Source organism: Lactobacillus sp. XV31L (genome assembly GCF_059900865.1).
Genome location: NZ_JBWXGC010000001.1, coordinates 1 through 334,148, shown reverse-complemented (window position 1 = coordinate 334,148; position 334,148 = coordinate 1). Strand labels below are relative to the sequence as shown.

Genomic DNA, 334,148 nt, shown 5'->3' with positions numbered 1-334,148 from the left:
ATATTTTGCCAGTTCTTTATCCTCTTGTCAAGGACTTTTTTCCGGCCCGCTCTTGCTCTTTATTAAACAACAGCGCTTTTTATCTTACTAAAGCTGCTCTTCTTTGTCAAGCGCTTTTGCTTAAGATTTTTGCTGCCAGGCCCTTGAATTCTTACTGCTCTGTGCCTGACGACAGTTATTAATACTAGCAAGAATCTAGCCCTTTTGCAAGTCTTTTTGAATACCTTTTTTAAAAAAGATTCTAAAGCCTATGGTTACAGCTTTTCTTACTGCAAAAGTTCTTACTACAGTTATGTAACCGTCCAAGCAAGTCATCAATATTACTATTATTGTCAAACAAACTTAACACTTTCGCATACCTTTATCGGTTCAAACGTTTTATAATGTACTAACTATCATTAAGGAGAATAATTATATTTTGAAACACAAAATTTTAACATTATCTGCTGCTGTAATTATGGGAATATCTTTGCCTGCAATTACTGGAGCTGGGAAAGTTCAAGCCGAAAGTACAACTATAAGCACAACTAATAATCAAACAGAAATGTACAATTTTGTTAGGAGTACATTCAAAAAACATCATGTTCGCGGCGTAGTGACCGTCGTAAAGGATGGCATCCCCCAGACTATCAGTTATGGTTACGCTTGGTATGGCAAACGCATTGGCAATGGCAATTCCAAGGTTGTTTACCCCACTGCATCACTTCAAAAGGTATTAACTGGGGCTATGATTGTTCAATTGATAAACGAGACTCGCAACACATACCGAGCCTTTTCGCAATACACCAAGATTTCGCGTTGGTATCCTAACTTAAAAAATGCCAATAATATTTCAGTAGGGAACCTTTTAACCCATACTTCTGGAATCACCGCCGCCCAAACCGAAGTCAACCGCGGATACACCTATTCAGAAAAAAACGCAGTCAACTGGGTTGTCAACCATGTTAACTCATCTGCTTCAGATGCAGTTGGAAGCTACCACTACAACAACAGCAACTATATCTTGCTTACTGGCATTATCCGTAAAGTTACTGGTCAGTCTTATGCGGCTAACTTCCAAAACCGCATTATTGATAAGTTGAACTTGCAAAACACTTACCTTTACCAGAACATCCCCAAGGGAAAGACCGATCCCATTTCTTACTTTTCAAATGGAGGGAAAAATTACCAAAAAGCCAGCTACTTTAAGCGCAGTTTTGCCTCGCAGCTTCCAGGAGCAGGTAATCTTTTCAGCACGCCTAAGGAGTATTACAAAATGCAAGTCGGTTTGACCGATGGAACCATTCTTAGTCAAGGTGACTTTAATTATTTAACTCACCTAAAAAGTAAGATTACTAACTATTCTGGCGGCATGTACCTGAAGCAAAACGACACCCTCAAACTTGCATATGGCAGTCTTAACACAATGCACTTTGGAACTTGGGTCCAGCTGACAACGGACAATCAAAATGGAATAGTTATGTTCTTGAACCAAACTAATGACAATGAAAATGATGAAAAGGACGTGGGTTATGAAATATTGCAGCACATTAAGCCCAATACCTTCTCTGCCCGGTAAAAAAGAATCTTCAAAATTTAGATAAATAAACGAGCTCCTAAAGTTAGACAACTTTGGAGCTCGTTTTACTTTGCCAACAACTGATTTATAGCAGCTGTTTCTTATTCATCAAATAATAATTCATACATTTTTGCGGGCAAGGGTTGGCGCAACATGAGATTCATCCCTATTGCCGGCTTCCTTTTAGGCCCCAATAGTTCCTCTTTAACCGTTTGCTTTTGTATATCAGCTTGACCTAAATAGAAAAACCGTTTGCCTATTGCATCGCTTTTCTTAACGAATAAGTGCAGCTTCATGTGCGGCGTATGCAGCAAGCGTTGCACTTCGTCTGATTCCATGTGGCGAGGCGTTCTGGTATACCATCGCAAGCTGCGCCCATCTTCTAAAGTATTGTGGTATAGCGCACTGCGTTTTTGGTCTGCATCCTTTTTATAAGTAATAAAAATCGGGGTCTCATCCTTGTCCACCCGGTAGCCATACATGGGCGCAGATACGTCTTTAGGCCAGTTTAACAAACGGCAGGCATCCTTGCGGTCATAGCTTTGGTAAAGAGTAAACTGCTGCTTGTTGTCATATTCTTGGTTCATTTCCAAGCCTGTTTTGACCACGTCCACAAACAGTTGCTTAAAAGTTTGATTGTTTCGCAGGGCTTGAGTCAACGAAGGCACTAGTTGATAGTCCAACAGGTTAAGCCTTTCAACTAGGGGCGTATTGCCATATTGGGCTTTTTTAGTCGTCTTACCCTGCTTAATATCAAAGAAGGAGAGCGACAAAACTTCATCCACTGAGTTTAAAACAGCACTATTGACATAGGCCCCAACTTTTTGCAAAGCTTGCTCAAACTCGCTTTGACTGACTTGCTTATGGTCTAACAGCATCTGCAAGAGTATCAATTCATGTGGCCTTTTGCCGTTTAATAGTTCCTTGGTCACAAAGGACAAAACCGCATTTTCATACGGATTCAGGTTAACCTTTTCACCCATTTTTAGTAAAAATTGTCCATAATTTTGCAGACTATGGTTGTCTGCAAAGACAGTAGGCGATGTTGAACCATAGCGATTAAAATCAAACAACAACGGGGGACGACCAATTTTTTCCTTTAGTTCTAAATACGACTGCCGTAATTCCTTGATGCTGTCAAGCTTGATCCGGTCAAGTGACGCCAAGATCTTATCTGAAGCTACTTGGCTGAAGTTAATGGTTGAAACATCGATCAAGCCAGGCAGCTTGCTTTCTGCTCGCGCTTGGTCCACATTGCGACTGGCATCCTGGTTTAGCGTGATTGGAATCAAGTAGTTGTTTTTATAGTTACCAATAAAGTCAATTACCGTCACATAGTCCTGGCCTGGATACTTGCGCAAGCCTCGGCCTAGTTGCTGAATAAAGATAATGCTGGACTGGGTATTGCGCAGCATAATAATCTGGTTAAGTGCTGGTATATCAACGCCTTCATTGAACAGGTCAACTGTCACAATATAGTCGATTTGGCCCTCTTCTAGTTGGCGCACAACTTGAGTTCTACGCTTTTGGCTGTCTTCATTAGTCAGAGCAACCGCTGGATGCTTTTTAGCAGTAAAAGCTTTAGCTAATTCGCGCGCTTCCTCCTGCCGACTACAAAAAACGAGTCCCTTGGCTTGATTGCCGCAATAGCCATAATAGTCTAGCTGCCGGAGTACGTAGGCCACTCGCTCAGGTGCAAGCAGGTTCCGCAAATTAGTAGTCTCGTCAATGCTTTCACCACCTGTCTCATAATCCTCTACGCCGACATAATGAAATGGTGCCAGCATCTTTTCTTCCAGTGCACCACGCAAGCGGATCTCATAGGCAAGATTATAGTCAAAAAGACGGTAGACATCTTGATCATCCATCCGTTCAGGCGTGGCTGTCATCCCTAACCAAAATTTCGGCTTAAACTTGGCAAAGACCTTTTGATAGCTTGGGGCAGCCGCACGGTGGGCCTCATCAATCAAAATATAATCGAATTCATCGGCTGACATACTGTTTAGCATGGCAGCTTGACTTAGCGTCTGCACTGTTGCAAAGACATACTTGCAGTCACATTCATGCTTGTGCCCGGTTAAGAGGCCATAGTCTTCTTGCTTACCGCCAATTACCTGGTAAAAACTAGCTAATGCCTTTTTGGCAACCTGCTCTCGGTGAACGACATATAAAAATTTGTGCGGCTTAAAGTTTTTAACAGCAAAAGCCCCTAAATAGGTCTTACCCGTCCCAGTTGCCGACACAATCAGCCCCCGTTTTTGACCTGCCTCTACTAGACCATTCAATTCATGAAGTGCTGCTTCCTGCATCTTATTGGGCATAATTGCTTTGCCAAGTTGACTTTGTTGTACTTTAGCTTGTGGCTGCACCCAGTTTTTTTCATATTCATCAAGCCAGTCCACGGTTAACGGCTTGCTGCTTGCCTTTAGTGCTTGCAATTGAATTGCAAGTTGGCTGGCCAGAGTTGCCTTTTCCTTTGTGCTGATCTTTAGTGCCCATTCATAATTGCTGAGTAGTGCAGACCGCGTAAAATTAGCACTGCCAATCACAATCGTCTGCCAGCTCGTGTGCTCAAAGAGGTAACCCTTGGCGTGAAAGCCAGCCTGCTGGGCAATTTTCACGGTCAAATTAGGTATTTTCATCAATTCATAAAAGACCTTGGGCTCATTAAAGGCCAAGTAGTCGCCAGTAATTAGCGTACCCCTAATGCCCTTTTGGGCAAGATCAGCCATGACCACTTTAAAGGGTACCAACATATCTGTCGTTACAAAGGCCACTACCCAGGTAAAGCCTTGACAAGTCAACAGTTCCTGGCGCAAAGTCAGCCAAATATTATCATCTTTATTGTTTTGCAAAAGCTTTGGGCTCAAGATTTCATGGCCGGGATAAGTCGGATCATATAGGCCATTTAGTATGGCATCCTGGATTGGTTCGTTCATTTTGTCACCTCTTTAGTCATCTTAAATAAAAGAAAAAGAAATCCAGAATTGGATTTCCTTACTTCTACAGGTCAATTTCAAGTAAAATCGGACAATGATCAGCACGAATCCCAGTGTCCATCATCTCCGAGCGCGTTACCTTGTCTGCAATCCGATCGCTAGTGAGCCAATAGTCAATCCTCCAGCCTGAATTATTGGCCTTAGCCGTTTTGACCCGCTGGGCCCACCAGGAATAGACACCTTCAACCTTGCCATTTACCTTTCTAAAAGTATCCGTAAAACCGGCCTCAAGCAAGTTGCTAAAGTCAGCTCGCTCCTCATCTGTGAAGCCAGCAGATTGGTGGTTATTATCAGGATGTTTTAGGTCAATTTCCGTATGGGCACAATTATAGTCACCACTAGCCAAAACGGGCTTCTTTTGGTCCAATTGCTTCATATAAGCAATATACTTTTCATCCCAAACCTGCCGCTCGTCCAAACGCTTTAAGCCATTGCCTGAATTAGGCGTATACACCTGGGTAACAAAGTAGTTGGGAAATTCCAGAGTAATGATTCTGCCCTCATCGTCCATCGGGGTTGGCGCACCAATTTTAGGAAAAGCAGCCTTAGGCTTTAGGTCTTTTTGATAAAGGTACATCGTACCAGCATAACCCTTGCGCGCAGGCTCTTCAGCCGAGCGCCAAACAAAATCGTATTCTGGGAATTCTGCTGCCAAAATTTCCTGGTGCTTTTTAGTGGGGCCGGTTGCACGCAATTTAGTTTCTTGAAGTGCGATTATATCTGCTTTTTGATCATGTATTTTTTGCAAGATTTTGCGCGTCTCCACCGCCCGCGAGGATGTACCGGTTAAGGCCGCATTTAGTGAGTCGATATTCCACGAAATTAAGATCATTTGTTTCTCCTTTTTCTAGTCCTCTACATTATATAGTTTTTATTATGCGACACAAAATTTCAGCACTAAAATTTAGATTCTTTTGCCTGAATACGAATCAGGGCTGCAAATAAAATCTCTATTCACTGCCACATGAGACTCATTTTTATTAACTGTAACATCATTCACTAACTTAACTAAAAGTTTATATTTTGCTTGCCTAGCAGCATTTTACTTGTACCAGTAGTGTTGTAAGCGATTACCATTATATTGAGACAAAATAAAAGTAACTTTTGCACAATTTTTAGATTTTATTTATCTAATAGCAAGTGTATAATAGCACAAGAGACAATAATAATAATCTGTGGAGGTTAGATTTTATGACTAAAATTTTTGCTTACGCCATTCGCAAGGACGAAGAACCTTACGTTCAAGAATGGAAAAAAGCTCATGAGGATATTGCCGTTGACTTTACTGACCAGCTTTTGACACCTGAAACAGCAGCTTTAGCCGACGGTGCTGACGGTGTTGTTACTTATCAACAATTAGACTATAAGGCTGATACAATTGAAGCACTTGACCACCTTGGCATTCACAACTGGTCCATCCGCAACGTCGGGATTGACAACATTGATTTACAAAGGGCTAAGACTCTTGGTTTCAAATTGACTAACGTCCCAGTCTATTCACCAGATGCAATCGCTGAACATGCTGCTATTCAAGCTGCACGGGTTTTGCGTCAAGATAAGGCAATGGATGCTAAGATGGCTAAGCATGACTTCCGTTGGGCACCAACAATTGGTCGTGAAGTACGTGACCAAACTGTTGGTGTTGTCGGCACTGGTCATATTGGTCAAGTCTTCATGAAGATAATGGAAGGCTTTGGTGCTAAGGTCATCGCTTATGATATCTTCAAGAATCCTGAACTGGAAAAGAAGGGATACTACGTTGATGACTTAGATGACCTCTATGCCCAAGCTGATGTGATTACTCTTCACGTTCCTGATACCCCAGAAAATATCCATATGATTAACGACGAATCCATCAAAAAGATGAAGGACGATGTTGTTATTGTTAACGTTTCTCGTGGTCCGCTGGTTGACACTGACGCTGTCATTCGCGGCTTAGACTCAGGCAAGATCTTTGGCTTTGTGATGGATACTTATGAAGACGAAGTTGGCATTTTCAACAATGACTTTAGCGACAAAGACTTACCAGACCAACGCTTAGCTGACCTAATTGCTCGGCCAAATGTACTGGTAACCCCGCACACCGCCTTTTACACTACCCATGCTGTTCGTAACATGGTGATCAAAGCTTTTGACAACAACTTGAAGTTGATCAAGGGTGAAAAACCTGACACTCCTGTTGACTTAGACAAAGAATTTTAAATTACAAACTTATTCCCCTTCTTAAATACATTTAAAATTCGAGTTAATCTAAAGAAAGTACTGAAAAATTTCAGTACTTTCTTTTTGTTTAGCAAAAAACGGAATATGCACTGCTTATGCACACCCCGTTTAATATTTATTACGCGTCCATTTTAATTTGCTGAAGCATTAATTGCTTGAATCAGCGCATTTCTAAAGCCCATTTCTTCAAGCTTGACCACACCCTTAATGGTTGATCCGCCAGGTGTAGTTACTTCATCTTTCAATTCTTCTGGCAATTTGCTCTGCGTTAAAGCCAACTTTGCTGTACCCAAAATCATCTTTTCAATGATAGCATAAGAATCAGCGCGTTTAAGACCATTTTGGACAGCCCCATCGCTTAAAGCTTCAATCATCATATCCACATAAGCAGGTGCACAACCTGCAACTGTACCATAAATAGTTAATTTCTCTTCTGGCACCACGTAAACGTCGCCTAGGAGACTAAGGAGCTCTTTGACCTCATTAACCACTTCTTCTTTTGCAGTAGCAGCAAAACTAACTGCCGTAATCCCCTCGCCAATTTGAACTGGGGTATTGGGAACGATCTTTACAAATGAAGATCCAGCAGGAAGATTGTGGTTAATCTCAACCAAGTCACCGCCACCCGTTGACAAAATAATGCCGTGGTACTTTTCACCCAATTCACTAATAATGCCAGCTTCTGCAGGGCCACCCACAGCAACGACTACAGCCGTGCAGCCGTTAAAGTCTGCATAATCATTGACTAGGTGCAGATCATATTTAGCAGCCACCTTGCGAGCAGATTGGTGATTGCCGCCTAAAACAGAGATGTCTTGGGCCGCTAGCCCAGAATGGAGCAGCCCACGAATAATTGCCGTGCCAATCTTGCCCGTGCCAATAAATCCAACTTTCATTTTGTCTCCTTTACTATTTTAGTTAACGTATGTCTTATTCATGTTTAAAATTATTTTTAAGCAGCGTGACCAATTGCGGATAATTATCTACTTCATACAAGGGATGCAGGTGCAGATTATTCTTGCGGTGGCGATGGTTGTACCAAACACTGGCAAAGCCATAGTTTTCTGCACCCAGAATATCTGATTGTAGTCCATCACCAAAAAAGACAGTCTCGCCTGGTCCTATCTTAGTCCGACTAAAAAAATAGTCAAAAATCTGCGGGTCTGGCTTGGAAAAGCCTGCCTCTTCTGAAGTAACAATCAAGGAGAAGTAGTCTAATAGACCGGCACGCTCAAGGCGGTGGCGCTGCATATAAGTTTCACCATTGCTCAAAACGCTTAGCTGGTAGCCCTGATGTTTGGCAAAGCGTAGGGTATCCTCGACTCCAGGCAACAAGTGGTAAGATTCACCAAAGTATGAACGATATTCATTCATAATTGCACTGCCGTCAACCACAATTCCCAAATTTTCCTTAAGAAAATGGCTAAAAACCGTTCTGCTGAGCTGATCGTAGTCAATCTTTCCGCGTTCCAAGCTGCGCCACAAGCCCTGGTTATAGGCATGGTAGCGCCGCTGGAGCTCATCGCTCAACTGCCAGTGGTGGGCATTAAAAAGACTGTGCAAGGCAAAATCTTCCGTAGCAGCAAAATCAATCAGAGTGTCATCAACATCAAAAATTATTTGCTTAAATCGCACATCACCCTCTCCTTTCATTGCTTTCAAAAAATAGATCTTAATTAAAGATAAGTGGAAGACTATTATACCAATTTTTAGGGGAGGATGGGACTATTAATTATTTTTAAAGTCTGCCTCTATCCCTTTAGCTCTTGATTAAAATATCCTATAATATTTTTTAACATTATTTGAAGGGGTGGTTGTATATGCTTTCCTTATTGTTGCTTTTTGCCTTTTTATGGCTCTTTGTGAAGCTGGGAATAGGTATCTTTAAGATTATCTTATTTATCCTAGTTTGCGGTTTAGGTGCTTTTTTCTTTATTCATTTGCTGCTACCCCTGGTACTGGTGGGCGGGTTGACTTGGTGCGCATTTGCCCTAATCAGACATTAATTACATAACAAAATATATTTTGGTGCAATAAGATATTACTTATTGCACTTTTTTTGTGCAAACAATTCTATACAATTTTTTATACTTGTTATTGCCTACTCCTGCTTGAACTAATAATTTTCATGCCCAACTAATTCTTCATTCCCACTATCAAACACAAGATATTGTGGTATAGTTATAATAGTAACCATAGATGATGTGTTAGCGGAACATTTTTAAATTTTAGGAGCAACTTTGAATATGAAAAATCCGAGCATCTCACTTGATCAGGCCTATATCGAGCGAGTGAAACAAACCGTTAAGCCACATTGGGGAGAATTGGGCTGGGTAACCTACAAACGAACCTATGCTCGCTGGCTCCCTAGCCAAAATCGATCTGAGAATTGGGATGAAACCGTCAAGCGCGTAATTGAGGGCAATATCAACCTTGATCCCCGGTTAAAACATGACCACTCTGCAGCAGTAATTGATGAGTTAAACAACGAGGCCAAAAGCTTATTCAAACTGGTTTATGGCCTAGCCGCAACTCCCTCTGGGCGCAATCTTTGGGTTTCGGGTACAGATTACCAAAAGCGTAATGGCGACTCCCTCAACAATTGCTGGTTCATTGCCATTAGACCCCAACAATATGGAGATAGTCACATCGTTCCAGCGTACTTGGGCAAGAATAAGCCCGCAGTTTCGATGCCCTTTTCCTTTCTTTTTGACCAGTTGATGAAGGGTGGCGGCGTTGGCTTTTCTGTTGTCCAAGACAACATCAGCAAAATTCCAGTAGTCGACTAGCCAGTTGATTTAACTATTGTTATTGATCCTAAGAGTGACTCTTATGAAAAGTCAGTCAAATTAGGTGCAACTAACAAAGACGACTGGACTAAAGAAAATCAAAGCAAGGATGACTACCTCTATTACAAACTGCCTGACACACGTGAGGGGTGGATTTTAGCCAATGCACGCTTGATCGACATGCACTTCAAGCAGACTAACCCAGAGCACAAGAACAAGTTGGTTCTTGATATCAGTGATATCCGCCCATACGGTGCTAAAATCCATGGCTTTGGCGGTACCGCTTCAGGACCAATGCCACTGGTTGAGATGCTCTTTGACATCAATCAAATCATCAACCAGCGCGTTAGTGGTCACATCACTTCGGTCGATACCACTGATATCTGCAACCTAATCGGCAAGACCGTCGTGGCCGGCAACGTGCGCCGGTCAGCCGAACTGGCCCTGGGATCCAAGGACGACCAGGACTTCATCACTATGAAGCAGGATAAGGACAAGCTCTACCACCACCGCTGGGCCTCCAACAATAGTGTCGCCATTGACTCCAAGTTCAGGGACTACGAACCGATTGCTAACGGCATTAGGGAAAACGGCGAACCCGGCGTGGTCAACCTCGACCTCTCCCGGAACTACGGCCGCATTATCGACGGCTACCAGGAGGGCATCGACGGCGAGGTCGAAGGAACCAACCCGTGCGGCGAGATCTCCCTGGCCAACGGCGAACCCTGCAACCTGTTCGAGGTCTTCCCGGCCATCGCCGAGGAGCAGGGCTGGGATTTGAAAGAGGTCTTCGGCCTGGCCGCACGTTACACCAAGCGGGTAACCTTCAGCGACTACGACTGGGAAATCTCCCGCTCCATTATCTACAAGAACCGCCGGATCGGCGTCTCCATGTCCGGCATTCAGGACTGGCTGCTAAACGACCTCGGCCACCGCGTCGTTACCGGCTTCAAGGACGGCGTTGACGAGGAAACCGGCGCCAAGATCAAGGTGCCAATCTATGACCCCAAGGGCATCAAGATGGTATCAGACGCATACCAAGCGGTGGTAGACGCCGATGCTGACTACAGCAAAGCCCTGGGCTGCAAGCCGTCAATTAAGCACACGACGGTTAAGCCTTCCGGCACGGTGGCCAAATTGGCAGGTGCGTCCGAGGGGATGCAATTCCACTACGCCGGCTACTTGATTCAGCGGATTCGCTTCCAGTCATCCGACCCGCTGCTCAAGGCGCTGGATGCCTGTGGCTACCATTCCGAGCCCGACATCTACACGCCGAACACGACCTGCGTTGAGTTCCCGCTGCGGGCCGCACACGCCGATAGTGAAAACTTTGCGTTGGCCGGGACCGTTTCAATTGCCGAGCAGTTTGCCACCCAGGCCTTCCTGCAAACCTATTGGTCCGACAACGCGGTCAGCTGCACGGTGACGTTCCAAAATAACGAGGGCAACCAAATCACGCCGCTCTTAACGCAGTACCGGCATACCATCAAGTCGACCTCCCTTTTGCCTTACTACGGCGGCTCCCTCAAGCAGGCACCGAAGGAACCAATCGACAAGGCCACTTACGAAGAGCGCAAGGCCGAAATCAGCGGCAACGTTGCCACCGTTTTTGCCCAGCAAAATGACGACCAAAAGGACCTCGAACTCGTCGACCAGGCCGACTGTGAGTCCGGCGCGTGCCCGGTTAGGTAATTAACCTCCGAAGAATATTTAGCATTTTATTTAGGAGCTTTTACCATGAAAAAAACAGAGCATCAGTACTTGCAGGAATCGCCACCATTTTCATCTTCACCCTCACGGGCTGCCAAAACACGCAAAGCGGTCAAAAGCCCGCTGCTCCCCGCAAAATTACCGTCACGTATACGCTTGTTGACAAGGTTAAGAAGGACGCAATCATGAAGACCGTCAAAGTCCCCAAAAAACAACCGTGCTAACGGGCTTGAAGAAAGCCTGGAAAGTTGACAGCACTAAGGGTTTTATCACTGCTATCGACAACAGAAAGCAAGACGCCAAGAAAAAAATCTACTGGACCTACACCATTAACGGCAAGTTTGCTTCCAAGAGTGCAAATCAGCAAAAACTGGCTAAAAATGATGAGGTTAAATTCACCTTGGCAAAGATGAAGTAAGCCGATGCGCATGCTCGACTCAACCAAGAAGGTTGCGCTGCTTGCCATCCTCACGGCAATGTGCGTGGCCCTGCGTTTATTCAAAATCATTCCCGTCCCCAACGTCCAGCCGGTTACCGCCATCTTGATGATTGTGACGCTCAACGTCGGCCTCGGTTTCGGCTTTGCCCTCACCATTTTGACGATGGTTGTCTCCAACATTTACCTGGGCTTTGGCATCTGGACGGTTGCACAGATCCTGGCCTACGGCGGCTGCATCTTAACCGTTGCCCTCCTGGCCAAGGTAACGCCCCTTAAAAGCACTTTACCCTGCAATTGATTGTTGCCGCCTTTTTAGGCTGGGAATACGGCTGCTTCGTGGACTTCGGGATGTCCATTTTTGGCGGCTTCCAAGCATTTTTAGCCTATTGGGCGGGCAGTCTGACCTTTGACACCTACCACGCCGTCGGCAACTTGATCTTCTACCCCATTTTGTACAAGCCGCTCAACCTGGCGCTTGACCACTACTTAAAAAAGCAGGGAGGCTATCATGGCACTAAAAATATACACTAAGGTGGGCGATCAGGGCTTCACCAAGCAGGTTACCGGCAAAATGGTGCCCAAGTACGACCTGCAGATTGCGGCCGTGGGCGATGTTGACGAGCTCGACTCCTGCCTGGGCGTCGCAATCGCGAACCTGTCGAGCAAGTGTCAGCAGCTGCGTGCGCCACTGCTGTACTTGCAGCGCGCACTCTATGAATTGGAGAGCGACATTGTGGTCAAGCGGCATGAGGAAATCACCCCGGAAAAAGTTGAGGACCTGGAAAAGCGGATTGATGAGCTCAATACTCACATTCCGCAAATGACCCACTTTATTCTGCCCGGTGGCTGCCTTACCGCCAGCCACCTGCATTACGCGCGGACGGTCGCCCGCCGCGCCGAGCGGTCGCTGGTGCAGCTGAACGCAAAGCAGCAGGAACTGGCACCCGCGCTGCTGCAATACATCAACCGGCTGTCAGACTACCTTTTTACCTTGGCCCGCTATGCCAATGTTTTAGAAGGCGTTGAAGAAACCAAGAGCAAAAGCAAATAAGATAACATCTACTACACAAAAGAGTCTGGGAAAAAACTATCTCCCAGACCAACAAAAAAAGACGTTGAACTCAACGCCTTTTTTCGTATACATTTTGTCTTGGCCCTGATATTATTTATTTACCAAACACAAATAGATCGGAGACCAATTTCATGTACCAAAATTATACCACAGGCCAAACTGCTTTAGTACTCAATTTAGATTTTGTTATTCCCCAGGACCACCTGGTTCATGCCATTAGCCAGTTCGTTGACTCCATTCCGCTGGCAGTGCTTGAAGGCGATACTCCTGCAACCGGCAGACCGGCCTACCATCCGGCCCGCATGCTCAAGATTCTGCTCTTTGCTTATGCCCGCAAGGTCTTCTCTGGGCGCAAGATTGCCCAGATGCTGGTCGAAAACTTGCCTATGATGTACCTGGCGGACCAGCAGACCATTTCCTATCATACCATTAATAATTTTCGCTCTAGCCCGCACGCTAACCAGCTGATTAAGCAGTGCTTTCTCTACTTTAACAATCTGCTTCAAGAAGAGGGCTTTCTCTATGAGCACGCCCTCTTTATTGACGGCACCAAGATTGAAGCTGATGCCAACAAGTACTCTTTTGTCTGGAAGAAGGCCGTCGACCGCTTCCAGACCAAGCTGCAGGGTGAGGCATTAGCCCTTTATCAAGAATTAGTGGAAGAAGCAGTAGTCAAGGCCATGGCGGCAGAGGAAGTCCAAAGCAGTCAGGGCTTAAACCAACTGGCTAATGAAGTTGAAGCCAAAGTGGACCAGCTCAATCAGGCCATTGAACGGGAACCTCAAGCAATTCCGGGTGGATCCAGGCGCAAGCAGAAACGGCGCCGGTTAAAGAAACTGCTCCACCGAATTCGCCGCGACTACCAGCCCCGCGCCCAGAAGTATGAACAATACCAGCAGACCTTTAAGGGCCGCAACAGCTTCTCCAAGACCGACCACGATGCCACCTTCATGCGCATGAAGGAAGACCCGATGCTTAATGGTCAGCTGAAGCCCGGTTATAACCTGCAGCTTGCGACTAGCAACCAATACGTCATCGACTATGCTCTGTATCCTAATCCGACTGACACCAGAACCCTGGTGCCTTTTTTAGCGCAGCTGCCGGTTTTAGCAGACTTTGACCCGATTGTCGCCGATACCGGCTACGGCAGCGAATACAACTATGCCCAGTTAACCGATTACTTTCACAAGCAGTGCTATATTCCCTACACTACTTATGAAAAAGAACAGAAGCGTAAGTACCGCAATGACCCGACCAAGCCCAGCAACTGGCACTATAATGAGCAAGATGATTACTACCTGGACCACCAGGGCGTGCGCTTCTCCTTCAAACATTATTCCACTAGGCGTGACCGCTACGGCTTTGCCAGGCAATTTAAATCTATGAGGCAGACGAGTTTCAACTAAGTCCAGCCCAAACGGCTTTGGCTAAGACGCCCAGTGGCCACCAGCGCCGCCTTAACTATAACCCGACCTGGCAATACTTTAAAGCCAGCGCTCAAGTAGCGCTTCAAAGCAAGACTGGCAAACGGATCTACGGCCAACGCAAGATTGACGTGGAACCCGTCTTTGGTCACTTGAAGAACGTTTTTGGCATGCGGCGAACCCACCTCCGAGGGCAAGCAAAGGTCGAAAATGACCTAGGTTTAATGCTTATGACCATGAACTTGAGTAAATATTGGCACCGGAAGTGGCCCCAAGGGGCAACTGGGACCATCAAGCGAAATTCAGTAGAGACAAAAAGCAGGCAAATCACTAAAAAGTGGTTTGCCTGCTTTAGTTTATAAAGTCAAAGGATCTAGTTTTTTCCCAGACTCTTTATTTTGCATTTTAGTCATAACTTGGGATTGAGCCTGACCTAGTTCCACCAGAGCTTGATCAATCCCTGCGTGCCTAAGTCACCCAGACCCCGGTCGTCGACCAGCTGCTCGTACAGCTGCTTGGCCCCCTTGGTGGCTGGCAAATCGACCTTCATTTCCTGGGCCGTTTCCAAGGCAATCCGTAAGTCCTTTAAGAAGTGTTTGCTGAAAAAGCCCGGTGTATAGTCGCCCTTAAGAATCCGCGGGCCGTAGTTGGACAAGCTCCAGTTGGCCGCACTGCCAGCGCCCACCGTTTCAAGGACAGCAGGCAGGTCCAACCCCGCCTGCTTGGCATAGACCAGCATCTCGGTCATCCCCGTCATGGTGCCCGCAATCATGATCTGATTGGCCATTTTAGTGTTCTGTCCCGATCCGGCTGGGCCAAAATAGTGCACCGTCTTGCCAAAGTCATGAAAGAGTCCCTCTAAATCGTGGTAGGCCGCTTCGTCGCCGCCGACCATGATGGTCAGCGTGCCCTTCTTGGCGCCCAAGTCGCCCCCGGAAACGGGTGCATCCAGGACCTTGGCGCCGCGTTTTTCGCCTTCATCAAAGATTTTTTGGGCCAGGGACGGCTTAGAGGTCGTCATATCAACGAGATACTTGCCTTCGACGGGGGCCATCAAGAGCCCTCCTTTACCCCTGTAGACCTGTTCGACGTCAGCGGGAAAACCAACCATCGTGAAAATCACGTCGGCTTGTGCGGCTACCGCTTGGGGATGCGGGCACCAAGTAGCGCCTTTTTCAACCAGGTTGTCCGTCTTGCTCTTAGTCCGGTTGTAGACCCATAATTGGTGCCCCGCCTTTAAGATATTCAAGCAAATTGCATTGCCCATCACGCCTGTACCAATAAAACCGATTTTCATCAAGAAGCCCTCCTTAATAATTATTATCTTGTTAATATCATCATACTAGCTTACCAATTAATTTGTACCATTAATTTAAAATTATTTTTGCTTCAACGAATGCAGCTTTGCAATGTTTGAGGGCTCATATGAATCTGGTTTTTGATTAATCAACGTATCGGCATAATGGGCTACTTTTTTATTAATGGTTACCAATGCTGGTTGAATTCACTAATTTCTGCCAGCGTTCGCTGCTGCTGATCCAGCATGATTTGATAACGTTCAGGAACAGTTGCTTCTCCCTGCTTGACTAATTGCAAATAGTGCTGGATGTTTTTCAGGGGCATCCCCGTTTCACGCAAGCAAATAATGATTTTAATCCATTCTAAGTCCACGTCATCAAAGATTCGGTTGTTGTTCTCATCTCGTTTTACATAGGGCAACATCCCATGATTGTCATAATAGCGCAGAGTATAGGCGGTCAGGCCCACTTTATCAGCAGCTTCGTGCACACTGTAATTCAATCGCAATACACCTCCCTTTTTCTTTTAAAAGCAGTATAGAGCTTCTTTAGCCTACGCGCTACTTTTAAGTTGTTAAATGCTATCACAACAGATTTTTATTTTTTTAATTTTGCCTTGCCTTACAGTAAGTCTAAGGTAATACAATTAGCATACTTGCTATAAGAAAGGACAAGATCAATGACCAAAGTTTTAATTATTGGTGCTACCGGGTCGATTGGCCGCGTTACCAGACAGTATTTTTTAGATCATTCAGACGATCAGTTGACCCTAATGGCGCGCCACATCGATTCTTTGCAAAACACAATCAATCCCCACCGTGAACGCCTAATTGCAGGAGATGTGACTGTCGCCGCTAGCCTACACGAAGCGCTTTTAGGGCAAGATGTGGTTTTTGCGGCTTTAAGTGGAGATTTACCTCAAATGGCGCCCTCCTTAGTCGATCAAATGACTAAGGCCGGCATTGAGCGCTTGCTATTCATTAGTTCTATGGGCATTTATAATGAAATCCCCGCATCTATCGGTGCTGCAGGCAAACTAAAGAACAACCCGGTACTATCCAGCTACCGCCAGGCTGCGGACATTATCGCGGATTCTGCTTTGAACTATACCATTATTCGACCCGGCTGGTTTGATAATGGCAACGATATCGACTACCAGGTTACCCACAAGGGCGAACCCTTTGGCGGTCATGACGTCTCCCGCAGGAGCATCGCCGACTTAGTCTTACGGCTAGCACATGATCCGCAACTTGGCAGTCGCGACAGCTTAGGTATTAATCGAGCATAGGAGGTGGGCCATGAAGGTCTTAATTTTAGCTGCTAATGGGCAGATTGCCCACATTGTTGAACGTCGCATCTTAACCGAACCGGCCTTTAATAAGGTGAATTTGACGCTTGGCTTACGCCAAAGCCAGCGATTGGCTGATTTTAACAAACAGGCTCACGTTCTTGAGGTCGACTTGACCAAGGCCGCAGACGTAGAACGAGCAGTTGCCGGTCAAGATCTGGTTTTTGTTGGCGTTGTAGATCACAGTCCCAAAAATGTGATTACTAAAAACGTCATTGCTGCCATGAAAAAGCAAAACGTGCAGCGCATCATCTTCACCAATATTCTTGGCTTATATAACGAAGTGGGCGGTGAATTTGGCCGCTGGAACCACGAGCAGGTCTTGCCTGGGCTCCAAGAAGCTATCAATTCTGACCGATTGCTAGCAGCATCAGGCCTTAAGTACACTACTTTGCGTCTGCCTTGGCTCAATGATCGCGATGAAGTCAAATATACTATTACCACACGCAACCAGCCATACAATGGCGTTTCTGGATCGCGCCAAAGTATTGCAGACGTGATTTTGCAAATCATTGCCAACCCGAGTCTTTTCGTCAATGAAAGCATTGGCATTGCTGATCCAGATACCCAGGGCGAAGAGCGCCCGGTCTATTAAAAAGGAGAAATTAATAATGAATAAACCAGTTATGTTAGTAGTCGGCGCCGGTCAAATTAGCATGGCCATAGCCCGAAGAATGGGTGCCGACCAAAAAATCATTTTGGGAGACAAAAACATCCAAAATGCCCAAACTATAGGCAAAACAATGGCTGAAGCCGGCTTTGATGTTGAACCAGTAGAAATGGACCTGTCATCTCGCCAATCTATTCGGCAAATGATTGCAACCGGTCAAAAATACGGGCCAATCACAACTTTGATTAATGGCGCTGGCTTATCGCCCAGCCAGGCATCAATTGAGGCCATCTTGAAGGTTGATCTCTACGGTACTGCCGTATTGCTGGAAGAAGTCGGACACGTTATTGCCCCGGGCGGCGTTGGCGTGACCATTACCAGTCAATCTGGCCACCGCATGCCCGCATTAACGCCTAAGCAAGACGAACAACTGGCCCTCACTCCTACTGAAGAACTGCTGGATTTGGAGCTGCTGCAAGTTGAAAATATTAAGGATACTCTGCATGCCTATCAACTGGCCAAGCGCTGCAACGAAAAACGGGTAATGGCGGAAGCATTAAAGTGGTCTAGGCAAGGGGCCCGCTTAAATGCTATCGCACCGGGCATCATCGTTACGCCGCTTGCTTTAGATGAGTTTAACGGCATTCGTGGCGACTTCTATAAAGAAATGTTTGCTAAGTCGCCAGCCGGTCGGCCTGGAACAGCTGATGAGGTAGCCAACGTAGCAGAATTATTGCTGAATTCAAAGGGCGCCTTTATTACCGGTTCAACCTTTTTAATTGATGGTGGTGCTACAGCCAACTTTTATTATGGCGATAAAATAAGAGGGGGAAAGCAATAATGAAAACGGCAACTTTTATTGAACCTGGAAAAATTGAATTGCACGAATATTCTCATCCTGAAATTAAATCGGAAACCGATGCAATCATTAAAATTGTTCGTACGTGTGTCTGCGGTTCCGACCTGTGGTGGTACCGGGGCATCTCCCAGCGCCCGCACAATACTACTGTTGGACACGAAGCCATTGGCATCGTGGAAGAAGTGGGGGCTGAGGTAACTAACGTGCACCCCGGCGACTTCGTCATTGCCCCGTTTACACATGGCTGCGGATATTGCGCTGCCTGTCTTGCCGGCTTTGACGGCGACTGCCTTAACCAGAGCGATGAGCCTAACGGTGGCTATCAGGGGGAATATCTCAGGTTTCAAAATGCAGCCTGGGCACTCATTAAAATACCCGGCCACCCCAGTGATTATACTGACGACCAACTAAATGATCTGTTAACTTTAGCAGATGTAATGGCTACCGGTTACCACGCAGCCACCAGTGCCGAGGTGAAGGACGGCGATACGGTCGTAGTCTTCGGTGATGGCGCCGTAGGTTTATGCGGTGTCATTGCAGCCAAATTATTGGGCGCAAAGAAAATTATCGCCATGAGCCGCCATGAAGACCGCCAGCGATTGGCACGGGAATTTGGCGCAACCGCTATTGTTCCCAAGCGCGGTGAAGAGGCCGTTCAAAGGGTAATGGATTTAACTTCTGGTAATGGTGCTGATGCCGTCTTAGAGTGTGTCGGAACCGAGCAATCCGTTGCAACCGCGATGCAGGTCGGACGTCCGGGAGCAGTTGTCGGACGCGTTGGTGTTCCCCAAAAAGCGGAAATGAATACCAATAACTTATTCTGGAAGAACATTGGCTTGCGCGGTGGTATTGCAGCCGTAACAAGCGATGACCGCAAGGTTTTACTGGATGCTGTTTTAAAAGGACAGATCCATCCCGGCAAGGTCTTCACTAAGCGCTTCACACTAGACCAGATTCAGGCAGCGTACGAGGCGATGGATCGCCGCAAAGCAATCAAGTCATTAGTAATCGTCAGCGAATTATAATCCGCTCATAATAAATGCTTTTTAGTCTGAAAATTATACCAGCTAGTATTAATTTTACGATATAATTTTTTGTAGAAAGCAAAAACACTATTCGGTTGGTAGTCCGAATGTTCAAACAATTGAATCAGTAACCTTCCTCCTAGGTCGTCCGGCTTTCCTAATTAATCATTTTTATTTAGGAGGAACACATTGTGTTAAAGGAAAAGCTAACCATCATCTTTGATGATCCATTTTATAAGGCTATTTTTGAGAAAATTGACGGCAGTGACTATTATGTGGCGCAAGTCAACTTGGGCGCTTCCGCCCCCCAGATGCCGGAAATCTTAAACCTTGTGAATAGAAAATATTCTCAGTTAAGCTTTTATAAAACTAGTATTGAAAAAAGCGTTGTGCAGCATGTCAACCCCAAAAGATGGCAGCGCTTGGTTAACAAAGTTGTCAAGAGCAGGGGTATCAGTACCAAAGCCCAACAGGCTTTAAAAAAGCAGTTTGAAAATTTGAAAGTGGCCAAGAAAAAAACTTCGGTTGAGCAAATGCATGAAGAAAAACAAGCGCGGTTCATTCAAAAGCAAGAAAAAAGACGTGCCAAGCACCAGGGACACTAAAAATCAAATAGTCTAGGAAGTACTTTTAGCTTAACCACTAACGTGTTTACAATTTAAGAGACTGGTAAAACAGCGTTTAGTAACGTGATTTGCCAGTCTTTTTCTTAATTACAATCTTCTTCAATTAGCTATATACGTGCGGTAATTATTATGGACGCATAGTACAACGCGCCTTTTATTTTAAACAAGTATTTAAGTCTTGACGTGCTTTTCATAGTTCGTAAGAAATAGCATTGCTGAAAAAAAGTTGCTAGTCCGGTAACACAGCCTGCTACAGATTTATTTGTCATAATACCTGTTGGCATTTATTCCTCATGTTGCATAAGAGCCAAATAAGCTTTTTTGCGCATAAATAGCAGACTAGACAAAAGCGCAAGCAAATATTGGGTAGATTCAGACATTAGCAAGACCCAAAAAATTGCACTTGATTATGGAATCGTCAGTTACCAAGCAACTATACAAGTTTTGCAGCAGGCATTAGACAGTTTACAGTCTAACAATTAATCTTTTTTATTGACATGGAGTTAACTCCAGCAATTACGATTACCTTCGTAGTATTAAAACTATCAAACTAACGGAGGACAAATTTATGTCAACAAACAAACGATTAGAATTAGGCCAAAAAACGCTGGCACAGGTAGACGGTGCCGCAGCAGATAACGTAATGGCGTCATTGCAGGGGATTGCGCCTGACGTGGGCAAATATATTTTAGAATTTGCCTTCGGCGACATCTATAACCGGGCGGGGCTTAGCCTCAAGCAGCGCGAATTGGTCACCATCACCAGCCTATTGACGCAGGGCGATACGGCCGCGCAGCTGCACGTTCACATTCAGGCTGCCCTGAATGTTGGTTTAACCACCACCGAAATCACGAAAGCATTTATTCAGTGTCTGCCCTATGTGGGATTTCCTAAGGTGCTGAACGCAATTAACGTAGCTAAGGAAGTTTTTGCCCAAAATGAACGCCATGAATAATTGCTGATTGCATGATGCAATACTTGGCGAGAGCAGCGATAATAAATTTATCAATAATGAAAGAGGATACCACCGCCAGTTTTGGCTTTGGTATCCCCTTTTTACTTAATTGATTTCAGTTTGGCCCGGTAAATGCTAATTTTTTAATCCAAAAAGGCAATGTGTCGTGCGAGCACCGCCGATTCCGCGGCCAAGCGCTTCTTTTGCTGGTACAGCAGGTCTAAGCGTCCATTTATGGTGCCGTCTCCCTGGTAGCGCAACCGAGCATACTACTGGATTTCCTTGATGGGCATCCCCGTCTGCTTTAGCCGCTTAATGAATTCAATCCAGCGCAGGTCATTTTCATCGTAAACGCGACGCCCATTTTGGTCACGCCCAGGAACAATCAACTTTTCCTTTTCATAATAGCGCAGTGTATCAATTGTTAGTCCTACTTGCTTAGAAAACTGCCCAATCTTGTACAACTTGTCTTCCACTCAACTCACCCACTTAAAGTAATTAATAGGAATCATTATAGTTTACTAACCTGGTTTTGCCATTACCCAATTTTACAACCATATTCATTTGTCACCGGGTGCAATGGTACCCTATTCAAAACCGTTCAGGGCAAGCGAAATAGGTATACAGATTAGGTTAAACTGCGCCGGAAAAGACATGTCATCAGACGCAATGGACTCACCTAGCAAGTTGTATATCCAGGGACTGATAAGCGTACCAATTACCGTTGCAACTACCACCAAAAGCGCATTTTCACCTAAAAGCAACTTGTTGATGTCCAGACTGCTTAAGCCCAAGACCTTTTCAGTCGCAATGTCACGCTTGCGTTCAGCAATATTGATGGTGCTGATATTGTAAATGACGGCAAAGAGCAGTAGCGCTGCAATCAGCACAATCAGCACTAAAATCGCATTAACCGACTTGGAAGCCTGCTGGTAGCTCCTTTTTTGCTTGCTTTTGAGCGAGACATTTTTAATTAGTGAGTTCTTGTTCAGCCACCCTTGTTCCTCCTTAACGTGCCGTGCTTTAATAAACTTCGTCTGAACGGAGACATTCATGCCCCTGCTCTTCAAATAATCATAAGTAGTGTAGAACCCTTGACTCGTGTAGCTAGTGTAAATTCCCCTAATCTTCGTCTTAAGCTGTTGGTACTTATTATGATTAAATACCCTGATATCAACGCTTGAGCCCTTACCCAATCCTAGCCTGCGGGCCCGTTTAGCAGAAAGATACACCCCGCGCAAGTGGTCAAAATCAAGAGGCGTTTTGTCGTCTGCAGGCAAATGGATTGCCTGAGTTTTTTGATTAACAACATTCAGATGAGTATCAGTGTCACCCACCTTGGCCGGAACTATGGAATAGTTATCAGCATAGACTACCCCAAGGTCACCACTAACCTTAACTGCAGCAGACTTTTTAGTGTCCAGGTTCGCACTGATATCATATTTTCGGATATCCTGAAACTCGGTTTTTTCGATATCGCCAAAAGCATACTTTAAGCCAAAAGAAGAAATCAGCATCGTCACACAGAATGCCAGTGCCAGTGCACTGAACAAGAACTTGACCCGGCCACTGGCAATATTGCGCACCAACAACTTGGTCTTAAACGAAAAATGGCGCCACAGCATGGGGATTTGGGCCAAAAAAGTATTGGCCCTGGTTGCACTAACTGCTGGACGCATGGTAGCAGCTGCAGACTCATTCAATAGCTTAACTGCATTAATCATTAAAGCAAGTAATTCAACCACCAAGACTACGACCAAGGCCCCCACAGCCAAGAACGCATAGTTGCCGTGCACAGCTGGCGGAAAATCGAACAAAGTAGCTAGCGTCTTAGTAATTATCCGCGGGAAGACCAGCATGCCAACTAGTGAGCCAATGATTGTTCCAATGACGGCCGTGACCATTCCTGGGAAAAAGAGATAGGCTAAAATTTCACTCTTAGCAACGCCCAAGGCTTTCAAGGTTGCAATTTCTGGTCTTTTATTGCTGACTTGCTTGGCATAACTAATTAGTGTGATGGCAACGGTCAACAGAATAAAAACACTTGAAATGGCCACAGCAATATTTTTAATTGTTTCTAGTTTGCTGTGAATCATGTTGTAACTCATGAGGTCCTGCCGCTTCAGAACATAGACATTCCGATCAATTTTTCTTATTTGGCTTGCCACCCGTTTTCGTTGGTCCGGCTTGTCCACCGTAATTGCCAACGAGTTGACTGGCAGACCCAGCCTTTTTAGCTTTGCATTAGGCAGCATTACATAGCCATATTTTCGGTGGTTAGGGACTGGCTCCGCTGCGTTCTCGGTCAGATACAAATACTTGGGGCTGCGGATACTTCCTGAAATTTTGCCCTTGACCTTGAGCCCGTTAACCACCAACTTAACTTGGTCACCAAGCTTGAGCTTGTTCTTCTTGAGATACAAGTGGTCAACCAGAACACCGTCTTTTTGCGGGTACCGCCCGGCTAGCAACGTCGGCCGGTTAATCCGCTGGTCCTTGGCGTAGCCGCTAACCAGTAGGTTGGTGTTCTTTCTACTGGCCCGGTAATCGTAATTCTGCTCCAGTTCGTCAACACCTGGAAGATTTTTGATTTGCCGCACGCGCTTGGAGGAAAAAAGCCCGGATACCTCTATGTCTTCTAAGTTTGCGGAGCTGTAATAATGGGCAAAAGTACTTTCTAAGTCGACGGCTGTTTTGACAAAGCCGATAAAGCAAGCAATGCCAATTGATACAATGATAGTTAGCGATAATACTTGTGATCCATTTTCGTGGAATATTTCCCGGCAGAACTTTTTAAATAAATATGTCATTCCCATAATCCCACCTACCACTCTAAGTCTTCAACTGGTGTTTTGTTTTGATTGTGTTCGATACCGGCAATTTGACCATCCTTAATCTTGATTACCTTGTCTGCCATCTGAGCAAGGACTGCATTATGGGTGATAATGACAACCGTCTTGTGGTAGGACTGGTTAAAGTCTGCCAGGAGACGCAGAACTTCCTTACTAGTCTTATAGTCAAGTGCCCCGGTTGGTTCATCACACAGCAGCAAGAGCAGGTTCTTGGCCATCGCGCGGGCAATAGCCACACGCTACTGCTGTCCACCCGAAAGCTCTGCGGGAAAGGAGGCAAATTTTTGCCCCAAGCCAATTTCCCGTAATACTTTTTGCGGGTCAAGCGGATTTTTTGCGAAGCTAGAGGAAAATTGAACATTTTCCAGCGCCGTCAAGTTAGAAATCAGGTTATAAAATTGAAAGACAAAGCCCACATCATTACGGCGGTAGAGTGCTAACTTGCGCTCAGAATAAGCGCTAATAGGGACATCATTAACGGTAATTTCCCCTGATGATACAGTGTCCATTCCGCCCAGCAGGTTCAATAGCGTTGTCTTGCCAGCTCCGCTTGCACCAACAATTACGACTAGTTCTCCTTCAGCTATTGTCAAGTTGAGGTGGTTGGCAGCGTACAGCTTTTCGCTGCCGCTCTGATAGACCTTGCAGACCGACTTCATTTCAATAATTGTGTTAGTCATTGCGTACTCTCCTGTTTAAACATATTTTCAACTAAAATATTGATCATAATCTTGATTGCGTCGTCATAATGGTCACCGTAATCGCTCTTGTTGATGGCAGAAGAGAAGATCATCTGCACAATGACGGTAATATCGTCATAGGAATAAACCGTGTCCAAGTCCAGTATCTTCAAAATTCTAGTGAGGTCCGTAATATCTTTTTGCCGCAGTTTTTCCTTTGTTGCGCTTGGCAAGCGACGGATAATCTTATCATATTCAACGTTGGATAATTGCTTGATCCACGGGTATTGACCAATCGTCTCAACCAGGTAGAACAACAATTTTTTTAGTCTTGCTTGGGCGGACAAATTGTCTTCTTGGGCAATAGCAAGTGACTGGTTAACAATATTGTCTTGAATTTGATTAATTACTTCCCCAAACAATTCATCTTTGGACTTGAAGAAGTGATAGAAAGACCCCTTGGCAATTCCTACTTTTTTAACCAAATCATCAATATTGATAGAACTGATTTTTTGGTGGTTAAGTTCCTCCACAAACACCTGAATCAGCTGCTCTCGTAGTTCCTTTTTTTCTTGTGCCGTAAAGCCTCTAGCCATAATACTCTCCTTAATTGATTCTTATTCACTTTATGACTAAATATTTTATTTTAGTCATAAAGTCATAAAAAGAATAACCGATATTCTTTCGCTTGTCAATATGCTTTGATAATATGTATATCAATTAAACAGACTCTTAGGTGAATTAAGCGCCTAAACAAAAGGAAGACTGCACAGTGATGTGAACCCCAAAATTAAGACAATTCAGAGGTCGTATCATATCCAGTCTTCTTTTTGTATTTCTGCAAGGGCCAAATTTTACTTGATCTTGCCCTGGTCGTACAGGCCGATTTTGGTTTTTAACCGCGCAATCGTCTCCTGGAGGGTCTTTTCCTCTTCTTCTAACCGGCCCAGTTCATTCGCCAGGATTCGGCGCCGAGCCCCTTTCGTTTCCGGGCCCTGGTTAAGCAGTTCTGTATATTCAACCAAATCATTAATTGGGATTTGCACTTGGCGCATGCACTTGATGAAGTTGATCCACTCTAAGTCACTGTCAGTATAGTATCTAACGCCATGCTTACGCTCAACATTTGGCAGTAAACCGACCTTTTCGTAATAACGCAAGGTAACTGGTGTCAAATCAACTTTTTCTGCCACTTCTGAAATTTTCATTTTCTTTGCTCCCTTCGGGCTTGACTTAACCTTAACTTTAAATGTTACAGTTTACTATAGCATAAAGGAGGAATTTGCAAATGAGTTTAAAGCATAAAGTACTAGTTATTACCGGGGGCTCGACTGGGATCGGGGCGGCTACTGCCAAATTGGCTAGCCAAGCGGGCGCCCACGTTGTCATTGGTGCCCGCAAGGAAGCCGACCTGAAAAAAGTCGCTCAAGCTGCAAAGGGTTCAAATATCCTGTACCAAGCTACTGACGTTACCCAGATTGACCAGGTCCAAGCCCTGATCGATTTGGCAATAGCCAACTTTGGGCATCTTGATATACTCTATAACAATGCCGGCATCATGCCTCAGGGCAACTTAAGCAAGGCCAAAACTGAATCCTGGCAGCAAATGCTCAATATTAACGTGATGGGCGTTTTAAATGGGATTGCCAGTGCCCTGCCGATCATGAAAAAGCAGGGCAAGGGACTAATCATGGCCACTGACTCAGTTGCTGGCCACGTCCTCTACCCAGGTTCTGCCGTCTACAATGGCAGCAAGTTTGCTGTTCGTGCCATCATGGAGGGCTTGCGCCAAGAAGAGCATGCTCATGGCATTAAGACCGGAATTGTTTCTCCGGGAACGGTGGTGACTAACCTCTATTCCACAATTAACGATGATGAGATCAAAAATACTTATGAAACTGCCAACCAGGGCAAAAACAGTACACTGTCGGCTGAAGATGTAGCTAGAAGTGCTATCTTCATGATGGACCAGCCAGAAAATGTCAACATCAATGAGATCCTGGTCAGACCTACAGGGCAGGATGTTTAGCGGCTATTAATTTCTTAACTGCCAATATTACCCAGGAAATAGCCTATCCAATAACTAAAGACAAGTCTTCTAGTTAGTAATTTAATATCAAAAAACTGTAGCCAGTAATGACTACAGTTTTTTAGCTACCAGTGCTTTGGTATTTTTTCAAAAATAAGCGCCACAGCTGGTAAACCAGGGTAAAGAAAATGAGGCAAACAGCCGGAATGATGGCTAGCCAAAGCCACTCATGCTTCTGGGCAATCCGCTCTTGCGGGATTGACGCCACCCAGCCTAGCGGCAAAACAAAGGTCAGGATGATTTTTAAGGGACCGGAGTATATGGCCAGTGGATACTTGCTCATCTCAAAAAAATCAAAGGTGGTCTCAACGAGGCTGGCAAGACCATTTGAAAATAATGAAACAAGATTGCCCAAAATTGCCAGGCTTAAGAAAATCAGGGACGTAAAGATAGCGATAAAGATAAACATGCCGGTAATATACCAGGGATAGTGCAACTGGATGTCTACAATAATTAATAAGACAAGCGCCACCAGCAGGTCGCCCCAAGAGTCCTCATCTGCACGCTCGTTGATCAACTGAAAGAGTGGATTGACCGGCTTAATTAAGATGGTATCAAGTGCACCCTTATGGATATAGTCAGAGATATTGAGCGTGTTAATGAAGAAGCAGCGAAAGATTGACCAGGCCAAAGTTGCCAAAGCATAGGTCAACAACAGCTGGTCAAAGCTATAGCCCTTGATTCGGGGCACAATACTGAACATGAACCGCAGAGCCACAATGTTTAAAATATTTTGCACCATCACGCCAGCAATCGCAAAATAGAAGTCTAGATCATAGACTGCCAGTGACTTTAAATTGATCTTCATATAGGTAGCCAGTAGTTTTAAATAGCGCATCAACTAACCTCCTTGAATAACGGTTGCAGTAACCGCATGCTTAAAGAATATTTTGAACAAAAGCGCAAAAAGGAGGATATAAACCAGTTGGATTGTGGCTACTTGACCAAACAAGGTCCAGGTAGGATTTTGCGCTAGCATCCCCACGGTGCCAAAGGAATATTGGAAGGGCAAGTATGACGCCAGTGTTTTCAAGCCTGCAGGATAAAAATAAGCTGGAAAGACATTGCCAGCAAGTACTAACAAGATTGCTTCCTTAAAAGTGGAGATGCCCCAGATGCTGTAAGTATAAAAAGAAAAGGTGCCCAAAATTAGCTCCAGTTCAAAATAGAGGATATAAGCTAGAATTGCCGTAATCAGCACCAGTCCTACCGTTGCAATCGGAACTCGGAAGTCGAGAACCCCCAAGTAGATAATGACATCCACAATTCCCACTATCAAAAATTTGGCCAGCGAATAGCCGACCCCTTCCCAAAATAATTGGCTGGCAATATCCAGTGGCTTTAGCAAATCAAGCGCAATATCACCTGACCTCACCTTGTCATTGAGGTCGTAACTAGTCTTGGGAAAAACAATTGACAAGAGCTGCATTAAAATCAGATAACTCAGCGTCTGCTTGAAAACAAGGGCTGGTTTACCCACTAGCACAGCCTGCCACAAAAAGTACTGGACCGTAATCGAAATCAGAGATGAAAAAAGATAAAACAAGAGGGCATACTTGGAAGCAAAGCCCTTTTTAATCCCTATTTTAACTAGCATGGTGCGATATTTCATTAGTCGCCTCCTTGGTCTGCGCTGCGGGCAAGGAGGTATTCTAGCTTGCCACTCTTTACTTCAATATGGTCAATCGCAATAGTGCCAGTAAGCCGGCTCAAAGTCACCTTGATTTCACCTTGCCCAATATCTTTTATCTGATAGTCTCCGTTTCCTAAAACCTGCACTTTGGGCCATTGCCCCTTTAAGTCAACTGCGCGACTGCTTTTACTCGTGAAAGTGATCGTTGATGGCACATCTAAGTCAGCTAGATTGCGGCTATCCTGGTCCAAGACTAGCTTGCCCTGGTTGAGGATTAGAATTCTAGTGCAAATGCGGTCAACCTCATCCAGATCGTGTGAGGTAAAGATAATAGTCTTGCCCGTTAGCGACTTGAGAAAGTTGACGATACTGTTCTTGCTGAGCACATCCAGACCAATTGTTGGTTCATCTAAGATAAGCAGGTCAGGATCATGAATTAGAGCTGCAATAAATTCCGCCTTCATCCGCTGGCCTAGGCTCAGATTGCGCACAGGTTGGAGCAAAAAATCTCCTGCATCAAGCACTTGATAGAGCTCGCGGTTTAACTTAAAGGTATCCATTGCAGGCAAGTCCCAGCGCAACTGGCTCCGCTGACCAAAGACCACGCCGATATTCTGGGCATTTTTTTGCCGATTAGCAATTGGGTCTAGGTCAAAGGTTTTGATCAAACCGCCACTTGGCTGCAGGATGCCTAGGATCATCTTACTTTCAGTTGGTTAGATTCATTTGCCTGCAATTGGCCAAAAAAAGCACAGGAAGTTTTCCCGTGCTGGTAATTAATTATGATTTACTATAAGCCAAACCGCGCTTGAGCCGCTTCCAGAAGCTAGTGTCTTCCGTCTGCAAGATCAGTCCCCGGTAGATTTTACTGATGTAGACCAGCAAGCCAACAATACTGGCAAGCAAAAGCAAAAGCGAAATGCCTACCTCAAGGCCACTAACATGGCCACTAATGATGCGCAGCGGCATCACAAACGAGGAGAAGAGTGGTACATAAGACATGACTTTAGCTAGCAGCTGGTCTGGATTGTTAATAAACATGAAAGTAACAATAAAGGCCAATACTACTAAAAAGGTGACCCAAGAAGCAGCCTTGGAGGAATCTTCTGGCTTGGCCACCAAAGCGCCGGAGAAGGCAGCCAAGATGGTATAAATGACTACGCCCAAAATAACAAATAGGAGATTGACATTAACCAAGTTGCGCAGGACCTGGTTAATCAGCAGCTGGTTGTCGTGTATGAAGGAAGCCGTCTGCGGGGCGCGCGTTGCCCACTGGTAGATGGCGGCCCCACCAGCTATATAGATTAAAAGCTGGGTGATAATCACGCCAAAGATACCTAGAATCTTACCCAAAAAGTACTTGGCTGCTGTTGTGCTGGAGAAGATGATTTCCATAATCTTGCTGCCCTTCTCAGCACCAATCTCTTGGGCAGTTACACTGGTGTACATAATTAATATCATGTAGCTCATAAAAATCAGCGCAAAGAGTGAGATATACTGGGCAATCTTATTGTCACCCTTGCTATGCCCTTTTTGCAAAACTTCACTATAATGGGGCTTTTGCTGCAGGGTCTGGGCTTGCTGGGGTGCAAGACGGGCCTGTTGCAAGTTGAGCTGGCTCTGCAGCTTTTGTGTATAGCCTACTATTTGGGTCTTTAATTCATCATCTACGGCATTTGTTCCATGGTAGACTGCCTGCACCTGTTTTTGTTGCAGGTCAAGCACCAAGTAACCGTCTAATTTGTCTGCTGCGACTTTTTTCTGTGCAGCCTTAGCTGTCTTAATCCCTGTATCAATATCAACCACCTTGTGGTTTGCCTTGATAAAATTCTGCCGCAATTGAGGGTTCTGGCTGACAACGGCAATTTCCATATCTGATTGCGGCGAGTCAGCAGAATTGTCCCCGACTAAGTTAAAAACAATAGAGATGCCAATAAAAATAAAGGGCATAAAAACCAAGATCGCAAAAGACCAAGATTTAACTTGACGCCAATACGTTTGAAAAGCAACAATCCACATCTTATTCATTTTTTTCACCGGCTTTCATTCTAAAAATTTCGTCTAAAGTTGGTGGCTGCTGACTAAATTCTTCAATGTATTGACCCTGAGTCAATGCCTCAAAAATTGCGGGACCACTCTTTTCATCATCAATTTTTAGCAAGTAGCGGTCACGTTGCTGCTGGTCTACCTGCTCCACATGTGGCAGTGCAGCCAGCTGAGCTAGCGTCTTGGTTGTTTTGACGTAAATTTCCGTCTTACCAAAGGAATCACGTACCGCCTCAAGGTCCCCGTTTAAGACTACTTGGCCATTTTTTAGCATTGTCAAGGTATCACAGATCTCTTCAATGTTAGTCATGTCATGGCTGGAAAAAATAATGGCCGCTTGCTGGTCCTTGACCTCAACAATGGCCCGCTTGAGCAAGTCAGCGTTGACTGGATCAAGACCACTAAAGGGTTCATCCAGAATTATTAACTTGGGCTGGTGAATCAGCGTACAGATCAGCTGCACCTTTTGCTGGTTCCCCTTAGACAGAGTCTTGATCTTGTCCGTCTTTTTTCCCTTGACCTCAAAGCGCTCAAGCCAAGAATCAATCTGCCCTCGAATCTTTTTAGCAGAACAGCCTTTTAACTGTGCCAAGTAAACAATTTGCTCTTCAACTGTTAGCTTTGGCATCAGACTTCGCTCTTCGGGCAGATAACCAATTTCGTTGAAGGTAGCCTCGGTGACTGGGGCGCCGTTCCAACTAACTTGTCCCTGATAGTGCAGAAAGTTCAGGATACTGTGGAAGGTCGTGGTCTTGCCTGCGCCATTTTGACCAATTAGTCCCATAATTTGACCGGGCTCTATGGTAAAGCTAACGTCTTTCAGGGCATGCACGGATCCAAAGTCCTTACTTAAATGTTCTACTTCTAGCATTGCTCTTCTCCTTATCATATAAAAGATGAGCTCTATTATATCTCAGTTATTAATATACAGCTAGTTATTTTATATATTTTTATCTTAAACTGCCGTAGATTAGAATAACATTTGTTTTATAAAAGATGATTACTTGGTTATGTTTTTAAATTCACTCCAAAAAATGCCTGGACACATGTCCAGGCATTTTACTATTTAGATATTTTTATAATTAAAGATTCGCTAGCTTTTTCTTTTTAGGTGCTGTTTTCGGGCTGCTAGCATCTTCTTCTTGATAACCAAAGAAGTAGGTTATGGTGAAGGCAGCAATAATCGTCACCGCTGCAACAATCCAAAAGTAGAGCAGGTTGTTAGGGTTGCCCTGACCAGCTTTAGCAACAAAGGAAGGAAAACCAATCAGACTGCCAGTAAAGCCATACATATCAACTTTTAGCAAGCCATTGACAAAACTCCCAATTGCAGCGCCAATACTTGAAGTCATAAACACCCGACCATACTTCAGATTGACACCGTACATGGCTGGCTCAGTAATTCCTACCGCAGCGGAAATAGCTGCACTCAGCGACAAACCCTTTAGATCAGGATTGTGCTTGGTCTTAACCCAAACAGCTAAGGCACCAGCTCCCTGGGCAATCATCGTAACCGACACAATTCCGTTCAGGATACTGTGACCATTAGCCGCAATATCATTGGCAATCAGCGGTATCACTGCCCAATGCAGGCCGAAGATGACTAGAACTTGATAAAGCCCACCGATAATTAGACCGGAAAGAGCAGTATTGACTGTGATTAGCCATTGTAGCACAATCGCAATACCTTCAGAAATAAATGAGATAACCGGGCCTACAATGATTAAAACTGTCATCCCGACCAAGAAAATTTCAATTAATGGTGTGAAAATTTGCCGCAGCGTTACCGGCATCCACTTCTTAATCCACGGTTCAATTTTGGCTGCCATCCACGCCGCAAAGATCATCGGGAAAATGGAATAGGTATATTGCGGAATATGAATTGGAATACCGAAAAAGTTAGCATTAATGCCAACACCAGCAATAAAGTAGGCAAATTTCCCACTAGCAAAGATTTTTACCAGGTCGGGATAGATTAGAAAGCCCCCAATAAGAGACACAATTACAGGGTTTGAACCCAGCTTTTGGGCTGCTGTAAAGCCAACAATGATCGGCAGGAAGTAAAAGGCTGCATCCCCCATTGCGTTGATAATGGTGTAAGTCGGCGAAGCTGTGGACATATGACCAAAGTTGGTCAGAATATTGAGAATCCCTTTCAACATGCCGCTGGCCGCTAGTAGACCAATAACTGGCATCATCGATCCCGTGATTACCCCAATCAGCTTGAAGAAGCCGCCCTTAACCTTGTCGGTCCAAGTCTGATCAGTTGCAGATGCTTGGTCATTGCTTGTATCAGCTGGGGCTGTGTAGCCGGGGCCTAGCAGCTTGATTACTTCATCATAAACATCTTCAACTGTCTGGCCGATAACTACCTGGTATTGATCATTAGCACGAGTAACATCAAGTACCCCGCTAATCTGGCTTACCTGGTCGTCTTGCGGAATACTGTCATCCTTTAGGGTAAAGCGCAAGCGCGTAAAACAGTGGATAACGCTTTTGACGTTGTCTGCACCTCCAACTGCTGCCACAATTTCCCGGGCCATAGTTTGATATTTTGACTCTTTTCCCTTAGGAGCTGTCTTAGCTGAAGCTTTTAAGCTTAGGGTCGCAGCAATATCGCCAGCTTGGGCTTGGCCTAATTCTAACTTGATACTTGCCAAAATCTGGGCCGTATTGGTAATGGCAACAATAATTGTAGCTTGCTTGCCAGCAGCTTTAATTGCCTGCAAGTCCATTGTTCCTATACGGTCGCCTGCTTGAACTTGATCTCCTACTTTGACTTGCAAGGCAAACGGCTCGCCCTTCAACTCAACTGTATCAATGCCTAAGTGAAGCATAACTTCTACTCCATCGGCTGTTTGCAGACCAATGGCGTGCTTAGTCTCGGCAATCATTACTACTTGCCCGCCTACCGGTGAGATTATTTTGCCCGAACTGGGTTCTATGGCAAAGCCCTCTCCCAGCGTCTTTTGTGAAAATACAGTATCGGCAACATCGCCAAGGTCAATGACCTGGCCGGCTGTGGGTGCCAGTAACTTAATCTTTTTACCCATATATAATCCTCCCTGCAGCTTTTAGCTGTTTGACATGCTTACGGTATGATACCGCTTTCCTAAAATTATATAACTTGTATAGACAAGTGTCAACAAAATGTTTATGATGTATATCTGAACAGGGATTTTTTGATTTTTTTCATTCCTAGACAGGCTATAATGGACTACAAGATGGTATCATTAGGTTAAAAAAGGTGGACTATTAGCAATGACAATTAAATATCTGCAGATTGCTGCCGATTTAAAGAAAAAAATTAAACATGACCAATACCCTGTTGGTGAGCTTTTGCCTAGCGAGCCAGTCTTGTCCGAACTGTACAACGTTTCCCGTGAGACTATTCGAAAGGCATTAAACGAATTAACAACCACAGGCATCATTCAGAAGGTTAAAGGCAAGGGGTCGGTTGTCATTGACGCAGCTCGAATTGCCTTTCCTGTTTCAACAATCGAAAGTTTCGATGAACTGAATAAGGAAGAAGAGATGCATGCTTATACTAAAGTCTTGCAATTAGCTGACGCTCAATTACCAGTTAGCATCAACAAGCAATTAGGCTTGGCAGACACTGCAGCTACTTATGTCATGCGATTGCGATCTATCAATCAGAACCCGATTGTCATTGACGAAGACTATATTTTGAAAAAGTTCGTTCCCCACATTCCCGTCGAAGAAGCCCAAAAATCCTTGTATTCTTACTTTGAACATGAATTAGGCTTGGCAATTGATTATGCCACTAAAACCATTACAGTCGAACCGGCAAGGCAGGACGTAATCGAATATTTGCAACTGACTGATACTAACTTGGTCGTAGTAGTACGGAGCTTGACTTATTTAAAGGATACTTCATTCTTTCAATACACCGTTTCATACCATCGCCCAGACAAGTTTAAATTTGTCGACTTTGCACACAGAAAGGCCAAACACGGAGGAATTATTTTATGAGTTTTGCAGACAAAGTTATTTACCAGATTTATCCCAAATCTTTTTATGACAGCAATGGTGACGGGATTGGTGACTTGCAGGGGATTATCCAAAAGATTCCCTACCTCAAGCAATTGCACGTGGACATGATTTGGTTTAATCCCTTCTTTGTTTCACCACAAAACGATAACGGCTACGACATTGCCAATTATTGTGCCATCGACCCCTTGTTTGGCACAATGGCAGACTTTGAAGAATTGGTCCAAAAACTAGATCAAAACCAGATTGGCGTGATGCTAGACATGGTTTTGAACCATTGTTCAACTAGCCACCCTTGGTTTCAAAAAGCATTGGCTGGAGACAAGAAGTACCAGCAGTTTTTCTATATCAGAGAGCCTAGGCCGGATGGCAGCTTGCCCAATAATTGGATGTCCAAGTTCGGCGGGCCGGCTTGGGCACCATTTGGCGATACTGGGAAATATTACCTGCACTTGTATGACAAGACCCAGGCTGACCTAGACTGGCACAACCCTCAAGTTAGAGCGGAAATATACAGGGTGCTTAATTTTTGGCGGTCCAAGGGGGTTAAAGGCTTTCGCTTTGACGTGATTAACGTGATTGGCAAGGATGAAACATTGGCCGATGCGCCAAAGGGCACTGAAAGCAAGGTGCTTTATACAGACCAACCAATCGTTCACCAGTACTTGCAAGAACTCAATCAAGAGACTTTTGGTCAGGATCCAGAAATAATTACTGTTGGTGAAATGTCGTCAACTAATATTGCCAACTCTGTAAAGTACACCAACCCAGCTCGCCATGAATTGTCGATGGTCTTTACCTTTCACCATCTTAAGGTCGATTATCGAAACGGACAAAAATGGACTAAGGTACCCTTTGACTTTTATAAATTAAAGCATGCGCTTAATGATTGGCAGGTAGGGATGAGCCAGGGCGGTGGCTGGAATGCGCTGTTTTGGAATAATCACGATCAGCCATGGGCATTAAGCCGGTTTGGTGATCCAATTCATTACCGGGAAAAATCCGCTGAAATGTTAGCAACAGTGATGCACTTGTTGCGTGGCACGCCCTTTATTTACCAAGGGGAAGAGATTGGAATGATTGATCCCAACTATCATAATTTAGCCGATTATGTTGATGTAGAAACCCTCAACGCCTATAAAGAGCTTAAAAAGCAGGGCAAAAGCGACCAGCAAGCTTTGGCAATTATCCAGGCCAAGTCTCGAGACAACAGTCGCTCGCCCATGCACTGGGACAATAGTGCTAATGCCGGTTTTACCTCTGGTACGCCTTGGTTAAAGATCAAAGACCAAGACCGCATTAACGTTGAAACAGAGCTCGACCATGGTGAGATCTTCCCCTATTACCAAAAGTTAATCCATTTGCGGAAGACCTACCCTATTATTGCTTTGGGGTCTTATCATCCACTTGATTTAGACCACTCCCAGGTCTTTGCCTACTGCCGGCAGTACCAGGGACAGACCCTTTTGGTCATTAATAACTTTTACGGGCAAAAAGTATCCTACCAATTGCCAAAACTTTATTGCGGCAAGCCAGCCCAAGTCCTAATCAGCAACTATGACCGCACTTTAAGTGCAGTCCCAACAAAAATTGAGTTACAGGCTTACGAAGCAATTGCATTGCTAACTAAATAGTTAACTGCTTTAAAAATAAAACGACACTCTTTAGAGTGCCGTTTTATTTTCTTATGGTATTAGAAAGTCCCCCCACATAAAAAAGTACGTTTACTAACCTCAAGTGCTGCCTAACAAGCTTGTCTACCTATTGCTTTTTAAATATCAGGTGCACCCCGCCATCTGCTAGTTGCTTGACCTCCTTGATGGCAAATGTGTCATCACCGTATTGGCCCAGAGTGTCAAAGGCGGCCCTTTCATTGGCATCCCCACTGACATGCGGTGCGATTACCAGAGAAATTTCGTCAACCAGGTGCTTTTTCAAGAATACACCGTCAATCACAGCGCCGCCGCATACAGCCAAGGTATCAATGGCAAAGTGCTGCTTCAGCTTGATCAGCACCGCGCTTAGGTCAAAGTCCTCTTCACCGCTAACAATATAGGGAATATCCATTGACCGTAAAAAGGCCAAATATTCTTTGGTCGCCTGCTTAGTGACAACTTCGAGCGCATGCATCCTGTGCCCGTTGTACTCAAAGTAATTCTTGGTCCAATTACACTTACCCTTGCGATCAAAGGAAACCGACCAGGTTGCTGACTTAATGTCAGGAAGCCAGTCCTCATAGGTAATACCTGTAGTTGAAAACTTGCTGAAGTCCGGGCTTCCCTTAGCTGCATACATCTGAATGGTGTTGCGGCCATTCCCATCGGCATTGCTCAAGTTAAACAGCTCGTCTGAATAATACGCACTGGAAACACCGCTGCCATAGGGTCCATCGATCTTGCCATCAATTGAAACGTACATATGGACAATAACTTTGCTGCGTTGCATTATACTTCCTCCCTATATTCATGCTATTTACCATAGATTTCCTGAGCATACTTAAAGGCGGTCCAGGTCTTAGGCCAACCGGCATAAAAGGCCAGGTGGGTAATTAGTTCCACCATTTCTTCCTTAGTGACACCGTTATTCTTGGCCATCTTCATATGGTCTTCCAGCTGCGGCATACCTTGTGTCAAAAGACTGGCAACTGTAATCAGGCTACGGTCACGGGCTGACAGTTTGTCTTCACGCGCCCAAACTTCGCCAAACAAGACATCATCGTTTAATTCTGCAAACTTAGGTGCAAACTCACCCAAGTTATGGCGACCTGCTGTTTGTTTTTTCATGATTATTCTCCTTGATTAATTTTGTCATATTCCGAGTCTGTCACAGGCTCAAGCCAGACCGGACGACCAGCAGTAATGGCCAGGTGCGTAAACCAGCTATCCTTGGCTGCACCGTGCCAGTGCTTAACATCATTGTGCACAACTACCACGTCTCCCGGATGCAGCAGACGAGCGGGCTGACCCCATTCTTGGTACCAGCCTTCGCCGCCAGTAACTAGCAGAATCTGAAAGCCATCATGGTGCTGGTGCCAGTTGTTGCGACAGCCCGGCTCAAAGGTGACGTTGCCAACACCGACATTGAGTTCGGGATCATTAACTAGGTTGACCAAGTAGCTTTTGCCAATAAAGTCTTCGGCATAAGCGACATTTTCCTCGCCCAGGGGAAAAATCACCCCGTTTTTCACTTCTTTATTTTTCATTTTTGTCTTCCTCCTCAAATTGTTGTAAATACTCGGCAAAACTACCTTCATCACAATCATGCAGCTTGCCTTCATACCAGTCGATCTTATGGGTTAAAATCTTTAAATGCATCTGCATCTCGGTTATTTTGGTCAAACTGTTGGTCTTCACCTTCTGCAGCAGGGCCTGGCGTTGGGCAATCGTCTGGTCGCCCTGGCTGCGCAGGGCAACGTATTCCTTGATTTCATTCATGCTCATGCCACAGCCCTTGAGGTGCATCAAAAAACCGATCCATTGAACGTCATGGTCAGTGTAGTAGCGCTGGCCGTTAGGACGGCGCTGCGGAATAATTAACTTTTCATTTTCATAGTATCTAAGCGTATACGGTGAAAGTCCAACTAGCTGAGCAAATTCACTGATTTTGTATTGTTTTTCCATAACTCACCTTTTTCTGCTTGTCCCATGATTTGCAATAATCATATTCTTTAGAGTTAACTCTAAGTCAAGTGTTTTTAGCTAAAAGCACCAAAAAAGCGTGCATGTTGGCACGCCTGTTTAATAACTAAAAACCTAAAAGACATTCTAAAAAGTCCTATTGACTTTGCAGTCGCTGGTGTAAAAGCAAATTTCATTCAGACTCCTACTTGAAACGAAAATTACAGCAGGAAATTATTTTTGTCTACTAATTTTTAATTGCGGTAGTCGTTAACAAAGTACAAGACCAATTCAATCACAATTAATAAATTCCATAGTGCTATCAACACTACAGCAATTGCAATCAAAACGAATGCCGTGTAACTGGTAGTGCTTTTTTGGAACAAGATAACGCCCCCCGCCAGGAAGCCATAACCCAGAACAAAAAGCATCGTATCCGTAATCTTAAACAATTGCTGCTCGGTCTTCATGCTAAGGTACTTGTTCCGCTCATCGGCATCAAGGTCTTCGCTCGTGCCCACGTCCTTGGCGCTCAGATAGGCGCCAACAGTCACCACGACGCTCAAGATAAGCCAGACTAGGTCTTTCACGATGTACGGCCAGGCAAAATGCTTGAGCATATGCTGGCTCAGCAGGAACAATTGGCTGGCGGTACAGAGCATAAAAACCACGGTCTCGACGTAGTATCGCAGTTTTCTCTTCTTATTCTTCGTCATTTTCTACATACTCCTTCAAACAAAATATAGTTTCGATATCGGTGGCAAAAACCTGCGCTAGTTTGTAGGCCAAAACGATTGATGGCTTGTACTTGCCCCGTTCAACCGAGATGATGGTGCGTTCGGTCACGCCCGTTTTTTCGGCCAAATCGCGCTGCGTCATGCCCCGTTCTTTTCTCTTCTCTTTAACCAGGTTTTTGATGGTTCCACCTTCCCCTCAATATGAAGCACGCTTCATGTAGTTTGTTTCATATTTTACCGAAAAATTTCCAAAAAGCAAGATTTTTTGTGATCGATTGTGCGATTCGGATACTTTTGTTAGTCAATGACAAAAAAGCCTGCCTTCTAAGTTCTTTTGAACATGGAGCAGACTTTTACCTTTATTAATTGTGCGTTATATTTAACTTTTACCTTTTGCGGCCAGCAAGTACAGGCTGTCTGCCAGCAAAACCAGAGCGCACAGGAGCAGGCCCCACAAGGGTCTGGTGGCGTTAAACATGATTCCAAAGAAGGCGTAGCCAACCGGTGCGAGTGCCGAGACAAGTGCGCTGGTCGCCGAGCCCACGCGGCCCTGCTTGTCCTCATCGACCTTGGTGCGCACATACATTGAATACGGTAGGTTGATTCCGGCCAGGGCGCCGCCGATGACCAGCATGCAGACGCTGAACGTCAGAACCACAAGAACCCGATTGTTAACCAGACTGGTTAACGCAAGGATTAAGAAGGACCCAGTCATCAAGAGCCCCAGTTTTCCGGTTAGCCTTAGGTAATTTTGCCTTAGTTCAACGGAACCCAGCAGTAGGCTGGCGACGATCATCCCAACTGCACCAAAGCTGTCGGTTATGCCATACGCCTGCGCGCCGATGTGCATGTCTTGCAGCATGATCACGGGCAGGCCCACCTCCAGACTGCTGAGGGCGAAGTTGGCAAAAATTGCAAACAGCAGCAGCTTCTGCAAATTTTTATTTGCCAGGAGGTACTTCAGGCCGTCGACAAATGATTCTACCAGTGAAAATTCCCTGTGCGCTGCTTTTTTCGCCTCTACCAGGTAAAAGTTTAGCCGCCAAATAATCAGCAGAACAATGACTTCGCTTACTAGTTCAAAGACTCCCGTCACCTCAATGGCCAGCAGACCGAACAACACGCCGCCAACGATTGGCGCTAGGGTGGTAACCAGGGCAGAAGTCAGCTGCTCGTATGAAACCAGCTTCTGCCGGTGCTTGTCTACCACCATTTGCATCGTCGAGGCCTTGTAGCTGGTAGACTGCACGTTGTCGCAAATGGCCAGCAGGACCGTCGTTAAACCGATGACAATAATTTTCAAGCCCAGAGTTTCCACCGCACTAAACAGGCTGGTAAATAAAATCATTACCAATACGCTGCCACCCTGTGCTACCAGCGCCACCACCTTATGGTCATACCTATCGACGAGGTAGCCCACAAGGGGACTGACCAGCAGGTTGATCAGCGGCTGAAGCAGCAGGATCACGGAGAACGTAATGCTTGAGCCCGTTTGCTGCAGCACGTACAGGCTCAGGCAAAATGAAAAGATCGAACTCGCAAGATTCCCGACGAATAGGCTGGCAATTGCTAATTTTAGTTGGCGCTTTGACTGTTGTTCCATTTTTCTTTCCCAATTTCTTTAATTATTACTTTTTTTATTAAAATAAAATATATAGTTGATAAATGGTTAATTTCAGTTTTTTCATCTTCTGAGGTCAAAGAAATAAATGGATTTAAATAACCGTATAAGCCATCGTTTCGATATTGACTTTTAACAAATTGAATTAGATATTTTAAAGATTTAGTAGATTTATGTTTCCTGCACTCTAAAATAGAAATTAATAATAATCCCTTTAAATCATAAATTTGTTGAAAATATGCTCTTAATGCATCAGTCAATAAATCGCCACAATTAATTTTGCTAAAAATATAGTCAGTATCTAATCTTTTAAGCGCCAGTTTATATATATCTTTTTTGCTAAATTTATAGTTGTTGTAATAAATTTCATTTATTAAAAAAAATCTTGATTACTAAATTTCATACTTTTTAACTCATCAATTGGAATAATTTGTTCTATAGAGAAGAACAACCTAGTCAAATCAATCATACTAATAAATTCTCCAATAATATCAAGTTAACAATATTTAAGCGTGAAATCATATGCTTGTCTGTAAATTCCTTTCCTTCTTTAACAATCAAAAATATAAAAAATTGATTTGGATCTACTATTTGCTGATTATATTTTTTGAAAATTTCAAGACTTTCGTTTTCTGATAATGGTTTGAGTGCTAATAATTCTGGAAATAATAATGAATGTTTTAAATCTGATATATCATATAAACTTTTATCAAATGTAATATCATAATTTAATATATCTAATTTTGTCAGAATAATATATTCTTTTAACGATAACTCATAAGTGCTATAATCTAAACTTTCAATTGTATATTTATTAAAATTCAGTCTTTCAAAGCAATTAGCAATGCAAAAGCACTTTAGTCGTAGCTTAGGGTTCGTTTTAAAAATATCTTCTAAAAGCAAATTTTCACTTGCTTTTTTTAAGACTTTATAACAAATTGATGTGCTTTCAATTTTAATATCAAAATCTATTATTTTTTCAGATAACTCAGATATCAATTCAAAATAATTAACCTTAGTTAGTTTCTTTTTTGAATGTATAAATATTTTATTCCGTATTGCTTGTATATCTTTCATAAATATTGCCTAATAATCCTAATACAATGATAATAAGTATAATCATCAGTTGAAAAATCATAGTCCCTGTTTAAAATTGGCTCACAAATATATTTGTAGAATTCTTTAAATATGTTTATGAAAACTTTTTTTTGAGATCCCCCAGTTATTAACAAAACAATTAAAAATTCAGCTGCCAAATCATAATTCTTTGATAAAATGGAATAATAATAATTTTTTATAGATTTATCCCAAATTTCTTTAATGTCATTTTGTGAAAAGATACTATTAACCTCAGTTTTGCCAAAATTGAATGCGAAAAACATATCATGTGTGAAACTATATAGATCTAAATAATCATATAAGTAGATATCTTTTTGTTTAAATACTATACTTTTTAATATAATACTTTTCACTTTTTTTTATTTAACAAAACTTTGCTTTTACTACCCCAAATTGCTAATAATTGTTCATTCGGCTTCAGGTATTTTCTATAAAGAAATTGTTCAGTAAACAAGTTTTTAAGTTTTTCTTTACATGCATCCACTGTAAAGTGTTGCTCAAATAATTTATAATATAAAAGCTTGTCTTTTGATATTAATAAATATATTAATATCTCTCCTTTTACTTTATCTGGAGATAATTTATATTTTTCTACATCATATTTAGAGAAAAAAAGCCAGTTTTTTCTAATGATTTCACTGACTTTTTTCTCTATTTTATAGATGTAATTACTTACTTCGTTTTCCACTTTTAAAGTAAACACAATCCTTCTGTTTGTTCTGTTGAATCATTAGAAATGGAAACAATCCACGAGACACAAGCCAGGAATTTTCCTTCTGCCATAGTTTCTTTATTAAATTCATCACTTACATCGGCTGAACTCATTCTAGTAATCGTTAATTTCATAATAAAACCTCCATGAAATTTAGTTTTACCTGAAAAGTAAATTTGCTTTTCTAGGTTAATTAAATTAAAACATATTATTATCTGTTGCATTTGCGCTTTTCTCATATATGATAAAAAGGAAGGGATTAACGAAATCATGAAAAAAGCGGGAACTCAATTTAAAAATATTAGACAGGCCCAGGGCATTACCTTGAGGGAAGCGGCAAGCGATATCTGCTCCATTCAAATGCTGTCCAGGTGGGAGAACAACAGCGGCCACATGGATTTCCAGCGGGCCGTTAAACTGTTCGAGCGCATCAACCTGACCGCGGAAGAATACATCAACCTGGCCGACCTCGATTTCCGCGACGGCATCGCCCTGAGGCTAGAAGCTGCCTGGGAAGACAAGGACACGGCAAGGACACGGCAAGCATGCAGCACCTGGCACAAGAGGCGCTTGACAAGTACCACGCAAGCAGAACGACCATCGACCTCGACTACGCCGCTATTGCGTGCAGCCTGTACTATAAAGTCGCGGGCAACAACATCTTCTCCATTTCCGACCAGAATCAGCTGAACCGCCAGCTATCCCGCGTGACCATCTGGGGCCAGGAATACTTATCGTTGTTTGCGAACAGTACCGCGGTAATCAGCCCCAAAATCATCTACGAGATTTCATCCCAGGTCATTGCCAACATTTCCTTCATAGAAAAGGCCGGCGAGAGTACCTTTCACTTCGCAGTCGCCACCCTCCTTGAGGCCGCTATCGGCCTGCTCGTTAAGGGCCAGGACAAGTTTGCGGACGGCCTTTTGAAGCAGATCAACCATCTCACTCTCCCCGACCGCGAGATGCTCCTAATCGTCGGGCGCAATTTCCTGAACGCCGTTTTAACTTGCCGCAGGGACAAGCACGACGACCAGGCCACACAGATTATTCACTTCCTGACTAGCATGAACATGACCACAACGGCCGCTTATTTTTTGGAAATATTGAATAAGGTTAAGGCGATAGACTAGTGCAGAGCAGCTTATCCTCCTGTCGCCGTGGATTGACATTACTCAGTCGAATCCAGCGGAACAAAAGTACCAAAAAACGGACCCGATGCTAAAAATACCTGTCTTAAAGGTTGATGGCCGATACTGGGCAGGCAGGTTATCTCCTCACAATTACCGCTTGTCGCCAATAAATGGCAAAATGGCAGGCCTGCCTAAAACAACTATATTTACAGGAACGCGCGAAATCTTTTATCCCGATGAACTACAATTAACCCGCAAATTGCAGCGTAATGCTGTCCCCGTTACGCTCCATGTGGGCCATAATTTAAACCACGTCTACCCGGTCTATCCCACTCCAGAAGCAAGCCGAGCCCAGCAGCAAATCATTAAACTACTGAAATAAAGATAAATCACAACGGCTTCGCTCATTGCCAGCAAAAAAGCCTGCCCTTCCAAGTTCTTCTGAACTTGAAAGGCAGGCTTTTAAATTTATGCTCAATTTCCACTATCTCTGTGCAACAGGTTTTACCAAACCTTGACCCGTTTTTCCGGATCCAGCCACATGCCGTCGCCCGGCTGAACGTTGAATGCCTGGTAAAACTCATCCTGGCACTGCACCTGGACGTTGGTCCGCGCTTGCGGGAGCGCATGCACGTCCGTTGCGGCAAGCATTTGCAGGAATTCCGGCTTGGCATTTGTCTCCCAGACGCGGGCGTAGTTTTCAAAGAGGGTGCGGCTATCGCCACCCTCCTGCCTGTTGGCCTCAACAGCAACGGTCAAGCCCCCCTGGTCGCCAATATTTTCGGAGACGGTCAGCTTGCCGCTTAACTTCGCCTGGCCGATTTCGACCCCATCAAACAGGTCCTCTTCGGCCTTGATGCGCTTGTTAAACGCGGCGAAATCTTCAGCACTCCACCAGTTTTTCATGTTGCCTGCCTCGTCAAACTGCGCACCGTTATTGTCAAACGCGTGGGAAATTTCGTGTCCAATCACGCTGCCAAAGCCGCCGTAGTTGGCCGCGCGGTCCTGGTCCAGGCTGTAAAACGGTTTTTGCAGGATCAGCGCCGGGAAGGTGATGTCGTTGGTCTGCGGATCGTAGCAGGCGTTCGGCTCGACGGCCGACATGACCCACTTAGTGCGGTCAACCGGGTGCTGCAAGTCGCTAAAATTATCCTCGATTTTGATTCGTCTGTTGGCCTTAACGTTAGCATACAGGGTGCCCCCCTCTTCGGCCGGGATCACCTCAAACAAATCATAGAACTTCTGCACCTTGTCTGGGTAGCCGATCTTGAGCACCAGGGTGTCCAGCTTCTTGATTGCCTTCTCCTTGGTTATATTCGAGAGCCAGGTATTGGCCCTTAGGCGCTCCTCGTACACCGCAATCATGTTCTTGACAATTGCGGTGGCATCGGCCTTGGCCTCCCGGCCCAGGTAGGTTTCGCCATAGTACTGGCCGACCACGTCGTCAAACATGGCTTTAGTCCGATTATAGGCAAAACGCTGATCCGAAGGCAGCGCATCGATGCCAAACATTGCTTGGGTCAACGGCAGTGCAGCTTCCCTGAACTGGTGCGACAGGTAGTTTGCGGCATCATTGATGAAGCGGCCAACCAGCCAGCCCTTCAATGCGGCAAAGTTATTTTCATTAAACAAATCATCAAAGTGGTCCAGGTATTTCTGCTCGCCGACGATTATCAGTGCGGTCTTGTCAAGCCCCGTTTGTTTGAGCAGCGTGGTCAGGTCCAGGTTGTGGCTCTTATTTGCAAACTCCTCTACGCTCACGGGGTGGTAATTATTCTCAACCTGAGCGTTGTATTCGGCCGTGTTATAAACTTGCGCCATGCGCTGGTCCAGCTCAACGGCGGCCTTGGCATAGCCGGCGGCCTCTTCTTCCTCTACGCCCGCCATCGTCAACAATGTCGCAGTCTGCTTCTCCCAAATACCGAGCAGCTGCGCGGTCTTGTCATCCTGGTAGTAGCTAGGATCACGCAGGATCAATTCCTGCCGGTTAAAAACCGTCACGTTCAGCTGCGCGTTTTTGAAGTCGGGAGCGACCTCAAACTCAAAGGGCAGAACGTACTCAAGCAGCAGCTTCTTAAGGTTCTTGTTGACGTCCGCAAGGCTGGACAGTCCCATTAAGAAGGCCAGGTCGTCCTTAATGGGCGCAGCACCATCCTCATCGCGCTTCTGTGCATTTTTCGCCAGTTTGTAAATGGCCACGGCCTTGGCAAAGTTCCTCAGCGCTGGGAGCGGATTCTTGCCAGCGGCAAAATCATCGAAGTCCTGGAGCAGATGCTTGCGTACCTTCTCGTCAACCGCATAAAAACTGCTAATCCACGGTTCATCCGCGGGAACGGGATTATCGTTCATCCACTTTGAATTCACGGCCAGGTACAGGTTGTCTTGTGGGCGGGCATCGGTGTTGGGCCTGGTGCCGTCGCCTGCACCGCCACGTACATTAAATTTGATCATTTTCTTTCTCCATTTTTTAATAATTTATTTATTTTAGTATAGCCTTTTTAGAGAAGATTTGGCAAAAAAGTCATATTCGACATTTTTATGTGCTTTTGCCGGAATTTAGTCGGACATCATGGCAACGTTAATCCCCTTCTTACTTGCTCAGGTTCACAATCACGGCAGCAATCTCTTTAGGATATTCCCATTGAATGTAGTGAAACGAACCTAAGGCAATAATCTTAGATGCGGCGTGATGGTTAAAATATTCTGACCGCGCATATTCCGCCTTGCGATAGGCTTCCGTAACAATAATTGTAGGGACAGTATCCTCAAACTTAGCAGTAGACCGCCAAAACTCATCATTCTGCATAGCCTCGACTGCGTTCTGACTAGCAGCCTCATCAAACTTATTGCTGGTTTCCTCGGTGGTCCGCCAAAAAGCAGCGGCTTCTTGCGCCGGAAACAATTCATTCATTTTATTATGAATAAAGTCATTACTACTGATAGAGCCTGCCTTAAGATAAGCTTCTTCCTTAGGTGGGTTTAGGATAATTTCGCGTGTCGTAGGCTCAATCGTAACAAAAGCACGTAAGTGACTAATTTTATCCCTCATCTGAAACGCATAAATTCCGCCAATGCTATGCGCCACAACAATAACACTCTCAGCCTTGAATTCATTGATAATTTTTGCTAGTTCACTGGCTTCATCTGTCAAGGTATACGGTGCAGTGGACTTACCGCTAAAGCCCGTATTCAAATAATCGGGCGCAAATAGGCCGTAGTCTTCGGGCAACGCTCCAATTACTTGCGAAAAACTCTGTGCGGTATCAAAGCTGCCAAAACTATTCAGGAAAACAATGAGCGGATTGCCCTTTCTCATTGTGTATTCAATTTGGCCGATGGAAGTATTGACGTATTCTTGCTGCATTAGATGCTCCTTTAAATAAAAATTCTATTATATATTTTAATATAATTATAATACTGATATTTACATTTAACCTATCAAAAAGGCCTGTCCTTCTAAGTTCTTCTGAACCTGAAAGGCAGGTCTTTTAGCGACAAAATCATTTTTAAAATTTGCTTTTGCTCAAACTAACTGTCATTGTCCGTATTTTCAAGCAGCCGGCCCGTTCTATTCGACATCAACCTGGTAGATGGCCACCTCATTGGCCTCGCGGTTGGCCGCCAATAGATATTCCTGGCCATCCTTTTCATAAACGGTGACGTTGCTGGGACCCAGACGCGTGCCCAGAAGGTCAGTGGCAAGCTTGTCATCTTTAATCAGCTCCAGGCCCTGCGTGCCGGCACGCCAACCAAACAAGAAGCAGTTCTGCCCCCTAATCGCGCCGCCCCAGATGGCGTGCCCAAAGGGCGTCTCTGTGGTGCTGACCGCCAGCGTGTTGAAGTTAGCGTCATATAGCCGCAGGTGCGGGCCGTGGAAGCCCTCAATCGCCAGGTACTCCAGCTGCCCGTCATTATTAATATCGGTGGCTGCGATATCTGAAGTTTCCCGTTGAGCTAACTGATGCAGCTGCCAGTCACTCTCCTGCGTGGGATGGTCGAGACGGAAAATACCTTCGGTACCAGTAATTAGCGAGTAGCCGGTCATGCGCTGGTAGCCGTGATTTTTGGTGATTCTGATGGACAGTGCCCGCAAATCAGTAATCTGACCTGAGCCATCATGGTAAGTACCAACCCAGACCTTGCCTGGATCGGACCAGTCATCTGTAGTCTTTTTGGAATTGGCAATGGAACAACCCACATACCAGTATGCATCACCTGCCTGAGGAATGATGTCAAAGCGGTGCAGATAAGGGAATTCGCCCACGACAGTCTGGTCCCAGCCCTGTCCGTTAAAGGTTTCTTTTACAATGCGGCAGTGCAGCGAGTTGAATCCCGGATAAAAGCGCTGTGTGGCCAAAAAATTTAGCGTTCCTGGTATTGGAACCAGCGTCATCGTGCCGCCAACGTCTGGCCAAACGACTATTTTGCTAAACTCATTGTCCAAATCATAAGCATAGCAGGGTTGGTCTTCTTCTGAAGCCACAATCACAAGGTCGCGGCCACAAGCGCGCAGACGCATAATCGCATAGCAGTGATCAAGTTGGTCACTAAAAATTTTGCTAAATTCCATTCTTTTTCTTCAACCATCACTTTCAAAAAATCCCCCTTAGCTGCTGGCCAAAGGGGGTCTACTGTAATACTGGGCAATTCCACCGGCACATAAAATACTACTTGTTAACCTGGTTGCGCGGCCTGTGGTCCCGCAGATAGGAAATAATATTTTGAGCAGCTTCTGCCGCAATCGCCGTTCGGGCTTCCAAGGTAGCAGTCCCAGCATGAGGCGATAAAACAACATTGTCTAAAGCGCGCAATGCCTGCGGCACCTCGGGTTCAGTCTCATACACGTCGAGACCCGCCCCAGCAATCTCGCCTTCTTGGAGGGCGCTAATTAGGTCGTTCTGCTTAATGAGCTTGCCTCGAGCAGCATTGATGATGTAAGCCGACTTCTTCATCTGCTTGAAGACCTGGGCGTCAAAAACACCGGTAGTTGATGGCAGAGCAGGAGCATGCAGGGTAATGACATCAGCAGTTTGCACCAAAGTGATGAAATCAGCGTACTCTACGCCCAGCTTTTTTTCTAGTTCAGGGGTTAGGCGGTGGGTATTCTTATAAATCACCCTCATGCCAAATACCTGGGCAAACTTAGCCACTTGCCGACCAATTCGGCCCATGCCGTAGATACCCAAAGTTTTGCCTTGCAAACCCATGCCCATGTATTCGGGCTTTGAAACGTTGGGCCATTTGCCTGCCCGAATCATCCGGTCGTAAGAGTGGAGGTGGCGCACTGTGGCTAATAAGAGCGCAAAGGTCATCTCAGCGGTGGGCAGCAGCACGCTTTGCGGGCAGTTAGCTACTACAATGCCCTTTTGTTTGGCATAGTCGATATCGATGTTATCGTAGCCCACGCCGCTGACGGAGATAATCTTCAGGGCGACCCCTGCATCAATCAACTCACGGTCACCCCTCATTCCCGCAAGAATCAGTCCTTCATACCCAGCCAGGTGGTCCAGTACCCACGTTCTGCTTGTCTTGGCTGGTTCGTAAGTAACAGCAAAATTTTTTCTTAATTCAGCCAAACCTGCCTCGGGGACAATACCCGTTACCAATACTTTAGTCTTGTTCATTACCCTAACCTCCCTATTTATCCTTAAAAGCAGGATCTACGCTGTCTCGCATTGCCTGCACGTTTTGCGGTTTAAAGTAAATCCGTTCAGCATTATTATACAAGACATCTGCCAGTTCAGAGCTGCTAAAGAGTTTGCTTGCCTCTAGCCAAGTAGACAAGTCATGGTAGGAGTTGAAGGTCGCCGACCACGGTGCATCCGACCCCCAAAAGATGCGCTTGGCACCCAGAATTTCCTTGGCCAGCGCTACGTCTTTTTGACAGCGGGGATATGGGAAAAGGGTCTCGCCCTCAATATCTTGAATTGCGGATACTTCAGTTGTGATATTGCCAAATGGCTGCCACTGCCTTAAAGCATTGACCAATCGGTCTAAATGGTCAGCATTCGGAAAAGACAGGTGACACACAACAAAGTCTAATTCCGGATAGCGCTCAGCCAGGTTGGCGATTGCCTCTGGCTGGTAGCTGGATTGGGTGTAGTCACCGTAATCAACAGTAATGACAAAGCCTGGGTAGTCAGCAAAATAGTGAAAAAGCAGGCCCAATTCTGGTGCCGTGTCCAACCTAAATGGGTGGTGGTAACCGTGCAGGCCGCCACCTTGACTAATTTCTAACTTGATGGCCCGAAAACCCAAATCTTCAACATGCCGCCTAACAATTTCCATGGCATTATCAGCAAAGGGGTCAACGGAAAAAGCCGCAATGAAGCGGTCAGGATATTTTTTAGCAGCCTGGTAAGAATAATAGTTCTGAAAGCCATACAGGCTGCCCTGCAGCAAGACAGCTTTGGTAACCTCGCTTTCATCCATGATTTTAAACGCTGATTCAGCTAAAAAGTCATCCGCTCCCCAGCCATCAGGAATTAGCTGAAGGCGGGTGCCATTATCCCAAATTGCTTGTCCCTTGCCCAAAGGCGTCATGCGGCCCTTGGAGTTAAAGCCAGCAAGTGAGCGGACTAAGTGCATGTGCCCGTCAATCTTTTTCATAATATTTCATTCCTTTTCAATTGCCTATTTCTCTACTACTATAATAACCTTTATTTGAGAAGCATGACTAGTTTGCAGCTTTTTTTAGCAACACCTGATTTATTAAACATTTATGCCAAAGATAACAAAAAGCCTGCTATCACAATTTTTCACTTGTGATAGCAGGCGTCAAGATTTACTTTACTATACGATAAACTTCTCCTTCTTTAAGCTTTGGTAATGCTACCATTTTACTTGTCTTCTGCCCTCTCTTATGCTGAGTAATTCTCAAATCATCATAATTTTTAAATTTACTGCTTTCCAGAGTTATATTGTCCTTAGGAATATCACTTATAGTGGTATATATTGGCTTCCCATTTTCCCAAATTTTAACAATATTCCCAGGACTAGTATAGAAATCAATATCGACTGATTCTTTATTCCTCTTTACCATGTTTAAAACAGGCTTACCTGTAGCATATTTCTTAGCAGAAACAGTTTTAAGCAATCTCTTATCACCATAAACTTTAAATGCCGCATAGCCCTTAAATGGGACTGTTACTTTGAATTTTAAGACATTCTGTTTTACTTCCAAATTTTTAACTACTTTATTATCATATTTAATTTTTAAATGGGATACATCAGAAGTCCTACCAGTAAAAGTTATTTTATGTGTCTTACCGGAATAATTTGCACGAAAATCGGCGACTCTAGGGTTAAGCTTTATGGGTATAGCTACAGTAACAAAATTATCATTACCTACCAAATCTCCAACCATAGCTTTTGAATATACTTTTTTCATTCCCTTTACATCAGATTTTTTAATAGAGTATAAACGATTGGCTGGATTCATTACAGAAATACTATTTTTTGAATTATGCTGTAATCCCAAGGAATGACCTAATTCATGTTCAGCAACATTAACAGCTTGTTGCTTTGTATATTTTAACTTTTTTAGTACTGTTTTATTTAAAATAACATTACTGCGACTAACAACTCCAGTTTTCGTACTATAGGTAACTAAGCAGACACCAGCCAGCCCTTTCAGCGAGTCCATTTTTGCTTCAGTAAGAGCTTTTAAATGGGTTTTTGATTTAGTTACTTTTTTCCATGTAAAACCATGCTTAGTCCAAGCTGAAGTAGCTTTTTCCCAAACAGATTTATAATACTTTGATTGTTTATCAACTACATACGTGGAATTTCTATTCGGATACCTCCATTCAGCAATCGGGGTTGTAGCCTTTGTTTTAGCTGACACATTTGTTGGTAGACAACCTATTAATAATGTTAAAGTTAATATAGAGTAAAATTTTATTTTTTTCAAAGTACTGTCCTTTTCATAATAATAATTATTAATATTATCACTGTAAATATATAATTTCAATATTTGTTGTTATATAAAATATAACAAGTCTAAATTACAATATGTCGTTTCAGTATTAACCTTATTAGCAAAGCTGGTTCAGAAAACTTTTTACTGTAGACCTTTAATAGCAGATGGATTTTAATCAAGCTTTGTTAAGGTATTATATACCAAAACAACTAAATATACTGTCCTCCAAGCAGCTTAAATTTAGCGTTGTAGTTGAAAGGTTTTGACTACTTAATATTAAATTCAAAGAACGGTTGCAAAATCTTAAAGACCAAGAATCACTTGAAAAATGCTATGGATTGAATATGAGTTTAATCCAGATGATCCACTAGTTAAAGATTCAACAAACGATTTGCCTCAGCCTTTAGATTTAGATAATGGTATAACAAAAATGAAGCAAGGTGCTTTGCGCGAACTTACTTCAATTCTATGATCTTATCCATAAATCTTATTGAATATGACGTTGTAATAGTCCTAGGAATAAATACCAAAAGTAAGCCATCAGGTAATTCTTCATACTTCACATTTCTTAATAATTCTAGAAGTTCTTTAGTTTTTCTAATCTTTGAGTATTGCTTATCTTGTTTGCTGTCATCAAGTTTTTAATTGCACCCCCGCATACGCGGGGAACACTTAATTTGACCTTGAAACTTGGTGACTGGCTTAGGATCACCCCCGCATACGCGGGGAACACTTTTGGTGCGCCGCCTAATTGGATTACCGAACAGGATCACCCCCGCATACGCGGGGAACACTCGTTTACATACATAATCGTGTATTGATTTTTAGGATCACCCCCGCATACGCGGGGAACACTGAAATTCAATGCCGATGAGAGTGGTAGTTCTAGGATCACCCCCGCATACGCGGGGAACACCAAGAGATTGCTTACCGTCATAACCACGCTTGAGGATCACCCCCGCATACGCGGGGAACACACTAAACAAATGTTATTAGACCGGGATTTGTTTTTCCAGTAAAGGACAAATTTTATGAGTTTAGTTTTTAAACAAAATTTTGTTGTTTTGTGAGTTTAGTTTATACATAGTAACTTTTCTGAGCTTCAATTTTGCTCTCCTTTACAAAAATATTGATTAAATATCTATAATAATGAACCAGTAGTTAACTACTGGTTTTTTCTTACTATTAAGTAAGAAAAAATGATATTGAGTAGATACATTTATGATACCGCTTATAATTATCTGCTTCAATAGGTTTCAGTAACTGTCTAGACCTATTGTAAACAGTTAGTTTTAGGTTACCAAAGCAGGACTAATACTTTTAGTAAAGCTAAAAAATAAAATGTAAAAATACCACCTGCAACAAAAAGTTGTAAGTGCTATTTCTATATCTATACGATTTTAAAAAATCTGATTCTGCACAGCGAAAAACCGGTTGTAAATGTTGTTATATCAGTCTTTGTTTCTATCTAAAAAATCACTCACGGAACATCGTTTATTTTATGTTCCGTTTATGTTCTTAGCTTTCCTTTTCAAACAAAAATTATCCTTCGCGTATCTGTTTGAAACGTTGATACACCAAGGATAATTAACTTGCACAAATCTAAATTATGCGACTAGAAGCATGTAGTTTTATCATAGCTTTTATTACTAAACTAGCCTTTATATATTAATTTATAAAAGTTGTGTGGCTATTTTTGTGGTTACTATAGCTTATATCATAATTTAATTATTTGGATATTAGTGCTAACCCAAAAATACAAATAATCAGCAGCACATCAGAAAAATGGATTTTTTCCTTTAATGCAAAACTACCAAAAATAACACTATATAAATTGGTCATATTGAGAAAAATCCACGCAATTCCCGAATTAGGCGATGATGTTGCTAACGTATACGTCGCTTGTGCTAGTATTGTCAAAACTGCACGGGCACCATAAATTCCAAAAATCTGTTTGTTAATTTTTACACCCTTAATACGCAAACTATGATGCTTAACCCAAAAAGTAATAATTGTAATGATACAGCGAATATAAATTGTAGCAATCGTAAAGTATACTAAATCAACCAGCCTTATAACGCCTTTAGTTAATAATGGCGATAGTGCTGCTTGTATAATCAACAGAGGACCAATAACCATAAATGTTTTTAACAAAGTTGTCACATTCATCTGACTGTGTCTCTGCTTAAAAATAATGTAGCAAACCACAATAATCGTAGATATAATTGAAATCAAATAAGACGACTTGTTAAAGTAACCCATGGTTAAACAGATGGCTAAGGGAATAAACAAGTCGGTCATTTTGCTTAAAACAATTGATTGCATTATCGTTACTTTTTTAAAAACATAACTGTAACCATACGCAACTAACTGCGCAAGCAAACCATAAATAATAATTTTGCCAATATAGTTTCCCGTTATTTTGGGCGTAGGAAACTTACTTAACAAGCCAATTAAAAATATAGTTACTAAGGCCGTACTGCAAAGATTATTCAAAAAATTCACATTAATTGAACTTTGATGGCGGTATCCCATCTGATAACGATCAATTACTGAGATTATTCCCCTGGACAAAGATGACATTATTGCAAATGCAATCAATAAAAAATTGCTTATTACCATGTTATTAGTATCCCAACTTTTCACTTAAAAATGATTGTTCCAACTTATTTCTAGTCATTTTTACCTGTTCTCAATTTGGATATTTATTATAATCTGCGAGTTCAGGTTTTCCAACAGCGTCTGCTAATAATGTCCTTAAATGCTGCCTTGGCATAGGTCTAGAAATCTGAAAAAGATATTCTTGATTATTTGCAATTTCAAAATAAAGATATTGACCTAATTCATAAATTATTCTATTACTATCAATATTTTCTTGCAACATTTGGTAAACTTTAACAAATACCGTCAAAGATAGATTCATTCTATCTTTTTTATTTTTTCCAAAATAACTTATATGGGACACATAACAACATCTCTTCAAAAGCTTGATAAATCGGTATTTATTAAAGATCAAACTTATTTTTACCACACAAAAATTACCAAATTCTACTTTTGTGGCATTTGTGTGGCAAAAGCTAATATTAACAACTTTGCATAACTATCAACTATAAAAAACACAAAAAAAGCCTATTATCAGGATATTTATAGAAACTCAATAATAGACTTCTTAAAGCTAAATTATAAAAATTAATGCTGACTAGAGGATTCGAACCTCCGACCTCATCATTACTAGTGACGTGCTCTGCCAACTGAGCTAAGTCAGCATTGTCATACTCGACAACGATATTTATTAAACCATATTAGCCGTGTTCGTGCAAGTCTTTTTTCCCTTTTTCTAGGTAAAGTATGACAGTAATAAAAATTAATTTAGCAAATACTAGAATATTGGATAACCGGCTTTCATGCATCCAACCGCTTAAGGATCAGATTGCTATTGATCCTTGCTCATCTTCTTATTGTCAAATTGGTTAATTCTTCTAGTTTACTTAAATATTCATCTTGCAATTCTATCTTATCCACTCGTGAATCATAATTTGCCCGCTGCAAATGGTAAAAGTAGCCTCCAGAAACCTTTGGGTCATTCAAGGTAGCAAGCTTCACCTGCGTTGTATAACCCGCAACCAAGTCATCAGACGCAGCTGCCCCACCCATTTTAGTGGGCACCCAGCCTGGATCTACAGCAGTTGCAATAATGTCCTGATCCAGTCTAGCCAATGACTTGGCCAGCAACAATACTTGCAGCTTTGATGAAGAATAATCTGTTTGTTCTTCTAAATGGTCAAGATTGAGCCGGGCACCCATATGCATATCAGAAGAAGTAAAAATGATTCTTTGCGGCCTCTTCATTAACGCAATTAGCAGGTAGGGCGCCAGAACATTTACTTCAAAGGTCACCTTGCGCTTGCTGGTATATATGCCGGCATTATGGATTACGGTATCAATTCTGCCCAATTTGTTGGCCGCTTGAGCCAGATCAACCACTTCCGCTTTATTGCCCAAGTCCCCAATCAAAATTCCTTTGGCCTGCGGCAGTTCTTTCTTTAGTACTTGCGCTTTTTCTTGATTACGGGCGTGCAGTATAACATTATTTCCCTCTGCCATCAGTTCTTTGGCCATCAGATAACCCAAGCCTGCCGTTGAACCAGTTACTAAAATATTCATCTTGATTTTCCTTTCCCTGCAAATAATAGTTTTTAAAAATTCTGCCTCGTCCCACTTGTAGTAGCACTAGTTGCTTTCCTTAATCATATGGCTGCAATTTGTTGTTTTTAGCTTTGCCATTAATATAACCTTCTTGCCCTTGCCTTTATTAAATGTGTTATTTTTTATTAATTTTTGTGTAACTAATTTAGGCTTTCCTTTTTAAGAGTATAATATACAATCGTATAGTAAGAAGTTTAGTTTAGAAATGGAGTGATGTAATGGCTACTTTAATGCCGCTTGCTACTCAATTCGACTGGTTGTTGCGGATTTTAATCGCTTCCTTATGTGGAGCTCTAATTGGTTACGAGCGGGCAATTCAACGCAAAAGTGCAGGGGTAAGAACACACATCGTTGTCGCTTTTTCTTCTGCACTGTTTATGATTGTTTCAAAATATGGCTTCGCTGACTTGCTTAAATTGTCAGACGTTGCCCTTGACCCATCGCGAATCGCGGCACAAATTGTCTCTGGCATCTCCTTTATTGGAGCCGGTGCGATTTTAGTCAAAAAACAGCAAATTTCTGGTTTAACTACTGCAGCTGGAATTTGGGCCACTTCCGCAATTGGGATGGCGATTGGCTCTGGCTTATATATGCTAGGAATTGCCGCTACAGCCCTGCTCTTCGTTATCCAGATGCTTTTCCATGATGATACCCTAATTGACAAAATTATCATGCACATCCGCTTTAATATTCAAATTGAAGCGGTCAACAAGCATAACATCTTGCACACAATTGAAGGCGAATTGACAGCCAACCACGTTGAAAATGTTTCCGTGAAAATTCTTAATGTCACCGATGAGCGAATTACCTTCTTTGTTGATGGCATTATCAATAATGATATTGATGAAAACAACATTATCATGGCACTGCGCAAGTATCCAGATATCAAGCGGATCAGCTATGCCAGCGTTAGCAAGTAGTTAACTCTATTGATTAAGCGATAGGTAAATCTATTGCTTTTTCTTTGCTATTTGTTTGGCAAAGACACTACAATAATACATGATTTTCTACTGAAAGGAGTAGTTTGATGGCAGGTTCACTTGATTATTTACGTTGGCGCGGGGATTTATCTTTTGCCGAAAAGCCCTTCAACAGTGTTGATGCAGCACTTTTATCGTCACTGGTTTACCTACCTGCGGACGATTCTGCCGCCAACCATACGCTTGGCGAGGTTGCAGTGCAACTGCGCAATTTGCCAGCCTTTCAACACCAAATGCACTCTGAAACAGCGGCTGAAATTATTTTGCTGCCGGAAAGTCCCCGCTTGGGCCAGGTCAAAATTCTTGATTGGACTGACCGCTTGGAGACTGACCCCAATCCCTTGCAGTTTAGCGCTGCCACCTTTGCCGTTGGCAAAAACACAATTGCTATTGCCTTTCGGGGAACCGATGGTTCGATGACCGGCTGGAAGGAAGACATGCGCATGAATTATTTGCCTGAGATTTACGGACAAAACGTTGCTGCTGAGTACCTAACAGAGATTGCCCATAAATTTCCCGACCAGCAAATTTATTTGTTGGGTCATTCAAAGGGTGGCAATTTTGCTCAGTACGCCCTTAGTGCTGTTGCGTCACACATTCAAGACCGCGTCATCAAGGCCTTCAGCTTTGATGGACCAGGCTTTTTCCACCAGGTATACACTAATCCGGGCTTCGTACGTACCATGTCCAAAATGAAGACTTACATCCCTCAAGGATCGATCTTTGGCGCCATGCTCGACCACCCTGAACAAACAATCGTCGTCAAAAGCACCGTGGCAATGCGCAACCAACATGATCCGCGGCGGTGGTCGGTTGGACGGGACAGTTTCACTTTAGCAAAAGGCTTATCGCCCAACAGTCGGGTAATCAGGCATGCGCTAATTAACTTTAACCATTCCATTCCGCAAGATAAGCGCAACGAAACCTTTTCTGACCTGTTTGAAGCCTTTGAGAATTTTGATATCAATGAGCTGCACCAATTGACTAGCAACAAATTAGTCGGCACATATCGGCTCAGTCGCGTCTTTTTGTCGCTTGATCCCCCAACCCGTAAGCTGATTACTCAGATTTTTAGCAATATCTGGGTTTCATACAAACACAACCTGACCTTGCCAATGATGGCCAGCAACTATGCACTTTACCCTCAAAGCAACGACTCTAACCGGGCACCAGTTTTTTATGAATTCTACGATCCGGCACATCCCAATTTAGACTTGCCGCCAGAGGTCCGCAGCAAGCTGCATTAGCCCAATTGTTTCATGTGTAACGCACACTAAAAGGGCAGAGAAACGAAATGTTTCTCTGCCCTTTTTTAATGAAGAATTATTTCTTCATGTCCTTTTTAACGTCGTCAACCTTGTCTTTAATAGTTTCAGTTGCTTTGTGCGCCTTATCCTTGACATCGCCAGCCATTTCTTTGGCCTTGCCTTTGACTTCTTCAGCTTTACCAGCCAATTTGTCCTTCATACCTTTATCTGCCATAATTATCGATCCTTTCCTAACAATATCTATGTACATGATAATGATACAATTTTAAAGAAATAATGTCATCAATAACAGCCTTATTTTAATAAAGGGGCCTTGGCTCTGGCAACTTTTTAATTATATATATTATCCCATTTATTGTGGTTGATCGTGACGATAATCAAGGTTGGAAAAGCGGTTGTATGGCTTGGAAAACATCAATTTAACCGTTCCCCGACTGCCTGAGCGGTTCTTTTCAATAATAACTTCTACCTCACCGTTATCATCTTCAGCGCCAACTTCTTGCTGGTCACCGCCATCTTCGCCTTCATCACGGTAGTAGTCATCGCGATACAAAAACGAAACAATATCGGCATCCTGCTCAATTGACCCAGATTCACGAATATCCGATAAAACCGGCCGCTTGTCCTGTCTTTGCTCAACGGACCGCGATAGTTGCGATAGCGCAATTACTGGCACGTGCAATTCTTTTGCCAGCTTTTTTAATTGCCGCGAAATTGCGGAAACTTCTTGCTGTCGTGACTCGCTTCGGGGGCCTTCAATTAGTTGCAGGTAGTCAATCACAACCAGTCCTAGGTTGCCCTTTTCCTTAGCCAAACGCCGCGATTGGGCCCGAATCTCACTCATCTTGATCCCAGGCGTATCGTCAATGTAAACGTTGGCGTTAGCCAGCGAACCAGAGGCCACAACTAATTTGCGCCATTCATCTTCATCCAACTGTCCCGTTCGCAAGTGCTGCGAATCAATCAGTCCTTCAGATGCCAGCATCCGCTGCACCAACTGCTCGCCGCTCATTTCCAAAGAAAACACGGCCACGGTCTTATCTGTGTGCAGCCCAACAAACTGGGCCACGTTCAAGGCAAACGAAGTCTTACCAACACCGGGACGGGCAGCGACAATGATTAGCTCATCATCATGAAACCCTGTCGTCATCTTGTCCAGTTCCACAAAGCCCGTCGGCATGCCTGTGACCATATTGCCGTCTTCTGGAATATTATTAATTTCTTCAATTGCCGAGTTAACAATTTCTTTAATTCCCCGAAAACCACTCGCATTGTTCTCAGAGGAAACATTCATGATTTCACTCTCAGCATTATCGAGAATATCGGTCACATCATCAGAGTCCTGCATTGCATTCGTGATGATTTTTTGGCTGGCCGAAATTAACCGCCGCAAAAGTGCCTTGCGGTGCACTATCTTGGCATAATACGTAACATGCGCAGCCGTCGGAGTCGCAATTGCTAGTTCAGATACGTAGCTAATGCCGCCAATGTCATCCAGTTGGTTCTTTTTAGTTAATTCATCCTGCAGGGTTAAGGGATCGATTGCATCTTCGCGGTCAGACAAGTCCAGCATGGCTTGAAAAATCAGCTGGTTGGCCTTTTTGTAAAAATCATCGGTCTGAACTTCTGCGCTTGCATCCGCAATTGCTTCGGGATCAATAAAAATTGCACCTAAAACTGCTTTTTCTGCTTCGTCATCGTGCGGTATTTGTTGTGAGATAATATTATCCATTAATCAAGCCCACTTTTTATTAAATTGTGCCTCAAGGACTAGTCTTGTTCAGTGATATGGACGCGAATTTTGCCTTCCACGCCCTTAAACAACTTGACTGGTACATTTGTATATCCCAGCGCTTTTATCGGCTCAGGCAGGTTTAATTTGCGCTTGTCAATCTTGATACCAAACTGTTGCTCTAATCCTTCAACAATCTTTTTGCTGGAAATTGAACCAAACAAACGTGAGTCTGACCCCGCCTTTGACTTGAAGTTCACAACTGTTTCATCCTGATCAAGCTGCTTTTTGATTTTTTCTGCTTCAGCTTTTTCGCTCTCATACGCAGCCTTTTCGTGGGCTGCTAAGCGCTCTAAGGTATGCATGTTGGCCTTGGTTGCCGCCTTGGCCAGTCCCCGCTTTAACAAAAAGTTTTGCGCATAACCATCTGGGACTTCTTTGACTTCGCCGCGTTTGCCGCGACCCCTAACATCTTGAGTAAAAATAACTTTCATCATGCTCTCCTTTATTCAATTTCTTTTTCATAAGTATCAACTGCTTCAAGCAGTTTGGCAAGTGCCTCTTGGACCGTGCTATCTTTGATCTGCGTTGCTGCGTTAGACAAGTGGCCGCCTCCGCCCAGCTTCTCCATGATTACCTGGACGTTGATTTCGCCCATTGACCGGGCCGAAATACTAATTGTCTCTTTATCTCGGCGGGTAATGGCAAAACCAGCTTCGACATTGTCTAAATCCAAGGCTGTATCCGCAGCCTGGGCAGTAACGATCGGATCGATCACTCTACTGTCTGGTCCGCATAAAACAGCCATCTTGGGTTTGATCATCTTCAAGCTGGATACCAACCGGGTTCGTTCAAGAAAGCGGTCAATGTCTTCCTTGAGCAGCTCACTCACGCCCATGGAACTGGCACCAATCGACCGCAGGTAACTAGCTGCATCAAATGTCCGTGTGCCTGTTCGCAACGAAAATTCCTTGGAATCAACTGTAATTCCAGCCAGCATGGCTGTTGCTTCAAGGTCTGTCAATACCCGCTTGCCTGAACTTGGCTGCTGGTATTCAACCATTTCCGTTACCAATTCGCAGGCCGATGACGCATATGGTTCAACATAAGTTAGCATCGGATTTTCTGGAAATTCCTCGCCGCGGCGGTGGTGGTCAATCACAATAATTCGGTTCTTCAACCGGTCATACAAGTCCTTAGAATAAGTAATCGAGTACTTGGAGTGGTCAACCATCACCAGCATTGACTTGTCTGTCACGCTATCCAGCGCTTTGGACGGTGCGATAAACAACTTGGCATCATCCTGGGTCTTTTGCATCTGAGCCACAAGACGCCCAACATCATAATTTGTCTTATTGACGTCCAAAACAAAGTTAGCGGTCACGCCATGCAAGCGGGCAATCTTAACGACCCCCAGGCCGCTGCCAACCGAGTCCATATCTGGACTAGCATGACCGACAACGAAAACGCGGTCAGCCTCCTTAAACAGTTCACTGATGGCCTGTGAAACCATTCGGGCACGTACCCGAGTCCGCTTTTCCATTGGATTGGACTTACCGCCATAAAAGCGGGCAGACTTGCCTGGTTGACTCAAAACTACCTGGTCGCCTCCTCGTCCCAATGCTAGGTCAAGGTTAGATTGAGCTTGGTCAGCTAGCTCAGATATCAAACTGCTGCCAAAGGCTACCCCAATTGATAAAGTCAAAGGCGTGTTATTGCGACTGGTTTCTAGGCGCATTTTATCCAAGACCGAAAACTTGTCTTTTTCCATCTTTTCCAGATCTTCCATATGGAGAAGCAGCAAAAAATGGTCCTCATCAATGCGTTTGAGATAAGCGTTGAACTTCTTGGCATAATTGCTCAAAGTGTTTTGCACGTAAGAACTAGTTGCCGTTAATTCTTGATCGCGCATCGTTTCGCTTAATTCATCGTAATTATCAATAAAAATCTGACCTAGAGCCGGCAATTCATTATTGTATTTTTGCTCAATCTTGGCATAGCGCGTGATGTCAAGCAAATAAATAACGCCTAGATCATCCTGGACAACCATTTCAAATTGATGGCCGTCCCAATTTACCGTATGATTTTCAGCTGTCTTTGACTTTAAAGACTTATCAATTAATTGATTTAATTCTGGATCAACTGCCTCAATTGTGTGCCCAATCAAGTCATCATCCCTCAAATAAAGCTGCAAGTAGGGGTTGACCCATTGAATTTGCCGGTCATTGTCATAAAGCAAAATCCCCAGCGGCATCTTAATCATCGCTTCTTGCTCGCTGCGTTTAATCCGGTATGACAAACTGACAGCAAAGTTATTTGCATTGCCAGCCAAGATATAGGCACCATAAACGGTGCAGACAACAGTCAAGATGAAAATCAAGACCATTGCTAAACCAAACAGAGGGTTCATGATCATCGCCACAATACTGCCTAAAAGCGATAAAGCTAGAATAACAGAGACGGCGGCGGTTAACCGTGAATCTTTAATGAAAGCAGGAAATTCAAGCTTACGTAAAAAATCTTTCATGTAAGATCCTTCCTAATTTAATGTAAAATACATCATTATTATACCTTGTATTGGCTAGAGAAGAAACTTTTCAAGTTTTATTGCAGAGATTAGACCAAAACCAAAAGGCGGAATTTTCTTCCGCCTGACAATATTTTACGAACAGCTATCCTAAATTGGTTATATGGTGGCATTCTTGCGCCACATGCTCATCATGCGCAACAACGATTATAGTTTTACCCATTTTATTGAGTTCAATTAGTAGCTCGATGATTTCATCCCGGTTTTGATCAGCTAAAGATCCCGTAGGTTCATCAGCTAAGACTAGTTCACTAGATTTAACCAAATCCCCCAAAATATCGCCGTTTGTCTATCCATTCAGTTTTTTGATGCCAATACAAATACTGGGATATATCCTTTTTGATGTGCATCATGGGCATCGAAGCTTGCAATTATAATTTAGTTTTATATGCACCAAAAAGCAAAAATGGCTATATAAAAAACACCGGGCCGTTTAACCCAGTGTTTTTAACTTTATTTATTGACTGTTTAGTCTTCAGTAACAAATGGCAACAAGCCCATAATGCGAGCTCTTTCGATTGCCTTAGCTACCTTACGCTGATTCTTAGCGCTGGTGCCAGTGACACGACGTGGTAAAATCTTACCTCTTTCAGAGATAAAACGTTTCAACAGGTCAACGTCCTTGTAGTCAACGTAGTCAATATGGTTGGCTGCGATAAAGTCAACCTTACGCCGACGGTGTGCGCCGCCGCCTCTTCTTTGTTGAGCCATATCCTAGGTCCTTTCTTTAAGTTTAGAATGGAAGATCATCATCAGAAATGTCAATCGTGTCGCCAGATCCAGCAAAGGGATCTTGCGCAGCACTTGGTTGGCTGTTATTCTGATTAGAATTTCCTGTATTAGGCGAATTAGTGGTATTTGGATTAGCAAAATTGCCACCATTACTTGGTGCAAACCCGCCGTTTTGTCCGCGGGATTCACGGTCTTTGCGTGATTCAAGCAACGCAAAGTTGTCAACGACAACTTCGGTCACGTACACGCGCTTACCGTCTTTATCATCGTATGTTCTGGTTTGAATCCGGCCATCAATACCAACAAGTGACCCTTTAGACGTGAAATTGCAGAAGTTTTCTGCTGACTTACGCCAAATGACACAGCTGATAAAATCCGCCCCTCTCTCGCCCTGAGCGTTAGTATACTGACGGTCAACAGCAAGAGTAAACGTAGCAACCGAGATTCCACTCCCAGTAGTACGCAATTCAGGATCACGTGTTAGACGGCCAACAAGTACAACTCGATTAATCATACTTCGGTCCTTCCTTTCCTAAATCACGAAAACGATAAAGTTTTTGCATTTATTTGTCAATCTTGACGATCATTGCGCGTAAAACGGCAGAGTCAATCTTGGACAGACGGTCAAATTCATTGACAGCATCGGCGTTATCAGCAGTGAAAGTCATAACGTGATATGTTCCCTCACGATATTTATTGATTTCATATGCAAAATGACGCTTTTCCCAGTCTTTTGACTCAACCATCGTACCGCCGTTGTCGGCAATAACCTTATCATAGTTTTCAACCAAGGCCTTCTTTGATTCTTCGTCAATATCAGGCTTGATAATATAAGTTATTTCGTACTTAGTAGTTGTCATACTAGTGCACCTCCTTCTGGACTAAATGGTTCTTGCTAAATCCCAAGAACAAGGAGTAATTAAGTTATTACTCGCAATCTCTAATTCTAGCACATAAACAAAAAAATTACCAAACTATCTTCACGTGATCCTGGTGGGACTTATTTATCCCTATAAGTAAATACGTTAAAAAGTTCAGTAATTTTTTATAGTTTCACATTAACAATTATTCTTGTGGTTCGTCAGCTTTCAATGCCTCTTGTGCATCTTCTTGCTCAGCCACTTCCTGATCTTCTTCAGCTGGAACAATTGCAAGGCTGGCAACCTGATTATCACCGTTAATTCTGATCAAACGGACGCCAATCGCACTCCGGCCGGTTTGCGAAACATCGGTAATCTTGAACCGAATCATAATTCCATCATCGGTAATAACCATGATATCTTGCGTTCCGTCAACGACTGTTACTCCAGCAAGCGGGCCGTTCTTTTCGGTAACGTTAGCAGTCTTAATACCCTTGCCACCGCGGCCCTTAACTGGATACTCAGCAGCAGATGTTCGCTTGCCATAACCATTTTCGGAAATGACTAAAATTTCATCGCTATCTTTGACAACGCCAGAGCCAATGACATAGTCACGGTCACGCAGGTTGATTCCGCGCACGCCAGCTGCTGTTCGGCCCATTGAGCGGACAGCTTTTTCGTTAAAGCGAACGGCATAGCCCAAGTGGGTCCCAATCATAATATCTTGCTCACTATCAGTTGTTAAGACGTTGCTTAGTTCATCGCCGTCACGCAAGGTCAGTGCAATTAAGCCACTGTTTCTGATATTAGCAAAGTCGCTAACGTGCGTGCGTTTAACTACGCCCAGTCTCGTAATGAAGAAGAGGTAGCGATCATCAGCATCAGCTGGAATATTAATGATTGTCTGAATCTTCTCGCCCTTTTCCAGTTGCAACAAGTTGACAATTGGCAGGCCCTGGGCAGTACGGCCAAATTCAGGGATCTCATATGCCTTCTTGGAGTATACCTTGCCCTTGTTGGTAAAGAACAGGAGCAGGTCATGCGTGCTTGAGTAAATCAGCTTCTCAATAAAGTCGCCATCTTTGACACCCATACCCTTGATGCCTTTGCCGCCGCGGTTTTGCGTCTTAAACTCGTTAATCGGCATACGTTTGACATAGCCACTGTGGGTCAGTGTCAGTAAAACATCCTGCTTTTCAATCAGATCTTCGTCTTCGATGGAAATAACTTCGCCATCACCAATTTTAGTGCGCCGGTCATCGCCAAAACGCTTTTGGGTTTCCAACAATTCATCATAAATAATTTCGTTGATACGCTCGCGTCTGGCCAAGATATCCTTGTAATCTGTTATCTTGGCTTGCAGGTCCTTAAACTCGGCTTCAACCTTGTCACGTTCTAGACCGGTTAGACGGACCAGCCGCATGTCTAAAATTGCTTGTGACTGCTTGTCATCTAAGCCAAAGCGGCTAATCAGTGCAGCCTTGGCGATATCACTTGACTCACTCTGGCGGATAATGTGAACAATCTCATCGATGTGGTCAAGGGCAATTTTTAACCCTTCAAGGATGTGGGCCCGTGCCTCGGCCTTAGCCAGTTCAAACTTAGTCCTGCGCGTCACAACGTCTTCTTGGTGTTCCAAGTAGTATTGCAGCATCTGCTTTAAGCTGAGGAAATGCGGGGCACCATCGACAATGGCCACCATGTTCATGCCAAAGTTGGCCTGCATCTGCGTCAGCTTGAATAAGTTGTTCAATACAACGCTGGCGCTAGCATCACGACGAATGTCAATTGTTACCCGCATCCCTGTCTGATCAGATTCATCCCGGACGCCAGTAATGCCGTCGATGGTTTTAGATCGGGCCAAATCAGCGATTTTCTTCACTAATTCAGCTTTGTTGACAAGGTAGGGCAACTCTGTGATAGCAATGCGTTCACGGCCGCTTTTTTCAGTTTCAATACTCGTGTTTGCCCGAACAACGATATTGCCTCGGCCGGTTTCATAAGCACGATATATACCGCTGCGGCCCATAATTGTGCCGCCAGTTGGAAAGTCTGGGCCAGGTATGGCCTTCATCAGTTCCTTGACCGTCACGTCAGGGTTGTTCATGAGCATATGAATGCCCTTAATCACCTCTGACAGGTTATGGGGCGGTATGTTGGTCGTCATTCCCACAGCAATACCACTAGTTCCATTAACCAAAAGGTTAGGAATTCTAGCGGGCAATACTACAGGCTCATTTTCAGTGTCATCATAGTTACGCTGCCAATCGACCGTGTTTTTGTTAATATCCCGCAGCATCTCAACTGCAATTTTGCTCATCCTAGCCTCGGTATACCGCATTGCGGCTGGCTCGTCCCCATCAACTGAGCCAAAGTTACCGTGGCCATCAACTAGCATATAGCGATAACTGAAGTCTTGGGCCATGTGGGCCATGGCCAAGTAGATTGAAGAATCGCCGTGGGGGTGGAACTTACCCATAACTTCCCCAACGATTCTGGCTGACTTCTTGTATGCCTTATCAGGTGTAACGCCCAATTCGCTCATCCCGTAAAGAATTCGCCGCTGAACTGGCTTCAAGCCATCGCGCACATCAGGCAAGGCCCGCGCCACGATAACTGACATTGCGTAGTCCAAAAACGAACTATTCATCACGTTAGTCAGATCGACATTTCTTATTCTGTGGTCTTGACTTTGATTGTCGTTATCCATTTAAACCTCCTAAGCATCCAAGTTTTCAACGTATTTAGCATTGGTTTCGATGAAATTACGCCGCGGCGCCACTTCATTGCCCATGAGCAGTTCAAAGACTTCGTCTACATTTTTGGCAAACTCCGGGCTAACCCGGTCAAGACGTCGGTTTTCAGGGTTCATTGTAGTGTCCCACAACTGGTCGGCATCCATTTCACCCAACCCCTTGTAGCGTTGAACCGTCGGCTTCGGACTTGGCTGCAGGCTACCCAAGTAATCATGCAGCTCCTCATCTGTATCAAGATAGCGAATCACCTTGCCTTGACGAACCTGATATAGCGGTGGCCGGGCGATGTAAACATAGCCCTTTTCAATCATCGGCCGCATGTAGTTGTAAAAGAGCGTGAGCAAAAGCGTTCGAATGTGGGCCCCGTCGACATCGGCATCCGTCATAATAATCAGTTTGTGGTAGCGAGCTTTGGAAACGTCAAAGTCAGCTCCAAAGCCAGTACCTAGCGCGGTAAAGAGCGACCGAATTTCTTCATTGGCTAAGATCCGGTCCATTGAAGCCTTTTCAACGTTCAGAATCTTGCCTCGAATAGGCAAAATAGCCTGAGTCAAACGCGAACGACCCTGTTTAGCCGAGCCACCAGCGGAATTCCCCTCAACGATAAAGAGTTCGGAAATGCTGGGGTCATTACTTGTGTTGTCAGCCAATTTACCCGGCAAGTTGGCAATTTCCAATCCGGACTTTTTCCGCGTCACTTCACGGGCGCGCTTTGCTGCAGTCCGAGCTCGTTCAGCCAGTTGCGCCTTTTCGACAATCTTGCGTGCAACTCGTGGATTCTCCATCAAGAAGCGGGTAAAGGTTTCAGAAAAAGCATGATCAACTGCAGTGCGGGCATCAGAGTTGCCTAACTTGGTCTTGGTTTGTCCCTCAAATTGGGGGTTGGGGTGCTTAACAGAGACAACGGCAGTCATCCCTTCCCGGATATCTTCGCCAGACAAGTTATCATCATTGTCTTTAAGCAGTTTGGTCTTGTGGGCATAGTCATTCACTACCCGGGTCAAGGCAGTTTTAAAACCTGCCTCATGCATTCCGCCTTCATAGGTGTGGATGTTGTTGGCGAAAGTCATTAGGGTTGTCTTGTAGCCCTTAGTATATTGCAGCGAAACTTCAACGTTGATATCGTTATCGTTGCCTTCAACGTAAATAGGCTCTTCAAAGAGGACATCACTGCCCCGGTTGAGGAAGGAAACGTATTCTTGAATGCCACCTTCAAAGTGGTAAACATCAGTTTCAGCACTCTGTTTGCGCTTGTCTGTGAAGGTTAGCCGCAGACCCTTATTCAAAAAGGCCAGTTCTCGAATCCGGTTCTTGAGTGTTTGGTCATCAAAAGAGGTAGTCTCGGTGAAAATGTCTGCATCAGGAACGAAATGGACGATCGTGCCATGTTCGCTAAGCGGCACAGTCCCGGTCATTTCCATTTCATGCTGAACCCGGCCACGAATAAAGTCAATTCGATACTTCTTGCCATCACGCATAGTTGTTACGCTAAGCGTTTCTGACAGAGCATTAACAACTGAGGCACCTACGCCGTGCAGGCCGCCGGAAACTTTATAGCCGCCACCGCCAAATTTACCACCAGCATGCAGAACCGTGAAGACTGTTTCCAAGGCTGGACGGCCCGTCTTCTTTTGAATGTCAACGGGAATGCCCCGGCCATCATCTTGGACAGTCACGCTGCCATCTTCGTTGATGGTGACCTCAATTTTGCTGGCAAAGCCAGCCAGGCTCTCGTCAATTCCGTTATCGATTATTTCCCACACTAAGTGGTGCAAACCTTGCGAACTGGTTGAACCGATATACATGCCCGGGCGTTTGCGCACAGCCTCGAGTCCGCCTAAGACCTGAATTTGGCTGGCATTATACTTGTCGGCTTCTTTTTCATATTGCTTGATTTCATCAAAGTTTGACTTATTGTTATCAGCCATTCAATTTCCCCTCTTCTAAATAAATCTTTCCAGATTCGATCCGATATACTCGCGGCTTTTTAATTATTTCCCAGGAAATACCTGCAAGATCCGTCGTGGTAATAAAGGTTTGCGTTTTGCCATGAATATAATTAAGCAGAGCACTCTGGCGGTCATGGTCAAGTTCACTCATCACATCATCAAGCAAAAGTAGTGGATACTCTTCACTTAGCTGGTGAACCAGCTGGATCTCTGCCAGTTTGACACTGAGAGCAATCGTTCGCTGCTGCCCCTGCGAGCCATACAGGTGTGCGTCCTTGCCGTCAAGCTCAAACTCAATATCATCGCGGTGCGGCCCACTCAAAGTTGTACCCTTAATCAACTCTCCCTGCTTGTTTTGGTGAAAGTTGGCCAGCAATTTTTGGTAGACCTCTTCGACGCTATCCTGATCGGTTACAGTGCGTACAGAAGGTCGATAGATTACGGTTAAGTGCTCACCGCTTTGGCTGATGTGCGCATATGCATCGCGTGCATACTGGTTCAAGTAGGTTAAAAACTTATACCGCCGCACAATCACTTCCGCAGCCACACCTGCAAGCTGGTCGGACAAGACATCCAAAAACATGGTGTCATGGGCTTTACCCTGGGCCAATTGCTTGAGGTAATTGTTCTTTTGCTGCAGCACCTGCTTGTACTTACCCGCAAAATAAAGATACTCGCTATTGATTTGACCAAATTCTTGATCCATAAACCGCCTGCGCAAGGCCGGCGCACCCTTAATCAGATCCAGGTCCTCAGGCGAAAACAAGATGGCATTGAGCTGACCCACATACTTTGACAATTTAGCCTGCTCAATCCGGTTGATCCAAACTTTTTTGCCTTTTTTGGTAAGCAAAACGCGCAAGTCTAAGTCAACCTGACTCTTATAGACGTGACCAGAAACATTGGCATAGTCTTGGTCAAACGCAATCAGTTCGCGGTCGCTACTTGTGCGGTGCGATCGAGTTAATGCCAGAAAATAGATGGCCTCGAGCAAGTTTGTTTTTCCCTGCGCATTTTGCCCAATAAAAATATTGACATTGGGATCAAAGTCAACTTCAAGCTGGTCTAGGTTACGGTAATTTTGCGCAATAAAATGCTTGAGATACATTTAGAGTTACCGAAATTGGTATATTTCTTGGGCGACTTCAACTTGGTCACCCGGTCGGATCTTCTTGCCCCGTCGATCTTCCTTGGCCCCGTTAAATAAGACCGGATGATCTTGCAAGTACCACTTGGCTTGGCCACCTGATGAGATGATGCTTTCTTCTTTTAAAAATTGACTGAGGGTAATATATCCACCCTTTACTCTAACTTCTTTAATAATCTTCACCTTCACCATTTAATTACTTATGTTAAGTATATTCGTTTTACAGGCAAAAGACAACTTTAAAAGCTAATATAAAGCCGTATAAACGCTTTTTGGCAAAACAAACACTTTATAGCAAAAGACCTGAAAGATAAAATTTGGGCCTTTTTTGACCGCTTAAGAAAATTTGACCGTAAAAAAAGTCATCCTTCGATGGCTTTTTTCTCTCAAGCTTTGGATAGACTTAAAAGGTTCTGACTGGCGTAATCAACTGTACAAAATCAATGTCCGTTTTATCCGGGTTGACCGTAAAGGGGCGCAGCGGTTGGGTGAATTCCATAACTACAGAATCAGTTACCGATGCTCGCAGGGCATCGCGCAAGTAATCTGGGTTGAAGGAAATCTTTAAGTTCTTGCCTTCTAACTTCTTGAAGCTTACGTCCTCTTCAACGTTGCCAATTTCAGCGGACTCCCCCGATATTTTTGCGCTTTGTTCATCCGCATCTAAGGTCAGGTCAACTACGTTGTTACGTCCAGCGTGGGTTAACAAACTCGCACGGTCCAGTGCGCTCGACAATTCAGCCAGGTCAAATTCAGCTGTAGTTGTGCTTTCAGTTGGAATCAACCGTTCAGTATCTGGGTAGCTGCCTTCCAGCAAGCGAGAATAAAACAGGATGTTGCCAATTTCAAATAGCACCTGGTTGTCGCCTGGGCAAACTTTGATTTCAGGATCGGTTTCGCCAATAATGCGGGCTAATTCAAGTAGGCTCTTGCCTGGGACAATTAGGTCCGTCTTGGCTTGAAGCCCATTTTCTAGGGTCAGAGCCCGACTGGAAAGCCGGTGAGAGTCGGTCGCTACGGCATGAATCTGCTTAGGGCTAAAGGTAAAGTGGACACCAGTCAACACCAGTCGACTTTCCTGAGTGGCAACAGCAAATTGCGTTTCAGTGATAATTTCCCGGAAAGTTTTGCCCGAGATAACAAAAGAGGACTCGTCAGGAATTTCCGGTAATCTTGGGTAGTTATTAGCATCCAAGCCGTTGATCGTGAATTCACTGTTTTCAGAAATAATTTGGGTCTGGAAGCTTTCTTTGACTTCAAGTGAAAATTCCTTTCCCGGTAACCGTCTAATAATTTCGCTAAAAAAGCGCGCTGGCAATACAATCGCGCCAGTTGACTCAACTGTTAAGTCTTCACTTACTGGAATCCGAGTTTCAATTGAGATGTCCGTGTCACTACCAGTTAGGAGTAACTCATTTTCAGATAGCTTAAGTTTGATGCCACTCAAAATGGGAATAGTTGCTCGCGCTGAGATTGCATGCATGACGTTGTTTAAATTGTCTACGAATAGATTTCTGTTTACGGTAAATTTCATTTGGTGCCTCCTGGTTGGATCTTTATTTATAATATTAATTATATATTTAATTAGTAGTATTAGTAGGTCCTGTGATTTCTGTTGAAAAGCAGAAGCCTGCCGAAAATAACGTAATCGGTGCGGTTAAGAAAGTGTGTACAAGTCAAAGAGTTTTCCACAGTTGATAACTTTTTAGCGATCAAGCATTTGTTTCAAATCAAAGACGGCAGTCTTAATATCAGAATTGGTTTTTATTTCCCGACTAATTTTATCATACGCGTGCATCACCGTTGTGTGGTCTTTTCCGCCAAATTCTTGGCCAATCTTCGGCAAGCTGGAATCAGTCAGCTCGCGGGCCAGATACATGGCAATCTGTCGGGGGACAACAATCTGCCGCACCCGCTTTTTGCCCTTCAACTCGTATGTAGACGTCTGGAAGTAATTGGCGACCACTTCCTGAATTTTGGAAATTTGAAGCCCGCGATTCTTTTGAACCAGCTTTAAGTCAGCCAAAGCCTCACGCGCCAGATTGACGTTGATGTCTTCGTGTTCAATCGTTGCATGAGCCTGGACCTTGACCAGAGCACCTTCGAGCTCACGAATGTTAGTGTCAACTTGGGAAGCCACGTAATCTAGCGTACTGTCATCAATCGTAAGGTTCTCTGCTTCGGCCTTCTTGCGCAAAATTGCAATCCGCGTTTCAAGGTCTGGCGGGGTGATCTCAACTTGCAGGCCCCAAGTAAAGCGAGAAACCAGCCGCTCAGACAGGTCGGGAATTTCAGTGGGCAAGCGGTCACTAGTCATGACAATTTGCTTTTGGTCGTTGTAGAGCGTTTCAAAAGTATGGAAGAATTCTTCTTGGATACCCTCTTTTTTGGCGAAGAATTGAATGTCATCGACTAGCAGAAGGTCGCAAGTGCGATATTTTTCACGAAACTGGTCCTGGGTCTTGTTCTTGATTGAATTGATAAAGTCATTAACGAAGGTTTCACTTTGAATGTAAACAACCTTGGCGTTTGGACGCTCCGCCAGCATCTGGTGGCCAATGGCTTGCATCAAGTGGGTTTTACCTAAACCAACGCCACCGAAGATAAAGAGTGGGTTGTAGAAACTACCAGGACTGTCAGCAACAGCCAGAGCAGCGCCTGCTGCCAACTTATTGCCTTCGCCTTGGACAAAGTTGTCAAAGGTGTATTTTTCATTGAGCTTAAGATTGCGTACGAATACGTTTGAACTTGCTTGTGGGGAGCGATCACGCATTTCTTGGGGCTGTGGCTTGGGGGTCACTATGCGTTCGGTGCTATTGTCCCCTTCAATTTGAAAGACCGGCAAGACTTCAATATTGTCGTAGCCGTAAGCTGATTGAATCAACTGTGAGGCCAAGTTTTTCTCCCAATACCCTTTGGTTACGGTATTTTGGACGGTAATTTTCAATTCATGAGTTTCCTTATTATAGGAAATAGGCTTGGTGTTTTTGAACCACGCATTGTAAGCCACTTCGTTAAAACGCTCGCGCATTTCGTTATTAAAATGCTGCCAAAATTTATTGATATCAAACAAGATAAGTCCCTCCGATGACGTTAAGCAAGACTTATTTTACCATCTAAGCAAGATGTTTTCCACAGGTGAATAAAAAGAATTCAGAATTAACAAGATGTGGATAAAGATTTAAGGCAAATGCACAAATTTTAGTCTAAAAAGTGGCTAAATGAGTTTATTTGCATGTTTTCTTGTGGATATTTTTTGCGATAGTACCAATATATTAGGCGAAATCAGCGGCGCGATATCCACATGCTGTGCATAATCTTTTGAACAAGCTGGGTGCTGTGCATAAGTCTGTGTAAAGTGCTGTGATTCTTTGTCTGTGGATAAAAAAGCAGGCGTGAATTTGAACAAGCGCGGGATTAGGTGAGGACGCAAAATGGGGTACGCAAATTTTCGCGGGACGAGTTTGATCCACTGCATTGAATGCTATTTTTATTTTGTCCTTACATATTAATTGCGGCCGTGAGTCGGCAAAAATTAACGAGGAATGCAACGCGCCTTCTGGATTTAAAAAGTCGGGTGCGGAATTTTAATGAAATGAAGCGTCGGGTTTCGGCCAGGCAATTCTTGCAGCGTATAGCAGAAACCGATGGGATTGAAGACGGGCGCGGTGCGGTTTCACGGTGAAATTGTCAAAATATAATGATATTAAAACGCCTTATAAATGATATAATTAAAGCAAACAGCTAATTTGGCTGACCTTTTAGAACGAAGTGGCAAAAATGAAAGTTAATGAATTATTGAAGCACTACCGGTTGCTGGCCAATAAGACCCAGAAGGAGTGGGCCGGAACCGCGATTAGTCCGTCATTCTATTCCAAGATTGAAAAGGGCCTCAACCGGATTACGGCAGACGACTTGGTCAGCCTGCTTGATTATAACAACATTTCGGCCGCAGAATTTTTTGAGAATATCAACCTGGAAAAGAGCCTGCAGTATGATCGAGAATATGAACTAAAGAAATTAATTGGTGAGGCGTACTATAAAAGTTCGCTTGATAAGTTAAAACACATTAAGGCTATGATTGAACAGGAAACATTGCCCAATAAAAAAGACTTGCTCGTTTTAGTCAAAGGCTACATAGCATTGGTGAATAACAATGTCGCAGAATTGGATAATGAGACCAAGGCCGCGATAAAAAATAAGATATTTAATGTTACTACCTTTGATTTGCAATCTTTGGCCATGTATTGTAGCTTCATGCGGCTTTATAATCTTGATAGCAACCTTCTGATTGCACGCAAGGCCATTAAACAATTTAGTAGCAGCAATAACTTGGATATTCAGATAGAGGTGTTAGCAATTATCGTCAATTTGTTGTTTATATGTATTGAAGAAAAGCGCTATGAGGAAACCGAGGCCTTCATTGCCATGTCTAAGACATTTCCGAATCGTCCGGAGTTGTTTTTCCATAGAAATCTTCTTAAACCACTTGAAAATTTCATTAAATATCATACAACTGGCGATTCAAAGTATATGAATGAATGTCAAAAATCTGTCAAGGTAGTTACCTTCTTGGATATGCCAGAATATGGTAAGGAACTTGAAAGATTCCTCAGTGAAAACAAATAAGTAATCAAAAAAGTCATATGTGGTTAAAAATTCGCACATATGACTTTTTTGGTTTCAATCAGTTTTAAAGATTATTAAATCTAAATTGAATAAGGAGAATTATTTTTATGATTGCTATACTTTTTGAATATTTAATGTCAGGCTATAAATTTATATATATTAATTAAACAATAATGAGGAAAAGAAAATTTTTTATCGAGATTTAAAAACGATTAAACTCATAAAGTTTAATAAATTTTTCTGGCTTGGGCTAATACTTGTAATTATCAGTAGCGGGTTGGGAATAATCACACCACTGTATATTAAAAACATAATTGATTTGAAAAATGTTTTTAAATCAACGTTATCTTTATCTTTCTTGTCTAAATTAGTAGTTATTTTGGTTTTACAAACCATAACTAGTGCAGGAGGAAATTTTCTGATTAGTAGGGAAGGCGAGGGGCAAATTGCCCAAATTCGCAATCTACTACAATCTCATTTAATTCATTTACCAATTCCCTTTTTCGATAATCAAGACAGTGGTCGTTTATCGAGTAGGGTAATAAATGATTCTGTACTAGTCAAAAATTTTATTACTGGAGTTGTTCCAGAATTCATCACGAGCATTATCACGGTTATAGGTACTTTTATTGTTTTGTTTTCATTAGATTGGAAATTGACGCTGTTAATCTTTTTGATTTTTCCTTTGGATGCAATGTTTACCATTCCTCTGGGAAATTTCGAAGAAAGACTAACAATCAATTCGCAAAGAAGCCTAAGTGATTTGACCGGCATTGTGACTGAAAGTTTTAGAAATATTTGGGCAGTAAAACTGAACGAAGCAGAAGAAAATGTTTTAAGCAAATTTGGTCAAAAGTTACGCGCGCTGTACAAGTTATCAGTTAAAAGTGAGGCAGTCTATGCCATTTTATCGCCTGTTCAAAGCCTTGTATCTTTTGTTTTGATCGTTTCGGTTTTTTTATATGGTGGCTACAGGGTCCAGCAGAGCACATTAACTATTGGCACTTTAACATCATTTTTAATCTATTTTTTTCAAGTTACTGGACCAATAAATACTATTGCTTCCTTTTATCCTAATTATAAGCAGACAAAGGGAGCAGTAGCTAAAATCATTGCGATTCTTAGTGAAAATAAGGAAAAGTACATTGTTGATGCTTCAAGTAAAGAAATTGCTACACCTTATAACTTATCCGTTAAAGATCTTTGCTTCTCCTATGGTGATAAAAAAGTTTTGGAAGAAGTTAATATGGTGTTTCCGCCAAGACAAAAGATTGCAATTGTAGGTTCTTCTGGAGCTGGCAAAACAACGCTGATTAACCTTATTACTAGACTATATAATCCAACGGCGGGAGAAATCGCCATAAATGGAATTAATAGCAACGAAGTAAATCTCGAAGATTGGCGCTCATTATTTGGAGTAGTATCACAGGAAAATTACATCATATCAGGGACAATCTATGACAACTTGGTCTTTGGACTAAAAGAAGTACCTTCAAGTAATGAAATTAATCAAGCTATAGAAATAGCGAATTTAGCGGTATTTATCGCCAGCTTGGATAACGGTCTTGATGAACTTGTTGGAGAGCAGGGAATCAAGCTTTCAGGGGGACAGCGGCAAAGGATTCAAATAGCGCGAGCTTATCTAAAAAAACCCAGTTTTTTGGTATTGGATGAGGCTACATCTAACTTAGATGCTGATTCAGAAAAACAGGTTTCCCAAGCCTTAAAACAAGTTATGGAAGGGAAAACCATAATAGCAATAGCCCACAGGCTGTCTACTATAACTGATTCAGATAACATCTATTTTTTAGATAATAAAACGATCACTGCTTCAGGAACCCATGAGCAGTTACTTAAAACCGTTCCTAAATATAGAAATTTTGTTAAAGAGCAAGTTTTGAAGACAGATATATAAGGTGAAAAAATGTTAGACGATAGATATTTAAGTTTCAGTAAGAATGAAGACAGTATATTTTATTCTGAGCCCAATTTTATAGATAAAGCAGCAGATCGACTTACAATTCCTGATTTTTCACCGCATGACTGGATGTATACCATCGATAGAGATTGGATATACATGATGAATAAAAATGAACAAGATATGCCTGATCAAGGCTGGAAAATACATATAACGGCAATTCCACAGGAAGCTCAGGAAGAGTTGTATGTGGTTTCAAAATACCTAATAAGCATCAATATTTCATTCAAATTTGTTCCTACAATTGATAAGTTGATTGAAAAAAATTCAAAAAGCGCAGATAGAGCCTCTTCAGGTAAGTTTATTACTATCTATCCGCACACGGAAAAATCATTTATTGAGTTATTGGATAAGCTAGATGACTTAACCAAGCTCTATACTAATGGTCCTTATATATTGAACGATAAACAATGGAAAAACGGCAATATCTTTTTTAGGTATGGCGGTTTCAGAGAAATGATCTTAAATAAAGATGGGCAACGAATAGATGCTATCAAAGATTCTAACGGAAATTTGGTTCCTGACCAAAGAGTCCCGTATTATTACTTGCCAGACTTTATTAAAGAACCTATTGAAATACAACGACAAAATAAAAAAATTCTAATTTCAGAATATAGTGAATTTAATAGATATAAAATATCTCAACCCATAATTTTTAGTAATTCTGGCGGGGTTTATAAAGCAACAATTAATAATCGGCCTTGCGTACTTAAAGAAGGACGTCCTAAAGCAGGCTTGGATTCTAAAGGAAAAGATGGATTTTATCGAGTCTTATCAGAATATAGAATCTTAAATAATTTGAAAGATAATCCATTTGTGGTCAATGTAAATAATTATTTTACTGCTTGGCAACATAACTATCTGGAGGAAGATTTTGTTGATGGTGATACTTTGGATGATTTTATAGCATTTAAGTTTCCGTTTAACACTTTAAAATATAAATCTGAAGATTTGGAAAAATACTCAGAGAATGCCACTTTCATTATAAATGAGCTAATTAAAGCAATTAAGGCTATCCATGCTCAAGGCGTTGCCATAGGAGACTTGCAGCCTTCTAATGTGATCTTTTCTGAGAATCAACACAAAATAACGTTAATTGATTTTGAAGAAGCGGAGAACCCTAATACGAAATTTGAACCGGGTCTAATAATGCAAATACTTATGGTGAAGCCGATTGGTTTGCATTAGGAAAGATAGCATATTTTCTATTTATGCCCATAGAAGCAGCTAATAGCAGTATTTCACCGGAGATAAGGACTATCTATAATGACAGAATAAAGTCTATATTTGGAGACAAGGCAGTAAGATTCTTAGAACAAGTTAGATTAGAAATTGCTAGGCATACTGATGTTGATGGTTCGCCATTATTCATAAAAGAGTTTTTAAATTTACCTAGTGAAAAGTTGACTAAAATTAATAAAGAAGTTTTTGTTAATCAGTTAAGAGCAGGAATTATCAATAATCTAGATTTTAATAGCCAGGGTTTAATTAAAGGTGATATTAAACAATATAAAAATAATATGTCTCGGTATTCTATCGGTTATGGTGCTTTTGGAGGGATAATGGCCTTAACCCGTTCAGGAGGCATTCCAGATGAAATTATTAATAATCTAGACAATTGGCTTTCGAACAATCTTGCAATAATATCTTCCATTAATTTAAATGACAATGAATCCTATGGACTTTTTGATGGATTAGCTGGAATATGCTCTGTTTTATATGACTTGGGCGAAAAAAAGCAAGCGACACAGCTGTTAAAGAAAATCAAACTACCGAATGTACAAGATAATTCTATTTATTCAGGTGTTTCGGGAATTGGCCTAGTCCTTTTATCAGGATTTCTGTTAACTCATGATAATTCTCTGTTACAAATGTGTTATGAAGCGGCTAATATTGTCGAGCAAGACTTTTTAAGCCGAAAAGCCCAACCCGTAAAGACAGAAAACACCGGTCTTTTAAATGGACTGGCAGGTGAAGCACTTTTTCTGTATAAAGTAGGACAGAAAACTACAAAAACAAATTATAAAAATGTTGCTGTTGATATTATCGATTATATTATTAAGTATCAACTTAAATATGACCAAGATGGTAATTTATATGTAAATGATACCAGTAGAAAAATCAAACGAGCAATTCCTTATTTAAATGATGGATCCGCTGGAGTAGCCATTTCAATGATAACTATCTATGAAGATCAAAAAACATATCTTAACAATGATAGAAAAAAGATTTTACGTGATTTAATTAGTGCTACTTACTGTGTTTCTACAGTAGAGGGCGGAACCCTTGATGGATATGCTGGTTTCTTGATATTGGGAACTCTTGTTAGTGCTACTTTTAAAGACGATCAATTAATGGATTATATTTTAGAAGGCCTAAATATGTATCTATTTTCAAATGGAACTAATGAGTTATATTATTCAGGTTCTACTGGTTTGAAATGTTCAATGGATATAACTACTGGGGCAGGAGGAACAATATTAGCTTTGCTAGGGGTAGGAACTAAGCGATGGTACACATTCTTCCCACTTCCAATAGCCGCGAAATTATTTTAAATCTAGTTTAGAAGAGGAGGTGAATAACATGGAAAACCCGGTATTAGATAATTTTCATTATTACGTAAAAGTAGTAATGGTGTAGGATACGGTCAGCATGTATATAAAAAATATATAATTATATGTTAATAATAAAAGTGGCAAAAGGTTTTTGATGATGACTTAAAATGAATAATCAAGAAATTTAAAGCATATGAAAGGAGGTGTGAATTATGGAAAATCCAGTATTAGCATTGCAAGGACAAGAACCAAAGACTGATAACTCTTCGTTATTGCGTAAAAGTGGCAAGAGTACAAACTGTGGCAATAATAGGCATAGTAATTTCAGCCTTTGGTGTTAATAGTAAAAAGCTCTACAACAATAAGTTGAGAGCAATTTAATAATATTTTGCTGTATAGTCTGGTAACGTCTATACCAAGTATTAAAGAAAAGTTTTGAAAAAGTCAGATTTTTCAAAACTTTTTGGTTTTTTCAAACTAGATTTGATATTGCTAAAGCCATAAGTCTATTAAAAATAGTAAATACGAAATAATTATAGCACGGGATAAACTATTTGACTGAGTAATTGATGTGAAAAGTCATATATGGTCAAAGTATTTCAAATATGACTTTTTTATTTTTATTTTTTTGCATAGGATATACTTATTATATCATACCTAATATAATAGGGGGAATGATAATTTAAACACATACTCGTTTGTTAAATGGTACGGTTTTGGCTTTTTTAAAGCAAACAGATCTTTATGGATATGCGTTACTACAAAATGTTCAAGAAATCTTTGATATTTCAGAATCAGCTGATTATCAGATTTTACGAAGATTAAAGAAAGAGTAATTTTTAAAATATATGACAAGTCCTATCAAGGAAGGAATCGCAGATGCTATCACATCACTGGTGAAAGATTAGTTTTATTACAAGCTATTGAAGGAGGATGGCAAGATTTTAGCGCAAAAGTTGATCAAATATTAGGAGAAGATGATGGAAAAAATAATTGATGATTACCTCTTAAAGTTAAAGAAGAACTTAACAGACATGCAAAAAGCAGACCGCCAAAAAGTCATTGAATTCTATAGGAAATCCTTATTAGATGGCCACTTCACCAATTACTCAGCAATTGAGCAGGAACTAGGAACACCCAAGCAGTTGGCACATAAAATCTTGGCTGATTATGTCGTTAAGGATGATGGCGCAACTAAGACGAAGAGTTCACGTTCAAATTTGAAAACAATTTGGTATGTTGTGTTCGGATTGTTTGCAGCACCAATAGGAATTCCGTTTGTTTTAGCGTTGCTTTTATTCCTAGCAGTAGGGTTCGCTTTTTTAGCCGCTTTTATGGCTGTTATGTTTGCTTTCTTTGTTATTGGGGGGATAACTTTGCTAAAGGCCTTTGCACTGTTATTCACTAGTAATTGGGCAATTGGAAGTTTCCATTTAGGTATCGGACTATTGGGCATTGGAGTAGTTCTCCTGTTTCTGCCAATTATTGCTAAGGCGATAAAATTTTTAATTGCTAAACTTGCTGTATTCATGCGCTTTGTGGGTAGAAAGTTTTTAAAGCAAAATTATTACCAAACTAGTATCTCTAACCAGGGAAAGGAAAAACAATGAAAAAGTTTTATCAAATCAGTGGTGTAATAGTAATTATCGGAATAATTTTGTTTATTATTGGAAAGATGAACAATGGTGATCGTGCCCTTAACAAGGTTCACACAGGCATTACGCAAATGACTGGTTCGAAGCCACGCAAAGACGATGACGATCATGCAAAAACGTTCAAGGTGGCCAATTTTACCAAGGTAAAATTTGATGTGTACGAGCCGGATGTTCAAATTTCACGGGGCAAAAAATTCCAAGTGACAATTACTGGCGCAGACCTCAGAAAAGTTAGGGCTAATGTCAAGAATCACATATTAACTATCTCTGATGCCGGGCGCAAAGCTTTTGCCCATGATGAAGGCACTTATCAAGTTATTATTACGGTTCCTAATACGAATGCTATCAAAGAAGCGACCGGTTCCTGTCATGATGGTTACATTTACTTGAACGATTTAGTTATTCCCGACATCAATTTTAAAGCAAATTATGGGGATGTTGTTATTGATAATGTCGATAACAAAAGAGCTCATTTTCAACTGAAAGAGGGCACGTTAAAAGTAACAGACTCAACGTTGGCAAGCAGCATAATACATTCAGATGATGCGGACATGATTATTGCTAACAGTAAATTTAAAGCAACGGCATTTTTGTCCGAAGGTAACGTTAAGATTAGAAATTCTAAGATGCTTGGCAACAGTTCGTTCAAAACAAATAATGGTAATTTCAAAATGAATGATGCTCCTAAAATCACTTATGATCTCTCAACCGATCCTAACAGCGATATTAAATTCCGGGGCCATTATAAGTTATCTCATTTCACTTCCATAGTAAACAAAACGCCAACCCTCAAGGTTACCAGTAAAGATGGCAACATTACGATTAAGTAGCCAACCGCGATAGTACTAAAAAAGTTATGTTTGAATCTTTAATCAAAACATGACTTTTGTTATGCAGGCGGCTGCAGTTCTATTGTCTTACTGTCCCTCCTGCTCGGCTTTGCCTGAAGATACGGTTGACGGCGCCAGTTAGGCCCGGTAACATTAAGCAGAATTGTTCATATGTTTATTGTGGAGGATTAGGATGGATTACCAAGACTATATTGAGCAGGAACTGAAAGACGACGACAACTTGAAGGTGATACTGAAGGGCAGCGTTGAAAATAGTGTGCATGCGGCGGAGAGGGTGGGCGTTGTCAGCGTCGTTTTTATTACGCAGGATGCTGGTCGCGCCCGGCAAAAGCTGGCCGAGTTAACTGCTAATCAAGGTGAAGACGACTACTATATGGTCTACAGCTGCCCGCTGGACACGGACTTGCTGACACTCGGGCACTACCCGTCGATTGAGATTGCCAAGGCGGATTTATCGTAAAAAGCAGGCAAAGTTCACCGCGCCCAGGATAAGCCAAGCTGCAAATTATCCTTAAATTGGTAATTAACGCAATTATTTTTGCGATTTTGCTTGGTTTTTGGCCGCAACAATGGTATTCTAGTTATTAAATTGTGCAACTAGCACATTATTGGAGGTGTAGTTTAATGACAACTAAAAGAACTTACCAACCTAAAAAGCGTCACCGTTCACGAGTTCATGGCTTTATGAAACGGATGAGCACATCTAACGGCCGCAAGGTTTTGGCTAGACGCCGTGCAAAGGGAAGAAAAGTCTTATCTGCTTAAACCACTGAAATCCCAGTGGTTTTTTTAATATCAAAGAGTGGAATGAAACGTTTTGAGAAAGTCTTATCGCGTTAAAACTGAAAATGATTTTCAACGTGTTTTTAAAGCTGGTAATTCAGTAGCAAACCGTGCCTTTGTGGTCTACAAGATTGAGCGGCCAGAAAATAGACACTTTCGCGTAGGTATCTCGGTAGGTAAAAAGGTGGGGCACACTGCTGTGGTCCGTAACCGCCTCAAACGTTATATTCGCGCAGTCTTGACTGAAAATAAAGGACGCTTGCTGCCGCACACTGATTTTTTGGTGATTGCAAGGCCCCATGCCCGTGATTTTAGGATGGCAGAAGTAAGGAAAAACTTGCTCCACGCCCTCTTTTTGGCTAATATTATAGAAGAAATACCTGATAAAGTTGAGGGAGATTAGAGTGAAAGACATTTTAACCAAGAGGAATGTCAAACGGGTGCTTGCACTGCTGGCAGTTGTTGCATTAGCCGTGGTTTTGACCGGTTGTGCTGCATCAGCAGGCAAACCAGCGCCGGTTTCGCATACTAGTGGGAACTGGTGGAATCGCTGGGTCATTTACTACATGTCGACGTTCCTGTTGTGGCTAGCTAAATTAATGGGCAACAATTATGGCTGGGCAATTATCGCCTTTACCATTATTGTGCGGGTCTTTTTGTATCCACTTAGTGCAATTTCAATTAAGAGCACAACTAAAATGCAGAGTATCCAACCCGAGATTGATGCCTTGCGCAAAAAGTATCCAGGCAGTGATACTGAATCGCGTACGTTGCTGTCGCAGGAGACTAACAAACTCTATAAAGAGGCTGGGATTAACCCGTATGCAGGCTGCCTGCCACTTGTTATCCAGCTACCAGTGATGTATGCCTTGTATGGCGCAATTTGGCAAACGCCGCAATTGCAGACGGGTCACTTCCTATGGATGGACTTGGGTAAGCCGGACCCATACTTTATCATGCCAATCTTGTCGATGATTTTGACTTTCTTGTCAACTTACATCAGCCAGTTGTCAACGCCAAAGGAGTCACAGAACTTCTCAACGAAGATGATGACTTACGGTATGTCTATCATGGTTGGTGTCATGGGTTTATACTTCCAGTCAGCGATTGTTGTTTACTGGGTTATCTCCAACCTCTTCCAGGTAGTACAAACCTTTATCTTGCAAAACCCGATTAAATATCGGCGTGAGCAGGAACAAAAGGCCAAGCAGGAGCGCGAACGGCAACGCCAATTGCGCCGGACTTACAAACGGCTAAAACGCAAAAAATAATATTTAAAATTAAGAGTTTAATCTAAAGTGATTTTTAGATAAAGCAGTCAAAGTGCTTTATACATCATGGCTCTCATGGTGTTATAATGCGCTTTTTTTATTGAAAAAAGGAGAGAATCATGGTTACGACTCTGACAGAATATGACACAATTGCGGCCATATCAACGCCGATTGGCGAAGGAGGCATTTCGATTGTACGCATGTCTGGTGAAGATGCAGTTGAAATTGCCAATGGCGTATTTAAGGGTGCCAACTTATGCAAGGTGCCAACGCACACTATCCACTACGGACATGTAGTAGATCCGGCAAGCAGCCAGGTAATTGATGAAGCGATGGTGTCCGTGATGCGTGCACCTAAGACTTTTACTCGTGAAGATATCGTGGAGGTCAACTGCCATGGCGGAATCGTAGTTACAAACCGCATCTTGCAGCTGCTTTTAACGCAGGGTGCCCGGATGGCAGAAGCAGGAGAATTTACCAAGCGGGCCTTTGTTAATGGACGCATTGACCTAACTCAGGCTGAAAGCGTGATGGACATTGTACGAGCTAAGACGGACCGAGCTCGTCAAGTTGCAGAAAACCAGCTTGAAGGTGGTTTGCTTGAACGCATACGGGCAATGCGCCAGGAAATTTTGGATACCTTGGCTAATGTTGAGGTCAATATTGATTATCCTGAATATGACGCTGATACGGTAACGGCCAAGCAAATGATTGCCGTGTCCAAGTCAGTCATTGGCAAGGTTAACGCCTTACTCGAAACAGCATCAGAAGGGACAGCCTTGCGCAATGGTCTTGCTACTGCAATTATTGGCCGTCCCAACGTGGGCAAGTCGTCGCTGCTGAACTACTTGACCAAGAGCGATACAGCCATTGTCACGGACGAGGCTGGTACAACCCGAGACACGTTGGAAGAATATGTTGCAGTCAGGGGGGTTCCGCTAAAGCTAGTTGATACGGCTGGCATTCGGGAAACCGATAATAAGGTAGAAAAAATTGGGGTTGAGCGGTCCAAAAGGGCGCTCTCTAAAGCAGATTTAGTGCTCCTGCTCTTTGATGCTAGTCAGGAATTGACCGCAGAAGACCAGGCTTTAATTGATGCAACAGCTGGCAAGAAACGGATTACAATTTTGAACAAGACCGACTTGGGTCAGAAGGTTTTTGCATCCCAGTTGGAAGCATTGACTGGCAGCCAAGTAATTGCTACTTCAATTTTGCATGAAGAAAATCTAGACCAGCTGGAAGAGGCCATCAAAGACTTGTTCTTTACTGGCATTGAGAATTCAATGGACCAAGTAATGGTTACCAATCAACGTCAGGTAGGCTTACTGGAAAAGGCCAAAAAGCAGCTGCTAGACGTCATCCAAGCGCTCCAAGATGAGGTGCCGGTAGACATTGCCCAGATTGATTTTAACGGTGCCTGGGATACGCTAGGCGAGATTACGGGTGAAAGCAGCCCTGATGAACTGGTTAATGAATTATTTAGTCAATTTTGTTTAGGAAAATAGGTGCATACAAACAATGATTAAGAATTACGACTCAAATGATTATGATGTGATTGTGGTTGGTGCAGGACATGCCGGCAGTGAAGCAGCCTTGGCGAGTGCCCGCATGGGGCAAACTACCCTGTTATTGACAATTAGTCTGGATATGGTTGCCTTCATGCCGTGCAACCCGTCAGTTGGTGGACCAGCCAAAGGGACCGTGGTGCGGGAAATAGACGCCCTGGGCGGAGAAATGGGTAAAAATATTGATGCCACCTATATCCAGATGCGGATGCTGAATACGGGCAAGGGTCCAGCTGTGCAGGCCTTGCGTGCACAAGCAGACAAGTGGCAGTACCATGATCATATGAAGCAAGTGATTGAGAATACCCCGCACTTGACGCTGCGCCAAGCCACAGTTGATGAATTGATTGTTGAAGACGGTGCTTGCAAGGGCGTGGTCACTAATACTGGTGCTTGCTACCATGCCAAAAGCGTAGTATTGACTACAGGCACATCAGCCCGAGGCCGGATTTTTATTGGGGAATTGAACTATTCGTCTGGGCCCAACAACACTATTCCGGCCATTAAATTATCTGAAAATTTAGAAAAGCTGGGCTTTAAACTGCGTCGCTTCAAGACAGGAACGCCGCCTCGTGTTAATGGCCATACAATTGACTATTCCAAAACAGAAGAAGAGCCCGGAGATGCCGTACCACGTCATTTTTCATATGAAAGCAAGGATGAAGACTACCGCACGGACCAAGTTTCCTGCTGGATGACCTATACCAATAAGGGCACGCACAAGATTATTAACGCCAACTTGGAACGCTCGCCAATGTTTACTGGTGAAATTACGGGTGTGGGACCGCGCTACTGTCCATCGATTGAGACCAAGGTGGTTCGTTTTGCAGATAAGCCGCGGCACCAGATCTTTTTGGAGCCAGAGGGCAAAGATACCGAAGAAGTCTATGTTGGTGACTTTTCAACCTCTATGCCAGAAGAAATTCAGCTGCAGATGCTGCATTCAGTAGCAGGCTTGGAAGATGCGGAAATGATGCGACCGGGTTATGCGATTGAGTATGATGTGGTTGATCCTTGGCAGCTCAAGCACACGCTGGAGACGAAAAACATTAAGAACCTATTCACAGCTGGTCAAATGAACGGCACTTCAGGGTATGAAGAAGCAGCTGGCCAGGGTCTGATAGCTGGCATCAACGCTGCACTTAGAGCTGCTGGGCGGCCTGGTTTCACTTTAGGACGCGACGAAGCCTATATTGGCGTCTTGATTGATGACTTGGTGACCAAGGGCACGCAGGAGCCTTACCGGTTGCTGACTTCGCGGGCAGAGTACCGCCTGATTTTGCGTAATGACAATGCCGACCTGCGTTTAACTGATTATGGCTTTATGCTTGGTTTGATTTCAGAAGAGCGCTATTCTGAATTTTTAGCCAAAAAAGAGCAGATTAAGCAGGCAACGGATGCGATTAAGACGATAACGGTCCATCCAGAAAGTGCCGTTCAAGACTACCTTAAAAGTATTGGTGAGGGAGAATTAAAGGCCGGCGTTAAGGCTGATGTCTTTTTACGTCGTCCACGTGTGACAGTTGATGACATTGAACGCTTGACTGGGATGCGGGTTTCGCGAGAGCGCTATGTGAAGGAGCAAATTGAAATTAACGTCAAGTATGCAGGCTATATTAAAAAAGAGCAGCAGCAAATTGACCGCTTGCACCGTCAGGAAGCCAAGCGCATCCCAAGTGGGATCGACTATTCGGCAATTGAAGGGTTGGCCACTGAAGCTCGAGAAAAGTTTAGCAAAATCAGACCCGAGACGATTGCCCAAGCCGAAAGAATTTCTGGTGTCAATCCAGCCGATATAGCCATCTTAAGCGTATATGTTCAAAACGGGCGCTATGCCAAAATACGCAAATAAATTTAACAAAATTCAAAAATATTTTCCAAAAGTAATATATAGCAAAAATCTGCTTAATGTTTAAGTTGTCACAATTTAATTTGCTGGTATCACTGAAAAGTTTACAATCCACCCCCAATATTTGTGAAGTTAATATCTTTACAAAGCGCTTACATCGTAACCATAACTTAATTTTTAGTCACTTGAAATTGTGAAATTATATGTTTTAATGTAGTGTGTAAGTAAATGTATTTAAGGAGATGCACTTCAAATGGCAAAAATTAATGGCGCAAATGCTATGCTCCAAGTTCTCTTGGACTGGCACATTGATCATATTTATGGTTTCCCAGGCGGTTCATTCGACTCAACGATGAACGCTATCCACGACTTTAAGGGTAAGTTAAAATATATTGAGGTTCGGCATGAAGAAGCTGGTGCTTTAGCAGCAGCTGCTGAATACAAGTTCACTGGCCAAGCTGGTGTCTGCTTTGGTTCAGCTGGCCCTGGTGCTGTTCACTTGATGAACGGTTTATACGATGCTAAGTACGACAAGGTTCCAATGGTAGCAATCGTTGCCAACGTTCCAACTAGCCGTCAAGACATCGATTTCTTCCAAGCTTTTGATGAAAAGCCTTGGTTTGACTCCGTTGCAGTTTGGAACCACCAAATCAAGACTGCAGACCAAGTTCCTTCAATGATGGACGAAGCTCTTCGTCAAGCATATGCAAAGAAGGGTCCTGCAGTTTTAATCCTGCCTAAGGACTTTGGTTGGGCTAAAATTAACGACAACTTCCGTGTAACATACAACTCCATGCAAGCTGTTCCTAACTATGCAGCACCTAAGAAGGATGAAGTTGACGCAGCTGTTAAGATTCTTTCAGAAGCTAAGAACCCAGTTGTATACTATGGTCTTGGTATGAAGGGTCACGGCGATGTCTTAGAAGCTTTTGCTGAAAAATTCAAGACGCCTTTAATGTCATCAGTTATGGCTAAGGGTATTGTTGAAGACAAGTTCCCAGCATACATGGGTTCAATTGGTCGTGTTGCTCCTAAGCCAAGTGACGATATTCAAATGCACGCAGATGCTGTTATCTGGGTTGGTAACAACTCACCATTCTCAGTATTCTTCTTTGACCCTAAGGCCAAGGTTGTTCAAATTGACGTTGACTCAGAAAAATTAGGCAAGCGTCACGCTGTTGACGTTCCGATTTTAGCTGATGGTGCTAAGACTCTGCAAGCAATTATTGATGCAGCTCCAGCTCGCCAAGAATCCCCACTTTACAAGGCTGCACTTGCTGACCGGAAGAACTGGGAAGAATGGGAGCACAGCTTCGACGATTCAGACGAAATGCCTGTACGCCGTGAACCAATCTTTGAAGTTATTAACAGATTTGCTGATGACAATGCGCAATACGCTATTGACGTTGGTAACATCAACATTGACTTCCAACGCTTAATTAACTTGCACGATGAGCAAACATGGGCAACCTCAGGCTTGTACGCAACTATGGGCTTTGGTGCTCCTGCTGCACTTGCTGCTGCAACTGTTCACCCAGACCGTGAAGTTTGGAATTTGAGTGGTGATGGTGGCTTTGCAATGATGAGTCAAGAATTATTGACTCAAGCTCGTTACAACATGCACGTTATCAACGTTGTCTTCACTAACGAAACTTTAGGATTCATTGAAGCTGAACAAGTTGATGAATCTCACCAACCATTATCTGGTGTTATTATGCCAGACAACGACTGGGCTAAAGTTGCTGAAGGTATGAACGTTAAGGGTGTAACTGTACGTACTAAGAAGGAATTCGAAGACGCAGTTAAGGAATTCAAGCAGATGGATGGACCAATGTTAGTTGACATTAAGTTCACTCATGACATGCCATACTCAACTGAGTTGAACATGCTTGGTGACCCAGAATTCGTTAAGAAGTACCAAGCCGAAGGCTTAAAGCCATTCAGCTACTTTGCTGAACAAGCTGGTTTGGTTGAAGATGTTGCTTCAGGCGCTTCAGAAACTGAAGAAGAGCCAGAACCAGCAGAAGAACCTGACACTACTTCAGGTGCTTCAGCACACTAATTTAGTTAGTATATAAATGAAAAAGCGAAGTTTGTTAAAACTTCGCTTTTTTGCTATTGTACAAGTATAATGATAAAGAACGATTTTAATGATGGAGGATTAAATATGCAGCAATTTGGGGTTATTGGCCTATCCGTCATGGGTAAAAACCTTGCTTTAAACGTCAAAAACAGTGGTTTCTCTGTATCGGGCTATAGTATCGACAAAAAAGAAGTTGATGCTTTTGCCCAGTATGAAGATGAGCAACTTAAACCAACTTATACTTTGGAAGAGTTTGTGAGCTCGCTTGAAAAGCCACGAAAAATCTTAATTCAAATCGCAGCAGGAAGGCCAGTTGATGAAACTTTAGGCAAGCTGCTGCCACTTCTTGATAAGGGAGACATCTTACTAGATGGTGGGAATTCAAACTTCCACGATACTAACTGTCGCTTTCACGAAATGGAAGAACATGGCATTCACTTTATTGGTATGGGCGTGTCTGGTGGCGAAGAAGGGGCCCTTAATGGCCCCGCCCTTATGCCAGGCGGTGATGAACCAGCTTATCAAGAAGTTGCACCAATTTTGGAAGCCATTGCGGCTAAGAATACCGCAGGGCAGCCATGTGTTAGTTTTATAGGACCAGAAGGCAGTGGTCACTATGTCAAGATGGTCCATAACGGTATTGAATATGGCATAATGCAAGAATTTTCTGAAGTTTATGACATATTACGCAAGGTTGCTGGCAAAACCAATGACCAAATGTCAGCTATTTTTGCAAAATGGAATCAAGGACTTGTTCAAGCTTATCTTAGTGAAATTACTGCTGAGGTTTTAAAACAAAAAGATGATCTGACATCTGACCATGTCATTGATCATATCCTGAATGTGGCCTCATACAAGGGTACCGGGAACTGGATGCTGGAAGATGGGATACATTTAGGTGCACCAATCAGCGTGATTGCAGAAGCAGTAATTGCCCGCTTTATGTCTAAAGCATCTACCCGTGAGGGTAAAGAGGTCACTTGGACCAATGCAATTCCCGCCGACCTAATTAGCAATCTAGAAAAGGCTTTGCAGCTAAGCCAGGCAGTAGCATATGCCCAAGGATTTCAGCAGCTTAAGATGGCAGCTGATGCTTATGACTGGGACTTGCGCTATCCATCGATCGCCCAATCTTGGGAAGCAGGCTGTATTATCCGCTCGGCCATGTTGAAGGATATTGAGGAGGCCTTTGCAGGTGGCAAGCAACTTGATAACTTGTTCCAGGCCCCATATTTTAAGGACTTGCTGGATAAGAATATCTCAGCTTTGCAACAAGTGATAGAATTAGCGACTAAAGCGGGCATTCCAACTCCTACATTGAGTGCATCGCTCAACTACTTGGAATCAATTTTCAATCCTAGTCTGCCCGCTAATTTAATTCAAGGTCAGCGAGACTACTTTGGAGCACATACCTACTTAAGAAATGATCGTGAGGGCGTCTTCCATACGGAGTGGTACGAAGAAAAATAGTCCTGTTACACGTGTAACAAAAAATCAGATTAGTTCAACTTAATCTGATTTTTTGCTTGAGTTTGAAATGGTGCAATAAAAGTAGGGAGAATATGAAAAATAAAAATATCCAAATAAAACTTCTGTTTGAAGCAATGTTAGTAGGTTGCTGCAGCGGGCTAGTAGTCGGCTTTTTCCGTTTTGGCATTGAGAAAATGACGGACTTATGGCTGGATTTGTTTCACGTGGCACACCATAATGCAATGTGGTTGATTCCTATTATACTGGGCTTGACGCTAGTGGGGCTGATTGCTGGTTACTTTGTCAAACAATATCCTCATGTTGGGGGATCTGGTATTCCGGAAGTGAAATTGCAGCTTGCAGGCAGTCTTGACTTACAATGGTGGCCCACACTATGGCGTAAGGTTATTGGCGGTATTTTAGTCATTAGTACAGGGCTGTTTTTAGGACCTGAGGGACCTTCTTTGCAGATTGGATCAACTATTGGTCAAGGAGTTGGAGAAGCCAGCAAGGAGGCTAAAACGAATGCTCGCGTGCTCCTGGCCACTGGTGCTGCTAGTGGACTAGCTGCAGCTTTTGGAGCGCCATTGAGTGGGGCCTTATTTGTACTTGAAGAAGTTTTTCATAATTTTTCACCACGGGTGTGGCTGAATGCTTTAGCTGGCGCCCTGGTTTCTGACTTTGTTGTATCAAATATTTTTGGTCAACGGCCATCACTGTCCTTGGTTTACCGCTATAGCTTTCCGGTAAGTCTGTATGGCCACTTGCTGCTGCTGGGTCTTGCACTAGGCTTATTAGGTCATTTGTATAAAAGCGGCTTATTTAAAGGCAAGAAAATATATGCCAAGATTAACTGCTTGCCGAGTTGGCTTTTTGGACTTATTCCGCTTGCACTCCTGGTTCCAATTGCCTATTTTTGGCCCCTGATTACTGGTCCAGGCAACAGGCTAATACTGGCTTTACCACACATGATTAGCCAGAGTAGTTGGAAAGTGGTGGGAATTTTGCTTTTTTTCTTTGTCGTCAGACTAGTTTTTTCAATTATTTCTTATGATTCAGGATTGCCAAGTGGAATCTTCTTGCCAGTACTTACAATGGGTGCTTTAATCGGTGCCAGTTATGGCTTGATCATGGTTCAACTCCACCTATTGCCTGCAAAATTGGTAATCAATCTGGTGATTTTTGCCATGGCTGGTTACTTTGCGGCGGTAATCCGTGCTCCTTTCACGGCAATCATGTTGATTACTGAAATGGTAGGATCGCTGCTCCACCTGATGCCACTAGCAGTTGTTGCATTTGTTGCCTTGTTAGTTGATGAACTGCTAGGCGGCGAGCCTATTTATGGGACACTGGCGCGGGCCATGGCTTCTAAGAATAGGACAATTTCTGCTGAAGGAACAGGTAAGACAGACCAGTTGACGATACCAATTTATGAAGATAGTCTATTAGCTGGAAAAGAGATTGCTCAGGTTGATTGGCCACAAGATACGCTGGTCAAAGCAATTTTTCATGATGGCAAGTATTTAATTCCTAGCGGCCAGACCACTATCAAGGCAGGAGATTCGTTGATTCTGACACTTGATGCTGGTCATCGTGGTCAGGTCTTTAAGCAGATCAGGCAGCTGCAAGGAGTATAGGATTATCAAGATATAGTAAAAGCGTCATCCTGTTGGGTGACGCTTTTACTATTTTTTATTCATGAATTGAGGTGATGTTTCGGGTGCCCATATCAGGCAAATGATGAATGCTGCAAATAAGATACAGGCACAAACTAGAATGGCTAAGTGAGTGCCACCAATCCGATTAAGAATTGGCAAAAGAAAGGTACCAGCTGCAGCACCAATACGGCTGATAGTAATGCATACGCCGACTCCACTTGCTCGTACCTGATCATCAAATAATTCTGTGGGGTAGGGGTAGTCCAAGACTAATCCCGAGGATAAAACAATAGCAAAAATTGAAAAAATAAGTAACTTAAATGTTGGTGAGGAGTGCGGCATTGAAGCCAAAATAAGCATTAAGACCGTACAAAGCAAAAAGTTACTGGTCAGGAAAAGGCGCCGACTGATGCGATTAAAGACAAAGATGCCTAAGAAAATTCCTAGCAGCATGCTTATATTGTATAGATTACCCGAAACTTTTGGATTGTTAATGCCCATTCCCTGTAAAAGAATTGGCAGGAAAATACTGATGCCAAAGAATGCAAAAGTTTGACAAGCATAAAATAGTCCTCCGACTAAGGTATGGCGCAAGTATTTTTTGCTGAAAAGAATGGTCCATGAAGGCTGATCTGCTTTTTTAGGACGCTTAAAGTGGCGCGAAATGCCCCACTTATGGCCCAGTATTTTTCCGATGACCTTATTTGCGGTGTTAACTTGTCCTTTGCTTGCTAACCAACTAGGTGATGGTGGAAGACGGAAAAGGCTCCGGAAAATAGCAGTAATCAAGGCAGGCACTGCTCCACTTGCGAGGATAACTTGCCATGTGTGCGCACCGAAACCGTCCAAGTATGTGCCCGTTAGATAGGCGGTGATGAACCCCAATACCCAATAAATCAGGAGATGACTCTGCCGTTTGCTGTCTTCACCATTAGGCAACCACTCGGTTAGCAAGGTATTGCCAACTGTGTAATCAATAGCCATCATCAGCCCAATCCCAACCCTAATTAAAAAGGTAAATGGCAAGTTCATAGTGGTAAGGTGCAAGAGTGAAAAAACAGCCAAAAGATACATGTTGATAGTTAGTAACCTGCGGCGGCCAATGCGGTCTGAAAGGTGGCCCATAAAAGCACTACTAGATAACCCAATTAAGCCTCCGGCTCCGATTAGTCCGGTCCAAAGATCGCTAATTTGGATGTACTTCGTGGCATTGGTCAATGCCGTCCCAGTAATGCCTAGTGCAAAGCCGCAGGTGAACTGACCTAAAACAATCGCTATCATCACGCGCAAATGTATTTTAGATAGCGGTGCCTTCTTGTAATCTTGTTTAATTGAGTGAGTATTATGATTTTCGTTTTTACTTTGCATAACTATAGCTTAGCCAGTGGCCGCACTATTTTCCAAACATCTCCTTATTGGCTGTGAGCCAAGATACTTATCCACCATAACAAAGATTAAAAGCCCATGCAAAAAGGCCGCTTGGGTTAAGCGGTCTTTGCGGTTGGCGAAAGCGAATAAATAATTAGTTTTTAAAAGTTCATTTATTAAGAATTAGCACAAAGAGCACAAGTGTTACTAGTCCTATAAGCCAAATGCCCAGAATAACGACAGTTTTCATGTAGCGCAATTCGGTCTTGACCTTGATTTCAGCGTGGCTAAGCGTATACTCGCTAGCAAACATCGCAAAGGTGAAAGAAAAAAGCCAGAGCAGTGCACAAAGCTTGCCAATAATGGTATAAGGGAAAAAGACCGTGTTGAGAGTCGCAAATAATGCAGTGGGAAAAAATACTAAAGTTCCTTGATAGCGGTTGTACCACTTTTCAGCTTGCTTTTCCATTATCAATCCTCCTCCTTCTGTTTGCTAATTATATTGAAATTAATAGTCACAAAATTATTAATATATGATATATCGGCGGTTGGGAAAAGTAAAGGAAAATTTTGTTTATAGGGAGTCCTCAGATAAGCAACAGTCACAAATAAAAAGGCTAACAGTCAGTTGACTGCTAGTCTTACATCATAAAAAGATCTGTAATTAAACCAAAAAGAGATCGATAATTCCGAACGTCAAAGCGCCGATGACTAAATCAATAAGAGCTGTAAGTATGGGGTTAATGTTCAAATCAGTGTGCTTGAACAGATAATCATTGCCAAAAGACGTGAAACTCACCAATTAAGCCCAGCAGGGAAAAGGTAATGGCTGCGGAATAGTTTTGCAAGGAATTGGTTTTCTTATTAGTCAGGATAATTGTCCATCTTTTTTCCATTAATTATATCCTGCTTCCTCCAACTTACAAGATGTTTTTAAACTACATATTAGTGATTAAGAAGAAGATGACAAAGACGAAGAAAAGGATGTACATCATCGTTGAAACCTTCTTGGCTTGTCCGGAGGCGAGCATCGTGATTGGGTAGGCAATCAAGCCAAGAGCCAGGCCATTTGAGATAGAGTATGTCAGCGGCATACCTACTACCGTCAAGAAGGCGGGGAAAGCAATCTCAAACTTGTCCCAGTTGATCTTCTTTAAGTTGCCGGCCATGAGAACGCCTACGATAATTAAGGCTGGAGCTGTAACCATAGTAGGAATAACAGCTAAAAGCGGACTGAAGATCATACTGATCAAGAAAAAGATCCCAACAAAAATTGCAGTTAAACCAGTTCTACCACCCATGGCAATTCCGGCGCTTGATTCGACCGAAGTTCCTAGTGGAGCTGTTCCCAAAACTGCACCTTCAACCATTGCTAAGGAATCTGAAAGAAAGGCTCGACCAATTCGGGGAATTTTGCCATTTTGGTCGACCATTCCAGCTTGCTCAGTCATGCCGATCAGAGTACCAGCGGTGTCAAAGAAGGTCACTAACAAGAAAGTCAACACAACCATAAATAGTTGAGGGGTATTGATGTCTTTGACATGCAAGACGGCTTGACCAAAGGTTGGGGCAATGCTGGGAGCTGCCGCAATAATACTTTTAGGCACGGCAATTTGTCCAATAAGAACTCCGAAGACTGCAGTTATCACCATACCAATAAAGATTGAACCGGGAAGATTCATAGTCATTAAAATGACAGTCAATGTCAGTCCAAATAGAGTAATCCAAACCGCGGGCGAGTTGAACTTGCCCAAAGCGACTAGATTGGAGTCACTGTTAACAATCAACTTGCCATTTTGCAAGCCAATAAAGGCAATGAATAACCCAATTCCAGCGGAAATAGCATACTTGAGGTCTTGCGGGATGGCGTCAACTACTTTTTCGCGTAGTTTTAAAATAGTGATTAAAATAAACAAAAATGAGGCTACCAATACAGCTGCAAGGGCTGTCTGCCAGTTGATATGCATACCGGCACAGACGTTATAAGCAAAAAAGGCCGCACTCCCAAGAGTTGGTGCCAATGCAATCGGGTAGTTGGCTACAAAGCCCATTATGAAGCAGCCAACTGCTATTGAAATTGCAGTCACTGTGAATGCAGCTCCCTTATCAATACCAGCGGCATGCAAAATATTTGGGTTTACAAAAATGATGTAGGAGAGGCTGACAAAGGTGGTTAAAGCAGCAATTAATTCACGCTTGACAGTGGTATGAGCATCGTTTAAATGAAAGACTTTTTCTAATGTCGACATTTTTCCTCCAAAGATATATAAAACAATAAAACTAATGTATCTAGTATATAACTAAATTACGGGCAATTTCCATGCTAAAGCAGAAGAATAATTTCCTGGGAAATAAAAAAGGTATTGCATGTCAATTGACGTGCAATACCTTTTTAGCAGTAAAATCACCACATACCGATGACTTTCATCCAAGCTAGTCCAATAATACCATAAACAAGAATGTAGAAAATACCAAAGATAAAGCTTAGTTTCCACCATTCACTCTGTTTAACATAGCCAGAAGATGCCAGAACAGAGGCCGCAGGACTAGAGTAGTGTGTTGTTGATCCCATAATTGCTGAAAACATTGCCAAAAACTGGGCTGCCAAAACTTTTGGTGCACCTGCAGCAATTGCAACCGTTAAAAGTGGTAAGTACATCGCTGAGTTGTGGGCAGTTGCACTAGCAAAGAGGTAGTGCGTGTAAAAGAGCACGAGAGCAAGAACAATCAGTGCAACTAACCAGCTAACACCTTTCATACCAGAAGCAATACTGCTTGAAATCCAACCAATGAAACCAAACTGAGTTAATTTTTCGGCCATGAACACTAAGATCGACAACCAGATTAAAATATTCCAAGCTCCGGTTTCATTTAACAAGTCTTTGGGTGTAAGTACCCCAGTGATAAGCAGTAAGGATACAGAAATAAAGGCAATTAAAGTAGCATCAATGCCTAAAGTGCTTGAAAGCATCCATAGTACCAAGGTAATTGCAAAAATCAAAGCCATTAGCTTTTCAGGCAAAGTGAGCTTGCCCATTTCTTTTAATTGGCTGGTTGCCCACTCTTTAGCGTTAGGTGTTTCTTTGATTTCAGGCGGGTACAATTTATAAACAAAATATGGCACAGTGACTAGGCAAATAGCTGCAGGAACAATGCTGGCCATTAGCCACGGCATCCAACTTAAGGTTACGCCTGCCTTGGCGGCTAGCGCTACTGCAATTAAGTTTGGTGCACAAGCTGTCATAAATAATGAAGAAGTGATGATGTTTACTTGGAATTCAGTAAATGTGAGGTATGCTCCCATTTTTTTGCGTGAAGGATCATTGGGCTTGGACCCAAATGTCTCGGCCAATGACTGGATTAGGGGATAGACAACCCCACCAGCTCTGGCTGCATTAGAAGGAGTAGCAGGAGACACAATCAGGTCAATGGCCCCAATTGCATAACCTAGTCCCAGTGATTTTTGGCCAAACCATTTAACAAAGTAGAGGGCTATTCTTTGGCCTAGGCCAGTTTTGACGATACCACGTGAAATCATAAAGGCCATCACGATTAGCCATGCTGATGAGTTGGCAAAGGCTCCAATAGCGCCTTTAGTGACCACCTTACCGTTAACCACTTTATCTGCTAGAGGCGCTAGACCTAGACAGATAGTCAAGGTGAAACCAATGAGGGTGACACCACTGATTGCAATAGGCAATGTGATACAGCCAACGATGGTAGCAATAAAAATTGCCAACATGTGCCAGGCTTCAACCGTTACGCCAGCTGGACGCACAGGCGTAGTGAACCAGATTAGCAGACCAAACAAGATTGGCAAGATAAATTTCTTGTAATCTATTTTTTCAAGTACTTTCATATAAACCTCTTTTAAAACAAAAAATAAATACAATAAAACGGCTAATCATTTTATCGTATTTATATATTTTATCATAATAGCTATTTTTTTAAATATTAATCAAAAAATCAGAAGTTAAGTACCCATAAGAAAAAGATGAATACGAAGAAGAGAACCCACATCATAGGAGTGACTTCCTTGCCCCGCTTAGCTGCAACCATGCAGATGGGATAAGTGATTAGACCCAATGCCAGGCCGTCAGAAATAGAGTACGTGAGGGGCATACCGATTAAAGTCAAGAATGCAGGTACAGCAATTTCCATCTTATTCCAATGAATATGAGCGGTATTTTGAGCCATTAATACGCCCACAATAATTAAAGCCGGAGCAGTTACATGTGTAGTAAAGAGGCCTAGAAGTGGACTGAAAATCATTGAAATGAGAAAGAAGATGGCAACAAAAACAGCGGTTAAACCAGTTCTGCCGCCCACAGCAATTCCGGCACTGGATTCAACGAATGCACCGACAGGGGAGGTTCCCAGAACAGAGCCCACCATCATGGCAGTCGAATCAGAAGCTAGGGCTTTACCAACGCGGGGCATCTTATTATCCTTCATGAAGCCAGCCTGTTGAGCCAGACCAATTAAGGTGCCAGCTGTATCAAAAAAGGTGACTAAGAGGAAAGTGAGGACTACTACCCACATTTGCAGGGAATTAATATCCTTGATGTGGAAAACAGCTTGCCCAAAGGTTGGGGCAATACTTGGCGCTAGAGAAACAATTTTGCTTGGCAAGGCAATTTGACCAGTCGCAATGCCGAAAATGGCAGCTAAGACCATGCCAATAAAGATAGCGCCGGGAACGTTCATAATCATCAAAATGACAGTAACAATCAAGCCAAAAATTGTGATCCAAACAGCTGGATCATGCAATGAGCCAAGTCCAACCAGGGTTGACTTGTTGCCAACAATTAATCCACCATCTTGCATACCAAGAAAGGCAATAAAAAGACCAATTCCTGAAGAAATGGCAAATTTTAAATCAGCTGGAATAGCGTTAATGATTTTTTCCCGCAGCTTGAACATGGTGATTAAGATGAAAATGATGGAAGCAACAAAGACTGCAGCTAGAGCTGTTTCCCATGAAACATGCATGCCAATGCAGACAGTATAAGCAAAGAAGGCGTTAATGCCAAGAGCTGGAGCTTCGCCAATTGGATAATTGGCAACTATTCCCATTAAAGCTGTGCCAAGAGCACTAGCCAACGCAGTAGCAGTAAAAACTGCTCCCTTGCTCATACCGCTTGCCCCCAGGACGCTGGGATTGACAAATAAGATATATGACATGCTGATAAAGGTAGTCAATCCTGCCAGAAATTCCACTTTTACGCTAGTCTTGTATTTATCGAGTTGAAAATAACTCTTTATAAAATCCATTGAACTTCTCCCACATAAATAATGTTCGTGTTTTAAATAAAATAAACAACTATTACAGTTTAACACGCTTTAAAATAATTGCAAATGCGAATTATACTGTGAGGATATAGTGAAAGATAAGGAGCTTTTACTAAAGATGAAGACAAAGAACATTGACCTCAACCCTTGGAAGTTTGTAAAATAGCATTAAGCTAATATCAAATTGATAGCTAGCATATAAGGAGGGAACATGGCTAAACTGCTTTTTTCTGATATCGATGGAACACTACTGAATTCAAACCGCCGTGTAACGTCTAAGACACGTTCTGCAATTCAGAAACGGATTGTCAAGGGTGATGTTTTTATACCTGTTTCAGCAAGGATGCCACAGGCAATTATGACAGCAGTAGGGCAAATTATGAAATCTTGTCCAATGATTGCATATAATGGTGCATTGGTCTTGGATGAATATGGCCGTCCGCTTAATTCAAAATTTATGTCTGCTCAAGAAGCAGCATCAATTTGCACATATGTTGAGCAAAAAAATAATGGCACCGCTTGGAACGTTTATAGCGGATACGATTGGTATTATTCCCCAAGCAATAATTCTGATCTAGTGAAGAAAGAAGAAACAATTGTTGAGGTTGCAGCAACAGCTAGTTCTATAGCTAAGGTGGGGCAACTCAAAGGCGTACATAAGGTATTGATTATGGGTGAACCCAAAGAAATCGATAATGAATTAGTGGAGTTAAGCCAGCTTCACCCTGACTTGGTTTTGGTTAAATCTTCTCCCAACTTGCTTGAAATTATGGTTAAGGGTGTCTCCAAGGGGTTAGGCGTTAAGGTGATGGCACAGGCTTTAGATGTTGCTAAAGCTGATTGCTGGGCTTTTGGTGATAACTATAATGATGAAGCCATGTTGCAAGCAGTGGCAAATCCGATTTTGATGGGGAATGCTCCAGCTGATTTAAAGGCAAAATTTACAGCTACAACATTGGACAACGACCATGATGGAATCGCTGCTATTCTGGATGGATTGAATTGATTTTTATTAGCAGGATTAGTTAGCCGTTTGAGAACAAACAAAAGCCGTTTTCTTGGCTATTAAACCAAGAAAACGGCTTTTTTACTTGTAGCACTAGCAAATGACAAAGTTAGTTAATGCGCTATTTTGATATTTGTAGGCTTGTCCCAGGTAGAGGGCAGTTTACCTATTTCCTTTAGTTTGGCAACAATTTGGTCCAGGACGTTTTGCAAATCTTGCTCATTTGAAATAAAGTCAAGCTGATCGCCATTGATTTCCATTTTGTCAGAATAATCGTATTTTTCATACCACGGCTGGTAATAGCGCAGCAAACGCTTGTAATAATCTTCTAGCGTAGCATCGTAGCTCAGTTGCTCGTATGGTCGTCCCCGCTTTTGAATACGCTTGATCATGGTGTCATAAGAAACGTTAATGTGAACTAGCAGATCTGGATTCTTTTTGGGCATATGCTTGAGTTGCCCCATCATATTGTTCAAGAGCTCATAGTATGTATCAACCTCTTCCGACGTTGCCCGTCCAATATCGGCATTCATTTGAAAAAAGAGGGCATCTTCATAGATTGACCGATCAAGGACGTTATTATCATCTGTTAATGCATCCTTGATACTCCGAAAACGTGTATTAAGGAAAAACACTTGCAACAAAAAAGCATATTTCTTAGGATCTGCGTAGAAAAGCGGCAAAACAGGGTTGTTATCGACACTTTCATAAAATGGTTTAGTCCCTAAATAGTTGGCTAAAATTTCGGTTAAACTGGACTTCCCGGCCCCAATTGGCCCGCTTAAAACAATAACTGTCATCACGTTCCTTCTTCGTTATTCTAAATTACCTATTTGGCGTAATTTTTCATCAATTTGGTTTAATACTTCTCTTTTGGCTGTCTCATCAATAATAAAATCAAGCTGGTCACCATCAATTTTAATCTTAGGAGAAGCATCATAACTTTGATACCAAGGCTCATAATAGCTGATTAAGCGAGCATAGTAGTCCTTAAGACTAGGATCAGTACTAATTTGCTCAAATGATCGTCCTCGCCTCTCTATTCGCTTTAACATTGTATCAAGCGAAACATGAATATAGATTAAAAGGTCCGGCTTTTTGCTTGGATTGCCTGGGGTATCCTCCATCATATTTTCAAGCAGACTGTCATAAATCTGAAATTCTGTTGGATCAGCCACACCATTTTCGGCATTCATTTTAAAAAATAGAGCATCTTCATAAATTGAACGGTCAGATACACTATTTTTTTCTTTAACTGCTTGCGTTATTTGTGCTAAACGGTGGTTAAGTAGATAAATGTTTAGCAAAAAGGTATAGCGTTTCATATCCTGATAGTATAGAGGGAGTACAGGGTTGTTATCGACTCCTTCGTAGAAGGCTTGTGTACCCAAGTGTTCAGCTAAGATACTGGTTAAACTGGATTTACCGGCTCCAATTGGCCCACTTAAAACAATAACTGTCATCACGTTCTTTCTTAAATACAATATATAGATCTTCTTTTAGTTTAATACGATATATAGTGGTACACAAGCAAAAAATAAATTATAACATTACATGAAATGTCAAGCGAATTTCGATAGTACAAGGCAAAATATTTTTAGCAAATATAAGATATTGTATATCTAATGATTAGACATAATAAATAGATAATTTCAAGACTAGGACAGCGAATTAATTGTACTTGAGTTGATCAAAGAAAAAACTTGTTACACGTGAAACCTTAAAAGAAAATTATTTTGATAATCTTAATGTAAATAAATTGCTATATTCCAGCAGTTAAAGTAGACAAGCAAAAATGCACTGAAGAGTAATTCAGTGCATTTTTGAGATTTAGGTTATTGCAGATAGGTTACTTAACCCGTCTATCTTTTTGATCATTGTCTTTTTGGTCTTCTATCTTATCTTTTTGATGACCAATCTTTTCTTTAGTATCTTGAGTTACATCAGAAATTCGATCTTGCAGACTTACTGAATCTTTTTCGTGCTGCTTCTTGGTCTTAATATCTACAACCGTAACGTTAACTTCAACCGTGTCTAAACCAGTCATTTCTTTGACCTTATCATAAATCTTCTGCTTAATTTGGTCATATAGCTTGGTGATTTCAACACCGTATTCAGCAACGATTTCAATGTCCACTGCAACCTGCTTTTTTCCAACTTCAACATTAACTCCTGAGGTAACATCATCGTTGTTGACAATCTTATCTGCCAGATTGGAGAAGAAGCCACCATCGACGTCTAGGAGCCCTTTAATATCTGATAGCGCAATACCGATAATTTTTTGAATTACCTTTGAGTCATATTTTAAATCGCCTTTAATGTCTTGCTTAGCTTTACTCTGTACCATAAATATTACGATCCTTTCTAAAAATTATTTACGCTTGAGATCTCTTAGCAAGGGCAGGTAGTGTCCGCCTAAAAGACCTAAAACCAACATTACAACAACAAAGATAGTTTTAAAAAACCCTAATCCCAGAAAACAAAATGCCAGTATCACGCAAATTACAGCACCGCTTATTTCTGGGAGGTATTTATGCAAAAGTTCTTTCATTATCTGCCTCCTTTATTGGACGCGTCTTCTTGACTGAGCAGGCTTGTGGTAATTGACAAACTTGATTTTGATTTTTGGCTTTTGGTCAATTCCCAGCAATTGCTTTAGCTGCTTTTCCAGTTCTTTAAGGTAGTCATCTAATAAAGCAGCTACATTTTCACCTGAACCAAGATCGCCACTGATTCTGATCCTGATTTTGCGGTTAGTGAGTCGTGAATCCACTTTAACCTTGGTTAAATAGGGTAGATCAGCTAAGGAATTGGCTACAAAGCCATTGATTGCCTTGCTTGTGACCTTGACTTGACCGTCACGTTTACGAATTAGGTTAAAGTCGCGTTGGACGGGCCAACATACTGTGACAATTAGGCCAATGATCAGAAAAACTAAAACTAAGGCGCTGATGCCAATCAAATACCAGGCAAATACGGGATTCAAATTCCCTAGGGCAGGTAATTTAACATGAAGGTATTTTTGCCAGAACATGCTGGTTGACCATAAAAAATAAATTGGCAAGGGCAGTAATACCAGCATTCCAACTACCAATAACCACTTTTTACTCCGCTTCAACTTACCACCATCCTCTCTTTTACTACTATACTAGTACTGGCTATATTTGGCAGCATAGCAATATGCACTGATAAATATACATTATCGTATTAATATAGTTAAAATAAAAAGAGGTGCACATTAGTACATCTCTTTTTGAGTAAAGTTGCTTACTTAATTTTTATACTTGTCATCCAGCTTGCTTGCTGCATCCTGGTCAATAATTGCTGTAACATTTGGGTGTTTTTGCAATATTGAAGCTGGAACATCTTCAGTAACTGGACCTTCAATCATCTTTTTAACTGCATCAGCCTTATTTGCACCAAAAACCAAAAGTACAATTTGCTTAGCCGACATGATGTTGGCAATCCCCATGCAGATGGCTGACTTAGGCACGTCATCAATATTGTTGAAGAAGCGAGAGTTAGCCTTGATAGTATTCTGTGTCAGTTTAACTTCATGAGTAACTGAATCAAATGAGGTACCAGGTTCGTTAAATGCAATATGACCATTTTGCCCCAAGCCCAAGAGCTGGATGTCAATCGGATTTTCCTTGATAATCTGGTTGTAGTCTGCTGATACGCCTTGAGGATCTTTGACTGCTTTAAGACCATCTGGGACATATGACTTTTTGAATGGTTTCTTGTCGAATAAGCGTTTCTGCATGAAGTAGTGATAGCTTTGGTCGCTGTCTGGGCTCAAGCCAACATACTCATCAAGGTTGATACTGACTAAGTTGCTGTTGTCGATATCGCTCTTGATCCATTCTTCATATAAGTTTTCCGGAGTAGAACCAGTAGCTAATCCGAGTACTTTTGCTCCATTTTCAATTCCGTTGCTAAACAATTTAAGGGCCTTAGCACTACCGCTAGCCTTGTTTTCTGTAATAATAATTTTCATTGCTGTGCCTCCATATCTCATTAAGCTAATTATAAATTGGTATATGCCAATTTGTCAACTAGCAAATTAAGATAAATTTGATAATTTGTTTCTTCTGAAAACCATATCGATTGCTTTGGCAGCATGGTTTAATAAATGTAGATATTAAAAGCCCTAATCAATGTTTCATGTGAAACATTGATTAGGGCTTTAGTTTTATGGTTAATAGATAACTTATTCGCTGCGTAAGGCTGTAGCTGCGTCTTTTTTAGTTGCCATACGAGCGGGTAGGTGTCCACCGATCATCGTTAAGATGGTTGAAACAGCAACTAAAATTAGTGCGTGCATGGGATTGAGCTGGCCAACGTTGCTTAGGTTAGTGATATTATAAAGAATACTATTGATAGGGAAAACTAACAGTTGCGCAATAATAATTCCCAAAATGCCAGAAAAGATCCCTAAAATGAATGTTTCAGCGTCAAAGACACGAGTAATGTCTTTCTTACGTGCACCTAAGGCTTTGAGAATACCAATTTCCTTTGTTCTTTCTAAAACTGATGTGTAAGTTAAAATACCAATCATAATCATTGAAGTAACTAAAGAAATTGCGGCAAAAGCTACCAATACAGCAGTAATCCCTCCTAGTAGTTTACCCGTAATAGAAGTGACAGCATTGGACATGTCTGTGTAAATAATCCGTTCTTTTTTGGACCTGCCCTTGTTCCACTTGTCCAAGTATTCTACAACTTTGTCTTTAGAATCAAAATTATTAGGGTAGATCATGATACCGGCTGGCAGGGTAGACCCACCAACTGATTGCAACATCTGTTTTTTTGCACTTGTATCCATGCTTTGGCCAGTCATCACGTTCTGGTTAGTTTTTTCCTGTGCTCTAACAATTGTAGAATTTCTGTTTTGCTTAATTACTTTTTGTGCAAGCTGGTCGCTGTATACGATTCCATTTGCCAGCAGGGCCATGGAGTCATTGCTCTTAGGCCGGATGACACTTACAATACGCAATTCAATATTGCTGGTATCATACATCTTTGAGTTTGGCTTTTGGGGGACAAACATTCCAGTTGGCAGTTGCTGGTAATAGTTATCATTGGCTACGACTCGATATTTCATGCCAACTAGCTTGCTATAATTCAATTTTTCCCCAGACCTGTTTTTAATGCCTAAATTGTTCAAAATATTGGTACTGATCGTATTTTTGTTGTTTACAACCAGAACTAGATCAGTTGCCTTGCTTGGCCAGGTACCAGATAGTAACTGGTAATTTTTCTTAACCACATCGCTTCTATCCTTAGTCAGAGCAGTAGGGAAGACGGAAGACCCCATAAAAGCAGCACTAGGACTTTGAAACTGCATTTGGGCATATTCCTTTCCTTCTCCTGTTCCAGTTGCCAGTGGTGAAAACTGGACTTGTTTGACTTTACCACCTACTCTTGCTAGCAAGTTGAGGTTAATGCCAGCTTGGTAGGAAATGTTATTGGCGTATTTTGGGTTGATCTTTTTGACGTAATCAACATATTTTTGGGTAATCTTGTTTTTGTGAGTTACTTGTTGCAGACGATCCTTCTTGGCGATAATGTAACCACGGTTTTTCACGTTTTTTTCTGAATCTGCATTTTGACTGACATTGGCCATATCAGTAGCAGTTTGCATAATTGTTACAGGATATTTGGCTAGTGCCTTGCTCATCGTTGTATCTATCTGCTTTTGAAAGCCGTTTGAAAGGGCTAACACGATTGCGATTGAGATGATTCCGATGCTGGATGCAAAGGCCGTTAGAGTTGTTCGTCCTTTCTTAGTCATAATATTGGTAAAACTAAGATTAATTGCGTTCCAATATGACATCTTGGTTCGCTTAAGCTTGAATGTATCTTCTTCATTATCAGCAGTAAACGGATTAGAATCATTGAGAATTTTGCCATCCTGAAAATTAACGATGCGGGTGGCGTATTCACTGGCCAACTTAGGATTGTGCGTCACCATAATAACTAGGCGTTCATTGGAAAGTTTTTTAATTAACTTCATGATCTGCTCGGAAGTTTCAGTATCAAGTGCACCTGTCGGCTCATCGCAAAGCAAGATGTCAGGATCGTTTGCTAATGCCCGAGCAATTGCTACACGCTGCATTTGCCCACCTGACAACTGGTTGGGACGCTTAGAAATTTGATCCTTTAGTCCTACTTGAGTTAGAGCTTCGACTGCTCTTTGATGCCGTTTGCTTGCAGAAACACCAGATAAGTTCATTCCCAATTCAACGTTAGCAATAATCGTTAGGTGGGAAATCAAGTTATAGTTTTGAAAGACAAATCCCACAGAGTTGTTGCGATAAGCATCCCAATCAGTATCCTTAAAGTTCTCTGTAGACTTACCATTAATAATTAGGTCACCAGTGTCATAGCGGTCCAGGCCGCCAATAACATTTAACAAGGTTGTTTTGCCAGAACCACTGGGACCTAATATGGCAACAAACTCTTGGTTGCGAAACGAAATTGAAACATCATCAAGCGCATGGGTGATGGTATCACCTACATGGTAGGACTTGCGTAAATCTTTTAATTGAAGCATATACTATTCCTTTTTTTAATAAATAATAATCAATATTTTACCACGAATATGGGGCTCGAAGATAATAAGTTACTTAGATTAATTAGAGTTAAGACAGGTACTAGAAGGCAATTTTGGCAAATTTTATGATTAAAGTATGCTTAGTTGCCCTGTCATAGCCTGATCCCAATTAACTGCATTACAGCATAAATAGCGTAAAATAAGATGATGGCTAAAATGACTAGCAAGTGACGCCGCTTACTAATGAGGAGTACCCCAGCAAATTCTCGGACTATGGCATTAGGCAAAAAGTACAAACGGGTGTAAGATCCAACACCATTGGCATTAAGTCCAGTAGCCTTAGCATGTAAGGCTGCTCGCAAGATGTGGTAGTTGTTGCTAAAGAATTTTGCATGAAAGTTTTTGCTACCAAAGTCTAAGGCAGCTATTTGCTCAGAAAATTGCATATTTTGATATGTATTTTTTGATTTGGTTTCAAGCAAGATGTAGGCAGGATCAATACCGCGAGCAAGCGCATACTCTGCCATTGCTTGAGCTTCGGGAACCTTCTCATCATTGCCTCGCCCACCGGACATGATTAACTTTGGCATTGCTTGGCCCTTGAGCACTTGCTTTTGGGCAAATTCAATAGCGCGGTTGATCCGTCCTGCAAGAAGTGGAGTGACAGTTTCACCATTTGCTAAACCGGCTCCAAGCACAATCAAGTAATCTTGCTTATATTGGCGTGGCACAAACTGGTAAAGAACTAAATTGACAAGAAAATTGTAAGCGACAAAGAGCAGATAAACAATAATTGCTGCTGGTGCATAAGTTAGGGTTTTGATCCAAGCCGGCAGGTTGCTGAACGGATCAAGCAGAATTATGCCCCAGGCCAGTATGATTATGAGACCAATAAATAATGTAAGCAAGTTAGAGAGGGTATGGCTTTCATGCCTCCATACAACATAAGCATTTGCCAAAAAGAACAGCCATGAAAAGATAACTACTAAGTTAATAATTCCCAACAAAAATACTAGCAGTATTTCATATAACAATGTTAATGCCGGGATTTGGGTGGATTGGACAATGACAGTTAGCCAAATGCCTAGCATAATAAGAAAGAAAGTAAAGAGGATACCATTTAGCAAACTTCGGGGCTCTTTCAACCAAAAAGTCAAAAACAAGATAAAGACGGCAAGTAAAAGCAATGAAAGATAAATGAATGGTTGGTTTTGGCCAAAAGTTCTATAAAAGTTAATCATAAGTTGCCTCTTAAGGTTGGATTGTTAAGTATATTATAGGCAGATGATCCACAAAATCATAGTTATAGAGTGCTTTTTATTTCCCAGGAAATATTGATTTCAAAAACGTGTGAAAGGATATCAGCCAATACACGGGCTAATGCAAAATATGACTAATATCAAAAAATACCTAATTTATAGTATACTTTAATAATGTCTTGTATTGTTAAGTTACATGTCTTATTGTTAAGAAAATGGAGTACTAAGAATGAAGAAGTTGTTTTATTTCCTCGGGAATATTGTTGCTATATTTATAGCTTTCTTGCTATATGGGGTGGTTCAAGGGTTTTACTTTTATCCTGGTAAGTATGCAAAGGCGCTACACTTGGGAATGGGGCCCTACATTGCATTGACGCTCTTAATAACCGTTCTTGCTTTGCTACTGCTATTTTGGCTCTACCGCCGGCAACTAGCCCATAGCAATAATTGGAATTTTAATGTAAAACCACATTGGAATGGTTCCCGTCTTTTAATTGCATTTATAGGCTTTGTCTTACTAATTGTTGCTAGTACCGCAACTCAAGCTCTGCTTAAGCTGGGTCCAAATACAACTTCAACTAATCAAGCAGTTTTAACTGGAATTTCTCGGCAAGCAGGAATGTTTTTTATTCCCGTGGTTGCTATTATCGCGCCACTTTTTGAAGAAACCATCTTCCGCGGATTGATTTTTAATACTTTCTTTGAGGCAGACTCGCCTTTAAGCAAGTGGCTAGGAATAATTTTGAGTGGCTTTGTATTCGGCTATATTCATGATCCAGCTTTAAGCAAGTATATTTTTGTTTACTGGGCTTTGGGCATGGTACTAGCTTGGGTTTACACCACTACGAAGGACTTGCGCTATTCAATGATTGCTCATATGCTGTATAATTCACTAGGCTTTTTGGGCTAAAATTGATTAGTGACCCATGTATTGTGGGAATCAAACTAGAATAATATAAATAAGCCATGTCGCGTGACATGGCTTATTTATATTTACTAAGTAATTAGGCTTTATTAGCAATGCCTGTTTGCTTAGGATTCTTGGGCTTTGTCTTCGCCAGAAGTGCTAGGCTGATAGAGATCATATCAACAACTTCCTGTAAAATAGCTCCCCAGAAAGCAGGGATGACTCCGGTAAAGGCAATTAGTTCAATTATTACTACGATGGTTATAGCTGTCAAAACGTCAACATTGGCCACCTTCATTGTATGCTTAGAAATGGCCACGGCATCATTAATTTTGGACAGGTCATTGACCATGATAATAGCATCAGCGCTTTCACTTGCAGCAGATGCCCCCTTGGCCCCCATTGCAATTCCTACATCAGCAGCTGATAAACTAGGCGCATCGTTAATACCATCACCAGTCATAACTACTGGTCTGCTTTCTGGTGCTACATTCTTAATTGCCGCGATTTTCTCAGCGGGGAGCAGACTATGGCGAATATCATTGATACCAACGTCCTTACCAATTTTGTCAGCAACATCTTGGTGGTCACCAGTCAGCATCATCATGTGTGCCTCAGTTTGTCTGCGTAAGCGGGCAATTGTTTGCGCACTTTCTGGTCGTACTTGATCCTTAAAGGTAATATAACCCGCATATTGACCATCAATTGATACATAAATGGCAGTTGAGTTGACGGATGGGGCCGGCTCCTTAGGACTAACGAAGCTTAGTTTGCCTACCATCACTTGGTGTCCTTCAACTGTGCCACTAATACCCTGGCTGGTAGTTTCCTTGATATTGCTGGCCGCTTTTAAAAGATCCTTATCAATGGCATTGACAAGTGAGTTGGCAATGATGTGGCTCGATTGCTGCTCAACGCTGGCTGCATAGCTTTGCAACATTTTGCTATCAATACCACTATCATTGGCTGGAACCACTTCATCAATCACTAATTGGTTTTCAGTCAGTGTACCAGTTTTGTCAAAAGCAAAGGTTTGGGCTGTTGCCAATTTTTCCAAAGTAGGTCCCGACTTAACGATGATATGGTGTTTAGACATTGAGCTCATGCCAGATACCAGTGCAACTGGAGCAGCGATTAAAAGAGGACAAGGCGATGCTACAACCATAACCTCGGCAAAATTAACCGGATCGCCCGAATGCAACCAGGCGGCAATTCCTATTACCAGGGAAATAATGGTGAAAGGCACGGCATAACGGTCTGCCATTTTGACAAATTTAGCAGGCTTTGCTTGAGAAGATTCAACTAAAGCTACAATTGTCTGATATTCCGAATCACTCGACTTCTTGGTTACTACCATTTCAACAGCTTCACTGCCGTTGATTGAGCCAGACATTAAGTCATCACCGCTCTTTTTGGAGACGGGAACTGATTCACCAGTTAATGATGCCTGATCAAAACTTGACTCGCCGCTAACGACCCTGCCATCTACAGGCACCTGTTCACCTGGTTTAATCAGCACATGGTCACCGATAGCTAGTTGCTCAACGTCAACCGATAATAATTCCTTGCCTACAATCTTGTTGGCAATTGTTGGAGAGTTGCTCAGGAGTGCTCGCAGCTCCCTGTCTGCTTGTCCGGTGGCATAATCTTCCAAGGTTTCACCACCAGTCATCATGACCAAAATCATCCATTCGGCCCATATATCGCCAATCAAGATGGTTGAAACAACTGCGATAACTGCCAAGATGTCTACCCCATAGCGACCAGATTTGAAATCACTGGCAATCTCGCTTAACAGGGAAATTGCCATCACTATTCCGACCAGGTCAATTAAAATTGCTTGAATAGGGAACTGCAAGCTGCCAATATGAAAGATGCTTGGAGCGTGAAGACCAAATTGACACACAAGCCCAATAGCACCGATTGCAAGTACGAGGATAAATTTCCACTGCTTTTTGAAATCCATATGATAAGTGCCTCCTAAATAGAATATTAATGTAATGTGTATTATTTTAGCACTAATTTTCCTGTTTGTTTAGAATAGGTCTAAATAAGCTGCAAAAAGTTATCTGTTATGAAAAAGAGCAAGCAGTCTTGCTCTTTTAATAATTATAGGGGCACAAGCCATAGTTGCCTTTAGTGTAATGGCATTATTAGTAGGTTGAACGGTGATATAGGAGAGTTTTAGTCAATTAACCGAGAATCTACTGTTCTTTTTTAATTTCCGTAACGTGATACTTTTGTTCAAAATTATGAGCAATAAAATTAAAAGACTTAATCCATTCCCGCCTAGTCAGTAGCCCTTGAAAAACACCATAATCATCAACGACAGGGAGGAAGGCATTGTCAACTAGTAAATGGAGTTGGGTTTCTAACGTTGTTTGAACGAAATTGATTTTATCAAACTTAGTTTGCATTACATCGCTAACCTTGAGTTCGGTTAGTGGATCGAGCGAAATATCGTCAGTTTCCAGCATTTTAGCAGTAATCATTGCCAAACTAAGCAGCCCGACTACACGGCTTTTGCGATCGAGTACCGGAATTTTAGAATATTTGACACGAGTCAAAATTAAAAACGCATGGTAAAGCGGGTTGTCGTCTCCGACAAAGGCTATACGAGAAGCTGGAATGATAAATGAGCCTGACTTTTCTTCAAGCAGACGTTTGATTGCAGGTGAAAACATTTGATATGAACCTTTCTTAGCATAAATACTCACTTAATCTTATAATAATGAAAAAGGGCCCGCAAGATTTGCGGGCCCATTAGTTTTCATCTACTTTGAAGGAGTAAGAATGAATGAAATAAAAAGTGGGAGTATGTAGTAAGCTTTCATAACTTACTACATTTAGAATGATATACCTCAAATATGAAGTAAAGGTGTAAATTCCCTTATGAAAGGGTAAAGAATTCCTTTAAAACTGGTAAAGAAAAGCGCAAATACCTATTAAAAAGTGTGATATTGCTACAAAAAAGGCCTTCTAATGTGTAAAATTACTTTTAGCACTCTTTTGGGTAGTCAAAATTGCTGCAGGTGAAATACTCTAGTTGAAGCTAGGCAATCAGCATGCAAGCAAAGCTGCCATAATTGTCTGATAAACGGTGCTTTGATACAATTAGAGATGTTGTGTCTAGAATAGCCTTTTTTACAGGATAAAGAAAATGAATCAACAAAGATACCGACAAAAGATAATCTTTTGGCTTAGATTTTCAGGTTGGCTGTGCTTACTGCCGGCCGTGGCTTGTTTGAGATTATACCAAGTATTCAGAACAAGTGATTTGGCCTTTTGGTTTATGGCAGAACTAATCCTGACCATTGCATTTGCATGCTATCTTTTAGCAACTGCGGAAAACAAGAGGTGGGAAAAAGTTACCAACCTTATTACTTTAATGATTGTTGCAATTTTGCTTGTGCCAATCATCATTCTTATTCCGCTTTATTTTGCTTATCGCGCCTGTCGTAGGTTGAATGAGGGGCCATAACGGTAAAAAATATTTAAATTTAGAAAAAAAATAGTCAAATTTATGCATCCGGTTTGGGATACCAGTGTTATAATTCGATAGTACAATACAGATACTGAAAGAGATGAAGATTAATGGTTAAGAAAGAAAAAGCCGAGTCGCGTAGCAAACGTGTCGGTAAGTTTGTTCTGACAACGCTTATTTATTGTGGTATTTTGATGGTGTTAATATATTTATATCAATATAGCGGCCTTACTTCGGTTCACTTTATTTATAACGAATTTTAAGGTGGTCAACCAAGATGATTAAAGATATAATTAAAAAAATTGATGAAATAGCTTTAAACGATGCCAATCGGATTGCTTACGACTATTTGGGTCAGACTAATACCTACGGCAATCTTAAAGAACGTTCAGATGCATGGGCTCATAAAATTGCCAATCTAAAAATTGCGCCAGGAAGTCCAGTGATGATATGGGGCGGTCAAAACTTTGAAATGATTGCTAGCTTTTTAGGCTGTGTCAAGGCTGGGCATGCTTATATCCCTATTGCCAGTTATTCAAATGCCGAACGGATTGTAATGATTCAAGAAGTTGCGCAAGCTCAAGTGCTTTTAGCGATTGATGAACTCCCCCAGATTGATCTTACTGGTATTGAAATTGTTCGGCCAAGTGAAGTTGCTAATGGCAATTATTCGCCTGACCCAGCTAATTTTGTTGCTGGTGATGATAATTTTTATATTATTTTTACTTCGGGAACTAGTGGCAAGCCTAAGGGCGTACAAATTAGTCACAATAACTTGCTTAGTTTCATTAATTGGGAATTGGAAGACTTCGACTTGCCGCAGCATCCGAGTTTTTTGGCGCAAGCACCATACTCATTTGACCTTTCAGTTATGAGTCTTTATCCGGCACTAGTTGGTGCAGGCAAGCTGGTGGTACTGCCGCATGAAGTGACGCAAAATTTTGCGCAACTATTTAAAACGATGCCAACATTGCAATTCAATGTATGGGTATCAACGCCTTCGTTTGCTCAGATGTGTTTTCTAGATAAGACTTTTGATAGTCAACACCACCCAGATCTGTCACACTTCCTTTTTTGCGGTGAGGAGCTCCCTCACAGCGAAGTGGTTATGTTGAAGAAGAGGTTTCCGCAAGCACGCGTTTATAACACTTATGGTCCAACTGAGACCACAGTTGCAGTTACCCAGGTGGAAATTACGCCTGAAATATTAGCTCATTATGATCGTTTGCCTATTGGCAAGGTTAAAGCAGACACAACTATTACTATTGATAAGACGAAGGGTGACCAGCCTGATGAGGGTGAAATTATTATTGCAGGCCCAAGTACTTCAAAGGGTTATATGAATAATCCCGAAAAAACGGCCAAGGCTTTCTTTAAAATCCCGGCCGATCAATATATGAGTCACCGCTCTGGCGATGAAGGCTTTTTTGATGGCGACTTGCTTTTTTACCGTGGCCGAATCGATTTTCAAATTAAATTTAATGGCTACCGGATCGAGCTTGAAGAGATCAACCATTATATTGGTCGCAACAAGCTGGTTGATCGCGGTGTGGCTGCACCTAAATATGGCAAGGATCATACGGTTAAGCAGATTGTGGCGGAAATCAAGCTGAAAAAGGGCGTCTTGGAAAAATACTCAGAAGACGAAGTCACTAAGGCAATTCGTGCTGACTTGACAGAAAACTTGATGCCATATATGATTCCGCAACGATTTGTTTACCGTGAAGAATTGCCTATTTCGCAAAACGGCAAGGTAGACATTAAGGCCGTGATTAAGGAGGTTAACGAGTAGTGCATTTTAATTTCATTAACTTGCAGCCCTATGGGAATCCGCAGTACTTTATCTACCTGATAATTGGGTTAATACCTATTATTTTGGGTCTATACTTTGGCCACCGGTTTAAAGTCTACGAAGTGATTTTTTCACTAGTCTTTTTGTTCCTTATTTTTGATGGGGACAAGTGGGAGCAGGGCGTTAGCCTAATCATTTATCTGCTATTTCAGCTGCTGGTCACATATTGCTACCTGCATTATCGAAAAAATGGTAAAAACAAAACCTGGGCCTTTTACTTGGCAGTGATTTTGGCAATCATTCCATTGGCTCTGGTCAAGTTTAAAATAGCTTTTCCGAAAATGAGGATTCCGGGAGTATTAGCCTTTTTGGGCATTTCTTATATTACCTTTAAAACCGTGCAGGTAATTATGGAGGTACGTGATGGTGCCATCAAAGACATTAATCTGGGCACCTACTTGCGCTTCCTGCTCTTCTTTCCCACGCTGTCTTCAGGACCAATTGATCGCTACCGGCGCTTTGCCAAGGAATGTGATACTGCACCTAAGCGTGACCAGTATATCGATGACTTAGCCCACGCTACCCGGTACTTATTCCAGGGCTTTCTTTATAAGTTTGTCTTGGGCTGGTTCTTTGGTACCTATTGGCTGCCTAAAATTACAGATGCAGCACTGATTGCTGGAACTGCCAATGGTGGCTTGAAACTGTCTTGGTGGTTGGTAGCATACATGTATTGCTACAGCATGTACCTCTTCTTTGACTTTGCGGGTTATTCCTTGTTTGCAGTAGCGATCTCATACTTTATGGGAATTCATACGCCAATGAACTTTAACAAGCCGTTTATCTCACAAAATATCAAGGAGTTCTGGAACCGTTGGCATATGACCCTATCGTTTTGGTTCCGAGATTACATTTACATGCGCTTTACCTTCTTCGCAATGAAGAAAAAGCTGTTCAAGAACCCGATTAGGCTATCGCAGGCATCATATTTGTTGCTTTTCCTAGTAATGGGCTTTTGGCACGGCTTAACGTGGTATTATATTGTGTATGGTCTCTTTCATGCTGTGGCAATAATTATCAATGACTGCTGGATCAGATTTAAAAAGAAACATAAGGATAGGTTGCCTTCCAACAAGTTTACCAAGGGGTTCGCAATCTTTGTCACTTTCAATGTTGTTTGTTTCAGTTTTCTAATTTTTTCAGGCTTCCTCAGTCAACTATGGTTTGGCTGGAAGTAGGAAGTAGTTTTATTTAAGAGGTTTCACGATGGATATTAAAAAAGAAGTTTTAGCTATTTTACAAGACTTAACTGGTGAAGATTTATCAGACAAGATGGATGAAGATATTTTTGCCAATGGTTTAATGGATTCAATGGCCAGCGTACAGATGCTGCTCAACTTGCAGGAAAAATTTGCAATTGATGTGCCGGTTTCTGAATTTGATCGTACTGAATGGGACACGCCAAACAAGATTGTGGCAAAGGTGGAAAATTTAGAAAATGAGTAATAAACGCCGGCTGTGGCAAATTTTTGGCCCGGTTCTATGCGCTATTATTTTGCTACTGGTTATTTTTCTTTTGCCTTGGGAACGGACTTTTTCTAAGGATGCGATATACCAAGCAGCCAATTCACAGACAACAACCATTTTTAAAGGTTCGCGCATGAAGCAGAATGCTTTTGATGATGGTTATGTGCCTTTCTACGGCTCAAGCGAGCTGTCTCGGATGGACCCGCTCCACCCAAGCGTATTGGCTAAGAAATACCACCGTAACTATCGACCGTTCTTGCTGGGCGGTCCTGGTAGCCAGTCTTTGGCGCATTTTTTAGGGATGCAGGGTACGGCCAAACAGTTAAAAAACAAGAAAGCGGTCGTGATTATCTCACCGCAATGGTTCACCAAATATGGCCAGAACCCAGATGCTTTTAGTTTGTATTATTCTCCCTTGCAAGCTTGCAACTTTTTGTTAGGAATCAAAAAGGACAATATTGCAAACCGTTACGCGGCTAAGCGCTTTTTGCAGATGCCAGAAGTAAAGGGCGTGATTAAGTATGGGATGAAGTCGATTGCGCGGGGCGAGCAATTGTCCAGTATGCAGCGCTTTCTCCTGGAAAACCAACGGCGCATGCTCAATAATGAAGACAAGTTCTTTAGTACATTTCAGCTGCGTGATCGAATCCAAAAGATTAATAACCAGGCTAAGCTTTTGCCCGATACATACTCGGTTGCGGGACTTAACCGGGTGGCAGACAAGCAAGCTGCTACCCACACTAATTCGAATGATTTTGGAATTAACAACCGCTTCTATCGGATGCGGCTAAATAAGAAAAATTTGGCCAAACTGAAGGGGAGTCAGCGTAAGTTTGACTATACTAAATCAGTGGAATATAGCGATTTTGAGTTGATGCTGCACCAGTTTGCTAAGCAGCATACCAATGTCTTATTTGTTATTCCGCCAATTAACCAAAAGTGGGCTAATTACACAGGCTTGTCGCAAACAATGTACCAAGAAGCTGTTTCCAAAATTAAGTATCAGTTAGCCAGTCAAGGCTTTGACAATATCAAGGACTTGTCCAAGCGTGGTGGTGAGAAGTACTTCATGGAAGACACGATTCATTTAGGCTGGCGCGGTTGGGTTGTCGTTGATGAAGCCGTTAAGCCATTTATGGCCCAGGCTAATGGCCCGTATAACTATAACTTGCACAAATACTTCTACTCTAAGAAGTGGCAGAATAAGCCCTACGAAGTTAGTATGACTGATCGGACACCGACTACCAGCAATCATAAAGAAGTTTTAAAAGAAAAATAGTGCGCCAGCAAATTGATGCCTTGAAGATCAAGGGTTCAGTTTTAGTCGTCAAGAACGGAAAAGTTCTGCTCGATTATGCTGAAAATAACACAACTGACACTAGTTATTTGATTAATTCTGTGCAAAAGTCTTTAACGGCGGCAATGGTGATGCGCCTCATCCAGTCTAACCAGCTGCACCTGCAAGACCATCTCAGTCGTTTTTATCCAGAAGTTCCTGGTGCCAAAAAAATTACAATCCAAAACTTGCTAACGATGACTGCTGGGCTTGATCTAATGCCTGGTACAAAGTTGGGGCGAAAACACTTTGTTTCCGACCAAGATAACATTCAAAGTGATGTAGCCAAGACGGTTTTTACTGCGCAACTATTGAATAAGTGGCATTACAGTTCACTAAATTACGTTTATTTGTGTGGGATCATTACGCAGATTACCGGCCAAAGTTATGAACAATTATTCCATGAAACGTATGTTGAGCCTTTAAGACTAAAACGTACCGAATTTTTATGGTCGCCAGCAAGCAAGATCTTGGCAAGTCAATTAGTGCCAGGAATGGTCTTTCATCAAGGCCGCTATAATGTGGTTAAACACAAGACGGCATTGCGTGATGCACGCAGTGAACTAGGTGCAGGATCAGTTGTGATGTCCAACCAGGACTTGGCCAAGGCAATACACTATCTGCTAGCTGGCAGGTTTTTGTCCAAGAAAAGTCGTAAACTTCTTTATCAGGCCGAGCAGCCATATTATTATGCTGGTGGTCTCTATAATGATAATCATCTTAAGGTCAAGACAGCAAATGGTGCTGGTGCAGGATACTACACCTTCATGCGCACTACCAACGATGCTAAAACCATGATTATTATACAGACTAACAAGACTAAGAATGGCCGCTTTACAAGGTTAAAGAAGCAAATAGACCGGATTATGGTGCGACTGCTTGGTTACCCAGAGGGTAGTGAAAATATAATTGGTTGAGCCTTGTCTTTTAGTTCATAGCATGCTAAAATTTTGATGTGCCGTCATAGGGAATGTATTCATTTTCTTCGGTAGCGAAAATGTAATTTTTCTATATGTGGTCAGTAATGACGGCACAAACACTGTGTGAGCTTAGTTCCGAAGTTGGTGGAACTAGGCTTTTTGTATGTGCTTGTATATTATTTGCAAGGTGGCAGGCAGTGGGCGTAAAATATAATTCAGAAATAAGTGAAGAGAGTAATGAAGGGTAATTATGAATAGAGCAAGATTAAAATTTGAAGCCAAAAAAAGTTTGCAGGGCAACTGGGGCTGGGCTGCTGTAGTTGCACTGGTGATGACAATTATCAATGCGCTTATTTTTGGTCCTAGAGTCAAAGAGATCATTGGTGGTTTTAAAAACATAGGCAAAGTGCATGTAAATAGCAGTTTTGTTGCTTCAATCGCTGATCCAGGCTTTTGGGGTGGACGACTAAGTGGTAACGCGGGCATGAGCTTTTTGAGTGGCTTCTTTATGCTGAGCATGGCTGTCACATTTTTGAATTTTGCCCGTGGACGCAAGTTGCCATTTTTTAAGGCAATCTTTTCTACTTTTACGGATGGCCGCTTTATTCCTGAGTTTTTGAACTACCTCTTCAGCTACCTTTTTGTTTGCTTGTGGAGCCTGTTATTAGTTATCCCGGGTTGGATTAAAGCATATTCTTATGCTTTAACGCCTTATATTGTAAATGACATGGTTGAAAGTGGTCAAAGCGTACATGCAACAACAGCCATAACTGCTAGTCGTCGCTTAATGGCTGGCCACAAGTGGGAGTTGTTTGTTCTTGACCTTAGTTTTCTTGGTTGGTTCATCTTGTCTATGTTAACATTGGGCATTGGTTTCATTTGGCTAATTCCTTATGAACAAACGACCAAGGCTACTTTTTACCGCGAATTGGCTGGCGATCAATTTAAACATTAGAGTAAATTGTTTGTTTTTGCCTTGATTGGCTAATTGATCAAAATAATAAAGAGAGCAGGAAATTCCTGCTCTCTTTTTTTGATAAGACTTTTATTTAACTACCTTTAATATTCGTGCAAATCCTCAACGCTGCTTTGGAACAATTTTCCCCTATATTTTGAAACGGTATCATCAGTTTCTTTGAGTGCATCCTTAACCTGGTTGGAATCTAACTGGTCAACGAGATAACGTTTAAGAGCCTGATTAATTAAGTCGTCTAAGCTAGTATCTGTTACTTCAAGGTATTTTGCGGTTAATTTTTCTACTTGTTCAGTTAATTCGATTTTTTCCCTGCTCATTTTTTACGTCTCCACAATCCCCTCTATTATACCATTTTCCTTTAAAGTTACGATTAAATAGGCTGGTTGCACTCATAGTGAATGGTCGACGATGTATAATTGCAATGATACCATATTCTAGTTAGCAATAGGGGGATAGATGATGACCGAATTAGCAGTTAGGGTGGTGCTTAGGGTTCGCCGGTCAACCTTTTTGCGGGCTGCGCAGCGGACTCTTGTTATGTTGATGCCAATTGCTGTAATTGGCTCATACTTTAAATTGCTGAGTGACCTATTTTTTTCTCCTTCTGGACTAATTTACAATATCTTGGGTCTTGATAAAATTATGTCTGACCAAATTTGGTATGGTGGCTCTTTTGTTTGCCGTGGAATGGTTGAAATCACTTTCGGTGTTTTTGGTCTTTATGCTAGCTATTTTATGGCACATTATACTGCGCGCATTTACCATAAGGATCCAACTATGGCAGGTTTATCTGCAGTTTTGATTATGCTTTTTTGCTCATATGCGTCAAGCTCGGGCAAAAACGATTCTTCTGTTAGTAGCCTGCTTCAACTTGATGCAATTTTTGCTGCACTAATTGTGGGTTTTGGCGTAGGACAGGTATTTCATTGGCTGGGCAAAAATTATTGTATTAATCAAGAAGAACATACGAAATGGATCCAGCGCCGGACTAGGGATGCTGTTCTGCCTGCAATTACTGCGCTGGCCATTGGCATAACTTTAGGAATAATTATCTATGAATTGCAGATCAAAATGTTGAATTCGGCCAGCTTTAAGGAGCTGGTTAACCGGATTCAAACTACCAATAACTTGGCTGAAGTGTTGCTGCTTTCAGTACTGGTGAACTGTTTAGCTTGGCTGGGCATTAGCTTTCCTTTAAATTCCCTTAGTGGACAAATTAATAACGCCTTTACTGCAGACAATCTTACTTATGCGCTGCAACATGGTGGTTCATGGCATGTGCCCTATAAGTATTTGGGTAGTTCGCTAATTAATAGTTACGGTGCAATGGGCGGGGCAAGTATTGGCTTAGCCCTGATTGTCATCATACTTTTACGCCGGAGCAACAAAGAAATTGCGTCTATTGCTCGTTTAAACTTATTGCCTACTGCCTTTGGTTCACCTTTAGGCTTTGCAGTGGGGCTGCCCCTTGTTTTGAATCCGGTATTTCTATTGCCCTATGTTTGTATTCCTTTAATTAATATGGCCATAGCTGCTTTTGCCATTAGTTTGCAGATTATTCCAGTTTGCGTGTACCCAATTTTAAAGGGTACACCAGGGTTGTTAATTCCATTTTTTGGCAGCAATGGCAGCTGGCAGGTCTTGCTCTTCACTATTGCACTCTTCTTGTTAGACCTGGTTCTCTTGTTGCCAATTATCAAGATTAATGAGAAGGTTGAAGCAGTATTGAACAATAGCCAAAGAGGTGATTAGCTTGAATAAAAATTCTAACTATAAGTGGCTTGTCTTGCTGGTTGCCTTAATGACTATCTTGGCCATTCCCAGCTTTTCCTGGATGAAAAAAGATAACAATGCCAGAGCAGAACGGAGTAAGTCGCTTCTTTCACCAGTGATTATGGTTCCAGGATCAAGCGCCACTACAGAACGATTCAACCAGTTGATTGATGAGCTTAACAAGACAACGCAAAATCGACATAGCGTTTTAAAAGTTACCGTTTCACGTGAAGCAAAACTGAGTTATAGTGGTTCGATTGGCAAGAATGATTTTGAGCCCCTGATTATTATTGGATTTGCTAACAATAAGGATGGCTATGCCAATATTAAAAAGCAGGCGGCTTGGCTGGACGTGGCATTTGCCTCATTGATGCAAAACTACAAGTTTAACAATTTTAAAGCCTTCGGTCATTCCAATGGCGGCCTTATTTGGACATATTGGCTTGAAAATTATTATGCTCAATACAAGCACGATACCAAGATTAAACAGCTGATGACTTTGGGAACGCCGTATAATTTTACGGAACAAAATATTAATAACCGAACTCAGATGCTGGAAGAATTCATTAAGAAGCGGACAAAATTGCCGCGAAATTTGAAAGTTTATTCGCTATCAGGTGGAAAAAATTATGAATCAGACGGAATTGTTCCCGAGACCAGTGTTGCTGCAGGCAAGTTCATTTTTCAAAACCAAGTTAAAGCCTATACAGCAATGACTGTGACTGGTAAGCAAGCTGATCATTCAAACTTGCCCCAAAACAAGCAGGTGATTCAAGCAATCAGGCAGTACTTGTTGAAGCGGCCGCATAAGGAGTTAAAGCCCCATAATAAAGGAAAGGACAATCATTGATGAAGTATGAAGAACAGCCAACCAAGATAGAAGTAATTGGAGGTCGAGTCAATAATTTAAAAAATATTAACGTTGACATTCCATTGCATCGGTTCGTAGCTATTTCAGGTTTAAGTGGTTCAGGCAAGTCTAGCCTGGCTATGGGTATCCTCTATTCTGAAGGAGCGCGCCGTTATTTAGACTCTCTTGCTGCATATACTAGAAGACGGATTAGCCGCCAGGTGGGCAAGGCACAAGTTGATGAGGTGCGGCATATTCCATCAGCACTTGCATTACGACAACGTCCCGCTGTCCCAGGGGTGCGGTCGACCGTAGGAACGGTTACCGAAGTTTTCAATATCTTGCGCTTGATTTTTTCTCGCCTAGGTTCACCCGTTTGTCCTAATGGTCATCGGGTACCACCAACCATTGATATTGCCCAGGCAATGGACTTAACCGGTGAAGAGATGGGTCAAATCACTTGCCCAACTTGTGGCATCCAATTTTATGCTTTCAGTGCAGAAGACTTTGCCTTCAATTCTGACGGTGCGTGTCAAAAATGTCAGGGCGTAGGAACCATCGAACAGATTGATGACCAAAAAATCATTGCAGATGAAAACAAGACGCTTGAAAAAGGCGCAGTTGCCACATGGCAAATACCAGGACGCAACTGGATGTGGCGCATAGCTCGTGAATTGGGTGTGCGTACAGATGTACCGTACAAGGACTTGACAACGGATGAGAAAGAAATTGTCTTGCATGGAAAAGAGCGTAAAGTGCCCATTGACTTACCAACTTCTACAGGTCGGGTATACCATCTAGATGCTCTGTATGAAAATGCCTATAATGCCGTAGCCAATTCTCGCAAGACTACTAAATCAGAGCGTGGACTTGAGCGTATTAACTCCTTTTATCATTTCAGTACTTGTCCACGTTGCCAAGGCTTTCGCATTGATCCCAGCCGCTGGCAGCAAGAAGTTGCTGGGAAAAATATTATCCAAGCAGAGCAGCTGACTCTGGGTGAACTGTCCAAGTACATGCAAGAAATCCGGACCTGGATGCCACAAAACATGGCAGACTTGGCACAAAATCTAACGGGAGAGTTGCTGCATCAAGTTAAGCCACTTTTAAAGTTAGGCTTAGACTACTTAAGCGTAGACCGGCAAGCTTCAACTCTGTCAACTGGGGAATTGCAGCGCATTCAACTAGGGCGAACATTGCGAACGGAAACAACGGGTGTTTTGTATGTGTTGGACGAACCGTCAGTTGGACTTCATCCTGATAACGTTGACGGACTAATTGATGTGTTTCATGAATTAGTCAACCAGGGTAATTCTTTAGTAGTGGTTGATCACGAAACTGCTATCATCAATGCCGCCGACTGGATTATTGAAATTGGACCAGGTTCTGGCAGTCAAGGCGGGCAAATTATTTCCCAGGGAATACCAGCTCAAGTTATTAAAAATAAGCATTCACTAATCGGCCCATACTTACAGGGCAATGCACCTTTGTATGTGCGCAAGCAAAAATCTAAAGACCAACTCTTTCAGCGAGGAGAAGTGGAGCTAACTGTCACTAAGCACTTTAACCTTAAAAATATCCATGCCCGCATTCCACTGGGCTGCTTAACTTCGGTTACAGGCTTTTCAGGAGCTGGTAAGACCAGCTTAATTCTTGATTCGCTATTGCCAGCTCTCAAAGCGCAAAAAGAAGGATATCCGGGTCCAAGCTGGGTAAAAGGATTAAATAATAGTGGGATTAAGAATGTGGTTAGCGTCGATTCTTCTCCTGTTGGCAAGAACCAGCGTTCAACTGTTGCGACCTACACCGACATTATGGACAACTTGCGCAAGCTATTTGCGCAGCAGCCCCTAGCAAAGAAATTAAAGTACCGACCAACGCACTTTTCATATAATAATAAGGAGGGAGCCTGTCCTGCTTGTGGCGGTAGTGGGGTAATTGCGCTTGATATCCAATACCTTCCCGATATGGTTGAAACATGTTCGGTCTGTGGTGGACGCCGCTATAATGAAGATGTATTGCGCGTTAAGTGGCATGGCTTAAGTATTGCAGACGTGCTGGACTATTCAGTTGATGAAGCTTTAACGCAGCATCTTTTTTCGGATCAGCCTAAAATCACCCAGACTGTCACGACTTTGCAGGATATGGGGCTAGGTTACTTACATTTAGGTGAGTCAACTCCAGCGCTGTCGGGTGGGGAGGCGCAAAGACTCAAGTTGACTAGCCATACCCATCGCCAGCAAAAAGGAAGTCTATTTGTTTTTGATGAACCAACGGTGGGACTTCACCCTCAGGATGTTCGTACGCTTTTACAAGTTTTACAGAAGCTGCTTGACCAGAAGGCGACAATTATCACGATCACGCATGATTTAGATATTATGGCCAACAGCGACTATATGATTGACCTGGGTCCCCGGGGAGGAGAACATGGTGGCCAAGTCGTTGCTGCTGGAAGTCCTGTGGATATTGTGGAAAAAGGTAGCGGACTGACTGCCAAATACTTGAGTGAACATGTTAAATCATTTCAAAAATAAAGAAGAAAAGTCTTGATTAAGGCATAGAGCCTGTAAAGCAAGGCTTTTTTAGTTGGTCAACAGAGACTATCGAGGTATCAAAAAATGTGGAAAAATCGAAGCAAAATTATTGCCCTCTGTGGATAACCTGCTATAATATTAAGTGTAAGCAATTAGCACTCAAAGCCATCGAGTGCTAATTGCAAATTAATAGCCTATAATAAGGGGTGTTGTATATGGCATATTTTGACAATGATTTTGATAATCTATTTAAGGAACTAAATGATACTTTCTTTAGTAATTCTAGTGAGCATGAGGGGGCGATCCCAATTCACTATGCAAGTAACATGAATCCTGCACCACAGTTTCGCCCAGGCGCTCAAGTACCAGAGCAAGCGCCAAAAGAAAAACCCATTGGCGTAGATTTAGTTGAGCAAGCCAAGAAGAACAAGTACGATCCGGTAATTGGGCGCGATGAACAAATTCAAGAAGTCATTGAGATTCTGAGCAGACGTAAAAAGAACAATCCGGTTCTAGTTGGTTCGGCAGGCGTTGGGAAGACGGCAATTGTTGAAGGCTTGGCCCAAAAAATAGCGCAAGGTGATGTGCCGGATAAAATGAAGGACAAGCACATCATTGCGGTTAACATTAATGATATGGTCGCTGGTTCTAGCTTACGGGGCAGCTTTGAAGAGCGCTTAAAGGGCGTGATTGACAAAGCCAAGAAGGATCCCAACATTATTTTGTTTATTGATGAACTCCACAACATAGTTGGTGCGGGCTCAACTGATTCTGAAAATAATAATGGCGATGCTGCCAATATTTTGAAACCAGCACTAGCTAATGGCAACTTAAACCTCATTGGTGCAACAACTACTGGTGAATACCGCAAAATCGAAAATGATTCAGCCTTAGCACGCCGGTTCCAGCCAGTGCAAGTTCCAGAGCCCTCTGCTGCGGTTACAGTTCAGATTCTAAAAGGCTTGAAGAATAAGTATGAAGACTACCACCATGTTAAATATAGTGACGACGCTTTACGCCTGGCGGTTGAATTGTCTCAGCGCTACATTCAAGGTCGCTATTTACCAGACAAGGCCATTGACTTGATGGATGAGGCTGGTGCCAAGAAGGGACTTGATACTGTACCAAGAGATGTGGTTAGTTTAAACAAGCGGATTAAGAAACTTGAAGAAGAGAAAAAGGATGCGGTTAAGCAGGAAGACTATAGCAAGGCCAACGAACTGAAAAAGCAAATTGAAAATCTGCAGGACAAGGTTGACCATGCTGATGATGCAGCAACTCCGCGAGTTACCGATCAAGACATCTATGCTTTGATTGAAGCCAAGACGAAGATTCCAATGAGTGAACTGCACGCAAGTGCTGGACAAAAGAATCAAGACTTAGCCGCTAAACTAAAGAAGGCGGTTATTGACCAGAATAACGCAGTTGATGTTATTACTGATGCAATTGCGCGCAAGCAAGTCTTCAAGGACAACGACCGGCCAACTGGGACCTTCTTGTTGACTGGTCCAACCGGTGTGGGTAAGACAGAACTTGCCAAGCAATTAGCGATTCAGCTATTTGGCGGTGAAAATCACTTGATCCGGCTTGATATGTCCGAATACCAAGACCAGATGGCAGTCAACAAGTTGATAGGTTCGGCTCCTGGCTATGTTGGATATGGTGAAGGTGGACAGTTAACTGAAAAGGTGCGCCACCAACCGTATAGCTTGATTTTATTTGACGAAATTGAGAAAGCCAACCCACAAGTTTTCAATGCCCTGCTTCAGATCATGGATGATGGTCGACTGACCGATGCACAAGGAAGGACCGTCTCATTCAAGGACACTATTTTAATCATGACCTCGAATGCAGGATATTCTGATAAGCTCCTCAAAGAGGGCATAGTGGACCATGATAAACTGGTCAATGCACTTGAAGCTTACTTTAGACCTGAATTTTTGAATCGGTTGGATGCAATTGTTCCATTTAATTCGCTGTCCAAGGCTGATATGGGTAAGATTATTGACCTATACTTGAAGAAGATGGAGCGCGTACTGGCCAAAAAAGAAGTTAAAGTCGAAGTATCACCAGAAGCTAAGGCTTACTTGGCTGACAAGGGGTATGACAAGGAGTTTGGTGCGCGGCCACTGCGCCGGGTAGTTGAACAAGACCTTGAGACGCCAATTGCCAAATTGTTGATGAAGAAGCCAGCTACTAAGTCAATTAAGTTCACGGCAGATGGCCAGCATGTATACTTAAACGGTACTGCCATCTTGGATATTAATTAAAAATCAAACCTGACAAACAATAATAGCTATAAATGAAAAGAGTCACTCCGCTGTGGAGTGGCTCTTTTGTGCTAGGAAAAAGCAGGTAGGGAGAGACTGTTCCACGTGAAAAAGGTGGTGATTTTTTGTTTCATGTGAAACTAACAGTCCTGACCAATTTTGCTGGTATAGCTGTTGACATATCTAATCATATAAGCTAAATTAGCTAGTATTAAATAAATATTAAAAGCATTCATAAAGAATTGCTGGAAATTAGAGGTTACCTGCAGTGAAACAAAAAGTAGAAGAACTTGATTGGTCTAACTTAGGCTTTGAATATCGCGACTTGCCCTATCGTTATGAAGCTAAATTTAAAGATGGTAAATGGCAGAAGGGCAAGTTGGTTGAGGACTCGACTATTACCTTGTCTGAGGGTGCTGAGGTGCTCCATTATGGGCAAGAAATTTTTGAGGGCCTTAAGGCTTACCGTCGTAAAGACGGCAAGATCAACCTTTTTCGCCCAGAGCAAAATGCACATCGCTTCACTTTGTCGGCTAGGCGCCTAGCAATGCCGCCGTTCCCAGAAGATTGTTTTGTAGATGCAGTGAAACAGGTTGTCATAGCCAACCAAGAGTTTGTGCTACCATATGAAAGTGGAGCAACGCTTTACCTGCGTCCTTTTATGGTAGGCGCATCGAACGTTCTAGGCGTTTCAGCTGCAGATGAATATATTTTCCGCATTTTTGCAGTTCCAGTTGGTGCCTATATCAAGGGTCTGAATCCTGCTGCCTATCTTGTTAGTGATTATGACCGGGCAGCGCATGCTGGTACTGGTCGGTCTAAGACATCAGGCAACTATGCCAGCAGCTTGCTGCCGTCAGTTGAGGCTCATAAGCAAGGCTTTGCCGATTGTCTTTATTTGGATCCGCGCCAGCACAAGTATATTGATGAATTTGGCGGAGCCAACTTATTCGGTATCACCCAAAAGGATCAATTTGTAACGCCTAAGTCTAAGTCGATTCTGGTATCAATTACCAAGCGTTCGCTCTTGGAACTGGCTGAGCGAATGGGCTTAAACCCAGTTGAACGACAGATCACCTTGGAAGAAGCCTTCACAATGAAAGAGGCAGGAGCAATGGGCACAGCAGCTGTGATTTCACCCGTTGGCTCAATCACGTATAAGGGTCAAAAGCACGTTATTTATAGTGAAAATAAGACTGGTCCGATTACGAGCCAGCTTTACCATGAATTAGTTGATATCCAATATGGTGATAAAAAAGGTCCAGAAGGCTGGGTCCAGACATTAGAATAAGAAAAGTTGAGATTGAGTCAATTTAAAATAACAAACAGTATCAGTTTTACATTTCAACGCTGGACTTTTGGAATGAAAATTCAAATTAATTTAATTGGGCAGACATTACTGCTTGCTTTTTATCAATAATGTCTTGAAAGTTTGTAAAAGTAATTTTTTTAATATGTTCTTTGGCATTCGTGATAACAAGAATTACTGTTGGATCTTTACCACTTTGTTCAATTAAAGGGATATCCATTAATGCAATATTTTGTCCTGCAATAATATTCTCTCCTTCGTGGACAAAAACTTTAAAAGGATTATTTTTTAATTCAATTGTATCGATACCTAAATGAAGTAAAATTTCTAGCCCATCATTTGTCCTGATGCCAATTCCATGATTTGTTTTAGCAACCATTGAGATTTTTCCCGAAATGGGAGCATAAATGTGACCGGATGCAGGTTTAATTGCAAATCCTTCGCCCATCATCTTTTTTGAAAAAATTGGATCATTTACTTGATCTAATGGAAGTATAGTTCCAAAGGCGGGGGTGTTGATTACAATAGTAGTTTCACTTTTAGTATTACTAGTTTTTTTAGCGTACTCGTTATTAACTTTTCCCCCTAAAACTAAGGCTACGAACGTACTAACCAAAAATGAAGATACTAAACAAACCATCATTAATAAGACGTTGGTAAAACCTTGGCCTGCTTTAACATAAACTGGTAAAGAGGTAATACCAGGCATTACAAAGGCATAGCATTTAATACCTAGTAAAACAGTTAACAAACCGCCAACACCTGAACCACACATTGCGGCGAACATAGAGCTTTTATGTATGACATTAACTGTATAAAGAGCTGGTTCAGATATGCCAATAAATGCTGAAAAACTAGTTGACAATCCAGCTGCACGGAGTTCTTTATTTTTCATGCGTAAGGATGTACCGAAAGCAGCTCCGGATTCTGCCATATTATGGACAAAGGAAACAGGCAATAAATAATCATAACCTAGAGTAGCAATATTCTGTATTTGAATAGGGGAAGTAGATTGGTGCATTCCTGTTAATACAATTAATGGCATGAAAAATCCTAATAGGAAACCCGCTAACAGGCCTGCTCTGTGGAACAGCCAAACAATGCCATTAGCTAAGTATAAGCCGCCATATGCTCCAAGTGGTGCTAAAACCCACATAGCAATCGGAATTGCAGTAATTAAAGTTATTGCTGGTACAACTACTAACTTCAAAACGTCTGGAACGTAATGGTCAACGAAATGATAAATAATAGCCGTTAATCCCACACCCAAAATAACCGGAAAAACAGATGTAGCATAATTAAATACAGGAATATTTAATCCAAATAAAGTTAATCCAGAGTGACCACTGGAAACTTTTTCTACAAAGCTAGGGTAAAGCAAGGCACCGGCCATACAGATCCCAAGAAATTCGTTTAATTTAAATTTACGGGCCGAGGAAATAGCAAGTAGGAATGGCAAAAAATAAAAAGGAACATCAGCAATTAAGTTAAATAATGCTATTGTTGAATTCTTTTCTAAGACAGGAGATAAAGCTAAGATTATTGCTAAGATTCCTTTTAACATGCCACCAGCAACGAGGGCAGGAAGAATGGGTTGAAAGACACCCGAGATTACGTCTATAATCATTTTTCTTGTAATTTTATGTTCGGCTTTTTTGGAAATTGATTCATTTTTGTCTTTAACTGTACCTAAAATTTCCTCAATTTCACTAAATACAGAATCTACATTAGGACCAATTACTACCTGGTATTGATTGCTTTTAATTGCTGTACCTAAAACCCCTGGTAGATTGTCTATTTCAGATAAACTTGTTTTGGAATCATCGTTGATCGTAAATCTTAATCTAGTTATACAATGCCAATAATTGTTAATATTACTGGTTCCTCCAAGAAGAGCAATTATATTTTGCGCTAATTCCTTCTTTTTCATAATTTAAACCTCCCAACATTAATTTTCAATTAGAGATTGTTCTAAATGTTGCTTAATTCTATTTTTATACCAATAGTAAGAATCTTTTTTATATCTTTTACCGGATCCATTTCCGCCATTGTCGAGGTCAACGTAAATAACGCCATAACGTTTATCCATTGTTAACGGTCCACAAGAGACAATATCAATGATTCCCCACATTGTGTAAGCAAGTAAATTAACGTCGTCTTTAATTGCTTCATCTAATTGATCTAAATGTGCTTTTAAGTAAGCGATACGATAATCATCATGTATTTGGTTATTAGAAGTTAGTGTGTCATATGCTCCAAGACCATTCTCAGCTACAATTACGGGTAAATGATATCGATCGTAGATTTGGTTAAGTGTAAATCGGAGACCTATTGGATCAATTTGCCAACCCCATTCGGATTCTTTTAAATATGGATTTTTCTTGGTCATTATTAAATTACCAGCTGTCTGTTCCCAATTAGCATCATTAGTTGATACTTGAGAGAAATAATAAGAAAAAGAAATAAAGCCAGCCGTCCCATCCTGCAATAGTTCTTTGTCACCGGGCTCGAAGTGAACATTGACGTTAATTTTGTCAAAATAGCGTTTCATATATTCGGGATAATAGCCACGAGCCAATACATCTAAATAGAACCAGTTTGAATATTGATCATCTTGAATAGCTTGTAGGTTGTCTTCTGGTTTAGAAGTTGCAGGATAAGTTGTAAAACGTGCAATCATTGCACCAACCAGCTTACCCGGAACTAGCTTTCTCCCAAGCTGGCCAGCTCTAGCACTACATAAAAATTGATGGTGCAAACATTGAAAAATTTCTTGATCCATATTTTTTTCATTTCCAGGAATCAAGCAAACTCCGTCCCAAGGAGAAAACTTTGCAGCATTGATTTCATTAAATGGTAGCCAAAAATCTACTAGGTCTCCTAAGCGCTTGTATAAACCTGTGACGTATTTCTCAAAAAAAGTAATAATTTTTCTGTTTTTCCAGCCACCATATTTTTTAACTAAATTTACTGGTATATCATAATGAATCATTGTGGCAAAAACTTTGATATCATATTTTTTACATTCAGAAAACATATTACGATAGTATTCAATGCCTGCCTCATTAGGCTTTTCGTCATCACCATTAGGAAAGATTCTTGACCAACTAATAGAGGTGCGAAAAATTTGAAGCCCCATTTCAGAAAATAGCTTGATATCTTCTTTGTAATTATGATAAAAGTCGATACCTCTTCTGAGAGGATAATATTGTGTATTAGAATCTTTCAGCGCCTTTTTGTACTCTTCTTTTGAAAAGGGATTATGTTGATGTTTGTATTCAATCTGATCAGGCGACCAAGAGGGATCTAAATAACGTAAGTCTTGTGTTGAAATTCCTTTGCCACCGTCATTAAAACCGCCATCAGCCTGTGAACAAGCAATAGCTCCACCTAATAAATAGCTTTTATCATAATCTTTTTTGCTCATTAAAGTGTCCTCCTTAATATAACTTTTAATAGCGCTTACAATGCTACAATAATAGTGAAATTATAATTTTTAAATATCATAACTATCTATAATGTTTATCATATTCGATAAGGAATTTACATGGATAATCTATTAAAGCAAAGAATTTTTAGCACTACTAATAGTGAAAAATGGCATTTAAAATACAAAAATCAATTGAGTCCGTTTTATGAGACGTTAAAAACAAAAAATTATTTGGGACAGCAGGTGTTTTTCTTTGATTTTGCAAAAACTTTAAAACAATACAATGTCGGAATGATCAGAGAGACTAGATTTACAACTATTCCACCACATCTACATAAAGATATGGAAATGAATTATATTTATTCTGGTAAATGCACTTTTTTAATTAATGGCAAGAAAGTGACGTTAAAAAAGGGCGATATTTGTATTTTAGATACTGGAGTAATAAATAGTGTTGAATATAAAGAAAAAGAAGATATTGTTTTTAATATTATATTCAGAAAAAAGTATTTTTCGTCAACTTTTCTTTCACAATTTGTTGGAACTGATACTTTAAGTAAGTTCCTACTTAATGCTATTGTTGGTAGGCAACACTCTGATAATTTTTTAGTCTTTCACACGAAAAATTCTGTAGAATTTAACCAAGTCTTCGACTTAATACTGAGAGAGTACTATTTCCCTGAGGCTAACAGTATTCATATAATTGAAAATTATTGTTCTATTTTATTTTTTCACCTTAGCCGACTAGCCACTAATAATAACCAAGATTTGATTGTTAAACAGACCGACAAAAATGTTTTATTAATTTTACAGGCTATTGAAAAGAAAGAAGGAAACTGTTCCTTAAATGATTTAGTCCGCGATTTGCATTTTTCATCAAGTACAATTTATAAACTGCTAAAGTCAAGGACTGGGAAATCATTTACACAGATAAAAATCGAAGAACAATTAAAAAAGGCAAAATTACTGTTAACAGAAACTTCTATGCCAATAATTGACGTCATGTTAAATGTGGGGATAAAGAACACTACTTTTTTCTATGATAAATTTAAAAAACAATTTGGTGAAACTCCCAAACAACTTAGGCGGAAAAACGTATAGTTACAAATATAAGGAAACAAAAACAATACCTATTTCATAATTAGGCATTGTTTTATTATTACCATATAACTTCAATCTTGTTTTTATGATAATATCTAAGCGTATCAGCAAGAGGCTTTTTATCAGTAATTTTGGAAAACTGGTCTCGATAGGCAGCGTTTCATTTGCAAACTATCCAGTACCAAGCTTAATAATTATGTCGATATATATTAAAATAATTAAATATATGTTATCTTAAAATTGATAAATCTAAGGAAAAACTATAATGAAACAAAATATCTTCAATACAATCGAGCAATTAACCCAGGAGAACGCAACCATTATTGCTCAAGAGTGGCACTATGACGGTGAGTATGCCTTCTATGATATGGAAAATGACCAAGAAAACTATGAGGAAATCATGTCGTCCAAGTTGCGGGGCGACCGCTACTTCCAGGTCCTGGATGAAGAGGGCAGGCTTACGGCCTTCTTCTGTCTGGAAGAGGCCGATAAGCCAGGTCAGGTCGAAGCAGGTCTGGGCATGGCACCAAGTTTAACCGGCCATGGCTTAGGTATTCAATTAATGCATTTAATTGAGAATTACGTGCAAGAAAAACAGAACTTCGAAACAATCGTTTTATCAGTAGCCAGCTTCAACAAGCGCGCCCTCAAGGTCTACCAGCGTGCAGGCTTTGCTATTACTGGCACGGAACAAGCACAGTCAAACGGCGGCAGCTATGAATTTATCCTCATGGCCAAACAATTTGCAAATAACTAATAAGGAGTAACTAATGATGGATCAAAAATGGCAAGAAATGTACCAGGCGGCTAAACGTGTGCAAGGCTTCCACGTACTGTCATCGCACATGGAGGTTGGCGGCGTTGCGGCAGCGGTTTTGAGTGCATCTGGTCAGATTTATACTGGTGTTTGCATCGATACGGCGTGCGGTTTGGGTGCTTGCGCCGAACGTAGCGCTTTGTTTAATATGATTACGCAGGGCGAAGCGCGAATCACCCGGGTGCTGGCATTGATGCCCAACGGCAAAACCGGTGCGCCATGCGGGGCCTGCCGTGAGTTTATCGTCGAGATGATGGAAAAAGATTACCGCAGCGTTGAAGTGATGCTGGATTACAAACAGGACAAGGTTGTGACGATGGGCGAATTAACGCCGGAATGGTGGCTATAATGAACCAAGAAGTTAAAGATTTTTGGCAAGCTTTTTGCAAGCGGCACAGTATGGCAGTTGACACGCCAGTTGACGCCTGGGCCTTTGGCGATGATCCAGACGGACTGGCCGATCTAGTAAAGCGTGGAATTAAAACGGCAACGACGTCGGCTTATGAGTTATACGACCACAACGATGAATTGCCGCAAGTGGGGGAGTGGGGCATTATTCTGACTAGCGCTGGGAGTCCAGTTTGTGTGGTACAGGAAAAGGTGGTAGAAATTGTGCCCTATAATTTGATTTCGGTTGAACATGCCTATCATGAAGGAGATCGCACTTATGAAAACTGGCGGGAAATCCATGACTGCTTTTTTAGGCAAGAATATGAAAGGGCGGGCAAAAAGTTTTACCCGCAAGCGCCGATGGTTTGCGAAGTATTTGAGAAGGTGGAATGATTCTTTTCAACCGGCAGATTAATAAAAAACTTGTCAAAATTAAAAAAAGATGATACATTAAGTCCAACTTAAGAAAACGAGGTAACTGCCCAAAATGAAGAACTAATTTCTGATTTTATTAATAAGCAAAAAGAATCAATAATCTGTGCACTCCTTATGCATGTTTTTGCCTATGATCAGAAATTAGTAATGAACTTTGTGCGGTAGTCTCTGTGTGACACTGGCTTTTTGTGCACTGCTAATCTGATTCTAGGCAATTGGATTATCAGTGCTTTTTCTTTATTCAAAAAGTGGGTGTGACATATGGAATATCTCAAAATAAATAACCTTAAACTAGAATATCAGGGTGAACAGCTCTTTTAAACGACGAGTTTAAACGTTCAAGAAAAACAGCATATCGGACTAATTGGCGATAATGGTGCGGGCAAAACCACTCTGCTCAAGGTGCTTAACGAAGAACCGGTAGTTTTTGACATCACAGGACAAGTCCAGCGCAATTGTCAAATTGTCCGGGTGCCCCAGATCCTGACTTATGATGAGGAAAGTGGTGGTGAACGCGAAAAAGCTGCCATTATGGCAGCGGTTCGATGCTTGCGGCAGTATCCAAACGGCTTGCTCCTGCTCGACGAACCAACGTCCAACCTGGATATTGACCAGCAGTCTTGGCTGGTCAAGTTGGTAAGTGATTTGCCGCAACCAGTAATCACCGTTAGCCATGACCGACACTTTCTAGCACAAACAGTAAATACAATTTGGCAGGTTAAGGATCACAAGGTTAGGGAGTATCGTGGTACTTATGATGAGTTTGTTGCAGTGGAAAAGAAGGAAGAGGAAAAGCAGAAGCTTGAATACCAGCACCAGGAGAAAAAAGTTCACAAATTAAAAGAGGCCCAAAGAAAACGTGAGGTAACGGGTCAGCAATTCAATAAAAAGAAAAAGAATATTTCCTGGTCTGACTGGAAGGACAAGAAGCTACATTTAGGCGGAACGCAAAAAAGGATATTGGGCTCAAGCAAGGTGCTGGGGAAACGCGTTGAAAAAGAAACGGGAAAGCTCCAAAAACCGCAGAAGCGCCGGCCAATCACGTTGAACAATCTGCAGGTTGGCGACTTGACCTTGCCGCCAAACAGTACAGCGGTCCGTATTCAACCGCAAAAAATTGCTGTTGCCCAAAAGTACTTGTTTCAGGTTTCTGACCAGCTGAAAATCATGAACGGTATGAAAATTGCACTTGTTGGACCCAATGGCAGCGGCAAGTCCGTTTTTCTCAGCAAATTGTGGCGGAGCCAACTTGTTCAGTGGGTTAATCCGGAGGTGAAGATTGGTTTCTTTAAGCAAAATATGACCCGGGAAATAATGACAGTCAAGACAGTCCAGAGTGAAATCCAACGGGTAAGTATTTTTGACAATACTGCCACAATGCAGCTGTTAGGTGATTTGCACTTGCGGCCATTCTTGCAGACGCATGTTTGTAACTTAAGCGGCGGCCAGTTGATCTGCTTCAAGCTAGCTCGGGTTTTGCTAGGCCAGCACAATCTGCTCATCTTAGATGAGCCCACCAATTTCTTGGATTTATCCGCCATCAAGGCGCTAGAAGACTTTCTCAAGAATTATCCTTTTGCCGCGGTCGTTGTCTCGCACGATCAGGAATTTTTGGATAACCTGAACTTTGCTACTTGGAAGATTCAGGCTCATCGTTTGGCGCTTCCTAATACTTTTGTCAGTCAGAAGAATGCACAAACAGACAACCAGTTGAGTTTATTGAAATTCAAGCTGGATCAAGCCCTTTCTGATCCTAATGTAACACTTGCTGAAATTAGGCAAATCAAACATGATATTGCACAATTTGATTAAGTTGGTAGAAATTTAATAATAGCTTTTTTAGATTGAATTAATTAAAATGTTATTAATTACGGCTTTTGCTATATAATAAAAGTAATATCAAGGGTTAAGGCTAAAGTAAGGAGTAAAAATGACAAAACAAATTATTGGAATTTCTGGTTCAGTAATTATTGATGAAGGTGGCATGTTTCCTGGCTACCGGCGCAGCTATGTCAACGAGGACTATGTTGACTCCGTGGTACAAAATGGTGGGGTTCCTTTCATTATTCCCGTCACTGCGGATGAAGAAGTCATTAAAAGACAAATGGACCAGGTTCAAGGCTTAATATTATCAGGTGGTCATGATGTGGATCCCCACTTGTACGGTGAGGAATTGCTGCCGCAAATTGGGGCAACTTGGCCGCAACGCGACCACTTTGACATGCTATTACTGAAAATAGCAGAAGAACAGGGCAAACCTATTTTAGGTATTTGCCGGGGTGCACAAATTATCAATGTAGCTCACGGTGGTAGTCTTTACCAGGATATAAGTTACCGTCCAGAAAAGACCTTCAAGCATGAGCAGGGTCACACGCCAGACTTGCCAACACATGGCGTGAAGGTCAAAAAAGACAGTCACCTGGCCCATATTTTAGGTAAGACTGACTTTCTCACCAATTCCTTCCACCACCAACTAATTAAGGATGTGGCTTCTGACCTAGTTGAAGTGGCCCAAGCCAGCGATGGTGTTCCAGAAGGTTTAGAAAATGAAGCAGGCAACATCATTGCGGTTCAGTGGCACCCAGAGATGCTCCACCGCAATCCTGATACCGAGTTCATGAACCAACTGTTTAAATTTGTTATCGATAATGCAAGGCAAGGAGACTGAGCAATGAATACAAACAAACAAGCAAGTGACAAGCTAGGCTTTTGGTCGATTGTCTTTCTAGCAATTAATTCAATCATTGGCTCAGGTATCTTTTTAACACCAGGCAGCGTGGTTAGCCAAGCGGGCAGCAAGGCTTTGATCGTCTATTTAATTGCCGCTACTTTTGCCGCTATTTTAGCTATTTCATTTTCAGCTGCTGCCAAGTATGTAACTAAGGCAGGGGCGTCTTATGCTTATTCCAAAGCCGCTTTTGGCGATAATGTCGGCTTTTATGTCGGCATTTTGCGGTATTTTTCAGCGAGTGTAGCCTGGGGCGTGATGGCCGTTGGTGTAATCAAGTCAACCATTTCTATCTTTGGGGGCAATCCCGATAACCTTACAAGCGTAACGGCCGGCTTTTTAATCTTGATGGTCTTTATTACTGTAATCAACTTATTCGGCCAAAAATTCGTCAAAATAGTGATGAACATGGCAACAGTCGGGAAGTTAGCCGCTTTAGTGCTGATTATTATTGCTGGCGTAGTCTTGCTGATCACAAGTGGCGCTTCGCACAGTTTAGGTGCAGCCGACCAGATTACGCAAAATGGCCAAAAAATTGTTCCTACGTTAGCCACAACTGGCTTTGTCATGGCAATAGTGTCAGCCTTTTACGCCTTTACCGGCTTTGAATCAGTTGCTTCAGGGTCAGATGATATGCAGGCCCCAGAAAAGAACCTGCCTCGGGCGATTCCACTTGCTATCTTCGTTATTGCTGCCATTTATATTGGCGTTGTGGCGGTGGCCATGGTACTTGATCCTAAGACTCTGATGACTACCAAACAGGTAGTAGCAATTAGTGCAATTTTCAAAAATGAAATACTACGCGATGTGATCTTGGTTGGTGCCTTGGTTTCAATGCTGGGGATTAACGTAGCCTCGAGTTTTAATGCGCCGCGGATTTTGGAGGCAATGGCCCGCGAAAAGCAATTGCCAGCCTCCTTAATTAAAAGAACCAAGAATAACTTTCCTATCCGGACCTTCTTTATTTCCGAAGCGCTCGCGATTCTAGTACCCCTGGCCTTTCAGTATAATCTGACCAACCTCATTACACTGAGCGCAATGGTCCGCTTTTTAGGCTTTATTGTGGTTCCTCTAGCTGTTATTCGTTTCTACTATGGTAAAAACAAAGAAGCAGTTCTGCCAGCACCCAAGAATGTGTGGACAGACATCGTCGTGCCGATCGTATCAATTGTATTAGTTATATTCTTGCTAGTTAACTATAATTGGCAGGCTCAGTTTGGTATCATGCAGAATGGCCAAGTAGTTGGCGTTAATTGGTACGCAATTATGATGATGGTCTTTGGCTTTGTGATTTTGCCGCTGATCATGTTTATAGTTGCTAAAAAAGCACGTACTATCTAATAATTAAGCTTTAAATCAGGAAATAGAAAAAGACCTCGGCATAAGCATCTGAACTTATTGCTGGGGTCTTTTTATTTTTGGCGGTGTGACCAAGAGACTAGTTAACTTAGGTATTTGCGAAAGAAGTTTAACTCATCTAAGTTACATTGCTTGGCTAGGTCATCCTTCTGGCTGATATGGAAGTCGTGACCGCGGTGGTGGGTATCATCACCGTAAAAATGAAGTTCATGAAAAATGCCCTTGGCATGCAGGTATCCTGAAAGCATATAGGCGTTGTCGCGCAGGAAGTCATCTGTGCAAGTCATGAGAAAAAGTGGCGGCAAGTCTTTGGTTAAAAACTGCTCCACGTTTAATTGCTCGTATTGGTTGAGCCTGATTTCTGGACGAAAATAAGCTTCAGGTGCACCAGCAAAAGACTTGATTTCAGTTAAAAAGTAAGCACCGCAATTTAAAGCAGATGCTCTAATATTTAGGTCAGGAAGTGAGTAACCAAAGTATTTGCGATATTCATTATTAGTATAGACGGCCAAGATTTGTTCTCCCATCTGGCCGCCAGCACTGTCACCAACTACAAAGATATTTTTAAGGTCTAAATGGTATTTTTTGGCATTTTCGGGCTCTGCTACCCAATGAAACACCCGGTTAATGTCATCTAGTTCACCAGGATAAGCCACATCAGGCGCTAAACGATAGTTGGCATTAACTACGGCAAACCCGGCTTTAGCTAGAGCAAGGCATTAAAACTGGTAAGTTTCTTTTGTACCGTATACCCAGCCCCCGCCATGAATGTTGACAATTACTGGCAGTTTTTCCGTTTTTTGCTGGCTAGGAAGATAAACATCAAGCAAGTGGTACTTGGAATCTTCACCATAGGGGATGTCATCAAAACGCTTTACTCCAGCAACTTGAGTTGATAGTCCTGCGTCGCGCTCATCGTCCCATTTTTTAAAATCTGTTCGCATTTCGTCTACTAATTTTTGATAATTTGGCTCAGTCATCATATTCTCCTATTTTTAGTGAAACCGCTTTACAATAACAATTGTAGACCAGCTTGCTTAAAAATAAAACCCAAGATCTTGCCCATGTTGGGGTTGAAGGGAATTAACAAAAGATGGTAATCGAAATATCAATCGACAAAGTAACTGAAACTCTACAGTTATGAAGGGCTGCTGTTTGGTTCAGCAAAGCGAAAATCACCATCTCTGATGAATGTCCTGCTATTTTTTTGCAAACTAAAATCAAAAAGTGTACGTTGATGCTGTGAAAGCGCTATTTTATACTAGGGCTATGATACTTGAATAACTAGAATAAAAAATTCTGTTATGGTTAGATGGAAGGAGTATTGTAATGAGTTTTTTAAATGCGATATTAATCGCAGCCTGGTCGGGCTACTGTTCGTTTGATGATCAGGGGCCACAAATGTTTCGTCGACCGTTGCTAGTCGGTCCAATGGTTGGACTGATTTTAGGTGACTTGCCCACGGCGTTGGTGATTTCAGCGACCTTAGAATTAATGTGGATGGGTCTGGGCAATATGGCGGGCTATCATACCCCAGATATGATTGTAGGGACAATTATTGGTGTAACAGTTTCGATTACTTCTGGAACGGGTGCAACTCCTAAGGGAATTGCAGCTGGCGTTGCAGCTGCCACGACGGTTGCCATTTTGATTCAACAATTAATTGTACTTACCAAGGTATTAAAGCAGTTCTTTGAGCCTTGGGCAGAGAGACTGGCTGAAGAGGGTGACCTCAGCGGGATAATGAAGATTAACGTTGTTGCTTTACTGATCCAATTTTCGATCCGGGCAATTCCCACATTTATCTTTGTTTATTTCCAAAAGGGGATCGTTGACCAAATCCTAAACGTAATTCCAAGTAATGTACTGAATGGTTTAGGTGTTGCTTCTGCGCTATTGCCTGCTGTAGGGCTATCAATTTTGATGACCATGATGATGAAAGGTTCTTTGTGGCCTTTCCTGATCTTTGGTTTTGTACTGTCTGCGTACTTAAAATTAGAAATTTTACCTGTTACTTTGATCTCTTTGATTTTTGCTCTGATTTATTCTTACATTATGGAAATTATGGATCAGCAAAATGAATTAGCATCTGGCAATGTTACTACTAGCAATAAACAACTTGAGGATGATGAGGGCTACGACTTATGAGTAACGAACAACCAACTAAAATAAGCAAAAAAATAACTCGTAAGGATTTAAATAAGGTTTTTTGGCGATTACAAATCTGGGGGTTAAACGTAACTTCAACATTGGTTTTGACCCAAGCTATTGGATTTCTAAATGCCATGGTTCCAATAATCCGCCGGCTATATGGCGATAATAAAGAACTCAGAATAGAAGCGATGAAACGGCACTTAACCTATTTCTTGTCACAAATTACAGCTACTGGCATGATTCTAGGAATTACAGCAGCAGTTGAAGAAACAACTAATGAAGATGAAAAAGAAGCTGTTGTGGCCATTAAGACGGGGATGATGGGACCACTAGCAGGAATTGGTGATAGTGTATTCAAGATTACCATTCAAGCAATTGCGGGTAGTATCGGCGCTGCCTATGCATTACAAGGAAATGTCCTAGGACCAATTTTAATGTTTGTCATCTATAATGGATTAAATATCTCTGTTAAGTATTACGGCATCGTCTTTGGCTATGAAAAGGGTACCGAATTTATTAAAAGCGGCAACCAAAAGAAAGTTATGCAAAAAATCATCAACATTTCCACGGCAGTCGGAGTAATGGTAATTGGTGCTTTGATAGCACAGTATGTAAAAATTAATGTCGGCACTGTCATCCATACCAAAGGTACAAAAATTGTTATCCAAGAATTATTGGATGGCGTTATGCCAAAACTACTCCCACTATTGTTTACACTTGGGTTATATAAATTGCACGATTATCTGCCGAGGAAGTATTTAACTTGGTTGATATTTGCCATTTTAATTATGGGAACAATCTTAGCGGTAATGGGCATTCTTAAGTAATTTAACAAAGGGAGAAATAACATGGCTATTGACATTATCCTAGCCAGTCATGGCTTGTTTGCACAAGAAGCACTGAAAACGGCTGAAATGATTATCGGCGTACCGCAAAACAATATTACGGTTTTATCTGTTACCAAAGGTAAGACTTATGAGGAGAGTCTTGCTGAGCTACAGACAAAACTGGAATCATTAACTAAGAAAAATCAAGAAACATTAATCTTGGTTGACATTTATGGTGGTACACCGGCTAATGTTTCTACTTACATGACATTAATCAACAGCCACGTATTGGTTTATTCTGGTTTAAATATGCCAATTTTATTGGAACTATGTCTGGGTCAACCCCATGACTTGGCGACAGCAAAAGCAATTATTGAAAAAACTTATCCCCAGGCATTAGTGAATATTACTGAAAAAGCAAAAGAAGGAGCAAAGCAAAATGGCGATCAAATGGACTCGTATTGATGACCGATTAATTCATGGACAGGTGGCTAGTTCGTGGCTACGACATGTTGGCGCAGAACAGATTATTTGTATTAGTGATAAGGCGGCCAATAATCCGATTCAAGAACAGGTGTTAAAGATGGCCGCTCCAGGATACATTGTTCACGTCTTTGGTGTAGATAAATTTATCCGGATTTACCAAAAAAACCCGATTAAGAAAACTACCTTTTTGATACTTACCAGTACACTCGATCTTTTACATTTAATTGAAGGCGGAGTTGACCTTAAGGAAATTAACTTTGGCGGGATGAGAGAACGTGAAGAGCGAACAATACGGTATAACATTGATTTGTGCTTTACACCTGAAGAAAAAGAGGCATTGGATAAGCTGGTTGACTTAGGCGTGAAAATCGACTTTCAAATGGCTGCCTATGACACTCCAGTTCCCTTAAAAGAATATATTAAGCAAATTCAAGGAAAAAATAATGCGAATTGACTATGCTGAAGCATTTGTCTTAGATAATGGACAAACTGAAGTAAATATCAAGACAGATATGGACAAATTAGATGAGTATAAATTGTATTGGACTTTTGAAAACGATAGGACGACTGAGCAAAAGAACTACTTGCTGACAGGCAAAGAATCTCGAATAAGCTTTAGTTTTGCTTATTCAAATGAGCAGCCAACATACTTCATTCTTGAATTTAAAGATAGATCCCCACTGCTATTTGGTTATAGAATTTTGCCAGTCCCAGGGATGTATAATCTGCGTGACATCGGGGGATATCGTACAATAGATGGTATGAGAATAAAATGGGGCCAAGTTTATCGCTCGGACTACTTGTATAATTTAAAACAGGCAGGTTATACTTTTGTTAAAAATCTTGCTTTACAGTCAATAATTGATTTTCGCAGCAGCAGTGAAATTGTTCAAGCGCCTAATCCAATAATTAATCCCTTAACGAAGACTTATAATTTTGATCCTAATGCACAAACAGCGGCAATAGCTGGTAGAGCACAAGATATGGATACAGGAAAAGATATGGTCACGAGGGCCAAAACTAGCCTTGCAAAGGGTGAAACGGGGAACGATCAAATGGTCAAGCAACAAGTATCATTTGTCGATAGTCCATCCAGTGTAACGGCTTTTAGTAAGACATTAAAAGCAACTGCTCAAAAAGAATCGTTGCCTAGTTTACAACATTGTCGTGGCGGTAAAGATCGGACGGGTTTTGCCTTCATGATTTTAGAAGGAGTACTTGGAGTGCCAAGGGAATTACTAGTCTATGACTATATGCTGACAAAAAAGGCGCGAGCTAAGAAAAATGAGCGGTACTATCGCAATTTTTTGCAGCAAACAGGAGATAAGCAAGTTGCTTCTTATATGTATTCGCTCTTTGATACTAAGGAAGATTTTATTAATGCCTCAATTAATAAAATCTTGCAAGAATACGGTTCTATTTATGATTATGCGACCAATAAGTTAAACTTAACAAATGATGAATACGAAAATCTACGTAAAAGCTTATTAGAAAAAGAATAAACTTTTAGTTGCATAAGCATTGGTACTAGTAGAATTGAAAGAGGGCATTGCATTGTTAAATTTGACTTTTCGTGAAATCAGCTTATTAAGTCTGTTTCTCAACAATGATTTGCTTTCTATCACAGAATTAAAAAGAAAAGGAGGGGTTTCTGCACGTACTTTGAATTACGAATTTGCTCAAATAAACAAAATTTTACTTGCAACTGGTCATAAGGTAAAAATAAGTAATCAACGTGGTAAGGGCTATGAACTTACTTATCCCTTAGCAGAAAGGGACTGGATAAATTCACTGCAGCGAGATTGCGCAGAGTATCTGAATTTACGTTTTACCCATGAATTTGCTGACAAGCTAAGGATTGCCAGAATTTTACGTTTTCTTTGTACGCAGCAGGGCTATATTAAAGTAGATCAGCTGGCCAAACGATTGAATTTTAGTGTGGCAGTGATTAATAAAGATATGAGCATGGTAAGAGCCTTTCTTGAAATGTATGATATAAAAATCAAGTCAGTACCATATCATGGTATGAAACTCATTGGTAGTGTAGGTGCCATTCGTTCCTGCTTAATTGACCTATTTGATGTATATGACTTTTATTCAACAGAAGCGCTGCTTCCTGAATACGCCTTCAGTGAATATGGTTTAAAAAGATTGGATTTGCTTACTACTAAAAGACACTTGCAAAAGGTAATTGATCAAAATAATTTTCCTTTAACAGATGCAGGTTTTAGATCAGTGATTAAATACTTGCTTATCTACAAGTTGAGACCAGATATTGTTCCTCACATAAAGCCTAAAGAGCGACAAGAACTTGTTTCTACTAAAGCGTTTGTTATAGCTCAGCAGTTAATTAAGCAGAATTTGGATGAACAATTATTTTTAGCTATTTTTTTGTTAATTAATGTGGAAATTGACTGTATTCCTGATTTAAATATATTGAAATCATGGTCGCAGGATATTGATAAGCAAGAGCAACTGCTCTTAAAAGCTGTGCACTCTCGTTTATCTCTGGATATTTCTCCAAAATCTGCTTTAGCTAAATATATTTATAAAGCTTTTTTTATTCGTTACCTTAAAAAGAAATATCAGCTTGCTGCATTCAATGTAATGCTGACACACAAGAAAGCAATTCGAAAACTCTTTGCCTCACTTTCTCTAGTGATTGCACTATATAATTTTTGTTCAGATTATAATAAACTTGAGTTGGCGGATAATCTATTTGATGAAATAGTCCTAGGCTTATATGTTGTTATCCATCACGAGAAAAACGAATATTTTCCAACAAGTTTTTTAATTATAAATGATTACGGCAAGCTTGCAAGCAAGGCGCTAATTCACAAGCTTGACCTAAATGAATACAATGTAAGCTATACATGCATTTATTCTTATGAATTAGCCGACATCGACTATACAAAGTATGATTATTTATTAGTTTCGTCTACTATTGACAAGCAAAACTATGATGATATACCAATTCCGAAAATCATGTTCTCTTTCTTTTTAAGTGATCAATTGGGCATGGATTTGTGGCAGAGAATACTATCTACTAAACGAAAAATTGGTTCGATTGCCAATTATATGAAAAATCCGATATTAGTAGAACTATCTGCTTCGAGAAGCACACTTTTGCAAAAGTTAACTGATAAATTAGTCAAGTTGCTTGATATCTCTAAAGATGACTACACGCATTTTTCTAATTATATTACAGCGTTGATAGCAAGCAAAGATTATAGTGGACACTCGTTTAATATGCACTTAACCTTGCTGGGTTCGCATGAAGTTGGTCAAAAATACTTTGTTTTCAAACTTGATAGGCCTGTGAAATTGCGTTATCGTAAAATAGTTTTTATCAAGATTGTGGTTTTAGATCTCAGCAAGGGCCTATTAGAAATTAAAAATGGTGATTCTGAGTTGCAACCCTATTTTAATTTCAAAGATGGTGATGAAAACAAAAATAAATAATAGCTAAGACCAAGTCATTAATTTGACTTGTTTTTTTGTATGTTTAAAAAGATGAGTTCGTATTTGTCATGTGGCTTTAAAAGCTAAAACAGCACAAAAAAATCCCAGCACTGACTACCTAACAGTACTGAGACAAATAACATTTTAACGGAAAATGTAGTTTATTTCCATAAATATTTCAAAGTTTATCCACAAAAATAACCAAATTACTTATCGCCACTCATAATTGTGTTTTTAACGATAACATAATCGACATGCTTAATAGCGCTAAGGTCCTTGCCACCAGCGTAGGAAATGGATGATTGCAAGTCTTCTTGCATTTCGTTCAAGGTGTCAGCAATGGGACCACGATAAGGCACTAGCATCTGCTTGCCTTCAACATTGCGGTAGGCGCCCTTTTGAACTTCAGAGGCAGAGCCCCAATATTGCTTATAGTTTTTGCCATCAATTTTGATTACGTTGCCTGGTGATTCCTCATGTCCAGCAAGCATTGAGCCAATCATGATCATGCTTGCACCAAACCGAATTGACTTGGTTATATCGCCGTTATAACGAATGCCGCCGTCAGCGATTAAAGGCTTGCTAGCCACCTTACTGCACATTCTGAGCGCTGCCAGTTGCCAGCCGCCAGTGCCAAAGCCAGTCTTAAGCTTGGTAATGCAAGCACGGCCAGGTCCAACGCCGACTTTAGTTGCATCAGCTCCGGCATTTTCTAAATCTTGAACCGCTTCTGGCGTGGCCACATTACCAGCCGTCAAAAATGCATCTGGCAGTTTTTCCTTGATGTACTTAATCATATCAATAACATATATAGAGTGACCGTGGGCAACGTCAATCGTGATATACTCTGGACAGATTTTTTCTTGGACCAACTGGTCGATAAAATCATACTCGCCTTGCTTAATACCCACAGAAATCGAAGCAAAGAGCCCTTTTTGCTGCATCATCTTAATGAAATTAAGCCGGTTTTCTGGTTGAAAGCGATGCATAACATAGTAGTAGCCGTTTTGCGCAAGCCAGATGGCAAGCTTATCATTGATTACGCTCTCCATGTTAGCAGGAACGACGGGTATCCTGAATGTTCGTGTTCCAAGCCATACACTAGTGTCTGCGTCATGACGGCTTTTAATGATGCCTTTGCTGGGAATAAGTTGAATATCGTCATAATCAAAAGCTTCTACGTTAAAATAATTACTCATAGACAGGTCGACTCCTAAATATAAATCTTTTGTAGCGATGTAACTATAATGGATATCATCATACTTGTCAACTATAAAATCGAACTATAAAATTAAATATTACAAAAATAATTCGTGTTTAAGTTTGACTGCATACACTTAAATTGCTAGACTAGTTACGTGATATTTAGAAAATTCTATGAGGTGAAGAGAAAATGACAGCAGTAGCAGTGGTTGGAAGCCAATGGGGCGACGAGGGCAAAGGCAAGATTACCGACTTTTTGAGCAAGGATGCTGCTTATGCAGTGCGAGCAAATGGTGGCAACAATGCCGGACATACCATTGAAATGGATGGCAAGACCTTTAAGATGCGCTTGACGCCATCGGGAATTTTTGCCTCTAGCAAGGGTGCAGTGATTGGTAACGGGGTTGTTATTAATCCCGAAGTTCTGCTTGGTGAGCTGACTAATTTAAAGCAAAATGGAATTGAGACTAACACGCTCCGAATTTCCAATCGGGCGCACATTATCATGCCCTACCATATCTTGCTGGACGAGTATCAGGAAAAGGCAAAGGGAGCCAGCAAGATTGGCACAACCAAGAATGGCATTGGGCCAGCATATATGGACAAGGCTTCAAGAAGCGGCATCCGTGTTTGCGATTTGCTAGAAGAGGATACTTTTGCTGCTAAGTTGCGTGCTAATCTTGAAGAAAAGAATGAATTGTTCACCAAGGTGTATGGAAAGGCTGCACTTAACTTTGATGATATCTTTGCCAAGTACTATGAATATGGTCAAAAGTTGAAGCAGTACGTGACCGACACTTCGCTACTTGTTAGTACGGCTCTAGATCATGATGAGCATGTCCTCTTTGAAGGGGCACAAGGCATTATGCTGGATATTGATGAGGGGACCTATCCCTTTGTGACGTCATCAAACACAATTTCTGGTGGAATTGCCAGCGGCATTGGCATCGGTGCCAACCAGCTGCATACCGTGATTGGTGTCTGCAAAGCATATACAACTCGTGTTGGTGCAGGTCCTTTTCCAACTGAATTACTTAATGATACAGGTGACCGTATTCGTGAAACCGCCCATGAATATGGTACAGTTACTGGTCGTCCGCGCCGGGTGGGGTGGTTTGATGCTGTTGCTTTGCGGCATGCCAAGCGGGTTGCTGGTATTAACGCATTAAGCCTTAACTTGCTTGACATTTTTAGTGGTTTTGAAACGGTCAAAATTGCCACGGCATACGAGTTGGATGGTCAGAAGATTGACTATTATCCAGCCAGCTTGAAGGAGTTAAATCGGTGCAAGCCAGTTTATGAAGAGTTGCCCGCTTGGAAAGAAGACATTACCGGGGCTAAGTCATGGTCAGATTTGCCAGAGAATGCGCAAAAATTCTTGCAGCGCATCTCAGACATAGTTGGTGTGCCGCTTGTAACGGTATCAATTGGTCCGGATCGTGAGCAAACAATTGTTTTGCAAAATCCATGGGAGATGTAGACAATGCTAGAGCGATACACGCGTCCTGAAATGGGCCAGGTCTGGACAGATGAAAATAAGTATGCCGCTTGGCTGAAAGTAGAAGTTGCAGCGGTTAATGCATGGAGCGAGCTAGGCGAGATACCCCAAGAAGACGCTGCTAAAATTGCCCACAACGCCAGTTTTACGGCTGCCCGTGTTGCTGAACTGGAAGAAGAAACGCACCATGACGTCGTTGCCTTTACCCGAACGATTTCTGAGAGCTTGGGTCCAGAGAAAAAATGGGTCCACTTTGGCCTTACTTCAACTGATGTGGTTGATACGGCTCAGGGTTATCTGCTCAAACAAGCCGATGCCATTATTAGGCAAGACTTGCGCCAGTTGAAGAAAACGATTGCTGCCCAAGCTCTTAAGTACAAAAACACGCTCGAAATGGGCCGCACTCATGGCGTTCAAGCTGAGCCAACCACTTTTGGTCTAAAGCTGGCCCGCTGGTATGCGGAGATAAGTCGTGATATTGACCGTTTTGAACATGCAGCGCGCGGCGTTGAATCAGGGAAAATCTCTGGAGCCGTTGGCACCTTTGCTAATGTCCCACCAGAAGTTGAGACTATTGTATTGAAACAGTTGGGCTTAACCAAGCAGCCGATTACCAGTCAAGTCTTACCGCGAGATCTGCACGCAGAATATATCGCTACTTTGGCGCTAATTGCGACAAGTATTGAAAATTGGGCAACAGAGATTCGCAACTTGCAGCGCTCAGAAATTCACGAGGTAGAAGAACATTTTCGCTCTGGCCAAAAGGGCTCATCTGCAATGCCACATAAGCGCAATCCAATCGGCTGCGAGAATTTATGCGGTATGGCTCGCATTATGCGTGGTCACATTGTTACGGCTTATGAAGATGTTACTCTGTGGCACGAGCGAGATATTTCTCATTCCAGTGCAGAACGAATTGTTTTGCCTGATGCCACCGTTGGCATCGATTACATGCTTGCGCGCATTGACCGCATCTTGGCTAATCTGGATGTTTTCCCTGAAACCATGCGCAAGAATATGGACAAGACATATGGTCTAATTTATTCACAGCGCGTGCTGCTTAAGCTGATTGATGAAGCATGTTTGAGCCGCGAGGAAGCCTATGATATGATCCAAAAATTAACGGCTAAGGCATGGGATGAAGGGACTTCTTTTAGAAAGTTGGTTGAAGACAGCACAATCATGAATTACTTGTCCGAAGATGATGTCGCCGATGCCTTTGATTACCATTATCACTTGCGTCATGTTGATGAAATTTTCCATCAAGTTGGCCTCGAGTAATTAACTAAGTAAAGTCGCTTACCGAAAAAGGTGGACGACTTTTTGCATGCAAAGAAGCTGTATTTAAAAATATTCTCTGTATATAATTCTAATGTAAGCGCTTATGTGATAAAATTAACATATAAAAGTACGGTAGTTATAATTTTGCTAAATATAAGGAGATACATGCAATGATCGTAAACAAAAATACAAATTATGATGCAAGCTATGATGTCATTGTCCTTGGCTTTGGTGGGGCCGGTGCTACGGCTGCCCGCTTTGCTGCTGACAATGGTGCCAAAGTATTAATCGTCGATTCTGCCCCCCGAAGGACATGAAGGCGGCAATACTAGGTATGCAGGGGAATTGGTAGGTTATAGCAGCAGTGAATCCGACTACCGACAGTACTATGAACATTTAGCACAACATTTTGAAATTGATCCAGAAGTTGAAGATGTTGTTGTTCATGGCATAGCGCATATGAAAGAATACTTTAAAAAGTATTTGGGAGTTAGTCAACCATTTAGCTATAAAACAATTTTAGGTCTGCCTGATGATGCAGTAATTGCAGATCATTCCAATCTGCCAGGAGCTAAAAGCTACGATATGATTACGTTAAAACCAGGCATTTTTGACGCTGCCTTATGGAATACTTTAAGGCAAAATGTGCTTGATCGCAGCGATCAAATTGATGTTTGGTATTCTTCACCAGTTGTCCACTTGTTGCAAGCACCTAACCGTAAGGTAGTTGGTGCTCAAATTGAACGTGACCACACCTTGTTGAATATTTTTGCTAAGAACGGCGTGGTGCTAGCAACAGGCGGACTTGAAAATAATCAACAAATGATTCAGGACTATATTGGCTCACACAAGTTGGTACCGGTTGGTTCGCTGTACAAATAAGGGTAAGGGCATTGACTTAGCTCATGAAGCTGGAGCTGATATGTGGCACATGTCGATGTATGCTTCTGGTGGCTTTCAGCAGAGTTTTGCCTTCTATGAGCCAGACATGAAGCGTGCCCCGTTTTATATGGGCAATCCGGTCTTTAATACTGGCAGCATCTTTACTGTTGGTGATGATGGTACGCGTTACTTCAAAGAAGACCAGCCAGCTCGGGAAGGTTATGTTGAAAATCATGGTTCGTGGTATAAACCGCTTAACCCAATTAAGCCATATCTTATCTTTGACCAAAAGAAGTATGACGAGATCAGTCAAATTGACACCTTCCCTGATAATAAGGCACTCAACTCTGTGGTCAAGGCTGCTTCTGTCAGTGAGCTAGCAGAAAAGATTGACGTCACAACAGAAAAATTGCAGGGTACCATTGATGAATTCAACTTCTTTGCCGACCAAAAGCATGATTATGCCTTCCACCGTGCACCAGAAACCCTGAGTGAATTTTCTGAAAGTGGCCCATATTATGCCATTCCGTTGGTGCAGACAATTGGTTGGTCCGAAGCTGGTCCAAGAAGAAATGCCCACGCTGAAATTCTTAACCCAGACCGGAAACCAATTCCACACTTGTATGGTGCCGGCGAGCTTGGTAGCAACATGGCAAACTTGTATCAAGGCGGCTCGGACTTGGCCGACTGCCTAATCTTTGGTAAAATCGTAGGGCAAAATGCGGCTCAGCCTAAAGATGATGCAGACTACTTAGAGGTAGCTGCTTCTAAGCCAGCGTCACGTCATGTCCTTGCCTCTGACATTAAGAAGGCCGACTATCAAACAGGTCCAGACCAGTACATTGGCAAGTCTAACCAAGGCATGGGCGATGAGATTGTGGTCAGAGTAACGGCAGATAAGCAAAAGAACTTGAAGCAGATTGAAGTTTTAAAGCAAGCAGAGTCTGAAGACTATGGCCAAAGGGCAATCAAAGTGCTGCCTCAGAAAATGGTTGAAGCAAACAGTGTTGATGTTGATGCCGTTTCGGGTGCATCAAATACCACACGCAGTTTAAAAGCTGCGGTTGAGGATGCCTTGAAGAAGATTAATTAAGCAAAATATAAAATATAAAAGCAGATCATATGATCTGCTTTTTGTTTGTCCTAATTTGATGACCTTGCTTTTCCAGCATTATGAATGACCGCTTGGACGCTAAAAATGACCACTTAAAAAAATGCTCTAGCTTTTAGGAAAAAATAGGCGTTTAATAAAAACAATCAGTTGAAAGGTAGGTGAGAATCTTGAAAGTTAAAATTGATCTTGACCCCGATCTAGATGAGGAGCAGGTGACAATTCACGCTAAAGAATTGACGACGGAAGTTGAGCAGATTTATCGGCAGCTGCAAGAATTGAGCGTGCGGCCCGACCAGCTCGAGTGTTACAAGGACGACATGACATATTACGTAAATCTAAATGATATCTTGTTTTTTGAAACAGAGGGGCGGCAGGTCATCGCTCATACGAGTAGGGACTCATTCAGCGTTAATTACAAATTGTATGAATTAGAAAATCTCTTAAGTAGTCAGTTTACGCGTATTTCTAAGTCAACCATTCTGAATTTAAAGCAAATTTACGCCTTGACCAGGTCGATTTCAAACTGTCAGGTGCATTTTCAGGATTCTTACAAGACGGTGTATGTTTCACGCCGTTATTACCACAGCTTAAGTGATAGATTAAACGAGAGAAGGTCATCATAATGAAAAGACAAAAAATCAAAGAAATACTATGGGGCATCGGTCTAGTTGCAGCAGCGGTCTTTTTGGTGTTAAACCAGCTGCACGTTTTGACCTTTCAGCTGGGACTAGGAACCATTTTTTGGACCATTATTTTTGCTGCCAGCTTGGTTAACAGTATTGCCGGTAAAAATATTTTCGGAATAGTTTTTTCGGTGGCATTTCTGCTAATCGTCTATGCAGGACCGCTGCATATTACCCGGATTGTCCCGTGGACATTGCTCCTAGCAGCTTGTCTGGTTTATGCTGGTTTGTGTCTTATTTTTACAAAAAGGCGGCACCACGGAGCCACATACTTTATTAACCATAAAATGAATCATGACTGGGAGGACGGCGACTTTGAGACTAAAGACCGTTTTACGGCTGGTACCAAAAATGAGGACGAGCGCAACGTTGTGATTAACCAGAAATTGTCGGATGTTTCACGCTACGTACACTCCCAGAATTTAGAAAGCGTTACGATCAACTCTACGATGGGTGAAGTGGCTGTCTACCTTGATTCTGCAAAGGTTGCAGGCGATAAGGTTACAATCAACGTCAACTCATCTATGGGTGAAGTGGCAATTTACCTGCCGTTGTCCTGGCAACTTGAAGACCACATGTCTTCAGTCTTTGGTGATGTAGAGATTAACGGCGAACCCAGAGGTGATGGCCCGACCGTAATCTTGCAGGGATCGAGCAAGTTCGGTGAGGTCTCTGTTAATTTCGTTTAATTTAAGTAAAGTCAGGCGAGTTTAAGCTGGCGATAGCGGGACAATAATTACCAGGTTTTAACTGGCAAATTTGATTCGACAGACCTACCGCAGACTTTCGTTCACTCTTTGCTCAGTCTACAAAACGTCTTTGAAAAAGTGGAGTGGGGTTGCCTAGTCCAAGCTAAATAAAGACCCAGTTTCAAAATAGAAACTGGGTCTTTTGGTGTAAGTGTATTTAAGTGTGTAAATGATTATTTATTCCATGGTGCAGCAAGCATCGCGCTAACCGCCTTTTCAATGTTCTGGCTGTGTGCAATTAGCGAGATAACAGATGCGCCAGCGGCGCCAGTTTTTGCTATAGCAGGCAAACTTTCCAAAGTAATACCACCGATAGCAACAATTGGGCGCTCGGTTGCTTTAACTAAGCGGGTGAGACCAGCCAGACCAATTTTGGGATCAGCATCAAGCTTGGTATTGGTGGTATAAATGGGACCGCTGCCGTAGTAGTCAATGCCAGCAATTTGATCGCCCTGCATAATTTCATCTAAGGTAGAGCAGGAATAGCCGACGATCATTTGCCCGTGAACTGTTGTTACTACCTGTTCGATAGCTTCATCGCTTTGACCAACGTGGATGCCTTCAGCACCAACTTTTAAAGCTAAGTCGACATCATCATCAATAAAGAAGGGCACATGGTATTCTTGGCAAAGGCGATGAAGCTGTTGGGCCATAGGTAGGCGGTCAGCTGAACTTAGAGTGGATTGCGGTCCCTTGTCGCGAAATTGGTAGGCAGTAATGCCTGCCTTCAGTGCTTCTTCAACTAAGCCAGATAGAGTTTTGCCAGCGGGCACATCTTGAGAGCCGCAAATAAAATAAGCATGTAAAATATTGGGGTTAAATTTTGCCATAATTTCTCCTTTGTTATTTGGCCCAGTGGTTGAGAGGACCATGGCCGTGGCCAACTTGAATCGTCTGAGCAATTGTCTTGGTGACATACTTTTTGGCTAGCTTGATTGCATCGGTCAGGTTGTGGCCTAGGGCAAGCTGGGCGGTGATGGCAGAGGCCAAGGTGTCACCGGTGCCGTGCGTACGCTCAGTGTGCGTGCGTGGACTACTAATCCAAAAACTAGTCCTATCAGCTAGCAGAGCATAGTCACGGACCTGGTCACTAGTGGCATGGCCGCCCTTAATCAAGACGTTCTTTACTCCCATCTCCTGCAAGGCATGTGCTAGGTCTGGATATTGATCTGAACTTTCGGCTTTAATGCCGGTTAAAACCTCGGCTTCTGGCAGGTTGGGCGTAACTAGGTCAGCTAGGGGCAAGAGTTCTTCCTTGACTGTTGCCACGGCTTCTGCCGCCAGCAAGGGAGCACCGCCCTTTGCCACCATTACTGGGTCAACAGTTATAGGGCCAAAGTCATACTTCTGCAGATTGAGGGCAACTTGGTGGACATGCTTTGCATCACCCAACATGCCAGTTTTGCAGGCTTGAATACGAAAATCGGCAGCTAGAGAAGCAAATTGTGCATCGACCATGTCTAACGGCATCAAGTAGGAGTCTTGAACGCCCAAAGTGTTCTGGGCAGTGACTGCGACTACTACAGCGGTACCAAAGACGCCCTGCATCTGAAAGGTCTTGAGGTCAGCCATGATTCCGGCCCCGCCACCAGAATCAGTACCAGCAATAGTGAGTACTTGGGGAAATGAATTGATTTGTTCAACCATCTTGTTCTCCTTAATCAAAACGGGCAATCTTATTAATGTCAGCTGCTTGGACCTTGGCCAAGTAGTCCATTAGATACATGCCAAACGAACCAGGCCCAAGGTCATGATGGTCCTTAACCAGCAGCTCACCGCTAGCAGCAAAGACTAGTGTGGCTGTCTGGGCTGCCTCAAAGGGATCATCACAGACTGCCGCAAAGGCAGCTACCACGCTGGACAGCATATCACCAGACCCAACATGTGCTTGAAAAAGAGGCGTCCCGTTGTAGACGTGGACCACGTCTTGGCCATTGCTGATGGTATCAGTGGCGCCACTAGCAATTACTACGCAATGCAGCTTGGCAGCTGTTTCTTGGGTGATTTGGTCAAGGTCTCCAGAACCTGTTCCCGCATCAATCCCCTTGGCATCCCACTTGAAGCCACCCAAAGCAGCTATTTCGCCTGCGTTACCGCGGATGATTTTGACCGGGAAAGCCCACAGTAAGTCACGTGCGATCTTGAGGCGGTAAGAAACAGCGCCTACAGCAACGGGATCAAGCACTACTGGCTTGTGATACCGTTCAGCTAGGTCGCCTATTTTCTGCATTTGGGCAATCTGCAGCTTCGTTAGCGTACCCAAGTTGATGGCAACACTTCCCGCCATCTTGACCATCTCTTCAGCCTCGTCGACCTCCTTACTCATAATTGGCGATGCACCCAGTGCATTCAGGCCATTGGCCACGTCTTGCACGGTAACGAAATTAGCCACGTTTAAAACAACGGGGTTTTGCGCGCGCAACTTATCCAAATTTTCTAACTGCATGTTTTCCTCCTCAAAAAACAAAGAAGTACCTTAACCCTAGCTTCAAGCAAATAAAAAACTTTGGCACACTATAGCGCGCCAAAGTTTAACCGTATTTGACACGTTCCTACGCAAGAATTAGCTTACAGGTTCAAAGGGTCTGAAATTGTCTTTCATCTCAGCCAAAAAGGCACCCCTCGTGTTATCGCTTTCATTATACAGACTTTTTTCCTGCAATACAATGCTGGCTGGCAAATTTATCCTTAAATAGTTGCTGCCGTTACATCTGTCTAGTAATTGGTTTCTTTTTACTGGGAGAGATTGCTCAAAGAGTAGAAGTGGGCTAAGCTTAGACTGTGAATTTAATCTGCAAATGACCAAGAAGTGGTTGAGGAGGATGAAGGTGGAAGTATTTACAGACCAGCTGCATGCAGCGGCTAGTGATTTGTGGCAAAAGGGCAAGGACCATCCCTTTGTGCATGAACTTCAGAGTGGCCAGCTGCCACTGTCAAAGTTTCGGTTTTATCTATTGCAAGACCGCTATTATCTGGACCAGTTTGCCCAAGTGCATGAAATGATCGTCACTAAGGCTGATAATAAGTGGATTGCTGATTTTATACGTACTCGTGCACAAGACTTAAGGGACACCGAGATCAGCGTACGCACGCACTTTTTTGAAGAATTGACGATTACGCCCCAAGAAGCTGCTCAAACACCAGTGGCTCCAACTGCCTATGACTATGTCAATCACTTGCATATGACGCTGAACGTGGCAGGCATTGCACCAGCAGTGGCCGCAATTGTACCGTGCTACTGGCTTTACCAGGAGATTGGCCAAAAGATGGCAGCAACAGGCTCACCGGTTCACTACTACCAAGAGTGGATTGATACATACGATGGGGACTGGTACGGGACGAATGTTACTAAAATACTGGAATTAACCAATGTGCTGGCTAAAGAAGCTACTAGCAAGGAACGACAGGAGATGGTAGATGCCTTTGTACGAAGCAGCTATTATGAGCTGCAATTCTGGCAAATGGCGTATGAAGAACAAGGGTGGAAGTAAGTAATTCTATTTATGAAGCAAAAATAGACAAAAGACTAATTCTACTAGTCATAGTAAAATAAGTCTTTTTGATACGAAATTATTGCTTATAATAAATTTTGGCTACGCGCTCAATTAAATTAGTTCCATATTCAAAGCCATCAGCATAAATTTTAAGCATCTGCTTTGATGCATTTTGATAAAACTTGACCTCTTTTTTATTATCAAGCCATATAATATGGTCAATTGTTTTTTCAAAATTGTTAAAGATTAGTTCTCGCTCTTTTTCTCCACCAAGTACGACATTGCTATTACCAATATTTCCTAGATTATCAACAAATAAGTAGGAACCTTTAATAAAGTCATGTTCATTTGATATGGTTTTATAAGTTAAGTGATCATAATTACTAGTATGTGAGATTGCTTCATGGTCAAAAGCCATCCATTGCCCAATAACTTCAATTAGCGATTTACAATGAATATTTAAAGAACCATCAAACTCTGGTCCTACATTGATTAATAAGTTAGCACCTACTTTTCGAGTACGACAAATTTGCTCGATCAGCTGTTGTGCGGAAATATAGTTAAGATCATTTTGTGCATTGCCCCAATGCTTATTTAAAGTCAATGAGGTTTCTGCAGCTAAGTAATGGTTATTCTGTACATGCTTAATTGATTGTGGATTACCTCTTTCAAAAGTCAGAACATCAACTTTACTATTATTACTCTTACCTTGTTTTTCTAACCCAGTATTGTTAGTAATTATGGCCTGGGGTTGGAGCATTCTTATTTCCTGATAAAGTTGATCTTCTTGCCAATCAGCATTAGGTTTATCCCAATTTCCATCGAACCAAAACCCACCAATCTTTCCGTAGTTAGTACAAAGAATTTTGATTAACATACGTAATTCAGTTAGATAACCATTAAAATCATGAAGGTACTTATCATTATTCCAGTCATAGGTAGCATAATATATGAAAGGTGCGATGCCTTGCTTATGACACTCATCTGTAAAAATCTTGATTACATCATTTTTAAAAGGAGAATGAATACTATCAAAATTGTTTATTCCTTTAGTATCAAATAAATAAAATCCATCATGATGTTTAGCAGTCAATACAATATATTTAAAGCCACAATTTTTTGCTAGTTTGACAAGCTCACGAATGTTTTTCTCTGAAGGATTAAACTCATTAAATGCTGCTTGATAGTTGGGAATATTTAAAATGTTTTGCGCCCATTCGCCCTTAGAAAATTTTGAATAGAGTCCCCAATGGACGAATAAGCCTATACCCATTTTTTCAAAGGCTTTAATTTTGTTTTCTATTTTCATTTTTTCTTTCATCAAATAAGGAATATATTATTTAGTATTATTACATAGTTGCTTTATACTAAGACTTATTTTTTAAAGCTCGTTTTAGCTTATCTAATTCTTGATTCGTTTTGATTAATTCAGTAGCGAAATCAAGGAAACTTTCAGCCGTGATCATCTGATCTTCGGCATGCATATACAAAGGATCGATTTTACTTTCCCCAGTTTTTGCAAAATCTGCTAATGCTTTTAAATGTGAGTTTTGGGCCTTCTTTAATTCCTCTTTTGCCGAATCGAGAAGAGGTTGCGGGTCGTTTGTGCTATTTCTTGATTGAGAAACAGCCTGCATAATCTCAGTTTTAGCCTGTCCTGAATGGCTAATGATTTCAAAACTGATTTCTTCTAAACCGTCCATATAGTGTTCTCCTTAATAACTATCAAGATCAATAAATTTGAATTTGTTCCAAGGTTTAATGAAGTCAATAAATTGTAAATCACTCGGCACTATTTGTGCTACCACATTTTTTAAGTGATCACGATTGTCCATTTCTTGCTTAACAATGTTTAATTCACCCTTGTACTGATCAAAATTATTATTACCTATGGTTATCATTCCTCTATTGAGGGTATTGACAGGATTATTAACAGGCAAATTATGCTTGTTATATTTTAACTTTACAAAGGTTGATCGAATTGCATAGCTGTTAATATCACCACGATTAAAATGCAAATTGTTAAGTACAATTTCCTTTTCTAAATTAGTAGCTGAAGGAGCAAACTTGATAAAAAATTGTGGAATTTTTGAATCTAACTTAGCAATTTTTTCTAGTTCATCTTCACTGGCGAAAGCATTACCAATCAAGATATCGTCAATGAGTTGGGTATTAATTAAGTATTGAGCCTGCTTTTCGATGGCTAGTCCACGATGAATCTCTAAAGTAGGTAATCCAGCATTATAAGGATGTGGGCCAATCTTTCCACTATTAGAAGATACGAAAGCTGCCGTTCTAATACCCAAATTATGATATTTTTGTGTAGTATGCAAAAAATATTCTGTGTCTAATCCAGTGTAGCGTTGAGGATAAAAATTGTGACAACCAATAATTTTATTTTTAATTGGACTATAGCTAAAAATATTTTCTATATTTTTAGTATCATTACTTATATTGACTTCAATGGTTAAATCTTCTGGATTATAAGTCATGATTGATTCTGGCATCCCATCAAAGCTTGAATCTAAACGAACAATATCAGCTCCAAGATCTTTAAAAAAAGCAAGATCATTATAACTTATGTTAAAGTCTTTGAATAAACTAGGATTGACATCCAAACTTACCCACATTTTTTTGGTATGAGCATATGTTAAAACTTTTTTAAACTTGTTAAGTATTTCGGTTTTATCACCAGTTAACTCTAATAAGCTTGTAAATAATCTGCCATAACCTAAACTTGCAGCACGATTGATATAGTCAATACAATCATCAATACTACTTTTATTCGGATAAACTGAGATCCCCTTCATTGGCATTGTCTCCTTCTTTTTCTAATTTTAATTGATTACGATCGAACATCTTGAAGAATGGATAGTAAATGACTAAAGAAATTAAGATGTTGAATAGACATAAGACAATTGCTCGCCAATCAAACCCTGTAGCCATCCAAGCTCCAATTGGTCCAGGTAATGTCCAAGGAGCAACAGCTGTTGTATATGCCACAAGGTGCAGCTTCATTGCTACATAAGTTACTGCTGCCATTGCAGTAGGTGCCAAGACAAATGGAATAGCAAAATAGGGATTCATGATAATTGGAATACCAAATATTAATGGCTCATTAATATTAAAGATAGCTGGAACAATGGTTACTGCCCCCATTGTTTTACTAAATTTTGACTTGCCCAAAAATAGCAAAAGAATTGCTAATGAAAGAGTTGCACCGGCTCCACCAACCCAAACAAACCATTGAAAGAATTGCTCTGTCATAAAGTGTACAGGAGCATGTCCATGAGCAATTGCTGTTACGTTGGCATTTAAATTTGCATACCAATATGGATAAAGAATTGGTGTTGCAATAACCATACCATGGACACCAAAGAGCCAAATTATTGTTATTAATAGGACAGGAACAATTGCTGATAAGAAAGTATCATGTCCAAAGTAGCCAATTGGTGAGAAAACCCAGGTTAATATACCGTTAATATCGAGTTTGAATATTTCTTTTAGTACAAATGAAACAATAATAATTACTATTCCGGGAAATAGAGCACTAAAAGATTTTCCTACAGCAGCTGGGACACCATCAGGCATTGTAATAACTAAATGCTTTTCATTAAAAACCCTGACCACTTCAACTGAGAATATAGCACAAAGAATAGCTGTGAATAGTCCTTGAGCACCCATATTACCCATGGGTAGGTAGGTGCCGGGTGCAATACCTGCTTTTTTGACATCTAGTACAAGAGGTTCAATTGCTAAAATAAAGAAGGACATTTCGGCTAAAACGCCAGTAGAAATAGGGTCTATTTTGTAATACTTAGATAAATGTGCAGTAATTGAAAACACACAATAAATGGCCATCAAATTGATGGAATAGTACATTGGAACGGATAACATGGAAGAAAATGGTTTAATAAAGTTCTTCCAAGAATCAATTGGTAAATTCAGAAGAATGGTAAAAAAGGATCCGATAATTGAAACGGGGATAATAACTGCCATTCCGTCTCTAATAGCAGTTAAGTAGCGATTATTAGCTATTTGTCCCATTTTTTCCGAAATAGAATCGAAGCTCACTATGCGTCCTCCTTATTAATCAAATCATATAGTTTATTTACTTTAGCTGGGTTATACATGGTCATAGGGATTAAAATAAATTTTGCATTTTTCTTTTTGGCTTCGTCTGCAAAGTCTTTTTTCTTAAAAGATACCTGAGGAGCTAACAGTATTAATTGATAATCTTTTTCGTTTAGATCATCAGAAACCTTATCAATACTTGTTTCATGCACCATCCATTTTTTGTTGTGCTTGGCTGCCTCTTTGGTAAGAGCACTTGCTAAAATTGATGAGCTCATGCCGCCACCACATGCTAATAATATGTTCATAAATATTCCTCCTTGTCGTGAATCGTTTCAAGTTTTGCTAAAAATAATAATTTAGAACGTTAATTTGAATTGATATCATCTATGCAAAAAGTGAAACATTTCAAATTACAATTAAATTATAATCTGATATATTTTCAAAAGCAAGCGCTTTCTAATTTCTGTGAAAAATATTATTACAAAAAATGAATTGGAAATCATTGCCAAATGGTTTAGTTAACCTGTCAATTACAAGTTTGCCCGCGACTGTCCCAATTTCTTTCACAGGTTGTTCAATTGAACTGATTTCTGGATAAAAGATATCATTAACAAAAAAATGATCATACACTAAGAATTCGATTTTTCTATAATAATGTAGTTGATGATAAGCTTTTATTGCACCCATTGACATATAATAATTAATAACAAAGATTGCATCTATATTCTGATTGTCTTTGATTAATTCATTAAATCCCTGATAACCAGCATTGATAGTGTAGTCACCTGACCAAATATAATTTTTACGAACAGGGAGATTATTCTCCTTTAGAGCATCTTCATATCCTTGTTGTCTTTTTTGTGAAATATAATTTTGGGAAGAACCAGTAATAATGCCAATATTGCTATATCCTTTGTTAATTAAATAATTCACACCAGCCTTAGAAGATTCATAGTTATCAACTACTACAACATCGGTTTTAAGGCCCTTGATAGGAGCATCAATTGCAATAATGGGTATGTCATTTTTTATGATTTTTTTAAGCATAGGTGATGCATAATCTTGGTGAAAAACAATAATTGCATCGATTGATCGATTGATAAGGAAATCAATTTTTTGTTCGAAACGTTTTTTGTTATCATGGTAATCACAAACAATGATACTATAACCAAATTTTTCAACGTAGGTCTCTATTGCTGAAACAATTGACATAGAAAAAAAGTCGGTTAATTGATTTATTATGACACCGATTGACATGGTTTTATTCTTCTTTAATCCACGAGCAATAATGTTTTGATGATAATCGAGCTGCTTCATTGCTTTTTTTATATTTTCAACTGTTCTTTTTCTTTGGTGCTTGCCATTCAGATAATTAGAAACAGAACCAATTGAAACACCAGCCAATGTAGCAACATCTTTGACTGTTGTCATAATTTATACCTCTTATAAACTTTTGATATTTTAAAATCAGTTTACCATTTAAAATAGAAATATAACAACTGAATAAAAAATCAAAAAGAAAAAAAGTTGAATTTGAAAAACTAGTCCCATTTTAGGAGTAAGCTCCAAAATCAGCTCTTTTAAATTTGGCAATAATTACTTTAAATTTGCTCTAAAGCTTGGTCAATTGGGTTGTCTCCTTCATGCATTGGAATCACCTTGCCGCTTAGATTATCATGGTCCAGGATGGCTGCCAAGACTTGAGCGACATCACTAATTGAATTTTGTCCTGACTCACGCACATTCAAGGCAACGTTCCCAGTTACTGGGGTCTGCGTTAAATTTCCGGGCTGCAAAATTGTGTAAGACAGCTCTGACTGGTGAATTAGCCAGTTATCGGCTAAATACTTGCCCATATAGTATTCGCGCAAGGAAGATTTTTCCCAGAAATGCGGGTCCAAGGCGCCATAACCGCTAAGCATGATAAAGCGGTTGATATGATTGACCTGGGCCGCTTGCATAACTTTGATTGCACCGTAGGTATCAATTTCCAGCACGTCATTGCCACGCGAACCAGCAACAAAATAAATCGCGTCTTGTTGACCAATTTTGCCTGCAATTTCAGAGGCAGGAGAATGAAGATCAAGTGGGACTTCTTTCACATTCAATCCCTGAAGAGAATCAAAGTGGCGGGCTCCTGCGCTAACTTGGTGGCCATGGTTAATTAAATTTTGACATAGCTCTTGACCAACCCGGCCGCTAGCTCCAACTACAAAAACTTTCATAAAATCTCCTTTACTGATCGACTGCCTAGTGTCTAATTATATTATAGCCGGCTATTTCCAGTCTTACCCTTATATGGTTTCAAACTTTGTGTCCAAAAAAGAGAAAACAAAGTGCATCTGCAATCCGTTTTCTCCTTGTTCTTATAATATTTATGAGTGCATGCGCTCTTCATGCCGGGCTGTAATTAACTTGGTAATGGCATTAGCCACATTGAGATTCTTGAGCAATGGCCCGTGGGAGTAAGTCCCGATAAAGTTGCGATAGCGCAAGCCCTCACCGCCATCTTCAGGGTTATTGCCATAGCCCTCAATCATTTTGCCCAGCGGCTTGAGCAGTTCGGGGTCATCGAAATAGGTTTGACCTGAGTGATTTTCAAATGCTCGAACTTCACCCCATTCGCTCATGTAGCGTGTGTCACCTATCATTCTCTTGTCAGCCTTGAAGATGGTATGGAAGGGTAAGATGTTGAGCCCCTTGATGGTAACGCCAGCACTGGTTTTATAGTAGCTTCCAATAAGCTGGTAGCCCCCACATACCCCCAGCATTGGACAGCCTTGGTTGATGTAGGCAGTTAAGGTCTCTTGATGGCGCGGCAGGTCCTGGGCAACTACAGTTTGCTCAAAGTCTTGGCCGCCACCAAAGAAGACAAAATCATAATCAAATGCGTTAAATTCATCGCCTAAGGAAATATTATCCACATGGGTTGAATAATTCTGCTTTTGCAATAAGAACTGAATGATTTTGACGTCGCCAGAGTCGCCATATGTATTCATCAAGTCTTCATATAAATATGCAATTTTAATTGTTGTCTTGGTCATTGTGCACCCATCCTATTATTCTTGGTAAAGTATAACTTAAAGGTGGTCAGTGAGCAAAAGATAATTACTCCACGTCATGTTGGGCGGCTAAGTGGTTGATTGGACCATACTTTGAACCAACTTTAATGGGGTGGGCGATGGCTTCATAAGTAAACTCCTTGGCGACCTCAATACTGTCAACGACGCAGTGTCCCTTGGCTAATTCGGCTGCAATAACGGCAGATAATGTGTCGCCTGTTCCATTGATACGGTTAGTATTGATAAATGGCTTGGTAAATTCGTAAAACTGGCCGTTTTCTGCGAGCAAAATATCAGTCACTTGGGATTGAGCGGGATCATCATGGCGTCCCTTCATCAAGACATTCTTTGCGCCCATCGCCTGTAATTGGCGTGCGCCTTGGTGAATTTCATCCTTATTGGCCAGTTCAAGTCCAGTTAGTTTTTGTTGTTCATAAAAGTTAGGCGTAATGACATCAGCCAGGGGCAAAAGCTGCTCTAAAAAGCCCTGATATGCATCATCGTCAAGCAAGGAATCACCATGCTTAGTTATAATAACGGGGTCAAGCACGATCTTGCCCATTTGGTACTTATTCAAGTTGGCAGCCACGCAGGCAATTACTTCCTTGTTGGCCAGCATGCCAGTCTTGAGTGCATTAATTTTGAAGTCTTGGTTCAAAACGTCAAATTGCTTTTGAATAAAGGCAATGGGCATTACTTCTTGGGCATAAATGCCGGTGGTATTACCGGCCACGGCGGCGGTTAAAAGGCCCATGCCGTATACTTCGCGGGCGTAAAATGAGTGCAGGTCAGCCGTCATCCCAGCGCTGCCATCACTGTCGTTGCCTGCAATAGTTAAGGCAATGATTTCTTGGTTCATTTTGCTATCTACTCCTTGTTAATAAAAGCTTTATTTTCAAGTATAACTTACTATGTTGACAATGATATAATTATTTCTTGTAAAAGCAAAGTTAGATAGTAAAATTATAATGAACCGCTTTCTTAAGAAAGGACACAGTATGGCGAAAAGTTACATTATGGCAATTGATGAAGGGACCACTTCTACACGGGCAATGATCATTGATCATCAGGGCCGTAAGATTGCTTCTGCCCAACGGGAGTTTCCGCAGTACTTTCCACAGCCAGGCTGGGTCGAACATAAGGCTGAGGAAATTTGGCATGCGGTCCAAACCACAATTGCAAATGCGATGATCAATTCAGGGATTCGTCCTGACCAGATTAAGGGCATTGGTATTACCAACCAGCGAGAGACAACCGTAATTTGGGATAAAAAAACAGGTGAGCCAATTTACAATGCGATTGTTTGGCAATCACGGCAGACTACAGAGTTAGCAGAAAAACTGAAAAAAGATGGTTACAGCGAGATGATCCATAAGAAGACGGGACTAATTGTCGATCCCTACTTCAGTGCCACCAAAATCCGCTGGATCCTGGACAATGTTGTGGGCGCTCAAGACCGGGCTGAACGGGGTGAATTGCTCTTTGGGACAATTGATAGTTGGTTATTATGGAAAATGACAGACGGCGAAGTCCATGTTACTGATTATACGAATGCTTCAAGAACAATGCTCTTCAATATCCATGACTTGCAGTGGGATGATGACATACTCAACCTGCTCAATATACCTCGAGCACTTTTGCCAGCAGTTAAGTCTAATTCTGAAATATATGGCTACACTAAGTCCTATACCTTCTTTGGCGGACAAGTGCCAATTTGCGGAATTGCGGGCGACCAGCAAGCTGCGTTGATCGGCCAACTTGCACTTAAAAAGGGCATGGTCAAGAACACATACGGGACAGGTTCATTTATTGTGATGAATACAGGCCAGGAGCCAACTGAGTCTGACAATAACTTGTTAACAACGATTGCTTATGGTCTTGATGGTCACATTACCTATGCTCTAGAAGGCTCAATCTTTGTTTCGGGCAGTGCTGTGCAGTGGCTGCGCGACTCAATGAAGATGATTAAGACGGCAGAAGAATCAGAAAAAGCTGCCAGGTTGTCTCAATCTGAGGATGAAGTATATGTTGTGCCCGCTTTTACCGGCTTAGGAGCGCCCTATTGGGACTCGGAAGCACGGGGCGCAGTCTTTGGCGTTACACGTGGAACAAATAAGAATGACTTCATCAAGGCTACACTTCAATCACTGGCCTACCAAACCCGAGACGTTGTCGACACGATGCAGGTTGATTCGGGAATTACCATTCCCACCTTGCGTGTGGATGGCGGCGCATCCAACAACAACTATCTTTTGCAGTTTCAAGCTGACATTTTAGGCATTAAGATTGAACGGTCTAAGACCTTGGAGACTACTTCGATGGGCGCGGCTTTTTTGGCCGGACTGGCAGTAGGATACTGGAAAAATGTAGATGAGCTTAAAAATATTTTTGTGGTTGGCAAAACTTTTGAAAGCAGCATGGGCCAGGAAGAGCGGGACCACCTTTATCAAGGTTGGAAGCGAGCTGTGAAGGCGACGCAACTATTTGCACACGGCAAAGCTAAATAAGTGAGATAATAAAGGCAAGAAGGGGTGATAAAGTTGACACATGAACGCATAATTAAATTAGATGGAGCTTTGAACTTCAGGGATGTTGGTGGCTATCAAAATGCAAAAGGACAAGCAGTTAAGTGGAACAAGATTTACCGGTCTGACTCGCTTAGCTCCTTGACTGCCAGTGATCAGGCTACGTTGATCAAGTTGCGAATTACAGTTGATTGTGACTTGCGCTCGCAATATGAAAAGCACTCTGCACCAGATATGTTGTGGTCGCACGTTAAGTTTGTTGATGTGCCAGTTTATTCTGATGACGTCAGTGACAGCAAGAACAACCACCGGGTTTATCGCTTTCTTCACCATATTCCTGATCTAGGCAATAACTATATTGGCCGGATTTATCAGCAAACCTTGCTCAATGGTCATAGCCGCAAAATGTTTGCACGGATCTTTACTGAATTGCTTAAATTGCCTGAAGACCAGGCACTGGTTTATCACTGCAGCGCTGGCAAGGACCGTACAGGCATGGTAACGGCTTTGATTTTAATGGCGCTTGGCGTTGACGATGAAACGATTGCTCGAGACTATTTATTAACTAACAAGCTCTATGACTTCGCAGTTTCGCGGCAATTGCCAAGCAATGACGAAATTTCCCAGATGGTTGCCAAAATGAATGTCACCAAGGGCGAAGGAGTTGCTATTTTGGGCATTACCGAAACAATCCGTAGCGGCTGGGGCGACTTTAACACCTTTTTTACTAAAGAATTGGGATTTACTGCTGCCGATTTGGAAAAGCTGCAAGGAATGTACTTAGAATAGGAGCAGATAAGTGGTAACTTTGCTTGATGTTGCTAAAACTAAAATAAACACAAAGTGCGTCCTTTAGAGGGCGCATTTTTGCTTGGGTAAAGTTGGTGCTAGGCTTAAAATATGACAAGAGGAGAAAGAAATGACTGCGAAAATCAAAATTATTCGAGGAGACATTACCAAGTTGCAAGTTGATGCGATTGTTAATGCGGCTAATAAGACCCTACTGGGTGGTCTAGGCGTTGATGGGGCAATTCACCAAGCGGCGGGCCCCGACCTGCTAGCAGAATGCAAGAAGCTGCATGGCTGTGCAACTGGTGAGGCTAAGATTACAAATGGCTACCGCCTGCCAGCTAAGTTTGTCATTCACACGGTGGGGCCAGTCTATTCAGGCAGTGCACACGACGATGCACTCTTAAAGGCTTGCTACATGAATGTACTGGACTTAGCTTATGAACACCAGCTGCATACGGTTGCCTTTCCGGCTATCTCAACGGGAGCCTATGGTTTTCCCCGCAGGCGCGCAGCAATCATTGCCGTGATTACAGTCAGGAACTGGCTCACACGGCACCCAGATTATCCAATGCAAGTAATTTTGTGTGCATTTGACGAGGAAACAGCTGAACTTTACCATGCACAGCTTGGTCGATAAGAATAAAAAAGTTTGAATAAATAAAAAAACATTCGCTTTTGAATGTCTTTTCACTAACTATTAAATAATATACTAAAGCGTCATGTATTAGGTACTTATCGTTGAATTTGGGAATTAATAAATGCGAGCAATTCTTTTAGATTGAATTTGGTCAACTTACCAATATGCCGTAATTCTGCCTTTTCTATAGGTAGTTTATAGCGCTTATTGCAATCAATCCATGATAGCTTATTTAATCAGGATTGTTGCCAATTTCTAATTTTATAATACTTTGCCTGTATTCTTAATGATTTATTCTGAATTTTTGAGGTTATTTTATAAACATAGTGAAAGCCGTCTGCTTGTTCGATATCCAGAACAGGTCTCGTTTTTTCTCCTGTAAGGTCATCGTACTTTAAATAAGCTAGAAAAATATTGCCAAAATCCATAAACATGACCTAATCTTCAAAAAATTCAGCTATTTCAGCTGGTGTTTCGACATTTTGACTAGGGGTATTATGTGTTGCAGCAACCATTTTTGTTTTTAATTTGTCATAATTACTAATTGAAAATGATATTGGTAGTGTTCCGGTATCAGCAATTTGTGTCAGTAACATTTATACCATGTCACTAGTTTTTAAACCTAATTTGGCGATCACCAAGTCAGCTGTTTCTGCAGTTGTTTTATTTAGATTAACTGAGATTCTTTTGGTAATAGTATCTTTCTTGGATAAAATCTCTTATCCTATTTTGCTAATGAAGGTTAGTGCGATAGGGTGACGGCAAAGGCCTCGTAGGGTTTGAGGACGACGTCCTGCAAGGTTTTAGGCTGGTCATAGTTAGAGATTAATACGTGTTCAATCTGGTCTGATGCGGTAAAGGGAGCAGGTCGACCGCTAAGGTTGGCTACGACTAGCCAGCGCTGCTTGCCCAGTACGCGGTAGTAGGCCAGGACCGTACTGCTTGCAGGGGCCGGAATGAAGTCACCGTTAACGATAATGTTATTTTCATGACGCAAGCGAATCAATTTTTGATAAGTATAAAAAATGGAATCAGGGTCCGCTAGCGCAGATTCAACGTTGATGTCACGATAGTTGGGGTTGACAGCTAGCCAGGGCCTACCTGTTGAAAAGCCGGCGTTAGTGCCACCAGTCCACTGTATGGGGCGACGGGCATTGTCGCGACCCTTGGCATTGATGGACTTAAGCAGCTCGGTTTTAGTATAGCCCTGCTTGAGCCGCTCATTGTACATGTTGATGCTTTCAAGGTCTTCAACTTCAGTAATATCCTTAACCGGGCAGTTGGTCATGCCAATTTCTTCGCCGTTATAGATAAAGGGTGTGCCCCGCATCAAGTGCAGGGCAATGGCAAACATCTTAGCTGACTGAACACGGTACTGGCCATCGTTGCCCCAACGTGAAATAACTCGGGGGATGTCGTGGTTCTCCCAGAATAGACTGTTCCAAGCGTGCCGATAATCCAGGTCAGTCTGCCACCTAATAAGAATATTTTTGAGTTCGCTCATTTGGGCTGGCTTAAGGTCCCACTTAGATTTGCCTGCTTGCTGGTCAATGCCTTGATCTTCAAACTGGAAGACCATGGATAATTCGTGGCGGGCTGGATCAGTATACTTGGTAACGGCATCTAGGTCCGCATCCCAAGTTTCACCTACTGTCATTACATCCCGACCTGCCAAAACCTGCCGGTTCATTTCTTGCAGGTAGGGGTGAAGCATGGGACCATTAGCACGAATCTTGCGATCAGGCTCCTTGCCAATTAGTTCGATCACATCCAAGCGGAATCCGCTAACGCCCTTGTCCAGCCAAAAGTTCATCATGTCATAGATTTTTTGCCGCATCTTGGGGTTCTGCCAATTCAGGTCTGGTTGCTGCGGGGCAAAAAAGTGCAGATAATACTGACCAGTATTAGCGTCATACTGCCAGGCCGAGCCCGAGAAGTCAGACTTGAGGTCGTTAGGTTCATGGCTAGCTATTGGGTCACGCCAAATATAAAAGTCACGATATGGATTGTGGCGGCTCTTGCGGGCCTCAATGAACCAGTCATGTTGGTCAGAAGTGTGGTTAACGACTAAGTCCATAATAATGCGGATGTTGTGCTTTTGGGCGGCCTGAATTAACTGGTCCAAATCCTGCATTGTGCCATATTGCGGATCAATCGCTTCATAGTCAGAAATATCATAACCATTGTCAATTCCAGGAGACTGGTAAATTGGCGACAGCCAAATTGCGTCAACTCCCAATTTTTGCAAGTAGTCCAAGCGGGCAGTGATCCCAGCTAGGTCGCCAATACCATCACCATTAGTGTCTTGAAAGGATTTGGGATAAATTTGGTAAACCACCGCGTTTTTCCACCAAGGTATCATAGTTATTCTCCTATTCTGTAAGCGTTAACTGTTGCTAGAAAAATTATAACATCCTGACCCTGATCTGTATGCTGTTACCGGTATCTATTTAATAAGCGTTGTCTTATTTTAACAAGCAAAAATAACCTTTTAGTAGAATATTGCTAAAAGGGATATTTCATTTATAGTAAAGATATTTAACTTTTATGGTGGGGCAACCAAATCCGCATTATGCTCCAGCCGATGACTAGCAAAAAGATTACGGTAAAGGCAATAATAGCTGTTTTAATGAAGCTTGTGCTCTGGTAAAACTTGGTCTGGGCTACCGGGCGAACGCGTTCCACTCTTTTAATCGTCTTGTGGTCTTTTTTTGCTGGCAGGTTTACTTGCTGCTTGGTCTTATTGGTGTCCGTCTTGTCTGTCAATTCTGTTGCAAGCAGGTTCTTCTTGCTGGCCGCGACCTGGCTGATCAGATCACCTTGGACAACTGTCCGGTGCTCGCCATAGCCATATTTAGAAGTGTTAAAGTCTGAACATGTAATCAGGGTAATCATGCTCTGATTCTTGATATTGTTTTCAACCTCAACTTGGGTAGGCTTGATTGCAAAGGAGATGCGCTTGACCTGATAGGCGTAAATCTGGTGCAGGTCGGTAACATAGATGAGGTCACCGGGCTTAGTCAAGTGCAGGTTATCCAAGACGGCAGGACCATGCGCCCCCATGTAGTGACCAGCCAGAACATAGTTGTTAGTTCCACCCATCACGCGGTCAGGCAGGCAGGTGACCACGCCGTATTCCAAGTTTTGGTTATGGTCGCCGTAGCCAGCAAACAAGGGATTGTGAATGTTGACGGCAGGAATAGAAATACGGCCAATGGCATAGGCTTTTTTCTGCTTGGATTGCCATATCCTGCTGGCGCTAATTGATTCAGTTTTGCTGGCATCGTAAGTGGTCTTGCGCTTTTTGTTAGCGTCAGCTTTTTGCGCCGTTAAGCCGCTACTGGCTTGTTCTGCGTTTTCTTGAACCAGGTATGAGCTACCAAAGCCTGAGCCCCAGAAGATCAAAGCCACCCCTAAGTAAAAGAGGGCACCCAAAAAAGCGGTGCGGACCGTGGCCCAAATTTTGGCTGCTGTGGGCGTGATTTTTTTTTGGACCATTATGCTTGTTCCTTTCATAGTTCTAGTTGAGTTTATTCTACCATCAATTAAGCCAAAGGCCTGCTTAAAAGAGCCGGCCCAAACTTTAGCCCAAGTGTAATTCACAGTTAAAATGATAATTAAAATAAAGGTTAAATTGGGCCTAGGAAGAGCTAATATTGTTCTGCTAACTGCTAAAGACTGCAAGCATGATCAGTTAATTAATCAAATGAACAGGTATATCGAATCATGCAAATAAAGAAGCAGTGATAAAGCTTTTTGCTGTTCTCAAGAGTACTTCTATAGCATAAATTTTGTAAATACTGATTCAAAATATTCAATTCAGTATTGAAATCGCTTTAATGCTGGTGTATGATTATTGACATATAAATAAGTGTGTTACTGATTCGATCAGGCATTAACCTATAAAAAGCGCTTTTTTTGCTCTTTATAGGTTTTTTTATTGGTAAGGGAGTTGGCTGAGTGAAATTTATTAAAAATTTTAACAACAACGCTGCCTTGGTATCTGAAAATTCTGGTGTTGATTGGGTAGTAATTGGGAACGGCATTGGCTTTGGCAAAAAGCGTGGTGATCCAATTGATGAGGCAAAAATCACACGTCGCTTTGTTGCTGTTGAAAAAAACATCAAGTTAATTGACAGTGTTAGTGACCTTGATGCACGAACCCTATCTCTGACTAACGAGGTTATTTCATTAGTTTCTAAGCGGTTAAAAGTTAATTTTTCGGACTACAAGTACTTGGTTTTGGCTGATCATATCGACTTTATGTTAAAGCGGACTGATGAAGGACTTGAATTGGGTCAGGATACCATTGGTTGGGAAATGAATAAGCTTTTTCCTAATGAGTATCAGGCAGCCAAAGATGCGTTAGGTTTAATTGAGCAGGAAACAAAGCTGACTTTTCCTAATTCCGAGCTGGTCTATCTGACTTACCATTTTATTAATGCGGGGTCTAAGCAAGGCAAGCTGCAAGACACTATTAAAATCACCAAGCTAATAAGTGGTGTGATTTCAATAGTGGAATATCAATATGGTATTCAGCTTGATAGTGAGTCTTTTAACTTTAATCGCTTTATGACCCATTTACGTTCCTTCATGGTACGTCACCTTTATCGGATTGGCGAAGATGCTACAGGCAGTGAGCTTGATCAATCACTGATTGAACTAATGCGGGTCAAATACCAAAGGGCCTACGAAACAGTTAAGAAAATTGGCACTTATTTGTATGATCAAGCTGGCTGGAAATTGCAACCTGATGATGAAGTGTATCTGACCCTGCATGTTTGGCGGGTGACGCATAGACAGAAAAGCAAAGGAGCAAAAAGCTCAAAGCGAGGCCCAAGCTAAGCAATAATTAAATAGTTAAACGGTGTGTTACTGTTTTTACAGGCATAAACCCAAGAATTCCAAGGTCTTTTGCAGCTTTTTGCAAAAACGTTACTTTGGCGTTCGCGGGTTTTTTATTTTTTGGAGGAAAATATGGCTTACGAAGATTTAAGTCGCAAGATTATCGCCAATGTTGGCGGTAAAGAAAATGTAGCTAGCGTGGTACATTGTACAACGCGGCTACGCTTTAAGTTAAAGGATACAAATAAGGCGAATGATGATAAAATGAAGGCAACCGATGGCGTGCTTTCACTAGTTAAGTCAGGCGGCCAATACCAAGTTGTTATTGGCAACAATGTGGCTGATGTCTATGACACATTGGTTAAGCTCGGTGGTTTTGAAGGCGATGGCGTAGTTGCTGATGATTATGTTGACACTAGCAATATGAACTTGTTGGATAGGTTTATTGACCTTATTTCTGGTATTTTTAATCCGATTTTAGGTCCAATGTGTGCTGCTGGGATGATTAAGGGCTTTAATGCAATGTTTCTGGCATTGGGGTGGGTTTCAGCCAACTCAGGGACTTATATTATTCTTAATGCCATCGGCGATAGTCTCTTCTACTTCTTGCCAGTTATTTTGGGGATTTCAGCAGCTAAAAAGTTTGGCTTGAATAGCTACTTAGGCGCCACCATTGGGGCAGCGCTCTGCTATCCATCAATCGTTGGCATGGCTAGCAGTAAAACGGCGCTGTTCACTGCTTTTAAGGGGACTATTTTACAAGCGCCTGTCCATATGACCTTTCTCGGAATCCCCGTAATTTCGATGAATTATACTTCATCAGTTATTCCAATCATTATATCTATTTGGTTTGCTACTAAAGTGCAAAAAGTAGCCCGCAAAATTATTCCCGACGTTGTGAAAACATTTTTAGTTCCGTTTACTATTCTGCTGGTCACTATTCCAGTCACTTTCATTGTAATAGGCCCAATAGCTACTTGGCTGGGTAACGGCATTGCAGCTGTTGTTAGTGCAATATATAGTTTCAGTCCAGTGCTGGCGGGAGTTTTAATGGGTGCTTTTTGGCAAGTATTTGTTATCTTTGGTGTCCACTGGGGATTTGTAGCTGTTATGATGAGTAATATTGCGGCTATGGGTTATGATCCGATTTTAGGACTATCTTTAGCGGCTTCCTTCGCTCAAATTGGAGTTGTTTTAGCTATTGTCTTCCAGACTAAAAATGAAAAAACTCGTAGTATTGCCATTCCGGCTTTTGTCTCTGGCATCTTTGGCGTTACTGAGCCTGCAATCTATGGCATTACTTTATCGCGGAAAACCCCTTTCATTATAAGTTGTATTGCTTCTGCTATTGGCGGTGGTTTAATCGGCTTATTTGGTACCAAGGTCTTCATTATGGCTGGCATGGGCATCTTCTCGATACCGGATGCAATTGGTAAAAGTGGGGTAGATGGGAAGGTATATGGACTAATTGCTGCAATGGCGATTGCCTTTGTTTTAGGCTTTATTTTCCAAATGCTCTTTGGCAAAAAGAGTGTTGATACCCAACTTGATGGTGAAGCTGCAGTAGCTGATGAATCGATGCAAAATTCAGTAGAGGCAAATGCAGTAAATGTCAATGATGTGGCGAAAGCTACCTACAATCAGGCTGAAAAAATAATTGCCCCACTTGATGGTAGAGTTGTTCCGCTTAGTGCGGTTAAAGATCAAGTTTTTGCTAGTGGTTCTATGGGCCAGGGCATTGCAATTGAACCGGAAACCGGACAAGTGTGTGCTCCCTTTGACGGCGAGGTTGCAATGACCTTTCCAACCGGCCATGCGATTGGCTTGAGGTCAACCAATGGGGCTGAAGTGATGATTCATATAGGCATGGATACGGTTGAATTAGATGGTAAGGGCTTTAAGATTTTAGTTAAAAAGAATCAAAAAGTTAAAGTTGGAACACCACTGATTGATTTTGATCTAGCTGCTATTAGGCAAGCTGGGTACGAAGTGACAACACCAGTTATTGTTACTAATTCCAATAATTACCACGAGGTTAAATCGCTTGTCAGTGGTAAAGTGGTAGTTGGCGATGACTTACTTGAATTAAAATAAGAAAAGGAGAAATTATGGAGACAAAGAATTTTCCCAAAGGATTTTTATGGGGTGGAGCTACTGCTGCCAACCAATTAGAAGGTGCCTATCAAGAAGGTGGTAAGGGACTATCGCTGCCTGATGTGTTGCCTGGTGGCAAGGACCGGATGGAGTTAGTCAATGCACCTGACTTTGACTTTACTATTGATTCTAAACGCACATACCCGAACCATATCGGGATTGATCATTACCACCACTTTAAGGAAGATATTGCCTTGTTTGGCGAAATGGGCTTTAAGTGTTACCGCTTTTCAATTGCCTGGTCGCGAATCTTCCCTAATGGGGATGAAACAGAGCCTAATGAAGCAGGATTGCAGTTTTATGATGCAGTAATTGATGAATGTCTCAGGCACCAGATTGAGCCAGTAATTACCATATCGCACTATGAATTGCCGCTTCATCTTGTCAAAGAATACGGTGGCTGGAAGAACAAAAAGTTGATCGACTTTTATGAGCGCTTCGCCCGCACGGTTTTAACGCGTTACCAGGACAAGGTTAAATACTGGATGACCTTCAACGAGATTAATAGTGCTGCCCACTTTCCAATTATGAGTCAAGGACTAACCACCAGCAATGGTGCCAATGACAAGAAGAACATCTACCAAGCCTGGCACAACCAATTTGTTGCTAGTTCCAAGGCAGTCAAGATTGGCCATGAATTAAAGGCTGACATGCAGATTGGCTGCATGATTCTTTATGCGACTACTTATAGCTATGATGCTAACCCTAAAAATCAACTGGCCACTTTGCAAAACAACCAGGCTAATAACTTCTTCTGTGCTGATGTGCAGGTACGGGGCCATTATCCGGCTTATACAAAGAGCTTGTTAGCTCGTGATGGGGTTAAGTTAAGCGATTTGGACTACACCGATGAAGAATTGGCTCTCCTTGCAGATTATCCAGTTGACTACATTGGCTTTAGCTACTACATGTCATCAGTTGTGGACGTGACTAATCAGGACCAAGAGCGGATTTCCGGGAACTTGATGGGTGGCGTTAAGAACCCCTTCTTAAAGTCCAGCGACTGGGGCTGGCAGATTGACCCCACTGGCTTGCGCATTGCCTTAAATGAGCTTTATGACCGTTATGAAAAGCCGCTTTTTATTGTAGAAAATGGACTGGGTGCACTTGACCAGCCTGATGCCAATCATTATGTGGCTGATGACTACCGTATTGACTATTTACGCCAGCATATTGAAGCTATCTCAGAGGCAATTGCCGATGGCGCAGATGTGATGGGTTATACGCCTTGGGGCTGTATCGACTTAGTCAGTGCGTCAACTGGTGAAATGTCCAAGCGTTATGGTTTTATCTATGTTGATGAAGATGATGAAGGACATGGAACCTTTAAGCGGTATAAGAAGAAGTCCTTTGACTGGTACAAGCAGGTTATTGCCACAAATGGTGCAGATTTAGCCTAAAGATAAATTAATAAGCTAAAAGCGTGATTTTGCGATCACGCTTTTTTGTTACGCTATTTTAAATGGACGAGAATTAGTCTATGTGCTGCTTAACAAAATCTTGCCAATCTTTAGCAGTGCTATCCATTCCCAAGCAGCTTGAATTGCTTAATAATTCGCTTAGTGATGATGAGGTTACCACTAAAAATGATTAAATAAAGAGCGTGTCTTTCAAAAACACGCTCTTATTTTGCAGTTGTCGGATTAAAGTAGTGATTGGTCTTAATCTGCCAGTGTGCGGCCCTAAACGCAGCAAAAAGTTCAATCTGCTAGTTTTACTTTTCTATTTAATGCAAAACTCCAACTACATTGGAGTTAGTTACTATTAATTATTAGCTTGTTTTTTCAAACTGAAGAAGATGATTAGGATGAAGTTGAGCAGGAGGGTCAGGCCGGTTGCCCAGAAGACGCTGGCGTAATTGTAAAGACCTGAAATGGTTGAACCCATCAAAGAGCCAAAGACCGAACCGATAGCCTGAAAAGACTGGTTGTAGCTAAAGATGCGGCCAAAACTTTCAGGAGGCGTGTTCAGAGTCAAGACGGTTTGCGCTGCCGGCAACATCCCGGCACTGGCAATGCCCAGTAAAAAGCGCAGGGCAGCCAATGTCCAAGGAGAACTGGTCAGTGCCATTGGAATGAAGAGGACAGCACCAGCAATTAGCCCTACCCGCAAGATCTTAAGTGGACCAATCTCGTCCATCTTGTGGCCAATGCGAGATGCTGCTAGCAGCGTCCCCAGCCCTGGTGTAGCGGCCACAATACCGGCCACAAAGGCAATGTTATTACTATTAGGCATCATTGACTTCACATACAAGGAGACAATCGGGTCAATTGACATGTTGGCTGCTTGAACCAGAAGAGTAGTAACAAACATTGCAACAATCAATTTAACGTTAGGCAGAGTATGCATGATTTCTTTCATGGGTTTCATCTCTGAACGTGAGACAGGCGTAAATTCTTCTTTAACTAAAAAGGTCGAACCCAAAAAGACCAACACCATTAAGAAACCCGTAATGAAGAAGGGAATCCGGTAGCCCCACACGGCTCCTAGCCAATTGCCAAAGAAATTGGAGAGAACGCCGCCAAGAAGAGGTCCGACCAGGTTTCCGGCTGTTCCAGCCGTCATCATCTGGCTCATCACCCAGCCACTCTTTTGATGGGGCGTTTCACCGGCAATCAAAGCCGTAGCGTTGTTGATATAGCCAGAAAAGGCCCCCTGAATAAAGCGCATCACGATGATGTAAATTGCGTTTGGGGCAAAGCCGGTCGCCGTAATCGTCAAGGCCATGACGCCAGAAGCCCGCATGCACATTAGCTTGCGGCCCTTTCTGTCAGCCAGGTTACCCCAATATGGCGAAACTATTGCCTGGGCAATAAAGGTAACAGCAAATGCCAGTCCAGAATAAAGACTAATCTGCAGTTTGCTGTAATGACCCAGGTCAGCGATGAACAGGGATATAAATGGCATGGTCATTGAGTAGCCCATGCCCGTGATAAAGCAGCCTAGCCATAAGGTATAAAACGACTTGTGCCAGCCTGCTGGTAGTTTAGTGGAACTAATCAAAACATTCTCATCCTTCTTTTTTAACTTTGTGAAAAAACCTTATCTTTTTTATTTTAGCACAATAAATTTGCTAAGAATTTGCTAAAGCAGTGAAAATGCGACGTGAAACGTGCTAGGATTATGTTCCTGAAGGGAAGAGGAGCTTATGGAGAAAGATTCATACATGACAAGACGTGAATACCGTCAAAGAAAAGCACAAACACACATAAATGATGCGCAAAAGACCGCTTCTGCAGCTGCTGGATTGCCACCAAAGGACCTTAAAAAGCGTTCTGACTACCGCCAGCTGAAGCTGAACTTTTGGGAAATCTTTTCAGACCGGCCCTATCTAGCAGTAGCAGTCGTTGTCCTAGCGATTTTTCTTATTATGGCCAAGCTCTGGTGGCTGCTGGCATTACTGGCAGTTGTTGTTGTAATCGGCATTTTAGTTATTGGTCATAGCCACCATCCTAGCCATGTTCTTAGCTTGGAATTCAAGCTGCAGGCATCCCGGAAGTTGAGCATGCTGCGCGCGCTGCAATTTGGTGGAGCGATTGTCATGTTTCTGGCTACTTATATGAAAAAAGTCGTGACTGTTGATTTTTCTACTGCGGGTTCTACTGATGGCCTGCAGGTTGTGCAAGGCATCTTGTCCAATCGCGGCGGAATATACGGCCAGCAAGGGTCATACTTTTTAACTTTGCTTAATACACTGACAAGTGGTCAACTCTGGGGCAAGTATCGTTATGCGGCTAATAGCGCACAAATGATGAACAGTGGCGCAGGTCGCCTCATCATTATGTGGGTTTTGCTCTTGATGGTTGCGCCAGCCTTCTGTGTCTTGGCGCAATTTTTGCGGGAGCCTTATGCCAGGAACACGGCCTTGCTGGCTTCGATTGTGGCCACGGTAAGTCTGGTTTTGACGCCCCACTTGATGCGCAAATGGATTGTGGAATATGCAGTGGAAAACAGGATGGCCAGTGCCCAAGCACATGCAGCCATCACTATCGGGCCGATGGCTTATGTCGCAATGCTGTGTGCGATTCTGGTCTTGCTCATTTCCATTTACCGGGTAATTAAGAAAGACAAATTTGCTTAAAGCAAGCTGGATCAATATTTGTATGGAGAAAGATATTAGATTCAATCGATTTTGGGCAAAGTAAAAGACATTCAGTTTTGAATGTCTTTTTTGCAAAAGTAATATGGCCTCCAACTTGGAGGCCATATTACTTTTGTTTTAATGAACTGGATTATAGCAGATTAGTTTTTTGCCCGGTAAATGATTACTTCACGTGCAGCCACAATTGGTCCTGAGGACTGGTAGATGGTCAAGCGAATGGCCTTGGCTCTGACGTCGCGCAATCCTACTACCTTGTTCTTACTGTCGGCCTTCCACTTCAAGTGGTCAACGTAGGCAGCATAATTCTCACCATCGCTTGATACAGCAAGGCTGACATCGACTGGATCGCCTTGGTGGTCAAGGATGCGCGGAACAAAGACCATCCTGCTCAATTTTTCTACTTGTTCAAAAGTGAAGGTTAGTTCAACTGGATTATCCGGTGTAGCCCTATCATCAGTCTGCCACTCACTAGCCAATTTCAGGTCAGCCAGATAAGCAAGAGGATGGTGCGGGCGACTGGTACGGTTGCTGGCAACTGCAATATCAGTGATTGCATAATCTTCAGCAGCATGCTTGGTAATAACGCCAAAGAGTTCAGACCATTCAGAAACTTTGTTGCCACTGGCATAGCGCATGCGGATGATGTAGCGCGTGTTTGGAGTCAGCTCATGAAAAGTAAAGCTTGTACCGGTGATTCCTTCATAAAGAATACCGTTAAGCTCAATTTGGACATTGTTGGGTCTTGACCAGTCAAGCTCGAATGAGTGGGCTGTGATCTTGTTTGAATCAACAGCAGGCAGCTTAGGTGTAGGCAGCATGCTGCTGGTAATTGAGTGCACCAACGCGTTTTTGCCATAATTGAAATTGGTTAGTGTTATTTCAATTTTGGTATCAGTGATATCACGACTAGCTAGTTTGATTTGCAATGCTGTTTGCTTTTGCTCATGGTACCGGCTAAATTCTGCCAAACCATAATTGGTATTATAAAAAATTCCTTCGCGGACATGGTCAAAGGCATCAAGAGACCCATATTCTTGAATGGAAACAAGCTGGTCGTTGATCTTGACCGTTACTCTGTCTGGGTATGTGTCACACAAAATGGTCAACTTGGTTTCCTGTTGCGTATCAAAGTCAGGATACCTGCCTTTCACGGGCTCAATCGTCACCGTTAACCTGCTTGCATCAACTTTACTGGTAATGTGGGTTTCGCAATGGTTGTGTTCGAAGTCACTCAAATTATCGTCATCATAAATAACGGCTTTGCTTTCTTCTTGGGGATAAAGCACGTAATCGCGGTTGCCCAAGTCAAAGATGCTGCCCCCGCGTACAAAAACAGGCAGGTGCCAGAGTGGGTATGACAAGTTATTATAGACCCGGCCGCCAGCATATTTTTGCCCAGTAAAGAGGTCGATCCACATCGTGTGGTTGCCAGGAAGGTAGAGATTATCCTTGAGCGTGTTGCCTGCTTCATCTTCGCGGCCATTAGTAATTGGGGCAACTAGAACCTGGTCTCCCAACATAAATTCGCTGCCAAATTGTTCGGTATAGTTGGCAGGTACATCAGGAAATGCGATGAAAAGAGGCCGCAGGATAGGCTCACCCTTGCGCGCTTGTGCGTTTAAAGTGTAGAGGTAGTTGGTCAAGCGGCTGCGCAATTGCAGGTATGTGCGTGCGATGTCTGTAATCTTCTTATTATAAGCAAAAGGCGTTTTGCTGAAATCACCCTGGTCGTCGAGGTTGAATAGGAGAGGGGTAAAGACCTTCCACTCCCAATCGCGCACGTAAATTTGCGCATTGCCGCCGCCTTGGGCGCCGTCAACTGCTATTCCGGCAAGGGGCTGACCTGATAAGTTGGCACCAACGAGGCCTGCAACTTGAGTAGGAATATTTTCCCAATTGCCACCAATGCTAGCAAAAATAAGTGCCGCGCGCTTTTGCATGCCCATGAAGCCGTTATCGCTTAAGACAAAGGGGCGTTTGTGCCGCAGGTGGTCTTGCAAATTCGCTGCATCGGTAGGTATCAGTGCACTATTGTTTGTATAGGCAAGGGTAGTTTTCATAGGCAATGTATCGCTTTTGGCATGCCAGAAGCCCGGCTGCACGCCTTGGCTTGCAGCATAGTCATTGAAGAAGTCAAGCGACTGAAAACTACATTTTTCAACCCCATAATTAGGGATAAACCAACTCAAGGGGAAGTGCAATGCACGGTAGCGGTCCAGCATCGCCCGTGCCGAAAATTGATAATTCTCTTCACCGTTGAGTGATGCCCGTCCCGATACACACTTTTCGTCAGTTGTGCGTGTGTAATAATTGTCGCCAAACTTGCTTGCGTTGCGCTGCTTGGCTTGGCTTGGCTGCCACCAGGTTGTGTAGAAGTTGCCAATGTGGCCTAGGCCAAAAGCATACTTGGGCAGCATTGCCGGCTTGCCTGTTAGTGCATAGTACTTTGCCAAAATGCCTTGCGGCGTGCTGTCGATCAGGTAGAAGGTATCAAATACGGGGTCTTGGTGGCTGATCATCGTTTCGCTATGATTTTCTTTGCCAAAATCGTATGTGCCTGCCAAGTTGGTATTGCGCAGCTCGCCGTAGCCTGAATTCGACCAGAAAAATGGCACTTGCAGAGGAACGCCGCCTTTGCCAGTGATGTGGTCCCGCTTTACTTCGATTTTGCGGCCCTTGTGGCTGAAGTAGCCGTTTTGCAGTCCGCCTCCAAAGTAAAATTCATTTTTGTTTTGCTGTAAAAACTCGCGGCTTGAATCAGCAGCCAACTCTAGGGGTCGGGCCTGCTTCATCCGGGTATGGTGCACAGTCTCATCGAAGATGCTGAGCACTGCCGGCTTTTGCCCAAAGATAATCCTGTAATTGCCGGCCTTTATAATCAATGAGTCGTTGGTCGCCTGCACTTGAGACTGGTCAAAGGCGGTGCTGGTAAAGGAGGACAAGTCAACAAACGGAGTGCTCTCCGTGTTGAAATTTTGTGCAGGATCGAGTAAAAAGCGAAAAATACCGTCTGCCAAAACGTAAAAATGTGCAACTTCGCCGGTGGCAAAATGGAGTTCATAATAATCCTCACACTTGCTTGCACCGGTCAGTGCGCCTAATTGATGATTGTTTGTTTGCGTATCTTTAATCATGATTTTGCTTCCTGTATAGTCTTCTTACTACATATTATAACTAAAAAACCAAAACTTTCGTTAGTAATTGGGGTTGAACTGGTAAAGACCAGTTGAATAAGCTAGAATAAGCGTATAAATACACAAAAGATAATTTTAATGGAAGGGCTAAGACAATGACTTATTACATTCATGCAGATAAATTTTTCCTTGAAAACGTGACCGAAGAGGGTGGCTACCTTGAAGTTCAAGATGATGGCAAGTTTGGCTTTTATTATGCCGAAGACGAAAAGCCCCAGGGCAAGATTGTTGATTACGCTGGCAAGTGGATTGTGCCGGGCCTGGTTGACACACATGTTCACGGTTCACTTAAAGAGGACGTAACTAAGAGTGATTGGGACGGTATTAACCATCTAGCTGAAGGCTTTTTGCAATCTGGTGTTACCAGTTGGCTGCCCACTACTTATACTACGACAGCCGATAACTTGACGCGGATCTGCCAGATGTTTGGCAAGCACAAGGGTGAGGGCACCGGGGCCAAGATCCAAGGTCTGCACTTTGAAGGACCATACTTCACGCCCGAACATGCTGGCGCTGAAGATCCTAAGTACCTGCTTGACCCAGACCTTGATCAATTTAATGCGTGGCGAGAAGAATCACGCGGCTTGTTGAATAAGATTTCCATGGCACCTGAACGCAAGGGCGCTAGAGAATTTATCCGGGCAGCAGTTAAAGAAGGCGTAGTCGTTTCTTTGGGTCACTCCAGTGCGACTTTTGCTGAGGCTAAAGCTGGCGTGGAAGCAGGTGCAACCATGTTCAACCATACCTTTAACGGAATGCCTGATCCAGGCCACCATGACTCATCAATATCCAATGCAGCCATGTCCTTGAACAATGTGACTGATGAAATAATTTGCGATGGGCACCACGTTAAACCAGAGATGGTACGGGCATTGGTCCAGCTCAAAGGACCTGAGCACATCTGCCTGATTACCGATTGCATGGAAGCCGGTATGATGCCCGATGGCGACTACATGCTGGGCGAGTTGCCAGTCTATGTTAAGGACGGAATGGCCCGCTTAAAAGATGGCGATAATCTGGCTGGCAGCATCCTGCAGCTAAAGACGGCTGTGAAGAACCTGGTTGACTGGAACATTGCCACGCCGGAAGAGGCCATTATGATGGCGTCCTATGCCCCAGCTAAGAGCGCTAATGTCCTGGATAAGTGCGGTTCCATTGCCCCTGATAAGGATGCTGACTTCTTGGTCTTGAACCCGGATATGACTTTGAGCGAGACCTACTTAAACGGCGAGTCCCGCTACCAGGCCTAGTAGACAGTATTTAGTTTAAAAAAACTTTTTTATAATTTACGAGTGTTCCTGCTAGGAAAGTTGAAATTAACTAGCAGGGCATTTTTATGTGCGCTAATAATGCGGAAATTACGATACTGCAACAAAAAATGCGATCCTGACATGGATCGCTTTTGATATCTGGCAAGCAACTATGCTTGCACACATGCTTAATAATTATTACAAGCCAAGCTTTTTTAGTACACAGCTCCATCGTAGAAGTTGAACTTGGGTTGGTTGAAGTTGAAGTCCTTAAGCTCGCTAATCTTAACAGCATTGTCGCAAACGCCCCAGCTCATGAGGTTAATCGGCTTGCCGTAATCTTCATCAGGAATGACCAAGACAATGTATTTGCCCTGCGCCATGGCGTAGCCGAGTTCCATGCCTAAGCCTACATCTTCTTCTTCTGGCAAGTAGACGCCGATCATGATGTCGCTAGACTTGATGCCAACTAGGTCGCCGCGGTAAGTAGCTGTAGCCCACTCGCGGTCATGCAGGTATTCTGGGTGTTCAGCAACATTGATGTCCTTGTACTGGTTGTCCAAGGGAACATAGCTATTTTCCAGATCAATTGTTGGGTTTTCTTCTAAGGCCTTCATTGCTGCCTTATAAGCCTTGTTTTGCTTGTCGTTAAACCAGCCGGCACCGAAGTAAACCGTCTTTGTCTTGCTCATCGTTTTCTCCTTTACTAGTTCAGATAAATATCACGTAGACTGCTGAGTTCTTCGTCAGTCAGTTTCATAATATCACGTAAATAGTTATCCAGGCTACCGTAGTTTTGTTCGATTGTGGACACTACATGGTCAATGTATTCTGGATGGACGGTTTGCAGATCTTTAAGAATATTCAAAGTTGTGTCGTTGGCACCTTCTTTTTTGGCTTGAGCTAAAAAGTTAGCCACAAAGTCTGCCGTTGCTTCATTAGTGAAGAGGTAATCTTCCTTGATAGTTGCAAGTGGCACACCCAAAGCAGTCAGGGCCAAAAGGGCAGCCAGACCGGTGCGGTCTTTGCCAGCAGTACAGTGGAAGATCAAACTCTTGCCTTCTTCACTGTTAGCTAATAAGGTGTCAAAGAAGCGACGGTAAGCATTTTGCGCTGATGCACTGTTGATCATGTCATCATAAGCGATGAACATGTGCTTGAAGCCGGCCTTAGGATCGTGTTCACGTTCACTGATAATTTCATCAATGCCCTTGGAGGCGTTGGTTAGGTCTTCACTGAAAACCGGATCAAAATTATAAAGGGCACCTGCAGGAATACGGTCTGGCTGGTTTTTGGCTTCGGCCGTGCTCCGGAAGTCAACGATGTATTTTACGCCGTAATCGTGCAAGTACTTAAGGTCAGCCTCGTCTAGCGTTGCCAGGTTGGCCGATCTAAGCAGCTTGTGCTTTTTTAAGGTCCTGCCATCCGTGGTTTGATAGCTACCTAATTCACGGAAATTACGGCCGTTTTTGATTTTGAGTAATTGATTAGTTAAATTTTGGGTCATTAATTTTCCTACCTTTGCATTTTACCGTTTGTTTGTTAAGGACCATTTTAGCAATAAATTAACTAGCAGACAATTATTAAAGAAATCAACTCCTAGCAAAAATATGTTAAAATGAACGCAAATAGAGTTTTGTTTTATAAAAGGACGAGGACATGGGTATGGAAAAAGATAAGATTTTAGTTCCAGTTGACGGTTCTGAATCAGCTGAAAAGTCTTTTGACAAGGCAGTTAAAATTGCGATGACGGAAAATGCTCATATTGATCTCTTAAATGTGATTGACACTAGACAGTTCTTGGGTGAGATGCAGGATATGTTGATTACGGGCGACACAGTTTACCAAATGACGGAAGATGCAGAAAAATACTTGAAAAGCTTAAAAACGTGGGCCCACGACAATTTCAACTTTGATGATATTGACTACCACATCCGTTACGGGAGCCCTAAGGCAATTATTTCCCATGACTTTATCAAGGACCACCATAATAACTTGATTATTATGGGAGCCACTGGCTTGAATGCAGTTGAAAGAATGTTGATGGGGTCGGTGACAGAGTATGTCAACCAGCACGCGCTGGCTGATGTGTTGATCATTAGAACAGATATTGACAACAAGCCAATCAAATAAAAACTTATTCATTTAACAAGGAGCACGCACTGACCTGCGTGCTTTTTTGTTATACGCAATATGCTTATTGTTCGTAAATATATACTTTATAAGCACTTATTATTTAAATTATTTGCACATTATCCTTTTAAATACGAATAATTATGGTATTATTTACTTGCAAAGCACGACTAATTTTGAACTTCCGGAACGATGAATGAAGTCGGCATGATTAATGACAGTTTCGCGATGTTCGTTTTAGAGCGTATTTAAAATAAGGTTGCAGGAGGAGTACAGAGGACAAATGAGTAAGATTAAAAAATTTTTACTGGGATTAGTCATACTATTAACTACGGTTGGGGCCACGGCTTGCTCTACGAACAAAAAGGCGGGTACTGCTTCAGACACGCCCAAGGAGCTTCGAGTACAGTTTGTTCCTAGTGTTGGTGCCAATAAGCTTGAGGCGCGGGCCAAACCACTAGAAAAATTGCTGTCCAAGAGGTTGGGAATACCAGTTCATATTACAATGTCGACAGACTATAATGGTTTGGTTGAAGCGATGAAGTCTAAACAAGTTGATGTGGGCTTTTTGCCTTCTGACGGCTATATTATGGCCCACAAGCAAGGAGCAGCTGACTTGCTATTAAAATCAGTTCGTTACCAAATTAAGCAGCCAGGTGGCCAGCAAACAAGTAAACTAGTCAGTTCATACCGGGGCCAGATCGTCGTTAAAAAGGGTTCAAAGATTAAGTCGTGGAAAGACTTGAAGGGCAAGTCTATTTCTATTACAGATATTACTTCTGATTCTGGCTACGTCTTTCCTGTGGCTGAATTGAAGCAGAAGGGGCTCAATGTACCTAAAGACTGTAAATTAGTTTCAGTTAAAGGTGCGGACCAGGCTGTTTTGAGCGTCTTGAATGGTGATACCGACGCTGCCTTTACTTACGAAGACGCACGCAATGATGTGAAAAATGATGTGCCTAACATCATGAATAAGGTAGTGCCAATTTACTTCACTAAGCGAATTTCAAACGACACCATTTCTGTCGTACCATCGATGTCCCAATCCTTCCGCAAGAAGCTGGCCAAAGCCTTCATCGCCATCGGCAAATCCAAAGAGGGTAAGAAGATTATCGAAAGAGTGTATAATCACCAAGGCTACGTTTCCGCCAAAGACAGTGACTATGATATTATTCGCCAATACAATAAGATCATTAAATCAATTCAAAAATAACACTGTCAGGTGAAATTGATCCGTACCAATTAGACTTTTTCAGTTAAAAACAACTTTTCTAATTAATTCGCTTTGCTAAACAAAATATTTCTGCTATTATTTGATAGGATAAATACAGATCTATTGAGGGGAAGTGAAGGTCATGCAGAGAGATGAGCGAATAGAAGCTTTCATTGTCAATTTTGCAAAGATGGCTTTTCGTTTCCCGCAAAAGAGCGGTATTGTTCGTTTTTTAATTAAAAATGTTGGTAAAAGACTTGGGATAATTCACATTTGTGTTTCTATCTAAAGTCTTTTTTTATGTCTGGGAGGGCATGATGAAAAAATTTAGAAAAGTATTAGCTGGTGCTGCCGTCTTATTAGTGGCAGCGATGGCAACTGCCTGCTCAAGCAAGGGCAAAACGGAAGATAGCGGTACGCCTAAGTCTTTAAACGTTCAATTTGTACCTAGTCAGGCCGCAACCAAACTGGAGTCGCGCGCCAAGCCGCTTGAAAAGATGCTTTCTGACCGCTTGGGTATTCCGGTCCACGTTTCCATGTCAACCGACTACAACACCGTGGTTGAAGCCATGAAGTCCAAGAAGGTTGACGTTGGCTTCCTGCCACCAAGTGGCTACGTGTTGGCCCACAAGCAAGGTGCTGCTGATGTGCTCTTGCAGGCGCAAAGGTATGGCGTAAAGCAGCCGGGTGGTCGTGCAACTAGTAATTTAGTTAACACATACCGGGCTGAAATTTTGGTCAAGAAGGGATCACCAATTAAAAGCTGGAAAGACTTAAAAGGCAAGTCAATTTCCATTCAAAGCCCAACTTCATCAGCTGGCTATGTTTTTCCAATTGCGGAATTAAAGGAAAAGGGTCTTGATGTACCTAAGAGCTGCAAGCTGGTAACAGTAACTGGGCAAGACCAAGCGGTTTTGAATGTGTTGAACGGGGACACTGATGCTGCCTTCACCTTTGAAGATGCACGTAACACTGTTAAGGAAGACAATCCGCAAATTATGAAGCAAGTTTTGCCGATTTACTTCACTAAACCAATCCCTAACGATACGATTTCGGTTGTTCCATCGATGTCCAAGTCTTTCCGTAAGAAGTTAGCTAATGCCTTCATTTCAATTGGCAAGTCCAAGAAGGGACGCAAAGTGATTGAAAGCATTTATACCCACGAGGGCTATGTAACGACTAAGGATAGTGACTTTGGCGTCGTTCGTAAGTATGAAAAGATTATCGAATCAACTAAAAAATAAAGGAAGTTTATAATGGCAGATTCTGCAGTTAAGCCAATAATTGAGTTAAAAAACGTTAAGAAGGTTTATGGAAAAGACGTTCTTGGGTTAAAAGACGTCAATCTAACTATCAATAAGGGTGAATTTGTCGTTATTGTCGGGTTATCTGGAGCGGGCAAGTCAACGCTTTTGCGCTCAATTAACCGTTTGATTGACATTACCGCAGGTGACATTCTGATTAATGGTGAGTCAATCACCAAAGCCAAGGGTAAGGAACTGCGGACGTTGCGCCGCCATATTGGGATGATTTTCCAAAGTTTCAACTTGGTCAAGCGTTCGAGCGTTTTGCGCAATGTGTTGACGGGCCGGGTGGGCTACTACCCGACTTGGAAGAGTACGCTGAACTTGTTTACTAAAGAAGACAAGCAGCGCGCCTTTGATGCTCTGCAGCAAGTAGACCTGGCTGATAAGGTCTACGCGCGCGCCGATGAATTGTCGGGTGGTCAGCAGCAACGAGTTGCGATTGCCCGCGTCTTAACCCAAAACCCAGACATTATTTTGGCTGATGAACCGACTGCTTCGCTTGATCCGCAGACGTCTCGGCGGGTGATGGGTGACTTAAAGATGCTCAATGAAAAGCATGGCATGACCGTTGTCATCAACTTGCACAGTGTTCAATTGGCACGCGAGTTTGGCAAGCGTGTAATCGGCGTTCGCGATGGTGAGATTATTTACGATGGTAAGATGGACGCAACGCCTGAATCGACCTTTGCCAAAATATATAATGGCGGTGATCAAGATGAGTAACACCGACCAAGAAAAGCTGGTAACTCTGCCTAAGAAAAGGTTTAATTTTTTGAACCTGGTCTGGCTTGTTATTTTCATTGGTGGTCTGTTTGTTTCAACTAATGAAACAAAAACTAGTTTGGGTGCCTTCTTTGCTAACTTTAGTCAGTTTACGGAGATTTTTGTGCAGATGCTGCATCCAGACTGGTCCTACCTCAGCACGGTAATTCCGCTGCTGCTTGAGACCATCAAGATGGCCATTTTAGGAACTGTAATCGGTTCAGCCCTTGCCTTCATTTATGCGCTCTTGATTGCCCGCAATATTGTCAAAAACAAGGCAGTAACTGGAGTCTTGCGGGTGATCATGAATATCATCCGGACAGTGCCCGACTTGTTGCTTGGTGCAATTTTTGTTGCCATTGTCGGCATTGGTCCAGTTGCAGGTATCATGGCTCTGGCCATTGCCACATTTGGGATCGTAGTTAAGCTCTTTTATGAAGCTATCGAGACGATTGATCCTGGTCCCATTGAAGCCTTGACAGCTGTTGGGGCTAACAAGCTCCAAATCATTGTTTTTGCTGTTTTGCCCCAGGTCATTACCTACTTTATTTCATATTGCCTGTATGCATTTGAAATCAATGTGCGTGCTTCAACTGTCCTGGGCTATATCGGGGCTGGTGGTATTGGCTTATACCTGCAGCAGACTTTGCAGGTCTTTGACTACGGCAAGACAGGAACAATCATTATTGTAATTATCTTGGTGGTAGTCTTGATCGACTATGTTTCGTCTAAATCAAGGGAGGCGTTGATGGAATAATGGATACTATTATGAAAAAATTGCCTCCAAAGCCTGTTGACCTAAAGAAACGGGTGATGCACTGGACTTTGGCCGTTGTCACAGTTGCCTTAGTTATCTGGTCATGTACTGGAATTGACTTTGGCGGAATTAAGGAGTCTGCTGCCCAAATTGCAGGCGCCATTTTTTCCGGAATCTTCCATCCAGACTGGTCCTACGTTTATAACGGAACAGGAGAAGACCTGGTTTCGCAATTATGGGAGACGGTCTGCATTGCCTTTTTAGGAACGTTTATTTCCGCCATTATCTCCTTGCCCTTTGCCTTTTGGGCTGCACATACCAGACACAAGCATTGGTATGTATCACGGACTGGCAAAATTGTGCTGGCAATTATCCGGTCATTTCCAGAAATTGTTCTTGCCCTGATGTTTATCAAAGCAGTTGGCCCCGGTTCGGCGGCCGGAGTCCTGGCTCTGGGCTTTCACTCAGTTGGTATGTTAGCCAAGCTGTTTTCTGAAGCAATTGAAAACTTGGAAGATGGGCCTAACGAGGCCGTGATTGCCACTGGTGGCTCAAAGACTAATGTTATCATGTTTTCGACGCTGCCTAACTTACTGCCTGCGCTGATCTCTAATACCCTATATCGCTTTGATGTTTCGATTCGGTCAGCTTCAATTCTGGGGTTGGTTGGTGCCGGTGGTATTGGCTATCCGCTGATTATTGCCCTGCAATACCGCCAGTGGAACCGGGTAGGAATTATTCTGCTGGGAATCATTGTAATGGTAATTGTGATTGATTGGATTTCGGGCTGGATTCGCAAGAAGCTAGTCTAAAATAGTAAAAATAATTATTTAAAAAGACGTAGTAATAATACTCGCAAGAGATTGATACTACGTCTTTTTGTTTATTCTTCACCGATAAAATGTCTTGTCTTTGCTTTGGCAAAGAGGGCTAATTGCTATACTTAAAGGGACAATCTTCCAAGTGGTCATTAACAAGACCTATTCCTTCCATAAAAGAGTAGATAATTACCGGACCAACAAAAGAAAAGCCATCTTTTTTCATTTGCTGGGCCAACTCTTGGGCAATTTTGCTAGTGGTTGGCACTTGGGCGGCTGTCTGTGGGTGGTGCACAATAGGCTCAGTAACAAAATTACGCAAGTAATTTGCAAAGCTGCCATGCTTAGCTTCAATAATCAAGATGGCTCGCGCATTTTGAATGGCAGCCCGAATCTTCTGCTGGTTGCGGATGATTGACTTATCCTGCAGCAACTTCTCCACATCGCTATCATTCATCTGCGCCACCTCTTCAACGCGAAAGTTTCTGAAGGCACGGCGAAAATTTGCACGCTTGTGCAAAATGATGGACCAGTTGAGTCCAGATTGGAACAATTCCAAGATGAGCATCTCGTATAGGTACTGGTCGTCAAGGTTTAACTTGCCCCATTCGCAATCATGGTATTGCTCCATTAATTGATCGCCGTGGCGAACCCAGGGACAGCGTTTATTTCCTGCATGATCTTCTCCTAATAAATAGAATTTATCTTATATAGTTAAGTACGCAAGATCAGTGATATTTTTTAAAATTCTGGACTTGCTAGCCAGGTCTTATAAAAGAGTAAAAACTTTTTGCGTAAAAAGTGCAATAGTGTTTTTTTTGGTATAATATAGAATGAACTTTAGGAGGATATCATGGAGAAGTTAGAGATAATGACTTTGGCTGATGACTTGGCCGCAAATCAAGAGAGCATTTTGAATAAAGAAAAAGACTTTGATGCAGAGGCCGTTTATCGCGCTATTGATAGCCTGCATGTGCTAAACAAGCCGATCAAGGAATACTTTGAGATGACCGAGGAGCAGTATTATGAGACCGAAAGTGATCATAAGATGACCTTGATTGACTTGGGAGCAAAATTATCTGCATTGCAAGAGCGGGTTTTAACGAACCATGTTGATGGCTTTGTTGATAAGAATGAAGTTAATCTGACTTATAATCTTGAAAATCCTTATGAAGATAATTTTTATAATAAGTCAGTTGATCTGCATGTTGTTACCTATAGTTTAAAGGTAATTGGTGCAGTTCAGGCAGTTGCGCCCAAAGTTTTACAGGAAGTATTGTCTAAAGATGCGGTTTTGTCAATCGGTCTAGCAGCATACGCTTTGGTAAACAACGCATAGTCGATGAAGCTGGGCAAGATGCCTGGCTTTTTATTTTGCTTGAGGCAGAATTATGAAATTTTTTAAGTATACTAAAGGCATAGTCAATCGCGTACGGGGCGTGAAAACGCACAACCCATTTAATAAGCAAGAAGAGTTGCTTGATCCAATGCAGAACTACTTGACAGTGGGTGAATACCAGGTTGACGGCGAGCAACATACGCCTGGTAACAAGCCTTATAATCTGACTGTGTATAAGGATGAAGAAGGGGTTCTTCATCAGGCATTGAGTCCGGAAAGCACAGAAAAACTGGCACCAGAATATGTCCGTGCATATAGTCCAGACCTGATGCGCTACCGTGCGTTTATTAATCGGACAACTGGCCGCCGCTATGTGGTGGAAGAGTATTTGGACCGCTTTATTGAGCGCGTGCGCAATCATGTGCGTACGGGGGCAGACTCGATCAATGTCAGCGTGATTACTGATACGCACTACAAGGATAGCAATAGTCCTGACTTTTATGGCTGGAATGGGTTGACTCATGTCAATGAATTTTCCTACCTGGACCAGTCTGACTTGCTTGACCTTAAAGTACACTTAGGCGATTGGATTGATGGCTCTGATACGGGCTTCATCAGTGAAAGTGAATTGACTAAGCTGCGCAACTCGTTTAAGTCGAAGGTCCCTTACCTGATGATTAAGGGTAACCACGACGAAAACGACAAGTATGATGAAAGTCATGACTTTAAGGCTTCTTTTCCAGAAAATGAATTTGAGCGGATCATGTGGCCGTCCTTGTATAGCCAAACAGGCATCCACTATATTTCGCGTCAGCACGGCGTTTGTTACTATGATGTTGGCCGCGTGCGCTTTATTTCTGTTAATACATCAGACTTGCCCTACATTTTGGATGCACAGGGTCATAAAAAATATGATGCTAAAATCACTCTGGCAGTCAGAGAAGACCAGATGCAGGAAATCATTGAAATTCTGCAACAGTCTGCGCACAAGCAGATTGTGTTAATGAGTCACGCTAACCCAATCAACCGTAAGGGCACCAACGCTTTGAAGTATAACGGGCGTTCGCTGCATGAACTTCTTGTTGCCTTTAACCAAGGTGAAAAGGGACAGATGCATTCGGCACGTGGCATTCCGCCAGAATTCCGCCTAGCCAATGACTTTGACTTTACCGGGGTTAAAGATGCCCGCATTATTGCATACTTTTGCGGGCACCGGCACCGCGAGGACCAGTACCGCATCAATGGTATTCAGTATATCTTGTTCAACTGTTCTGCCTTGATGGGACCAAACCATGTTTTGACCACCAAGTACAACAAGAACTGGAACCGGCAGATTGACCACCAAACCGAATTTGCAGGTTATATAGTCAATATTGACCTGCACCGCCACTTTATCCAAGCCTTTGGCTATGGTGCGGCTGGTCGGCGGCGAATTTTTTATATTTAGTAAAATAGGGACAGGCAGTTTGGTAATTGTCTGGCTTTAGCTTATAATAGAACAGTTAAATTAAAGCAAAAAGACTAATAATTAAGGGAAGATAAACTATGTGCGGAATTGTCGCATTTTATAATCCAGAAATCAACGATAAGCAGGCTGCTATTGGTAAAATGATGGCTACGATCAAGCACCGGGGCCCTAATTCAGATGGCTATTACACCAATGACAAGGTTGCCCTGGGCTTTAGGCGATTATCAATTATCGATCTGCGGGGCGGCAGCCAGCCTATTTATAATGAAGACCAAAGTCGGTCCATTATCTTTAACGGCGAAATCTATAACTTTAAGCCATTGCGCCAGGAACTAATTGAAGCTGGTCATACTTTTTCGACCAAGACCGATACTGAGGTGCTGCTGCACGGCTATGAGGAATGGGGCATGGATGGCCTGCTTAAGCGGGTACGCGGCATGTTTGCCTTTGTTATTTGGGATGATAATACGCAGACTATGTATGGGGCACGTGACTTCTTTGGCATTAAACCGCTATATTACAGCAATGAAAACGGCCACTTAGTGGTAGGCTCTGAAATCAAGAGCTTTTTGGCCTTTCCTGGCTTCAAGCTCCGGCTGAACACAACAGCTGTCAAGCCATACCTGATGAACCAGTACAATGACTTGGATGAAACCTTCTTCAAGGGCATCTACCGCTTTCCAGCTGGTCATTGGTTTGAATACAAGAATGGCGAGATGAAGACCCATCAATACTGGGATGCCGAATACAAGGCCAATACCTTGAGCTTTGAAGAGACGGTCAAGCGCATTGATGAAGACCTGCAGGAAACAGTCAAGCTCTACCACAATGCTGATGTGCCTGTCGGCGCCTTCTTATCAGAAGGGGTCGATTCGAGCTACATTACCAGTATATTGAACCCGGATGATGTTTTTTCCATTTCCTTTGATGATGCAACTTATGACGAGGCATCCAAGGCTAAGGCACTGGCAGACATTAAGGGCTGGAAGTTTTTTGCCGATAAGGTGCACGCCGAGGAAGCCATGCATGACTTTGCCGAGATGCAATATCACATGGATGAGCCCGATGCCAACCCATCGATTATTCCCCTGTGGTACCTGTGTAAACTCGCGCGCAAGCACGTGACCGTTGCACTATCGGGCGAAGGTGCCGATGAACTCTTTGCTGGTTACGTCAACTATGGCATGCACACGCACAACAGCGTGATCAAGGCCTTTACTTCTCAATGTAAGAAACTTTCAAAGAAGACCCGGGTAAAGCTAGCGCGCAATATTAAAAAGATGCCCAGCTTTCCGGGTAAGGTCCACCTGTATACCAACTTGGCTGAGCCTAGTGAATTTTATGTGGGGCAGTCGGTGATTTATGACATGGATTATCCCACAATCTTTACTTCGGCTGATGCTAATGGTATCTTGAAGCCATCTTACCGTAACAAGTTGACGGTTAATAGCATCTACCAAGAAGACTTTAAGAAGGTCAAAGACCTGGATAATGTGCGCCAGATGCAGTATATTGACTTGCACCACTTCATGCTTAATGATATTGAGCAAAAAGCAGACAAGATTTCAATGGCCCATTCACTAGAATTGCGCGTGCCTTACTTGGATAAGAAGATTGCTGAACGGGCCAACTCAATTCCAACTGATTACTTAGTGAATAAGCATGATACCAAGTATGCTCTGCGCAAGGCCTCTGAAAAGGTACTGCCTGATGAATGGGCCAAGCGGCCCAAGTTGGGCTTCCCAACGCCAATCAAGCAGTGGCTGCAGGAACCCCGCTTTTACAAGCAGGTTAGAGAACTCTTTAGCGAGGACTTTGCCGGTGACGTTTTTGAACAGGACAAGATTTTGCACTTGCTTGATGAAAACTACCAAGGCGATGGGTCACATCGTCGCCAGATTTGGACAATTTACACCTTTCTTGTGTGGTACAAGCTCTTCTTCGTTGATTACGAGGGCACTGTGGCTAAGTATCAACACGTACAACCGGAAGTGGCTAGCCTGATTGAGCAGGGCAAGCTGGTTTAATTAGGAGCAAATTTTCACATGGATCAAGACTTTACGCCGATCTTACTCGGTAGTGACATTAATGTTTATGGCATGGCTCGTTCCTTCAATGAGGCCTACGGCATCAAAGTTAAGGCGCTTGCTGACAGCCAACTGGCAGCTACGCGTTATTCTAAAATTGTGCAGGTTGAGCTACACCAAGGCTTCAGTGAGGATCCTACCTTTATTGAGGTCATGCGTGCACAAATGAAGCTCTACCAAGACCACCAAGAACCAGTTTTGCTGATTGCCTGTGGGGATAGGTATGCCGAGTTGCTGGCCAAGCACAAGGAAGAACTAGAAGACGTCTTTGTAGTGCCTTATATTGAATATGACATTTTGGAAAAACTAATTTCCAAAGAAGGCTTCTACAAGATTGCTGAGGAATATGGCCTGCCATATCCGAAGACCAAAATTGTAACCAAGGCAGACTACCAGGCAGAAAACTACCTGGAATTGCCTTTCGGCTACCCGCTTGAACTTAAGCCAGAGGACCCAGTCTCATGGCTGGATGTTCACTTTGAAGGGCGCAAAAAGGCGTTTACTATTCATAGTGAAACTGAATTGCAGGATATTGTGGGCAAGATCTATACTAACGGTTACGAGGCCGATTTGATTTTGCAAGACTTTATCCCGGGCGATGACTCCAACATGCGCGTTTTAAATGCTTATGTTGATAAGAGCCACCATATCAAGATGATGTGCATGGGACACCCACTCTTAGAGGACCCGACTCCGCAGTCAATTGGCAATTACATGGCAATTTTGCCAGATTATGATGAAAAGCTCTACGAGCAGGTTGAAGCGTTCTTGGAAAAGCTGAACTATGTTGGAATGGCCAACTTTGATATTAAGTATGACACTCGTGATGGCCAGTATAAGTTCTTTGAGATCAACTTGCGCCAAGGGCGTTCAAGTTTCTATGTAACTTTAAACGGTTATAACTTGGCTAAGTGGTATGTCGATGACTATGTGTATGATAGTTTGAAGGACAAGGAGACTGTGTACGGCAACAAGCTAAAGTCTCAGCATGTTTTGTGGCTTGGAATTCCCGTTAAAGTGTTCAAGCAATATGCTAAGGATAATGATGCTAAGCAGATGGCTGAAGAATTGATTCATGAGGGCCGCTATGGTACAACGGTCTTTTATGACAAGGACCGTAATTTCAAGCGCTGGCTGCTGATGAAGTATATGTTCCACAATTATTATGGCCGCTACAAGCAGTATTACCAAGAGAACAAGGGTCAGTTTTTTGATTAAGACCAAGTGAATAAACTAAAAAAGATGATTTGCATTGATTGTGCAGATCATCTTTTTATTTATGCTATCTTTACTTGTCATCACTGTGATTGAACTCTTTACCTGCAGACTTAAGTAATTGCTTAAATTCAGCAATGTTTTCTTTTTCATCTTGAGCTGATAACCCTACCGTAGTTTGGTCGGCCCGTGCCTGCAAGTTGGGTTCCATTCCAAAAATGCCATTTTGATAAGTCCAATCTTTGAGACTCGTCATATCTGCTGAAAAGTAATAATCAGCTATCTTTTGCTGCCAAGTAGGCCACTTATCTAGTGGTATGTTGATTAAGCCAGCGCCATTATCAATCATCAGCTTATTGGCCGCAATGGTAGCAGTGCGCTTGTTGCCATCATAAAACATTTGCTGTCGCATATTGTGGTACATCAAGGTCATTGCCTTGTCAGTGGCGGATCGATTGCTAGCAAGCAGCTTTGCCAGATAAGCAGCCTCTTGTTCCTTGCTAATCATTGGCGGTTGATAGTCGCCGCGGTATGTTGCAACACCACTGTTACCAGTACGCAAATATCCGGGAAAGGCGGCTGTGTCTCGAGCGACGATTTCATTAATCTTTTTTTCCATATTTAAGTCTAAAGCTGCTGTTTGATTAACTGCAAATTGCCACCCACGTTTTAGTTGAACGATGATATTAATATCATCGATTGGCACACCATCAACTCCCAGCCCATCAATAATAGTTTGGGTTTGTGGCATAGTGGTAGTTAGACCTTCAAAGCGTGAATTAGTAAAAACCAGTTTGGTTAAATTGCTTTTGGCAAACCGGCGATTTTCTTCCGGCGTTAATTTGAACTTGTCTGCATATTTCAATTTATTTATCCTGCTTTCTAATTAAGTTTGTGGTTTATCTAGCTTCTTACTACTTTCAAAATCAGGTGCCGCACAAATCAACGCAAACTCTGCCGTTTCCGTGTTATCATAGCATGTTTACCTGCAATGAGTAAATATATCGGTCAATCAGACAGTTGGACATTTGTGTGTGTGCCTAGCTAGCGTTATTAAATTACTTTTATTTCAGAACACGTAAGTAGGGGAAGTTTTTGCTTGGGGCTAAATAACTAGTATCAGAAAAATTTTTGCATTGAATAATAAAAAAGGACAGCCGGTGGTTGCGGCAAAATCAGACCTCTATGTTCCGTTTTTGACTAGAGCCATAACACCTCGGGGTGTTCTTTTTTTATGCTTCTTGTTAAACTGGTAATTGTAGTCTAATAGAAAGGACTGATTAAATGAGAGTTACGCATGGATCAAATAATGAGACGGAAATCAAGCTGCGCTGGTTGCTGCTAGGTGAATTGTTGACGTGGGTGGGGTCAAGCTTTGTTTGGCCCCTAACCTCGGTTTATTTGAACAAAGAGTTACACATCAGCCTTTCTGTTATCGGCGTGGTCCTTTTTTGCAATTGTGCCGGCAACGTGTTGGGGTCCTTTGCAGCTGGTCGCTTTTATGACCGCTGCAACCCATATCCGTTAATAGTTGCGGGGCTGGGCTTGAACGCCGTGGTCCTATTTTTGATGGCCTTTTTTCATGGTTGGCCTGAATATTGGATCTGGCTGACGCTCACTGGCCTGCTTGATGGCTGGGATGCAACGATGATTAACTCGATTGCAACTAGTCTGCGCAAGTACCCGGGTCGATATGTCTTCAACCTTATCTATTTTGCCCAAAATGTCGGAACAGTAACCGGAACCTTGCTGGTCGGCTACCTTTACGACTTTTCAGTTGAATTCCTGTTTATCATGGCGGCGGCGCTATTTGCCATCGCCTGCATTAACGCGGTGCTGCACTACCGCCCAATTAGCGACTTCCATAAGAGACGTCAGGCTAAGCAGGCAGAAACAGGCAAGCGGCAGAAGGCAGAACCAATGCCCAAGTACAACATGATGCTGATGGTAGGCTTTTTGATTTCGTTGGCTGTAACCTGGCTCATGTATATGAATTGGGAGTCCAATTTGTCGGTTTACATGGTGTCGCTGGGCATTCCCTTCCACATGTATAGCCTGCTATGGACGCTTAATGGTGCAATTATTGTGCTTGTCCAAGTGATTTTGGCCCGCTTTCCGCATATTTTTAAAAGCCTCTTCCAGCAGATTATCTTTGGCACATTGATGTTTGCCATCTCGTTTGCAACCTTGATTTTTGCACGTGATTTTGGCCACTTTGCATTGTCCATGTTCATTCTGACGCTGGGTGAGGGGACAGCCTTTCCAGCCGTACCAGCATATATTAACGATTTGTCGCCGCTTACGAGCAAGGGCAAGTACCAGGGCGAGATCAACGTTGCCCGGGGGATTGGCCAAGCCTTTGGGCCGCTCTTTGGCGGGATGATTATTGACCGTGCCGGTTACATTCCGTTTTTTATAACTGCAGCTATCGGCATCTTCCTTATGATTATCTTATTGCTCCCCTTGCATGCGAAGTTGCGCAAGCACATCACGCTTTTTAAGTGATTTTGTAAAATCATTTTAATATCTGGTGTATAATTAAAAATGATAATATTAATTTAGCTAATTTTTAATATTGATTTAAAAATGAAAGGATCTTTCATATGAAAAATTTTTTTGCAGTTCGTGGTGGTAGTGGTGACATCATCGAACCCAAAGTAGGGACACGTCCCCAAGACAACTTATACCTGGCCGTCAATTCTGAATGGCTTGAAGAGACTAAGATTCCGTCTGACCGGTCGCGGATGGCTGCTTTTGATGGGATTGATGTCAACGTGGAGAAGAAGCTGATGCAGGACTTTGCCGACTTTGCATCTGGTAAGAAGGATTTGCCCAACGTTCCTAATATGGACGAGGCCGTGAAGCTTTATAAATTGGCACGTGACTTTGACAAGCGCAACCGTGATGGAGCTGAGCCAATCAAGGCTGACTTGGAAATGCTAGAAGGCATCAAGGGCTTTTCTGACTACAACCTGAATGCGCCGAACTTGGCCACCTTTGCTTCTATTCCATTCAGCTTTAGCGTTGAACCGGACATGAAGAACACCAAGGTCAATGTCTTGTCATTTGCCGGCCCAAGCATTTACCTACCAGACACAACGTCCTACCAGACAGCCGATGCACCTAAGCTTTTGGCTATCTTGCAAAAGCAATCAGTGAAATTGTTGACGATGGCCGGTGTTGCCGAAAAGCAAGCACAAAAATATGCAGCCGATGCAATCAAGTTTGATGCCAAATTGGCCAAGGTAGTCAAGTCAACTGAGGAGTGGGCAGATTATCCAGCTTGCTACAACCCGATGAAGGTGGCCGACTTTGAAGCTAAGTTTGACGACTTCAAGATTCAGTATTATCTCCAAGAGGTAATCGGTGAGGAACCAGACCGGATTATCGTTGAAGAACCACGCTACCTGGACCACATTAATGAAATTATCAACGCCGACAACTTTGATGAGATCAAGGGCTGGATGTTGGTCAACTTTGTCAATGACGCAGCATCTGACTTGTCTCAAGAATTCCGCGAGGCTGCTTTCCCATTTAGTCAGGCCTTGTCGGGCCAACCCGAACTCCAAAGCGGCGAAAAGCAGGCCTACCATCTTGCCAATGCCAGCTTTAGTGAAGTAGTGGGCGTATATTACGGCAAGACTTACTTCGGTGAAGACGCGAAAAAAGATGTTGAAGACATGATTCATCGGATGCTGGACGTTTATAAGGAACGTTTGCAAAAGAATAGCTGGCTGTCTAAGGAAACGAAGAAGCAGGCCATTGTTAAGCTGGAAGCTTTGGAACTGAAGATTGGCTATCCGGATAAGATTGAAGAAATCTATAGCCGCCTAAAAGGTATCCCAGCTAGCGAGGGTGGCAGCCTCTATGCCAGTGACCGCGCCTTTGGCATTGAAGAGCAAAAGTACAACATTGAACAGTTGCACAAGGAAGTTGACCGTACAGTTTGGGCAATGCCTGGCAACTTGGTTAATGCCTGCTACGACCCTCAGCGCAATGACTTGACCTTCCCAGCAGCCATCTTGCAGGCTCCATTTTACGACTTGAAGCAAGACCGGGCTACCAACTTCGGTGGTATCGGGACGGTGATTGCCCATGAAGTTTCGCACGCCTTTGACAACAATGGCGCTCAGTTCGACGAATTTGGCAACATGAAGAACTGGTGGACTGAAGAAGACTATGCTGAGTTCAAGAAGCGTACTCAAGATGAGATTGACCTCTTTGACGGAATTGAATACGGTCCAGTTAAGTTGAATGGCAAGCAGATTGTATCAGAAAACATTGCTGACCAAGGCGGGTTGACTGCTGCGGTTGAAGCAGCCAAGAACGAGCAAGACGACTTGAAGAAGTTGTTTGAAAACTTTGCTCGCATCTGGGCTAACAAGCAGTTGACTGAGTCAATCAAGACCCAGACAGCCGTTGACGTTCATGCGCCAGGTCCACTGCGGGCCAACGTGCAAACCCAGTGTCAAGATGACTTTTACAAGGTCTTTGACGTTAAGCCAGGAGATGGCATGTGGCTTGATCCTGACAAGCGCGTTGACATCTGGTAATTAAGCAAACTAAAATAGCTCTGTTTCTACTTGGAAACGGGGCTTTTTTGTTGCCTGTGTTATGCAGGTCGACAGGTTACAGATATTTTCCTTATGAAAATTTCAAGACGATAATTGGTGCACCAAAAAGTTATCAGACCTGGCATATCTATCAAAGAATTATTGAGCCAGCCATGGAAGATCTAGCGCCGTACTTTCAGAATTTGGCTGTCTCTAAAGTTTACGAAAAAGGAAAAAGGGGAAGGAAAATTGCTGGTTATGCTTTTACCTGGAGGAAAGAAACGAAGAGCAAGCGTGATTTAAGAAGCAATGAATTGCTTGAACGTAGTCAAGAATACTACTACATCAGAACTAATACTTTTCTCTCTCCAAAGGCCAAATTTCGAGCAATTGATAAATTTCGCGGTATTAAGCTCGGTACTACCGAAAAAATGTATAAGCATGCCCACCCATCTACGTATTTTCTTGATAGTCAAAAGAACTATGCAGCCAGGCCAATGTTTATTCGTAGTGATTTAGAGCAAGTCAAAATCGTCTTAAACAACTGCTTTTCGGTCTCTTGTCACCAACGGCAGCTGGAAGCAAGGCTGAAGAGCTTGTGACAAATAAATTGTACGATATAGTGGGACGAACAAATAATTTCTTTGAGTTAAAGACTAAATACGAAGGTAAAGCAGTCTATGTATTGGGGAATAATGCCTACGTGGTTTTATAATAAGTGCTTTTATATTTAACTTAATTGATAAGATGATGTTTAACATTGATTTATTTTTGTTTAGGCTATATTTCGAGAGAATATCGAAATATAGCTTTTTACATATATCCTAGTTGTCAAATGATTGCTCTTTCTAGTTTTAACTTTCTATGCAAAGTTAACATAATGTTCTATACTTAACTTGAAAACGCTCTTTCTTATTTTTGAGGTGATTGTATGAATTTAAATAAAAAAATTATTTTGAGCTCAATTGCGGGTGTTCTTGCCCTTGGCCCGATTGTGCCTGCAGCTTTGAATCCAGTTTCTACTGTTGAAGCGGCAGGTGTTGCGACCCTGAAGCTTAATCATAATTCCTATGTTTACACTGCGCAGGGGCAGCGCACCTATTACAACGGCAAGAAAACGCTGAAGATGGGCACAAAAGTTAGCGGCACGAGTAAAATCACTACAATCAAAGGCAAAAATTATTACCCCTTGACTGGTGGGGCCTACATTAAGGCAGCCAATGTGGGCACAATCAACAGCGAAGTACAGCCGGGCAACCTGGAATTGAACTATAATTCTTTTGTGTACGATAAAAATGGGCGGCGCCTGACCAGGTTTCGTGGCAGTAAAAAGAATACACACTTGCGTAAGGGCACGCCGGTGAAGTATTCAGGTACAGTTGAAAAGACCGAGCGCAACAGCAAGCAATACTTCTTGCTCGATGAAGACAATTACAATCAGTCCTGGCTGCCGTATGAAAAGATAGGCGGCAAGTATTACTACAATATTGGTGGTGGCGGCTACATTAATGCGGCCAACGTAGGTCAAATCGACAATAAGCCGCTCTACACGGCTGAAGCAACGGTAGCATTAGCTAAAAGAGATAATTTTAGCAAATCAATTCAAATTGGCTATGGCAAGGAACAAAGAGCTGTTAAGATAGGCCAAAGGGTTAAGGTGGATCGGGTTTCTTTAATACAGTACGATCCGGCGAAGGTTGCTTGCTTTCGCTTGAGTGGAACCAAAACTGGCTTCTTTGCTAAATCACTTGTACAGAAGCAGCCACGGCAAAAACTGTTAACCTATACGTATTATAATTATATTTTAAATACTGGTAATACAGATGTTTATAATATAAATGGTCAAGTTCGAACTAATTTAGGTGTAAATTTTGCCAAAGGGGATAAAATACCGGTAGATGAAGCACTTTATATTTGGCAACCAAAGGAAAATAAGGCGGAATTATTCTACCATATAGCAAGAAATGGTGCTACGATTGATTCAGTTCAGTATGGTAAAATAACAGAAGATTATCGGAGTTATATCAAAGTAACAGGAACTAGCCATATTTCTGGTCCTCAATTAACACCAATTAATACAGCAGAAGAGGCCAAAGCAGACGCTAAAGTGGCTACGAAGGCTGATAAGACTGAATTGCAAAAGCAAATTGATCAGGATAAAATCGTTAAGGCTAATGAAAATTACCAAAAATACGACTCTAGGGCCTATGATATGGTATTAAAAAATGCTAAAGAAATTAATGATTCAAGTACGGCAAGCATTGCGGAAGTAAAGCAAGCTACCAGGCTGTTAAAGCAACAGCAGGAAATGGTATTACTACCGCATGATCAGTTAGATTTTAATGAGACACAAGAAGATGCTATGCCAGAATAAAGGATAGTTAATAATTTTAAAAAGTCCTTGGAGCAATCTGAGGATTTTTTTAGCGTAAGTACGAACATAAGTTTTCATAAAAGCGCTTGAAGTGTTATCTTTATACATAAGGGAACATATGATAATGCACCGAGCAGGAGAGATTCTGAATATTAACTATCTTGGAACTCACACGATGTGTAAGACTGGAGCTTACCGGGTATGTGAGCAGTCACACCACAATATAGCTCTGGTAATGAAGCTGCTAAACCATTCTTCAGAAAAAATAACGCTGGAGTACCTGGGCCTGGATCAAGAGGCCAGGGAGCATCTATTAGATTCGATTGATTTTGGGTAAATGGGCAAAAAACTTTGCGCAATTACTGGAGCAAAAACCCGAGAAAACATACTTTTGTAGAGGTATAATTGAAATCCCCTTAGGAACGGTGTATACTTGTACTAACATAAATTAGGGAGTTGATATTAATGGAAAAGAAATTAGGTAACTTTGTTGCTAGAAAAGTTGGTAATTCTACAGCTCTCACGGTTCCGAGTAAGGCGGGTGTTAAACTTGGTCAACGATTTGAATTGATTCAAGAAGATAATAACACTTTAATCTATAAGGCTATTGACTCTAATCCGTGGTTTAATGGAGAATATGACGATATTGACTTTAAAAAAGAAATTGAAAAAGTAGGTAATCCAGATACTATGCAGGTTGGCAAGGAGAACATTCCGTGGTAGCCCCCAAACAAGGAGATATTATTTGGATAGATGCTGAACCTCATGCAGGACGAGAAGAAGGCGGGCATAGTTTCCAATCTGGTAATATTCAAAGACCAGCGATAGTTATATCAAATAGTGCATATAATCAAAAAACGGGATTAGTTGTCTGTATGCCTCTTACGCATGATCTTAATAAAGATAATGATGAGTTATATTATCATGTTGCTGATATCAACAGTAAAGTATCTGGTAGTGTAATTACTTTTTACATGCCTAATTGTGATTTTTTTGGTCGACACGGTAAAATTGTTGGGCATGTTAGTGACAAAGATTTGGATAACTTGTTATCTAGAGCATATCAAATTTTAGATAAGCGCTAATCTTTAGCAAAATGTTGCTTAACCTAAAATAAAACTCTGAAATTGAAGTGCAACTAAAAAGTTAGCCACTTATTAAACAAGACCTAACGCACGACTCCGATATTTAATCGAAGTCGTGTATTTTAGTTTGTTTGATTTTCTAATTCTTCAAAACTATGAGCCTCTGGCAGCTTTTCTTTTCCAGATAAATCCTCAGCCACTTCTTGTAAAGAGTCGCTTAATTCTTGATTAGGTAAAGAATAATATTTGGGCAACCCCTAGCAAAATAATTATTAACATTTATTAGTCCAACTTTTGGGACTCACTTCATTGAAGAGTTTCAGGAATGGTCTTATTGATCAAATAACATAATTGAGTCAACCGCCTGTAAAGCGGTTGATTGAAATTCAGAGAGGAAGTTCTGTCATCAACAGAGCTTTTTTATATGGCTATATCCGAGCATGACTAAATTGATTCAGTACGCAAAAAAGGACCAACTCCCTTTGAATATCTGGAGTTGGTCCTCATTTTAAAATTATTCGACGGTCTTAATCGTCGTCCTTGTTTTCATCGGCCAAGTGGGAATAGTCCCGAGGTGCCACTCGCTTAATGTGGAGGTTGCGCCGGGGCCTGCCCAAGATTAGGGGTACGCGTTCAATCACAGTGTCCGTGTATTCAAGACCAAACCAAGAAGCAGGGTTAGGAGACAAGTTCTGCAACCAGACACGCGCCTTGAGCATCCACTTTTCAAAGCCCTTGAGCCTGGTCAACGGACTTACCACATCGTTTACCAGAACGAAGGAGAAGTCCCCAACCTGGCGACCTGGCGTAGTCGTATATTCTTGCGGCTGGGCTTCAATTGTACCGTCCTTGATCAGGTCTTGCACGATTTGGCGCAAGTAGACGTTCACGCTTGTTTGCTTTTTAAAGCCTAAGAAGAGCTGGACGTTGATGACATTCTTGGTGCCGTAAGTATTAACGGCATAGCGTGCTGTGAACGGCTCGTTAGTAATGTTGACGGTGACAAACCAGTAAGCCCGGGCCCGTTTTGGTCGCTTGTCAAGAATCGAGTATAGGATCTCGCGCTTGATGAATTTGTTGTATTTGACAGGAGCCATGTAGACCAGGTTAGTGGCGTAAACCGGATAGTCGTCATCGTGGCTTAAGTCAGTAAGCATATCAGTATATTCGTCAAGGCGGACATAAGTGTGAGCCCCTTCATGCTTGTCGCGTACCTTATTGCCGAAGTACCAGATGAACATAATCACGCCAATAAAGCCGGCAATCAGCACGGTGACGTAACCGCCGTGCATGAACTTGGTCAAACTGGAGATCAGGAACATGCCTTCAATGAAGCCGAAGACGATCAAAAAGCCCAGGCGCAATACTAGCGGGTGTTTTCTTTCGCCCAAGTACTCAAAGAGGAGCAGTGTAGTCATCAACATGGTGACAGTGATGGACAGACCATAAGCAGCTTCCATGTGCTCTGATGTCTGGAAGAAAATAACAATGGCAACCGTTGCCACGCAGATCATCTTGTTAACCGCTGGAATGTAAATCTGCCCGTGCTTAGTAGTGGGGTAATGGATGTTCATCCGAGGCAGGAACTTTAACCCGCTGGCTTCAGAGACAAGTGTAAAAGAGCCAGTGATCAAGGCCTGCGAAGCAATAATGGCAGCAATGGTGGCTAAAATAATGCTAAACAGACGCAAGTTGGCAGGAACAGCTTCAAAGAAGGGGTTCAATTCTGTACCGTTGGTCTTAAAGCCCGGATTTTGCAGGATCCACACGCCTTGACCCAGGTAATTCAGTGCGAGACAAATAAAGACATAAGGCCAGGACCCATAAATGTTGCCGCGCCCAACATGGCCAACATCAGAATACAGTGCCTCGGCCCCCGTAGTGGCCAAGAAGATTGAGCCCAAGATGAAGATGCCCACCTTGTTAGCCGGACTGAAGAGGACCTTGATTGCCCAGTAAGGGTTAAGCGCCTCGATAATCGACCAGTCGTGCATCATATTAGTGATGCCAACCAGGCCTAAGAAGGTAAACCAGACGAACATGATTGGGCCAAAGGCCTTGCCGATACTGCTGGTACCAAGCATTTGAATGGAAAAGAGCGCCAGCAAAATCACAATGGTGATAATGACAACGGCAGTTTGGTTGGGAACGGGGACGCTAGAACCAAAACTCATCTTTTTCAAGCCTTCAATTGAAGTGGTAACCGTCACTGCCGGCGTTAAGGTCCCGTCGGCTAAAAGGGCAGCGCCTCCGACCAGTGCGGGAATAACCAGCCACTTAGCACGCTTGCGCACCAATGCATAGAGGGCAAAGATACCGCCTTCGCCGCGGTTGGTTGCACGCAAGGCAACTAAGACATACTTGATAGTTGTCAGCAACATGACAGTCCAAAAAATCAGCGAGATTGAGCCTAAGACCATCTCGCGGTTCATGCTGGCGATGCTGCCATTGCCGGTAACGATTGACTTCATAACATAGAGCGGGCTCGTGCCGATATCACCGTAAACGATGCCGACAGTAATCAGCAGCCCGGCTGCTGAAATCCGCTTCTTCTTCTGATCCATAGTTATTTATATACTCCCATAGACTTATATCAAAATAGTTTAAGTAAAAAAGAATGCCAAAGTGACATTCTCTTTTAAATATCTATTTTGTTCCTTTTTTGCTTATAGTACAAGTAAATTATGACAAAGAAGTCGAAATATTGTTGCGCCGATCCTCATACCAATTGTCCCAATCGCGGTAAGATGTCATCTTGCCAGCATCGATTCCGTCCTGGTCAGAGATTTCATCAATGATGCTTTGGAAGTTCTGAGCATGGTATTGCAAGGCGTGGCTAACCAATTCCCGGCGGCCAAAATGGATATTGTCAAGAAGATATTGGTTGATGTCAACCATATTGGAATTAACATCGTAGGTGTTCATAATTTCCAAATCGCGTTGGTTGAACTTGGCAATGTAGAAGCCAGTGAATACTTGCAGGTATTCAGGCTGCTCAGTAAACTCCTCTTGCGGCATTGTAACCCACTCGGTCTCAGGAATGATTACCTTGAGTTCTTCTTCTTTTTGTTCTTTTTCTTTTTCAGTATCTTTGATGTTATTTTCTTTTTCGGTCAAAGCAGACACCCCTTTAATAAAAATAGGAAACGTGAAAGTCAATAGTCATTTTACCGACTTTATGCGGTAAAAGCAACCGTTGCAGCGATTAACCCGTAAATGACCATTGTTCCTTCTTATATGATAGTAAAATTATAGCATCTTTGGCAGGCAAGTGGGTTAGGCAAAAGAAAAGACATCCGCAACTAACGTTCATTAGTCAAGAATGCCTGTCTTTAAATTAGCTTTCAAGTAGGTGGAATTAGTCTTGGTGCTTATGGCTTCAAGTAGCTTTCGATATCCTGCTTGGTAATCTTGCTTGGCTTAGGGCGACGAGAAGTCCGGTACATATCAATGAGGTCTTGCGGACTCCATGACATTGCATCGTAGCCAAGCTTGTTTACGCGCTTGCGCAATTGCACAATTTGCTTGTTGGTAACAGTCTTGCCGTGAACCTTGTGGTTGCCCATGGCACCTTCACCGGTTTTGCCAATATTACCTGTGTTCTTCTGGGCAATGGAGTCAGAACTTCCAGCAGAAGTGCCATTGTTGTCTGCGGCTGCCTTCTTGTCAGCTGCAATGCCCTTTTGGGCTGCCTTCTTGTAGCGCCCGTAATATTTGCCATCAATGTAAGGCAGGTCGAGCACCTTTTGGTATTGGTCAACGGCCTTTTGGTAGTCCTTGTCGGCTTCGGCCTGGCTAGCAGCAGCGAAGATAGGCTTGATTTCATGGTCGTAATTGTCTTGCACATCCGCAATCGTTGTCTTGAACGTGCGTCCTTGCCGGGCTAAAACGGCATAGCCGTGGCCCTTCTTGATGACATTGTCGACCATCACGCGTGCGCGTGCATATTCACCAGCAGAAGTAGCAGTGATGGCAGAGTCCATGTTGTCGGCTTGGTCCTTGTAGGCCTGTGCTTCAGGGGTTTTCTTGATCCCAAGTGCCTTGTCAAAGGCGCTGCTTGCCTGCTTGTAGTTCTTAGCTGCAACGGCATCCTTGCCGCTAGTCATTGCATCATTGTAAGAGGCATTAACGCGATCACTGTTTGATTTCTGTGTTGCGTAGAACGTACCGCCGCCAATGGCGATAATCACCACGGCCACGATGGTCCAAATCGTAGATTTCTTCATAATAGGAATTTATCCTCCTTGTTAATACTTAGGTTAATTATAGATGGTTTAGGCGCATTTGACTACTCAATGATGTTTTTAGCTAGAAAAAATTAAAAAATTCAAGTTTGATGTTACACTTTGGCCCCCTCAATTCGTTAGTAATAGTGTAAGAAGTCTGGCGCGCGGACTGATTACAAGACACAATGTTTTTTATATAAGGAAGGTTGAGACAATGAACTTTGAATTACTCGAACAATCAGTCCAGTATGTATTTTTGAATTCTAAGTATGGCAATGGCAGCAAGATGCGCGTTCTGCGCAATGTCAAAGAGGGGGCTTCTGCTTCAGGCTTGGCCCAAGTTGGAACAGCACTGGCTGACCTGCAGGCAGACCAACTGGGGATGGTGACTTTAGTGCAAAAGCATGCGGTTCCTCTGCCTGAAGAAGCATAAGCATTAATATAGGAAGAAGAGGAGCAAAGATAATGACAACGACAACAAGCTTACAACTAGTGTTTCTGAATGAGCGAGGCAAGCGGGTCAACTTGTCCTTGCCTAATGCAGCCCCAAACTTGGAAGAAGCCAAAGTCAAGGCGGCAATGACCACGATTGTGGAGGCAGACGCCTTCCAAAAAGACGGACTTGACCTCTATAAGACGCCCAAGTCTGCAGCTTACATTGAACGCAAGGTTACTAGCGTGTTTGATGATACTGCAGTTGAGGCCAGATAACAGATTATAATAGAAGAATAATTAAACCGACTAGGAAGCCGGACTTGCAATTGAGTCCGGCTTTTTAAGATCTCTTAAAAAATATTTCGTTATTATTTTGTAAAATTGGTGTATTAAAAAGGAAGAAAATGAAACTTTATTGACATCGCAAAAAGGTGTATTAGTTGCAACATAAGGCTTAGGGCGCTTTTGTAAAAATTACGGCCAAAACTTAAAGTGTAAACGTTTATTACAAAAGTATGTTAAATAATTGCTTACCTTGCAATTTAGCCAAAAGGTAGGTACAATATGCAATGTGGTAAGTAATAGCTATGCTTCAGGTTAATGACCTGTACGCATGCGCGTTCTTCAGCTCGAAGGCTACCTCATAAGAGTTATAAACTTATGAATTCAGCTCGAAGGGTGTTGTAACAATGTAGGATCATATAACTGAACCTATAGTCTATTACTATTTTGTATATACACAAGGAGGAAAGACCACATGAAGAAAAATTTAAGAATTGTTAGCGCTGCTGCTGCTGCTTTATTAGCTGTAGCTCCAGTCGCTGCATCTACTGTATCAACAGTATTTGCTGATACCGCTGTTACGGTTGAAGGTGGAACTGTAAGTACAACCCCAGCTAAAGCTACGCTTAAGCTGAATGTTAACAACGTTGCTACTTTAGCTAATGGTGACCCTGCATCAAAGGTGCAAGCTTCACTTGCAACCCCAACTTTGCCAACAGGTGCTTCTGTAGCAGTTTCAACTGCTAAGATTTACACTGCTACTGCTGCTGAAGGTACTGGCAAAGGCATGGTAGGTTCTGGTGCTGTTGTTACGAACCTTACCCCAAGCGCAGATTACTATGCTGCTGCTACTGTTACCATCACTGGCTTAGAAAAGAGCAAGTCATATTCTATCGATGTCAACGGTACTACTTACACCGTTTCTTCTGATGCAACTGGTACGATTTCTGGTTTTGGTGTAGTAAGTAATAAATTCAAATTGTTTGACACCACCAAAACTGGTGCACCTTTTGTCAGAGAAACAGCTAAAAATCTTGCTGTAGATTCTGGTTCAGTTGACCTTACTGCTTATAATGTTACTGCTGTTGTTACTGCAATTAATACTAAGTATGCAGCTGCAACTAATGGTACAGCAATTGCATCATTTAAGAACGTTGCGCAAGATGTTCGTGATGGACTTAAGGCTGCTGGTGTCGATGTAAAAGCTGATGGTACTTTTAATAATCCAGCTACTCCAGTAAAAGTTACTTTGAACTTGGAAGCAGACAACGGTAAGACTTCTACTTTTGTAGTCACTTTAAATCCTAGTGCTACTCAGGGAGATAAGACTTATCCACAAATGTCATACAATGGCAAAGTTTACGCAGGCACTGCTACTATTGATGCACTTAAAGCTGACGAGAAGTTTAACTATGTTCCAGTTAATGGTGTAGTAGACACTAAGGCTATTCAGGATGCGTTCTATACTACTGTGAACGAGACTCCTGTAGGTGGCACACCTACTTTATTGACACCAACTGTTGACATCAGCAAGGTTAACACTAAGGTTGCTGGTAAGTACCCAGTTGTTGTTTCAGCAACTAACGCAGACAAGAAGACTACTAAGGTAACCTTCATGCTGACTGTTGGTGAAAAGGGTGCAAATTATGTTACTGTTCAATCAAATGGTGCTATTCCAGTTTACCAAATCAACGGTAACACTGTAACTGACTCAAAGACTACTGTTCAAAATGGTGATCAGATTGCTACTTTTGGTCAACCAGTAATCATCAACGGTAAGTCATACACCCACATTAACAGTGCTAGTTCAGACCTTTACGTTGAAACTCAATATGTTGATGGTACTTTTAAGCCAGCTGACAAGGTTTCTAAGACTGTTATGCACAATGCATACATTTACGATGCTAAGCGCAAGCGTGTAGGTACTAAGACTTTAGCTGCCTACACCAAGGTTGATGTTTACGGTAAACCAACTAAGCTTGAAGATGGTAGCTTGGTATACAAGATTGGCGACAACCAATACGTAATGGCTGACAACATTGACGGTACTTCACGTGTATTAAGCCACAACGCTTACGTATACAAGACCTCTAAGAAGCGTGCTGACAAGCGTGTACTTCGTAGTGGTTCTACTGTGACTACTTATGGTTCACCTTATACATTCAAGAATGGTAAGGCATACTACCGTATCGGTGGTCCTGCTAAGCAATACATCAAGGTTGCTAACGTTCGATAATTAACTTTGGCAGATAAAATTTATCTGCTAATCTATAAAACCGGATTCGAGTAACTCGTTTCCGGTTTTTTGATAGGGAGGAAAGACCTATGAAGAAAAACACAAGAATTCTGAGCGCTACAGTGGCTGCTTTATTAGCAGTTGCTCCAGTTGTTGCAAACTCTGTAACAAGCGTGTTAGCTGACAGCAATGTTACGGTTAAAGGTAGTTTTGAAGGTTCAGCTACACTTAAGTTGAATACTAACAATGTTGCCAGTTTAGTTGCTGGTGATCCCGTTTCTAAGTTGGAAATGAAACTTGATCAATCAACTTTGCCAACAGGTGCTAGTGTTAATGAAGTAGATACTAAGATTTATAAGTCTGCTACTAATCAACCAGAAACAGATCCAATTACTGGTATCACAGCAGAACCATCTCCAGATATTGAAATGGCTCCAGATGACAAAGGCTTTAAAGTCACTGGCACTGAAGTTACAAACTTTGCTGCAAATACTAATTACGTTGCAGCTAAACAAGTAGATATTGTTGGATTGCACCCTGAAAAGACTTATGAAGTTACGATTAACGACAATCCTTTTTACCTTACTGCTGATAAAGAAGGTAAAATCAAGGGAATCGGTGTAGTCAGTGATATGTTCAGACTTTTTGACAATACTAAGACTGGTTCTCCAATTGTCAAGGAAGGCAATAACGTTGTTACTTCAGGCTCAGTTGATCTTACTGCGACGGACAAAAATGTTTCTGACATCGCAGAAAAGATTATTGCTAAATATACTGTAACGACTGATAATGGTGACAGTAAGGCTGATTTTAAGAGTGTTTTAGATGATATTCGTGCAGCTCTTAGTGCAGCTGGTATCGGTGTAGACGTCAATGGTAACTTTAGTCAGCCAGCAAACCCAGTCAAGGCTACTTTGAATTTGCTTGCTGATAGTGGTAAGACTGCTAAATTTGAAATCACTGTAAATCCTGCACCTAATAACGTTGTTACTCCAGCAGCTCCTGGTAGCTCTTCTACGCCAGTATCCCCAGTTACTGGAGTTTCTAAGACTATTAAAGCTAATGGTGCTGTTCCGGTTTACCAAATTGATGGTACTACTGTGACTGACTCAAAGACCACTGTTAAAAATGGTGATCAGGTTCTTACTTTTGGTGAGCCAGTTGTCATCAATGGCAAGTCATATACTCGTATTAAATCTGCAGATTCAAATCTTTTTGTTGAAACTAAGTACGTAGACGATTCAACCAAGCCAGCTGACAAGGTTTCTAAGACTGTTATGCACAATGCATACATTTACGATGCTAAGCACAAGCGTGTAGGTACTGAGACTTTAGCTGCTTACAGCAAGATTGAAGTTTTAGGACAACCAACTAAGCTTGAAGATGGTAGTTTGGTATACAAGATTGGCGACAACCAATACGTAATGGCTGACAACATTGATGGTACTAAGCGCGTACTGACTCACAATGCTTATGTCTACAAGACCTCTAAGAAGCGTGCTGACAAGCGTGTACTTCGTAATGGTTCTACTGTAACTACTTACGGTTCAGCTTACACATTCAAGAATGGTAAGGCATACTACCGTATCGGTGGTCCTGCTAAGCAATACGTTAAGGTTGCTAACTTTTAATTAATTGAATAATTAATTACGCAAAACGGAAACGAGATAATCGTTCCCGTTTTTTGTTTGCTCTTTTAAAGGGGTATGTAGTTTAAATATTATGTGTACTAAATAGAAACTTGACTAGTATTTTAGTATAATTAAGACAGTAGAGAAGTTAAGGCGGTGGCTACTTTTAATTTTTGGGAGGTGGTTCCTATGGGGTTAAGAACCTATAGACCTAGAATCCTAAAGAAAGGAGGTAGCCCAAGTGTCTGTATCAGATGCTTTGCAGCTGGCAATTGGTGTTGGTCTTTTGATCATCAACTTAATTGCACTGGTTGTAAATCTGATTAAAAATCAGACAAAAAAATAATCGCCTTAGCTTGGACGAGCTAGCGATTGTTTAAACAATTATAGCAAGCCACCGTTAAAGCGACTCTACCAGGGGAAGTTCTATTGGAACTTCCTCTTTATATTGGCATTATAACACGGACATAAAAAACGTGCTAGTCTTGATTATTAATATTTTCTATATAAGTAAACACTGCAATAATGCAGTCTACTGCCTGGCCTAGCTATACAATACGTTAAGGTTGCTAACTTTTAATTAATTGAATAATTAATTACGCAAAACGGAAACGAACTGATCAGTCCCGTTTTTTGCTGCCTCCTTTTGTAAGCGGTATTATTTATGTATAATAAGGGTGACAGAACTAACTTAAAGGAGGAAGCGAAAATGGCAACTAAAGAATGCAGAAGATGTAACTTACCCCAGCAAGATGATTACCATGTCTGGTCCAAGCAGCTGCTGCGTGATCGAATCGGACGCGATAGCATTCTGAACACCTATCTGACAGAAGACAAGCAATATTGCATCAATTCTAATACGCTTGCCCTTTATGAATTCCAGCATGATCCGCTCTTGAATCGCTATAAGAGTGTTATCTTTGATGCCAACTTAGGCATTGTCTTAAGTCCACGTAGCAGTCGGGCCCTTGTTACCGCTTTTTCCAAAGAGTGTCTACTAGCCGGATTAGAGTTCCAGCGGGACTTTGCCCGCAGAATTCGGCTTACTAGCCGCAACGTTATTGCAACAGGCCGGCTAGCATATTTTTCCATGCGCAGCTATAACTCGGGCAACGTTGACTGGGTGGCACTGCATCAGATGATGAGCTTTAACCTGTGTGGTGGCTCAACCATCCGCTTTGTGTCGCTTAACTCCGGGAAAATCAATTATGTCTTTTCTTTTAATAATTGCAGTCGCTATATTCACAATAAGGTGCTTAATAGTTTGCTTTATAACCATGCCTTGCACAAGGTAGGCACAGTCCACCTTGAGCAGTTATTGGGCTGGCAGGTCAAGCAGGTTAGGGGGCAGTCCCTGATTGACCAGGCTGATTACTACCATCCCCATCAGTCGCTGGACGATATTTCCTTGCAACAGATTATTCAAGACCTGCTCGACAAGAAGCATGCCCGCTACGTTCACCATCTGGCTGCTTACCTTGAACTGCCATATTTAGTTGACATTCACAGGTTCATCTACCAGCTAAGTCAACGTCCTGATACCTTATATTAAACTTTGAAAATGTGATTGCATGACGCGCAGTCAGAACAATAAGAGGATCTTTTTGTTCAAGGCTAGCGTCTATTTTTTTTGCTTTTTTTCACCCAGAGGTGAAGCAATGCTAGTTAAATTATCAAAGGAATCGCCACTATCCGTGCCAATTGCTTTTTTTCTGCTTGTAAGTCCTGTATGGACCAACTTCTGCTTTGGGCCAATTAAGACAGCCTGCTAATCTACAGGTGCACAAGCGCTTGTGACACTAACGAATGAGAGGGTCACAAATGAAGATTGATAAAAAGGCCTGGCAAAGGGCGTGGGCCAACCAGCGATTAGTTCGAGGAGCCTTGAAGCATGCCCATGTGCGGCCAGACTACCGCAACTACGAAGACTTGTTGCAAGAGGGCATTATTGTTTATGCCGAAATGCTGACGACACTAGCAGAATTGCCCCAGGCTGAAATCGACAGGCAGAGCTTTCGCAAGATCATTTGGCGCACCATTGACTTGTTGCGCCGCGAGCAGAGTAATTATGAACACCAGGTTTATTTAGAGAATGCATCTAAAAGTGAATTTATTGTGAACGAAGCTAACGCAGATACCCTTTTGGTGCTTATGCTGGAGGTGGGTCAAATGCCTGTCTTGGCGCAAGTGTTATTTTATCATCACTTTATCCTGGGTAAGTCGATCACAGCAATTGCCGGTGATACCGGGATTAGTCGTGCTCATCTCCACCGCCTTAAGCGCAAAATACAAGAAAAATCACGCAAGCTGCTAGCAATTTAAATTACCATTTGTAATATAAAATAGACAATATTACTTTTTGACTACAATTGAGGGGAAACTGTTGTTAATCCCCGAATAGCCCGATACAATAAAAGTGTCGGTTAAGGAGGAATTTTAACTTATGAAGAGAAGACTTATCACTGGTTTCTCAGCGGCCATGCTTGCCTCTGCCACTGTCATACCAGTTACCAACAACTTAATTGCCAATTCGCCTGCCCGTGCTGAGCAGGCAGCGGCTGCCACGGATGGCCAGAGTGCATTTTTGAATACTGCTGCCAAGCAAGCACAAAAAGTTGCCAAAAAATATGGCTTATATCCTTCAGTAATGATTGCGCAAGCAATTGTTGAATCAGACTGGGGCAAGTCAGGTCTGGCTGTGAATGCCAACAACTTATTCGGCATGAAGGCCGATGACAAGTGGCCTGGTGGCACATATTCTGCCAAGACGCGTGAAGAAACCAAAAACGGTAAGAGTTATTATGTTGTTGCCAAGTTCAGAAAGTACCCGAGCTACCAAGAATCCTTTGATGATAACGGCAAGAAGTTGCGCGAAGGCGTTTCTTGGCAACCAGAACGCTACAAGGGTGCTTGGCTTGAGAATGCCGCTTCCTACACAGATGCGACCAAGGCTTTGACTGGGACTTATGCCACAGCTAATAATTACAATACGATTTTAAATAATCGAATTGAAAGCAGCAACCTGACCAAATATGATCCGCAGATTTCAAACACTAGCAAGTCATATGTCGTTAAGAAGGCTGGTGCCACATACGCCTGGCCTACTGACCACGCTATTTCTGCTAAAACCGACTCAGTTGCTGCTGGGGATGCCGTTACGGTTACTAAAACCATCACGTACTATAACGGCAAGCAGCGGATGTACATCGATGGCAAGGGATGGGTTAACGACACCCTCTTGAATATGGGCAGTGCTTTGCCACCAGCTTCAAAGAAGCCAAATGGTGAGCAAAAGGTCAACAAGACTTTAATGCATAATGCCTATGTTTATAATGCTAAGGGAACACGCATTAAAGGAATGAAGGCCCTCAAGTCTGGCAACGATGGTCGAGTGATTGCTACATATGGAACTAAGACTATTAAAGGCAAGCAATATTACCGCATTGGCAAGGACCGATACATTACCTGCGGCAATATTGATGGTACTGTCAAACCATTGAAACATAATGCCTACGTCTATAATGATTTTGGCAATCGGGACAACAAGAAAGTCTTGAAGAAGGGTAGCTCAATTGCCACCTTTGGGTCAGCAGTCACGATTTTTGGCCACAAGTACTACCGGATTGGAGTCCACCAATATGTCAGGACAGGCAACTTTTAGTGGTAAACAGCGGACAATATAGAAGGTAAATAAAATTAAGGAATGAATACTTAAATGAAGATCAAGAAACTAATAACTACTATTGCTATCGGAGTAGGGTTAGTTGCGCCTGGTTTGCAAGTTGGTCAAAGCCAAGTGGTCCAAGCTGCTTCCATTAACGAGATTGCCAAACAAAACAGTTATGTTGGCGTAACCTACTTGTACAAAATGCTGCAAACACAGGGCATTCGCTACAACAAGTTTTACGCAGGTGGCAACAAGATCAAGTACCGCAATGGCAGCCCTGAGGGTATTGTTATCCACGAAACGGCAACGCCAGGTGCTTCTGCCTACAATGAAGCAATTTATTTCAACCGGGAATGGAAGAATATGTATTCTTACGTTCACGCTTTCGTTGACCACAAGCAGGTTATCCAGATGATGACGCCCAAGTATGGTGTATGGGGCGCTGGTGCCATGGCCAACAACCGTTTTATCCAGATTGAACTCTGTGAAGAAAATACGCGATCTAAATTTGCTAAGAGCGTAAATAATGACGCAATCTATGCTGCCAAGCTGATGCACCGCTACAATATTGTGCCAGTCAATGCTTCTAATACTGGTAAGGGAACAGTTTGGTCCCACCATGCTGTCTCCAAATTCTTGGGTGGTACTAATCATACTGATCCCGATGGTTACTTTGCCAAGTGGGGCTACTCAATGAATGACTTCTTCGACCTGCTGAAGTACTACTATGACTTGCAGGCAGGTGAAACCGACAGCGATGCAGTGAATTCAAGCGGCAATAACGGTCAAGATGGGACTGGCAATATAGGTGCAACTGCCACTGCCGCTATCCCTGATCCAAGCGGTGACACCACTTTGATGCACGATGCCTATATCTACGATGCACAGGGCAAGCGCACAAATGCAGCCATGAAGACCGCAGGTACGGTGGTTAACGTCAAGAAGACAACTATGATCAACAACAAGAAGTTTCTTCAAATTGGTGACAATGACTACATTGTTGCCAGCAACGTCATTGGCAAGTATCAAGTCTTGTCGCACAATGCCTATGTCTACAATACTACTGGTATGCGTGCCAACAGTTCCAAGCTTAAGCGCGGCGAAGCAGTGCATACTTATGGTGGCCAGCTTAACATTGCCGGCAAGTGGTACTATGCAATCAGCCCAACTGAATTTGTGAAAGCGGCAAACTTTAGATAGGCATAGAAACGTTGGTCCTGCCGGCATACTTACAATATAATTAACAATAGAAATCAGCAAAATTCCCAATTAAAGCTTGAAGAGTAGATGATGCAATTCAGGCAAAAAGGCAATTTTGCTTTTTTTGTGCAAAAAAATTGTGGTCAAGTATATCCTGTACATAAATTGGGTAGCCAAGTAATTGCTTGGCTAAGAAATCTGAATAATGCTTTTGATTTTTTGTGTGCGAATATGCGCTAAATATAGATAATATTATATTGCACTCATAAGTTAGAAAGGCTTGCCTTGTGCTTTGTTAATTCGTTAATTTGTATCATACGTTAACCAATAAATTATGCTTCTGATTGATAAAATTTATTCTCAAGGACTAAATTAACCCTGTTTCGTCTGGCAAAATATTGCCCTTAACCCTTGATATTACGCACTTTATGCGTTTGACAAGCAAATCATGCGTGTTATATTGTTACTTATGATTTTATCAGAAAAAATATATACACAGAATTTTTTTGGATTTTTAAAAAAATCAGAATAGGGTGAATTACATGTTAGGGAAAAACAATTTAAAAGAAAAATTGCACAAAATGGAAGTTCAGGCAAAGCGGGACCGCTTTTCAATCCGCAAACTAAGTGTCGGAGCAGCCTCTGTCTTGTTGGGATTTACCTTTTTGGGTTTAAACAGTCAAAGCGTTAAGGCTGACTCTACAGTGACATCGCCTTCAACAAAGGGAGCAGCGGGCACTTCGTCTGATAACGGCAACACTGTAGTTATCAAACCAAAAGCTGCTGCAACCGCCGAAGAAGCTAGTTCAACTAATGCAGCAAGTACTGCAGCTATGAACGAGGCACCTGCAAGTCAGAGCGCTCCATCCAGTCGTAAAGACTCGAATAAGCCAAAGAAGGCAGTCAAGCTTTCAACTTATTCTGGTTTGAAAACTTTTTTGAAAAAGGGTGCTGCTGATTCGGTTGCTCAGTCACCAGATAAGCAACCAAGTACTGTGGATTCAAATTCAAAAGAAGATGCAGCAGATTCTAGTACTATTAAGCCAAACCAACCGAACAGCACTACGACATCCGATTCGCCTAGTGATAACGGTGCAGCAGATGTTGATAAGGTTGTCGAGCCAGCGCCAGTTGACACAAACCAAAAGGATACAATTACTAGTGACAAGAAACCAGCAAAAATTAAGCCACTGAGTGCCAATGTCAAACAGGTAACCAATTGGAAAGAGTTCACTACTGCCCTTTCTGATGCAACTGTTGATGAGGTTGACGTTATGGCTGATCTTGTAGCAGATTCCGGATATGACTTTAAAGGACGAAAGGTGCTGATTAAGTCGGGTGACGGTGTACAGCACAAGATTACGCTAGGCAATCACCGTTCTAAGCCTACGGGTAGCGGTGTAGACATGACTTTCGAAAACCTGCATATAACTGGAACCGATATTTACGGTATGGTTGATACCTCCGGCGTAAGCAAATCAAAGGTAACAATCAGAGACTGCTGGTTTGAAGGCTCACAGATGTTTTATGGTGGTGCTAACACTAGTATTATCTTTGAAGGTACGAACGTAGCTGAAACAATCCATACATCTTCTGATGTTCAGCAATTGTTTGAATTTACCAGTAACAATAGTAGTATCGAATTCCATGGTAAGTTTACTGGTAAAACCATTTCAGGTAATGTTATCCAAATGTCCGGTAACAATGACAAAGTTACAATAGCTAAGGATGCCGATGTAACTTTGCAGCCTGGTGCCAACCTTACTGGTAATTATAACCCTGGTATTGAGGGTACTGCTGGAGCACGGTATGCGATAGCTCTACTCAATGGATCTGGTCAGTCTGTAGAAGTTCAGGGTAAACTGAATATTGATACAGTTAACCCAGAAGGCGGCTATCAAGGTGGTGCAAGTGATAACAAGTCTGCAGCAGCTCTGTATCTTAATAGTGCTAATGCTAACTTTAAGATTGAAAATGGTGCATCAGTCAACATCAAGACAAATGGTGATATTCCTTCATACGCGGGTGCTAATAACTTGGTATATATCGGGGGCAACTTCTATATCAGGCCTAATGGTTCTTTGAATATAACTGGTTCTGATATGGGAACTTATGCAGGAACCCTGGTTCAGGTTGCAGGTACTGCTGATATTGAAAACGGTGGCTTTGGCATCGAACTTAAAGATGAGGGTGCAACAGGTGCAGGTACTGGTAACATCACCTTGGTTGACGTTCCTGGTAAGATCTTGGTTAACAACCCTACTTACCTAACACTGGATGCTCACTTGAATAAGGGTGCATCTACCAGTGTGATTGGTAAAAATGCGGTTACTACAACCAACGTTAGACAAGAACTAACACTGGACTTAGGAAACGGTCAAACTACTTCAATTGACTTGCCTCCGTTTGATAAAATGACCGTCCAAAAAAATAATGATGGCACAATCTCGGCCAGTGAATTGGTCTTGCTTGATGGTAAAAAGAAGCTTACTAAAGAGCAATTGGAACAACTGCAGAGCAATCCTAATGCAATGGCTATGCTAGCTAAGTTCCCTAAGTTAGGGGCACAACTGCCAAATTTGGTTGGTCAAGACTTCGATACGATTTTCAAGGGAATCATTAAGCTAGCATTCTCCGATCCAGATGCACCAGGATACAACAACATTCACTTTGTTCCAGCTATTGACAAGGGTTTCTTGGATATTGATCCAGAAAATGTCCAAGTAGTTGTCAACGATGATGGTTCACGGACTATTAAGGGTGTAGTTTCAAACTACAATCCAGCAAAGGATGGCCCGGCCAGTGACAGTATTTTTCAACTACTGGTTCCAGGTGGTACTAAGGCCTATGTATCTGCCAAGTACGTAACTTCTAACATTGACGCGCCCAAGAGTGGTCAAATGTGGCAGAATCCATCCGTAACTGACTTGCCTTACGGCAATACAAATGACGACTCCTTGCCATCAAAGTTTGCTGCTGTTGTTAATGATGACGGTACTTTTGAATTTACAATCCCAGCTGATGAAATAGGTCAGTTGGAAAAGGGCGATGCCATAGAGTTGACACCAACTGCTAACTTTATTAGCTATAACCCACTTGAAAGCAGGCGCCCAGTTGTAGCAGAGTTAGGCATTGTAACTGTTGATGATTCTAAAGATGCGGCAGCCAAGGCTATTAATGATGCTATTGCTGATGCCAAGAGCAAGAAGCCAGTTGGTTTAACCCCTGACCAGTCGAAGGCCTTTGATGAGGCATTGGACAAAGCAGCAGCCATTGCGGCCAACCCGGGCAAGCCAGATGAGTCAGTTTATGGTGCGGATTCAATTAAGGAAGTTAACGCCCGTAAGAATAAAGCATTAGGAATCATTGCCAACGCACTGACTGATGCAGAAAATAACGGAAAGCTAGAAGCAGCTAAAGCAATTGCTCAAGATAAGATTAAGAGCGAAGCACAAAAGCAAGCTGCTAGTTACCCATCTTTAGCTGACAAGATCAATGCCGCACGGGATGCTGCACTTAATACAATTGCTGGAGCTCATGATACGCAAAATCTTGAAGACCTTACCAATCAAGGAATAGCTAGTGTAGACAAGGTTGCCCAAGACTACAAACAAGGCATTAAAGATGACATCAATGGCAAGCTCGACGACTTAGAAAATAAGATTGATGCTGCCGCCAGTGATGCCAACTTAAAGCAAGCAGAAAAAGACAGTATAACCGCACTTAAGAATGACTTGCAGACAGCCAAAAACATCGCTAAAGATGGTGGCCGGATTGATAATGAAAACAAGGAAGGGTCTGAAAGTGACTCCCCTTCTGTTGTGGCAGACCAAAAAGAAGCACTCGACAATATTAACAAAATAAAGGCCAAGATTGATGCCATTATCAAGCTTGAAACTACTGCTCAAGATCAAATCCAAAAGCACAAGGATGACCAAGACACAATTCAAGATGAATTAAACAAGGGCGTTGACAATATCTTGAATGGAACTGATCCAGATGGTTCTGCAGCTACGGATGCAATCAATAACGCCCATGGCGACAAGGAAAAGGCCCAAGCTGCAAAGAGTATTAAAACATCTGCTGATGCGGCTAGAGAACGAGTACAAAATTCGGGCCTAACTAATGCTAAGCAAAAAGCATACCTCGATGAAATTAATCAAGCAGAAAAGAGCGCAACGGCCAAGCCTGGTGACAGTGACTACGATGCTGCCAAGTCAATTTATGGTACAAGTGATGACCAGGAGATCAAAGACCGACTAAATCAAGCCCAAAACTTGTTCAGTAAAGCAGCTGCCAAGGCTGAAGTAGAAGGCTATGCCAAGGACTTTATCGATAGTTTAGGACTGACAGATAACGCTGCAATTGTGCAGGCTGTTAAAGATGGTTTAGACGCAATCAATCAAATTGATGATGCAACAAGTCCTGCTTCAGACAATTCAACAGTCATATCTAATGCTGAGAAAACGGCTAAGAGCAACATTTTGGCCGCAGCAAGAGACGAGGTTAAGTCTCAAATTAAGACTGATGCTGAAAACGCCAAAAATATTGTTGGTTCCACTAGTTCAGAAATAGACGAAGCAGTAGCAGCTATTAACAAGCTTGTTGATAGCCATACGACACCAGCTGACCTCAAGCAGGATTTGAATAACGGTAAGACCAATATTCTGAATGCTTATAAAACAGCTGCCAAGAACAGTCTTGCAGCAATTGCTCAAGCTGACAAGGAGGCCTTGGGCGTTACTGATGCCAAGGAAATTGACAATGAAGTCAAGGCAGCAGGGAATTTAATTAACCAAGCCACTTCAATTGAAGCTATTAGCACCGACTTGTCTACGGGTAAGGACAATGTATTAGCAGCCTTTAAAGAAGCAGCTAAAAAGCTGGTCCAAGATAATGCTACTAAGGCCAAGGAATCTTTAGGCGTTGCAACAGATACAGACATTGATGCTGCAGCCACAGCTGCTATTAATGCAATTGACCAGCATACGGCAACGAAAGATATCAAACAGGACATCATTGACGGTCAAGCCGGTATATTGACTGTATACAAGAATAAAGCAACGGCAGCTTTAAAGAACAAGCAAAGCAAGGTCAACGATGCTATTGATAAGTTGGCCAATATCAGTGACGATGCCAAGACAAATTTAAAGGGCAAAGTTGATAGTGCTTATGAAAACGCTGAGAAGACGGTTAATGATGCAAAAACAGTAATTATTGACCAGATTGACCAGGCCAAAAACGATGGCATCACCAAGATGGATGATGTGTTAACTGAAGCACAAGGGCTAGACCAAGCAATTGTCGCTGACCAAGAAAAAGTGAACAATGCGGCCAAAGCAGCCATTGACCAAGTAAAGGGTTCTGACATGTCAGATGCAGCTAAGCAAAAGGCAATTACAGATATTAGCGCTGCTGCTAAGACTGCCAAGGATAATGTTGGTAAGCAAACAACTATTCCTGCTGCTGACCAAGCAGCTAAAGATGGTATCACAGCAATTACAAATGCTGGAAGCGGTGCAGCTCAAGCAGACCTGGACGAAGCTAAGACTAACAATCAAGCTGCTGTTGACCAAGCAGCCAAAGAAGCCAAAGAGCGCATAGAAGCAGCTTATGACAAGTTGACGCCAGAAGAGCAAGCTCAAGAAAAGGCAGATCATGATGCAGCTGTTAATGCCATTGAAAATGCTGCTAAGACTGCCAAGAATGCCATTAGTAAGGCCAAGGACAAAAAGGCTGTTACAGAAGCAGCTAAACAAGCAACTGGAGCTATTGATGTCGCTGAAACAGGGACTGAAGTAGCCTTTGAAAAAGTGGCCGCGAAGGATGCCATCAAGGCCGAAGCAGATAGAATCAAGGCAGAATTAACCAAACCAGAAGACCAAAAGAAGGTTGATGATTTAGTTGCCAAGGCTGACCAAGACATTGACGCCGCAGGTACAGTGAATGATGTAGATCAAGTTAGAGACAATGCCATTTCAGACATCGACAATGTCAAGACCACCGCAGATACCGCTGCTGAAACTGAATTGAAAGAGGCCAAAAACAAGGCCATCACTGAACTTCAGCTTGAACAGAGCAAGGTCAAGGGAACGATCGACGGCCTAGCCAATGTCAGTGCGGACGTCAAGCAGGCACTGAAAGATAAGGTTGATAATGCTTATAAAGATGCCGCAAATGATGTAGCTAAGGCAACAAGCACCAACGATGTTGATACAGCTAAGACAACAGGTATTAAAAATATTGATGCAGTTTTGACTGAAGCTAAAGATATTGATGCTGCTATTTCTAAGAATAAGCAAAAATTAGATGATGCAGCTCAAACAGCCATTGACCGAGTTAATGGTTCTGATATGACCGATGCAGAAAAGAGCAAGGCCATTGATAATATTAAAGAAGCTCGCGATGATGCCAAAAAGGCGGTTGGCCAACAAGATACTATTGCTAAGGTAGAAGCTGCCGAACAAGACGGTGAAGCAGCTATTACAAATGTTGAAAACAGTGCAGCTCAAGCAGACTTAGATGAAGCTAAGACTAACAGCCAAGCTGCTGTTGACCAGGCAGCCAAAGAAGCCAAAGAGCGACTGGAAGCAGCTTATGACAAGTTGACGCCAAAAGAGCAAGCTCAAGAAAAGGCGGATCATGATGCGGCAGTTGCTGCCATTGAAAGTGCAGCCAAGACTGCCAAGGATGCTATTAGTAAGGCTAAGGACAAAAAAGCTGTCACAGAAGCAGCTAAACAAGCAACAGGTGCTATCGATGCCGCTGAAACAGGTGCTGAAGTAGCCTTTGAAAAAGTGGCCGCGAAGAATGCAATTAAAGCTGAAGCAGATAAGATCAAAGCTGGTTTAACCAAGCCAGAAGACCAAAAGAAGGTTGATGATTTAGTCACCCAAGCTAACCAAGACATTGATTCTGCAGGCACAGTGAATGAAGTAGACCAAATTAAGAACAATGCAATTTCAGATATCGACAATGTCAAGACGACTGCTGATGCCGCTCATGCCCAAGAAGTAGCAGATGCCAAGCAAAAAGCCATTGACGCTCTAGACAAAGAGTTAGACGGCAATGGCACTGCAGGCGTTCCGGGAGTTATCAACTCAATTGAAGGATTGAGTAAAGCTGGTTTAACGCCAGAAAACATTGAGAAATATCAATACGCTGCCCAAAATGCGCATGACGAAGCTGTGGCTAAGATTGAGGCAGCAGATGATGTGACCACAATCACAGCTACACAAAATGATGGTCTAGCTGGAATTGATAAAGCACTTGCAGATGCGCAAGCACAAGCAGGTCAAGACAAGGCAGCAAGTGACTTGCAAAATGCTCAAAAAGAAGCAGCCAATAAATTGGAAGAAGAGCACAAGCGGGTCAACGATGCTATTGATAAGTTGACTAATATTAGCGCAGATGCCAGGCAGGCACTGAAAGATAAGGTTAATAGCACCTATAAAGATGCTACTGATAACGTAGCTAAGGCAAGCACTCCGGCAGATGTTGACACAGCCCAAAATAATGGCATCACTAAGATGGATGAAGTTTTGACTGAGGCACAGGGGTTAGATCAAGCAATTGCCACTGACCAGCAGGAGGTGAAGGATGCTGCCCAAGCCGCAATTGATCGGATTAATCAGTCTGACATGTCAGATGCAGACAAGCAAAAGGCAATTACAGATATTGAAGATGCTGCCAAGACTGCTGCGGAAAATGTTGGTAAGCAAACAACTGTTCCTGCTGCTGACCAAGCAGTTAAAGAAGGAATTGTGGCAATTACTGGGGCAGAAACAGCTGCCAATCAAATGGACTTGCAAGAAGCTCAAGAAGCGAACAAGGCTGCTGTTGATGCCGCAGCCAAAGCAGCCAAAGAACGTTTGGATGATGCTTATAACAAGCTGACTGAAACTGAGAAAGCTGCAGCTAAAGCTGACTACGACAAGGCAAGCAAGGCTATCGACGCTGCAGTTGAAGATGCTAAGATAGCTATCGATCAAGCTCAAGATAAGGCAGCGGTCGCAAGTGCAGCTAAGGCAGGTGCCGCTAAGATTGGTGATGCTGTCGCTGATGCCGAAGTTGCCTTTGAAAAGGTAGCTGCTAAGGACGCTATCAAGGCTGAAGCAGACAAGATTAAGGCAGACCTGACACCAGAAGACCAAAAGAAGGTTGATGATTTAGTTGCCAAGGCTAACCAAGATATTGATTCTGCAGGCACAGTAACTGACGTAGATCAAGTTAAAAACAATGCCATTTCAGACATTGACAATGTCAAGACCGCCGCTGATGACGCCCATGCCCAAGAAGTAGCAGATGCCAAGCAAAAGGCGATTGACGCTCTAGACAAAGAGTTAGACGGCAATGGCACTGCAGGCATTCCGGGAGTTATCAACTCAATTGAAGGGTTAGATAAAGCTGGTTTAACGCCAGAAAACATTGAGAAATATCAATACGCTGCCCAAAAGGCGCATGACGATGCTGTGGCTAAGATTAAGGCAGCAGATGATGCGGCCGCAATCACAGCTATCCAAAAAGATGGTCTTGCTGGAATTGATCAAGCTTTGGAAGATGCCAAATTGCAGGCAGCCAAAGATAAGGCAAGCAAGATGATCGAAGATAAGTTCAAAGAAGCTGCTGCCAAGCTCCATGATGTTTTTGGCGATAAGGCTGACATCAACAATATAGTCGAAAAGGCTAAAGCAAAAATCAGTGGTGGCACTATTGCAGAAATTGAAAACTTCGAATTAGAATTTGAAAGGGAACTGGCAACTGCAGCGATTGAAGATGCAGCTGCTAATGCCAAGGCTAAGCTTGATAAGGATGTAGCAAAGCACAATGATGGCTCCAGCTACACTGCCAAGGAGAAGGCCGCAATCAAGGCTAAGATTGATCAATCAGTTAAAGAGCAACAAGAACAACTTGCAAAAGCCCAAAGCAGGGATCAAATTACCAGTAACCGGGACCATGCTATTGACCTGATCAACGACAGTACAGTTGATCACACTGTTGTTATTCATGACGGCAATGGGGGCAGCAATGTCGCTATTGTTACTGATGACAAGGATAAAAAGCCAAGCGCACCAGACAACAAGCCTGCTGAACCGGTTAAAGTCAAAAATATCGTATTGATGCACAATGCTTATCTTTACGACGAAACAGGCAAGCGGGCCAATGAAGTTACGCTTAAGGCTGGTTCATCCCTGGTCACTTATGGTCTTGAAATAATTAACGGTCGTCAATTCTATGTCCTAGTTGACAAGGGTGCTAACAACGTCCTAGTTGACAAGGGTGCTAACAACAAGAAGTACTACGTGGCAACAGGCAATGCCCAATCAACGGTGCAAAAGCTAGACCACAACGCTTATATTTATAATAAGTATGGCAAGCGGGTCAAGGGTTCTCGGGTCTTGCAAAAGGGCACCAGCATCAACACTTATGGTGCAACTGTCAAGATTCGGGGCCACCGGTACTACATTATTGCTAAGAATGGCTTCGTGAAAGCTGCTAATGTCTTACCGATTGCTGCTGGTGCTAGAGCCGAAATGGCTGAACCACTTAGCACAACGGTTAATGAAGAAACAGTTGCAGTAACGCCGAAGAAGATCATGCATGGCGCCTACCTTTATAATGATAAGGGCGACCGGGCTAACGGCTTGGTCATTGCTGAGGGCTCCACGGTTGATACGATCGGCAAGAAGCAAGTAAATGGTCGAGAATACTATGTTCTAGCCGATGGAATGAACATTGCAGCTGGCAATATCGATGGTAAGAAGTTGAAGTTGCAGCACAATGCCTACATTTACAGCCAATATGGCAATCGCCTAGGCAAACAGGTGTTGAAAAAGCACAGTTTGCTGACAACTTATGGCGATGCTATAACAATTAAGGGTCAGAAGTATTATCTGATTGCCCAGAACAAGTATGTCAAGAAGGCCAACTTCCGTTAACGAAAATAACGCAGCATACTAAAATGCTCCAAACTACGATGTAGTTTGGGGCATTTTTGGTTGACTATAACTTTTTAAAATCAGCCTTGGTTAGCAGATGCTAAGGCCTGCGCCAGGACGTCCATTACAGCCATGCTGTGCTCATATAGTTTGTTGGCAGTGGCTGTATCGTGTTGGTCAATGATTTTAACAAAGTCATTGAATTCGCTAGTCATTCGGTGGTTGTATTGGTTGAAGCGAAACTTGTTGATATCGCCGTTTCGCGGCTCAACCGTAAAGTCCTTAATGACGCCGGTTGAACCATCAAAATAGATAGAGCCGCCTTCACCTTCAATGAAGGACCGCGGGGTTGCATAACTATCCTTAGATGCGATTAAAACGGCCTGCTTATCGGGGTAGGTTAGGTTCAAAATGCCGGACGTGTCAATTCCGTGCTGTACCACTGGGTAATATTGAACGGCTGTGGGCTTGCCAAAGAGGCCAACTGCTAAGTGAATATTGTAGATGTTTAGATCCGTCAGTGTCCCACCACCCTTAGCAGGGTCAAAGACCGGTGCAATCTTTCCTTCCAAAAAGTCGTCATAGCGGCTGGAATACTGCGTATAGTTGAGGGCAACAATGTGAATAGGCGCAATCTTGGAAATAGACTGCTTGATTGCTTGGTAGTTCTCAAGGTGGATGTTGGTAATAGCTTCAACGATAATGACGCCTTGGTCATCGGCCAGCTGCTTGAGTTCTTTGGCTTCTGCGACAGTTTCCACATAGGGCTTTTCACAAATAACGTTTTTCCCAGCAGTTACCGCCTCTTTGACAATGTCGTAGTGAAGCGAGTTGGGTACGGCCACATATACGGTGTCGATATGGTCATCCCGGCAGAGTTGGCGATTATCCGTATAGACCTGCTCAATGCCATATTGCTTGGCCAAGTCCTCTGCAATGTGCTTGCTGCGAGTTGTAGTAGAGATAGCAGCCAGTTCCAAGTGCTTGATTTGGTCTGCCGTCGTCAAAAAATCGTGGACTATTTTTCCGCTGCCAATAATTCCTAGCTTCAAAGGTAAACCTCCATCTAAAACTATGTTAATAATATCTAACCTAATCATAAACGATGGCGCTTATAGGGGCAAGCGGGCTAGCTTGCAGATAATAATTGCATGCATTTGATGGCCGCACCAAAAAAGCACATGCTTTTTGCAGTGCTTTCTTATTTTTTCTTATTTTGCTTGGGTAGGGGCTTAGCTGCCAAAACATTGGCTGGTATCTTTAAGAAATCCCGGCTGCCAATGTTGCCATAGCTCTGGCTCACCTTGAGTTTCAACAACTTGTCAACGGTGAAGTCAACCTTGTAGTTAAAGGAGAATAGTTTGTTGTTCTTGACTACCAGCTTGACGGACATGGCCTGGGCCTTGCCAGCTTTAAAAAGCTGCTTATAGATCTTGTTTTGTTGCGGACTCTGCGTATTGGTAAGGAAAACTGGCTTGACCGCAGCCTGGATGGCCTTTTTGTCCTTGAGCTGGGCTGTCAGGGTATAAGTCTTGCCAGTGTGCTTCATCTTGTAGGCTTTGACCAAGCTTTGAGGCGGATCCATCAACATTTGGTTGTTCAAAACAGCATCAAGCAAGTCAGCATAGGAATGTCCAGTTGTCTGGGCAATCTGGGCCTTGTACCATGCGCTTTGACCGTTAACATACAAGTTTTCGGTATTTGAAGCCCACTCTTCGGCACTCTTGCTACCCTTTTTGTCCTGTGTTTGATAATTGATGTGGAAGACAGTTGGATCGCCACCAAAAGTATAGCTAGTGGCAACAACTTGACTTGACGTATCTGTGCTTAGATTGACCAGTTGTTTGGCTTGACCGCTTTTGAAAGTCTTTTGGGCTTTCTTGATCACAGCTGTCTTAGTCAAGACTGGCTCAGCCTGTTTTTTTTGCTGAGAGCACCCACCTAATAGAAGAGCTGTTGTGATTCCTAGACTGAGCAATAACTTTTTGAATTTCATGATAGTAAAGTTTCCTTTTCTGATAAAGATCGTTACCTCTATTGTATCGTAAAACAATAATTTAAGCAGGAAATTTAGGTCTAAACTCTGTGAAAATAGCGGATAAATGTGTAAAATGGTAAGTGAAGTTTTTAATTTGCAAAGGAGATATTTCATGTCGAAATTAGTTTTGATCCGTCACGGACAAAGTGAATGGAACCTTGAAAACAAGTTTACTGGCTGGATTGACGTTGACCTGTCAGAAAAAGGGGTCGAGGAAGCCAAGAATGCGGGTAAGTTAATCAAAGAACACGGTCTTAAGTTTGACCAAGCCTATACCTCAGTCTTAACGCGTGCGATTAAGACCCTGCACTATGCTTTGGCAGAAAGCGACCAGCTGTGGATACCAGAAACCAAGTCTTGGCGGCTGAATGAGCGGCACTATGGCGGACTGCAAGGCTTGAACAAGAAGGCCACCGCTGACAAGTATGGTGACGAACAAGTTCACATTTGGCGTCGTTCGTATGATGTTTTGCCACCAAAGATCGAGGATGATTCCGAATTCAGTCAAGTGCACGACCGTCGTTATGCTGATCTTGACCCACACATTATTCCGCGGACTGAAAACCTCAAGGTTTGTTTGAAGCGGGTTATGCCATTTTGGGAAGACCACATTGCGCCAGACCTGCTAGCGGGCAAGAATGTTATTATTGCAGCTCACGGCAACTCATTGCGCGCTTTGACCAAGTACATTGAGAACATCTCTGATGAAGACATCATGAACTTGGAAATGAAGACCGGTGAACCAGTCGTTTACACCTTCGATGACCAACTAAATGTTACTGACAAGGAAAAGTTGGACGACTAGTCTTAGAATTGAATATTTAAGTGAAAATTCCTCAAATCTTAGGACTTGGGGGATTTTTGGTTGCAAAGACACTGTTTTGTCTATTTGGCTCTTGTGCATAATAACCTATCAGCAAGGCCAACACCAGGAATGTAATAAATTTGGCTATCAGTGCTAAAATTGAGTTAAACAACTTGGTGAGGAGTAATAATTATGGCGAAAAAAATTCTAGTCCTGCATACCGGAGGAACAATTTCTATGTCTGAAGATGAGTCCGGTAAAATCAAACCCAATGAACAGAACCCGCTAATTGCGGCTTCACTTGCTAATAACAGCGATATTGAGTTGGTAACAGAAGAGATCTTCAACTTGCCTTCACCGCACATGACGCCTGAACGAATGCTAGAACTTTCACTGCGAATTCGCCGGGCGGAAGAAGAGGGCTTTTTTGGTGCAGTCGTGACTCATGGTACTGACACATTGGAAGAAACAGCGATCTTTTTGGATTTGACTATTTCTAGTAAGATGCCGGTCGTTGTGACTGGGGCAATGCGGTCTTCCAATGAAATCGGCAGCGACGGCCTGTATAACTTTAGTCAGGCGATTGCAGTGGCTAGTTCTCCAGATTCAGTGGGCAAGGGCGTGGTTGTAGTGATGAATGATGAAATCCACTCGGCCCGCTATGTGACTAAGACCCATACAACTAATGTGGCTACCTTCAGAACGCCAACCTTTGGCCCGATTGGAATTGTCTCGGAAGGGCATGTTAATTATGTGCAAACGATTAACCCCCAAGCCCACCTGCCAATTGACCACGTAGTTCAAGATGTTTTCTTGGTGAAGGCTTATGCAGGGATGGGCCCGGAATTGCTGCATGCACTCAACCGGCCTACTACTCAGGGTATTGTAATTGAGGCCCTTGGAGCTGGCAACATGCCCCCGGCAACGCTGCCTGAGCTGCGTGCACTAGTCAAGCAGCAAATTCCGCTGGTGCTGGTTTCGCGTTGCTTTAATGGTATTGCCGAACCAGTGTATGATTATGAAGGAGGCGGCGTCGGCCTAGCCCAGTTGGGTATTATCTACTGCCGCGGTTTAACTGGCCCTAAGGCACGTATTAAGTTGCTGGTTGGCCTAAGTGCCGGTCTTAAGGATAAGGAGCTAGCAAGGTATATTAATAATTAGGCTGCCTGCAGCTTGCTATTTGTACTTGCAGGCTTGATAATAGATAGTTGTGAAATCGCTTTTTTAAGCTGGCGATAAGCTGTTAGGCTTATGTTTGCGGCTTTTAATAATAATGATTGGAATGAAAAATGAACTTTACCCAATTACGGTGTTTTATCAAGGCTGTTGACAATTCTAGCTTTACCATTGCAGCCGAGCGGCTGAATTTTTCCCAGTCCGCAGTCTCAAAGAATATTAAGGATCTAGAGAATACAATTGGCGTTCCTCTGCTCAACCGGGCCCACCACCGCATCTCCTTGACGGATGCAGGCAAGTACTTTTATCGTGTGGCTCGCAACGTAGTGGACGATATGGACTACACTGTTTCATACTTGCAAAACAAGAAGAACGATTCTGACACGCTCTTGCGTATTGGCGTCTGTGATACGCCCTTAGAGCAAAAATTTCTGCCCCTTTTTCTGCGCCACTTGAAAAAAGCAAACAGCAACTTGAATGTTCAATTTGTCTTTGTGCTTAATAATTCACTGGGCGAACTGCTCAACCACCATGTGGACTTATGTGCTATTGCCGAGGATGATGTGGATGTGGTTGAAGACGTTAAGTTTAAGCCCCTGATTCAGGGCAAGTTCATGTTGGCCTGCCCCGATGATTCGCCTTTAGCTAAAAAAAGCAAGATCACGCTCAAGGACCTCGCAGCTGAGGACATTTTTTTGCTAGATCCCAATAGTTCATTAAACGTGCAGATGAAGTACCAAAGTATTTTGATCAACAATATGGGCATGGATCATATCAAGTTTGTCCAAGATTATCTCGCAATGGACATTTATGTTAAAGGAGGCTGGGGCTGCGGCGTTTTGCCCAACTTTATTGCAGATTCTCAAGTCAAGGGCATTACTTATGTACCAATCGATTACCATGAGATTTCGCCATACGGAATTGCCTACATGGATTCCTTTACCAATGAATCAGTTCTTAATGAGGTAATCTCTACCATGAAGAAGGCAGTCAAGGAATACCTATCTGCGAATAATAAATAATACACAAATTAAAATCGCTTTACATGAGCTTGCACAGCAGCAATGAAACCTGCTAGTGCAGGCTTTTTTGTATGCTTTAAAAAATTAACCAGGCGACTATTCCATTTGGTAATCTTCAATTCTAAAAGTGGTGAAGCAATTCACTTGATTCATAGTATCATGAAAGCGATTAAAGGATTTTCCTAAAAAGTGAGGGATGAAAAATGGACAATACGTATGACGTAATTATAGCTGGTGCCAGCAATGCTGGTGCAATGGCTGCGTGTGCGGCAGCTGAAAAGGGTGCCAAGGTTCTCTTGATCGACAAGTCAGGGAGCTCGCAGTACCTGTTTCGGTCATTCTTTGCCGCGCTGGACAGTAACGCACAAAGACGGGCTGGTATCAAGGTTGACAAGGCGGAGTTGATGAACTTTTTGACACTCTCCTTCCAAGACAATGTTGATGAGCGCCTGCTTTGGACGTGGGCTAATCATACTGATGAAACAGCCAACTGGCTTGAAGATAATATCTTAAAGCCCAACGGTGGAATTTTGAAGCCGCAAGCAGATGCCCACTATGAAACTGTTGTCAACACAGCCTTTCAAACTGAATTGGCTATTGCCACTCCTGACAATGGCTGGGCTCACTACGGTGAATGGATGCTTGATAAGGTTAAAGAACTCGGTGTCACGCTCAAGTACAATACGAAATTGGAAGAGCTAGTAACTGATGCTAGCGGCGCAGTGACTGGCCTTATTGCTAGTGATCGGGCAAGTGGTGCCAAGACTGAGTACAAGGTTAGCAAGGGTGTCATTATCTGTACTGGGGGTTATGGTGCCAACACTGAATTGATGAAGAAGTGGGATCCACTAGGCTACAAGAAGAATGTTTATTCTGATGGTCCCCGCGATGATGGCTCGGGCATCTTGGCCGGCTTAAAGGTTGGCGCTTGGCGCGATGAAGAACCTGCTGAAATCATCTTTGACCGCGGTGCTGTTCCTGTAGGGACGAATGCTGAGGATCATTATACAATCGACTTCAAGGACCCAGGCTACTTCTGGATGGGAGCATACCCGTTGCTCAAGGTCAACCTGAACGGAGACCGTTTTGGCAACGAAAGTGTGCCATATCAATTTGACATTAACGCTATGGCCAAGCAGCCAGGCTACTTAGAAGCGGAAATTTGGTCAGAAGATACTATGGACCATCTGGACCAGTTTAGAACGCAAGGATGTGCTCGGCTGGGCTTTCCCGGTATTTATGATACTGAAGGCAATAAGGCCGAGATTCAACGCCGCATCGATGATGGCATAGTGCAAAAAGCTGACACCATCGAAGAATTAGCTGAAAAGCTAAACCTGCCTAAGGATAACCTGGCCAAGTCTGTTGACCGCTACAACCAAATGTGCAAGCAGGGCGAAGACACCGACTTTGGCAAAGAAAAGTTCAGGTTGTTCCCAGTTGAACACGGTCCATATTATGGCGTAATCATGGGTGGTCGTTTGCTAGCTACCCTTGATGGTCTCAGGATCAATACCAAGATGGAAGTCATCGACAAGATGGGCAAGCCAATCCCGCACCTGTATGCAGCCGGCAATGCCAGTGGCGGCTTCTTCTGGGGTAGTTACCCAGACCGCGTTCCAGGTTTAACTTGTAGTCATGCGCAAACTTTTGGTCGTTTGGCCGGACAGTTTGCTGCTGAAAATTAATTATCTTTAAAAAGGAGTTTTTATATTATGGATGAAAGACAAATGCCTAAGCTTTCGAGCTACAGGTGGGTCATTTTAGCGATTGCCGCTTTGCTTGACGCAACCAGTAGTTATATTCAATTTCAAATTTCGGCTCTGGCAATACAAATCATGCCAGCCCTACACATTTCGCCAGCACAATTTTCAAGTTTGTTGATGGCCCCAATGTTAGTGGCCGTCTTCCTCAGTATTCCTGCGGGTTCTCTGGCTGATAAGTTTGGTGCTAAGAAAATCGTTACAGTTGGCTTGATTATTTCTGTTCTGGGAGCTTATGGCCGCTTGATTGCCACTAACTTTGCATCAATGATGATCATGCTCTTGCTCTTTGGCGTTTATATGGCTTTGCTTAATGCCAACACGATGAAGATTTTCGGAACTTGGTTTAAGCAGGATACTAATTTTGCAATGGGTGTCTTCTTTGCCAGTGCCAGTGTTGGGATTATGTTGTCACAACTGACAAGTCACTTCTTCCCAAGTGTTAAGGCAGCTTACATCTTTTCTTCAACCCTCTTACTTGTTTTAGCCATTTGCTGGATTCTCTTTGTGAGAGAAACGCCAGTTGGTGAGGAAGTACCACCAGAAGTTCTTAAACAAGAAAAGTCTGAATCTTCGCTTGACTTCTTAAAGGCAGCTATTCACAGTAAGAAGACCTGGATTGTAGCTGTCTCTGTTGGTTGTGCCATGGGTGCTAGTGAAGCTTTCTCAGGTATTATGCCACAAGCCTTTGCTGCTCGGGGAATGACTCCTGCGGGCGCCAGCATGATTGCGGCTATTGCCACAGTTGGTAGTATGTGTGGTTCATTCTTTGGTCCTGCAATTATCAACAAGGCCAAGAAGGCTAAGCCATTGATGATTATAATTACTCTTATTAGTGGGCTTTTAATGGCAGCAACTTGGTACATCCCGTTAGGCATGCCACTGACAGTTGCGTTAATCCTTGGTGGATTAACAGGTGCCATGACAGGTCCAGTGATGCAGGCTTTGCCAATTACCTTCCCAGAAATTGGGCCCAAGCATGCCGGTTCTGCTGGTGGTTTGGTAGGAACAGTATCACTATTATTCTCATACTGCGTTCCCGTAATTATTTCCGCAATTGCAGGCAGGAATTATGCGCTGACATTTATTATTCAGGGACTAATTCTTGCAATAACGATAATTTTTGTTGCAATTCTACCAGACGCCAACGAAGCACGACGTCGCGCTAGATAAGTGAATAGCTTAAATATTGATTTATTATTTGAAAGGAATTTGATCATGACCCAAAAGATTACTACTAAACCAGGCAAGTACACTGGTTCAGGCCAAGGCAAGGAGGGCCGAATCAACCTTGAAGTTGAGGTGACTCCTGACCAAATTGCTGACATTAAGCCGTTGGACCAATATGCACCAGACAGCTTGAATGACAATGCCTTCAAGAAGATGGCGCAAAAGATTCTTGACCACCAGTCAGTTGATGTTGATGTCGTTTCTGGTGCTTCAGAAACTTCCCGCGGTATTATTGAGGGCGTTAAAGAAGCTTTAGGCAAGGCAGATGTTGACCTTGCAGCCTTGAAGGAAAACGGTGCGCAGAATACTGCTGCCAGCCAAAAGACGCTTGACGTTGATGTAGCTGTGGTCGGTGCTGGATCAGCCGGTGCAGCAGCGGCACTGGCAGCTCGTCAACATGGCGCAAGCGTTGCCCTGTTAGAAAAGACCATTTCACCACTTGGTGCAGGAACTTTTGCTGGCGGAATGTTTGCCGCTGATAGTCAACAACAAAAGGACCAAAACCGGGTTGTTTCTAAAAAATGGCTTTACGAAGAATACATGGATGCTTCACAAGGCTACATGAACTCAATCTTAGTACGCCGCATTATTGATGAGTCAGGTAAGACTGTTGACTGGCTTAATGAAAATGGTGCCATCATGAAGTTGATGGATGCCGGAACAGGTGGCAGCTATGACCATATCGGTATGCCGGCAACCTTGCACGGCTACCAAGAAGGTGGCACCAAGGCTATTACTAACTTGATTGAGAAGTTCAAGTCGATTGGCGGCCAGATGTACTTTGGTTTTGCAGTTAAAAAACTGCTGACAGATGCAGACGGCAAGGTCGTTGGTCTAGTTGCCCAAGGCGATGATCAGGAACTGCAAGTAAATGCTAAGAAGGTTATCATTGCTACTGGTGGCTTTGGTGGCAACCCAGAGATGCGCAGGGAATACTTGGGTGATGTTAATACACCCGGCCAAGTTTTGCAAAATACTGGTGATGGCTTGAACATGGCTTGGAAGGCTGGAACTGCCCACCATATTAACGGATCAACGCACTACTTCTGGCAAACTTTCAAGGACCAGGATGTAGCTGAAATGGCTAAGTTGGTTGGACCAAACTGGATGGCCTTGAACGGATTGGCTAACTTCCCGAACTTGCGGGTTAATAACCGCGGTCAGCGGTATGCTAGTGAAACTCATGCTCTGGACTTTGCTGTTCACGGTGCAGAACTGTCAGAGCAGCCGCAGCAAACTGAATACGTGATTTGGGACCAGGCCGGCCTTGACAAGATCAAGGAAGGCGGTACGGCAGCGATTGAAGAACACTACAGCAAGTGGAAGAATCGCCGTCAATTCTACATGGAATTCAACTATCCGAGCGATACGGATGATGCGATCAAGCGCGAGCAAGAGAAGATGGACTTCCCAAGCCTATTGAACAAGCTGGAAAAAACGCCAGTAGTCTTCATTGGCAAGACAATTGAAGAATTGGCCGAGAAGATGGGCGTTGACAAGGAGAACTTGAAGAAGTCTGTTATCCAATATAACGAAGCCAAGAAAAAGGGTGAGGATGACCTCTTCTTCTCCGATACCAAGCGGATGGTGCCAGTTGAAAAGGGTCCCTTCTATGCGGTTAAGTTTATTGCTCGCAATCTGGGTACGCTTGGCGGTGCAACCATTGACGAGAAGATGCACGCTTTAACACCAGCAGGTGAACCAGTTCCCAACCTTTACGTAACTGGTGCTGACGCCTCTGGTATGTATGGTAAGGCCTACGTTGACTTTGAAGGTGGAACTTTGGGCTTTGCATATATTTCTGGTCGTTTGGCTGGGATTGATGCAGCTGAAACTGCTAAAGAAGGCAAGTAGAATTAAGAGGCATGGACCAATCCAAAAGTTGGACATGCTTTTTTGCTAAAGGAGAAAGATGATAATGCAAGAAAAATATGATGTTGTAATCGTTGGCGCTGGCCTGGCCGGCTTTGCGGCCGCTGCTGAAGCAGTCGACAACAACTTAAAAACACTCTTGGTTGAGAAGGGCAAGACCACTGGTGGCACGGGCAATTACGTTGAAGGCGTGTTTGCCGCTGATTCGGTTATGCAACAACAGGAAAATGCGGTCATTGACAAAAAAGACTTGCTGGATGAAGAATTAACGTATTCGCACTATAAGGCTGATGGGAAAATGTGGCAAAAATACATCGACCAGGCTGGCAAGAATGTTTCCTGGCTTGAAAATCGCGGCGTTAAGTTCTGGGTTCTTTCAGGTCTTGGAGCAGGTGCTAAAACTTGGCACTTGTTCAAGGGTAAGGGTCACGATGCCATCCACCAAGGTCTTGAGCCTTACGCTATGAGCAAGGGGCTAGAGGTGGTCACTTTGACCCGAGTTACTGCTTTAAAACAAGCAGCTGACCGCTCTTACCAGGTAACTTTGACTGACGTTGTGAACAAGAGTGAGCAAGTTGTTATAGCCCAAAATGTTGTTTTAGCAACAGGTGGCTACTTGAATGACCAAAAACTCTTGGAGTCAACACCCCACCAGAATCCAGACAACATTATCCCAGTCAACTCTGGCAAGAACACCGGTGATGGACTGCGTTTAGCTTGGAATCTGGGCGCCAAAAAGTACTTTACCGGCATGGCCATGATGTTTGGTGGTCAGCTTAAGAGCAAGAAAATTCCATCATTCAAGCTCTGGGGCACTGCTATTTGGAGTTCAGTTTGTGATCAGCCTCAAATGTGGGTCAACGAACTGGGTGAGCGCTTTGTTGATGAGAGTGCTTGCGTGGTGAATTGGGCCAACGAAGGCAATGCCATGAACCGGCAGGATCGGGTCTTCTGCATCTTTAGTCAGAAGATTTTGGATGACTTTACGGATAAATCTTTCCCACGATCAATGAAACCCTTTGTCCCAGAAGACCGCTATCCAAGTCTGCGCGATGACATCAAAAAGGCTGAGCAAGAAGGTCATGAATACCTGCACAAGGCAGCCAGCCTAAAAGAGCTAGCCCAAGATATCGACACGCCGAACCTAGTTGATTACGTTAAGCACTATAACGAGATGGCAGAAAACGGCGAAGATACTGACTTCCACAAGCCAGCCAAGTACATGTTGCCCGTTGACGGCGACGGACCATTTTATGCCATTGAGCTGGGGGTTGGCGCCTACACCACCGGTGATGGTCTGCGCGTCAACACTAATAATGAAGTGCTTGATGAAAAAGGCCGGCCAATCAAAGGTCTTTATGCAACAGGCGGAGATGGTTCTGCAGTTCTTTATGGTGACACTTACGGTGTCAACATTCCGGGCACTCACGCAGGTTACTGTATTTTCTCAGGTCGAAATGCGGTTAAGGCTATTGCGGACAATAAATAGTATACAAACAAGAGTAGGTTTCCCTACTCTTGTTTTGTGTTAGAAAAGAAATCGTGCCCATACCTACGAATGTGCTCGCTTTTTGCCAGATGTTGCCCTATAATAAAGAAAGAAGCGAAGCGATTGATGCTCGCCAAACTTTTAACAAATTAAATGACCTAGAGTCTGGCTAGTCCTTGTGACTAGCTTTTTGTTTATCTGCATATTCCGCTAAAGAAAACTGCTGCTTTTAAAAGTAGGCAGCAAAAAAGCGATCCAATTGGATCGCTCCAGCGTTGCACAAGTAGCTAACTTGCATGCACGTTCAGCCTTACCTAGATTTATGGATAAAAATATAAATAAATAAAATAGTACAAATTATTAGAGCCACTAACAAGCCTAAAAACAAACTTAGAATAAAGTTAATATGTTTACGCTGAAACAATGTGGTAAACAAATCCATTAAACTTAGAAGATGGAAACTTAAAACGCCAACACTTAAATCCATAAGCTTGAAAAGCGGTAAAATTAAAACTAGCAAGAGTTCGCATAGTGCAATAAGCCATCCATATTTATAAGCATGATCTGTTAACAGCTGTTCTCTCATCGTAGGCTTGTTTTTTGTCATTATTATTGAGCTCCTTTGATATTGCCAAGATCTAATCTTATATTTATTCTACTTTTTGGGCTTCTAGACAACTTAAAGATAATTCCAGCTATAACTTTTAACTTTCTGTTGCTAACATTAACTTTAGCGTGATTAGTTAAATATTCGTTGGCAAACATTGTAAACATAGAAATTGCAATCCTCCAAGCGCCCCAAATTCTGCCAGACCTTGAATGAGTGAAAATCGGATTGAGGCTAACGACTGATGTTATCAGGAAAAACATAATCGTTAAAAAATATTTATTAGCTAACTTTTTCATTATTTTATTCCATTATTACGTACTAACAGGCAAGACATCCACCTGTTCAAATAGCTCCTAGAGCAGCTCCAACTAATCCTGCTCCAACACCGGCAGCAGCTCCGAGTACTCATGCAATACTGGTAGCTGTACCTGCGCCAGCCATTGTCCACGAACAAGCAATATGATGTTTAGTTTTCCTCAGAAGTGGATTTTCATAAGTAAATTCGCTTGGATGATTCTTAGCAAATGAATTAACCTTATCCGATGCAGATTGTCCATCTTCTACAGTCACTTTAAGGTGGGTATGCTTTAAGGATTGTGCTAAGTAATTTTTATCTACAATTTTAACCTGGACAACACCTGATAAATCTGGATAAGCAATCAGAGCCCCTATAATACTGTTGGGTAGTTGTTGCTGCAAACATTCTATAAGTAAAATGAAAGTTTTAAACTTTTTATTTATTAAAACAATATTACAAATTTATACTAGAGTCAACTAACATAATTATATAAGGAAGGAATAATTATGAAAAAGGCAAATAAATGTTTATTACATTAACACCGAAAATACTGGTAGTGACAATTTTTTGAAAGAGGAACGCAAAAAATAAAAGTTTGAAAGTGTTCCGACATTAATAAAAATTAAAGATAAAAAACATTTTAAAATGCTGGATCGTATGAAAGGTATTTTAACGCGCGTTTTTCAGCCTTATGTAGCCCCTGTTTGGCGCTACTTCGGTTAATGCACATTATATTAAGTTGTATTGGTATAGGTGGATTAAAGCGGAGTAAAATATATTTGAGATAGCAATCATAAAGAGGTAATAAAAATGAATATTGGTGAACTGCTGAAAAAGTATCGGGTAGAACAAATGAAAACACAGAAGCAGTGGGTAGGAAATATAATAAGTCCTTCCTTTTATGCCAAAGTTGAGAAAAATATCCATCGGATAACTGTAGAAGATTTACTTGCGTTACTTCATTACAATAAAATATTAGCAATAGATTTTTTTAAAAAGCTGGATAAAAAAGATAAAAATAATTATGAATTCAAAAAAGAAATAATTGGTCAAATAATAGAAGCATTCTATCATCATTCAAAGATAGAACTGAAACAAATCCGTCAAATAATAAGCAGCAGTGACTTGCCTGATAAAGATGAGCAACTTGCTTTTACTACAGGTTATATAGCACTGCTAGATGACGATTTTACAGGTTTAGATGAGCAAACTAAAGCCCAAATTAAGAATCGCCTGTTTAATATTTCAGACTTTGATCGAGATAATTTGTATCTTTACTGCAATTTCATGAGTTTTTATGATCTCGATAGCAATTTAATGCTTTCAAAAAGATTAATTAATCATTTTAAAAATGATAGTGACATAGCCGTTCAAAAGGCGATTTTGAGTATTATCAGTAATTTACTAATGTTTTGCATTAAAGCAGATAGATATGATGAAACAATATTTTTTATTGAAGCTGCTCAGCAAATTGATATAAATCCCGATTTGACATTTTACCGAGGTGCGATAGCTTTTTTTAAGAGCTTAATTACTAGTCATTATCAGCCACAAAAAAATGGGAAGGGAGATTGTAAGATTATAATTGATTTTTTTAATTTGATTGGAATGGAAGAATATAGTGAACAATTAAAAGAATTTATACAAAAAAACTAAAAATGGCCTATTTGACTAAAAATTGTCGAGTACGCCATTTTTTATTTTACTTGTTTTTAAAACGTATACTAAATTCATAAACGAATAGAAATGTGCAATTGAATTAGGAGGTTACCGATCATGGATGATTTGTTACGTCGCTTACCAATCATTATTATTTTTCCGTGAAGGAAATCATATTATGCAAATTAATGATACTAATAAGTATGTAAGCTATTTAGATGGATTACTTATAAAGTTTAGGCAAAAATAATTGAATTTTAAATTGATAAAATAGCATGGAGAGGGAATAAAAATGGTAGATCTATTGGCTCGCTTACCAATTCATATCGTTAATTCTATAGGTTTAGATTATGAAAATAAAACTTAGTAAAATTTTTTCTATTTCAATAGGTATTATATTGATAATAATTGCGATAAAAGATTTTTCTCCTTGGCGTAGTCCAAAAGAAATAATAATAGGACTATTAACGTTAGCAGTGGCATTATGTCCCACAAGTAAAAATGAAAAATCAACTTCTTCTGAAACAGATTACTTAGTTGATCACAAAGTTGTAATTTATACGGAACGTATTTATTTAACGATGTTCTTCGTCTTTATAGTTTTATATTACTTAGATGGGGAAAATATTTTACTGGGTATTATATCTATTTATTCGGTATTACTTTGGTTTATTCAACAAGTAATAATAATTGTTTTAGAGTTGTTAAAAAGTAAAAGAAAATAATTGATTTTAGAGGTATACATTATGAAGAAAAATAAATTTTTAAAATATACAGCATTAGGTGGAAGTCTATTAGTTCTCGGTCAAACTTTAGCTATTCCTGCTAATTCAGTGTTTGCCGCAACTAATGATAGTGATGACATTGAACAAGTTTCTCAGCAAAATACTGAATATGATCCATCAGAAAATGTAGTGTTTACCCCACAAGATCTAGCAAATGCAAAAGTGGTTTTAAAGCAAGTAAATCAGTTTACTGATGAAGATTTAAAAGAGCTTTCGGATAAGGATATTGTATATCTTGCCGAACAAGCCCCTAAAGTAGATACCCGAATTGGTGTCACTAAAGTAGCAAAAGCTGTAGCAAAAATATGGCATAAAATACCAAAACCTATTAAAAATAAGATTAAAAAGTATTTTGGTGGAAGTCTTGCTGGTTTTATACATGCAATTGATCATTATACAGGAACTTCAGAGCATATGATTTATTCAGCATGTCGTAGTGTTGGTATGTCTCCAACATGGGCTAATTTGGTAACAAAAACGATTACTTTGTTTATCTAATATAATACATAAGTTTTATTACTATGTAGCATTGAAAGTTTAAATAATCAAGTAATCAAAATAGTTTTGACCACCATGATTTTTGGTGGTCTTTTTCTTTTGCAGGACGGGCTAAAATTTTTTAAGTTCTGCGACTTTTTTCTCGGCCATTAGTTGTAATTGCTGTGATTGATCAAGCAATTTCTGGGTCTGATCAAGGGTATCGTGCAGGCGCGCAATTTCTTGATCTTTGCTGATGAGTTGCTCATGGTAAGTTTATTCTAGCAAGTATAAACGCTTTGATAGCGCGCTATCTTAGGAAGTCCAATCAGCTTTCGTGAAAGGACCTGCCATCACTAAAATTGTATTTAACAGACCAACAGATGAAGATAAAATTTTATGATCGACAGTAGTAACAATCCACTGTAATAATTTGGGGCTTACTATACCAGCCAAAAATCCTAATATTGCTAAGCAAAATAAACTAGCAAAAATATTTCCATAAAGAATAACAATAGCTAAAGTTAAATCACAAAACCCGTGTTTATAACAAGAAGGACCAAAAAAGATATTCTTACCGTGGTGGCAATGGTTTACTTAAGAATGGCTCAGAAGTTAAGTATGCTGGAACAGTTGAAGCAATAGATAATCCAGATGTTAAGCGTTATTCATTTCATGATGATGACTGGAACTGGTTTTATTTACCCTATAAGATGATTAAAGGTAAAGAATACTTCAGCATTGGTCATGGTGGCTATATTAAGTCTGTGAATGTTCAGTCGATTAATGGTAATTGGCTTTATACCAATCAAACTAAGATAACCACAAAAGCTTGGTCTAGGTCTGGAAAAATTCCACTTTATAATGGTCATGGACAATTACTGCCTAAGACTTTAAAGAGTGGCCACTAATCCTTGATATGACTACTACTAGAGGTGAATTTGGGGTAGACCTTGGTACGCCTACTGGTGTGCGTAACTTATATCGTATAAAAGATACAGATGAATTTATTTGCGATTATGATATTAAGAACAGCGTGAGACAACAAATGCCCTTTTACAGTATTTTTACTCAAGTGTATTTTATAAAAGATGCACCATATTATGATGAGAACGGTCTGAAGATGACTCATTTTGGTCAAAAGGGAGATATGATAAGAATAGTAAAAGCTGTGAGAATAACTAGTCTTGATAACAATAAGGAAGAACTATTTTATCAAGTTATAAATGGTGGTGGTGATTTTGTAAAAGCATCAGATGTAAAATACCTTGCAGGTCCACAAATACCAGTTCCTAGTAAGTAAACTTAATAGTTAAAGATTGAGAAAAAAATATCCTAGTGTTTCCCTACTACGGGAACTGTCAAATGCTTATAACGTAGTAGTTCAAAAGGCAATGTAACTGCAAGCAATATCTATGCTTTACAACTGCTTAATGGTCAAACAAACACCTATATAACACGAGGTTCTCGTTCAACAGGTTACTTGAACAAGACTCCACAAGTTGTTTTATATGGTTCAGGTGGTAATACTGCTGGTGGCCATACTCAAACCTGGGAATATGCTAATAGATCACGGTCATGGTTTGTTGGTACTAAAAAGGGCACTAATGGGTGGACTAAGCAAATTGCTCGAGTACAGTTTCCTTCTGCTGGTTCAGTAATTCACTATTCTAATACAGAAATGCCTCGATTGTCATACCTCATGCAGCCGCTGTTTGGCGCTACTTTGTTTAATGTACATTATATCAAGTTGTATTGGTATAAATTAAGGACGGTTAAATTGTATCAATTTATTTCTAGTTATGCTGCAATTTTATTTTTTTATTAATAGAATAAACCACCCTTACTATTATTGCTAAAACCATTAAACAAGTTACACCTAACAGTGCTAATGCGATGGTAATACTGAACGAAGCAGTAATTGTAGTAAAAATAGTCGTCATAATCGGCGCAGTCACTACTAAAATCGTGTTAAGCATTCCCATAGTTGATGACAAAATATCTTGATCAACTGCTCCAACCAGCCACTGTGTTAGTTTGGGGCTAGCCGTACCAATAATGCGGCAAGACTTGCCATGACAGGCAAACAAATAAAAATATTTTTAATAAGCATTGTACCAATAACTGCAGCACTTAAAATCGTTGAAATGATTGCTACAGTAAATAAAGACATATTTTTGAGCAATTTAGTTCCTACAATACTGCCGAGTGCTACACCAGCAGTCATTACGCCACCTATCAGAGCAATCGTAAAACTATATGTTCCAATGACCATAGAAGACTTATTACCAGCAACTACGATTGAAATTAAAGGTTCAATTGTTCCTAAAACGCCATTTAATAAGGCAATCACTAAAACAACTGTTAACAAGCCATTTGCCTTTTTTACTTGTTTGAATGACGAACTAATTGTTTTAAAGAATCCTTGTTCATTAACTTGAGCAGTTTCTTCCTGAGGGTGGGTCTTGTAATAGTCACGACCAACACTGGCAAAAAGTGCACCTGCTGCTAGAAATGTTAAGGCATTGAAGATTGCTAGACTGGAATAAGACATGAAAAGTAATAAACCAGATCCAATGAATTGGGCAATTATGTTGATAATGCCATTGATACCACTTTGAAATCCTTCGGCTTCGGCAAGCTCGTCATTGCCGACAATATCAACGATTAACGGCATTTGCAGTCCGCCAGAGTATGAACCAGCAATATCTGATACTAAGTTAATACCAATAACAGCTAAAACTAGATTCCAACCAGCAAAGCCGCTGGCAAAAAGCAAGCCGACGATTAGATAGAGTCCAAAGCGTATAACGGCTAACCAAACCATTAATTTGAATTTATTTTTGGTACGGTCAGCTAAATATCCACTAAAAACCTGAAGAATTTGAGGTACTGATTCTGAAATTGAAATTAGTGAAATAGCTAAGGCATAATTTTTTGATTTACTTGCATAAGTAATAAGTGCCAAGTAAAACAAAATATTGCCTGCACCAGATAGAAAACTGGCGATTGTAAATTTTCGATAATTCTTGTTCTTTGCAAAAACGTCCATGATTTTATAACTCCTAACTCAAATAATTTATATATATTAAGTTATAACGTGGTTATAATAAAAATTATCAAAAATGTCGTATTTGATGTTTTAAATTCAAAACAATATCCTGCTGTTTTCTTACTTAGGGTACTATGGGGCATACTAAACTATTAACGATATACACGATAAGTATGATAACTTAAAAACTATCGTGTAAAGAAAAATATATGCTAAAAGGAGTTGAATTATTATTCAACTCCTTTTTTGGTTGGTCTGAGAAATAGGTTTTGCTAAAAAAATTGCAGCCCTTTGAAATGCCACAAACTTACTTTAGCCAGCCTTGCGATCAGGACTAACCCAGGTCCCTGAACCGTGGCCTTGGATGGTTTTGACGGCAGGGATGAAGGTGGTGACAATTGTTAATGCATTAATGATCCACCACCAAAGCATATAAAGCGGGGCAAATAAAATGTAGGACAGCTTGTGTCCACCTTCATCGATCAGTAGGGAGGCAGTCAATTGCAAAGCACCGGCAATCATTTCAAAGCAAACAAATACCAGTGCAATCGTTAGCAAGTGAATTAGCGATGTGTACTTGTGACTAACCAGCAAGCTGGCACTCAGCCCTACAAAGTAGATTGTTGAAAGCCAGAAGAAAAAGGACCAGATAATACTAAAAGATTGGTCGATAAACATCAAGGTGCGGCCAATATTTTCAAAAGGATGGCGGATGATTTTACTAAAGTTGGTCAGCCAAACTTCGGTTCCGCCCTTGGCCCAGCGCTTACGCTGCTGGTAGAGACTTTTGGCGGTTTCGGGCACATTCATATAAAACATGATATCCGGAGCAAAGTCAGCCAGCCAACCGTTGATTTGTTGATCCCAAGCAACGCTTATGTCTTCAGTTGCCCGGTCTTGGCGAAAGAGCCCCACATCAATCAGGGCACTCTTGCGGTACATGGTGTTGGCGCCGCTATAGGCATAAATCCCACCAAAAACGCCGGTTTCAGTTCGTTTAATGATCCCGACAATGCTTGAAAATTCAACCGTTTGTGACTTGGCAATTAGTTTTGAGCGGTTTTGGACATCCATGTTGGCCGTCACAGCTGCTATATTTCTGGCATCCTGACGAATGAAGTAGTTGACATACTTCTTCAAGGCATCTGGTTCAGGAATGGTATCGGCATCGTTGCTAAGAATGAGTTCGCCGCGGGCAAAGGCAAGACCGATGTTAAAGGCGTGTGCCTTGCCCCTGTTTTTTTCGATATGAATCACTCTTAATTTGGGATACTTTGCTTGCAATTTGCTTAAGATTACCGGCGTTTGGTCGGTTGAGTAATCATCAATAACCAAAATCTCATAATTTGTGTAATTGATCTGATTCATGAGGTAGTCAACGGTCGCTTCAATTGTGACTTCTTCATTGTGGGCTGGAATCATGATGGTTACAAAGGGCTCGACCTCTGGTGGAATCTCAACCCATTGGCGCTGCTGGTGCTTAAAAATGTACTTGTAGCACAAAACGCCCACAAACCAGGCAAGACCGCCTAAGATGGGGTAAGAAATTAAGATTAAAAAGGCTAAATTTAAAATAGAGCTACTAGACTGCCAAAAAGGGTTCATCGCTAAACCTCATGTTCTTTAAATAAATCTTGCGTAAAATGGGTATCTAAGTTCTGGTCAGGTCGAACGCTGTAAAAACGTGCTTGCTGTCTTTTTTTAATCGGACCAAAGCGCTTCTCCCAGGCCTGTTCGGTGACTTGCTGACGCCTGTGCAATTTTTCCTGGTCAAAGACTGCGTACTTGTCAAGGGTGGTTTTAAAGCGGCGGTTATTCCATAATGTCACTCCATAGTAAAAGAGCAGGATAAAAATAAAATAAACTAGGAAAAACACTGCTAGTGATTGCAATAAATGAACTTCATCCTGATAGTGGGCAATCCTAAGTCTGCGGCCGGCTGCGGGCCACCACATGGGCAATAAGACCCAGAGAAATGGGAACAGAACGCCCAGCCAACCAATTATTGCCACTATGGTTTGTCCAATTTTTAAGCCCCAATGGCCAGGACTAAAGTATGAATCACGCACTAATTGCGGCTTTTTATTATTCAACATTTCCACCTCTTACTATGTATTATCCCATGTTTTAAAGCTTTGTTAATTAAAAAACTCATCTAATATAGGTGACCGCCTTGGAAATGGCTGCTTGACAGCAAAAAAGCACTTACTGACAGCAGACAATCTGTCACCAAGTGCTTTAAAGCTTATTTGTAAAACCCTAGTCTGCATGCCGCCACTTGGCATCGGTTAGGATGCGGGCAGTTAACAGGCCAATCGGCAGTGCCGTAATAATCATTAGTGCATTCATAATCCAGTATGCGCCGATATTAATATTGGTTACACCGAAGTTGAAGACGGCCCGGTACATGTAAAGGCCTGGGACCATAATGACGATTGCGGGTACTGTGATTGCGATACGGGGAAAGCCCACGCGATCGCGGACAAAGCTGGCAATAAGACCAGCAAGCAGCGCTCCAATGAAGGCGGCTAAAGCAGCAGGCAGGTGGTTGAAGTCAACCAAGCTAAGTCGCAAAGTGTTGGACAGTGCCCCAATCAGTGCTGCAACAGTTGCCATTGCAGGCGTAGCATTGAACATGATAGAAAAGCCAAAGACGCCGCAGAAACTGGCCAGCAGGCGGAAGCTGGTCAATAATAACGGGCTTAGGTCCAACTTGGGAATGGCACCTGGTGAAAGACTAAACAGGGTTGCCATGCCCCAGCCTACCATCGTGGCGATCATGACAACTAAAATGGCATAGGAAAGTCGTTCAAGACCAGACCGCATATCAAGTTTGGACATGTCCAGGCCTGAAGTGATAAAGGGAAAGCCTGGAATAACATAGAGCATTGCACCAATATACCCGTATGCATGCTGGTGCTCCCAACCACCAAATCTTTCACCTAAGTGAATACATAAAAAGTAAACAGCACAAGAAACAGCAACGCCTACGGCGATCTTGGCCACCAGGGTGATCTTGTGTTTACCCATCAACTCGCGAACATAATTGCCAATAGCTGCACCAAAAAAGGTGCAAATCATTTCTGGCAGCCCGCCTCCAAGCAAGAAGATGAAGCCGGCACAGGCAAGCCCTGCGCTCAAAGCGAGGACAATGAGCGAGTAGCTCTGCGTGTGCTGCTCGATTTGGTTTAACTGGTAGTGGACATTTCCGATGGTCCAAGTATCTTTTTTGCCATCAAACTGGCGGATAAAGTCCTCCAATTTGTTTAGCTTGTTCATGTTGACGCCCGTAGTGGGCAAAGAGAGAGTTTGCGAATAGGACTTATTGTCGATGTCAAAGCAGGTATATTCAATGGTAACAAGACCAATATCAGCTGAACAGGTGATATTTAAAGCACGAGCCACCGTGTTCATTGAGTCCCGGACGCGCCAAGCCCCCGTTCCACACTCCAGCAGCATGATGCCAATTCGCCCGACTAGTGACCCTTTTTCGACCAAGGTGATGTCCTTGATCAGGGTATCGTCAGAACTTTTATAAAAATCCTTCCAGTGGATCTTCATGTGGTGGCGCGCGGATAGGTGGTGGCGTACCTCTGTTGGTTTGTTTTCTACCATTATAACTATGATCGACCTTTCTTGCTTTTGACTAATACTAGTAAATTCTACCACAAATGAAAAAATGCAAACAAAACAGATAACGCTTTCAACTTGGGTGGTGGTTGGATATGAATTATTTTGAATGAAATTGAATATTTATGAGTGAAAATGATTGATTTTTGCTAAATAAGCGCATAAAATACTGGTGGAGGTGAGGAAACATGCTAACGCAAAAGCGCCACAAATTAGTTGAAGACTACGTTAACCAGCATGATTGGTGCCGTGTCAGCGACTTGTGCACAATTACGAAAACTTCGGAATCAACAATTCGTCGCGACTTGATCCAAATGGAGAAGCAAGGACTACTAAAACGTATCCATGGCGGTGCCCAGTCGGTAAAGAATTTTGCGCATGATGTTTCCCAACATGTCCGCTTCACTATGAACCATGATGATAAGCTTAGGGTTGCCCGTTACGCCGTGCAGCATTTTGTACATGCGAATGACTATCTTTTTATCGATGCAGGTACAACGACTTATGAGATGGTACCATTCTTGTCTGCTATCTCCCATGTAACAGTTGTGACCAATGGACTTGAGACGGCCCTAACTGCACTTGGGCATGGGCTGAAGACTATCTTGCTGGGTGGAAAAATCAAAGAAGACACCCATGCTGTAGTGGGCCAATCTGCTCTTGAGCAGCTGCAGAGCATGAACTTTGCGGCCGCCTTTGTCGGAACCAATGGCATTGACTACCAGGGCAGCCTGACTACACCTGATCCAGAGGAAGCGGCCATTAAAAAAACAGCGATTGCTCGTTGTGACCACGCCTACGTTCTGACTGATGCGTCCAAGGTGGGTGAACGCAGCTTTGCGGTGTTTGGCAGCTTGAAGAGTTGCAGTCTGGTTACCACGGTGCTTGGTGGCCGGCAGAAGAAGCTGCTGCCAGCAAAAATTGATTTAAAAGAGGTAAAGTGAATGATATATACAGTTACTGTAAATCCTGCTTTGGATTACGTAATTCAGTTAGACCGTGTCGACCGCGGCAATGTTAACCGCAGCGATAATTGTTCTTTTTTGGCTGGGGGCAAGGGCATCAACGTATCCCGCATCCTCGACCAATTAAGTATTGACAACACAGCTTGGGGCTTTATTGGCGGCTTTACCGGCAAGGAGTTGGTCCGCCAGCTGAACCAGGCCCACATCGTCAATGACTTTGTGACTATTGCAGATGATACGCGTGTTAACGTTAAGGTGCACGCGCAAGAGGAAACGGAAATCAATGCAGCCGGTCCTGACATTAGCAAAGAAGAAATTGCTGCTTTCAAAAGTCGTCTTGATGACCTTGAAAAAGGCGATATTGTGGTCCTTAGCGGGTCATTGGCGCCAAGCTTGCCGGTAGACTTTTACAAGGAATTGCTGCCGGCAATTAGGGCAGCTGGCGCCGATTTTGTAGTCGATACTACTGGGCAGGCCTTGCTTGATACGTTGACCTACCAGCCATTAGTTATCAAGCCCAACCACCACGAACTGGCTGACCTTTTCCAGACTAGCTTTAAATCTAGTGAAGAAATGTTGGCAGCAGCCCGCAAGCTCCTTGAACGCGGGGCCCAGAATGTTTTGGTTTCAATGGCGGGCCAAGGCGGCTACTTGATTACTGCAGACCACTGTTACCACGCAAAGGCTGCAGTAGGCACCGTTGTCAACTCAGTTGGAGCTGGTGACTCCATGATTGCTGGTTTTGTTGGGACCTATGTGCAGACTGGTGACCCCGTTGAGAGTTTCCGGTTGGGCATGGCCTGTGGGGCTGCTACTGCCTTTACCAAGGACATAGCAGTCAAAGGCCAGATTGAAGCTGTTTTACCACAAATCAACGTAGAAGAAGTTTTGTAATTGAAGAAGGAATAGAAATGAGAATTAAAGATATACTAGCTCCCGAATCCATGATCATGGCGCTCAAGGCGACTAATAAGGAAGATGCCATCCAAGAAATGGCAGATCTGGAAGTTAAGACGGGCATTGTTAACGATGAACAAGAATTCATCAAGTCCATTTGGGCTCGTGAAAATGAGTCAACTACAGGTATTGGCGATGGAATTGCCATGCCACATGCCCGCAATAAGGCAATTAATAAGGCCCGTGTCCTTTTTGCCAAGAGCAGCCAGGGGATTGACTATAATTCGCTAGACGGACAACCAGCTCACTTGTTCTTTATGATTACAGCACCGGCTGGCGCAGACAACACGCACCTAGAAGCTTTGGCCAAGTTGTCCGGGCTTCTAATCAATCCTGACTTAGTTGCAGCCCTTAAAAAGGCTAAGACGCCAGAAGAGGTAATTCAGCTCTTTGAAGAGGCCGAACAAAAAAATGATGCAGACAAGAAGGCAGAAAAGTCACAGGCAGCGCAAACTACTAATAGCGATAAGCCTTTAATTGTCGGCGTTACTGCCTGCATTAACGGTATTGCCCATACTTACATGGCCCAAGAGGCTCTGATTAAGGCAGGCAAAAAGCGCGGCGTTGAAGTTCGAATCGAAACCAATGGGTCTGAAGGAGTTAAGGACAAGTTAACTGCTGATGAAATCAAGCGGGCCCAAGGCGTGGTCATTGCTTCTGACAAGAAGGTTGACATGCCCCGCTTTGATGGCAAGCCGTTAGTTGCCCGGCCAGTTGTTGACGGGATCAACAAGCCAGACGAATTGATCGGCAAGATCCTGGACGACGATACCAGTGTCTACCATGCTGATGGTCAAGCAGCTAAGTCCAGCGACGACACTAAGAAGGGGGTCTGGGGGTCAATCTACCAGGACTTGATGAATGGCGTGTCCCACATGCTGCCCTTTGTTATCGGTGGCGGCATCTTAATGGCGATTTCCTTCATTGTGGAAAATTATGCTGGTGGTCCTAAGTCACCTGCCTTCATTTTCCTCAACAATGCTGGTAATATGGCCTTTGCCTTCATGGTGCCAATTCTGTCTGGCTACATTGCTGAGTCTATTGGTGATTTGCCCGCCCTTATGCCTGGTTTTGTCGGCGGCTTCATGGCCACTGTTTATACCGGTGCATATGGCGGTGCCTATGTGGCTAATGTCTTTGCTAACGCCAAGTCGCCAGCTGGCTTTCTGGGCGGACTTGCTTCAGGATTTATTGCTGGTTACCTAGTTTTGGGGTTGAAGAAGGTCTTTGCCAAATTGCCGAAGTCGCTTGAAGGGATGAAGCCGATGCTCATCTATCCAATCTTGAGCCTACTCTTCATTGCCCTCATCATGTACTACATTGTTAATCCAGTCTTCAGTACGATTAACTTGGCAATTACCAACTTCTTAAACCAGATGGGTACAGGCAACTTGGTTGTCTTAACTACTATTCTGGCAGCTATGATGTCCATTGACATGGGTGGACCGTTCAATAAAGCCGCTTACGTCTTTGCTTCAGGTGCCTTTGCCAATGACCCGCATTCAACCGTTGCAGGCGTTATGATGGCTGCAGTTATGGTGGGTGGCATGGTTCCTGCCTTTGCCACAGCGATTAGTACAGCCTTCTTTAAGAACAAGTTTACTGAAGATGAACGGCGCGCAGGTGTTACCAACTGGATTTTGGGCTTTTCCTTCATTACCGAAGGTGCAATCCCATTTGCAGCTGCTGATGCCGGTCATGTGCTGCCTTCATGCATCTTTGGTTCTGCTGTTGGTGGTGCCCTAGTTGGAATGTGGCGCATTAGTGTTCCAGCCCCACACGGCGGCTTATGGGTATCGCCTCTTGCCAACCACATTGTGCTTTACTTTGTTGCCACCATCATCGGTTCAATAGTTGCTGGTGTAATTCTTGGTATGTGGAAGAAGCCTATTGATCAAGAAGCAGAATAGGACTGCACGCTATAACCAATATCAGATTAATTCCCAATCATTTCGGTTGGGAATTTTTGCTTTATTTTTAGTGGCTTTTCAGAGCAGTTGAGGTCTTGATTTGAGCAGTTAAAAGGCCAATTCTGGCAAGCAAGCTAAAATATATGTTAAATTAAAACATTAAAAAGGAAATAATATAAAATGAATTACAAGAACGGAGTTTGTCGTGGTTAATCTATTTGTTTTACTTGCTGAACGTCTTGGGATTATCATGATTTTAGCCTTCTTACTAGTTAATATGCGCTTTTTTAGGAGCTTGATTGAAGAGCGAACACTAAAATCACAGATGTGGCTATTTGTCATTTTTTCAGTATTTGTAATCATTGCCAATTTAACAGGCGTTGAAATCTCCAGCTCTAAGGAAGTAGTGGCACCTTTAATTATTACTGGGATGCCGCAGTCTGATTCGATTGCTAATACCCGTGTTTTAGTAATTACGACTGCTAGCTTGACTGCTGGACCATATGTGGGGATGCTAGTAGGTTTAGTTGGTGGCTTGCACCGGGTGTTTTTTAGTGGCTTTTCAGACTACTTCTACATTGTGAGTTCTGTTTTAATCGGTTACTTGGTAGGGGTTTGGGGTGACCGCGTAAAGAGTAGCAACTTGTATCCATCAACGCTTTGGGTGGCAATTTTGTCACTATTAGCCGAACTTATTCAAATGGTCTTTATCTTTGCTTTTCGCGGCATCGGCCTGGTTAAGCTGGTCTTAGTACCAATGGTCTTATTGAACACGGTCGGGTCGTGCTTGTTTATCGAAATTCTCCGGACCTACCTGTCTAACGAGCGCCAATTGCGGGCGGTTCAAACCAAGGACGTTCTGGAGCTAACCAATAAGACGCTGCCTTACTTTCGTCATGGCCTTGACCTTGACTCAGCCGGTCATGTTTGTCATATTATTAAGAAATATACCAACTTTGATGCGGTTGGCTTGACTGACCGCGTCAATGTTCTTGCCCATGTAGGGGCCGGTCAAGACCACCATATTGCTGGTTCGCCAGTCATCACTGACTTATCCAAGACGGTGATTACTACTGGTAAAGAAAAGCGGGCTTATAGTCAAGAAGAGATTGGTTGTCCTCATGAAAGTTGCCCATTAATGTCCGCAATTGTCTGTCCCTTGCAAGTGAACAATGAGACAATCGGTGCCCTCAAGCTCTACTTTTGTGCAGACCGCAAGATGACAGTGGTAGAAGAAAACTTGGTTCGCGGGTTGGCGATGATTTTTTCTGGGCAGCTTGCAATTGGGATTGCTGAACAGCAGACGAGTTTGGTGAATGAAGCTGAAATACGAGCCCTACAAGTACAAATCAATCCCCACTTTTTCTTTAATGCCATTAACACAATCGGTGCCCTCATGCGTGTTGATGTGGATAAGGCTCATGAAGCCCTAATGGAGCTCAGCACCTTCTTTAGGTCAAGCCTTAAGAACGGCCAAGCCAAGGAGATTACGCTCGAGCAGGAGAAGCGGTACGTCAAGGCTTATACGGGCATCGAAAGTCTGCGCTTTCCCAACAAGTTCATGGTTGATTACCAGATTACCGTTCCAGAAGACACGCTGATACCATCTTTTTGCCTACAAGTCTTCGTTGAAAATGCAATTCGCCATGCCTTTAAGGGCAGAAAAACAGGCAACAAAATTGTTATCAACTTGAGCCAAAAAGACAAGGACCTGGAAATTAAGGTTAGCGATAATGGCAGCGGCATTCCAACGGGTATTATTGACCGGTTGGGGCAAGAGCCAATTAGTGAATCTCAAGGCAGTGGCACAGCCTTGTACAACCTTAATCGTCGACTGGAAGGTCTATATGGCAGCAGCAGCAAGTTGAAGATTATCACTAGTGCAAGTGGAACTAGCTTCAAGACAAGCATCCCGCTCAAGCGAGCAACGAGTAACAAAAGAATAGAAGGAAACTAAGATGAGGATTTTAGTGGTTGATGATGAGCCCTTGGCACGGACAGAATTATCCTATTTAATTAAGCAGAGTTCAATTGTGCAAAAGCAGTCCGTCAAGCTTTACGAGTCCGAAGACGTCAAAGAGGCTCAAGGGGCCTTGCTCAAGCACCGCATTGACTTAATGTTTCTAGACATCTCTCTCAATGAAGAAAACGGCTTTGAACTAGCAGCTGAACTTAAGCAGTTGGCCTATTCGCCCTTGATTGTGTTTGCCACCGCCTATGATGAATATGCCGTTAAAGCCTTTGAAGTAGGTGCTGTTGACTATGTCCTCAAGCCCTTTGAACAAGACCGTATTGACCAAGCTATCTTGAAGGCGACTAATATTTTGTCCACCAAGCAGCCGCACGTTGCTGCTGATAATACGGAGAATGAGGTGCTTGGCATTGAGCTGGCAGACCGTAATGTGGTCATTAAAAAATTTGATGTGGTAGCGGCCACAGTTAATAATGGTGTGTTGACCATTTCAACAGCCAAGCAAAAGTTTGAAACGCGCAAGACCTTGTCTTGGCTCAAAGACCGCTTGCCAACTGCCCACTTTATGCAGGTTCAACGCAATGCTATTGTCAACATTGAGGATATCAAGGAAGTGCAGCCGTGGTTCAACCACACCTTGCTGCTTGTGATGAGCAATGCTGACAAGATCCAAGTCGGCCGCTCTTACCGCAAGTCCTTAAATGAGCGCCTGGGGATGTAAGAAGAATTGAAAGAGTCACCCTGATGGTCTTGTGAAATTGTCTTGGTGCAGTTCACGGGTCATTTTTGCTTGTTCACTGCTTAACCGCTTCCAGTTAGCAATTAAGGGACTATCTTATTACATGAAATCAAAAAATGTAATGAGAGAGGAAATGAGTTCCATGAAAAAAGAAAAGACAAAATCAGCGCCGCTACTAGTTCAGATGTTTATTTACGCTGCAATACTATTTGCTGCACAGCTGATCTCTGACCTAATGCCTAAGTCTTTCCCGGTACCGACACCGGTGATTGGCCTCGTTCTGCTGTATACTTTATTGACAATTCACATTATTAAAGTGGAATGGGTTGATTCATTTGGGAGTGCACTGATTTCGATGATCGGCTTCATGTTTGTTCCATCAGGAATATCACTAGCAGGTAACCTCAAGATTATGCAAACGCAAGGACTGCAATTGGTCATTGTAGTAGTGGCTTCAACGGTGATTATGCTAGTGGTTATGGCATACACTACCCGCTTTTTTAGCTGGCTTGTAGGCAAACTGACTAGCAGCCAACTTGATGTCGCCAAGCAAAAGGAAGTAAGGGAGGCCAAATAATGCAGTACTTAACTACGCCGCTTTTTGGTGTTTTTCTTTCATTGATTGTCTTCTTAATTGGTCAGTGGCTATTTAAGAAGTCGAAAGGTTTCTTTCTTTTTCAGCCGCTTTTTGTTGGGATGGTTTTGGGCATTGCGGTGTTGATCGTCATCGCCAAATTTTTGGGGACGACCACTGCCGAAGTCTATACTAAGGCCTACAAGCCTGGCGGGGATATCATTTTCTGGTTTATTACACCAGCCACAATTGCTTTCGCAGTACCGTTATATAAACGCAATGATGTTGTTAAGAAAAACTGGCTGGTTATCCTGCTAGGTTTAGTCGTTGGAACGTTTATTTCAATGGTGCTGATCACACTTGTTGCCAAGGCGGTGGGTCTAGACAATATTGGCATCAAGTCAATGCTTAGCCAGTCGGCTACAACTGCTGTGGCCATGCCGCTGACGCAGGCAATTGGCGGAAATGCTTCAGTTACGGCCATGGCTTGCATTCTAAATGCAGTCGTAATCTATGCATTGGGCAAGCAGCTGGTCAGATGGTTCAACCTGAATAAGGATCCACTTGGTGCTGGTCTGGGACTTGGTGCTGCCGGTCATACGATTGGCTCGGCTTTTGCTTTGGAAATGGGCTCGACTCAAGGTGCAATGGCAGCTGTTGCCGTGGTTGCCACCGCTTTAGTCGATAATATGTTGGTTCCAGTCTTTGCTCATATGATTGGATTGTAGTTTAAAAATTATTATTAATTAACATTTACTTACACTGAAGTCGTACGGGTTGGCCGCACGTCTTTTTGTTTTCTGCGAAACCATAAATAATGAATTTATTAAAAGCTAATGCAATAATTAGATAACTTAGGTTGGGCTTTAATTACTATTTGTAAGTAAGTACCTTTTGATATATAATAGTTACTAATTGTAAGTGGACATCACTTACAGTTAAAACTACCGTATAACACTCAAAATAAAAGAATAACAAAGGCAAATTGGAACAAGTAATTTTTAAGTGATAGAAAAGAGAATAGAATGAAAAAACCAATTAATAAATTTAAAAAGCTTTTTGCTTTTACTGCAATGATTGCCATCCTGCTGGTAAGCTTAAGTGGATGCTCGCAAAAGCCGCAAAAGAGTAGTAAAATTTCGATTATGACCACAACCAATGTTTACGCCGATATTGCTAAGAACATAGTCGGTAAGCATGGTACGGCCAAGGCCATTATTAAAAATCCGGCCGCTGACCCACATGATTTTGAGCCGACGACAAATGATGCTAAACAATTGTCAAGTGCTGACATTGTTGTAGCCAATGGCTTAGGCTATGATAGTTGGATGAACAAGCTGGCTTCTTCGGTTGATAAAAAGCCAGTCATTGTTGGTGAAGACTTGATGGGCTTAAAGAAGGGTGCCAACCCGCATATTTGGTTTGACCTGGACATGCCTGAAAAGTATGTCAACTACCTGGTGAAGCGGTTGAGCAAGCTGGACCCTGCCCACGCAGATGATTATCGTGCTAACGCCCGCAAGTATCTGGGCCAAGTTGATCAGATTAAGAAAACAGCAGCCCAGATTAATGGCCACAATCAAAAAGTCTTTGTGAGCGAACCTGTCTTTGACTATGCCCTGGAAGCAGCACACGTGAAGGTGGCTAACGAGGACTTTGAAAAGGCTATTCAAAACGAAACAGATCCAAGTCCAGCGGCAGTTCAAAAAATGACCACAGAAATCAAAAAAGGGAAAATCGCCTTTTTCGTTCTTAATGCACAAACTTCCAGTTCAACGGTTGATGGCTTTGTCAAGTTGGCCAAGGAACACCAAGTCCCGCTGCTCAAAGTGCGTGAAACCATCCCTAATAAGACCACTTACCTTGAATGGATGACTAAAAATTACCAAGCTTTAGCACAAGTGGCTAAGAAATAATTCAAGAGGAATTAATTATGAAAAAAATAATTGCGGCACTAGCATTAGCTGCCGGAATCGCTATCCCGGCCCAAACGATTGCAATAGCAACAGAAGTACATGCCAGTACTATTAATGACACGGCCAAGCAAAATAGCTTTAGCGGGGTAACCTACTTGGACCAAATGCTGAAAAAAGAAGGTATTCCTTACAACAGTTTCACCGCTAAAAATAAGATTGAATACCGCACGGGCAAACCTGAAGGAGTGGTTATCCATGAGACAGCAACCCCTGGTGCCAGTGCACACGCTGAGGCAATCTACTTCAACCGGGAGTGGATGAATATCTACGCTTATGCGCATGCCTTTGTAGACCATACTGGTGTTATCCAGATGTCAACGCCAGACTATGGTGTTTGGGGCGCAGGTCCCAAGGCCAACAACCGCTTTTTCCAAGTAGAATTGTGTCAAGAGAGCACCCTGGACAACTTTGCCAAGAGCATTAACAACGATGCAATCTATGTAGCTCAAATACTGCACCAGTATAACCTGGTACCAGATAATGCGGCCCACGATGGCAAGGGTACAGTTTGGTCTCACCATGCTGTTTCCCAATTTTTAGGCGGCACTGACCATACCGATCCTGACGGTTACTTCGCCAAGTGGGGCTACTCGATGGATGAATTCTATGACCTGATCAAGTATTACTATGACCAACAGGATTCTGGAAGTACAGTTGATAATCCTGCAGTACAGCCAACCAAGCCAGTAGCGCCAGTTATGCCTACTAAGCCGACAACACCTACGCTGCCTAAGCCAATAGCGACTAAAACTCTAATGCATAATGCAAAAGTTTATGATGAAAATGGCTCTGCCGTTAAGGTTTCGACTAAGAAGGCAGGAGCTCAGCTGGCAATCTATAGCAACAAAACAATCAATGGCAAGAAGTACCTGCAGATTGGCATAGATCAGTATATTGTGGCCAGTAACGTGGAGGGCAAATTGCGTCTTTTAAGGCATAATGCCTTCGTTTATAATAGTGCAGGTCAGCGTGTCAATATAGGCAAGATGTATCGTGGTCAATTTATGAGAACTTATGGCGGCCGCGTGAAAATTAACGGGGGCAAGTATTATCCAGTCAATGTTAATCAATACGTTAAAATGGGTAATTTTAAGAAGTAGTTGAGAGGATGATAATTTGACTGATATTTTAGAAGTTGATAATCTCTCAATGAGATTTGAAAAGAAGACAGTTTTTACAGATGTGAGCTTTAACCTGAAAAAAGGTTCTATGACGGCACTGTTAGGACCCAATGGCGCGGGGAAAACGACCCTGATTAGTATCCTGATGGGCATGTTGACGCCAACTAGTGGCAAGTATAAGTTTACCCAAGACTTGCGGCTAGGTTATGTGCCCCAGTTTCGCAATATTGACGCTGAGTATCCACTGTCAATTGAAGCCTTTGTTGGCTTAAATGCACCAGTTATTAAAAGCAAGAAAGTGAAGCAGACCATCCAAAAGCAGCTTGAAGAGACTGACTTGGCTGCAATTAAAGGCACGCGTATGGGCGAAGCTTCTGGGGGCCAAAAGCAAAGGGCATACTTAGCCCAGGCTCTGCTTGATAATCCCAACATGATTATTTTGGATGAAGCGACGGCTAGCCTTGATCCTGTTGCCAAGGATGAACTGATGAAGCTGCTTAGACACCTAAATGAAGAGCACAGGATAACGGTTTTGTTTGTCACGCACGATGTGCCTCTGGCACGTAAGTATATGCAAAACTACCTGTATTTGCATCATGGCCGGATCGACCAGGGGGAAATGCCCCAGTTTGAGGAGGTCTATGAATAATGTTTGCTTTTGACTTTATGCGTAATGCCTTCTTGGCCAGCACCTTTATTGCAATTACTTGTGGTACAGTTGGGGTCTATGTTGTCGCCCGCAACTTCAGTTTTTTAGCTCATACCTTGTCTGAAATTGGTTTTGCTGGAGCAGCATTTGCTGTCTGGCTAGGCATCAGTCCGCTTTGGGGGATGCTCTTATTCACATTGTTAGGTTCAATCAGCGTAGGAGAGCTATCTCTTCATAGCGAGCAAAAGGAATCGTCAATCAGTGCAATTTCCGCACTTTTTGTTGGCCTGGGAGTTTTGTTTTTGGCTATTTCGGGCTCTAATAGCAATTATGCTACTAATATTTTGTTTGGCAGCATTATCGGCGTTGACAAGCAAGGCGTAGTCCAGCTAGTTGTCTTATCAATTATCGTTTTGTTGTTGATTGGGATTATTCAGCGCTCGTTGAATTTTGACTCCTTTGATCATATTGGAGCCCTGGCTCATGGGGTCAAGACGGGGATAGTCAGCTTGATTTTCCTGGTCGCATTGGCAATGTCTGTTTCAATTGGAGCCCAGATTGTTGGGTCCCTCTTGGTCTTCATCCTGCTGACGCTGCCACCGGCTACGGCAAACTACTTGGGTAAAACTGTCCCGGCTATGATTGCCTGGTCGGTTGCTCTGGCCTTAATTGGGGTATGGCTGGGCCTCTATCTTGGTTTTATTACTAACCTGCCAGTCACCTTTTTCATTGCTGTGATTGAAGTATTAATCTATCTTGTTACTTACTTCACCCACTTGGTTAAACATAACTTGTGATTACGGCAATTTGAAACTTGAAGCAAAAAAATATTTTGCTGATATTGTGAAAATAAACACAGCGCTAAGACTGTTATTTAAACATTCTTTAGCAATTTTCACTAACTTTTGTAAGCATTTTCATGTATAATTAGTTGTAGAAAGATTTAATAAATAAAGGAGTCTTTAAAATGACATCATACTATAATGGTTTTCCGCAAAGTGACCGAGACGAAAAAATTGACATGATTAACCTTGACGAGCTTGAGGAACGTGCTAAGGAAGTTATGCCAGAAGGTGCATACTACTACATCGCTTCTGGTTCAGAAAACGAGTGGACTTGGCGCAACAACACCACTGCCTTTAACCACTTCCAGATCGTACCGCGTGCCTTGACCAACATGGACAACCCACAACTGGATACTGAATTCATGGGCATGAAGCTGAAAACCCCAGTAATGATTTCACCGATTGCTTGTCACGGTATTGCTCATAAGGACGCTGAAGTTGCGACCCAAAAGGGTGCTGCAGCAGTTGGAGCATTATTTGCATCAAGTACTTATGGCAACAAGAGTGTTGAAGAAATTGCAGCAGCAGCTCCAGATGCACCACGTTTCTTCCAACTTTACTTGAGCAAGGATTGGGAATTCAACAAGATGGTCTTTGATGCGATCAAGAAGGCTGGTTATAAGGGGATTTTCTTAACAGTTGACGCACTTGTCTCTGGTTTTCGTGAAGCCAATCTTAGAACTAAGTTTGCCTACCCAGTTCCGCTAGACTTCTTCACTCGTTATCAAGGAGCCAAAGGCGAAGGTCAAACAGTTGCACAGATGTACGCTTCATCTGCACAAAAGATTGGTCCTGACGATGTTCGCCGCATTAAGGAAATGTCTGGCTTGCCAGTCTTTGTCAAGGGTGTAGTTTGTGCCGAGGATGCTTACCTGGCTATGGGTTGCGGAGCTGATGGTATCTATGTAACCAACCACGGTGGTCGTGAAGTCGACAGTGGTCCAGCAACTATTGACATGTTGCCAGAAATCGCCAAGGCCGTTAACCACCGTGTTCCAATCATTTTTGATTCAGGAGTTCGCCGTGGGTCACATGTCTTCAAGGCCTTAGCACTTGGTGCTGACTTGGTTGGCGTTGGTCGTCCTTACCTATACGGTTTAGCCTTAGGTGGACCTAAGGGAGTTCAATCAGTGATTGAACAGCTTAACCAAGAACTGCTGATTGACATGCAATTGACGGGCTGCAAGACAATTGAAGATGTTAAGCATGCCAAGATTGCACACATTAACTACAGCGCGGATAACCTGAAGTCAAATACTGATCCGACTAGAATTAAGCCGTATCCTGTAACTGCTGAGAATCAGATGAAGGATGACGAATCAGATGCTGTATCAGGCGCTTCGCATTCTTAAGTGATGTAGTAATTAAGTTTTAAAATTGCTCTATTTACTAGTTTAAGCAACTAGTAAATAGGGCTTTTTTAGTTTACAACGGATAAAGTCCAAAGAAACATTGTAATTTTGTTTTAATTTTTATACTATTATTATTGCAATGTAAAAGACGGAGGGAAAAACATGAAAAAACCGTTGAAGTGGCTCAAAGCAATTATTATCGCGGTAATGATGCTGACGCTGATGCCACAAAAGGCCAGTGCTGCTAAAAGCAGTCAAACACCTCAAGCAAGTGACAACTACCTGCGAAAGGTTGAGCAAAGAGGTGAATTGGTCATGGGTACCAGTCCCGACTTCCCTCCTTATGAATTTGTGCAAAATATTAATGGCAAATCAAAGATTGTAGGAATGGACATTGAAGTAGGGCAAAAAATTGCGCGTGATATGGGCGTTAAGTTGGTTGTCCACACCATGGATTTTGATTCGCTCTTAGTGGGCTTGGAGACGGGCAAGATTGACATGGTTATCTCAGGCATGGATGCAACGCCCAAAAGAGCCCAGAGTGTGGCCTTTAGTAAAGCATACTACAAGGGTGGTCAGGACTTGTTGATTCGGACTGCAGATAAGGGCAAGTACAAGGACTACCACTCTTTTGCAGGCAAGACAATTGGTGCGCAAACGGGAAGTTTGCAGGCTACTTTGATCAAAGAGCAGGCCAAAAAGACCAAGTTGAGGACAATGGACAAGGACAATGATCTCATTTTGGGTCTTAAGACTAACAAGTTTGATGCAGTGGCAGTTGATACTGCAACTGCTAATGCCTTTGCTAAGAACACCAGTGGCATAATGGCTATTCCTTCAGGCTTTAAGGTTGACTCAGCAGGCTACGCAGTTGCCTTCCATAAGGGAGCTGGGAGCCTAGTGAAGGAAGCCAATAAGTCGATTGCCGAGATCAAGAAAAAGGACTTGGTCAACCAGCAATACCTGCCACGTGCTGGCAAGTACCTGACTGCGGGCAAGTCAAAGAAGAAAGGCAAGGCCTCCAACTCAATGTGGGCTTATAAAGACTTCTTTATTGCAGGTGTTGGGTATACCCTCTTTATTTCAATCATTGCCGTTTTCTTTGGCTTTTTGCTAGGGGCTCTACTAGCTTTGATGCGCCTTGGACACAATCAGTTGGCCCGCTCGGTAGCTACAGCCTATGTTGAATTTGTCCGGGGAACGCCCTTAATGGTGCAGCTGCTCTTCATTTACTTTGGCTTGGGTGTTGTAGTCAATATACCAGCACTATTGTCCGGTATTATCGCGGTGTCACTGAACTCAGCAGCCTACGTCGCTGAGGTCATCCGCTCGGGGATTAATTCAATTGCGGTAGGGCAAAAAGAAGCTTCTCGTTCTCTGGGCTTATCGCGAGCAAAGACAATGCGCTATGTTATTATGCCGCAGGCCATGAAGAATATCTGGCCCGCTTTGGGCAATGAGTTCGTTTCTTTGATCAAGGAAAGTTCAATTGTATCAGTGATTGGTGTCAAGGACTTAATTTACCAGTCACGGATTGTTCAGGCGGATACCTACCGCGGAGTCATGCCGCTTGTTATTACGATGATCTTGTACTTTATCATTACGTTTGGCCTCTCCAGCTTAATGAAACACTTTGAAAGGAAAATGAACCATGACTAAGAAGGCCGCAATATTAAAAGTTGAACACTTAAAAAAGCTCTTTGGCGTAAATGAAGTCTTAAAAGATGTTAATGCAGTAGTCGAAGAGGGGCAGGTGATTTGCCTGGTGGGACCATCGGGTGCTGGCAAGAGTACCTTTTTGCGCTGCCTGAACCTGCTAGACCAGCCCAGTGCGGGCAAGGTTTTGTTTGAAGACCAAGAGTTGACTGCATTGAGCGAATCCCAGCTCGATAGCTTGCGTATGAAGATGGGCATGGTCTTTCAGCAATTTAACCTCTTCCCGCACATGAATATAATTGAAAATATTAAGTTGGCCCCAATGAAGGTGAAGGGTCTTAATGATGAGAAAGCCACTGCAATTGCTACGGCACTGCTAGACCAAGTGGGCTTGGCTGATAAGGCTGAAGCATTTCCGGCAAGTCTGTCAGGAGGCCAGCAGCAACGGGTGGCAATTGCCCGGGCGTTAGCGATGGATCCGAAAGTGATGTTGTTTGACGAACCAACTAGTGCGCTTGACCCTGAAATGGTGGGCGAGGTATTGAAGGTTATGCAAGACTTAGCCCAAAAAGGGATGACAATGGTTGTTGTTACCCACGAAATGGGCTTTGCCAAGAATGTGGCTGATGAAGTTTGGTTCATGGCTGACGGCTACATCCAAGAGAAAGCTCGTCCGGAAGAATTTTTTGCCCATCCTAAAACTGAACGTGCACAAGATTTCTTAGCCAAAGTATTAGAAGCATAAATAGAAAACATCATAGACCAAGTGTGATTAATAAAACGCACTTGGTCTTTTGTTTTGTAGCGAAATTGGTTAAAGCTAGCGAAAATTTTGGCTATACAAATTCAAGTGTATTATACTATAACTAAGGTAATTTATAACGGCAGTAATTTTAATATATAATGACAAAGGTAGGCAAAGGATGGGCAAGGTCAAAGGCATGTATGCCAATAGCAGGAAGATACTCTTTAGCAGTTTTACAGCAGCTGCACTAGGGTTAATGGGTGCTGCCAACCAAAAGACGGTTAAGGCTGCGCGTTTAGCAAGTAATCCAGCTGGAGCACTTGCTAAAAAAAGAAATGCGCCAAAGCTAAAGATAATTAATGTGCAGACTAAAAAGTCGCAACCAGCTTTGGAAACTGGACTAGCTCAAAATCATTGGGGGGGGGGTATTTACGAATCCCATTCAACTCCGGCACAAGACGGTATAGGCGATAATCGTGTTCCTGCCAGCGACCAGCAGGCTGAAAATGCTGGACAGGCGAGAGCTGCTTCGAGCGATAAAGCTAATAACTTGAATGAAAAGCAAAGCGTCGCAGACGATCAGACTGACCAAGTCAAGAAGAGAAATATAGTACGTTCAGCGGATATGCTTTATGGCTGGAACAAGAACAATTTAAAATATGAGCCGGGGCAGAATCCATCTGACTTGGGTACCTTGGTTATCACAGGCGGGACAATTGATAACAGCTCTGGCAATTACAATTTAAGCTTGGCTGATTATATTCATAATGGCAAGCTTGATGGCAAACAGAATTCGAATTTTGATAAAATTGTCATTAAGGCGCCTCTAAAAGTTATTGGATCTGCTAGCAGGCTATTTGATGGACTACAATTCAACCAAATTGACGGCTTAGATAATCTTGATACTGCAGAAGTTACTGATATGAGCAGGATGTTTGCGATGATTTCAGGGCCTACCATTTCAGGGCCTGTCATAGCAAGCTTAGACCTGAGTCACCTTTACCTCAAGAGTTACTAACATGAATAGCATGTTTGAAAATGCAAAAATAGCTACTTTGAACGTAAATTCTTGGGATACTTCAAAAGTCCAGGATATGGCCGGTTTGTTTGACGGTTGTGGAAACCTAACTAGTTTAGATTTGAGTTTGTGGGACACTGCGCAAGTCACGGATATGGAAACGATGTTTGCTAATGATTATGCGCTAAGTCACTTGAATGTAAAGCACTTCAATGTTTCTAACGTCACAAACATGCAGATGATGTTTTCATATTGTACCAGCTTGACTGACTTGGATTTAGGTCATTGGGACGTGTCTAAGGTTACTGATATGACCTATATGTTCTTAGATAGCAGCAATTTGGTCACCCTGAACTTGGATGGAAAACTTCCAGTTTAAAGCAAATGTTATCTATGTTTGACGGCTGCTGGAAGCTGACCAGTCTGGATCTGAGCACATGGGATACATCAAATGTTCAAAATATGGGAAGTGCGTTTACAAATTGTGAGAGCTTGACCAGTCTGGACCTAAGTTCCTGGAATATTTCTAAAGATACAATGATTGTGGGCATGTTTTCCAATTTGGCCAGTCTTAACTACCTGAAATTAGGGCCAGATTTTAGCTTTACTTATGATGGAAATAATACAAACTTGCAGGACCCGACCAAGCCTTCAAACCAGTATTCTTGGTTCAACATTACTAATCCGCAAGTCACCGGCCTTACGGGTTGGAAGTCAGACAAGCTGTGGCAAACATATAAGGGTAATGATGCAGGAACATATTACTGGGGTACGATTGTCTGGGTGCATTATCAAGATGAGCAGGGACACCCGATCCAGCCCGACATCGTATTAAAGGGTCATAAAAGTGGTGACTATACTGTAGACTATCCTGATGTGGGCAACTACATATTTGATCATATTAAAGGTGGCGTCAGTGACCATGGCAAATTTGGTCTGACCTCACAGGAAGTAACTTGTGTATATAAGCCTAAGATTGGTCAATCTCAGCCAGCAGATCCTGTGCCAGCTCCTCCCAAACAACCACAACCAGTAATCCCACCAGCACCAGTAAATCCTAGCCCAATATCTCCGACGCGGCCACAGCTAATAACTCCTGCAGCACCAGTTGATCCCAATCCCACGATACCCACTAGACCGAATGGCTCTAATGGTAAAACGTCTACAGCAAACAGCAATACCCATGAAGGAGAACCAATGACAAAAAGCCAGCATAGAACAGTTTCTGTGCAGACTAGCCATAAGGCAAGAACAGTGAATACAGCAGCTATACCGTCTACGCAGTCGTCTAATCGGCAAAAGCAGACAAAGAGCTTGCCGCAAACTGGACAAAATAAACAGGCAAATGCAGCTTTGATGGCGCTGGGTGGATTAATGTTAGTTGGGGCAATAGCTAGTACGCTTTTTGGCGACAGGAAAAAAGACTAGTATTGTTAAACTAAATATTTGAGAAAATGATCCGACCCCGAAATTAAGACAATTTTGGGAGTCGTATTTTTATGGTTAAAATTATCTAAACAAGATAAAATTGTGCTCTTTGGTCTTTGATTTATGCACTCATTGATTGATTTAACCAATAAAGTTTGCCATCGTCTGTCCTGCATAAAAAGTGCTTATCGATTAAGTCGCGTCTGCGCGTAACGTAATCAGCAATGAAATTCATCAAGATAGCATTCACTTCCTGCTCACTATATTTTTTGGCTGGATCAAACTTGCTGGCCAGATATTTTAAGACCAGCAGTCGCCTTTTTTCCTTTCCGGGCCAGGTTTTCACCTTACCGGCAGAATCTAAGTATCGTTGTAAGTAGTCATTATCTTTCATCATGAGTTCCTATTGTCTAGTGAATAAGTAACGTAGGTGGCTGTTAATTAATAAGACAAGTATAACATCAAAAAAATAAGGGGCTCACCATGTGGTGAAACCCTTATTTAAATTCAGCGGCTACTTAAAGTTATGGTTAACAATTGTCTTAAACTCATTAAGCCGTTTGGCAAAGGTGGCAAAGGCCTCTTCTAAGTAATCAGGCTTGGTCATGTCAACACCTGCCTTTTTCATGATTTCAACGGGGTAGTCGCTGGAACCAGACTTGAGAAAGTCCAGGTAGGCTTCTTTTTGGTCAGGAGTACCATGAACCACATTATTGGCTAGAGCAGTTGCAGCAGCAAAGCCAGTTGCATACTGATAAACATAGAAGTCGTAGTAAAAGTGCGGAATGCGCGCCCACTCCTTGGCAATATCTCCGCCAGGGACTACGCTAGGCCCATAGTAACGCTGGTTAAGGTCACCATAAAGGCTGTCCAGGCGCTCGGCAGTTAGCGCTTCGCCGCGTGCATCTAAATCATGGATGGTCTGCTCGAATTCGGCAAACTGGGTCTGCCTATACAAGGTTCCCTTGAAGGAGTCTAGGTAGTAGTTGAGGATGAAGGCACGTGTTTGTGGATCGGTTACTTGGTCTAAAAAATATTCCGTCAAAATGTTTTCATTAGTCGTTGACGCAATTTCAGCGACAAAGATGGGGTAGTCGCCGTACACATATGGTTGGGCCTGCCGGGTGTACATGCTGTGGACAGAGTGGCCAGTCTCGTGGACTAGAGTGTAAAGTGAGTCAACATTGTCTTCCCAATTGAGCAGTTCGTATGCATCAGTATCATATGAGCCGCCAGAATAAGCCCCGGTCGCTTTGTTTTGGGATTCAACAACGTCGATAATCCGATTATTAAAGATATAGTCAACCTGCTTCAAGTAGTCGCTGCCTAATGGAAGTAGAGCCTTCTTGGCTTCTGCTTTAGCTTGCTCAAAGGTATAAGACAAGGCAGGCTTGCCAGTCAGAGGAACGTACATGTCCCACATCTGCAAGTCATCTAGACCAAGAATCTGCTTACGTAAGTCCACATAGTCATGGAGCAGGTCCAAGTGTTCGTCGACTTCTTGGATAAGGGTGTCATAAACAACAGTAGGTACGCCATTTTCATGCATTGCAGCATTGCGAGCAGAATCGTAGTGGTGGACGCGTGCATCATAATTATGAGTCTTGACTGCACCAGCCAGGGTTGCAGCCAAAGAATTTTCAAATTGGCCATAGCTGGCATACATCGTGTCAAAGGCGCCGCGGCACACTTTGCGGTCTTGCGACTGAATCAGCAGACTATAAAGGCCATCGGACAACTGCACCATCTCGCCTTTATCATCTTGCACATAGCCATATTCCATGTCCGAGTTAGTCAAGACGTTATAAGTATTTTCCGATGCACTCATCGCATCTTTAGCGTCAGCAACTAGTTTTTCTTCTTGGGCTGACAACGTATGAGGACGTTTGCGCGTGATTTGGTCGAGTAAGTGGTCATAATCATGCAGCCGTGGTTCAGCTTGCTTAAATTGGTTGAGCTTGGCGGTGGAAAGGCTTAAGATAACTGGGCTCATGAATGCAGTTGCGGCTTCAAACTGGCTGGCAAGCGTCTGGACCCGGGCAACGTAACCCAGATAGTGCGCATTGCTGGTGTCAACATCGCTGGCCATTGTGGCATACACGTAGACTTTTTCCAGTTTGCGTTGGACTGCCAAAATTTGGCCCAAGCCATGATAAAGATTCTTGCCAGATGTACTGAAGTCAGCCTTTAGACTGCTCAGGTTTTGCACAGCCTGCTTGGTTTGCTCATATTCTGCTTCCCAGTCTTGGTCAGACTTGAATACGCGGGTGAGGTCCCACTTTAATGCATCTGCGACCTCTGTTCTCTTGGGTATTGTCATTAAAAATTCTCCTTTGCTTGTTTGGCATAGAATTGTGCTAATATGTTAAAAACCAAAAAATAAGATATTATTAATTATCTTTGCCAATATTTCAATTCAGGCTTATAAGTGATAAAAATAAATATGGATAATTACGGAAGGAATTAATTAGTGGAATGAATCCAAGTTCAAAACGGCGAGAAGATTACCGTCAAAGGCGGTCTTCGCTCAATCTTCATCGTAATCATACTCTAGCAGCACCAACCAAGGCGCTGAAAGGAAATGTTTTTGCACGACTCTGTGGTATCTTAGCCACGGTGTGTGTTTGCTTTGGTGTCGCCTGGGCGGCACACATGTATTTTTCTTTGCATAGTGCAATTGACGGGCAAAATGGCAATTCGGCTATTTCAGCACGGATTGCCAATAGGCAGCCGATTTCAATTTTGATTCTAGGTGTGGATCAGGGGATTGAGGGTCGCCATGACCGGGGCAATTCTGATACCCTGATCTTGGCCACTGCCAATCCATCCAAAAACAAGGCAACAATGACCTCAATTCCGCGGGATACCCTAGCTAATATTTTAGGCGACCCTGGCGACAAGTACAACATGTTTCGAATTAATTCTGCTTTTGGCGTGGGTGGAAGTACTGCCTCAGTCAAAACGGTTTCGGCTTTAGTTGATGTTCCAATCTATTATTACGTTGAAGTCAACATGAAGGCGCTCAAGAGTCTGGTTGATGCAGTTGGCGGTGTCGATGTTAAGGTGCCCTTCAACTTCACTTATGACTGGTGTGATTTTCACAAAGGCAAGCAACACTTGAATGGGCGGCACGCAGTAGCCTATGTGCGGATGCGCCATGACGACCCGCGCGGCGACTATGGCCGGCAAGTACGTCAGCGGCAGGTGATTGAAGCAGTTGTCCACAAGGCTATCTCTGTTGACACTATCGGCAACTACCGTAAGTTGGTTAAGATTTTTACTAAGTATGTTAAGACTAACTTGACCTTTAATGATATGCTGGCACTGGCTTTGAACTACCGCAATTGTTCCCGGCACATTGATAGTGACCACATCCAGGGCCATGATGCTTGGATCAATGGTGCGTCAATTCAAGTGGCTCCAACCAAGGAGCTGCAGAAGGCATCAGATAAGATGCGCAAAAATCTTGGCTTGGACAAGGTGGTGCTTGACAATGATGAAACGCGGCTTAACAAGTTGAATGAGCAAAACAATAACATCAAGTGGAGTGACCCTAGTCCCTTCACCAATTACCAAATTTATAGCTCGGTTGTTACCAGCGAAGGCAGCGACACGACAGATTCATCGGCCAATAACTAGCTACCAAAATGATATTTGAACAATAGGAGGATGGAATGCGCAAACCAGCCCTTTTCCCGGTTATTTATGGCGTGCTATCAGCACTGATTGCCTTTATTGCAGTATTTTTTATTTGTCTGAACACATTTCAGTGGGCTCTTTCTGGTGCTGTGCTTGGTGCAAGTGCTTTTGCCCTCTTCTTCTTTGTCCTGTCCTGGTTTAGGGGACATGCATCGGTGGAAATCAAGCGGATTGCACGCGAGTTTAATCTAACAGATGAGGACCTGGCCCAGATCACAGGTATGAAGAGCACCGACTTTCCCATTTACCATAACAAGCTGCAGTTAATCCTGCCTAAACGCTACTGGCCTAAGGTGTTGGAAGCACTGCAAAAGTATGAAGAAGACCACCAGTAAAAAACTGAAGTCAGATTGCTTAAATTTTACTGGTTAATAGGGCCTTTTTGCAGAGGTTTTTCCAAAATGAGCCAGACAGCTTTAACTAAATTTCAAAGGTCCAAAAAAGGCAAAACACTATAGATGTGCTTTGCCTTTTTTGGTCTAATATTTAAACTGGGAATAATGGCGGTCTTTTAGCTGCTGGGCAAGTTTAGCTGACCGATATTCGTGGCTAGCATGCTCAATACCAGCGCCAAAAGCTATAGTGAGAACTTGGTGGCCGTCTAGCTTAGCAACATTATAGAAGATGCCATCACCAGCTACTTGATACTAGCCTTGAACATTTAGCCACTTGCGTCCATGTGCCCTAGGATATCCTGCAATAACTGCCCAGTTATTCTTTTTCTTGGTAAACATAGGATCAATCTTCTTTTTGCCTTGCTTAGGATGCAGAGAAGCCAAAATCTTTTTGCCCTGGTCATCGTAAGATATCCGCTGTTTCTTAGTGAATATTTCTTTGGTGACCTTATTGCTGTCACTATCATAACGATACCAAGTGCCACGTATCTTTTTAGGAAAGAATGCGTTGCTGGTCTTAGCCTGGACTGGGGCACTTGAGGTGATGGCAGCTGCGCTAGCTGTTTCAACTGTCACTATGGCTGCAAGCGCAAATAAGATTTTCTTTAGCTTCATTTTTATTCTCCTTGGCATGTAAAGCGAAATTGACAATATTATAGAGCAGATACAATAAATAATTAGAATAATAATGACTTTATTTTGCAATAACAGCGCCGATACGACCTGAAAATTTTGGTTGCCAAGACAAGCCAAACGAACAACTTTATTATATACTAAGGCGAGTCGTATTTTGAAAGAGGATTGCTAATGAGTTTATTGACGGTTAAAAATTTGGGGCAGAGCTTTGTGGACAAAACATTGTACGAGGATGGGAACTTTGTTCTCAACAAAGAAGACCACATGGGCGTCACCGGTCAAAATGGGGTGGGCAAGTCCACTTTGATTAAGATTTTGACAGGCGAGATGCTTCCAGATGAGGGTCAAGTCAAGTGGCAGAACCATGTGACGGTTGGCTACCTTGACCAGTATGCCAAGCTCACGCCAGGAGTCACGATTCGGGGCTTTTTGCAGACGGCTTTTGAACCGCTTTATCGCAAGGAAAAGGCGTTAAGCGACCTGTATGCCCAGTACGCAGATCAAGGCGATAGTAGCCTATTAGATCAGGCGGGCAAACTGCAGACATATTTAGAAGAAAATAATTTTTATGGCATTGATACAGAAATTGAGCGTGTGGCCTCAGGTCTAGGATTGGCCGAATTAGGCTATGAACATGACGTGGCTAAGCTTTCTGGTGGACAGCGGTCCAAAATTATTCTAGCCAAGCTGCTCCTTCAGAGTCCTGAAGTCCTCTTGCTTGATGAGCCCACTAACTACCTTGATGTTGGTCATGTTGACTGGTTAGTAGGCTACCTCAATGATTTTGCTGGTGCCTTTATCGTCGTCAGCCACGACTATGATTTTTTGGGGCGAATTGCTAACTGTATCATTGATATTGATATTGGAACGATTACACGATACACGGGAACGCTCAAGCAGGCCATGCTACAAAAGTCTGCTAACCGTGAAACCTACCTGAAGGCATATACCAACCAGCAGCGCAAGATTGCCAAGACGCAGGCTTACATTAGCAAGAACAAGGCCGGGACGCGGTCCAAAAGTGCCAAGTCGCGTGAAAAGCAGCTGGCTAGGATGGATATACTTAACCCGCCCAAGGGTAACAAGCGGGTGCACTTTGACTTTCCCTATCTAGCAACGGCGGCCAACTTGCTTTTGCAGACGCAAGACCTGGTAATTGGCTATGACCAAGCCTTGGTCACTGAAGCCTTCAACTTCTCTGTTGGTGGCAATGAAAAAGTTGCTATCACTGGCTTTAACGGGATCGGTAAAACGACTCTGCTTAGGACGCTGCTAGGGCAAGTGCCACCAATCTTTGGCTCTTTTGAATTGTCAACCACTGCTAAAGTAGCCTATTTCAAGCAGGACCTTGTTTGGCCGAACAATAACATGACGCCGCTGCAATACTTGCAAGAAGAATTTGACCGCAAAAAGCCCAAGGAATTGCGTGGTGCATTAGCTCGTCTGGGCGTAACTGCACAGCAGGCAATGAGTCCGCTCAAGAAGCTATCGGGCGGCGAGCAGGAGAAGGTCAAGCTGGCCAAGATGCAGTTTGAACCAGCCAACCTCTTGTTTCTTGATGAGCCAACCAACCACCTGGACCGTGATTCAAAGGATGCACTGCGACAAGCAATTGTTAATTTTCCCGGTGGTGTAATTATTGTGAGTCACGAGCGTGATTTTTTCCAGGGCGACTGGATTGATAAGACGATTGATATTGAAACAATGAATAAATTTTGAGGGTACCATGTCTAGTCAGCAGGATAAACTTTTTTACCAAGAATTATTGGATACATGCTTGACCGCCGGTGAGCTAATGATTGAGGGCGGAAGCGAAATGTACCGTGTTGAAGATACGATGATCCGCATTGCCAAAAGTGCAGGCGAACCAGATCCACGCGTTTTTGTTGTGCCTACCGGGCTTTTTATGAGTTTAGACCGGGGCAATTACTGTCAGAGCATACTGGTGCATGAACGCAACATCAACTTAGAATTGGTTGATCGCATCAATTCGCTATCGCGGGCCTTTGCTGCACGCGAAATTGACCTAAGCCAGGTCAAACAAAAAGTGGATGAGATTGCTCACCAAGGCGTGCCTACTTTTCCACTTTGGCTGCAGACGATTGGTGCGGCTGTTTTAAGTGCAACACTAATGGTCATGTTCATGGACGACTACGATTGGATTGACTTTCCGGCGGCCGCAGTGGTAGGCGCCATTGGTTTTGTTTCTTTTTATTACTTTAAGCGCTACACTAATATTAAATTTTTAGCAGAACTCGTAGCCACACTCATCATGACTACTGTTGCGGTCGGACTTGTACACATTTTTCCGCATATGACCATTGACAATATTCTTACTGGGGCGCTCATGCCTCTGGTTCCAGGGCTAGCTCTTACCAATGCCCTGCGTGACCTCTTTAAGGGTGACTTGTTGTCCGGGATTGTCCGCGTCTGTGAGGCACTTTTGACTGCCTTTGCGCTTGGCGGGGGTGTTGGTATTATTTTGAAATTTTTGGGAGCATAAAAATGCCTTTCTGGTTAGAAATTATTATTAACATTACTTTTGCTTACTTGGCTTCTGCAGGCTTTGCCCTGACCATCAATGTACCTCGGCGCGTTCTTAACTTGGCTGGCCTCAGCGGAACTATTAGCTGGATGATTTATTGGCTAGCAATGCGGGCCTTCATGGGGCGACTCTTGTCCAACTTGCTAGGGTCATTTGCTATTGGCATTTTAGGGATGGTCTTTGCACGCAGAAAAAAGTGCCCGGCCACAGTCTTTTATATTCCAGCAATTGTCCCGCTGGTTCCCGGTGTCCCAGCTTACCAGGCTGTTCGGGAATTGACGTCTGGCAACCTTAATGGTGCCAGCGATGCTTTCTTGCGCGTGATTATTGTTACAGGCTCGATTGCTTTAGGGATGCTCTTGTCCAACATGTTTGTTGAAATCTTTTTTAGGGTAAAAAGATTTTACAAATGAGGGCAGAACGCCTATAATAAACAATACGAGTCGACAAAAACGCGAGATGCGGATTTGGATGAGGACGCCTGCCTTAAGTGGCAGACACGGGAAGTGTCGGCTGTTGACCAACCTGATGTGAACAGAAGTAGTCACCTATTTTTAATGGGCCTCGATTTGAAAAGAGCAAGTTCTTAAGTGAACTTGCTCTTTTTTCATGCTTTTAACTAATGTATAGGGCCTGCTTGCCTTGCTTCTTGTAGCTGCTTTCCAATTTTTGCCAGGATACGACCTTGTTCTTATGACCGAATGGATCATTGACGTAAACCTTTTGGGTATCCCGGTTGAAGCCAGTGATGACGCAAGCATGTGAAGAGGGTGTAACATGAACCGGACCTTGAGCTGTCTTCCACGTCTGCATGTCTTTTACCCGGTTGAAGGTAATGGTGGTGATGATCATAACAGGATGGCCATCTGATACCAGCTTAAGCACCTGGATAAAGTCACGCCCACTTGCATTCTGGATGCGGTTGGTATATCTGCGGGCGACTTGCTCTAGGGGCTCATTATAAACGCACCAACCAGCGTTAGCCTGGCTCATATAGCCTACAAAGCCAACATGTGGGTTGCCACGGTACTGGCCATCGCTGCTAAAAGAAGAAACATGCTTAATGTTCTGGGACAGGTCTAACTTGCTTACCTTGATGCCATAGTAACGCAAAAGCATGGCTAAAGAGGTTACCTCACAGCCATTAGGAAGCTCGGGGTATTGATTTTCCAAGGGCACATCCAGTTTTTGCTCCTGCTTCAATGTTAACCAATCGAACTGGTTCTTGAAGTCCGCAGAGTTAAGGGCAGTCCAGACTATACCGATGATCACCACACTAAAAAAGATAATGATTACGGGACGACGGGAAGATTTTTTCTTGCTCATAATAAGCTTATTTAAGCATAGAAATATTGGTTAAAGCAAAAAATCGCCCAACAATTGAGCGATTTTTACTAATTTTTATTGTTTAAAGATATTAGTGGTGGCTGGCACCTGAAAGTGAATCCATTGTGTGGTCAACACCAGTGGTTTCCATACCTTCAGTATCCATTCCTGGGCACCAAACTTCATTCATTGGAATGCCTCTTTCTTCGGCAAAAGCCTTGGTCAGAGTTTGCATATCCATTAAATCATACTTCTTATCTGGTTCCTTTGGATCAACGATTTGGATCTGAGCCATCATACCAGCATCTTCGTGCTCGATGATATGGCAGTGATACATGAAGACTCCAGGATTTTCAAAGCAAACTTTAACACGGACAGTTTCTTGTGGAGCAACCTCAACCGTGTCCTTGTAGACGTTTCTTTCGTTAGGGTAAGGTTCCTTGCCATCACGAGTGATAACGATGAAGTGGGCACCGTGAATGTGGAATGGGTGAATCATTCCATTGGTCTTGTCATTAGTGTTGGTAATGTCCCAATATTCAGTGCTCATGAGCGTTTGCTTCATGTCAATTCTGTCCATCTTGAATTGTCTGCCGTTGATCAGGTTGTGGTTGTCCATTGTGACCTTGCGGATTTCTGCCTTCGGGTCAACGTCTGGATAATCAGGTACAAACAAGGTGTCAGGAATTATGCTGTCGTCGCGTTCATACTTGTGAATTCGGAATTCAACCAGTTTGAAGTCATCAGTGTAAAGGTTGACAACATCGCCATCCTTGTAGTCACCAAAGTCAACAACGACTTGTTGACGCTCGCCTGGTCCGATTAAGATCTTAGTCATCTTAACTGGATGCTCTAAGAAGGAGTCATCACCAGCGATTTGGGTCATTACCAAGTCATCAGAAAAGTGCAATCTCCACTCACGGCGGTTAGAACCACCCAAGAAGAGCAAACGTACTTTTTGAGTAGTAACATCAACGTAAGGACGAACAACAGCATTGATAACTGGAACTTCACCAAAGATACCCATTGGATTGTAATCAGTCTTGTAATCAAATTGATTGTCTTCGTGGAAGATCCGGTCCTGTAAAATGATTGGGAACTCGTCCTTACCATAGGTTTTAGGGATAGGAAGCTTAGCTTCGTTGTCATCAGTAATAACAACACCCATTGCAAGGCCCATCCAAACTTGTTCAGCAGTTGATGGACATGGGTGAGCGTGCAGCCAAGTTAGAGCAGCAGGCTGGTTGACATAGAAGTCAATTTGCTTTTCTTCGCCTGGATATACAGGTGAGTGACAAGCACCATCAGCGCCTGGTCCGGGAACGTCCATACCATGCCAGTGGTATGTGGTCAATTCTGGCAAGCTGTTCTTCAGGGTTACGTGAACGTGCTGGCCAGTCTTTAAAACCATGGTCTTGCCCAAAACTGGGAAGTTGTAGCCCCAAGTATGGGTCTTCTTGCCAGGCAAGAATTGGAATTCGCCTTCTTGAGATTCAATGGTGAACCAAATGTCATTGCCTTCTTGCTTGTCAGGTTCCAAAACTGGAGGAACAATTAATGGTTGTGCTTCAACGCCCTCAGGCATGTGAAGGTCCTTGTATCCCATACCGTGATTTTTGTCAAAATCTTCGGAATTATAGAAATAATCTGTGTAAACTTTATTTGACATATGTGTCTACCTTTCAGTTAAAAAATTTAGTTGAAAATTTTTAGTTACATGATTAATTTACACTTTGTGAAAACGCTTGTAAAGTACCTAGAGGCCTATTTTGCGAATGTTAATCATAAATTAACTTTTGGTAGTTGGACAAAGAGAAGTTGTTATTTTATTTGCTAGTACAGGCCCCGTAATTATTGGCTTTTATCCAGGAGGAAATCTTGTAAACGCTTTGGAATTTTGTTTTTTTAGAGCAATGTTTTTAAAAAAGATTTTGTAAAGAAATAAAAATGAATTGTTTTTAGATACGAAATTAGGTATCGTAAAGAAGAATAATAAGTGATTAACATGAAAAAGGATTTTTTAACTTGGAAATTGATTTAAAAAATTTAAACGAAAAAATAGCCCAGCAAGATTACTTGCAGGACTTGGAAACCGTCAAGTACGCTGACATTAGCAAGTCTAAGGCCAGGGTTAAGGAGCTTGCTTCCAAGATGGTTCAGGAAACTGCTACAGCAATCAAACATGGGTCTTTAAGCCACGTGGCATTGGAAGTAAATGGCCAGCGTCCAGTTACCTTTGCACTAGAAAGCAACATTATCAACCTGCCTTACAGTAATTATAAGAAGGTGGCGAACTTTTTTGAGGAGGGCAAGAACTATCCTGTTTTTGTTTACTTTGAAACGCAGTCTGAATATCTGAATGCATCGGGCTTTAGGATTGACCAACTGGCAACAGAAGAAGAATTAATGCAAGATGAAGCTGGCGTTATTGCTAAGTTGGCAGAAGCTATTGGAGATAAGCTGCAACATGTGCGTGAATATGAAAAACCAGCAGCTCCTACCAAGAAGAAAGTCGAAGCAAAAAAAACGGCGAAAAAGACCGCGCCTGTTAAGACTAAGACGCGCAGAACGGCAACTAAAAAGGGCACTAAGACCAAGAAAAAGTAGCTGTTGGGAGAAAGCGGTTTTTAGGGTTAAACTAAAAGGGGCATTAGTAAATAACTACAAGTAATTGTTTTGCAATATAGTGAAAGCAATCACAGGAGGCTGATATGTTTAGTTGGAATCTACTGGGCATTTTATTGTGGGTCATTGTTATACTTTATTTAGTGTTTGTAATTCAAAATATTCGCAAGCGCAGGATTACTCTGATTATCAAAAAACACCGTCGGTTTAGCTGGCCTAATCTGGCAGTTGATTTTTTGGAAGTATCGCTTTTGGTGGTCGGTTTTGTTTGGCTTTTCAGCCAGACCATGCTAGATAATCCTGACTTGGACGATACAAGCAAGATTTCATCAACGATTACCTACCAGCCGCTAGTTATAAACACAGGTACAGGGAATTCAAGTTACGTAACGGTTGACTCCAAAAAGAAGAAAATCGGGACGCAGACCTATACTTATTACCGTGCTGGAAGAAAGTCGCGGGTTGCAAGCGACTTTGCAAGTGTTGTCTATGGTAAAAAGCCGCTTGCTTTAAATGCTGCGCGCATTCCATACGACAAGAAGGAATTGTTGAAAATGGACCGCAAGTACCAGCGGGCATATGTTGCAGTTTATACTGCAACATATAAAAAGGTCTGGCAAAACGGAATTGGCCTCCACGCTGGACACAACGCAATGCGATATTACCTGATCCGGGTGCCAGACGCCTCATTCATCAAGAATAAATAGTTTTTATGTAAAAAGCGTGGAAGTCGCTACTAAAGTGATTTCCACGCTTTTACTATTGCTTTTTTCTTACTTGGACGAGCAAGTTGCCCTCTACAAAGGCCAAGATAAAGCTGGCTGTTAAAAAGTCCATGACGTTGCCAGAGGAAAAGGCAGCTAGCAGGATGGAGCTGGTTGAAACTAACAGTGAACTGACCAAGTAAGTTCGCGCCGCTTGAAACCTGAGCCAGCGGTATGCAGCATAGGCAAGCACCGCCAGGTACGGACCGACAAAAAGCAGCATGCCGCACCAACCCAAGGAGTAAACCTGTGCAGCAAAGTCGCGCTCAAGGTTAAAAATATTGTTTTCTCGCACAAAGGAGATGCCCAAGAACTTGTCCCAAGGGTTGTTGTTGGTTTTGACGACTTGATTAAGCATGGCTTCTTCCACGTGACGGTTTTCCATCCGGCTTTGGCCAGGTTCGCGGATGATTTTCAGCCAGAACTCGGGATCATACTGGTAGGGGTAGCTCTTGAAGACGAACTTGGGGTTGAGTGCGTATGCCTGGTAGTTTTGCTTGATAAAGTCACGCAAAAAGTTGGCCCTGCCCTCGCCGCTAGGGTATTTTTGCAGTCCAGCCGCAAGGGCCTGCTTTTTTTCACTTAAGTCGTGGTCAGATTGTTGGGCCAGGTAAATTTCGTAATTGTAGCGTTGGATTGCTGGCCCAAAGGGCAAGATGGCGAGTGCACCCAGTTCAATGAGGATCGCAACAGCGACTGCCTTGCCAGCTTTTTGGACATCCTTAATCCAATACCGGTGAATAAGAAACAAAAGGAGGCTGACAACAATACCGCCAACTAAGCCAATAGCTGCCACCTTGGTGCCAATCTCAATCATTGCCAAGGCTTGGACTACGTTCAAAAGAACAGTCTGCCAACTGAAGGCGGTAAACATGTAATAGAGCATGAGTGGCAACAGCATGAAGAGGACCGCTGAAACCATGTTGGTAAAGTTGAAAAAGCCTTTCGAAGCCATGTGCGAGTAGCCAATGTTAGGGTTAATGAACCAGGCAAAAATATTTGCGCTGATTGTTCCTGTCTCGTATGACTTTAGCGAAATGACAAAAAGGTTGGACAAGACAATCGTTCCCGAAAAAAGTCCTGAGAGTCCCTCAATTACTTGTCGCAGTTGTTTCTGCGTGAAGTGCAACTCACTGGTTAAATAAATTGTTACCAGTGGCAGGGTCATCCTAATCAGGTAAAAAAGTTCGCCACTGGCTGAATAACCATAACCATTGGGACTGATGCTGGTAAAGTTTTTGACATGGACAAGGTGCAGGGCAGAATAAAGAATTAGCAGGGCCAGATAAACTAGCAGCCATCTTTGTGCAGTTAGCTTGTGCCAAGACTTTTTTTGGCTAAAAAACAAGCAAGTCACTACTGCAATAGCTAAGATTCGGATAATTGTAGGCAGGGTAAAGGGCAATATTTCTGCCAAGGGGCCATGATAGAACCAATAAAGGTCTAAAAAGGGCTGAATTATAATGAACCAAAATAAAATGGTTCTGGCTTTTACTTTCACTTTTTTCTCCATCATGAATACACAAATATTTTATTAGCCTAATTGTAGGCAAAAAAGGGGCAAAAAAAAAGAGCAGCGGGATGAAATCGCTGCTTTTTAGCTAAAACTTTCTTATTTGTTTTTTGGGGCTTCCTCGTCTGCGGCCTTTTTGGCTGCCTCATCAGCTTTTTTGATCTTTTCAATCCGCACGTCGCTTTCAGCCAATTCTTCAATTTCCTTGATCTTGCGCTTAGGCGCACTCTTCAAGTTCTTGAAGTTAACGACAATTTTTTTGTTAAGGTCGCCGACTGCCGTTTCATCGGCTGGATCGAAGTCAATGATCTTTAACAGGGCAGAATTTTCGTAAATCTTCTCTATCTTGCCTATAAAAGGCTTGGTAAGTTCTTCTTCAGACTGCGCACTGACAATGCTATCTATTTTAACGTCTGTTTTTTTCATAATGAGTTTTACTTCCTCTCTTACCCGTGTTTAATTATAATAGAAAGATATTATTATAAAAGTCAACTGTTTTCAAGTAAAGGGAGCCTGGATTTTGCAAAAATTAATATTAATTGCTGGCCCAAGTGGTGCGGGCAAGACGACAATTTCAGATTATTTGACCCGAAAATATGATATTCCCCGCGTATTGACACACACAACCAGACCTATTCGGGCGGAAGAAGACCCCCAAAAGTCCTACCACTTCGAAACTGATGCCAGTTTTAAGCAGCTGCACTTTTTTGAACATGTTAGCTATGGGTCCTACCAGTATGGTTCAAGCCAAGAAGCATTAAACGAAGCCTGGGCCAAGCATGACTTAGTTTCGCTAATTGTTGATATTAAAGGTGCTGCTTCCTATATTAACACGCTTAAAGACCAAGTGTACTTTTTATACGTCACTGCAAGCACAAAAAAAGAATTAGTGGACCGTTTGCTTAAACGCGGGGATGAATGGGAAAAAATTCAGGAGCGACTCAGTGGTAGTGAACGGAATCTTTTACCCCGCAGTTTGCAAGATGATGCCCATGTCTTAGTCAATGACAATTGGTCCAAAACAAAACAGCGGCTCGATGCCATCGTGCAGAGCTTGTCAGCCAGGTAAATCCTGCTTGAAATTTTTCCTAAATTAATTTCTTATCGTTTTGTAGCTCGATTGACACGAATGTGTAACATTGGATTAGTAGTATATATGTTGTCGAGTAGGAGATTTGCAATTAGCAAATTGCATGTCAAGAAAAATAAGGAAGATTTGTTGGAAAAGAGAGATTGATTTTGGGACATAAACGTAGATTAACCAGGTTAATTGCAGTTATTGCTTTGTTTTGTATTGGGACCGTTACAACGGGTGTTGCTAACGCTGCCACAATCGATGAAGTTAGCGCTAGTTCAGTGACTAAGAAGTGTAATGCAGTTGCTAAGCTTGCTAAAAAGCAGGTGGGCAAGGGTTATGTATATGGAGCAAGTGGTCCATCTGCATTTGATTGCTCTGGGTTAGTGCAATACGTTTATAAAAAAGCTGGCGAAACCGTCTTACCACGCACAACTTATACTCAAGTAACGCACGGCAAGAAAGTTTCACTGAAGAAGTTGAAGAAGGGTGACCTGCTCTTTTGGGGATCAGCTACTTCTCCTAATCACGTTGGCATTTACGTAGGCAATAATGAGTTCGTCCATGCTGCTACTCCTTCTCAAGGAGTACGACAACAAACAATCAGCTCCTACTTTTATCCTTCAGCAGCAAAACGCGTGCTGGAATAAAACTTTTCTTTTTTTTTAACCAAACTTTCTTAGACTATAAATTAAATAATAAAATTTCATGTCCCTTTAGAGCCAATAGCTGTTGAAGGGCTTTTTTACGTACCAGTATCATTAATGTAATCGTTTTGTAATACTTTACGAGTAAAATGACGGGCGTGATGGAAGTAGAAATGAAAATATTGTCTTTAATATCTTAGTAGTTCAATAGGGGGAGTTATTTTGAAAATTAAGAGTGACTTAGTAAAATTTACTACGGCAGCAGCCTTAACTGTTACTGGAGTTGGGGTCGTAAATGCGATTAATACCAATTTAACCTCTTCCCATGTTGAAGCAGCGACCAACAAGGTGAAGATTAATTATGTGCCAGGCTATGGCATTAATATTTGGGATAATTACGAAAATCCTAGTTTTACTGGTCAAAGAATCAAGCACGGCAAAACGGTTAATATTTTAAGTAGCGCTGTTGACCGCAAGGGTCGTACATGGTACCAAATAGGTGAAGGCCAGTGGATTCAAGCACGCTACACGACAACAACTAGGAATGTTGGGGCTGGCGCAAAACCTGCCAAAAAGAGCAAGAACCTGGCCGCAAAGATTGTCAACTTGGCAAATGCTGAAGTCGGCAAGGCTTATGCATGGGGTGGTAATGGCCCAAGTGGGTTTGATTGTTCGGGCTTAGCACAATATGTTTACAGCAAGGCTGCAGGCAAAGAAATTAGTCGGACGACCTATAGCCAAGTTAAGCAGGGTAAGCCAGTTGCAATGGAAAATCTGCAACCTGGAGATTTGCTTTTTTGGGGATCAGCTTCTTCGCCTTACCACGTAGGTATTTTTGTTGGTGATAACCAGTACGTTCATGCTGCTACTCCTAGCCAAGGCGTTGTTAAAGACAGTTTAAGTTCATACTTCTACCCTTCAGTTGCCAAGCGCGTGCTTGACTAACGCAAAATCAATGATGATTTATTAATTAATCACTTAGAACAATTTTCTAAGTGATTTTTTTAATATCTGTCGGGCATAACTTGATTAAATATTTAAAGTGGGTAAAATAAAGTTAGTTATTATAGAATGATTACTATTATGCTACCAAGGAGAGAATGAATTTAATGAAGGGTAACTTTTGGAGGATGAGCCTTGCGGCAGCTTTAACCCTAACTGGAATTGCTGTGACTTCACCGCAAAAAGCTGCTAATGCTGCCATACTCAAAGATCCAATTAAGCGTGTGCAAATTAATTACCTGCCTGGCAAGGGTGTTAAAGTTTGGACAAATTATGAAGGCGGGCAGTTAATCAACTTTCGTGCTGAAAACAAGAGCAAGTGGAATGTAGTTGAGACGGCTGTCGACCGCAAGGGTAAGCTATGGTATAAGATCGGCTATAGTGAGTGGATAGAAGCCCGTTATACGATAGATCTTGATGAAAAGAAGGCCGGCAGTGCAGCTAGAAGCCGAGAAGACGCTGCAATTGCTTCAGTCAAAGCCAACAAAAAAAACAAAAAGACCAAGAAAGAAAAAGCAGCTAAGACCAAAGTACCTAAAGAACGGGATCGAGCAACAGTATCCAAAGCAAGCACCAAGGCTAAAGCAGCTAAACCTAGTCCAGCAGTAGTGACCACCGCTGCTAAGGTAACGGCTAATAATGCACAACGCGCCCAAGCGGTGGTGAACATGGCTAAAAGTGAGATTGGCAAGGGCTATGTATGGGGTGGCAATGGCCCTGATAATTTTGATTGTTCTGGCCTTGTGCAATATATTTATAACAAAGTTGGTGGGGTCAACTTGCCGCGAGTAACAACTGACCAAGTCAAAGTGGGGACCGCCGTTCAGATGAACCAATTACAGCCTGGAGACCTGTTGTATTGGGGCTCAACCGATGCACCTTACCACATTGGCATATATGTGGGCAACAATCAGTATGTTAGTGCAGCTACACCGGAGCAGGGCGTAGTTCTTCAGACAATCAGTTCATATTTTTACCCGTGCATTGCCAAGCGCGTCTTGTAATTGAATAGTGCAAAAGAGAGGCTAATTAGTAAAAAGATACCAATAAAATAAACAGTCAATTAAGAAGAGAACGACTTGCTCTTCAAATTGACTGTTTTTCTTATGCTTCTTGTTCAATAATTAAACTATATAGCGCTGAAACTGTGCTTGCTTGTCTGGCGATAAGCGGACTGTGACGTGAATGCCATCGTCTTGGTAGTCTTCTTTCATTACTTGAGCATGTTCATGCAAGTAAGACAAGGCCTTGCCATCGGACATTGGCAATAGTAGGTTCACCTTTTGGTAATTGGCAAAGACACGCTTAGTGATGAGGTCTGCCAGAGTCTTAATGGATGTCGGATCAGTGGCGGCATACAAGATACTGTCGCCTTCAATTTGCGGATAATTGCGGTCTGCCTTGTCTGCCTTGTTGTAAGCTGTAATCATCGGGATGCCCTTGACGCCAATCTCGTCCAGGACCTCTTGCGTGGTTCGAATCATCTGAATCATGTTGGGGTCGGAAGCGTCCACGACATTGATTAAAAGGTCCGCATCCTTGACTTCTTGCAGCGTAGCATTAAATGACTCAATTAGGTTGTGGGGCAGCTTGGAGATGAAGCCTACCGTGTCTGACAAGATAAAACTAAAGTTATTGCTCAATTCAATGCGACGCACGCTAGTGTCGAGCGTGGCAAACAACATATTCTTAACAAAAACTTGCTTGGCTTCTCCTTCTTCGGAAAATTCTGTTAAAAGGCTATTCATGGTTGTTGACTTACCAGCATTGGTGTAGCCAACAAGAGCAACCTTGGGAATGTGATTTTGATTGCGCCGTTTGGACTTGATTTCTTCTTGGCTCATAATGGTTTTAAGCTCTTTTTTGATAATTGAGATTTGCTTGCCAATAGTTCTGCGATTTAATTCTAGTTTGGATTCTCCAGCACCACGGTTGGCAAAGCCACCGCCACGTTGCTGGTCTAAGTTGTTTTCTGATGGGTGCAAGCGTGGCAGTTCATATTGCAAGCGGGCGAGCTGGACTTGCAGTTTAGCCTGTTTGGTGCGAGCACGACTAGCAAAAATCTCAAGGATTAGTTCCGTTCTATCTACCACGCGCAGCTTGGTGATTTTTTCCAAGTTGCGAATCTGAACAGGCGTGAGTTCGTCATTTAAAACGAGTGCCTTGGCCTTTAATCCGCGCGCCATGTCCTTAATCTCGTTGACTTTGCCTAAGCCAAAGTAGGTCGCACTGACCACTTGTTCAGCGTTTTGCTGGGATTGGCCGACTACTTCCATATTGGCAGCAGCAGTCAAGTTGGCTAGTTCACTCATGTAGTAATCAAAATTGGGATCATTCAAGTTAACGCCGGCGATATACGCCTTAAGTTTGTGAGGGATATTATCGATCATTTAGTCCTCTTTTCAAGATAAATTAATTAGTGATTAGCAATGATTTTAATCTTATAATCCACATAGTCATGATCTTCTTTCTATAATTTGGTTAGCTTAATTGTAATACAACTGGGTCAGTTTACAAAAACTATTGCTGCTAAGCTAATATAAGATGAGTTTTATGTCTTGGCATTCAAATTAAAAAGTGTATAATCTATTCTATTAAGGTACCTAACTAATTTGAAAAGTGAAGGGATTTGGTTAATATGACACAAACTATGAGTTATCAAAATAACCCGAAAGTCCAGCAAAATCGCTGGTGGATATTGGTTGCAGTTGGATTATTTACATTTATGTCGACGCTGGACGGAACGATTGTCAATATCGCACTGCCCGTGATCAGTCGCGATCTGCACATTCCAATGAGCCAGTCAGAATTGGTGGTTTCGCTATATTTGATCATTGTCTGCAGCTTCATTTTGTTCTTTGGAAAATTGAGCGATTTGCACGGCAAGATTAAAATTTTTCGGTTAGGTGCTATTTTCTTTATTGCTGGTTCGCTTTTGTCTGGCTTCAAGATCAACTTGGTCTTCTTGCTGGCTTCCCGGGCTTTGCAGGCCTTTGGCGCAGCTATGACGATGGCAACTAACAACGGCATCATTACCGAGATTTTCCCTACAACGGAGCGAGGCAAGGCACTAGGCACCATTGGCTCCTTCGTAGCTCTGGGATCAATTGCTGGGCCAGGCCTTGGCGGGGTCATCCTAAGTCACTTGTCTTGGTCTTACATCTTTTGGCTAAACGTTCCAGTTGGTATCATTGCGGCTATTATTGGCGCAGTTTTCCTACCCAAGGACATTACCTTTACCAGCGCACCACTCGATCGCATGGGTTCGATCAGCTTTGCCATGGGCATGATTACCTTGTTTGGTGGCATCTTCTTGGGCCAGCAACTAGGCTTCACTTCTTTGCCAGTTTTGCTGCTAATTCTTGTGGGCGTGCTGAGTTTTGTGTGGTTTGTCTATGGCGAAAACCACACGGCTAATCCATTATTGCGCTTTAGCCTCTTTAAGAATCCTGACTTTTCAGTCAGCCTGCTGTGTGCACTATTAATCTTTATTACCAACTTTTTCTTTAATGTGGTAACGCCCTTTTACTTAGAAAATGCACGTCATTTATCGCCAAAGCAAACTGGCTTTATCCTGATGATCTTGCCTGTTGTGCAACTGTTTGCCGCACCTGTTGCTGGTACGCTGTCTGATAAAATTGGCCCTAAGTTGATTACGTTCATTGGCCTTCTGCTTTTGCTAGTCAGCCAGGCTGGTTATGCGATGTGCAACTTGAATTCACCGCTCTGGCTATTTATTGTCAGCATCGCTCTCATGGGTTTAGGCAGTGGCATTTTCAGTTCACCTAATAATTCCTTGGTTATGGGTTCGGTTGAGCAAAAAGATTTGGGCATTGCCGGCAGCATCAACTCGCTATCCCGGAATCTGGGCATGGTAATTGGTATTTCCAGTGCAACGACAGTGCTCTTTGCTGCTATGAGCAGTGCCAAGGGTGCCCGAGTAACTGGCTACCTGCCCAAGCAACCAGAAATTTTTATTTACGGCATGCACGTTGTCTTCATCATCTCACTGTTAATTTGCCTTGTGACCGTAATTTTAAGTGGTTGGCGTCTATTTAAAAAGGATTAAAGCTAGATAGTTTCAATAAAAAGCGTTGCAGATACTTCTCCAACGCTTTTTATTGTCTAGTTAAAAATCGGCTATTCTTTTTCTTGAAAATAATTTTAAGATTAAAAAATAATTTTTTGCTAATTGTTTATTGTTTGGAAGTGATTTGGTATATCATGATAATAGTGGTAATGCAATAAGGAGGTTTGTAGATGGACCATAGAATTGTAACCTATCCCGCTATTTTTCGACCGTTAGAAAACGATCTATATGTAATCAACTTTCCCGATGTTAAAGGTGGAATCACCGAAGGGCAAGGATTGCGCGAATCAATGAAAATGGCAGCTGACACCCTCGCAAGCCGATTATACAATAAAGCAGAGTTACCCAAGTCCAGTAAAATTACTGAGATTGAATTGCCTGAAGATGGCTCCTTTGTTGTGCCAGTATCGGCCGATTTGACAGAAGCATCACGTGACCGCATCAATTATAAAATATAACTAAAAAAGCACCCCACAAGTGGGATGCTCTTTTTATTAACTTGTTCCAAAAACTAAATTTATAATTCTCGGGAACAAACTTATTATAGTATATTATAGTGAATTTTGCTAATGTTTTAAGTGATTTCTTAAAACGTAAGCGGTATGACAGCCGCCTTAGTTAACAAGCTTTTCACAATCAGGAACCCTTTGCACGTTCCCTCCAAGTAACTTATAATATAATCTTTATCTAATGTTCTCTACAATCAAGTCGGTTGAAAAGAGGCGGAAATTTGAACTGGAATTGACATTACCCTTATTCAAGTGCTATTTTCTAGTAAGTAGAAAGTTTGGAGTATGCTATGCAAACAATTGAAAGTTCTGTTTTGCGCATAGCTGTCGATGAAAAGGATGCGCAGGTTGTCAACCTGGTATCTCAAAGCAATCAAGTTGATTACTTTAAAGACGGCGATGTGCAAAAGCAGTTAAAAGTTGCTTTTACGGGTGTAGATCAAAGTGAAAACTGGGCCGAACTCTTACCGTGGACGGTTGTCGATAAGGGCGATGCCCGAGTTAGTTTGGCTTTGATTGATGACGGAACAAGCTATAAAAAGTTTCCGTACCATTTTGAAGCAATTTTGACCTACAGTCTAGATGGCAACAATGTTGATATAAAATGTTATCTGAAGAATAATTCACACAAGGAGATGCCTTTTTCTTTAGTATTTACCTTGCCGATCTTGGCGGATTGGTCCAAAAGTAAAAATGTGAATGAAGTAGAGCTAAAACATGAAGACACAGTTTTGAAAGTGTCTTCCTCAAACTTTGCCTTAGCAATTGCAGGCGATTATATCCTTGCTAAGGCCAATGTTACCACGCTTCAAAGCGACGATAGCAATGAGTTTGGGCTCAAATTGACGCTCAGTTAAACAATTTAACGATTTTAATAAGATGTTATGAACAAACCGGCGCTGGTTTGCTTTTTTGTTATAATATGCTCATTGTAATTAATATTGATAAACTTGGTAAATAAGAATATGGATCATAACGATAATCATCCGAGCAAAAGTCGGGTTGAAGCCCATGCAAGGGACTACAAGAAAAAAAAGCGCCTTTTAGCTTGGATAATGAGTATTTTTGCTCTTACCATCGTGGCGTTAGCTGTTTATTCAGCCTATGTTTATTTTCGAACTAAAAACGCGGTTGAAAGCACCTATGATAGCAATAATTATGTCCACATTAAAAACGGTGAGTTTAACGGCAAGAAGAAGTTTGCGGTTTTATTAATGGGGACTGATACCGGCGCACTTGACCGAACTGAAAAAATCGGTAATACTGATACAATTATTATTGCCGTGGTTAATCCACAAAAAAAGCGGTACACCTTGATGTCAGTGCCACGAGATACAATGGCCCAGATGGTAGGGGCGGAAAATTTCCAAGTGGAAAAGATAAACGCCGCATACCCAATTGGTGGTGCTGCAATGTCAATGGCGAGCGTGGCTAAATTAGTTAATATGCCTATTAAGTATTATGCCCTGGTCAATATGAGGGGGATAATGCGGCTAATTCGCTACGTTGGCGGAATCAACATTCGACCAACGCTTAGCTTTGAATATGGCGGCTATATTTTTAAGAAGGGCCAGCTGACGCATATGGGTGGCGGCGGCGCGCTTGCTTATTCACGCATGCGTTATGATGATCCTAAAGGCGACTATGGTCGCCAAAAGCGCCAGCGCCAAGTGATTACCACCTTGATTAAAAAGGCGGTCTCGATTAACACACTGACGCAGTTAGACTCGATTTTAAATGCAATTTCTGGTAATGTAAAAACTAATTTGCCGTTCAGCGCGTTGGAGCAGATTGCTTTTAATTACCGTAATGCAACTAAGACTGTCCAAAGTGACTACCTTCACGGACACAATGCGATGATTGATGGTGTTTCTTACCAGGTGCATTCCACCAGGGAATTACAGCGAGTATCAGATTTTCTGCGCACTGAACTTGGGCTTTTAAGTGAACCGGTCAATAATAATGAAACCTATCAAAACCGGCGAAATAAGGCCCAAGGTTTTGACTTTGCCAAGCCAGACACGCAAGACTATCATATCTACCAGGACTATGAAAGCCAATCCTTACAAGAAAGTGGTGGGAATTACGGTAATTAATACTGCTATGGACTGTTATAGGCAATTAAACGCTGTGCTCAATTAGGAAGATTGGACGTAGGCCATAGTGAAAACTAAGTGGCATCATTTTTAGTGGGGATATATACTAGAAATATGAATAAAAATAAAAAGATTTCAAGAACTGTTCAAATTATTTGTTTGTTAGTCGCGGCGCTGTTCATGCTCGTTCAAATGTACAGCTTGAAGGGTATTGCATCTAGGGCGCAATATTCATTTATCCGCTTTTTGCCTAACATGATGCACAATGCGACCCTAGTGCTAGTGCCAATGATTTTTGGGGCTGTTTATAGCCAGAAAAAGCAAAGTACGAGCGAGAGCTTCAAGTATTGGCTGATGGCACTGGCCACCTTGATTGTGTACTATGTATTATTCTTCTTCAGAGTCCCTGGTCGCTTTAACATGTGGCGTGTTTGGGGAATGCTCTTTCCAATTATTACCAGCACTTCAGTGCTTTTTGCTGGATTGTTTTTCAGTTTGCTGGTTCAGCCGCGCATTTACGACCTGCTGCACAAGTTAACTGCAAAGCAGAACCTGCTGGTGCTTTCGCTGTTAACGCTTTTGGGCTTTGCCTTGAGTGCAGGCAACTTGTCCTTCCAATATTCGCTTTACGGACTATATTTAATCCTCTTTTTCGCATGGGGCATGTTTTTAGCAGACGTGCATATTAGTGGCAAGCTGCTAGGGGTATCCCTGATTAGCGGTTTGATTTCGCTCTTCGTCGTTGTAATTGGCGTGTCAGGCTTTGACGCTGTTTACTGGTCGCAAATTATTTCTGGTAATGGTGGCGGTGACTGGAATCGCGAGTTTTTGAATAACCCGTCTTCACCGTTCATGTTTTTGCTAGTTGTAGCCATCTTCTTGCTCTTTAAGCGGGTGATTGTATCCCTCAGCAAGAAAGATATGCGCTTCTTCATTCCCGTTATTATGTTCATGGATGCGCCGATTTCGCCGCGATTCATGAGTTCATTCCGGTTTACAGGTTCATCAACTATTAACAAATTAATTATGATTCTGGTCATGTTAATAGTTGTTTGGGCCTGGAACTATGTGCTTGAGCGCTACTTGTTTAAGGTGAAGCCATTTAAGCGCATAATTAATTACTTAGACCATGAGTCCAATCTGGCTAATATCTGTGAGCAAGCTTGGCAGCACTTTACTAAGTTTGTAGTTGCTAACCGTGTAAACTTGCTAACTTGGGCTTGGTTCTACATATTGAGTTTTGGTTCATTTTTAATTGAGTCAGATAATTTACGTATTCAAATCAGCACGGCTGCTACGATTAATGCAATCGTGTACCTGCTAGGAACCAAGTTCTTTGCAATTATTTTGACGACCATCTTTTTGGACGCGCTATTTTCAATCTTGTACTTTGTGACTACGCGGTATTGGACGTCCAATATGCTGGTCAGTCTAATTGCCATTGGTTGGGCTGTTGCCAACAAGATTAAACTCCTGCTTCGCGGCGAGCCGATCTATCCAACCGAAATAAGCGAAATTGTTAACTGGAAGACGCTTTTGCCCATGGTTGGCAAGACTACGGTGATTGCAATTTTAGTTGCAATCGTGGTGGTAATTGTTCTGGACATCTTTTTAGAGCGTAAGTTTCCAATTAAGAAGAGGGGTTCTTGGAAGAGACGGGGCATCTGGGCCCTGGTCAGCTTGCTGCTCTTCATGACTCCATTGCGCTTTAACCACGATGGTGGTGTAATCTACCATATTAACCGCGGCTTTGACAACAGGCAACGCTTCCGTAATCCTGAACGGGACATTCAGGTCAACGGACCAGTGCTCAACTTCTTAAATTACATTGACTTGCAGATTATGGATCAGCCGACTGGCTATTCCGCATCCAATATTAAGCAATTAAACAATAAATATGCAAAAGTGGCTGCTCGGATTAACAAGCACCGCAAGAATGACCTTCACGACCAGACCATTGTCTTTAATCTGAGTGAGAGCTTCGTTGATCCGTATACCTTCCCGACAATTAAATTTGATCGGGATGTACCGAATCCGGTTAAGTTTATCCAGTCGATAAAGTCGCGTTCTTCATACGGCAACATGCTCAGTGCTGGTTATGGTGGCGGTACGGCTAATATGGAATGGGAAACGTTGACTGGTCTTAACATGGGACTGTTTAAGTCAACCTTGACGCCATATGTTCAGGTGGTGCCTAACTATGACTTCTACCCAACGATTGGGATGAACTTTGATTATAAGTCAGCTGTTCACCCATTCATTGGTACTTACTATTCTAGACGTGAGGACTACCACCGCTTCAAATTTGATAAGTTTGTTTATGCTGGTTCGAAGTATAAGATTATTGACCAAAAGAAATTGGGCAAGAGTGGCTACAATTCGGACTTCACAACTTATGCTAACGGCATTAAGCAAATTAATGAGCGTAGTGGTGGCCAATTTATCAACTTGATCTCTATTCAGAACCACATGCCTTACAACAACTGGTACCCGAATAATGAATACATGGGCAAAATTTCAGGTGACTTATTTACTTCACCTGCAGTGCGCGAACAGATGGCCACTTATGTTAAGGGTACCCAGTACACCGATAAGGCAGTCAAGCAGTTTATCGGCCAAATTGACCGCATCAAGAAACCAATTACGCTGGTCTTTTATGGTGACCACTACCCAAGCATTATTTCGCAAAATTACACGTCTAAGTACCCAGTGCAGATGCACTCAACGCGCTACTTTATTTATTCCAACAAGTATGCCCGCGACCATGGTGCTAAAACTAGACTGCCGCGCAAGGCTAACCAGTTTGTTAGTTCCAGCGATTTCATTGCAATGATGCTGCAGCAGACTGATTCAAAGGTGACACCTTATCAAGCTCTCTTGACAGAGGTGCACAAGAAGCTGCCAGCTATCACTATTAACTTTGATGGCGACAAAGGCTTTGAGCTGATTGACCGCAAGGGTCATGTCATTGATCCGAAATACTTGACCAAGAAGCAACAAAAATTGCTTCAAGATTATGAGACGATCCAGTATGATATGACTGCTGGTAAGGCTTATGGCCTGCAGATTAAGGGCTTCTACAAGTAAGAAGCCAGTTGACTAATTGGCAAAAAGTTAGTATTATCAATTGGTAATTAAGTAGCTACTCGATTCAGCGTGCAGAGAACTAGCGGTTGGTGTGAGCTAGACAGGTCGAAGCTAGTGAAATACAAGTGGGGTGGTTCCCATAAAGACCACTATTAAGGCGCCATTAAGGCGTAAACGTGGGTGGTACCACGGCTAAGAAGAGTGATTTAGTCGTCCCTGGATTCTATTTGAATCCGGGGACTTTTTTGTTGGAGGAAAGCAAATGGCAAATTTTGATATTTTAGAAGACTTAAAGTGGCGTGGTGCTATCAACCAGCAAACGGATGGAGAAGGCTTGATCAAGTATTTACAGAGCCATGATGACTTGGCTCTGTACTGCGGGACAGACCCCACAGGCGATTCCCTCCATATTGGGCACCTAATCCCCTTCATGATCTTGAAAAGGTTCCAGCTGGCAGGCTACCACCCTGTGATTGTGATTGGTGGCGGGACAGGGTCTATTGGTGACCCATCCGGACGCAAGTCCGAGCGGGTACTCCTTGATGCAGAGCAACTTCACCAAAATGAACTTGCTTTAACCAGGCAGATGGAAAAGCTGTTTGGCACAGAAAACTTTGAAATCGTCAACAATGCGGAATGGCTTGATCAAATCAGTCTGATTGACTTTTTGCGCGACTACGGCAAGCACTTCCAGATTAACAACATGCTGAGCAAGGATGTTGTTGCTAGTCGGCTAGAAAGCGGAATTTCTTTTACGGAATTTACCTATCAAATTTTGCAAGCAATCGACTTCTACCAGCTCAATAAGGAGCATGGCGTGCAAATGCAGATCGGGGGCAGTGATCAGTGGGGCAACATCACGGCCGGAATTGACCTAATCCACAAGTTGGCAGGAGCAGACCGCCAAGTCTTTGGCTTGACCATCCCGCTAATGCTCAAGGCAGATGGCACCAAGTTTGGCAAGTCAGCAGGTGGCGCAGTTTGGCTTGACCCAGAAAAAACGAGTCCCTATGAGTTTTACCAATTCTGGATTAACCAAGATGATCGTGACGTAGTCAAGTACCTCAAATACTTTACCTTTCTCAGTCATGACGAAATTGATGAGCTTGAAGAACAGGTCAAAGAAGAACCATGGAAGCGGACTGCACAAAAGACCCTAGCCAAAGAAGTGACTAAATTTGTTCATGGTGAACAGGGCCTTCATGAAGCCGAAATGATCACAGATGCGCTATTTTCGGGCAACATTAAGGACTTGACGGTCAAACAGATTGGGCAAGCCCTTAAGACAGCCCCTGCTGCTACAGCGGACAGTTCCAGCAAGAATGTTGTGGACTTTTTAGTTGATACCAAAATTGAGCCTTCTAAGCGTCAAGCACGCGAAGACGTTAAAAATGGGGCCATTTACATAAATGGTGATCGCCAGCAGTCGGTTGAGTTTGAAGTCAATCCGAATGCAGCCTTTGATGGCAAGTATGTTATTGTGCGCAAAGGAAAGAGAAAATATACACTAGTCAACATTAAAGATTAATACTAAGGAAGGACCTGGCATAAAGAAGTCGGGCCCTTTTAAAAAGCTAGAGGGACGAAAATGCGTGCACGCGTGGTAATGTACAATCCGAAGACAGACATGGTGCTGCTTATTCACCGAATTAAAAATAAGCGAGACTATTGGGTTATTCCAGGTGGTGGTAGCCAAAAAGGTGAAACGCCGCTTGAAACGGCTATACGTGAAGTTGAAGAGGAGTTAATGATCAAACTGCTCAGTCCAAATTTGCACAGGCTATGCACAATTGATGAAGAAGGCGAGCGTCAAGTGATTTTTGGCAGTGCAATCGACTTGACGCAAACGCCCACTATTCACAGCGAGGAAAAAGAACGAGCAAGTAGTGATAATGTCTATGAACCAAGGTGGATCAGGCGGGCTGACCTTGCTCACCTTAACTTGATGCCGACCCTGGCTGCTAGCCCAATTATTAGCGCAATCGATCAGGACTTTTTCGGTAAAAAGATTAAAAATAATTTAGATTGACAATGTGAGACAATATATTCATAATCTATATTTAACAAAAATATCCGGTTGAAAATCAAAACACTTCAAATGGAGGACATACTGATGAATGATAGCAGTTTTTTAATTACTACCACTGAGAAAATTCCAGGTAAAGATTATGAAATAATTGGCGAAGTTTTTGGCTTGACAACCCAATCCAAAAACATGTTTAAAGATATGGGTGCTAGTTTCAAGTCAATAGTAGGGGCGAAGTTCATAGCTATACCGAGATGATGGAAGAAGCCCGCGAAAAAGCCATCGATCGAATGCGTGCCGCAGCCTACGACCAAGGTGCAGATGCTGTGGTCATGATGCGCTTTGATACAAGTTAAATTGCTGGTGATATGCAATCAGTTGTGAGCCGTGCCTTACCGGGCAAATGCTGCCCAATAAGCATTTAAAAAGCACCCATTATTGATACGATCCCGGAACTGTCCTGATTTTGGTGTTCACATCATATCACTATGGGTGCTTTTTTGATAAAATAGATTTGCCACTTTAGCTCAGGAGGTAGAGCACCGCCGTGGTAAGGAGGAGGTCCCCAGTTCAAATCTGGGAAGTGGCTTAAATTGGATGTACTAAGTATTGTTAACTTTATCTTATCAGGCTTTGCAGTGGATAAGTAAAGAATAATCAAGGCTAATAAAGAACACGCAACGGAACATAAAACAAACGATGTTCCGAAAATGTTTTTAGGAATAGGCAAACGCTTGTGGTAGCATTGTTTATAACTGCTTTTTTGTATGCAAGAACACGATTTTTTAAATCCGTTAGTTATTAAAACGCTTCTGTCACTTTTGGATTTTACTTTTATTGCTTCTCTGACAGTTAACCAGGTATTTTGTATTATCTTTTGGCGCGGACACTAATTTTGGTAAAGGATAGCCAGTGATTTTATATAGTCCTGGTCAAGAACTGTGTGCAATCCATCTTTAGTCTTAATATTAGTGCTTGCTACCGGTGACATAATTTCATTACTGTACCTTGTTCCAGGCTGATATTCTATCTCTTTAATCTTCTGCTTGCCCTCTGTATACCGTCTTTCCTTAAGCACTATGCCCATGTGGCCGACACCAAGAATGTGACCCATTTCATGCAGAACTGTGTTGTTAAGTGCCAATTCATAGTTTTCATTAGTGGCCAGGGTTTCCCTAATTGTTTTGGTATATAAAATAATTTTTGCAGGTGGCTGCTCTATTATCTTAAACAGTCCCTTGTATTTTTTAATATTTCTGATTCTTGGCTGAGCAGACCCCAGCATTTCGCCGCCGTCATCTAAATGCTGGCCGCTGCTTTTAATGCTGATATTGGCTTTTTTCTTAGTCTTGATTAGCTTGACGATGCGCAGGCGGTTAATTTGCTTGATGGCACCCTCGGTTATTTCTTGGTCCCGGCTGCTCAAAGCTTGGTCATTATAAGTTATTTTGATTTTGGCCCACCGGCAGCCTTCTAAAAAGTATTTGTTTAAAATGCTTCTAGTAAATTTTTTGACTTTAGGCACATCGTACTTTGACTTGGCCCGCTGCATCTTGATTTGCGAACTAGTTAGGTGTTTTGCTTGGACTACGTAAGTTCCAGTGCTAGGCATGACTGAAGTTAAGGCAATTACTGATATAAGACCAGTGATGATTTTGACAAATTTTTTCTTAATCTGCATATTAAACCTCTCTTTCATAGATAATATAGCGTAAATCAAGAATAAAGGGAAAGGTTTCTCACTGCCCGAAATTTATATTTAAAAAGATATTGCACTTCGGGCAATTGGTGTATGATGAAACCATTAAGTAAGAAACATATTTTGTGTACTTGATCCCCATTAAGATAAGTAGCAAGTGGCTGCTAGAAAGCTCAGTCGCATTTTTAACTGAGATTCATCTGGTGCATTCAGTGAAAAGTGAAAGGAAGATTAGTTTGGATTTAAGCAAAATAATTAATTTTGTCAAAGAAGAGCTCAACAATGAAAAAACAGGACATGACTTCTACCACGGTCAGCGGGTCGCACACCTGGCTACAAGCATGTACTTGCATGACAACCCGCAAGCAGCCGCTGACAGCCGCATGTGCGCGATTATCCAGGCCGCAGGCTACCTGCATGATACGATTGATGAAAAGATATGTGCAGACCCAGAAAAGGTTTTAGTGCAGATTACGAAGCTCTTGCCCCAGGCTGGCTTTACCGAGTTAGAAACTAAGGACATCTTGTTCACAATCCAACACATGTCTTTTTCGCAAAATATTGAACACCACTACCAATTGCCCGTATCAGGTCAGTATGTTCAAGATGCAGACCGCATTGAAAGTTTGGGGGCAATTGGAATTGCCCGGGCTTTCACTTTTGGAGGCGCTCATGGCAATGTGATTTACGATCCACGCATTAAGCCGCAAAAATTAGTCAGTCACAGCCAGTATAGAAAGCACACAGAAACAACGATTAACCACTTCTATGAAAAGCTCTTTCAACTTGAGGGGTTAATGAATACTGCTGGTGGCGCAAGCATCGCACACGAGCGAACGCAATTTATGCGCGCCTTTGTAGATGAATTTATGCAGGAATGGAATGTTTAGCTGATCTTCTTGCTGGTCGAAAAGATTCTTGTCTGCAACTTATAATAAGATCTAGCACTTGGTTAGATTTCAACTTTCTGCACTAGTTTAGGCAAACTAGTGCAGTTTTTATTAGAGTTACTAACTTATAAGATGTGAGGGCACTAAAGAAGTAATTTGTTGAGCTAGAGTGCCCACATAAAAATAAAAATTTGAAAATTTTTCTTGCTATATGCAAAAATATTGTGGTTTCAGTCGTTCGTGCTATATGCGCAAAAAACAAAACATTGTCATATCAACACTTTATCTTGTGGTATGGTTTTGACAACACCACTAAATATTGTTATCTTATCAATTGCAAATATCTTTAGGAGGTCCACAGAATGGAAAGTAAAATAAAAAAGTTTTTTGCAATAACTACACTAACTCTTTCAGCTAGCGTTGTTCTTGCCGGATGTTCGGGAAGAAAGCAAGGCGGCAGCGGTAATTCAAGCGATAGTGCGAAGCACTCAATTGCCTTAATTACAGATACAGCTGGTGTCAACGATAACTCGTTCAACCAGTCCGCTTGGCAAGGATTCAAAGAATATGGCAAGGAACATGACTTGAGCCGCGGCAAAAACGGTTACCAGTACTTCCAATCTAGCGGTGCTGCTGACTTTGAACCAAACTTTGACCAGGCCAGCAAGGCCGGTTATCAGACCATTTTTGGTATTGGCTACAGCTTAAAGGATGCCGTTAGTGCCGCTGCTAAGAAGTATCCCAAGAAGAACTTCGTTATTGTTGATGAAGTAATCAAAGACCAGAAGAACGTTGCTTCTGCTAACTTTAGAAGTGAACAAGCTTCCTATCTAGCTGGTGTGGTTGCAGCAACAGAAACCAAGACTAACACAATTGGTTTCATCGGCGGAGCGCACGGTGACATCATTGACCTCTTTGATTCTGGCTTTACCTTAGGCGTTCATGACCAAGCTAAAAAATTAGGCAAGAAGATTACGCTGCTTAACCAGTATGTGGGCGACTTCAAGAGTGCTGACAAGGAAAAGGCTATTGCTCGATCCATGTATGCCAAAAAGGCAGACATCATCTTCCATGCTTCAGGTTCAGCGGGCAACGGACTGTTCCAAGAGGCCAAGGCCATTAACCAAGACCGTCCAGCAAACAAGAAAGTTTGGGCAATCGGTGTTGATTCCGATCAATCATACTTGGGCAACTACAAGACTAAGGATGGCAAAAAAGACAACTTTGTGATGACCTCAGTTATTACCGGTGTTAACATTGCAACTAGGGATATCTCTGACCGGGCTTACAAGGGCAAGTTCCCAGGCGGGCAAAACTTAGTATATGGACTAAAGACAGACGGTGTCTCCATCAAGCGAGGTAAAATTAGTGCTAAAGCTTGGAATTACGCTCGTGCAGCTCGCCAAGACATTATTAACGGCAAGATTAAAGTGCCAATTCATCCAAGCAAATAGTTCGGTTTAAAGCGATTTACACTCTAAATTACTCAATAATATGAAATAATCCTTGAAATTAAACGTATCTTATACTAAAGTTACTAGTGAAAAGTTCGTTATTTTTGGAGGATTTATCAATTATGAGTAAGAAGCTAACGAGATTGTTGTCACTAGGAGCTGTAGTTGCCTCACTAAGCATGCTGCTAAGCGCTTGTTCGGGTAAGAAACAGGGCACAAGCGGTGGGCAAAGCATGAAACATAGCATTGCATTGATTACTGATTCTAACGGCGTTAACGACCAGTCTTTTAACCAATCAGCTTGGGATGGGTTCAAGCAATTTGGCAAAGAACACAATATGAAGCAGGGCAAGGGCTACCAGTACTTTCAGTCAAGTAGTGCCTCAGACTATACGCCTAACTTTAACCAAGCTGCTAAGTCTGGTTACCAAACGATTGTTGGCGTCGGCTTTATGCTGACAGATTCGGTTAAGGCGGCAGCTAAAAAGAACCCGCAGAAGAATTTTGTCATTATTGATGATGTAATCAAAGGCCAAAAGAATGTCGCGTCCGTTACCTTCAAAAGTAATGAGTCGTCATACCTGGGCGGTGTAGCTGCAGCTTATACCACCAAAACCAACAAAGTTGGCTTTATAGGTGGTGCTAAGTCGGCTATTATCTCGACCTTTGAGGCCGGCTTTAAGCAGGGCGTGCAGGATGCAGCCAAAGCTCTGCACAAGAAGATTACGGTCAGCACCCAGTATATCGGCAACTTTACTGCAAATGACAAGGCTAAGTCGATTGCCCAGTCCATGTACGCTAACCATGCAGATATTATTTATCAGGCTGCCGGTAATGCCGGTAGTGGCGTATTCCAGGAGGGCAAGGCATACAACCAAACTCGCCCAGCTAGTCAAAAAGTCTGGGTGATCGGAGTTGATGTAGACCAAGAACACTTGGGCAACTACAAGTCGCAAGACAATAAGAAGAGCAACTTTACGCTGACTTCAGTGCTGAAGGGGTTGAATGTTGCAACTGAGTCTTTGGCTAACGATGCTGCCAAGGGCAAGTTCCCAGGCGGCAAGCACTTGGTCTATACCTTAAAGGATGATGGTGTTTCAATCACCAAGGGCAACCTGTCGGCCAAGGCTTGGAAAGCTGTTCAAAATGCACGCAAGCAGATACTAGCAGGCAAAATTAAAGTTGCAATTAAGTAGCCACTAAGCAATAGTAATTGAATTGATTTAAAGACTCTTTGTATGCTGATGCAAAGAGTCTTTTACAGAGGAAAACAAATAATGAACGAGACGACAAATGTAATCGAGATGCGCCATATCGTCAAGGACTTCAATGGCTTCAGAGCTAATGATGACATTAATTTGACATTGAAAAAGGGCGAAATTCTGGCGCTCCTCGGTGAAAATGGTGCCGGCAAGTCAACCTTAATGAGTATTTTGTCGGGGTTAATCATGCCCACTTCAGGGCAGATTAAGGTGCATGGACAAGAGGTTGAGGTGAAGAACCCGACTGTTGCCAAAAATCTGGGAATTGGGATGGTGCACCAGCACTTCATGCTGATGGATTCCTTTACCGTTTTGGAAAACATTATTCTGGGTCATGAGCCAGTTAGTGGCCCCAAGTTGAATTTCACGAAGGCTAAGCAGGAAATTGAAGCACTGTCTAAGCGCTACAACCTTAACGTAGACCCGCTGAAAAAGGTAAATGAAATCACGGTGGCTCAGCAGCAACGAGTAGAGATCCTCAAGATCCTCTACCGCGGCGCCGATATTATGATTTTTGATGAACCGACTGCCGTTTTGACGCCACAAGAAATCACGGAGTTCATTGAGATCTTGAAGGGGCTGGCACTTGAAGGCAAGTCCATTATCCTGATCACGCATAAGCTAGAAGAAATTAAGCAAACTGCTGATCAAGTGACTGTTATTCGCGCTGGTAAGAGTGTTGGGACCTTTGACGTGGACCAGGTTACTGACAACCGCTTGGCTGAATTGATGGTGGGGCGCCATGTTAACATGCAGCTGAACAAATCAGCTGCTAAGCTTGGCAAGACCATGCTCAAGGTTGATCAGCTGCAAGTCAAAAACGACCAGGGCGTTCGAGCGCTTAAAGGGTTGTCTTTTAACCTGCGCGCTGGCGAGATTCTGGGTGTAGCTGGAATTGATGGCAACGGTCAAGATGAACTTGTCCGTGCTTTGACTGGCTTGCAGCACATTGATTCAGGCCACGTCATTATTGACGACCAGGACATGACCAACCAGACTGTGCGCAAGATTACGGAAAAAGGCGTTGCCCATATCCCAGCAGACCGACAGAAGTATGGCTTGATTTTGCCATTTTCGGTTGCCGCTAACCTCAACTTGCAGACCTACTACAAGGTCCCTTTTTCCAAGCACAATGTAATGAAACATAATGTCATTAACCAGTATGCTGATGACCTTATTAACAAGTTTGACATTCGGACAACAGGAAGCAGCGTACCCGTTAGCGACCTGTCCGGAGGAAACGAGCAAAAAGTGATTATTGCGCGTGAACTAAGCCGTGATAGTGACTTGATCATTGCCTTTCAGCCAACTCGGGGGCTTGATGTTGGTGCGATTGAATACATTCACAAGCAGCTTTTGCTTGAACGCGCCAAGGGTAAGGCGCTTTTGCTTGTTTCTTATGAACTAGATGAGATCATGCAACTGTCAGACAGGATCATCGTCCTTCATGACGGCGACATTTCTGGTGAAGTGAAACCAGAAGAAACTAGTGATGAGGAATTAGGTCTGTTAATGACCGGTTTCAAGAAAGAAGGAACAACCCTTGCTTAAAGTGACCCCCAAAATGAAAAAAGTTGTAGTACCACTAATCTCAATTCTGGCCGGTTTTTTGGTTGGTGCCCTGATTATGCTGGTGTGGAATTATGACCCAATTGATGCATACAGCTCGATGTTTACAAGTGCCTTGGGCAACATGAACGGAATTGGGGAAACCATCCGTGAGGCCACGCCCCTAATCTTTACTGCCATTGGTTTTGCTATTGCTTCCAGTGCAGGCTTTTTCAATATTGGCTTGCCTGGTCAAGCGCAAGCTGGCTGGCTGGCATCGATTTGGGTGGTACTAGCCAACCCGAGCATGTCCAAGGTGCTTTTATTGCCGCTTGCAATTGTTGCTGGTGTTTTAACTGGTGCAATTGTTGCTGGTATTGCCGGTTGGTTGCGGGCACAATTTGGCACTAACGAAGTAATCACAACAATTATGATCAACTATATTGTGTTGTATGCATGCCAGTACTTGACCCAACAAATAATGCCGGCCAAGCTTCGTTTGGATATTGATACGACCAAGACGATTAGTGCTAATGGCAGCTTGAAGATTCCATGGCTAAGCACGATGTTTGGCGATTCCCGGATCAATGCCGGTATCTTCATTGCGATCGTAGCAGTTTTCTTTTACTGGTACCTAATGAAAAAGACGACGACAGGCTTTGAAATTGAAGCTGTTGGAGCCAACCCTTTTGCTAGTCGTTATGCGGGCATGTCGACTAAGAAGAACATCATGATTTCTATGCTGTTATCTGGCGGCTTTGCAGGTCTTGGTGGCGTTGTCCAAGGCCTGGGTACCTACCAGAACTACTTTACTCAGACTACCAGTCTTGACATCGGTTGGGACGGCTTGTCAGTTGCCCTTTTGGGTGGTGGCACTGCTCTAGGAATTCTGCTTGCAGCAATTTTGTTTTCAATTTTAAAAATCGGTGGCTTGGGTATGCAGACAATTGCCGGTATTCCATATGAGATTGTGTCAATTGTGATTGCTGCAATCATCTTCTTTGTGGCAATCCAGTATGTGATTGAACGGCTATTTAAAAAGAAGCCAGCTGCCCCAAGCTCTGCAGGCGACAGTAGAAAAGCGACAACCACAAAAGCGCAAACTAGTGAAGGAGGACAAGGCTAATGAACTTAATGACAATCTTACCTTTATTGGTATCCTCAACCTTTGTGTATTCAACGCCCTTGATTTTTACTGCTCTAGGCGGGGTTTACAGTGAAAATTCAGGGATTACCAACATTGGTTTAGAAGGAATTATGACAATGGGGGCCTTTGCGTCGATTGTTTTCAACCTGACCTTTGCACCAACTTTTGGCACTCTAACGCCTTGGCTGGGCGTGATTATTGGCGGCCTTACCGGCGTGCTCTTTTCTCTTTTGCACGCGGTTGCGACAATCAACTTTCATGCCGACCACATTATCAGCGGGACAGTCTTGAACTTGATGGCTCCTCCGTTAGGCGTGTTCTTGGTAAAGGCAATTTATGATAAGGGGCAAACGGAAAATATTGCGCAGAGCTTTGGCTACTTCAGCTTTCCGGGCTTAGCCGATATCCCCATTATTGGGCCAATCTTCTTTAAGGACACGTCAGCTCCAGCCTGGGTGGCAATCATCCTGGCGCTTATCTTATGGTGGATATTGTACAAGACTCGTTTTGGCTTGCGGCTGCGTTCTTGCGGGGAAAACCCGCAAGCAGCTGACACGATGGGGGTTAATGTTTACGGCATGCGCTATGCTGGCGTGCTGATTTCTGGCTTTTTAGGCGGCGTCGGCGGAGCTTTCTTTGCCGAGGCAATTTCAGGCAACTTTTCTGTTTCTACGATTGCAGGCCAAGGATTCATGGCTTTGGCAGCAATGATCTTTGGCAAGTGGAATCCGCTTGGTGCGATGCTAGCCTCGTTGTTCTTTGGTTTTGCCCAAAGTCTCAGCATTATTGGCAACCAATTGCCATTTTTCAACCATATCCCAGCTGTTTACATGCAAATTGCACCATATGTTCTTACCATTGTGATATTGGTCTTGTTCTTCGGCAAGTCGGTTGCGCCCGCAGCTGATGGGCAAAATTACATCAAGTCTAAGTAGGAGAAACTAATGAAAAAAATTTATTTTAACCATGATGGCAATATCGATGACCTAGTGTCATATTTGCTCTTGCTGCAGGCGCCAGACATTAAGCTGATAGGCGTCAGTGCAATTGATGCCGATGGGTACGTTGACCCAGCGATTGAAGTTTGCCGGAAGATGACGGACTTGTTTAACCTGCGCGGTGATAATTTAGCGATTGCGCGCTCAACTTCACGCGCGGTTAACCAGTTCCCAGAAGCATGGCGGACAGGGTCTTATTCCTTCAACTACTTGCCGATGCTGAATGAGACGGGCAAGATGGTTACTAAAAAAGCTCAAAAGCCTGCCCACCTGGACATGGTTGCCAAGATTAAAGCGGCAGATAGTCCAGTCACCTTGGTTATGACTGGTCCTTTAACTGACTTGGCACGGGCTCTAGATGCAGATCCAACTATCAGCGAAAATATTGAGTGTTTGTATTGGATGGGCGGCTCGCTTGATGGTCACGGCAATGTGGTGCAGGTCAATGCAGATGGCAGTCAAGAATGGAATGCCTTCTGGGATCCTGAGGCGGTTGCACGAGTCTTTGACTCAAGCATTCCGATGCAAGTTGTAGGGCTTGAAAGCAGCGAAGAATTGCCGCTGACTGATGAAGTCAGAAAGCACTGGGCTAGCCTGCGTAAGTATCCGGCTGTTGATTTGGTTGGCCAAGGATACAGTCTCTTAGTCACGCCGCCTGTGCAGTCGGCCTTGCTGTATTTTTGGGATGTTTTGACCACCATCAATGCTCTTTATCCAGAAGTAGTTAAGACGGTCGAAAAGCACAAGGTTAAGGTGGTTACTTCTGGACCAGCAGCTGGCCGGTTGGTTGATGATCCACAAGGACGAGAAATCACCTTGGTAAGCAAGGCCGACAAGGACCTGTTTTTCCGTAAGTTTGACGAGCTGCTTATGCGGACCAAGTAAAAAAGACGAGATTCATCATGAATCTCGTCTTTTTTTGCTTTTAAGTTAATGTTAGGCTAGTGAATCCCAAGCAGGCAGGTCCGTAATTGGTCCTTCAGCCAAGGCCACTTGTTCAGGCGTTAAGTACTTCTTGTGGACAACAACCTCATAAGTATAGTCCTTGAACCAGTCATTGTTCATAACAAAGTAGCCCTTGTCGCCGTTCTTTTCGCCCCAAGAATTTTCTACTTTCCACTGGCGAATGTGGCCCTGATCCTCGTCAACGCCAACGATGGTCATTGCGTGGGTTGAAGCGCCCGCACCTGTGCGCAAGCGGTCAGCCTTAGACATGGTCAGGTCAACACCGTACAAGTCATTATACTTGTACAGACTGCTGTTGAGGTAACCCTTCTGGCGGTCACTCTGGGCCCCGACTTCATTGCCAAACCAAACAGCTTCACCATCTTTTAATTGGCTAATCGCTGCCGATTCAAGATATTCCATTGGTACATTGAGAAACTTGATTCGGTAGGAACCTTCCACATTGTCTTCAAATGGCAGACCATATAGTTTGCCATATTCATGGTCAGGTGCATTAGTTAAGACAACATAGTCGTCAAAGTCAACGTCGCCCATGTATTTGTGCAAGAATTCTAGCGGGGTCAAATCCTTGTCCAAGTGATAGTTTTTGTCGTCATCGCGGTATTCTAAGTCAAACTTCTTGGGTGGTTCACCAACTGCAATAGCGGTCATCTGGTAGACCTCACTTAAAAATTGTTCGCGCGCTTGCTTAATCTTGTCATCTGCACCGTCTTGCTTTAACTTGCGCAGAACAAGGGCATCCTTGCGCAACTTGTCCCCTAAAGTCTTGGCAAAGGCATGGGTGTTGTTAGTGTTGGCACTTTCGGGCATAGCATATGAAGGAACAACGCCATACTTGGCCACAAGGGCAGCAGCCATGTGAAATTGACCACCGTCTTCGCCGGCTCCTTCTAGGTGTGCTTTAACAGTACGGGAGTCCAGTGGCTGATCAGCTGTGTCTAAGATGCTGTCATAGAAGATATTGGCCCGTTCAATTTTATCCCAGAAAAAGTTGTAACTCTGGGAGAAGGTGAAGTTCTTTACGTGGTATTTTTGACCAAAGTTGTGACGCAGGATATTGAGCGTAGCAAATTCCCAGCAGCGACCGGATTGCAGCTGGTTAGTAACGTTTTCAGTGTCTAGTTCAGTTGAGAAAACACGTGTTAATTCACCTTGAACGCGTTCATTATAAGCAGCCGCTTGGACGCCACTCTTTTGGGCAGCACGGGCAACAACTTGATTTTTGGGGTTGGCGTTAAAATTTTCAGCAAACTTTTCCAACTCTTGGATGGTAACTTTATGTCCCATAAATAATCTCCTTTTTTAATTTAATTTTAAATTACTGTATATTTTATGCTAAAAAGAAAACGAGTTCAACTCCTGAACTCGTTTTAGAGAATTATTTGTATTGGCAACTTATCTAGAACTTCTTGCAAAATGACAATAAGCTAATCAATTTGAATTGAATTATCACCCTCACCAGCTCTTTGCTTTGGCAGGGTAATAGTCAATACACCATTATCATACTTTGCATGGATGTCACTTGCAACTACATTTGGCAATCTGAAGCTGCGGGAAATGTGTCCTTGGCTTCTTTCACGGTGGATAAGGCTGCCATCCTTGGATAAGTCCTTGGTGGATTGCCTTGAGCCAGAAATACTTAGAATGCCATCATTGTAACTTAGATTGATCTTGTCCTTATCCATACCGGGCATGTCAACTTTGATAAGATATTGGTGGTCATTTTCAATGACGTCTGCCTGCATTAGCTTAGCCACTTCATTATTGTCAAAAAACTTGCGTGGAAGATCAAACCAATCGTTCATTGCATCGAATAAGTCATCGCGGTGATTCATCATTTCATTTGCCATAGTAAAAACTTCCTTTCAATTAAGATAATTTGTTCGAGAAGACTTTCATTTTTTCTTTACACTAATTATTATAGAATGCAGATTAGCAAAAACAAAATAATTAGCACTATTTATTTTGAAGTGCTAATTTTTAAAGACAAATGTTGTTATGACGGCTTTTTATCTTGTGGATAACTTGAGCAAGGCTAAGAAGGAGACGAAATGGTTTACTATCAAAAAATGACGCCAGAAGGCTACCAAAAAATTAAAGATGAAATTACGCGTCTTAAAAAGGACCGGCCACGCCGCATTAAAATACTGCAGGAAGCGCGATCTTTGGGCGACTTGTCAGAAAATACCGAGTATACAGAAGCTAAGCGGGATCTGGGGCACCTGCAAAGTCGCTTGCGCTACCTTGACAAGCAGCTCAAATATGCACAAGTAGTTGAAAAAAAGGTGGATGGCCGAGTTGATCTTGGTCAAACAGTGACGATAAAATTTGCAGATGATGAAAAAGCTAGAAAGTATCGAATCGTTGGTCGCATGGAAGCCAACGTCGATGATGGCTTAATTGCCTTTGATTCACCATTGGGACAGGCGATTATGAAAAAACCGGTCGGTGCAACCGTTACCGTCCAGGCGCCAGCAGGGGAATATTCCGTTACAATTATTGCGCTAGACTAAAATCCCCCTTGCTTATTCGAACGTGCGTTTGTATAATAGAAGTTATCGAACGAATGTTTGCAAATAGGAAGTGACGGCAATGTATGATTATCGGTATGAACCGCATCGGGTGATTTTTATGATTGATAATAAGTCATTCTTTGCTAGCTGCGAAGCACTCAGACTTGGGCTCAATCCAATGAAGGCAGTGCTTGCAGTTGTTTCGCACCAACCCAACTCCAAGAATGGATCGGGGCTGATTATGGCCGCTTCCCCTCTAGCCAAGCAAAAGTATGGCTTAACCAATGTGATGCGCGTGCGAGACCTGCCTTCAAAGCACGATGCACCGGATTTAATCCTAGTTGAGCCGCACATGAACCTGTACATCAGACGTAGCATGCAGATCCTGCAAATTTTTCGCCAGTATGCAGCTGAAGAAGATATTCACGTTTATTCAATTGATGAGTCAATGATTGATATGACCAAGTCTTGGCACTTATTTGGCAAGGATCCTTACCTAGTAGCACGCAGGATTCAGGTGGAAATCAAGACTAAGCTTGGTTTGTATACGACCTGCGGAATTGGTGAAAATCCGCTCTTGGCCAAGTTGGCAATGGATAATTCTGCTAAACACCGCCGGTCGATGATTGCTTATTGGCACTATATCGATGTTCCAGACACAATTTGGCGCATACCCAACTTGGAAGATGTCTGGGGCATTGGCAAGCAAACGGCACGTCGGCTGCGCCGCCTAGGCATTAACAATATGTACCAGTTAGCACATACCGATCCCACCCTTTTACAAAAAGAATTTGGTGTAATTGGCGAGCAGCTGTTTGCGACAAGCTGGGGTGTTGATCGCAGCATCATTAGTGAAAAGTTTTATCCCCAAATGAAAAATTATGGTAATGCCCAAATATTAACTAAGGACTACACTGTCCAGCGTGAAATTGAGCTGGTCTTGCGCGAGATTGGCGAACAAGTGGCAGCAAGGATTAGGGCCCACAAAGTGCAGGCTGGTTGCGTTAGTCTCTCTGTAGGCTTTTCTAAGTACAAGCAGGATGGCGAACGCAAGGGTTTCAGTGTTCAAAGGCGAATTTCCCCGACCAACAATAATGACCTGCTAGTAGAAGAAATTCTGGCTCTCTTCCGCAAGAACTGGCATGGCGAAGCTGTGCGTACACTAGGAGTCAACTGCAGCTACTTGGTGCCTGATGACTTCCAGCAATTGACCTTTTTTGTTCAGCCTGCAGCCCAGGTTAAGCAGCGCAAGATTGACCTGACGATCGATAAAATCAGGCGTAAATATGGCTTCACTAGTCTAGTCAAGGCCTCCAGCCTGCTTGAAGGTGCAACTGCCATCCGCCGCAGCAACTTGGTTGGCGGTCACAATGGCGGTAATGCTTATGAGTGACTTTGACCAAGTGGTGCAGAACTTTTTTAAAAATTATCAGGACCGGAAGATGAAGAAGTGGATGGGCTTCTTCTTGAGTGACCATACTGTGGCCATTAGTAAGGATGAAAAGCAGCACAATGCCTGCTACCCCGCTAAAGCAACTATGAGCCCAGAAGAGGTGAGCCTGCAGCTTCTGAAGGCATACAGCAACCACCGGCTAGTCCATGTGCAAGTAAAGGTTGTAGATAGCGACGATCATTTGCCTGCCGACCTGGCCGGCTTTGTTGACGGTTACAGTGAGGACGGAATTATCATTGCAGGGCAAGCAATTGCTTTGGAAGATATCAACCATATCGAAGTGGACTAGAAAATTATCCTGTGCTTGACAAGCTATCTTTTTTAAGCTGCCTTTTTTTGCTATAATATGGAACTTGTAAGGCACGAAAAAAGATCGAGGTAATTTTGTGAACACACCGGCATCAAGAGATGGCAACTTAATTCGCTACGTTTTTTATATTATTGGATATTTGATGGCTATTGGAGCGTATGAACTTGCCGTTAAAAATTCACCGGTTCACGTTTGGGACATAATTTTATTTATAACTATTTCTTTGATGGTTGTATTGTTTTATGTTTTTCGTTTCAACCGCGAGCAGCGCTTTTTTGACCGCAATTTTTCGGGATCGTGGATCAATTACTTTGGCACGATTGTTGGGCTGACTGTGGTGGTAACAGCTTTGCGGATAACTGTTTCATGGCTTGAGTCTTATAGCAGGCTTAAGCCATATGGTTTCCAAATTGCCTACTTGCAGCATGAATCCACTAGCAATTACTGGTTTTTAGTGCTGGCAGTCGGCCTTGTTCTTCCGGTTTTACAAGAATTCCTAGCCACAGGTTTTTTGTTTAATTATGCCTTTAGGCGCAACACGGTGGTAACCGCCTTTTGGGGAATCGTTGCTTCAGGCGCTATGTTCAGCTTGCTGAACTGGCAGGGGTCAGTCCTTTTACTCGTGCTTAATGCAGCCTTTGGAGCGCTTTTTGCCTGGTCTTACCTTTACACGCAAACAATGTGGATGCCAGTCTACTTGGCCGTGCTCAATGGCCTTTTGCTAGTGATTATGACATAAAACTTGAACAATAAAAAAGACGGTGACTTAGTCATCGTCTTTTTTGTATAAGCGGATAGCGTGAATCGAACCCGCATCTTCAGCTTGGGAAGCTAACGTTCTACCATTAAACTATACCCGCATTACTGAAATAGTTTACCATGTTTTACGCGTTAATCCAAGCACTGATTTTTACTTTTAGCTTCTATTGGGGAGCTGATTAACGGTCAAGTCTATCTGGCTCCGGTCAACCAGTGCGGAAAAGTCCTGAAACAGCCATCGGCGTAGTTCGCTAGGCTGCAGCACTAAGGGCATCCGGTCGTGTACTGGCGCCATTGCCCTATTAGGCGCAGTTGTGGCCATTGCAAAGTGGTTGCCTTCGTAGATGCCAGCAATGAGAGTTAAGGGAGCGTCCGCATTGCTAAAGCTGAAACGCTCATGGAAGCGGCGGTTGTTAGCAGCTAGGTATGTTTGCTGGCCGCTTTCAAAGAACTGCTTGGCAATAATAATGCAGCGTGAGCGGGCAAAGGAGGCATTCCATATAGAAGGCTTGCTTTCAAAGAAACGCTCAATCCGGGCGTTGAAGATGACAGACTTATTGTTGAAGGGACTAGGGTAGCCCCAAGCTTTAGATGCAAGAAGCAATTTCTGGTCTTGATAAACTAGAACAGGTGCTGTATCTTTTGGAAAAACAGACCGGCTTTGGGCAAGCGTGGGCGCAGAATCAACCAGCGGCAAGTGTAAATCAGCGGCTAGGTATTTTTTGATTTCTGCTAAGTTGGGCAGCATAAATTGGTTGCACATTTTATCCTCCATGTTTAATCATTGCTTAATTTTTGGTAGAATTGACTATAATTATTACAATAACGGGTTTTGATTTTCAAGGAAGGCAAGTACAATGAACAAGAATATTATCCTGACCGGCGACCGACCAACAGGAAAGCTGCATGTGGGCCACTACATTGGTTCTTTGAAAAATCGGGTAAAGCTGCAAAATTCTGGTGACTACCAACCATATATTATGATTGCTGACACCCAGGCACTTACAGACAATGCACGCAATCCGGAAAAGATCAAAAACAGTCTGGTAGAAGTTGCACTTGACTACTTGGCAGTAGGTATTGACCCCAAGCTCTCAACCATTTTTGTCCAATCCCAGATTCCAGCTTTGTTTGAACTTACAGCTTATTATATGGACTTGGTAACAGTCAGTCGTTTGGAACGCAACCCGACCGTTAAAACAGAAATTAAGCAGAAAGGTTTTAAAGATTCAATCCCAATCGGCTTTTTGAATTATCCGGTTTCCCAAGCTGCTGACATTACGGCCTTTAAGGCAAGCTTAGTGCCAGTGGGGGATGACCAAGAACCAATGCTTGAACAAACCCGTGAAATTGTTCGAACCTTCAACCGGGTTTACAAGTGTGACGTGTTAGTTGAGCCTGAAGGCTACTTTCCAAGTCATGGTCAGGGCCGCTTGCCAGGCCTTGATGGCAATGCCAAGATGTCTAAGTCTTTGGATAACGCCATCTACTTGGCAGACGATGCGCCAACCCTCAAGACCAAGATTATGTCGATGTACACTGATCCAGACCATATTCACATTGAAGATCCCGGCAAGGTAGAGGGCAATACGGTATTTACCTACCTTGATATCTTTGCTCCTGATAAGAATAAAGTAGCAGAATTGAAGGAAGAATACCAAAAAGGCGGCCTGGGCGATGTTAAACTTAAACGCTATTTAAACAAGGTAATGGAAGATGAGCTAGCCCCAATTCGCGCGCGCCGTGCCCAGTATGAGCAGCACCTAGATGAAGTCTACGAAATGCTGCAGGAGGGGTCTAAGAAGGCCAATGCAGTTGCTAGTCAAACCCTGGCTGAAGTGCGTGATGCAATCGGACTGAACTACTTTAGAGGTAAAAATGCGTAAACGAATTCCCTGGAAACAATATTTTATGATGCAGGCGCTGGTAATTGCCCAGCGTTCAACATGTGATCGTGCTTTGGTCGGCAATGTTTTAGTCAAGGACAAGCGGATTATCGGGACAGGCTATAATGGATCAGTCACAGGTGCCCCGCACTGTGATGATGTGGGTCACCAAATGGTAGATGGGCACTGCGTGCGGACGATTCACTCGGAAATGAACTCACTAATTCAGTGTGCCAAGAATGGTGTTTCAACCGATCATACAGAAATCTACGTAACGCACTTCCCCTGTTATAATTGTGCCAAGGCACTGGCTCAGGCAGGAATTAAGAAGGTCAATTATTACTTTGATTACCATGACAGTCCGCTGGTAAGTGCGCTTTTTAAAGATTGTGGGGTTACTTATGAACAAATTAAAATCGACCGGGAATACGTGGAAGAGTTGGCCCATAAGTTGGAAGAAGCTGAAAACTAAACTAGCAGGACTCATTGCCCTAGTTGGGGTTTTCTGCACTATGACGGCCTTTACTAATCCCTATATAAAAGATAATAGCAACTTGCTAGAGCGTGAGACCAGCAAGTTGGTCTTGGCCAAGAATGACCGTTACATGCAAACTAGAGAGCAGCCCCAGATTATTGTTCAAACTGTCAACCGGGTTGATTATTTGACTCCCAAAAGGTTGAATAAGTTCAAGCGGACTGTCTTTATTGTGGTGGGGTCAAAAAATAAGAAGCGCAATGTGCAGATTTATAGCAGCAAGGACTTGCATGGCGCTTTTACGGCTGACATTCGCGGCAGCATCATCCGCGCACAGTCTGACCAGCTGCGCTCAAGCGATAAAAAAGAATTTAACAAGGGATTGCGCTTTGTTTTTCGGGCATGTGCAACGACAATTGACCAGCAGTACCAATATTCGTTAGACAAGTATGACCTCTCCAATGAAGAGCGGTCCCAAATTTCCCATCCGCGCCGCTTGGCTTTGCCCATTGCATTTGCTTTGGTGCTAGTTGTTGGGGGCCTAGTTTACTTTTTTAAGCATAACCTGCACCAGAAAAATAAATAAATTGGTTGACTTGACCTGGCATTGTGTATTACACTCACAATGTAAATTAAATAAACAAATAAACAAATAAACTGTTAGGTGAGACTCCTACGTGAACAAATGCTATCGCCCGGAAACATCCAGAGATGCCAACGAGTTAAATAGTTACCGTCGAGATAAGGCGGTAACCAGATAGCTAGCCTGTGCTTACGTCACGTAGTGTTAAAACTGAACGACGAGTATTAATGATACCTTGTTTAAAAGAGGGGTCGCTAGCGGTGTGCGGGCGTACCCTCTTTTTAGTTTGTTTGCGTTTTGGAAAAGAGAAGGAGTGATGAAGATGTTGAGAAAACCAAATGAAGTTGCTAGCAATAAGGATCTGGAACTAGTCAAAGCCATTGCCAATGAGGGCAGGTCAGAGACGCTTGCCAGGCTCCATGCTAGTAGCGACGGCTTGACTAGCGCTCAAGCAGACAAGAACCGGGAGGAATTTGGTTCAAATACCATTGCGTCTGGTAAGAGCAACTCTAAGCTGCAGTTTTTAGCTGAAGCCTTTATAACACCATTTACACTGGTTTTGCTGGCTTTGGCGGCAATATCTCTGTGTACCGATTATATATTTGTACCAGCTGGTGAAAAGGACTTGAGCACGGTAGCTATTATGCTGACGATGGTGGTCATTTCGGGAATTACCAGTTTTATCCAAAATGTCAAATCATCCAGCGCTGTTGATGCACTTCTGAAGATGGTCTCAGTTACTACGGACATTATCCGTGATGGCAAGGACCAGGAGATCGATACCAGCCAAGTGGTGGTTGGTGACGTAATTCGCTTAGCCGCAGGGGACATGGTCCCAGCAGACATGCGCTTGCTTTCGAGCAAGGACCTCTTTTGTTCATCCAGTTCGCTCAACGGTGAATCGAATCCAGTTGAAAAAATTGCCTCGAAAAAGCCGCCGCTTGGTCAGGAGCGGGACTACCTGGCCTATCCTAACGTCTTGTACGAAGGGACGACAATTGTTTCTGGCTCTGGGTTAGGAGTAGTCTTTGCTACCGGCGAACGGACAATGTTTGGCAAGTTGGCTCATGACATCGCCCACAGTGATGTCAAAAATACGGCCTTTGATGTTGGGATTAAGAATGTATCCAAACTATTAATCATCATGACTGCAGTCATTGCCCCCTTGGTCTTAATCATCAATGGTTTAACTAAGGGAGACTGGGTCAACGCACTAATCTTTTCAATCGCTACAGCAGTGGGACTGACGCCGGAAATGTTACCGGTAATTGTCACTACTAACCTAGTAAAGGGTTCAATTGAGATGTCCAAGAAGGGCACAATTGTTAAGAAGATGAATTCGATTCAGAACTTTGGTTCTGCTGATATTCTGTGTACCGACAAGACAGGCACCCTGACCCAAGACAAGGTTGTGCTGGAACGGCACTATGACCTGAACCTGCATGAGAATCCGCGCATTTTGGAAATGGGCTACATCAATGCCAATTATCAGACTGGGATGAAGAACCTGATTGACAAGGCAATCATTGAAGCAGCCGGTGATGAACTCGACATTAATGAAATTCAGCGTGATTATAACAAGATTGATGAAATTCCTTTTGACTTCTCCAGAAGACGCATGAGTGTGGTAGTTGAGAACGCTGATCGCAAACATGGTGAGCACTTGCTCGTAACCAAGGGTGCCTCTGAAGAAATGATGGCTGTAGCCACTAAGCTTGAGGTTGACGGTCAGATCTTGCCACTGACACCAGAACGCAAGCAAAAGGTGATGGCAAAAGTTAACAACATGAATGATGACGGCTTGCGGGTGATTATGATTGGTTATAAGCGCAATCCAGCACCTGTGGGTGAGTTTTCCGTCAAAGATGAAAATGAGTTAATTCTCTGTGGCTTTTTAGCCTTCCTTGATCCGCCAAAAGAAAGCGCCAAGGTTGCGCTGGCCCGACTTAAGAATGATGGAATTACCGTCAAGATTCTGACGGGTGACAATGAGGCGGTTACCAGAACAGTCGGCCTGCAAGTTGGACTTAATGTTGACAAGGTATATTCTGGCGCTGATTTAGAAGGCAAAAAGACGGAAGAATTGGCTAAAATGGTTGAGGAATGCAACATCTTTGTCAAGCTTTCACCAGAAGACAAGACTAAGATTATCAACTTGCTGAAGCAAAATGGTCATACGGTTGGCTACATGGGCGATGGTATCAATGATGCACCAGCCATGAGGGCTGCTGATGTTTCTATTTCTGTTGATACAGCTGTTGATATCGCTAAGGAATCTGCTGATATTATCTTGCTGCACAAGGATCTCAACGTGCTGGAGACAGGCGTTCGGATTGGCCGGAAGGTCTTTGGCAATACGATGAAGTACATTAAGATTACGCTATCATCGAACTTTGGCAATATTTTATCAATCTTGGTCGCTTCCTCCTTCTTGCCCTTCTTACCAATGCTTCCGCTGCAGCTATTGGTACTAGACCTGCTATATGGGACTAGCTGTCTGTCTTTACCATTTGATGATATGGACAATGAGTACTTGCGGACTCCACGGACCTGGTCAACTAAAAAACTGCCCAAATTTATGTTTTACTTTGGACCAACTTCTTCAGTCTTTGATATTCTGACCTTTGGACTACTCTACTTTGTAATTTGCCCGCACTTGGTTGGCGGTAATTTCAATGCAATTAGTCCAGCCCAACAGGTGGCCTTTATTGCCTTGTTCCACACGGGTTGGTTTATCGAATCGCTCTGGACACAAGAAATGGTCATTCACGCGCTGCGTGATCCGCGCTTGCCTTTTATTGGGCAGCACGCTACGGCCACGGTTATCCTATCTACCTTTGGTGCTAGCATTATTGGTACGCTGATTCCGTTTTCGTTTTTGAGCACCAAACTAAAGTTTGGAGAGCTGCCAATGAGCTTCATGTGGGTAATTTTAGGCATCTTGGTACTGTACATTTTATTGACAACTGCAGTGAAGCATTTCTATCTCAAGAGTGAAGAATTCTTGATTTAACAGCTTCAGGCAAGTGAACTAACACATAGCAAAAGGGGATTCCATAGGAGGAATTCCCTTTTTGCTTGATGTAGTATAATATAAAAAATAGACGAATTTTAAGGAGAAAAACTATGGCTGAGCAAAAAACTTTTTATATTACAACCCCAATCTACTATCCCTCTGGCCGCTTGACGATCGGCAACGCCTACACGACGATTGCAGCTGACGTGATGGCGCGTTATAAGCGCAGCCAGGGTTATGACACCTTCTTTTTGACGGGGACTGATGAACATGGTCTCAAGATTGAGCAAAAGGCTGAAAAAGAAGGCATCAAGCCACAAGAATTTGTGGACAAGATGGTGGCAACTTATAAAAAGTTATGGAAGAGCCTGGATATTTCCTACGATAAGTTTATTCGGACCACGGACCAAGAACACGTTAAGGGTGTCCAGCAGATTTTTGAGCAGCTTTTGCAGCAAGGTGATATTTTCCTAGGCGAATACACCGGCTGGTATTCAGTTGAAGATGAGGAATACTTCACTGAATCGCAACTGGCTGAGGTCTACAAGGATGATGCTGGCAATGTAATTGGCGGCAAGGCACCGTCGGGCCACGAGGTGCAGCTGGTCAAGGAGCCATCTTACTTCTTTAAGATGAGCAAGTATGCCGACCGGCTTTACCAATACTACCAAGACCACCCTGAATTTATCCTGCCCCACTCCCGGGAAAAGGAAATGGTTAATAACTTTATCAAGCCGGGTCTAGAAGACCTATCGGTAACAAGGACAACGGTTTCCTGGGGCATTCCGGTACCTAGCGACCCCAAGCATGTGGTGTACGTCTGGATTGATGCTTTGTCCAACTATATTACGGCGCTGGGCTATGGCTCAGAAGACGATTCATTATTTAAAAAATACTGGCCGGCCGATGTCCACTTGGTAGGCAAGGAAATTGTGCGCTTCCACACGATTTACTGGCCAATCATGCTAATGGCGCTGGACCTACCGCTGCCTAAGCACATTATCGGCCACGGCTGGGTGCTTATGAAAGACGGCAAGATGTCCAAGTCTAAGGGCAATGCGGTCTATCCAGAGTCAATTACCAGCCGCTACGGCGTTGATGCTCTGCGCTACTATCTAATGCGGGCGCTTCCGTTTGGTGCTGACGGTATTTTCACGCCAGAGGACTTTGTTGAACGGGTCAACTATGACCTAGCTAACGACTTGGGCAACTTGCTCAACCGGACGGTGTCCATGATTAACCAGTATCAAGCTGGACTAGTAGCCCCCCTTGCTGCTAGTCAGGATGAGTTAGGCCAAGATTTAGCTCAAGTAGCTCATAAAGCAATAGCCGGTTACAAGCAGGAGATGGACACCCTCCACTTCACTCAGGCAGTTGATGATATTTGGAAGTTAGTCCACCGCGCTAACAAGTATATTGATGAAAGCACGCCTTGGACACTGAACAAGGAAGGCAAGACTAATGACTTAGCCCGTGTAATGTCCAACTTGGCTGAAAGTTTACGAGTGATTGCCCTTCTGCTAGCGCCAATTATGACTCGGACTGCAAAAGAAATGTTCCGCCAGCTTGGGCTTGATTGGCAGGATAATAGCCAAAGGGCGCTTGGTTTTGGCGACTTTGATTGGAATGTCAGGGTAGTCGAAAAGGCTAAGCCAATCTATCCTCGCCTGAAGGAAGAAGAAGAGATTAAGTATATCAAGGATGAGATGGCCAAGGCCAAGCCCAAAAAGCAGAGCCGCAGTGAGCAGGAAGAAGAAAAAGAAATCACCATCGATGATTTTGACAAGGTCAAGATTCAAGTTGGACGAATTCTTGCAGTTGAACCTGTCAAAGGCTCAAATAAATTGCTGCAGTTTCAACTTGACTTGGGCAATGGGGAAGAACGGCAGATCTTGAGCGGGATTCGCAAGTTTTACCCTAATGCGGGTGACCTTCTAGGCAAGAAAGTCTTGGCTGTAACCAACTTAAAGCCACGCAAGATGCTGGGACATCTCAGCCAAGGCATGCTCTTGTCTAGTGAACAAGGTGGCCAGGTCAAGCTAGCTATAGTTGGGGATGAGCATGAATTAGGAGCCGAATTAGGCTAATGGAATTAATTGATAACCACACCCACTTGCAGGCTAAGCCCTTTAGGGGACGCGAAGAATTTTATATAGAAAGAGCACAAAAACTGGGCGTTACCCAGATGATTTGTGCTGGTCAAGATCCTGATTTTAATAAGCGGGCAGTTGACCTCAGCCAGCGGTTTGACGCAGTTTATGCCATGGTGGGCTACTGTCCAGATGTGGCCAAGGATTATGACCAAAAGGCTGAAGATGAACTAGTGGAGCAGCTGCAGCTGCCTGGTGTAGTAGCAATGGGCGAGATTGGCCTAGATTATTACTGGGATGAGTCGCCCCGCAAGCAGCAACAGGCTGTTTTTGCCCGGCAGATTGAGGTGGCAAATAATTTGCACAAGCCAGTAGATATTCATACCAGGGATGCCTTTGGTGACTGTTATGAGATTTTAAAGAAGAGCAACTTGGAATATGGGGCAATCTTGCATAGTTTTAATGGTGATAGCAGGTGGCTGGCAAAGTTTCTTGACTTGAACGTTTACTTTTCATATTCGGGCGTTGTTTCGTTTACAAAGGCGACTGAAGTTCACGAAGCTGCCCGCAAAACGCCGCTAGATCGCTTGCTGGTTGAAACCGATGCACCATACTTAACTCCTAAGCCATACCGTGGTCGACAAAACGAACCAGGCAATGTCTATTACGTGGCCCAAGCCATTGCTGACTTGAAAAAGATTCCACTAGAAGAAGTTGCCCAGGCAACATATGCAAATACAGTGAGGGCTTATGGTCTTAAATAAAAAACAATTCAATGCGGTTGTGGTCGTTGAAGGCAAGGATGACACGATTCGGCTCAAGCAATTTTTTCCAGGAATCGAGACAATTGAAACTAATGGGTCAGACGTGCCTGAAGTAGTCTTGACGGAACTGCAAGTATTGGCCCAAAAACGCGAGATTATCATTTTAACTGATCCCGACCTTAATGGCGAGCGCATTCGCCGCTTGGTCACAGAAGCTGTTCCTAGTGCTAAGCAGGCTTTTATTACACGCAAGGAAGGTGAACCGCGCAAGCGGGGAAATTCCCTGGGAGTAGAGCATGCATCTAAAGAAGCACTGTCGCGTGCACTGAGTGCCCTGCATGAGCAGGGCAGGCCTGCGAGTGACTTAACCTTCCAAGCTTATCAAAAGCTGGGATTGGCTGCTGGACAGGGAGCACGCAAATTGCGCGAGCAGGTTGGAATTAAGCTGCGGGTGGGCTATGGTAATGCCAAGCAGTTTTATAAACGCCTGCATACTTTTGGCGTGACGCTTGCCCAATTAGAACAAACAGTCGAGGAGGTTAAGCATGAGTAACAATATTCCTATTGGTTCAGCCGTTAGAACTCAGGCAATTATCAACCAGTACTTTGTGCGAGCCAAGAAAAATCTGGGTCAAAATTTTCTAGTTGATCTAGATGCAATTCAGGGCATCGTGCAAGCGGCCAATATTCACCCCCATGACCAAGTAATCGAAATTGGTCCAGGGATCGGGTCTTTGACTGAGCAGTTGCTTTTAGCTGGGGCCAAAGTTTTTGCCTATGAAGTTGATGATAGCCTGGCAGAAATCTTGCATAATGAACTGCCAGATAAGATTAATGGCGTTGCGCTTGCCCGGTGCTTCAAGCTGCTAATGAAGGACATTTTAAAGGCAGACTTTCCTAGTGACCTGGAGGGCTTTTTTGACTTGAATAAGCCGGTCAAGGTAGTGGCTAATTTGCCGTATTATATTACAACTCCGATTATTTTCTTCTTGAATAGTGCACCGCTTAACTTTTCTAGCTTGACGCTCATGATGCAAGAAGAGGTAGCTCAGCGCTTGTGTGCTCAGCCTGGCAATAAGGAATTTGGTCCGCTAACAATTGCTGTGCAGACAAATATGGCAGTTCAAATTGCGCTGCCTGTGAAGAGTACGTCCTTCATTCCCCGGCCCAAGGTCAATTCGAGTGTGGTGATCTTAAAGCCACTGGCAAAGAAGCCAGCAATTGGCGACAGCAAGCACTTTGATTGGGTGGTTAAGATGTGTTTTGCACAAAGACGAAAAACCTTAAACAACAACCTGAAGAATTTGCTGCCCGATAAATCTCAGCGTGATGACCTGATTGCAGCACTTGGGGTAGATCCGCGCATTCGACCGGAGCAATTGACGATTGACCAATTTATCCAGATTGCACACGCAATTCCAGTCCAAGCTTAGGTATTATAAAAAAATATTGAAAATTTAATAAAAATATGGTAAAATTACAGCTAAAGGAGCTGTTACTATTGCCAACATCAATTATAACCATTAAACAGAAGTTGGATTCACATTTAGGTGATTCCTTAACAGTTGTCGCACGGGCCGGCCGCAAGAAGATTACTCGCCGACGGGGCGTTTTGAAAGAAACCTTCCCAGCAGTTTTTGTGGTTGACCTGGACCAGGATCAGAATAACTTTAAGCATGTTTCTTATAGTTACACAGACCTGCTTACCAAAAACATTACCTTAAAATTTGATGATGTTGCTGACTAAGCTATAGTCCAACTAGAAAAGCATATATGAAGGCACTAACAGTTTAAAATTGTTAGTGCCTTTTTTGTTGGTTCAGTGTATAGTAATAACAGGCAAAAAGACAAACATTAGAGGGGATAATTTATGAAACGTTCAGAGCGATTGGTTAATATGACTAAATATTTAATGGAACGGCCACATGAGCTGATTCCGTTGCCTTTTTTTGCAAAGCATTACGGTGCTGCCAAGTCCTCGATTTCGGAAGACTTGACTATCTTAAAACACACACTGGCCAGTAACCGGGATGGCATTTTGGAAACAGTAGCTGGTGCAGCAGGGGGCGTGCGCTACGTCCCTTTTTGGGGCAAAAAGCACGCACAAGAATATCTGATAGATCTAGCTGCACGTATTGAAGACCCCAAGCGAATCCTGGCGGGAGGCTTTGTCTACCTGTCTGACATCTTGGGCAATCCTCAAGATCTGAATCGAATTGGCAAGATAATTGCCACCCGTTATGCTTATTCCAAGATTGACGTGGTGATGACGATTGAAACCAAAGGAATTGCCCTAGCACAAGCTGTTGCCCGCTATTTAAACGTTCCCTTCATTATTGCGCGCAAGCGGTCCAAGGTGACGGAGGGTGCCACTGTTTCAGTCAATTATATTTCTTCTTCGCTTGATCGTGTATCGAAGATGGAGCTGCCAACTAGAGTTCTGACGGAAAAGTCCAATGTCTTGCTGGTAGATGACTTTATGATGGCTGGCGGAACGCTTACAGGAATGCAGCAGCTGGTGCGGGAATTCGATGGCAACATTGCTGGCATCTGTGTCTTGTGCGAAGCTGATTACGACGATGACAAGTTGATCGAGGGACACTTGTCACTGGTAAAGATTAAGCGCATAGATAGTAAAAAGCAGATCATTTTAGCTGAGCCAGGGACCATTGTTTCTCATACAGATTTTGGCCGCTTTTAGCTAATAAGATGATATACTTAAACATAAATGTAATTTAGATAATATATTAAAGAGGCTAAGGTTAATGAAAAAGTTTGTAGTTGTTCTTGCCGCCGGCAAGGGTACACGGATGAAGTCTAAGCTTTACAAGGTTTTGCATGAAGTTTGTGGCAAGCCCATGGTTGAGCATGTAGTTGAAGCAGCTGAAGCAGTCAAGCCCGATAAAATAGTCACGGTTGTTGGTACAGGCGCTGAAAAAGTCAAGCAAGTCTTGGCCGGCAAGTCCGAATTTGTCACCCAAGAAAAGCAATTGGGAACAGGCGACGCCGTGTTAACAGCAGAAAAGCAACTAGCAGGAAAAGAGGGCGCTACACTGGTAATTACTGGAGATACGCCGCTGCTTACTAGTCAGACCTTCCAGAAATTATTTGATTACCACCAAAAAAATGGCAATGCCGCTACTGTGTTGACAGCACAAGCACCAGACCCATATGGTTATGGCCGCATTATCCGAGATGAGCAGGATAATGTCTTGCGGATTGTCGAGCAAAAAGACGGTAATCCAGAAGAACTAAAAATTACTGAAATCAATACGGGCGTCTTTTGTTTTGACAACCAACAGTTGTTTGAGGCCCTCAAGCATGTTACCAACGACAATGCCCAGGGTGAATACTATTTGACGGATGTTCTAGAAATCCTGCGCAATGCCGGCTACCGGATAGGCGCTTATAAGATGCATGACTTCAGTGAAAGCATCGGCGTCAATGACCGAATTGCCCTGGCCCAGGCTACGAAAATCATGCAGAAGCGGATCAATGAGCGCCATATGCAAAATGGCGTAACCTTCGCTGATCCGGCGACAGCCTATATTGATGCTGATGTCAAGATTGACTGTGATACCAAAATTGAAGGAAATGTGGTTGTTAAGGGCAAAACAGAGATTGGCCGCAACTGCACAATCACGTCTGGATCTAGAATTATTGATGCAAAAATTGGCAACAACGTGACTATTACTTCTTCAACGATTGAACAAGCCGAAATGGACGATAATTCTGATGTGGGTCCCAACTCCCACTTGCGTCCGCAGGCCGTGATTCGAGAAGGGGCGCACGTGGGCAATTTTGTTGAAATCAAGAACGCTGAAATCGGTGTTAATTCAAAGGTAGGTCACTTAACTTATGTGGGTGATGCTACTCTAGGCCGAGAAGTAAATGTTGGCTGCGGCACGATTTTTGCCAATTATGATGGCGTTAAAAAAGACCATACAAGCGTGGGTGACCGGTCCTTTATCGGTTCTGGCGCTACGCTGGTAGCTCCAGTGAAGATTGCAGACCACGCTTTTGTGGCTGCAGATTCAACCATCACCAAGGATGTTGGCCGTTATGACATGGCAATTGCTCGTGGACGGCAGGTTAACAAGGCAGATTACTGGCACAAGTTGCCTCTAGCAGATGACGATAACTGGAAATAAAAAGCATTTAAAAGTTCTAGAGAAATTCTAGAGCTTTTTCTTTGTCAAGTCGCTTAAGGAAGGAGCTTGGTGTACTATGATACTTAAAGGAGTGGATGAAAATGTTTAAATGGGTTATGAAACAACCGGATTCAACCAAACTAGTGCCCCAAGACAAAGTGGCTAGTACGTATAAGTGGCGGCAATTTGGCGTTTTGCTTGCTACCTGTATTGGTTATATTGGCTATTATATTATTCGTTTGGTTTTTACTACTGAACAAAATGACATTATGAAGGCTTACCACTTCACTACAGCTGATGTTGGGCTGATCTTGTCTTGCTTTGGCGTTGGTTATGGCGTAGCCAAACTGTTCATGGGCGTTTTGGCTGATAAGTGTGACTCTAACCGTTACTTGATGGTGGGACTGCTTGCTTCAGCTATCTTAAATATCTTTTTAGGTTCGACCAGCAACCTCTACTTGATGATGCTGCTCATGTTCTTAATGGCAGTCACGCAAGGCATGGGTGCAGCTGCATGTCAAAAAATGATCCAACTATGGTGGGGTCCGCGGATGCGGGGAACGATGTATTCAATCTGGTCGTCTGCCCACAATGCAGGTTCTTTCATTTGTGTCGCAATTGTTCAACTAGCGGTATTCTTGTTTTCAGGTTCAATTCCAGCTGTCTTTTATACTGCATCGGTAATTTCTTTTATTATCTGCCTTTTGATCTTGGTTTTGGGTGCTGACCGACCAAAAGTGGTCGGATTGCCTGACATTTCTACTTATACCGGGGACAAGGTTATTTTGGATAACGGCCAGGTTTCCACCTCTGACCAAACAGACCTGAGTATAGGGCAAATTTTTGTCAAATATATCTTGAAGAATAAGCTGGTATGGGCAGTGACATTAACCTCAATGTCTTTATACTTGGTGCGGTATGGCATCCAAAGCTGGATTCCATCCTACCTGGTGCAAAACAAGGGCTTTGATCCAGCTTCAGCCAAGTGGGTTATTGGGATTTTTGAACTAGCATCAGTGCCAGGCGTAATTATCATTGGGGCTATCTCAGACGCCTTGAAGGGTCGACGTGCACTTGTATCAATTGCGTGCGTCATTGGCACGCTAATCTGCTTGACCTTTTACTTTTTTAGCAATAATCACGCTTTAATCATTGCTGCTTTAATCATTATGGGCAACTTGATTTATGCGCCGCTAACCCTAGTTGGACTGATGATTAATGAAGTTGTCCCAAAGTTTGCAGTCGGTGCCTCAACGGGATTTATGGGCTTCTTCCAGTATATCTTTGGTGAGACCCTGGCCACAGCCTTGATTGGTATTTTGGTCCATAAGTTTGGCTGGGTAGCAAGCAACACAATCTTGTATCTGGCCTCCTTTGCTGCGATTTTCTTCTTGGTTTACACGGCAGTCAGTGAGGCCAAGATGCGCAAAAAAGCTAAATAAGCTCCAAATGGGATTTGTTAGTGGGATTAACACAAGAGTTTTAACAATTGGTTAACAATATTAAAAAACAGTAATATTGCCCACAAAAGTTGTTAAACGGCTTTTTTGGTATACAATAAAGGTATTAAAGTTGAAGTTGATTTTTAATGAGGTAGATAATTAATGAAATTAAGTCATAAATTGCTGGTGGTATCGACAGCTGCCTTGATTGTCATAAGTCCAGTTATTAGTGCAAGCCAGCCACTGCTAGTGCATGCTGCGAATAAGGCTTCAAAGAAGGGCACGATTAAGCTTAGTCACAATGCCTACGTTTTTGACAAGACTGGCAAACGCTTGGAGACCTACATGGGTAGTGCCAAGAACACTAAGATTGGCAAGGGCCAAACGCTGAAGTACAAGGGCAAGACGACGATTAACGGTAAGGATTACTTCGATATTGGTGGTAATGCTTTTGTCAAAGTTGCCAATGTAGGCTTTGTTGATGGCAAGAAGGTGGCTAAGACAAGCACAGCTACGGCTAAGATTAAGCACAATGCCTACATTTACGATGCCAAGGGCAAGACTGACAAGAAAAAGGTCAAGAAGGGCCAGACTGTCACAGTTGACCAATCAATTTATATTGGTAAGAAGCTTTACTACCGGATTAGCAGCCAAAGCAACCAATTTATCAAGACTGCCAATGTGGGCAAGCTAACTGGTGCTAAATTAAAGCCAGTTAACGATAAGCCTGGCAAAAATGATGGACCAGTCGACAATCAAAATGATCCAACCGTTATTACCTTGAGTCACAATGCTTATATTTATGATGGCGAAGGCCATTCTACTAAGAAGTTGCTGCGTGTGGGCGAGCAAATTCAAGTGGACAAGCTGCAATACATTGGCAAGAAGCTTTACTATCATGTTAGTGACAGCAAGTATCCAGGCGACGACCAGTGGGTTAAGAAGAACAACGTGGGTGTTATCACGGGTAAACAATTGAAGCCTGCTAATGCTGCCCCGGTTGCTGACCAAACGGTTACAATAGCAACTTTAGCGCGCAATGCTAATGTTTATAACAATAAGGGCGTTGTGCAGACAACCAAGACTTTTGCCAAGGGTCACACTGCACGTGTGTCAGAGATGCGCTATATCTGGGTTGAATCAGAGAACAAGGCTGAACTCTTCTACAAGCTGCAAAGTGACAAGAACGGCTACTTAAAGGGTAGTGACATCGCAACAATTAGTGGTGCTAAGCTTACCCCTGTTAATACTCCTGAAACTGCTAAAGATGAAGCAATAGTTGCTTCAGCAACAGACAAGAAGGGTCTTCAAGATGCCATCACAGAAGACAGCAAGGTTAAGACTAGCGACGCTTATAAGCTGTCTGCCAAGTCCTTGCGTGATGCTTATGACGCTGCAATGGTGGCTGGCACACAAGTGAATTCTGCTGTTTCTTCAGTTAGCCAAGTAAATGCGGCATTGGCTAAGATCAATACGGCTAAGGCTGCTCTAAATGGTAAGAAGGTCATTGTTCAAGACTTAAAGAACTTGACGCTAAGTGAAGCTGACCAGATTGTGCAAGTGGCTGCTACTGCTAATGGGGTGGACAAGAGCGCTGTAAAGTTCAGTAACAACAACACAGTTTTAACTATTTCTAATGCAAATGGGTTCGAGCAAACTTTGAACATTGCCGACTATGCTGCAACGGCTGCTCCAGTTGCCTCAACCACACCGGTTATTCCAGCTAACTAGTTTAATAATTAAGCAAAAGCGGTACCTAATGAGGTACCGCTTTTTGCGTTGACTTTATTGGTTGTGATTAAAGCAAGATTCAGGGGCAAGTGTTGAAAAAGTTGACCAATCTAGCAAAATTAAGTATACAAGCAAAAATAAAAATAGTAAATTTGCTGTTGCACCAGCATTAATCAAAAAAATTATAAATTATTTTCTGACTAGACCATTTTTATATGAAGTCTTTCAATAACAGTGAAAATAACGGTGGTAATGGTATATACCAAACTTGTAAATTCAACAGCCGCAAAGATTTTTGGCTCTTTATAGTAAAACGCTTCCATAAAAAGTGATATACTACAGCTGTAATGAGATATAGTGAGGAGGAAAATTATGAATAAACTGATTAAGTGGCTAAACAAGTATGTGGTACCTGTTGCGGCCAAGATCGGGTCAATCCGTTGGCTGGTTGCCTTGCGTGATGCCTTCATTTCCCTAATGCCATTAATTATGGCTGGAGCTGTTGCCAGTGTTCTAAATGCCTTGGTAAGAGATGTGCCAACACAATTAGGCTGGATGGGTATTGTCAACTCGATGCAATGGCTGATTGGAATTAACGGAATGGTGTGGACTGGAACGACGGCTATTTTGGCCCCACTCTTTGCCTTCACCTTTGGCTACCAACTATCCGTACAGTATAAAGTTGAACCAATTGCTGGTGGGCTAGTCAGCTTAGGTACCTTTATGGCCGGCTTGCCCCAGAATTTTACGATGGACTTGGCAAAAACCTTGTCCAAGACTGATGTTAAGACATTGACTGATGCCGGTGCTGCTGTTGCGGGCAAGAACGTTTCTGCCTGGGGTTACTTCAATTTTAACAAGTACTTTGGTGCAGCTGGATTCTTCACGGTCATGATTATGGGTGCGATTTCGGTTACCATCTATATTTGGTTCATGAAGAAACACATCACCATTAAGATGCCAGACAGTGTACCGCCTGCAGTTGCCAATGCCTTCACGGGTATTATCCCTGCAACGGCTGGCTTGTTCACAGTTGGTACAATTGATTATCTCTTTAGTCTCAATCAAACGACTGTGATTGATTTCATTTCAAAGACCATTCAAGAGCCGTTAATGAAAGTCAGTCAAGGCTATGGATCCGTATTGCTGATGACCTTCTTAGTACAACTGTTCTGGTTCTTTGGTATTCACGGTTCCAATGTGCTTGGTCCTGTTCTAGACAGTATCTGGTTGACTGCCCAGATTGCCAATATCAATGCCGGCAATACGGGCAAGGCGCTTCCATACTTGTGGACGCGGTCCAACTTTGACCTTTATGCTTGGATTGGGGGAGCTGGTTCAACAGTTCTGCTTTTACTAGCTATCCTAGCCTTTTCCAAGCGTGATGACGAGCGGGCAGTGGCCAAGGTAGCACTTGTTCCTGGCTTCTTTAATATCAATGAGCCGACCATGTTTGGCCTGCCAATTGTGTTAAATCCAGTTTACTTCATTCCGTTTATCCTGGCGCCACTTGTCATGGTTTCCACTGCATATGCGGCCTTGAATCTTGGTTGGGTCAACCCAGTTAGAAATCAGATGGTTTGGTCAATGCCACCGTTTATCAATGCTTTCTTGGCTACGATGGACTGGCGTGCAGTTGTCCTGCAAATTGTGAATATGGTTATTGGTTTCCTAATCTATGTACCATTTGTTAAGGCTGCTAACAACATTAAGCCAGCTGAAGTTGAATAGAGGATATAATACATGAAACAACTAGGAATTTCCCTTTATCCAGAGCAGAGTACTTTTGACCGAGACAAGGATTACATGGACTTGGCCCACAAGTATGGTTATAGTAGAATCTTTATGTCGCTCTTGCAGTTAAAAAGTGCTAGCGGCGAAGACCTGCTTGGCCGCCTTAAACAAGACGTGGCCTATGCCAATAAATTGGGCTTTGAGACAGTAGTTGACATCAATCCGGTTTTGTTTAAAGAATTAAAAATTGACTATCATGACTTGGCTTTCTTTCATGACTTGGCTGTCTGGGGTCTGCGCCTAGACGAAGGCTTTAGCGGGATGGAAGAGGCAGCTATGACCCACAACCAGTATGGTTTAAAGATCGAGCTGAATATGAGTCGAGGCACCAACTACTTGGATAGCATTATGGCTTATGACCCAGAAGTTGACAACTTGATTGGCTGTCACAACTTCTATCCGCAGGAATATACGGGTCTAGGCGAAGAGATTTTTCTCGATTACTCACAGCAGTACCGGGATTATGGTCTGCACACTGCAGCCTTTATTTCATCTAAGGAAGCAAAATTTGGCCCGTGGCCAGTTCATGAAGGCTTGCCAACGTTAGAAAGTGACCGCAAGCGAAACATTTTCAGCCAGGTGACCCACTTGCGCTTAAGCAAGGCAATTGATGATATAATCATCGGCAATGCCTTTGCCAGCGAAGATGAATTAGTTGCAGCCGCTAAGGCTTTCACCAGTCCCTTCCCAGTGTTAGGGGTAGACTTTGAAGAAGGTGTGCTGCCGCTAGAACGCAAGATCTGCCTGCAAGAACCACACCTATACCGCGGTGACGCTTCAGACTACCTGCTCCGTGACACTAAGCCGCGCGTAGTTTACGCCAAGGAATCAATTCCAGCCAATAGCAAGTCTAAGCCAAGCTTTGACCGGGGCGACATTGTTGTAGTTAACGACAAGTATCCTCGTTATAAGGGAGAATTACAGATTGTGCAAAGGCCATTTAAAAATGACGGTCGGCGCAACTTAGTGGGTCGCTTGAGACCTGATGACCTGGACTTGTTCGGCTTCGTTGAGCCGTGGAGCACCTTTATATTGCAAGAAGACAAGTAGCTATTGTTTTCTCAAAGCCGTCAGCACAGTGCTGGCGGCTTTTGCCTTAGCAAGAAGTAAAAGAGATAAAATAGTATAATAGGATAAATGGATTTGTTTATTTCACTATGGGGAGAGAAAGAGAAGTTTATGCTAGGTTTTTCAATGTATCTTAACCGTGAACTTACGGCACAAGACTATAATTATTTGCTGGCAATGCACAACGCGGGTTTTACCACAATTTTTACCTCGCTTCATATTCCAGAAGATGATTCAAGCAAGGTGCTAGGGCGCCTGAAAGAGCTAACCAAGTGGTGCAGCAACCTCGGCAATGATGTTATTGCTGATGTTTCAGAAGATGGCCTGAGCACCTTAGGAATTGCAATCACTGATATGGACCAGGTCAAGAGTTTAAACCTGGCAGGGCTCAGAATTGATGATGGGGTTAAAGCCGCGACCATCGCCAAGCTTTCCAAGCAAATGCCGATTGCGCTCAATGCAAGCACAATCAGTTCAGATGATCTTGCACTTTTGCATGAGTACGGCGCTGACTTTAAGCAGCTCATGGCTTGGCATAATTATTATCCCCGCCCCGAAACCGGATTAGACAAGGATTGGCTAGTATCCAAGAACAGGTGGCTACACCAAAGCAGACTGGAAACAGTCGCCTTTGTTGCCGGTGACAGCGCTAAACGCGGGCCAATTCATGCTGGTCTGCCTACACTTGAGCAGCAGCGAGATGAAAATCCGCTAGCGGCAATGCTAGAGCTGCAAGAGTGGGGCTGTGACCATGTTTTCATCGGGGATGCCGCCCTGTCTTCAGAGGTGATTGCCAGCTTTAAGACCTACCACAAAGAAGCAGCACTGACCCTCCATGTTAATCCGGACTTGCCCGCATTGTGTGACCATGTTTGGCATAACCGTCCTGACCTCGCCCGAGATGTGGTCCGTCTGACTGAGGGGCGCAGGCGGCAGTTGTTTGACATTGAGCCCCAATCTGCCCAGGCTCGTCCCCGGGGCACTATTACCTGCGACAATACGCGCTATCTGCGCTACCAAGGCGAAGTGCAGATTACCAGGCGAGATCTGCCTAGCGATGAGCGGGTTAACGTGCTGGGCCATGTTGCTTCGGCAGATTTGGTCCTGCTTGACCAGATCGATGCTGGAACCAAGCTGCTTTTTCGGCCAGCAATAAAATAATAAAAAAGCCCTTTAGTTCATCCGGCTATAGATATATGACAAAAAGATTGCACAAGTGTAAAGCAAATTACCTTGCAAGTTGTCCGTAACGCGTTATAATGTAATCGAATTCAAGAATTTAAGTATTTTTGCAATTTGTGTTTAACATCATGAAATGGGTTATATGTTTTAGCGAGTAAGAGGAAAACAATGCCAGCCGATAATTTACTGTTAGTAGTTGATGTTCAAGAACAAAACATGCGTTTTCTTACTGGAAAAATTGCATTCTTAGAGCGAGTTAATCGTATCATTAGGTCGTTCCAAGAGAAGAATGAACCCGTCTTTTATATTAAGCAAAAAAATTTGGGCAGTCTTTATCCACAATTAGTAGTTGATAATGATGCTCCAGTATTCACTAAAAAGGGACAAAGCGCCTTCTCTGCGTCGGCACTTGCCCAGAAGATCAAGCAAGAGCAGTCGAAGAATCTGGTAATTGTCGGATTGAATAGTCAAACTTGTGTTCAAGCCACAGTTAAGAGTGCGCTCGAACGTGATTATTCTGTCACTCTGATTTCGGATGCGCATGATTCGGTTGTTAAGCCTATGCGCCAGCACTATAACCACTTGTTGACCAAGCTTGGAGCACACCAATTGACGACCGAAGAGTTTATGTTAGTGGAATAGTCTTAACGATTAAAAGCAATGAGAATTGCTTTGTAGCATTATGGTGCTGCAAGGCGTTTTTAGTGTTTAATGAATTAGAGTAAAAATAAAGTGAAAAAATATTTGCTTTAGGTGTTACAGTACTAATATATAGTAAAATTATTAATCTTATTTTTATCAATGAGGTATAGGTGAGGTACTTGCTCCACTTAGCCATATGACTAGCCTATATCATTTATAATCCAGCCACGTGAAGAAGCACGTGGTTTTTGTTTGGGAAAATTATGGTGTATAAGAAAGTGGGTTTGGATATGAGGTAAAATAGATCTTACCATTATTGGTATATATATTTTAAATCATAAAATTCCATTTAATAATGCAATTTTTTATTTAGTATTGAAAATTGGTATAATTAAACTTATACTAGTTTTATTGATAAACTTAGTAGGAAAAAATGAGTACAGATAAATATGCCAAGATGGGTCAGGAAATCTATGACCACCTTGGTGGAATGTCAAATGTTGCGTCCCTCTACCACTGCATGACACGCATCCGAATTGCAATTAGGGATGAAGACAAGGTGGATCTTGCAGGTTTGAAAAAAGTGGACGGCGTTTTGGGCATGGTTCAAGGACAAACGCTTGAAGTCGTGCTTGGTCCTGGGGTCAATGCCAAGGTAGCACAAAGTATGGTTGAAGCAGCCGGCGTCAAAGAAAATGATCCTTTTCCAAATAATGCTGATGGCAGTTCATACCAGCAGGACAAAAATGCAGTTATGCAAAAGGCGAATGAAGTCCACGCAGCGCACAAAGAAAGTCTGAAAAAGACATGGTGGCGTGCCGCCCTGCAGCATATTTCTGCTATCTTTGTACCATTGATCCCAGCCTTTGTCGGTGCTGGGTTAATTTCGGGCGTGTCCGGTATCTTGCGTAATATGATGACTGCCCACTGGCTACCAGCCAATTGGAACTTGGGTATTACAGTTTTAGGCGTGCTTGCTAATGGCTTGTTTGCATATTTAAACATTTATGTGGGAATTAATGCAGCAAAAGAATTCGGTGCCACGCCAGGTCTTGGTGGGATTATTGGCGGAATTGTTATGCTGCCTGGTTTAGTTGCACCAATGGTAATTCCTAATATCTTTAATGGTCAGCCTTTGTCTCCAGGTCAAGGCGGGATTATTGGCGTTTTGCTCGGCGTTTGGCTTTTGTCTTACCTCGAAAAGTTCCTGCACAAGCACGTGCTGGATTCGCTTGATATTATCATTACGCCATTTATAACCCTGCTAGTGATGGGGTTGGTCACTATTTTCCTGATTATGCCTTTTGCCGGCTGGGTATCAAATTCCTTAGTTGGCGGCATCAATTGGGTATTGCAAGTTGGTGGACCTATTGCAGGCTTTATCCTGGGTGCAGTTTTCTTACCAATGGTCATGTTTGGTCTGCACCAAATTTTGACGCCAATTCACTTGCAAATGATTCAAAAACTTGGCTACACCCCGCTTTTGCCTATTTTGGCAATGGCCGGTGCTGGTCAAGTGGGTACGGCAATTGCTCTATGGGTTAAATGCCGAAAGAACAAGTCATTAACCAAGTTGATCAAAGGAGCCTTGCCGGTAGGCATTTTGGGTGTGGGCGAACCCTTGATTTATGGTGTTTCGCTTCCTTTGGGTCGTCCCTTCATCACTGCATGTATCGGCGGCGGAATTGGTGGTGCTGTTTTAGGCGCCTTTGGCAATGTTGGCTCGATTGCAATCGGTACATCTGGCATAGCGTTAATTCCATTAATTGCCAATAATAAGGCGATGATTTACTGCTTGGGTCTCATTTCAGCATATATTGGTGGCTTTATTGTTACTTACTTCTGGGGTGTTCCTAAGAGTGCGATGGTGGCAAAAAATGAAGATGGTTCGCTCGTTGAAGGAAGCCCTGCTCATGAGTTAGAAGAAAGGGTCACTAAAAACAGCCAGCAAGCTGCAAGCACAACTATTGATCTGGCCAGTCCAGTCAGTGGTCAGCTTGAAGAGTTGGCTGCTGTTAAAGATGATGTTTTTTCACAAAAGATAGTCGGTGATGGCTTTGCCGTTCTTCCGTCAGCAAGCAAGATTGTTGCTCCGGTTGATGGCACAATCGTAACTGTCATGGATATCAAACATGCAATTACAATGAAATCAGCTACAGGTGGTTTGGAAATTTTGTTACACTTTGGCATTGATACTGTTGATTTGAAAGGTGCCCCCTTTACCATCAAAGTTCAAAATGGTCAGGTGGTCAAGTGCGGACAAGAACTGGCAGAGATGGATATTGCTGCCATTAAGGCTGCTGGCAAGGACACAGATGTTATTACTACCGTTACCAACATGGACCAGATAGCAGGAATAACACTGGTAACTCTAGGTGATGTGACTGCTAATCAGACCGTTGCAACTGTTAAAAGCAAGTAGATAGTTTGAGTGTGTTTTATGGAAATCAAAAATTTAGTAACTGAAAGGCGTAACCCAGCAACGATGCAGATTGACCAGATGTCGACGGAAGAAATGGTCAAGACCATTAACGCTGAGGACCAGAAGGTTGCTCCCGCTGTCGGCAGCCAGGACGAGCAGATTGCTCGTGCAATTGACGGAGCAGCAACACGCTACGCCAGTGGTGGCCGGATGATCTACGTCGGCGCGGGTACCAGTGGCCGGCTGGGAGTTTTAGACGCCGCCGAACTGGTGCCGACATACGGCATCAAGTCGGAGCGAGCCGTTGGTCTTATTGCTGGTGGACAAAGAGCGATGTTTGCTGCCGTTGAAGGGGCCGAGGACTCGCCGGAGCTTGGTGAAAAAGACCTGCGTGCCTTGAATCTGACGGCTGCGGATACCGTGTTGGGGCTTGCTGCCAGCGGTCGCACGCCCTATGTTGTGGGCTGCCTTGATTACGCCAAGCAGGTTGATGCTTTGACCATTGCAATTGCCTGCGTACCTGATTCCGTGATTGGTCAGCATGCTGATATTGCAATTGAGGCAGTGGTTGGACCTGAAGTCATTACGGGTTCGACCCGGATGAAGGCTGGTACAGCCCAGAAGATGGTCCTCAACATGATTTCAACTGGCGTGATGATCAAGCAGGGCAAGGTTTACGAGAACGTAATGATTGACGTTCAGCCGACCAACACCAAGTTGGTCGACCGTGCCTGCCGCATTATTAGTGCGGTCACGGATGCAAGCTTTGAACAAGCCCAGTCCACTTTGCAAGAAACAGATAATGACGTTTCCCTGGCCATCGTGATGCTCAAAACGGGCAAGAATAAGGCCGAGGCCGCCGCACTGCTGGCCGCACATCACGGCAACGTCGGTCAGGTTTTGCGGGATAAGTAAACCGGGCGATTTTTAGGCAAAAAGAAAGCTTTGATGCACTTGAAAAAGTTAATCAAAGCTTTCTTGTCTTACTGCTGAGCAGAAATTAGCGGGAACCGTCGATTAGGATGCGGATGCTGCCTTCCGGTGCATAATCCTCAAGGTCGCTCGTGTACCTCCTCTTCAACGTACCGGTATCCTCGTCGCGCCACACGTCTTTCCAGGCCACCCGCACACCGTCCTCGCTGCTGGCAACTGGATACTCCACAAAGGTCGCGTTCACCACGTAGTTATCGGGGCCATTGTCCACAACGGCCAGACTCACCCGGTAATCATCCTTGTAGTTCCCGGCATAATTGTCGTAGACCGCATACACGTGCCGCCCGCTGGCCATTTCTGATCCAACCAGATCCTCATTGCGCGCCCACATCTCGCTTATCTTGGTTATCATATCCGGATCGTTGAAGTTATTGGTCCGGACGCTGTCAACAATCCGCAGGTTTAATGGCTTGTTCATAATTTTGCATCCTATTCTTTTCGAAAATTGCAATTTTAAGTTGAACACCCTACTTGATCTGATAGATGCAATCTAATCTTCTTTCATATAATTCATCGGGTGTGTGGTAGGCTAAGATCTTGCGGGGCAGGTTATTGCACCATTCCTCGATGCCGTAGATTTGCACTAGGTCATAGTCCTTGATGTACTTGCCTTTGGGAATGAAGCGCCGGATTAACCGGTTGTGCCGCTCAACCCCCTTCTCGCACGAAGTGTAAGGGTGCGCGTAGTAAACCAGCGTCTGCGCTGCTTCTTCTAACTGGGCTAAATCCGCAAACTCAGAACCATTATCCGTGGTAATGGTCTTAAAGACTGCGTGCCA

At 42.7% G+C, this 334,148-nt stretch carries 303 protein-coding genes, 3 tRNA genes, 13 pseudogenes, 1 CRISPR repeat array and 2 riboswitches; of the genes and pseudogenes, 194 read left to right on the top strand and 125 right to left on the bottom strand.

Annotation, left to right across the window (positions count from 1 at the left end; all coding sequences use genetic code 11):
* Together AC2JF7_RS01595 and AC2JF7_RS01590 are read left to right on the top strand one after the other, a co-directional pair.
* The coding region (locus AC2JF7_RS01595) for a hypothetical protein (protein WP_500726364.1) at nt 1-182 on the top strand (182 nt) is incomplete at its 5' end.
* 275 nt (nt 183-457) lie between these two features.
* Nucleotides 458-1,558 (top strand): serine hydrolase domain-containing protein, encoded by a 1,101-nt coding sequence (locus AC2JF7_RS01590; protein ID WP_500726404.1) that lies wholly within the window; start codon nt 458-460, stop codon nt 1,556-1,558.
* 101 nt (nt 1,559-1,659) lie between these two features.
* On the opposite strand, the gene AC2JF7_RS01585 is transcribed toward AC2JF7_RS01590, so the two are convergent.
* Both AC2JF7_RS01585 and AC2JF7_RS01580 read right to left on the bottom strand, forming a co-directional pair.
* Nucleotides 1,660-4,497 carry a DEAD/DEAH box helicase gene (locus AC2JF7_RS01585; RefSeq protein ID WP_500726362.1) on the bottom strand — a complete coding sequence of 946 codons (2,838 nt, stop codon included), beginning with the start codon at nt 4,495-4,497 and terminating at the stop codon, nt 1,660-1,662.
* Between the two features lie 64 nt (nt 4,498-4,561).
* Nucleotides 4,562-5,389 (bottom strand): exodeoxyribonuclease III, encoded by an 828-nt coding sequence (locus AC2JF7_RS01580; protein ID WP_500726360.1) that lies wholly within the window; start codon nt 5,387-5,389, stop codon nt 4,562-4,564.
* A 359-nt stretch (nt 5,390-5,748) separates the two neighbouring features.
* Between AC2JF7_RS01580 and AC2JF7_RS01575 the strand changes: the two genes are divergently transcribed.
* Complete coding sequence (locus AC2JF7_RS01575; protein WP_500726358.1) at nt 5,749-6,759, top strand: D-2-hydroxyacid dehydrogenase; 1,011 nt, start codon at nt 5,749-5,751, stop codon at nt 6,757-6,759.
* A 152-nt stretch (nt 6,760-6,911) separates the two neighbouring features.
* Here the strand turns inward: AC2JF7_RS01575 and AC2JF7_RS01570 are convergent, their stop codons facing one another.
* The gene (locus tag AC2JF7_RS01570; RefSeq protein WP_500726356.1) at nt 6,912-7,676 is read right to left on the bottom strand and encodes a pyrroline-5-carboxylate reductase family protein; all 765 of its coding nucleotides are present in this window, start codon (nt 7,674-7,676) and stop codon (nt 6,912-6,914) included.
* 34 nt (nt 7,677-7,710) lie between these two features.
* Entirely contained in the window at nt 7,711-8,415 is a 705-nt protein-coding gene (locus tag AC2JF7_RS01565; protein WP_500726355.1) for a YjjG family noncanonical pyrimidine nucleotidase, read from the bottom strand.
* Nucleotides 8,416-9,026: 611 nt separating this feature from the next.
* Between AC2JF7_RS01565 and nrdJ the strand changes: the two are divergent.
* Nucleotides 9,027-11,261, top strand: a pseudogene (nrdJ, locus tag AC2JF7_RS01560) (ribonucleoside-triphosphate reductase, adenosylcobalamin-dependent).
* Nucleotides 11,262-11,323: 62 nt separating this feature from the next.
* Here nrdJ and AC2JF7_RS01555 read toward each other — a convergent pair.
* Nucleotides 11,324-11,494, bottom strand: coding sequence for a hypothetical protein (locus AC2JF7_RS01555; protein ID WP_500726353.1), 171 nt, complete (start codon nt 11,492-11,494; stop codon nt 11,324-11,326).
* A gap of 14 nt (nt 11,495-11,508) precedes the next feature.
* Between AC2JF7_RS01555 and AC2JF7_RS01550 the strand changes: the two genes are divergently transcribed.
* The 4 genes and pseudogenes from AC2JF7_RS01550 (at nt 11,509) to AC2JF7_RS01535 (ending at nt 14,640) form a co-directional block, all read left to right on the top strand.
* A complete protein-coding gene (locus tag AC2JF7_RS01550; RefSeq protein ID WP_500726351.1) occupies nt 11,509-11,697 on the top strand; it encodes a DUF4430 domain-containing protein in 189 nt (62 codons plus the stop codon).
* A 4-nt stretch (nt 11,698-11,701) separates the two neighbouring features.
* Nucleotides 11,702-12,249 (top strand): annotated as a pseudogene (locus AC2JF7_RS01545) (ECF transporter S component).
* The gene (locus AC2JF7_RS01540) at nt 12,227-12,769 is read left to right on the top strand and encodes a cob(I)yrinic acid a,c-diamide adenosyltransferase (protein WP_500726349.1); all 543 of its coding nucleotides are present in this window, start codon (nt 12,227-12,229) and stop codon (nt 12,767-12,769) included. Before AC2JF7_RS01545 ends, AC2JF7_RS01540 begins: the two are co-directional and overlap by 23 nt.
* Nucleotides 12,770-12,921: 152 nt before the next feature.
* Nucleotides 12,922-14,640, top strand: a pseudogene (locus AC2JF7_RS01535) (IS1182 family transposase).
* Nucleotides 14,641-14,647: 7 nt separating this feature from the next.
* Here the strand turns inward: AC2JF7_RS01535 and AC2JF7_RS01530 are convergent.
* A complete protein-coding gene (locus AC2JF7_RS01530; protein WP_500726347.1) occupies nt 14,648-15,511 on the bottom strand; it encodes an NAD(P)-dependent oxidoreductase in 864 nt (287 codons plus the stop codon).
* A gap of 188 nt (nt 15,512-15,699) precedes the next feature.
* Complete coding sequence (locus tag AC2JF7_RS01525; protein WP_500726345.1) at nt 15,700-16,014, bottom strand: MerR family transcriptional regulator; 315 nt, start codon at nt 16,012-16,014, stop codon at nt 15,700-15,702.
* A gap of 177 nt (nt 16,015-16,191) precedes the next feature.
* Between AC2JF7_RS01525 and AC2JF7_RS01520 the strand changes: the two genes are divergently transcribed.
* The 6 genes from AC2JF7_RS01520 to AC2JF7_RS01495 all read left to right on the top strand — a co-directional run bounded on the left by AC2JF7_RS01520 (nt 16,192) and on the right by AC2JF7_RS01495 (nt 20,935).
* On the top strand, nt 16,192-16,800 hold the full coding sequence (locus AC2JF7_RS01520; RefSeq protein ID WP_500726343.1) for an NAD(P)H-binding protein: 609 nt from the start codon (nt 16,192-16,194) through the stop codon (nt 16,798-16,800).
* Nucleotides 16,801-16,810: 10 nt separating this feature from the next.
* Nucleotides 16,811-17,455, top strand: a complete 645-nt coding sequence (locus AC2JF7_RS01515; protein ID WP_500726341.1) for an NAD(P)H-binding protein — start codon at nt 16,811-16,813, stop codon at nt 17,453-17,455.
* Between the two features lie 16 nt (nt 17,456-17,471).
* Nucleotides 17,472-18,311 carry an SDR family oxidoreductase gene (locus AC2JF7_RS01510; protein WP_500726339.1) on the top strand — a complete coding sequence of 280 codons (840 nt, stop codon included), beginning with the start codon at nt 17,472-17,474 and terminating at the stop codon, nt 18,309-18,311.
* Complete coding sequence (locus AC2JF7_RS01505; RefSeq protein ID WP_500726337.1) at nt 18,311-19,354, top strand: zinc-dependent alcohol dehydrogenase family protein; 1,044 nt, start codon at nt 18,311-18,313, stop codon at nt 19,352-19,354. Before AC2JF7_RS01510 ends, AC2JF7_RS01505 begins: the two co-directional genes overlap by 1 nt.
* Nucleotides 19,355-19,545: 191 nt before the next feature.
* A complete protein-coding gene (locus AC2JF7_RS01500; RefSeq protein WP_500726335.1) occupies nt 19,546-19,959 on the top strand; it encodes a YjdF family protein in 414 nt (137 codons plus the stop codon).
* A gap of 589 nt (nt 19,960-20,548) precedes the next feature.
* The gene (locus AC2JF7_RS01495; protein ID WP_500726334.1) at nt 20,549-20,935 is read left to right on the top strand and encodes a carboxymuconolactone decarboxylase family protein; all 387 of its coding nucleotides are present in this window, start codon (nt 20,549-20,551) and stop codon (nt 20,933-20,935) included.
* Between the two features lie 143 nt (nt 20,936-21,078).
* Here the strand turns inward: AC2JF7_RS01495 and AC2JF7_RS01490 are convergent.
* The 5 genes and pseudogenes from AC2JF7_RS01490 to AC2JF7_RS01470 form a co-directional block, all read right to left on the bottom strand.
* Nucleotides 21,079-21,399 (bottom strand): annotated as a pseudogene (locus tag AC2JF7_RS01490) (MerR family transcriptional regulator).
* Nucleotides 21,400-21,522: 123 nt separating this feature from the next.
* Entirely contained in the window at nt 21,523-23,745 is a 2,223-nt protein-coding gene (locus AC2JF7_RS01485; RefSeq protein ID WP_500726332.1) for an ABC transporter permease, read from the bottom strand.
* A 14-nt stretch (nt 23,746-23,759) separates the two neighbouring features.
* Nucleotides 23,760-24,467, bottom strand: a pseudogene (locus AC2JF7_RS01480) (ABC transporter ATP-binding protein).
* Nucleotides 24,464-25,063, bottom strand: a complete 600-nt coding sequence (locus AC2JF7_RS01475; RefSeq protein ID WP_500726330.1) for a TetR/AcrR family transcriptional regulator — start codon at nt 25,061-25,063, stop codon at nt 24,464-24,466. Before AC2JF7_RS01475 ends, AC2JF7_RS01480 begins: the two are co-directional and overlap by 4 nt.
* A gap of 258 nt (nt 25,064-25,321) precedes the next feature.
* Complete coding sequence (locus AC2JF7_RS01470) at nt 25,322-25,675, bottom strand: MerR family transcriptional regulator (RefSeq protein WP_500726328.1); 354 nt, start codon at nt 25,673-25,675, stop codon at nt 25,322-25,324.
* Between the two features lie 80 nt (nt 25,676-25,755).
* Between AC2JF7_RS01470 and AC2JF7_RS01465 the strand changes: the two genes are divergently transcribed.
* On the top strand, nt 25,756-26,496 hold the full coding sequence (locus tag AC2JF7_RS01465) for an SDR family oxidoreductase (RefSeq protein WP_500726326.1): 741 nt from the start codon (nt 25,756-25,758) through the stop codon (nt 26,494-26,496).
* Nucleotides 26,497-26,617: 121 nt separating this feature from the next.
* Here the strand turns inward: AC2JF7_RS01465 and AC2JF7_RS01460 are convergent, their stop codons facing one another.
* The 6 genes from AC2JF7_RS01460 to AC2JF7_RS01435 form a co-directional block, all read right to left on the bottom strand.
* Nucleotides 26,618-27,397, bottom strand: a complete 780-nt coding sequence (locus tag AC2JF7_RS01460) for an ABC transporter permease (protein WP_500726325.1) — start codon at nt 27,395-27,397, stop codon at nt 26,618-26,620.
* Nucleotides 27,398-28,168 (bottom strand): ABC transporter permease, encoded by a 771-nt coding sequence (locus tag AC2JF7_RS01455; RefSeq protein WP_500726323.1) that lies wholly within the window; start codon nt 28,166-28,168, stop codon nt 27,398-27,400.
* Nucleotides 28,168-28,890 carry an AAA family ATPase gene (locus AC2JF7_RS01450; RefSeq protein ID WP_500726321.1) on the bottom strand — a complete coding sequence of 241 codons (723 nt, stop codon included), beginning with the start codon at nt 28,888-28,890 and terminating at the stop codon, nt 28,168-28,170. Before AC2JF7_RS01450 ends, AC2JF7_RS01455 begins: the two co-directional genes overlap by 1 nt.
* A gap of 79 nt (nt 28,891-28,969) precedes the next feature.
* Nucleotides 28,970-30,217: an ABC transporter permease gene (locus AC2JF7_RS01445; protein ID WP_500726319.1), complete on the bottom strand. Its 1,248-nt coding sequence runs from the start codon at nt 30,215-30,217 to the stop codon at nt 28,970-28,972.
* Nucleotides 30,210-31,106, bottom strand: a complete 897-nt coding sequence (locus AC2JF7_RS01440; protein ID WP_500726318.1) for an ABC transporter ATP-binding protein — start codon at nt 31,104-31,106, stop codon at nt 30,210-30,212. Before AC2JF7_RS01440 ends, AC2JF7_RS01445 begins: the two co-directional genes overlap by 8 nt.
* Nucleotides 31,107-31,317: 211 nt before the next feature.
* A complete protein-coding gene (locus AC2JF7_RS01435) occupies nt 31,318-33,288 on the bottom strand; it encodes a PTS sugar transporter subunit IIABC (RefSeq protein WP_500726316.1) in 1,971 nt (656 codons plus the stop codon).
* A gap of 208 nt (nt 33,289-33,496) precedes the next feature.
* On the opposite strand from AC2JF7_RS01435, the gene treR reads away from it, so the two are divergent.
* Nucleotides 33,497-34,228: a trehalose operon repressor gene (gene treR, locus AC2JF7_RS01430; protein WP_500726314.1), complete on the top strand. Its 732-nt coding sequence runs from the start codon at nt 33,497-33,499 to the stop codon at nt 34,226-34,228.
* Nucleotides 34,225-35,880, top strand: coding sequence for an alpha,alpha-phosphotrehalase (gene treC, locus AC2JF7_RS01425; protein WP_500726313.1), 1,656 nt, complete (start codon nt 34,225-34,227; stop codon nt 35,878-35,880). The genes treR and treC overlap by 4 nt, the downstream gene beginning before the upstream one ends.
* A 127-nt stretch (nt 35,881-36,007) precedes the next feature.
* Here treC and AC2JF7_RS01420 read toward each other — a convergent pair whose 3' ends face one another.
* The 12 genes from AC2JF7_RS01420 to AC2JF7_RS01365 all read right to left on the bottom strand — a co-directional run bounded on the left by AC2JF7_RS01420 (nt 36,008) and on the right by AC2JF7_RS01365 (nt 42,186).
* Nucleotides 36,008-36,691 (bottom strand): dihydrofolate reductase family protein, encoded by a 684-nt coding sequence (locus AC2JF7_RS01420; RefSeq protein ID WP_500726311.1) that lies wholly within the window; start codon nt 36,689-36,691, stop codon nt 36,008-36,010.
* A 23-nt stretch (nt 36,692-36,714) separates the two neighbouring features.
* The gene (locus AC2JF7_RS01415) at nt 36,715-37,029 is read right to left on the bottom strand and encodes a carboxymuconolactone decarboxylase family protein (protein ID WP_500726309.1); all 315 of its coding nucleotides are present in this window, start codon (nt 37,027-37,029) and stop codon (nt 36,715-36,717) included.
* Between the two features lie 2 nt (nt 37,030-37,031).
* Entirely contained in the window at nt 37,032-37,448 is a 417-nt protein-coding gene (locus AC2JF7_RS01410; protein ID WP_500726307.1) for a cupin domain-containing protein, read from the bottom strand.
* Complete coding sequence (locus AC2JF7_RS01405) at nt 37,438-37,866, bottom strand: MerR family transcriptional regulator (protein WP_500726306.1); 429 nt, start codon at nt 37,864-37,866, stop codon at nt 37,438-37,440. The genes AC2JF7_RS01410 and AC2JF7_RS01405 overlap by 11 nt, the downstream gene beginning before the upstream one ends.
* 251 nt (nt 37,867-38,117) lie before the next feature.
* Complete coding sequence (locus AC2JF7_RS01400; RefSeq protein ID WP_500726304.1) at nt 38,118-38,579, bottom strand: hypothetical protein; 462 nt, start codon at nt 38,577-38,579, stop codon at nt 38,118-38,120.
* Nucleotides 38,566-38,772 (bottom strand): helix-turn-helix transcriptional regulator, encoded by a 207-nt coding sequence (locus AC2JF7_RS01395; protein ID WP_500726402.1) that lies wholly within the window; start codon nt 38,770-38,772, stop codon nt 38,566-38,568. The genes AC2JF7_RS01400 and AC2JF7_RS01395 overlap by 14 nt, the downstream gene beginning before the upstream one ends.
* Nucleotides 38,773-38,979: 207 nt before the next feature.
* Complete coding sequence (locus AC2JF7_RS01390; RefSeq protein ID WP_500726302.1) at nt 38,980-40,203, bottom strand: MFS transporter; 1,224 nt, start codon at nt 40,201-40,203, stop codon at nt 38,980-38,982.
* Nucleotides 40,176-40,481 carry a hypothetical protein gene (locus AC2JF7_RS01385; protein WP_500726300.1) on the bottom strand — a complete coding sequence of 102 codons (306 nt, stop codon included), beginning with the start codon at nt 40,479-40,481 and terminating at the stop codon, nt 40,176-40,178. Before AC2JF7_RS01385 ends, AC2JF7_RS01390 begins: the two co-directional genes overlap by 28 nt.
* A gap of 205 nt (nt 40,482-40,686) precedes the next feature.
* Nucleotides 40,687-41,298, bottom strand: coding sequence for a hypothetical protein (locus tag AC2JF7_RS01380; RefSeq protein ID WP_500726298.1), 612 nt, complete (start codon nt 41,296-41,298; stop codon nt 40,687-40,689).
* Nucleotides 41,295-41,693, bottom strand: coding sequence for a DUF6895 family protein (locus tag AC2JF7_RS01375; protein WP_500726297.1), 399 nt, complete (start codon nt 41,691-41,693; stop codon nt 41,295-41,297). The genes AC2JF7_RS01380 and AC2JF7_RS01375 overlap by 4 nt, the downstream gene beginning before the upstream one ends.
* Nucleotides 41,690-42,028: a hypothetical protein gene (locus tag AC2JF7_RS01370; protein WP_500726296.1), complete on the bottom strand. Its 339-nt coding sequence runs from the start codon at nt 42,026-42,028 to the stop codon at nt 41,690-41,692. The genes AC2JF7_RS01375 and AC2JF7_RS01370 overlap by 4 nt, the downstream gene beginning before the upstream one ends.
* 2 nt (nt 42,029-42,030) lie before the next feature.
* Nucleotides 42,031-42,186 carry a hypothetical protein gene (locus AC2JF7_RS01365; RefSeq protein WP_500726294.1) on the bottom strand — a complete coding sequence of 52 codons (156 nt, stop codon included), beginning with the start codon at nt 42,184-42,186 and terminating at the stop codon, nt 42,031-42,033.
* Nucleotides 42,187-42,322: 136 nt separating this feature from the next.
* Between AC2JF7_RS01365 and AC2JF7_RS01360 the strand changes: the two are divergent.
* The 3 genes and pseudogenes from AC2JF7_RS01360 to AC2JF7_RS01350 all read left to right on the top strand — a co-directional run.
* A pseudogene (locus tag AC2JF7_RS01360) lies at nt 42,323-42,490 on the top strand (helix-turn-helix domain-containing protein); the annotation flags it as partial.
* Between the two features lie 107 nt (nt 42,491-42,597).
* Nucleotides 42,598-43,182: an Rgg family transcriptional regulator gene (locus tag AC2JF7_RS01355; protein ID WP_500726292.1), complete on the top strand. Its 585-nt coding sequence runs from the start codon at nt 42,598-42,600 to the stop codon at nt 43,180-43,182.
* A gap of 13 nt (nt 43,183-43,195) precedes the next feature.
* Nucleotides 43,196-43,564: an alpha/beta hydrolase gene (locus tag AC2JF7_RS01350; RefSeq protein ID WP_500726400.1), complete on the top strand. Its 369-nt coding sequence runs from the start codon at nt 43,196-43,198 to the stop codon at nt 43,562-43,564.
* Nucleotides 43,565-43,686: 122 nt separating this feature from the next.
* On the opposite strand, the gene AC2JF7_RS01345 is transcribed toward AC2JF7_RS01350, so the two are convergent.
* From AC2JF7_RS01345 to AC2JF7_RS01320, 6 genes are all read right to left on the bottom strand, one after another.
* The gene (locus AC2JF7_RS01345; protein WP_500726290.1) at nt 43,687-45,633 is read right to left on the bottom strand and encodes a M13-type metalloendopeptidase; all 1,947 of its coding nucleotides are present in this window, start codon (nt 45,631-45,633) and stop codon (nt 43,687-43,689) included.
* Nucleotides 45,634-45,772: 139 nt separating this feature from the next.
* A complete protein-coding gene (locus AC2JF7_RS01340) occupies nt 45,773-46,546 on the bottom strand; it encodes an alpha/beta fold hydrolase (RefSeq protein ID WP_500726289.1) in 774 nt (257 codons plus the stop codon).
* A gap of 204 nt (nt 46,547-46,750) precedes the next feature.
* Nucleotides 46,751-47,752 (bottom strand): hypothetical protein, encoded by a 1,002-nt coding sequence (locus AC2JF7_RS01335; protein ID WP_500726287.1) that lies wholly within the window; start codon nt 47,750-47,752, stop codon nt 46,751-46,753.
* Between the two features lie 97 nt (nt 47,753-47,849).
* Nucleotides 47,850-48,806 (bottom strand): NAD(P)-dependent oxidoreductase, encoded by a 957-nt coding sequence (locus tag AC2JF7_RS01330; RefSeq protein WP_500726286.1) that lies wholly within the window; start codon nt 48,804-48,806, stop codon nt 47,850-47,852.
* 13 nt (nt 48,807-48,819) lie between these two features.
* Entirely contained in the window at nt 48,820-49,791 is a 972-nt protein-coding gene (locus AC2JF7_RS01325) for an amidohydrolase family protein (RefSeq protein WP_500726285.1), read from the bottom strand.
* Nucleotides 49,792-49,966: 175 nt separating this feature from the next.
* Complete coding sequence (locus AC2JF7_RS01320; RefSeq protein ID WP_500726283.1) at nt 49,967-51,094, bottom strand: matrixin family metalloprotease; 1,128 nt, start codon at nt 51,092-51,094, stop codon at nt 49,967-49,969.
* Nucleotides 51,095-51,431: 337 nt separating this feature from the next.
* Between AC2JF7_RS01320 and AC2JF7_RS01315 the strand changes: the two genes are divergently transcribed.
* Nucleotides 51,432-51,575, top strand: a complete 144-nt coding sequence (locus AC2JF7_RS01315; protein ID WP_500726282.1) for a hypothetical protein — start codon at nt 51,432-51,434, stop codon at nt 51,573-51,575.
* Nucleotides 51,576-51,746: 171 nt separating this feature from the next.
* A CRISPR array of direct repeats spans nt 51,747-52,081; the repeat unit is 30 nt; unit sequence AGGATCACCCCCGCATACGCGGGGAACACT.
* A 750-nt stretch (nt 52,082-52,831) separates the two neighbouring features.
* Here the strand turns inward: AC2JF7_RS01315 and AC2JF7_RS01310 are convergent.
* The 4 genes from AC2JF7_RS01310 to AC2JF7_RS01295 form a co-directional block, all read right to left on the bottom strand.
* Complete coding sequence (locus AC2JF7_RS01310) at nt 52,832-53,749, bottom strand: hypothetical protein (RefSeq protein ID WP_500726280.1); 918 nt, start codon at nt 53,747-53,749, stop codon at nt 52,832-52,834.
* Nucleotides 53,750-53,795: 46 nt separating this feature from the next.
* Entirely contained in the window at nt 53,796-54,068 is a 273-nt protein-coding gene (locus tag AC2JF7_RS01305) for a hypothetical protein (RefSeq protein WP_500726278.1), read from the bottom strand.
* A 228-nt stretch (nt 54,069-54,296) separates the two neighbouring features.
* Nucleotides 54,297-54,369: transfer RNA gene (locus AC2JF7_RS01300), tRNA-Thr, on the bottom strand.
* 181 nt (nt 54,370-54,550) lie between these two features.
* Nucleotides 54,551-55,267, bottom strand: a complete 717-nt coding sequence (locus AC2JF7_RS01295) for an SDR family NAD(P)-dependent oxidoreductase (protein ID WP_500726277.1) — start codon at nt 55,265-55,267, stop codon at nt 54,551-54,553.
* A 260-nt stretch (nt 55,268-55,527) separates the two neighbouring features.
* Between AC2JF7_RS01295 and AC2JF7_RS01290 the strand changes: the two genes are divergently transcribed.
* A complete protein-coding gene (locus AC2JF7_RS01290; RefSeq protein ID WP_500726275.1) occupies nt 55,528-56,229 on the top strand; it encodes an MgtC/SapB family protein in 702 nt (233 codons plus the stop codon).
* Nucleotides 56,230-56,336: 107 nt separating this feature from the next.
* Nucleotides 56,337-57,536, top strand: coding sequence for a DUF2974 domain-containing protein (locus AC2JF7_RS01285; RefSeq protein WP_500726273.1), 1,200 nt, complete (start codon nt 56,337-56,339; stop codon nt 57,534-57,536).
* Nucleotides 57,537-57,612: 76 nt separating this feature from the next.
* Here AC2JF7_RS01285 and AC2JF7_RS01280 read toward each other — a convergent pair whose 3' ends face one another.
* The 14 genes from AC2JF7_RS01280 to dnaA form a co-directional block, all read right to left on the bottom strand.
* Nucleotides 57,613-57,771 carry a CsbD family protein gene (locus AC2JF7_RS01280; RefSeq protein ID WP_500726272.1) on the bottom strand — a complete coding sequence of 53 codons (159 nt, stop codon included), beginning with the start codon at nt 57,769-57,771 and terminating at the stop codon, nt 57,613-57,615.
* A gap of 138 nt (nt 57,772-57,909) precedes the next feature.
* A complete protein-coding gene (gene dnaB, locus AC2JF7_RS01275) occupies nt 57,910-59,289 on the bottom strand; it encodes a replicative DNA helicase (RefSeq protein WP_500726270.1) in 1,380 nt (459 codons plus the stop codon).
* A gap of 38 nt (nt 59,290-59,327) precedes the next feature.
* Nucleotides 59,328-59,783: a 50S ribosomal protein L9 gene (rplI, locus tag AC2JF7_RS01270; protein ID WP_500726398.1), complete on the bottom strand. Its 456-nt coding sequence runs from the start codon at nt 59,781-59,783 to the stop codon at nt 59,328-59,330.
* Between the two features lie 11 nt (nt 59,784-59,794).
* Nucleotides 59,795-61,816: a DHH family phosphoesterase gene (locus tag AC2JF7_RS01265; RefSeq protein WP_500726269.1), complete on the bottom strand. Its 2,022-nt coding sequence runs from the start codon at nt 61,814-61,816 to the stop codon at nt 59,795-59,797.
* Nucleotides 61,817-61,961: 145 nt separating this feature from the next.
* Nucleotides 61,962-62,141 (bottom strand): hypothetical protein, encoded by a 180-nt coding sequence (locus AC2JF7_RS01260; RefSeq protein WP_500726268.1) that lies wholly within the window; start codon nt 62,139-62,141, stop codon nt 61,962-61,964.
* Between the two features lie 203 nt (nt 62,142-62,344).
* Nucleotides 62,345-62,587 carry a 30S ribosomal protein S18 gene (rpsR, locus tag AC2JF7_RS01255; RefSeq protein WP_500726266.1) on the bottom strand — a complete coding sequence of 81 codons (243 nt, stop codon included), beginning with the start codon at nt 62,585-62,587 and terminating at the stop codon, nt 62,345-62,347.
* Nucleotides 62,588-62,609: 22 nt separating this feature from the next.
* A complete protein-coding gene (gene ssb / locus AC2JF7_RS01250) occupies nt 62,610-63,122 on the bottom strand; it encodes a single-stranded DNA-binding protein (protein ID WP_500726264.1) in 513 nt (170 codons plus the stop codon).
* A gap of 49 nt (nt 63,123-63,171) precedes the next feature.
* Nucleotides 63,172-63,468, bottom strand: coding sequence for a 30S ribosomal protein S6 (rpsF, locus tag AC2JF7_RS01245; protein WP_500726262.1), 297 nt, complete (start codon nt 63,466-63,468; stop codon nt 63,172-63,174).
* Nucleotides 63,469-63,673: 205 nt separating this feature from the next.
* On the bottom strand, nt 63,674-66,178 hold the full coding sequence (gene gyrA, locus AC2JF7_RS01240; protein WP_500726260.1) for a DNA gyrase subunit A: 2,505 nt from the start codon (nt 66,176-66,178) through the stop codon (nt 63,674-63,676).
* A 9-nt stretch (nt 66,179-66,187) separates the two neighbouring features.
* Nucleotides 66,188-68,152, bottom strand: coding sequence for a DNA topoisomerase (ATP-hydrolyzing) subunit B (gyrB, locus tag AC2JF7_RS01235; protein WP_500726258.1), 1,965 nt, complete (start codon nt 68,150-68,152; stop codon nt 66,188-66,190).
* Entirely contained in the window at nt 68,145-69,281 is a 1,137-nt protein-coding gene (recF, locus tag AC2JF7_RS01230; RefSeq protein ID WP_500726256.1) for a DNA replication/repair protein RecF, read from the bottom strand. Before recF ends, gyrB begins: the two co-directional genes overlap by 8 nt.
* Nucleotides 69,282-69,287: 6 nt before the next feature.
* Nucleotides 69,288-69,512 (bottom strand): S4 domain-containing protein YaaA, encoded by a 225-nt coding sequence (gene yaaA, locus AC2JF7_RS01225; protein WP_500726254.1) that lies wholly within the window; start codon nt 69,510-69,512, stop codon nt 69,288-69,290.
* A 211-nt stretch (nt 69,513-69,723) separates the two neighbouring features.
* Nucleotides 69,724-70,854: a DNA polymerase III subunit beta gene (gene dnaN, locus AC2JF7_RS01220; protein ID WP_500726252.1), complete on the bottom strand. Its 1,131-nt coding sequence runs from the start codon at nt 70,852-70,854 to the stop codon at nt 69,724-69,726.
* Between the two features lie 171 nt (nt 70,855-71,025).
* Nucleotides 71,026-72,393 carry a chromosomal replication initiator protein DnaA gene (gene dnaA, locus AC2JF7_RS01215; RefSeq protein ID WP_500726250.1) on the bottom strand — a complete coding sequence of 456 codons (1,368 nt, stop codon included), beginning with the start codon at nt 72,391-72,393 and terminating at the stop codon, nt 71,026-71,028.
* A gap of 408 nt (nt 72,394-72,801) precedes the next feature.
* Here dnaA and AC2JF7_RS01210 point away from each other — a divergent pair, with 408 nt between their 5' ends.
* The 18 genes from AC2JF7_RS01210 to AC2JF7_RS01125 all read left to right on the top strand — a co-directional run bounded on the left by AC2JF7_RS01210 (nt 72,802) and on the right by AC2JF7_RS01125 (nt 91,646).
* Nucleotides 72,802-73,005 (top strand): hypothetical protein, encoded by a 204-nt coding sequence (locus tag AC2JF7_RS01210; RefSeq protein ID WP_500726248.1) that lies wholly within the window; start codon nt 72,802-72,804, stop codon nt 73,003-73,005.
* Nucleotides 73,006-73,100: 95 nt separating this feature from the next.
* A complete protein-coding gene (locus AC2JF7_RS01205) occupies nt 73,101-73,949 on the top strand; it encodes a helix-turn-helix domain-containing protein (RefSeq protein ID WP_500726396.1) in 849 nt (282 codons plus the stop codon).
* Between the two features lie 187 nt (nt 73,950-74,136).
* Complete coding sequence (locus tag AC2JF7_RS01200) at nt 74,137-75,864, top strand: ABC transporter ATP-binding protein (RefSeq protein WP_500726394.1); 1,728 nt, start codon at nt 74,137-74,139, stop codon at nt 75,862-75,864.
* Between the two features lie 9 nt (nt 75,865-75,873).
* Nucleotides 75,874-77,115, top strand: coding sequence for a class III lanthionine synthetase LanKC N-terminal domain-containing protein (locus AC2JF7_RS01195; RefSeq protein WP_500726246.1), 1,242 nt, complete (start codon nt 75,874-75,876; stop codon nt 77,113-77,115).
* 23 nt (nt 77,116-77,138) lie between these two features.
* Nucleotides 77,139-78,482 (top strand): lanthionine synthetase C family protein, encoded by a 1,344-nt coding sequence (locus AC2JF7_RS01190; protein WP_500726244.1) that lies wholly within the window; start codon nt 77,139-77,141, stop codon nt 78,480-78,482.
* A gap of 212 nt (nt 78,483-78,694) precedes the next feature.
* Nucleotides 78,695-78,823 carry a hypothetical protein gene (locus AC2JF7_RS01185; RefSeq protein WP_500726242.1) on the top strand — a complete coding sequence of 43 codons (129 nt, stop codon included), beginning with the start codon at nt 78,695-78,697 and terminating at the stop codon, nt 78,821-78,823.
* A 357-nt stretch (nt 78,824-79,180) separates the two neighbouring features.
* A complete protein-coding gene (locus AC2JF7_RS01180; RefSeq protein WP_500726240.1) occupies nt 79,181-79,318 on the top strand; it encodes a helix-turn-helix transcriptional regulator in 138 nt (45 codons plus the stop codon).
* 141 nt (nt 79,319-79,459) lie between these two features.
* Entirely contained in the window at nt 79,460-80,092 is a 633-nt protein-coding gene (locus AC2JF7_RS01175; protein WP_500726238.1) for a DUF1700 domain-containing protein, read from the top strand.
* Entirely contained in the window at nt 80,089-80,967 is an 879-nt protein-coding gene (locus AC2JF7_RS01170) for a DUF4097 family beta strand repeat-containing protein (RefSeq protein WP_500726237.1), read from the top strand. Before AC2JF7_RS01175 ends, AC2JF7_RS01170 begins: the two co-directional genes overlap by 4 nt.
* Nucleotides 80,968-81,145: 178 nt before the next feature.
* Nucleotides 81,146-81,448 carry a hypothetical protein gene (locus tag AC2JF7_RS01165; RefSeq protein ID WP_500726235.1) on the top strand — a complete coding sequence of 101 codons (303 nt, stop codon included), beginning with the start codon at nt 81,146-81,148 and terminating at the stop codon, nt 81,446-81,448.
* 164 nt (nt 81,449-81,612) lie between these two features.
* A complete protein-coding gene (rpmH, locus tag AC2JF7_RS01160; protein ID WP_003549412.1) occupies nt 81,613-81,753 on the top strand; it encodes a 50S ribosomal protein L34 in 141 nt (46 codons plus the stop codon).
* A 52-nt stretch (nt 81,754-81,805) separates the two neighbouring features.
* Nucleotides 81,806-82,174, top strand: coding sequence for a ribonuclease P protein component (gene rnpA / locus AC2JF7_RS01155; protein ID WP_500726233.1), 369 nt, complete (start codon nt 81,806-81,808; stop codon nt 82,172-82,174).
* 1 nt (nt 82,175) lies between these two features.
* Complete coding sequence (locus AC2JF7_RS01150; protein WP_500726231.1) at nt 82,176-83,042, top strand: membrane protein insertase YidC; 867 nt, start codon at nt 82,176-82,178, stop codon at nt 83,040-83,042.
* A gap of 119 nt (nt 83,043-83,161) precedes the next feature.
* Nucleotides 83,162-84,547: a tRNA uridine-5-carboxymethylaminomethyl(34) synthesis GTPase MnmE gene (gene mnmE, locus AC2JF7_RS01145; protein ID WP_500726229.1), complete on the top strand. Its 1,386-nt coding sequence runs from the start codon at nt 83,162-83,164 to the stop codon at nt 84,545-84,547.
* Nucleotides 84,548-84,560: 13 nt separating this feature from the next.
* On the top strand, nt 84,561-86,459 hold the full coding sequence (gene mnmG, locus AC2JF7_RS01140; protein ID WP_500726227.1) for a tRNA uridine-5-carboxymethylaminomethyl(34) synthesis enzyme MnmG: 1,899 nt from the start codon (nt 84,561-84,563) through the stop codon (nt 86,457-86,459).
* Between the two features lie 250 nt (nt 86,460-86,709).
* Complete coding sequence (spxB, locus tag AC2JF7_RS01135) at nt 86,710-88,518, top strand: pyruvate oxidase (protein WP_500726225.1); 1,809 nt, start codon at nt 86,710-86,712, stop codon at nt 88,516-88,518.
* A 105-nt stretch (nt 88,519-88,623) separates the two neighbouring features.
* Nucleotides 88,624-90,009: an NADP-dependent phosphogluconate dehydrogenase gene (gene gnd, locus AC2JF7_RS01130; protein ID WP_500726223.1), complete on the top strand. Its 1,386-nt coding sequence runs from the start codon at nt 88,624-88,626 to the stop codon at nt 90,007-90,009.
* A 92-nt stretch (nt 90,010-90,101) separates the two neighbouring features.
* Nucleotides 90,102-91,646 carry a ClC family H(+)/Cl(-) exchange transporter gene (locus AC2JF7_RS01125; protein WP_500726221.1) on the top strand — a complete coding sequence of 515 codons (1,545 nt, stop codon included), beginning with the start codon at nt 90,102-90,104 and terminating at the stop codon, nt 91,644-91,646.
* Between the two features lie 48 nt (nt 91,647-91,694).
* Here AC2JF7_RS01125 and AC2JF7_RS01120 read toward each other — a convergent pair whose 3' ends face one another.
* From AC2JF7_RS01120 to AC2JF7_RS01095, 6 genes are all read right to left on the bottom strand, one after another.
* Nucleotides 91,695-93,035, bottom strand: a complete 1,341-nt coding sequence (locus AC2JF7_RS01120; RefSeq protein WP_500726219.1) for an MFS transporter — start codon at nt 93,033-93,035, stop codon at nt 91,695-91,697.
* Nucleotides 93,036-93,204: 169 nt separating this feature from the next.
* Nucleotides 93,205-93,504, bottom strand: coding sequence for a hypothetical protein (locus tag AC2JF7_RS01115; protein WP_500726218.1), 300 nt, complete (start codon nt 93,502-93,504; stop codon nt 93,205-93,207).
* 304 nt (nt 93,505-93,808) lie between these two features.
* Nucleotides 93,809-93,931, bottom strand: coding sequence for a hypothetical protein (locus AC2JF7_RS01110; RefSeq protein ID WP_500726216.1), 123 nt, complete (start codon nt 93,929-93,931; stop codon nt 93,809-93,811).
* A 42-nt stretch (nt 93,932-93,973) separates the two neighbouring features.
* Nucleotides 93,974-95,284, bottom strand: a complete 1,311-nt coding sequence (locus AC2JF7_RS01105) for an NCS2 family permease (protein ID WP_500726214.1) — start codon at nt 95,282-95,284, stop codon at nt 93,974-93,976.
* A gap of 155 nt (nt 95,285-95,439) precedes the next feature.
* Nucleotides 95,440-96,894: a DASS family sodium-coupled anion symporter gene (locus tag AC2JF7_RS01100; protein ID WP_500726213.1), complete on the bottom strand. Its 1,455-nt coding sequence runs from the start codon at nt 96,892-96,894 to the stop codon at nt 95,440-95,442.
* Between the two features lie 107 nt (nt 96,895-97,001).
* Nucleotides 97,002-98,309 (bottom strand): NCS2 family permease, encoded by a 1,308-nt coding sequence (locus AC2JF7_RS01095; RefSeq protein ID WP_500726211.1) that lies wholly within the window; start codon nt 98,307-98,309, stop codon nt 97,002-97,004.
* A gap of 229 nt (nt 98,310-98,538) precedes the next feature.
* Here AC2JF7_RS01095 and AC2JF7_RS01090 point away from each other — a divergent pair, with 229 nt between their 5' ends.
* Nucleotides 98,539-99,333 carry a Cof-type HAD-IIB family hydrolase gene (locus tag AC2JF7_RS01090; protein WP_500726210.1) on the top strand — a complete coding sequence of 265 codons (795 nt, stop codon included), beginning with the start codon at nt 98,539-98,541 and terminating at the stop codon, nt 99,331-99,333.
* 113 nt (nt 99,334-99,446) lie between these two features.
* Here AC2JF7_RS01090 and AC2JF7_RS01085 read toward each other — a convergent pair whose 3' ends face one another.
* From AC2JF7_RS01085 to AC2JF7_RS01050, 8 genes are all read right to left on the bottom strand, one after another.
* Nucleotides 99,447-100,133 (bottom strand): deoxynucleoside kinase, encoded by a 687-nt coding sequence (locus tag AC2JF7_RS01085; protein ID WP_500726208.1) that lies wholly within the window; start codon nt 100,131-100,133, stop codon nt 99,447-99,449.
* A 15-nt stretch (nt 100,134-100,148) separates the two neighbouring features.
* The gene (locus AC2JF7_RS01080; protein ID WP_500726392.1) at nt 100,149-100,799 is read right to left on the bottom strand and encodes a deoxynucleoside kinase; all 651 of its coding nucleotides are present in this window, start codon (nt 100,797-100,799) and stop codon (nt 100,149-100,151) included.
* 383 nt (nt 100,800-101,182) lie between these two features.
* Nucleotides 101,183-101,680, bottom strand: a complete 498-nt coding sequence (locus tag AC2JF7_RS01075; RefSeq protein WP_500726206.1) for an Asp23/Gls24 family envelope stress response protein — start codon at nt 101,678-101,680, stop codon at nt 101,183-101,185.
* Between the two features lie 24 nt (nt 101,681-101,704).
* Nucleotides 101,705-101,884, bottom strand: a complete 180-nt coding sequence (locus AC2JF7_RS01070; protein WP_500726205.1) for a DUF2273 domain-containing protein — start codon at nt 101,882-101,884, stop codon at nt 101,705-101,707.
* Between the two features lie 12 nt (nt 101,885-101,896).
* Nucleotides 101,897-102,451 carry an alkaline shock response membrane anchor protein AmaP gene (gene amaP / locus AC2JF7_RS01065; RefSeq protein ID WP_500726203.1) on the bottom strand — a complete coding sequence of 185 codons (555 nt, stop codon included), beginning with the start codon at nt 102,449-102,451 and terminating at the stop codon, nt 101,897-101,899.
* Between the two features lie 153 nt (nt 102,452-102,604).
* Entirely contained in the window at nt 102,605-103,330 is a 726-nt protein-coding gene (locus tag AC2JF7_RS01060) for a glucosamine-6-phosphate deaminase (protein ID WP_500726202.1), read from the bottom strand.
* Nucleotides 103,331-103,543: 213 nt separating this feature from the next.
* A complete protein-coding gene (locus AC2JF7_RS01055; protein WP_500726200.1) occupies nt 103,544-105,889 on the bottom strand; it encodes an ABC transporter ATP-binding protein/permease in 2,346 nt (781 codons plus the stop codon).
* A 152-nt stretch (nt 105,890-106,041) separates the two neighbouring features.
* Nucleotides 106,042-107,130: a YdcF family protein gene (locus AC2JF7_RS01050; RefSeq protein WP_500726198.1), complete on the bottom strand. Its 1,089-nt coding sequence runs from the start codon at nt 107,128-107,130 to the stop codon at nt 106,042-106,044.
* Between the two features lie 247 nt (nt 107,131-107,377).
* Here AC2JF7_RS01050 and AC2JF7_RS01045 point away from each other — a divergent pair, with 247 nt between their 5' ends.
* Nucleotides 107,378-108,058 carry a CPBP family intramembrane glutamic endopeptidase gene (locus AC2JF7_RS01045; RefSeq protein WP_500726197.1) on the top strand — a complete coding sequence of 227 codons (681 nt, stop codon included), beginning with the start codon at nt 107,378-107,380 and terminating at the stop codon, nt 108,056-108,058.
* Nucleotides 108,059-108,152: 94 nt separating this feature from the next.
* Here the strand turns inward: AC2JF7_RS01045 and AC2JF7_RS01040 are convergent, their stop codons facing one another.
* Together AC2JF7_RS01040 and cbpB are read right to left on the bottom strand one after the other, a co-directional pair.
* A complete protein-coding gene (locus AC2JF7_RS01040) occupies nt 108,153-110,021 on the bottom strand; it encodes a heavy metal translocating P-type ATPase (protein ID WP_500726195.1) in 1,869 nt (622 codons plus the stop codon).
* A gap of 238 nt (nt 110,022-110,259) precedes the next feature.
* Nucleotides 110,260-110,739 carry a cyclic-di-AMP-binding protein CbpB gene (cbpB, locus tag AC2JF7_RS01035; RefSeq protein ID WP_500726390.1) on the bottom strand — a complete coding sequence of 160 codons (480 nt, stop codon included), beginning with the start codon at nt 110,737-110,739 and terminating at the stop codon, nt 110,260-110,262.
* A 608-nt stretch (nt 110,740-111,347) separates the two neighbouring features.
* On the opposite strand from cbpB, the gene AC2JF7_RS01030 reads away from it, so the two are divergent.
* From AC2JF7_RS01030 to AC2JF7_RS00995, 8 genes are all read left to right on the top strand, one after another.
* On the top strand, nt 111,348-111,536 hold the full coding sequence (locus AC2JF7_RS01030) for a hypothetical protein (RefSeq protein WP_500726194.1): 189 nt from the start codon (nt 111,348-111,350) through the stop codon (nt 111,534-111,536).
* Between the two features lie 113 nt (nt 111,537-111,649).
* Nucleotides 111,650-111,802, top strand: a complete 153-nt coding sequence (locus tag AC2JF7_RS01025) for a teichoic acid D-Ala incorporation-associated protein DltX (protein WP_500726192.1) — start codon at nt 111,650-111,652, stop codon at nt 111,800-111,802.
* 14 nt (nt 111,803-111,816) lie between these two features.
* Nucleotides 111,817-113,331, top strand: a complete 1,515-nt coding sequence (gene dltA / locus AC2JF7_RS01020; RefSeq protein WP_500726191.1) for a D-alanine--poly(phosphoribitol) ligase subunit DltA — start codon at nt 111,817-111,819, stop codon at nt 113,329-113,331.
* The gene (gene dltB / locus AC2JF7_RS01015) at nt 113,331-114,569 is read left to right on the top strand and encodes a D-alanyl-lipoteichoic acid biosynthesis protein DltB (protein ID WP_500726189.1); all 1,239 of its coding nucleotides are present in this window, start codon (nt 113,331-113,333) and stop codon (nt 114,567-114,569) included. The genes dltA and dltB overlap by 1 nt, the downstream gene beginning before the upstream one ends.
* A gap of 28 nt (nt 114,570-114,597) precedes the next feature.
* The gene (gene dltC, locus AC2JF7_RS01010; RefSeq protein WP_500726188.1) at nt 114,598-114,837 is read left to right on the top strand and encodes a D-alanine--poly(phosphoribitol) ligase subunit DltC; all 240 of its coding nucleotides are present in this window, start codon (nt 114,598-114,600) and stop codon (nt 114,835-114,837) included.
* A complete protein-coding gene (gene dltD / locus AC2JF7_RS01005) occupies nt 114,830-116,137 on the top strand; it encodes a D-alanyl-lipoteichoic acid biosynthesis protein DltD (RefSeq protein ID WP_500726186.1) in 1,308 nt (435 codons plus the stop codon). Before dltC ends, dltD begins: the two co-directional genes overlap by 8 nt.
* Entirely contained in the window at nt 116,137-117,111 is a 975-nt protein-coding gene (locus tag AC2JF7_RS01000; RefSeq protein WP_500726184.1) for a serine hydrolase domain-containing protein, read from the top strand. Before dltD ends, AC2JF7_RS01000 begins: the two co-directional genes overlap by 1 nt.
* A 253-nt stretch (nt 117,112-117,364) precedes the next feature.
* The gene (locus AC2JF7_RS00995; RefSeq protein ID WP_500726182.1) at nt 117,365-118,069 is read left to right on the top strand and encodes a DUF975 family protein; all 705 of its coding nucleotides are present in this window, start codon (nt 117,365-117,367) and stop codon (nt 118,067-118,069) included.
* A 104-nt stretch (nt 118,070-118,173) separates the two neighbouring features.
* On the opposite strand, the gene AC2JF7_RS00990 is transcribed toward AC2JF7_RS00995, so the two are convergent.
* Nucleotides 118,174-118,407 (bottom strand): hypothetical protein, encoded by a 234-nt coding sequence (locus tag AC2JF7_RS00990; RefSeq protein WP_500726180.1) that lies wholly within the window; start codon nt 118,405-118,407, stop codon nt 118,174-118,176.
* Between the two features lie 142 nt (nt 118,408-118,549).
* Here AC2JF7_RS00990 and AC2JF7_RS00985 point away from each other — a divergent pair, with 142 nt between their 5' ends.
* The 5 genes from AC2JF7_RS00985 to AC2JF7_RS00965 all read left to right on the top strand — a co-directional run bounded on the left by AC2JF7_RS00985 (nt 118,550) and on the right by AC2JF7_RS00965 (nt 126,808).
* The gene (locus AC2JF7_RS00985) at nt 118,550-119,842 is read left to right on the top strand and encodes a PTS sugar transporter subunit IIC (RefSeq protein WP_500726388.1); all 1,293 of its coding nucleotides are present in this window, start codon (nt 118,550-118,552) and stop codon (nt 119,840-119,842) included.
* Nucleotides 119,823-120,713, top strand: a complete 891-nt coding sequence (locus tag AC2JF7_RS00980) for an alpha/beta hydrolase (RefSeq protein ID WP_500726386.1) — start codon at nt 119,823-119,825, stop codon at nt 120,711-120,713. The genes AC2JF7_RS00985 and AC2JF7_RS00980 overlap by 20 nt, the downstream gene beginning before the upstream one ends.
* The gene (locus tag AC2JF7_RS00975; protein ID WP_500726178.1) at nt 120,713-123,247 is read left to right on the top strand and encodes an AAA family ATPase; all 2,535 of its coding nucleotides are present in this window, start codon (nt 120,713-120,715) and stop codon (nt 123,245-123,247) included. The genes AC2JF7_RS00980 and AC2JF7_RS00975 overlap by 1 nt, the downstream gene beginning before the upstream one ends.
* 215 nt (nt 123,248-123,462) lie before the next feature.
* On the top strand, nt 123,463-125,517 hold the full coding sequence (locus AC2JF7_RS00970; protein ID WP_500726176.1) for an ATP-dependent Clp protease ATP-binding subunit: 2,055 nt from the start codon (nt 123,463-123,465) through the stop codon (nt 125,515-125,517).
* A 268-nt stretch (nt 125,518-125,785) separates the two neighbouring features.
* Nucleotides 125,786-126,808 carry a branched-chain amino acid aminotransferase gene (locus tag AC2JF7_RS00965; RefSeq protein ID WP_500726174.1) on the top strand — a complete coding sequence of 341 codons (1,023 nt, stop codon included), beginning with the start codon at nt 125,786-125,788 and terminating at the stop codon, nt 126,806-126,808.
* Nucleotides 126,809-126,893: 85 nt separating this feature from the next.
* Here the strand turns inward: AC2JF7_RS00965 and AC2JF7_RS00960 are convergent, their stop codons facing one another.
* Together AC2JF7_RS00960 and AC2JF7_RS00955 are read right to left on the bottom strand one after the other, a co-directional pair.
* The gene (locus tag AC2JF7_RS00960) at nt 126,894-128,756 is read right to left on the bottom strand and encodes a glucose PTS transporter subunit IIA (RefSeq protein WP_500726172.1); all 1,863 of its coding nucleotides are present in this window, start codon (nt 128,754-128,756) and stop codon (nt 126,894-126,896) included.
* Nucleotides 128,757-128,774: 18 nt separating this feature from the next.
* Nucleotides 128,775-130,253, bottom strand: a complete 1,479-nt coding sequence (locus AC2JF7_RS00955) for a glycoside hydrolase family 1 protein (protein WP_500726170.1) — start codon at nt 130,251-130,253, stop codon at nt 128,775-128,777.
* A gap of 120 nt (nt 130,254-130,373) precedes the next feature.
* Between AC2JF7_RS00955 and AC2JF7_RS00950 the strand changes: the two genes are divergently transcribed.
* The 8 genes and pseudogenes from AC2JF7_RS00950 (at nt 130,374) to AC2JF7_RS00915 (ending at nt 137,068) form a co-directional block, all read left to right on the top strand.
* A complete protein-coding gene (locus AC2JF7_RS00950; RefSeq protein WP_500726168.1) occupies nt 130,374-131,357 on the top strand; it encodes an AraC family transcriptional regulator in 984 nt (327 codons plus the stop codon).
* Nucleotides 131,358-131,622: 265 nt separating this feature from the next.
* On the top strand, nt 131,623-132,114 hold the full coding sequence (locus tag AC2JF7_RS00945) for a GNAT family N-acetyltransferase (protein WP_500726167.1): 492 nt from the start codon (nt 131,623-131,625) through the stop codon (nt 132,112-132,114).
* A 16-nt stretch (nt 132,115-132,130) separates the two neighbouring features.
* The gene (locus AC2JF7_RS00940; RefSeq protein ID WP_500726384.1) at nt 132,131-132,523 is read left to right on the top strand and encodes a cytidine deaminase family protein; all 393 of its coding nucleotides are present in this window, start codon (nt 132,131-132,133) and stop codon (nt 132,521-132,523) included.
* On the top strand, nt 132,523-132,957 hold the full coding sequence (locus tag AC2JF7_RS00935; RefSeq protein ID WP_500726165.1) for an ASCH domain-containing protein: 435 nt from the start codon (nt 132,523-132,525) through the stop codon (nt 132,955-132,957). Before AC2JF7_RS00940 ends, AC2JF7_RS00935 begins: the two co-directional genes overlap by 1 nt.
* 381 nt (nt 132,958-133,338) lie before the next feature.
* Nucleotides 133,339-133,410: pseudogene (locus tag AC2JF7_RS00930) on the top strand (ATP-binding cassette domain-containing protein); the annotation flags it as partial.
* A gap of 120 nt (nt 133,411-133,530) precedes the next feature.
* Complete coding sequence (locus AC2JF7_RS00925; protein WP_500726382.1) at nt 133,531-134,811, top strand: ATP-binding cassette domain-containing protein; 1,281 nt, start codon at nt 133,531-133,533, stop codon at nt 134,809-134,811.
* A gap of 118 nt (nt 134,812-134,929) precedes the next feature.
* Entirely contained in the window at nt 134,930-135,667 is a 738-nt protein-coding gene (locus AC2JF7_RS00920) for a gamma-glutamyl-gamma-aminobutyrate hydrolase family protein (RefSeq protein WP_500726163.1), read from the top strand.
* A 3-nt stretch (nt 135,668-135,670) separates the two neighbouring features.
* Nucleotides 135,671-137,068: an APC family permease gene (locus AC2JF7_RS00915; RefSeq protein ID WP_500726162.1), complete on the top strand. Its 1,398-nt coding sequence runs from the start codon at nt 135,671-135,673 to the stop codon at nt 137,066-137,068.
* Between the two features lie 101 nt (nt 137,069-137,169).
* Here the strand turns inward: AC2JF7_RS00915 and AC2JF7_RS00910 are convergent.
* A pseudogene (locus AC2JF7_RS00910) lies at nt 137,170-138,066 on the bottom strand (alpha/beta hydrolase).
* Between the two features lie 349 nt (nt 138,067-138,415).
* On the opposite strand from AC2JF7_RS00910, the gene AC2JF7_RS00905 reads away from it, so the two are divergent.
* The 6 genes from AC2JF7_RS00905 to AC2JF7_RS00880 are packed head-to-tail and all read left to right on the top strand — an operon-like array spanning nt 138,416 to nt 144,015.
* On the top strand, nt 138,416-139,234 hold the full coding sequence (locus AC2JF7_RS00905) for a PTS mannose/fructose/sorbose/N-acetylgalactosamine transporter subunit IIC (protein WP_500726160.1): 819 nt from the start codon (nt 138,416-138,418) through the stop codon (nt 139,232-139,234).
* On the top strand, nt 139,231-140,067 hold the full coding sequence (locus AC2JF7_RS00900) for a PTS system mannose/fructose/sorbose family transporter subunit IID (protein WP_500726158.1): 837 nt from the start codon (nt 139,231-139,233) through the stop codon (nt 140,065-140,067). Before AC2JF7_RS00905 ends, AC2JF7_RS00900 begins: the two co-directional genes overlap by 4 nt.
* Nucleotides 140,068-140,088: 21 nt before the next feature.
* Nucleotides 140,089-140,532 (top strand): PTS sugar transporter subunit IIA, encoded by a 444-nt coding sequence (locus AC2JF7_RS00895; RefSeq protein WP_500726156.1) that lies wholly within the window; start codon nt 140,089-140,091, stop codon nt 140,530-140,532.
* Entirely contained in the window at nt 140,507-141,007 is a 501-nt protein-coding gene (locus AC2JF7_RS00890) for a PTS sugar transporter subunit IIB (protein WP_500726154.1), read from the top strand. The genes AC2JF7_RS00895 and AC2JF7_RS00890 overlap by 26 nt, the downstream gene beginning before the upstream one ends.
* A complete protein-coding gene (locus tag AC2JF7_RS00885) occupies nt 140,997-142,055 on the top strand; it encodes a tyrosine-protein phosphatase (protein ID WP_500726153.1) in 1,059 nt (352 codons plus the stop codon). Before AC2JF7_RS00890 ends, AC2JF7_RS00885 begins: the two co-directional genes overlap by 11 nt.
* A 19-nt stretch (nt 142,056-142,074) precedes the next feature.
* The gene (locus tag AC2JF7_RS00880; RefSeq protein ID WP_500726151.1) at nt 142,075-144,015 is read left to right on the top strand and encodes a BglG family transcription antiterminator; all 1,941 of its coding nucleotides are present in this window, start codon (nt 142,075-142,077) and stop codon (nt 144,013-144,015) included.
* A 206-nt stretch (nt 144,016-144,221) separates the two neighbouring features.
* On the opposite strand, the gene AC2JF7_RS00875 is transcribed toward AC2JF7_RS00880, so the two are convergent.
* The gene (locus AC2JF7_RS00875) at nt 144,222-145,214 is read right to left on the bottom strand and encodes a GMP reductase (protein WP_500726149.1); all 993 of its coding nucleotides are present in this window, start codon (nt 145,212-145,214) and stop codon (nt 144,222-144,224) included.
* A gap of 194 nt (nt 145,215-145,408) precedes the next feature.
* On the opposite strand from AC2JF7_RS00875, the gene AC2JF7_RS00870 reads away from it, so the two are divergent.
* From AC2JF7_RS00870 to AC2JF7_RS00840, 7 genes are all read left to right on the top strand, one after another.
* On the top strand, nt 145,409-146,698 hold the full coding sequence (locus AC2JF7_RS00870; RefSeq protein WP_500726148.1) for an adenylosuccinate synthase: 1,290 nt from the start codon (nt 145,409-145,411) through the stop codon (nt 146,696-146,698).
* Between the two features lie 3 nt (nt 146,699-146,701).
* On the top strand, nt 146,702-147,997 hold the full coding sequence (gene purB, locus AC2JF7_RS00865) for an adenylosuccinate lyase (RefSeq protein ID WP_500726146.1): 1,296 nt from the start codon (nt 146,702-146,704) through the stop codon (nt 147,995-147,997).
* A gap of 170 nt (nt 147,998-148,167) precedes the next feature.
* Complete coding sequence (locus tag AC2JF7_RS00860; protein ID WP_500726144.1) at nt 148,168-148,314, top strand: FAD-binding protein; 147 nt, start codon at nt 148,168-148,170, stop codon at nt 148,312-148,314.
* Nucleotides 148,315-148,342: 28 nt separating this feature from the next.
* Nucleotides 148,343-148,879, top strand: coding sequence for an FAD-binding protein (locus tag AC2JF7_RS00855; protein WP_500726142.1), 537 nt, complete (start codon nt 148,343-148,345; stop codon nt 148,877-148,879).
* A complete protein-coding gene (locus tag AC2JF7_RS00850; RefSeq protein WP_500726140.1) occupies nt 148,860-149,972 on the top strand; it encodes an FMN-binding protein in 1,113 nt (370 codons plus the stop codon). The genes AC2JF7_RS00855 and AC2JF7_RS00850 overlap by 20 nt, the downstream gene beginning before the upstream one ends.
* 188 nt (nt 149,973-150,160) lie before the next feature.
* Nucleotides 150,161-150,616 (top strand): LytTR family DNA-binding domain-containing protein, encoded by a 456-nt coding sequence (locus AC2JF7_RS00845; RefSeq protein WP_500726138.1) that lies wholly within the window; start codon nt 150,161-150,163, stop codon nt 150,614-150,616.
* Complete coding sequence (locus tag AC2JF7_RS00840; protein ID WP_500726137.1) at nt 150,616-151,365, top strand: LiaF transmembrane domain-containing protein; 750 nt, start codon at nt 150,616-150,618, stop codon at nt 151,363-151,365. The genes AC2JF7_RS00845 and AC2JF7_RS00840 overlap by 1 nt, the downstream gene beginning before the upstream one ends.
* Before the next feature lie 233 nt (nt 151,366-151,598).
* On the opposite strand, the gene thiE is transcribed toward AC2JF7_RS00840, so the two are convergent.
* Genes thiE through thiM form a run of 3 tightly spaced genes read right to left on the bottom strand, consistent with a single transcriptional unit; the run spans nt 151,599 to nt 153,871 of the window.
* On the bottom strand, nt 151,599-152,258 hold the full coding sequence (gene thiE, locus AC2JF7_RS00835) for a thiamine phosphate synthase (protein ID WP_500726380.1): 660 nt from the start codon (nt 152,256-152,258) through the stop codon (nt 151,599-151,601).
* A 10-nt stretch (nt 152,259-152,268) separates the two neighbouring features.
* Nucleotides 152,269-153,072 carry a bifunctional hydroxymethylpyrimidine kinase/phosphomethylpyrimidine kinase gene (gene thiD / locus AC2JF7_RS00830; protein WP_500726135.1) on the bottom strand — a complete coding sequence of 268 codons (804 nt, stop codon included), beginning with the start codon at nt 153,070-153,072 and terminating at the stop codon, nt 152,269-152,271.
* 10 nt (nt 153,073-153,082) lie between these two features.
* Nucleotides 153,083-153,871, bottom strand: coding sequence for a hydroxyethylthiazole kinase (thiM, locus tag AC2JF7_RS00825; RefSeq protein WP_500726133.1), 789 nt, complete (start codon nt 153,869-153,871; stop codon nt 153,083-153,085).
* 86 nt (nt 153,872-153,957) lie between these two features.
* Nucleotides 153,958-154,058: riboswitch (TPP riboswitch) on the bottom strand.
* Between the two features lie 195 nt (nt 154,059-154,253).
* Between thiM and tenA the strand changes: the two genes are divergently transcribed.
* Nucleotides 154,254-154,916, top strand: a complete 663-nt coding sequence (gene tenA, locus AC2JF7_RS00820) for a thiaminase II (RefSeq protein WP_500726131.1) — start codon at nt 154,254-154,256, stop codon at nt 154,914-154,916.
* 79 nt (nt 154,917-154,995) lie between these two features.
* Here tenA and AC2JF7_RS00815 read toward each other — a convergent pair whose 3' ends face one another.
* The 9 genes from AC2JF7_RS00815 to thiD (AC2JF7_RS00775) form a co-directional block, all read right to left on the bottom strand.
* Nucleotides 154,996-156,240, bottom strand: coding sequence for an alpha-L-fucosidase (locus tag AC2JF7_RS00815; RefSeq protein WP_500726129.1), 1,245 nt, complete (start codon nt 156,238-156,240; stop codon nt 154,996-154,998).
* A gap of 46 nt (nt 156,241-156,286) precedes the next feature.
* Nucleotides 156,287-156,622 carry a PTS lactose/cellobiose transporter subunit IIA gene (locus AC2JF7_RS00810; protein ID WP_500726128.1) on the bottom strand — a complete coding sequence of 112 codons (336 nt, stop codon included), beginning with the start codon at nt 156,620-156,622 and terminating at the stop codon, nt 156,287-156,289.
* A 12-nt stretch (nt 156,623-156,634) separates the two neighbouring features.
* On the bottom strand, nt 156,635-157,729 hold the full coding sequence (locus AC2JF7_RS00805) for a DUF871 domain-containing protein (protein ID WP_500726126.1): 1,095 nt from the start codon (nt 157,727-157,729) through the stop codon (nt 156,635-156,637).
* Nucleotides 157,701-158,993 carry a PTS sugar transporter subunit IIC gene (locus AC2JF7_RS00800; RefSeq protein WP_500726124.1) on the bottom strand — a complete coding sequence of 431 codons (1,293 nt, stop codon included), beginning with the start codon at nt 158,991-158,993 and terminating at the stop codon, nt 157,701-157,703. Before AC2JF7_RS00800 ends, AC2JF7_RS00805 begins: the two co-directional genes overlap by 29 nt.
* The gene (locus AC2JF7_RS00795) at nt 158,993-159,301 is read right to left on the bottom strand and encodes a PTS sugar transporter subunit IIB (protein ID WP_500726122.1); all 309 of its coding nucleotides are present in this window, start codon (nt 159,299-159,301) and stop codon (nt 158,993-158,995) included. The genes AC2JF7_RS00800 and AC2JF7_RS00795 overlap by 1 nt, the downstream gene beginning before the upstream one ends.
* A gap of 151 nt (nt 159,302-159,452) precedes the next feature.
* Nucleotides 159,453-160,427 carry a LacI family DNA-binding transcriptional regulator gene (locus AC2JF7_RS00790; RefSeq protein WP_500726120.1) on the bottom strand — a complete coding sequence of 325 codons (975 nt, stop codon included), beginning with the start codon at nt 160,425-160,427 and terminating at the stop codon, nt 159,453-159,455.
* A gap of 170 nt (nt 160,428-160,597) precedes the next feature.
* The gene (locus AC2JF7_RS00785) at nt 160,598-161,221 is read right to left on the bottom strand and encodes an SDR family oxidoreductase (protein WP_500726118.1); all 624 of its coding nucleotides are present in this window, start codon (nt 161,219-161,221) and stop codon (nt 160,598-160,600) included.
* Between the two features lie 150 nt (nt 161,222-161,371).
* Nucleotides 161,372-162,040, bottom strand: a complete 669-nt coding sequence (locus AC2JF7_RS00780) for a type 1 glutamine amidotransferase (protein WP_500726116.1) — start codon at nt 162,038-162,040, stop codon at nt 161,372-161,374.
* A gap of 64 nt (nt 162,041-162,104) precedes the next feature.
* Complete coding sequence (thiD, locus tag AC2JF7_RS00775; protein ID WP_500726114.1) at nt 162,105-162,917, bottom strand: bifunctional hydroxymethylpyrimidine kinase/phosphomethylpyrimidine kinase; 813 nt, start codon at nt 162,915-162,917, stop codon at nt 162,105-162,107.
* Nucleotides 162,918-163,056: 139 nt separating this feature from the next.
* On the opposite strand from thiD (AC2JF7_RS00775), the gene glpK reads away from it, so the two are divergent.
* The 3 genes from glpK to AC2JF7_RS00760 all read left to right on the top strand — a co-directional run bounded on the left by glpK (nt 163,057) and on the right by AC2JF7_RS00760 (nt 166,012).
* On the top strand, nt 163,057-164,565 hold the full coding sequence (gene glpK / locus AC2JF7_RS00770; protein ID WP_500726113.1) for a glycerol kinase GlpK: 1,509 nt from the start codon (nt 163,057-163,059) through the stop codon (nt 164,563-164,565).
* Between the two features lie 33 nt (nt 164,566-164,598).
* The gene (locus tag AC2JF7_RS00765) at nt 164,599-165,372 is read left to right on the top strand and encodes a tyrosine-protein phosphatase (protein WP_500726111.1); all 774 of its coding nucleotides are present in this window, start codon (nt 164,599-164,601) and stop codon (nt 165,370-165,372) included.
* A 130-nt stretch (nt 165,373-165,502) separates the two neighbouring features.
* Entirely contained in the window at nt 165,503-166,012 is a 510-nt protein-coding gene (locus tag AC2JF7_RS00760; RefSeq protein WP_500726109.1) for an O-acetyl-ADP-ribose deacetylase, read from the top strand.
* Nucleotides 166,013-166,248: 236 nt separating this feature from the next.
* Here AC2JF7_RS00760 and AC2JF7_RS00755 read toward each other — a convergent pair whose 3' ends face one another.
* The 4 genes from AC2JF7_RS00755 to AC2JF7_RS00740 form a co-directional block, all read right to left on the bottom strand.
* Entirely contained in the window at nt 166,249-166,440 is a 192-nt protein-coding gene (locus AC2JF7_RS00755; RefSeq protein ID WP_500726107.1) for a hypothetical protein, read from the bottom strand.
* A gap of 9 nt (nt 166,441-166,449) precedes the next feature.
* Entirely contained in the window at nt 166,450-166,608 is a 159-nt protein-coding gene (locus AC2JF7_RS00750) for a hypothetical protein (protein ID WP_500726105.1), read from the bottom strand.
* Between the two features lie 146 nt (nt 166,609-166,754).
* Nucleotides 166,755-168,374, bottom strand: coding sequence for a glycoside hydrolase family 13 protein (locus tag AC2JF7_RS00745; protein WP_500726103.1), 1,620 nt, complete (start codon nt 168,372-168,374; stop codon nt 166,755-166,757).
* A gap of 176 nt (nt 168,375-168,550) precedes the next feature.
* Nucleotides 168,551-169,510, bottom strand: a complete 960-nt coding sequence (locus AC2JF7_RS00740; RefSeq protein WP_500726101.1) for a class A sortase — start codon at nt 169,508-169,510, stop codon at nt 168,551-168,553.
* A 462-nt stretch (nt 169,511-169,972) separates the two neighbouring features.
* On the opposite strand from AC2JF7_RS00740, the gene AC2JF7_RS00735 reads away from it, so the two are divergent.
* From AC2JF7_RS00735 to AC2JF7_RS00725, 3 genes are all read left to right on the top strand, one after another.
* Nucleotides 169,973-170,857 (top strand): PRD domain-containing protein, encoded by an 885-nt coding sequence (locus AC2JF7_RS00735; RefSeq protein ID WP_500726100.1) that lies wholly within the window; start codon nt 169,973-169,975, stop codon nt 170,855-170,857.
* A gap of 132 nt (nt 170,858-170,989) precedes the next feature.
* Nucleotides 170,990-172,951 (top strand): beta-glucoside-specific PTS transporter subunit IIABC, encoded by a 1,962-nt coding sequence (locus AC2JF7_RS00730; protein ID WP_500726097.1) that lies wholly within the window; start codon nt 170,990-170,992, stop codon nt 172,949-172,951.
* 14 nt (nt 172,952-172,965) lie between these two features.
* Nucleotides 172,966-174,411, top strand: a complete 1,446-nt coding sequence (locus tag AC2JF7_RS00725; RefSeq protein ID WP_500726095.1) for a 6-phospho-beta-glucosidase — start codon at nt 172,966-172,968, stop codon at nt 174,409-174,411.
* A gap of 364 nt (nt 174,412-174,775) precedes the next feature.
* On the opposite strand, the gene AC2JF7_RS00720 is transcribed toward AC2JF7_RS00725, so the two are convergent.
* Nucleotides 174,776-176,014, bottom strand: a complete 1,239-nt coding sequence (locus AC2JF7_RS00720) for an MFS transporter (protein ID WP_500726093.1) — start codon at nt 176,012-176,014, stop codon at nt 174,776-174,778.
* Between the two features lie 145 nt (nt 176,015-176,159).
* Here AC2JF7_RS00720 and AC2JF7_RS00715 point away from each other — a divergent pair, with 145 nt between their 5' ends.
* Nucleotides 176,160-177,092 carry a cytochrome C5 gene (locus AC2JF7_RS00715; RefSeq protein ID WP_500726091.1) on the top strand — a complete coding sequence of 311 codons (933 nt, stop codon included), beginning with the start codon at nt 176,160-176,162 and terminating at the stop codon, nt 177,090-177,092.
* 161 nt (nt 177,093-177,253) lie between these two features.
* Here AC2JF7_RS00715 and AC2JF7_RS00710 read toward each other — a convergent pair whose 3' ends face one another.
* Nucleotides 177,254-180,247: a glycoside hydrolase family 31 family protein gene (locus AC2JF7_RS00710; protein ID WP_500726090.1), complete on the bottom strand. Its 2,994-nt coding sequence runs from the start codon at nt 180,245-180,247 to the stop codon at nt 177,254-177,256.
* A gap of 155 nt (nt 180,248-180,402) precedes the next feature.
* Here AC2JF7_RS00710 and nagA point away from each other — a divergent pair, with 155 nt between their 5' ends.
* A complete protein-coding gene (gene nagA / locus AC2JF7_RS00705; protein WP_500726088.1) occupies nt 180,403-181,557 on the top strand; it encodes an N-acetylglucosamine-6-phosphate deacetylase in 1,155 nt (384 codons plus the stop codon).
* Between the two features lie 215 nt (nt 181,558-181,772).
* Here the strand turns inward: nagA and AC2JF7_RS00700 are convergent, their stop codons facing one another.
* A complete protein-coding gene (locus AC2JF7_RS00700) occupies nt 181,773-182,249 on the bottom strand; it encodes a nucleoside 2-deoxyribosyltransferase (RefSeq protein WP_500726086.1) in 477 nt (158 codons plus the stop codon).
* A 14-nt stretch (nt 182,250-182,263) separates the two neighbouring features.
* Nucleotides 182,264-183,064, bottom strand: a complete 801-nt coding sequence (locus AC2JF7_RS00695; protein ID WP_500726084.1) for a tyrosine-protein phosphatase — start codon at nt 183,062-183,064, stop codon at nt 182,264-182,266.
* A 152-nt stretch (nt 183,065-183,216) separates the two neighbouring features.
* Between AC2JF7_RS00695 and AC2JF7_RS00690 the strand changes: the two genes are divergently transcribed.
* The 7 genes from AC2JF7_RS00690 (at nt 183,217) to phnE (AC2JF7_RS00660) (ending at nt 188,541) form a co-directional block, all read left to right on the top strand.
* Nucleotides 183,217-183,690 carry a universal stress protein gene (locus AC2JF7_RS00690; protein WP_500726082.1) on the top strand — a complete coding sequence of 158 codons (474 nt, stop codon included), beginning with the start codon at nt 183,217-183,219 and terminating at the stop codon, nt 183,688-183,690.
* 283 nt (nt 183,691-183,973) lie between these two features.
* Nucleotides 183,974-184,903: a phosphate/phosphite/phosphonate ABC transporter substrate-binding protein gene (locus tag AC2JF7_RS00685; protein WP_500726081.1), complete on the top strand. Its 930-nt coding sequence runs from the start codon at nt 183,974-183,976 to the stop codon at nt 184,901-184,903.
* A gap of 142 nt (nt 184,904-185,045) precedes the next feature.
* Nucleotides 185,046-185,192, top strand: a complete 147-nt coding sequence (locus AC2JF7_RS00680) for a hypothetical protein (RefSeq protein ID WP_500726079.1) — start codon at nt 185,046-185,048, stop codon at nt 185,190-185,192.
* Between the two features lie 28 nt (nt 185,193-185,220).
* Nucleotides 185,221-186,147, top strand: coding sequence for a phosphate/phosphite/phosphonate ABC transporter substrate-binding protein (locus AC2JF7_RS00675; RefSeq protein WP_500726378.1), 927 nt, complete (start codon nt 185,221-185,223; stop codon nt 186,145-186,147).
* A gap of 12 nt (nt 186,148-186,159) precedes the next feature.
* Nucleotides 186,160-186,933: a phosphonate ABC transporter ATP-binding protein gene (phnC, locus tag AC2JF7_RS00670; protein ID WP_500726077.1), complete on the top strand. Its 774-nt coding sequence runs from the start codon at nt 186,160-186,162 to the stop codon at nt 186,931-186,933.
* On the top strand, nt 186,911-187,729 hold the full coding sequence (gene phnE / locus AC2JF7_RS00665; protein ID WP_500726075.1) for a phosphonate ABC transporter, permease protein PhnE: 819 nt from the start codon (nt 186,911-186,913) through the stop codon (nt 187,727-187,729). Before phnC ends, phnE (AC2JF7_RS00665) begins: the two co-directional genes overlap by 23 nt.
* On the top strand, nt 187,729-188,541 hold the full coding sequence (gene phnE / locus AC2JF7_RS00660) for a phosphonate ABC transporter, permease protein PhnE (protein WP_500726073.1): 813 nt from the start codon (nt 187,729-187,731) through the stop codon (nt 188,539-188,541). The genes phnE (AC2JF7_RS00665) and phnE (AC2JF7_RS00660) overlap by 1 nt, the downstream gene beginning before the upstream one ends.
* Before the next feature lie 118 nt (nt 188,542-188,659).
* On the opposite strand, the pseudogene AC2JF7_RS00655 reads toward phnE (AC2JF7_RS00660), so the two are convergent.
* Nucleotides 188,660-189,211 (bottom strand): annotated as a pseudogene (locus AC2JF7_RS00655) (DNA-3-methyladenine glycosylase I); the annotation flags it as partial.
* Nucleotides 189,212-189,400: 189 nt separating this feature from the next.
* Here AC2JF7_RS00655 and AC2JF7_RS00650 point away from each other — a divergent pair.
* From AC2JF7_RS00650 to AC2JF7_RS00635, 4 genes are all read left to right on the top strand, one after another.
* Nucleotides 189,401-189,886 (top strand): hypothetical protein, encoded by a 486-nt coding sequence (locus tag AC2JF7_RS00650; RefSeq protein ID WP_500726071.1) that lies wholly within the window; start codon nt 189,401-189,403, stop codon nt 189,884-189,886.
* A 52-nt stretch (nt 189,887-189,938) separates the two neighbouring features.
* The gene (locus AC2JF7_RS00645; protein WP_500726070.1) at nt 189,939-191,333 is read left to right on the top strand and encodes a metallophosphoesterase family protein; all 1,395 of its coding nucleotides are present in this window, start codon (nt 189,939-189,941) and stop codon (nt 191,331-191,333) included.
* Between the two features lie 98 nt (nt 191,334-191,431).
* Complete coding sequence (asnB, locus tag AC2JF7_RS00640; protein WP_500726069.1) at nt 191,432-193,381, top strand: asparagine synthase (glutamine-hydrolyzing); 1,950 nt, start codon at nt 191,432-191,434, stop codon at nt 193,379-193,381.
* An 18-nt stretch (nt 193,382-193,399) separates the two neighbouring features.
* Nucleotides 193,400-194,659 (top strand): carboxylate--amine ligase, encoded by a 1,260-nt coding sequence (locus tag AC2JF7_RS00635; RefSeq protein ID WP_500726067.1) that lies wholly within the window; start codon nt 193,400-193,402, stop codon nt 194,657-194,659.
* 70 nt (nt 194,660-194,729) lie between these two features.
* Here AC2JF7_RS00635 and AC2JF7_RS00630 read toward each other — a convergent pair whose 3' ends face one another.
* Complete coding sequence (locus AC2JF7_RS00630; protein WP_500726065.1) at nt 194,730-195,521, bottom strand: Fic family protein; 792 nt, start codon at nt 195,519-195,521, stop codon at nt 194,730-194,732.
* 419 nt (nt 195,522-195,940) lie between these two features.
* Between AC2JF7_RS00630 and AC2JF7_RS00625 the strand changes: the two genes are divergently transcribed.
* The 7 genes and pseudogenes from AC2JF7_RS00625 (at nt 195,941) to AC2JF7_RS00595 (ending at nt 202,668) form a co-directional block, all read left to right on the top strand.
* Nucleotides 195,941-197,161, top strand: coding sequence for an MDR family MFS transporter (locus AC2JF7_RS00625; protein WP_500726063.1), 1,221 nt, complete (start codon nt 195,941-195,943; stop codon nt 197,159-197,161).
* A 98-nt stretch (nt 197,162-197,259) separates the two neighbouring features.
* On the top strand, nt 197,260-199,209 hold the full coding sequence (locus tag AC2JF7_RS00620) for a M13 family metallopeptidase (protein ID WP_500726062.1): 1,950 nt from the start codon (nt 197,260-197,262) through the stop codon (nt 199,207-199,209).
* 56 nt (nt 199,210-199,265) lie between these two features.
* Nucleotides 199,266-199,811: a hypothetical protein gene (locus AC2JF7_RS00615; protein WP_500726060.1), complete on the top strand. Its 546-nt coding sequence runs from the start codon at nt 199,266-199,268 to the stop codon at nt 199,809-199,811.
* 329 nt (nt 199,812-200,140) lie between these two features.
* Entirely contained in the window at nt 200,141-201,583 is a 1,443-nt protein-coding gene (locus AC2JF7_RS00610; protein WP_500726058.1) for an SLAP domain-containing protein, read from the top strand.
* Nucleotides 201,584-201,692: 109 nt separating this feature from the next.
* Nucleotides 201,693-201,920: pseudogene (locus AC2JF7_RS00605) on the top strand (tyrosine-type recombinase/integrase); the annotation flags it as partial.
* 128 nt (nt 201,921-202,048) lie between these two features.
* Nucleotides 202,049-202,306 (top strand): hypothetical protein, encoded by a 258-nt coding sequence (locus AC2JF7_RS00600; RefSeq protein ID WP_500726056.1) that lies wholly within the window; start codon nt 202,049-202,051, stop codon nt 202,304-202,306.
* Entirely contained in the window at nt 202,300-202,668 is a 369-nt protein-coding gene (locus AC2JF7_RS00595; protein WP_500726054.1) for a type II toxin-antitoxin system PemK/MazF family toxin, read from the top strand. The genes AC2JF7_RS00600 and AC2JF7_RS00595 overlap by 7 nt, the downstream gene beginning before the upstream one ends.
* A gap of 122 nt (nt 202,669-202,790) precedes the next feature.
* Here AC2JF7_RS00595 and AC2JF7_RS00590 read toward each other — a convergent pair whose 3' ends face one another.
* From AC2JF7_RS00590 to AC2JF7_RS00575, 4 genes are all read right to left on the bottom strand, one after another.
* Nucleotides 202,791-202,922 carry a hypothetical protein gene (locus tag AC2JF7_RS00590; protein ID WP_500726052.1) on the bottom strand — a complete coding sequence of 44 codons (132 nt, stop codon included), beginning with the start codon at nt 202,920-202,922 and terminating at the stop codon, nt 202,791-202,793.
* Between the two features lie 273 nt (nt 202,923-203,195).
* On the bottom strand, nt 203,196-205,232 hold the full coding sequence (locus AC2JF7_RS00585) for a KUP/HAK/KT family potassium transporter (RefSeq protein ID WP_500726050.1): 2,037 nt from the start codon (nt 205,230-205,232) through the stop codon (nt 203,196-203,198).
* A 118-nt stretch (nt 205,233-205,350) separates the two neighbouring features.
* On the bottom strand, nt 205,351-205,785 hold the full coding sequence (locus tag AC2JF7_RS00580; RefSeq protein ID WP_500726048.1) for a hypothetical protein: 435 nt from the start codon (nt 205,783-205,785) through the stop codon (nt 205,351-205,353).
* A 254-nt stretch (nt 205,786-206,039) separates the two neighbouring features.
* Nucleotides 206,040-206,894, bottom strand: a complete 855-nt coding sequence (locus AC2JF7_RS00575) for a hypothetical protein (protein WP_500726046.1) — start codon at nt 206,892-206,894, stop codon at nt 206,040-206,042.
* Between the two features lie 214 nt (nt 206,895-207,108).
* On the opposite strand from AC2JF7_RS00575, the gene AC2JF7_RS00570 reads away from it, so the two are divergent.
* The 10 genes from AC2JF7_RS00570 (at nt 207,109) to AC2JF7_RS00525 (ending at nt 226,283) form a co-directional block, all read left to right on the top strand.
* On the top strand, nt 207,109-207,327 hold the full coding sequence (locus AC2JF7_RS00570) for a DUF1659 domain-containing protein (protein ID WP_500726045.1): 219 nt from the start codon (nt 207,109-207,111) through the stop codon (nt 207,325-207,327).
* Nucleotides 207,328-207,359: 32 nt separating this feature from the next.
* Complete coding sequence (locus AC2JF7_RS00565; protein ID WP_500726044.1) at nt 207,360-207,605, top strand: DUF2922 domain-containing protein; 246 nt, start codon at nt 207,360-207,362, stop codon at nt 207,603-207,605.
* Nucleotides 207,606-208,086: 481 nt separating this feature from the next.
* Nucleotides 208,087-209,847, top strand: a complete 1,761-nt coding sequence (locus AC2JF7_RS00560; protein ID WP_500726042.1) for an SLAP domain-containing protein — start codon at nt 208,087-208,089, stop codon at nt 209,845-209,847.
* 89 nt (nt 209,848-209,936) lie between these two features.
* Complete coding sequence (locus AC2JF7_RS00555; RefSeq protein WP_500726040.1) at nt 209,937-211,478, top strand: SLAP domain-containing protein; 1,542 nt, start codon at nt 209,937-209,939, stop codon at nt 211,476-211,478.
* 241 nt (nt 211,479-211,719) lie between these two features.
* The gene (locus tag AC2JF7_RS00550) at nt 211,720-211,824 is read left to right on the top strand and encodes a putative holin-like toxin (RefSeq protein ID WP_500726038.1); all 105 of its coding nucleotides are present in this window, start codon (nt 211,720-211,722) and stop codon (nt 211,822-211,824) included.
* Nucleotides 211,825-212,187: 363 nt separating this feature from the next.
* The gene (locus AC2JF7_RS00545) at nt 212,188-213,030 is read left to right on the top strand and encodes a hypothetical protein (RefSeq protein WP_500726036.1); all 843 of its coding nucleotides are present in this window, start codon (nt 212,188-212,190) and stop codon (nt 213,028-213,030) included.
* A 269-nt stretch (nt 213,031-213,299) separates the two neighbouring features.
* Complete coding sequence (locus AC2JF7_RS00540) at nt 213,300-213,800, top strand: sigma-70 RNA polymerase sigma factor region 4 domain-containing protein (RefSeq protein WP_500726034.1); 501 nt, start codon at nt 213,300-213,302, stop codon at nt 213,798-213,800.
* Nucleotides 213,801-213,921: 121 nt separating this feature from the next.
* Nucleotides 213,922-215,139, top strand: a complete 1,218-nt coding sequence (locus AC2JF7_RS00535) for an SLAP domain-containing protein (protein ID WP_500726032.1) — start codon at nt 213,922-213,924, stop codon at nt 215,137-215,139.
* Nucleotides 215,140-215,193: 54 nt separating this feature from the next.
* The gene (locus AC2JF7_RS00530) at nt 215,194-216,345 is read left to right on the top strand and encodes an SLAP domain-containing protein (protein WP_500726030.1); all 1,152 of its coding nucleotides are present in this window, start codon (nt 215,194-215,196) and stop codon (nt 216,343-216,345) included.
* Nucleotides 216,346-216,887: 542 nt separating this feature from the next.
* Nucleotides 216,888-226,283, top strand: a complete 9,396-nt coding sequence (locus AC2JF7_RS00525; protein WP_500726028.1) for an SLAP domain-containing protein — start codon at nt 216,888-216,890, stop codon at nt 226,281-226,283.
* An 80-nt stretch (nt 226,284-226,363) separates the two neighbouring features.
* Here AC2JF7_RS00525 and AC2JF7_RS00520 read toward each other — a convergent pair whose 3' ends face one another.
* Both AC2JF7_RS00520 and AC2JF7_RS00515 read right to left on the bottom strand, forming a co-directional pair.
* The gene (locus tag AC2JF7_RS00520) at nt 226,364-227,335 is read right to left on the bottom strand and encodes a Gfo/Idh/MocA family protein (RefSeq protein ID WP_500726026.1); all 972 of its coding nucleotides are present in this window, start codon (nt 227,333-227,335) and stop codon (nt 226,364-226,366) included.
* A 149-nt stretch (nt 227,336-227,484) separates the two neighbouring features.
* Complete coding sequence (locus AC2JF7_RS00515; RefSeq protein WP_500726024.1) at nt 227,485-228,279, bottom strand: hypothetical protein; 795 nt, start codon at nt 228,277-228,279, stop codon at nt 227,485-227,487.
* Nucleotides 228,280-228,433: 154 nt separating this feature from the next.
* Here AC2JF7_RS00515 and AC2JF7_RS00510 point away from each other — a divergent pair, with 154 nt between their 5' ends.
* The 7 genes from AC2JF7_RS00510 (at nt 228,434) to vprA (ending at nt 237,678) form a co-directional block, all read left to right on the top strand.
* Entirely contained in the window at nt 228,434-229,126 is a 693-nt protein-coding gene (locus AC2JF7_RS00510) for a 2,3-diphosphoglycerate-dependent phosphoglycerate mutase (protein ID WP_500726023.1), read from the top strand.
* Between the two features lie 192 nt (nt 229,127-229,318).
* A complete protein-coding gene (locus tag AC2JF7_RS00505; RefSeq protein WP_500726021.1) occupies nt 229,319-230,287 on the top strand; it encodes an asparaginase in 969 nt (322 codons plus the stop codon).
* Nucleotides 230,288-230,415: 128 nt separating this feature from the next.
* Nucleotides 230,416-231,324 (top strand): LysR family transcriptional regulator, encoded by a 909-nt coding sequence (locus AC2JF7_RS00500; protein ID WP_500726019.1) that lies wholly within the window; start codon nt 230,416-230,418, stop codon nt 231,322-231,324.
* A gap of 203 nt (nt 231,325-231,527) precedes the next feature.
* Nucleotides 231,528-233,012, top strand: a complete 1,485-nt coding sequence (locus AC2JF7_RS00495) for an FAD-dependent oxidoreductase (RefSeq protein ID WP_500726017.1) — start codon at nt 231,528-231,530, stop codon at nt 233,010-233,012.
* Nucleotides 233,013-233,039: 27 nt separating this feature from the next.
* Complete coding sequence (locus tag AC2JF7_RS00490) at nt 233,040-234,260, top strand: MFS transporter (protein WP_500726015.1); 1,221 nt, start codon at nt 233,040-233,042, stop codon at nt 234,258-234,260.
* Nucleotides 234,261-234,305: 45 nt separating this feature from the next.
* On the top strand, nt 234,306-236,171 hold the full coding sequence (locus AC2JF7_RS00485; RefSeq protein ID WP_500726013.1) for an FAD-dependent oxidoreductase: 1,866 nt from the start codon (nt 234,306-234,308) through the stop codon (nt 236,169-236,171).
* Between the two features lie 64 nt (nt 236,172-236,235).
* A complete protein-coding gene (gene vprA / locus AC2JF7_RS00480) occupies nt 236,236-237,678 on the top strand; it encodes a vinyl phenol reductase (protein WP_500726011.1) in 1,443 nt (480 codons plus the stop codon).
* A gap of 310 nt (nt 237,679-237,988) precedes the next feature.
* On the opposite strand, the gene AC2JF7_RS00475 is transcribed toward vprA, so the two are convergent.
* The 3 genes from AC2JF7_RS00475 to AC2JF7_RS00465 form a co-directional block, all read right to left on the bottom strand.
* Nucleotides 237,989-238,285, bottom strand: coding sequence for a hypothetical protein (locus tag AC2JF7_RS00475; RefSeq protein WP_500726009.1), 297 nt, complete (start codon nt 238,283-238,285; stop codon nt 237,989-237,991).
* A 2-nt stretch (nt 238,286-238,287) separates the two neighbouring features.
* Nucleotides 238,288-238,584, bottom strand: coding sequence for a hypothetical protein (locus AC2JF7_RS00470; RefSeq protein ID WP_500726007.1), 297 nt, complete (start codon nt 238,582-238,584; stop codon nt 238,288-238,290).
* Between the two features lie 109 nt (nt 238,585-238,693).
* Nucleotides 238,694-238,987, bottom strand: a complete 294-nt coding sequence (locus tag AC2JF7_RS00465; RefSeq protein WP_500726006.1) for a hypothetical protein — start codon at nt 238,985-238,987, stop codon at nt 238,694-238,696.
* Between the two features lie 409 nt (nt 238,988-239,396).
* Here AC2JF7_RS00465 and AC2JF7_RS00460 point away from each other — a divergent pair, with 409 nt between their 5' ends.
* The 6 genes and pseudogenes from AC2JF7_RS00460 to AC2JF7_RS00435 all read left to right on the top strand — a co-directional run.
* Nucleotides 239,397-240,242 carry an Rgg family transcriptional regulator gene (locus tag AC2JF7_RS00460; RefSeq protein ID WP_500726004.1) on the top strand — a complete coding sequence of 282 codons (846 nt, stop codon included), beginning with the start codon at nt 239,397-239,399 and terminating at the stop codon, nt 240,240-240,242.
* A 353-nt stretch (nt 240,243-240,595) separates the two neighbouring features.
* Nucleotides 240,596-240,970, top strand: coding sequence for a hypothetical protein (locus AC2JF7_RS00455; protein WP_500726003.1), 375 nt, complete (start codon nt 240,596-240,598; stop codon nt 240,968-240,970).
* 21 nt (nt 240,971-240,991) lie between these two features.
* The gene (locus AC2JF7_RS00450) at nt 240,992-241,528 is read left to right on the top strand and encodes a hypothetical protein (protein WP_500726001.1); all 537 of its coding nucleotides are present in this window, start codon (nt 240,992-240,994) and stop codon (nt 241,526-241,528) included.
* A gap of 692 nt (nt 241,529-242,220) precedes the next feature.
* Nucleotides 242,221-242,418: a hypothetical protein gene (locus tag AC2JF7_RS00445; RefSeq protein WP_500725999.1), complete on the top strand. Its 198-nt coding sequence runs from the start codon at nt 242,221-242,223 to the stop codon at nt 242,416-242,418.
* Nucleotides 242,419-242,426: 8 nt separating this feature from the next.
* Complete coding sequence (locus tag AC2JF7_RS00440; RefSeq protein WP_500725997.1) at nt 242,427-242,810, top strand: hypothetical protein; 384 nt, start codon at nt 242,427-242,429, stop codon at nt 242,808-242,810.
* 93 nt (nt 242,811-242,903) lie between these two features.
* Nucleotides 242,904-243,335 (top strand): annotated as a pseudogene (locus AC2JF7_RS00435) (helveticin J family class III bacteriocin); the annotation flags it as partial.
* Here AC2JF7_RS00435 and AC2JF7_RS00430 read toward each other — a convergent pair.
* The 4 genes and pseudogenes from AC2JF7_RS00430 to AC2JF7_RS00415 all read right to left on the bottom strand — a co-directional run bounded on the left by AC2JF7_RS00430 (nt 243,304) and on the right by AC2JF7_RS00415 (nt 248,174).
* Nucleotides 243,304-244,559, bottom strand: a pseudogene (locus AC2JF7_RS00430) (MFS transporter). The pseudogenes AC2JF7_RS00435 and AC2JF7_RS00430 overlap by 32 nt on opposite strands.
* Nucleotides 244,560-244,871: 312 nt before the next feature.
* Entirely contained in the window at nt 244,872-246,164 is a 1,293-nt protein-coding gene (locus AC2JF7_RS00425) for a glycosyltransferase family 2 protein (RefSeq protein WP_500725995.1), read from the bottom strand.
* Nucleotides 246,165-246,166: 2 nt separating this feature from the next.
* Entirely contained in the window at nt 246,167-246,655 is a 489-nt protein-coding gene (locus AC2JF7_RS00420) for a cell division protein (RefSeq protein WP_500725993.1), read from the bottom strand.
* A gap of 163 nt (nt 246,656-246,818) precedes the next feature.
* Nucleotides 246,819-248,174, bottom strand: coding sequence for a threonine/serine exporter family protein (locus tag AC2JF7_RS00415; protein ID WP_500725991.1), 1,356 nt, complete (start codon nt 248,172-248,174; stop codon nt 246,819-246,821).
* A 203-nt stretch (nt 248,175-248,377) separates the two neighbouring features.
* Here AC2JF7_RS00415 and AC2JF7_RS00410 point away from each other — a divergent pair, with 203 nt between their 5' ends.
* The 17 genes from AC2JF7_RS00410 to AC2JF7_RS00330 all read left to right on the top strand — a co-directional run bounded on the left by AC2JF7_RS00410 (nt 248,378) and on the right by AC2JF7_RS00330 (nt 266,096).
* Nucleotides 248,378-249,133 (top strand): DeoR/GlpR family DNA-binding transcription regulator, encoded by a 756-nt coding sequence (locus AC2JF7_RS00410; RefSeq protein WP_500725989.1) that lies wholly within the window; start codon nt 248,378-248,380, stop codon nt 249,131-249,133.
* Nucleotides 249,134-250,048 (top strand): 1-phosphofructokinase, encoded by a 915-nt coding sequence (pfkB, locus tag AC2JF7_RS00405; RefSeq protein ID WP_500725987.1) that lies wholly within the window; start codon nt 249,134-249,136, stop codon nt 250,046-250,048.
* A 17-nt stretch (nt 250,049-250,065) separates the two neighbouring features.
* Complete coding sequence (locus AC2JF7_RS00400; RefSeq protein ID WP_500725985.1) at nt 250,066-252,021, top strand: PTS fructose transporter subunit IIABC; 1,956 nt, start codon at nt 250,066-250,068, stop codon at nt 252,019-252,021.
* Nucleotides 252,022-252,271: 250 nt separating this feature from the next.
* Nucleotides 252,272-253,978, top strand: coding sequence for a LytS/YhcK type 5TM receptor domain-containing protein (locus tag AC2JF7_RS00395; protein WP_500726376.1), 1,707 nt, complete (start codon nt 252,272-252,274; stop codon nt 253,976-253,978).
* A 1-nt stretch (nt 253,979) separates the two neighbouring features.
* A complete protein-coding gene (locus AC2JF7_RS00390) occupies nt 253,980-254,714 on the top strand; it encodes a LytTR family transcriptional regulator DNA-binding domain-containing protein (RefSeq protein ID WP_500725983.1) in 735 nt (244 codons plus the stop codon).
* 151 nt (nt 254,715-254,865) lie between these two features.
* Nucleotides 254,866-255,309, top strand: coding sequence for a CidA/LrgA family protein (locus AC2JF7_RS00385; protein WP_500726374.1), 444 nt, complete (start codon nt 254,866-254,868; stop codon nt 255,307-255,309).
* The gene (locus tag AC2JF7_RS00380) at nt 255,309-256,034 is read left to right on the top strand and encodes an LrgB family protein (RefSeq protein WP_500725981.1); all 726 of its coding nucleotides are present in this window, start codon (nt 255,309-255,311) and stop codon (nt 256,032-256,034) included. Before AC2JF7_RS00385 ends, AC2JF7_RS00380 begins: the two co-directional genes overlap by 1 nt.
* A 297-nt stretch (nt 256,035-256,331) precedes the next feature.
* A complete protein-coding gene (locus tag AC2JF7_RS00375) occupies nt 256,332-257,222 on the top strand; it encodes a metal ABC transporter solute-binding protein, Zn/Mn family (RefSeq protein ID WP_500725979.1) in 891 nt (296 codons plus the stop codon).
* 17 nt (nt 257,223-257,239) lie between these two features.
* Nucleotides 257,240-258,382 (top strand): SLAP domain-containing protein, encoded by a 1,143-nt coding sequence (locus tag AC2JF7_RS00370; RefSeq protein WP_500725977.1) that lies wholly within the window; start codon nt 257,240-257,242, stop codon nt 258,380-258,382.
* 49 nt (nt 258,383-258,431) lie between these two features.
* The gene (locus AC2JF7_RS00365; RefSeq protein ID WP_500726372.1) at nt 258,432-259,052 is read left to right on the top strand and encodes a metal ABC transporter ATP-binding protein; all 621 of its coding nucleotides are present in this window, start codon (nt 258,432-258,434) and stop codon (nt 259,050-259,052) included.
* Nucleotides 259,052-259,849, top strand: a complete 798-nt coding sequence (locus tag AC2JF7_RS00360) for a metal ABC transporter permease (protein ID WP_500725975.1) — start codon at nt 259,052-259,054, stop codon at nt 259,847-259,849. The genes AC2JF7_RS00365 and AC2JF7_RS00360 overlap by 1 nt, the downstream gene beginning before the upstream one ends.
* 170 nt (nt 259,850-260,019) lie before the next feature.
* Nucleotides 260,020-261,249 carry a lactate oxidase gene (locus AC2JF7_RS00355; protein WP_500725973.1) on the top strand — a complete coding sequence of 410 codons (1,230 nt, stop codon included), beginning with the start codon at nt 260,020-260,022 and terminating at the stop codon, nt 261,247-261,249.
* A 162-nt stretch (nt 261,250-261,411) separates the two neighbouring features.
* Entirely contained in the window at nt 261,412-262,908 is a 1,497-nt protein-coding gene (locus AC2JF7_RS00350) for an ABC transporter substrate-binding protein/permease (RefSeq protein ID WP_500725971.1), read from the top strand.
* Nucleotides 262,901-263,650, top strand: a complete 750-nt coding sequence (locus AC2JF7_RS00345) for an amino acid ABC transporter ATP-binding protein (RefSeq protein WP_500725970.1) — start codon at nt 262,901-262,903, stop codon at nt 263,648-263,650. The genes AC2JF7_RS00350 and AC2JF7_RS00345 overlap by 8 nt, the downstream gene beginning before the upstream one ends.
* A 178-nt stretch (nt 263,651-263,828) precedes the next feature.
* Nucleotides 263,829-264,668, top strand: a complete 840-nt coding sequence (locus tag AC2JF7_RS00340; protein WP_500725968.1) for a hypothetical protein — start codon at nt 263,829-263,831, stop codon at nt 264,666-264,668.
* A 10-nt stretch (nt 264,669-264,678) separates the two neighbouring features.
* On the top strand, nt 264,679-265,047 hold the full coding sequence (locus tag AC2JF7_RS00335) for a BspA family leucine-rich repeat surface protein (protein ID WP_500725966.1): 369 nt from the start codon (nt 264,679-264,681) through the stop codon (nt 265,045-265,047).
* A gap of 14 nt (nt 265,048-265,061) precedes the next feature.
* Complete coding sequence (locus AC2JF7_RS00330) at nt 265,062-266,096, top strand: BspA family leucine-rich repeat surface protein (RefSeq protein ID WP_500725964.1); 1,035 nt, start codon at nt 265,062-265,064, stop codon at nt 266,094-266,096.
* 121 nt (nt 266,097-266,217) lie between these two features.
* Here AC2JF7_RS00330 and AC2JF7_RS00325 read toward each other — a convergent pair whose 3' ends face one another.
* Complete coding sequence (locus tag AC2JF7_RS00325) at nt 266,218-266,493, bottom strand: DUF2087 domain-containing protein (protein ID WP_500725963.1); 276 nt, start codon at nt 266,491-266,493, stop codon at nt 266,218-266,220.
* A 117-nt stretch (nt 266,494-266,610) separates the two neighbouring features.
* Nucleotides 266,611-268,416: an oligoendopeptidase F gene (gene pepF, locus AC2JF7_RS00320; RefSeq protein ID WP_500725961.1), complete on the bottom strand. Its 1,806-nt coding sequence runs from the start codon at nt 268,414-268,416 to the stop codon at nt 266,611-266,613.
* Nucleotides 268,417-268,571: 155 nt separating this feature from the next.
* On the opposite strand from pepF, the gene AC2JF7_RS00315 reads away from it, so the two are divergent.
* Together AC2JF7_RS00315 and AC2JF7_RS00310 are read left to right on the top strand one after the other, a co-directional pair.
* Nucleotides 268,572-269,735 (top strand): LCP family protein, encoded by a 1,164-nt coding sequence (locus AC2JF7_RS00315; RefSeq protein ID WP_500725959.1) that lies wholly within the window; start codon nt 268,572-268,574, stop codon nt 269,733-269,735.
* Between the two features lie 35 nt (nt 269,736-269,770).
* Nucleotides 269,771-270,130, top strand: a complete 360-nt coding sequence (locus tag AC2JF7_RS00310) for a hypothetical protein (protein ID WP_500725957.1) — start codon at nt 269,771-269,773, stop codon at nt 270,128-270,130.
* Nucleotides 270,131-270,442: 312 nt separating this feature from the next.
* Here the strand turns inward: AC2JF7_RS00310 and AC2JF7_RS00305 are convergent, their stop codons facing one another.
* Nucleotides 270,443-270,805, bottom strand: coding sequence for a hypothetical protein (locus tag AC2JF7_RS00305; protein WP_500725955.1), 363 nt, complete (start codon nt 270,803-270,805; stop codon nt 270,443-270,445).
* Between the two features lie 192 nt (nt 270,806-270,997).
* On the opposite strand from AC2JF7_RS00305, the gene AC2JF7_RS00300 reads away from it, so the two are divergent.
* The 3 genes from AC2JF7_RS00300 to AC2JF7_RS00290 are packed head-to-tail and all read left to right on the top strand — an operon-like array spanning nt 270,998 to nt 273,784.
* Complete coding sequence (locus AC2JF7_RS00300; protein ID WP_500725953.1) at nt 270,998-272,545, top strand: ABC-F family ATP-binding cassette domain-containing protein; 1,548 nt, start codon at nt 270,998-271,000, stop codon at nt 272,543-272,545.
* Between the two features lie 7 nt (nt 272,546-272,552).
* Nucleotides 272,553-273,329 carry a threonine/serine exporter family protein gene (locus AC2JF7_RS00295; protein ID WP_500725951.1) on the top strand — a complete coding sequence of 259 codons (777 nt, stop codon included), beginning with the start codon at nt 272,553-272,555 and terminating at the stop codon, nt 273,327-273,329.
* Nucleotides 273,330-273,331: 2 nt separating this feature from the next.
* The gene (locus AC2JF7_RS00290) at nt 273,332-273,784 is read left to right on the top strand and encodes a threonine/serine exporter family protein (protein ID WP_500725949.1); all 453 of its coding nucleotides are present in this window, start codon (nt 273,332-273,334) and stop codon (nt 273,782-273,784) included.
* Between the two features lie 202 nt (nt 273,785-273,986).
* On the opposite strand, the gene AC2JF7_RS00285 is transcribed toward AC2JF7_RS00290, so the two are convergent.
* Entirely contained in the window at nt 273,987-274,697 is a 711-nt protein-coding gene (locus AC2JF7_RS00285) for a C39 family peptidase (RefSeq protein WP_500725947.1), read from the bottom strand.
* A 91-nt stretch (nt 274,698-274,788) separates the two neighbouring features.
* On the bottom strand, nt 274,789-276,366 hold the full coding sequence (locus AC2JF7_RS00280) for a multicopper oxidase family protein (protein ID WP_500725945.1): 1,578 nt from the start codon (nt 276,364-276,366) through the stop codon (nt 274,789-274,791).
* Between the two features lie 356 nt (nt 276,367-276,722).
* Between AC2JF7_RS00280 and AC2JF7_RS00275 the strand changes: the two genes are divergently transcribed.
* Together AC2JF7_RS00275 and AC2JF7_RS00270 are read left to right on the top strand one after the other, a co-directional pair.
* On the top strand, nt 276,723-277,304 hold the full coding sequence (locus tag AC2JF7_RS00275; protein ID WP_500725943.1) for a hypothetical protein: 582 nt from the start codon (nt 276,723-276,725) through the stop codon (nt 277,302-277,304).
* Between the two features lie 104 nt (nt 277,305-277,408).
* Nucleotides 277,409-278,029, top strand: coding sequence for an LVIS_2131 family protein (locus AC2JF7_RS00270; protein WP_500725941.1), 621 nt, complete (start codon nt 277,409-277,411; stop codon nt 278,027-278,029).
* A gap of 52 nt (nt 278,030-278,081) precedes the next feature.
* On the opposite strand, the gene AC2JF7_RS00265 is transcribed toward AC2JF7_RS00270, so the two are convergent.
* On the bottom strand, nt 278,082-279,587 hold the full coding sequence (locus AC2JF7_RS00265) for an O-antigen ligase family protein (protein WP_500725939.1): 1,506 nt from the start codon (nt 279,585-279,587) through the stop codon (nt 278,082-278,084).
* A 111-nt stretch (nt 279,588-279,698) separates the two neighbouring features.
* Nucleotides 279,699-280,025: a DUF2187 domain-containing protein gene (locus tag AC2JF7_RS00260; RefSeq protein ID WP_500725937.1), complete on the bottom strand. Its 327-nt coding sequence runs from the start codon at nt 280,023-280,025 to the stop codon at nt 279,699-279,701.
* A 94-nt stretch (nt 280,026-280,119) separates the two neighbouring features.
* Here AC2JF7_RS00260 and AC2JF7_RS00255 point away from each other — a divergent pair, with 94 nt between their 5' ends.
* The 4 genes from AC2JF7_RS00255 (at nt 280,120) to AC2JF7_RS00240 (ending at nt 283,327) form a co-directional block, all read left to right on the top strand.
* Entirely contained in the window at nt 280,120-280,668 is a 549-nt protein-coding gene (locus tag AC2JF7_RS00255; protein WP_500725935.1) for a guanylate kinase, read from the top strand.
* 224 nt (nt 280,669-280,892) lie between these two features.
* Complete coding sequence (locus AC2JF7_RS00250) at nt 280,893-281,324, top strand: C40 family peptidase (protein WP_500726370.1); 432 nt, start codon at nt 280,893-280,895, stop codon at nt 281,322-281,324.
* A gap of 219 nt (nt 281,325-281,543) precedes the next feature.
* Nucleotides 281,544-282,266, top strand: a complete 723-nt coding sequence (locus AC2JF7_RS00245; protein ID WP_500725933.1) for a C40 family peptidase — start codon at nt 281,544-281,546, stop codon at nt 282,264-282,266.
* Nucleotides 282,267-282,430: 164 nt separating this feature from the next.
* Nucleotides 282,431-283,327, top strand: coding sequence for a C40 family peptidase (locus AC2JF7_RS00240; protein WP_500726368.1), 897 nt, complete (start codon nt 282,431-282,433; stop codon nt 283,325-283,327).
* 120 nt (nt 283,328-283,447) lie between these two features.
* Here AC2JF7_RS00240 and hflX read toward each other — a convergent pair whose 3' ends face one another.
* Nucleotides 283,448-284,713, bottom strand: a complete 1,266-nt coding sequence (gene hflX / locus AC2JF7_RS00235; RefSeq protein ID WP_500725931.1) for a GTPase HflX — start codon at nt 284,711-284,713, stop codon at nt 283,448-283,450.
* A gap of 260 nt (nt 284,714-284,973) precedes the next feature.
* On the opposite strand from hflX, the gene AC2JF7_RS00230 reads away from it, so the two are divergent.
* The 9 genes and pseudogenes from AC2JF7_RS00230 (at nt 284,974) to AC2JF7_RS00190 (ending at nt 294,720) form a co-directional block, all read left to right on the top strand.
* Nucleotides 284,974-286,392 carry an MFS transporter gene (locus AC2JF7_RS00230; protein WP_500725929.1) on the top strand — a complete coding sequence of 473 codons (1,419 nt, stop codon included), beginning with the start codon at nt 284,974-284,976 and terminating at the stop codon, nt 286,390-286,392.
* Nucleotides 286,393-286,583: 191 nt separating this feature from the next.
* On the top strand, nt 286,584-286,871 hold the full coding sequence (locus AC2JF7_RS00225; RefSeq protein ID WP_500725927.1) for a type II toxin-antitoxin system HicB family antitoxin: 288 nt from the start codon (nt 286,584-286,586) through the stop codon (nt 286,869-286,871).
* 341 nt (nt 286,872-287,212) lie between these two features.
* A complete protein-coding gene (locus tag AC2JF7_RS00220) occupies nt 287,213-287,779 on the top strand; it encodes an aldose epimerase family protein (protein WP_500725925.1) in 567 nt (188 codons plus the stop codon).
* A 108-nt stretch (nt 287,780-287,887) separates the two neighbouring features.
* A complete protein-coding gene (locus tag AC2JF7_RS00215) occupies nt 287,888-289,018 on the top strand; it encodes an LCP family glycopolymer transferase (protein WP_500725923.1) in 1,131 nt (376 codons plus the stop codon).
* Between the two features lie 114 nt (nt 289,019-289,132).
* Nucleotides 289,133-292,105 (top strand): LTA synthase family protein, encoded by a 2,973-nt coding sequence (locus tag AC2JF7_RS00210; RefSeq protein WP_500725921.1) that lies wholly within the window; start codon nt 289,133-289,135, stop codon nt 292,103-292,105.
* A 262-nt stretch (nt 292,106-292,367) separates the two neighbouring features.
* Nucleotides 292,368-293,633: a tyrosine--tRNA ligase gene (gene tyrS, locus AC2JF7_RS00205; RefSeq protein WP_500725917.1), complete on the top strand. Its 1,266-nt coding sequence runs from the start codon at nt 292,368-292,370 to the stop codon at nt 293,631-293,633.
* A gap of 60 nt (nt 293,634-293,693) precedes the next feature.
* Nucleotides 293,694-294,134, top strand: coding sequence for an NUDIX domain-containing protein (locus AC2JF7_RS00200; protein ID WP_500725914.1), 441 nt, complete (start codon nt 293,694-293,696; stop codon nt 294,132-294,134).
* An 84-nt stretch (nt 294,135-294,218) separates the two neighbouring features.
* Nucleotides 294,219-294,487: pseudogene (locus AC2JF7_RS00195) on the top strand (heavy metal-binding domain-containing protein).
* 160 nt (nt 294,488-294,647) lie between these two features.
* Nucleotides 294,648-294,720: transfer RNA gene (locus AC2JF7_RS00190), tRNA-Thr, on the top strand.
* Between the two features lie 300 nt (nt 294,721-295,020).
* Here AC2JF7_RS00190 and AC2JF7_RS00185 read toward each other — a convergent pair.
* Nucleotides 295,021-295,830: a metallopeptidase family protein gene (locus AC2JF7_RS00185; protein ID WP_500725912.1), complete on the bottom strand. Its 810-nt coding sequence runs from the start codon at nt 295,828-295,830 to the stop codon at nt 295,021-295,023.
* 236 nt (nt 295,831-296,066) lie between these two features.
* On the opposite strand from AC2JF7_RS00185, the gene AC2JF7_RS00180 reads away from it, so the two are divergent.
* From AC2JF7_RS00180 to AC2JF7_RS00150, 7 genes are all read left to right on the top strand, one after another.
* On the top strand, nt 296,067-296,720 hold the full coding sequence (locus tag AC2JF7_RS00180) for an HD domain-containing protein (RefSeq protein ID WP_500725910.1): 654 nt from the start codon (nt 296,067-296,069) through the stop codon (nt 296,718-296,720).
* Between the two features lie 362 nt (nt 296,721-297,082).
* A complete protein-coding gene (locus tag AC2JF7_RS00175) occupies nt 297,083-298,174 on the top strand; it encodes a BMP family lipoprotein (RefSeq protein WP_500725908.1) in 1,092 nt (363 codons plus the stop codon).
* Nucleotides 298,175-298,353: 179 nt separating this feature from the next.
* On the top strand, nt 298,354-299,370 hold the full coding sequence (locus AC2JF7_RS00170; protein WP_500726366.1) for a BMP family lipoprotein: 1,017 nt from the start codon (nt 298,354-298,356) through the stop codon (nt 299,368-299,370).
* An 81-nt stretch (nt 299,371-299,451) separates the two neighbouring features.
* Nucleotides 299,452-300,987: an ABC transporter ATP-binding protein gene (locus tag AC2JF7_RS00165; RefSeq protein ID WP_500725906.1), complete on the top strand. Its 1,536-nt coding sequence runs from the start codon at nt 299,452-299,454 to the stop codon at nt 300,985-300,987.
* A 13-nt stretch (nt 300,988-301,000) separates the two neighbouring features.
* Nucleotides 301,001-302,110, top strand: a complete 1,110-nt coding sequence (locus tag AC2JF7_RS00160) for an ABC transporter permease (RefSeq protein ID WP_500725904.1) — start codon at nt 301,001-301,003, stop codon at nt 302,108-302,110.
* The gene (locus AC2JF7_RS00155) at nt 302,110-303,066 is read left to right on the top strand and encodes an ABC transporter permease (RefSeq protein ID WP_500725901.1); all 957 of its coding nucleotides are present in this window, start codon (nt 302,110-302,112) and stop codon (nt 303,064-303,066) included. Before AC2JF7_RS00160 ends, AC2JF7_RS00155 begins: the two co-directional genes overlap by 1 nt.
* A 9-nt stretch (nt 303,067-303,075) precedes the next feature.
* Complete coding sequence (locus AC2JF7_RS00150; RefSeq protein ID WP_500725898.1) at nt 303,076-304,014, top strand: nucleoside hydrolase; 939 nt, start codon at nt 303,076-303,078, stop codon at nt 304,012-304,014.
* Between the two features lie 51 nt (nt 304,015-304,065).
* Here AC2JF7_RS00150 and AC2JF7_RS00145 read toward each other — a convergent pair whose 3' ends face one another.
* Both AC2JF7_RS00145 and AC2JF7_RS00140 read right to left on the bottom strand, forming a co-directional pair.
* Nucleotides 304,066-305,382 (bottom strand): C1 family peptidase, encoded by a 1,317-nt coding sequence (locus AC2JF7_RS00145; RefSeq protein WP_500725895.1) that lies wholly within the window; start codon nt 305,380-305,382, stop codon nt 304,066-304,068.
* Between the two features lie 140 nt (nt 305,383-305,522).
* The gene (locus AC2JF7_RS00140; protein ID WP_500725892.1) at nt 305,523-305,945 is read right to left on the bottom strand and encodes an Hsp20/alpha crystallin family protein; all 423 of its coding nucleotides are present in this window, start codon (nt 305,943-305,945) and stop codon (nt 305,523-305,525) included.
* 201 nt (nt 305,946-306,146) lie between these two features.
* Between AC2JF7_RS00140 and greA the strand changes: the two genes are divergently transcribed.
* The 4 genes from greA to AC2JF7_RS00120 all read left to right on the top strand — a co-directional run bounded on the left by greA (nt 306,147) and on the right by AC2JF7_RS00120 (nt 309,110).
* Complete coding sequence (gene greA, locus AC2JF7_RS00135; protein ID WP_500725890.1) at nt 306,147-306,608, top strand: transcription elongation factor GreA; 462 nt, start codon at nt 306,147-306,149, stop codon at nt 306,606-306,608.
* Between the two features lie 79 nt (nt 306,609-306,687).
* On the top strand, nt 306,688-308,001 hold the full coding sequence (locus tag AC2JF7_RS00130; protein WP_500725888.1) for a Y-family DNA polymerase: 1,314 nt from the start codon (nt 306,688-306,690) through the stop codon (nt 307,999-308,001).
* On the top strand, nt 307,979-308,350 hold the full coding sequence (locus AC2JF7_RS00125; protein WP_500725886.1) for a hypothetical protein: 372 nt from the start codon (nt 307,979-307,981) through the stop codon (nt 308,348-308,350). The genes AC2JF7_RS00130 and AC2JF7_RS00125 overlap by 23 nt, the downstream gene beginning before the upstream one ends.
* Before the next feature lie 97 nt (nt 308,351-308,447).
* Nucleotides 308,448-309,110, top strand: a complete 663-nt coding sequence (locus tag AC2JF7_RS00120; RefSeq protein WP_500725884.1) for a CPBP family intramembrane glutamic endopeptidase — start codon at nt 308,448-308,450, stop codon at nt 309,108-309,110.
* A 50-nt stretch (nt 309,111-309,160) separates the two neighbouring features.
* On the opposite strand, the gene AC2JF7_RS00115 is transcribed toward AC2JF7_RS00120, so the two are convergent.
* Together AC2JF7_RS00115 and AC2JF7_RS00110 are read right to left on the bottom strand one after the other, a co-directional pair.
* A tRNA-Gly gene (locus tag AC2JF7_RS00115) sits at nt 309,161-309,231 on the bottom strand.
* Nucleotides 309,232-309,287: 56 nt separating this feature from the next.
* Nucleotides 309,288-309,893 carry an SOS response-associated peptidase family protein gene (locus tag AC2JF7_RS00110; RefSeq protein ID WP_500725881.1) on the bottom strand — a complete coding sequence of 202 codons (606 nt, stop codon included), beginning with the start codon at nt 309,891-309,893 and terminating at the stop codon, nt 309,288-309,290.
* Between the two features lie 94 nt (nt 309,894-309,987).
* Here AC2JF7_RS00110 and trpS point away from each other — a divergent pair, with 94 nt between their 5' ends.
* The 19 genes from trpS (at nt 309,988) to murQ (ending at nt 333,291) form a co-directional block, all read left to right on the top strand.
* Nucleotides 309,988-311,016 (top strand): tryptophan--tRNA ligase, encoded by a 1,029-nt coding sequence (trpS, locus tag AC2JF7_RS00105; protein ID WP_500725878.1) that lies wholly within the window; start codon nt 309,988-309,990, stop codon nt 311,014-311,016.
* Nucleotides 311,009-311,488 carry a deoxycytidylate deaminase gene (locus AC2JF7_RS00100; protein WP_500725875.1) on the top strand — a complete coding sequence of 160 codons (480 nt, stop codon included), beginning with the start codon at nt 311,009-311,011 and terminating at the stop codon, nt 311,486-311,488. The genes trpS and AC2JF7_RS00100 overlap by 8 nt, the downstream gene beginning before the upstream one ends.
* A gap of 40 nt (nt 311,489-311,528) precedes the next feature.
* Entirely contained in the window at nt 311,529-312,077 is a 549-nt protein-coding gene (locus AC2JF7_RS00095) for a TPM domain-containing protein (protein WP_500725873.1), read from the top strand.
* A gap of 63 nt (nt 312,078-312,140) precedes the next feature.
* Nucleotides 312,141-312,304: riboswitch (M-box (ykoK) riboswitch) on the top strand.
* A gap of 92 nt (nt 312,305-312,396) precedes the next feature.
* On the top strand, nt 312,397-315,087 hold the full coding sequence (gene mgtA, locus AC2JF7_RS00090; protein ID WP_500725869.1) for a magnesium-translocating P-type ATPase: 2,691 nt from the start codon (nt 312,397-312,399) through the stop codon (nt 315,085-315,087).
* 113 nt (nt 315,088-315,200) lie between these two features.
* Nucleotides 315,201-317,177, top strand: a complete 1,977-nt coding sequence (gene metG, locus AC2JF7_RS00085; RefSeq protein WP_500725867.1) for a methionine--tRNA ligase — start codon at nt 315,201-315,203, stop codon at nt 317,175-317,177.
* Nucleotides 317,177-317,944 (top strand): TatD family hydrolase, encoded by a 768-nt coding sequence (locus tag AC2JF7_RS00080; RefSeq protein WP_500725863.1) that lies wholly within the window; start codon nt 317,177-317,179, stop codon nt 317,942-317,944. The genes metG and AC2JF7_RS00080 overlap by 1 nt, the downstream gene beginning before the upstream one ends.
* Nucleotides 317,931-318,497 carry a ribonuclease M5 gene (gene rnmV, locus AC2JF7_RS00075; protein ID WP_500725860.1) on the top strand — a complete coding sequence of 189 codons (567 nt, stop codon included), beginning with the start codon at nt 317,931-317,933 and terminating at the stop codon, nt 318,495-318,497. Before AC2JF7_RS00080 ends, rnmV begins: the two co-directional genes overlap by 14 nt.
* Complete coding sequence (gene rsmA, locus AC2JF7_RS00070) at nt 318,490-319,377, top strand: 16S rRNA (adenine(1518)-N(6)/adenine(1519)-N(6))-dimethyltransferase RsmA (protein WP_500725858.1); 888 nt, start codon at nt 318,490-318,492, stop codon at nt 319,375-319,377. The genes rnmV and rsmA overlap by 8 nt, the downstream gene beginning before the upstream one ends.
* A gap of 68 nt (nt 319,378-319,445) precedes the next feature.
* Nucleotides 319,446-319,691, top strand: a complete 246-nt coding sequence (locus AC2JF7_RS00065) for a Veg family protein (RefSeq protein WP_500725855.1) — start codon at nt 319,446-319,448, stop codon at nt 319,689-319,691.
* Between the two features lie 123 nt (nt 319,692-319,814).
* Nucleotides 319,815-320,645 carry a pur operon repressor gene (purR, locus tag AC2JF7_RS00060; RefSeq protein ID WP_500725852.1) on the top strand — a complete coding sequence of 277 codons (831 nt, stop codon included), beginning with the start codon at nt 319,815-319,817 and terminating at the stop codon, nt 320,643-320,645.
* A gap of 64 nt (nt 320,646-320,709) precedes the next feature.
* Nucleotides 320,710-322,095, top strand: a complete 1,386-nt coding sequence (gene glmU / locus AC2JF7_RS00055) for a bifunctional UDP-N-acetylglucosamine diphosphorylase/glucosamine-1-phosphate N-acetyltransferase GlmU (RefSeq protein WP_500725850.1) — start codon at nt 320,710-320,712, stop codon at nt 322,093-322,095.
* Between the two features lie 101 nt (nt 322,096-322,196).
* Nucleotides 322,197-323,537 (top strand): MFS transporter, encoded by a 1,341-nt coding sequence (locus AC2JF7_RS00050; RefSeq protein WP_500725848.1) that lies wholly within the window; start codon nt 322,197-322,199, stop codon nt 323,535-323,537.
* A gap of 162 nt (nt 323,538-323,699) precedes the next feature.
* Nucleotides 323,700-325,268, top strand: a complete 1,569-nt coding sequence (locus AC2JF7_RS00045; protein WP_500725845.1) for an SLAP domain-containing protein — start codon at nt 323,700-323,702, stop codon at nt 325,266-325,268.
* Nucleotides 325,269-325,640: 372 nt separating this feature from the next.
* Nucleotides 325,641-326,999, top strand: coding sequence for a PTS sugar transporter subunit IIC (locus tag AC2JF7_RS00040; RefSeq protein WP_500725842.1), 1,359 nt, complete (start codon nt 325,641-325,643; stop codon nt 326,997-326,999).
* Nucleotides 327,000-327,011: 12 nt separating this feature from the next.
* On the top strand, nt 327,012-328,112 hold the full coding sequence (locus AC2JF7_RS00035) for a DUF871 domain-containing protein (protein ID WP_500725839.1): 1,101 nt from the start codon (nt 327,012-327,014) through the stop codon (nt 328,110-328,112).
* A gap of 129 nt (nt 328,113-328,241) precedes the next feature.
* Nucleotides 328,242-329,291: a DUF871 domain-containing protein gene (locus tag AC2JF7_RS00030; protein ID WP_500725837.1), complete on the top strand. Its 1,050-nt coding sequence runs from the start codon at nt 328,242-328,244 to the stop codon at nt 329,289-329,291.
* A gap of 189 nt (nt 329,292-329,480) precedes the next feature.
* The gene (locus AC2JF7_RS00025) at nt 329,481-329,954 is read left to right on the top strand and encodes a cysteine hydrolase family protein (protein ID WP_500725834.1); all 474 of its coding nucleotides are present in this window, start codon (nt 329,481-329,483) and stop codon (nt 329,952-329,954) included.
* A gap of 433 nt (nt 329,955-330,387) precedes the next feature.
* Complete coding sequence (locus tag AC2JF7_RS00020; protein ID WP_500725832.1) at nt 330,388-332,376, top strand: glucose PTS transporter subunit IIA; 1,989 nt, start codon at nt 330,388-330,390, stop codon at nt 332,374-332,376.
* 18 nt (nt 332,377-332,394) lie between these two features.
* Nucleotides 332,395-333,291 carry an N-acetylmuramic acid 6-phosphate etherase gene (gene murQ / locus AC2JF7_RS00015; RefSeq protein WP_500725829.1) on the top strand — a complete coding sequence of 299 codons (897 nt, stop codon included), beginning with the start codon at nt 332,395-332,397 and terminating at the stop codon, nt 333,289-333,291.
* Nucleotides 333,292-333,376: 85 nt separating this feature from the next.
* Here murQ and AC2JF7_RS00010 read toward each other — a convergent pair whose 3' ends face one another.
* Nucleotides 333,377-333,787 (bottom strand): hypothetical protein, encoded by a 411-nt coding sequence (locus AC2JF7_RS00010; protein WP_500725827.1) that lies wholly within the window; start codon nt 333,785-333,787, stop codon nt 333,377-333,379.
* A 49-nt stretch (nt 333,788-333,836) separates the two neighbouring features.
* A partial coding sequence (locus tag AC2JF7_RS00005; RefSeq protein ID WP_500725825.1) for an IS30 family transposase occupies nt 333,837-334,148 on the bottom strand: 312 nt, incomplete at its 5' end.

Coding starts and splice junctions, on each gene's coding strand:
- AC2JF7_RS01465 (WP_500726326.1), top strand. CDS start 25,756: ATGAGTTTAAAGCATAAAGTACTAGTTATTACCGGGGGCTCGACTGGG.
- AC2JF7_RS00400 (WP_500725985.1), top strand. CDS start 250,066: ATGAGAATTAAAGATATACTAGCTCCCGAATCCATGATCATGGCGCTC.
- mgtA (WP_500725869.1), top strand. CDS start 312,397: ATGTTGAGAAAACCAAATGAAGTTGCTAGCAATAAGGATCTGGAACTA.
- AC2JF7_RS00940 (WP_500726384.1), top strand. CDS start 132,131: ATGGATCAAAAATGGCAAGAAATGTACCAGGCGGCTAAACGTGTGCAA.
- ssb (WP_500726264.1), bottom strand. CDS start 63,122: ATGATTAATCGAGTTGTACTTGTTGGCCGTCTAACACGTGATCCTGAA.
- AC2JF7_RS00815 (WP_500726129.1), bottom strand. CDS start 156,240: ATGAAAGAAAAAATGAAAATAGAAAACAAAATTAAAGCCTTTGAAAAA.
- AC2JF7_RS00450 (WP_500726001.1), top strand. CDS start 240,992: ATGAAGAAAAATAAATTTTTAAAATATACAGCATTAGGTGGAAGTCTA.
- AC2JF7_RS00165 (WP_500725906.1), top strand. CDS start 299,452: ATGAACGAGACGACAAATGTAATCGAGATGCGCCATATCGTCAAGGAC.
- AC2JF7_RS00990 (WP_500726180.1), bottom strand. CDS start 118,407: ATGAGCAGGGAAAAAATCGAATTAACTGAACAAGTAGAAAAATTAACC.
- AC2JF7_RS01090 (WP_500726210.1), top strand. CDS start 98,539: ATGGCTAAACTGCTTTTTTCTGATATCGATGGAACACTACTGAATTCA.
- AC2JF7_RS00545 (WP_500726036.1), top strand. CDS start 212,188: ATGGCAACTAAAGAATGCAGAAGATGTAACTTACCCCAGCAAGATGAT.
- AC2JF7_RS01295 (WP_500726277.1), bottom strand. CDS start 55,267: ATGAATATTTTAGTAACTGGTTCAACGGCAGGCTTGGGTTATCTGATG.
- AC2JF7_RS00200 (WP_500725914.1), top strand. CDS start 293,694: ATGCGTGCACGCGTGGTAATGTACAATCCGAAGACAGACATGGTGCTG.
- gyrB (WP_500726258.1), bottom strand. CDS start 68,152: ATGGCTGATAACAATAAGTCAAACTTTGATGAAATCAAGCAATATGAA.
- AC2JF7_RS00330 (WP_500725964.1), top strand. CDS start 265,062: ATGTTTGACGGCTGCTGGAAGCTGACCAGTCTGGATCTGAGCACATGG.
- AC2JF7_RS00600 (WP_500726056.1), top strand. CDS start 202,049: ATGGAAAAGAAATTAGGTAACTTTGTTGCTAGAAAAGTTGGTAATTCT.
- vprA (WP_500726011.1), top strand. CDS start 236,236: ATGCAAGAAAAATATGATGTTGTAATCGTTGGCGCTGGCCTGGCCGGC.
- AC2JF7_RS01410 (WP_500726307.1), bottom strand. CDS start 37,448: ATGAAAAATAAAGAAGTGAAAAACGGGGTGATTTTTCCCCTGGGCGAG.
- AC2JF7_RS00950 (WP_500726168.1), top strand. CDS start 130,374: ATGGATAATCTATTAAAGCAAAGAATTTTTAGCACTACTAATAGTGAA.
- treC (WP_500726313.1), top strand. CDS start 34,225: ATGAGTTTTGCAGACAAAGTTATTTACCAGATTTATCCCAAATCTTTT.
- AC2JF7_RS00340 (WP_500725968.1), top strand. CDS start 263,829: ATGGGCAAGGTCAAAGGCATGTATGCCAATAGCAGGAAGATACTCTTT.
- murQ (WP_500725829.1), top strand. CDS start 332,395: ATGGAAATCAAAAATTTAGTAACTGAAAGGCGTAACCCAGCAACGATG.
- AC2JF7_RS00485 (WP_500726013.1), top strand. CDS start 234,306: ATGACCCAAAAGATTACTACTAAACCAGGCAAGTACACTGGTTCAGGC.
- AC2JF7_RS00760 (WP_500726109.1), top strand. CDS start 165,503: ATGACTGCGAAAATCAAAATTATTCGAGGAGACATTACCAAGTTGCAA.
- AC2JF7_RS00620 (WP_500726062.1), top strand. CDS start 197,260: ATGAAAAATTTTTTTGCAGTTCGTGGTGGTAGTGGTGACATCATCGAA.
- AC2JF7_RS00945 (WP_500726167.1), top strand. CDS start 131,623: ATGAAACAAAATATCTTCAATACAATCGAGCAATTAACCCAGGAGAAC.
- AC2JF7_RS01060 (WP_500726202.1), bottom strand. CDS start 103,330: ATGAAAATTATTATTACAGAAAACAAGGCTAGCGGTAGTGCTAAGGCC.
- AC2JF7_RS00215 (WP_500725923.1), top strand. CDS start 287,888: ATGGATCATAACGATAATCATCCGAGCAAAAGTCGGGTTGAAGCCCAT.
- yaaA (WP_500726254.1), bottom strand. CDS start 69,512: ATGGTGAAGGTGAAGATTATTAAAGAAGTTAGAGTAAAGGGTGGATAT.
- AC2JF7_RS00290 (WP_500725949.1), top strand. CDS start 273,332: ATGCCTTTCTGGTTAGAAATTATTATTAACATTACTTTTGCTTACTTG.
- AC2JF7_RS01280 (WP_500726272.1), bottom strand. CDS start 57,771: ATGGCAGATAAAGGTATGAAGGACAAATTGGCTGGTAAAGCTGAAGAA.
- AC2JF7_RS00750 (WP_500726105.1), bottom strand. CDS start 166,608: ATGTTACTGACACAAATTGCTGATACCGGAACACTACCAATATCATTT.
- rpsF (WP_500726262.1), bottom strand. CDS start 63,468: ATGACAACTACTAAGTACGAAATAACTTATATTATCAAGCCTGATATT.
- AC2JF7_RS00150 (WP_500725898.1), top strand. CDS start 303,076: ATGAAAAAAATTTATTTTAACCATGATGGCAATATCGATGACCTAGTG.
- AC2JF7_RS01520 (WP_500726343.1), top strand. CDS start 16,192: ATGACCAAAGTTTTAATTATTGGTGCTACCGGGTCGATTGGCCGCGTT.
- AC2JF7_RS01515 (WP_500726341.1), top strand. CDS start 16,811: ATGAAGGTCTTAATTTTAGCTGCTAATGGGCAGATTGCCCACATTGTT.
- AC2JF7_RS00470 (WP_500726007.1), bottom strand. CDS start 238,584: ATGAAAAAGTTAGCTAATAAATATTTTTTAACGATTATGTTTTTCCTG.
- AC2JF7_RS01175 (WP_500726238.1), top strand. CDS start 79,460: ATGATGGAAAAAATAATTGATGATTACCTCTTAAAGTTAAAGAAGAAC.
- AC2JF7_RS01070 (WP_500726205.1), bottom strand. CDS start 101,884: ATGAAAGAACTTTTGCATAAATACCTCCCAGAAATAAGCGGTGCTGTA.
- AC2JF7_RS00745 (WP_500726103.1), bottom strand. CDS start 168,374: ATGATACCTTGGTGGAAAAACGCGGTGGTTTACCAAATTTATCCCAAA.
- AC2JF7_RS01390 (WP_500726302.1), bottom strand. CDS start 40,203: ATGGAACAACAGTCAAAGCGCCAACTAAAATTAGCAATTGCCAGCCTA.
- AC2JF7_RS00525 (WP_500726028.1), top strand. CDS start 216,888: ATGTTAGGGAAAAACAATTTAAAAGAAAAATTGCACAAAATGGAAGTT.
- AC2JF7_RS01325 (WP_500726285.1), bottom strand. CDS start 49,791: ATGAAAAAGATTGACGGGCACATGCACTTAGTCCGCTCACTTGCTGGC.
- AC2JF7_RS00575 (WP_500726046.1), bottom strand. CDS start 206,894: ATGAAGAAATCTACGATTTGGACCATCGTGGCCGTGGTGATTATCGCC.
- AC2JF7_RS00045 (WP_500725845.1), top strand. CDS start 323,700: ATGAAATTAAGTCATAAATTGCTGGTGGTATCGACAGCTGCCTTGATT.
- AC2JF7_RS01085 (WP_500726208.1), bottom strand. CDS start 100,133: ATGACAGTTATTGTTTTAAGCGGGCCAATTGGGGCCGGGAAGTCCAGT.
- greA (WP_500725890.1), top strand. CDS start 306,147: ATGGTTTACTATCAAAAAATGACGCCAGAAGGCTACCAAAAAATTAAA.
- AC2JF7_RS01420 (WP_500726311.1), bottom strand. CDS start 36,691: ATGCAACGCAGCAAAGTTATTGTCCATATGTACGTTTCAATTGATGGC.
- pfkB (WP_500725987.1), top strand. CDS start 249,134: ATGATATATACAGTTACTGTAAATCCTGCTTTGGATTACGTAATTCAG.
- AC2JF7_RS01470 (WP_500726328.1), bottom strand. CDS start 25,675: ATGAAAATTTCAGAAGTGGCAGAAAAAGTTGATTTGACACCAGTTACC.
- AC2JF7_RS00440 (WP_500725997.1), top strand. CDS start 242,427: ATGACTACTACTAGAGGTGAATTTGGGGTAGACCTTGGTACGCCTACT.
- AC2JF7_RS01380 (WP_500726298.1), bottom strand. CDS start 41,298: ATGAAAGATATACAAGCAATACGGAATAAAATATTTATACATTCAAAA.
- AC2JF7_RS00385 (WP_500726374.1), top strand. CDS start 254,866: ATGAGTTCCATGAAAAAAGAAAAGACAAAATCAGCGCCGCTACTAGTT.
- gyrA (WP_500726260.1), bottom strand. CDS start 66,178: ATGGATAACGACAATCAAAGTCAAGACCACAGAATAAGAAATGTCGAT.
- AC2JF7_RS01345 (WP_500726290.1), bottom strand. CDS start 45,633: ATGATCAAATTTAATGTACGTGGCGGTGCAGGCGACGGCACCAGGCCC.
- AC2JF7_RS00040 (WP_500725842.1), top strand. CDS start 325,641: ATGAATAAACTGATTAAGTGGCTAAACAAGTATGTGGTACCTGTTGCG.
- AC2JF7_RS00715 (WP_500726091.1), top strand. CDS start 176,160: ATGGAGAAAGATTCATACATGACAAGACGTGAATACCGTCAAAGAAAA.
- AC2JF7_RS01355 (WP_500726292.1), top strand. CDS start 42,598: ATGCAGCACCTGGCACAAGAGGCGCTTGACAAGTACCACGCAAGCAGA.
- recF (WP_500726256.1), bottom strand. CDS start 69,281: ATGTATCTCAAGCATTTTATTGCGCAAAATTACCGTAACCTAGACCAG.
- AC2JF7_RS00925 (WP_500726382.1), top strand. CDS start 133,531: ATGGCAGCGGTTCGATGCTTGCGGCAGTATCCAAACGGCTTGCTCCTG.
- AC2JF7_RS00460 (WP_500726004.1), top strand. CDS start 239,397: ATGAATATTGGTGAACTGCTGAAAAAGTATCGGGTAGAACAAATGAAA.
- AC2JF7_RS00920 (WP_500726163.1), top strand. CDS start 134,930: ATGACAAAACAAATTATTGGAATTTCTGGTTCAGTAATTATTGATGAA.
- rplI (WP_500726398.1), bottom strand. CDS start 59,783: ATGAAAGTTATTTTTACTCAAGATGTTAGGGGTCGCGGCAAACGCGGC.
- dnaN (WP_500726252.1), bottom strand. CDS start 70,854: ATGAAATTTACCGTAAACAGAAATCTATTCGTAGACAATTTAAACAAC.
- AC2JF7_RS01185 (WP_500726242.1), top strand. CDS start 78,695: ATGGAAAATCCAGTATTAGCATTGCAAGGACAAGAACCAAAGACTGAT.
- AC2JF7_RS00335 (WP_500725966.1), top strand. CDS start 264,679: ATGTTTGAAAATGCAAAAATAGCTACTTTGAACGTAAATTCTTGGGAT.
- mnmG (WP_500726227.1), top strand. CDS start 84,561: ATGATTAAGAATTACGACTCAAATGATTATGATGTGATTGTGGTTGGT.
- purR (WP_500725852.1), top strand. CDS start 319,815: ATGAAACGTTCAGAGCGATTGGTTAATATGACTAAATATTTAATGGAA.
- AC2JF7_RS00650 (WP_500726071.1), top strand. CDS start 189,401: ATGGAGAAGTTAGAGATAATGACTTTGGCTGATGACTTGGCCGCAAAT.
- nagA (WP_500726088.1), top strand. CDS start 180,403: ATGACTTATTACATTCATGCAGATAAATTTTTCCTTGAAAACGTGACC.
- AC2JF7_RS00230 (WP_500725929.1), top strand. CDS start 284,974: ATGAGTTATCAAAATAACCCGAAAGTCCAGCAAAATCGCTGGTGGATA.
- AC2JF7_RS01100 (WP_500726213.1), bottom strand. CDS start 96,894: ATGAAAGTACTTGAAAAAATAGATTACAAGAAATTTATCTTGCCAATC.
- AC2JF7_RS01110 (WP_500726216.1), bottom strand. CDS start 93,931: ATGGAAAAAAGATGGACAATTATCCTGACTAATAAGAAAACCAATTCC.
- AC2JF7_RS00260 (WP_500725937.1), bottom strand. CDS start 280,025: ATGAAAAAAACAGACGTTAAAATAGATAGCATTGTCAGTGCGCAGTCT.
- gnd (WP_500726223.1), top strand. CDS start 88,624: ATGCAGCAATTTGGGGTTATTGGCCTATCCGTCATGGGTAAAAACCTT.
- AC2JF7_RS00900 (WP_500726158.1), top strand. CDS start 139,231: ATGAGTAACGAACAACCAACTAAAATAAGCAAAAAAATAACTCGTAAG.
- AC2JF7_RS01415 (WP_500726309.1), bottom strand. CDS start 37,029: ATGAAAAAACAAACAGCAGGTCGCCATAACTTGGGTGAGTTTGCACCT.
- rpmH (WP_003549412.1), top strand. CDS start 81,613: ATGACAACTAAAAGAACTTACCAACCTAAAAAGCGTCACCGTTCACGA.
- AC2JF7_RS01290 (WP_500726275.1), top strand. CDS start 55,528: ATGGCTACTTTAATGCCGCTTGCTACTCAATTCGACTGGTTGTTGCGG.
- AC2JF7_RS00535 (WP_500726032.1), top strand. CDS start 213,922: ATGAAGAGAAGACTTATCACTGGTTTCTCAGCGGCCATGCTTGCCTCT.
- AC2JF7_RS00565 (WP_500726044.1), top strand. CDS start 207,360: ATGACAACGACAACAAGCTTACAACTAGTGTTTCTGAATGAGCGAGGC.
- AC2JF7_RS00875 (WP_500726149.1), bottom strand. CDS start 145,214: ATGAGTAATTATTTTAACGTAGAAGCTTTTGATTATGACGATATTCAA.
- AC2JF7_RS00500 (WP_500726019.1), top strand. CDS start 230,416: ATGAACTTTACCCAATTACGGTGTTTTATCAAGGCTGTTGACAATTCT.
- AC2JF7_RS00210 (WP_500725921.1), top strand. CDS start 289,133: ATGAATAAAAATAAAAAGATTTCAAGAACTGTTCAAATTATTTGTTTG.
- AC2JF7_RS00585 (WP_500726050.1), bottom strand. CDS start 205,232: ATGGATCAGAAGAAGAAGCGGATTTCAGCAGCCGGGCTGCTGATTACT.
- AC2JF7_RS00100 (WP_500725875.1), top strand. CDS start 311,009: ATGCGTAAACGAATTCCCTGGAAACAATATTTTATGATGCAGGCGCTG.
- AC2JF7_RS00975 (WP_500726178.1), top strand. CDS start 120,713: ATGAAGTATGAAGAACAGCCAACCAAGATAGAAGTAATTGGAGGTCGA.
- AC2JF7_RS01585 (WP_500726362.1), bottom strand. CDS start 4,497: ATGAACGAACCAATCCAGGATGCCATACTAAATGGCCTATATGATCCG.
- dltC (WP_500726188.1), top strand. CDS start 114,598: ATGGATATTAAAAAAGAAGTTTTAGCTATTTTACAAGACTTAACTGGT.
- AC2JF7_RS00870 (WP_500726148.1), top strand. CDS start 145,409: ATGACAGCAGTAGCAGTGGTTGGAAGCCAATGGGGCGACGAGGGCAAA.
- AC2JF7_RS00145 (WP_500725895.1), bottom strand. CDS start 305,382: ATGGGACATAAAGTTACCATCCAAGAGTTGGAAAAGTTTGCTGAAAAT.
- AC2JF7_RS00935 (WP_500726165.1), top strand. CDS start 132,523: ATGAACCAAGAAGTTAAAGATTTTTGGCAAGCTTTTTGCAAGCGGCAC.
- AC2JF7_RS00380 (WP_500725981.1), top strand. CDS start 255,309: ATGCAGTACTTAACTACGCCGCTTTTTGGTGTTTTTCTTTCATTGATT.
- AC2JF7_RS01055 (WP_500726200.1), bottom strand. CDS start 105,889: ATGCTTCAATTAAAAGATTTACGCAAGTCCTACCATGTAGGTGATACC.
- AC2JF7_RS01485 (WP_500726332.1), bottom strand. CDS start 23,745: ATGACATATTTATTTAAAAAGTTCTGCCGGGAAATATTCCACGAAAAT.
- AC2JF7_RS00095 (WP_500725873.1), top strand. CDS start 311,529: ATGACGGCCTTTACTAATCCCTATATAAAAGATAATAGCAACTTGCTA.
- AC2JF7_RS00350 (WP_500725971.1), top strand. CDS start 261,412: ATGAAAAAACCGTTGAAGTGGCTCAAAGCAATTATTATCGCGGTAATG.
- AC2JF7_RS00225 (WP_500725927.1), top strand. CDS start 286,584: ATGGACCATAGAATTGTAACCTATCCCGCTATTTTTCGACCGTTAGAA.
- AC2JF7_RS00295 (WP_500725951.1), top strand. CDS start 272,553: ATGTCTAGTCAGCAGGATAAACTTTTTTACCAAGAATTATTGGATACA.
- AC2JF7_RS00490 (WP_500726015.1), top strand. CDS start 233,040: ATGGATGAAAGACAAATGCCTAAGCTTTCGAGCTACAGGTGGGTCATT.
- AC2JF7_RS01285 (WP_500726273.1), top strand. CDS start 56,337: ATGGCAGGTTCACTTGATTATTTACGTTGGCGCGGGGATTTATCTTTT.
- AC2JF7_RS01190 (WP_500726244.1), top strand. CDS start 77,139: ATGCCCATAGAAGCAGCTAATAGCAGTATTTCACCGGAGATAAGGACT.
- AC2JF7_RS01495 (WP_500726334.1), top strand. CDS start 20,549: ATGTCAACAAACAAACGATTAGAATTAGGCCAAAAAACGCTGGCACAG.
- AC2JF7_RS00325 (WP_500725963.1), bottom strand. CDS start 266,493: ATGATGAAAGATAATGACTACTTACAACGATACTTAGATTCTGCCGGT.
- tyrS (WP_500725917.1), top strand. CDS start 292,368: ATGGCAAATTTTGATATTTTAGAAGACTTAAAGTGGCGTGGTGCTATC.
- AC2JF7_RS00610 (WP_500726058.1), top strand. CDS start 200,141: ATGAATTTAAATAAAAAAATTATTTTGAGCTCAATTGCGGGTGTTCTT.
- AC2JF7_RS00455 (WP_500726003.1), top strand. CDS start 240,596: ATGAAAATAAAACTTAGTAAAATTTTTTCTATTTCAATAGGTATTATA.
- phnC (WP_500726077.1), top strand. CDS start 186,160: ATGGCAGATTCTGCAGTTAAGCCAATAATTGAGTTAAAAAACGTTAAG.
- AC2JF7_RS01040 (WP_500726195.1), bottom strand. CDS start 110,021: ATGGATTTCAAAAAGCAGTGGAAATTTATCCTCGTACTTGCAATCGGT.
- AC2JF7_RS00030 (WP_500725837.1), top strand. CDS start 328,242: ATGCTAGGTTTTTCAATGTATCTTAACCGTGAACTTACGGCACAAGAC.
- AC2JF7_RS01030 (WP_500726194.1), top strand. CDS start 111,348: ATGGCAGAACTAATCCTGACCATTGCATTTGCATGCTATCTTTTAGCA.
- dnaB (WP_500726270.1), bottom strand. CDS start 59,289: ATGGATAATATTATCTCACAACAAATACCGCACGATGACGAAGCAGAA.
- AC2JF7_RS00860 (WP_500726144.1), top strand. CDS start 148,168: ATGATCGTAAACAAAAATACAAATTATGATGCAAGCTATGATGTCATT.
- AC2JF7_RS00555 (WP_500726040.1), top strand. CDS start 209,937: ATGAAGAAAAACACAAGAATTCTGAGCGCTACAGTGGCTGCTTTATTA.
- AC2JF7_RS01475 (WP_500726330.1), bottom strand. CDS start 25,063: ATGGCTAGAGGCTTTACGGCACAAGAAAAAAAGGAACTACGAGAGCAG.
- AC2JF7_RS00635 (WP_500726067.1), top strand. CDS start 193,400: ATGGATCAAGACTTTACGCCGATCTTACTCGGTAGTGACATTAATGTT.
- AC2JF7_RS00305 (WP_500725955.1), bottom strand. CDS start 270,805: ATGAAGCTAAAGAAAATCTTATTTGCGCTTGCAGCCATAGTGACAGTT.
- mnmE (WP_500726229.1), top strand. CDS start 83,162: ATGGTTACGACTCTGACAGAATATGACACAATTGCGGCCATATCAACG.
- AC2JF7_RS00155 (WP_500725901.1), top strand. CDS start 302,110: ATGAACTTAATGACAATCTTACCTTTATTGGTATCCTCAACCTTTGTG.
- AC2JF7_RS01365 (WP_500726294.1), bottom strand. CDS start 42,186: ATGAAATTAACGATTACTAGAATGAGTTCAGCCGATGTAAGTGATGAA.
- AC2JF7_RS01115 (WP_500726218.1), bottom strand. CDS start 93,504: ATGGAAAAGCAAGCTGAAAAGTGGTACAACCGCTATCAAGGAACTTTA.
- pepF (WP_500725961.1), bottom strand. CDS start 268,416: ATGACAATACCCAAGAGAACAGAGGTCGCAGATGCATTAAAGTGGGAC.
- AC2JF7_RS01050 (WP_500726198.1), bottom strand. CDS start 107,130: ATGATTAACTTTTATAGAACTTTTGGCCAAAACCAACCATTCATTTAT.
- AC2JF7_RS00625 (WP_500726063.1), top strand. CDS start 195,941: ATGAGAGTTACGCATGGATCAAATAATGAGACGGAAATCAAGCTGCGC.
- AC2JF7_RS00805 (WP_500726126.1), bottom strand. CDS start 157,729: ATGAAGGGGATCTCAGTTTATCCGAATAAAAGTAGTATTGATGATTGT.
- AC2JF7_RS01075 (WP_500726206.1), bottom strand. CDS start 101,680: ATGGTACAGAGTAAAGCTAAGCAAGACATTAAAGGCGATTTAAAATAT.
- thiM (WP_500726133.1), bottom strand. CDS start 153,871: ATGCAGTTAGAAAATTTGGATAAGTTGCGCGCGCAAAACCCCGTTGTT.
- AC2JF7_RS00445 (WP_500725999.1), top strand. CDS start 242,221: ATGATTAAAGGTAAAGAATACTTCAGCATTGGTCATGGTGGCTATATT.
- AC2JF7_RS01575 (WP_500726358.1), top strand. CDS start 5,749: ATGACTAAAATTTTTGCTTACGCCATTCGCAAGGACGAAGAACCTTAC.
- AC2JF7_RS01120 (WP_500726219.1), bottom strand. CDS start 93,035: ATGCAAAGTAAAAACGAAAATCATAATACTCACTCAATTAAACAAGAT.
- AC2JF7_RS00570 (WP_500726045.1), top strand. CDS start 207,109: ATGAACTTTGAATTACTCGAACAATCAGTCCAGTATGTATTTTTGAAT.
- AC2JF7_RS01210 (WP_500726248.1), top strand. CDS start 72,802: ATGCTATTTTTATTTTGTCCTTACATATTAATTGCGGCCGTGAGTCGG.
- cbpB (WP_500726390.1), bottom strand. CDS start 110,739: ATGTTTTCACCTGCAATCAAACGTCTGCTTGAAGAAAAGTCAGGCTCA.
- AC2JF7_RS00130 (WP_500725888.1), top strand. CDS start 306,688: ATGTATGATTATCGGTATGAACCGCATCGGGTGATTTTTATGATTGAT.
- AC2JF7_RS00375 (WP_500725979.1), top strand. CDS start 256,332: ATGAAAAAACCAATTAATAAATTTAAAAAGCTTTTTGCTTTTACTGCA.
- AC2JF7_RS00110 (WP_500725881.1), bottom strand. CDS start 309,893: ATGTGCAACCAATTTATGCTGCCCAACTTAGCAGAAATCAAAAAATAC.
- AC2JF7_RS00185 (WP_500725912.1), bottom strand. CDS start 295,830: ATGAAAGAGAGGTTTAATATGCAGATTAAGAAAAAATTTGTCAAAATC.
- AC2JF7_RS00365 (WP_500726372.1), top strand. CDS start 258,432: ATGAGATTTGAAAAGAAGACAGTTTTTACAGATGTGAGCTTTAACCTG.
- AC2JF7_RS01265 (WP_500726269.1), bottom strand. CDS start 61,816: ATGAAAGATTTTTTACGTAAGCTTGAATTTCCTGCTTTCATTAAAGAT.
- AC2JF7_RS00395 (WP_500726376.1), top strand. CDS start 252,272: ATGATTTTAGCCTTCTTACTAGTTAATATGCGCTTTTTTAGGAGCTTG.
- AC2JF7_RS00790 (WP_500726120.1), bottom strand. CDS start 160,427: ATGACAACAGTCAAAGATGTTGCTACATTGGCTGGTGTTTCAATTGGT.
- AC2JF7_RS00960 (WP_500726172.1), bottom strand. CDS start 128,756: ATGAAAAAGAAGGAATTAGCGCAAAATATAATTGCTCTTCTTGGAGGA.
- AC2JF7_RS01025 (WP_500726192.1), top strand. CDS start 111,650: ATGGTTAAGAAAGAAAAAGCCGAGTCGCGTAGCAAACGTGTCGGTAAG.
- AC2JF7_RS00530 (WP_500726030.1), top strand. CDS start 215,194: ATGAAGATCAAGAAACTAATAACTACTATTGCTATCGGAGTAGGGTTA.
- AC2JF7_RS00985 (WP_500726388.1), top strand. CDS start 118,550: ATGACCGAATTAGCAGTTAGGGTGGTGCTTAGGGTTCGCCGGTCAACC.
- treR (WP_500726314.1), top strand. CDS start 33,497: ATGACAATTAAATATCTGCAGATTGCTGCCGATTTAAAGAAAAAAATT.
- AC2JF7_RS00795 (WP_500726122.1), bottom strand. CDS start 159,301: ATGAACATATTATTAGCATGTGGTGGCGGCATGAGCTCATCAATTTTA.
- AC2JF7_RS01540 (WP_500726349.1), top strand. CDS start 12,227: ATGGCACTAAAAATATACACTAAGGTGGGCGATCAGGGCTTCACCAAG.
- AC2JF7_RS00220 (WP_500725925.1), top strand. CDS start 287,213: ATGCAAACAATTGAAAGTTCTGTTTTGCGCATAGCTGTCGATGAAAAG.
- rpsR (WP_500726266.1), bottom strand. CDS start 62,587: ATGGCTCAACAAAGAAGAGGCGGCGGCGCACACCGTCGGCGTAAGGTT.
- AC2JF7_RS01405 (WP_500726306.1), bottom strand. CDS start 37,866: ATGGAAAAACAATACAAAATCAGTGAATTTGCTCAGCTAGTTGGACTT.
- AC2JF7_RS00160 (WP_500725904.1), top strand. CDS start 301,001: ATGAAAAAAGTTGTAGTACCACTAATCTCAATTCTGGCCGGTTTTTTG.
- AC2JF7_RS00755 (WP_500726107.1), bottom strand. CDS start 166,440: ATGGATTTTGGCAATATTTTTCTAGCTTATTTAAAGTACGATGACCTT.
- AC2JF7_RS00780 (WP_500726116.1), bottom strand. CDS start 162,040: ATGACCAAGACAACAATTAAAATTGCATATTTATATGAAGACTTGATG.
- AC2JF7_RS00140 (WP_500725892.1), bottom strand. CDS start 305,945: ATGGCAAATGAAATGATGAATCACCGCGATGACTTATTCGATGCAATG.
- AC2JF7_RS00360 (WP_500725975.1), top strand. CDS start 259,052: ATGTTTGCTTTTGACTTTATGCGTAATGCCTTCTTGGCCAGCACCTTT.
- AC2JF7_RS00080 (WP_500725863.1), top strand. CDS start 317,177: ATGGAATTAATTGATAACCACACCCACTTGCAGGCTAAGCCCTTTAGG.
- AC2JF7_RS00270 (WP_500725941.1), top strand. CDS start 277,409: ATGTTTAGTTGGAATCTACTGGGCATTTTATTGTGGGTCATTGTTATA.
- AC2JF7_RS00310 (WP_500725957.1), top strand. CDS start 269,771: ATGCGCAAACCAGCCCTTTTCCCGGTTATTTATGGCGTGCTATCAGCA.
- phnE (WP_500726073.1), top strand. CDS start 187,729: ATGGATACTATTATGAAAAAATTGCCTCCAAAGCCTGTTGACCTAAAG.
- AC2JF7_RS00840 (WP_500726137.1), top strand. CDS start 150,616: ATGAAAAGACAAAAAATCAAAGAAATACTATGGGGCATCGGTCTAGTT.
- AC2JF7_RS01455 (WP_500726323.1), bottom strand. CDS start 28,168: ATGAAATATCGCACCATGCTAGTTAAAATAGGGATTAAAAAGGGCTTT.
- AC2JF7_RS00420 (WP_500725993.1), bottom strand. CDS start 246,655: ATGTTGAATAATAAAAAGCCGCAATTAGTGCGTGATTCATACTTTAGT.
- AC2JF7_RS00995 (WP_500726182.1), top strand. CDS start 117,365: ATGAATAGAGCAAGATTAAAATTTGAAGCCAAAAAAAGTTTGCAGGGC.
- AC2JF7_RS01315 (WP_500726282.1), top strand. CDS start 51,432: ATGCTATGGATTGAATATGAGTTTAATCCAGATGATCCACTAGTTAAA.
- AC2JF7_RS01440 (WP_500726318.1), bottom strand. CDS start 31,106: ATGCTAGAAGTAGAACATTTAAGTAAGGACTTTGGATCCGTGCATGCC.
- AC2JF7_RS00955 (WP_500726170.1), bottom strand. CDS start 130,253: ATGAGCAAAAAAGATTATGATAAAAGCTATTTATTAGGTGGAGCTATT.
- AC2JF7_RS00025 (WP_500725834.1), top strand. CDS start 329,481: ATGCCAGCCGATAATTTACTGTTAGTAGTTGATGTTCAAGAACAAAAC.
- AC2JF7_RS01335 (WP_500726287.1), bottom strand. CDS start 47,752: ATGGAATTTAGCAAAATTTTTAGTGACCAACTTGATCACTGCTATGCG.
- AC2JF7_RS00885 (WP_500726153.1), top strand. CDS start 140,997: ATGCGAATTGACTATGCTGAAGCATTTGTCTTAGATAATGGACAAACT.
- glpK (WP_500726113.1), top strand. CDS start 163,057: ATGGCGAAAAGTTACATTATGGCAATTGATGAAGGGACCACTTCTACA.
- dltD (WP_500726186.1), top strand. CDS start 114,830: ATGAGTAATAAACGCCGGCTGTGGCAAATTTTTGGCCCGGTTCTATGC.
- AC2JF7_RS00810 (WP_500726128.1), bottom strand. CDS start 156,622: ATGGACGGTTTAGAAGAAATCAGTTTTGAAATCATTAGCCATTCAGGA.
- AC2JF7_RS00175 (WP_500725908.1), top strand. CDS start 297,083: ATGGAAAGTAAAATAAAAAAGTTTTTTGCAATAACTACACTAACTCTT.
- AC2JF7_RS00285 (WP_500725947.1), bottom strand. CDS start 274,697: ATGAGCAAGAAAAAATCTTCCCGTCGTCCCGTAATCATTATCTTTTTT.
- AC2JF7_RS00425 (WP_500725995.1), bottom strand. CDS start 246,164: ATGAACCCTTTTTGGCAGTCTAGTAGCTCTATTTTAAATTTAGCCTTT.
- AC2JF7_RS01095 (WP_500726211.1), bottom strand. CDS start 98,309: ATGGATTTTATAAAGAGTTATTTTCAACTCGATAAATACAAGACTAGC.
- AC2JF7_RS00710 (WP_500726090.1), bottom strand. CDS start 180,247: ATGATTAAAGATACGCAAACAAACAATCATCAATTAGGCGCACTGACC.
- AC2JF7_RS01445 (WP_500726319.1), bottom strand. CDS start 30,217: ATGAATAAGATGTGGATTGTTGCTTTTCAAACGTATTGGCGTCAAGTT.
- spxB (WP_500726225.1), top strand. CDS start 86,710: ATGGCAAAAATTAATGGCGCAAATGCTATGCTCCAAGTTCTCTTGGAC.
- AC2JF7_RS01125 (WP_500726221.1), top strand. CDS start 90,102: ATGAAAAATAAAAATATCCAAATAAAACTTCTGTTTGAAGCAATGTTA.
- AC2JF7_RS00890 (WP_500726154.1), top strand. CDS start 140,507: ATGGCGATCAAATGGACTCGTATTGATGACCGATTAATTCATGGACAG.
- AC2JF7_RS01435 (WP_500726316.1), bottom strand. CDS start 33,288: ATGGGTAAAAAGATTAAGTTACTGGCACCCACAGCCGGCCAGGTCATT.
- AC2JF7_RS01450 (WP_500726321.1), bottom strand. CDS start 28,890: ATGATCCTAGGCATCCTGCAGCCAAGTGGCGGTTTGATCAAAACCTTT.
- AC2JF7_RS01205 (WP_500726396.1), top strand. CDS start 73,101: ATGAAAGTTAATGAATTATTGAAGCACTACCGGTTGCTGGCCAATAAG.
- AC2JF7_RS00540 (WP_500726034.1), top strand. CDS start 213,300: ATGAAGATTGATAAAAAGGCCTGGCAAAGGGCGTGGGCCAACCAGCGA.
- AC2JF7_RS00345 (WP_500725970.1), top strand. CDS start 262,901: ATGACTAAGAAGGCCGCAATATTAAAAGTTGAACACTTAAAAAAGCTC.
- AC2JF7_RS00280 (WP_500725945.1), bottom strand. CDS start 276,366: ATGTCAAATAAAGTTTACACAGATTATTTCTATAATTCCGAAGATTTT.
- AC2JF7_RS00515 (WP_500726024.1), bottom strand. CDS start 228,279: ATGAAATTCAAAAAGTTATTGCTCAGTCTAGGAATCACAACAGCTCTT.
- AC2JF7_RS01505 (WP_500726337.1), top strand. CDS start 18,311: ATGAAAACGGCAACTTTTATTGAACCTGGAAAAATTGAATTGCACGAA.
- AC2JF7_RS01590 (WP_500726404.1), top strand. CDS start 458: ATGGGAATATCTTTGCCTGCAATTACTGGAGCTGGGAAAGTTCAAGCC.
- AC2JF7_RS00695 (WP_500726084.1), bottom strand. CDS start 183,064: ATGACCCAAAATTTAACTAATCAATTACTCAAAATCAAAAACGGCCGT.
- AC2JF7_RS00370 (WP_500725977.1), top strand. CDS start 257,240: ATGAAAAAAATAATTGCGGCACTAGCATTAGCTGCCGGAATCGCTATC.
- thiD (WP_500726135.1), bottom strand. CDS start 153,072: ATGGTTGAACAAATCAATTCATTTCCCCAAGTACTCACTATTGCTGGT.
- trpS (WP_500725878.1), top strand. CDS start 309,988: ATGAACAAGAATATTATCCTGACCGGCGACCGACCAACAGGAAAGCTG.
- AC2JF7_RS00315 (WP_500725959.1), top strand. CDS start 268,572: ATGAATCCAAGTTCAAAACGGCGAGAAGATTACCGTCAAAGGCGGTCT.
- AC2JF7_RS00970 (WP_500726176.1), top strand. CDS start 123,463: ATGGCATATTTTGACAATGATTTTGATAATCTATTTAAGGAACTAAAT.
- hflX (WP_500725931.1), bottom strand. CDS start 284,713: ATGATCGATAATATCCCTCACAAACTTAAGGCGTATATCGCCGGCGTT.
- AC2JF7_RS00300 (WP_500725953.1), top strand. CDS start 270,998: ATGAGTTTATTGACGGTTAAAAATTTGGGGCAGAGCTTTGTGGACAAA.
- AC2JF7_RS00645 (WP_500726070.1), top strand. CDS start 189,939: ATGAAATTTTTTAAGTATACTAAAGGCATAGTCAATCGCGTACGGGGC.
- AC2JF7_RS00010 (WP_500725827.1), bottom strand. CDS start 333,787: ATGAACAAGCCATTAAACCTGCGGATTGTTGACAGCGTCCGGACCAAT.
- AC2JF7_RS00700 (WP_500726086.1), bottom strand. CDS start 182,249: ATGAGCAAGACAAAGACGGTTTACTTCGGTGCCGGCTGGTTTAACGAC.
- glmU (WP_500725850.1), top strand. CDS start 320,710: ATGAAAAAGTTTGTAGTTGTTCTTGCCGCCGGCAAGGGTACACGGATG.
- AC2JF7_RS01510 (WP_500726339.1), top strand. CDS start 17,472: ATGAATAAACCAGTTATGTTAGTAGTCGGCGCCGGTCAAATTAGCATG.
- rnmV (WP_500725860.1), top strand. CDS start 317,931: ATGGTCTTAAATAAAAAACAATTCAATGCGGTTGTGGTCGTTGAAGGC.
- AC2JF7_RS00240 (WP_500726368.1), top strand. CDS start 282,431: ATGAAGGGTAACTTTTGGAGGATGAGCCTTGCGGCAGCTTTAACCCTA.
- AC2JF7_RS00905 (WP_500726160.1), top strand. CDS start 138,416: ATGAGTTTTTTAAATGCGATATTAATCGCAGCCTGGTCGGGCTACTGT.
- AC2JF7_RS00685 (WP_500726081.1), top strand. CDS start 183,974: ATGAGTAAGATTAAAAAATTTTTACTGGGATTAGTCATACTATTAACT.
- AC2JF7_RS01570 (WP_500726356.1), bottom strand. CDS start 7,676: ATGAAAGTTGGATTTATTGGCACGGGCAAGATTGGCACGGCAATTATT.
- AC2JF7_RS00675 (WP_500726378.1), top strand. CDS start 185,221: ATGAAAAAATTTAGAAAAGTATTAGCTGGTGCTGCCGTCTTATTAGTG.
- phnE (WP_500726075.1), top strand. CDS start 186,911: ATGGCGGTGATCAAGATGAGTAACACCGACCAAGAAAAGCTGGTAACT.
- AC2JF7_RS00035 (WP_500725839.1), top strand. CDS start 327,012: ATGAAACAACTAGGAATTTCCCTTTATCCAGAGCAGAGTACTTTTGAC.
- purB (WP_500726146.1), top strand. CDS start 146,702: ATGCTAGAGCGATACACGCGTCCTGAAATGGGCCAGGTCTGGACAGAT.
- AC2JF7_RS00390 (WP_500725983.1), top strand. CDS start 253,980: ATGAGGATTTTAGTGGTTGATGATGAGCCCTTGGCACGGACAGAATTA.
- rsmA (WP_500725858.1), top strand. CDS start 318,490: ATGAGTAACAATATTCCTATTGGTTCAGCCGTTAGAACTCAGGCAATT.
- AC2JF7_RS00680 (WP_500726079.1), top strand. CDS start 185,046: ATGCAGAGAGATGAGCGAATAGAAGCTTTCATTGTCAATTTTGCAAAG.
- AC2JF7_RS00355 (WP_500725973.1), top strand. CDS start 260,020: ATGACATCATACTATAATGGTTTTCCGCAAAGTGACCGAGACGAAAAA.
- AC2JF7_RS00895 (WP_500726156.1), top strand. CDS start 140,089: ATGGCTATTGACATTATCCTAGCCAGTCATGGCTTGTTTGCACAAGAA.
- AC2JF7_RS00415 (WP_500725991.1), bottom strand. CDS start 248,174: ATGGTAGAAAACAAACCAACAGAGGTACGCCACCACCTATCCGCGCGC.
- AC2JF7_RS01530 (WP_500726347.1), bottom strand. CDS start 15,511: ATGAAAATCGGTTTTATTGGTACAGGCGTGATGGGCAATGCAATTTGC.
- AC2JF7_RS00560 (WP_500726042.1), top strand. CDS start 208,087: ATGAAGAAAAATTTAAGAATTGTTAGCGCTGCTGCTGCTGCTTTATTA.
- AC2JF7_RS01105 (WP_500726214.1), bottom strand. CDS start 95,284: ATGTCGACATTAGAAAAAGTCTTTCATTTAAACGATGCTCATACCACT.
- AC2JF7_RS00170 (WP_500726366.1), top strand. CDS start 298,354: ATGCTGCTAAGCGCTTGTTCGGGTAAGAAACAGGGCACAAGCGGTGGG.
- AC2JF7_RS01045 (WP_500726197.1), top strand. CDS start 107,378: ATGAAGAAGTTGTTTTATTTCCTCGGGAATATTGTTGCTATATTTATA.
- AC2JF7_RS01580 (WP_500726360.1), bottom strand. CDS start 5,389: ATGATCTTAATTTCGTGGAATATCGACTCACTAAATGCGGCCTTAACC.
- AC2JF7_RS00125 (WP_500725886.1), top strand. CDS start 307,979: ATGGCGGTAATGCTTATGAGTGACTTTGACCAAGTGGTGCAGAACTTT.
- metG (WP_500725867.1), top strand. CDS start 315,201: ATGGCTGAGCAAAAAACTTTTTATATTACAACCCCAATCTACTATCCC.
- AC2JF7_RS00785 (WP_500726118.1), bottom strand. CDS start 161,221: ATGAAAGTTTTTGTAGTTGGAGCTAGCGGCCGGGTTGGTCAAGAGCTA.
- AC2JF7_RS00740 (WP_500726101.1), bottom strand. CDS start 169,510: ATGGTCCAAAAAAAAATCACGCCCACAGCAGCCAAAATTTGGGCCACG.
- AC2JF7_RS00050 (WP_500725848.1), top strand. CDS start 322,197: ATGTTTAAATGGGTTATGAAACAACCGGATTCAACCAAACTAGTGCCC.
- AC2JF7_RS01340 (WP_500726289.1), bottom strand. CDS start 46,546: ATGCAGCAAGAATACGTCAATACTTCCATCGGCCAAATTGAATACACA.
- AC2JF7_RS00915 (WP_500726162.1), top strand. CDS start 135,671: ATGAATACAAACAAACAAGCAAGTGACAAGCTAGGCTTTTGGTCGATT.
- AC2JF7_RS00020 (WP_500725832.1), top strand. CDS start 330,388: ATGAGTACAGATAAATATGCCAAGATGGGTCAGGAAATCTATGACCAC.
- AC2JF7_RS00410 (WP_500725989.1), top strand. CDS start 248,378: ATGCTAACGCAAAAGCGCCACAAATTAGTTGAAGACTACGTTAACCAG.
- AC2JF7_RS01195 (WP_500726246.1), top strand. CDS start 75,874: ATGTTAGACGATAGATATTTAAGTTTCAGTAAGAATGAAGACAGTATA.
- AC2JF7_RS01400 (WP_500726304.1), bottom strand. CDS start 38,579: ATGACGAAGAATAAGAAGAGAAAACTGCGATACTACGTCGAGACCGTG.
- AC2JF7_RS00475 (WP_500726009.1), bottom strand. CDS start 238,285: ATGACAAAAAACAAGCCTACGATGAGAGAACAGCTGTTAACAGATCAT.
- AC2JF7_RS00690 (WP_500726082.1), top strand. CDS start 183,217: ATGGGTATGGAAAAAGATAAGATTTTAGTTCCAGTTGACGGTTCTGAA.
- asnB (WP_500726069.1), top strand. CDS start 191,432: ATGTGCGGAATTGTCGCATTTTATAATCCAGAAATCAACGATAAGCAG.
- thiD (WP_500726114.1), bottom strand. CDS start 162,917: ATGAACCAAGAAATCATTGCCTTAACTATTGCAGGCAACGACAGTGAT.
- AC2JF7_RS00495 (WP_500726017.1), top strand. CDS start 231,528: ATGGACAATACGTATGACGTAATTATAGCTGGTGCCAGCAATGCTGGT.
- AC2JF7_RS00505 (WP_500726021.1), top strand. CDS start 229,319: ATGGCGAAAAAAATTCTAGTCCTGCATACCGGAGGAACAATTTCTATG.
- dltA (WP_500726191.1), top strand. CDS start 111,817: ATGATTAAAGATATAATTAAAAAAATTGATGAAATAGCTTTAAACGAT.
- AC2JF7_RS01170 (WP_500726237.1), top strand. CDS start 80,089: ATGAAAAAGTTTTATCAAATCAGTGGTGTAATAGTAATTATCGGAATA.
- AC2JF7_RS00725 (WP_500726095.1), top strand. CDS start 172,966: ATGGAGACAAAGAATTTTCCCAAAGGATTTTTATGGGGTGGAGCTACT.
- AC2JF7_RS00510 (WP_500726023.1), top strand. CDS start 228,434: ATGTCGAAATTAGTTTTGATCCGTCACGGACAAAGTGAATGGAACCTT.
- AC2JF7_RS00730 (WP_500726097.1), top strand. CDS start 170,990: ATGGCTTACGAAGATTTAAGTCGCAAGATTATCGCCAATGTTGGCGGT.
- AC2JF7_RS01330 (WP_500726286.1), bottom strand. CDS start 48,806: ATGAACAAGACTAAAGTATTGGTAACGGGTATTGTCCCCGAGGCAGGT.